The sequence below is a fragment of the Burkholderia savannae genome (genome assembly GCF_001524445.2).
Taxonomy (GTDB): Bacteria; Pseudomonadota; Gammaproteobacteria; order Burkholderiales; family Burkholderiaceae; genus Burkholderia; species Burkholderia savannae.
Genome location: NZ_CP013417.1, coordinates 57672 through 516736, shown reverse-complemented (window position 1 = coordinate 516736; position 459065 = coordinate 57672). Strand labels below are relative to the sequence as shown.

Here is a 459065-nt window from a genome sequence, read left to right as displayed (position 1 = left end):
ATGCGTGGATGGCGCGCGACGATCTGCGCGGCCTCGCGCGCCTGACGGCCGAGCTCGTCGACGCGAATCAAAACAGCCAGAGCGTGTCGCACCTCGTGCGCAGCAACTTCGCCCTCTTCGCGCGCAAGCTCGTCGAGACCAACGCCGACACCGGCGAGCACTACATCTCGCGCGGCCGCGCCGAGTATCTGAGGATGCTGCGGGCGGCGGCGGGCGGCGGGCTCGTGACGGTCGTGACCGTCTGCATCAAGTTCGGGATCACGGGCGCGCACCTGCAATCGATGCTCGAAGGGCTGCTCGCCGGCATCAACTACGCGGCGAGCTTCATGCTGATGCACTTCCTGCATTTCACGCTCGCGACGAAGCAGCCCGCGATGACCGCGCCGACGCTCGCGCGCGAGCTCGACGGCACCGGCCACGACGAAGGCGTGAAGCAGTTCGTGTCGTCGGTGATCGCGCTGATCCGCACGCAGGCGGCCGCGATCTGCGGCAACGTGCTCGTCGTGCTGCCCGTCTGCTTCGCCGTGCAGATGTTCGCGAGCAGCGTGCTGCACGCGAACGTGATTTCGCCGGAGAAGGCGCACGCGACGCTGAAGTCGTTCTCGCTCATCGGCCCGACGCCGATCTACGCGGCGCTGACGGGCGTGCTGCTGTGGGCGTCGAGCCTGCTTGCCGGCTGGGCCGACAACTGGTTCGTGCTGCATCGCGTCGGCGACGCGCTCGCGTACAACCGCCGCCTGCGGATCACGCTCGGCGTCGCGGGCGCGGCGAAGCTCGCGCATTTCTGCCGCTCGAACGTGGCGGGCGTGGTCGCCAACGTCGGGCTCGGGCTGATGCTCGGCCTCGTGCCGGCGATCGTCAGCGCATTCGCGTTCTCGTTCGAGGTGCGGCACGTGACGCTCTCCGCAGGCTCGATCGGCGTCGCGCTCGGCGTGCTCGGCGAGGAAACGCTGCGCTCGGCCGAGCTGTGGTGGGCGGTTGCGGGCGTCTTCAGCATGGCGATCCTCAACGTCGCGGTGAGCTTCGCGCTCGCGTTCACGATGGCGGTGCGCTCGCGCAGCCTGCGGCCGACGAAGGTGCGCGCGCTCGTCGCCGCGATCGGCCGCGCCGTGCTCGCGCGGCCGGCGAGCCTCGTCTGGCCGCCGCGCGGCGCCGCGGCAAGCGATTCCCGCGCGCACTGATCGGGCGGCCGAGCGGGCCGGCGCGGCGGCACGGCGGCGCCCCCCGAGCGGGGAAAGCGCGCCGACGGCGCCGCGCGACGCACCGCGGGCACCGGGGCGGCACGCGGCGACCTCGCGCCGCCCCGGCCGCCGCGCGCGAATCGCGACAACGAACAGGGTGCGTGCGTCGAAGTCGAGGAAGTCGACCCGCCGCACGGGAACACGGCGACGCGCCGATACCCCGATACCCCGATACGCCAACACGCACGATTTCGCCTACCCTGCGCCGATGCGCGGCGCTCTGCGCAACCGCCCGCGGCGAGCCCGCCCACCCCGCGTACAATGGCGTACTTTTGCACGCACCAGCCCGCCTTATGTCCTCGCCGACCCTATTCGACTTCTTCGCTCCCTGCCCGCGCGGGCTCGAAGCCGCGCTCGCCGCCGAGCTCGCGGAAATCGCCGCGCGCCATGCGATCGCCCCGTACGACGCGGGCGAGCAGGTGCCGGGCGGCGTCCATTTCCGCGGCGGCTGGGCGGCCGGCATGGCGGCCAACCTGCATTCGCGGATCGCGAGCCGCGTGCTGCTGAAGATCGCGCACCGTCCGTACCGCAACGAGCAGGACGTCTACGCGCTCGCGCTCGAGCAGCCTTGGGAGCGCTGGTTCGCGTCGACGCAGACGCTGCGCGTCGACATCACCGCGATCAAGTCGCCGCTGAAGAGCCTCGAATTCGCGACGCTGCGCGTGAAGGACGCGATCTGCGACCGCCTGCGCGAGAAGACGGGCGCGCGCCCGAGCGTCGACACCGCGCAGCCGGACGTTCGCGTATTCGCGTTCCTGACGGCCGGCGACTGCACGCTTTACCTCGATACGTCGGGCGAGCCGCTATTCAAGCGCGGCTGGCGCCTCGACAAGGGCGCGGCGCCGCTGCGCGAGAACCTCGCGGCGGGCATCCTGCGCCTGACCGGCTGGATGCCCGGCACGCCGCTGTACGACCCGATGTGCGGCAGCGGCACGTTCGTCGCGGAAGCCGCGCAGATCGCGCTCGGCGTGGCGCCGGGCATCGAGCGCCGCTTCGGCTTCGAGAAGCTCAAGCAGTACGACATCACCGCGTGGCAGGCGCTGAAGGTCGCGGCGATGGACGCGAAGCGCGCGGCGCGCGGCAAGCGCGATGACCTGCTCGTCTTCGGCAGCGACATCTCCGGCGACATGCTCGAGAAGACGCGCGCGAACCTCGAGCGCGCGGGCGTGCCGTCGCTGTGGCTCAAGCAGCTCGACGCGCGCAACATGGCGCCGCCCGTCGAAACGCCAGGCGTGATCGTCACGAACCCGCCGTACGGCGAACGGATCGAGGTGCGCGGCCGCGGCCCACGCGGCGACGCGCGCGAGACGGGGAGAAACCGCGGCGGCGACGACGCGTTCCGCCGCACGCACACCGACGCGCCCGACGGCGAATTCTTCCGCGCGGTGGGCGACGCGCTCAAGCAGCGCTTCACCGGCTGGCAGGCGTTCATGCTGAGCTCGGACCGCACGCTGCCGGGCCAGCTGCGGCTGCGCGAATCGGCGAAGACGCCGCTCTTCAACGGCGCGCTCGAGTGCCGGCTGTTCCGCTTCGATCTGATCGCGGGCAGCGTCCGGCAGCGCCCGGCGGCCGCCGACGGCGACGGCGACGGCGAGTAACGCGCGGCGCGTTCGGCGGCGGCGCATTGCCCGCGCCGCGCAAGCGGCGATCCGGAGCGGCTGACGCGAGCGCCCCGTGGCGCGCCGAATCATTCGGTGCGGATGTTGGACACGGCCGGGCGGGCACAGCCTGTTGAGCTCGGCCGTTGAGCTCGACCATTGAGCTCCGCCGGTCGGGCGCCGCCGGTCGGGCACGGCCGGTCGGGCACGGCGGGATAAGCGCGGCCGGTCAGGCACGAAGCGCGAACGGTCCGCATCAAGCTTGCGCCGTGTGGCGAACGCGCCGATTCCGAGCCGCAGGCGCGATCGCCCGCGCGCGCGCCGGCCCCCATCCGGCGCGGCCGGTTGACTGCGGCCGGTTCGACACGACGCGCCGCTGGCCCGCATCGGCGGCCGCGCTCGAATCGCCCCGCCGGCCCCGTGCGTCGTGCGGCGCGCATGTCGATGCGGCGAGCGCGCAGTCGTCATTTCTTTTCAACGTCACCGTGCCAACGGCGCGCCGTCATCGCGAGCGGCCGCCCCGTCTCGAGCAGCGTCTTCAGGCTCGACAGCACGACGGGCCAGCCCATCCTGATTCCGCGGTCCATGTCCGAATCCGGCACGAGATTCTCGTGCTTCACGGTGAGGCGCACCGCGTCGTCCATGAACGGCTCGACGGCGAACGTCACGCGCGTGTCCTCGCTGCCGGTCGGAAATCGCCACGAGATCACGAGCCGGCTCGGCGAATCGTTCTCGATCACGTCGCCGACGAGATCGACCGTGCGCGGATCGTCGTAATCCTGGTGCTCCCAGCGCGAACCGGGCTTCCAGTCCGGCGACGCGTTGCGGTGCCGGCACCAGTACTCCTTCGTCAGCTCCGCGTTGGTGAGCGCATCGAACACGCGCTCGGGCGTCGATGCGATGTATGTCACGTACACATAAGCGGGGTCAGCCATCGTCGTCTCCCTGTCCTCATCGGTGCGGGCCGCGCCGGGCCCGCGTTGCGGATTGGCGAGCGCCTGCGGGCGGCGCCCGAGCTTGCCGATCCGGCGCTCGGCGGTTTCGGCGGTTTCGGCGGTTTCGTCGATCTCGTCGATCTCGTCGATCTCGTCGAGCGCGGCGAGCGCGGCGAGCGCGGCGAGCGCGGCGAGCGGCTCGGAATTCGGGTCATCCAATTTCTGGCGGCCGCGCGCCCCGCACGATCGCCGCGGTATTCACACCCTCGAAGCACGTCTCGCACGTGCCGCTCCGTCGATTGCCGACGCCTCGCGGCGCGTCGCCGGTGTTATGGCGAACCTATCGGCGAGTTCTTTGTCCAGCCCTTTCGGCAAGCTCTTCGGCAAGCTCTTCGGCAAGCTCTTCGGCAAGCTCTTCGGCAAGCTCTTCGGCAAGCTCTTCGGCAAGCTCTTCGGCAAGCTCTTCGGCAAGCTCTTCGGCAAGCTCTTCGGCAAGCTCTTCGACGAGCCCCTCGCCCCCCCCTCGACAAGCCGTTCGCCGAGCCCTCCGCCGGGTTCGGTTCACGTCGGCCGTCGCGCGCGGCGTATGCGGCGAATCGCGCCGGCAACGGTGCGCGTGGGCCGCGCGCGCATCGAATGCGAGGTCGTCGAACGCCGGGCGGCACGGCTTCATTTTGCGACCTGAAAGTAGCGCGTCAAGCACCGTTACGCTGCTGACAATACGTTGTCAGCAGGCTCCGCGCACACTGCGAAGCCGTCGCGCCGCGACGCGGGTTTCCGGGGCGGACTCCCCCGCACATCAACGTACAAGGAGCTTGCAATGACTACCGCAAACAGCGAACGCGTGATCGCCTGGTTCGACATTCCGTCAGTCGATTTCGACCGCGCGATCCGCTTCTACGAGACCGTGCTGCAAACGGCGTTGCAGCGCGAGGTGATCGGCGGCGTGCCGACCGCGGTCTTCGTGCATCCGGAGGCGGCCACGGGCGGCGCGGTCGTCTACGATCCGCAGCGACTGAAGCCGGGCGCGGACGGCACCGTCGTCTACCTGAACGCGAACGGCCCGGTGACGGCCGCGCTCGAGCGTGCGAAGCGCGCGGGCGGCATCGTGCAGGGCTCGGTGATCGAGCTGCCGAACAACTACGGCTACATCGGCTATCTCGTCGACACCGAAGGCAATCGCGTCGGCCTGCATTCGCTCAAATGCAGTTGAGCGCGTCGCCGGTGAGCTGCGTGCTTGCGCCGACGGGCAGAACGTCGGCCGCGCGAGCCGGGACGCGCCGCGCCGGCGCGCATGCGGCAGCGTGCGAGCCGGCGTGGAGAATGGCCTTCGGCATGGTGTCGGTGTCGGTGTCGGTGTCGACGCCGAAGACGGTGGCGGGAACGGCGACGAAGGCGGAAGCGGCAATCGCCAACCGCACGGCGGCGCGTGCGGCTGGGGAAACGGCGGCGGCGGTGTCGGTGTTGTCGGTGTTGTCGGTGTTGTCGGTGTTGTCGGTGTTGTCGGTGTTGGCGGTGTTGGCGGTGTTGGCGGTGTTGGCGGTGTTGGCGGTGTTGGCGGTGTTGGCGGTGTTGGCGGTGTTGGCGGTGTTGGCGGTGTTGGCGGTGTTGGCGACGTTGGCGACGTTGGCGACGTTGGCGGCAGCGGCGTCAGCGTCAGCGCCAGCGTCAGCGCCAGCGTCAGCGCCAGCGTCGACATCAGCATCGACGTCGACATCACCCCCGATGACGGCCGTAGCGCCGCCGACATCGAAGCACGTGCAATCGCCCGCCGCAACGATCGCGCACATCGGATCGCCTACGAAAACCGCGCGCGCCCGCCGTCGCGCGCGGCGCTATCATCGCGGCATTGCCCCCCTCGTTCCCACTCTCGAAGGCTCGCGATGACGCGCCGCGCCGACCGTCTGTTCCAAATCGCCGAGTTGCTGCGCGGCCGCCGCCTGACGACCGCGCAGCAACTCGCCGACTGGCTGTCGGTATCGCCGCGCACCGTGTATCGCGACGTGCGCGATCTGCAACTGTCGGGCGTGCCGATCGAAGGCGAAGCCGGGATCGGCTACCGCCTGAACCGCGCGGCGAGCCTGCCGCCCCTCACGTTCACCGCGGAAGAGCTCGCCGCGCTCGCGGCGGGCGCGCGGATGCTCGAGACGTGGGGCGGCGCGCGCTTCGCGGGCGGCGCGCGTTCGGCGCTCGCGAAGATCGCGTCGGCGATGCCCGCCGACAAGCGCGCGACGCTCGACCGGCTCGCGGTGTTCGCGCCGTCGTTTCACATCGACCGCGCGTTCTCGGAGAAAGTGGATGCGCTGCACGAAGCGGTCGACGGCCGCCGCGTCGTGAGCTTCGCGTACTGCGACCGGCTCGGCGCGCAGACGACGCGCCGCGTGTGGCCGCTCGGGCTCGTGTACTGGGGCGGGCGCTGGACGATCGGCGCGTGGTGCGAACTGCGCGAGGACTTCCGCACGTTCGACATCGCGCGCATGAACGAGGTCGCGATGCACGGCCCGTTTCCGGATCAGGAGGGCAAGCGGCTCGCCGACTATCTGCGCAAGGCGAACGCGCCCGTGCGCTGAACGCGGCGCAATCGCGCCGCGCGATCTCGAATGCCCGCAAAACGCGTCGCGGCGAGTCGCGAGTCGCGAATTGTGAGTTGCGAGCCACCACTCGCAATTCACGCGGCGCCCCCGCCCGGCACGAAATTGAAAACGAAGAAAACGGAGGAATCAGAGCACAAGCGGCGGCGACCCAAGCGCGCCGGCCGCACGGCGCGATCCGCGTCGCCGCCGCGCCGCCGCGCCGGCGCCCGCACACAAAAGAAAAGCGCCGGATCGACGCGCCCCTTTCGGAGCGCACGCCGACCGGCGCGATGCTGCCGCGCGGCGCGCGCCCGGCCGGGCGCACGCGCGCCGCGTCACTCGACCGACTTCACCATGTCCTCGATCACCTTCTTCGCGTCGCCGAAGACCATCATCGTCTTGTCCATGTAGAAGAGCTCGTTGTCGAGGCCCGCGTAGCCCGCCGCCATCGACCGCTTGTTGACGATCACCGTGCGCGCCTTGTACGCCTCGATGATCGGCATCCCCGCGATCGGCGATTTCGGATCGTTCTTCGCCGCCGGATTCACGACGTCGTTCGCGCCGAGCACGAGCACGACGTCCACCTGCCCGAATTCGCCGTTGATGTCCTCCATCTCGTGGACGATCTCGTACGGCACTTCGGCTTCCGCGAGCAGCACGTTCATGTGGCCCGGCATCCGCCCCGCGACCGGATGAATCGCGTAGCGCACGTCGATGCCCTTCTCGACGAGCTTGTCGGTCAGCTCCTTCAGCGCGTGCTGAGCGCGCGCCACCGCCAGGCCATAGCCCGGCACGATCACGACCGATTCGGCGTTGCCGAGCATGAACGACGCGTCCTCCGCCGAGCCCGACTTCACCGGCCGCTGTTCCTTCTCGCCGCCCGCCGACGCCGCGCCCGCATCGCCGCCGAAGCCGCCCAGGATCACGTTGAAGAACGAGCGGTTCATCGCGTGGCACATGATGTACGACAGGATCGCGCCCGACGAGCCGACGAGCGAGCCCGCGATGATCAGCATCGCGTTGTTCAGCGAGAAGCCGATGCCCGCCGCCGCCCACCCCGAGTACGAGTTCAGCATCGACACGACGACCGGCATGTCCGCGCCGCCGATCGGAATGATGATCAGCACGCCGAGCGCGAACGCGATCGCCGTCATGATTCCGAACGGCAGCCACGATTGCGTGAGGAAGAACAGAGCGCCGAAGCCGAGCATCGCGAGCGCGAGCATCAGGTTCACCAGATGCTGGCCCGGATAGACGACGGGCGCGCCCTGGAACAGCCGGAACTTGTACTTGCCCGACAGCTTGCCGAACGCGATCACCGAGCCGGAGAACGTGATCGCGCCGACGAACGTGCCGATGAACAACTCGATCCGGTTGCCGTACGGGATGAAGTTCGGCGAGCTCGCGTCCTGCGGCACGAGCCCGAACGCCTCCGGCTCCGCGACCACCGCGACCGCGATGCACACGGCCGCGAGACCGATCAGCGAGTGCATCGCCGCGACGAGCTCGGGCATCTTCGTCATCTCGACGCGCGCGGCGATCACCGAGCCCACCGCGCCGCCGATCACGAGCGCGCCGAACACGAGCCCGAGCCCGAGCGGCAGGTTCGCGCCGAGCCACGCGGCCTGCTTCGCGATCAGCGCGACGGTGGTCAGGATCGCGATCGCCATCCCGACCATTCCGAATAGATTGCCTCGTCTAGCGCTCTTCGGATTCGACAGCCCCTTGAGCGCCTGGATGAAGCACACCGACGCGACGAGGTACAGCAACGTGACGACGTTCATGCTCATCGCGCGCCCTCCTTCGCCTTGCCGCCCGCCTGCTTCGGCTCCTTCTTCTTGAACATCTCGAGCATGCGCCTCGTCACGAGGAAGCCGCCGAACACGTTGACCGCCGCGAGCGCGACGGCGAGCGTGCCGAACACCTTGCCGACGCCGCCCAGCGTGAGCGCGGCCGCGAGCATCGCGCCGACGATCACGATCGCCGAGATCGCGTTCGTCACCGCCATCAGCGGCGTATGCAGCGCGGGCGTCACGTTCCACACCACGTGGTAGCCGACGTACACCGCCAGCACGAAGATGATCACGTTGATGACCGTGTGATTGATGATCTCCATGGCCTCCTCCCGTTATTTGCGCACGACTTCGCCGTCGCGGCACAAAAGCGTCGCGGCCACGATGTCGTCCGAAAGATCGATGTTGAGCGCGCCTTCCTTCGTGACGATCAGCTTCAGGAAGTCGAACAGGTTGCGCGCGTAGAGCGACGACGCGTCGGCGGGCACCATCGCGGCCAGGTTCGTGTAGCCCGCGATCGTCACCCCTTGGTGCACGATCACCTGATCGGCGACGGTGAGCGGGCAGTTGCCGCTCTTCCTGCCGTCGAATTCGGGGCCGCGGCCCGCCGCGAGATCGACGAGCACCGAGCCCGGCTTCATCGACTGCACGGTCTCGACGGAGATCAGCGTCGGCGCGGCGCGGCCCGGAATCAGCGCGGTGGTGATCACGATGTCGGCCTGCTTCGCGCGATCGTGCACGAGCGCCGCCTGCCGGCCGAGCCACGACGCCGGCATCGGCCGCGCGTAGCCGCCGACGCCTTGCGCGGCATCGCGCTCTTCTTGCGTTTCGTAAGGAACGTCGAGAAATTTCGCGCCGAGCGATTCGATCTGCTCCTTCACCGCCGGGCGCACGTCGGACGCCTCGATCACGGCGCCCAGGCGCTTCGCGGTCGCGATCGCCTGCAGGCCCGCGACGCCCGCGCCGAGCACGAGCACCCGCGCGGCCTTCACGGTGCCCGCGGCCGTCATCAGCATCGGAAAGAAGCGCGGATACAGCGTCGCGGCGACGAGCACCGCCTTGTAGCCGGCGATGTTCGCCTGCGACGACAGCACGTCGAGGCTCTGCGCGCGCGTCGTGCGCGGCGCGGCTTCGAGCGCGAAGCCCGTCACGCCCGCCGCCGCGAGGCGCGCCGCCTGCTCGGCGTTGAACGGCTCGAGCATGCCGACCAGCACCGAGCCTCGCTTCAGATGCCCGTTCTCGGCGTCGGTCGGCGCCTGGACCTTCAGCACGATGTCCGCGGCGAACGCGGCGGCCGCATCGGCGAGCTCCGCGCCGGCCGCCGCATACGCGTCGTCCGGAAAGCTCGCGGCCGTGCCCGCGCCGCGCTCGACCGTGACGCGGTGGCCAGCCGCCGCGTATTTCTTGACCGTCTCCGGCGTCGCCGCCACGCGCGCCTCGTTCGCCCGCGTTTCGGCAGGCACTCCGATATGCATCGTCGATCCCTCCTCTTCGTTTGTTCTACTGCGACGGCGAGCCGGAAGACTGACATACCGGCTCGAAGGCAACGGCTGTTTCAGGCGCCACTTTAACCGAAAGCGGTGACGATTCATCAATGCGACCCCTTTCCGGCGGCCGCGCCCGTGCGCATCGGCAACGCCCGCAGTTGCGCCGGGGTCGGAACCGCGCTATACGCGCATTCGGCAGCCGCGCGGCGCAACCGGTAAAATGCGCGGCTATGAAACCCGAAATCTGGACCCCGCACGTGACGGTCGCCGCGATCGTCGAACGCGACGGGCGCTTTCTCGTGATCGAAGAACAAACGTCGTCCGGCCTGCGCATCAACCAGCCGGCGGGCCACCTCGAAGCCGGCGAGACGCTCGTCGAAGCGGTGATCCGCGAGACGCTCGAGGAAACCGCGCATCCGTTCGAGCCGGACGCGCTCGTCGGCGTGTATCTCGCGCACTACGCACGCCCGGCGAGCGCCGGCGCGACCTACCTGCGCTTCACGTTCTGCGGCCGCGCGGGCGTCGAGCACGCCGATCGCGCGCTCGACGCCGGCATCGTCCGCACGCTGTGGATGACGCCCGAGGAACTGCGCGCCTGCGAGGATCGCCACCGCTCGCCCGCGGTGATGCGTTGCGTCGACGACTACCTCGCCGGCCGCCGCGTGCCGCTCGATTTCGTGCATACGCATTCGGTCGCGCCGTATCGCGCGGCCCCGGATCATCAGGCGGTGGGCAAATGACGAAGCGTCGAGTCGTGGTGGGCATGTCGGGCGGCGTCGATTCGTCGGTGACGGCGTGGCTCTTGAAGGAACAGGGCTACGACGTCGTCGGCCTCTTCATGAAGAACTGGGAGGACGACGACGACGGCGAATACTGCTCGACGCGGCAGGATTGGATCGACGTCGTGTCGGTCGCGGACCTGATCGGCATCGACGTCGAGGCCGTCAATTTCGCGGCCGAATACAAGGACCGGGTATTCGCCGAGTTCCTGCGCGAATACTCGGCGGGCCGCACGCCGAACCCGGACGTGCTGTGCAACGCCGAGATCAAGTTCAAGGCGTTCCTCGATCACGCGATGTCGCTCGGCGCGGAAACGATCGCGACCGGCCACTACGCGCGCGTGCGCGAGCGCGACGGCCGCTTCGAGCTGCTGAAGGCGCTCGATCATACGAAAGACCAGTCGTACTTCCTGCATCGCCTCAATCAGGCGCAACTGTCGAAAACGATGTTCCCGCTCGGCGAGATCCCGAAGACGAAGGTCCGCGAGATCGCCGCGCAGATCGGGCTGCCGAACGCGAAGAAGAAGGATTCGACGGGCATCTGCTTCATCGGCGAGCGCCCGTTCCGCGATTTCCTGAACCGCTATCTGCCGACGAAACCCGGCCCGATGAAGACGCCCGACGGCAAGACGGTCGGCGAGCACATCGGCCTCGCGTTCTACACGTTCGGCCAGAGGAAGGGCATCGGGCTCGGCGGCAGCAAGGACGGCAGCGGCGAGCCGTGGTTCGTCGCGGCGAAGGACATTGCGTCGAACACGCTCTACGTCGTGCAGGGCCACGATCATCCGTGGCTGCGCTCGCGCGAGCTCGTCGCGGGCAACGTGAGCTGGGTCGCGGGCGAGCCGCCCGCCGACGGCGCGCGGTGCGGCGCGAAAACCCGTTATCGGCAGGCCGACGCGGCTTGCATGTTCGGCCGGGCCGCGCCGGATCGAGGCGCGTCAAGCCGGGCCGGGCAAGACCGAGCCGCGCCGGGCGCCGGCGCACCGCCTGCCGGCGCGGCCGATGCCGGCGGCGAGCGCTTCTCGCTCACGTTCGACGAGCCGCAATGGGCCGTCACGCCCGGCCAGTCGGCCGTGCTGTACGACGGCGACGTATGCGTCGGCGGCGGGATCATCGAGTCCGCGGCGACGGAACGCCCCGACGCCGCCCCCGAGGGCCGCGCAAGCGCGCTCGCCGAAGCGCGCTGAACCCCGATCGGTTTAGACTTGCGGCACGCGAGGCACGCGAGGCACGCCGCGCCGGCCGGGCGCCGTGCGCGCGCGCCGCCGCGCCTGCCGCCGACGCGCGGCGGCATCCGAAAAACGATATGGAGTCCCCATGCTTTCTCGACGCTATCTCGCGATGTGGTGCGCGCTCGCCCTCTTCGCGGCCGTCGCCGTGCTCGCGGCGCGGCACACGATCTCGTGGCTGTGGATCGTGCCCGTCGCCGCGCTCGTCGCGCTCGGCCTGTACGACCTGAAGCAGGACCGCCACGCGATCCTGCGCAACTATCCGCTCTGGGGCCATCTGCGCTTCCTGTTCGAATTCATCCGCCCCGAAATCCGCCAGTACTTCGTCGAGGACGATACCGACGAAAAACCGTTCTCGCGCGCGCAGCGCAGCCTCGTCTACCAGCGCGCGAAGAACGTCGCCGACAACCGGCCCTACGGCACCGAGCTCGACGTGAAGGCGGTCGCGCACGAATGGATCAGCCATTCGCTCGCGCCGACGAAGCTCGACGGCCACGACTTCCGGGTGCGCGTGGGCGCGACGCGCGAGCAGCCGTACGACATCTCGATCTTCAACATCTCGGCGATGAGCTTCGGCGCGCTGTCGGCGAACGCGATCCGCGCGCTCAATCTCGGCGCGAAGCAAGGCGGCTTCGCGCACGACACGGGCGAAGGCTCGCTGTCGAAATATCACCGCGAGCATGGCGGCGACATCATCTGGGAGATCGGCTCCGGCTACTTCGGCTGCCGCCGCGACGACGGCACGTTCGATCCGGACACATTCGAGAAGCAGGCGCGCGCCCCGCAGGTGAAGATGATCGAGGTGAAGCTGTCGCAAGGCGCGAAGCCCGGCCACGGCGGCGTGCTGCCCGCCGCCAAGATCACGCCCGAGATCGCCGAGACGCGCGGCGTGCCGATGGGCAAGGATTGCGTGTCGCCCGCCGCGCACTCGGCGTTCTCGACGCCGCGCGGGCTGCTCGAATTCGTCGACCGGCTGCGCGAGCTGTCCGGCGGCAAGCCGACGGGCTTCAAGCTGTGCGTCGGCCATCCGTGGGAATTCTTCGGGATCGCGAAGGCGATGCTCGAGACGGGCATCGTGCCGGACTTCATCGTCGTCGACGGCGCGGAAGGCGGCACCGGCGCGGCGCCCCTCGAATTCACCGATCACGTCGGCGTGCCGCTGCAGGAAGGGCTTCTCCTCGTGCACAACACGCTCGTCGGGATCGGGCTGCGCGAGCGGGTGAAGCTCGGCGCGAGCGGCAAGATCATCACCGCGTTCGATATCGCGCGCACGCTCGCGATCGGCGCGGACTGGGTGAACTCGGCGCGCGGCTTCATGTTCGCGGTCGGCTGCATCCAGGCGCAGCACTGCCACACCGACCGCTGCCCGACGGGCGTCGCGACGCAGGACCCGGTGCGCCAGCGCGCGCTCGTCGTGCCGGACAAGGCGGAGCGCGTCCACAACTTCCATCGCAACACGCTGCACGCGCTGCAGGAGCTCGTGCAGGCGGCGGGGCTGTCGCACCCGTCCGAGCTGCGCGCGCATCACATCGTGCAGCGCGTCGCGCCGCACGAAGTGCGGCTGATGTCGCAACTGCTCAAGTATCTGGAGCCGGGCGCGCTGCTGAACGGCGGCCATTGCGGCTTCTCGCTGTACGAGACGTGGTGGCCCGTCGCGCGCAGCGATTCGTTCTCGCCCGGCGAGGCCGTATACGCGCGCGTCGACAAGCGCGCGCCGGCGCGCGCGTAGCCGCATCGCGCGAAGCGTCGCGACGGCGCGCGCGGCGAAGCGGTCGTGCGAATCGTCGCGGTGCGGCGGTGCGGCGGTGCGGCGGTGCGGCGGTGCGGCGGTGCGGCGGTGCGGCGGTGCGGCGGTGCGGCGGTGCGGCGGTGCGGCGGTGCGGCGGTGCGGCGGTGCGGGCAAATATGATGCGACGATCCACAGCCGATGCAACCGCCTACAGCCGTTGAACGGCGCGATCGCGAGCCGCGTTCCGAAACGCCGCGCCGTCAGCCGGCTCGCGCGACGCAGCTTCGCCCCGCGAACACTCGATGCATCAAACGAAAACGCCCCATCCGGGGCGTTTTTTCGTCATCGCCGCGTGCGGCGACGCGTCACTGCGGAACCGTGTCGACGAACGTCTGGCGCTGCGCGAGCTTCGCGAAATGCTTGTCGAGATTCGAATGGCGCTCGCGCCAGTTGATCTCCGGCATCCGGAATTCGAGGTAGCCGAGCGCGCAGCCGAGCGCGATGTCGGCGAGCGTGTAGTGATTGCCGACGCACCACGTCTTGCCGGCGAGGCCCTGCGACATCGCGACGAGGCCGTCGTCGATCTTGCGCTGCTGGCGCGCGATCCACGCGTCGCTGCGCTGATGCGGCTCGCGCTGCACGTGCTCGATGCGGATCGCGACCGCCGCGTCGAGCACGCCGTCGCCGAGCGCCTCCCAGCACCGCACCTCGACGCGCTCGCGTCCGGACGGCGGAATCAGCTTGCCGACGGGCGAAAGCGTGTCGACGTATTCGCAGATCACGCGCGAATCGAACACGGCGGCGCCGTCTTCCATCACGAGGCACGGCACCTTGCCGAGCGGGTTCGACGCATGGATGTCGGTGTCCGGCGCCCAGACGTTTTCGAGCTCCAGCTTGTAGTCGATCTTCTTTTCAGCGAGCACGATTCGCGCCTTGCGGACGAACGGGCTGCTGAGCGAACCGATTAATTTCATCATCTGTCTTCTGTCGGGAATACCGCCCGAGAGTATACGTTGTCGCCGATCATAACCGGCCGTTGCGTCTGCGTTGATAATCGGCCGTCCGGCCTGTGGATGGTTTGCAACAATGACGCCCGCCGCGCGGGCCGGCAAGGCGGCGGCCGGCTTTGCTTCGGCCGCGGCCGCGGCCGCGCGGGCCGGGTCGCGGATTCGCGCCGACGTCCCGCGCCGACACGCCGGCCGCGCTCGACGGGCAGCGCGGCTTCGCGTCGCGCGCGGCGCGCTTTGTGTGTGCTTTCGCGTGCGCTGTTGCGCGCGCGGTTTCATGCGCGCACGGGCGCGGCGGGTCGAGCCGCCCCGCGGCGTCCGCACGGCCGCCTCGCCCCGTCGCGCGCGCGACCCGCGCGACGGCGCTACAATCGCGTGATGAATCAGCCGACCGAACCCGCCATCGCCCTCGACGTCCACCGCCAGCGCCGCGACCGCGTGCTGGCCAAGCTGCGCGCGCAAGGCGGCGGCGTCGCCATCGTGCCGACCGCGCCGGAAGTGCCCCGCAATCGCGACAGCGATTATCCGTACCGGCACGACAGCTACTTCCACTACCTGACGGGCTTCTCCGAGCCCGACGCGCTGCTCGTCCTCGACGCGTCGGCGGCAGGCGACGCGCCCCGCGCGATCCTCTTCTGCCGCGCGAAGAATCCCGAGCGCGAGATCTGGGAAGGGTTCCATTTCGGCCCCGAAGCCGCGCGCGACGCGTTCGGCTTCGACGCCGCGTTCCCGTACGACGCGCTCGACGCCGAGATGCCGCGCCTTCTCGCCGATGCGCACGCGCTCCACTACCGCTTCGGCGCGTCGGCCGAATTCGACGGCCGCCTGAACGGCTGGCTCGACGCGGTGCGCGCGCGCGCCCGCGCTGGCGTCGCCGCGCCCGGCGCCGCATTCGATCTCGAGCCGCTCCTCGACGACATGCGCCTCGTGAAAGATCCGCACGAGCAGGCGATCATGCGCCGCGCGGCCGAGATTTCCGCGCTCGCGCACCGCCGCGCGATGGCCGCGTGCCGTCCCGGGGTGCGCGAATACGAACTCGAGGCCGAGCTGCTCTACACGTTTCGCCGCCACGGCGCGCAATCGCCCGCCTACGGCTCGATCGTCGCGACGGGCGCGAACGCGTGCGTGCTCCACTATCCGGCCGGCAACACGATCGTCAAGGACGGCGACCTGATCCTGATCGACGCCGCCTGCGAGCTCGACGGCTACGCATCCGACATCACCCGCACGTTCCCGGCGAACGGCCGCTTCTCGGGCCCGCAGCGTGCGCTCTACGACATCGTGCTCGCCGCGCAGGAAGCGGCGATCGCGGCGACGCGCGCGGGCACGTCGTTCGACGCGCCGCACGACGCCGCGGTGCGCGTGCTCGCGCAGGGCATGCTCGACACCGGGCTCGTGCCGAAGGCGCGCTTCGCGAGCGTCGACGACGTGATCGCCGAGCGTGCGTACACGCGCTTCTACATGCACCGCACGGGCCATTGGCTCGGGATGGACGTGCACGACTGCGGCGACTACCGCGAGCGCGGCGCGCCGCGCGACGACGACGGCGCGCTGCCGTCGCGCGTGCTGCACGCGGGCATGGCGCTCACGATCGAGCCGGGCCTCTACGTGCGCCCGGCCGACGACGTGCCGCAGGCGTTCTGGGACATCGGCATCCGGATCGAGGACGACGCGTTCGTCACGCCGACGGGGTGCGAGCTGATCACGCGCGACGTGCCGGCGGCCGCCGACGAGATCGAGGCGTTGATGCGCGACGCGCAGACGCAAAGCGCCCGCCCGCAGCCATGACCCGCCCGCGCGCTTTCCTATCGAGACCCACGATTCAAGAACGATGACGACCGCCGCCCCCTCGCCCGCTTTCGACTTCGATATCGCGATCGTCGGCGCCGGGCCGGTCGGGCTTGCGCTCGCCGGCTGGCTCGCGCGGCGCAGCGCGACCCGCGCGCTGTCGGTCGCGCTCGTCGACGCGCGCGATCCCGACGCGAGCGCGAACGATCCGCGCGCGATCGCCGTGTCGCAAGGCAGCCGGATGCTGCTCGATACGCTCGGCTGGCCGGGCGACGCGACGCCGATCGAGCACATCCACGTCTCGCAGCGCGGCCATTTCGGCCGCACGCTGATCGATCGCGACGAGCACGATCTCGCCGCGCTCGGCTACGTCGTGCGCTACGGCTCGATCGTGCAGGCGCTCGCGCGCGCAGTGCGCGGCACGCCCGCGCACTGGTTCACGTCGACATCCGCGCATTCGCCGGCGCAGGACGCCGACGGCGTGACCGTCACGCTCGACACGCCGCAAGGCGCGCGCGCGCTGCGCGCGCGCGTGCTCGTGAACGCGGAAGGCGGCCTCTTCGACGACGGCAAGCGCAAGCTGACCGAGAGCGCGAAAAATCGCGACTATGGACAGACGGCGCTCGTCGGCACCGTCACGGTGTCGGCGCCGCGACCGCGCGTCGCCTGGGAGCGCTTCACCGGCGAAGGCCCGCTCGCGCTGCTGCCGCTCGGCGGCCCGCAACAGGCGGATTACGCGCTCGTCTGGTGCTGCGCGCCCGACGTCGCGCGGCGGCGCAGCGAATTGCCCGACGACGCGTTCCTGCAGGAACTCGGCGCGACGTTCGGCACGCGGATGGGACACTTCACGCGGATCGCCGGACGCGCGGCGTTCCCGCTCGGGCTCGCCGCGGCCGATACGCTCGTCGACGGCCGGGTCGCGATCGTCGGCAACGCCGCGCAGACGCTGCACCCGGTCGCGGGCCAAGGGCTGAACCTCGGGCTGCGCGACGCGCACACGCTCGCCGAGACGTTGTCCGAGCACGGCGCGACGCCGCTCGCGCTCGCGACGTTCAACGCGCGCCGCGCGCTCGACAGACGCTTCACGATCGGCGCGACCGATACGCTCGCCCGCCTGTTCACCATCGAGTCGCGCCCGCTCGCGGTGCTGCGCGGCGCGGCGCTCACCGCGCTCGAATTCGTGCCGCCGCTCAAGACGGCGATCGCGCGGCAGATGATGTTCGGACAGCGGCGCTGACGCGCACGGGCGCGGCCGTCGGCACGCGATCGTCGGTCATCGCCGGCGCGCGGCGTTCGGTCGCCGAAGGCTGAATGTCGGCAGCCGGCGGCCCGGCCGATCGAATCGAAATCGAAAAGCAGGCCGCGCGCCGTTGCGGCCATGTTCGCTCGAGTCATCTCGAGCGATGCCCGCGAGCCGCGCGTCGTGCGATCCGGGCAACGGTTTCTTCGCCGAGCGATTCGGTCAAGCCGCGACCGGCGTTTTTCCGACGCAATCGCGCGACGGGGCCGGCATCGAGCCTCTCATGCCGCACGCACGCTTTCCGCGTCGACGCCCATCCCGGCCGCCTCTCGCCGCGCCGCCGCCTTGCGCACCGAGACGCACGAGAAACGCGAGCGCGCGAGCGCCGTCACCGAAGCCGACGCCAACCGGCTTCGCGAGCTCGCGGCCCATTTCCCGCCGCATCGCAGCTACACCGCTTCGCAGGCGCGCACGATGCGTCATCCCACCTTCACGCAAGATTCATCGACGATTTAACGATTGCCGACAGTTGCCTAATTCGGCGGCACCGGCGGTTACGGTAAAATGCGCGTTTTCCCTTTTCCCGACGCCCCGCCCGCGCCCCGCGCGGGCGCTCCCATTGCGATGCCCGTCCTAGGCTCTCACGTTCTGCGCAACAACCTGTTCGTCGCCCCGATGGCGGGCGTCACGGACCGGCCGTTCCGCCAGCTGTGCAAGCGGCTCGGCGCGGGCTACGCCGTGTCCGAGATGGTCGCGTCGAACGCGCAGCTCTGGAAGAGCGAGAAGACGATGCGCCGCGCGAACCACGCGGGCGAAGTCGAGCCGATCGCGGTGCAGATCGCGGGCGCCGATCCGGCGATGATGGCCGAGGCCGCGCGTCACAACGTCGCGAACGGCGCGCAGATCATCGACATCAACATGGGCTGCCCGGCGAAGAAGGTCTGCAACGTCGCCGCCGGCTCGGCGCTCCTGCAGAACGAGCCGCTCGTGCAGCGGATCGTCGAGGCCGTCGTCGGCGCGGTCGGCGCGGGGCCCGACGCCGTGCCCGTCACGCTGAAGATCCGCACCGGCTGGGACCGCGAGCACAAGAACGCCATCACGATCGCGAAGCTCGCCGAGGCGGCCGGCATCTCGATGCTGACCGTGCACGGCAGAACCCGCGCCGACCTGTACCGCGGCGACGCCGAATACGACACGATCGCGGCCGTGAAGGCCGCCGTGCGCATTCCGGTCGTCGCGAACGGCGACATTACGTCGCCGCAAAAGGCGAAGGCGGTGCTCGACGCGACGGGCGCCGACGCGCTGATGATCGGCCGCGCCGCGCAAGGAAGGCCATGGCTCTTCCGCGAAATCGATCATTTCCTGCAAAGCGGCGAGCTCCTGCCGCCGCCGCGCATCGACGAAATCCGCCAGGTGATGAACGAGCACCTCGAGGATCACTACACGTTTTACGGCGAATTCACGGGAGTCCGTACTGCACGCAAGCACATCGGCTGGTACACTCGCGGCCTTTCCGGCGCCAACGGGTTCCGGCACCGGATGAACACGCTCGAAACCACCCGCGAGCAGCTTGCCGCCGTCAACGAATTCTTCGACGCGCAACAGGCGCTGTCCGACCGCCTCGTCTATGTCGACGACGAAGACGGCGGCTGCGGCGAGCCGGGCGATTCTAACCAGTTAGCAGCATGAGCAAGCACAACATCGAACAATGCGTCCGCGACAGCCTGGATGGCTACTTCCGGGATCTCGACGGCTCCAATCCGCACGACGTCTATGAAATGGTGATGTCGTGCGTCGAAAAGCCTATGCTCGAAGTCGTGCTCGAACAGGCGGGCGGCAACCAGTCGCTCGCCGCGGAGTACCTCGGCATCAATCGCAACACGCTGCGCAAGAAGCTGCAGCAGCACGGCCTGCTGTAGGCGGCCGAACCGTCCCCGTTTTCCTGGCTATTGGTGGTTCCATCATGATCAAGCAAGCGCTCATTTCCGTTTCCGACAAGACCGGCATCGTCGACTTCGCGAAAGCGCTGTCCGAGCTCGGCGTCAAGCTGCTGTCGACGGGCGGCACCGCGAAACTGCTCGCCGAAGCGGGCCTGCCCGTCACCGAAGTGGCCGACTACACCGGCTTCCCGGAAATGCTCGATGGGCGCGTGAAGACGCTGCACCCGAAGGTGCACGGCGGCATCCTCGCCCGCCGCGACCTGCCCGAGCACATGCAGGCGCTGGAACAGCACGGCATCCCGACGATCGACCTGCTCGTCGTGAACCTGTATCCGTTCGTCGCGACGATCGCGAAGGACGACTGCACGCTCGCCGACGCGATCGAGAACATCGACATCGGCGGCCCGACGATGCTGCGCTCCGCGGCGAAGAACCACCGCGACGTGACGGTCGTGGTCGACCCGGCCGACTACGCGGTCGTGCTCGACGAAATGAAGGCGAACGGCAACACGGTCGGCTACCCGACCAACTTCCGCCTCGCGACGAAGGTGTTCGCGCATACCGCGCAATACGACGGCGCGATCACGAACTACCTGACGAGCCTGACCGACGAGCTGAAGCATGCGTCGCGCAACGCGTACCCGGCGACGCTGAACCTCGCGTTCGACAAGGTGCAGGACCTGCGCTACGGCGAGAATCCGCACCAGAGCGCGGCGTTCTACCGCGACGTCGCGACGCCGGCCGGCGCGCTCGCGAACTACCGCCAGCTGCAGGGCAAGGAACTCTCGTACAACAACATCGCCGATTCGGACGCCGCGTGGGAATGCGTGAAGACGTTCGACGCGCCGGCGTGCGTGATCATCAAGCACGCGAACCCGTGCGGCGTCGCGGTCGGCAACGATTCGGCCGACGCGTACGCGAAGGCGTTCCAGACCGATCCGACGTCGGCGTTCGGCGGCATCATCGCGTTCAACCGGGAAGTCGACGAAGCCGCCGCGCAGGCGGTGGCGAAGCAGTTCGTCGAAGTGCTGATCGCGCCGTCGTTCTCGGATGCGGCCAAGCAGGTGTTCGCGGCGAAGCAGAACGTGCGTCTCCTCGAGATCGCGCTGGGCGACGGCCATAACGCGTTCGACCTGAAGCGCGTCGGCGGCGGCCTGCTCGTGCAGTCGCTCGATTCGAAGAACGTGCAGCCGCGCGAGCTGCGCGTCGTCACGAAGCGCCATCCGACGCCGAAGGAAATGGACGACCTCCTCTTCGCATGGCGCGTCGCGAAGTACGTGAAATCGAACGCGATCGTGTTCTGCGGCAACGGGATGACGCTCGGCGTCGGCGCGGGCCAGATGAGCCGCGTCGATTCGGCGCGCATCGCGAGCATCAAGGCGCAGAACGCGGGCCTCTCGCTGGCCGGCTCGGCGGTTGCGTCGGATGCGTTCTTCCCGTTCCGCGACGGCCTCGACGTCGTCGTCGCGGCGGGCGCGACCTGCGTGATCCAGCCGGGCGGCTCGGTGCGCGACGACGAGGTGATCGCCGCCGCCGACGAGCACAACATCGCGATGGTGGTGACGGGCGTGCGCCACTTCCGCCACTGATTCGTACGACGCAGCGTTTCCGGCGAAACCCGGCGGTGGATCACCGCCGGGTTTTTTATCGGTCGCGCGGAACCGATGCGTGGCGAGTGACGGGTCGGGACGGCGGCTCTTTGGCATGGCGGTCGTTGGCGGCGGCGGCTCGCTGTGGCCGTACGCGGCGGGCATCGTTGGCGGCGGCGGCTCGCTGCAGTCAGCGTAGGGCGGCAGCGGCTCGCTGCAGTCGTACGCTGCGGCCGTCGTTGGGTGGCAACGGCTCGCTGCGCGGCCGTTCCTTGCGGCGGTTTCCGTTGCAATGGCGCAGTGGTTCGTCGCGGCGCTTCTTCGAAGCGGCAAGCTCGGCGGCCCGGCCATTTGAAGCGATCGCTCGCGCGAAGCCGAATTCCGTCGGAAGCAACGCCGTGTTCGGCGCTCGGTATCTCGGTATCTCGGCATTTCGGCATTTCGGCATTTCGGCATTTCGGCATTTCGACATCTCGGTATCTCGACAGAGCGACAGCGCGACATCTCGGCATCGATTCAACCGACGGCTTCGCGCCGCTCGCACCCCGTTCCGGCGCTTGCCTCCCGACCGCACGCAACGAGCGTCCGGCGCCGGCCGCCGCGATCGCGCAGCGCTCGCATGATCCACGTTCGCCGCCCCGCTCGCGCGGCGTTGCGCCGTCCGCTTTCGCCGGGCTCCGGCGTCATTCGTGTAGTATCGGTCGCACATAGCTTTTCCGTTTCTCCATGCGAATCCTCGGCATCGACCCCGGCTTGCGCGTCACCGGCTTCGGCGTGATCGACGTCAGCGGCCATCGGCTCGCGTACGTCGCGAGCGGCGTGATCAAGACGCCCACCGCCGACCTGCCCACGCGGCTCGGCACGATCTACGACGGCGTCTCGACGCTGATCCGCGAGCACACGCCCGATCAGGCGTCGATCGAAAAAGTGTTCGTCAACGTCAATCCGCAATCGACGCTGCTCCTCGGCCAGGCGCGCGGCGCCGCCATTTGCGGGCTCGTGTCGGGCGGCCTGCCCGTCGCCGAGTACACCGCGCTGCAGCTCAAGCAGGCGGTGGTCGGCTACGGACGCGCGACGAAGGAGCAGATGCAGGAAATGGTCGCGCGCCTGCTGAGCCTGTCCGGACTGCCAGGCACCGACGCGGCCGACGCGCTCGGGATGGCGATCTGTCACGCGCACGGCGGCAACACGCTCAACACGCTCGGCGGCATCGCGCCCGCGCTCGCGAAGAAGGGGCTGCGCGTTCGGCGCGGGCGGCTCATCGGATAAGGCGGCCGGCTCGACGTGTGCCGCCCGCGCGGGTGGAAACCGTGTTTGCCCGGATCGATCCCGATCAACGAGACGGCTTTCGCGACGGCGCCCCAATGAAGAATCCCTGCCCGGCATCGTCCGCCAAGCCGGGATCGGGCTGACCATCCCATGGCGCCCGGCGACGCCAAGCGGATGCCGCCCGCTCCACCGCCCGCATCGGGCTTCGCGCGCGTTCGCGCCGCTGCCGCTCGCGCCCCGCGGTGCGCTACACTCGCGCTTTCCGTTCCGTCCCGCACTCGCCATGATCGGTCGCATCGCCGGCACCCTGCTCGAAAAGAACCCTCCGCACATCCTCGTCGACTGCAACGGCGTCGGCTATGAAGTCGACGTGCCGATGAGCACGTTCTACAACCTGCCGCACACGGGCGAGAAGGTCGTGCTGCTGACCCAGTTGATCGTCCGCGAGGACGCGCACCTGCTGTACGGCTTCCTCACGCCGCAGGAGCGCTCGACGTTCCGGGAACTGCTCAAGATCACGGGCGTCGGCGCGCGGATGGCGCTCGCCGTGCTGTCCGGGATGAGCGTCGCGGAGCTGTCGCAAGCGGTCACGCTGCAGGACGCCGCGCGCCTGACGCGCGTGCCGGGCATCGGCAAGAAGACAGCCGAGCGCCTGCTCCTCGAGCTCAAGGGCAAGCTCGGCGCAGATCTCGGCCCGCTCGCCGGCGCGGCCTCGCCTTCCGACCACGCGACCGACATCCTCAACGCACTTCTCGCGCTCGGCTATTCGGAGAAGGAAGCGCTCGCCGCGATCAAGAACGTGCCGGCCGGCACCGGCGTGTCCGAAGGCATCAAGCTGTCGCTCAAGGCGCTGTCGAAGGCGTAGCGGCTCGAACGGCGCGTCGTCGAAGACAGCTTCGCATGCCGTGCGCCGCCAGGCGACTCGGCCGTTCGGCCAGGTTGGCCGGAGCACGCCGCGCGGTACAATGGCCGCATGATCGAAACCGACAAACTCGCCGCCGAGCGGATCATTGCCGCCACGCCCGCGTCTTCGCACGAAGAGGCGTTCGAACGCGCGCTGCGCCCGCGCCAGCTCGACGAATACGTCGGCCAGGAAAAGGTGCGCGGCCAGCTCGAAATCTTCATCGAGGCCGCGAAGCGTCGCGCCGAAGCGCTCGACCACGTGCTGCTGTTCGGACCGCCCGGCCTCGGCAAGACGACGCTCGCGCACATCATTGCGCGCGAAATGGGCGTGAATCTGCGCCAGACGTCCGGCCCCGTGCTCGAGCGGGCGGGCGACCTCGCCGCGCTCCTCACGAACCTCGAAGCGAACGACGTTCTCTTCATCGACGAGATCCATCGCCTGTCGCCCGTCGTCGAGGAAATCCTGTATCCGGCGCTCGAGGATTACCAGATCGACATCATGATCGGCGAAGGGCCCGCCGCGCGCAGCGTGAAGCTCGACCTGCAGCCGTTCACGCTCGTCGGCGCGACCACCCGCGCCGGGATGCTGACGAACCCGCTGCGCGACCGTTTCGGCATCGTCGCGCGGCTCGAATTCTATGACGCCGAGCAACTGTCGCGGATCGTGCGGCGCTCGGCGTCGCTGCTGAACGCGCAGATCGATCCGAACGGCGCGCTCGAGATCGCGAAGCGCTCGCGCGGCACGCCGCGGATCGCAAACCGGCTGCTGCGCCGCGTGCGCGACTACGCGGAAGTGAAGGCGGACGGCAACATCACCGCGTCCGTCGCGGACGCCGCGCTCGCGATGCTCGACGTCGATCCGGTCGGCTTCGACCTGATGGACCGCAAGTTGCTCGAAGCGATCCTGCACAAGTTCGACGGCGGACCGGTCGGCGTCGACAACCTCGCCGCCGCGATCGGCGAGGAGCGCGACACGATCGAGGACGTGCTCGAGCCGTACTTGATCCAGCAGGGCTTCCTGCAGCGCACGCCGCGCGGCCGCGTCGCGACGCTCCTTACCTACCGGCACTTCGGGCTCGCCGCGCCGGACGCCGCGAGCCCCGTGCGCAACCTCTGGGGCACGCCGGACGCCGAGGGCTGACGCCCCCCGTCCCGACGAGTCGACCGATGTCCGCCCCGCTTCGCGACCGCCCCGCCCGCTCCCCGATCGGACATCCGCTCGTCGAGCGCGTGCGCGCCCGCGTCGCGGGCGGCGTCACGCATCTGACGTCCGGCAGCGGCCCGTCGCTCGACTACTCGTCGCCGCCGGGCGACCCGGGCCTCTTCGGCCCCGACGCGGTGTGCTGGAAGGTGCATGCCGATTTCACGTCGATGATGACGGGCGGAATCTCCGCGCTGCTGCTGCAGGCGCTGCACCCGCTCGCGCTCGCGGGCGTGTGGGACCATTCGACGTTCCGCACCGACATCCTCGGCCGCCTGCGCCGCACCGCGACGTTCATCTCCGGCACGACGTACGGCAGCCGCGCCGATGCGCTGAAGCTGATCGAACGCGTGAAGGCGATACACGAGACCGTCGTCGGCACGGGGCTCGATGGCCGCCCGTATCGCGCGAGCGATCCCGCACTGCTCACGTGGGTGCACGTCGCCGAGGTGTCGAGCTTTCTCGCCGCGCACCTGCGCTACGTGAATCCGCTGTTGCCGGGCGCCGATCAGGACCGCTACTACGCGGAAACCGCGCGCATCGCCGAGCTGCTGGGCGCGACGAACGTCCCGAAGACGCGCGCCGACGTCGCCGCGTACTTCGCCGCGACGCGCCCCGAGCTCGAAGCGAGCGAGCGCACGCACGAGGTGGTACGGACCCTGATGAACGTGCCGGTGCCGAGGCCGGCGATGCGCCCCGCCGCCGCGCTCCTCTTCAACGCCGGCGTCGATCTGTTGCCGACGTGGGCGCAACGGATGCTCGGCCTGTCGTCGCTCGCGCCGGTGCGCCGCGCGCTCGTTCGGCCCGGCGTGCGGATCGTCGCGCCGGTGATCCGCTGGGCGCTCGTCAACGGCGTATCGAAGCGCGCACGCCGGCGGGTGTCCGCCCGGCCGGAGCAGCCGGGCCCCAACGGCACGTAGCCCAACCCGTCGCGTTCATTTCAAATACCTGTCACATCCATTCGCGATGCTGACGGGGCCGCACGCGCATCAATCGCGCGTCGCCATCCCCGCCAAACCCACCATCGACACCAGCCAACGATGCCGCGTGCGCTCTTCCGTCTCGTCGCCGCCACCGCCTTTCCGCTCGTCGCCGCGCTCGCCGCCTGCGGCGGCGACGGCACGGCGCCCGCCCCACCGATTGCCGCCGTCGATGCGGGCGCCGCCGGCTCCACGCGCGGCCACGCGACGCAGCCTGGGCCGAGCGCGGGCAGCCCGTCGCCGAAGGCGCCCGCCTCCGCGCCGGGCAAATGGAAAGGCGCGCGCACGGGCGACATGCTCGACGTCGCGCTCGGCGAACTGCATCCGACGCAAGGCGCGCTCGGCTACGACCAGATCTATTACAAGCTCGGCCGCTACGAACGGCAGCCCGACAAGAAGTTCGACGACTTCTGCGCGGACGAAGGGCTCGGCGGCCTCGCGTCGAACGGCTACGCGACGCAGTCGACGTTGCGCGACGCCGCGAGCTACGCTTGCGCGACGAGCGCCGACGCGCGCGGGCGCGCCGTGCTCAATCCCGTCGTCATCGGGCCGAACGGCGACATGCTGTACGTGACCGACGGCCACCACGGCCTGTCGACCTATTACGAGACGCCCGACGGCGGCGCGTCGCTGCACGTGCACGTCGTCGTCAAGGACAACCTGAGCGACTACTCGGGCGCGGCGTTCTGGCAGCAGATGCAAAGCCGCGGCTACACGCGCCTGAAGGACGGAAACGGCCGGCCGATCGCGGCGGACCAGCTGCCCGCCGGCCTCGGCCTGAAGCTCGGCATGCAGGACGACCGCTACCGGTCGCTCGTCTATTTCACGCGCGACATCGGCTATGCGAAGCCCGCGCAGGCGACCGACTATCTCGAGTTCTACTGGGCCGACTGGCTGCGCCAGCAGCCGGAAGCGTTCTCACTCGCGGGCTACGACCTCGCGCGCGCGGGCGCGACCGATCCCGACCCGGCGACGGCGGACACGGGCTACCTGAATGCGGTGTGGAATGCGTCGGCGCGGATGGTCGCGTCGATCGATCCGGTGATCGACGGCAAGACGGGCGCGGACCTCGGCCGCGCCGATCAGATCAACGGCGGAAAGAAATACGGCAAGGGGGAATTCGACAAGCTGCGGCAGCCGATCACGGCCGACAAACCCGGCAAGATCGCGTACGCGCTCGATTACAAGTCGCGCCGCGGGCTGCGCTGAAGCGCGGCGGCGGCTAAGGCCATGCGCCGCGACGATCCGGAGCGCCTCGCGGCCGCGCCCACGTTCAGGCTCGCGCGCGCGAAGCTCGCGACCGCTCGCCCGTCACAGCACCTTTCGATAGCCGTCGTCGTCGCTCGCGTCGCTCAGGTGATCGACGTCGGCCCAGCGCACGATACGCGCGCGGCCGTCGTCATAATCGACGACGTTCACGCTCGTGTTCAACAGCGCGTGCTTGCGCGGCGCGTCGAGCGGCAGATCGTTCGCGAAACGGTATACGCAGTCGAGCACGCCGCCATGCGCGACGCACGCGATGCGCCCGCCCGGATGCGCGGCGACGATCCGCTCGACCTCGTGCAGCACGCGGTGGTAGAACGCGCGGTGCGATTCGCCGCCTTCCGGCTCGAAGCCGGGATCGCGTGTCTGCCACTGCGCGAACGCGTCGGGAAAACGCGCCTCGATCTCGACGCTGTCGTGCCCCTGGAACACGCCGTACGCGCGCTCGCGCAGCCCTTCGCGCAGCGCGAGCGGCAGGCCGAGCGCATCGGCGGCCGGCTGCGCGGTCTGCCGCGCGCGCGACAGGTCGCTCGAATAGACGGCATCGATGCGCGCGCCGGCGCGTGCGTCGCGCGCGAGCCGGTCGGCCAGCTGCCGCGCCTGCGCGAGCCCCGTGTCGGCAAGCGGAATGTCGATGTGGCCTTGAATCCGCTTGATGCGGTTCCAGGCCGTCTCGCCATGGCGGATGAAGAGAATCTGCGTCGTGGCCATCGGTGCGGTCTCGAATCGAAGCGTCAGGGGCGTGTCACGGGCGCGTCTGCAACCAGAACGTCACGGGGCCGTCGTTGACGAGCGACACCTGCATGTCGGCGCCGAACTCGCCCGTCGCGACGATCGGATGGCGCTCGCGCGCCGCGCGCACGAAGTAGTCGAACAGGCGCTCGCCCTCGTCGGGCGGCGCGGCGGGCGTGAAGCTCGGGCGCAGGCCGCTGTTCGTGTCGGCCGCGAGCGTGAACTGCGACACGAGCAGCAGGCCGCCCGCGCGCCCCGCGCCGTCGATGTTCGACACGGGCAGGTTCATCTTGCCCGCCGCATCGCTGAACACGCGGTAGCCGAGCACCTTCGCGAGCAGCCTGTTCGCGACCGCCTCGGTGTCGCCGCGCTCCGCGCAGACGAGCGCGAGGAGACCGGCGCCGATCTCGCCCGTCACGCGGCCGCCGACGCGCACGTCGGCGCGCTTCACGCGCTGGATCAACGCGATCATGCGCGCGCCTGCGTCACGCGCGCGGCGCGAACGGCGCGAACGATGCACGCGGCGCGCGGCGCGCGCCGCCGAGCGGCGAACCGCGCGCTCATGCAGTGAGCGTCACGCGCGCGAAGCGGCGCTTGCCGACTTGCACGACGAATTCGCCCGCGTCGAGCTTCAGCGCCTTGTCGGACACCGTCGCGCCGTCGATCTTCACGCCGCCCTGCTCGATGTTGCGCAGCGCCTCGCTCGTCGACGGCACGAGCCCCGCCAGCTTCAGCAACTGGCCGATCGCGAGCGGCGCGCCCGCGAGCGTCACCGTGGGAATATCGTCCGGCACGCCGCCCTTCGCGCGGTGGTTGAAGTCCTCGAGCGCGCGCTCGGCGTCCGCGCGCGAATGGAAGCGCTCGACGATCTCCTGCGCGAGCATCACCTTGAAGTCGCGCGGATTGCGGCCGCCCTCGGCCTCGCGGCGGAACTGCGCGATCTCGTCGAGGCCGCGGAACGACAGCAGCTCGAAGTAGCGCCACATCAGAACGTCCGAGATGCTCATCAGCTTGCCGAACATGTCGCTCGGCTTCTCGCTGATGCCGACGTAGTTGCCCTTCGACTTCGACATCTTCTCGACGCCGTCGAGGCCTTCGAGAAGCGGCATCGTCAGGATGCACTGCTGCTCCTGCCCGTACTGCTTCTGCAACTCGCGGCCCACGAGCAGGTTGAACTTCTGGTCGGTGCCGCCGAGCTCGAGATCGGCGTTCAGCGCGACCGAGTCGTAGCCTTGCATCAGCGGATACAGGAATTCGTGGATCGAGATCGGAATGCCGCCCTGGAAGCGCTTCGTGAAGTCCTCGCGCTCGAGCATCCGCGCAACCGTGTAGCGCGACGCGAGCTTGATCATCCCGTCCGCGCCGAGCGGCATCGACCATTCGCTGTTGTAGCGGATCTCGGTCTTCTCGCGGTCGAGCACGAGCGCGGCCTGCTCGAAGTAGGTCTTCGCGTTTGCTTCGATCTGCTCACGCGTAAGCGGCGGGCGCGTCGCGTTGCGGCCCGACGGATCGCCGATCAGCGACGTGAAGTCGCCGATCAGGAAAATCACCGTATGGCCGAGATCCTGCAGCTGGCGCATCTTGTTCAGCACGACCGTGTGGCCGATGTGGATGTCGGGCGCGGTCGGATCGAGGCCCAGCTTGATGCGCAGCGGCTTGCCCGTCGCCGCGCTTTTCGCGAGCTTCTGCGCGAACTCTTCCTCGATCAGCAGCTCGTCGACGCCGCGCTTCGTGACGGCGAGCGCGTGGCGAACCTCATCGGTGATCGGGAAGGCGGGCTTGGAAGTGGGATCGGTGCTCATCGGTGCAAGAGGAAGAAATGTCGCAAAAAGAGCGATTTTCCCATAAGTTGCGCGCGGACCGCTTAACGGCGCGCTCGCATGCGCGGATAATCGGCGACGACGGCGCGCGGCGAGCCTTCCGCGCGCCCCCCATCTCGATTCCGGAGCGATGAACGTGGCGTCCAACCGCATGCAACCCGGCCATCCCGCGGATGGCGTGTATTTCGGCCTGATGTCGGGGACGAGCATGGACGGCGTCGACGGCGTCGCCGTCCGCTTCGAGGCGGGCAAGCCGCCCGCCGTGCTGTCCGAGGCGTTCGTCGGCTTCGCCGACACGCTGCGCGACGCGCTCTTCGCGCTGCAGCAGCCGGGCGGCGACGAGATCGAGCGCGAGGCGCTCGCCGCGAACGCGCTCGCCGCGCGCTACGCGGTGTGCTGCCACGAGCTGCTGCGCGCGGCGGGCCTCGCGCCCGAGAACGTGCGCGCGCTCGGCGTGCACGGCCAGACGGTGCGCCACCGGCCCGAGCGCGGCTACACGCGGCAGATCAACAATGCCGCGCTGCTCGCGGAGCTCACGCGCATCGACGTGATCGCGGACTTCCGCAGCCGCGACGTCGCCGCGGGCGGCCAGGGCGCGCCGCTCGTGCCGGCGTTCCACGCGACGGTGTTCGGCTCGCCGGACGAGACGCGCGTCGTCTGCAACCTGGGCGGCATCAGCAACATCACGATCCTGCCCGCCGCGCACGACGCGCGTGACGCGCGCAACGATCCGGTGCGCGGCCTCGACTGCGGCCCGGCGAACGCGCTGATCGACGCATGGGCCGAACGCCACCTGAAACAGCCGTTCGACGACGGCGGTCGTTTCGCGGCGCGCGGCACGGTGCACGAGGCGCTCCTCGCCGCGCTCCTCGACGAGCCGTATTTCCGGCAGGGCGCGCCCAAAAGCACGGGGCGCGATCTCTTCAACGCCGATTGGCTCGACGCGAAGCTCGCCGGCTTTCCGGGCCTCGCGCCCGAAGACGTGCAGGCGACGCTCACGATGCTGACGGCGGCCACCGTCGCCGACGAAATCGCACGGCATGCGAGCGACTGCCGGGCCGTCTACGTATGCGGCGGCGGCGCGCGCAACCCGGTGTTGCTCGACGCGATCGCGGCCGCGCTCGCGGCGCGCGGGCTCGACGTGCCGATCGACACGACGGCCGCGCTCGGCGTGCCGCCGCAGCAGGTCGAATCGCTCGCGTTCGCGTGGCTTGCGTACCGCTTCAACGCGCGCGCGCCGGGCAACGTGTCGGCCGTCACGGGCGCGGCGGGCGAACGCGTGCTGGGCGCGCTGTACCCGCGCTGAGCGGGCCGGCTTCGCCAAAGCCGCCCCGCCCCGCCCCGCCCCGCACCGCACCGCTTCGCGCCGAGCGACCGCGCGCACGCCGCGGCCGCGGCACCGGCCCGCGCCGGCTGCCGCGCGCGTCAGCGAACCGAGCTCGCGTCCTGCCCGAACAACACGCTGCGCGAGTTCTGATCGACGGTCGGCGCAACGTTGATCTCCTTCGCCCGCTCGTACGCGCGCACGGTGGCGGGCCGTTCGGCGACCCGCGCGAACCACGCGGCGAGGAACGGGAAATCCGCGAGGCGCTGCCGCTGCCGCTCGTGCGGCACGATCCACGGGTAGCACGCCATGTCGGCGATCGAATATTCGCCCGCGATGTAGTCGCGCCCGTCCGACAGATGCTTGTTCAGCACGCCGTACAGCCGCGACGTTTCCTTCACATAGCGGTCGATCGCATACGGCAGCGGCTCGGGCGCGTACTGCACGAAGTGATGGTTCTGCCCCGCCATCGGGCCGAGCCCGCCCATTTGCCAGAACAGCCACTGCAGCGTTTCGTTGCGCCCGCGCAGGTCGGCCGGAATGAAGCGTCCGATCTTGTCCGCGAGATACAGCAGGATCGCGCCGGACTCGAAGATCGACAGCGGCGCGCCGCCGTCGGCGGGCGCGTGATCGACGAGGGCCGGAATCCGGTTGTTGGGCGCGATGCGCAGGAAATCCGGCTCGAACTGCTCGCCGCGGCCGATGTTGACCGGCACGATCCGGTACGGCAAGCCGGCCTCCTCGACGAACATCGTGATCTTGTGGCCGTTCGGCGTGGTCCAGTAGTAGAGATCGAGCATCGCGTCAGGCCTCCGCGCCGGTTGCGGACGCAAGCCGCGCGTTCTGCGGAAACAGCACGCGGCGCGCGTCGTCGTCGAAATCGGTCTTGAACGCGTGGCGCGCCTTCAGCGCCTCCGCGCGTTGCGCGGCGGGACGCGCGTTGATCTCGTCGAACAGGCGCTTCACGTTCGGCAACTGCTCCCATGCGCCGTCGCCGAGCACGAACGGGATCGCACGCGCCCAGCCCCACACCGCCATGTCGGCGATCGTGTAGCCGTCGCCGACCATGTAGCGGCGGGTGGCGAGGCGTTCGTCGACGATGCGCCAGTGGCGCCACGCCTCGAAGTCGTAGCGGTTCGCCGCATACGCTTTCGGCTCCGGCGCGAAGTGCCTGAAATGCACCGCCTGGCCGCAGTACGGGCCGATCCCCGTCGCGACGAACATCAGCCACGACAGCAGCTCGCCGCGCGCGGCGGGCGTGTCGTCCGGCAGGAACTGGCCGGTCTTCTCCGCGAGATACAGCAGGATCGCGTTGCTGTCGAACACGGTCACATCGCCGTCGACTAGCGCGGGCGTCTTCGCGTTCGGATTGATCGCCTTGAACGCGTCACCGTGCTGCTCGCCCTTGCGCGTATCGACGGGCACGAGTTCATAAGGCACGCCGGCCTCCTCGAGGAACAACGCGACCTTGGCCGGGTTCGGCGACGGGTGATAGAAGAATCGGATCATCGAATGAGTCCTCCTGGTCATGCGGGACAGTGAGCTGAGTTGCCAATGTATCGCATGCACTGAGACAATATGCGTCGACAAGTCCCAATTGCTTGACCAATCGTCCCATGAACGATCGCCTGAAAGGTCTTCTCGCCCGCTTCGAGCTGCACGCCCGCGTGTTCCACTTCGGCACGCTGCCCGGCACGTCGACATTCGATATCTGCGAGGACGGCTTCCACATGCACCTGCTGCGCTCGGGCGCCGTCTGCGTGACAGGCGGTGCGCTCGGCCTGCACGCGGTGCCCGAGCCGAGCGCGCTGTTCATCCGGCGGCCCGGCAGGTACCGGATCGAAGCGCGCGGCGGCATGCCCGCCGAGGTCTTGTCCGCTGCGATCGAATTCGGGCTCGGCGACGAAAATCCGCTGCTGCGCGGCCTGCCCGATCTGCTCGCGATCCCGCTTGCGTCGATGTCGTCGCTCGACGCCGTCCAGCATGCGCTGTTCGCCGAGGCAAGGGCGCCCGCGTGCGGTCACGATACGGTGATCAACCGGCTGACCGAAGTGCTCGTCGTGCAATTGCTGCGCTTCGTGATGCGCAACCGGCTGGTGGCGAGCGGCTCGCTCGCCGGGCTGTCCGACGCCCGGCTTGCCAAGGCGCTGAACGCGCTGCATGCGGACCCGGCGTTGCCGTGGACGCTCGAACGGATGGCCGCCGCGGCCGGCATGTCGCGCTCGCGCTTCGCCGCGCATTTCGCGGACACGGTCGGCGTGCCGCCCGGCGAATATCTACTCCAGTGGCGAGTGGGGCTCGCGAAGACGCTGCTGCGGCGCGGCTACGCGGTCAAGGAAATCGCGCCGGAAGTCGGCTACGGCAGCGCGAGCGCGCTCACGCGCGCATTCGCGCAATGCACGGGACACGCGCCGACCGATTGGCTCGCGCATGCGAGCGACGCAGTGCGCACGGCCGACGCAGCAGCGCCGGAAATCGGCGCGCGCGCGGCGTGAGCCGATGTAGCAGGCGCGTGCGCGATGATGCGCTCCCGCTTCGCCGCTCCGGTCGGCGACGGCGGGCCAAAAAAAACGGGGCATTCAGCCCCGTTTTTCGTCGGACGCGGATGCGCTCAGACCGAGAACGACGAGCCGCAACCGCAGGTCGTAGTCGCGTTCGGGTTCTTGATGACGAATTGCGCGCCGTTCAGATCGTCCTTGTAGTCGATCTCGGCGCCGACGAGATACTGATAGCTCATTGCGTCGACGAGCAGCACGACCCCGTTCTTGTTGAGCACGGTATCGTCCTCGTTGACGTCCTCGTCGAACGTGAAGCCGTACTGGAAGCCGGAGCAGCCGCCGCCTTGCACGAACACGCGCAGCTTGAGCTCGGGGTTGCCCTCTTCGTCGATCAGTTGCTTGACCTTATCGGCCGCCGCGTCGGTGAAGACGAACGGAGCCGGCATCTCGGTAGTTGCCGCGGATTCGGTAACAGCGTTCATGCGAACTCTCCAAAAAACCATTGCCTGCTATTGTAGGACTGATCCGCAGATCGTGCTGGCGCAGGCGAAATCAAGTGGCGCGCCGGCGTTTTTCGCGCATTCGTTGCGCCGACGCAAGCCGGCCGCACATAAAAAAACCGCCAGTGCGAAAACTGGCGGTTTTTCTTGCAGCGATGCCGCCCGAAGGCGGCGTGCGGCACGAGCGATTAACGCTTCGAGAACTGCTTGGCGCGGCGTGCCTTGTGCAGACCGACCTTCTTACGCTCGACTTCACGAGCGTCGCGCGTGACGAAGCCCGCGCTCGACAGCGCCGGCTTCAGCGTCGCGTCGTAGTCGATCAGCGCGCGGGTGATGCCGTGGCGCACTGCGCCTGCCTGACCCGTTTCGCCGCCGCCCGTCACGTTCACCTTGATGTCGAACGTCTGGCCGTGGTTCGTGAGTTCCAGCGGCTGACGCACGATCATCAGCGACGTTTCGCGCGAGAAGTAGTCGGAGATGGGCTTGCCGTTGACGACGATGTCGCCCTTGCCAGCCTTGATGAAGACACGAGCGACTGCGCTCTTGCGGCGGCCCGTACCGTAGTTCCAGTTACCGATCATGTGGGCTCCCCTTAGATCTCGAGCGCTTTCGGCTGTTGAGCCGAATGCGGATGCGTGGCTTCAGCGTAGACCTTCAGCTTCTTGATCATCGCGTAGCCGAGCGGGCCCTTCGGCAGCATGCCCTTGACCGCCTTCTCGAGCGCGCGGCCCGGGAAGCGTTCCTGCATCTTGCCGAACGTCGTTTCATAGATGCCGCCCGGGTAGCCCGAGTGACGGTAGTACTTCTTGTCCAGCGTCTTGTTGCCCGTGACCTTCAACTTGCTCGCGTTGATGACGATGATGAAATCACCGGTGTCGACGTGCGGGGTGAACTCAGGCTTGTGCTTGCCGCGAAGACGGCGTGCCACTTCGCTGGCGACACGGCCGAGAACCTTATCCGTCGCGTCAATCACGTACCATTCGCGCGTCACCTCATGGGCTTTTGCGGAAAACGTCTTCATGATCGATCCAAAATTGATTGCTGATGCCCAAGCGTTCTTTCCTGCTTGTCTGCTCTTGGCAGGCGCTTCGTGGCGCGATGCAGGCTCTCCCTGTTCTTTTTCCGTGGGCAATGAATGCGGAAAAGCCCTGAATTATAAAGGAAATCGATTCAGGAGGTCAAAGAAATCCGACTTCCTCCGGCTTGCGCCGACGACGAAGCGCGCTTCGCAGGCGTGAAATCCCCGCCGAAGGGCCAGCGAAGCTTGCATCGGACGAAAAAAAGCCCGAACCGCTGGTTCGGGCTTAATCCACCAAAGGAGGAGGGTGGAGGAGACATGCTGAGGTTGTCGCAGCGCGACAACCAATGCTTCGCATTATACGAACCGGAAGCCGTCAGCACAAGAAAAACCGCATAGAGAAATTCAATCCCATAATACGGAAACGACCCGTCTTCGGGCACTGAAAATTTTCCCTTTTAAATCAACTTCATATGCGAATTCATGTGAACAAATGCCCTTTACGGCTAGAGTAAAACCCCTAATGATCGGAGGGCGTTCGGTGCGGCCCCGAGCGGGCGCGAAGCGCCGTCGGGCGCCGCCTCCGCCCGTCTTGCGGCGCATCAGCCGACCGTTGCCGGCAGGGCTACAATGCCGAATTACAACCGAATCAAGCAACGCTGGAGCTCGCGCATGGAATGCAAAGTTAGCTGGATGGGGCAGGATGGCATGGCGTTCGCCGCCCAAACGGGCAGCGGCCACCTCGTCACGATGGACGGCGCGCCCGAAGGCGGCGGGCACAATCTCGCGCCGCGCCCGATGGAGATGGTGCTCGTCGGCACGGGCGGCTGCACGGCCTATGACGTCGTGCTGATCCTCAAGAAGAGCCGCCAGGAAGTCACGGGCTGCTCGGTGACGCTGCAGGCGGAGCGCGCGAGCGAGGACCCGAAGGTGTTCACGAAGATCCACTTCCACTTCACGGTGACGGGCCGCAACCTGAATCCCGCGACCGTCGAGCGTGCGATCAACCTGTCGCACGACAAGTACTGCTCCGCATCGATCATGATCGCGAAGACGGCCGAACTGTCGCATTCGTTCGAGATCGTCGCCGCGTAACGCGCTTCGCCCGTGGCGCGAGCGCGTGGCCGCTCGGCTCGCGAAAAGGAAAAAGGCCGGCGCCGCATGATGCGGCGCCGGCCTTTCGTCATCGTGCGGCAAAGCGGGCCGATAAGCCGGATTCTGTGCAGGCCGCGCATCCGAAGACGCGCGGCCCGTGGCAGCCATTCCTCTAGGCGCGCCATTGCTGACGCGCTCAAGCTTCCTACCCGCAGACGAGACGGGGGCACCGTCCTGCATCCGAAGATGCGCGCCTGCCTACTTGGAATTGCTCCGGGTGGAGGTTACCGTGCCGGTCTGCGTCGCCGCAGCCGCGGTGCGCTCTTACCGCACCGTTTCACCCTTGCCTGATCCCGGCTTGCGCCGGGCCATCGGCGGTTTGCTTTCTGTTGCCCTGTTCCGCGTGTCGCCACGGATGGCCGTTAGCCATCACCCTGCCCTGTCGGAGTCCGGACTTTCCTCGCCCTTCGCGGCGAACCGCGAAAGCCGCGACTGCCTGGCCTGCTTTGCGAGCGGGATTCTAGCACCGCGGCGCGGCGCTCGCTTGGGGCGGGTTGAGTCGATGCATCGCCGATTCGGTGGTCGATCGCGCGTTGCGTGCGGATTCGCGCTAGGTTGGGACTCGTGCGCCGTTGCTTGGCGCTTGGTGCTTGGCGCTTGATTAGCGCCGGCCGACATCCGGCTCGAGCGCCCGTTCGTGCCCCTCCTGAGCTCCAGGTCCGGCTTTAGTCGGATTCTGATTTCAGCTGCGGCGCTCGCGACGAAGTTCAGGGTTGGGCGCTGTCGCTGAATGCGCGGGCACTTGGCACTTGGCACTTGGCACCTCGCAACTCGCAACTCGCAACTCGCAACTCGCAACTGGCAACTGGCAACTGGCGGCTGGCGGCTGGCGGCTGGCGGTTGGCGGTTGGCGGTTGGCGGTTGGCGGTTGGCGGTTGGCGGTTGGCGGTTGGCAAATGATCGGCCCCCTCCGACACCACGACCGTTCAGCGCCTCCTCGCCCCCGCGGCCTCAGCCCGCGCGTGCGCGCCGGCCGCTGCGAAACACTCGCGGATCGTCGTAGAACGACGGCGTCTCGTTCGCCGCCCACCAGCCGGGCACGCCGAGCACCGGCAGAGGCGCGAACCCGCGGCTCGTCGGTTCGGTCGCGGCAAGCGCCGCCGCGACATGCTCGTCGAGCCACGCGCGGCGCTTTTCGTCCGCCCATTCGAAATACGCGGCCGGCACGTCGACGATCCACGCGTGCGCGGTGCAGCCCTTGTACGGCTCGACGAGCTTTTCGAGCAGCGCATGACCGACGATCCGCGCCTCGCAGCGCGCGCCCCACGCGGCGCGCGCTGCGCACATCAAGGTCGGCCAGTCGAAACCGCGCAGCGCGGCCGCAAGCGCCGAATCCGAGGTCGCAAAGAGCGCCGCGTTCTCGTCGAACAGCGTGAGCGCGTCGCGCACGGCGCCGCGCACGGGGCCGACGCCCGTTGCGTCGATCGCGCCGGCCTGGCGCGCGTTGAGTGCCGCCTTGATGCGCGGATACGCGAACCAGACGAGCGCATTGAAGAAATCGTGCAGGTTGTGGCGGGTCGGGACGGCGCCCGTTAAGGCGATGTGGGTCTCGTACGCGGTTCCCGCCGGCAGCGCCGCCTGCTCGATGAAACGAAGCGGCAGGCCGCGGCCCGTCGCGCGTCGTTCGGCTCGGGCATCGTCGTTCAGCATGCTCAGCCACGCGCGCTCGCCCTGCCGCGCCGCCTGCGCCCATCGCCCGCCGCGTGCGGCGAACGGCGCGAGCCACGGCTCGGACCAATCGATTCGGTCGAAGCAGAACCCGTCGTCGGCAGAATGCGGCCCACGTCGATCGTTCGCCGCACAGGACGCACGAGACGCACGCGATTCGCGTGGATTGCCCGCGACCGCAGGATGATCCTGGCGATCCGCGTGATCAGAGTGATCCTGGCGCGTCGGCTCACCTGCGTTGCGCGAATCGGCCGGGCCGCGCGTCGCGTCCGCCCGGTCGGCGAGCCCCGTCGCTCCCGTGCGCCGCGGATCGGCCGAGCCATGCGCGCCTTCTGGCCGCTGCGCGCCGTTCATGCCCTCCTGAGCGTCGTGATCGCCCATGCCGTGCGGCCCGTTCATCGCATCGAAACCGATGCCGTCACGCGCGGCGGCCGCGCCGGCCGCCGCGCTCCGGGCTTCAGACGAGCCGCCAGCCGATCGGCTCCCCACCGCGCAGCGGCACGACGGGGCTCCCGCCCGCGTCGATCTCCAGCGGCAGTTCCCACGTCTCGCGGTGCAGCGTCACCGTGTCGGCGCTGCGCGGCAGGCCGTAGAAATCCGCGCCGAAGAAGCTCGCGAAACCTTCGAGCTTGTCGAGCGCGCCCGCCTGATCGAACGCCTCCGCGTACAGCTCGAGCGCGTGCAGCGCCGTGTAGCAGCCCGCGCAACCGCACGCGGCCTCCTTCGCGCCCTTCGCGTGCGGCGCGCTGTCGGTGCCGAGGAAGAAGCGCGGGTTGCCCGACGTCGCCGCCGCGACGAGCGCGACCCGGTGCGTCTCGCGCTTCAGCACCGGCAGGCAGTAGTAATGCGGGCGGATGCCGCCCACGAACATCGCGTTGCGGTTGTACAGAAGATGGTGCGCGGTGATCGTCGCGCCGATCTGGCCGGGCGCCGCGTCGACATCGCGCACGTAATCGGCCGCGTCCTTCGTCGTGATGTGCTCGAACACCACCTTGAGCTCCGGCAGCGCGCGGCGCAGCGGCTCCATCACGCGCTCGATGAACGCCTTCTCGCGATCGAACAGGTCGATCGACGGCTCCGTCACCTCGCCGTGCACGAGGAGCGGCATCCCGACTTCCTGCATCGTCTCGAGCGTCTTCGCGCATTTGCCGAGCAGATCCGTCACGCCTGCGTCGGAGTTCGTCGTCGCGCCCGCCGGATACAGCTTCACGCCGTGCACGAAGCCGCTTTCGCGCGCGCGGCGGATTTCGTCCGCAGGCGTGTTGTCGGTCAGGTACAGCGTCATCAGCGGCTCGAACGTCATGCCGGCCGGCAGCGCGGCCAGGATGCGCTCGCGGTACGCCTGCGCCTGCGCGGTCGTCGTGACGGGCGGCTTCAGGTTCGGCATGATGATCGCGCGGCCGAACTGGCGGGCGGTGTGCGGCAGAACGGCCGCGAGCATCGCGCCGTCGCGCACGTGCAGGTGCCAATCGTCGGGGCGTGCGAGGGTCAGCGAGGCGGGGGCAGAAGCATTCATGGTGTCGTGGGAATGGCGCGCGGCGACGGGCGAAGCGCTGCGCGCCGGCCGCGCGCGACGCCGACTGACGGCAAACCGCAACACGGAACCGCTCGGGCGCGGTTTTCGCCTTTTGCCGCTTGGGGCTCGGTGATATGCTTGAAGCCGACATTGTACCGGTTCTGTCCGGTGTACTCCCCGCCAGCCTCAGCCGCACCCGCGATATGTGCCAACTCTTCGGAATGAACTGCGCCGAACCGACGGACGTGACGTTCTCGTTTACCGGCTTCGCGGCCCGCGGCGGGCTCACCGATCACCATGCAGACGGCTGGGGCATCGCGTTCTTCGAGGACAAGGCCTGCCGCCTCTTCATCGACCAGCAATCGTCCGCGACGTCGCCCATCGCCGAGATGGTCAAGCGCTATCCGATCAAGTCGAAGAACACGATCGCGCACATTCGCAAGGCGACGCAGGGGCACATCCTGCTCGAGAACTGCCATCCGTTCATGCGCGAGCTGTGGGGCCGCCACTGGATCTTCGCGCACAACGGCGATCTGCACGACTATTCGCCCGACCTCGAAGGCGGCGTCTTTCAGCCGGTCGGCACGACCGACAGCGAGAAAGCGTTCTGCAAGCTGATGCAGGGCCTGCGCGATGCGTTCCCGGGCGCGCAGCCGCCGCTGCCCGAACTGTTCGAGCAGGTGGGCGAGCTCACGCGCGACATCACGCGGCACGGCGTCTTCAACTTCCTGATGTCGAACGGGCAGGCGCTGTTCGCGCACTGCTCGACGCGGCTGCACTACCTCGTGCGGCGCTGGCCGTTCTCGACCGCGCACCTGATCGACGAGGACATCTCGATCGATTTCGCGAAATACACGACGCCGGAGGATCGCGTCGCGGTGATCGCGACGCAGCCGCTTACCGACGACGAAGTGTGGACCGCGCTCGATCCGGGCGAGCTCGTGATGTTCCAGTGCGGCGACGTCGCGGCGACGATGCGCATTCCGGTGCCGCAAGCCGTGCTCGAGAAGCTCACGAATCCGGAACTCGATGCGTCCGCGTCGGCGCCGCGCCGGGCGGCCGCGCTCGCGTCGGCCGACGTGGCCGGCGTGGCCGGCGATCTCGGCGACGATCCGGTCGATTTCTGATTTTTCCCGGTTGCGCGCCGCTCGACCGGATGCTTCGATGCAGGCGCGTCGCGCCGCTGAAGCGTCCGAACCGCGGCGCGCGGCGCCGCCCGGCGACACGCACGCCGGCACCGCTTCCACCGAACTCCGCTCAAGACCGATCCCGGCCTTCGGCCCGACGCGAGCGGCCGACAAAAAAGGCCGACCGACGTTCGCCGGACGGCCTTCTGCACATCGAAAGCGACGCCGCGCGCTCGCGCGGCGCAGCCCTCGCGATCAATGCAGGATCTTCGCGAGAAAATCCTTCGCGCGATCCGATTTCGGATTCGCGAAGAAATCCTCCTTGCGGTCGTCCTCGACGATCAAGCCCTTGTCCATGAAGATCACGCGATGGGCGACCTTCTTCGCGAAGCCCATCTCGTGCGTGACGACCATCATCGTCATCCCTTCCTTCGCGAGCTCGACCATCACGTCGAGCACCTCGTTGATCATCTCGGGATCGAGCGCGGAGGTCGGCTCGTCGAACAGCATCGCGATCGGGTCCATCGACAGCGCGCGCGCGATCGCGACGCGCTGCTGCTGGCCGCCCGACAGTTGCCCCGGATACTTGTGCGCGTGCGCCTTGAGGCCCACGCGATCGAGCAGCTTGAGCCCCTTCTCGGCCGCTTCGTCCTTGCCGCGGCCGAGCACCTTGATCTGCGCGAGCGTCAGGTTCTCGGTGATCGACAGGTGCGGAAACAGCTCGAAGTGCTGAAACACCATCCCGACCTTCGAGCGCAGCTTCGACAAGTTGGTCTTCTTGTCGCCGACCGACTGGCCGTTGACCAGGATCTCGCCCTGCTGGAACGGCTCGAGACCGTTCACGGTCTTGATGAGCGTCGACTTGCCTGAGCCCGACGGCCCGCACACGACCACCACCTCGCCTTTCTTCACTTCCGTCGTGCAATCCGTCAGCACCTGAAACTGGCCGTACCACTTCGACACGTTCTTAATGGAAATCATCTTGTGACCTTTTTCTGGAGACCTTTGACCAACGCGGATGCAACCGAGCACACGACGAAATAGCACGCGCCCGCGAACAGGATCATCTCGACGCTCGTGCCGTCGCGATCGCCGATGTTCGCGGCCGTGCGGAAGAAATCGGCAAGGCTGATCACGTAGACGAGCGACGTGTCCTGGAACAGCACGATCGCCTGCGTGAGCAGAAGCGGCACCATCGCGCGAAACGCCTGCGGCAAGATCACGAGGCGCATCGCGTGCGCGTAGTTCATGCCGAGCGCGAACGCGGCGTTCACCTGCCCGCGCGGCACCGCCTGGATGCCCGCCCGGATGATCTCCGAATAATACGCGGCTTCGAACAGCGAGAACGCGACCATCGCCGACGCGAGCCGGATGTCGATCGTCGGCGACAGGCCGAGCACGCCCTGCAGCACCTGCGGCACGATCAGGAAGAACCACAGCAGCACCATCACGAGCGGAATCGAGCGGAACACGGTGACGTAGCCCTGCGCGAACCACGCGAGCGGCTTCACGCCGGACAGGCGCATCAGCGCGAGCAGCGTGCCCCAGACGATCCCGACCACGATCGCGAGCAGCGTGATCTCGAACGTGACGATCGCGCCCGTCCAGAGCGCCGGCAGCGCGCCGGGAATACTACTCCAGTCGAACTGATGCATCACTTGCCTCCGATGTAGCCGGGCAGCCGGGACTTGCTCTCGACCCAGCGCATGAACGCCATCACGATCAGGTTGATGATCACGTAGGCGAGCGTCACCGCGATGAACGATTCGTAGGTCTGCGCCGTGTAATCGACGAGCTGGCGCGCCTGCGCGGACAGATCGAGCAGGCCGATCGTCGACGCGACGGCCGAGTTCTTGAAGATGTTCAGGAATTCGGACGTGAGCGGCGGCACGATGATTCGGTACGCGACGGGCAGGAGCACGTAGCGGTACGTCTGCCATTGCGTGAAGCCCATCGCGAGGCCGGCCGCGCGCTGGCCCTTCGGCAGCGCGTTGATGCCGGAGCGCACCTGCTCGCAGACGCGCGCGCCCGTGAAGAGGCCGAGGCAGACGATCGACGCGGTGAAGAATTGCGTGCCGGGCGGCAGCTGCTTGATCCAGGTGCCGATCGACGCGGGCAGCAATTCGGGCACGACGAGGTACCAGACGAAGAACTGCACGATGAGCGGAATGTTGCGGAAGATCGATACGTAGACCGTGCCGATCGCCGACAGCCACTTGTTCGGCGCGGTGCGAAGCACGCCGAACAGCGACCCGACGACGAGCGCGATCACCCACGCGACGAGCGACACCTTGACCGTCACCCAGAATCCCGACATCAGCCAGCCGAGATAGGTCGTCGGTTCTCCCGTCGAAACGGGGCTCAGGAAGATGCCCCAGTTCCAGTGGTAGGACATAGCCAGACTCCAACAAAAAGAAACGGAAGAAGCCGTGCCTCTTCCGTTTCGTCAGCGCTTGTTAGCTCGAACGCCCGCCCGCTCAGTCGAGCGCCTTGTCGTTCGGATTCGCGTAGAGCTTCTTCATCTCGTCGGAGATCGGGAAGTTCAGATTCAAGCCCTTCGGCGGAATCGGATTCTCGAACCACTTCGAGTAGATCTTCGCGGCCTCGCCCGACTTCTCGACCTGCGCGATCGCGTCGTCGACCACCTTCTTGAACGCCGGATCGTCCTTGCGCATCATGCAGCCGTACGCTTCCTGCGACTGCGGCTTGCCGACGATCACCCACTCGCCCGGCTGCTTCGCCTTCGCGCGCTCGCCCGCGAGCAGCGCGTCGTCCATCATGAACGCGACCGCGCGGCCCGTCTCGAGCGTCTGGAACGACTCGCCGTGATCCTTCGCGCTGATGATGCTCATCCCCATCTGGCTCTTGTTGTTCATCTCGCGCAGCAGACGCTCGGACGTCGTGCCCGCCGTCGTCACGACGGTCTTGCCCTTCAGGTCGGCGAAGTCCTTCACGCCCGAATCCTTCTTCGTCATGAGGCGCGTGCCGATCACGAAGATCGTGTCCGAGAACGCCGCCTGTTTCTGGCGATCGAGATTGTTCGTGGTCGAGCCGCACTCGATGTCCACCGTGCCGTTCTGCACGAGCGGGATGCGGTTCTGCGACGTCACCGGAATGTTCTTCACCTGCAGGTTCGGCAGATTCAGCTTCTTCTTGACCGCGTCGACCACCTTCATCTGGAAGTCCCGCGAATACCCCACCACTTGTTGATTCTGGTCGTAGTACGAGAACGGAATCGACGATTCGCGGTGCCCCAGCGCAATCACGCCCGTATCCTTGATTTTTTTCAGCGTGCCCGTTTCCTGGGCGATGGCGCCGCCGGCAAAAGTGCTCAGCGCCGCAACCATCAGCATTGCTTTCGGGAATTTCATCGTTGTCATCTCCTTGGCGAAAACCCGCGCCAGTTTATCAAAGTAATTTTTATGAAAGTAATGGTTGTTAACCACACTTTTGACCGGGCGGCGTGCGCGTTCCGGAGCGCGTCCGGCGTGCGCATGCGCGCGCGGGCGGCACCGAAACCGGTGCCGCCCGCGAATGCATCACGGCGCAGTTCATCGAACTTCGCCGCAGATCGATCGAAACCCGTCGATCAGGGGTACAGGCCGCGCATTTCGCGCGCCATCAGGATACGCTTGCACGCGACGATGAACGCCGCCGTGCGCACCGACACCTTGTGCTCTTCCGCGACCCCCCACACGCCGGCGAACGCTTCGCGCATCACGCGCTCCAGGCGGTGGTTGATCTCGTCTTCCGTCCAGAAGAAGCTCGAGAAGTCCTGCACCCACTCGAAGTACGACACGGTCACGCCGCCCGCGTTCGCGATCACGTCGGGGATCACGAGCACGCCGTTCGCGCTCAGGATGTCGTCCGCGGCCGTCGTCGTCGGGCCGTTCGCGCCTTCGACGACGATCTTCGTGCGGATCTTCGACGCATTCTTCTCGGTGATCTGGTTTTCCAGCGCGGCCGGGATCAGGATCTCGGTTTCGACGGTCCAGAACTCGTCGTTCGGCATCGGCTCGGCGCCTTCGAAGCCGGCGACGCCGCCCGTGCGGCCGACGTGATCGAGCAGCTTGACGGTGTCGACGCCCGCCGGCTGGTAGATCGTGCCCGTGTGATCCTGCACCACGATCACCTTCGCGCCCGCTTCCTGGAACAGCTTCGCGGCGATCCCGCCGACGTTGCCGAAGCCCTGAACCGCGATGCGCGCGCCCTTGATCTCGAGCCCCCGCTTCTTCGCGGCCTCGCAGCCGACGACGAACACGCCGCGGCCCGTCGCTTCCTTGCGGCCGAGCGAGCCGCCGAGCGAGATCGGCTTGCCGGTCACGACGCCCGTCGCCGTCTGGCCCTGGTTCATCGAGTACGTGTCCATCATCCACGCCATGATCTGCTCGTTCGTGTTGACGTCCGGAGCGGGAATGTCGGTATTCGGGCCGATGATGATGCCGATTTCGCTGGTGTAGCGGCGCGTCACGCGCTCGAGCTCGCCGCGCGAGAGCTTGCGCGGGTCCACGCGGATGCCGCCCTTCGCGCCGCCGTACGGCACGTTCACGGCCGCGTTCTTCACCGACATCCACGCGGACAGCGCCATCACTTCCGACAGCGTCACGTCCTGGTGGTAACGCACGCCGCCCTTGCCCGGGCCGCGCGACACGTTGTGCTGCACGCGATAGCCCTCGAAGTGCGCGACGGTGCCGTTGTCGAGCTCGATCGGCACGTCGACGATCAGGATGCGCTTCGGGCGCTTCAGCGTCTCGATCCAGCGCGACAGCGAGCCGAGGTACGGCGCGACGCGGTCGACTTGCTGCAGATAGTTGCCCCAGGGGCCGAGATCGTCCGCGTGCAGGTACGACGGAATGGACTGCGTGACGGACGGGGACTGCGGTTGCGAAGACATGGAATCTCCAACGGTCGAAGAATGCGCACATTGTCGAAAAACCGAATTTCGAAATCCAATGCCGTTTGCTTATTCGATTATGCGTTTCGTGCATGATCGGGCTTTTGCGCGAAAAACCGCGCGTTCGCCGTTCGAACGGCTGCAATCCCGATGCGATTCGCCGCGGCAGCTTTCGTGCGCGGCCGGCGCGCGCTCGCATGGGCGGGCGCGGCGCTCCCGCCGCGCGGGCGGTGCGGCAACGGCGTGCGATTGCCGCGTCGCGCCGGAGATGCCGCGCCCGGCCGCCGCGTCAGGCCGCCGCGCCGAGCTCCTCGCGCACCACGTCCCAGAGCGCGCGCACGAGTTTCTGCCGCGGCTCGTCGCCCTGCACCGCGAGCTTGTCCCGATAAAGGCGGATCTCCATCGTCAGCGTGAACGGCTCCGCGCCGCCCTTCGCCGCGCGGCCGAGCTTCACGAGGCGGCCGCTCGCGACCGCGTCCTCGACCGCGCTGTGCGGCAGGAACGCGACGCCGTGCCCGGCGAGCGCCATCGCCTTGAGGGCCTCGGCCATGTCGGTCTCGTAGACCTTGTCGAGAAAGAGCGGCGAGCGCGCGTTCGCGATGATCACCTCGGTCATCCGGCCGAGGTACGCGTTCGGCGTGTACGACAGGTACGGCACGGGCGCATCGGCCGTGCCGGGCAGCGCGTAGCGCGCGCGCCCGCCGCGGCCGGGCGCCGAGAACGGGCTGATCGGCTCGACGCCGAGCGTCAGCATGTCGTAGCGGGCCGGATCGAGCGCGACGGGGTGGCTCGGGTGGTGGTAGCCCATCACGAGATCGCAGCCGCCCTCGACGAGCGACAGCACCGCGTCGTGCACGTTCAGCGCGCGCAGCCGTGTGTGGACCGGCCCCATCTTCGCCTCGATGCGCTGCAGCCAGCGCGGAAAGTACGTGAGCGACAGCGTGTGCGGCACCGCGAACTCGATCGTCGGCACGGGCGCGCCGACGTGGCCGCGCAGCAGCGTACGCGCCTCGTGCGCCTGCGACAGCATCGCGAGCGCCTGTTCATAGAACACCTGGCCCGCCTGCGTGAGGCGGGTCGGATAGACCGAACGATCGATCAGTTCGGTGGCGAGCCACGCCTCGAGCGCCTGGATTCGGCGCGAAAACGCGGGTTGCGACACGTGCCGCAGCTCGGCCGAGCGGCTGAAGTTGCGCGTTTCCGCGAGCGACACGAAGTCTTCGAGCCATTTGAGTTCCATGCGTGCCTTTGCTGCGCAAAGCGAATGCGAGGGAAGAAGCACGCATTTTAGCGGCCGGAGGCGTCGGCCGCGCCGGCGCACCGGCCGACGGCGCTCGCGGATGCATGTCCGCGTCGGCTTTCGCTGCGGCAAGCAGCCCGGCGCCTGCCCGGGCGCGTCTCCACGTGCTTGATTCTTCACACTTTCCGCGCCGCACCAACGCCGCGCGCACGCACAGGCGCGGTGCCGCGCGCCGCGGCGCGCGCCTGCCGCCGGTGCGCGCGGGCGTCGCGCCGTCGCGCGTCGGCACCCGAGCGCCGGCAACGCCGTTTTTCCCGCCGGCCTTGTGCGGCGTTCGTTCGCGCCGTTTGGAACAAAACATGCACTTCATTGGCATGAAGCTTGCGGAACTGCGCGTCGGCCTGTCCCGCGCACCGCGCAGCGGCCCGTCGCCCCTTTTCCACCATCCGCCGTCGTCCGGCATACGCGAGGCTTTACCGATGGATACTCTGCGCACCTCCCTCCGAAGCGGCAACTGGCGCTCGCTTCTGGCGTGCTTCCTCTACTTCGATACGGGCTTCACCGTCTGGGTGCTGTACGGCCCGCTCGCGCCCTTCATCAGCAAGGACATCGCGATGACGGCCGCGCAGCAGGGCTTTCTCGTCGCTGTGCCGGTACTCGCGGCGGCCATCCTGCGCGTGACGCTCGGCAACCTCTACCAGTCCGCCAACGGCCGGCGCATCGCGCTGATGGGCGTGCTGCTGTCCGCGCTGCCCGCCGTCGTGCTGCCGTTCGTGCCCGGCACGCCGTCGTACACGCTGCTCCTCGTGCTCGGCGTGTTCCTCGGGATCGGCGGCGCGAGCTTCGCGGTCGCGCTGCCGATGGCGGGCAGCAGCTATCCGCCGAAAGTGCAGGGCCTCGTGCTCGGCCTCGCCGCCGCGGGCAACATCGGCGCGGTGCTCGACGGCTTCATGTTCCCGCACATCGCCGCCGCGCTCGGCTGGAAGTTCTCGACGGCGGCCGCGCTGCCGCTCCTCGCGATCGCCGGCTTCGCGCTCTTCGCGTGGGCCGACGACCGCGGCGAGAAATCGGGCAGCGCGAAGCGCGCGTTCGGCGCGTTCGTGTTCACGCTCGTCGGCCTCGTCGCGCTCGTGCTCGCCGTGCACGCGGGCGTGTTCGGCGCGGGCAAGACGGGCGTGCTGCTGCTCCCCGTGATGGGCGCGCTCCTCGCGATCGCCGTGCTGCCCGGCCGCTATCGCTCGGTGCTCGCCGAGCGCGACACGTGGGTAATCATGCTGATCTACAGCATCACGTTCGGCGGCTTCGTCGGGATGTCGTCGTACGTGACGCTGCTCCTCACGACGCTCTACCAGATGCCGAAGATCGAAGCGGGCCTCTTCATGTCGCTGCTCGCGTTCCTCGGCGCGATCGTGCGCCCGTTCGGCGGCCACCTCGCCGACCGCATCACCGGCGTGCGCGCGCTGATGGTCATCCTCGCCGTGATCGCCGCCGCCGACTTCGCGTTCGCGGCCGTGATGCCGCCGCTCGCGGGCGGGATCGCGCTTCTCGTGTGCCTGTACGTCGCGTTCGGCCTCGGCAACGGCTCGACGTTCCAGCTCGTCCCGCACCGCTGGAAGGGCAAGACGGGCCTGTTGTCCGGCATCGTCGGCGCGGCGGGCGGCATCGGCGGCTTCTATCTGCCCGTCGTGATGGGCATCGCGAAGGAAAGCACGGGCAGCTACCAGCTCGGCTTCGCGACGTTCGGCGCGCTCTCGACCTGCGCGTTCGTCGCGCTCGCGATGCTGCGCGCGCAGTGGCTGCGCTGGGCCGCGCCGGAGCTCGCCGCGGCCGAGCCGGCGGCGGCCTCCGGCGCGATGCCGATCGGCGGCGCCGCCCGCGTCGGCGACTGAGCATTTTCGACGACGGCGCGCGGCGGCCGGGCGGCCGCGCGCCGATGGTAAAATTCGCGGTTCTCCCCCTTCACGTTTGAACCGCGGCCGCAAGCCTCGCCCGATCATGTCCGACACCCGTCCCGATACCCTTTTCGCCCTCACCGCGCTCTCGCCCATCGACGGCCGCTACGCCAGCAAGACCGAAGCGCTGCGCGACTGGCTCTCCGAGGCCGCCTTCATGCGCCACCGCGTCACCGTCGAGGTGCACTGGCTGATCGCGCTGTCGCGCGCCGGCTTCGCCGAAGTGCCGCGCTTCTCGGAGGCGGCCGAGCAGTTCCTGCTGCAGCTCGTCGAGCGCTTTACCGCGCACGACGCCGCGCGCATCAAGGAAATCGAGCGCGTGACGAACCACGACGTGAAAGCCGTCGAGTACTGGCTGAAGGAATCGGTCAAAGGCCAGGCCGAGCTCGAGCGCGCGAGCGAGTTCATCCACTTCGCGTGCACGTCGGAGGACATCAACAACACGTCGCACGGGATGATGCTCGCCGGCGCGCGCCGGCACGTGATCGTGCCCGCGCTGCGCACGGTCCACGGCCGCCTCGTCGCGCTCGCGCACGCGCACGCCGAGCAGCCGATGCTGTCGCGCACGCACGGCCAGCCGGCCAGCCCGACGACGCTCGGCAAGGAGCTCGCGAACGTCGCCGCGCGTCTTGCGCGCGCGATCGAGCGCATCGAGAAGGTCGAGATCCTCGGCAAGATGAACGGCGCGGTCGGCAACTTCAACGCGCATCTTTCCGCGTATCCGGAGTTCGACTGGGAAGCGTTCTCGCGCGACGTGATCGAGAACCGCCTGAAGCTCACGTTCAATCCGTACACCATCCAGATCGAGCCGCACGACTACATGGCCGAGCTGTTCGACGCGGTCTCGCGCGCGAACACCATCCTGCTCGACCTCGACCGCGACGTGTGGGGCTACATCTCGGTCGGCTACTTCAAGCAGAAGACGAAGGCCGGTGAAATCGGCTCGTCGACGATGCCGCACAAGGTCAACCCGATCGACTTCGAGAACTCGGAAGGCAACCTCGGCCTCGCGAACGCGACGCTGCGCCACCTCGCCGACAAGCTGCCGGTGTCGCGCTGGCAGCGCGACCTGACCGATTCGACGGTGCTGCGCAACATGGGCGTCGCGCTCGGCTATTCGCTGCTCGCGTATGATTCGCTGATCCGCGGCCTCGACAAGCTCGAAGTGAACCCGCAGCGCCTGAACGAAGACCTCGACAACTGCTGGGAAGTGCTCGCCGAGCCGGTGCAGACGGTGATGCGCCGCTACGGCATCGAGAATCCGTACGAGCAGCTGAAGGAGCTCACGCGCGGCAAGGGCATCACGCGCGACGCGCTGCAGCAGTTCGTCGGCACGCTCGCGATTCCCGAGGACGCGAAGGCGCGCCTGCTCGCGATGACGCCCGCGTCGTACATCGGCAAGGCGGTCGAGCTGGCGCAGCGCATCGCGTAACGCGCGTCGTCGACGCAATGCAAAAGGCGCCCCGCGGGGCGCCTTTTCTTTTCGCCGCCGAGCCTCGGCGACGCACGACGGCGGCCGCGACGCGGCCGCGCGCGGTCATTGCTGCTGTTGCTGCTGTTGCTGCTGTTGCTGCTGTTGCTGCTGTTGCTGCCGCGCGCCGCCGAGTTGGCTCATCACGCGATCGACGATTTCGTCGGGCGTCAATTCGATGCTGACTTCGATCGCTTCGTCCGGGCCCGGCTCCTCGAGCGTCTCGAGCTGGCTTCGCAGCAGCGACGGATCGAAGAAGTGCCCGGTGCGCGTCTTCAGGCGCTCGCGCAGCATGTCGAACGAGCCCTTCAGATAGACGAAGCGCACGTCGCGATCGTTGCCGCGCAGGATATCGCGGTACGCGCGCTTGAGCGACGAGCACGTGAACACGGCCGTCTCGCCCGCGCGCTGCTTCGCCTCGATGGCGTCGCGGATCGACTGGAGCCACGGCCAGCGGTCCTCGTCGGTGAGCGGAATCCCGCGGTGCATCTTGTCCTTGTTGGCGGCGCTGTGAAACGCGTCGCCGTCGGTATAGCTGCACGACAGGCGTTCGGCGAGCATCTCGCCGATCCGCGACTTGCCCGCGCCCGACACGCCCATTGCGATCAGAATCATGACTACCCCTTGTTACAGAACCGCGCTCAGCAACAGCGTGAACGTGAGACCGAGCAGCGAGATGATCGTTTCGAGCAGCGTCCAGGTCTTGAACGTCTGGCCCACGGTCATCCCGAAATATTCCTTGATCAGCCAGAAGCCGCCGTCGTTCACGTGCGAGAAGATCAGCGATCCCGACCCCGTCGCGAGCACGAGCAGCTCCGGCTTGACCACGACGCCCGACGCCGACGCGATCGGCGCGACGATGCCGCAGGCCGTCGTCATCGCGACGGTGGCCGAGCCCGTCGCGAGACGGATCAGCGCCGCGACGAACCAGCCGAGCAACAGCGGCGAGAGGCTTGCGTGCGTCGCGGTCGCGACGATCTGCTGCGAGATGCCGCTGTCGCGCAGGATACCGCCAAAGCCGCCGCCCGCGCCGACGATCAGCGTGATGCCCGCGATCGGCGCGAGGCATTCGCCGCAGAACTTCTGGATCTGGTCACGCTTGAAGCCCTGCAGCTTGCCGAACGTGTAAAAGCTCACGAGCACGGCGATCAGGAGCGCGACGTCCGAGTTGCCGGCGAAGCGCAGCAGATTGTTCGGCAGCGACTTCGGCGCGAAGACGAGATCGGCCCAGCTGCCGACGAGCATCAGCACGACAGGCAGCAGGATCGTGAACAGCGTGATGCCGAAACCCGGCAGCTCGCGCTGCTGGCCCGCCGCGTGCGTCTCGACGAATTGCGCGGCGAGCGGATTGTTTTCCGGCAGCTTCACGAACTTCGAGATCGTGAGCGCGAACAGCGGGCCGGCGACGATCGCGGTCGGCACGCCGACGATGAGGCCGTAGGCGATCGTCTTGCCGATGTCGGCGCCGTACTGCTGAACGGCCAGGAGCGCCGCCGGGTGCGGCGGAATCAGGCCGTGCACGACCGACAGGCCCGCGACCATCGGCAGGCCGACGACGAGCAGCGACTTGCCGGTGCGCTTCGCGACGTTGAACGCGATCGGGATCAGCAGCACGAAGCCGACTTCGAAGAACACCGGCAAGCCGACGATGATCGCGACGAACATCATCGCCCAGTGAATGTTCTTCTCGCCGAACCAGTCGATCAGCGTGGTCGCGATCCGCTCGGCGCCGCCCGATTCGGCCATCATCTTGCCGAGCATCGTGCCGAGACCGACGACGATCGCGATGTGGCCGAGCGTGCCGCCCGTGCCCGCCTCGAACGATTTCACGATCTTGTCCATCGGCATGCCGACCACGAGGCCGAGACCGAGCGACACGATGATGAGCACGAGGAACGGATACACCTTGTAGCGCGCGATCATCAGGATCAGCACCGCAATCGCGATCACGGTGTAAATCAGCAGCATGCTGCCTTGGACAGCCCCCATGTAGCACTCCTCCTTGGGATGTATCGGGCCGGGCGCGGCGAGCCGCGCCCGACTATGCAGGTCTCCGAAACGAGGCGGCTGACCGCCCGTCGGGACGCTGAATTTTACTTTTGTTTAACGGGCCGCGATAGAACCGGTTCCATAGGCAAAAACCCTCGCAAAAACAACCAGATCGATTGTTTCGTCCGAAGGTTTCCGCTGGCATGCGCTCGGCGGCGTTCAGCGCGCGAGGCGGCTCGCCGCCTGCGCGAGGCGCGTGACCTCGGCCCAATCCTGCGCGGCGAGCGCCGCCTTCGGCGTGAGCCACGAGCCGCCGACGCACACGACGTTCGGCAGCTTCAGGAAGTTCGGCGCGGTCTCGGCGGTGATGCCGCCCGTCGGGCAGAACTTGAGCGCCGGGAACGGGCCGTGGAACGCCTGCAGCATCGGCACGCCGCCCGCCTGCTGCGCCGGGAAGAACTTCACGATCTCGTAGCCGAGCTCGAGCGCGACGATGATGTCGGTCGGCGTCATCACGCCGGGCAGAAGCGGCAGGCCGGCGTCGACGGCCGCCTGGTGCATCTCCTTCGTGAGGCCGGGCGATACGCCGAACTTCGCGCCCGCCTGCTTCGCGAGCGCGCACTGCTCGGGCTTCGTGATCGTGCCGACGCCGACGACGATGTCGTCGGCGAGCTCGCTCGCGCGCTTGATCGCTTCGAGCCCGGCCGCGGTGCGCAGCGTGATCTCGAGCACCTTCACGCCGCCCGCGTGCAACGCGCGCGACACTTGCTCGCCCTGTTCCACCGAATCGAATGCAAGCACCGGAATCACCGGGCCCAGCTTCACGATCTCGCCAATCGTCTTCATCAATGCAGCTCCTTTTCGCTTATGCGGTGACGTGGGCCGCTTCGCCCACCAACGCGCCGAACACCGACGCGCCCTGCTCCGCCGGCGCGGCCGCCGCGCGGAACACGCCGAACAACTCACGGCCGAAGCCGACTTCGTTTTCCGCCTGATGCGCGGGCCGCGCGACCGCGCGCGCCGCCCATTGCGCATCGTCGATCTCGACGTCGAGCACGCCGGCTTGCGCGTCGATCACGATCGTATCGCCCGTTTGCACCTTGCCGAGCGGGCCGCTCAAGAGCGCCTCGGGCGACACGTGGATCACGGCCGGCACCTTGCCCGACGCGCCGGACATCCGGCCGTCCGTCACGAGCGCGACGCGGTAGCCCTCGTCCTGCAGCACGCCGAGCAGCGGCGTAAGGCGATGCAGCTCCGGCATCCCGTTCGCGCGCGCGCCCTGGAACCGCACGACCGCGACGAAATCGCGCTTCAACTCGCCCGCGTCGAACGCGGCCTGCACCGCTTCCTGCGAATCGAACACGATCGCGCTCGCCTTCACCTTGCGGTGCTCGGGCGCGACCGCCGAAATCTTGATCACGCCGCGCCCGAGCCTGCCCTGCATCAGGCGCAGCCCGCCGTCCGGCTGGAACGGCGCGGCGATCGGCCGCAGCACCTTGTCGTCGCCGCTCGCGTCGACGCCCGGCACCCACGTCAGCTTGCCGTCGATCAGGCGCGGCTCGTTCGTGTAGTGCGCAAGGCCCTTGCCCGCGACGGTCGTCACGTCGTCGTGCAGCAAGCCGCCTTCGAGCAGGTTGCGCACGAGGAACGCGATGCCGCCCGCCGCGTGGAAGTGATTCACGTCTGCCTTGCCGTTCGGGTAGATCTTCGCGAGAAGCGGCACCGCGGCCGACAGCGCGTCGAAGTCGTCCCAGTCGATCAGGATGCCCGCCGCGCGCGCGATCGCCACGAGGTGCAGCGTGTGGTTCGTCGAGCCGCCCGTCGCGAGCAGCGCGACGATGCCGTTGACGATCGCCTTCTCGTCGATCACGTGGCCGATCGGCGTGTAGTTGCCGCGCTCGGCCGTGAGCTCGAGCACGCGGCGCGCGGCCTCGGCCGTCAGCGCGTCGCGCAGCGGCGTGTGCGGATGGACGAACGCCGCGCTCGGCAGATGCAGCCCCATCACTTCCATCAGCATCTGGTTGCTGTTCGCGGTGCCGTAGAACGTGCAGGTGCCGTGGCCGTGGTACGCGGCCGATTCGGCCTCGAGCAGCGCGTCGCGGCCCACCTGGCCCGTCGCGAACTGCTGGCGGATCTTCGCCTTGTCGTCGTTCGACAAGCCGCTCGTCATCGGGCCGGCCGGCACGAAGATCGTCGGCAGATGGCCGAACTGCAGCGCGCCGATCAAGAGGCCCGGCACGATCTTGTCGCAGATGCCGAGGCAAAGGGCCGCATCGAACATGTTGTGCGTGAGCGCGACGGCCGTGCTCATCGCGATCGCTTCGCGCGAGAACAGCGACAGCTCCATCCCCGGATTGCCCTGCGTCACGCCGTCGCACATCGCCGGCACGCCGCCCGCGAACTGCGCGACGCCGCCGCGCTCGCGCGCGGCCGCCTTGATGATGTCGGGAAAGCTCTTGTACGGCGCATGCGCGGACAGCATCTCGTTGTACGCCGACACGATGCCGATGTTCGGCTCGCGGATCGCCTTGATCGCGAACTTGTCGCTGCCTTCGAGGCCCGCGAAGCCGTGCGCGAGATTCGCGCACGACAGCGCGCCGCGCGCCGGGAAGCGGCCCTGCGCGGCGTCGATGCGGGCGAGATAGGCTTGGCGGGTCGGTCGGCTGCGCGCGATCACGCGCTCGGTGACGGACGCAAGAGTGGGGTGCAGCGTGGCCATGCTGGGCGCTCCTCACATGAGCCGGGCGAGGCCGGCAAGCTGGAATCGTGGGGACGTCCGACGAGTCGAACGAACGGCGCGAGTTTAGTAGAAAAACTACAAGCTCGCAATCTCGCAGCGCAGCAGAGCCGGCGATAACGCTACGCCATGGCTGATGAATACAGCATATATACCTAGCGTTAACCCTGATTCGCAATGACCTCCATCAGGATAATCGCTAGAAAATTCTTGTAGATTTTCTACAAAACTACCGCGATACTCACATCCATCCCCCAACCTCTCCTGCGTCAATTCGCATCATGCTTCCCCGTATCGAGAAGATCCGCGCACAGCTTCGCCCGTCCGAGCGCAAGCTCGCCGACTTCGTGCTCGCCGCGCCGCGCGAGGTGCTCGATTTGTCGATGATCGAGCTCGCCGCCCGCGCGGGCGCGAGCCAGCCGACGATCGCGCGCTTCTGCCAGGCGCTCGGCTGCAGCGGCTTTCGCGAGTTCAAGATCCGGCTCGCGCAGAGCGTCGCGCCGGGCGTCGCGTCGGTGTATCGCGACGTCGAACCCGACGAGCGCGCACCCGGCATCATCGGCAAGGTGTTCGACCGCACGATCGGCGCGCTGATCGAGGTGCGCAACAGCCTGTCGGCGACGAGCGTCGCCGACGCGATCGAGCTGCTGACGCGCGCGTCGCGCATCGAGTTCTACGGCGCGGGCGGCTCGGGCATCGCGGCGCAGGACATCCAGCACAAGTTCTTCCGGCTCGGCGTGCCGAGCGTCGCGTACTCGGACCCGCATACGTTCTCGATGTCGGCGGCGCTCCTCGGCGCGAACGACGTCGTCGTCGCGATCTCGAACACCGGGCGCACGCGCGACATCGTCGACGCCGCGCGCGCGGCGCGCGCGTGCGGCGCGAAGGTGATCTCGATCACGCACAGCCACTCGCCGCTCGCGCAGTTGTCGACGGTGAGCCTCGCGTCGAACGTCGCCGAGGAAACCGATGTGTTCTCGCCGATGACGTCGCGGATGTCGCATCTCGCGATCGGCGACATCCTCGCAGTCGGCGTCGCGCTGCGGCGCGGGCCCGAACTCGTCGACCGGCTCGGCCGCGCGAAGGAAGCGATCACGCGGCGGCGGATCGGCGTCGACGCGAAGGGGGCGAAGGAGGCGACGAAGGACGGGGCGAAGGACGGGGCGAGAGACACGTCGGGCGGCGTATCGGGCGGCACGTTGGGAAACATGCCGGGAGACGCATCGCAAGAGGAATCGAAGGACGCGCCGAAGGATGCGTCGCGCGAAGCACGCATCGCGCGCGACGTCGAGGACGTGAAGGATTAGAGCCTGCTCACGCCAATCACGGGCTGGCGAACGCGCCTTGCCGGCCGTCCCGCAAGGGGACAAGCGACACGCGACACCGCGCTGCGGCCGGCAAGGCACGTTCCTCTGATATCACGAATCTCTTGCGGGGCCGGCCGCCAGCCCGTGATCGGCGTGAACGGAACGCCGGGCGGCCGCGCGCGAAAGTTCGCCACGCTCGCGCCCCGATTCTGACGCCGAACTTCGAGTCTCGGGCGTCGCGCTGCGAGCCGGGGCTTCGGTTTCGAGCGCGAGCGCGGACATACGAACAAAAGGCATTGAGCGCCCGCTTCGCACGACGAACACCACGACTTCCGCGCCCGTCCCCATCGCACGCCGCCATACAAAAAACCCCGGCCGCCAGGGCCGGGGCTTTCTCGCCGGCGTCTGCGCCGGCATCGACGCGGCGACGGCGGCCACGCCGAGCGCCGCCTGCGCTCAAAACGGCTTGATCACCGCGAGCGCGACGGCCGCGAGCATCCCGAGCACCGGCAGCTCGTTGAACACGCGATACCACTTGTCCGAGCGGCGATTCTCGCCGCGCTCGAACGCCTTCAGCAGATGCCCGCAATACGCGTGATAGATGACGAGCAGCAGCACGACCGCGAGCTTCGCGTGTACCCAGCCCTGCCCCTGCCCGATGCCGATCACGAGCCACAGCCACAGGCCGCACGCGAGCGCCGGCGCCGCGATGATCGTCATGAAACGGAACAGCTTGCGCGCCATCGCGAGCAGCCGCCGGACGGCGGCGGGATCGGTCTCCATCGCGAGGTTCACGTAAATGCGCGGCAGATAGAAAAGCCCCGCGAACCACGACGCGATCAGCACGATATGGAAGGTCTTCACCCAGAGCATGGTCATTGATCAGTCGCCTTTCGTCACTGACGCCCTTCGCCGTGCCCGAGCACCACGTACTTCAGCGACGTGAGCCCTTCGAGCCCGACCGGGCCGCGTGCGTGCAGCTTGTCGTTCGAGATGCCGATCTCCGCGCCGAGGCCGAACTCGAAGCCGTCGGCGAAGCGCGTCGACGCGTTCACCATCACGCTCGCCGAATCGACTTCGCGCAGGAAGCGCATCGCGCGGTCGTGGTCTTCGGTGACGATCGCGTCGGTGTGATGCGAGCCGTACTCGTTGATGTGCCCGATCGCGGCGTCCATCCCGTCGACGATCTTGACCGCGAGCACGGGCGCGAGATATTCGGTGCGCCAGTCTTCGTCGGTCGCGTCGACGAGCGGGCCCACGCCCGCCGCCTCGAGCACCGCGCGCGTGTCCGCGTCGACGCGCAGCTCGACGCCCTTCTCGCGATACAGGCGGCCGAGCGGCGGCAGCACCGCCGGCGCGATTCCGCGCGCGACGAGCAGCGTCTCCATCGTGTTGCAGGTGCCGTAGCGGTGCGTCTTCGCGTTGTCGCAGACGGTGAGCGCCTTCGTCAGGTTCGCGCGATCGTCGACGTACACGTGGCAGATGCCGTCGAGGTGTTTGATCATCGGCACGCGCGCCTCGTTGATCAGCCGCTCGATCAGGCTCTTGCCGCCGCGCGGCACGATCACGTCCACGTATTCGGTCATCGTGATCAGCTTGCCGACCGCCGCGCGATCGGCGGTCTCGACGACCTGCACCGCATCCTGCGGCAGCCCCGCCGCCTCGAGCCCTTCGCCGATCAGCTTCGCGAGCGCGGTGTTCGACTCGAGCGCTTCGGAGCCGCCGCGCAGGATCGTCGCGTTGCCGGACTTCAGGCACAGCGCGGCCGCGTCGACCGTCACGTTCGGCCGCGATTCGTAGATGATCCCGATCACGCCGAGCGGCACGCGCATCTGGCCGACCTGGATGCCGCTCGGGCGGTACTTGAGGTTGCCGATCTCGCCGATCGGGTCCGGCAGCGCCGCGACCTGGCGCAGCCCCTCGATCATCGTCTTCAGCGCCTTGTCGGACAGCGTCAGGCGATCGATGAACGCCGCGTCGTGACCCTTGTCCCTCGCGCGCGCGACGTCGCGCGCGTTGGCCGCCTTCAGTGCGTCGGCGTCGCGCTCGATCGCTCGCGCGACCGCCTCGAGCGCGGCGTTCTTCGCGGCGGTGGACGCGCGCGCGACGTCGCGCGCAGCACGCCGCGCGCGGCGGCCGACATCCGTCATGTACTGATCGATATCCATCGTGAGACTCGCAATGCAAGCCGCGTCGAGCGGCGAAAAAACGATTGTCGGAAAGCGGATGCGCGGGGCGCTGCCGCGGCGGTCACGCGGCGGCGAACCGCCCCATGCCGAGCCGCCCCACGCCGATTGTAAGCGCCGGCGCGAAAGCGCGCTCAGGCTGGCCGGCGTGGCGCGTCGCCGCCTGGCCCGGACGCGCGCGCGACCGTCATCGCGAGCTGGAACAGGCCGTCCCATGGGTCGGGCGGCGGCTCGCCGCGCGCCGGGCCGCGCGACACGGCGGCGAGCCCCTTGACCTGCCGGTCGAGCCGCGCGGCGAACGCGAGCGCGTGCTCGAGCCCGGCTTCGGACACGCGCGCGAGCGCGGGCCCGACGAGCCGCTCGCGCGGCCCCCACACGCGGTTCTCGCGCACGAGCACGGCGAGCGGCTTGCCGGCCGCGACGCCGCGCTTGATCCGAAGCAGCGTGCGCAACTCCTCGACGACCGCCCACAGCACGAGCACGAGCGCCTCGCCCTCGCCCTTCAGGCCGTCGATCATCCGCGCAAGCCGCGCGGCGTCGCCCGCGAGCATCGCTTCGTTGAGCTTGAACACATCGTAGCGCGCGACGTTCAGCACCGCGTCGTGGATCTGCTCGAACGTCAGCGCGCCGGCCGGATACAGCAGGCCGAGCTTCTGGATCTCCTGATGCGCGGCGAGCAGATTGCCCTCGACGCGCTCGGCGACGAACGCGAGCGCGCGCCGCCCGTCCTCGCCCGGCGCGACGCGCTGGCCCTGCAGCGCGAGCCGCTGGCCGATCCAGTTCGGCAATTGCGCGCGCTCGACCGGATCGATCTTCAGCGCGACGCCCGCGTTCACGAGCGCCGTGAACCACGCGGACTTCTGCGTCGCGGCGTCGAGCCGCGGCAGCGTGACGAGCATCAGCACGTCAGGGTTGCCCGCGCCGGCGAGCGTCTTCAGCGCGTCGGCGCCGTCCTTGCCGGGCTTGCCGGACGGAATCCGCAGCTCGACGAGCTGCCGCTCGCCGAACAGCGACATCGCCTGGCTCGCGCCGATCAGCGTGCTCCAGTCGAAGCCGCGCTCGACGGTATGCACCGAGCGCTCGGTGAAGCCCCCGGCGCGCGCGGCCGCGCGGATCTTGTCGCATGCTTCCTGCGCGAGCAGCGGCTCGTCGCCGTAGACGACGTACAGCCCGGCGAGCGCCTTCGCGAGATGCGGCTCCAGTGCGTCAAGTCGCAGTTGCATCGGTTCCTGCGTCGATCGTTGAACGGGAAATGGAAAACGCGGCGATCACAGCGGCGGCGGCGGCAGCGGCGCGCGCGGCGTGACGCCCGGCACGCCCTGGCCCGGCTCCGGATGCAGCGTGCGCACGATCGCGAGCCGGCGCATCAGCTGATCGATCGCGTCGTTCTGCATGTCCGCGAACAGGATCTCGGACTCCTGCGCCTTCGCGTTCGTGTACTGCGCGCTATACGTCATCGCGCGATTGAGCGCGATCACGCTCGGCGGAATCAGCGCGGCGCCGTCCTTGGCCAAAAGCGTGTAGTTCAGCGAATAGTTGAGCTGGTACTCCTGGACCGTGCCGTACTTGTCGAGCGTCAGCGTGCCCTGACCGCGCGATTCGGACAGGCTCAGCACCGCGTCCGCCTCGCCCGGCGTCTTGACGATCTTCGTGTCGCTGCCCGCCTCGACGAGGCGCGTGAGCCGCGCCGCCGCCGCGGGCGGCGCGCCGGCGATGTACAGATGCTTGAACGCGTAGTCCTGCTGCCCGCGCAGCTTGAAACCACACGCGGACAGCAGCACCGCGCTGCCCACGAACATCAAAAACGATCTGCGGATCACCTTCGCTCCTTGGCTGTTGCGTGCCTGCGCCGCCGTGCGCCGTCAAACGACGACATTCACGAGACGGCCCGGCACGACAATGATCTTCTTCGCCTGCTTGCCTTCGGCGAATTTCGCGAACATCTCGTCGGCGAGCGCCGCCGCTTCGATCGCCTCGCGGCTCGCGTCCTTCGCGACCTTCAGCGCGCCGCGCACCTTGCCGTTCACCTGCAGCACGAGCTCGATCTCGGCCTGCTCGAGCGCGGCCTCGTCGACCTTCGGCCACGGCGCGTCGAGCAGCGGCGCGAACTCGTCCGTGTAGCCGAGCGCCTTCCACAGCTCGAACGTGACGTGCGGCACGACCGGGTACAGCACGCGCAGCAGCACGCCGTAGGTTTCGCGCAGCACGGCGGGCGTCGCGCCCTTCGCGCCTTCGAGCGCGTTCAGCATCTTCATCGCGGCCGATACGACCGTGTTGTACTGCAGGCGCTGATAGTCGAAATCGGCCTGCTTCAGCACGCCGTGGATTTCGCGGCGCAGGGTCTTGTCGGCTTCGCCGAGTTGCGCGGCGTCGAACGTCGCGCGCGCGGCGAGCGCGTCGCGGTTCGCATGGCCGAACGCCCACACGCGGCGCAGGAAGCGGCTCGCGCCCTCGACGCCCGCGCCCGACCACTCGAGCTGCTGCTCGGGCGGCGCCGCGAACATCGTGAAGAGGCGCGCGGTGTCGGCGCCGTAATGGTCGATCAGCATCTGCGGATCGACGCCGTTGTTCTTCGACTTCGACATCTTCTCGATGCCGCCCAGCTCGACCGGCTCGCCGTCCGACTTCAGCACCGCGCCGACGGGGCGGCCCTTGTCGTCGAACGACACGGTGACGTCGGCCGGGTTGTACCACGTCTTCTTGCCCGATGCGTCCTCGCGATAGAACGTCTCGTTGAGCACCATCCCCTGCGTGAGCAGGTTCTTCGCCGGCTCGCCGAATTTCACGAGGCCGAGATCGCGCATCACCTTCGCCCAGAAGCGCGAGTACAGCAGGTGCAGGATCGCGTGCTCGATGCCGCCGATGTACTGATCCATCGGCATCCAGTAGTCGGTGCGCGCGTCGACCATCGTCTCGGCGTCCGGCGCCGCGTAGCGCGAGAAGTACCACGCGGAATCGACGAAGGTGTCCATCGTGTCCGTTTCGCGCTTCGCGGCCGCGCCGCACTTCGGGCACGTGCAGTTCAGGAACGCCTCGGACTTCGCGAGCGGGTTGCCCGTGCCGTCCGGCACGAGATCTTCCGGCAGCACGACGGGCAGATCCTGCTCCGGCACCGGCACGTCGCCGCACGACGGGCAGTGGATGATCGGAATCGGCGTGCCCCAGTAGCGCTGGCGCGAAATGCCCCAGTCGCGCAGGCGATACGTGACCTGCTTGTCGCCGAAGCCGCCCGCCTTCAGGTCGGCCGCGACCGCGTCGACGGCCGCGCCGTAAGCGAGGCCGTCGTACTTGCCGCTATCGATGCAAACCGCGGCTTCCTTGTCGCCATACCACTCCTGCCACGCGTCGAGCGAGTATGTTTGCCCCGCGACCGCAATCACCTGCTTGATCGGCAGGCCGTATTTCTTCGCGAACGCGAAATCGCGCTCGTCGTGGCCCGGCACGCCCATCACCGCGCCTTCGCCGTAGCTCATCAGCACGTAGTTGCCGATCCACACCTCGACGGGCTCGCCCGACAGCGGATGCGACACCGAAAAGCCCGTCGCGACGCCCTTCTTCTCCATCGTCGCGATGTCGGCCTCGGCGACGCCGCCGCGCTTGCATTCGTCGATGAACGCCTGCAGCTCGGGCTTGTCCTGCGCAAGATGCGCGGCGAGCGGATGCTCGGCCGCGATCGCGCAGAACGTGACGCCCATGATCGTGTCGGCGCGCGTCGTGAACACGCGCAGCAGCTTCTTCTCGCCGTCGAGCTCGTACGGGAAGCCGAAGTTCACGCCGAAGCTCTTGCCGATCCAGTTCTGCTGCATGATCTTCACGCGCTCGGGCCAGCCGAGGCCGTCGAGATCGTGCAGCAGTTCATCGGCGTACTGCGTGATCCGCATGTAGTACATCGGGATCTCGCGCTTCTCGACGAGCGCGCCCGAGCGCCAGCCGCGCCCGTCGATCACCTGCTCGTTCGCGAGCACGGTCTGGTCGACCGGGTCCCAGTTCACGGTGCCCGTTTTCTTGTACGCGACGCCCTTCTCGAGCATCTTCAGGAACAGCCACTGATTCCACTTGTAGTAGTCGGGCTTGCAGGTCGTGACCTCGCGCGACCAGTCGATCGCGAGGCCCATCGACTGCATCTGCTTCTTCATGTAAGCGATGTTGTCGTACGTCCACTGCGCGGGCGGCACGCCGTTGGCCATCGCGGCGTTCTCGGCCGGCATCCCGAACGCGTCCCAGCCCATCGGCATCAGCGTGTTGTAGCCGTTCATCCGCAGATAGCGGTACATCACGTCGTTGATCGTGTAGTTGCGCACGTGACCCATGTGCAGCTTGCCGGACGGGTAAGGCAGCATCGACACGCAGTAGAACTTCTTGCGGTCCGTGTCTTCCTTCGAGCGGTAGACATCGGCTGCGCGCCAGTCGCTCTGGGCGGCGGCTTCGACGTCGGCGGGTACGTATCTTTCGTGCATGGTGTGGTTCGGGCTGGGCTTTGAGCGGCGCGCGACGCATTGAGCCGAGCGCACGCGCGCTCGAGTGGATCGAAAGTCGCGCTTCCCCGGCGGCCGGGGGCGGCGCGGGGAAAACGTCGATTATACCGTCCGCGCCGGCCGGCAAGGCCGTTGGCGCGGCCGCGGGCGGCGATCAGCGTGGCGCGGACGTCGCGGGTGGTGCGGGTGGTGCGGGTGACACGGGTGGCGCGAGCGGTGCGACCGGCACGGGCGGACAGCGTGGGCGGACGGCTACGGCCGCGGCGGCGGCTGCAGCGACGGCGCAAGCCGCGCGTCGCGCTGCGGCGACGGCCGCGCCGGCGGATTCCCGCGCGCATCGGGCTTCCCGGACACGTCGGTGACGAAGCCGATCCGCGCGACGCCCGCCTGCTGCGCGGCGCCCATCACCCGCGCGATCGTGTCGTAGCGGGTGTCGCGCGCGGCCCGCAGGTGCAGTTCCGGGTCCTTGCCGCCTGCCGCCGCGTCGCGCAGCCGCGCGGCGAGCGCGTCGAACGCCACGGGCGCGTCGTTCCAGTACAGCTTGCCCGCCGCGTCGATCGACACCGTGATCGTCTCGGGCGTCTCGCGCGCGGGCGCCGCCGCGACTTTCGGCAAATCGAGCCGGATCGCATGCGTGAGGAGCGGCGCGGTGATGATGAAGATGACGAGCAGCACGAGCATCACGTCGATGAGCGGCGTCATGTTGATGTCCGCCATCGGCTGCGACGTGTGCTGATGATCGAGTCCGCCGAACGCCATGCCGCCCTCCTCGCTGGATTGCCGGACCGACGCGCCGCCTACGCGGCGGTGGCCGGATCGGCCGCCGGGGCCGCGGCCGTCTCGCCGCAGACGAACACGTGCAGATCGCGCGCGAAGCCGTCGAGCTCCTCGACGAGCTGGCGCACGAGCCGCCCGAGAATGTTGTACGCGAGCACCGCCGGAATCGCGACGACGAGGCCGAACGCCGTCATGATGAGCGCCTCGCCGACCGGGCCGGCGACGTTCTCGATCTGCGCCTGCCCGCTCGCCGCGATGCTGCCGAGCGCGTGATAGATCCCCCAGACGGTGCCGAGCAGGCCGACGAACGGCGCGGTGCTGCCGATCGACGCGAGCAGCACCTGGCCGAACTCGAGCCGCCGCTGCGACTTGCGCAGCGCATGGCGCAGCGCGCGCAGCACGCGCTCGCCGCGCTCGACGCGCGCCGACAGCGCGCGCGGCTCGACGCGCGACGCGGCGTCGGCGTCGCGCGCGGCCTCGGCGAGCGGCGCGAACACGCGCTCCTTGTCGGTCGCGCGCAGCGCGGCGATGCCGTCGTCGAGCGTCGCGGCCCGCCAGAACGCCGCGAGCGCGGCCGGGCCCTGGCGCTTCGCGCGCACGAGCACCCACGCCTTCACGATCAGGAAGCACCAGCTCGCGATCGACATCGCGAGCAGCACGTACGCAACCGCGTGCGTGACGGTGTCGCCGCTCTCGAGGTAATGGAGGATGCCGGTCGGGGTCGCCATCGATGCCCGCGAGGCGGCGCTCAGCGCAGGCCGAGCACGTCCTGCATGTCGAAGAAGCCGGTCTTGTGGCCGGCGAGGAAGCGCGCCGCGCGCAGCGAGCCCTGCGCGTATGACACGCGGCTCGCCGACTTGTGCGTGATCTCGATGCGCTCGCCGATGCCGGCGAAGAGCACCGTGTGATCGCCGACGATGTCGCCGCCGCGGATCGCCGAGAAGCCGATCGTCGACGGATCGCGCTCGCCCGTCACGCCGTGGCGGCCGTAGACCGCGCAATCGTCGAGCGAGCGGCCGAGCGCGGCCGCGATCGTCTCGCCCATCATCAGCGCGGTGCCGGACGGCGCGTCGACCTTGTGCCGGTGGTGCGCCTCGATGATCTCGATGTCGTAGCCCTGCGCGAACTGCTTCGCCGCGAATTCGAGCAGCTTCATCGTGACGTTCACGCCGACGCTCATGTTCGCCGAGAACACGAGCGCGATCTTCTCGCCCGCCGCGCGCAGCTGCGCCTTCTGCGGCTCGCTGAAGCCCGTCGTGCCGATCACGAGCTTCACGTCGTGGCGCTGCGCCGCGTCCAGGTGGACAAGCGTGCCTTCGGGGCGGGTGAAGTCGATCAGGTAGTCGGCCTCGGCGCACACGCGCTCGATATCGTCGGTGAGCGCGACTCCGGTCTCCTTGCCGAGGAACGCGCCCGCGTCCTGGCCGAGCTGCGGCGAGCCCGCGCGGTCGAGCGCACCGACGAGCGTCGCGTCGGGTGCGTCGAGCACCGCTTCGATCAGCATCCGGCCCATCCGGCCGGACGCACCAGCAATCGCAATCTTCATGGACGACATGCGCTACCTGCTACGAATGAAAGACGGGCGGCGCGCGCCGCCCCGGGTTTGGTTCGGACGCCGGATCAACCGCCCGTTCCCTGCGCGCCGGATGCGGGCGCGGGCGCCGTGAGCGGCTGGTTCGGCAGGCTGTCGGCGCCCTGCGGGCCGACCGGCTGGTTCGCGCCGCCCCCCGCGGGCGGCGGAGGCGGGCGATGGAACTGGAACTGCGGCTGGATCGCGGGCGCGGCGCCGGGCGGCAGGCCGCCGGGGGTCGGCGCGTTCGGCGCCGCCTGCGCGGACGGCGAGAAGCGCGCCGCCGCGCTGCTCTGGCCCGACACCTGCGCGGTCGCGCGGTTCGCCGCGCGCGCCGCCTGCGCGTTCGCGTCGTTCTGGTCCGCCGCCTGCGCGGCTTCGGGCGCCGCCGCGGCGGCGACTTCCGACGCGGCGGCGGCGCGCGCGGCCGCGGCCGCCTTGCTCGCCTTCTTGCCGCGGCGGTCGCCGTCGATGTCGGCGAGCAGATCAAGCTCGGACGGCAGGTTGTCGGCGCCCGTCCAGCTCGCCACGCGGTCGCCCGAGAAGTTCACCACGAGATCGCGCTGCTGAACGACCGACGTCGAGCCGCGCTTGAAGTAGAAAATGTAGTCCCAGCGATCCGCATGGAACATGTCGGTCAGAAGCGGCGTGCCGAGAAGCGCGCGCACCTGGTCCCGCGACATGCCGACCTGCAGCTGCGAGGCCTTTTCCTGCGACACGAAGTTGCCCTGGACGACGGTGATCCGATACGGCGTGATGCTCTGAGCGATCCGCTGAGTCACGCTGTCGTACGACGAACAGGCGGCCAGTCCGGCCACGGCGACAGCTGCGATGACGGTGCTCCGCATGCGGCTCCTCTGAAGTTGCAAAAGAGATCTTGGAATCATTTCCCTCACCGTGCTGGCCCTTGTCCGAGGCCGCGCGAGAATGTCACAGATGACTGAAAAGGCGAAAAGCCGGTACTATTGAAGCCCTGCATTGTACTCTAGGGACGCCTAGCCATGACCAATCCGACCGATCTCAAAAACATCGGGCTCAAGGCCACCCTACCGCGCCTCAAGATTCTCGAAATTTTCCAGCAAAGCCCGGTTCGCCACCTGACGGCTGAAGACGTCTATCGCAACCTGCTGCACGAGGAGCTCGACATCGGCCTCGCGACGGTCTACCGCGTGCTCACCCAGTTCGAGCAGGCGGGCCTTCTGTCGCGCAGCAACTTCGAATCCGGCAAGGCCGTGTTCGAGCTGAACGAAGGCTCGCACCACGACCACCTCGTGTGCCTCGATTGCGGCCGCGTCGAAGAGTTCTTCGACGCCGAGATCGAAACCCGCCAGCAGTCGATCGCGAAGGAACGCGGCTTCAAGCTGCAGGAGCATTCGCTCGCGATGTACGGCACGTGCACGACGGAAAACTGCCCGTATCGCAAGCACTGAGACAAGCACCGAGCGCCCCCCGAACGCTCGCGTCGCGGCATCCTCGCCGCGCATGCTGAAAGGCCCGGCCGGCGCAAGCCTGACCGGGCCTTTTTGCGTCCGGCGCGACGTGCGCGTCAGGCGGCGCTCGCGTGCGCGCCGTCCGTGACGAGCCGCCAGCGCGCGTCGAGCGTGATCTCGTCGCAGTTCGGCTGCGCGCCGCCCCGGTCGACCACGACGAAATCGCTGACCGCGTCGAGCGCGAGGAGCGGATGGTGCCAGACGCCCCTCGCGTAATTGACGCCCTGCCAGCCTTGCGCGAGGAATGCGCGCATCCGGGTCGGATCGAATTCGCCCGCCGGCGCGACGACGATCGCGTAGCGCGCGACCGCCGCGAGCGGCACGAACGCCTGGCTGCCGAGCGGATGGCGCTCCATCATGTCGATCTCGACCGGCCACCCGCGCGGCTGCGCGCGAAACAGGCTCACGAGCGGCCGGCCGCCCGCCTCCGCGACGTCGATCGACGCGAGATCGTGAAAGCGCTCGGTCGTCCCGCCGTTGATCAGGAAGCGGCGCGCGCCCGCCAGCTCGATCACGTCGCCGAACGGCGCGAACGCTTCGCGCGTCAGGCGCTCGAGGCGCAGGGTATTGAGCGTCTCCATGCGCGTCCTCCCGTTATGCGAGCTCGCCCCAGAGGCGCAGCCGCGACACGCCGCCGTCCGGATGGATGTTCAGGCGCACGTGCGTGACGGGGCCGAGCGCGGCGAGCTCCGCCTCGAACGTATGCACGCTGTCCATCCTGAGCGGCTGCTCGCCGAGCAGCGTCGGCCAGAACATCGCCTGCGTGACGAGCGACGCATCGGTGCCGCCCGCGACGTGCGCCGCCTGCAGCGAGCAGCGATCCGGGTAATTGCCCTTGAAGTGCGCGGTATCGACTTCGACCCTGCGAATCACGCCCGGCCGCGCGAGCGCGACGATCGCCCAGTCGTTGCCGGGCTCGCGGCGGCGGCGGGTCTCCCAGCCGTCGCCCATGTTCGCGCCGCGCCCGGGCATCAGCATCCGCGACGCCGGCCCGAAGTGCTCGTTGTTCGCGGCGACGAGATACGCGCCGTTCTCGATCGCGGCGAGATCGACGAGCTCGCCGCGCGCCGCGCGGCTCCAGTCGCGCTGCGGCTGGCCGTACACGCGCAGCCGCGCGAGCCCGCCGTCCGGATACAGGTTCACGCGCAGGTGCGTCCAGGCCCGCGGATCGCTCACCTCGACGTAGTGATGCTGGTTGCCCGCGAGCGTCGTCGCGGGCACGAGCGCCTGCCAGTCGGCGTCGTCGGGCGGCGTTTGCGCGTCCGACACGCACGCGTCGATCGACGCCGCGGGCGGGAAGTTGCCGGTGAAGTGGCTCGTGTCGAGATCGACGCCGTACACGACGCCCGGCCGCGCGAGACGCACCACGCAGAAATCGTGGCCCGTCGTGCGCTTGCGGCGCGTCTCCCAGCCGTCCATCCACTTGCCGTGGTCGTCGTACTTGCCGGGAATGAACACGGCGGGCTCCGGATCGAGCATCCGCTCCTTCGGCGCGAAGAATTCGTCGCTCGCGAAGAGCGCCTTCGCGCCGAGGCGCGGATCGGCGAGATTCATGTAGCGGCGCGTGAACGCGGGCGCGTTCGGATCGAGAATCGGGGCGGCCATGTCGTCTCCTATTGTTGGGTGTGCATCCGAGAAACCGAAAACCGGAAGCTGAAAAACGAAGCGCCGGCGCGAACCGCCGCGCCGGCGCGCGATGCCGGGCGGCGCGGCGTCAGAGCGCGTGCGCGCCGCCGTCCGCGATCGCGCCGTTCGGGCTTTCGTCGCCTGCCGGCACGTAGCGCAGTTCCTCGTTCAGCACACGCTTCGCGCGGGCGCGGTCGATGTCGTTCTCCCACACGGCGACGACGATCGTCGCGACGCAGTTGCCGAGCAGATTCGTGAGCGCGCGGGCGATGCCGACGAACCAGTCGACGGGCAGGATCAGCACGAGGCCGAGCACCGGCAGCGCGGGGATCGCGGACAGCGTCGCGGCGAGGATCACGATCGCCGAGCCCGGAATGCCGTGCGCGCCCTTCGACGTGACGAGCGACACGAGCAGCACGACGATCAGGTCGTGCGCCGACAGCGGCGTGTTGGTCGCCTGCGCGATGAAGAGCACGGCGAGCGTCAGGTAGATCGAGAAGCCGTCGAGGTTGAACGAGTAGCCGGTCGGGATCACGAGGCCGACCGTCGAATCCTTCACGCCGAGCCATTCGAGCTTGCGCATCACCTGCGGCAGCACGGCGTCCGACGACGCGGTGCCGAGCACGATCAGCAGTTCCTCGCGCAGGTAGCGGATCAGCTTGAACACCGAGAAGCCCGCGAGCTTCATCACCGCGCCGAGCACGATCACGACGAACGCGGCGCAGCTCACGTAGAACACGATCACGAGAAGGCCGAGCTGCTTGAGCGACGCGACGCCGTACTTGCCGGTCGTGAACGCGATCGCGCCGAGCACGCCGAGCGGCGCGAGCTTGATGATGAAGCCCATCACGCGGAAGAACACCTGCGCGAATTCGTCGATCAGCGAGTTCACGCGCTTCGCCTTCTCGCCGAGCAGCGACAGCGCGGAGCCGAACAGCACCGAGAACACGAGGATCTGCAGGATGTCGCCCTTCGCGAACGCGTCGAACGCGGTTTCGGGGATGATCTTCAGCAGATAGCCCGCCGTGTCCTTCAGGCTCTGCGCGTTCTTCGCGTAATCGGCGAGCGACGCGGCGTCGAGCGCGTGCAGATCGACGTTCATCCCGACGCCCGGCTTCGTCAGATACGCGAGCACGAGGCCGATGCCGAGCGCGAGCGTCGTCATCGCCTCGAAGTAGACGACTGCCTTCAGGCCGACGCGGCCGACCTTCTTCAGATCGCCCGCGTTCGCCATGCCGCTCACGACGACGCAGAACACGATCGGCCCGATCACCATCTTGATCAGCTTGAGGAACCCGTCACCCAACGGTCGCAGCGACTGCGCGAAGTGCGGGAAAAAGGCGCCGAGCGCCACGCCGATCACAAGCGCGATGACCACCCGACCAAACAGCGAATTGAGAAACTTCGACACGGCGTTCTCCCGTCACAACGGTTGCGGATTCGTCTGTTCATACTGGTCCGACCAGTACTGTTATGGACGATAGTAGGAAGCCGATATAGTCGAGTCAAGGACGCCAAAAATAGGGATTACCCGCGCATTTCGGCGGTCGTTTCGATGCTGCGGCGCACGCGGATCATCGCTTTCCCGGAGCCGGAGCGCGCGCCGCCGGCGGCGGTTTACAATGCCGGTCAGACCGCGCAATCGATCCACTGCATGAAGAACGTTCCGCACACCGTCACCGACGCCGCCATCGCCACGATCCGCAGCCGGATCGAGAGCGGCTTCTATCCCGTCGGCAGCCTGTTGCCCGCGCAACGTCAATTGTCCGAAGAACTGGAGATCAGCCGCGCGTCGCTGCGCGAGGCGCTGTCGACGCTCGAGGCGCTCGGGATGCTGCGCATCCGCCCCGGCAAGGGCGTGTACGTCGAGAGCGCGCAGGCGAGCGCCGCGCACGCGTGGCGCTTCGCCGAGCAATCGTCGCTGCCCGACACCTATCAGATGCGCTACGCGCTCGAAGGCTTCGCCGCGCGAATGGCCGCACTCGCCGTCAGCGAGCAGGATCTCGCGTGGTTCGAGGAGAACGTCGCCGCGCTGCAGGAGGCGCTCGCGAACGACGAGCTCGACGGCGCGTCGCAGCTCGATTTCGATTTCCACATGCGGATCGTCAGTCTCGCCGGCAACGCGGCGATCGAATCGATCCTGCGCGGCAGCGCGGACATCATGAAGGAAAGCCAGCGGATGCCGTTCTACCGGCGCGAGCTCGTGCTGTCGACGTATCACGAGCATCGCGCGATTCTCGATGCGCTGATCGCGAAGGACCCGGCCGCCGCAGGCGCGGCGATCGAAGCGCACATCTCCAACGCCGCGCAGCGCGCGGGCGTGTTCTTTCCGACACCGAAGGGCTGACGCGGCGCGTTCGCGCGCGGCACGCCGTCGCGCATGCGGCATCGCGCGCGGCGCGGCTACTCGCCTTCGGGCGACGCGCCGCCGCGCGCCTGCGAGCCGCCGCTGCTTCGGATTTCGGGTCGCCTCGCCAGCGCATAGTCGATGAACGCGCGCATCGCCGCGCTTCGATAGCCGCCCTTGCGCGTGAGCAGCGCCGCCGTGCGCCGCGGCAGCGGCGGGTCGAGCCGGATCGCGCGCAGGTCGTCGCGGCGCTCGGCGATCGCCGACGGCAGCACCGTCGCGATCCGGCCGCCGCGCACCATCTCGAGCATCGCGCTGATCGAATTCACTTCGATCGCCACGCGCGGCGTCACGCCGTTGCGATGGAAGTACTGATCGACCTTGCTGCGCGTCGCGAACGCACGGCTCAGCAGGATCAGCGGTTCGTCGCCGGCCTCGGCAGGCGATAGCGGCTTGCGGCGGCGCGCATGGCGATGATCGCGCCCGACGACGAGCGCGAGCGTCTCCACCCACAACGGCGTCGCGTCGATCTCGGGCGACTGCGTCGGATCGAACGCGATCCCCACGTCGAGCTCGTCGTCGGCGAGGAGCGGCTCGATCTGCTCCTGCGGCATCTCCCGGATCGTCAGCTTCAGGCCCGGATAGCGCGCGTTGAAGCCGTCGATCAGCCAGCCGATCAGATACGCGGAGAAGGTCGGCGTCATCGCGAGCCGCAGCGAGCCGCTCTGAAGATTCTCGACGTCGTGCACCGCGCGCCGTCCAGCCTCGAGCTGCTGCAGCGCGGCTCGCGCGTGCCGCGCATATGCGGCGCCGAACTCGGTCAGCCGCACCGCGCGAGCCGAGCGGTCGAACAGTTGCACGCCGAGCGCGTCCTCGAGCTGCCGGATCTGCTGCGACAGCGTCGGCTGCGAGACGTGCAGCGACTCGGCCGCGCGCGTGAAATTTCCCTGCTCGGCGACGGAGAGAAAATAACGGATGTGTCGGAGCAGCATCGCGCCTCGAGTATTGGTTTTACCTATACGAATGATAATAAATCGGTCTTGGACGCTATGAATCGTTTGCCTCATTCTTCGGTCGTCGGCTCTCGCCATCGACCACGGAGCACACGATGCAGGACATCATCGAAGGATTTCTGAAGTTCCAGCGCGACGCGCTCCCGCAGCGCACGGAACTGTTCAAGCGCCTCGCCGCGAGCCAGCGGCCGCGCGCGCTCTTCATCTCGTGCTCGGACAGCCGCCTCGTGCCCGAGCTCGTCACGCAGCGCGAGCCGGGCGATTTGTTCGTGATCCGCAACGCGGGCAACATCGTGCCGTCGTTCGGCCCCGAGCCGGGCGGCGTATCGGCGTCCGTCGAATACGCGGTCGCGGTGCTCGAAGTGGCCGACGTCGTCGTGTGCGGCCACTCGGACTGCGGCGCGATGACCGCGATCGCATCGTGCGCATGCCTCGACCATCTGCCCGCCGTGCGCGGCTGGCTGCGCTACGCGGACGCCGCCAAATGCGTGAACGAAGCGCGCGAGCACGCGGGCGAGCGGGAGCGCGTCGATTCGATGGTGCGGGAAAACGTCGTCGCGCAGCTCGCCAATCTCAACACGCATCCATGCGTGCGGCTCGCGCTCGAGCAAGGACGCCTCACGCTGCACGGCTGGGTGTACGACATCGAGACCGGCTCGATCGACGCGCTCGACGGCGCGACGGGCCGCTTCGTCGCGCTCGCCGACCATCCGCACGTGCGCGCGACGCCGCCGCGACTCGATCGCGCGGCCTGACGCACGACACATGACGCACGCCGCGCAACGCGCCCGCGAAGCGCCGGGCGCCACATGCAGCTCGCGGCGCGACGCATCACGCGCCGACAGCAATCTCCGTTTCGTTGCCGAACCCTCACCGCAAGGAGCCCGCATGACCCAATCGCAACACAACCAGACCGCGCGCCAGGCGCTCGCCGATCGCATCGTCGACGCGAAGACGCGCAAGAACCTCACGTTCGAGCAGCTCAACGAGGGCACCGGCCTGAGCGTCGCGTTCACGACGGCCGCGCTGCTCGGCCAGCATCCGCTGCCCGCCGACGCCGCGCGCACCGTCGCCGCGAAGCTCGACCTCGACGACGACGCGGTGCGCCTCTTGCAGACGATTCCCGTGCGCGGCAGCATCCCGGGCGGCATTCCGACCGATCCGACGATCTACCGTTTCTACGAAATCGTGCAGGTCTACGGCTCGACGCTGAAGGCGCTGATCCACGAGCAATTCGGCGACGGCATCGTCAGCGCGATCAACTTCAAGCTCGACGTCAAGAAGGTCGACGATCCGGAAGGCGGCTCGCGCGCCGTCATCACGCTCGACGGCAAGTACCTGCCGACGAAGCCGTTCTGATCGCCCATCCGACGCGCGGCGCGCGCGGCGGGCCGATTTCTCGCGGCCCGCCGCGCGCACCGTTCGCGTGATGCCCGTCCGGCTTTTCGGACTCCGTTCTTCTTCGCTACGCGCCTCATGAATTCCGTCACCGTTCCCCCGCCCGCGCTGACGCGCGGGATGACGCTGCTGTTCGCGTGCGCCTGCGGCATCGTCATCGGCAACCTCTACTATTCGCAGCCGCTTCTCGCGGCGATCGCATCGAGCTTCGGGCGCAAGCCGGCCGAGCTCGGCTATCTCGTCACGCTGACGCAGCTCGGTTACGCGGCGAGCCTGCTCGTCGTCGTGCCGCTCGGCGACGTCGTCAATCGCCACGCGCTGATCGTGCGGCTGCTGGGCGCGAACGTCGTCGCGCTCGTCGCGGTCGCATCGAGCACGAGCTACGGCTTTTTCATCGCGGCGAACGTGTGCGTCGGTTTCGTCACGTGCTCGACGCAGTTGCTCGTGCCGTTCGCCGCGTCGCTCGCCGACGACGCATCGCGCGGCCGCGCGGTCGGCACCGTGATGAGCGGCCTCTTGCTCGGCATCCTGCTCGCGCGCGTCGTATCCGGCGCGATCGCCGACTGGCTCGGCTGGCGCGCCGTCTATGCGATCGCGGCGGCGCTCGTGCTCGCGCTCGCCGGCGTGCTCTCGACGAAACTGCCGAAGGATCGCCGCACCGCGCGCCTCGATTACCGAAAGCTGATGGGCTCGCTCGCGACGCTCGTGCGCAGCGAGCCGACGCTCGCGCTGCGCTCCGTCTACGGCGCGCTCGTGTTCGCGTGCTTCAGCCTGCTGTGGACGGGCCTCACGTTCCTCTTGAGCGCACCGCCCTATCGCTTCAGCGAAGGCGCGATCGGTCTGTTCGGCGTCGTCGGCGCGATGGGCGCGCTCGCGGCGGGCGCGGCGGGCCGGCTTGTCGACCGCGGCCACGCCCATGCGGCGACGGGCCTCTTCGCAGCCGCCGTGCTCGTATCGTTCGCGTTCATCGCGGCGGGCGCGCAGTCGCTCGTCGCGCTAGTGGCGGGCATTCTGCTGCTCGACGTCGGCGTGCAAGGGCTGCACATCTCGAACCAGAGCGTCATCTATGCGCTCGCCACCGACGCACGCAGCCGCGTCACGACCGTCTATCTGACGAGCTACTTCATCGGCGGCGCGCTTGGCTCGGCCGTCGCGAGCGCCGCATACCGCTTCGACGGCTGGCGCGGCGTGTGCGCCGCGGGCGGCGCGCTGTCGAGCACGCTCGTCGCGCTGTGGTGCGTGACGCACGGCGTGCGCGCACGCCGCGCCGCACGCTGAAGCACGCCTCGGATACCGAAAACCACCACGCGAGCGCCGCGCGCGGACGACGCACGGAATCCGGGACGCAAAGGACACACACCGATTCCGCACGTTCACCGCGCGATTGCGGCGCCGATCAATCATAGTTCGTCTTCATGCTTGAAGCCGAACTTCCGCTTGACCTGGGCCGACACTTGCGTGACCGCATCCGTGCTGATCAACCGGATGCCGCGCTCGAGGTTGTACTCGATGAAACGCTGCAACGTGCGCTGCCCCCCGCCGCGAACCGCGGCGTTCGAGTATGGCGTACGCAGGCTGTCGGGATTGGACACGCTGTAAGGAATCGACGCTTCGCGAACGTCCGTGTTGACGTTACCCATCAAGATCGAAACGGGCCGGTTCTGGTAGCGCGCGATGACGATCACGGTGCCGGGATTGCGCTCGTCGAGCTCGTCGCTCATCGACGAGGCGATCGTCCGTCCGGACCTGAGCAGTGCGCCAGCGCCGATCGGCGTATTCGAAATGGCGATAGGGCCGCTCGAATCGCTGGAGTCGCTGTCGGAAGACGAGTTGGAATCGGAATCCGACGGATACCACTGCGACAGCGTGCTTTGCACTTCGGCGATCTGCGACGGGCTCGGATTCGGCAGCACGTCGACCGCAAAGGACGCGTTGCCCTGCACCCATTGGTTGCCGGCCCGGATTCGCGGCCTGACCTCCGGATGAAGTTGCCGGAAGCGTTCGAGCGTCAGATCGGCGAGATTCAGCTCGAACTGGCCGACCGCCCTCGTCGCTTGTCCCGAGGTGGACGGCTCCGGGACGGGCGGCAACGTGTCGTTGGCCGAATTGGCGTCGACCGTGCCGACCTCGGTGCTGGCGAAGCTGATGGTCGAAGCGTTCAGCCTGGACGCATCGTGAAATGCGCGACTGATGCGCGCCATATTCTCTCTCGTCCGGGCCTGCACGGCGTTGACCGCGCTGACGAGTTGCTGCTCGGCAAGCGAATTCGCACCGGCGAGGCCGCTCGATCCGGTGTTCACGACATTCTGGATGATGCGATCGAAGTGCGCACGATCGAAATCGTAGTGGTTCAGAATCAGGTACGGCGTAATGACGTCCATCACCATGAACACGCAGTCGGACGTTTCCGGCCCGCGCGGCTTGCGGGACGAGAACGCGAACTGCAGCGGCGCCTTGCACGCGATGCTCGCCGCATAGCCGGCGTAAGGATTCTTGCTGCCGACCGAGGTCAGGCTGTGAAGCCGCCATTCCAGGCCTGCCGCGACGGGCGCAGGGCTCGCCGCGACCTTCTTGAGCGGCCGATCGCCGTCAAAATGAGAAAGCGCGCTCTTGATGAGGTCGCACGGCCGGTTCAACACGTAATTGGCGATCGCGAGGATCGGCAGCACGCATTCCAGTTGATAGGCATGGACGGAGCGTCGCGCGCGCAGGTCTTCGTTTGCCCGGGTGGCGAAGGACACGCGTTCGATCGTCAGTGGGCCACCAAATTGCGGACGATTGGTGACGCGAACCTGGTCGGACGCGTCGCTTGCCGCCGGGTCGTCTTCCGCCCGCGAAGGCAGCCTGTAGATCGGGCTGCCGTCGACGAAGTTGTGGTTACGATCGGTCTCCACCACCTGCAGCGCAGCGCCGTGGCCCGGCGTCAATTCGAACGCGACGGACACGAACGCCGTCTTGTCGCTCAACCGGTTAGAGTACAACACGGTCATTTTCTTGGGTGTGGTGCGGCTTTGCTGAACGATGGTCGCCGTGCCGTCCACGAACGACGCAATCAGGTGTTCGTTCAATTCGGTCGAATACACCCGATTCCTGCTGCCTTCGAAAGTCAGATGGAAACTCCGGATTTCGTCCGGCTTTTGCGCGCGTCCGTATATCTTGTCGATATTGAAATACTTGAATTCGTTTACCCGGCGATCGGCCAGCTCGCCGCTCGCGGCCTGTGCCAGACTTACGCTCGGGAAATAGCACAGCCAGGAGACGAGCATGCAAGCGAGAATCGGGCGTCCGATTCGCCGGAGCAGCGCCGTTCCGTTAGCGGGCCGACTCCGTGCGACCGGGTCCGCCGCGATGTCAGCGCGTCCGGCTGCCGGAGCGATCCACCAGCCTGCGCCGTTCATACTGCGTGCGCCGCCCGCCGACGCCCGAGCGTTTGCGCCGCGGCCGGTCGCTTGGCGTTTCTCGGACCGAATCAATTTGTCCAGTACCGCGGGAAAACCGGTAATCCGGCGCATTCGGAACTGCCGGACGACACGTCCGTTGAAAGGACTTTGGGTCATACGGGTTACCTCCTTCGTTGGTCGGTTCAACCTTCGGACACGTCATGTCCGTACATAGGCACCCGATCCTAGCAAAGGCCGATTAACTCGCCTTTTGAAATAAAACTCGATTTTCGTATTTTTATTAATATATTAACCATCAACCCGGAAGGGGGATGTGTCGAAAATATTTTGACGGAGCGGATTGCGAAATGCGGCGGGTGCGAGCCCGGCAAGACGGACGCCGACGGCAGCACCGCCATTGCCGCCGCGCGGGATATGAGAACCGGCCACCCCATGCCTCTTCATCATCGAGGTGTGCATTGCCGTCGCGCCCGATGCGGCGCCGTCCGATAAAAAAGCCGCGCCGATGAATCATCATCGGCGCGGCCCGATCCTGCCTGGCGCTGCCGTGCCCAGCCCCGGCACATAGCAACGCGCGTCGGCTCGACCTGTTACTTCGCGTTCGCGAGCGCGATCGCCGTATCCAGCATGCGGTTCGAGAAGCCCCACTCGTTGTCGTACCAGCTCGACACCTTCACGAGACGGCCCGACACCTTCGTCAGCGTCGCGTCGAACGTCGACGAAGCCGGGTTGTGGTTGAAGTCGATCGACACGAGCGGCGCGTCGTTGTAGCCGAGGATGCCCGCGAGCGCGCCTTGCGACGCTTCCTTCATGATCGCGTTGACTTCCTCGACCGTCGTATCGCGCTTCGCGATGAACGACAGGTCGACGACCGACACATTGATGGTCGGCACGCGAATCGCGTAGCCGTCGAGCTTGCCGTTCAGCTCCGGCAGCACGAGGCCGACGGCCGCCGCCGCGCCCGTCTTCGTCGGGATCTGGCTGTGCGTGGCCGAGCGCGCGCGGCGCAGGTCTTCGTGGTAGACGTCCGTCAGCACCTGGTCGTTCGTGTACGCGTGGATCGTCGTCATCAGGCCGGTTTCGAGGCCGATCTTGTCGTTCAGCGGCTTGACGAGCGGCGCGAGGCAGTTCGTCGTGCACGATGCGTTCGAGATCACCGTGTGCTCGGCCTTCAGCACATTGTGGTTCACGCCGTAGACGATCGTCGCGTCGACGTCCTTGCCGCCCGGCGCCGAGATGATCACCTTCTTCGCGCCGCCCTTCAGGTGCGCGCTCGCCTTTTCCTTCGTCGTGAAGAAGCCCGTGCATTCCAGCACGACGTCGACGCCCAGCTCGCCCCACGGCAGTTCGGCCGGATTGCGGTTCGCGAGCACGCGGATCTTGTCGCCGTTCACGACGAGGTAGTCGCCGTCCACCGACACTTCGCCCGGGAACTTGCCGTGCGCGGTGTCGTACTGCGTCAGGTGCGCGTTGGTCTTCGCGTCGCCCAGATCGTTGATCGCAACGATCTCGAGATCGTGCTTCTTGCCGTTTTCGTAGAAAGCGCGCAGCGTGTTGCGGCCGATGCGGCCGTAACCGTTGATTGCAACGCGAATCGTCATGATGTATCTCCTGATGGCTGAAAAAATACTTCGTGCAGCTTCACGCGCGCCCGGCCGGCGCGGGGCACGGCCGCCCGGGCGTCGATTGGGTTACGCGAGCACCGCCTTCGACGTTTCGACCACGTGCTCGACGGTGAAGCCGAAATGCTTGAACAACACGCCAGCCGGAGCCGACTCGCCGAACGTGTCGATGCCGACCACGCCGCCTTCGAGGCCCACGTACTTGCGCCAGAATCCGGTGACGCCCGCTTCGATCGCGACACGGCGCACGCCGTGCGGCAGCACGCGCTCGCGGTATTCGGCGTCCTGCCGGTCGAACACCGTCGTCGACGGCATCGACACGACGCGCGCGGCGATCCCTTGCCGCGCGAGCGGCTCGACCGCCTTCATCGCGAGCTCGACTTCCGAGCCCGTCGCGATCAGGATGATCTTGCGCGCGACGATCTCTTCGTCCCAGTCGCGCAGCACATAGCCGCCCTTCTCGACGTTCGCGATCTGCGCGTCGGTGCGCGCGTTGAACGCGAGGTTCTGGCGGCTGAAGATCAGGCACGACGGATGCTGATGCGAGACCGCGTGGGTCCACGCGACGGCCGTCTCGACCGTGTCGGCCGGACGCCAGACGTCGAGGTTCGGGATGAGCCGCAGGCTCGCGACGTGCTCGATCGACTGGTGCGTCGGGCCGTCCTCGCCGAGGCCGATCGAATCGTGCGTGAACACATAGATCGACGGCACCTTCATCAGCGCGGCGACGCGCAGCGCGTTGCGGCTGTAATCGGAGAACGTCAGGAACGTGCCGCCGAACGGCTTGTAGCCGCCGTGCAGCACGAGGCCGTTGATCGCGGCGCTCATGCCGAACTCGCGCACGCCATAGTTGATGTGGTTGCCCCACTGGACGCCCGGGCCGTCCGCATTCGCGCGCACCGCCTTCGACGCTTTCCAGTTCGTGAGGTTCGAGCCCGTCAGGTCGGCCGAACCGCCGAGCAGCTCGGGCAGCATCGCCGCCAGCCCCTCGATCGTCTGCTGCGACGCCTTGCGGGTCGCGACCGTCTCGCCGCGCTCGTTCGCGCCCGCGACGATCGCCGCGGCCTTCGCGGCCCAGTCGGCCGGCAGCTTGCCCGTCATCCGGCGCTCGAACTCGGCCGCCTCGGTCGGATACTTCGCGCGATATTGCGCGAACGCCGCGTTCCAGTCGTCTTCGCTGCGCTTGCCCGCTTCCTTCGCGTCCCATGCCGCGTAGACTTCCTGCGGGATCACGAACGGCTCCCACTTCCAGCCGAGCACCTCGCGCGTCTTCGCGATTTCTTCCGCGCCGAGCGGCGCGCCGTGCACGTCGTGGCCGCCCGCCTTCGTCGCCGCGCCGTTGCCGATGCGCGTCTTGCAGCAGATGAGGGTCGGCTTGTCCGATTGCTTCGCCTTCGCGATCGCCGCGTCGATCGCGTCGACGTCATGGCCGTGCACGTTCGGAATCACGTTCCAGCCATACGCCTCGAAGCGCTTCGGCGTGTCGTCGTTGAACCAGTTGACGACGTCGCCGTCGATCGAGATGCCGTTGTCGTCGTAGAGCGCGATCAGCTTGTTCAGCTTCAGCGTGCCCGCGAGCGAGCACGCCTCGTGCGAGATGCCTTCCATCAGGCAGCCGTCGCCGAGGAACACGTACGTGTGGTGATCGACGATCTTCGCGCCGTCGCGGTTGAACTCGGCGGCCATCAGCGCTTCGCCGAGCGCCATGCCGACCGCGTTCGCGAGACCCTGCCCGAGCGGGCCCGTCGTCGTCTCGACGCCCGGCGTGATCCCGTATTCCGGGTGGCCCGGCGTCTTCGAGTGCAGTTGGCGGAAGTTCTTCAGCTCGTCGATCGGCAGCGCGTAGCCCGTCAGGTGCAGCAGCGCGTACAGCAGCATCGAGCCGTGGCCGTTCGACAGCACGAAGCGGTCGCGGTCGGCCCAGTGCGGGTTCGTCGGGTTGTGTTTCAGGTGGCGCGACCACAGCGCGACGCCGATCTCGGCCATGCCCATCGGCATGCCGGGGTGGCCGGAGTTCGCTTGCTGAACGGCGTCCATTGCGAGCGCACGAATCGCGTTGGCCATCAAAGTGGTGGGGGCGGGAGACGAAGTCGTCATGTCGAGTCCGGAGAACGAGTCGAGAAAACGGGGCGCGGGCGGCATCCGAAAGCTCGCGGACCAAACCGTTCCCGGCGCGCGGTGCGGCGCCGGCAGGACGCGAAGCGGACGAGCAAACGGACGAGGCTGCAAAGCTCGTCATTTTAGCAGATGCCCTCCGCGCGGGCCTTGTCGGAAACCGCCCGGCCGCGCGGTTTCTCGCGCGTCTTCCCACCCTCTATAATTCTCACCATCGGAACCGCCCCGCCAGCCGCGCCCGCCGCCTTGAGCTCCACCCTCCTCTTCCATCCGACCCCCGACGTCGCCTACGGCTTTCCGAACGCCCGGCGGCTCGCGCGCGTCGCGTCCGATCATCAGGCGATCGAGGTCTGGGAAACGGCGCTGCTCGGGCGCCTCTTCACGCTCGACGGCCGACCGATGACGTCGGTCGGCGACGAATTCGTGTACCACGAGTGCATGACGCATCCGGCCGCGCTCGCGCATCCGGCGCCGAGAAAAGCGCTCGTGCTGGGCGGCGGCGACGGCGGCGCCGCGCGCCAGTTGCTCAAGCATCCGTGCATTGAGCGGATCGTCGTCGCGGAGCTCGATCCGGCCGTAGTCGAGATGGCGCGCCGCTTTCTCGGCGACGTCCACCAGGGCGCGCTCGACGATCCGCGCGTCGAGCTCGTGATCGGCGACGCCGCACGCTTCGTCGATCACGCGTGCGAGCACTTCGACCTCGCCGTGTTCGACCTGACGCCGCCCGACTCGCCCGCCGCAAGCCTCTACACGCCCGAGTTCTACGCTCGCCTGAAGCGCATCCTGACGCCGCAAGGCGCGGTCTCGCTGCACCTCGGCTCGCCGCTCTTTCACGAGGCGCGCATCGTCTCGCTGCTCGCCGGGCTGCATGCGTGCTTCGCCGTGGTCGCGCCGCTTTGCGCGCACGTGCCGCTGTACGGCTCGCCGTGGCTGATGGCGATCGCGAGCGACGCGCTCGACGCGGCGTCGCTGTTCTCGCACGACGTCGACGAGCGGCTCGCCGTGCGGCGCATCGGCGGATTGCGCTTCTACGACGCGAAGCTGCATCCCGCGCTCTTCACGCTGCCGCGCACGCTGCGCGATACTCTCGGCATGCATCGCTAAGTTCGGCGAAGCATTCGCCTTTTCCCCGCAGGAGAACCCGCATGACCGACCCACGGCCGGCCGACGTGCCCTGGTTGACCCCTTACCTGACGGTGCGCAGCGCGCACGTGTCGATTCAGTTCTTTGGCGACGCATTCGGCTTCGAAAAGCGCGAGTTGATCGACGAAGACGGCGCGATCATGCACGTCGAGATGTCGTACCGCGGCCAGCTGATCGTGATGTTCGCGCCCGAGGGGGCGTTCGGCTCGACGGCCCGCACGCCGAGGAGCGCGGGCGCGATCGCGCCGCAGTCGTTCTATCTGTACGTCGACGACGTCGACGCGACCTATCGTCGCGCGCTCGACGCCGGCGCGAAATCGCTGAGCGCGCCGCAAGACCAGTTCTGGGGCGATCGCTTCGCGCAGATCGAGGATCTCGATGGTTATCGCTGGGCGCTCGCGCGGCGGATCGCGGCATGAGCGGCGGCGCCACGACCGCGGCGGTGCCGCGCTTCTTCGTCGACGCGGCGTTGCGGGCCGACGCCATGCTCCCGTTGCCGGCCGACGTCGCGCGGCACGCGCAGGTGCTGCGGCTGCAGCCGGGCGACGCGCTCGCGCTGTTCGACGGCACGGGCGGCCAGTACCACGCGCGCCTCGTCGAGATCGACAAGCGCGGCGCGCTCGCCCGGATCGACGCGTTCGAGCCGGCGGAAGCGGAGCCGCCGTACCACGTCACGCTCGCGCAGGGCATCGCCGGCGGCGACAAGATGGATTGGGTGATCGAAAAGGCGGTCGAGCTCGGCGTTTCGGCGGTCGCGCCGCTGTCGACCGCGCGCGGCGTGGTGAGGCTGTCGGGCGAGCGCGCGGACAAGCGCGTCTCCCACTGGCGCGGCGTCGTGCGCGCGTCGTGCGAGCAATGCGGCCGCAATCGCGTGCCGGACGTCGCGCCGGTGCGCGGCTTCGACGCATGGCTCGACGCGCTGCCGCCCGCGCCGGCCGACGGCGAGTTGCGTTTGCTGCTGTCGCCGCGCGCGAGCATGGCGTTCGCGTCGTTGCCCGAGGTGCCGCCCGCCGGCGGCGTCACGTTGCTGATCGGCCCGGAAGGCGGGCTGTCGCCCGACGAGGAACTGGCCGCGCGCGCACGCGGCTTCGCCGCGCTGTCGCTCGGCCCGCGCGTGCTGCGCACCGAGACGGCAGGCGCGGCGGTGCTCGCCGCGCTCGCGGCGCGCTGGGGCGGATGGTGACGCGCGGCCACCTGCCGACACGCGTCGGTCGACCGCGGGCGAAGGCGGGGCGACGGCCGCGATGACGGGGCCGAACGGCGCGTCGACCACCGGTCACCACAACCCACAGGGCGATCGGTCGCCCACCCCTATCGGTCCGTGCCGCGGATTTCCACCTTGCCCGTCACGCGCCGGCGCAGCGGCGCCTCGTCGATCATGAGAAATGATGCGCAATGAAAGGCCGCCGTCAGGCGAACGCGCGCCCGCTGCCCGCCTGCCGAGGCCGCAAACGCAAAAAGCCCGCGCGAAGGCGGGCTTTCCGGCGGGCCGTGCGGTCCGGAATTACGCGAAGGAGTAGAAGACGCGGAACGCGACCTTGCGCTCGGCCCAGAATTCCGCCGCTTCGCGGAACACGTCGAGCAGCGTCTCGCGCCCTTCCTTGTCGAACTTGTGCGCGATCGGCAGCGCCTCGAGCACGATCACGAAGCCGGGCTGCGCGCCCGCCTTGTGGACGAGGTCCGTCAGGCAGTCGTACAGCGCGTCGTAGTTTTTGCCGAAGTGCTTCGGAAACAGGAACGACGTCGCGATCGTCTCCAGCACTTCCTGCTTCGATTGGGCATTCCCGCAGTACGCATACAGGAAATGCTGGCCGAGCTGATTCGCTTCGTCGGCAAGATCCTGCACGCGGAATGCACGGATCGACTGCACGAGATTCGGTCGCACGGTCGCAAAAAGGCTCATAGGCTCCTCGATGGATGAAAGCCCGGGGCTGGCCGCGCCGTCAGGCGCGCCGCCGGCGTGCGCCGCCATGCGCATCTGCATGACGCGCTGGAACAGGTTGCCGTCGCCGGCCGCGAACAGATCCGCCGCAGCCGACATGTCGCGCGCGTAAATGTTGTCGCTCATGCCGCTCATCCCGAAGTCAATCAACGATACGTTTGAAACTGTTGTAGTGGTCGTCGGTGTAATAACAATTGTCGACGCGCCTCAAGGCACCGCCGCAAACGATGCGCCGCGCGCCGCGATTGCGGGCCCGCGGGGTCGGCACGGTGTACTCGTGGTAATAACCGCGCCGCATCTTCGGCAATATCCGTTCGAAATTGCCGAATACCGCGCCGTCTTTCTCGTACGGATAGGGGCCGCCCGCGGCGATCAGGCTCAGCGTGGTCACGGCTTCGCGCGGCAATCGGGATGCGGGGACCGTGTCGGTCTGCGCCGCCCCATTTACAGCGGCGGCTTCCCGTGCGTATGCGGCGGAAACCAGACTGCCCGGCGAAACGCCGATATTGCCCATCGCGACGATCGCGAAGACGGACGCGAGCGCGCCGTTGCGGAGCCACTTGCGTGCCATAAACGAGGGTTCCCGCTGTTAAATCAATAAGTTGACGACCAAGAAAGGCGTAAGCGTAGCGCTAATGCACGCGGGAATCAATGCTCGTTAGGGAAATGAAAGGACAGAATAGTCCTCGTCGGCACTATTTCTATCTTTTATAGGATGGAAATAGCTCCAATGAGGTAAAATTGCCTCGACGGCGTCAGCTGCGGCGGGTTTCTGCCTCCTCGCCGCCTCTTGCGGCCCAAGGGTGGCGTCGTCGGCTTCGGGAAGGCGCTTATCTCCGCCATGCCCGACGGCGCGCCCGCAATGGGCGCGCCGCTTTTTATCGGCCGCTAACTTCGTTCAACGCGCCGCGTTCACGTCGGCAACCAGCAGCGCCGTCATGTTGACGATCCGGCGCACGGTCGCCGATTCGGTCAGCACGTGCACAGGCTGTGCGGCACCGAGCAGGATCGGCCCGATCGCGATGTTGTTGCCCGCGGCCGTCTTCAGCAGGTTGTATGCGATGTTCGCCGCGTCGATGTTCGGCAGCACGAGCAGGTTCGCCTCGCCCTCGAGGGTCGATTCCGGCAGGATTTCCTTGCGCAGCGCCGCGTCGAGCGCGACGTCGCCGTGCATCTCGCCGTCGACGTGCAGCTGCGGCGCGCGTTCGTGCAGGATCGCGAGCGTATCGCGCATCTTCTGCGCGGAAGGCGCGTTGCTCGTGCCGAAGTTCGAGTGCGACAGCAGCGCGACCTTCGGCTCGATGCCGAAGCGGCGCACTTCCTCGGCCGCCATGATCGTGATCTCGGCGAGCTGCGCCGGGGTCGGATCGACGTTCACGTGCGTATCGACGAGGAAAATCTGGCGGCCCGGCAGCACGAGCGCGTTCATCGCGCCGTACACGCTGCAGCCTTGGCGCTTGCCGATCACCTGGTCGATGAAGTGCAGATGGCGGTGCGTCGTGCTGATCGTGCCGCAGATCATCCCGTCCGCCTCACCCTTCTTGACGAGCATCGAGCCGATCAGCGTCGTGCGGCGGCGCATCTCCACCCGCGCGAGCTGCTCGCTGATCCCCTTGCGGGCCATCATCTTGAAGTAGGTCTGCCAGAAATCGCGGTAGCGCTCGTCGTGTTCGGTGTTGACGATCGTGAAATCGACGCCCGGCGTGAGGCGCAGCCCGTAGCGCTGTATCCGGTGCTCGATCACGCCCGGCCGGCCGATCAGGATCGGTTTCGCGAGCTTCTCGTCGACGACGATCTGCACGGCGCGCAGCACGCGCTCTTCCTCGCCTTCCGCGAACACGACCCGCTTCTTCTCGGCGGGCGCGCCGCGCGCGATCTGGAACACCGGCTTCATCGTCGTGCCGCTGTGGTAGACGAACTGCTGCAGGTGAACCTTGTATGCGTCCATGTCCTCGATCGGGCGCGTCGCGACGCCGCCGTCCATCGCCGCCTGCGCGACGGCGGGCGCGATCTTCACGATGAGGCGCGGATCGAACGGCTTCGGAATCAGATATTCGGGGCCGAACGACAGATCCTGGATGCCGTACGCGGTCGCGACGATGTCGCTTTGCTCCTGCTGCGCGAGCTCGGCGATCGCGTTGACGGCGGCGACCTCCATCTCGCGGGTGATCGTCGTCGCGCCGACGTCGAGCGCGCCGCGGAAGATGAACGGGAAGCAAAGGACGTTGTTGACCTGGTTCGGGTAGTCGGTGCGGCCCGTCGCGAGCACGGCGTCCGGGCGCGCTTCGAGCGCGACTTCCGGCAGGATTTCCGGCGTCGGATTCGCGAGCGCGAGAATCAGCGGGCGTTCGCCCATCGTCTTCACCATGTCGGCCTTCAGCACGCCGGCCGCCGACAGGCCGAGGAAGATGTCCGCGCCGCCGATCACCTCCGACAGCGTGCGCGCGTCGGTTTCGCGCGCGAAACGCTCCTTGTCCGGGTCCATCAGCTCGGTGCGGCCCTTGTAGACGACGCCTGCCAGATCCGTGACCGTGATGTGCTCGAGCGGCAGGCCGAGATCGACGAGCAGGTCGAGGCACGCGAGCGCCGCGGCGCCCGCGCCCGACGCGACGAGCTTCACTTCCTTGATGCTCTTGCCGACGACCTTCAGCCCGTTCGTGACCGCCGCCGCGACGACGATCGCGGTGCCGTGCTGGTCGTCGTGGAACACCGGAATCTTCATCCGCTTGCGGCATTCGCGCTCGACGATGAAGCAGTCCGGCGCCTTGATGTCCTCGAGATTGATCCCGCCGAACGTCGGCTCGAGCGCGGCGATCACGTCGACGAGCTTGTGCGGATCGGACTCGTTGAGCTCGATGTCGAACACGTCGATCCCGGCGAACTTCTTGAACAGGACCGCCTTGCCCTCCATCACCGGCTTCGACGCGAGCGGGCCGATGTTGCCGAGCCCGAGCACCGCCGTGCCGTTCGTCACGACGCCGACCAAGTTGCTGCGCGCGGTGAAGCGCGCGGCGTTCAGCGGATTCTCGACGATCTCCTCGCACGCGAACGCGACGCCCGGCGAATACGCAAGCGCGAGATCGCGCTGGTTGATCATCTGTTTGGTCGGCGCGATCGCGACTTTGCCCGGTGTCGGGAATTCGTGGTAATCGAGAGCGGCTTCGCGGAGTTTTTCTTTGGACGAGGAGGAGGACGAGGTGGGCATGTGTCTCTACGGGGGGCTGCGGATTAGAATACCTGTTCGACGCATTGTAGCGCCAATCCCACACGTTAAATCGTCGTATTAGGGTTTGACAGCCGCGACCGAAACGCCATGAATCGGCCGCGCGCGGGCCGCCGCAGCGCCTGGCGCCCGCCCGAAGCGCCTTACAATGAGCGTCATCTCATTGCTCGGACATTCTCGCCCGTGGCCCAGACTCCCCTTTCGGAATTCTCGTTGATCGACCGCTTCTTCGCGCGCCGCGCGAAGGGGCCGCACGCGCGCGCCGCGCTCGGCATCGGCGACGATTGCGCGCTGCTTGCGCCACAACCGGGCAAGATGCTCGCGATTTCGACGGACATGCTGGTCGAGGGCCGGCACTTCCTCGCCGACGTCGATCCGCGCGCGCTGGGCCACAAGACGCTCGCCGTCAATTTGTCGGACCTCGCCGCGATGGGCGCCGCGCCGCGCGCGTTCACGCTCGCGTGCGCGCTGCCGCGCGCCGACGCCGACTGGCTCGACGCGTTCTCCGACGGCCTCTTCGCGCTCGCGGACCGCCATGGCTGCGAGCTGATCGGCGGCGACACGACGAGCGGCCCGCTCAATCTGTGCGTCACCGTGTTCGGCGACGTCGCCCCCGACGCGGCGCTGCGCCGCGACGCCGCGCGCGACGGCGACGACGTGTGGGTGTCCGGCACGCTCGGCGACGCGCGCGCCGGACTCGGCGTGATCCGCGGCGAATGGCGCGCGGGTGAGCACGAAGCGGCCGCGTTGCGCGCGGCGCTCGAGCGGCCGGAGCCGCGCGTCGCGCTCGGCATCGCGCTCGCGGGCATCGCGCACGCGGCGCTCGACGTGTCCGACGGCCTCGCGGGCGATCTTCCTCACATCCTCGCGCGCTCGAGCGTGCGCGCCGACGTGAACGTCGACGCGGTGCCGCGCTCGGCCGCGCTCGCGACGCTGCCCGCCGACGTGCAGCGCCGCTGCATGCTCGAGGGCGGCGACGACTACGAGCTGTGCTTCACGGCCGCGCCGTCCGCGCGCACCGCGATCGAGGCGGCCGGCGCGCGCGCGGGCGTGGCCGTCACGCGGATCGGTACAATACGCGGCTTGTCCGCGCCGACGGACGCGTGCGCCGTCACGTGGCGCGACGCGTCGGGCGCGCCGCTTTCGCTCACGCTGCACGGTTTCGATCATTTCCATGCCAACTGACCCGACGTCCCGTCCGGGCGACTCCGCCGGCCAGCCCGGCCCGGCGCCCTCAGCAGCCCCGTCTGCCGTGCCCTCGGCCGCGCCGCAGCAAGATTCGCAGGCGACCGCGCGCCGCCGCGCGACCGTGCGCTTCATGTTCTCGCACCCGGTGCATGTCGTCTCGCTCGGCTTCGGCAGCGGCCTCGCGCCGTTCATGCCCGGCACGTTCGGCACGCTGTTCGGCTGGCTCACGTTCGTCGCGCTGAACCGTTATCTCACGGTGCCCGAATGGTGGGCGCTCATCGTCGTCGGCTTCGTCGCCGGCATCTGGATGACGGGCTTCACCGCGAAGAAGATGGGCATCGCCGACCCGGGCCCCGCTGTCTGGGACGAGATCGTCGCGATCTGGCTCGTGATGCTGCTCGTCACGCCGGCGACGTTCGTCGAGCAATTGTGGGCGTTCGTCGTGTTCCGCTTCTTCGACATGGTGAAGCCGCCGCCCGTCCGCTACTTCGACCGGAATTTGAAAGGCGGCTTCGGCATCATGTTCGACGACCTGATCGCCGCGTTGATGACGCTCTTCGTGATCGCGCTGTGGCGCTCGTTCGTCCAGTGACGCGGCCCGATTCCCGCTCGCCCCCGTTCGCACCGGATCTTCCCGCATGCCAACCGATTCCGTCGTTCACCAGCTCGCGATCCGCGCCGGCAACAAGCTGCGCGACGAGCACCTGACGCTCGCCACCGCCGAGTCCTGCACGGGCGGCATGATCGCGACCGCGATCACCGACATCTCCGGCAGCAGCGGCTGGTTCGATCGCGGCTTCGTCACCTATTCGAATGCCGCGAAGATCGAGATGATCGGCGTGCCCGCCGATCTGATCGACAAGCACGGCGCGGTCAGCGAGCCCGTCGCGCACGCGATGGCCGAAGGCGCGCTGCGCAACAGCCGCGCGCAGGTCGCGCTCGCCGTCACCGGCATCGCCGGGCCGGGCGGCGGCTCCGAGCACAAACCCGTCGGCACCGTGTCGTTCGGCTGGAGCAACCGGCTGCACACGTCGGTCGAGACGCTGGTGTTCAAGGGCGACCGCGAGCAGATCCGCGTGCAGGCGGCCGCGCACGCGCTGCGCGGCCTCATCAAGCTGCTCGAGGAAGAGGAGCGCTGAAGCGCGCGACGGGCGGCGAACGGCTCGCATCGACGTCATCGAATCGGACACGCTACGGCGCGCGAAATGCGCGCGACGCGGCGGCGTCGAATGAAGCGCTCGAATGAACGGCGCAAATGAACTGCGCGAATGAGCGGCGGCGAACGACGCCCGGCACCGCGCCGGGCATCGTCGAGAGCGGCGGCGATGTTCAGCGATGCGCGTTGATCGCGTCACGGGTCTGCTCGGCGACGCGCGCGGCCGCGTCGGCGAAGTCGTCGTCGCGGCTCGCGTACAGAATCGCGCGCGACGAGTTGATCATCATGCCCGCTCCGTCGGCCGTGCGGCCCGCGGCGACGGTCGCGGCGACGTCCCCGCCCTGCGCGCCGATGCCGGGAATCAGAAGCGGCATGTCGCCGACGATCCCGCGCACGATCTCGATCTCCTTCGGAAACGTCGCGCCGACGACGAGCGCGAGCTGGCCCGTCTTCGCGTTCCACTTGTTCGCCGCAAGGTCGGCGACGACCTGATAGAGCGGCCGGCCGCCCGTCTGGAGGAACTGCAGGTCCGAGCCGCCCGGATTCGACGTGCGGCACAGCACGATCACGCCCTTGTCCTCGTACGCGAGATACGGCTCGATCGAATCGAAGCCCATGTACGGATTGACCGTGACCGCGTCCGCGCGATAGCGCTCGAACGCTTCGCGCGCGTACTGCTCGGCGGTGCTGCCGATGTCGCCGCGCTTCGCGTCGAGAATCACGGGCAGGCCGGGATGCTGCAAATGGATGTGCGCAATCAGCCGCTCGAGCTGATCCTCCGCGCGATGCGCGGAAAAGTATGCGATCTGCGGCTTGAACGCGCTCGCGTACGGCGCGGTCGCGTCGACGATCTCGCGGCAGAAATCGAAGATCGCATCGGGCTGATTCTCGAGGTGCGCGGGAAACTTCGTCGGCTCGGGATCGAGGCCGACGCACAGCAGCGAATTCGTGCGCCGCCAGGCGGCGCGCAGCGATTCGATGAAGGTAGGCGTGGAAGACATGGCGCTCACTCGCGGCTAAGCGGTTGGGAAGGCGCGTATTTTACCTGTGTCGCGCCGGGCGATCGCGCGGGCGGCGTCGTGGCGGGGCGGCGGCGGCGCGCAGGAACGCGGATGCGAATGCGCCGCGCGGCGCCTGCCTGGCGCGGATTCGTACGATCAAGCCGCGGCCGAATGCGCAGCGGCAGCTGGAATCGCGCCGGGCGCCGCGCGCCGAGCGCCGAGCGGTCGTGCCGGCTCCGAGCGCGGCGCGCGAACGCCGGCGCGAACCGCGAACCGATCGCGCGCACGCTTTTCGAGCCGCGCCGCGCCCACCGCGCTCCCCGCACGCGCGCGAACGGTCGCGCGCGCCGAGATCGGCCTTCGCTATCCGATCGAACCGCGCTTCGACTCGCGCGCGACGGGCGCCGCCCGCGCGTCGGTGCGCGCGACCGTGAAGCGGAAACGCCGCGTCAAACGCTCGCCCGGCGCGAGCAGCGTCATGCCGTGCGCGTCGGCGCCGCCCGGCAGGTTCACCGCGTCGATCGGATGATCGACCGGCTCGAAGCAGAAAAACGGTTCGCCGGGCGGCGTGTACAGCACGTAGCAATCGGCGTCGGCCGTGACCGTCAGCGCGAGCCGGCGCTGCGGCCACGCGATCGTCGCGCCGCCGCCCCAGCCGGTGAACGCATGATTGACGAGCGTGTCCGGCAACGGATACGCGATGCCGAAGCGCCACGCGGCCGGCGCGCCGACATGGCGCGACGGCAGCCAGTCGGGCGTCGACAGCCATAGCCCGCTCGCCGCGGCCGCGAGTTCGGTCGACGCGTCGCGCACGATGAACGGATGCACGCCGAGCCCGAACGGCAAGCGCATCGCGCCCGCGTTCTCGATCGCGAGCGCGATCGAGAGCGTCGCGCCGTCGAGCGCGTAGACGAGCGTCGCGCGATACGCATACGGCGCGCTTTGGCTGCGATCGAGCGACAGGCACACCTGCGTGTCGCTCGCATCGTCGAGCCGCCAGTGCGCGAGCCAGCCGTCGCCGTGAATCGGCAGCGGCTCCGTCGCACGGTTGCGCGGCACGCGCACGAGCCGCCCGTCGCACTCGAAGCGCCCGCCGCCGATCCGGTTCGAATACGGCAGCAGCGGATAGCACGCGAGCTCGTTCGGATCGGTGCGCGCGCCGGGCGCGTCGCAGCGGCGGAAGATCGGCGTGAGCGCCCCGTCGCCGCGCCAGTCGAAGCGCGTGACGCCGCCGCCCAGATGCGGCGCGACATCGAGCCGCAGCACGTCGTTCGCGAGCGTCGCGATCGCCGTCTCCGTGACGCCCGCGCCGCGCGCGATCTGCGACGTCTGCGGCCCCGGGCTCACCAGGTGCGCGGCGGCCGCGCGCCGCGCCGTGCGCGTCTGCAAGGTCTGCACCGCCTCGGCTGCCGAGGATCGGCGGTGGGTCGCCGTCATGTTTCGGTCCTCCTGCTTGCGTCGAGCTTCGTTATCCGAACGAATGCTATGCCCAGCCGCCGTCGACGACGACATCCTGCGCGGTGATCATCCGGCTGTCGTCCGCGGCGAGAAAAAGCGCCATCCGCGCGAGATCGCCGGGCAGCAGCTCGGCGTCGATGCACTGCCCCGCCTTGATCGCCTCACGGCCCGCGTCATCGAGCCACAAGCGGCGCTGCTTGTCGGTCATCACCCAGCCGGGCACGAGCGAATTCACGCGGATGCCGAACGGCCCGAGCTCGCGCGCGAGCGCGCGCGTGAGCCCCTGCACGGCGGCCTTCGCGGTCGCGTAGACCGGATAGCCCGCGTTCTTGAGCATCCAGCTGATCGAGCCGAGATTGACGATCGAGCCGCCGCCGAGCTCTTTCATGTCGTCGATCACCGCCTGCGCGGCGAAGAACTGATGGCGCAGGTTCACCGCGATGCTCGCGTCGAACGACGCGGGCGTCACGTCGACGATCGCATGGCGCGCGTCGTTCGCCGCGTTGTTGACGAGCACCGCGATCGGGCCGATGCGCGCGCGGATCGTGTCGATCGCGCCGCGCAGCGCCGCGATCTCGGTGAGATCGCACGCGATGAACACGGGCGCGTGCGCCGCGTCGGACAGCCGCGCGGCGAGCGCCTCGCCGGCTTCGGCGTCGAGATCGACGAACGCGACGCGCGCGCGCTGCCGCGCGAAATGCTCGACGAACGACGCGCCGATGCCCGTCGCGCCGCCCGTGACGAGCACGGTGCGGCCGGCGAGGCTCGGGTAGCGCGCGTAACGCTCGTCTTGCGCATCCTGCGCGCCGTTCGATTCGAAATGCGAAGAAATGTCGGTCATCAGACGTTCCCGAAAGGTCTCGAAAAAAGCGGCGCGCTCAATCGCGCGCGCCGCGATTCTTCAACTGGTCGAGCAGCACGGCGGCGAGCAGGATCGCGCCGCGCACGAGGTATTGATAGAACGCATCGATGTTGAGCAGGTTCATCACGTTCTCGACGGTGCCCATGATCAGCACGCCGATCACGACGCCCGAGATCGACGCGCGCCCGCCCGCGAGCGACACGCCCCCCAGCACGCACGCGGAGATCACGTTCAGCTCGAAGCCTTGCGCGGCGTTCGGCTGGCCCGACGTGATCCGCGACGCGAGGATCACGCCCGCGAGCGCGGTCACCGCGCCCTGGATCAGGAAGATGTAGACGCGCGTGCGCTCGACGTTGATCCCCGCGAGCCGCGACGCCTCCGGATTGCCGCCGATCGCGAGCGTGTTGCGGCCGTACACGGTCTGGTTGAGCAGCACGCCGAACACGACGAAACACACGAGCGTCACCCAGATCGGCAGCGACACGCCGAGGAACGACAGCCCGCCCAGCGCGATGAACGTCTCCGACGACACGCCCACCGCCTGCCCCTTCGACACGATGAAGCCGAGCCCGCGCACGATCTCCATCGTCGCGAGCGTCGTGATCAGCGCGTTGATCCGCAGATACGCGATCACCGCGCCGTTGACGAAGCCGATGACCGCGCCCGCCGCGACCGCCGCGCCGATCGCGACGAACGTGTTGTCGGTCGCGTTCAGCACCATCGCGCACAGCACGCCGGCGAACGCGACCGTCGAGCCGATCGACAGGTCGAAATCGCGCGACGCGAGGCAGAACATCATCGTGCACGCGACCATGCCGATCTGCGAGATCGACAGCGCGAGCCCGAGCATGTTGTCGATCGAGAAGAAATGATCGACGGTCAGCGACATCGCGACGAACATCGCCGCGAAGATCGCGACGAGGCTGTAATCGGCGACGTGCTGCCGCCAGCGTTGCCGGTCGTCGGCCGGCGCAACCGCCGCGTGCGCGGCGGCCTGGGGAAGATTCTCTCTCGCTTGCATGTCGTCTGCTCCTCTGCGGGGCGGCGCGGCCGCCCTCGTCTCCAATTCCTGAATCAGTCGTCGCGCGTATCGCGGGACCGTTGCGCTCCGATCGCGCGCGCGTCATGCTTCGCGCTTCGTGCGTCACTCGTCATGCGTCGTATATCGCGCGCCGTGCGTCATGCGGCGCGCGCGGTCGCGCCCTGAGGCAGCGCGAGATTCAGCACCGCCTCTTCGTTCGCCTCGTCGCGCGCGAGCTCGCCCGCGATCCGCCCCTCGCGCATCACGACGATGCGATCCGACACGCCGAGCACCTCCGGCAGCTCCGACGACACCATCACGATCGCGCAGCCGCGCTTCGCGAGCTCGTAGATCACGCCGTAGATCTCGTGCTTCGCGCCCACGTCGATGCCGCGCGTCGGCTCGTCGAGAATCACGACCTTCAGATCCGGCTCCGCGAGCCAGCGCGCGAGAATCGCCTTCTGCTGATTGCCGCCCGACAGGAAGCGGATCTTCTGCCGACGGTTAGGCGTCTTGATCTTCAAGAGCTTGATGAAGCGCTCGGCTGTCTGCGCCTCGCGCTTGCGATCGAGGAAGAGCCCCGCGCGCAGCGTATGACGGCGGCAGCTGATGTTGATGTTCTCCGCAACCGACGCATGCGCGACGATCCCCTCCTCCTTGCGATCCTCGGGGCACAGCACGATCCCGTGCCGGATCGCGTCGCCCGTCGAGCGGATGTCGAGCGGCTCGCCGTCGAGCGTGAGCGCGCCGCCCGTCCGGCGGTCCGCGCCGTAGATCACGCGCATCAGCTCGCTGCGCCCCGCGCCGACGAGCCCGAAGAAGCCGACGATCTCGCCCGCGCGTACGTCGAAGCTCGCGCCCGCTCGCAGCGCGTCGCCCTCGAGCGCGCGCGCCGACAAGCGCACGCCGCCGAGCGCGCGCGGCTCGTAGTGATAGATGTCGCTGATCTCGCGGCCGACCATCTGGCGCACGAGCGACTCGCGCGGCACATCGGCGAGCGACGCGTGCGACGCGACCTGGCGGCCGTCGCGAAAGATCGTGCATGCGTCGCAGAGCCGATAGATCTCGTCCATCCGGTGCGAGATGTAGATGAGCGCGCGGCCGTCGCGCCGCAAATCGTCGACGAGCGCGAAGAGCACCTCGGTTTCGCGGTGCGACAGCGAGCTCGTCGGCTCGTCGAGCGCGATCACGCGCGCGTTGCGCATGAGCGCCTTGCAGATCTCGACCATCTGCCGCTGCGCGATCGACAGCCGGCACAGCTTCGCCTGCGGATCGAGATCGACGCCCATCGCGGCGAGCCGCTCGCGTACGAAGCGCTGCGCGTCGCGCTTCCTGACCCAGCCGAGCACGTTCGGCAGCCGGCCGAGCAGCAGGTTCTCGGCGACCGTCAGATCAGGCACGTATTGCAGTTCCTGATGGATCACCGCGACGCCCGCCGCGATCGACGCAGCGGCGCTCGGAAAGCGCATCGCCCGCCCGTCGACGAGCACGCCGCCCGAATCGGGCTGATATTCGCCGCCGAGAATCTTGAGCAGCGTCGACTTGCCCGCGCCGTTCTCGCCCATCAGGCCGTGCACCTGCCCCGCGTGCACGTCGAACGAGATGCCGTCGAGCGCGCGCACGCCGGGAAAGACCTTGCCGATATTGTCAAAACGCAGTGCCGTAGCCACGTCGCCTCCGTCTACCGCCATCCGTATTGCCATTGCGTCGCCTCGCCCCATCGGACGCATCGCGCACATCGTTCGCCACGCTCGCCGCGAGCGCCGCGCAACGCGCGACGCCCGCTTCGCGCGCACGGCGCATGCCGCTCACTTCGCCGCGAGCCCCATCGTCTCGCGCACGTGGCCGACGTTCTCGCGCGTCGCGAGCATGCCCGTCGTCAGCGTGAGCGGCGGCGGCGCCTTGCCCTGCGTGATCCACGCGTACATCAGCGCCGACGTCTCCTCGCCGTGGCGTTTCGGGCTGATGATCACGGTGCCGAAAAAGCCCGTCGGCTGCGGCTTCTTGAATTCGCTGAGCGCCGAGTCGGAGCCGCCGATGCCGATGCCGATCATGTCGGCCGCCTTGAAGCCGCGCCCTTCTGCCGCGCGCACCGCGCCGAGCACCGCTTCGTCGTTGAGGCCGTACGCGACCCAGTGCTTGAACTGCGGATTCTTCGTGAGCGCAATGTTCGCCGCGTTGAACGCGTTCTCGGTGTCGGTCTTCGCCTGCGGCGCGGCGATCACGTTCGCCTTCGGAAAGCCCGCCGCGACGAGCGCATCGGTCGCGCCCGTCGTGCGGTCGTGCGCGGTCGGCAACTGTTCGTACGTGATGTCGATCGCGCCGACTTCGTTGATGTTCCAGCCGCGCTTCTTGATCTCGGCCGCGATCCCGCCGCCGACCTGCTTGCCGATGTCGTACGCGGAAATGCCCATGTGCGGGACCGATTCGATCGGCTTGCCCGCGCCGTCGACGAGGCGATCGTCGACGGTCATCATCTTCAGGCCGTGCGACTTCGCCTTCGCGACGATGCCCGGCCCGAGCTTCACGTCGGGCGTGCAGATGACGAAGCCCTGCGCCTTCTGCGCGGCGAGGTTGTCGATCGCGCTCATCACCTTCTCGCCGGACGGCGCGCCGATCTTCACGAGCGTGAAGCCCCGGCTCTTCGCGGCGATCTCGGCGAATTTCCATTCGTCCTGGAACCACGGCTCCTCGGGCTGCTTGACGAGGAAGCCGATCTTCACGGGCTCGGCCGCGTGCGCGGGCAGGCCCGCCGCCGCGACCGTCGCGGCGGCCGCCAGTGTGATGAACGTTCTGCGCTTCATGTTGCTTGTCTCCTTGTTGTCTCCGTCACCGGATACGTCGGCCGCTTCGTCGTCTCGACGCGGCGCGTGCGACCGTCGCGCGCCGCCTTCGCGCGTATGCGTCCACGAGTGGACGACCGCGCGAATGAATCAGTCGTGATACAGCACCGAACGCCCGCCGTCGATCGTGATGCAGCTCGCGTTGATGAACGGCGCTTCGTCCGACGCGAGAAACACCGCGGTCATCGCCACTTCGTCCGCGCGCCCGATCCGCTTCATCGGCTGCAGCGCGAGCGTCTCGCGCCGCGCGGCCTCGGGGTCGGGCTGCGCGCTCCACCAGTCGCGCGTCGCCTGCGTCTCGATGTAGCCGGGCGCGATCGCATTCACGCGCACGTTGCGCGGCGCGTATTCGATGCCGAGCGCGCGCGTGAGACCCAGCACGCCGTGCTTGGCGACCGGATACGGAAAGCAGCCCGGAATGATCTTGAACGCATGCGTCGACGCGATGTTCACGATGCTGCCGCGCCCGCGCTCGACCATGCCGGGCAGCGCCGCGCGACAGCCGTTCCAGACGCCGTCGAGATCGACCGCGAAACAACGCCGCCAGTCTTCGTCGGTGAGCGAAAGCGGATCGCGGAACACGTTGATGCCCGCGTTGTTGACGAGCACGTCGAGCGGGCCGAACGCGCGCTCCGTTTGCGCGAGCGCCGCCGCGACCGACTCGGCCTGCGCGACGTCCGTCGGCACGGCGAGCACGCGCGCATCGGCCACATCGCGCGCGATCGCGTCGACGGTCTCTTCGGCGAGCGCCGCGTCGAGCTCCGCGAGCGCGACGGCCGCGCCTTCCTGCACGAACGCGCGCGCGATCGCCGCGCCGATGCCGCGCCCCGCGCCCGTCACGAACGCGACCTTGCCCGCGAGCCGGTTCACCGCGCCGCTCCGTTGCGGGCGATCTGCCATCCCTTGACGAACGCCCGCGCGCGCGAGGCTGTGACGTCGGGCGTCTGTCCGGGCGCGTACAACGCGGAGCCGAGGCCGAAGCCGTTCGCGCCCGCCGCGAGATACGGCCCCATGTTCTCGGGCGTGATCCCGCCGACCGGCACGAGCGGCACGCGCGCATCGATCACCGCGCGCCACGCCTTCACGGCGACCTGGCCGAGCTGCTCGGCCGGAAACATCTTCAGCACGTCCGCGCCGTTCGCGAGCGCGGCGAACGCCTCGGTCGGCGTCGCGACGCCGGGCGCGCAGCCGATGCCGAGCGTCTTCGCGCGGCGCACGACGTCGCCGTCCGCATGCGGCATCACGATCAGCTCGCCACCGGCGCGCACGACATCGTCGACGTATTCGGCGCGCAACACCGTGCCCGCGCCGACGATCGCGTCGGCGGGCAGCGCGGCGCGCAACGCGGCGATGCCGTCGAACGGATCGGGCGAATTGAGCGGCACCTCGACGATGCGAAAGCCCGCTTCGTACAACGCGGCGCCGTGCGCCGCCGCGTCCGCGGGCGTGATCCCGCGCAGGATCGCGATCAGCGGACACGCGTCGAACGCGCGCATCAGGGCGCGATGCGGCGCATACGGCGCGGGAAAACGGAGTGCTTCGGCATCCATCGACATCTCATCTCCTCCAGCAGCTTCGCGTCGAAACGTGCTGCGTCTATTGCGACGTGCAGACGGCGTCGCCCGCCGCGCCGACGAGCCCGGCCAGCGTCGCGATGCGCCACAGGCCGCGCTCGGACGCACGCTCGACGATGCGCGCCTCGCCGCAGTCGAATTCGGCCAGCGCGCGGCGATAGCGATCGCACAATGCGCCGTCGCCGACGAGGCGCGGAGCGAGCGCGGCAAGCGATGCGCCGTGGCCGTCGAGCAGCGCGTCGAGCGCGTTCAGCTCGTGACCGATCAGCAGTCCGGACAAATAATCGCCCTGCGCTTGCGGCGCGAGCTGCCCGGTCAGGCCGAGCGTGCGCGTGCTGAACAAGGTCGCGAGCAATCCCTCGCCGCGCTTGCGGCGCGCGATCCGCACGCCATGCGCGAACGCGGGCCAATCGGGCGCGTCGCTCGGCTGCATCGTGCGGCCGAGAATCGTGTGCCCGCGCAGCGCGGCGTACAGCTCGCCCGTCATGTACGTGCGAAACCACTCGATGCGGCCGTCGCGCACCCACGCCCATTTCGCGTGCGTGCCGGGCAGCGCGATCAGCACGCCCGCTCGCTCGTGCGCGAGCGACGGCTCGGCCGCGAGCGCGCCGACGATCTGCGTCTCCTCGCCGCGCATCACGTCCGGCAACTCGCCCGGCTCGAGCGCGCCCGGCACGATCGCGAGCGACGAGCCGCGCGCGGTGCGAAGCCGCACGAGATTCGATGCGAACACGTCGGCGTCGGCCGGCATCGTCACGTACGGCGCTTCGCGCCAGCCCTGCGCGCTGCCGACCATGCCGGCCGCGAGCGCGGGCACGTGCGGCGCGCGATCGAGCCATGCGCCGCACGCGCGCTCGAACGCCGCGTCGAATGCCTGCGACGACGATGCGCCCTGCGCATCGGGCAAGCTCATCACGCCGGCGGCAAGCGCGCGCGTGTCGAGCACCGAGCCGTCGGCGGCGAACAGGTACGCGCGCAGCGACGTCGTGCCCCAGTCGAGCCCGATCAGCGCGGGCGCCGCCGCGTGCGCCATCATCGCTTGATCCTGCGCGTCGCCTGCGGCGCGCTCCAGCCGAGATCGGCCGAAATCGCACGCGCGCCGCGCTGCACGAGCGGCACGAGCTCGTTCATGCGGTCGAGCGACATGTACGGAATCGTGCTCGCCACCGACAGCGCGGCGACGATCGCGCCCGACGCGTCTCGCACCGGCGCGGCGACACAGCGAATCGACGTTTCGTTCTCCTCGAGATCGAACGTGTAGCCGCCCGCCGCGTAGTGCGCCATCCGCTGCAGGAACGTGCCGACGTCGGGGCGGCGATCCGGCTTGAAGTTCACGCCCGCGAGCGCGCGCTTGGACGCCTCGAACAGCGAGCGCCACGTGTCGGGATCGAGGTCGAGCATCATCGCCTTGCCGATTCCCGTCGACGCGAGCGGCATCCGGTGGCCGATCCGCGAGCGCATCTCGAGGCCGCGCGTGCCGGGAATCTTGTCGATGTAGAGCACGTCGTCGCCGTCGCGCACGCCGAGGTGAATCGTGTCGAGCGTCGCTTGCGCGAGCGCCTCGAGATGCGCCCGCGCAACCGCCGTGAGCGGCATCTGCTCGAGCGCGATCGTGCCGAGCTCGATCAGCTTCGGACCGAGCAGATAGCCGCCTTGCACCTGGCGCAGATAGCGCGCCTGCACGAGGCTGCTGACGAGGCGGTGCGTCGTGCTGCGCGTCGTGCCGAGCGCGGCGCCGATCGCGCGCATGTCGCGCGCGCCGCCCGCGACCGCCTCGAGAATCGCGAGCCCGCGCAGCAGCGTCTGCGTGCCCGCCTGCTGCGCGGCGAGATCGAGCGGCGTGCTCGTCGCGCCGATGCTGTCGGCGAGCGCCGCGTCGGACATGTCGGTATGGACGGCTGTCGCGCCGTTCAAAGCAAGCGTCATGGGCGTCTTGTTCATGGTGCGATGAACTCCGGCAATTCAGACGCGCGAGCCGCGATTTCGCGGCGGCCGCACATCTGCCGAAGCATTTCGATGTGCTTCGGATTGTAGGGGGGCCTGCAGCAAGCTCCAATATCTGAATGAAGCTCTCATATATTGGGAATCCAGATCATACCCGCGAGACGGCCGCGCGCATGAACGCGCATGAAAAAAACGGGCTGAGCCGAATGCCCGGCTGAGCCCGTTCGATGCGCACCCCGCGCTCCTCGTGGGGTAGACGATGCGCGGCGCGCTTACTGCTGCGTCGCGCTCTGCGATTGGATGTAGCGCTGCACGTCGGAGAACGACACGCGCCCCGTGTGGTTCGCGTCGATCTGCTTGAAGTTCTTCGCGACGTAGCCGAGGCCCGCCGCCTTCGCCTGCGCTTCGGTCAGGCCCGTATTGTCGGCGTCGGCCGCTGCGAACTGGCGCTGCAGCTTGCGCACGACCTGCGCGTGCAGCGCGGCGCCCGACGTCTGCGTGCCGGCCGTCGGCTTGCGCGCGGCGGGCGGTACGTACGGATCGCCGAGTTGCGCCTGCGCGCGGCGATCGGGTTGCGCGCCGCTCGCCGCCTGCTGCGCGAGCGCCGCTTGCATGAAGAGCGCGAGGCCTGCGGCGGCGAGCGCCGACCAGGCAAATGCCGAATGGATTTTCATGTCAGCTCCGATGAGAAATGGGGTCGTCATGGCTCGTCGCGCGCCGCGCATCATGCGCGCGGCGCGACCAGCGGTTCAGCATCGTTCGACGTCACCGCGCGACGGGCGTCGCGGCATAGAACGTCGCCAGATCGGCTTTCTCCCGCGGCCGCGACGTATCGTCCAGATAGACCATGTGTCCGCCCTGGTAATCCTTGATCGTCAGGTTGGGCTGCGCGCCGAGACGGGCGAGATCGAGCTCCGTCTGATAGAACGGCGTCGCGATGTCGTGATAACCGTTCAGCGACAGCACCTTCAGCGCAGGATTGAGCGTGAGCGCCGTGGCCAGATCCGGGATCGTGTCGGGCAGATCGAGACCGTCGTGGCTCCAATCCCACGTATTGATCGCGTTGCTCTCCACAGCATAGGCCGACTTCGCCGAGTACTTCAGCACGTTCGGCAAATAGGTGCCGATCGTGTCGGTGAACGGCTTCGTGATGAAGCTGCTCGACGGATCGCCGTCCGCGGCGAGCGGGCTGTTCGTCGGCACGTTCACGCGCGCGTCGTAGCGGCCGATCAGCGTGCCCGGGATCAGCGCGAGCTGATAGCTGTTGTCGTACGTGGTCGGCAGCAGGTTGAAGTTCGCGCGCCAGAGCGACGCGGCGGCGCCCGTCGAATTCGACATCGTCGTCACGAGGCTCTGCGGCGGCTGCGTGTTGCTCGCGAGATACGCATCCACGGCTGGCGCATAGGTGCCCGCCGTCAGCAGGCGCATCTGGTCCGCGTATTGCGGCAGATTCGACGGGTTCGGATTGTCGAGCCGGTAGTACGCGCCGACCGTGCCGTAGCTCGGCACGAAGCCCGCGCAGCTCACCGCGCTCGATCCGTTGTTCGAATTGCCGACGGAGTTGCTCGCCATGTCGCAATTGCTGTTGTAGTTGAGAATCGACGACTGCAGCACGATCCCGTCGAGCTTCACGCCCGCCGTCTCGAGCAGGTTCGCGAGCACGTCGGTGCGCGGCGTGCCGTACGATTCGCCGAACAGGTACTTCGGCGAATCGTTGCGCCGATTCACCTGCAGATAGCGGGTCACGAAATCGCGAAATGCTCCGCCGTCCTGATCGACGCCCCAGAACGTCTGGTTCGTGTTCGGCGCGATCGCTTCCGAGAAGCCGGTGCCGATCGCGTCGACGAACACGAGATCGGTCGTGTCGAGGAGCGTTTCCTGGTTGTCGACGAACGGGAACGGCGTCGGGCTGTTCGCGTTCGGATCGCCGGTCACGAGGCGCTTCGGACCGAACGAGCCGAGGTGCAGCCAGACCGTCGACGAACCCGGGCCGCCGTTGTAGAAGAACGTGACGGGACGCTTGCCGAGCGGCTGGTTGTCCGCCGTGTACGCGACGTAGAAGAACGATGCTTCGGCGGCGCCCGTCTGTGGGTTGCGGGCGCTCAGGTGGCCGGCAGTCGCCGTGTAGTTGATCGTCTTGCCGTTCACCGTGATCTGGTGATGCGTGATCGCGGCGTTCTCGGTCGCGGCGGAAGGCGACAGCGATGCGCTCCCGCTCGACGAATAGCGGTTGGGATCTTGGTAGGGCTTGTCCGCGCCGGAGGAAGAGCCGGTATTGCTCGAACTGTCGGCGTTCGCGGCGACGCTCGCAGCGGGGCCTCCGTCATCCCCGTTGCACGCTGCGAGGAGCAGCGAAGAGAATACCGCGGCTAATAACAGCTTCGTTTTACGTGCTGGCATAGTCGTCTTCCTTCTCTCGTGTTGTTTTCCAGAGCGGCCGGATAGGCGCCCCCACCTTGCTCGATCGGCCCGATAAGCCAAGGCGTCGGCCAATATACGCGACAAGCTTCGATTTGAAAAATAGCGAAACATTTGAAAGAAATCAGGCTTACTTTATTCTTTCGAACTCGAATTTCGATTTGAACGGAATCGATATGAAATCGGGCTTTCGAGCCGTGTTTTGTCAATCCGATCGCCACAAAAGCGCCGATCGAACGGATTTTTTATTGCTCGATTCGCACTGCGGAGCAGAACTAATCTGGTGACCGAAATAAATTGAGGAATTACCCGAATTCCGGATGTATCGATTTTGAAAGATTTGTAGAAGCCTGAATAGCGGAATGGTGTGCCGCAGGATGCGCGCGCGCCGGCCGCATGAAGAAACGCCGCCCGATCGACGCGCACGCGCGGAAGAAAACGGAAAACGCGGGCGGCCCGGCCGCCCTTACTGCGACGCCGGCAATTCCGCCGCGCCCATCCGTCGCGCGATCACGCCCGCGCGCTGCGCAAGATAAGGCGAGCCGCGGTGCGCATCGAAATACCTAGGATTCGGCAGCATCACCGCGAGCCGCGCCGACTGCCATGCGGATAGCCGGCTCGCGGAAATCCGGTAGTAGTACTGCGCGGCGGCTTCCGCGCCATACACGCCGCGGCCGAATTCGACGGAGTTCAGATAGATCTCGAAAATGCGCTCCTTGTCGAGCAGCGTTTCGAGCATCCACGCGATGACGAGCTCCTGCCCCTTGCGGATATAGCTCCGCTCGCCGGACAGGAACAGGTTGCGCGCGAGCTGCTGCGTGATCGTCGAGCCGCCCGACACGATCCTGCCGTGCGCGCGGTTCTTCTCCCACGCCTGCAGGATCGCATCCACTTCGTAGCCCGAATTGTTTGCGAAATCGGCGTCTTCAGATGCGATCACCGCGCGCTTCAGGTTTCGCGAGATCTTGTCGTACGGCACCCATCGATGCCGGATCGCTGCGGCGGGCCGCTCGGCCGACAAGCGCCACGCGTCCGCGCGCATGAACGCGCTCGAGCCCGGATCGATCACCGTCCAGAGCGCGATCTGCGCGAAGTAGTAGAGCTGCGTCGCGAGCCACGCGCCGGCGAACACGCCGCCTGCGTACGCGAGCCAGCGCGCGAGGCCGCGCCGGCGCGCGCCGGTCGCGCCGCGTGCCGGCGCGCGGCCCCGGCCGGGCGTAACGGGACTGTTCCGCACCCCGCCGCGCCTCTCGCGCTCAGTGCGCCGCCGACGCCGCGAGCGCGGCCCGCAGTGCGGCGAGCACGGGCGCGCTGTCGGGCCGCACGCCGCGCCAGATATAGAACGACTCCGCCGCCTGCTCGACCAGCATCCCGAGCCCGTCCGCCACGCGCGCGCCGAGCGCCGCCGCGTGCTCCATGAAGACGGTCGGCCGCGCGCCGTACATCATGTCGTACGCGAGCGTCGACGGGCCGAACGCCGCCGCGTCGCACGCGGGCAGCGCCGCATCGAGGCTGCCCGCCGTCGCGTTGACGATCACGTCGTACGGCTCGCGCGCGACCCGCTCGGGCCCGCCGCCCGCGAGCACGCAACCCGCGTCGTGCGCCGCCTGCGTGAACTGGCCGACGAGCTCTTCTGCCTTGCTCGCGGTCCGGTTGACGATCGTGAGCGACGCGGGCGCGCGCTCGAGCATCGGCAGCACGACGCCGCGCGCCGCGCCGCCCGAGCCGAGCAGCAGGATGCGCGCGCCCGTCAGGCTCACGCCGAGATTCGTCTCGATGTCGCGTACGAGGCCGACGCCGTCGGTGTTGTCGCCGAAGATGCCGCCTGCGTCGAAGCGCAGCGTGTTCACGGCACCCGCCGCCGCCGCGCGCGGCGACAGCGTGTCGGCAAGCGCGTAGGCCTCGAGCTTGAACGGCACGGTGACGTTCACGCCGCGGCCGCCCTGCGCGATGAACTCGCGCACCGCGGCCGCGAAGCCGTCGAGCGGCGCGAGCAGATGCGCGTATTCGATCGCCTCGCCCGTCTGATCGGCGAAGCGCTCATGGATGAACGGCGACTTGCTGTGCGCGATCGGATTGCCGATCACCGCATAGCGATCGCGCGTGCGCGCGGCGGAATCGACGGTCGCGCTCATTTCGGCTGCTCCTCGCCGCTCGCGGACGCTTCGCCGTCGCCGTGCGCCGCGCCGCCCGCCTCGGCAAGCGCTTCCGCCTCGCTTTCGGCCGATTCGTCGGCCGCGTCGAGCAGCACGTCGTCGGCCGCTTCGGCGTCCTCTTCATCGTCGGCCGGCTCGCCGCCCGACACCGTCGGCGCGTCGAGCACGCCGAGGAGCCGCACCGACGCCTCGATCGTCAGCTCGTCGACCGACATCACGTCGAGCAGCACGCGCGTGCCGCGCGCATGCACGCCGAGCGCGGGCACGTGCAGCAGCAGCGGTACTTCGTCGAGACGCACGAGATCGCCCTTCACGACGGTCGCGTTCACCTGCTTGCGGCCTTCCTGCTTGATCCAGCGCAGGCACCAGAAATATTCCATCCGCCGCTGGTGATCGGCGTAGGCGGCATACGTGTCGTCGAAGCCCTGCACGACCGCGTACAGATCCGCGTCCTTCTGCTTGAAAGGCGCGGCGAGCTTCGCGGTCACGCCGTGCTGCACGCAGGCGAGCAGTTGCCATTGATTGACGAGGTCGACGTAACGACGCAGCGGCGACGTGCTCCACGCGTACTGCGGCACGCCGAGCCCTTCGTGCGGCGCGGCGCTCGTCTGCATCCGCGTGCGCTTCGGCCCGCTCGGCATGCCGAACGCGCGCTGCGTGCGATAGATGCCGGGCACGCTGTGATCGTGCAGGAACGCGCCCCACGTCGAATTCGCGAGGATCGCGAGCTCGGACACGATCAGATCGAGCGGCGAGCCGCGCCGGCGCGGCGTGATCGACACGCGCTCGTCTTCGACGTAGAAGTTGTAATCGGTGTTGCGCTGCACTTCACGCCTCAGGCCATAGCCCGCGCGCGCGACCTGGCGCCGCTCGAAGAGCGCCTGCGCGAGCGGCCAGAGCACTGCGATGTCGTCCTTGTGCGGATAGTCGCCCGCGCCCGCCGCGAGCGCCTCCTCGGTGACGAGCTCGTCGAGCGTGTTGTGCCGCAGGTTGCTCTTCACGTACACGTATTCGGCGCGCGTTTCGTTCGCGACGATTTCCTGCGTGTCGCGCTTCACGATGATGTACAGCGACAGCGCCGGGCGATAGTCGCCTTCCTTCAGCGTGAACACGTCGACGACGTCGTCCGGCAGCATCGTGATCTTGTCGCCCGGCATGTAGACGGTCGACAGCCGCGCGCGCGCGATCGCATCGACCGCGTCGCCGCGCGCGACGCCGAGCGCGGGCGCCGCGATGTGCACGCCGATCCGCACGCGGCCGTCGGTCAGATGCTCGACGGAGAACGCGTCGTCGATTTCGGTCGTCGTGATGTCGTCGATCGAGAACGCGTTCACGTCCGCGCGCGGCAGGTCGTCGGGCAGCTTGCCCACCGCGACGGTCGGAAAGCCCGTGCCGTGCGGGAAGTATTCGGCGAGAAAGCGCGCCTCGTGCAATGCGCGCGCGGACGCAACGCCGCCGCAGTCGAGCATCAGGCGCGCGGGCGACACGCCGCGAGCGAGCGCCGCCGCGTCGAGCGCCTTGTATTCGATCGAGTTCTTGTCCGGCTTCGTCAGGAGGTTGAGCGCCTTGCCGGCGAACGCGTCGGGCAGCTTGCCCGCCTTCAGCTCCTCTTCGTAGCCGGCCTGCACGAGCGCCTGCTGGCGCTTGCGCTCCAGCGCGGCGAGCGCCATCTTCAACTGCTCTTCGGGCGCGCGCTGGTACTGTCCGCGCCCCTTGCGGCGGAAATAGACGGGCGAGCCGTGCAGGCGCAGCACGAGCGCCGCGCGCTCGACGGGGCCATAGCTCGCGCCGAAATATTCGTCGGCGAGCGTCGCATACGCGAATTCCTCGGCGGGCGCGCACTCCCACAGAAAGTCCAGATCGATCTGTTGCGCGGCTTCATCCGCCTGTTGCATCAGCTCGCCCGCGGCAGGTTTCTCGAATTCGATCAGCACATCCTTCGCGCGCACCTTTGCGCGCCGGCCGCCCGGCAATTCGACCTGAAACGCGTCGCCCTGGCGCGACAGCACGCTGCCCGCCTTGAAACTGCCCGATTCCTCGAAGAAAACGTTCACTCAGTACTCTCGTCTTTCGTTCAGACTTCCGCGCGCCGCGCTTCGCTTCGGAAGCCGTCGACGCCGCGTGTGGTGTATAAGGTGCCGCGCGCCGGACTTCGCGTCCGGCGACGGTCTATCCGGCGTCACAAAATGCAAGAACGTCGTCGATATAGTCGGCAAATTCGCTGATTCCGTGATCGCTGCCGTCGATGACGCGTGTTCGCGCGCCCGGGTAGTGCGCAAGCATCTCGCGGTAGTCGAGCACTTCGTCGCCCGTCGCCGCGAGCAGATAGTAGCGCTCGGGCCGCGTGATCGCCGCGACGCGCAGCGCGTTCAGCTCGTCCAGATGATGCGGCTCGACGACGATCGTGCCGCCGCCGTGCCAGAGCGGCTGCTCGCCGAGATGGCGACCCAGGTCGCGCTGCGGCTGCGTCGCCGGATTCAGCAGCACCGCGCGCCAGCCGTGCTTTTCCGCGAGCCACGTCGCGTAATAGCCGCCGAGCGAGCTGCCGATCACGGTAACGTCGCGCACGGGCACGCCCGCGACTTCGGCCTCCACCGCCGCGATCGCGTCGAGCGGCGCGACCGACAGCGTCGGGCAGCGCCATTCGTCCGCGCGCCCGAGCTCGGACAGCCGGCCCGCGAGCGCGCGCGCCTTGAACGACTGCGGCGACGAGCGGAAGCCGTGCAGATACAGAATCACGCGCCGCTCCGTGGCGTCGCCGCGCCGCCGCGCGCCGACAGCGCGTCGAGCAGCTTCTGGTGCACGCCGCCGAAGCCGCCGTTGCTCATCACGAGCACATGGTCGCCCGGCCGCGCGGCCGCCGTCACCGCCTTCACGAGCGCGTGCAGATCGTCGAATGCTCGCGCCTTGTCGCCGAGCGGCGCAAGCGCGTCGGGCAGGCTCCAGCCGAGCGCGTCGCGGCCGGTCGGCGCGCCGTAGCCGAACACGAGATCGGCGTCGGCGAGGCTCGCCGGCAGTTGCGCCTTCATCACGCCGAGCTTCATCGTGTTCGAGCGCGGCTCCAGCACCGCGAGGATTCGAGAATTTTGGCAGCCGATACGCGCACGAAGACCGGCGATCGTCGTTTCGATCGCCGTCGGATGGTGTGCGAAATCGTCGTAGACAGTCACGCCGTCGACGCTGCCGCGCACTTCCATCCGGCGCTTCACGTTGCGAAACGCCGCGAGTGCGGCGGCCGCCTGCACGGGCGGCACGCCGACGTGGCGCGCCGCGGCGATCGCGGCGAGTGCATTCATCCGGTTGTGCTCGCCCTGCACTTGCCAGTCGACCGCACCGATTCGCTCGCTGCGCCAATAGACGGCGAAGCGCTCGTCGATCGGCACGCCGTCCTCGGCGGGCAGCGCCTGCCAGCCGCCGTCGACGCCGAAACGCTCGACGTCGCTCCAGCAGCCGCGCGACAGCACGCGCTCGAGCGCATCTTCGCAGCCGTTCGTCACAAGCCGGCCGACCCCCGGCACCATACGCACGAGATGATGGAATTGCGTTTCGATCGCGGCGAGATCCGGAAAGATGTCGGCATGATCGAATTCGAGGTTGTTCAGGATCGCGGTCCGCGGCCGGTAGTGGACGAACTTCGAGCGCTTGTCGAAAAACGCCGTGTCGTACTCGTCCGCCTCGATCACGAAGAAGCTCGAATCAGTATGCCGCGCGGACACGCCGAAGTTCAGCGGCACGCCGCCGATCAGGAAGCCGGGATTCAAGCCGGCGTCTTCGAGAATCCACGCAAGCATCGAGCTCGTCGTCGTCTTGCCGTGCGTGCCGGCGACAGCGAGCACCCACTTGCCGGCGAGCACATGCTCACCGAGCCATTGAGGACCGGACACGTACGGCAGCCCCCGGTCGAGGATCGCCTCCATCAAAGGGTTGCCGCGCGACACGACATTGCCGATCACGAACAGATCGGGCTTCAGGTCGACCTGTTCGGCGCCGTAACCCTCGATCAGCTGAATGCCCTGCGCCTCGAGCTGCGTGCTCATCGGCGGATAGACGCCCGCGTCGCAACCCGTCACGGTGTGGCCCGCCGCGCGGGCGAGCACGGCGAGACCGCCCATGAAGGTGCCGCAGATGCCGAGAATGTGGATATGCATAGAGCTTCGCGCCGCATGGGCGTAGTCGAATCGGAAGCCGGCCGCGCTTCGCGCCGGCAGCCGGAAAAACCTGCGCGTCGTGGCGCTCGCGCCGCCGCGCAAAGGGGGCTATTGTAACTGACGGCTCCGACGCGAACGACGCTTGACGCAACCGCCAGGTCACTCGGCACCGATCTAGTATGATTGCCGGATCATGTCTCGCAAAACCCTACTCGATCCGCGACGCGTGCGCGACGAAATCGCGCTCGCCGCGGCACGCCTGATCGCCGAAGACGGGCTCGACTACGCCGGCGCGAAGCGCAAGGCCGCGCGCCAGGTGCTCGGCGAAAGCCGAATTGCCGGCGAATGGCTGCCGGATAACGACCAAATCGAAGAAGAACTGCACGAATACCTCGCGCTCTTCCAGGGCGACACGCAGCCCGCCGAACTGCGGCGGCTGCGCGTCGTCGCGCTCGCGTGGATGGAGCGGCTCGCGCCGTTCAATCCGTACGTCGCGGGCGCGGTGCTGAACGGCACGGCGAACGCGCACTCCGACATCCATCTGCAGACGTTCAGCGACAACCAGAAGGACGTCGCGATCTATCTGCTGAACCAGAACATCCAGTACGACGTATCCGAAACCCGCCACTTCGCGGGGCGCGGCGACGTCGAGACGCTCAGCTTCCTGTGGCGTGAGGCGCGCGGCGCGGAGCCGGTCGGCATCCACGTCGCACTGTATACGAGCAACGACTTGCGCGGCGCCGTGAAGGCCGACGCCCGCGGCCGTCTGTCGCGAGCCGACGCGCAGGCGCTGCGCGCGCTCGTCGACGCGTCGCCCTCCTCATCAACCGAATCTTGAACCGAATGAACAGCAAAGGGATTTTCGCAGGCGTCGTGGTTGCTGCCGTCGCGATCGCGGGCGGCCTCGTCGCCGGCCACTGGGTGCGCGGCAGCGTGGCCGACGGCGGCACGCAAGCCGGTGCGCCGGCGGGCGCCCCCGCCGCGAGCAACGCGGTCGACGCGCTGTGGGCCGCGTCGTATCCGGACGTCGACGGCAAGCCGCAAGGGCTCGCCGCCTTCAAGGGCCAGAAGGTGGTCGTCAACTTCTGGGCATCGTGGTGCGGCCCGTGCGTCGAGGAGATGCCCGAACTCGTGAAGCTGTCGCAGGAATACGAGAAGAAAGGCGTACGTTTCGTCGGGATCGGCGTCGATTCCGAGCAGAACGTGAAGAACTTCCTGAAGAAGGTGCCGGTCGACTATCCGATCTTCGTCAGCGGCTATGCCGGCGCCGATCTGGCCCGCAATTTCGGCAACACGGCGGGTGCACTGCCCTTCACCGTCGTCATCGACGAAACGGGCAAGGTTCGCGAGACAAAATTGGGGCAAATCCACCCGGACGAGCTGAAACGCACGCTCGATACGCTCTGATCCAGCCCGGCATACTACCGGCGCGTTGCCGATACTTGGAATGTCGATGGCGACAATTTACGCGGAGTTGACCGATTCTGGGCGCGCGAGCGCGCCGTTTCGCGACCGTCGAGGCCCTCGTCCATTCGGCAAAACTAGACAAATTTCTCTAATTGGCGATAAAGTTCGCGCAATTCCGCAGAAAAAGAAGCGACCATGACACGATTGCTGGTGCTGCACGGCCCTAACCTGAACCTTCTCGGCACCCGGGAGCCGGAGGTGTACGGCCGCGTGACGCTCGAGCAGATCGATCGGGCGCTTGCCGCGCGGGCGCAGGAGGCGGGCGTCGAGCTCGAGTCGTTTCAGAGCAACCACGAGGGCGCGATCGTCGACCGCGTCCAGGCTGCGAGAGGCGACGGCACCGAGTTCATCCTGATCAATCCGGCCGCGTATACGCATACGAGCGTGGCGATCCGGGATGCGCTCGCGGGCGTCGGCATTCCGTTCGTAGAGATTCATCTGTCGAACGTGCACCGGCGCGAGCCGTTCAGGCATCACTCCTATTTCTCCGATCAGGCCGAAGGCGTCATCTGCGGCCTCGGCTGGAAGGGTTATCTGTACGCGCTCGAATACGCGCTCGACAAGCTGCAAAGCGCGTCGCGCGGCTGATTTTCACGAACTCGATTCAGCGCCGGTCCCGAACCGGCGTTTCACGTATTGAAAGGGGAACTCCCGATGGACCTTCGCAAGCTGAAAACTCTGATCGACCTCGTCTCCGAATCCGGCATCTCCGAGCTGGAAGTCACCGAAGGCGAAGGCAAGGTGCGCATCGTCAAGAACGCGCCGCCGGTCTATGTGCAGCCGTCGGCCGGCTTCGCGCCGCAGGTGAGCGCCCCCGCCCCCGTCATGACGGCGCCGATCGAAGGCGCGGGCGCCTCGGCTCCCGCCGCCGCGCCCGCCGCCGCTGCGCCGCAGGGCCACATCGTGACGTCGCCGATGGTCGGCACGTTCTACCGCGCGCCGTCGCCGGGCGCCGATCCGTTCGCCCAGGTCGGCGACACCGTGAAGGAAGGCCAGACGCTTTGCATCATCGAAGCGATGAAGCTCCTGAACGAAATCGAATCCGACAAAGCCGGCGTCATCAAGGAAATCCTCGCCGAAAACGGCCAAGCCGTCGAATACGGCCAGCCGCTTTTCGTGATCGGCTAAGACCCGCCGCGCGGCGCGCCCGCAAGCGACGCCGCTCCTCTCAAGGCGCGCGCTCGCTCGCCCATCGAAGAGACGAATACTCGCTATGTTTGAAAAAATCCTCATTGCCAACCGCGGGGAAATCGCGCTGCGCATTCAGCGCGCGTGCCGCGAGCTCGGCGTCAAGACGGTGGTCGTCTACTCCGAGGCCGACAAGGAAGCCAAGTACGTGAAGCTAGCCGACGAAGCGGTCTGCATCGGCCCCGCTCCGTCGAATCTGAGCTACCTGAACATGCCGGCCCTCATCAGCGCGGCCGAAGTCACCGACGCCGAGGCGATCCACCCGGGCTACGGCTTCCTGTCGGAGAACGCCGATTTCGCCGAGCGCGTCGAGCAATCGGGCTTCACGTTCATCGGCCCGCGCCCGGACACGATCCGCATGATGGGCGACAAAGTCACCGCGAAGCAGACGATGATCCGCACCGGCGTACCGTGCGTGCCGGGCTCGGACGGCGCGTTGCCGGACGATCCGAAGGAGATCGTGAAAATTGCGCGCGCGGTCGGCTATCCGGTGATCATCAAGGCGGCGGGCGGCGGCGGCGGACGCGGGATGCGCGTCGTTCACACCGAAGCGGCGCTCGTGAACGCGGTCAACATGACGCGCGAGGAAGCGGGCCGTGCATTCGGCAATCCGCAGGTCTACATGGAGAAGTTCCTCGAAAATCCGCGCCACATCGAGATTCAGGTGCTCTCCGATTCGCACAAGAACGCGGTCTGGCTCGGCGAGCGCGACTGCTCGATGCAGCGCCGCCACCAGAAGGTGATCGAGGAAGCGCCGGCGCCCGGCATCGCGCGCCGCCTGATCGACCGAATCGGCGACCGCTGCGCGGACGCGTGCAAGAAGATGGGCTACCTCGGCGCGGGCACGTTCGAGTTCCTGTACGAGAACAACGAGTTCTACTTCATCGAGATGAACACGCGCGTGCAGGTCGAGCATCCGGTGACGGAGCTGATCACGGGCGTCGACATCGTCCAGGAGCAGATCAAGATCGCCGCGGGCGAGAAGCTGTCGTTCCGCCAGCGCGACATTCAATTCCGCGGCCACGCGATCGAATGCCGGATCAACGCCGAAGATCCGTTCAAGTTCACGCCGTCGCCGGGCCGGATCACGTCGTGGCACACACCGGGCGGCCCCGGCATCCGCGTCGATTCGCACGCGTACAATGGGTATTTCGTGCCGCCCAACTACGATTCGATGATCGGCAAGCTGATCGCCTACGGCGCGACGCGCGAGCAGGCGATCAGCCGGATGCGCATCGCGCTGTCGGAAATGGTGGTCGAAGGCATCCTGACCAACATCCCGCTGCATCGCGAGCTGATGCTCGACTCGAAGTTCGTCGAAGGCGGCCCGAGCATCCATTATCTCGAGAACCGGCTCGCGCAGAAGCTGCAGGCCGCGCCGGAAGAAGCGTAATCATGAGCTATCGGGAACTCGTCGCCGAGCTGCCCCGCGAGCACGCGGACGCGCTGTCCGACGCGCTCGTCGAGCTGGGCGCGCTGTCGGTGTCCGTCGAGGACGCCGATGCCGACACGCCGGACGAGCAGCCGCTCTTCGGCGAACCGGGTCTGACGCCCGAGCGCACCGCGTGGCAGCACTCGCGCGTGATCGCGCTCGTCGACGCGACGCAGGACCCCGCGGTGCTGCTCGCCGCCGCCGCGAACGAGGCCGGCCTCGACGAGACGCCGCGCTTCGCGCTGCGCGAAGTCGAGGAGCAGGACTGGGTGCGGCTCACGCAATCGCAATTCGACCCGATCCACATCGGCGAGAAGATCTGGGTCGTGCCGTCGTGGCACGACGCGCCGGAGCCCGACGCGCTCGTGCTCGAGCTCGATCCGGGCCTCGCGTTCGGCACGGGCAGCCATCCGACGACGCGCCTTTGCATGGAATGGCTCGAGCAGACCGTAAAGCCCGGGCAGACGGTGCTCGATTACGGCTGCGGCTCCGGCATTCTCGCGATCCTCGCGAAGAAGTGCGGCGCGGGCAGCGTGACCGGCATCGACATCGATCCGCAGGCGGTCGAAGCGGCGCGCCAGAACAGCGAGCGCAATCGCGCGGACGTCACGTACGGCCTGCCCGGCGACTGCCCGGACGGCGAATTCGACATCGTCGTCGCGAACATCCTGTCGAATCCGCTGAAGCTGATGGCGTCGATGCTCGCATCGAAAGTGAAGCCGGGCGGGCGCATCGCGCTGTCGGGCGTGCTCGCGAGGCAGGCGGACGAAGTCGCGAGCGTCTACGCCCGCTATATCGACATCGCCGTCTGGCGCGAACACGAAGGCTGGGTATGCCTCGCCGGAAAGCGGCGCGAAAGCCATTAGAATAAGCGCTGTCCTTCACTCAGGCCCCGCTGGCTGCCCGGCTGACCATGCTCCTCGCAACGCGCTGCCCTCATTGTGAAACCGTCTTCCGACTGCAGCGGGAACAGCTCGCGCTGCACGACGGTCTCGTGCGCTGCGGCCACTGCCAGCAGGTGTTCGACGCAGCGCGCTCGCTCGTGCCTGCCGAGCACGAGGCGGCCGCTGCGCAAACGGCGCCGTACGCGCAACAGCAGCCGGCGCCGCAGCGCCTGTTCGATGCAACGTCGCCTGATCGACGTCCGCTCGAAGCCGGTCATCGCGATTTCGCGCCGGGCGCATGGGACATGTGGGCGCCGTGGCTCGACGGCGTCGTCGATCCGAAGCTGCAGGTGACGAGCGCGAGCGTCGCGGCCCCGCCGAACGGCGCGGCTGCGATGCAAAGCGCGGCGGAACAAACGCGCGAGCCCGAAGCCGACGCGCCGGCGCACGAAGCGCCTGGCGCGCCCGAAGCCCCCGAAGCCCCCGAATTCTCCGAAACCGAAGCGCAAGCCGCGCAAACGCCGTCGCCCGCCGAACGCGCGGCGCACGTGCCGCCCGCGGCCGCTCCTGGCGCGCATGCAACCCGAACGCCCGACGTCGACTTGCCCGCCGTCGGCACGCGCGAATTTCCGCCGCCGCCGCACCCGGCGCCCGATCTCGATCACCGCGTGACCGCCGAGCGCGAGCCGGAAGCCGCGCACGCCTTCGGCCCGCGGCACGACGATGCGGCCGAACCCGTGCTCGCGTCGCCCTCGGCCGCAGCCGCGGCGCTCGCCGATACCGCGCACGATCGCGAGCCGCGCTTCGGCGCGGCGGCATCGCCCCGAACGCAGGCCGAGCCGTTCGCGGCAACGCCCGAAGCCGACGAGCGCGAGCATTTCGCGATGACCCGCGAAGCCCGCGCGAATGCCGCGCGCGGCGGCTTCGCGCGCGCGCTCGGCATGAGCGTCGCACTGGCGCTCGCCGCGCTGCTCGCCGCGCAGCTCGCATGGTGGCAACGCGAGACGATCACGATCTATTGGCCGTCGACCGAGCCGCTCTTCAAGCAGGCATGCACCGCGCTCGGCTGCACGGTCGCGCCGCCGCGCGCGATCGACGGTCTGCGGCTCGACGCGTCCGACCTGCGCCAGCTCGACGGCCCGCGCCTCCTCGAGCTGAAGGTGCCGCTCACGAATCGCTACCGCGTCGCGCTCGCCTATCCGTCGATCGAGCTCACGCTGCTCGACGAAGCGAACAACATCACCGCGCGCCGCGTGCTCGCGCCGCGCGACTACGCGCGCCCCGGCACGCGCATCGAAGCGGGCATGCCCGCCGGCGCGACGCAGACGATGATCGTCCGCATCGAGACGAACGGCGTCGCCGCGTCGAACTTCCGCGTCCAGATCTTCTATCCGTAACGCGCCGCGAAGCGGCGCGTGGCCTCAACCCGTGCGCCGCATCGGCGCACACATTTGGAGCACGAACATGAGCAAAGTCACGCTGGGTGGCAACCCGATCGAAATCGCCGGCACGTTCCCGGCAGTCGGCTCGCAGGCCCCCGACTTCAAGCTGGTCGGCAAGGATCTCGCGGACGTGTCGCTGGCGAGCTTCGCCGGCAAGCGCAAGGTGCTGAACATCGTCCCGAGCCTCGACACGCCGACCTGCGCGACGTCGACTCGCAAGTTCAACGAAGCGGCGAGCAAGCTCGACAACACCGTCGTCATCGTCGTGTCGGCGGATCTGCCGTTCGCGGCAACCCGCTTCTGCACGACGGAAGGCCTCGCGAACGTGATCACCGCGTCGACGTTCCGCGGCGGCCGCGCATTCGCCGACGCGTACGGCGTGAACGTGACGAGCGGTCCGCTCGACGGCCTGACCGCGCGCGCGGTCGTCGTGATCGACGAGAACGACAAGGTGACGCACACCGAGCTCGTCGGCGAAATCAAGAACGAGCCGAACTACGACGCCGCCCTCGCCGCACTGAAGTAAGCCGCACCGAACGGCCGCGACGCGCCCCGCCCGCCAGCCGCGCGACGGGCGAAACGCGCGGCGCGGCCGCCCTTCCACCTTCTCTACAGGAACGCACACCTTGGCTACGCTGATCTGCGGTTCGATCGCCTACGACAACATCATGACCTTCGAAGGGCGCTTTCGCGAGCACATCCTGCCCGACCAGGTGCACCTCATCAATCTGAGTTTCCTCGTGCCGACGATGCGCCGCGAGTTCGGCGGCTGCGCGGGCAACATCGCCTATGCGCTGAATCTGCTCGGCGGCGACGCGCGGATGATGGGCACGCTCGGCGCGATCGACGCGCAGCCGTACCTCGACCGCCTCGACGCGCTCGGCCTCGCGCGCGACTACGTGCGCGTGCTGCCCGACACGTACTCGGCGCAGGCGATGATCACCACCGACCTCGACAACAACCAGATCGCCGCCTTCCACCCGGGTGCGATGATGCAGTCGCACGTGAACCACGCGGGCGAAGCGAAGGGCATCAAGCTCGCGATCGTCGCGCCGGACGGCTTCCAGGGGATGGTTCAGCACACCGAGGAGCTCGCGCAGGCGGGCGTGCCGTTCATTTTCGATCCGGGTCAGGGTTTGCCCCTCTTCGACGGCGCTACCTTGCGCCGCAGCATTGAACTTGCGACTTACATTGCTGTCAACGATTACGAAGCCAAGCTGGTGTGCGACAAGACGGGTTGGTCCGAAGACGAAATCGCCAGCCGGGTTCAGGCGCTCATCATCACGCGCGGCGAGCACGGCGCGACGGTCCGCCATCGCGACGGCGAAGAGCAGATCCCGGCCGTGAAGGCCGATCGGATCGTCGATCCGACCGGCTGCGGCGACGCGTTCCGCGGCGGCTTGCTGCATGGAATCGAGCACGGCTTCGACTGGGCGACGACGGGGCGCCTCGCGAGCCTGATGGGCTCGCTGAAGATCGCGCACCAGGGTCCGCAAACGTACACGCTGACTCGCGCGGAAATCGATGAGCGTTTCGAGACCGCGTTCGGCTACAGTCCGAAGTGAATCTTGTTTGGAGAAGATGAAACATGTTGACCAGGAAAACCCTCACGCTCGCCGCGATGCTGACCGCGACGGTGACGCTCGCAGGCTGCTTCACGCCGCCGGGTTCGGCCGACGTTTATAGCGTCGGCCAGGCGCAGCGCGAGCAGACCGTGCGGATGGGCACGGTCGAAACCGTCCGCGCAGTGCGGATTCAGGGCGACGGCGGCGGCGGCGCGCTCGGCACGCTCGGCGGCGGCGCGCTCGGCGCGGTCGCCGGCAGCGCGATCGGCGGCGGTCGCGGCTCGGTGCTGACCGCGATCGCGGGCGGCATCGCCGGCGCGGTCGCGGGCAACGCGGTCGGCCAGGGCCTCAGCTCGGCGAACGGCGTCGAAATCACCGTGCGCCTCGACAACGGCGACCTGCGCTCGATCACGCAGGCAGCGACGCCCGAAGCGTTCCGCGCGGGCGAGCGCGTGCGACTGCTGTCGAGCGGCGGCGTGACTCGCGTCACGCACTGATCGGCGCGCCGGCGAGCACGCCCGGCGCCCCGAAGCACGATGCGGCGCGAGCCGCACAGCCAAAAAACGCATGTGCCTCTGCGCGCGTGCGTTTTTTTATGCGCCTGCGGATAACCCGCCACGCACCGCTGCCGGCCTCGACATGAAAAAATCCCGCCACCGGCGAGCCGATGACGGGATCTCGATCGAGTAGGACTACTCGATTCAGGACACAGCGAATGTGTCCGTCTGGGCGCAGCGAGTCTTTACGGACGGCTGCCGGTCGGGAACGGCCATGCCGCTGCCGGGTTGAGCGCGGTCTTCACGCCCGATGCCGGAGCAACCGATGCCGTCGACGCCGTCGTCGCCGGCGCAGCCTTCTTCACGACCGCCTTCTTCGGCGCAGCCGCCTTCTTTGCGGGCGCAGCCTTCTTCGCAGGCGCGGCCTTCTTCGCAGCAGCCTTCTTCGCAGGCGCGGCCTTCTTCGCGGCAGCCTTCTTCGCCGGCGCCTTCTTCGCGGCAACCTTCTTCGCCGCGACCTTCTTCACTGCGACTTTCTTCGCAGCGGCCTTCTTCGCCGGCGCCTTCTTCGCGGCGACCTTCTTCGCAGCAACCTTCTTCGCCGCGACCTTCTTCACTGCGACTTTCTTCGCAGCAGCCTTCTTCGCCGGCGCCTTCTTCGCGGCAACCTTCTTCGCTGCGACCTTCTTCGCCGGTGCCGCCTTCTTGGCAGCGACCTTCTTCACCGCGACCTTCTTCGCAGCAACCTTCTTCACCGCTGCCTTCTTGGCCGGTGCGGCCTTCTTGGCAGCAACCTTCTTCGCGGCAGCCTTCTTGGCAGCCGGCTTCTTCTTGGCAAGTGCCATCATTTTCTCCTTCAGGTTCAGATGAGAGTCAGTTCAAACTACACCCTTCGTCAAAACCCGCTTCCCGCGGACGTCTATCAGAACGTGCGCTGCGAAGCGGGCTATTCATCGGCGTACGCGGATGACGCTTGCTTACGCTAATGAATACGGTATGGCGCACCGTGCCGCTCGGCACCGCGCGCCAAATCAAGTCGGCGACCGGCGCGCCCTGCGCCGCCGCCCCTAATCGCTTGATCGAGCCGGCGGCCGCTCGGCCGCCCGCTTTTTCCGGAGGGAAGTTTGCCCATCCCACTGAAGGGTTCGCAAAGTGCCTGTCGTGTACTTGGGCCCTTGAGGCGCCGGACATGCTTTGCATCAGGCGTTCTTGCTCCTAAACCTTGTGCCGGGCACGGCGCCCGGCATCCACATCGTTACTCGTCGACTGCGCGCCGGGTCACTCCCACGACAGCGCGCCGCCCGTCTGATACTCGATCACCCGCGTCTCGAAGAAGTTGCGTTCCTTCTTCAAGTCGATCATCTCGCTCATCCACGGAAACGGGTTTTCCTCGTTCGGGAACAGCGGATCGAGGCCGATCTGCTGGCAGCGGCGATTGCAGATGAAGCGCAGGTAGCTCTTGAACATCGACGCGTTCAGGCCCAGCACGCCGCGCGGCATCGTGTCCTCCGCGTAGCGATACTCGAGATCGACGGCGTGCTTGAACAGCTCGCGGATCTCGGCGCGGAATTCGGCCGTCCACAGGTGCGGGTTCTCGAGCTTGATCTGGTTGATCAAGTCGATCCCGAAGTTGCAGTGCATCGACTCGTCGCGGAGGATGTACTGATATTGCTCCGCCGCGCCCGTCATCTTGTTCTGACGGCCGAGCGCGAGAATTTGCGTGAAGCCGACGTAGAAGAACAGGCCTTCCATGACGCACGCGAACACGATCAGCGACTTCAGCAGCTTCTGATCGGCTTCCAGCGTGCCCGTCTTGAAAGCCGGGTCGGTCAGCGTATGGATGAACGGAATCAGGAACTCGTCCTTCGCGCGGATCGACTCGACCTCGTGGTACGCGTTGAAGATCTCGCCTTCGTCGAGGCCGAGCGATTCGACAATATATTGGTACGCGTGCGTGTGGATCGCCTCTTCGAACGCCTGTCGCAGCAGGAACTGCCGGCACTCCGGCGCCGTGATGTGGCGGTACGTGCCGAGCACGATGTTGTTCGCCGCGAGCGAATCGGCCGTCACGAAGAAGCCGAGGTTGCGCTTGACGATCCGGCGCTCGTCTTCCGTCAGGCCGTTCGGGTCCTTCCACAGCGCGATGTCGCGGGACATGTTGATTTCCTGCGGCATCCAGTGATTCGCGCAGCCGGCCAAGTACTTCTCCCACGCCCACTTGTACTTGAACGGCACGAGCTGATTGACGTCGGTCTGGCCGTTGATGATGCGCTTGTCGGCGACGTTGACGCGCGCTTCCGAAGCGACGGCTGCCGGCGCATGCGGCGCTACCGCGAAATCGCCCGCGAAGATGTCGCGCGCCGACGAAGCTTGATGAGCGGCAGGCACCGCAGCCTGCAATCCGACGGCCATTCCTGCGGGGTCGCGCATCGCGTTTTGCTGCGCTCCGCTCGCGGGAGTTACGGCAGTCTTCTCGTCATCCCAGTTGAGCATAAATTCTCACCATCAATTTAGATCGGTTTGTACCATCTTTTCCTGAGCGATAAAAGGGTTCGCTCACGAAAAATCCTTTTTTCGATTCGCGTTGCGACCTCGATACAACACTTTGAGCAACGCATCGTCATTCATGCGGAGCGCGATGTGTGCCGCACGTGATTCGCGAGGTGCGCTCGACGCATCGAACGCGGATCGAAACGCGACGTCGTCGGGGCTGTTTCGATCACTCTTCCTGCTCGCTGCAACGCGTTCGCTGCGTTACAGATTCCTTATCATTTTTTTTAGTAGAGAGCGGCGCGCACTTCAACCTTTATCGGTCTTCGCCACGCGCCGCTCGCGCTCTTTGCGCGCTACGCGCGCCGCATCACTGGCACGCTTCGCACTCTTCGAAGCCCGGATCGCCCGGGCGCATCGTGCACACCGGACCGTCCGCTTCGATCGGCGCCGCGCTCAGCGCACCCGACTGCGCATCGCCGCCCGCCGCGCCGAAACCACCCGCCGCGCCTTGCGCGCCGCCCGCGGCACCGCCGCTCGAGCCGCCCGAAGTCGGCACCGCGTTCAGCGCGCCGTGCGCGACCGTCGACTTCTCGACGTGCGTCGCCGCCATCGTGCGCAGGTAGTACGTCGTCTTCAGGCCACGCAGCCACGCGAGCTTGTAGACCTCGTCGAGCTTCTTGCCCGACGCGCCGCCCATGTAGATGTTCAGCGACTGCGCCTGGTCGATCCACTTCTGACGGCGCGACGCCGCCTCGACGAGCCACTTCGGATCGACTTCGAACGCGGTCGCGTAGATCGCGCGCAGGTCGGCGGGGATACGGTCGATGCGCGACAGCATGCCGTCGAAGTACTTCAGGTCGGCGACCATCACCTCGTCCCACAGGCCGCGCTCCTTCAGGTCGCGCACCAGGTACTCGTTGACCACCGTGAATTCGCCCGACAGGTTCGACTTCACGTACAGGTTCTGGAAGGTCGGCTCGATGCACGCCGACACGCCGATGATGTTCGAGATCGTCGCCGTCGGCGCGATCGCGACGCAGTTCGAGTTGCGCATGCCGAACGAGTCGATCCGCGCGCGCAGCGCCGGCCAGTCGAGCGTTGCGCTCGTGTCGACCTCGACGTAGCCGCCGCGGGCTTCCGTCAGCAGCTTCAGCGTGTCCTGCGGGAGGATGCCGCGATCCCACAGCGAGCCGCGGTAGCTCGAGTAGCGGCCGCGCTCTTCGGCGAGCTCGGTCGACGCCCAGTACGCGTGGTAGCAGACCGCCTCCATCGAGCGATCGGCGAACTCGACCGCCTCCTCCGACGCGTACGGCGTGCGCAGCAGGTGCAGGCAGTCCTGGAAGCCCATGATGCCGAGGCCGACCGGACGGTGCTTCAGGTTCGAGTTGCGCGCCTTCGCGACCGCGTAATAGTTGATGTCGATGACGTTGTCGAGCATCCGCATCGCGACGCCGACCGTGCGCTTGAGCTTTTCCTGGTCCAGCGCGTAGCTGCCGTCGGCCTGCTTCGCGAGGTGCGCGACGAGGTTCACCGAGCCGAGGTTGCAGACGGCGATCTCGGTGTCGCTCGTGTTCAGCGTGATTTCCGTGCACAGGTTCGACGAGTGGACGACGCCGACGTGCTGTTGCGGCGAACGCACGTTGCACGGGTCCTTGAACGTGATCCACGGGTGGCCGGTCTCGAACAGCATCCCGAGCATCTTGCGCCAGAGCTGCTGCGCCGGAATCCTCTTGAACAGCTTGATCTCGCCGCGCGCGACCTTCTCTTCGTAGCCGACGTACGCCGCCTCGAACTCGGCGCCGAACTTGTCGTGCAGGTCCGGGCAGGTCGACGGCGAGAACAGCGTCCAGTCGCCGCCTTCCATCACGCGCTTCATGAACAGGTCGGGAATCCAGTTCGCCGTGTTCATGTCGTGCGTGCGGCGGCGGTCGTCGCCCGTGTTCTTGCGCAGCTCGAGGAATTCCTCGATGTCGAGGTGCCACGACTCCAGGTACGCGCACACCGCGCCCTTGCGCTTGCCGCCCTGGTTCACCGCGACCGCCGTGTCGTTGACGACCTTCAGGAACGGCACCACGCCTTGCGACTTGCCGTTCGTGCCCTTGATATGCGAGCCGAGCGCACGCACGCGGGTCCAGTCGTTGCCGAGGCCGCCCGCGAATTTCGACAGCAGCGCGTTGTCCTTCAGCGCTTCATAGATGCCGTCGAGATCGTCCGCGACCGTCGTCAGGTAGCACGACGACAGCTGTGAGCGGCGCGTGCCCGAGTTGAAGAGCGTCGGCGTCGAGCTCATGAAGTCGAAGCTCGACAGCACGTTGTAAAACTCGATCGCGCGCGCTTCACGGTCGATCTCGTTCAGCGCGAGGCCCATCGCGACGCGCATGAAGAACGCCTGCGGCATCTCGATGCGGGTGCCGTCGACGTGCAGGAAGTAGCGGTCGTACAGCGTCTGCAGGCCGAGGTAGCCGAACTGCAGGTCGCGGCTCGCGTCGAGCGCGTCGCCGAGGCGCTTCAGGTCGAACTGCAGCAGTTTGTCGTCGAGCAGCTCGGCTTCGACGCCGCGCTTCAGGAACTGCGGGAAATACTCGGCGTAGCGCGTCGACATTTCCGCCTGCGTCACTTCCTCGCCGAGGATCTCGCGGCGGATCGTGTGCAGCAGGATGCGCGCCGTGACCTGGCTGTACGCCGGGTCCTTCTCGATCATCGTGCGCGCGGCCAGGATCGCCGAGTCGTAGACCTGGGTCATCGGCACGCCGTCGTACAGGTTCTTGACCGTTTCCGAGACGATCGGCTCCGGGCTCACCGCGTCGCCCAGGCCTTCGCACGCCGACACGATCAGCGCGCGCAGCGCGTTCAGGTCGAGCGCACGCGTGACGCCGTTGTCCGTCACGTTGATGCCGCCGCCCGTCGACGATTCGACGGCCGCCGCCTCGCCCGCGTGAACGCGCTCGAGGTGGCGCTTCTCGCGATACAGCACGTACGCGCGCGCGACGTTGTGCTCGCCGCCGCGCATCAGCGCGAGCTCGACCTGATCCTGAATGTCTTCAATATGGAACGTGCCGCCGTTCGGGCGGCTGCGCACGAGCGCGCGCACGACGGATTGCGTCAGTTGCTCGACGAGCTCGCGCACGCGTGCCGACGCGGCGCCCTGGCCGCCGTTGACGGCCAGGAACGCCTTCGTCACCGCGATCGCGATCTTCGACGGTTCGAACGACACCACGCTGCCGTTGCGGCGGATCACCTTGTAGTCGGCGTACGTCGTCTGCGACGCAATTGCCGGCGCGCCTTGCGCGCCCCCGGCGAGAGAGCGGCTCGCCGCGCTCTCGAATTGGGACGTCGCGTTGTCGGTGGTTTGCATGGGCAAAACTCCTGGTGTTGGGTGATGCGGCAGGAACCGCGGATTAAAACGAACGGTGCGCCACAAGGTGCGCGAGCGGTAAGACGCGGAAGAAGCGGCTGCCTTGCCGGTTGGGTCCGAACGACGCGCTTGATTCGACACTGGTCTTCTTCATGCGCATCGCGCCCCCGGCTGCACTTTTCCACGTGGGTCGCAGCGCGCCGGACCGCTGGCCGGATGCGCCGCATTGAGAATGTCGCGTTCCGGCGGCAACGCCGGGACTGCGGTCGGGAACGGAAAATGCCCCCGATCGACACACTATATGTAGTGCCGAACTGCTCGATTGGCCCAAAGTATAGTGGAGCCTCGCACGAGCGCCAAAGGAAAAATTTGCTCGCGGTCTATTGACAAGCGCGATACGCCGACGCGACAAGGCGCGGCCACTGAAACGATGCGGCGCGTGTCAAAAAGACCCCGCTCAGTGCTTCCGATAGGGAAAGTATCGCGGCGGGAAACCGGCATCGTCTGCAAGACGTTGCCAATCGAAGTACGGACCAGGATCGGTCTTGCGTCCGGGCGCGACATGCTCGTGGCCCGCGAACGCATCGATCGGGTAATGCGCGGCGAGCGCGCGCGCGAGCGCGGCGAGCGTCGCGTATTGCGGCGCATCGAACGCGACGTCGTCCGCGCCTTCGAGCTCGATGCCAATTGAAAAATCGTTACAGCGCTCGCGGCCGAAGAAGCTCGACGCGCCCGCGTGCCAAGCGCGCGCGTCGCACGACACGAACTGGATCAGCGCACCGTCGCGCCGGATCAGGAAATGCGCGGAGACCCGCACGCCGCGCAGGTGCGCGGCGTAGTACGGATGCGCGTCGCAGTCGAGACGATTCTGGAACAGCTCGACGATCGCGTCGCCGCCGAACTCGCCGGGAGGCAGACTGATGTTGTGGATCACCACGAGCGAAGGCACGGCGCCGTCGGGCCGCGCCTCGAAATTCGGCGACGGCTCGCGCCGCACGCCGTCGACCCAGCCGTCGGCGTCGACGGTGAAGCGCCGCACGTCGCTCATGGTTCGCTGCGGCCGCCCGAATGCGCGGCGTGGCGCGCCGCGTGCTCCGGACTGCAGAAATACTCGCCGCCTGCGGCGACTGCATCGCTCTTCGGCGCATGCACGCCGCACTCCGCGCAGCGGACCATCGGCTCCGGCAGCGCGGCGTCGCGCGCGCGGCCCGCATGAGCCGCGCCGCCCGGGCCTGACGCGGAATCCGCGGTGTGGCCCGCGCCGCCCGCGAACGGGCCGTCGCCGCGTGCCTGCGCCCGGCGAATCTTTCTCGCGAGCCACGAGCTCGCGAAGAACAGCACGATGAGAAGAAGGATTTGTCGCATCGAGATCAGGTGATCAAACCACGGAACGGTGCAGCAGCACCTCGAGAACGAAGCGGCTGCCGACGTAGGCGAGCAGCAGCGCGACGAACGACGCGAGCACCCAGCGTGCCACGCCGCGGCCTCGCCAGCCGGACGTCTTGTGCGCGACGAGGAGCCCGCCGAACATCAGCCAGGACAGGATCGCGAACACGGTCTTGTGATCGAGCTTGAGCGCGCGCGCGTCGATCTGCTCGCTGAACAGGATGCCCGTCGCGAGCGTCAGCGTGAGCAGGACGAAGCCCGCGCCGATGAGGCGAAACAGCAGCTTCTCGAGCGTCAGGAGCGGCGGCAGCGTGTCGAGCCAGCCGGCGACCCAGCCCGCCGACTCGCGAAACCCGTCGCGCCGCAGCGCGTGCAGACGCCGCTCGACCATCAGCATCAGCACCGCGTGGAGCGCCGCGATCGCGAAGAGCCCATACGCGATGTTCGCGATCAGGAAGTGCACCTTGAAGAGCGGCGCGGCCGCATACGGCAGCACGCGCACGCCGCCGAACGCGAGCGGCAGGAGCGACGCGACGCACGCGAGCGGCAGCACGAGAAGCCGCATGCCGTCGAGCGGAAAGAAGAAGCTCTCGACCCAGTAGATGCCGGCGCCGAGCCAGAACATCGCCGACAGCGCGAACGCGAAGCCGAACACCATCGCGTCGTGCGGGAAGATCGTCATGTGCAGCAGCACCCCGTGCGCGAGCAGCGCGGCGCCGAGAAGCGCGCGCCCGAGCCCGCCCATCCCGGGCGGCGCAGGTTCGCGCACGTGCGGAACGGACGGCACGCTCGCGACGAACGGCCCCGCCTCGCCCATGCGGCGCGTGCGCCAGCCGGCGACGGCGAGGCCGCCATACAGGAGCGCGGTGAGGGCATACAGTACAATATCCATGTTCGAAGTTTACACTAGGCCCCCTACCCGCGACGGCCGGCTTTTTGTCCCACTCGCGCCTGCGGGCTTCACTGTCCATCGCTCCCCATGCTCGACAATCTCACCCAACGGATGGCGCGCGTCGTCAAGACGCTGCGCGGCGAGGCCCGGCTCACCGAGGCGAACACCCAGGAGATGCTCCGCGAGGTGCGGCTTGCGCTCCTCGAAGCCGACGTCGCGCTGCCCGTCGTCCGCGACTTCATCGCGAAGGTCAAGGAAAAAGCGCTCGGCGAGGAGGTGATCAGCAGCCTGTCGCCCGGTCAGGCGCTCGTCGGCGTGGTCCAGAAGGAACTGACCGCCGTGATCGGCGGCGACTACGAAGGCAAGGCGGCCGAGCTGAACCTCGCCGTCACGCCGCCCGCGATCATCCTGATGGCGGGCCTGCAGGGCGCCGGCAAGACGACGACCGTCGGCAAGCTCGCGAAGCTCCTGCGCGAGAAGTACAAGAAGAAGGTGCTCACGGTCTCGTGCGACGTCTATCGCCCGGCCGCCATCGCGCAGCTGAAAACGGTGAGCGAGCAGGTCGGCGCCGACTTCTTCCCGTCGACGCCCGACCAGAAGCCCGTCGACATCGCAAACGCAGCCGTCGACTGGGCGAAGCGCCACTATCACGACGTGCTGCTCGTCGACACCGCGGGCCGCCTCGGCATCGACGAAGCGATGATGCAGGAGATCGCCGCGCTGCACGCGGCGCTCAAGCCAGTCGAGACGCTCTTCGTCGTCGACGCGATGCTCGGCCAGGACGCCGTCAACACCGCGAAGGCGTTCAACGACGCGCTGCCGCTCACGGGCGTCGTGCTGACGAAGCTCGACGGCGACTCGCGCGGCGGCGCCGCGCTGTCGGTGCGCCACGTGACGGGCAAGCCGATCAAGTTCGTCGGCGTCGCCGAAAAGCTCGACGGCCTCGAAGTGTTCCACCCCGACCGGATGGCGAACCGAATCCTCGGGATGGGCGACATCCTCGCGCTCGTCGAGGAAGCGCAGCGCGGCGTCGACATCCAGGCTGCGGAGAAGCTCGCCAACAAGGTGAAGAAAGGCGGCGACTTCGACCTGAACGACTTCCGCGCGCAAATCTCGCAAATGAAGAACATGGGCGGGCTGTCGTCGCTGATGGACAAGCTGCCCGCGCAGTTCCAGCAGGCCGCGGCCGGCGCCGACATGGGCCAGGCCGAAAAGCAGATCCGCCGGATGGAAGGCATCATCAGTTCGATGACGCCCGCCGAGCGCGCGAAGCCCGAGATCATCAAGGCGACGCGCAAGCGCCGGATCGCCGCGGGCGCGGGCGTGCCGGTGCAGGAAGTCAACCGGATGCTCAATCAGTACGACCAGATGCGCACGATGATGAAGAAGTTGAAGGGCGGCAACCTGCAGAAGATGATGCGCGGCATAAAGGGCATGATGCCCGGCCTGCGCTGATTCGCCGCGGCGCCGCGCGCGGGTATATGCTGTAGCACGTGGCGCCGCATTGTTTCATTCTTATTGGTACCCCAGACGAGACCGCTCGCCAGACCTCATGAATCGAGAAGAAGCCCTCCACATTTTCCAACACTCCGAAGAGATCGTCTCCGCCGACGAAGTCAACGCGTCGATCGGCAGGATGGCCGCGGAGATCCGTGGCCAGATCGGCGAGGAGTTTCCGCTCGTGCTGTCGGTGATGGGCGGTGCGGCGGTGTTCACCGGCATGCTGCTGCCGCACCTCGATTTCCCGCTCGAGTTCGACTACATCCACCTGACCCGCTACCGCAACACGACAAAGGGCAGCCCCGAGATGCATTGGCGTGTCGCGCCGCGCGAATCGGTGAAGGACCGCATCGTGCTCGTGCTCGACGACATCCTCGACGAAGGCGAAACGATGGCCGCGATCCGCGACCGCATCCTCGAGATGGGCGCGACGCGCTTCCTCTCCGCGGTGCTGTGCGAGAAGACGCTCACGAAGGCGAAGCCGCTGCATCCGGACTACTGCGGGTTCGCGGTGCCGGACCGCTACGTGTTCGGCTGCGGGATGGACGCGAAGGGCTACTGGCGCAACCTGCCGACGATCCGCGCGCTGACGGCGGACGTCTGACGCCCGCGCGGCGGCGTCGAGCGCCGCCCCGTCGGAAACAAAAAAGCGGCTCGCGCATCGTGCGCGAGCCGCTTTTCTTTATTAGGCGATCGATGGCGGCGCAAAGCGTCGGCCGATCGTCACGCCGGTTCGTCACAACTGGTGAACGAAGGTGCGGATGCCCGCCATCATCATCTCGACCGAAATCGCGACCAGCACGAGCCCCATCAGCCGCTCGAACGCAACCACCGTGCGCTCGCCGAGCCACTGCTGAATCCGCTCGGCGAGCACGAGCGTAACCGCGCAGACGAGCATCGTCACTGTCAGCGCGCCCGCCCATTCGAGCATCTTGCCCGGCGCCTGCGACGTGAGCAGCATCACCGTCGCGAGTGCCGACGGCCCGGCGAGCGCCGGAATCGCGAGCGGCACGATGAACGGCTCGCCGCCCGTGCGCGGATCGTTGCCGAGCGCGCCGTCCGGATGCGGGAAGATCATCCTGAGCGCGATCAGGAACAGCACGATCCCGCCGCCGATCCGCAGCGACAGGTCGGTCAGGCTCATCATCCGCAGGAAGCGGTCGCCGACGACCATGAAGAACAGCAGGATCACGAACGCGATCGCCACTTCGCGCAGGATGACCTTCACGCGCCGCTCGCGCGGCACGTCCCGCAGCGCGGCGATGACGAGCGGGATGTTGCCGAGCGGATCGGTGATGAGGACGAGAAGCACCGTCGCCGACAGGAAATTCGACTCCAACGCGCCTCCCTCTTCTCTTCGCTTCGTCGACGATCAGCGGCCGAGCGCCGCGCGGACCTTCTCGACGACCGTCGCCGCGGCCGAATCGGCGGGCAGCAGCGTCGCTTCGGCGTCGCGGCGGCCCTGGTACTCGATCTTGCCGTCCTTCAGGCCGCGCTCGCCGATCACGAGGCGGTGCGGCACACCGATCAGCTCCCAGTCGGCGAACATCACGCCCGGGCGCTCGCCGCGATCGTCGAGGATCACGTCGACGCCCGCCGCGGCCAGATCCGCGTAGAGCTTGTCGGCCGCTTCGCGCACCGCGTCGCTGCGGTCATAGCCCATCGGGCAGAGCACGATCTCGAACGGCGCGATCGCCTCCGGCCAGATGATCCCCTTGTCGTCGAAATTCTGCTCGATCGCCGCGCCGAGAATCCGCGTGACGCCGATCCCGTAGCAGCCCATCACCATCGGCTGCGCCTTGCCCGATTCGTCGATGAACGTCGCGCCCATCGCATCCGAATACTTCGTGCCGAGCTGGAACACGTGGCCGACTTCGATGCCGCGGCAGATGTCGAGCGCGCCCTTGCCGTCCGGCGACGGATCGCCCGCCTTCACGTTGCGGATGTCGGCGATCACGGGCTCCGGCAGGTCGCGGCCCCAGTTCACGCCGGCGATGTGGTAATCGACCTCGTTCGCGCCGACGACGAAGTCGCTCATGTTCGCGACCGTGCGATCGGCGACCACGCGCACCGGCTTCTTCGTGCCGATCGGGCCGAGATAGCCGGGCGGCGTGCCGAACCACTCGACGATCTCCGCCTCGGTCGCGAAGCGATAGCCGGCCAAGCCCGGCAGCTTCGCCGCCTTGATCTCGTTCAGATCGTGGTCGCCGCGCAGCATCAGCAACCAGATCGTCGGCTCGGCGCCGTCGTTGTCGGTCGCGAGCACGATCGACTTGATCGTGCGCTCGAGCGGAATGCCCATCAGCTCGGCGACCGCCTCGCACTTCGCCTTGCCGGGCGTCGCGACCTTCTGCATCGCCTCGGCGGGCGCCGCACGGCTAGCGAGCAGCGGCAGCGCCTCGGCCGCCTCGACGTTCGCCGCGAAGTCGGACGTCGGGCAGTAGGCGATCGCGTCCTCGCCGGTATCGGCGATCACGTGGAATTCGTGCGAGCCGCTGCCGCCGATCGAGCCGTTGTCGGCTGCGACCGGGCGGAACTCGAGGCCGATCCGCGTGAAGATCCGCACGTACGCGTCGTACATCTTCTTGTACGATTCCTTGAGGCCTTCGTGGTCCTTGTCGAACGAGTACGCATCCTTCATGATGAATTCGCGCCCGCGCATCACGCCGAAGCGCGGACGGATCTCGTCGCGGAACTTCGCCTGGATCTGGTAGAAGTTCACCGGCATCTGCCGGTAGCTCTTGATCTGGTTGCGCGCGATGTCGGTGATCACCTCTTCGTGCGTCGGCCCGATCACGAATTCGTTCTGCTTGCGATCCTTGAAGCGCAGCAGCTCCGGGCCATACTGCTCCCAGCGCCCCGACTCCTGCCACAGCTCGGCCGGCTGCACGGCGGGCATCAGCAGTTCGATCGCGCCCGCACGGTTCATCTCCTCGCGCACGATCGCCTCGACCTTGCGAATCGAGCGCAGGCCGACCGGCAGATAGTTGTAGATGCCACCGGCGACGCGGCGGATCATGCCTGCGCGCACCATCAGCTTGTGACTGACGATCTCGGCGTCGGCGGGTGCTTCCTTCAGGGTGCCGATAAAGAAACGGGAGGCTTTCATGCGAACGGTTCCATTAGCAGCGGCCAACGCGGGCCGCCCGAAAAAAGTCTAAGGGTGAATAAACGACTGCGCCTGACAGTGTGCGGCGCAGCTGACATAGCAGACAAATCGGGGACAGTGTAGTTGACGCGCCCCGCCCGGATTCGCTCCGTTCCGGTGCGCAACGCCCGTTATCTGTTTATAATCAAAGCAATTTTAAAGGATTCGAAGGTGGTTGTATGCTGGATCGTGAAGGCTTTCGCCCGAACGTCGGCATCATCCTCTTGAACGCGCGCAACGAAGTGTTTTGGGGCAAGCGGCTCCGCGAGCATTCCTGGCAGTTTCCGCAAGGGGGCATCAAGTACGGCGAGACCCCGATGCAGGCGATGTACCGGGAACTGCACGAGGAAACCGGGCTGCTGCCGGAACACGTCAAGATCATCGGCCGCACTCGCGACTGGTTGCGTTATGAGGTGCCAGACAAGTTCATCAAGCGCGAAGTGCGCGGTCATTATCGCGGCCAGAAGCAGATCTGGTTCCTGCTGCGAATGGTCGGGCGCGATTGCGACATCTGCCTGCGCGCGACGGATCATCCGGAGTTCGATGCGTGGCGCTGGAACGAATACTGGGTGCCACTCGACGCGGTGATCGAGTTCAAGCGGGATGTATATCAGTTGGCGTTGACCGAACTGTCGCGTTTCCTGCGCCGCCCGGCGCAGCGCCCCGACAAGTCGCGCGGTCCGCGCGCGACGCGCTATCCGCGCGTCGCGAACGGGCACGCGGCCGCGGAAACACCGGCAGCGATCGACGCGTCGGCAGTCTGTTCGGAAATCGAGCCGGGCGCGAGCACGCTCGACGAAAATCCTCCCCGCCTGATCTTGCGCGACTGACGCGCGGGCTCGTCCGGCGGGAATGAAAAACGCATGACCGGGCGCGGCATTGAAGGATGCCGCGCTTTTTTTTACGAGGTATGCATATTGAAAGCGATTGCTCTTGCCGCCGCGTCGATTGCCGCGGCCGCCGCGCTGGCCGGCTGCGCCCACTCGAACACCCCGTCCAACAAGGACGACAGTGCGTTCACCTACTTGCTCGACCGTCAGCCGCAATGGGCTGAAAACAAGGTCGAGAAGCTGCCGCCGCTGCCGCAGACGAGCGATCTGCTGCCGTTCAACGTGTCGCAGAACACGCCGCTCAAGTTCCTCGTCGATTCGAAGTCGCTCGACGTCGGCACCGACGGCGTCGTCCGCTATGTCGTCGTCGTGACAAGCCCTGCCGGCGCGCGCAACGTCAACTACGAAGGCATTCGCTGCGATACGTATGAATGGCGCCAGTATGCGGGCCTGAACGCGGACCACGACGGCTGGGACCGCACGGTCGAAACCGATTGGCAGCGCATCGAGAACGGCGAGCTGAATGCGTACCATGCGGCGCTTTATCAGGACTTCTTCTGCGCGAACAAGATGCCGGCGGGCAAGCGCCAATCGATCGTCGAGAACATTCGCTACAACCGGACGACGCTCAATCAGATCCGCTAATCCTGTGATCCGCTAATTGGGTGCTGCCGGACACGCGACCGCCTGCTGGCGCCCCGGCAGGCGGGACGCGCGAATGCGCCGAAGATCGGCCGCGAAGCAGCGCCGCGACAGCGCGACAAACGCAAAAAAAGCCCGCACGTGCGGGCTTTTTCGTTTTGTTCGCTTTGTTCGTTCGGCTTCGCTCGACGCGCGGCGTCGTCAGACGACGACGAGGTTGTCCCGATGAATCAGCTCGGGCTCGAGCATGTAGCCGAGCACCGCTTCGATCTCGCCGCTCGGCTTGCGCTGGATCAGCTTCGTCTCGGCGCTGCTGTAATTCGTGATCCCGCGCGCAACTTCGCGCCCCGCATCGTCGACGCACGCGATCACTTCGCCGCGCGCGAACACGCCCTGCACCGCGACGACGCCGATCGGCAGCAGGCTCTTGCCGCCCGCCGTCAGCTTGTCGACGGCGCCCGCATCGATGACGACGTGGCCGCGCATCTGCAGGTGATCGGCCATCCATTGCTTGCGCGCCGCCATCCGCGCGGTGCGTGCGATCAGTTGCGTGCCGATCGCTTCGCCCGACGCGAGCCGCACGAGCACATCGCGCTCGCGGCCGCTCGCGATCACCGTGTTCGCTCCGCTATGCGCGGCGCGCTTCGCCGCGAGGATTTTCGTCAGCATGCCGCCACGGCCGATGCTCGAGCCCGCGCCGCCCGCCATCGCCTCCAGCTCGTGCGCGCCGGCGCTCGCCTCGGCGACGAGCGTCGCGCTCGGGTCCTTGCGCGGATCGGCGGTGAAGAGGCCCTGCTGGTCGGTCAGGATGATGAGCGCGTCGCCTTCGATCAGGTTCGCAACGAGCGCACCGAGCGTGTCGTTGTCGCCGAACTTGATCTCGTCGGTGACGACGGTGTCGTTCTCGTTGATGATCGGCACGACGCCGAGCCGCAGCAGCGTGAGGAGCGTCGAACGCGCGTTCAGATAGCGCTCGCGATCGGCAAGATCCGCGTGCGTGAGGAGAATCTGCGCGGTACGGATACCGTGCTCGGCAAAGCGGCTCTCGTACACCTGCGCGAGCCCCATCTGCCCGACGGCCGCGGCCGCCTGCAGTTCATCGATTTCACGCGGCCGCTTGTTCCAGCCGAGACGCTGCATCCCTTCCGCGATCGCACCTGAGCTCACGAGCACCACCTCCTTGCCCGCGCCGCGCAACGCGGCGATCTGGGCGGCCCATCGGCCGATGGCGTCATGGTCGAGCCCGCGACCGTCGTTGGTGACGAGGCTCGAGCCGACCTTCACTACCAGGCGCTTCGAATCGGCGATGATCGAACGCATCGTGCGCTGTCTCCTGTGAATGATGCGCGATTGAATCTCTCACGCACCGAGCGAACCGCTCGGCGCGTTGCGGCGGCGAATATGCTTAGGGCGCGTCGGCTTCACGCTCGCGCGGCTCGCCCGCCGCGGGCGGTACGTCGCGAAAGCGCACGTCCGACGCCAGATCCTCGGCGAGCTCGGCGCGATGCGCATCCGAATGTTCGGCAAGATAGTCATAGATCGCGTAGACGAGGGCTTCGCAGCCTTGGCCGGTCAGCGCGGAGATCTCGAATACGGGGCCCGTCCAGCCGAAGCGCTCGACGAAATCGGCGACGCGCGCGCCGCGCTCGCCCTCCTGCACCATGTCGAGCTTGTTCAGGACGAGCCAGCGCGGTTTCTCGTACAGCGATTCGTCGTACTTGCGCAACTCGCCGACGATCGCCTTCGCCTCCGCAACGGGATCGACGTTTTCGTCGAACGGCGCGAGATCGACGAGATGCAACAGGAGACCCGTGCGCTGCAGATGCCGCAGGAACTGGTGACCGAGGCCCGCGCCCTCCGCCGCGCCTTCGATCAGGCCCGGAATGTCGGCAATCACGAAGCTCTTGCCCGGCCCGACGCGCACGACGCCGAGATTCGGCGCGAGCGTCGTGAACGGATAGTCGGCGATCTTCGGCTTTGCGTTCGACACCGACGAAATGAACGTCGACTTGCCGGCGTTGGGCATCCCGAGGAGGCCCACGTCCGCAAGCACCTTCAGCTCGAGCTTCAGCATGCGCCGCTCGCCCGGCTTGCCGTCCGTCTTCTGGCGCGGCGCGCGGTTCGTGCTCGACTTGAAATGCAGATTGCCGAGGCCGCCCGCGCCGCCCTTCGCAACGAGCACCTTCTGATCGTGCTCGGTCAGATCGGCGATCAGCTCGCCCGTATCCATGTCGTTGATCACGGTGCCGACGGGCATGCGCAGCGTGATGTCGTCGCCGCCCTTGCCGTAGCAATCCGAGCCGCGACCGTTCTCGCCGTTGCGCGCCAGGTGCTTCTTCGCGTACCGATAGTCGATCAGCGTATTGATGTTGCGATCCGCGATCACGTAGACACTGCCGCCGCGGCCGCCGTCGCCGCCGTCCGGCCCGCCGAACGGGACGAATTTCTCGCGGCGCATCGACGCGCTGCCATCGCCCCCGTCTCCGGCGATGACTTCGATTCGCGCTTCGTCAATGAACTTCATCCGTCACTCCGTTCAGTATGTGCTGCCATTCCCGCTATTGTGCCGCGCGGCGCAGCGCTTGACCAATCGGCCGAACGGCCGACGCGCGCGCCGGGTGCCCGCGCGCAAGACGCGCGCAAAATAAAAAAGGCCCCGCTGCTACCGCGGGGCCTTTTCTTGGCTACGAAGCCCGTCGCGCCTGAACTCAGGCAGCGGCCGGAACGACGACGACCGTATGCTTCTTGTCGGCGCCCTTCGTCGTGAACTTCACGTGGCCGTCGACCAGCGCGAAGAGCGTGTGGTCCTTGCCCATGCCGACGTTTTCGCCTGCGTGCATGCGCGTGCCGCGTTGACGCACGATGATGCCGCCCGCGTTGATCGCCTGGCCGCCATACACCTTGACGCCGAGACGCTTCGACTCGGAGTCGCGGCCGTTCCGGGACGAGCCGCCTGCTTTTTTGTGTGCCATCTGATTGCTCCTTTACCGAGGGAGGCGCTTACGCGTTGATCGCGTCGATGCGCAGCTCGGTGTAGTTCTGGCGGTGGCCGCCGTGCTTTTGGTAGTGCTTCCGGCGACGCATCTTGAAGATGGTGACCTTGGCATGACGACCGTGAGATACGACGGTAGCCTTGACGGAAGCCCCACTGACCAGCGGCGTACCGAACTTAATCGATTCGCCTTCGCCCACTGCGAGAACCTGGTCGAGCGTGATTTCTGCGTCAATGTCTGCCGGTATCTGTTCTACTTTCAGTTTTTCGCCAACGGCAACCTTGTACTGCTTGCCGCCGGTTTTTATGACCGCGTACATTGAGAACCTCACTCTGGATCCATTTTTCCGCACACCGTGCGCGGAAAACGCGTGATTATACATAGAGTTAGCGCTTCGGTCAAAGCCCATCCACGTCTTGCGCGCCTGATCGTGGCGCGGACATCGGCCGGACGGCCGAAAAACGCGCGATGAAGTCGCACGACGGCTCGGCTCAACGGCGATTCGCCTTATAATCCGCGGCACTACCCATTTCCATGATCATGTCGTCGACTGCCACCCCCTCCCTCAGCGCCGCCCACCTGCTCGCCCCGATCGCAAGCGATATGGAGCAGGTGAATCGCGTCATCCGGCAAAGCCTCGCGTCCGACGTGCTGCTGATCAACCAGATCGCCGAGTACATCATCGGCGCGGGCGGCAAGCGGCTGCGGCCGGCGCTTCTTCTTCTCGTCGCCGGCGCGCTCGGCGAAAACACGAGCCAGAAGCACGTGCTCGCGGCCGTCGTCGAATTCATCCACACGGCGACGCTGCTGCACGACGACGTCGTCGACGAATCCGAGCTGCGGCGCGGCCGCAAGACCGCGAACGCACTGTTCGGCAATGCGGCGAGCGTGCTCGTGGGCGACTACCTGTACTCGCGCTCGTTCGAGATGATGGTGGGCGTGGGCAAGATGCGCGTGATGGAGATCCTGTCGGAGGCGACGACGATCATCTCCGAAGGCGAAGTGCTGCAACTGCTGAACATGCACGACGCCGACGTCGACGAAACCCGCTACATGCAGGTGATTCGCTACAAGACGGCGAAGCTGTTCGAGGCCGCCGCGCGGCTCGGCGCGGTGCTCGCGGGCGCCGACGCGCCGACGGAAGCCGCCGCCGCCGAATACGGCCGCCGCATCGGCACCGCGTTCCAGATCATGGACGACTGGCTCGACTACGCGGGCACTGCCGAGTCGATGGGCAAGAACGCCGGCGACGACCTGCGCGAAGGCAAGCCGACGCTGCCGCTCATCTATCTGATCGAGCGCGGCACGCCCGAGCAGTCGGCGCTCGCGCGCGAGGCGATCGAGCAGGGCGGCACCGACCGCTTCGGCACGATCTTCGACGCAATCACGCGGTCGGGCGCGCTCGACCATACGCTCGAATGCGCTCGCCAGGAGGCCCACGCAGCAGCCGCAGCGATTTCTTCATTTCCCTCTTCCATTTTCAAAGAGAGCCTGCTAGAATTATGTTCTTACTCGACGTCACGTCAGTCTTGATCTAGACCGAAGCGACGAAGCAGTACGAATCGAGTCCAAATCGGGGTGTAGCTTAGCCTGGTAGAGCGCTACGTTCGGGACGTAGAGGCCGGAGGTTCGAATCCTCTCACCCCGACCAGATTTACAAAAAACCGCGCACACGATGCGCGGTTTTTTTTTGCGCGACGGCGAGCGTCGCGCTGCGGCACCTACGGCGCGGCGCCGTACACGATCCGATCGCGCCCCTCTGCTATAGTCTTTTCCATTCCTGTCATTCACCGACTCTCCGACGCGTGGACCAAATTCCCTTATGGGCGCAAATCAGCGCCGTCTTCCTGCTTCTTCTCTGCTCCAGCTTCTTCTCCATTTCTGAAACCGCGATGATGGCGCTCAATCGCCATCGGCTCAAACATCTCGCGAGCCGCGGCGCGCTCGGCGCGAAAACGACGCAGGGGCTCCTCGCGCGAACCGATCAGTTGCTGAGCGTGATCCTGATCGGCAACAACCTGTTCAACACGATCATCCCGGTGCTGACGACGTCGATCGCGCTGCACACGTTCGGCCACAACAACTTCGTGCTGTCGATTGCGACCGGCATCGTCGCGTTCCTCATCATCGTGTTCGCGGAGATCACGCCGAAGATCGTCGGCGCAACGTTCCCCGAACGGATCGCGCTGCCGGCGAGCGTCGTGATCGCGCCGCTGATGCGCGTGATGATGCCTGTCGTGTGGTTCGTCAACACGCTGTCGGGATCGATCCTCGCCACGCTGCGGATCAACACGAAAGCGGGCCGCGACCAGCGGCTGTCGACCGAGGAGCTGCGCTCGCTCGTGCTCGAGTCGGGCAGCTTCATGCCGACCAAGCACCGCAGCATCCTGCTCAATCTGTTCGATCTCGAGAACATCACTGTCGACGACGTGATGATTCCGCGCCGCCAGATCGAGGCGCTCAACATCCTCGCGCCGCTCGACGACGTGCTGCATCAGCTCGAAACCTGCTATCACAACCGGCTCGTCGTCTACGAAGGCGACATCGACCGCGTGCTCGGCGTGCTGCACGTGCGCAAGACGCTCGCCGCGTTCCACAATCAGGATTTCGATCGCGAAACGCTGCGCGGGCTGCTCGCGGAACCGTACTACGTGCCGTCGGGCACGCCCGTGTTCCAGCAGTTGCAATTCTTCCAGGAGAGCCGGCAGCGTACGGCGCTCGTCGTCAACGAATACGGCGAGCTGCAGGGGCTCGTCACGCCGGAGGACATCATCGAGGAGCTGATCGGCGAATTCACGACGACGATGCCGCGAAGCGAAAACTCGAAGAGCGGCTGGGACGCGAACGGCGAATGCATCGTCGCGGGCAGCATGCCGCTGCGCGAGCTGAACCGCTGGCTGCATCTGAGCCTGCCGACCACGGGCCCCAAGACGCTCAATGGCCTGATCCTCGAAATGCTCGAGGAAATTCCCGAAGGCGACGTGTGTCTGAAGATCGACGACGTGATGATCGAAGTGCTGCGCACCGACGACCAGGGCGTGCGCACGGTCAAGCTGTTCAAGCCGCGCACGCAGCGCGGCGGGCGCGCGTCGAACGCCTGACGGCGCGCCGCGGTTGGCCGATCGGCCGACTGGCGGCCGCCCTGCCCGACGCGCGATGATCGCTCCATCGTGTCGAGCAGGCGGCCTCGAGGCCGAATCCGATGTCCGCAACGCCCCCCAACCCTTCCTTTTCTTCCGCGTGGCCCGCGGCGGCGCTCCCACCCGCGGCGTCCGCCCCGCCTCGGGCTCGCACCGCCGAGCTCGCCGACGACGCGCCCGCGGTAGGTGTCGTCGCCGACATGCTGCGCGCGGCGCACGAACGCGATGCGTCCGACATTCACGTCGAGCCGGGCGAATCCGGCTGGCGCGTGCGCCTGCGCATCGACGGCGTGCTGCACGAGTTCGCGCGCCCGCCCGCCCATCTGCGCGACGCATGCGTGACGCGCATCAAGGTGCTCGCGCGAATGGACATCGCCGAGCGCCGCGTGCCGCAGGACGGCCGCCTGCGGCTCACGCTCGCGCCGGGGCGAGCGGGCGACTACCGGGTCAGCTCGCTGCCGACGCTGCATGGCGAAAAGCTCGTGCTGCGGCGCCTCGAAACGCTGCCCGACAATCTGTCGCTCGCCAAGCTCGGCTTCGACGCCGCTCAGGCACGCAACGTCGAGGCGGCGATCGGCGCGCCGCACGGCCTCGTCCTCGTCACGGGACCGACGGGCAGCGGCAAGACGCTGTCGCTCTACTGCTTCCTGCAAATGCTGAACGACGTGTCGCGCAACGTCTGCACGGTCGAAGATCCGGCCGAAATCGAGCTCGACGGAATCAATCAGGTCGGCGTGCGCGAGAAAGCGGGCTTGACCTTCGCGGTCGCGCTGCGTGCGTTCCTGCGCCAGGACCCGGACGTCATCATGGTTGGCGAGATACGCGATGCGGAAACCGCCGACGTCGCGCTGAAAGCCGCGCAGACGGGGCATCTCGTGTTGTCCACGCTGCATACGAACGACGCGCCCGCGGCGGTGGCCCGACTGCTCGACATCGGCGTCGCGCCGTACAACCTCGCCGCCGCGCTGCGGCTCGTGACCGCGCAGCGGCTTGTGCGGCGACTCTGTCCTGCGTGCCGTACGCCGTCCGGCGCGCCGCTCGACGCTCTGCGTGCGGCGGGCCTCGACGCCGCTACGCTCCACGCCGGCTGGCGTCCCTATGAGGCGGCGGGCTGCGCCGCGTGCCATGGCATCGGTTATCGGGGGCGCATCGGCGTTCATCAAGTCATGCCGCTGTCCGACGCGCAACGCGACCTGATCGTCGCGCGCGCGAGCAGCGCCGAGCTCGCGCGGCAAGCGCGCACCGAAGGCATGACGAGTCTGCGCGACGCGGCGCTCGCCCGCGTGCGCGACGGCACGTCGAGCCTGGACGAGGCGCTCGGCACGACGGAGGCGGCATGAGCACGCGCAATCCGCCCCCACCGATCGAGGCGCGATATCGCTGGGCAGGCGTGACGACCGACGGCGCGCGGCGGCGCGGCACACTGATCGCCGTCAGTCCGTTCGCTGCCCGTGCGGCGCTCAAGCGCACGGGCGTCACGGTGCTGCATCTCGAAGCGCGCGGCACGGCGCCGCAGCCCGCCGTGCGGGCGAGCGAAGTCACGCGTTTCGCGCGGCAGCTCGCCGACCTCCTGCGCGCGGGGCTCGCACTCGCGCCGTCGCTCGACTTGCTCGCGCAAGCGATGCAGCGAAGCGAAATGCCACGCATCGCGGCTGGCCTTGCGCGCGAGATCGTTGCGGGACGACAGTTCTCCGCCGCGCTGCGCCGCTACCCGCGCCAGTTCGATCCCCTCTTCTGCCAACTGGTCGCGGTCGGCGAGACGGCGGGGGCGCTCGCGGCCGTCCTTGCACGACTCGCCGACGATCGCGAGCGCGCGGCCGCGCAATATGCGCGAGTCCGGGGCGCGCTCGCTTATCCCGTCGCCGTGCTGCTGTTCGCGCTTGCGATCACCGCAGCGCTGCTGATCTGGGTCGTGCCGACGTTCGAGCAGATCTTCTCGGGCTTCGGCGCCGCACTGCCGGCGCCGACCCGCTTCATTCTGGCGCTGTCGGCTGGCGTGACACGCTGGAGCGCGCCCGTCGCCGCGTTCGCACTGCTCGCCGGCCTCGCCTTGCGCCACGCAGCTCGCCGTTCCGCGGCCGCGCGCCTTGCACTCGCGCAGGCGCTGCTGCGCGCGCCGTTCGCCGGACCGCTCATGCGCACGCTCGCCGCAGCCCGGTGGAGCCGCGCGCTCGGCACGCTGCTCGCCGCCGGCACGCCCCTCACCGACGCTTTCGCCGCGTTGTCGAACGCAACCGGCAATGCACGCTTCGATCTCGCGACAGCCGGCATCGCCGCGCGCTTGCAGCACGGCGAACGGCTCGCCCGCGCAATGCGCGCCGAAAGGTGCTTCCCGGACGACATCGTCCAGCCGATCGCCGTCGCCGAGGAATCGGGCACGCTGGATACGATGCTCATCGACGTCGCGGCGCTCTGCGATCGCCGCATCGACGAACAGATCGGCGTGCTTGCGAACATGTGCGAACCCGTCGTGATCGTCGTGCTCGGCGCGCTGATCGGCGCACTCGTGGTCGCGATGTACTTGCCGATCGTCCAGCTCGGCAACGTGGTGTAGCATCGCAGCCGAATCCGACTCCATTTGCAATGCCAACCGCCCCGATGACGCCCAATCCGTTCCTTCCCGATCCGGCCGCGCACGCGGCCGCCGGGCCGCTCGCCGCGTTCGCGGCGCTCCCCACGGGCATGCAGCTTGCGTTCGCGATCGTGCTCGGCCTCGTCGTCGGCAGCTTCATCAACGTCGTCGTTCATCGGCTGCCGATCATGATGAAGCGCGCGTGGCTCGCGGAGATCGCCGAAGCGACGGGCGAGCCGCACGCCGACGACGGCCTGCCGGCGCGCTACAACCTCTGGGCGCCGCGCAGCGCATGCCCGCACTGCGGCCACGTGCTGCGCGCATGGGAAAACGTGCCGGTCCTGAGCTACATCGCATTGCGCGGCCGCTGCGGCCGCTGCCATGCGCCGATCGGCGCGCGCTATCCGCTCATCGAGCTCGCGAGCGGCGCGCTCGCCGCCGGTTCGCTCTTGCTCTTCGGCCCGAGCGTCGCTGCGCTCGCCGCGTTCGGCCTGTGCGCGGCGCTTCTCGCAATGAGCGCGATCGACATGCAGACCGGCTTTCTGCCCGATTCGCTGACGCTGCCGCTGCTGTGGGCCGGGCTTTGCGTCAATCTGTGGGAGACGTTCGCGAGCCTGCGCACCGCGGTGATCGGCGCGATCGCCGGCTATCTGTTTCTCTGGTGCATCCTGTGGCTCTTCAAGTTGCTGCGCGGCATTGAAGGGATCGGTTACGGCGACCTGAAACTCCTCGCCGCGCTCGGCGCATGGCTCGGCTGGGAAGCGCTGCCCCAAATCGTGCTGATCGCCGCGGTCGCGGGCGCCGCCGTCGGCCTCGTCGCGACCTGGCGCGGCCGCATGCGCTTCGAGGAACCGCTGCCGTTCGGTCCATTCCTCGCGGCGGGCGGTGCGGCGACCCTCTTTTTCGGCACGCCGTTCTATCTGCTGCTCGGAGGCTGACCTATGTTCTCGGTGGGATTGACGGGCGGAATCGGCAGCGGGAAGACAACCGTCGCGAATCTGTTCGGCGAGCTCGGCGCATCGATCGTCGACACCGATCTGATCGCGCACCGCATCACCGCGCCGCGCGGCCTCGCGATGCCGCTCATCGCCCGCGAGTTCGGCGCCGCGTTCGTCGCGGCCGACGGCTCGCTCGATCGCACGAAGATGCGCGAGCTGATCTTCAGCGACGAATCCGCGCGCAAGCGGCTCGAGGCGATCACTCATCCGCTGATCCGCGAAGAAACCGAGCGCGAAGCGAGCGCCGCGCAAGGCGCGTACGTCGTTTTCGTCGTGCCGCTGCTCGTCGAATCGGGCACGTGGAAGGCGCGCGTCGACCGCGTGCTCGTCGTCGATTGCAACGTCGAGACGCAAATCGCGCGCGTGATGCGCCGCAACGGCTTCAGCCGCGAGCAGGTGGAGGCGATCGTCGCGCGCCAGGCGTCGCGCGACGCACGTCTCGCCGCCGCCGACGACGTGATCGTCAACGACGGCGCGTCGCACGACGAGCTCGCAGCCGAGGTCGCCGCACTGCACCAACGCTATCTCGCACACGCGGCCGGCGCGCAGAAATGACGAACTTGCGGTGCATATGTTGCGTCCGGTGCATGGAATCGCCGCGTGCGCCATGCGCCCCGAAAAATGGCGCGATTGCGAGGGTAGACAGTGGGCATTAGAATGTCCCTGCAATTTTGGTCACCCACCGCGAGAGGCGAGCGCGCTTGATTCTTTACGAGTATCCGTTCAACGAGCGAATCCGCACGCTGTTGCGTCTCGAAGATTTGTTCGAACGCTTCACGTTCTTCGTGGCTCAAGAGGACGCGAGAGAGCATCATGTCGCGCTGACGACGCTGTTCGAAATCTCCGAAGTCGCGGGCCGCGCAGATCTGAAATCGGATCTGATGAAGGAGCTCGAACGCCAGCGGCAGACGCTCGCGCCGTTTCGCGGCAATCCAGGCATCGAGCAGAACGCGCTGGAAGCCGTGCTCGGCGAAATCGAGCAGACGCTTGCGAACCTCGCGCAGATGCAGGGCAAGACCGGCCAGCATCTGATCGACAACGAATGGCTCGCCAGCATCCGCAGCCGCGCGGTCATCCCCGGCGGCACCTGCAAGTTCGATCTCCCTTCGTACTACGCGTGGCAGCAGTGGCCCGCCGAGCAGCGCCGCCAGGACATCGCCAAGTGGGCGATGCCGCTCCTGCCGCTGCGCGACGCCGCGATGATCGTGCTGCGCCTCGCGCGCGAATCCGGGCAGGCGTCGAAGGTGATGGCGATGCAGGGCAGCTATCAGCAGATGCTGTCCGGACGCACCTACCAGCTGATGCAGGTGCGCGTCTCTCCCGAGCTGCGCGTGATTCCCGAGGCGAGCGCGAACAAATACATGCTATGGGTGCGCTTCACCGCGCAGGACGGCGATGTCCGGCCGCGCGCGGTCGACATCGACGTGCCGTTCCAGCTCACGCTCTGCAACCTGTAACTGCGGCCTCGCGCCGCATCGATCATCCGTATGGCTACCGTCGTGAAATGCCCGTCCTGCGGCAAGGGAGTGCGCTGGACGCCCGAAAACCGCTTTCGCCCGTTCTGTTCCGCCCGCTGCAAGCAGCTCGATCTCGGCGCCTGGGCAGCCGAGAAGTATCGAATCGGCGGAACCGATGACGAAGCGCCGTCCGACGACGACGCGGGCCATCGGGAAGACGGCGGCCGCAACTGACCGTCCGCCGCGCCAAGCGGCCCCGACGCGGCTCGTGCCGCGAATCGCCGCCCCGAAAAAGTCCGGCCGACTAAATAGGGTAATAGGAAAGCTGCGGAACCGAGGTTCCGCGCACGTTTATTGCGGCGTCTCGCCGTGCTCGCGCGCGAGCAGTTCGAGCACGGGCAGCGCGGCGGGCAACAGCGGCTCGACGTCGACGGGCAGATGCTGCCAGACGAACGCCTGCCCTTCGCGGCTGTGCGGCTCGCCCGTCCACCCCGTGACCTTGCAGAAGTGCAGGCGAACGTACGCGTGCGGATAGTCGTGCTCGAGCGTATGCCAGCGATGACACTCGGTCACGGCGATGCCGAGCTCCTCGTGCAGCTCGCGCGCAAGCGCCTCTTCGACACTCTCGCCAGCCTCGAGCTTGCCGCCCGGAAACTCCCAATAGCCCTCGTAAGGCTTGCCGGGCAGCCGCTGCGCGAGCAGGTAGCGGCCGTCAGGCTGCACCAGCACGCCGACCGCGACTTCGGTCACCTTGCGGCCGACGCCCGCAGGCGCCGCGCCGTTCGTCACTTCGCTACTCATACTTTCTCCTTGCGGCCCGCGCGATCGCGCGCGAACTGCCATGCGACCCGGCCGGAGCGCGAGCCGCGCTCGAGCGCCCAGACGAGCGCGTCGCCGCGCGCCGCCTCAATCTCGGCGTCGTCGCAGCCGAAATGCTTGAGCCAATGGCCGACGATCGTCAGATAGTCGTCCTGCTTGAACGGATAGAAACTGACCCAAAGGCCGAAACGCTCCGACAGAGAGATCTTCTCCTCGACGACCTCGCCCGGATGGATCTCGCCGTCCGGCAGATGCTTGTACGTCTCGTTGTCGCTCATGTACTCGGGCAGCAGATGGCGGCGGTTCGACGTCGCGTAGATCAGCACGTTGTCGGACTGCGCGGCGACCGATCCGTCGAGCGCGACCTTGAGCGCCTTGTAACCCGATTCGCCCTCCTCGAACGACAGATCGTCGCAGAACACGATGAAGCGCTCGGGACGCGCGGCGATCAGCTCGACGATGTCGCCCAGATCGTGCAGATCTTCCTTGTCGACTTCGATGAGCCGCAGCCCGTCCGCCGCGTACGCGTTCAGGCACGCCTTGATCAGCGACGACTTGCCGGTGCCGCGCGCGCCCGTCAGCAGCACGTTGTTCGCGGGCTTTCCGATTACGAACTGGCGCGTGTTCTGCTCGATCAGCGCCTTTTGGCGCTCGATGTTCTGCAGATCGTCGAGCGAGATCGTCGAACGCGCGACGACGGGCTGCAGATAGCCGCGCCCCTGGCGCTTGCGCCAACGGAAAGCGAGCGCTGCCGTCCAGTCGACGGCGGCAGCCGCCGGCGGAAGAATCGCTTCGAGGCGCTCAAGCAACGCCTCGGCGCGGTTGAGAAACTGCTCGAGTGGGTCCATGATGTCGCGCCCCCGTGTGGCTTACGAACGATAGTCGGCGTTGATGCTCACGTATTCGTGCGACAAATCGCAAGTCCAGATCGTCGCCTGCGCGTCGCCGCGGCCGAGCAGCACGCGGATCGCGATCTCGCTCTGCTTCATCACGCGCTGGCCGTCCTCTTCCAGATACGCGGGATTGCGGCCGCCCGCCTTCGCGACGAGCACGTCGTCGAGATAGAGATCGATCTTGCCGACGTCGAGATCCGCGACGCCCGCGTAGCCGATCGCCGCGAGAATCCGGCCGAGGTTCGGGTCCGACGCATAGAACGCCGTCTTCACGAGCGGCGAGTGGCCGATCGCGTACGCGATCTGGCGGCACTCGGCCACGCTCTTGCCGCCCTCGACCGTCACCGTCATGAACTTCGTCGCGCCTTCGCCGTCGCGCACGATGAGCTGCGCGAGCGTCTGCGCAACGGCGGTCACCGCGTCGCGCAGCGCCGCGTACGCGGGCGAATCGGTCGACGCGATCTCGGGCAGGCCCGCCTTGCCCGACGCGATCAGGATGAACGAGTCATTCGTCGACGTGTCGCCGTCGATCGTGATGCAGTTGAACGAGCGATCGGCCACTTCCTTCACGAGCGCGTCGAGCACCGGCTGCGCGACCTTCGCGTCGAACGCGAGGAAGCCGAGCATCGTCGCCATGTTCGGCTTGATCATCCCTGCGCCCTTGCTGATGCCCGTCAGCGTGATCGTGTGGCCGTCGATCGTCACCTGGCGCGACGCCGCCTTCGGCAGCGTGTCGGTCGTCATGATCGCCTGCGCGGCGTCGTACCAGTTCGCCGCCGCGCGGCTCGCGAGCGCGGCGGGCAAGCCGGCCTTCAGGCGCTCGATCGGCAGCGGCTCGAGGATCACGCCCGTCGAGAACGGCAGCACCTGCTCGGGCGCGATGCCCGCGAGGCGCGCGAGCTCCGTGCAGGTCTCGCGAGCATGCGCGAGGCCCGGCTCGCCCGTGCCCGCGTTCGCGTTGCCCGTGTTGACGACGAGCGCGCGAATGCCCGCGCCGCCCGCGCGCACCTTCGCCAGATGCTCGCGGCAGACCGTCACGGGCGCCGCGCAGAAGCGGTTCTCGGTGAACACGCCCGACACGGCCGCGCCTTCGTCGACGGAAACGACGAGCACGTCCTTGCGGTTCGGCTTGCGAATGTTCGCCTCCGCCCAGCCGAGCGTCACGCCGGCGACGGGATGCAATTGCGCGGGATCGATCGAGGGAAAATTGACAGCCATCTGAAGCACCTGCCCCGAAGGAAAATGCCGGCATTCGAGCCGGCATCGATTGGATTGAAGAACCGGCGGCCGCTCACGCGCCGCCGCGCATCACACCTCGAAAAACCTTTCGCACAGACGACGCGGCGCGCTCATCGCGCGCCGCCTTCGATCACGTCAGTTCAGCTTGCCGTGACAGTGCTTGTACTTCTTGCCGCTGCCGCAGGGGCACGGATCGTTGCGGCCGACCCGCGGCACTTCGCCCGCCGGGCCGCTATGGCTCATCGCGTGGCCGACCATTTCGGCCGTCGCATCCGCGACCGCCGCGCCGCCCGCCGCAGCCGCGGCGAAATCGGCGTGCTGGAATTCGACGTTCTCGAGATGGCCGCCCTGCTCCTCGATCTGCTCGGCCGCTTCCTCGAGCTGCTCGGGCGACTGGATCTGCACGTTCATCACGATCCGCGTGACTTCCTGCTTCACGGCGTCGAGCATCGCCGCGAACAGCTCGAACGCCTCGCGCTTGTACTCCTGCTTCGGGTTCTTCTGCGCGTAGCCGCGCAGGTGGATGCCCTGGCGCAGGTGGTCGAGCGCCGCAAGGTGCTCGCGCCAGAGGCGGTCGAGCGTCTGCAGCATGATCGAGCGCTCGAACGCGCTGAACGACTCGCGGCCGACGAGCGCGACCTTCGCTTCGTAGTGTTCGTCGGCGGCCGTCGTGACCGCGTCGACGATCTCGTCCGCGTTGATCGACGACGACTCGTTCACCATTTCCTGGATCGCGAGATCGAGCTGCCAGTCGTTGCGCAGCGCCTCTTCGAGCTCGGGGAGTTGCCACTGCTCTTCGATGCTGCCCGCCGGCACGAACGGGCGGACCACTTCCGACATCACGCCGTGCCGCATCGCGCCGATCGTCTCGGCGATGTCGTGCGCCTCGAGCAATTCGTTGCGCTGCTGATAGATCACCTTGCGCTGATCGTTCGACACGTCGTCGTATTCGAGCAGCTGCTTGCGGATGTCGAAGTTGCGCGCCTCGACCTTGCGCTGCGCCGATTCGATCGAACGCGTGACGATGCCCGCTTCGATCGCCTCGCCTTCCGGCATCTTCAGGCGATCCATGATCGCGCGCACGCGGTCGCCCGCGAAGATGCGCAGGAGCGGATCTTCAAGCGACAGGTAGAAGCGCGACGAGCCCGGATCGCCCTGGCGGCCCGCGCGGCCGCGCAGCTGGTTGTCGATCCGGCGCGATTCGTGCCGCTCGGTGCCGATGATGTGCAGGCCGCCCGCCGCCTTCACCTGCTCGTGCAGCGTTTCCCACTCGTCGTGCAGCTTCTGAATCCGGCGCGTCTTGTCGTCGGCCGGAATCGATTCGTCGGCCTCGATGAACGCCGCCTGCTTCTCGGCATTGCCGCCGAGCACGATGTCGGTGCCGCGGCCCGCCATGTTGGTCGCGATCGTGATGCGCTGCGGACGCCCGGCCTCGGCGACGATCGCCGCTTCGCGCGCGTGCTGCTTCGCGTTGAGCACCTCGTGCGGCAGGCCCGCCTGCTTGAGCAGATGCGACAGCAGCTCCGAGTTTTCGATCGACGTCGTGCCGACGAGCACCGGCTGGCCGCGCTCATGGCATTCGCGGATGTCGCGGATCACCGCGTCGTAGCGCTCCTTCGCGGTCTTGTAGATCTGATCCTGCTTGTCGATCCGCTTCGGCGGCCGGTTGGTCGGGATCACGACGGTCTCGAGGCCGTAGATCTCGTTGAACTCGTACGCTTCGGTGTCCGCCGTGCCCGTCATGCCGGCGAGCTTCGCGTACATCCGGAAATAGTTCTGGAACGTGATCGACGCGAGCGTCTGGTTCTCGCTCTGGATCTTCACGTGCTCCTTCGCCTCCACCGCCTGATGCAGGCCGTCGGACCAACGGCGGCCCGGCATCAGGCGGCCCGTGAATTCGTCGACGATGATCACTTCGCCGTTCTGCACGACGTAGTGCTGGTCGCGATGGAACAGCGTATGCGCGCGCAGCGCCGCGTACACGTGGTGCATCAGCGTGATGTTCTGCGGCGCGTAGAGGCTCTCGCCGTCGCCGATCAAGCCCCATTCGGCGAGCATCCGCTCGGCCTTCTCGTGGCCCGACTCGGTCAGGAACACCTGGCGGCCCTTCTCGTCGAGCGTGTAGTCGCCCGGCTTCTCGACGCCCGTGCCGTCCGCCTTCTCCTCGCCGATCTGACGCTCGAGGAGCGGCGGCATCGCGTTCATCCGCACGTACAGCTCGGTGTGATCCTCCGCCTGGCCCGAGATGATGAGCGGCGTACGCGCCTCGTCGATCAGGATCGAGTCCACTTCGTCGACGACCGCGAAGTTCAGCGGCCGCTGCACGCGCGCGTCGGTCTCGTAGACCATGTTGTCGCGCAGGTAGTCGAAGCCGAATTCGTTGTTCGTGCCGTACGTGATGTCGGCCGCGTACGCCGCCTGCTTCTGGTCGTGCTCCATCCCCGACAGGTTGATGCCGACGGACAGCCCGAGGAAGTTGTAGAGCCGGCCCATCCACTCCGCGTCGCGTTGCGCGAGATAGTCGTTGACCGTCACGACGTGCACGCCGCGGCCCGCGAGCGCGTTCAGATACGCGGCGAGCGTCGCGACGAGCGTCTTGCCTTCGCCCGTGCGCATTTCGGCGATCTTGCCGTAGTGCAGCACCATCCCGCCGATCAGCTGCACGTCGAAGTGGCGCATCTTCAGCACGCGGCGGCTCGCTTCGCGGCACACGGCGAACGCGTCGGGCAGGAGTTTGTCGAGCGACTCGCCGGCCGAGATGCGCTGACGAAACTCCCCTGTCTTGCCGCGCAACTGGTCGTCCGTCAGCTTTTCGATCTGCGTTTCGAGCGCATTGATCGCCGCGACGGTCTTTTGGTATTGCTTGACGAGCCGCTGGTTGCGGCTGCCAAAAATTTTCTGAAGAAAACCGGTTGTCATCGGATCGGGTGTGCGTCGGTGCAACGGCCCCGGAGCGGTGAACGCCCTCCCCGGCGCGCCGAGCCTCGGCGGCTTAGCGTAGAAGTGAATTCAAACGTCGAATTTTAGCACGCGCTCCAGGGCGCGCCGGTGTCGGCGGCGGCGGCCGCCATGGGGCGCGCCTCGGCCGGGCGGGAACGCGAAAAGCGACCGCCATCCGACAGTCGGCGGTCGGCGGTCGGCGGTCGGCGGTCGGCGGTCGGCGGTCGGCGGTCGGCGGTCGGCAAACACGATACCCGCGGCCGCCGAACGACATCGCGGTACAATCGGCGCATCGCTCCACCATCCGGTCGCCCGTCATGCGCCCAGCCACGCGGCGCAGCCGACTGCCCTCATGAACCGACCGCCGAAGCAATTATTTCGTCCGAACGACTGGTCGCGGCCGCAAGCGGCCGCCGACGTCCTCAAGCGCACCGACGCGTTCGCCGCGTTGCGCGCGGGCGTCGAGCAGGTCGCGGCGCTAAAGCGGGATCTGGCCGCGTTGCTTCCCGATTATCTGGCGAACCACGTCGAGCCCGGCTTCATCAAGGACGGCGCGCTCACGCTGTTCGCCGCGCACAACGCGCTCGCCGCTCGGCTGCGGCAGGTCGAACCGCGGCTTCTGTCGGAGCTACAGGCGCGCGGATGGGCAGTGGCCGCCCTGAAGGTGCGCGTGCGCCCGCAGCCCGCGCCGGAGCCGCCGCGCGTCAAGCAGGCTCGGATGTCGGCGGCCGGCACCGACGCGCTGCGCCAACTCGCCGACACGCTCGAGCCGTCGCCGCTGCAAAGCGCGCTCGCGCGCATGGCCGCACGCCACGCGAAAGCGCCGCGCTGACCGATTCGCGGCGCACGGCCACCATCCCACGCCCGGCATAAAAACCCCGGAGCCGATTGCCGGCCGCACCGCCGCCGTCCGCGAGCCCCGACGCGCGGCCCATTGACGCATCGCGCGGCGCCTCGCCCATCTCGCGGCAACCCCGCAGCCGCGATCGAGCCGCCCCGAGACGCGCAACGAACATCCACACGGCCACAAGCGAAACGCCACGAGACACTCGACACCATGAAAAAAGCGGCCCGCAGGCCGCTTTTTTGCAGTCGCGCGTCCGGGACGCGCTCGCATCGATGCATCACGCGAACGCTGTCTGGGCGTCGAAGCCGAAGCCCGTCGGCGCCGCCTTCGGATCGTCGAACGTGACGATCTCGTAAGCGTCCTCGTGCGCGAGCAGCTCGCGCAGCAGCGCGTTGTTCAGCCCATGGCCCGACTTGTACGCGGTGTATGACGCGAGAAGCGGATGGCCGACCACATACAGATCGCCGATCGCGTCGAGCATCTTGTGCTTCACGAATTCGTCGTCGTAGCGCAGCCCGTCGTTGTTCAGAATCCGGTACTCGTCGAGCACGATCGCGTTGTCCATGCTGCCGCCGCGCGCGAGCCCGAGCTCGCGCATCATCTCGACTTCGTGCGCGAAGCCGAACGTGCGCGCGCGCGCGATCTCGCGCACGTACGACGTGTTCGCGAAATCGACCTCGAGCTCCTGGCCCGTCTTGTCGACGGCCGGATGACGGAAGTCGATCGTGAACTTGAGCTTGAAGCCGAAGTACGGATCGAGGCGCGCGAACTTGTCGCCGTCGCGGATCTCGACGGGCTTCGTCACCTTGATGAACTTCTTCGCCGCGTTCTGCTCTTCGATGCCGGCCGACTGGATCAGGAACACGAACGAAGCCGCGCTGCCGTCCATGATCGGAATTTCCTCGGCCGTCACGTCGACGTAGAGGTTGTCGATGCCGAGGCCCGCGCACGCCGACATCAGGTGCTCGACCGTCGACACGCGCGCGCCGTCCTTCTGCAGCACGGACGCAAGCCGCGTATCGCCGATCGACAGCGCCGAAGCCGGAATGTCGACGGGCGTCGGCAGATCGACGCGCGAGAACACGATGCCCGTATCGGGCGCCGCGGGGCGAAGCGTCAGTTCGACCTTGCGGCCCGAGTGCAGGCCGATGCCGACGGTCTTGACGATCGATTTGATGGTGCGCTGCTTCAACATGGTCAAAGTCTTCTTGATTGAAGATATCAATCAGGAGTTTTATTCGATAGGCGAGATTATAACGTAAATCCCCATTTCGCGTCGTGATGATCGACGTTTCAAAGTGTTTCGACGCATTACCCTGCGCAAATGCGAGACGGGCCGACGCCCGGAACGGAGGCGTTCCCGGTCGTCGGCCCGTGTTACAACCGCGTGTCGGGCGCGTCGCGGCGTTGCCGAAAGACAACGCCGCACGCGCCTTTCAACGCGTCAAACTCGCCAGCACGCTGGCCGCATCGCTCACTTCGAACTTGCCCGGCGCTTCGACGAAGAGCGTCTTGACCACGCCGTCGTCGACCACCATCGCATAGCGCCGGGAACGAATTCCCATGCCACGCGCGGACAAGTCCTGCGTCAGTCCCAGTGAATGAGTGAAAGCCGCGCTGCCGTCCGCCATCATGCGCACCTTGCCCGCGGTGTGCAGATCGCGTCCCCAAGCGCCCATCACGAATGCGTCGTTGACGGCAACGCACCAGATCTCGTCGACGCCCGCCGAGCGCAACGGCTCGGCATGCGCGACGTAGCCCGGCACATGCTGCGCCGAGCAGGTCGGCGTGAACGCGCCCGGCAATCCGAAGATCACCACGCGCTTGCCCGCCGCCTGCTCGCGCACGCCAAAGGCGTTCGGCCCCAGCGTGCAGCCCGCGCGCGCGTCGTCGAGATACTCGAAGAGTTGCGTGTCGGACAGCGTGTCGCCCACTTGAATCATGCCTGGTCCTTCATAGCGATACGATCGTTCGCAACAGACGACACGGCCCAGCCCGGCCTCGCACAAGCGAAGCGGGCGACTTTCCCGGCCCGGCGTCGCGAGCGACGCGGCCTGTCGTCAGCCGTTTCATCCGTCACGTCGGCTCGTGCCGCGCCAAACCGCGCGGCGCGAAGCCTCGCGCGTCAGTCGGCCTGCTTGCGCAGGAATGCCGGAATGTCGTACGTGTCGACACCCTTCTCCTGCAGCGCCTGCACGTGCGACGCAGCCGTCTCGCGCGAATTGCGCCACACGGCCGGCGTGTCGAACGCGCCGTAGTCGCTCGTGCTCACGTGATGCGAAGCCGCGTAGCCGTGCGACGCCGCGTTGACCGGCTGGTTGTCCGTACCCGTGCGCAGAAGCGTCATCGGTGCGGACTGCTGCTTCTTCGCCGCGCGGCCGAGGCCCGTCGCGACGACCGTCACGCGCAGCGCGTCGCCCATCGCGTCGTCGTACACCGCGCCGAAGATCACGGTCGCGTCGTCGGCCGCGTAGCTCTTGATCGTGTTCATCACTTCGCGCGTTTCCGACAGACGCAGCGAGCGGCTCGACGTGATGTTGACGAGCACGCCGCGCGCGCCCGACAGATCGACGCCTTCGAGCAGCGGGCTCGCGACCGCCTGCTCGGCCGCAAGACGCGCGCGATCGACGCCGGCGACCGTCGCCGTGCCCATCATCGCCTTGCCTTGCTCGCCCATCACCGTCTTCACGTCTTCGAAGTCGACGTTCACGAGGCCGTCGACGTTGATGATCTCGGCAATGCCCGCGACCGCGTTGTTGAGCACGTCGTCAGCACACTGGAAGCACTTGTCCATCTCGGCGTCGTCGCCCATCACCTCGAACAGCTTGTCGTTCAGAACGACGATCAGCGAGTCGACGTGATCCTCCAGTTGCTGCGAACCTGCTTCCGCGACGCGCATCCGCTTGCCGCCTTCGAATTCGAACGGCTTGCTGACGACGCCGACGGTCAGAATGCCCATCTCCTTCGCGATCTGCGCGACGACGGGCGCCGCGCCCGTGCCGGTGCCGCCGCCCATGCCGGCCGTGATGAACACCATGTGCGCGCCGCGCAGCGCGTCGGCGATCCGCTCGCGCGCTTCCTCGGCCGCCGCACGGCCCATCTCCGGCTTCGCGCCGGCGCCGAGGCCGGTGTTGCCGAGCTGGATCACGGACGGTGCACGCGAGCGCGACAGCGCCTGCGCGTCGGTGTTCATCACGACGAAATCGACGCCCTGAACACCCTTGTTGATCATGTGCTGCACCGCGTTGCCACCTGCGCCGCCGACGCCGATCACCTTGATGATCGTGCCGTTGGTTTCGGTTTCCAGCATTTCGAATTCCATTATTGCCTCCGTCAAGAAAAGAACCGCTACTCGGCCGTTATTCGGCGGAAGATCGGGCAACCCTCCGTCGCGCGCCGGCCGCCGGCACCGGCGCGAATGTCGAAATCGTCAGAAGTTGCTGAGGAACCACTCCTTCATCCGCGAGAAGATCTGCCCCGCGGAACCGGATTGCACGGCGACCTTGCGCCCGCGCATCCGTTGAGCGCTGCCCTCGACGAGAAGACCCATCGCCGTCGAATAGCGCGGATTGCGCACGACGTCCGAGAGCCCGCCCGCGTATTCCGGCGCGCCGATGCGCACCGGCTTCAGAAAAATGTCTTCGCCCAGCTCGACCATGCCGGGCATCATCGCAGCCCCGCCCGTGAGCACGACACCGGAACTGAGTAACTCTTCGTAACCGGACTCGCGCACGACCTGCTGCACGAGCGAGAACAGCTCTTCGACGCGCGGCTCGACGACGGCCGCGAGCGCCTGCCGCGACAGCGTGCGCGGGCCGCGTTCGCCCAGGCCCGGCACCTCCACCATCTCGTCCGGATCGGCGAGCGCCTGCTTCGCGATCCCGTAGCCGACCTTGATGTCTTCCGCATCGGGCGTCGGCGTGCGCAGCGCCATCGCGATGTCGCTCGTGATCTGGTCGCCCGCGATCGGAATCACCGCCGTGTGGCGAATCGCGCCTTCCGCGAAGATCGCGATGTCGGTCGTGCCGCCGCCGATGTCGACGAGCACGACGCCGAGATCCTTCTCGTCTTCCGTCAGCACCGCGAGCGACGACGCGAGCGGCTGCAGGATCAGGTCGTTCACTTCGAGCCCGCAGCGGCGCACGCACTTCACGATGTTCTGCGCGGCGCTCACCGCGCCCGTCACGATGTGCACCTTCACCTCGAGGCGGATGCCGCTCATGCCGATCGGCTCGCGCACGTCCTCCTGGCCGTCGATGATGAATTCCTGCGTGAGGATGTGCAGCACCTGCTGGTCGGTCGGGATGTTGATCGCCTTCGCGGTTTCGATCACGCGCGCGACGTCGGTCTGCGTGACTTCCTTTTCCTTGATCGCGACCATCCCGCTCGAGTTGAAGCTGCGGATGTGGCTGCCGGCGATGCCCGTGAAGACGTTGGTGATCTTGCAGTCGGCCATCAGCTCGGCTTCCTCGAGCGCGCGCTGAATCGATTGGACGGTGGCCTCGATGTTCACCACCACGCCTTTCTTCAGCCCCTTCGACTCGCTCTGGCCGAGGCCGATGACCTCATAGTGGCCCTCGCCCTTCAGCTCCGCGACGACGGCCACCACCTTCGACGTGCCGATGTCGAGGGCAACCAGCAGATCCTTGTAGTCTTTGCTCATAGAGTGCTCTTGCGTGTGATGTCGTGTTACTTCTTGCCCTTGTCGGTGTCGGTCAGGAACCGCATGCCCGCCGCGCGGATCGCGAATCCGTTCGGATAGCGCAGATCCGCGTACTCGATGTCGCTGCCCCAGCGCTGCGTGACGGACGGCCACGCGGCGACGAGGCGCTGAACGCGGTCGGGCAGCGAATCGCCGTTGCGCTCCCGGCCGAGCTCGACCTGCATGCCGTTCGACAGCTTCACCGTCCATGCGTAGCGCGGCGACAGCGTCACTTCCTCCGGCGTCGCGCGGATCGGCGCAAACCATTTCGCGAAATCGCGATAGCGCGCGACGACTTCCTTCGCGCTGCCTTCGGGGCCGTCGAACGACGGCAGTTCCTCGTCGAGCTCGCCCTGATTCGCGGTGAAGAGCTCGCCGTCGACGCTCACGAGCTGGTCGTTGCCCCAGGTCCCGAGCGGCTTGTATTCCTCGAGCGTCACGGCGAGCGCGTTCGGCCACACCCGGCGCACGCTCGCGTGGCGCACCCACGGCATCTGCTCGAACGCGACCCGCGCGGTATCGAGATCGACGGTGAAGAAGTTGCCCTTCAGCCGCCCGACGACGCCCGCGCGCACGATCGGCGCGTTGATGTGCTCGGTGTCGCCGTCGATCCGGATTTCGCGCAGTGCGAATGCCGGGCGCTGGATCAGCCAGTAGCAGCCGGCCGCCGCCAACACGAGCAGCAGCAGCGCGTACAACGCGCTGGCGGCAAGGTTGAGTTGGCGAACGTTATTCCACATGGTTCAAGTCCGGTCCTGCATCAATCGAGCGTGAGCGAAAGCACCTTCACCACCAGCTCCGAGTAGCTGATGCCGACCGCGCGCGCCGCCTTCGGCGGCAGCGAGTGATCGGTCATCCCCGGCGCGGTGTTCACTTCCAGGAAATACGGGTTGCCCGCGGCGTCGAGCATGAAGTCCGCGCGGCCCCAGTCCGTGCAGCCGAGCACGTCGAACGCGCGGCGCGCGAGGCGCTTGAACTGCGCTTCCTGCGCGGCGTCGAGGCCGCACGGAATCAGGTATTGCGTGTCGTTCGCGATGTACTTCGCGTGATAGTCGTAGAACTCGCCCGCGGGCACGATCTTGATGAGCGGCAGATCGAGATCCGCGGCGATGCACGCGGTGTACTCGCCGCCGCCTTCGATGCTCTTCTCGACGATCACGATCTTGTCGTGCTTCGCCGCTTCTTCCAGTGCGGCGGGCAACGCATCGGCGCTTTTCACCTTTTCGACCGCGACGCTCGATCCCTCGCTCGCCGGCTTCACGAAGAGCGGCACGCCGAGCTTCGCGACGATGTCCTGCGCGCGCGCCGCGTAATCGTCGCCGCGCAGCACCGTCTCGAACGGCGGCGTCGGGATGCCCGTCTGCTGCCAGACGAGCTTCGTGCGGAACTTGTCGAGCCCGAGCGCCGAGCCGAGCACGCCGCTGCCCGTGTAGCGGATGCCGTAGAAATCGAGCGCGCCCTGGATCTGGCCGTTCTCGCCGTAGCCGCCGTGCAGCGCGTTGAACGCGCGCTCGAAGCCTTCGTCCTTGAGCGCCGCGAGCGGCCGCTCCGCCGGATCGAACGGATGCGCGTCGATGCCCGCGTCGCGCAAGCCCTGCAGCACCAGCCGGCCGGAGTTCAGCGACACCTCGCGCTCGGCGGATTCCCCGCCGAGCAGCACCGCCACCTTGCCGAAACGTTTCGGATCGATCCCGCTCATGTCATCCCTTCTGTTGCGTGTCTTGCGCGAGCTTGCCCGGCACCCCGCCGATCGAGCCCGCACCCATCGTGATCACCACGTCGCCCGCGAGCGCGACCTTCGCGAGCGCGTCCGGCACCTCGTCGACCGTCGCGACGAACACCGGATCGACCTTGCCCGCCGCGCGCAGCGCGCGCGACAGCGCCTCGCCGTTCGCGGTCGCGATCGGCGCCTCGCCCGCCGCGTACACCTCGGTCAGCACGAGCGCGTCGACGGTCGACAGCACGTTGACGAAATCGTCGAAGCAGTCGCGCGTGCGCGTATAGCGATGCGGCTGGAACGCGAGCACGAGCCGGCGGCCCGGGAACGCGCCGCGCGCGGCCGCGATCGTCGCCGCCATCTCGACCGGATGGTGGCCGTAGTCGTCGATCAGCGTGTACGCGCCGCCGCCCGCGACCGCGATCTCGCCGTAGCGCTGGAAGCGCCGGCCGACGCCGTTGAATTCCTCGAGCGCCTGCTGGATCGCCGCATCGGCCACGTCGAGATCGGTCGCGATCGCGATCGCGGCGAGCGCGTTCTGCACGTTGTGCAGGCCGGGCATGTTCAGCACGACGGGCAGCGGCTCGCGCCCTTCGCGCAGCACCGTGAAGTGCATCCGGCCGTCGCGCGCCTCGACGTTCTCCGCGCGCACCTGCGCATCCGCCGCGAAGCCGTAGCGCACGACGGGCTTCGAGATCAGCGGCACGATCTGCCGCACGTTCGCGTCGTCGATGCACACGACCGCGCTGCCGTAGAACGGCAGCCGCTGCGTGAATTCGATGAACGCCTGCTTGAGCCGCGCGAAGTCGTGGCCGTAGGTATCCATGTGATCGGCGTCGATGTTCGTGATGACCTCGATCACCGGATACAGGTTCAGGAACGACGCGTCCGATTCGTCGGCTTCCGCGACGATGAAGTCGCCCGTGCCGAGCCGCGCGTTCGCGCCGGCGCTCGTGAGGCGCCCGCCGATCACGAACGTCGGATCGAGCCCGCCTGCCGCGAGCACGCTCGCGACGAGGCTCGTCGTCGTGGTCTTGCCGTGCGTGCCGGCGATCGCGATCCCCTGCTTCAGGCGCATCAGCTCCGCGAGCATCACCGCGCGCGGCACGATCGGCACACGCAAATGGCGAGCGGCGAGCACTTCGGGGTTGTCCGAGCGCACCGCGGTCGACACGACCACCGCGTTCGCGCCTTCGATGTTCGCCGCATCGTGGCCGATCGACACGCGCGCGCCGAGCGCCTCGAGGCGTTCGGTCACCGCGTTGCGCGCGAGATCGGAGCCGCTCACCTGATAGCCCAGGTTCACGAGCACTTCGGCGATGCCGCTCATGCCCGCGCCGCCGATCCCGACGAAATGAATGTGTTTGACGATGTGTTTCATTGCTTTCCTTCCAGGTTCGCGCCCGCCACCGCCGCGCACACGCGCGCGACTTCGTCGGTGGCGTCCGGCTTCGCGAGCGAGCGCGAACGTTCGGCCATCGCCGCGAGCGATTCCCGCGACTGGCCGCGCAACCAGTCGGCGAGCAGCTCGGCCGACAGGTCGCGTTGTTGCACGAGCACCGCCGCACCTTGCTCGGCAAGGAACTCGGCGTTGGTCGTCTGATGATCGTCGACCGCGTGCGGGAACGGCACGAACAGCGCCGCCACCCCGACCGCCGCGATCTCCGCGACCGTCATCGCGCCCGAGCGGCAGATCACGAGATCCGCATTCGCGTAGGCGGACGCCATGTCGTCGATGAACGGCACGAGCGCGACGTCGCTGCCGCACGCGAGGCCCGCGGTTTCGTAGTTCTCCTTCAGCGTATCGATGTGCTTCGCGCCCGCCTGATGCACGACTTGCGGCCGCTCGTTCGGCGCGAGGAGCGCGAGCGCGCGCGGCACGACTTCGTTCAGCGCGGCCGCGCCCAGGCTGCCGCCGACGACGAGCAGCTTCAGTTTCCCGCTGCGCGCCGCGTAGCGCGCCTGGGGCGGTTCCGTGCGCGCAAGTTCCGCGCGAATCGGGTTGCCCGTCCATTCGGCGCCCGGCAGCGCGCCCGGAAACGCGACGAGCACGCGCTTCGCGAGCTTCGCGAGCACCTTGTTCGTCAGGCCCGCGATCGAATTCTGTTCGTGCAGCACGAGCGGACGGCCCGTCAGCACGGTCATCAGCCCCGCCGGGAACGTGATGTAGCCGCCCATGCCGAGCACGACGTCGGGCTTCACGCGGCGCAGCGCCTGCAGGCTCTGCGTGCACGCGCGCAGCAGATTGAGCGGCAGCGCGAGCTTCGTCTTCAGGCCCTTGCCGCGCAGCCCGCCGAAGCGCACATACTCCATCGGGATGCCGTGCTTCGGCACGAGCGTCGCTTCCATGCCGGCCGGATTGCCGAGCCACACGACGCGCCAGCCCTGCGCCTCCATCCGATGCGCGACCGCGAGCCCCGGGAACACGTGGCCCCCGGTGCCGCCGGCCATCACCATCAGCGTGCGCCGAGAGGTCATACCTTGCCTCCGCGCATCAGCACCCGATTTTCATAATCGACGCGCAGCAACACCGCGAGCGCGACGCAGTTGAGCAGAATGCCCGAGCCGCCGTAGCTCACGAGCGGCAGCGTGAGCCCCTTGGTCGGCAAAAGGCCGAGATTCACGCCCATGTTGATGAACGCCTGCGCGCCAAACCAGATGCCGACGCCCTTCGCCATCAACCCTGCGAACGTGCGATCGAGCGCGAGCGCCTGGCGGCCGATCTCGAATGCGCGGCGCACGATCCAGTAGAACAGCAGGATCACGACGAGCACGCCGACGAAGCCGAGCTCCTCGCCGATCACCGCCAGAATGAAGTCGGTGTGCGCTTCCGGCAGGTAGTTGAGCTTTTCGACGCTGCCGCCCAGGCCGACGCCGAACCATTCGCCGCGCCCGAACGCGATCAGCGAATGCGTGAGCTGATACGCCTTGCCTTGCGCGTAGCGCTCGTCCCACGGATCGAGGTACGCGAAAATCCGCTCGCGCCGCCACGGCGACAGCCACACGAGCATCGTGAAGGTGCCGACCGCCGTCGCGACAAGGCCGCCGAACAGCTTGCCGTTCACGCCGCCGAGGAACAGCACGCCCATCGCGATCGCGGCGATCACCATGAACGCGCCCATGTCCGGCTCGAGCAGCAGCAGCGCGCCGACGAGGCCGACCGCGCACGCCATCGGCAGGAAGCCCTTCGCGAAGCTCTGCATGTACTCCTGCTTGCGCACCGTGTAGTTCGCCGCGTAGATCGTCACCGCGAGCTTCATGATTTCCGACGGCTGCATGTTCGTGATGCCGAGCGGAATCCAGCGGCGCGCGCCGTTCACGCCCTTGCCGACGTGCGGAATCAGCACGATCACGAGGCCGACGAGCGCGATCAGGAAGAGATGCGGCGCGTACTTGTCCCATGTCGACACCGGCACGCGGAACGCGATCACCGCCGCGACGAACGCGACGACGAGCGACACGCAGTGGCGCAGCAGGAACGCGTAATCGTGATACGACGCGTATTTCGGCGAATCCGGCATCGCGATCGACGCCGAATACACCATCACGACGCCAAGGCCGAGGAGCGCGATCGACACCCATAGCAACGAGTAATCGAAATCGAGCATCCGCGAGCGGGTCGGGCGCGCGCCGTTGACGACGCTCGCGAGCCCGACCGCCGCCGCGCGCGCGCCCGAGGCCGCCCGCGCGGCGGTGCGCGGCGCGCCGCCGCCCGCGTCGCGCGTGCCGTTGAAGCGGGAAACGAGGCGATCGGACCAGCTCATAGCGTCGTTCCTTTTTCCAAGGCGATGTCTTCCACCGCGCCGTGGAACACCTCGGCCCGATGCGCGTAATTCCGGAACATGTCGAGGCTCGCGCACGCGGGCGACAGCAGCACCGCGTCGCCCGGCTGCGCGAGCGCGCTCGCCGCGCGCACCGCGGCGTCGAGCGTCGCGTGATCGGCAAGCGGCACGCCTGTATCGGCGAGCGCCGCGCGAAGCGCGGGCGCGTCGCGGCCGATCAGCATCACCGCCCGGCACCACCGCTCGACGGGCGCCGCGAGCGGCTCGAAATCCTGGCCCTTGCCGTCGCCGCCCGCGATCAACACCGCGCGCTGCGCGAGGCCGTCGAGCGCCGCGACCGTCGCGCCGACGTTCGTGCCCTTGCTGTCGTCGACGTAATCGACGCCGTCGAGCGTCGCGATCACTTCGACGCGGTGCGGCTCGCCGCGGTATTCGCGCAGGCCGTGCAAAAGCGGCGCGGCCGGCAGGTCGATCGCGCGCGCAAGCGCGTATGCGGCGAGCGCGTTCGCCGCGTTGTGCAGCCCGCGGATGCGCAACGCGTCGGCGGGCATCAGGCGCTTCAGCGCGATGTCGGGCGGGTTCGCCGCTTCCTGCTTGCGGCGGCGCGACGGCGCGGCGGGCGCATCGGCCGCGTCGCGATCGACCGCCTCGACGAGCCAGGCGATCCCGTTCTCGCGCAGCAGCCCGTAATCGCCGTCGGCGGCCGGCTCGTTCAGGCCGAACGTGATCGCGCGCGGCGCGTCGGCCGCCGCCGCGAGCGGCGCGAACTTCATCACTTCGGCGTCGTCGCGGTTGAGCACGCGCGCCGTGCGCGGCCCGAAGATCCGCCCTTTCGCGGCCGCGTACGCGGCGAAGCCGCCGTGCCAGTCGAGGTGGTCCTGCGTGATGTTGAGGATCGTCGCGGCGTCGGGCGCGAACGTGTGCGCGGTTTCGAGCTGGAAGCTCGACAGCTCGAGCACCCACACGTCCGGCAGCGCGGCCGCGTCGATCGCCTCGGTCAGCTTGTCGAGCATCGCCGGGCTGATGTTGCCCGCAACCGCGACCTTCTTGCCCGCGCGCTCGCACAACAGGCCCGCGAGGCTCGTCGTCGTGGTCTTGCCGTTCGTGCCGGTGATCGCGATCACCTTCGGCGCGTAACCGTTCGCGCCGAGCGTGCCGAGCGCCTGCGCGAAGAATTCGAGCTCGCCCCACACGGGAATGCCCCGCTCGCGCGCGGCGGCGAGAAGCGGCGCGAGATCGCCGGCGAGCGGCGACAGCCCGGGGCTCAGCGCGACGAGCTCGATCCCGCCGTCGATGAGCGCCGGCGAAAACGCGCCGCCGACAAATTCGGCGTCGATCCCGGCGGCCGTCAACGCGGCAAGGTTGGGCGGCGCCTCGCGCGTATCGGCGACGCGCAGCCGGCACCCATGCCTCGCGCACCACCGCGCGATCGCGAGGCCCGATTCGCCGAGCCCCAGCACGAGCACCATCGGCCGCCGCCGATCTCCGAACATCTCGCCAAACATCCTTACCTTCCCTTTACCGCAGCTTGAGGGTGGACAAACCGAACAGGCACAACATCAACGTGATGATCCAGAAGCGCACCACCACTTGCGTTTCCTTCCAGCCCGACAACTCGAAATGGTGATGCAGCGGCGCCATCTTGAAGATGCGCCGCCCCTCGCCGTAACGCTTTTTCGTGTACTTGAACCACGTGACCTGCAGCATCACGGACAGCGTCTCCGCGACGAAGATGCCGCCCATGATGAACAGCACGATTTCCTGCCGGACGATCACGGCGACCGTGCCGAGCGCGCCGCCCAACGCGAGCGCGCCGACGTCGCCCATGAACACCTGCGCCGGGTGCGTGTTGTACCAAAGGAACGCGAGCCCGGCGCCGCCCATCGCCGAGCAGAAGATCAGCAGCTCGCCCGCGCCCGGAATATGCGGAAACAGCAGATATTTCGAATAGACGGCGCTGCCCATCACGTACGCGAACACGCCGAGCGACGCGCCGACGAGCACCACCGGCATGATCACGAGGCCGTCGAGCCCGTCGGTCAGGTTCACCGCGTTGCTCGCGCCGACGATCACGAAATAGGTGAGCGCGATGAAGCCCCAGACGCCGAGCGGATAGCTGATCGACTTCAGGAACGGCAACATCAGGTCGGCGCGCGCGGGCAGCCCCATCGACAAGCCGCTCCGCACCCACGCCATGAACAGGTCGAACACGCGCACGTTGCTCGCCTCGGACACGCTGAACGCGAGATAGACGGCCGCGAACAGGCCGATCACCGATTGCCAGAAATACTTTTCGCGCGACGACATGCCGCGCGGGTCCTTGTAGACGACCTTGCGATAATCGTCGACCCAGCCGATCACGCCGAAGCCGAACGTGACGAGCATCACGATCCAGATGAAGCGGTTCGTCAGATCGCCCCAGAGCAACGTCGCGACCGCGATGCCGATCAGGATCAGCACGCCGCCCATCGTCGGCGTGCCGGATTTCACGAGGTGCGTCTGCGGGCCGTCCTTGCGCACCGCCTGGCCGACCTTCATCTGCGTGAGCTTGCGAATCACCCACGGGCCGCAGACGAGACCGATCACGAGCGCCGTGATGGTGGCCATCACCGCCCGGAACGTCAGATACGTGAACAAGCGCAAAAAGCTTGCGTCACCTTGCAGCCATTGCGCCAACGCCAGCAGCATGCTTACTTCCTTCCTCAGTGTGCGCCGGGCGCTGCGCCCGGCGCGGTTTCGTTCGCGAGCGCGCCGACGACGCGCTCCATCTTCATGAACCGCGAGCCCTTCACGAGGAGCGTCGCGTGCGCGCCGAAGCTCGCGGCGAGCAGCGCGGCGGTCAGCGCCGCCGCGTCGTCGAAGTGGCGCGCGGCCCCGCCGTACGCCTCGCACGCGGGCAGCGTGGCCGCGCCGAGCGCGAAAAGCGCGTCGATCCCGCGCTCGCGCGCATAGCCGCCGATCTCGCGATGAAACGCCGGCCCATCGTCGCCGACTTCGCCCATCTCGCCGATCACGAGCACGCGCGGCGCCGATTGCGCGGCGAGCACGTCGATCGCGGCGCGCATCGAATCGGGGTTCGCGTTGTAGGTGTCGTCGATCACCGTCGCGCCCGCGAGCGAGCCGATGGTCGCGCGCGTCACCTGCAGCCGCCCCTTCACGGGCACGAACGCCTCGAGCCCCGCTTTGATCGCCGCGGGCGGCACGCCGGCCGCGAGCGCCGCCGCCGCCGCGGCGAGCGCGTTGCGCGCGTTGTGCTCGCCGAGCGCGTTGAGCTGCACGTCGACGCGGCCGCCGGGCGTCGCGATCGCGAGCCGGCTGCCGTCGAGCGCGCCCGTCACCGCGGCGGGCGTGTCGCGCCCGGCGCCGTGCAGCGCGAAGTCGACGATCCGGTTGCCGGTCGCCGCGACGCGCCAGATGCCCGCGTACGCGTCGTCGGCCGGAAACACCGCGACGCCGTCCGGGCCGAGCGCGTGGATGACGGCCGCGTGCTCGAGCGCGACCGCCTCGACCGTCGCCATGAATTCCTGATGCTCGCGCTGCGCGTTGTTCACGAGCGCGACCGTCGGCGCGGCAATGCGCGCGAGCGTTTCCGTCTCGCCCGGATGATTCATCCCGAGCTCGACGACCGCGAGCCGGTGCGCGGCGGTGAGGCGCAGCAGCGTGAGCGGCAGGCCGACGTCGTTGTTGAAGTTGCCCGAGGTCGCAAGGCGCGCGTCATCGCCGACCGCCGCCGCGAAGATCGACGCGATCATCTCCTTCACGGTCGTCTTGCCGTTGCTGCCCGTGACCGCGACGAGCGGCATCGAAAAGCGCATCCGCCAGCCGTGCGCGAGCGCGCCGAGCGCGGCGCGCGTATCGGCAACCTTCAGCGCGGGCAGGTTCCATTCGGCCGGGCTGCGCGATACGATCGCGGCGCTCGCGCCGCGCGCGGCCACGTCGCCGACGAAATCGTGCGCGTCGAAGCGCTCGCCCTTCAGCGCGACGAACAGATCGCCCGGCCCCGCCGTGCGGCTGTCCGTCGACACCCGCTCGAACGACGCGCGCTCGTCGCCGAGCACCGTCGCGCCGGGAATCATCGCCGCGGCTTCGCGCAAGGTCAGCATCGTCATTCGCCGCCTCCGCGAGTCTGCGTCGTGCGCGCGGCGAGCGCGAGGCGCGCATGATCCTGATCGGAGAACGTGCGCTTCTTGCCCATGATTTCCTGCGTCGCCTCGTGCCCCTTGCCGGCCAGCAGCACGACGTCCTCGCGCGCGGCGCCGCGCACCGCCTGCAGGATCGCGCTCGCGCGGTCCTCGATGCGGCGCGCCTTCGCGGCGTCCTGCATGCCGGCGGCGATCTGGTCGATGATCGTCTGCGGATTCTCGCTGCGCGGGTTGTCGCTCGTCACGACGACCTTGTCCGCGAGCCGCTCGGCGATCGCGCCCATCAGCGGGCGCTTGGTCGCGTCGCGGTCGCCGCCGCAGCCGAACATGCAGACGAGCTCGCCGCCGCGCGCTTGCGCGATCGGGCGCAGCGCGTCGAGCGTCTTCTCGAGCGCGTCCGGCGTGTGCGCGTAGTCGACGACGACGAGTGGCTCGTCGTTCTGAAGCCGCCCGCCGAGCCGCTGCATCCGCCCGTTGACCGATTCGAGCTTCTGGATTTCCGCGAGCGCCGCGTCGAGCGGCACGTCGGCCACGAGCAGCGTGCCGAGCACCGCGAGCAGATTGCTCACGTTGAACGCGCCGAGCGTGCCGACTTCGACGTCCGCTTCGCCCCACGACGAGCTCAGATGAAATGCGGTGCCCGTCGCGGTCGCGCGCACGTTCGTCGCGACGAGCTCGCGATCGGCGTCCGCCGCTCGCGGCCGCGCGCCGATCCCGTACGCGATCGTCCGCACGCGGCCGGCGAGATTCGCGAGCAGGCGGCGGCCGGCCGGATCGTCGCGATTGACGATCGCGACGCGCAGCCCGCGCCACGCGAAGAGCTTCGTCTTCGCCGCCTCGTAAGCCTCGAACGTGCGGTGGTAATCGAGGTGATCCTGCGTCAGGTTCGTGAACACCGCGACGTCGAACGCGGTGCCGTTCACGCGCCCCTGGTGCAGCGCGTGCGACGACACTTCCATCGCAATGGCCTGCGCGCCCGCGCCGCGCAGCTGCGCGAGGCTGCGCTGCAGTTGCGGCGCGTCCGGCGTCGTGAAGCCCGTGTGCACGAGCTGTCCGGGCATCCCGCTGCCGAGCGTGCCGATCACCGCGCACGGCTCGCGCAACGCGGTGAGCGCGGTCGCGATCCATTGCGTGCACGACGTCTTGCCGTTCGTGCCCGTCACGCCGACCGTGAACAGCGCATCGCTCGGATCGCCGTACCAGCCGCTCGCGATGTCGCCCGCGAGCTCGTCGAGCGCGGGCACGGCGAGCGACGTCGCGGGGTCGAGACCTTCGGCCGAGAACCCTTCCGGCTGATACAGCACGGCCGCCGCGCCGCGCGCGAGCGCGTCGGCAATGAACGGACGATTGTCCGCGCCGTCGACCGCATAGGCGACGAATATGTCGCCTGCTTGCAGGCTGCGCGTGTCGGCATGCAATTGCGCGCCGGACGCGGCATGCGCGCGCAGCCACGCGAGCGCGGCTGCGATCTGTTGGTGCGCCGGATGAGAACTGCGCGCGGCGCTCATCGAACTACTCCAGGACGGTTGTGTGTCGTGCTCGACACGATCATGTGCTTCGCCGGCGCGTTCGCGGCCAGCTTCTGCGGGGCGGCTGAGTTCGCCATATCGTCCGACACGACAAGCTGCTTGACCGGCATGTTGGGCGGCACGTTCAGCGCGCGCAGCGTGTCGCCGACGATCGCGGAGAACACGGGGCCTGACACCTGGCCGCCGAAGTGGCCGCCCATCGTAGGCTCGTCGACCGACACCGCGACGACGATGCGCGGATTCGGCATCGGCGCCATCCCGACGAACGACGCACGATACTTCTTGTGATCATAGCCGCGGCCGACCTGCTTGTAAGCGGTGCCGCTCTTGCCGCCGACGCGGTAGCCCGGCACCGCCGCGTTCGGCGACGTGCCCTGCGGCGACACGACGGATTCGAGCATCGTGCGCACTTCGCGCGCGGTCGTCGGCGAGAAGATGCGCGGCCCGGTCGCCGGCTGCGCGTCGCTCGTCTTGAAGATCGTAACGGGCATCAGCTCGCCGTCGTGCGCGATCGCGGTGTACGCGCGCGCGAGCTGGAACAGCGACACCGACAGGCCGTAGCCGTACGACATCGTCGCCTGCTCGATCCGCCGCCAGTTCTTCCACGGACGCAGCCGGCCCGCCGCCGCGCCGGGGAACCCGACCTTCGGCGCCTGCCCGAGCCCGATGCCCGCATACATATTCCACATTTCCTCGGGCTTCATCGTCATCGCGATCTTCGTCGCGCCGATGTTGCTCGATTTCTGGATCACGCCGCCCACCGTCAGCGTGCCGAAACCCGAATCGTCGGTGATCGGCGCGCCGTCGAGCACGAAGTGGCCGTTGCCCGTGTCGACGAGCGTGTTCGGCGTCACGCGATGCAGATCGAGCGCGAGCGACACCGTGAACGGCTTCATGATCGAGCCCGGCTCGAACACGTCGGTCAGCACGCGGTTGCGCAACTGCTCGCCCGTCAGGTGCGAGCGATCGTTCGGGTTGTACGTCGGATAATTGACGAGCGACAGCACCTCGCCCGTCTGCACGTCGATCACCATCGCCGCGCCCGCCTTCGCGTGAAACTTCTCGACGGCCGCCTTCAGATTCGTATACGTGATGTACTGGATCTTGCTGTCGATCGACAGATCGACGTCGTCGCCGTTGTGCGGCGGCACCTGCGCGTCGACGTCCTCGACGATGTGCCCGACGCGGTCCTTGATCACGTGGCGGCTGCCCGGCGTGCCGACGAGCATCTTCTGGTCGGCGAGCTCGACGCCCTCCTGCCCTTCGTCCTCGACGTTCGTGAAGCCGATCAGGTGCGCGGTGATCTCGCCTTCCGGATAGAAGCGCTTGTACTCGGCACGCTGATAGATGCCGGGAATGTCGAGCTTCGCGACCTGGTCGGCGACGTCGAGCGGCACCTGGCGCTTCACGTAGACGAAAGTCTTGTCCTCCGACAGCTTCGTCTTCAGCTCCTTCGCCGTCATCCCGAGCAGCTTGCCGAGCGCGTCGAGCTTGTCCGCGCCGAGATCGTCGGGCACGTCGGCGGGAATCGCCCAGATCGCGCGCACGGGCAGGCTCGTCGCCAGCACGAGGCCGTTGCGATCGAGGATCTTGCCGCGCGTCGCCGGCAATTCGAGCGTGCGCTGATAGCGGCTTTCGCCCTGTTTCTGATAGAACGCGTTGCCGGGCCCCTGAATCCAGAACGCGCGGATCGCGAGCGCGACGAACGCCATGAACAGCATGAACACGACGAGCTTCGAGCGCCACATCGGCAGATGGACCGACAGCACCGGGCTCGATGCGAACTTCACGCCTTGCGTGCGCTTCGACGCGGGCTTCATCGCGCGCCCCCCTGCGACGCGGCGGACGCCGGCAGCGGCGCGTCGACGGCCTTCGCCGCGCCGGGCGCGAGCGTCAGGTACTGCGTGCGCCCCGTCGTGATCGACTGCATCTTCAGCGAGCTCGTCGCGAGCTGCTCGATGCGCGACGTCTTCGACAGCGCGCTCTGCTGATACTGAAGCTGCGCGTAGTCCTGCTGAAGCTGATGCTCCTGCGATTGCGCGCGCTGCAATTGAATGAAGATCTGCCGCTGCTGGTTGGTCGAATTGACGACCGACAGCGCGCATCCCATCACGATGATCAGCAGGAAGATGTTGAGGCGGCTCATGGCGCGACGCGCTCCGCGATGCGCATCACCGCCGAACGGGCACGCGGATTGGCCACGACTTCCGCGTCGCTCGGAAACTTCCGGCCGAGCAGCTTGAGCGGCGGGCTGGGCAGATCGACGGCGCGGATCGGCAGGCGGCGGTCGACCGCAGGCGCGCTGGCGTGCGTCTGCATGAATCGCTTGACGATCCGGTCCTCGAGCGAATGAAAGCTGATGACCACCAGCCGCCCCCCTTGCTCCAACAACGACAGTGCTGCCTCTAGAACGACTTGCAGGTCCGCAAGCTCTTGATTGACGTGAATCCGTATAGCTTGAAAGGTGCGGGTTGCCGGGTCCTTGCCCTTCTCACGGGTCTTGACGACGTGACCCACGATTTCGGCAAGCTCGCCCGTGCTGTCGAGAGGCCCGAGACGGCCGGACTCTGCCCGGCGAGCAACAATCGCCTTTGCAATCTGAAAAGCAAACCGTTCTTCCCCATAATCTCGTATCACCTCCGTCAATTCCTGCACCGACGCCCGCGCGAGCCACTCGGCCGCCGACTCGCCGCGCGTCGGGTCCATCCGCATGTCGAGCGGGCCGTTCGCGCGGAAACTGAAACCCCGCTGCGGATCATCCACCTGCGGCGACGACACGCCCAGGTCCAGCAACACGCCCGACACCCGCCCCACTCCGCGCGCGTCGAGCGCACCCTTCAGCGCCGCGAAGCTGTCGTGGACGATCTCGAAGCGCGCGTCCTCGATGCCCTTCGCCGTCTCGATCGCGCGCGGGTCCTTGTCGAACGCAATCAGCCGCCCCGCTTCGCCCAAGCGCGCGAGCACCGCGCGGCTATGGCCGCCGCGTCCGAACGTGCCGTCGACGTACACGCCGTCGGGCCGCGTCACGAGCGCATCGACCGCTTCGTCCAACAGCACCGTGCGATGCTGCAATTCGTTTCCCATCGCGGGCGTCTCCGTCACCGCAATCAGAACGTGAAATTCTTCAGCGCTTCGGGCATGCCCTGCGCCATCGCCGCCTGCTCCTTCGCGATGTAGGTCTGCGCGTCCCACAGCTCGAAGTGACTTCCCATTCCCAGCAACATGACTTCCTTTTCCAGCCCGGCCGCCATCCGCAGCTCGGGAGACACCAGAATCCGGCCCGCGCTGTCGAGATCGACGTCCATCGCGTTGCCGAGAAAAATACGGCGCCACCAATGCGCATCCATCGGCAGCGCGGCGATCTTCGCGCGGAACACTTCCCATTCGGGGCGCGGAAACAGCAACAGGCAGCCGTCCGGGTGCTTGGTCACAGTCACCCGTCCTTCTGCCTGTCCTTGCAGCGCTTCGCGATAGCGAGACGGCACCGACATCCGCCCTTTCGCATCGAGCGTCAGCGCCGACGCCCCTTGGAACACTTTTCCGCTCTCCCGATCAGGGCACCGAAGTACCCGCCCAATGCTGAGAATCTAGCCGGAAAAGCCCGGCAAATCACACAAAAATACACTTTCTCACACTGTCTCCCACTTTAGAGGAAGGCCTATGGGCGGTCAAGGGAGGCTCCCGTTTTTTTGACGAATTTTGTTAGTCAGAACAAGGACTTACGCTCGCCTCCTCAAGCTGACCCTCAAACCAAAAAACGTTATAAATGAATGGGCTAGTGCATCTTGTGAAAGTGGTACATGAGAAGCACGCCCCAGGTGGGCGCGACAGCAGGTATTTCGGCGGGGGAAAAGGCGCGGGAAAAGAGGCGGGTTTCCGTCGTCGGCCGGGACGCCGCGCATGCGGCCGTCCCGACGTATGTCTCACAGATAGTATGCAGTGCTTGTCATGACTTTCGACGCGGCGCGCATCAGCATCCGCGCCGGCATCGGCAGCTCGATGCCGCCCGCGTCGGTCGCCGTCTTGCCGTGCTTGACCTCGTCGGCGCGCATCTGCTCGACGATCGCGCGCGATTCGACATCGGCCGCCGGCAGCGCCGACAGATGGCTGTCCAGATGGCTCTCGACCTGCCGCTCCGTCTCGGCCATGAAGCCGAGGCTCACCTTGTCGCCGAGACGCCCGGCGACGACGCCGATCGCGAGCGCGCCCGCATACCACAGCGGATTCAGCAGGCTCGGCCGCGAATCGAGTTGCTTCAGGCGGTGCGCGGTCCACGCGAGGTGATCCTCCTCCTCGCGCCCCGCATGCTCGAACATCTCCTTTAACTCGGACGACGACGTCGTGAGCTTCTGCGCCTGATAGAGCGCCTGCGCGCAGACCTCGCCGACGTGATTCACCCGCATCAGCCCCGCCGCGTGCTTGCGCTCGGCGGCAGTGAGCTCGGCGGGCGCCGCGGCATCAGGCGCGGGCACCGGCCGGCTCATCCGGCTCACGCCCGTGATCGAGCGCAGGCCCCGGTCAAATTCACTGATCAGTTCGTCAAACACCATCGCGTTTCTCCGTGCGGGCATATTGCACGCAGTAAGGAATTCGTAACAATTTTATTGCGGCTACCTAGCACGGTAGCGCCGGAAAATAGCGGTTAACCCGTGATTTTAACCATTGTTGCGTAAAGGAAACATGGGAGACGCGCGCACCGCTCTTTCGCTTTGTCCCAAAAAGTCCTTTTGCTACATTACGAGCGGCTTCATTCGAAGTTCGCGCGGGTATCGCCATCAAAAACAAACATCGGCCCCGCCACAATAAATTTGTCATCCTTGGAGATCTTTTAATGAAAAAGTCGCTTCTCGCGCTCGTCGCGCTGAGCGCGTTCGCTGGCGCCGCTCATGCGCAAAGCAGCGTGACGCTGTACGGCATCATCGACGAAGGCTTCAACATCAACACCAACGCTGGTGGCAAGCACCTGTACAACCTGTCGAGCGGCGTCATGCAGGGTAGCCGCTGGGGCCTGCGCGGCACGGAAGACCTCGGCGGCGGCCTGAAGGCTGTGTTCGTCCTCGAAAACGGCTTCGACGTGAACTCCGGCAAGTTCGGTCAGGGCGGCCTCGAATTCGGCCGTCAGGCTTACGTCGGCCTGTCGAGCGGCTTCGGCACCGTCACGCTCGGCCGCCAGTACGACTCCGTCGTCGACTTCGTCGGTCCGCTGGAAGCGGGCGATCAGTGGGGCGGCTACATCGCCGCTCACCCGGGCGACCTCGACAACTTCAACAACGCGTACCGCGTGAACAACGCAGTCAAGTTCACGAGCGCGAACTACGGCGGCTTCACGTTCGGCGGCCTGTACAGCTTCGGCGGCGTCGCCGGCGACTTCAGCCGCAACCAGACCTGGTCGCTCGGCGCAGGCTACACGAACGGCCCGCTCGTGCTGGGCGTCGGCTACTTGAACGCGCGCACGCCGGCGACGGCTGGCGGCCTGTTCGGCAACAACACGACGACGAGCACGCCGGCTGCCGTGACGACCCCGGTCTACGCAGGCTACGCATCGGCTCACACGTACCAGGTGATCGGTGCGGGCGGCGCCTACTCGTTCGGCGCGGCGACGGTCGGCGTCACGTACTCGAACATCAAGTTCATGAATTTCGCGAGCACGGCATTCCCGAGCCAGACCGCGACGTTCAACAACGCGGAAGTCAACTTCAAGTATCAGTTGACCCCGGCGCTCCTCGCCGGCGCGGCGTATGACTACACGCAAGGCAGCAAGATCGCCGGCGCGTCGGCAGCCAAGTATCACCAGGGCTCGGTCGGCGTCGACTACTTCCTGTCGAAGCGCACCGACGTCTACGCAATCGGCGTGTATCAGCACGCTTCGGGCAACGTGATCGAAGCCGACGGCAACACGGTCGGCCCGGCAACCGCCGCGATCAACGGCCTGACGCCGTCGTCGAACCGCAACCAGTTCGCGGCGCGCGTGGGCATCCGCCACAAGTTCTAATAAGCGGGTAACACTCGGTAGTAACTTAAAAGGCGCCTTCGGGCGCCTTTTTTATTGATGCGGGTTCGGCCTGCGACAGGTTGGCGCTTTTTTGCTGGGTCGAAGAGATGTCGGGCGGCGCAAGAAGGTAAGCGCACGCACCGCAACGATAGCCTGGCTTCCGAGTTGCCGGCCGCGAAACGTGCGGAAGCGGCGAACCGGCGTGCAAGGAGGGGCAGCAACGCTACGGCCTCCGGGGGCGGTGCCGGAACGGCTGCGCGAGCACGGTTGCGGGATTGCGTTCATTCATCCGGCCTTGCACGATCGCGTTCCGCCATGCGTCAGCGAGAATCGAAGCCGTTCGCGCCGGAATGTCGCATCAAGGAAACCGTTCGCATTTGCGCGGGCATGAACCGCCACACGTCGACATTCAATGCAAAACGCCCGATGCGGCGCACCGGGCGTTATGGCGATCAACTTCTGCCGACCTGTTCCGGAACTCGACGTTGATGCGACCGTGAGAAACAGCGCAGCGGTTCGAAAGCAAGCGTCCCGGGAAGCGAACGCCTCGATTCGGAAACGAGCGGACGGCAGCCGCCGCAGGCCCGCCGCGTCAAGCCGGGCGACGCCGCCGCCCATTCTGAGCGCGGCGGGGCGATGCCCGTTACGCCTTGCCGTCGCGCAACTCGCGCCGCAGGATCTTGCCGACGTTGGTCTTCGGCAGATCGGCGCGGAATTCGACGTACTTCGGCCGCTTGTAGCCAGTGAGCCGATCCTTGCAGTAGGCGATCAGATCCTTGTCGGTGAGCGCCGGGTCCTTCTTGACGACGAACAGCTTCACCGCCTCGCCCGAGTGCTCGTCGGGCACGCCGACGGCCGCGACTTCGAACACGCCCGGGTGCGACGCGACCACGTCCTCGACCTCGTTCGGATAGACGTTGAAGCCCGACACGAGAATCATGTCCTTCTTGCGGTCGACGATCTTCACGTAGCCGCGTTCGTCCATCACGCCGACGTCGCCCGTCTTGAAGAAACCGTCCGGCATCATGACCTTCGCGGTTTCGTCCGGGCGATTCCAGTAGCCCGCCATCACCTGCGGACCGCGAATGCAGATCTCGCCCGGCTGGCCCAGCGGCACGTCGTCACCCGCGTCGTCGCGGATTGCGATCTCGGTCGACGGTAGCGGCAAGCCGATCGTGCCGCTATATTCGGTGGCGGTGACCGGGTTGCAGGTCGCGACAGGCGAGGTTTCGGACAAGCCGTAGCCTTCGACGATCGGCGTCTTCGTCTTGTCGTACCAGCGCTTCGCGACGCTTTCCTGAATCGCCATCCCGCCGCCGTTGGCGACCGCGAGCTTCGAGAAATCGAGCTGCTCGAAATCCGGATGGTTCAGCAGCGCGTTGTACAGCGTGTTGACGGCCGGAATCGTGATGATCTGGTAGCCCTTCAACTCCTTGATCATGCCGGCGATGTCGCGCGGATTCGGGATCAAAATCCCCGTGCCGCCCGTGCGCAGCGTCAGCAGCCCGCAGACAGTCAGCGCGAACACGTGATAGAGCGGCAGCGCGATCACGGTGATGAACTGCTTCACTTCCGGGCGCTTCGCATGCGCCGGCTCATGCCATGCCTGCGCCTGCAGCACGTTCGACACGATGTTGCGATGAAGCAGCGTCGCGCCCTTCGCGACGCCCGTCGTGCCGCCCGTGTACTGGAGGAACGCGACGTCGTCGGGCGCAGGCTTCGCCTGCTTGAAGGACTGCCGGCCGCCCGCGGCGAGCGCCGCATTGAATCGCGTGTACGACGGCAGGCTCCATGCCGGCACCATCTTCTTCACGCGGCGCACGACGTAATTGACGAGGACGCCCTTCACGCCGAGCAGATCGCCCATCGCGGCGACAACGACGTGCTTGACCGACGTCTTCGCAATCACCGCCTGCAGCGTCGTCGCGAAGTTCTCGAGGATCACGATCGCCTCGGCGCCGCTGTCCTTCAATTGGTGCTCGAGTTCGCGCGGCGTATAGAGCGGATTGACGTTGACGACCGTATAGCCCGCGCGCAGCACCGCGGCGATCGCCACCGGGTACTGCAGCACGTTCGGCATCATGATCGCGACCCGCGCGCCGCGCGACAGGCCGCGCGACTGAAGCCACGCGCCGAGCTTGCGCGACAGCACGTCCAGCTCGCCGTACGTGATCGCCTTGCCCATGCAGATGAACGCCTTCTGGTCCCGATAAAGACTAAAGCTCTCGTCGAGCAGATCGGGGACGGACGAATACGGGGACGCGTCAATTTCGGCCGGGACACCGAGCGGATACGATTTCAGCCAAATTTTGTCCATGCGGCGCGTCTCCTCACTGATTTTCGAATGGTCGTGCTAAAAATTGGCATCGTAACGGGTCGGCCCGGTCCAGACAACCGGGTTAGACACTCCTTTCCAACTTGCGTAAAGATGCCGGAACGTTCGCTGCCGAATCGCGTCATCCGCGCTCGACCTCGACCAGACAGTCGTAGAACGTCGCGCCGCGGCCCAGATCGGTCAGCGCCTGGCTCGTCACCTGATTTGCGTTGCGGCCGTCCGGCGCAAGCTTCTTCCACCAGATCGACAGGCCGACGACGAGCCCTTCCCGCGCCCGGTCGGTCACGCGAGCCTTCGCGCGCAGCGAACCGCGATCGTTGAAGATACGCACCGGGTCGCCGTCGGCAATGCCGCGATGCTCGGCGTCGGCCGGATGGATGTCGAGGTGCGGCTCGCCCTCCGTCGCGCGCAGGCTCGCGACGTTGACGAACGTGCTGTTCAGGAAGTGGCGGGCGGGCGGCGAGATCATCGCGAGCGGATAGCGGGCAGCCAGCTCGGGCGCGCCGTCCGCGGATTCGTAAGGCGGCAGGTAGTCCGGCAATGGATCAAGGCCCATTTCTGCGAGGCGCTCGCTGTAGAACTCGCACTTCCCGGACGGCGTCCGAAAGCCGCCGTTTGCGAATGGCGCTTCGGCGAGCTTCAGCTTGAGCCAACCTGCCTGCTTGAGCGTGTCCCAATCGCTCTGCAGCGACGAATCGTTCCAGCGCAGCGACAGGCGAGCGAGCGTTTCGTCGTCGTCGTGGAGCGCCGGCTCGTCGAGCCCCATGCTGCGCGCGATGCCGCGAAATATCTCCGTGTTCGGGCGCGCCTCGCCGACCGGCGGGATCGACGGCAAGTTCGCCATCACATAGGTGTGACCATATGATTTGTGAACGTCGAGATGCTCGAGCTGCGTCGTCGCCGGCAACAGAAGATCTGCGTAGTCGGCGGTATCTGTCTTGAAATGCTCGAGAACGACGGTGAACAGGTCCTCTCGTGCAAAGCCGGCGGCGACCTTCTCCGAGTCGGGAGCAACGGCGACCGGATTCGAGTTGTAGACGATGATCGCCTCCACCTTCGGCCCGAAATCCTGATCGCCGGGATGCAGCAACGCGTCGCCAATTGCATTCATATTGATCGAACGCGGCAGCTTGTTCGGCCAATCCGGCAGCAAGTCAGGGCGCGCCAGAGCAGCGGAGTCGACTGGCGCCCATTCGGACGAGGACAGGAGCAGCCCGCCTGCGCGATCACGCCACGCCCCCGTGAGCGCGGGCAAACAGGCGATCGCGCGGACCGCGTTGCCGCCGCCGCGCACGCGCTGCATGCCGTAATTGAGACGAATCGAGGCCTTGCGCGTGCGTCCGTAAAGGCGCGCCAGCTCGACGATTTCCTCGACCGTCACGCCGCAGATCCCGGCTACGCGCTCGGGCGAATAATTCAGCGCGCGCACTTTCAGCGCATCGAAACCGAGCGTGTAATCGCGGATGTAGTCCTGATCGATAAGGCCTTCGTCGATCAACACGTGCATGATGCCAAGCGCAAGCGCACCATCCGTCCCCGGCTTCAACGCGATGTGTTGATGACATTTTTCCGCCGTCAACGAGCGGTACGGATCGATGGCGATCAGGCGCGCACCACGACGCTTGGCTTCTTGCGCGCGCGTCCAGAAATGCAGATTGGAGGCGATCGGATTTGCCCCCCAGATCAAGATGAGGTCGCTCTCCTCGTAGAATTCGAAATGCATCCCGACGCTCGCGCCGTACGTGTAGCGCAGCCCCGCGGCGCCGGCCGCCGAGCAGATCGTTCTTTCGAGGCGCGACGCACCGAGTTTGTTGAAAAAACGTTGAGCAATGCTTTCGCCCTGGATAAGCCCCATCGTTCCCGCATAGCTGTAGGGAACAATGGCTTCGGGGGCCCGGCGGGCGATTTCCGATAGCCTCTGCGCCACCAGGTTGTTCGCTTCGTCCCAACTGATCGGCTCGAATCGCCCCGCCCCTTTCCGGCCGATTCGCTTGAGGGGCACCGTGAGCCGCTCGGGGTGATGAACACGATCTGCATATCGGCTCACCTTGGTGCAGAGAACGCCTTGAGTTGGCGGATGATCGGGGTCGCCGGCGACCTTGACGGCTCTACCGTTCTCGACCGTGACGCGGATTGCGCACGTGTCGGGACAATCGTGCGGACAGACTGCTCGAGCGAATTGTGGGGGGATATTCATGCTCTGTTGCGCAAAATTTTTATTGGTTCGGAGATTTTACGCGCGGACGTCGCAAAAGTTTTTCGAGTCGAGATGCCCGGCTTACAGGCACGCCGATAGGCAAATAGCTAGATTTAAAGCAACTCGCTGTATGTGGGGGTCGCGGCGCTCACGCTGCGAAACGCGTGGAGCAGATCGGCGGACTAGACGCGAGGGCCGGTCGAATCCCAAGAGCGCGTGCGTACCGTCCGAGAGGCCCGCCCGCGCTCGAGCGAGAAGGGAGTCGAGGCGGGAGCTGGAGCGCGAGGCTCCTGCCGAGGGCGTTCAGGGGATTGGCGGAGGCGTAAAAAGCAAAACCCCCGCCGGCGAGGGCGGGGGTTTTCAGAGGGGAGCCTGACGATTACCTACTTTCACACGGGCAATCCGCACTATCATCGGCGTGGAGTCGTTTCACGGTCCTGTTCGGGATGGGAAGGGGTGGGACCGACTCGCTATGGTCATCAGGCAAAGAGGGTTGTTCTGCTGGCGCGGCCAACAGAACCAATCTGGGAAGAAGCAGTAATCTTGGGTGGGTTGTGAGGTTGTATCTCACACATACGCGGTACTTCAACCGCAGTACGTCGAGCGCCTTGCACTCGACACTCGATATCCGTGAGCGCTGACGCGCCAACGACTACCGAGACAGACTTGTTATAGGATCAAGCCTTACGGGCAATTAGTATCGGTTAGCTGAACGCATTACTGCGCTTACACACCCGACCTATCAACGTCCTGGTCTCGAACGACCCTTCAAGGGGATCAAGTCCCCGGGGAAGTCTCATCTTAAGGCGAGTTTCCCGCTTAGATGCTTTCAGCGGTTATCTCTTCCGAACATAGCTACCCGGCGATGCGACTGGCGTCACAACCGGTACACCAGAGGTTCGTCCACTCCGGTCCTCTCGTACTAGGAGCAGCCCCCTTCAAACTTCCAACGCCCACGGCAGATAGGGACCAAACTGTCTCACGACGTTTTAAACCCAGCTCACGTACCTCTTTAAATGGCGAACAGCCATACCCTTGGGACCGGCTACAGCCCCAGGATGAGATGAGCCGACATCGAGGTGCCAAACACCGCCGTCGATATGAACTCTTGGGCGGTATCAGCCTGTTATCCCCAGAGTACCTTTTATCCGTTGAGCGATGGCCCTTCCATACAGAACCACCGGATCACTATGACCTGCTTTCGCACCTGCTCGACTTGTCGGTCTCGCAGTTAAGCACGCTTATGCCATTGCACTATCAGCACGATTTCCGACCGTACCTAGCGTACCTTCGTACTCCTCCGTTACGCTTTGGGAGGAGACCGCCCCAGTCAAACTGCCTACCATGCACTGTCCCCGACCCGGATCACGGGCCAAGGTTAGAACCTCAAACAAACCAGGGTGGTATTTCAAGGACGGCTCCACCGAAACTAGCGTTCCGGTTTCATAGCCTCCCACCTATCCTACACAGATCGGTTCAAAGTCCAATGCAAAGCTACAGTAAAGGTTCATGGGGTCTTTCCGTCTAGCCGCGGGTAGATTGCATCATCACAAACACTTCAACTTCGCTGAGTCTCGGGAGGAGACAGTGTGGCCATCGTTACGCCATTCGTGCAGGTCGGAACTTACCCGACAAGGAATTTCGCTACCTTAGGACCGTTATAGTTACGGCCGCCGTTTACCGGGACTTCAATCAAGAGCTTGCACCCCATCATTTAATCTTCCGGCACCGGGCAGGCGTCACACCCTATACGTCCACTTTCGTGTTTGCAGAGTGCTGTGTTTTTATTAAACAGTCGCAGCCACCAGTTTATTGCAACCCCTTCACCCTTTGCGCGCAGGCGCATCAAGCTACCAGGGCGTACCTTATCCCGAAGTTACGGTACCAATTTGCCGAGTTCCTTCTCCCGAGTTCTCTCAAGCGCCTTAGAATACTCATCTCGCCCACCTGTGTCGGTTTGCGGTACGGTCATCGTTAAACTGAAGCTTAGAGGCTTTTCTTGGAACCACTTCCAATTGCTTCGCTTCCTAAGAAGCTCGCGCCACACCCTTGAATTCCGCGCCCGGATTTGCCTAAGCGCCTTCTCCAATGCAGCGACCGGGACTTCCAACACCCGGACAACCTTCCGCGATCCGTCCCCCCATCGCATTTAACAATGGTGCAGGAATATTGACCTGCTTCCCATCAGCTACGCATTTCTGCCTCGCCTTAGGGGCCGACTCACCCTACGCCGATGAACGTTGCGTAGGAAACCTTGGGCTTACGGCGAGGGGGCCTTTCACCCCCTTTATCGCTACTCATGTCAGCATTCGCACTTCCGATACCTCCAGCACGCTTTTCAACGCACCTTCGCAGGCTTACGGAACGCTCTCCTACCATGCGTGCAAAGCACGCATCCGCAGCTTCGGTATATGGCTTAGCCCCGTTACATCTTCCGCGCAGGACGACTCGATCAGTGAGCTATTACGCTTTCTTTAAAGGGTGGCTGCTTCTAAGCCAACCTCCTGACTGTTTTAGCCTTCCCACTTCGTTTCCCACTTAGCCATATTTGGGGACCTTAGCTGGCGGTCTGGGTTGTTTCCCTCTTGACACCGGACGTTAGCACCCGATGTCTGTCTCCCGTGATTGCACTCTTCGGTATTCGGAGTTTGCTATGGCGGGGTAATCTGCAATAGACCCCCCAACCATGACAGTGCTCTACCCCCGAAGGTGAGACACGAGGCACTACCTAAATAGTTTTCGGAGAGAACCAGCTATTTCCAAGTTTGTTTAGCCTTTCACCCCTATCCACAGCTCATCCCCTAACTTTTCAACGTTAGTGGGTTCGGACCTCCAGTACGTGTTACCGCACCTTCATCCTGGCCATGGATAGATCACTTGGTTTCGGGTCTACGCCCAGCAACTGAACGCCCTATTCGGACTCGCTTTCGCTACGCCTGCCCTATTCGGTTAAGCTTGCTACTGAACGTAAGTCGCTGACCCATTATACAAAAGGTACGCCGTCACCCCTTACGAGGCTCCGACTGTTTGTATGCATGCGGTTTCAGGATCTATTTCACTCCCCTCCCGGGGTTCTTTTCGCCTTTCCCTCACGGTACTGGTTCACTATCGGTCGATCACGAGTATTTAGCCTTGGAGGATGGTCCCCCCATCTTCAGACAGGATTTCACGTGTCCCGCCCTACTTGTCGTACACCTAGTTCTTCCATACTGTTTTCGTCTACAGGGCTATCACCTGCTATGGCCGCACTTTCCAGAGCGTTCGACTAACAATACAGATAAAGAGTACAGGCTCTTCCCATTTCGCTCGCCACTACTTTGGGAATCTCGGTTGATTTCTTTTCCTGCGGTTACTTAGATGTTTCAGTTCACCGCGTTCGCCTCACATGACCTATGTATTCAGCCATGGATACTCCAAAAGGAGTGGGTTTCCCCATTCGGACATCTACGGATCAAAGCTCGTTTGCCAGCTCCCCGTAGCTTTTCGCAGGCTACCGCGTCCTTCATCGCCTGTGATCGCCAAGGCATCCACCACATGCACTTGTTCGCTTGACCCTATAACGAGTCTGTCTCATGTCGGCCATCGTTAGCGCTTTAGCGCTTACGAGGGCCCCATCCCCGCATGGGGGACGACAGTCGCTACAGGTTGAGTTCTCGCGTTGTGCCGTATTCCAAAATTGATGTCGGTCCGGCGTTAGCGCTTTAGCGCTTACGCCGGCCCCACTCCCGAAGGGAGTAGACCCGAATCATCTTGAGATACATCGATACAATCACAACCCGGATAGTTTCCACGTCCATCTCATTAGACGCTTCCGCTATCCAAATTACTTACTTCTTCCAGATTGTTAAAGAACGACAGCCGATACATACTACGTATCACTCTGACTGGCTCAATCGCCAATGGGGAATACTCGATTCGTTCTCTCGAACCCAATCAAATATTCTCCATTGGGACTCCCTTCGGGAGTGAGATGCTCGTAAGCGCTGAAGCACTAACGAGCACCGCAATTGGTGGAGGCAGACGGGATCGAACCGACGACCCCCTGCTTGCAAAGCAGGTGCTCTCCCAGCTGAGCTATGCCCCCTACAGAGACTTCACCCAGGTTTCCTGCGCCAGACAACTTGGTGGGTCTGGTTGGATTCGAACCAACGACCCCCGCCTTATCAAGACGGTGCTCTAACCGACTGAGCTACAGACCCCTGAGTCTGTCTTGATTACAGCCGATAAGCGTGAGCGCTCAACTTCGCGGAAATAAGCTCGAGAAAGGAGGTGATCCAGCCGCACCTTCCGATACGGCTACCTTGTTACGACTTCACCCCAGTCATGAATCCTACCGTGGTGACCGTCCTCCTTGCGGTTAGACTAGCCACTTCTGGTAAAACCCACTCCCATGGTGTGACGGGCGGTGTGTACAAGACCCGGGAACGTATTCACCGCGGCATGCTGATCCGCGATTACTAGCGATTCCAGCTTCATGCACTCGAGTTGCAGAGTGCAATCCGGACTACGATCGGTTTTCTGGGATTGGCTCCCCCTCGCGGGTTGGCGACCCTCTGTTCCGACCATTGTATGACGTGTGAAGCCCTACCCATAAGGGCCATGAGGACTTGACGTCATCCCCACCTTCCTCCGGTTTGTCACCGGCAGTCTCCTTAGAGTGCTCTTGCGTAGCAACTAAGGACAAGGGTTGCGCTCGTTGCGGGACTTAACCCAACATCTCACGACACGAGCTGACGACAGCCATGCAGCACCTGTGCGCCGGTTCTCTTTCGAGCACTCCCGCCTCTCAGCAGGATTCCGACCATGTCAAGGGTAGGTAAGGTTTTTCGCGTTGCATCGAATTAATCCACATCATCCACCGCTTGTGCGGGTCCCCGTCAATTCCTTTGAGTTTTAATCTTGCGACCGTACTCCCCAGGCGGTCAACTTCACGCGTTAGCTACGTTACTAAGGAAATGAATCCCCAACAACTAGTTGACATCGTTTAGGGCGTGGACTACCAGGGTATCTAATCCTGTTTGCTCCCCACGCTTTCGTGCATGAGCGTCAGTATTGGCCCAGGGGGCTGCCTTCGCCATCGGTATTCCTCCACATCTCTACGCATTTCACTGCTACACGTGGAATTCTACCCCCCTCTGCCATACTCTAGCCTGCCAGTCACCAATGCAGTTCCCAGGTTGAGCCCGGGGATTTCACATCGGTCTTAGCAAACCGCCTGCGCACGCTTTACGCCCAGTAATTCCGATTAACGCTCGCACCCTACGTATTACCGCGGCTGCTGGCACGTAGTTAGCCGGTGCTTATTCTTCCGGTACCGTCATCCCCCTAGGGTATTAGCCCAAAGGTTTTCTTTCCGGACAAAAGTGCTTTACAACCCGAAGGCCTTCTTCACACACGCGGCATTGCTGGATCAGGGTTGCCCCCATTGTCCAAAATTCCCCACTGCTGCCTCCCGTAGGAGTCTGGGCCGTGTCTCAGTCCCAGTGTGGCTGGTCGTCCTCTCAGACCAGCTACTGATCGTCGCCTTGGTAGGCCTTTACCCCACCAACTAGCTAATCAGCCATCGGCCAACCCTATAGCGCGAGGCCCGAAGGTCCCCCGCTTTCATCCGTAGATCGTATGCGGTATTAATCCGGCTTTCGCCGGGCTATCCCCCACTACAGGACATGTTCCGATGTTTTACTCACCCGTTCGCCACTCGCCACCAGGTGCAAGCACCCGTGCTGCCGTTCGACTTGCATGTGTAAGGCATGCCGCCAGCGTTCAATCTGAGCCAGGATCAAACTCTTCAGTTCAATTCCTGTTACTGTTTTCGGTTGTTTCCAACCGGTCGCTCACTCAAAGCTGACAGGTATATGAATTGCTCCATAAACCTGACTTACTTTAGTGTGAGACTCTTGATACTTTTGCTTGCGATCCAAGGATCGCCCGCTTCCATCAAGCGCCCACACTTATCGGCTGTTCATTGTTAAAGAGCACATCTGCGAGAAGACTTCACTACTTTCTGCCGCCTTCTCAGCAGCGCTGCGTTGTCTGCAGCAGAGAAACGAGATTATGATCACTTATTCGCAGCGCGTCAACAACTTTTTTACTACCGCGTCGCGCTCCGCCCTGATCACCTTTCCGCACCGCCAGCCGGCTACCGCTTCGACCGCACCACCTCGGCATCGGAACTTCCCGCTTCCCCTCTCGCGCCGCGTTCGGCTTGGCGCGAAAGAGGCGTGATTGTAGGCATAACCCCTCCCACGCGCAAGCCCCTTTCGACAGTTTTTTGCGCCGACGCTTCGGGATCGCGAAGCGGCCGGAAAGCCGAGTCCGCCTCACTCATACGAAGCGCACCTCGTAACAACAAACAAAGACGCGCGACGCACCTCGCAAGCTCAGCGGTGCTTGAAGATCGGCTTGCGCTTTTCGACGAACGCCGCCATTCCTTCCTTCTGATCTTCGGTCGCGAACGCCGCATGGAACAAGCGGCGCTCGAAGTGCACCCCCTCCGCGAGCGTCGTCTCGTATGCGCGATTCACCGCCTCCTTCACCATCATCACGGCAGGCAGCGAGAATTCGGCGATCGTCGTCGCCGCGGCGATCGCCTCGTCGAGCAATTTGTCCGCCGGCAGTATCCGCGACACCAGGCCGGCGCGCTCCGCTTCCTCCGCATCCATGAAGCGAGCGGTCAGGCACATGTCCATCGCCTTCGCTTTCGACACCGCGCGCGGCAGGCGCTGCGTTCCGCCCGCACCCGGCAGCACGCCGAGCTTGACCTCCGGCTGGCCGAACTTCGCCGTGTCCGCCGCGAAGATGATGTCGCACATCATCGCGAGCTCGCAGCCGCCGCCCAGCGCGAACCCCGCCACCGCCGCGATGACCGGCTTGCGAATCTGACGCACCGCCTCCCAGTTGCGCGTGATGTAGTCGCCCTTGAAGACGTCCATGTACGAATAGGTCGCCATCATCCCGATGTCGGCGCCCGCCGCGAACGCTTTCTCGCTGCCCGTCAGCACGATCGCGCCGATGCCTTCGTCCGCGTCGAACGCCTTGAGCGCCGCGCCCAGCTCGTCCATCAGCGCGTCGTTCAGCGCGTTCAGCGCCTTCGGACGATTCAGCGTAATCAACCCCACCCGGCCGCGCGTCTCCACCAGGATATTTTCGTAAGCCATCTGCTTCTCCTCGATCAATGAAACATGAAATGCCGCACACGCACGAATGATTTGATGCTAACATTTTCCGACCAACCGGTCGGTTTATTAATAACCTCCACCTTCCTCAACCTTCATCAAGCCTGCCGCCATGACCCATCCTCTGTTCACGAAGCATGAAGACACGCTGAAGCACGCGCTCTCCACGATCGAAACGCGCGGCTACTGGAGCCCGTTCGCCGAGATGCCGAGCCCCAAAGTGTACGGGGAAAGCGCCAACGCAGACGGCGAAGCAGCATTCAAAGCCCAACTCGACAAGCCGTTCGAACTCGACCAGCCCGCCTCGGGCGAAACGGTCGGCGCCGAAGAGTCGCCGTACGGTTTCGCGCTCGGCATCCGTTACCCGAAATCGTCGCCCGACGAGCTGATCGCCGCCGCCGCGCAAGCGCAGCGCGCATGGCGCGAGGCCGGGCCTTCCGCCTGGGCAGGCGTGTGCGTCGAGATTCTCGCCCGGCTGAATCGCGCGAGCTTCGAAATTGCTTACAGCGTCATGCACACCACGGGACAGGCTTTCATGATGGCGTTCCAGGCGGGCGGGCCGCATGCGCAGGACCGCGCGCTCGAAGCCGTCGCCTATGCATGGCAGGAGCTGCAGCGCATCCCAGCCGACGCGCATTGGGAAAAACCGCAAGGCAAGAACCCGCCGCTCGCGATGCACAAGCGCTACACGATCGTGCCGCGCGGCACGGGCCTCGTCCTCGGCTGCTGCACATTCCCGACGTGGAACGGCTATCCGGGCCTGTTCGCCGATCTTGCAACCGGCAACACGGTCATCGTCAAGCCGCATCCCGGCGCAATTCTGCCGCTCGCGATCACCGTGCGCATCGCGCGCGACGTGCTGCGCGAAGCCGGCTTCGATCCGAACGTCGTCACGCTGCTTGCGACCGAATCGAACGACGGCGCGCTCGTCCAAGAGCTCGCGCTCCGCCCGGAAATCAAGCTGATCGACTTCACCGGCAGTTCGCAAAACGGCAACTGGCTCGAACGCAACGCGCACCAGGCGCAGGTGTATACGGAGAAAGCAGGCGTCAACCAGATCGTGATCGATTCCGTCGACGACCTGAAAGCCGCCGTCAAGAACATCGCGTTCTCGCTCGCGCTCTACTCCGGCCAGATGTGCACCGCGCCGCAAAACATCTATGTTCCGCGTGACGGCATCCGCACCGCGGAAGGACATGTCAGCTTCGACGACGTCGCGCAAGCGATCGCGGGCGCCGTGCAGAAGCTGACAGGCGACCCGGCACGCTCGGTCGAGCTCATCGGCGCACTTCAGAACGAAGGCGTCGCGGCCCGCATCGACGACGCGCGCAAGCTCGGCCGCGTGCTCGCCGACAGCCAGGCGCTCGAACATCCCGCTTTCAAGGGCGCGCGCGTACGCACGCCGCTCGTGCTGCAGCTCGACATCACCGATCGCGCGAAGTACACGCGGGAATGGTTCGGTCCGATCTCGTTCGTCATCGCAACCGATTCGACCGCGCAATCGCTCGATCTCGCCGGTTCGATCGCGGCCGAGCACGGTGCGCTCACGCTCTCCGTCTACAGTACGGACGACGCCGTCGTCGAGGCCGCGCACGAAGCGGCCGTGCGCGGCGGCGTCGCGCTGTCGATCAATCTGACGGGCGGCGTGTTCGTCAATCAATCGGCGGCGTTCTCCGACTTTCACGGCACGGGCGCCAATCCGGCCGCGAATGCATCGCTCGCCGACGCCGCGTTCGTCGCGAATCGCTTCCGCGTCGTGCAGAGTCGCCACCATGTTGCGCCGAAGGCCGCATCCGCTGAAGCCGGCCAAACGGCATAACCCGTTCGGCCGGGCTGCCGACCTCGCCATCGTTCACTACCATGTATGAACCTGCCCGCTCGCGGGTTCTCCTTCGCCGGAATTCGACATGACCGAAGCATTCCTGTGTGACGCAATCCGCACGCCGATCGGCCGCTACGGCGGGGCCCTCGCGCCGGTGCGGGCCGACGACCTCGGCGCCGTGCCGCTCAAGGCGCTCGTCGAGCGCAACCGCGACGTCGACTGGGCCGCCGTCGACGACGTCATCTACGGCTGCGCGAACCAGGCCGGCGAAGACAACCGCAACGTCGCGCGCATGTCGCTGCTGCTCGCCGGCCTGCCCCAGGCCGTGCCCGGCTCGACCATCAACCGCCTCTGCGGCTCCGGGATGGACGCGATCGGCGTCGCCGCTCGCGCCATCAAGGCCGGCGAGGCCGGCCTCATGATCGCGGGCGGCGTCGAGAGCATGAGCCGCGCGCCGTTCGTGACCGGCAAGGCGACGAGCGCGTTCTCGCGCCAGGCCGAGATCTTCGATACGACGATCGGCTGGCGCTTCGTCAATCCGCTGATGAAACAGCAGTACGGCGTCGATTCGATGCCGGAGACGGCCGAGAACGTCGCGACCGATTACCGCGTGAGCCGCGCCGACCAGGACGCGTTCGCGCTGCGCAGCCAGCAGAAGGCCGCGCGCGCGCAAGCCGACGGCACGCTCGCGCAGGAGATCGTGCCGGTGACGATTGCGCAGAGGAAAGGCGAGCCGGCCGTCGTGTCGCGCGACGAGCATCCGCGCGACACGTCGCTCGACGCGCTCGCGAAGCTCAAGGGCGTCGTGCGGCCGGACGGCACGGTGACGGCGGGCAACGCGTCGGGCGTGAACGACGGCGCGTGCGCGCTGCTCGTCGCGAGCGAGGCGGCCGCGCGGCGTCACGGGCTCGTGCCGCGCGCGCGCGTGCTGGGGATCGCGACGGCGGGCGTCGAGCCGCGGGTGATGGGCATCGGCCCGGCGCCGGCCACGCACAAGCTGCTCGCGCGGCTCGGGATGACGATCGACCAGTTCGACGTGATCGAGCTGAACGAGGCGTTCGCCTCGCAGGGGCTCGCGGTGCTGCGCCTGCTCGGCGTCGCGGACGACGATGCGCGGGTGAATCCGAACGGCGGCGCGATCGCGCTCGGGCACCCGCTCGGCGCGTCCGGCGCGCGGCTCGTGACGACCGCGACGTATCAGCTGCATCGCACGAACGGCCGCTACGCGCTCTGCACGATGTGCATCGGCGTCGGTCAGGGGATCGCCATCGCGATCGAGCGCGTGTAGGGCCGACAAACCGACGAAGTGCTCATCCGGTTCATTTCGAAGGCAGACGGCTCACAGGCTCGCAGGAGACGCAAGCCGAGCCACGGCGGCCAGCCGGTTCGAGCGCGCCCCGCGACATCCGCTCAGACTTCTGAAGTTTGAACCGAATCGAAAACATAAGGAGACAGCCGATGTCCTACCAAGCGATTCGCATCGAAATCGATCAGGCGACACACGTTGCGACGATCACGCTCGATCGCCCCGACAAGCTCAACAGCTTCACGCGCGACATGCATCGCGAGCTGCAATCGGCGCTCGGCGACGTGCAGGCCGCGAACGCGCGCGCACTGATTCTCACGGGCGCGGGGCGCGGCTTCTGCGCGGGCCAGGATCTCGCCGACCTCGATTTCACGCCGGGTGCGACGACCGACCTCGGCACGATGATCGAAGAGCACTTCAATCCGCTCGTTCGCCGTCTGCAAGCGCTGCCGCTGCCCGTCATCGCCGCCGTGAACGGCACCGCGGCGGGCGCGGGCGCCAATCTCGCGTTCGCATGCGACATCGTCATCGCGGCGAAATCGAGCAGCTTCATCCAGTCGTTCGTGAAAATCGGCCTGGTTCCCGATTCGGGCGGCACGTGGTTCCTGCCACAACGCGTCGGCTTCGCCCGCGCGCTGGGCCTCGCGCTGACGGGCGACAAGCTCGGCGCCGAGCAGGCCGAGCGCTGGGGGCTCGTGTGGCGCGTCGTCGACGACGCCGAGCTGCCAGGCACCGCCACCCAGCTCGCCCGACAACTCGCACAACAGCCGACGCGCGCGATCGCCGCGATCAAGCAGGCGATGCGCGCGGGCATCACCAACACGCTCGACCAGCAGCTCGATCTCGAACGCGATCTTCAGCGCGAGCTCGGGCAATCGTACGACTACGCGGAAGGCGTGCGCGCGTTCATCGAAAAGCGCGCGCCTCGCTTCGAGGGGCGCTGAGATGGCTGCGCACACCCCATCGGCCGCCGCCGAACGCTCCGCCGAAGCGCTCGCCCGCGCGACCGCGGAAGCGATGTATACAGCAGACGCGTGCAGCCGCGAGCTCGGCATGGAGCTGCTCGAAGTGCGGCCGGGCTATGCTCGCTTGCGCATGCCGGTGCGCCCCGATTTTCTGAACGGTCACCAGATCTGCCACGGCGGGCTCATCTTCACGCTCGCGGATTCGGCGTTCGCGTTCGCGTGCAACTCGTACAACATCAATACGGTCGCGGCCGGCTGCTCGATCGAATTCCTGCGGCCGGTCGCATGCGGCGACGTGCTCACCGCCGAGGCGACGGAGCAGACACTGAACGGCCGGCACGGCATCTACGATATCCGCGTGACGAACCGGGCGGGAGAGCCCGTCGCGATGTTCCGCGGCAAATCGACTCAAATCAAAGGGACGGTGATCCCTGCAGACCATTAGCGTCCACGCAGCCCACATAAATATATTGGAGACATCATGGCAACCTCGCTTCCGCTCGAGCCGATCGAACGAGCGAGCCGCGACGAACTGCTCGCGCTTCAGCTCGAACGCTTGAAATGGTCGCTCGCGCATGCGTATGAGCATTCGCCGGTCTACCGGCGCAAGTTCGACGAGGCGGGCGTTCATCCGAACGATCTGAAAACGCTCGCGGATCTGAGCCGTTTTCCGTTCACGACGAAAAACGACCTCCGCGACAACTACCCGTTCGGCATGTTCGCCGTGCCGCAACAACGCATCTCGCGCATTCACGCTTCGTCGGGCACGACGGGCAAGCCGACCGTGGTCGGCTACACGGCGCACGACATCGATACGTGGGCCAATCTCGTCGCCCGCTCGATTCGCGCGGCGGGCGCACGGCCGGGCGACAAGGTTCACGTGAGCTACGGCTACGGCCTTTTCACGGGCGGGCTCGGCGCACATTACGGCGCGGAGCGGGCCGGACTCACGGTGATTCCGTTCGGCGGCGGGCAGACGGAAAAGCAGGTGCAGTTGATCCAGGACTTTCGGCCCGACATCATCATGGTGACGCCGAGCTACATGTTGTCGATCGCCGACGAGATGGAGCGCCAGCACCTCGATCCGGCTCGGTGCTCGCTGCGAATCGGCATCTTCGGCGCGGAGCCGTGGACCAACGACATGCGCGCCGCGATCGAGAAGCGCATGGGCATCGACGCAGTCGACATCTATGGGCTCTCCGAAGTGATCGGCCCGGGCGTCGCGTCGGAATGCGTCGAAACGAAGGACGGTCCGACGATCTGGGAAGACCACTTCTACCCCGAAATCATCGACCCCGACACGGGCGAAGTGCTGCCGGACGGCGAGTTCGGCGAGCTCGTGTTCACGTCGCTCACGAAGGAGGCGATGCCGATCGTCCGGTACCGGACCCGTGACCTCACGCGCCTGCTGCCCGGCACCGCGCGCACGATGCGCCGGATGGAAAAGATCACCGGCCGCTCTGACGACATGATGATCGTGCGCGGCGTAAACGTGTTTCCGACTCAGCTCGAGGAACAGCTGTTGAAGCAGCGCGCGCTCGCGCCGCACTATCAGGTGGTCTTGACGAAGGACGGGCCGCTCGACGTGCTCACGCTCAACGTCGAGCCCTGCCCCGAGACCGCGCCGGACGCGGCCATGATCGACGCCGCGCGCAAGGCGCTCGCGCACGACATCAAATCGTTGATCGGCGTGACGGCGATCGTCAACGTGCTGCCCGTCAACGGCATCGAGCGCTCTGTCGGCAAGGCGCGGCGGGTGGTCGACAAGCGGCGGCCGTGACGATCGTGTGCGACGGCGGGGCGGGCCTCCAAGCGTGGCGCTGCCGTCCGTCGCGCGCCGTTCGCGCGGCTTGCACCCGCAGCGCCGGACGCACAAAGCAATGCATGCCGCGCCGCCCGGCGAGCGGGCAAACGCAGTGCGCAATTTGGGGGCCTACCTGCGCAATCCGGCGCCTACCGAACGCAATGCCCGAACGCAACGTTTGCGCGACGCGATCATGAGATCGCACGCCCACGCGGCCAGCGGCCGCGCGAGACGAATCGACGCTCACCGCCCGCACGCTCGCGCCCGGATCGAGTTCGGATCATGAATTCGGAAAGAGCAACCACATCCGTCCGGTCTGCTTCATCCGGCCGGCCTGATCGCCCGCATCGTCGCCGAGCCCCCAGAAGTAGTCGGCGCGCACGCCGCCCTTGATCGCCGTCCCGACGTCCTGCGCGAACACGAGGCGATTGAGCGGCGCATTCGTCATCGGACGCGTCGTTTGCAGGAACACCGGCGTGCCGAGCGGAATCGACGACGGATCGACCGCGATCGAGCGCTCCGGCGTGAGCGGCACGCCAAGCGCGCCGACCGGGCCGTCCGCGCCGCCGTGCGGCACGTCTTCCTGCGACGGCATCTCGCGGAAGAACACGAAGCGCGGATTCGTGTCGAGCAGCGCGTCGACCCGCGACGGATTCGCGCGCGCCCACGCCTTGATCCCCTGCATCGTCGCCTGCCCTGCGCCGAGTTCGCCGCGGTCGAGCAGCCACTTGCCGATCGAACGGTACGGCTGGTTGTTGGTGCCGCCGTAGCCGACCCGCATCACCGAGCCGTCGTCGAGAACGATCCGGCCCGAACCCTGCACCTGCAGGAAGAACGCCTCGATCGGATCGTCGACCCACACGAGCTCGTTGCCGCTGAGCGCGCCCGAGCGCACGAGTGGCGCCCGCGCCGGCATCGACGCGCCCGCGCGATAGCCCGCGGGCCAGCGGTAGAGCGCGTACTGATACGGGCCGCGCCGCACCCGCGAGCCGTGCAGCAGCGGCTCGTAGTAGCCGGTCACGAGGCCGTCGAGCGTGCCGTCGTTGTTCGCGAACTGGAACGGCGTGAAATACGTCTCGAAGAAGCTGCGGGCGCTGCCCACGTCGAGATCGTCGATCCGCGCGGCCGCCGCGCACGCGCGCTGCCAGTTCGCCTGCCGCGCGAGGCGCGCGCAGTTCTCGCGCAGCGCGATCGTCGCGCCGATCAGGCTGTCGTCCTGCCAGCCCGGCACCTGCTGCCACGCGACGGGCGTGAGCCGCGCAGCCGCGATCTGCCCTGGTACGATCGCGGCACCCGCGGGCCGCGAGGCCTGCCGCAGCGGCGTGCCGCCGCACGCGGCGAGGAGCGCCGCGGCCGCGACGGCCGCCGCCCACCCGGCAAGCCGCCGGCTAAAACCCATACAATGTCCGTTGATGATGGAAACCGCCATGTCCGATCTGCTCGACCAATACCCGATGCTCATCTTCGCGCTGGAATCTTTGCTGGCGCTCGCCCTGCTCGTCTTCATCGTCGTCTGGACGGCTTCGGGCAAGAAGAAGCAGCCCGGCCGGCACGACAAGCCCCAGCGCTGAAAACGCCTTTGAATCTCCCGCGCCCCCGCGATGCCGCACGCTCAATGCAGCGTGCGCGGCATGTGCAGCGCGAATTCGTCGACGGGCGCCTCGAAGCGCTCGCCGTCCTCCGCGACGCAGAAATACGCGCCGCGCATCGTGCCCACCGGCGTCGCGATCACGGCCCAACTCGTGTACTCGAACTGCTCGCCCGGCTGCAGCAGCGGCTGGTGGCCGACGACGCCGAGCCCCTTGACCTCCTGAACCTGGTTCTCGCTGTCCGTGATGATCCAGTGCCGCGCGATCAGCTGCGCCGCGACCTGGCCCGTGTTTCGGATCGTCAGCGTGTACGCGAATGCGTATTGACGGTTCTCGGGGTCGGATTGTTCCGGCAGGTAGCTGGTCTTCACCGACACGCTGAATCGATACTGGCTCATGATGGTCCCGTCGAGGTCGCCCGCCGCAGCCGACGCCGAGGCGCCCGCCCCGTGCGGCCGACGCGCCGCTTTGGTTCGGCATTCTGCTTGATGAGGCCGCGGCCCGCAACCGGGCGGCGCGCGCCGCGGCGGTAGAATGACGTTTTTCGTATCGCAACGCTCCCCACGCGCTTTCCGCTCATGACGCAATTCCGCATCGCCCCCAGCATTCTGTCGGCCGACTTCGCGCGGCTCGGCGAAGAAGTCCGCAACGTGGTCGCCGCCGGCGCCGACTGGATCCACTTCGACGTCATGGACAACCACTACGTGCCGAACCTCACGATCGGCCCGCTCGTCTGCGAGGCGATCCGTCCGCACGTGCAGGTGCCGATCGACGTGCACCTGATGGTGCGCCCGGTCGACCGGATCGTGCCGGATTTCGCGAAGGCGGGCGCGAACCTGATCAGCTTTCATCCGGAGGCGTCGGATCACGTCGACCGCACGCTCAGCCTGATCCGCGATCACGGCTGCAAGGCGGGCCTCGTGTTCAATCCGGCGACGCCGCTCAACTATCTCGACCACGTGATGGACCGCGTCGACCTCGTGCTCATCATGTCGGTGAACCCGGGCTTCGGCGGCCAGTCGTTCATTCCCGAGGCGCTCAACAAGCTGCGCGACGCCCGCGCGCGAATCGACGCGTACACCGCGCGGACGGGCCGCGAGATCCATCTGGAAGTCGACGGCGGCGTGAAGGCCGACAACATCGCCGAAATCGCCGCGGCGGGCGCCGACACGTTCGTCGCGGGCTCGGCGATCTTCGGCAAGCCCGACTATCGTCAGGTGATCGGCGAAATGCGCGACGCGCTCGCGACCGTCAAGCGCGCGTGAGCACGATGACGACGACGCCCCTTTTCGGCGCGCCGCGCATCGACGCGGCGCTCATCGACCTCGACGGCACGATGGTCGATACCGCAGACGATTTCACGGCCGGCCTGAACGCGATGCTCGCGCAGCTCGACGCGCAAGAAACGACGCGCGAGGAGGTGATGCGCTACGTCGGCAAAGGCTCGGAGAACCTGATCCAGCGCGTGCTGACGCCGCGTTTTTCGGAAAACGAGGCGAAAGCGCGCTTCGACGAGGCGCTCGCGCTCTACCAGGCCGAATACGCGAAAATCAACGGCCGCCACACGCGGCTCTACCCGGACGTCGAGGCAGGCTTGCACGCGATGCGCGACGCGGGCGTCAAGCTCGCATGCGTGACGAACAAGCCGCACCGGTTCGCGGTCGAGCTGCTCGCTCAGTACGGCCTGCGCGACTACTTCGGCGCGGTGTTCGGCGGCGACAGCGCGCCGCGCAAGAAGCCCGACCCGGCGCCGATGCTCGCCGCGTGCGTCGCGCTCGGCGTCGCGCCGCGCGCGACGGTCGCGATCGGCGATTCGGAGAACGACGCGCTCGCGGGCCGCGCGGCCGGCATGGCGACGCTCACCGTGCCGTACGGCTACAACCATGGCAACGCTATACAAACGATCGAATCGGATGGTATAGTCGATTCGCTTTTCGCCGCCGCGCAGGTCGTCATCGCGCACAATTCGGCAAAATCAGCCGTCTGACTTTTTCTTCCATCCGCATGTTTCTGAACAGAAAACGGAGTCTGAGCAGCATCGACCGGGGAGCCTGGCCCTGGCGTCGCTGGTCGCGCCAACCTCGATGAGGTACGCTGAAGCTCGCCTTCAGCCCCGTTTTTTGTTTCGCTGCGCGTCCGCGCCCCGATCGTCGTCCAACTTGCCGGTGTTGTCGCCGTCGAACGCTTTGCGTTCGGGCTGACGCCGGCACGCGGCGCACGATCGCCAGGCACAGCATCCGCCGGTTCGTCCGACCCGCCCCGCGAGGGGCGGCGCCCCGGGCGCGAGCGCAGCGCCACGCGATTCCCGGCGCGCCGCGCCGATCGTCCCGACGACAGGACCGGAACATGACTGAACTCGAATTCCAATCGCTCGCCAACGAGGGCTACAACCGCATTCCGCTCATCGCCGAAGCGCTGGCCGACCTCGAAACGCCGCTTTCGCTGTATCTGAAGCTCGCGCAGCCCGAACGCGGCGGCGCCAACTCTTTCCTGCTCGAATCGGTCGTGGGCGGCGAGCGCTTCGGGCGCTACTCGTTCATCGGCCTGCCCGCGCATACGCTCGTGCGCACGAAGAACGGTGTGTCGGAAGTCGTGACGGACGGGCAAGTCGCCGAAACGCATGAAGGCGATCCGTTCGCGTTCATCGCGACATTCCAGAGCCGCTTCAAGGTCGCGCAGCGCCCCGGCCTGCCGCGCTTCTGCGGCGGGCTCGCCGGCTATTTCGGCTACGACGCGGTGCGCTACATCGAGAAGAAGCTCGCGCACACCGCGCCTCGCGACGATCTCGGCCTGCCCGACATCCAACTGCTGCTGACCGAGGAAGTCGCCGTCATCGACAATCTCGCCGGCAAGCTCTACCTGATCGTCTATGCCGATCCGACGAAGCCCGAGGCGTACACGAAGGCGAAGCAGCGGCTGCGCGAGCTCAAGCACCGGCTGCGCGCGAGCGTCGTACCGCCCGTCACGTCGGCAAGCGTGCGCACCGAGATCTATCGCGAGTTCAAGAAGGAAGACTATCTGGCCGCCGTGCGCCAGGCGAAGGAATACATCGCGGCGGGCGAGCTGATGCAGATTCAGGTCGGCCAGCGCCTGACGAAGCCGTATCGCGACAATCCGCTGTCGCTGTACCGCGCGCTGCGCTCGCTGAACCCGTCGCCCTATATGTATTACTACAACTTCGGCGAATTCCACGTCGTCGGCGCGTCGCCCGAGATCCTCGTGCGCCAGGAAAAGCGCGGCGACGACCAGATCGTCACGATTCGCCCGCTCGCCGGCACGCGCCCGCGCGGCAACACGCCCGAGCGCGACGCGGCGCTTGCGACCGAGCTGCTCGGCGATCCGAAGGAAATCGCCGAGCACGTGATGCTGATCGACCTCGCGCGCAACGACGTCGGTCGCATCGCCCAGATCGGCTCGGTCCGTGTGACCGACAAGATGGTGATCGAGAAGTACTCGCACGTGCAGCACATCGTGAGTTCGGTCGAAGGCAAGCTGAAGCCCGGCATGACGAACTACGACGTGCTGCGCGCGACGTTCCCGGCGGGCACGCTGTCCGGCGCGCCGAAGGTGCGCGCGATGGAGCTGATCGACGAGCTCGAGCCGGTCAAGCGCGGGCTCTACGGCGGCGCGGTCGGCTATCTGTCGTTCTCGGGCGAGATGGATCTCGCGATCGCGATCCGCACGGGCCTCATCCACAACGGCAATCTGTACGTGCAGGCGGCGGCGGGTGTCGTCGCCGACTCGGTGCCCGAATCCGAATGGCAGGAGACCGAGAACAAGGCGCGCGCGGTGCTGCGCGCGGCCGAACAGGTGCAAGACGGCCTCGATTCCGACTTCTGACCGGAGACTGACCATGCTGCTCATGATCGACAACTACGATTCGTTCACCTACAACCTGGTTCAGTACTTCGGCGAGCTCGGCGAAGACGTGCGCACCTATCGCAACGACGAAATCACGCTCGACGAGATCACGCGCCTGAACCCCGCTTCGATCTGCCTGTCGCCCGGCCCGAGCAACCCGCAGCACGCGGGCATCACGCTCGACGTGCTGCGCGAATTCGCCGGCAAGAAGCCGATCCTCGGCGTGTGTCTCGGCCATCAGGCGATCGGCGAGGCGTTCGGCGGCCGCGTCGTGCGCGCGAAGACGATCATGCACGGCAAGGTGAGCCGGATCGAGACCGACGGCCGCGGCGTGTTCGCCGACTTGCCGAAGCACTTCGACGTGACCCGCTATCATTCGCTTGCGATCGAGCGCGAATCGCTGCCCGATTGCCTGGAGATCTCGGCGTGGACCGACGACGGCGAGATCATGGGCGTGCGCCACAAGACGCTGCCCATCGAAGGCGTCCAGTTCCACCCGGAATCGATCCTGTCGGAGCACGGCCACGCGCTCCTCGAGAATTTCCTGAAAGAGGCGCGGCAAGCGGCCGCTCATTCAGCCTGACGACGGCGGACCGAATCATGACGATCACTCCCCAGGAAGCGCTGCAGCGCACGATCGAGCATCGCGAAATCTTCCACGACGAAATGCTGCACCTGATGCGGCTCATCATGCGCGGCGACATGTCGCCCGTGATGTCGGCCGCGATCATCACCGGCCTGCGCGTGAAGAAGGAGACGATCGGCGAGATCGCCGCCGCCGCGGCCGTGATGCGCGAGTTCGCGCGCCACGTCGAGGTCGCGGACAACGCGAATTTCGTCGACATCGTCGGCACGGGCGGCGACGGCTCGCACACGTTCAACATCTCGACCGCGACGATGTTCGTCGCGGCGGCGGCGGGCGCAAAGGTCGCCAAGCACGGCAACCGCGGCGTGTCGAGCAAGTCCGGCAGCGCCGACGTGCTCGAGGCGCTCGGCGTGAACATCGATCTGCAGCCCGACGAGGTGGCCGCGTCGATCGCCGAAACCGGCATGGGCTTCATGTTCGCGCCGAACCATCATCCGGCGATGCGCAACATCGCGCCCGTGCGCCGCGAGCTCGGCGTGCGGACGATCTTCAACATCCTCGGGCCGCTCACGAATCCGGCCGGCGCGCCTAACCAGCTGATGGGCGTGTTCCATCCGGATCTCGTCGGCATCCAGGTGCGCGTGATGCAGCGCCTCGGCGCGCAGCACGTGCTCGTCGTCTACGGCAAGGACGGGATGGACGAAGTGTCGCTCGGCGCGGCGACGCTCGTCGGCGAGCTGCGCGACGGCGAAGTGCGCGAGTACGAGATCCACCCGGAGGACTTCGGGATGCAGATGGTGTCGAACCGCACGCTGAAGGTCGAGAACGCCGAAGAGTCCCGCGCGATGCTGCTCGAGGCGCTCGGCAACAAGCCGGGCGTCGCGCGCGAGATCGTCACGCTGAACGCGGGCACCGCGCTCTATTCGGCGAACGTCTCGGGCTCGATCGCCGACGGCATCCAGCTCGCGCGCGAAGCGATCGCGAGCGGCCGCGCGCGCGAGAAGGTCGACGCGCTCGTGCGCTTCACGCAGCAGTTCAAGCGCTGATCCGGCGCCTGGCGCCTCAACCGAATCCGTATCAAGCACGCAGGACACCCATGAGCGACATCCTCGACAAAATCATCGCGGTCAAGCGCGAAGAGATCGCCGCCGCGCTCAAGAGCGCGCCGCTCGAAGAACTGAAGCTGCAGGCGTCGGCGCGCGATTCGCGCGACTTCGTCGGCGCGTTGCGCGACAAGCACGCGGCGGGGCGCGCGGCCGTCATCGCCGAAGTGAAGAAGGCGAGCCCGTCGAAAGGCGTGCTGCGCGAGCACTTCGTGCCGGCCGACATCGCGCGCGCGTACGCCGCGCACGGCGCCGCTTGCCTGTCGGTGCTCACCGACGAGCAGTTCTTCCAGGGCAGCGCGCGCTATCTCGAAGAGGCGCGCGCCGCGTGCAGCCTGCCCGTGCTGCGCAAGGACTTCATCGTCGATGCGTATCAGGTGCTCGAAGCGCGCGCGATGGGCGCGGACGCGATCCTGCTGATCGCCGCCGCGCTCGACACGCCGCTGATGCAGGATCTCGAGGCGTACGCGCATTCGCTCGGCCTCGCCGTGCTCGTCGAAGTGCACAACCGCGACGAGCTGAACGAAGCGCTCACGCTGAAGACGCCGCTCATCGGCATCAACAACCGCAACCTGCGCACGTTCGAGACGACGATCGATACGACGCTCGGCATGCTCGACGCGATTCCCGGCGACCGGATCGTCGTCACCGAATCGGGCATCCTGTCGCGCGCGGACGTCGAGCGGATGGAGGCGGCGGGCGTGCACACGTTCCTCGTCGGCGAGGCGTTCATGCGCGCCGAGAATCCGGGCGCGGAGCTCGCTCGGATGTTTTTCTGAGTGCGGCGCACGATGGCGATCGAACAGGAGATCAAGCTCGCGCTGCCCGCCGCGCAGGTGGACGCGGCGCGGCGCTTCCTCGACGCGCGCGCCGGCGCGCCGGGCCGCGAGATCACGCTCGTGAACGTCTACTTCGACACGCCGGCGCTCGCGCTCGCGCGTGCGAAGAGCGCGCTGCGGCTGCGGCTCGCGCCGCAAGGCTGGCTGCAGACCTTCAAGACGGTCGGCGCGGCCGCCGGCGGGCTGCATCGCCGCCATGAGTGGGAGATGCCCGTCGCGGGCGAGGCGCTCGAGATCGACGCGCTCTGCGCCGCGTGCGACGTCGCGAGCGCGGCCGACGCGCTGCGCGCCGCCGCGCCGCATTTGATCGCGCTCTTTCGTACCGATTTCTCGCGCACGCTGTGGCACATCGAGCACGCGGGCGCGACGATCGAGGCCGCGCTCGATCGCGGCGAGATCGTCGCGCAAGTGAACGGCGACGTGCGGCGCGAGCCGATTTGCGAGATCGAGCTCGAGCTCGTCGAAGGCGACGCGGCTGCGCTGACGTCGCTCGCCGAAGCGGTCGCCGCCGCGGTGTCCGACGTCGCGCCGGACAACCTGAGCAAGGCGCAGCGCGGCTACCGGCTGCGCGGCGGCGATCTGCGCGCCGACTGACCGCCCTGCTTCCCGCATGACCAAAAAGACCTCGCCCCCCCCGCCCGATGCGACAATCCTCACTATTCGACGAACCCGCCGTACCTGCTCCGCCCCCGGCGAACGACGGCGCCTGCGCGTCGCCCCTCGAATCGCAATTCGACGCGCTGCCGCCCGACTGGCGCGCGATTCTCGAGCCGTTCATCGCGAGCGACGCGTACGCGCCGCTCTGCGGCTTCGTCGACGGCGAGCGCGCGGCGGGCAAGGCCGTCTATCCGGCCGACGTGTTCCGCGCGCTGCGGCTCACGCACCCGGACGACGTGAAGGTCGTGATCCTCGGCCAGGACCCGTATCACGGCGAGGATCGCGGGATTGCGCAGGCGCATGGGCTCGCGTTCTCGGTGCCGCCCGGCGTGCGGCCGCCGCCGTCGCTGCGCAACATCTTCAAGGAAATCTCGGCCGACTTCGGCTACGACACGCCCCGCCACGGCTGCCTCGACTCGTGGGCGCGCCAGGGCGTGCTGCTGCTGAACACGGTGCTGACGGTCGAGCGCTCGTCGGCCGCGAGCCATGCGAAGCGCGGCTGGGAAAAGTGCACCGACACGCTGATCCACGAGCTCGCAACGCGGCATCGCCACCTGGTGTTCATGCTGTGGGGCGCGCACGCGCAGGCGAAGCGCGCGCTCTTCGACGCGCGCGAGCACTGCGTGCTCGAGGCGCCGCATCCGTCGCCGCTGTCCGCGCATCGCGGCTTCCTCGGCTGCCGCCATTTCGCGCTCGCGAACGATTACCTGACGCGGCACGGACGCGAGCCGATCGACTGGCGGCTGCCCGACGAGGCCGAGACGCTCGCTTGAGCATCGAAGCTCGCATTGCGCATTCCGCTTCGTCCGGAGCGCCGGCGAAGGAAAGGCCCGGCGCGCGCCAGCCCGTGCGCGGCGTCGGCCGGATTCGATGCAGGCGCGACGGCGACGTGCCGACGCGCTGATGATCCGACGCGCCGCGCTTCACCATTCACCGCGATACCGGATTCGATGCCGCCCGCCCCTCCCGCCGCCGGCCCTTCGTCAACCGTCGCGCCGCCGCTCGACGGCTTGCACGCAAGCCGCCATACGCGACGATTCGTTCACGCCGCGCGCGAACATACGCCGCGCCGCGATGCGCCCGCTATCCGGCCTTCGTCGGCACGAGCAAAAACGCCGCGAACCTTCCGGTCCGCGGCGTTTTTTTCGGCGATCGAGCGAGGACGCTCAAACCGCGGCGATCACCTCGCGCGCGCTCGCGAGCGCCGCAGTCGCCGCATCCGGCCCGAGCGCGAGACCTTCCGCGTAGACGAACGTCACGTCGGACATGCCGATGAAGCCGAGGAACGTCTTCAGGAACGGCGTCTGGCTGTCGGTCGGCATGCCGACGTGCTTGCCGCCGCGCGCCGACACCACATACACCTTCTTGCCCTTGATCAGCCCTTCCGGACCTTGCGCCGTGTAGCGGAACGTCACGCCCGCGCGGGCGATCCAGTCGAAATACGTCTTCAGCTGCGACGACACGCCGAAGTTGTACATCGGCGCGCCGATCACGATCACGTCGGCCGAATTCAGTTCGTCGATCAGCGTGTCGCTCTTCGCGACGATCGCGTTCTGCTCGGCGGTGCGCTGATCGGCCGGCGTGAAGAACGCGCCGAGGACTGCGTCGTCGAGGTGCGGCAGCGCGTCGGCAAGCAGGTTGCGGACCTTGACGGTCGCGCCGGGGTTGCTGCGTTGCAGCTTGGCCGTCAGTTCGTCGGCGAGCAAAGTCGACTGGGCGCCTTGCGAGCGGGCGGCGGAATTGATCTGAAGAATGGTCGTCATGTCGGGCTCCGAGGGTTTGGTTTGCGCCAAGTGCAGCGCGAGTGACGCCATTGTGCGGATTGCCGCCGCCGCGAAAAAGCGGCGGCCGGGTGACGGATTGTTGCAATAGCGAAACAATCCGCACCCGGTTCAGTGCGCCTATCGCCGGTCGCGCGCCGCCGGCAGCCCGAGCCATGCGTCGCGATGCGCGCGCGTCGCGGCGGGCTTCGGCTGGGCGGTCAGCTTGTAGCGCGCGATTTCGGGGCCGTCGAGCTTGAGCTGTGCGGCGCGCAGCTCGTCGCGCCGGAACGCGTGGATCTCGACCTTGTCGCCGGGCCGGTAGCGCGCAAGCAGCGCGTCGAGGTTCGAGCCCGTCACGCGCAGCCCGTCGACCGCGACCAGCGCGTCGCCCGCCGACAGCCCCGCGCGATGCGCGGCGCCGCCTTCGTACACGGCCGCGAGCGTGCATTCCGCGCCGCCTCGCGTGCGCGCGCCGAGCGTCGGCAACGGGCGCGCATCGGCCGAGCCGTTCGCGCCCGTGTCGGGCGCGAGCGTCACGCCGAACGGCTCCAGCAGCTCGGCGAGCGGCAGGTCGCGCGTGCCGGACACCGCATCGTCGAACAAGCGGCCGAGATCGACGCCCGTCGCTTCGGCGATCAGCGCCTTCACGTCGTCCTCGCCGACGCCGTGCGGCCTGCCGTGGTAGAAGTCGCGCCCAAAGCGCTGCCAGAGCAGCCGCATCACGTCGTCGAGCGACTTGCGATGGCGAGTCTGCGCGCGAATCGCGAGATCGAACGCGAGCGCGACGAGCGAGCCCTTCGTGTAGTAGCTGACGATCGCGTTCGTCGCGTTCTCGTCCTGCCGGTAATACTTGATCCACGCATCGAATGAGCTTTCGGCGACGCTCTGCTTGAGCCGGCCGGCGCCGCGCTGCACGCCCGCGATCGTGCGGCCGACGAGCGCGAAGTAGTCGCTCTGCGAAATGAGGCCGCTGCGCACGAGCATCAGGTCGTCGTAGTACGACGTGAAGCCTTCGAAGAGCCACAGCAGCGACGTATAGCTCTCGCCGGACAGATCGTACGGCGCGAACGCGGCCGGCTTGATCCGCTTCACGTTCCACGTATGAAAGTACTCGTGGCTGCACAGGCCGAGATACGTTCGATAGCCTTCCGTTTTCTCCGGACGCCCCTTCACCGGCAAATCGGCGCGACTGCAGATGAGCGCCGTCGACGCGCGATGCTCGAGCCCGCCGTATCCGTCGCTCACCGCCTGCGTCATGAATACGTAGCGGGACATCGGCGCGCGCTTCGTCTTCGGCTCGAAGAGCGCGATCTGCGCTTCGCACACGCGTTTCAGGTCGGCCGCGAGCCGTTCGAGATCGAGGCCCGTCACGCGGCCCGCGATCGCGACGTCGTGCGGCACGCCGTGCGCCTCGAACGTCGCGAGCGCGAATTCGCCGAGCGTGACGGGATGATCGATCAGCTCGTCGTAGTTCTCCGCGCGGTACGCGCCGAAGCCGTAGCGCTTCGTGCCGTGCGCCTGCGGCAGCGCGGTCGCGACGCGCCAGCGCCGGTACGCGTCGCCCGCCGGGCGCTCGATCGTCACCTCGCACGGCGCGTCTTCATGGCCGAGCGGCGCGAGGAACACGCTCGTGCCGTTGAAGAAGCCGCCCGTGTCGTCGAGATGCGCGGCGCGCACCGACAGATCCCACGCGTAGACGTCGTAGCGCAGCGTGATCGATCCGGACGTCGGCGCGGCCTGCCAGGTCTGCTTGTCGAGCTTGCCGATCCGCAGCTTGCGGCCCGCTTCGTTGAACGCGCGCAGCGTCACGATGTTGCGCGCGAACTCGCGCACCATGTAGCTGCCCGGAATCCAAACGGGCAGCGAGAAGCGCTGCCCGGCCGGATCGGGATCGGCGAGCGTGAGCGTCACTTCGAACAGGTGGGCGGCGGGGTCTTTCGGAACGATCGTGTAGCGAATCGGCTTCATCGTCGGAATCGGTCGGGGCAAGCGGGAACGGATACGAAAAGAGGCGCCGGCCGAGCGCCGACGCCTCCTTCGCGATGCGAGAAATGCCGCGTCACTTGACGCCGGCGAGCGCCTGATTCAGTTCGTCTGCGGACACGGCGCCCGGCAGGCGGCTGCCGTCGGCGAGGAACACGGTCGGCGTGCCCGTCACGTTCATCCCGCGGCCGAGCGCGAGATTCTTGTCGAGCGCGGTCGTGTCGCAGCTCGCCGCCACCGAGGGCGTGCGATGCTCGAGCATCCATGCCTGCCACGTCTTCACACGGTCGCTCGCGCACCAGATCGACTTCGACTTCACAGTCGAATCGGGCGACAACACCGGGTACAGGAACGTGTAGACGGTCACGTTGTCGACCGACTGCAGCGTCGTCTCGAGCTTCTTGCAGTACGGGCAGTTCGGATCGGAGAACACCGCGATCTTGCGCGCGCCGTTGCCCTTCACGACCTTGATCGCATTCGAAAGCGGCAGGCTCGCGAAATCGATCTTGTTGATTTCGGCGAGGCGCTCGGCCGTCAGGTTCTTGTGCGTCTTCGTGTTGACGAGCTCGCCGAGCAGCACGTAGTCGCCCGATGCATCGCTGTAGACGATCTGCGAACCGAGATTGACTTCGTACAAGCCCGCGATCGGCGATTTCGTCACGCTCTTGATCGGGGCGTCGGCGCCGAGGCGCGACTGCAGCGCTGCCTTCAGCTTGTCGGTGGATTGATCGGCCTGCGCGGTGCAGCCGAGCGTCGCCGTCGCGGCGGCCAGCGCGAGCGCGGCGATACGAATTGTCTTTTTCATGCAAATCATCCTTCAAAGCGTGCGTGCACCGTCACAGTGTACGACCGTGGTCAAGCAGAGTCGGACCGCCGCGCCGCGCGAAGGTTCGCCGGACGCGCCGGTCCGTCAGCCGAGCGCCGACGCGACCAGCCAGCGCTTGACGAGCGGCTGCGCGCCGACGAGCGCCATCCCCGTGTTGCGCACGATGCGCGCAACCGCGCCCGGCAGCGAGAAGAGCCGCTGCAGGCCGTCGGTCGCGATCATCAGCGCGCGAATGTCCTCGCGCCGCGCACGCTCGTAGCGGCGCAGCAGCACGGTGTCGCCGAGATCGCGGAACGCTTCGCGATTCGCGAGCGTGTCCGCGAGCGCGGCGACGTCGCGCAGCCCGAGGTTCATCCCCTGGCCCGCGAGCGGGTGAATCAGGTGCGCGGCGTCGCCGACGAGCGCGACGCGCGGCGCGATCAGCCGGTCCACCGTCTGCAGCGCGAGGGGGAAGCCCTTCGCGGGCGTCACGCACTCGAGCGCGCCGAGGCGGCTCATCGTCACGCGCTCGACCTCGGCCGCGAGCTTCGCGGGATCGAGCGCGAGCAGCTCGTCGGCGTGCGCCGTGTTCGCGGACCAGACGAGCGACACGTGGCCGTCCGGCAGCGGCAGCAACGCAATGATCTCGCCGTCGCGGAACCATTGGTATGCGGTCTCGCGATGCGGGTGCGCGGCCTTGAAGTTCGCGACGACGCCCGTCTGCCGATAGTCGCGCCGCTCGACCTTCGAGCCGATCTGCGAGCGCACCCACGAATGCGCGCCGTCCGCGCCGACGACGAGATCGCACTCGATCACGTCGCCGTTCGCGAGCGCGAGCGTGGCGGCGTCCGGCTTCACGTCGAAGCCCTGCGCACGCGCGTCGAACCACGTGAGGTTCGGCTGGAAGCGCAGCGCGGCGTCGAGCGCGCATTCGATCAGCGACGATTCGCCGATCCACGCGAGCTGCGACACCGCCGCCTGGAACGCGGAGAAATGCAGCTCGGCGTGCGCGTCACCGTACACGCGCATGTCGTAGACGGGCGCGAGCCGGCCGTGGTCGAGCGCCTGCCACACGCGCAGCCGCTCGAGAAGCGCCTGCGAGCTCGCCGACAGCGCGTAGATGCGCGAGTCGAACGCGAGATCGGCGGGACGCGGAGCGGCCGGCTGCGCGAGCAGCGCGGTCTTGTGGCCCGCCTGCGTCAGCGCGAGCGCGGCCGTCTTGCCGACGAGGCCGCCGCCGACGACGGCGACGTCGAAGGTCTGATGGTAGGCAGTCATGGCGGGCATTATAGCCGGGAGGGCCAGGCCGTTTCGCTCGGGGAATTTGCGGTGAATCAGGGCACGCGACACGGCGACGCACGCGCCGGACCGGTTCCGCGGCGATCGTTCGCCGCGGGTTTTCACGTAAGGACGAACGCCGCGCGCCGCGGCTAGCGCGCCGCACGTGCGCGGCGATGTAACCGGCGCGCGCTCGCCGCCGCACGCTATCGGGAGCGCGCATTACGCGTCACACGTTTCCTTACAAACGCACACCGCTTGTCATGCGGGCCGCCGCTACAGTGAGCCGACGCAACAACAGGAGATGTCGATGAAACGGATCGCGGCTCTCGCCGCCCTCGCCGTCGTGCTGGGCAGCGTGCTCGGAGGATGCATCGTGGTGCCGGAAGGCGGCGGCTACTATCATCATCGCGATTACTACTACCGGTATTGATGCGCCGTTCGGCGTCGGCGGCGACTCGGCGGCGATTCGGCGGCGCGCCGCTCGCGACGCGCGTCGCCGGTCGCATCGCACATGAGCGGCGACGCGAACGCCCGCGCGTGCCGGCGCATTCGGCGCGCGGCCGAGAACCGGCGCGCCGCCGCGCCGAGTCCGACGCGATCTCGCCGGGCCGATGCCCGAGCACCGACGCGCACGCACGCGCCCGCCGCCGGAAACGGCCGCACGAGCGAGCGCCCTCTCCCCCTCCGATCCGCCACCGCACCGGTCCCGCATGCGACGCGTCGCGCGCCGCCGCACCCGCCCTGCGCAAGCCGCCGCGCTCGAACGCCATGTGCGTTCCACCCCACCGAACGCTTGTCTGATTCCGCCCATCGCGTGCTATCGTTTCAGTGACGACGCGATCACCCCGAAAGCGCCGGAAAAACAGGTCTCAACCATCTTCGTGAGCCCGGCCATGAGCGACCTGCGCCACCATCTCAATCAACAGGACCGAGTGGAGCTGCTCTGCTGGCTCGTCGTCGGAAATCTCGGCGCCTTCTACCTGAACGAGAGCTGGCCAGGCGCAGCCTTTCAGGTCCAGTCCGCGCACAAATGGCTCGACCGCCACGCGCGCGAGGCCGATTGGCTGACGCTCGCGAAGCTCTCGCTCATCGCGCTCGACATCGCGAAGAGGCATGCGGACTTCGTCAACGCGTCGTGGGCGCGCGATGCGGTGGAAGAAATCATCGACACCGACGATCTGAACTACGGCGCGCGCCTCGCGCAGCTGGTGCTGGACGACTGCCGCGCGGCGCTAGCCGACCGGCGAATCGCCGACTGACTCGCCGGGCACACGCCGCGAAGGGCCGCAAAGGCTCGCTCGTAACGCGGCATGCATCGGCCGGCCGACGCGCGGCCGGCGGCGCACCAACGCCAATGCCAATGCCGACACCGCGCGTGGCGCCGCCGCCCGCCGGATAGCGCCGCCGGCCCTCCCTCGAAGCGCATCTTTGCGGTTGCCTCCCACGTTGCCCCGCGTGATGCGCGTTCCTCCGTGCGCCAAAGTCGCCGCGCCGCCGGCCGCCTGCCTCGCATCGGCCGGCCGACGCGCGCCGCGCGCCGCCGCTCGAGCCGCCGGTTGCCTTGATGCGCGGTCGAACGAGTTACAATTGCCGCTTTTGGTGGCAACGCAGGTCTTGCCCGCGCCCGGGCGTCCGGCCGGGCGCTCATGCCCGGCCCCGGTGCGGCCCGCAAAGCGCGCGGACGAGCGCCCCGCGCCGCGCCCGAAGCGCCCCGCATCACGCACAACCCATTGAATCCCGAAGGAACCCATGAGCCTCAAATGCGGCATCGTCGGCTTGCCCAACGTCGGCAAGTCCACCCTGTTCAACGCGCTGACGAAGGCCGGCATCGCCGCCGAGAACTACCCGTTCTGCACGATCGAGCCGAACGTCGGCGTCGTCGAAGTGCCTGACGCGCGCCTGAAGGCGCTCGCCGACATCATCAAGCCCGAGCGCGTCGTCCCGGCCGTCGTCGAGTTCGTCGACATCGCGGGCCTCGTCGCCGGCGCGAGCAAGGGCGAGGGCCTCGGCAACCAGTTCCTCGCGAACATCCGCGAAACCGACGCGATCACGCACGTCGTGCGCTGCTTCGAGGACGAGAACGTCATTCACGTCGCCGGCAAGGTGAGCCCGCTCGACGACATCGAGGTAATCAACACCGAGCTCGCGCTCGCCGACCTCGGCACCGTCGAGAAGGCGCTCGCCCGCTATTCGAAGGCGGCGAAGTCCGGCAACGACAAGGAAGCGGCGAAGCTCGTCGCGGTGCTCGAGAAGGCGCGCGCGCATCTCGACCAGGGCAAGGCGGTGCGCGGCCTCGATCTGTCCGACGACGAGAAGGCGCTCCTCAAGCCGTTCTGCCTGATCACCGCGAAGCCGGCGATGTACGTGGCGAACGTGAAGGAAGACGGTTTCGAGAACAATCCGCACCTCGACGCGGTGCGCCGGTACGCGGACGGCGAGAAGTCGCCGGTCGTCGCCGTGTGCGCGGCGATCGAGGCGGAGATCGCCGATCTCGACGACGCCGACAAGGAAGCGTTCCTCGCCGACATGGGCATGGACGAGCCGGGCCTCGACCGCGTGATCCGCGCGGGCTTCAAGCTGCTCGGCCTGCAAACGTACTTCACCGCGGGCGTGAAGGAAGTGCGCGCGTGGACGATCCACATCGGCGATACCGCGCCGCAGGCGGCGGGCGTGATCCACACGGATTTCGAGCGCGGCTTCATTCGTGCGCAGACGATCGCCTATGACGACTTCATCGCGTACAAGGGCGAGCAAGGCGCGAAGGAAGCGGGCAAGATGCGCGCGGAAGGCAAGGAATACGTCGTGCACGACGGCGACGTGATGAACTTCCTGTTCAACGTCTGAGCCGCATCGCCGGCCCGGCGGCCGCAGGCGGCGCGTGACATCGCCCGCCGCCTGCGGCCGCCGGGCCGTTTCGCATTCGCGCGCATCGCGCGACTCAGATCGTCGAGCCGAGTGCGGCCGGCACGCAGGCAGTGGCGGCGCGCCGCCGCTGGGCCAGACGTCGCTTCACCGCAAATTCGCCGACACTCGCGACGCCGCGGGCGCCGGCTCGCCGCCGCCGCGCGCACGCCGGTTCATCCACGACGCCGCGACGACGGCGAGCGCGAGCACCGCGGTCGAGCCGACTTCCATCCGGTGATCGTCGCGCAGCAGCATCACGACGAGCACACCGCAGATGAACAGGATCACCGCCCACGTGAGCCACGGGAAGCACCACATCCGCAGCGGCAGGCGCTCGCCCGTCGCGTCGAGCGTCGAGCGCATCCGCAATTGCGAAATCGCGATCACGAGATAGACGAGCAGCGCGATCGCGCCCGACGTCGCGAGCAGGAAACCGAACACCTGCTCGGGCATCACGTAGTTCGCGATCACGGTCAGAAAGCCGAACGCGGTCGACGCGAGCACGGCCGCGCGCGGCGTGCCGCTCGCGTCGGTGCGGCGCAAAAGCGCGGGCGCGTCGCCGCGCGTCGACAGCGAGAAAATCATCCGCGACGCCGTATAGAGCGCCGAATTCAGGCAGCTCGCGACCGATACCAGCACGATCACGTCGATGATCGCCTTCGCATGCGGCACGCCGATCAGCTCCATCGCGCGCTGATACGAGCCGTGCGCGGGCAACAGCGCGTCGTTCCACGGCACGAGCGCCGCGACGACGAAGATCGAGCCGAGATAGAAAAGCGAGATGCGCCAGATCACCGAATTCGTCGCACGGACGATCTGGCGCTCCGGATGCTCGGATTCAGCCGCGGCAATCGTGACGATCTCGGTGCCGAGGAACGAGAACATCGTCGTCAGCATCGCGGCGAGCACCGCGCCGACGCCGTTCGGCATGAAGCCGCCCGCGTTCACGAGCCGCGCCACGCCCGACACGTTCGAGCCCGGCAGCACGCCGACGATCGCCGCGCCGCCGATCACGAGGAACACGACGATCGCGACCACCTTGATGAGCGCGAACCAGAATTCGAATTCGCCGTAGTTCTTGACCGAGAAAAGATTCGTCACGGTGAGCAACGACGTAATGCCGAGCGCGAAGATCCATGTCGCGACGCCGGGAAACCACGCGTTGAGGATCGTCGCCGCGGCCGTCGCCTCGATCGGGATCACGAGCACCCAGAACCACCAGTACAGCCAGCCGATCGTGAAGCCGGCCCAATGGCCGATCGCGCGATCGGCGTAGGTCGAGAACGAGCCGCTGTCCGGCTGCGCGACCGCCATCTCGCCGAGCATGCGCATCACGAGCACGACGAGCAGCCCGGCGATCGCATAGGCGATCAGCGCGGCCGGGCCGGCCTCCGCGATCGCATGCCCCGAACCGACGAACAACCCGGCGCCGATCACGCCCGCGATCGACAGCATCGTGACGTGCCGCGGCTTCAGGCCGGTTCCGAGGCCTGTCTGTCTTCCTTCCATGTCTCCCTCCAAAAAAACGGTTCCGGTATGGCCGGGCATCGCGTGAAGGCGGCGCGGGGGCTTTGTTGTTATCGAACCGTGCGCGGCGCGGCGGGCGTCGCGCGTCGATCGGACGTCATGCCTGCGGCCACTCGGACAGGTTCGCCACGCAGAGCTGCGAGGCCGCGTTTGCAGTGCGCCGCGCATGCGGCGGCGCATTGCGGCGCGCCTGTCGTCGGCATCGTGATCGGCCGCCTTCGAAGCGAAGCAGTGTAAGCATCAAACGGTTTGTGACTAAGAACCAATTAACGAATTTCGATAGAACCACTTGCCGCATCGCCATGCGCGCGAACGTCGAGCGGCCCGTTCGACGCGGCCGCGCGGCCCGAAAAGCCGTGCGCAAAACGCGCCGGACGCCCGCGCGCGATGTTTCGTGAAACACACGTCACAGCAGCGGAAAACGCGCGTCATCGACAATCCGATCATGCGGACCCGTGCGCCCTGTCGTCTCGCCCTGTCGTCTCGCCCTGTCCCCGCACCCTCTCGTCACGCCCTCTCGTCACGCCACCATCCCGTCGCGCCATTTCACCGGCACGAGCGCACGCCACTCGCGCAGCAGCAGCGCCTTCACGGTGCCGAGGTGCGCGGCCGACCGGCGTACCCACACGATCGGCCATCCGACGTATTGATCGGTCACGTGGAACTCGTCCGACGCCGACTCGATCACCCATGTGCGCTTGTCGGAGCTGACGCCCTTGACGACGCGCGCCGCTGTCATCGCGTCATCACGTCATCGCACGCACCATCACACCATCGCGCAAGCAGCCTGCCGCGCGCCTTGAGCGCCGGCGTGCCGTACGGCGTGTCGTCCTTGACGCCGCGCCACGCAAGCGCGATCTCCGTACTGCCGACGCCGATCGCGCCGAGCAACATCACCGCCGCCGCGGGCTTCACACCGTGGTCGAGCACATGGGGCGCGAGGTGAACGCACGCCGCGAACACGCCGAACGAGCGCGCGACGCAAAGCGCATACCATCGAACGCCCGCGACGGAGACGGACCGAAGACGAATCGCGCGGCCGCCCGGCGCGCAGCCCGTCGCCAGCCACATCGCAACGACGAGCCGCCGAAGACGAGGAACCAGCCATAAGCCGCAACGAACCGCATCATGTCGGCCGATTCTGTCGAAAAACATCGGTCCGAGCGCGACCGGGCCGCCGTGCGGATCATGCGCTTCCCGGACCGTTTCGCGAGCCGCGAGCGCGCGTCGTTCGAGAAAATCGGTAAAGCAACGCCGCGCCACGGCCATCGAATCGCCCAACGAAATCGCCCATTTGTCGACATTGCGATACGGCCCGCTCCCGACCGAGCGATCCGGCGTGCCCCCGCCGCGGCCAGCCGCGCGCCGCTGGCCGCCGGGCGACTCGCCTATCGCGATGCCGCCCGCTCGCACTGCAAAGGCCGCGCCTTCAGGGCCGACTTGATCTCGGCCATCTTGCGCGGCGAATCCGCGAGCACCGCATCGATCCCGAGGCACGCCGCTGCACGATAGTCGTCGGCGTCGTTCACAGCGATCGCGAGAATGCGGGCGTTCGCACGCCGCCTGAAGCACGCGACGGTCGCGGGCGTCCATAGCGTCGCCGTCACGTCCGATACGCCTTCGCCCAACGTGAAGCGCTCGGTCACCGTCAATTTCCGGTGCATCTCGAAACCGGTCCACACGGGCGCGCCGGGCGCACTGGGCGCTTGCGGCGCGCCTTCGCACGCGCCGCCGAGCAGCACGCTCACGAGCCGCGCTCGCGTCGCATCGCGCGACTCGAAGAGCCGCGCCTGCGGATACGACACGAACGCCGCCTGGTAAGCCGCGTCGGTCGAATAGATCGTCACGCGCGGCCATGCGGCCTCGCTCGTCAGCACGTCCGCGACCGCCTTCGCCTGCGGCCCGGCGGGCAACGCCTTCATGTCGAGCACGACGGGCAGCGCGGGCGCAATCGCGCGCAGCGCGTCGCGCAGCGTCGGAATGCCGGCCGGACGGGCGCGATACGGATAGCGCCCGCTCGCGTCGCGGAAATTCCAGCCGGCGTTCATCCGGGCGAGCTGCGCGGCGGTGTACCGGGCGACCGAGCCGCTCGACTGCGTGAGCGCCGACAGATCGGCGGGCCGGTACAGCACCGGGATGCCGTCGCGGCTCAGTTGAACGGTCAGCCAGATCGCGTCCGCGCGATTCGCCACGGCCTCGCGAATCGCCTCGAGCGTGTTCTCCGGCGCGTCGCCCGTGCCGCCGCGGTGCGCGACGACGAGCGGCAGCGCCGCGGGCGCTTCGCCGATCGGCCCGCCGCCCGCGCACGCGGCGAGCCCGATGGTGACGCCCGCGAGCGCCGCCCGCCATCCCATCCAGCTGATCAATCGACTCATCGGCTTGCTTCCCCCATCAAAATGCCTCCCCCTCTTGATCTGACGATGCGCGGCGGATTTTCTTCAGCGCTTCGCCGCGGTTAAGATGCCGTCGGGCCATCGGCCACCATCGACAACGACAATCGAGAGAGACCATGTTCAATCCGCTGCCGCACGCGGCGCGGCGCATCGCTGTCGCGCTGACGATCGCGGCGCTTGCGCTCGCCCCCGCCTTCGCCCCCGCCTTCGCTTATTCGCCGAGCGCACCCGCCGTCGGCGGCGAAGCCGACCTCGACCGCCACGACACGTACCGAACCCGCGACGGAGAAACCGTGCACGCGCCCGCGCATTCGAAATCGGGCCGCGCCCCCGAAGGTGCGACGGCCCGTTGTCGCGACGGCGCATACAGCTTCAGCCGGCATCGACGCGGCACGTGCTCGGGGCACGGCGGCGTCGCCGCCTGGCTCTAGGCGGCGACGCGACGTCGCAAAGCGGTCGAGGCGCAGTCCGAGCATCGCGGAATCGGTATCGTGCTCCGCGATGCACGCTCGACGCGCCGCATCCGCGACGGGCGACATCATGGCAGCGCCCGGCAGCCGCAACGCATCTTCTCGACACCGGTGCCGACACGGGCACTGCGTTTGCCTTTGCCTTTGCCTTTGCCTTTGCCTTTGCCTTTGCCTTCGCCTTTGCCTTCGCCTTCGCCTTCGCCTTCGACTTCGACGCCGACTTCGACGCCGATTCAGCCGCCCGCCACGCATCGCGCCGCCGCTCGCGCATCACACCGGCGTCGCCGCAAGGCGTCGCGCGTGCGCGCCGCCGCCGCGCTCCCCGCGCCCGATTGAAGCGGCCCCAAAGCGCGCCCGGCGCGCGAGCGCACCGCGTCGAAGTACAATGGCGGTTCGCGCCGCGCAGCCGCGGCGGCACCGCCGGCACGCGCCGCGGCCGCTTCCACGAACCGAACCGAATCGCACACGCCGCCGCCTGCCGCCTGCCGCCAGCCGGCGCGCGGCCGCGTGAACTACTTCCACTCTTTCAATCACGCAGATGGCCCAATACGTTTTCACGATGAACCGGGTCGGCAAGATCGTGCCGCCCAAGCGCCAGATTCTGAAGGACATCTCGCTGTCGTTCTTCCCCGGCGCGAAGATCGGCGTGCTCGGCCTGAACGGCTCGGGCAAGTCGACGCTGATCAAGATCATGGCGGGCGTCGACAAGGACATCGAAGGCGAAGCCACGCCGATGCCGAACCTGAACATCGGCTACCTGCCGCAGGAGCCGCAGCTCGATCCGACCAAGACCGTGCGCGAAGCGGTCGAGGAAGGCCTGGGCGACCTGTTCCAGGCGCACAAGAAGCTCGACGAGATCTACGCGGCCTATGCCGAGCCGGACGCCGACTTCGACGCGCTCGCCGCCGAGCAGGCGAAATACGAGGCGATCCTCGCCGCGAGCGACGGCGGCAGCCCCGAGCAGCAGCTCGAAGTCGCGGCCGACGCGCTGCGCCTACCGCCGTGGGACGCGAAGATCGAGCACCTGTCGGGCGGCGAGAAGCGCCGCGTCGCGCTCTGCAAGCTGCTGCTCGAAAAACCCGACATGCTGCTGCTCGATGAGCCGACCAACCACCTCGACGCCGAATCGGTCGACTGGCTCGAGCAGTTCCTCACGCGCTTCCCGGGCACCGTCGTCGCGGTCACGCACGATCGCTACTTCCTCGACAACGCGGCCGAATGGATTCTCGAACTCGACCGTGGCCACGGCATTCCGTGGAAGGGCAACTACAGCAGCTGGCTCGACCAGAAGGAAGACCGCCTGAAGCAGGAAGAAGCGTCGGAATCGGCGCGCCAGAAGGCGATCAAGAAGGAACTGGAGTGGGTGCGCCAGAACCCGAAGGGCCGCCAGGCGAAGTCGAAGGCGCGCATCGCGCGCTTCGAGGAGCTGAACAGCCAGGAATACCAGAAGCGCAACGAGACGCAGGAAATCTTTATTCCGGTCGGCGACCGCCTCGGCAACGAAGTGATCGAGTTCAAGAACGTCAGCAAGGCGTACGGCGATCGCCTGCTGATCGACAACCTGAGCTTCAAGATCCCGGCCGGCGCGATCGTCGGCATCATCGGGCCGAACGGTGCGGGCAAGTCGACGCTGTTCCGGATGCTGACGGGCAAGGAACAGCCGGATTCGGGCGAAGTCGTGATGGGGCCGACCGTGAAGCTCGCGTACGTCGACCAGAGCCGCGACGCGCTCGACGGCTCGAAGACGGTGTTCGAGGAAATCTCGGGCGGCGCCGACGTGCTGACGGTGGGCAAGTACGAGACGCCGTCGCGCGCGTACATCGGCCGCTTCAACTTCAAGGGCGGCGACCAGCAGAAGATCGTCGGCAACCTGTCAGGCGGCGAGCGCGGCCGCCTGCACCTCGCGAAGACGCTGATCTCGGGCGGCAACATGCTGCTGCTCGACGAGCCGTCGAACGACCTCGACGTCGAAACGCTGCGCGCGCTCGAAGACGCGCTGCTCGAATTCGCGGGCTCGGTGATGGTGATCTCGCACGACCGCTGGTTCCTCGACCGGATCGCGACGCACATCCTCGCGTTCGAAGGCGATTCGCAGGTCACGTTCTTCGACGGCAACTACCAGGAGTACGAGGCCGACAAGCGCGCGCGTCTCGGCGAAGAAGCGGCGAAGCCGAAGCGCCTGCGCTACAGGCCGATCAGCCGGTAACGAACGGCGCGCGAACGCGTTCGCCGCCCGCGAGGATCGACGCCGCGCGGGCGGCGAACGCTCCCGCGGCCGGCGAGCCGCGAACGCCGCGGCAACGGCCGGCGTGCAATGCGCAACGGAACGACGCCGCGACGCGCCCGCCGTATCGCGCGCAACGCGACACATCGCCGAACAAAAAAACGGGCGACGTGAATTGCAACCCGAAGGTTCGATCAGCGATCGACCTTTTTGAGGTGCAATTCACGTCGCCCGTTTTTTCATGCGCATCGCCGACGCGCCCGCCGACGGCGCCCACGCGCAACAGCCCGCCGCGGCAGCGGCCCGAACCGCCACGCCGCCACGCCGTCGCTTCGTCAGCCGAGCACGCCCAGCTCGCGCAGCCGCGCCTCCGTCGTCCCGGCGCTCGTATGGTGAATCCCGTGCCAGCCGAGCGCGGTCGCGGCCGCCGCGTTCTTCGCGTTGTCGTCGATGAAGACGAGCTCGTGCGGCGCGACGCCCGGCAGATGCGGCTCGATCCGCGCGCGCATCTCGCGGTAGATCGCCGGATCGGGCTTCACGAGCTTCACGCGCCCAGACACGACGATGTCCGTGAAGCGCCGCAGCACCGGAAAGTTCTCCCACGCGTACGGAAACGTCTGCGCGGACCAGTTCGTGAGGCCGAAAAGCGGCATGCCGCGCGCATCGAGCCTGTCGACGAGCGCGGCGCCGCCCGCGAGCACGCCGCCGATCATCTCGTGCCAGCGCGCGTAGAACGCGCGGATCAGCGCCTCGTGCTCGGGAAACTGCGCGACGCGCTCCGCGGTCGCCTCTTCGAGCGTCTGGCCGCCGTCCTGCTTGATGACCCAGTCCATCCCGCATACGTGCGTGAGAAACCAGCGCCGCTCGGCTTCGTCGGGAATCAACTGCTTATACAGATACTCGGGGCTCCAGTCGATCAGCACGCCGCCGAAATCGAACACGACTGCCTTGATGGTCATGCGAACTCCGTGACGAGCACATCGTCGAGCGGCCGCGGCGCGACGCCGTTGCCCGAGAACGTGCAGTTGCGCCAGATGAAATTGTGATGCGCGATGACCTGCGCCGCGCTCAGGTGCGCCCGATCGTTCGTCGTGTGCAGATCGGAGACGACCGTCGTCCGGTAGCCGAGGAGCGCCGCGCGGCGCGCCGCCGAATCGACGCAGAATTCCGATGCGTAACCGCAGATCACGACCGCGTCGATCCCGTGCGCGTCGAGCTGCGCGGCGAGCGGCGTGTCGTGGAACGCATCGCTTTCGCGCTTGCGGACCCGCCAGTCGGCATCCGCGCACACGAGCTCCGCGTGCAGCCGCCAGCCGGGCGTGTCGGGCACGATGTCGTCGGCCGCGTCGCCGTCGTGCTGCACGAAGCACACGGGCGCGCCCGCCGCGCGCGCCGCCGCCGTCAGCCGGTTGATGCCCGCGACGACCTCGTCCAGCCGATGCGCGGGATTCGCCCGCTGCAGCAGCCCGCGCTGCATGTCGACCACGATCACCGCTACGTTCGCCATCCGTCGCCCTCCGTCGTTGTCGTTCGATCGTGCCGGCCGCCGGTTGCGGGGCGCTCGTTGCCGGCCGCCGGTTGCGGATCGCTCATCGCCGGTTTAACTGCCAGCCGCCGACCCCATCGGCCGGCATCAAGCGCCGCGCGCGTCAGATCGGCTGCGTGCGCGCGTCGAGCCACGCCTTCGCGTCGCCCGACACGTGCTTGCCGACCCGCTCGCGCACCGCCGCATGGTACGCATTCAGCCACGCGCGCTCGTGGTCGTCGAGGAGCGCGGGCAGCACGCAGCGCGTGTCGATCGGGCAGAGCGTCAGCGTCTCGAATTCAAGGAAGTCGCCGAATTCGGTCTGCCCCGCCGTGCGGTTCACGACGAGGTTCTCGATCCGCACGCCCCACTTCTGCGGCCGGTACACGCCCGGCTCGATCGACGTGATCATCCCCTCTTCCATCGCCGTGTACGGCTCCGCGGGCGCGTAGTGCGAAATCACCTGCGGCCCCTCGTGCACGTTCAGGAAATAGCCGACGCCGTGCCCCGTGCCGTGCCCGTAGTCGAGCCCGGCCGCCCACATCGGCGCGCGCGCGATCGCGTCGAGCATCGGCGAGCGAATGCCGCGCGGAAAGCGCGCGCGCGACAGCGCCATCATCGCCTTCAGCACGATCGTGAAATCGCGCCGGTGCGCGTCGCCGATCGCGCCGACGGGCACGACCCGCGTGATGTCGGTCGTCCCGCTCAGATACTGGCCGCCCGAATCGATCAGCAGCAAGCCGTCGCCTTCGATCGTCGCGTGCGCGGCACGCGTCGCGCGGTAGTGCGGCATCGCGCCGTTCGCGTTGAAGCCCGCGATCGTCGCGAAGCTCGGCGACACGTAGCCCGGCCGGCGCTCGCGCGCGGCGGTGAGCTGTTCGTCGATCGTCAGCTCGGTGATCGTCTCGCGGCCGAGCGCGCCTTCGAACCACGCGAAGAACTCGGCGAGCGCCGCGCCGTCGAGCTCCATCGTCGCGCGCACGTGCTCGATCTCGGCGGGCGTCTTGCGCGACTTCGCGAACGTCGACGGATTCACCGCCTCGATCACGCGCACCTGCTGCGGCACCGCCTGCAGCAGCCCGTACGTGACGCGGCGCGGATCGATCAGAAGCCCCGCGCCCTCCGGCAGCGCGGCGAGCGCCGCGGCCGCCGCGTCGTACGGCTGCACGTCCACGCCGTCCCGCGCGAGCGACGTCGCGAGTTCGGCCGACACCTTGCCGTCGGCGACGAAGAGCGTCGCGCGCTCGAGGCCGACGAGCGCATGCGCGACGAACACCGGGTTGTAGTTCACGTCTGCGCCGCGCAGATTGAAGAGCCACGCGAGATCGTCGAGCGTCGAGACGAAGTGCCACTGCGCGCCCTGCTCCTGCATCGCGCGGCGCACCTGCGCGAGCTTGCCCGCGCGCGCCGTGTCGGCCTGCGGCGCCGCGTGCTCGAACACCGCGTCGGCGGGCAGCGACGGGCGCTGCGGCCAGATCGCGTCGAGCAAATCGAGATCGGTGCGCAGCACGATGCCGCGCGGCGTGAGCGCCGAGGTCAACGCGCGCGCCGCCGCGACGCCGAGCACCGCGCCGTCGACGCCGACCGTCGTGCCCTCGGGCACGTGCTCGGCGAGCCACTCGACGTGCGGCTGCGTCTGCTGGCCGCCCATCATCTTCATCAGCTCGACGCCCGTGCCGGCGAGCTGCGCTTCGGCCTGCACCCAGTAGCGGCTGTCGAGCCAGAGGCCGGCGAAATCGGCGGTCACGACAAGCGTGCCCACCGAGCCGGTGAAGCCCGACAGCCATTGCCGCGCCTGCCAGCGCTCGGGCAAATACTCGGACAAATGGGGGTCGGCGGACGGCACCACGTAGGCGGCCAGATCCTCGCGCGCCATCGCGCCGCGCAGCAGGGCAAGACGCGCCGGCACGGGCGACGGGTCGGGGAGTCGGGCATTCATGATTTCACCTGCAAACGTTCAGCGGCGGGCCAGAAGGCCCACCGTCACGGCAACGGCGAGAAGCGCGGCGGCCGTACAAACCGGCCATTCGAGCGTCTCGCCGTCGTAAAAGAGTCCTGTCACATTGCCGGCCATCTTCGCGGCCGCGGCGCCCAGCAGGCCCGCCGCGACGGCGAGCCACAGCGACGCGCGACTCAGGCGGCGCAGCGGGTTGAGCGCCCAGCCGAGCAAGCCGACGGCAAAGCCCAGCACGACGATTCCAAACCAGTTCATTCAACGCCTCTTCTGCTGTCGGACTCGCCCCATCGGCACGAGCGGCGCGGCAAACGCCATGCTTCGCGCCATCGACGGCCGGCGGCGCGGCGGCGCACGAAACGACCGCCGCCCACCCGCCGTGCAGGCCGCCCGCACGACGCGACGACGGAACAACGTCCGATGCGATCCGGCCTGATCGCGGCACCGCTCGTTGCGGCGGCGCCGACGCGCCGAGCCGCTCGTTCGATCCCGCGCCGCGCGCCGCCGCAGCGGCGCCCCCGTTTCGCAGACCATCATTTTCGCACCGTTTCGGGGTCGCTTTTCAAAAAGGCGCGGCATGACGTCGCGCCCGGCAGACGATTCGCCGCCGCGACCGCGGTTTCGCCCGCCTGCGGCGGGCAGGCGCGGCCCCGGCCGAGCGCGGCGGGCGCGGTTCGCCGTGCCCGCGGCGCGGACGCGAAGACGGCGCGCGGCCGCGCGGCCCGCGGAAATGGGTCGCCGCGCATGCGGGCCATGGGTTTGCCGTCGAAACGCTATAATATGGGACTAAACGATAGCCTCTTGGACATGCAGCTCCTCACGATCGGAATCAACCACCACACTGCGCCTGTCGCCCTGCGCGAACGCGTGGCGTTTCCGCTCGAACAGATCAAGCCTGCACTCGCGACGTTCAAGAGCGTCCTCCTCGGCCACCCGGCGCCGAATTCGCCCGAAGCGGCGATCCTGTCGACCTGCAACCGCACCGAGCTGTACTGCGCGACCGACGATCGCGCGGCGCGCGACGCCGCGATCCGCTGGATGTCCGACTATCACCGGATTCCCGCCGACGAGCTCGCGCCGCACGTGTACGCGCTGCCGCAGTCCGAGGCGGTGCGCCACGCGTTCCGCGTCGCGTCGGGGCTCGATTCGATGGTGCTCGGCGAAACCCAGATCCTCGGCCAGATGAAGAACGCGGTGCGCACCGCGTCCGAGGCCGGCTCGCTCGGCACCTACCTGAACCAGTTGTTCCAGCGCACGTTCGCGGTCGCGAAGGAAGTGCGCGGGACGACCGAGATCGGCGCGCAGTCGGTGTCGATGGCGGCCGCGGCCGTGCGGCTCGCGCAGCGGATCTTCGAGCAAGTGGCGCAGCAGCGCGTGCTGTTCATCGGCGCGGGCGAGATGATCGAGCTCTGCGCGACGCACTTCGCCGCGCAAGGCCCGCGCGAGCTCGTCGTCGCGAACCGCACCGCCGAGCGCGGCGCGAAGCTCGCCGAGCGCTTCGGCGGCCGCGCGATGCCGCTCGCCGACCTGCCCGCGCGGATGCACGAGTTCGACATCATCGTGTCGTGCACCGCGTCGACGCTGCCGATCATCGGCCTCGGCGCCGTCGAGCGCGCGGTGAAGGCGCGCCGCCACCGGCCGATCTTCATGGTCGACCTCGCGGTGCCGCGCGACATCGAGCCCGAAGTCGGCGAGCTGAAGGACGTGTTCCTCTACACGGTCGACGATCTCGGCGCGATCGTTCGCGAAGGCAACGCGTCGCGGCAAGCGGCCGTCGCGCAGGCCGAGGCGATCATCGAGACGCGCGTGCAGAATTTCATGCAGTGGCTCGACGCGCGCAGCATCGTGCCCGTGATCCGCCACATGCACACGCAGGCCGACGCGCTGCGCCGCGCGGAAGTCGAGCGTGCGCAGAAGATGCTCGCGCGCGGCGACGATCCGGCCGCCGTGCTCGACGCGCTGTCGCAGGCGCTCACCAACAAGCTGATCCACGGCCCGACGAGCGCGCTGAACCGCGCGAACGGCGCCGATCGCGATTCGCTGATCGAGCTGATGCGCGGCTTCTACCAGCACGCGCCCCGCTCGTCGGACTCGTCGGGCCGTTAGCGGCGCCTGCCAGTCCGTCCCCTCCTTCCCCTTTCGAACTCTTCCCCGGGAGCGTCGCTCCGCACCATGAAGACGAGCATGCAAAGCAAGCTCGACCAGCTCACAACCCGGCTGGCCGAACTGAACGACCTGTTGAGCCGCGAGAACGTCACCGCGGACCTCGACCAGTACCGCAAGCTGACGCGCGAGCACGCGGAAATCGGCCCCGTCGTCGAGCATTACGCGCAGTGGCGCCAGGCGCGCGCCGACGAGCTCGCCGCGCAGGAGCTGCTCGGCGACGCGTCGATGCGCGACTTCGCCGAGGACGAGCTGCGCGGCGCGCGCGAGCGGATGGGCCGCCTCGCGAGCGAACTGCAGACGATGCTGCTGCCGAAGGACCCGAACGACGAGCGCAACATCTTCGTCGAAATCCGCGCGGGCACGGGCGGCGACGAATCGGCGCTGTTCGCGGGCGATCTGCTGCGGATGTACCTGCGCTACGCGGAGCGGCAGCGCTGGCAGGTCGAGATGATGTCGGAGAGCGCGTCGGATCTTGGCGGCTACAAGGAAGTGATCGTGCGGATCGCGGGCTACGGCGCGTACTCGCGCCTGAAGTTCGAATCGGGCGGCCACCGCGTGCAGCGCGTGCCGGCGACCGAGACGCAGGGCCGCATCCACACGTCCGCGTGCACGGTCGCGGTGATGCCGGAAGCCGACGAGATCGGCGAAGTCGAGATCAATCCCGCCGACCTGCGGATCGACACCTTCCGCGCGTCGGGCGCGGGCGGCCAGCACATCAACAAGACCGATTCGGCGGTGCGCGTCACGCACATCCCGACGGGGATCGTCGTCGAATGCCAGGACGACCGCTCGCAGCACAAGAACAAGGACCGCGCGCTGAAGGTGCTCGCCGCGCGAATCAAGGACAAGCAGTATCACGAGCAGCACGCGAAGGAAGCGGCCACGCGCAAGAGCCTGATCGGCTCGGGCGACCGCTCCGAGCGAATCCGCACGTACAACTTCCCGCAGGGCCGGATGACCGATCACCGGATCAACCTGACGCTGTACAAGCTCGAGCAGATCATGGACGGCGATCTCGACGAGCTGATCGCCGCGCTCGTCAGCGAGCATCAGGCCGAGCTGCTCGCGTCGCTCGGCGACGCCGAATGACGCGGCCCGCAAAGCGCGCACGATGACCACGACGAAGCCCACGCCCGCCACCGCCGCCGAGCTGCTGCGCACGTCGCCGCTCGACGCGGTCGACGCGCGGGCCCTGCTCGCGCACGCGCTCGGCTGGACCCGCACGCAGCTGATCACGCGCGCCGACGAGCCGCTCGACGCAGCCGCGCTCGAGCGCTACCTCGCGCTGCAAGCGCGCCGCGCGGCGGGCGAGCCGGTCGCGCAGCTCACCGGCGCGCGCGAGTTCTTCGGCCTCGAATTCGACGTGACGCCGGACGTGCTGATCCCGCGCCCGGAAACGGAGCTGCTCGTCGAGACCGCGCTCGACGCGATCGACGGCGTGCCGTCGCCGCGCGTGCTCGATCTCGGCACGGGCAGCGGCGCGATCGCGGTGTCGATCGCATCCGAGCGGCCCGACGCGCGCGTATGGGCGCTCGACCGCTCGGCCGCGGCGCTCGACGTCGCGCGCCGCAACGCGCGCAAGCTGCTCGATCCGGCGCGGCCGGGCGGCCCGCTGCAGTTTCTCGAAAGCGACTGGTACGCGGCGCTCGATCCCGGCCTGCGCTTTCACGTCGTGGTCAGCAACCCGCCGTACATCGCGCGGCACGATCCGCACCTCGCCGAGGGCGATCTGCGCTTCGAGCCGCGCGGCGCGCTCACCGACGACGACGACGGGCTCGCCGCGATCCGCGCGATCGTTGCGGGTGCGCATGCGTTCGTCGCGCCGGGCGGCGCGCTGTGGATCGAACACGGTTACGATCAGGCGGCCGCGGTGCGCGCGCTCCTCGGCGCGGCGGGCTTCGCCGACGTCGAATCGCTCGCGGATCTCGCGTCGATCGAGCGCGCCACGGGCGGCCGCCTGCCCGGCTGACGCCGCGGGCGGCGCCCGCCGCTCCAGATGAAATCCAGTATCATTTCTCTTCTCACGCCCCGCTACAGCAAGGTCACTCATGGACACCCAACAACGCATCAAGCAAATCGTCGACGAAAACCCGGTCGTGCTCTTCATGAAAGGCACCGCGCAGTTCCCGATGTGCGGCTTTTCGGGCCGCGCCGTCCAGGTGCTGAAGGCGTGCGGCGTCGACCAGTTCAAGACGGTCAACGTCCTCGAAGACGAAGAGATCCGCCAGGGCATCAAGGAATTCTCGAACTGGCCGACGATCCCGCAGCTCTACGTGAAGGGCGAATTCGTCGGCGGCTCGGACATCATGATGGAGATGTACCAGTCGGGCGAGCTGCAGCAGCTCTTCACCGCCTGACCCATCCCCTTCGATGGAGCCTCGTCCGGCGCCGCCGCGACGCCTGATCATCGCGATCACGGGCGCCACCGGCGCGATCTACGGCGTGCGCATGCTCGACATGCTGCGCGCGTCGGGCGGCGTCGAGACGCACCTGCTGATCTCGAGCGCCGGCTGGCTCAACATCCAGCACGAGCTGCAACTGCCGAAGGACGACGTCCTGGCGCGCGCCGACGTCGTCCATTCGGTGCGCGACGTCGGCGCGAGCATCGCGTCCGGCTCGTTCGCGACCGACGGCATGGTCGTCGCGCCGTGCTCGATGAGAACGCTCGCGAGCATCGCGCAGGGCCTGTCCGACAATCTCATCACCCGCGCCGCCGACGTCACGCTCAAGGAGCGCCGCCGCCTCGTGCTGCTCGTGCGCGAGACGCCGTTCAACCTCGCGCATCTGCGCAACATGACGGCCGTCACCGAAATGGGCGGCGTGATCTTTCCGCCGCTGCCCGCGTTCTATGCGATGCCGAAGACGATCGGCGACATGGTCGACCATACGGTCGCGCGCGTGCTCGACATGTTCGCGCTCGGCGCGCCGCGCACGGCGCCGTGGCAGGGGTTGCGCGAGCCCGGTTGACGTCGGGCGCGGAGGCCGGCCCGGCGACGCTTTTCCGCGTCGGCGCATCAAGCGGGCGCGCGCCGCGCCTGTTGCGCCCGTCGCGCTCATTGGCGCGCAATCCCGCGTCGCGGCGTCGCGACCACTCGCCGCCACTGGCCACCGCGTTATCGCCTCCCGCGATTAACAACACTCAATACACAATCAAATCCGTTTTTCATATTTATCAATGAGCGGTGCGAGCCTATAGTCGTAGGCAATATCACTTCGCAGAAGTCCCGATCGCCATGAACCGCCTTCCGTCCCTCTACCTGTCGCACGGCGCCCCGACGCTGCCGATCGATCCGACGCTGCCGTCGGGCGCATTCACCACGCTCGGCGGCGAGCTGCCGCGCCCGCGCGCGGTGCTGATGTTGTCCGCGCACTGGCTCACGCAGCAGCCCGTCGTCAGCACGGCCGAGCGGCCCGACACGATCCACGATTTCTACGGCTTTCCGCGCGCACTCTACGAGATCCGCTATCCGGCGCCCGGCGCGCCCGACGTCGCCGCCCGCGCAGCCTCGCTGCTCGGCGACGCGGGCATCGAGACCGCGGCCACGCCGCACGGCCTCGACCACGGCGCGTGGGTGCCGATGCTGCTGATGTTCCCGGACGCCGACGTGCCGGTCGCGCAGTTGTCGATCCAGCCGCGCGCCGACGCGGCGCACCACTTTCGCGTCGGTCGCGCGCTGCGGTCGCTGCGCGACGAAGGCGTGATGGTGATCGGCTCGGGCCAGATCACGCACAACCTGCGGGCGGCGGATTTCTCGGCCGCGCCCGAGGACGCGGACCCGCGCGTCGCCGAATTCACCGGCTGGTTCGAGGAGAAGCTCGCCGCGCGCGACGTCGACGCGCTGCTCGACTACCGCCGCCAGGCGCCGCACGCGGCGCTGATGCATCCGACCGACGAGCACCTGCTGCCCGTGTTCGCGGCGCTCGGCGCGGCGGACGACGATTACCGATTGCGCATCCAGTCGCTCGGCACGTACCAGCGCATGCTCGCGATGACGAATTACGTGTTCGACTCGGCGGCCTGACGGGCGCGGCGCCGGATTCCGGCGTTCCGGAAAGCTCGGGCTTGCGGGCTGCGGCGCTCCGAGAATCGCCCGTAAACGACGAAGCCCGCCCGGGGCACCCGGGGCGGGCTTCGCGCAAGCGATCCAGCATCCGCCGCCGCCGATCGCGGGCAGCGGACGGTGCGATTACGCGCCGACTCCTTCGAGGATCTCGTCGCGCGATTCGCGCTCGTCGAGATATTCGGTGCGATAGCCGGTGTTCACGCCCCAGTAGTAGAACACGAGCGAGATCGCCGCGACGACCAGCATGTCCCAGCCGTACGGCAGCACATTGCGGCCGCCGAACTCCTTGCTGCCGATGAGCGAGAGCACGGCCATCGTCGGCAGGTACGCGACGAGCCACCACGCGGCCTTCAGGTCGCGGCCCCAGCCGCTCCAGCCGGACTTGCCCTGGAAATAGAAGTAGACGGGCAGCGCGACGACCATCAGCAGGATGATCTCGCCCGTCAGCGGCCACTTCGCCCAGTACAGGATCAGCGACGCGCACACGAACGCGAACGGCGCGATCAGCTTCATGCCGGGAATCGACAGCGGACGCTCGAGGTCCGTCGCCGCGCGGCGCAGCGCCATCAGGCTGATCGGGCCCGTCAGGTACGAGATCACGGTCGCGACCGAGATCACCGCCGCGAGCGAGCTCCAGCCGCGGAAGAAGAACAGGAAGATGAACGACACGAACAGGTTGAACCACATCGCGGGGCGCGGCACGCCGTAGAGCGGATGCACGCTGCCGAAGATCTTCGGCATCGTGTTGTTGCGCTCCATCGCGTAGATCATGCGGGTCGTCGTCGCCATGTAGGTCGTGCCGGTGCCGCTCGGGCTCACGAACGCGTCGACATACAGCAGGATCGCGAGCCAGTTCAGGTTCAGCGCGATCGCGAGCTCCGCGAACGGCGAAGCGAAGTTGAAGTGCGCCCAGCCCTTCGCGACGTCGGCCGGATTCACCGCGCCGATGTATGCGACTTGCAGCAGCACGTAGATCACGAGCGCGATCAGGATCGACGAGATCACCGCGAACGGCACGCTGCGCGACGGATTGCGCGCTTCGCCGGCGAGATTCACGGGGCTTTGGAAGCCGTTGAACGCGAACACGATGCCGCTCGTCGCGACCGCGGTCAGCACGGCCGACCAGCCGTACGGCGCGAAGCTCGACGAGCCGCCCGACGTGCCGAGGTTCTCGCCGTGGAAGCTCGACAGCATCAGGCCGAGGATCGTGACGCCGGGAATCAGGAACTTGAAGATCGTGATCGCGGTGTTCGCGCGCGCGAAGAGCTTCACGCCCCAGTAGTTGAGCAGGAAGTAGACGACCACGAGGACGGCGGACAACAGCAGCCCCGGTGTCGTGAGTTCGCCGTTGACGAACAGCGCGTGCGCCCACGCATACGGCCAGGTGCTCATGTACTGGATCGACGCCTCGGCCTCGATCGGAATCACCGAGACGATCGCGATCCAGTTCGCCCACGCGCTGATGAAGCCGACGAGCGAGCCGTGCGAGTAGCGCGCATAGCGAACCATGCCGCCCGATTCGGGGAACATCGCGCCGAGTTCGGCGTAGGTGAGCGCAATGGCGAGAATCACGACCGCGCCGATGATCCACGCGCAGATGGCGGCCGGCCCGGCGATCTTGGCGGCTTTCCACGCGCCGAACAGCCAGCCCGATCCGATGATCGATCCCAGCCCGGTCAGCATCAAGGCGAACGGGCCGATGTTCCGTTGAATAGAACTCTTCACAACCTCTCCTATGTCTCAACAAGCAAGGTCGGCGCCGCCAGGGATCGAGCCGGACGGCACCGCGCATGCATTCTTGGGGGACAGGTTGCCCGATCGGGAGCAACCCATCCGCGCGCGGCGCGTAGTTTAACGGTTGCACCGGTCGATGGACGCAAAAAATCGATCGCGCCTACAAAAAATTCATGACAATGGCAAGCTTTGTAAGCTCTAATGTCTCGTTTACTAGGCAATAACCCTGAGACATGATGGAAGAGGATTGACCGCCGAATCGAATAGTCGTATAAACGATGGGGCAGGATTTCAAGCGGCGAGTGAATAGGTTCTTTCGTAGTTCGCCCATCAACGGTACTCCGGTTGGTCCCATTACCCCTTCCTTGATTTTCATGCGCTCCCCGGGCTTTGGCCCTGTTTTACATTTTTAGGAACAAGTTATGGCAACCGGTACCGTCAAGTGGTTCAACGACGCTAAGGGTTTTGGTTTCATCACGCCGGAAGGCGGTGGCGAGGATCTCTTCGCGCATTTCTCGGAAATCCGCACCGAAGGCTTCAAGACGCTGCAAGAAAACCAGAAGGTCGAATTCGAAGTGAAGACCGGCCCGAAGGGTCTGCAAGCAGCGAACATCAAGCCGCTGTAAGCGCAGCACGAGATTTCGCAGCACAGTAAAAAGCCCCGCTCAGGCGGGGCTTTTTATTTGTCCGGCTCGCCGGCGTGTCCGGCGCGCCTGCGCGCAGCGCGACACGCGCGCCCGCGCGGTGTTCGGGGCGTTCGGGCGTTTTTGGTCGCTCGAACGCCCGCCGCGCGCTCAGCGCTCGAGACGCCCGACGTCGAACGCGCGCCGGCGAGCCGCGTCAGCCGCCATACACGCGCTGCGCGTGGATGCCGAGCCCCGTCGCGACGCTCGCGAGGCGGTCGCCGTACACGGGCTGCGCGTCCGGGAAGGCCGCCGCGAGCGCGCCGGACAGGAACGCGAGCCCTGTCGAGCCGCCCGTGAAGTACAGCGCGCCGACGTCGTGCGGCGATATCCCCGCGAGCCGCACCGTCTCGCGCGCGGCGTCGACGATTCGCGTAGTCTCGTCGCGGCTCGCGTCGATCAGTTGGTCCGCGTCGAACGCGATCAGCAGATCCTCTTCGACGTCGTTCAGATCGATCATCGTCTCGCCGCCCGCCGACACGCCGATCTTCGCCTCCTCCGCGCGCGCGGCGAGCGCGTGGCCGAGCCGCCGCTCGACGACGCGCAGCAGGCGCTCGAAATGGCGCGCATCCGCATACAAATGCTTCATCAGCTTGAGCTCGCCCACCCGCTTCGGCGTGTAGACGGTGTTGATCAGGTGCCAGGTCGCGAGATCGAAATAGATCCGGTTCGGCAGTTCGCGGCCTTCCGGATCGAGCGCGCGGTAGCCGAACGCGGACAGCACCGCCGTCAGCTCGACGCGCCGATCGTAATCGGTGCCCGCGACGTGCACGCCATGATGCGCGAGCACGTCGTCCTTGCGCTCGAGCCGGCGCATCCGCTCGGGGCCGACGCGCACGAGCGAGAAATCCGACGTGCCGCCGCCGATATCCGCGACGAGCACGAGCCGCTCGGCGTCCTGCCGCGATTCGTAGTCGAACGCGGCGGCGATCGGCTCGTACTGGAACTGCACGTCGGCGAGCCCCACCGCGTGCGCGGCCGCCTCGAGCTGCTGCTGCGCGAGGCGGTCGGCGCGCGGATCGTCGTCGACGAAAAACACCGGACGGCCGAGCACCGCGCGGCCGATCGCGCCGCCCGCGCACGCCTCGGCCTTGTGCTTCAGATGCATCAGGAAGAGCGCGATGACGTCGGTGTACGCGATCGCGGAGCCGTCGCCGAGATCGGTCGTCGTTTCCGCGAGCGGCGAGCCGAGGATGCTCTTCATCGAGCGCATCAGGCGGCCGTCGAAGCCGTCGATGTACGACGCGAGCGCCGAGCGGCCGTATTCCCGGCTGCCTTCGTCGGTGTTGAAGAAGATGGCGGTAGGCAGCGTCAGATGCTCGCCCTCGACGGGGGCGAGCCGCATCCCGGCCGCGCCGCCGTCGCGCGGCAAAGCGACCGCGGAATTGGACGTGCCGAAGTCGATCGCGCAGTAAGTCATGGGGCGGGCCGCCGGATGGCGGTGCGAAAACGGAAGGACCGGCTTTTTATCACGAAACCGCCGCGCGTCACAACCGGGGCGCGGCCGGATGCAGGGGGCATGCGGCGGGACGATGCGCCCGACACCGGCGGGCAGGCGCTGACGCGCGCGGCGGCGAGAGAGGGAAGCCCGTGTTCCGGCGTTCGTGCGCGCGGCTCGCCGGAATCGAAGGCGGCTTCCCGTTCAGACCCGGACGGACCCGAACGCAAAGCGAAACGCGCGCTCGGCCGCAGCCGGATCGGGACTCGGAATCGGACAAATGCGGCGCGTGGCGCCGCCGCCGGCCCCGAATCGCCCCACTGGGATTGCCCCGACATCGGCGCAGCGGCCTCCGCGGGGCGATCGCGGCGCGAAACCGTGGCGCGCAACAAGTTGCCGCGCCGCTCGACGGCCGCTTCACCGCATCGGCCGCCCCGAAGCCGCCAGCCACATCGGCGCCGGCTTCCGCCGTCACGGGCCGCGGCGCGGCACGCCCGCCGCGCATACGCCCGCCGCCGGTCATGACCGCCGCCGAACGCGGCCGCCCCGCATCGGCAACGCACGACGCGCACAGCCGGGCCGCTGCGCACGCCGCACGCGCCCGATACGCGTTCCGCTACGTCACGCCGCCGACGAGAACGGCTTTTGCCACGCGTGCTCGTAGATGACTTCGCCGATCGGATGACGCGTGCGCGGCGCGCGCTCGCGCTCGCGCAGCACCGGATCGAGCTTGTCGGCATCGCCGTAGTGACCGATCGAGATGATCGCGAGCGGCTCGACGTCGGCGGGGATCGCGAACGCGTCGCGGAACGCCTTCGCGTCGAAGCCGCTCATCTGGTGCGCGGCGAGGCCGAGCGCATGCGCCTGCAGCACGAGCGACATCGCGGCGGCGCCCGCGTCGTAGAGCGCCGTCGGGCTCGGCTCGCCCTTCGACGTCAGCGTGTGCGCGGTCACCGCGATCAGCACCGGCGCGGGCGCGTTCCAGCCCTGGTTGAACGGCACGAGCGTCGCGAATGCTCGCTTGAACGCGACCTCGTCCTTGCTGCGGTCGAACACGATGAAGCGCCACGGCTGCGCGTTGTACGCGGACGGCGCCCAGCGCGCGGCCTCGAGCACCGCATGCACATGCTCGGCGCTGACGGGTTCGCTCGAATAGGCGCGCGGGCTCCAGCGGCCGGCGATCAGATCGTGGATCGAAACGGAAGTGGGAGCGGGTTTGACGGACATGCGTTTCCTCACCAATTTGAAAAAAGGGCTCGGTCGCCCGGAAAAAGAAACGCCAGCATAACCGCTTGTCGATGAACTTGCCGGGTCGCGCGCGCAAATGCAAATCGACGCTTGCGCAAAGGGGCGCCGGGCGCGGCCGCTCGGCCGCCGAAACGGCGTCGGACCGTCGACAAACCGGGCACGCCGGGCACGCCGAAGAACATGTCGGGCATCCGCCGCCGCCCGGCCGTTCACGCCGCGCTCGCCGACACCCGCGCCGTCCCGCGATTGATCCGCAGCACGATCAGCGAGCCGACGATGCACAGCCCGCCCGAAATCATCGACGCAACCGTGTACGTGCCGAGGCTCGCGCGCAGCATGCCCGCGCCGAGCGCCGCGAACGCCGCGCCGAGCTGGTGGCCCGCCACGATCCAGCCGAACACGACGGGCGCCGCGTCCTTGCCGTACACGTCGGTCGCGAGGCGCACCGTGGGCGGCACGGTCGCGATCCAGTCGAGCCCGTAGAACACCGCGAAGAGCGGCAGCCCGAAAAAGTCGATGCCGAACGCGTGCGGCAGATAGATCAGCGACAGCCCGCGCAGGCCGTAGTACCAGAACAACAGCATGCGGCTGTCATAGCGGTCGGACAGCCAGCCGGACATCGTCGTGCCGATCAGGTCGAACACGCCCATCGCCGCGAGCAGCGACGCGCCCTGCACCTCCGTCATCCCGTAGTCGCTGCACATCGCGATCAGGTGCGTGCCGACGTAGCCGTTCGTGCTCGCGCCGCAGATGAAGAAGCTGAAGAACAGCAGCCAGAAGTCGCGCGTCTTCGACGCCGTCGCGAGCGTGCCGAACGCGACCGCGATCGGGTTGCGCTTCGCGCCGTCGTCCGCGCGCGGCGCGCCGGCCGGCTCGCCGTACGGGCGCAGCCCGACGTCGGACGGCCGCTCGGGCAACAGCAGCGCGACGAGCGGCACCGCGATGGCCACCGCAATCGCGACCGTCAGCACGACGGGCCGCCAGCCGTGACGCTGCGCGATCGCCGCGAGCATCGGCAGGAACACGAGCTGCCCCGTCGCGGAACTCGCGGTCAACAGCCCCATCACGAGGCCGCGCCGCGCGACGAACCAGCGCGTGACGAACGTCGCCGACAGCGTGAGCGCCGCGACGCCCGTCGCGCCGCCGACCAGCACGCCCCAGATCAGCACCATCTGCCACGTCGCCGTCATCGTCGACGACAGCGCGACGCCCGCGCCCATCACGGCGAGCGCGGCGAGGATCGTCGGACGCACGCCGAAGCGCTGCATCGCGGCCGCCGCGAACGGCCCGATGAGCCCGTAGAGCGCGATGTTCACGGAGATCGCGAGCGAGATCGCCGCGCGGCTCCAGCCGAATTCGTGCTCGAGCGGCACCATCAGCACGCTCGGCGTCGCGCGCGTGCCCGCCGCCGCAAGCAGGACGAGGAACACCACCGCCGCCGCAAGCCAGCCGTAATGGAAACGCCCGCCTATCCGCTTTGCCGCCCAGTTCATTCGAATCGCTCCTGACGCGGCACGCCGCCGATCGCATCGGCATGCCGGAGGTTGAGGGGAAATCGCGCCGATCTCTGTTACCGGTCGGTCACAAGTCGTTGCGATCCTAGTGACCGATCGGTAACATGTCAAGCATTCAATTTTCGTAGTCGGGATCGAGCATGACCACCATCGTCGCCAAGGCCGCCAAGCCGGCCGCCCGTCGCACACGCAGCACGCAGATGGCGGGTTCGGAAGCGCAGCAGCACCTGCTGCGCGCAGCGCAAGAGCTGTTCTATCAGGAAGGGATTCGCGCGGTGGGCGTCGAGGCGGTCGTCGAGCGCGCGGGCGTCAACAAGATGAGCCTCTACCGGCAGTTCGCGTCGAAGGACGAGCTCGTGCTCGCGTACCTCGACCGGATGGACACATGCTTCTTCGAGCGCTTCGACGCAAGCGCCGCGAAGCATCCGGGCGATCCGAAGGCGCAGCTCGTCCAGTATTTCGACGACCTCGCGCAGCGCGCGTCGCAGCCCGGCTATCGCGGCTGCCCGTTCCTCAACGTCGCGACCGAGTTTTCGAATCTCGAGCACCCGGCGCGGCTCGCGGTCGCCGACAACAAGGGCCGGCTGATGGCGCGGCTCGTCGCGCTTTCTGAAGCCGCGGGCGCGCGCGAGCCGCAGGCGCTCGCCGACGCGCTCGCGCTGCTGATCGAAGGCATATACGCGGCGAGCCAGACGTACCGGCCGGGCGCATCGCCGATCGGCGGCGCGCCGCGCGCCGCGCGGCAGTTGATCGACGCGGCGTGCGCATGATGCGGCGGCGCGCGCGGCAGGCGCACGCGCGACGCGCGACGATCGTCGCGCAATCGCCGCTTCGCAGCCGATCGATGCGGCCGGCGGCGCCGACGCATCGCGCCCCGCCCGCGCCCGCTACAATCGCGGCTTGACCGCCACGCCGTTTCCGCCATGATCGAAGTCTCTCCGCCCGACGCCGACATCCTCGCCGCCACGCGCCACTGGCTCACGCGCGCGGTGATCGGGCTCAATCTGTGCCCGTTCGCGAAGGGCGTGCACGTGAAGCGGCAGATTCGCTATGCGATCAGCCGCGCGGCGTCGCTGGAAGCGGCGCTGACCGATCTCGAAAGCGAGCTGCGGCGCCTCGAGGCCGCCGATCCGGACGAAATCGACACGACGCTCGTGATCTTTCCGAACACGTTCGACGACTTTCTCGACTACAACGACGCGCTCTGGTTCGCCGATCGCCTGCTTCAGCAACTGCGGCTCGAAGGCACGCTGCAGATCGCGAGCTTCCACCCGCGCTATCAGTTCGACGGCGCCGGGCCCGACGACATCGAGAACTACACGAATCGCGCGCCGTATCCGATCCTGCACCTGCTGCGCGAGGCGAGCATCGAGCGCGCCGCCGACGCGTTCCCGGACGCGGCCGACATCTACGAACGCAACCAGGCGACGATGCGCCGCCTCGGCCATGCGGGCTGGCGCGACTGGATGGCCCAGCGCGACGCAGACGAAGGGAACGAAGAGAACGAAGAGAACGAAGGGAACAAAGAAGCGAAGTAGCGCGATGCGGCGCGAAACGCCGGCGCACCGTGCGCTCGCCCCGCACGCCGCGAGCGCCGCGTCACGCGGCGAAGATCACGCGCGCGGCTCGGATTCGGCGGCGTCCGGCTTCGCGCTCGCGCCGGCGGCCGCCTGCGCGGCGGGCGCGAAGAAGCGCTCGCGCAGCTCCGCGAGCCCGAACATGTCGAGGATCTCGCCGAGCCGCTCGCTCGGCTTGCGTTGCGGCAGGTTCTTGTATTGCGCGATGATGAGCTCGTTCTTCATCGAATGCTCCCAGCCGACGAGCTCGGTCACGCTCACCTGATAGCCGTGCGCCTCGAGTTGCAGGCAGCGCAGCACGTTGGTGATCTGGCTGCCGAACTCGCGCGTGTGCAGCGGATGCCGCCACACTTCCGTCAGCGCATTCGCGAGCGATTTCCCCTTGCTCTTGCGCAGCACGCCCGCGACTTCCGCCTGGCAGCACGGCACGAGCACGATGTGCCGCGCGCGCTTGGCGAGCGCGAAGCGGATCGCGTCGTCGGTCGCGGTGTCGCATGCGTGCAGCGCGGTGACGATGTCGACCGTTTCCGGCAGTTGCGGCGACGTGATCGAATCGGCAACCGACAGATTCAGGAACGACATCCCGCCGAAGCCGAGCCGCGCGGCGAGCTCGGTCGAGCGCGCGACGAGCGCCTCGCGCGTTTCGATGCCGTAGACGTGCGAGCCGGCGAGCGGACGCTCCTTGAAGAACAGGTCGTACAGGATGAAGCCGAGATACGACTTGCCCGCGCCGTGATCGGCGAGCGTCACGCCGCCCTTTTCCCGCGCCACGTCCGAGAGAAGCGGCTCGATGAACTGGAACAGGTGATAAACCTGCTTCAGCTTGCGGCGGCTGTCCTGATTCATCTTGCCGTCGCGCGTCAGGATGTGCAGTTCCTTCAGCAGTTCGATCGACTGGTTCGGGCGGATTTCGTAAGTCTTGGTCGACATCGGGAGACAGGCCGGCTGCCGTTCAGGACCGAAGTCAGGCGGCGGCAGACGGCATCAAAGCGTGCGTGGAAGTGTCACAGTTTACCGAAAACCGGCCGCCTCGCTCCTCGTACCGAGCCGCGCGCGCCGGCCGGCTCAGCCGCGTGCGGCGAGACGCCAGAGCGACGTCGTCTCGGCCGCACGCGCACGATGCAGCGGATCGGCGGGGTCCGACGCCTTCGGATGCACCGGCTTGATGTCGTCGCGGCCGACGACGCTCAGGCCCGCCGCGTCGATCCAGCCGAGCAGTTCGTCGCGCGTGCGCAGGCCGAGATGCTCGGCGAAATCCGACAGGATCAGCCAGCCTTCGCCGCCCGGCGAAAGATGCGCGGCGAGCCCCGCGAGAAAGCCTTTCAGCATCCGGCTGTCCGGATCGTAGACCGCGTATTCGAGCGGCGAGCTCGGCCGCGCGGGCAGCCACGGCGGATTGCAGACGACGAGCGGCGCGCGCCCGTCGGGAAACAGATCGGCTTCGACGATCTCGATGCGCGACGCGTAGCCGAGCCGCGCGACGTTCTCCGCCGCGCAGGCGCGCGCGCGCGCGTCCTGATCGGTCGCGACCACGCGCTCGACGCCGCGCGACGCGAGCACCGCGGCGAGCACGCCAGTGCCGACGCCGATGTCGAACGCGAGCGACGTCGACGGCAGCGGCGCACGCGCGACGAGATCCACGTATTCGCCCCGCACGGGCGAAAACACGCCGTAGTGCGGATGAATCCGCTCGCCGCCGAGCGCGGCGAGCGGCACGCCCTTCTTGCGCCATTCGTGCGCGCCGACGATGCCGAGCAGCTCGCGCAGCGACGCGATCGAGCGCTCGCCGCCCGCCGCGCCATAGGCTTCTTCGCATGCGGCCCGCAGATCCGGCGCACGTCGCAGCGCGATCGAATAGTCGGCTTCGAGCAGGATCAGCAGCATCCCGAGCGTGCGCGCGCGCTGCGCCTGCGCCATCCGGTGGAGATTGAACGCATCGACGGGCGTCGCCGCGGGCTTCGCCTTCTTCGGCTTGCGATCGATGCGGCGCGCGAGCGCCTGCAGCAACTGGCGCGCGTTCTGGAAGTCGCCCTGCCAAATGAGCGCCGTGCCTTCGCACGCGAGGCGGTAGGCGGCATCGGCCGTCATGCGATCGTCGGCCGCGACCGCGCGGCGCGGCGGCGGCGAGCCGGCTTCGGAGCGCCAGCGAACGGCGTGCTCGACGCCGTCGGCGTCGGTCCATTGGAATTCGGGAAAAGCGGTCACGAGGAATCGGAAATCGTTGAGTCGATGGGCGGCGCGACGCGCCGCGGACGACACAGTACCGCGCTTTGCGCCGGCCGGCAAAATGCATCGGGCGCGCGGCGGCGGATCGCGACGCCGTTGCGCGTCGACAATCCGCGCGGCGATCGACGAAGGCGAGCAACGCGCGTCGCTCGCCGCGCCCCTTTTCCTCAGACTTTCGCCGCTCAGACCTTCGCCGTCATGGCTTCGGCGCGGCGCTTCGGCGTCAACGCATGCGCGAAGCGCACGAACGGCGCCTCGCAGAATCGATAGCTCGCCCACGACAGCGCGATCGCCGGCAGAATCGGCAAGGCCATGTACACGCCGAGCGGCTGGTCCGTGATTCCGTATCGTTCGCACACCCACAGCAACAGATACAGCGGAATGCCGTGCAGCAGATAGATGGAGTAGCTGATCTCGCCGAGCCACGCGAAGAACCGCAGGCGAATCTTCAATACCGTTGCGAGCGCAACGAAAATCGCGATGCCGAGCACGTAGCCGAACGATGCGGACATGTGCACGAAATCGCGGTGTCGCCAGTTCGCCGCCGCCATCAGCAGCGAGATCGCGACGATGAGCAGGCCGAGCGCGATCGTCGCCGCGCGATACGAGACCGGCAAGCGGCCGCGCATCAGGTCGAACGTCTTCGACGGCGTCTCGTACGCTTGCCGGAAGCACGCGCCCCAGAACATGATCGCGAGGTGAAAGAGCATCCCCTTGTACTGGCCGAGCGCGCTTGCCGGAACGATCCGCAGCGCCGACGTGACGACGAAGAGCACGCACAGCCCCGCGCACACCGCGCAAAGGTCGCGCATGCGATGCAGTGCGCCGATGCTGAACAGCAGCACGCACAGTACGTAGAAATACAGCTCGGTTTCGAGCGTCCAGTAATGCCCCATCACCGGATCGCTGCCGAACGCCGTCGGAATCATCGTCACGTTCGCGAGCAGGCCGGACGCCTCCATTCGCAGCCCGAACAATAGCCAGTACACGAGATAGCCGAGCGGCAGCGACAGCCAGAACGCCGGATAGAGCCGGAAAAAGCGACGCACGACGAAGCGGCGCGTGCCCTCCGCAGGCGCGCCTCGCAGGCTCGTCGGAATCAGCATCCCGCTGATGCAGAAGAAGATGACGACGCCGATGCGCCCGAAGTTCACCGAACGCTGCACCGCGTCGAGCACGTGCTGCGAGCCTGCGAGCTTGTCGAAGAGCTCCGCGTAGTGCGTCCACATGACGAACAGCACGGCGACGGCGCGCATCGCATCGACATGCGCGAAGCGGCTCGGGCTGGTGGAATCGGACATGGCAGGATAGATCGTACGGCTGGCGCTGCGCGCAAAACGGCGACGCGCGCGAACCCGACGCACACAAGCGCGCCGAGCGGCATCGCCGCCTCGTCACGCTAACGTAGCGCGCCGCGCGCGCACTTTCCGTGCGGCACCGCACGCAGCGAGCCGGTCGATGCGATCGATCGGCGGGCCCATGACGCGTCGCGTTCGAAGACGCATGCGCGCGGCACGTCGCATCACGTGATACGGGCATGCAATACGACTGGCTGCGTAAGATGCGTCTCGCGGCGCGCTGCGCGCCGCACGTCGGCCGATCGGGACAACGCTGCCGAAACAGCGCGCGCACTACTCGCGCGCTTGCATTGCGGCGGCCTCGAACGGCGGACGAACTCTCACGCGCACGGCAATCGATGCGTGCCCGCGCTCAATCGCCCGCGACTCTCGCACTTCGCATCCAATTTCAATAGCCGCGCCCGTAACCGCCCGACGATGCGGGCAAGGCGAGCGTGCCCGAATCGGTGAAACGCACGCTGCCGAACATTCCACCGGCGAGCTTGCCGCGCAGCACGTAGGGCAGCTTGCCCGATTCCGTCACGTCAGCGAGCCCGAACGCCTGCCGCGCGGCCGCAAACGCGGACACCGTGACGGGCACGCTCAGCACCTGTTCGCCGAAACGCGGCACCGTCCCGCGCACGTCGCTCACGCCGCTCGCGAACGGCCTGCCGTTCAGCTCGAGATCGAGCGCGACGCCGTCGTAGTCGATCGGCGCATCGTTCGGATTCTGGAGCCGCAGCTTCACGTCGAAGCGCATTTCGAGCCCCTGCCCGACGAGCGGCTCGATACCGACGACGCTCACGCGCACCGGATCACGCGCGGTCAACGCCGCGCAGCCGCCGAGCGCGAGCAGCACGACGAATGCGGCGAACAATCGACCAACGAACGAGTGGGAACGGTGCAAGGCATGCATCGACGGCAACTCCTCGGGGCAAGACACGGGCGCGGCCATTGTAACCAGCGGCGGCTCGACGACCGCCGAACCGCCCGCGCCGCCCCCGATGCGCAACGCTCATCTTTCGTAGTCCTTCGATCGACTTTCCGCGCCTTCCGGCCGCGCACTACGAATACTCAATTAGCTTTATTTGAGGATTAAACATTCCAAAAACGGAATTAGAAGAAGGAATCGAAAAACCACTTCCCATCAAATTTTTTTTGATTCCTTTACGTTAATCCATCAAGTATATTGAGCAATCTTTCGAATCGCCTGACATTCCTTAAAGCCGCATGACGAAGCTGACGTTCCGCCTGGAGGCGGAAAAGCCCGCCTCGCCCGGCCGAGCGGGGTCGTACGGGCGACGAAAGCCGCCGGCAAGCGTTTCCCGCCGCACCGGCCATTCTTCACAAACCAGAATCCGAAGGGGGCACCCAACCATGATTACTTTCACGTAAGCACGCAGCAATCTTTCCGAATATAACCGGGGTAATTCATTTCGCTGTCGATTGACGGCGAAGGCGAACTATTGCCCGTCGAATTCATGCAGGACCGAATGATTATCTTTTCAATTCGAGGTTCAGTATGTGGATAAACAATCGTAGATTGCGATATCTGTCCCTGCTCGGTGCGCTCGCGCTGGCCGCCTGCGGCGGCGACGACGGCGGCACCGGCTCGGCCGTGTCGCTCGGCGCCGCGCACAGCCCGTCGAACGGCGCCAACAGCGCGAACGGCAACGCGACGGCGCCCGCCGCCGCGGTCGACAAGAGCACGAAGCCCGTCGAAATGCCCGACACCGTCGTGCCCGTCAACTACAAGCTATGGTTCCGCCCGAACGCGGACCTGAACCAGTTCAACGGCCGCGCGGACGTCGAGATCAAGGTGCTCAAGCCCGTCAACGCGATCGTCGTCGCGGGCCACCGGATCCAGTTCGCGAACGGCAGGATCACGCTGCAGCCCGGCAACGTGCAACTGATCGCGACGCCGCAGGACAAGGGCGACTTCTATCAGTTGCGCCCCGCGAGCGGCCAGATCGCCCCGGGCAACTATTCGCTGCACATGGAGTGGCAAGGGATCATCAACTTCAAGTCGTACGACGACCCCGTCAACCACACGGGCGGCAGCTGCGGCAATGATCCGTATCCGGGCTGCTCGGCGGCGGAAGGGATCTTCCGCGTCGATCTGAAGAGCACCGACGGCACGACGAGCGGCGCGATCCTCACGCAAGGCGAAACGAACCTGTCGCGCCAATGGTTCCCGGGCTGGGACGAGCCCGCGTTCCGTCCGACCTATGAAGTGACGGCCGAGGTGCCGCAGGCCTGGCGCGTCGTGTCGAACGCGGCCGAATTGCCGGCGGTGAACGTCGGCGGCGGCTACAAGCTGGTGTCGTTCGAGAAGACGCCGCCGATGCCGTCATATCTGGTGTTCTTCGGCGGCGGCCTGTTCGACGTGCTCGAAGACGACTTCTCGAGCCCGCTGCCTGACGGCCGCGGCCTGCATCTGCGCATCTTCACGCCGCCCGGCATGCGCGAATGGGCGCGCCCCGCGATGCAACGCACGAAGCAGGCGCTCGATTACTACTATCGTTACACCGGCATCCCGCTGCCGCTCAAGAAGTTCGACACGGTCGCGGCGAACGACGCCTTCAAGGACCAGAAGGGCCTGAATTTCGGCGGCATGGAGAACTGGGGCTCGATTCTCGAGTTCGCCGACGACATCCTGCCCGAACCGGGCAAGCCGATGTCGCGCTACGGCAACCAGGTGCTCACGCACGAAGTCGCTCACCAATGGTTCGGCGATCTCGTGACGACCGACTGGTGGGACGACGTTTGGCTGAACGAATCGTTCGCGCGCTTCTTCGAAACGAAGACGACGATCCAGTTCTTCCCGGACGAGTTCAACTGGCTCGACCACATCCGCTCCAAGTATCGCGTGATCAACAAGGACATCAGCCAGGACGCGTTCCCGATTCAGCCGAATTTCAACGGCTGGGCGTCGAACGATTTCGTCGTGAGCGCGAGTTCGTTCGTCTATAACAAGGGCGGCATGGTGCTGAAGATGCTCGAGGGCTATCTCGGAGAAGAGACGCTGCGCAAGGGCCTTCAGCAATACCTGAACGACTACGCGTTCGGCAACGGCACGCCGAAGCGTCTGTGGGACACGCTCTCCGCGGCGAGCGGGCAGCAGGTCGGGCCGATCGGCGACAGCTTCGTGCGTCAGACCGGCGTGCCGCTCCTGACGCTCGATACGCAGTGCGATCTGACGAAGAACCAGAACGTCGTGACGCTCAAGCAGTCGCCGTTCCCGAACAAGAACAAGTATCCGGGCGCGCAATGGACGATTCCCGTGACGCTCGGTTACGGCAACGGCCTCGTCAATCGCAAGACGCTCGCGCTGAAGGATACGCAAACGCAGATCCGCCTCGACGGCTGCTCGGCCGTCGTCGCAAATCCGAGCGGGTTCGACTACTACGTGACGAACTACAGCGACGCCGCATGGAGCGCACTCCTCACGCAAATCAACGCGTCGACGGACCCGGTGCTGCTCCTGAACCTGAAGAGCGAGGCCGCGCTGCTCGTCGCGTCGAATCTCGCGCCGCCGTCGCGCGAGACGAGCATCTCGTCGATCAACTCGCCGGCCGCGATGAAGCTGCGTCAAGTGCCGTCGATCTTCGAGACGCCGAAGGAACGTCCGCAGTTGCGTTACCAGGGCGAGTTCACGCCGCGGCAACAACGGACGCAATAAGCCGAACGCGAACGTCGCCGCCTGCATCGCCCGTCGCCGCGCAGCACGCGGCGACGGCAACCGCGAAGCGGCGGCGCACGACGCAATGTGCGCCATGCGGGCCTCCGATCGGAGGCCCGTTTTTTATCTTCGCCATTTCGTCAAAATCGACGCTCGAGCGGCATGCCGAAACAAAACCGATGCGCGCGTCGCGCGAATACGAATCGACTCGGCGCTCGCCTATTTTCGGAATACGATCTTATTTTAAAATATTTAACAATTATTCTTGCGACGGGTGAATCGAATCTCCCCGCCACCCTATCGGCCACTCGCTCGAATAACCCCTCTACGCACGCGTCACGGCCCTGACACGCGGCGATGCCGAGCGACGCCGCTCCGCACGGATCGCACGCTCGACGCTCCGATGCCGGTCTCGCAACTTCATCCGCGCGTAATCTCGAATCGTTCGATCGGTAAAACTCGTTCATCGTGTTTTTTGACCTGCTTTAAACAACGATTAAACCGCCGAGCGCACCGCGTTGATGAGTACGCTAGCGAACTTAACAGATCAAACCGAACTTTGATAATTGCCCCACGACCACGCGAGCATCGAAACATGCCGCCGTGTCGTAGCGAATCCGCTGAACCTGCGCAACCGCATTCGTTCGATCCCGCGCGACGTGCCGCACGACGGCCGCGTCGCAACCGGTCGATACGCGTTGCCTCCGGCTCGGCGCCGTTCGTCGACGATCGACCTGCAATGCTCGACGACGAACGAACGTTGCTATTCATCCAAGAGCATGTTCGGGGGCCGACTGATGACGAAGGCATGGGAAGACAGCGTGGGTCAGGCGTTAGGCGCATCGCGACCTGCGTCGACGATGCGCCGGATACGAAGATGAGTCGACCATCGGGCGTCGCGAGCGGATCGGTGCACGATGCATCGATCCGCTCGCCGCGACGAGCGATGGTCGAAGACCGGATTGATTTGCAGCGCTTCACGAACGGCGTCGCAGATCTGCCCCGCCAGATGGGCCATCTGGCAATTACTTGGAGAAAAGCAATGCAAGAACTCAACCAACAAGAGATCGATCTCGTCGGCGGCGCAACGGTGGGCGGCGGCCTGATCGGCGGCCTCACGGGCCTGATCGGCGCTTACGGCGGCGCGCTGTACGACCTCGGCGCAAACCTGACGAACGATCTCGTTGGCTTCGCGACGGGCGTGGTCCAGATCGGCGAAACGCTCGTCGGCGGCACGCTCGCCAACATCGCGAGCATCATCACCGGCCCGTCCGCGTAATAGCGGCGCACCGATGATCAATTGAGCGCCGACGGACACTTCTCTCCTTCTCTCGGCCGCTCGATGGATTTTCTAGCCACCTGCACATCATTCGGAGATTCACAATGCAAGAACTCAATCACCAAGAAATCGCCATGGTCGGCGGCGCATCGCTGCTGACCAACCTGGTCAGCGCCATCGGCAACGAAGTGCTGCTGCTCGGTCAGTCGGCCTACAACTTCGGTGGGAACCTGACGGACAGCGCAGGCGCGATCCTGACGCACACGGTCGACGGCATCGCCGGCGCGCTGACCAGCACGGTCGGCATCATCCAAGGCGTGCTGACGGGCAGCTGATCGCGTCTCGACGCGACGACTATCGAAGCGACGACGACGAACGATTCACAGTCGTCGACCACTTGATTAGTCATGCTTAGTGCGTGCCCGGTCCCGTCACCGGGCACGCAGTCCGAACGCCCTCACATCGCGCCCGGCGCGATACGTCACGCGCAACGCACACGCGATCCGCAGCCAACGGCAATCGCACCCGCCCCTCCCATCGCCCATCCGCTCGAATCATCGCGCACGTTGGGGGAAAGACTTCAAAGATGGTCAAAACGTAGGCCAACGCGCTTTCCTGTTCGGCCCCGCTCCGATAACTTCTGATGCGACGCCACCGAATTTCGAATCGCCCGCATCCGAGGCCAGGGCCGCGCGCTTCAGCGAGCGACCGCTGCGGACGATTCGCCGATGTCACGCCGAGCACCGCATCGCTTTGCGGCTTCGTTCGCCGCGAGATCGTGACGACATCCATGACGAGCTAGACATGCACGACCCGACTCGAGCACGACTCGAAGCCACCACGCGCGGCAACCGCCCACTCGACGCGAAACGCACGCCCATTTGCCGCGGCGCTCGAGCGGCATGACGCCGCCGCGACGCAACTTCGCGCCGACCTACACGCTACTTTCGGCAGTCCTTTCATGACGCCCAATACTCCACTCTTTCGTACCGCCGCACAGGAAGCGCAGCGCACGCAGACACTCGGCGAGATCGTGCTGATTCGCCCCGTGACGTTCGCCGTGCTCGCGACCGCCGCCGCGAGCATGGCGCTCGGCGTGATCCTTCTCTTCACGTTCGGCACCTATACGCGCCGCACGACGGTTGACGGCGTGCTCACGCCGGATACGGGCCTCGTCAAAGTCTATGCGCAGCAGACAGGCGTCGTGTTGAAGAAGAACGTCGTCGAGGGGCAGCACGTCACGCGCGGACAGGTGCTCTACACGGTGTCCACCGATCTGCAAAGCGCGGCCGCCGGGCAGACTCAGGCGGCGCTCATCGAACAGGCGCAGCAACGCAAGACATCGCTGCAGCAGGAGCTCGACAAGACCAGGAGGCTGCAGCAGGACGAGCGCGACACGCTGCAATCGAAGATCGCGAGCCTGCGCGCGGAACTCTCGGGCATCGACGATCAGATTGCCGCGCAACGCACGCGCGCGTCGATCGCGGCGGATGCGGCGTCGCGCTACGCCGGCCTGCTGGCGCAGGACTATATCTCGAAGGATCAGGCGCAGCAGCGCCAGGCGGATCTGCTCGATCAGCGTTCGAAGCTGAACAGCCTGATGCGCGATCGCGCGAGCACCGCGCAGACGCTGAAGGAAGCGCTCAACGATATGTCGGGGCTGTCGCTCAAGCAGCAGAACCAGTTGTCGCAAATCGATCGCAGCGTGATCGACGTCGATCGCACGCTGATCGAAAGCGAAGCGAAGCGCGAGTTCGTCGTCACCGCACCGGAAACGGGCACCGCGACCGCGGTGATCGCCGAGCCGGGCCAGACGGCCGACACGTCGCACCCGCTCGCGAGCATCGTGCCGACGAACGCGCACTGGCAGGCGTATCTGTTCGTGCCGAGCGCCGCGGTCGGCTTCATTCATGTCGGCGATCGCGTGCTCGTTCGCTATCAAGCGTACCCGTATCAGAAGTTCGGCCAGTACGAAGCGAGCGTCGTGTCGATCGCGCGCACGGCGCTGTCGGCGGCCGAGCTCGCGACGAGCGGCGGCCCCACCGCGCAAACGGCGAGCGGCACGTACTACCGGATCACGGTCGCGCTGAAGTCGCAAAGCGTGACGGCCTACGGTAAAGCGCAGCCGCTGCAAGCCGGCATGGCGCTGCAAGCCGACGTCCTGCAAGAGCGCCGCCGTCTGTACGAGTGGGTGCTCGAGCCTCTTTACAGCCTGACCGGCAAACTCTGACGCGATCCCAGCCTATGTCACTCCTCGATCGTCTCTCGTTCGGCGTCGGCAGCAAACTGCCGATGCTCCTGCAGACCGAAGCCGCCGAATGCGGCCTCGCGTGCCTCGCGATGGTTGCCGGCTTTCACGGCCATCACGTCGACCTCGCGACGATGCGCAGCCGCTTCCCCGTGTCGCTCAAAGGCGCGGGCCTCGGCCGCGTGATCGACATCGCGCAGCGCCTCGATCTCGGCACGCGCGCGCTGAAGCTCGAACTCGATCAGCTCGGCCAACTGCGCGTGCCCTGCGTGCTGCACTGGAATTTCAACCACTTCGTGGTGCTGAAGGAAGTCAGCGGCAAGCACGTGATCATCCACGATCCGGCGCAGGGCGTGCGCAAGCTGTCGCTCGACGAAGTCTCGCGTTCGTTCACGGGCGTCGCGCTCGAGCTGTGGCCGACGGGCAGCTTCAAGCCGCGCGAGGCGTCGCCCGCCGTGAAGCTGCGCCAACTGCTCGGCCCCGTGTCCGGGCTGTCGCGCTCGCTCGGTCAGATCATCGTGCTCGCGATCGCGCTCGAAGTGTTCACGCTCGTGTCGCCGTTTTTCCTGCAATGGGTGATCGACGAGGTGATCGTCAGCGCCGATCGCGACCTGCTGACCGTGCTCGCGCTCGGCTTCGGCCTGTTGCTGCTGATGCAGCAGGCGACGAGCGCGATCCGCGCGTGGGCGCTGATGTATCTCGGCACGACGCTCAACGTGCAATGGCGCGCCAACGTGTTCACGCACCTGCTGAGCCTGCCCGTTCAGTATTTCGAGCGCCGCCATCTCGGCGACGTCGTCTCGCGCTTCGGCTCGATCGACACGATCCAGCAGACGATGACGACGTCGTTCCTGTCCGCGGTGATCGACGGGCTGATGACGATCGTCACGCTCGCGATGATGTTCGTCTACAGCCGCACACTCGCATTCGTCGCGCTCGGCGCGATGGCGCTGTATGCGCTCTTGCGCTGGCTCTGGTATCGGCCGCTGCGCCGCGCGACGGAGGACCAGATCATTCACACCGCGAAGCAGCAGAGCCACTTTCTCGAAACGGTGCGCGGCGTGAAGACGATCAAGCTGTTCAACCGCCAGACCGAGCGCCGTTCGAGCTGGCTCACGCTGCTCGTCGAGCAGATCAACGCGGGCCTTCACGTGCAGAAACTGCAACTGCTGTATCAGCAGTTGAACGGCCTGCTGTTCGGCATCGAAGGGCTCGTCATCATCTGGCTCGGCGCGCGCCTCGTGATGGACGGCGAATTCACGGTCGGCGTGCTGATGGCGTTCAACGCATACAAAGGGCAGTTCGACAGCCGCGTCGGCAGCCTGATCGACAAGTTCTTCGAAGTGAAGATGCTGCAGCTTCAGGGCGAGCGGCTCTCCGATATCGTATTCGCGAAAGGCGAATCCGATGCGGGCGAGCGGCACGTGCCGGGCGAAGCGGAGAATCTCAGCGCCAGCATCGAAGCCGACAGCCTCATGTTCCGCTACGCCGAAGGCGAGCCGACCGTGCTCAACGGCGTGTCGCTGAAGATCGAGCCGGGCGAATCGGTCGCGCTGATCGGCGCGTCGGGCTGCGGCAAGACGACGCTCGTCAACGTGCTGCTCGGCATCCTCGAGCCGACGGGCGGCAAGATCAAGATCGGCGGCGTCGACGTCGAGCGCCTCGGCCTCGACCGGCTGCGCTCGCTCGTCGGCACCGTGCTGCAGGACGACGTGCTGTTCGCGGGCTCGATCGCCGACAACATCAGCTTCTTCGATCCGGATGCCGATCCGAAGTGGGTCGCCGAATGCGCGCAGCTCGCCGCCGTGCATGCGGACATCGTCGCGATGCCGATGGGCTACAACACGCTCGTCGGCGACATGGGCACGGTGCTGTCGGGCGGGCAGAAGCAGCGCGTGCTGCTCGCGCGCGCGCTCTACAAGCGCCCGAAGATTCTCGTGCTCGACGAGGCGACGAGCCATCTCGATCTGCAGCGCGAACGGCAGGTGAACGCCGCGGTCAGCGCGCTGAAGATGACGCGCGTGATCGTCGCGCACCGTCCGGAGACGATCGCGTCCGCGTCGCGCGTGATCATGCTCGACGCGGGCAAGGTCGCGCTCGACAAGCCGACGGCCGCGCTCGCCGCGGCGCCGAAGCCGGCGGCCGCTCCGGGCACGGCACCCGCTGCGGCGACGGCATCGGCTCCGGCCGCGGCGCCCGCGCCGGCAGCAACGCAACCCGTCACGGGACGATGATCGCGATGAAATCCGCACGCACCCTCGTCACGGCCGGCGTATTCGCGCTCTTCGCGTCGCACGCGGCGCACGCGCAGTGGCTCGATATCTATGGAACCCGAAAGAACGTGTCGGCGTCGCCCGCCGCGCCGATGCTGAAGAACGCCACGTGCCAGCCCGAGCTGGCGAACCGTCCGATCGAACTCGAAGACGCGATGCTCCAGGCGATCTGCGCGAATCCGCAGGCGCGCCAGGCATGGGCGAACGCGCGCGCGCAGGCCGCGCAGGTCGGCGTTAAGGAAGCCGCGTATTTGCCGGCACTGAACGCAACGGCCGGCGTTCAGCGCAACTGGCAATCGACGACTTATGAAGCGAATTTCGGCTCCATCACCGCGAGCGATACGCAAAGGCAAACCCAAACGAGCCGCTACGGCGCGCTGAACCTGAGCTGGGTGCTGTTCGATTTCGGCAAGCGCAGCGCGGCGCTGCGGCAAGCACGCGAGCTGCTCGCCGCCGCCAATGCAACGCAGGACGACACGCTGCAGACGATCCTCTTCAACGCCGCGCAAGCGTATTACACCCTGCGCGACGCGCAGGCGTCGGTCGATGCGGCGCGCACGATCGAACGCGCGGCGCAGGACAGTCTCACCGAATCCAAAGCGAAGCACGACGCCGGCGCGGGCACGCTGAGCGACCAGTTGCAGGCGCAGACGAGCTACCGCCGCGCGGTGCTCGATCGCGTGAGCGCCGAAGGCGACGTGCAGAACGCAACAGGCACGCTCGCCGTTGCAATGGGGCTCGACGCGAACACGCCGCTGCAAATCGCGCCCGCCGAGGTGGCCGTCAATCGCAACGAATTCGCGGAAGGCGTCGCGCAGTTGATCGACGAAGCGAAGCGGCAGCACCCGAAGCTGGTCGCCGCGCGCGCGAAGCTCGACGCGGCGCGCGCGAACGTCGACGCGGCGCGCGCGCAGGGCCGCCCGACCATCTCGTTGACCGGCAGCCTCAGTCGCAACAGTCCTTCATATCAGCAGCAGTTCGGTATCCAGACCACCGGAAGTCACGGCAGCATGATCGGCGTGCAGGTGACGATCCCGCTCTTCGAGGGTTTCGCGTCCGGCTACCGCGTCGAGGCAGCCCAGGCACAGGCCGACGCGCAGGAAGCCGACGTGCAGAACACTGAGCTGAACGTATCGCTCGACGTGTGGAAGAGCTATCAGAGCCTGCAGACCGACACCGCGAATCTCGATAACTCGAAGGACCTGCTCGGCGACGCGCAGCACTCGCTCGACATCGCGCGAGGCCGCTACAAGGCGGGCGTCGGCACGTTCACGGAGCTGCTCAATGCGCAGACAGCGCTCGCCGACGCGCAGAAGCAGCGCGTGCAGGCGCTATCGAAATGGCGCACCGCGCGGCTCAAGCTCGCGGCGAGCCTCGGCAGCATCGGCTTGTGGTCCGCGCATTGAACGAACGCGGCCGCGATGCCGCCGCATGCATGATCAGGATGGCGAAACGATTGCCGAACGAATCGCCTAGCGCGACGACGCGCGCCGCGATTCGGCATCGATCTTGAAAAACGAAAGATTGAAAAACCGCCGCAGGGCTCCGGGCTGACGCGCGGCACATTACATGCGTGTCGCCGCGAGCACGCCGGACGTCACGCGCGCATCACGGTTGACGGTTCTGCGTCGCGGAGGTCGGGCACGCCGGGTCCTTGCCCCAGTGGTTCTCGCACACGCGCCAGCGGCAAAGCTGATCCTCGAAGAAACCGCGCTCGCCGCACGCTTTCACGCGCGCGGCGAGCGACGCATCGGCCGATGCGGACGTCGCCGCCGCTACCGTTTTCGTCGCCGCATTCGCGCTCGATTTCGCCGCGTCGGCGGCCGGCTTCGCCGAATCGGCCGGCTTCGTTCGCGCGACGAGCGCGGCGAGCAGATCGGCATCCGGATCGTCCTTCCCGTTCTTCCCGCTTTTCTTCGCGACGGCCTCGCGTCGCGGCTTCTTCGCCTGCGCGGCTTCGACGGCCTGCGCTTTCTCGCGACGCTTGCGCGCCGCGGCCTCCGCCTTCGCGTGCGCCGCATCTTGCTTCGCAGTGCTGCTCTTCAGCGTGCTCTTCTCGGCGCTCTTCGCCGGCTTCACCGCCGCAATCGCGGCAGCGGCCGTGGCCGCTCCTGCGGCAGCCTCGGTCGCCGACACGTCGGATGCGCCGTTCGCGAGCGCGCGCGACAAACGGCTCTCGCCCGCCGCCGACGCGGCCGGCTTCACGTCGTTCGCGACGCTGTCGTCGTTGACGATCGTCGCGGGCTGCGGCGCCGATGCCTGCGCGATCTGCGCCACGCTCGCGGTCGCAGCATGGCTCGCTGGCGCGGCCGCCGCCACGGGCGCCGACGCGGCGGCCGCGACTTCGCCTTGTTCAGTGGAAGACTGCTGCAATCGCCATGCACCCCACCCGGCTACGGCGACGACTGCGAGCGCGACGAGCGCGATCGGGCCTTTGCGCGAACGCGATGCGTTTTCGGGCTGGGGGGAGACGCGACCTTCAAGATTCGCGAGAATACGCGAGTTGTTCGCACCGCTTTCTTTGCCGGCATCGGAGGAAAGCAGGCTAGGCGGGGCTTTCGAATTCGAATCGTCCGGCGCGCTCATTCAGTGTCTCGTTGAATCCTGGTTTAATTCGCCGCAATAATATTGTCCCGGCCTTCGCGGAAGCAGGCCTGATTCTAAGATCAAGCATTGCAAATTACAATCGATTCCATATTCCGGGGTTTTCTTTGATTGCCGTCGTTCTAGTCGCATATTTCGCCGTCGCCGTCCTCGCCGCTGCGCTGCTGTTATTACCGGCAGTGCGCGCAACGGTATTCGATTCGGTCGCCCAATTCCACGGCCGAATCAGCCGGCGCGCATCCGATCGCGCCGCCCGTGCACGCGCGCGTCTCGAGCAATCGGCAAAAATGTCGCGCTCGACTTTAAGCGGCATGCAAAATTTACTAGTGCGGCGGCGCTTGCTGATTGCGACCACGACAGGTATTCTTGCGACGCCTCCATTGATTGCTATCGCGTTACGCGGTCGGCAACTATTCCAATACGACGACACTTTACGCGCGCCGGACGAGAAAATTGCCGCGCTTTTAAAAGGCGAGCAGCTCGTTCCGCCGTTGCCGCTGCCGCCCGAAGTCTTCGCCACTCGCGAGGTCGAGCAGGTCCGGCCCGCGCTGAAGGACGCAAGCCGCGATTGGAATTTGCTCGATACCGATTTCAGAACGCGCCTGTTGCTCGCCTACAAGATCATGCACGAGCGATACGGCTATGAAATGGCGCTGCTCGAAGGCTATCGCAGCCCCGAGCGGCAAAACCGATTGGCGCAAATGGGCGGCAACGTCACCAATGCGGCGGCGTTCCAGAGTTATCACCAATACGGTCTGGCGGCCGACAACGCGTTCCTGCGCGACGGCAAGCTCGTCATCTCGGAAAAAGATCCGTGGGCCATGCGAGGCTATCAGTTGTACGGACAAGTCGCCGAAGAGGTTGGCTTGACCTGGGGTGGCCGATGGAAAATGATGGACCTCGGACACGTCGAATACCATAAGCCCGGCTTCAAGCTCGGGCGCTCGTCCGCTCGATAAAGGACGAGCAGGAAATAATGAGGGCGGCATGGGGCAACCGAACATCGCGACAGGAACACAATCCTGCATTCATTCGATCGGCGCGCGCCGGCCGACGATCGCACCGCGCACGAACGCGCCGTCGCCGGCCTCGCTGCGGCGGCCTTTCCTCTCCCCACATGCATTCGCGACAACGTGACGTCACTCGAAGCCGTCACGCTTGTCGCCGCGGCATGCGCCCACCGCGCGCGCACGCGGACCGCGTCGTCGCCTAATTCGCCTTATTGAATCTGAATCGCACCGGAACCTGAACGTCCTATGCAACGCTTCCTCAACGTGTTGACTCACCCTCGCACGCTCACGATCGTCGGCTTCGCCGCGCTCGCGGCGGTTCTGTTCATCGCGGCCGATGCGCTACAGACCGGCTTCGTGTGGGCGGCCGCCGCGTTCGCCGCCGCGCTCGCGCTGTGGCTCGCGACGAAGCTCTGGCGCCGCTCGCGCGTGCGCCGCGCGAACCGCCAGCTCGGCGACATCCTCGAGCAGCAGGCCGAAACGGGCAAGGTGTCCGCCGCCGCGGCCGAGCCCTCGAAGCCGGCCGATCTCGACGTGCTGCGCCTGCGCCTCTCCGACACGGTGAAGACGATCAAGACGTCGAAGATCGGCCAGGTGTCGGGCGGCTCGGCGCTGTACGAGCTGCCGTGGTACATCGTGATCGGCAATCCGGCCGCCGGCAAGAGCAGCGCCGTCATCAATTCGGGGCTGCAGTTTCCGTTCGCGGACAAGAACAGCGCGGTGATCCACGGGATCGGCGGCACGCGCAACTGCGACTGGTTCTTCACGACGGAAGGCATTCTGCTCGACACAGCGGGCCGCTATTCGGTGCACGAGGAAGACCGCAGCGAATGGCTCGGTTTCCTCGATCTGCTGAAGCGCCATCGTCCGAAGGCGCCGATCAACGGGATCATCGTGACGGCGAGCATCGCCGAGCTGACCGGCAACCGTCCCGAGTTCGCGATCAACCTCGCGAAGAACCTGCGCCAGCGCGTGCAGGAGCTCACCGAGAAGCTCGAAGTGTTCGCGCCCGTCTACGTGATGTTCACGAAGGCCGATCTGATCACGGGCTTCACCGAATTCTTCAGCAGCAGCGACCGCCAGGAATACGACCGCGTGTGGGGCGCGACCCTGCCGTACGAGCCCGACGAGAAGCGCGACGTGGTCGCGCTGTTCGACGAGCGTTTCGAAGAACTGTACGAAGGGCTCAAGGAGATCAGCGTCGCGCAACTGTCGCTCAGCCGCGGCAACAAGCTTTCGCCCGGCCAACTGAGCTTCCCGCTCGAATTCTCGACGATCAAGCCCGCGCTGCGCTCGTTCCTCGCGACGCTGTTCGAGGACAATCCGTTCCAGTACAAGCCGATCTTCCGCGGCTTCTACTTCACGAGCGCGTTGCAGGAAGGCGAAACGAACAGCGCCGCCGCGCAGCGGATCGCGAATCGCTTCGGCCTCGATGCGCAAAGCCTGCCGAAGCCGCACAGCGCGTTCTCGAAGAACGGCTTCTTCCTGCGCGATCTGTTCTCGAAGGTGATCTTCGCGGACCGCCAGACGGTGCGCCAATTCGCGAGCCCGACGAAGACGCGCATGCGCTACGCGACGTTCTTCGGCTTCGTCGCGGCGCTCGCGCTCGCGCTCGGCGGCTGGACGTGGTCGACGATCGGCAACCAGCAGCTCGTGTCGAACGTGCAGGCCGATCTCGACAACGTGACCCGCTTGCAGCAGAACCGCAACGATCTGCAATCGCGCCTTCAGGCGATGGACATTCTCGAAGACCGGATCGAGCAGCTCGAGCAGTTCCGCCGCGACAAGCCATTGTCCGTATCGCTCGGCCTGTATCAGGGCGACCGGCTCGAGCAACACCTGCTGACCGAGTACTACAACGGCGTGCGGCAAATCCTGCTGAACCCGGTGTCGGACAACCTCGCATCGTTCCTGAAGGACGTGAATACGCATCCGGACCAGCTCGCGCCGATGACGCGCGCGCCGGAATCCGGCGCCGTTCAGGCGGGAGCGGGGGCGGCACCGGCGGGCCCGATGGCGGTGTCGGCGAACGCCGCCGCGCCGGGCGCGGCGCCCTCCTCCGCCGTCGCGCAGAATCGGCAGCAAGGCGGGCTCTACAACGACGCGTCGCCGACCAACGTCGAGGACGCATACAACGCGCTGAAGACCTACCTGATGCTGTCCGACAAGCGGCACGTCGAGCAGGCGCACCTGACCGACCAGGTCGCGCGCTTCTGGCGCGGCTGGCTCGAGACGAATCGCGGCAACATGCCGCGCGACGAGATGATCAAGAGCGCGGAGCGGATGATCACGTTCTACCTGTCGCGCGTGTCCGACAACGACTGGCCGATGATCGAGGCGAACCTCGCGCTCGTCGACCAGACCCGCGAGAACCTGCGCCGCGTCGTGCGCGGCATGCCGGCCCGCCAGCGCGTGTATGAAGAGATCAAGGCGCGCGCGTCGACCCGCTTCGCGCCGATGACGATCGCGCGCATCGTCGGCGAAGGCAACACGGGCCTCGTCGCGGGCAGCTACGCGATTCCCGGCACGTTCACGCGCGAGGCGTGGTTCCAGTACGTGCAGCCCGCGATCCGCGACGCCGCGACGAAGGAACTGCAAGCGAAGGACTGGGTGCTGAACACCGCGACGGCCGACGACCTCACGCTCGAGGGCAGCCCCGAGCAGATTCAGAAGACGCTCGTGGCGATGTACAAGACCGAGTACGCGCAGCACTGGCAGAAGTTCATGCAGGGCATCGCGGTGCAGGGCTTCGGCAACTTCACGCAGGCGGTGGACGCGATGAACAAGCTCGGCGACCCGCAGGATTCGCCGATCCGCAAGGTGCTCGAGACCGCGTACGACCAGACGTCGTGGGACAACCCGTCGCTCGCGAACGCGACGATCAAGAAGGCGCAGACGGGCGTCGTGAACTGGGTCAAGCAGTGGTTCACGCGTCAACCGGGCGGGCAGATCGCGGCGAACGTCGACATCAACGGCAATCCCGCCGACGCGCCGATGGGCCCGATCGGCCAGGAGTTCGTCGGGCTCGGCCGGATCGTCGCCACGCACGACGGCACGTCGATGCTCAAGGGCTACATGGATACGCTGTCGAAGGTCCGCACGCGCTTCAACGTGATCAAGAACCAGGGCGACCCCGGCCCCGGCGCGCGCCAGCTGATGCAGCAGACGCTCGACGGCAACGGCTCGGAGCTCGCCGATTCGCTGAAGTTCGTCGACGAGCAGATGCTGACGGGCCTGACCGATTCGCAACGCAAGTCGCTGCGCCCGCTGCTCGTGCGCCCGCTGATGCAGGCGTTCGCGGTCGTGATCCAGCCGGCGAGCGTCGAGGTGAACAAGGTGTGGAACGCGCAGGTCTACCAGCCGTTCCAGGGCTCGCTCGCGAGCAAGTATCCGTTCGCCGCTGGCGCCAAGGTCGAGGCGGGCGCGAGCGAAATCGCGCAGGTGTTCGGCCCCGACGGCTCGATCGCGAAGTTCGTCGGCACGACGCTCGGACCGCTCGCGGTGCGCCGCGGCGACACGCTGTCCGCGCGCACCTGGGGCGACATGGGCCTCGCGCTCACGCCGGACTTCACGAACGGCTTCGCGCGCTGGGTCGCACCGCTCGCGGGCGGCGCGGCAACAAGCGCCGCCGCGTCGTCCGAGCCGCAGACCGTGTTCCAGGTGTTGCCGCAGCCGAGCAGCGGCACGACCGAGTACACGATCGCGATCGACGGCCAGCAGCTGCGCTACCGCAACACGCCGCCGCAATGGACGAACTTCGTGTGGCCGAACCCGCAGGGCTCGCCCGGCGCGACGCTGTCCGCGACGACGTTCGACGGCCGCACGGTGCAGCTCGTCAACGAGCCGGGCCGCTACGGCCTCGAGAAGCTGATCAACTCGGCGCAGCGCAAGCGCCGCCCGGACGGCACGTTCGATCTGACGTGGACGCAAGGCAACGTCAGCGTGTCGGTGACGATGCGCATCATCAGCACGTCGCAGCCGACGGGCGGCGGCGGCGACCAGCCGCAGCAGCAGAGCCTGCGCGGCCTGCGCCTGCCGTCGTCGGTCGCCGACGCGAGCGCGGGCGGCGCGCCCAACGCGGCCGCGCAGCCGGGCCCGGGCGTCGTGGCCGCGGCGCCGCAGGCCGCCGTCGCGGCGGCTTCCGCATCGAACGCACAGGGGGCGCAATGACGCAAACGGTCCAGGCTCAGATCGCGTACTTCGGCAAGATCCCGTCGCGCGGCGACTTCGTCAAGAGCGCGCACAATCCGCAGCTTCTGCAGACGCTCGACCACTGGATCGCGCGCGCGATGGAACTCCTCGCCGACGACCCGCGCTGGAAGATCGTCTACGAAAGCGCGAAGCCGATGCACTTCGCGTTCCTCGGCTCGAAGAGCCGGCTCGCGATCGCGGGCCACATGATCGCGAGTCACGACGCGTCGAACCGGCGCTTCCCGTTCCTCGCGGCAACGGCGCTCGAAGTCGAGCGGCCGCTCACGTTCCTCGCGCGCAGCCCGCTCGCGTTCGCGCGGCTCTGGTCGCGCGCCGCCGCGCAGATGCAGTCGCTCCTCGGCCCGCAGGAGCCGCCCGGCGCGCTGCAGGTGCTCGGCGACACGCAGGTTCCGATCGACACGGGCGGCCCCGGCAGCGCGCACGACGGCACGTTCAACGATTTCGTCGAGCACCAGACCCTGTACGGCCTCGAGCAGATGCTGCTCGCGAGCGGCCACCCGGTGAAGCTGCGCGGCGCGATGCTCGCGCTCGGCTCGCTGCTGCGCCCGGTGATGCAAAGCGGCACGTCGCACATCGAGCGCGGGCTCACGCTGCCGCTGCCGACCGATCCGTTCTACCGGAGCCTCGTCGCCGCGTTCTGGCTCGAGCTCGTCGCGCCGTTCGTGTCGCGCGCCGACTTCGAGCTCGCGATCTTCATCGGCACGATCGCCGAGCGCGAACGGCTCATCATCGGCTTCAACGGCGCATCCGCGAAAACCCTGCACAGCGTGGTCGATCCGCAGACTTACGCCGAACACAACATCGACATCGACGATCCGGAATGGATCGACGCACATGCGCAAAACGACCATGGGATCAGCAAGCTCGTCAGTTATCTCGAACAATCGCAACTGTCGCTGCGCGTGTGCATCGACACGTTCCATGAAGCGTTCATCGGAGCGTGACGCAATGACGAAGCCGCTCGCCTCCTCCCGCTTCAGGCTCGCGCTCGCCGCGCTCATGCTCGGCGGCGCGCTCAACGGCGCGGCGCTCGCCGACAACGTCGGCCCCGCGACCGTCACGCCGATCGACGCGGGCGGCGTGCCCGTACGATCGACGCCGCTCGCCGCACCCGCTATCGCCGCGGCAAGCGGCGCGGGCGGCGGCGCGACCGTGTCGTCGCCGCCGCCCGCGAACGCGGCGCCGGGTCAGGTCGTCGCGGGCGGCAAGGTCGCCGACGAAGCGACGAAGGCCGCCGTGCTGCAGCGCCTGCGCGACGCCTACGGCGCCGCGAACGTCGTCGACCAGATCGAAGTCGGCGACGTCGCAACGCCGCCGAACTGGTCCGCGAACGTGCAGAAGCTGATCGGCCCGCAACTGAAACAGATCAGCAAAGGACAGCTGAAGATCGACGGCACGCAGATCGACGTGAAGGGCGAAGTCCACAACGAGGCGCAGCGTCAGCAGCTCGCGAGCGACATGGCGAACGCGCTGAACCCGACCTACACGATCAAGAACGGGCTGCGCGTGAGCGCATCCGAGCAGGGCCTGCTCGACCAGACGCTCGCGAACCGCACGATCGAGTTCGAGACCGGCAGCGCGACGCTCACGCCGCAGGGCCGTGCGATCCTCGATCAGATGGCGAGCGCGCTCGCGAAGATGACGAACCGCACGGTCGAGATCATCGGCCACACCGACAACTCGGGCAACCGCGCGTCGAACATCGCGCTCAGCCAGGCGCGCGCGGACGCGGTGAAGGGCTACCTGGTGACGAAGGGCATCGCGTCGCAGCAACTGACGACGACGGGCGTCGGCCCCGATCAGCCGATCGCGTCGAACGACACGAGCGACGGCCGCGCGCGCAACCGCCGGATCGAATTCCGCGCGGGGCAGTAAGCGGCGCGGGCGCGAACGGCGGCGGGCGAAGCGCTCGCCATGTGATCCATGTGATGGTACGGGCGTTACGGCAGCACGCGGCACGCGGCACGCGGCACGGCACAATGAAAAAGCGACGGACGGCCCTTTCGAGCCTCCCGTCGCTTTTTCTTTTGCGGGCCGGCTTTTCGCGCGCCGGCCCGCGCTCACGCGTTGTCGTCCGGCTTCAGCCCGAGCAGCTCGCGAATGTGCGCGAGCGAGCCGTCGTCCTTGACGACCGACGCGAGCCACTGATGCAGCGGCATGTCCGCCCACTCGGCGGCCTTGTCGGCGAGATACGCAACCGGGCTGTGCGGCTCCGTCCCACGGAAATACTTCGCGACCGCGCGCAGTTGCTCGACCGCCTGCGCGCGATTCTGAATGCCGGCGATCACGATCGGCGCGGGCGCTGACGGCGCATGTCTCTGCACGTGCTCCTCCTGGGAAAGCGGCGTCCTGAAGCTCGGCTCCGCGCGCTCGGGCGGCGCGCCCGGCGCATTCTGCGCGCCGGCCTGCGGCTGCGCGTCGGCCGAGTAGCCCTGCTCTTTCGCGAAGCGCTCGGCGAGCCGGTAGACCGTTTCGTACGCGTCGCGCGCCTGCCTGAAGCTCGGCGCCGCCTCGCCCGCGCGCTGGTCGAGCTCCTGCTCGAGCGCGTCGAGCGCCGTCCGGAACGCGTTCAGCTCGCCGAGCAGGCGCGCATAGAACGCGACGGACGTCATCCGCTTGGACGCCTCGATCTGCTCGACCGACGGCTTGCCGCGCGCGATCTCGTCCGCCTGCTCGGGGTCGCGCCGGATCGCCTGCACGACGTGCTGCGCGACGTCCCAGTCGAGCTCGCTGAACGCGTTCGACGCGCCGTCGGTGAGCGGCACCGCGCGCAGCAGATCGGCGGTGCGCCCGGCGAGCCACGCGACGTTGCCGAGCCGGTATTCGGCGTCGTCGCCGTCCGGCAGCGGATGCACGTGATCCCAGAATTGCCGGCAAAGGCTCGCCAGCAGCTCGTAGCCCTGCGTGAGCCCGCCGATGCCGTCCTCGAGCGCGAGCGCCTCGGTCAGCCACACCGCGAGCCGCAGGTCCTTGGTGCGTTCGCGCAACAGCGCGCTCGATTGCTCGACGACGAAGCCCCAGTCCGCTTCCTTGATGTCGGTGATCCACTCGCCCTGGTCGAGCGACGGATCGTCGAACTTGCGCGCGTGCTGGATCGCGTCGAATTCGGCGGAGAACAGGAGATCGTCGCCGCACGGCGACGCTTCGCTGATCGGCGTCAGCAGCTCGGTGAGGTTGATCGGCATGGTCGAATGCTATGTCAGTGCGTTGCGGCGTCCATCGTTGCTTGAAGACACGCGCGGCGCGTGACGCGCGCGCCGCGCGGCGGCCTTACTCGACCGCGTACTCGAATTCGCCCGTCTCGGCCGCGCGCGCGGCGATGCGCGCGATCGCTTCGCCGTCGGCGATCCGCGACAGCACGTGCTCGGCGATCTCCGGCAGCAGCGTGCCGTTCAGAATGTGATCGACGTTGCGCGCGCCCGAATCGACTTCGGTGCAGCGCGCGAGCACGGCGTCGACGAGCGACTCGTCCCACTCGAACGCGGCCTTGTGGTTCGCCTCGATCCGGCCGCGGATGCGTTCGAGCTTCAGCTCGATGATCTCGGCGAGCACGTCGTCGGAAATCGGATAGTACGGAATCACCTTCATCCGGCCAAGGAACGCGGGCTTGAACGTCTTGTAGAGCTGCGGGCGCAGCGTCTCGGCGAGCGCCTCGGCGTCGGGCAACTCCTCCGGCGTCTTGTTCAGGCACGCCTGCATCACCGCCGACGAGCCGACGTTCGACGTCAGGATGATCAGCGTGTTGCGGAAGTCGATCTCGCGCCCTTCGGCGTCGTCCATCGCGCCCTTGTCGAACACCTGGAAGAACATTTCGAGCACGTCCGGATGCGCCTTCTCGACTTCGTCGAGCAGCACGACCGAATACGGATTGCGGCGCACCGCTTCCGTCAGCACGCCGCCCTCGCCATAGCCGACGTAACCGGGCGGCGAGCCCTTCAGGCCCGACACGCTGTGCGCCTCCTGATACTCGCTCATGTTGATCGTGATCATCTTGCGCTCGCCGCCGTACAGCACGTCGGCGAGCGCGAGCGCGGTCTCGGTCTTGCCGACGCCCGACGGCCCGACGAACAGGAACACGCCGCGCGGCTTGTTCGGGTCCTCGAGGTTCGCGGTCGCGGTGCGCACGCGCTGCGCGATCGCGTCGAGCGCGTGGTCCTGGCCGATCACGCGCGCGCCGATCAGATCGCGCAGATTGAGCACGGTCTCGATTTCGTCCTTCACCATCCGGCCGAGCGGAACGCCCGTCCAAGACGCGACGATTTCCGCGACGACATGCCCATCGACCTGCAGCGGCACCATCGGCTGGTTGCCCTGCAGCGCGCGCAACGCATCGACGCGCCCGGCGAGCTTCGCGCGCGTCGCGTCGGCGTCCGCCGGCTTGCCGTCGGCGGACGGCTCGCGCGCGGCGTCGAGCTCGGCGCGCAATGCGCCGATTTCGGCGACGAGCGCGCGCTCCTCTTCGTAGCGCGCCTCGTCATCGGCGAGCGCCGTCGAATCGGCGTCGCGCTCGTCGCGCAGCGCGGCGAGGCGCTCGTCGTGCGCGGCGCCGCTCGCGGCTTCGCGCTCGAGCGCCGCGATCTCCGCATCGATCCGCTCGATGCGCTTCTTCGTGTCGTCGATCGCGGCGGGCGTCGCGCTGTGCGCGAGCGCGACCTTCGCGCATGCGGTGTCGAGCACGCTGATCGCCTTGTCCGGCAACTGGCGGCCGCTGATGTAGCGATGCGACAACCGCACCGCCTCGGTGATCGCGTCGTCGAGAATGCGCACGTTGAAGTGCTTCTCCATCAGCCCCGCCATCCCGCGCAGCATCGCGGCGGCGAGCGGCTCGCTCGGCTCCTCGATCTTCACGACCTGGAATCGCCGCGCGAGCGCCGCATCCTTTTCGAAGTACTTCTTGTATTCGCTCCATGTCGTCGCCGCGATCGTGCGCAGCTCGCCGCGCGCAAGCGCCGGCTTCAGGAGATTCGCCGCGTCGTTCTGGCCTGCCTGCCCGCCCGCGCCGATGATCGTGTGCGCTTCGTCGATGAAGAGGATGATCGGGTGCGCGCTCTTCTTCACCTCGTCGATCACGCTCTTCAGGCGATTCTCGAACTCGCCCTTCACGCTCGCGCCCGCCTGCAGCAGGCCCATGTCGAGCACGTGCAGCGCGACGCCGGAGAGCGGCGGCGGCACGTCGTCGGCCGCGATGCGCAGCGCGAGCCCTTCGACCACGGCCGTCTTGCCGACACCCGCCTCGCCCGTCATGATCGGATTGTTCTGCCGGCGGCGCATCAGGATGTCGATCGCCTGGCGGATTTCCGCATCGCGGCCGATCACGGGGTCGATCTTGCCTTCGCGCGCGCGCTGCGTGAGGTTCGTCGTGTACGTGTCGAGCGCCGGCGTCTTCGACGGGCCGCGCGGCGCGTTCGCCGCCGCGCCGTCGGGCACCGCGACGTCGGCCTCCGCGTGCCGCGGCTCGGCTTCGGGCGAGCCCGCCGTGATCTCGTCGAACTTGTGCTTCAGGTCGTCGACGCGCACGCGCGCGAACTGGGACGACATCCGCTGCGCGAACTGCGCGAGATCGGGCCCCGTCAGCAGCGCGAGCAGCAGGTGGGCCGAACGAATCCGGCCGATCTGCGAATCGAGCGACGCGATCAGCCACGCCTGCTCGAACAGCTCCGTCAGATGCACCGAGAACACCGGCGTACGCGTGTTGCCTGTCTTCAGTCCGTCGAGCTCGCGCTCGAGATCCGCGCGCAGCGCGTGCGGATCGACGCCGCTCGCGCGCAGCACGAGCGGCACGTCGCCGATCGATTCGTCGAGCAGCGCGAGAAACAGGTGTTCGAGATCCACTTCATAGTGACCGCGCGCGAAACAGTGGCTGGCGGCACGCTCGGCGGCCTTCCGGCACACCGGATTCAGTTTCGCGATCAGGGTCTTCAGGGGCGTGCTCATCGGTTACGGTCCACTCAGGTTCGATCGTTGTTATCAATGAATAACGTGCAGCTCGTAGCGCGCGTCGGCGCGATCGCGCTCGGCTTCTCGCGTGCAGAGGAACGCGTCCCAGCCGAGCCGCGCGCCCGCGCCGAGGATGCTCGCGCCGACTTCCGTGCGGCGCAGCACGAGCGACACCTCGTATTCGAGCGTCACGCCGGCGAGCAGCGTCAGCATCCGCTCGAGCGCGACCGCGCGCTCCTCGCCGGGCAGGAACGCTTCGTAGTCGCGTTTCGACAGCGGGCCGACGACGAGCCGCGCGCGCATGTCGCGCTGCCACACGCGTTCGCCGACGAGCGCCGTCGCGCCGAGCGTCACGTTCACGTCGCCGAGCACGCTCAACTGATCGTGCGGCACGTCGTACCACTTGCCGACGAACTGCTCGATGCGGATCGGCACGCGGAAATACTCGGACAGCGTGCGCTGCAGATACGCGGCCGACACGGGCCGATGCCGCGCGGCGAGCGCATAGCCCGCGATCGCCTCGTCGAGCAGCGCGCCGCGGCCGTCCTGCACGGTCGAGCGCGCATCGTCGTTCGCGACGCCCGCGAGCGCGAGCAGCAGCGGCAAATAGCGCTCGTCGCGGTCGAGCTCGTAATGCAGCGGCAGCCGGTATTTCTTCCAGGCCGCATAGAACAACGCGGTCGCGCGGTTCGAGAAGACGTCGAAGAACGCACGCGCCGCGTGATCGCGCTTCAACTGCTCGCGCGCGATGATCTGCTCGGTGTAATGCAGCGGCAGCGCGCCCTGGCCGCCCAGCAGCCCGAAGAACGCCGGCGTGAGTTCGACGCGCGACAGCGCGCCCGCCGCGAGCGCCGCGTTGCGCTGCGCATCGTCCTTCAGCGCGTCGCCCGCTTCGTCGTACGACTGCGCGCGCTCGATCTCGCTTGGCGGAAAACCGAGCGACAGCGTGTTTCGAAAACCGATCCGGCGCGCGACGATCTCGCCCGGCCGGCTCGCCGCATGGCGCTGCGGATCGCGCTTCGCGAACCAGGTCTCGAGCAGCCGCACCGCCTGAAAAAACTCGAAGCGATGCGGCTCGTCGAGCAGCCGCTCGACTACGCCAGGATCGATTCGCCGCTGCGCGGTTCGCATCGCATGATCTCCTCGCCGGTGCGCTTCGACACGACGATCAGTTGAACAAAGCTGTTGAGGTGCACGTACAGCCCGAAGAATGCATCGATCATCCGCACGAACGTCGCGAGGCTCGAGCCGACGAAATGCTCGTCGTCGATCGTGAGCCGAATCTCGACGCCGCGCACGAACGTCGCGAACGGCTTGCCGGGCAGCCACTGCACGGCGCTCTTCTGCTCAATGCCGACGATCCCGTCGATGTGGCGCGTCGACACCGCGGATCGCCTCAGATCGTACAGCACGAGCACTTCCTTCAACGCGGCGAGCCCTTCGTCGGCGAGCGACACGTGATTGAGCGCCAGATGCGACACGAGACGCCAGTGCGCGGCGCGGCCGCGCTCGAAGCGCGCGCTCGGCGTGGGCCGTCGCAGCAGCGCGACCGGGCCCGGCTGCTCGCCGCCGTCGATGAAGAGATCGCCGCCGTCGAGCCCCGTCGCGAGCGAGGCCGGCAAGTCGCGGTTCGTGCAGGTGAGCTCGAGGCTCAGCGTGTCGGTCTGCGGCGCGCCGGGCTCGAAATCGATGTCGACGACCGAAATCTCGGTCTCATAGCCGGGGCTCTTGCGCGCGACGCCGTCGTTGCGGCGCGCGAACCAGTAGTGGCCGGCCTGCGCGGCCTCGCCGTGATGCAGCGAATAGAACGGCCGGAATTCGACAACCGTTTCGCGATCCGCGCGCTGCCGCACGAGATGCACGGAATCGATCGAATACACCTCATACGCGAACGCGCGGCGCGCATCGCCGATCACCGGATACGACACCGCCTGATGGCTGATCCGGATCGGCTCTCCGTGCTGCCGGAACAGGTTGACGACCGGCGTGCAAAACAGCCGCAAGTGGCTCGCGGTCAGCAGATCGAGCAGCCGCGCGACATGCGAATCGCTGCGCACGTCGCGCAGCACGACATGCAGCGTCAGTTGCCGGCAACCGCCCGCGCGGCGCGTCAGCGCGCCCAGGTCGAAGTCGACGAAATTGAATTTGTCCGGGAATGCGAAGTATTCGGTCAGCAGACGATACGCCGGATGCGAACGTGCCGGATAGTCGATCAGCGCGTCGGCCTCGTCGAAACCCGCGTGCTCGTACGGCGCCTTGTCGAGCGCAATCCAGCGGCCGCTGCGCTCGGGCTCGACGTAGAACGCGAGCGCGTGCGCGAACAGGCAATCGGCAAGCGCGGCGACGAACGACTGCTCGCCGTGCAGATGCGCGCGCAGCGTGCCGAGCTTCAGCGCGGCGAGATCGAGCTGCGGCGACGTCGATTCGAACGCAATCGAGATCACGCCCGTCGCGTTGCCGGGCAGCAGCGTCGTGACGGGCGCCGCGGCGATCGATCCGTAGCGCGCGTCGGCGAGCCTGATCGGCGCAAGCGTTACGTCGTACGCGGTGCGAAAGCGGCATTGCACGCCGCGAATCGCGCGGCTCCTCAGCTCGGTGCCGCGCTCGACGACATGCGGCCCGGCCAGTTCGGCGAACGACTGCGGCGCACCGAACTGCGCGATCGAGCACGACGGGAACGGCCGCAGATAATGCGGATAGAGGACTTCGACGAGCGCTTCGGTGAATTCGGGATACTCATCGTCGAGCTTCTTGTTGATCCGCGCGCCGAGGAGCGCGAACGATTCGATCATCCGCTCGACGTGCGGGTCCTCGCAATGCTCGCCTGTCTGCGACAGGTGCGCGGCGATCTTCGGGTACCGGTTCGCGAATTCGAGCGAATAGCGCCGCAAAAACGACAGTTCGCGCTCGTAATACGGCAACAACTCTTCCATCGACGATCCCCGAAACCTGACGCCCTCTTGCCGGGCGGCTCACTGCCGCGCGGCGCCCGGCGGCTCACGCGACACGGCTCAAACCTTGGCGGCGCGCGAACGCGTCACCGAATATTGCAACGTCGACGGCTGCAGCATCGCATCGAAGGTCACCGGCTCCTCGGCGGGATGCACGACGAGCAGCGCCTGGATCGCGAAGTAGAGCGCGTTCGTCGACTGCTCGTTCAGCTCGAACGTCACCGACACCTGCTGCAGCCTCGGCTCGTGCCGCGCGATCGCCTGCTGAATCGACTTGCAGATGAACGTGCGGTCGTAGTGGCTCGCGAGGCTCAGGCCGGCGAAATCGTTCAGCCCGTAGGTCAACACCGAACGCTGGCATTCCGGCAGCGTGGCGAGGTCTTCTTCGGTCAGCGCGATGCGCGTGTTGAGGATCGCCTCGACGTCGCGCGCGACCGTGTTCTTCAGTTCTTCCAGCGACAATTGCCGCATTGCGGCGGGTGCCGGCACATGCGGTTCGTCGTCGAACAGCTTGTCGAGGAAGCTCGGTTCGAAGCGTTTCATCGGGCTCCACGCAAAACGGGAACGGGGCACGCGCCGTGCCCCGTTCCCGCATCGAACTTAGACCGCGTAGGTCTTGTCGTTCTTCGTGAGGCTCCAGGCGCCCTGCGTGTTGCCGCCCTGGTTGCCGCCGATCTTCTGCTGGGTCTGCTTCCACTGCACCGCCGCATACTTCAGCGAGAAGGTCTCGATCGGCAGGCCCTCGTTATGCACGCTCGGCGCGATGCTCGAGATGATCACGTACTTCAGCTTGATCTCGAGATACTTCACGCGCTCGCCCTCGCCGTCCGCGCGCAGAAAATCGATCGTCACTTCGTCGAACGTCGTGCCGCCCGACGCGTGCTGATACAGCAGCGGGCTCGACGAATCGATTTCCTTCGTGAACACCATGTCGCCGTGCTCGCAGCGCGTCGACGTGTGGCCGCCCGCGGTCGAAGCGGTTGCCGAACGCGGCTGAACGATCGAGTGATCCCAGGATTTCAGTTCGATCCAGCCGGCGTGGTCCTTGTCCGCGGACTCGCCCTTGATGGCCGGATTACCGAACTTCAGATGCATGTGTAACATGGTCTTTCGACTCCCCAAAGAGGTGGTTTTAACGTCCTACCCAGGCGGCCCGCCCGGGCGATCTCAGCTCGCTTATGAATTTGCCGGTTTGGGCAAGTCAGCGACAAGGCGCAGAGAAATCGACAATTCGTCGAGCTGGAAGTGCGGACGCAGAAACGCGACCGAACGATACGCACCCGGCTTGCCCGGAATCTCTGACACTTGTACGGAGGCTTCGCGCAGCGGGAACTGCGCCTTCTGTTCCTGGGTCGCGTCGTCGTCGAGCAACACGTACTGCGAGATCCAGCGATTGAGGAACGTCTCGACGTTCTGCGCGGACGCGAAGCTGCCGATCTTGTCGCGCATCATCGCCTTCAGATAATGCGCGATGCGCGATACCGAGAAGATGTACTGCAGCTGAGCGGACAGGACGGCGTTCGCATTGGCGCTGTCGGTGCTGTATTTCTTTGGTTTCTGCACCGACTGCGCGGCGAAGAACGCGGCGTAATCGGAATTCTTGCAATGCACGAGCGGGATGAAGCCGAGGTCGCTCAGCTCCTTCTCGCGGCGGTCGGTGATCGCGATTTCGGTCGGGCACTTGAGCGCGATTTCGCCGTCGTCCGTCTTGAACGTATGCGTCGGCAGATCCTCGACCAGGCCGCCGCCCTCGACGCCGCGAATCGCCGCGCACCAGCCGAAGTCGTCGAACGCGGCCGTCAGGCGCGCCGCGAACGCCCAGGAGGCGTTGCACCACAGGTACTTGTCGTGATCGGTGCCGTCGACGTCCTCGACGAAGTTGAAGCTCTCCGCGATCGCGCCGTCCTTCGGATTGAACGGCAGGCGGCCGAGGAAACGCGGCAGCGTGAGGCCGACGTAGCGCGAATCCTCGGAATCGCGGAACGACTTCCACTTCGCGTACTCGACGGTGTCGAACACCTTGCCGAGATCGCGCGGCTTGCCGAGATCCGCGAACGACTCGAGGCCGAGCAGCTCGGGCGCCGCCGACGCGACGAACGGCGCGTGCGCGGCCGCCGCGACGTGCGACATCTGCTCGATGAAATACTGGTCTTCCGGCTGGCGCGAGATCTCGTAGTCGCCCACCAGCACGCCGAACGGCGAGCCGCCGAACGTGCCGAACTCTTCTTCGTACACCTTCTTGAAGAGCGCGCTCTGATCGAACTCGGTCGCGTTCTTGAAGTCGCGCACGAGATCGCGCTTCGGCGCGTGCAGTGCCTTGATCTTGATCGTCGAGCCGGTGTTGCTTTCCTTCACCAGATAATCGAGCCCGCGCCACGTGCTCTCGAGACGCTGGAACTCGGCCGCATGCATCACGGCCGAGAGCTGCGACGAGATCAGGCGGTCGAGCTCCGCGACGCGCGCGTCGATCGTCGCCGACAGGTTGTCCGATACGACCACCGTGCCGTCGAGCACCTGATTGACGAGCTCGCCGATCAGGTCCTTCGCGCGCGCATGCTCGGATTCGGATTTCGCAACCTTGCTCTTCTCGACGATCTCGTCGAGCAGCGTGGATTCCGTGCCGGCTTGAGCGCCGGTCGATTGGGCCGCAGCCGTTTGCTGGTTCATATCGCCACCCCGTTACTCATTCGCCCTGCTTATCGCCGCCGTCCGCGCTCTTCTTCAGCGCTTCGAGCTGCTGCGTGTTCGACAGCACCTCGCTCAGCAGATCTTCGAGCTTGTCGTTGCCGGCGAGCTTGTTGCGCAAGTCGGCGAGCTTCGAGCGCGCCTCGAGCAGGCGGCGCAGCGGCTCGACCTGCCCGACGACCTCGTCCGGATTGAAATCATTGATCGATCGAAACTTCAGATCGACCGCGAACTTGCCGCCCGCGTCGCTCAGGCGGTTCTCCACCTGGAACGTCGCGCGCGGCTCGATCGCCTTCATCACGTCGTCGAAGTTGTCGCGGTCGATGTTGACGAACTTGCGATCGCGCAGCTTCGGCTGCTCGACTTCCGACTGCCCGGCCAGATCGCCGACGACCCCGACGACGAACGGCAGTTCCTTGATCTCGATCGCGTCGCCCCGTTCGACTTCGTACGTCAGTTGGACGCGGGGCGGCCGCACTTTCTGCAAGCGCTTTTGAATGCTTTCTTTCTTCGCCATCGACGGCTCCCGTTTGGTGTGTGGATCGAGCGCGGCGGCTTAACGCAGCGCGCTGAACGGATCGCCGCCCGCCGCCTTGGCGGGCGCCGACGTGGTGGCAGGAGGCGCGACGGGCGCGGCGGGGGCGGCGGGCGCCGTGGGCGCTGCCGCCGTCGCGTTCTCGACCGGCGCGGCCTCGTGCACGGGCTTCGCGCGGCGCACGATACGGCGCTTTTTCACGACGGGCTTCGTCAGCTGCTGCTCGGGCGGGAACAGCGCGGCCTCGCCGAGCGTATCGCGCAACTGCTTCGCGAGCGCTTGCGCGTCCGACTTCGCGTCGCCCGCGAGCGACGAATCCTGACGCAGCTCGCCGAGCGATTCGGTCGCGATGCGCAGGCCCGCAACGGCGAGCACGCTCTTCGCCTGACGGTCGGTCTTGTCGCGCTGCAACGCTTCCTGTGCGGCGACGATCGCCTGACCGTAGTGACCCTGCTGGAACTGGATCTGCGCGATCCGCGACCACGGCTCTTCGCGCGTCGGATCGGATTTCGCGAGTTGCTGGTAGAGACCGATCGCGCGGTCCTGATCGCCTGCCTTCGCCACCGCGTCGGCATCCGCCAACGACTTGTTGAACGCTTCGGCCGTCGGCGGCGTCGGCTGCGATACGCAACCGGCGATGATGCCGCAGGCCAACACTACCCCAGAAAATTTTGCGAAGAGACGGTCTTTCATCGTTTATATCCCCGGCGCGGGAGTTTTAAATCGTTGAGAATTCGTGATTTTGCTTTGCTACAAGCGCGCGGGTATAGTACCGATCAATTTTTCATAATTCAATGTTCGCGTGAAGGGCGGCCGTTTTAAAAGCCGCGCAGCGCGCCGCCCGACACGGCCGCGCACGCTCGGGGAATCGCACGTGTACCGCTTCCAATGCAATTATTGCCGCAAAGCAATTCTATTTCGCCCATTCAGTGGAAAATTTTTCCGAATGTCGCGGCATTGATCGCGATCCGTCGGGCATTTGAAGAGGCAGAATTTTTGTGCCGCCAAATCGGCAAAGCAACTGATAGTTTTGACAGGGAACAAAGGGCGCCGCGCCCGGAAAAATCGATGAATCCGCTTGTGACTCGTTACGCGCTGCCGCTCGCCGCCTGCATCCTGCTCGGCGGCTGCGCGGCCGCCGTGCCGCTCCTCGGCTCGGCGGGCAGCGCCGCGCTGCAGATGGTGGGCGTCGGCAAGCCCGACGTGCCCGATTCGCAGAAGCCGCCGCGCAATCTCGGCCTGACGCTCTACGCGGCGCCGAACCTCAACGCCGCGAACGACAGCCGCCCGCTCGCGCTCGTCGTGCGCCTCTATGCGCTGAAAGATCCGACGTCGTTCCAGCAGGCGCCGTTCGACAGCTTCACCGATCCGGCGAAGGAAAAGACCGCGCTCGGCGCCGATCTGCTGAGCGTGCGCGAAATCACGCTGATTCCCGGACAGCGCTATAACGCGACCGAAAAGGTGTCGCGCGAAGCGCAGGCGTTCGGCGTCGTCGCACTCTTTCGCGACCCGGCGCTGCAGCGCTGGAAGCTGACTTTCGATCCTGCGAAATCCGAGAAATCCGGCATAATCATCGGCCTGCACAACTGCGCGATGACCGTGACGGGCGGCACCGTCATTCCTTCGCAGCAAGGCATGCCGACCGAGCGGCTCGACTTGCTCTCGTCGGTGAACTGCGGGTGAAATTCGAGATGGCATTTAAAAGTCATTTGACAAAGATTAACGATTCGCTCGCCGAATGCGGCGCGAATTAACCGACCAACGGCCCAATCACATTTAAGCGGATTTGACATGAGTTATTCGGCCAAGGTGCTCTGGGGGGAAGGCCTCTTTCTGAGGCCGCAGCACTTTCAGCGGCAGGACGCGTATCACGAGGCGCGCCTCTTCGAATCGATTCAGGCGATCCAGCCGTACAACTGGGGCGTGCGTTCGGTGCGGTTCGATCGCGACGCGCTCGGCAGCAACGTACTGCGCGCAAGCGAACTGTCGCTCGTGTTCCCGGACGGCGCGCTCTACTCGGCGCCGCAAGCCGACGAGCTGCCGCCGCCCATCGCGCTCGACACGCTACCCGAGGGCATCAACGAATTCACGTTCTACCTGGCGCTGCACCCGCTGCGCGAGACGGGCTCGAACTACGCGGAGAGCCGCGACGCGGGCTTCGTGTCGCGCTTCGTCAGCGATCGCGCGAGCGTCGCAGACCACTTCACCGATGCAGCCGAAGCCGACATCACGTTCCTGAAGACCAACGTCAAGCTGATTGCGCACAGCGAGCCGCGCGATCAGTTGCTGTCGATTCCGCTCGTGCGCGTGCGCCGCACCGCGACGTCCGGCTTCGAGATCGACGACAGCTTCGTGCCGCCGTGCCTCGCGATCGAGGCGTCGCCGATCCTGCATCAGCGCCTGCGCCAACTGATCGACGCGCTGCAGGCGAAGGTGAACGCGCTGTACGGCTTTCATCGCGAGCCGACGAAGAACATCATCGAATTCCGCTCGGGCGACATCGCCTCGTTCTGGCTGCTGCACACGGCGAGCGCCGCGTTCGCCGCGCTCGCGCACCTGCATCAGCATTCGGCGCTGCATCCGGAGCGGCTGTTCCAGGAGCTGTTGCGCCTCGCCGGCCAACTGATGACGTTTTCGAAGGGCTACGTGCTCGCCGATCTGCCCGCCTATCGGCACGACGATCCGGGCCCCGGCTTCGCGCGCCTCGACACGATCCTGCGCGACCTGCTCGAAACCGTGATCTCGACGCGCTACTTCGCGATCACGCTCGAGGAAGTGCGGCCGTCGTTCCACGTCGGGCGGCTCGATTCCGGCAAGATCGACGACAAGACCGCGTTCTATCTCGCGGTGTCGGCCGACATGCCGTCGGTCGAGCTCGTCGAGGCCGTGCCCGCGCGCTTCAAGGTGGGCGCGCCGGACGACGTCGACAAGCTCGTGCTGTCCGCGATGCCGGGCGTGCGCCTTTCGTACACGCCGCAGGTGCCGCCCGCGATTCCCGTGCGCCCGGGCGCATGCTATTTCGCACTCGATGCGCGCAGCCCGCTCTATGAGCGGATGCTGCAGGCCCAGTCGGCGATGATCTACGCGCCGTCCGGAATCAACGATCTCAAATTTGAACTGATCGCCGTCACGTCATGAGCTACGCGCCCTCCCTCTTCGGCGGCAACACGCCGCCTCCCGCGCCGCAAACGGTGTCGTCGACCGACGCCGGCTTCCAGGCGCGCTCGCTCCTCGATCTGCTGTACGACGGCTTCTTCATGCTGTTCTTGCTGAAGAACGGCCGCGAGCCCGGCAACGCGTCGGAGTTCGGCACGCGCATCCAGGAATTCCTCGGCGATTTCGAGCGCGGCGCGAAGAAGCTCAACATCGCCGCCGACGACGTGTATGCGGCGAAGTTCGCGTTTTGCGCGGCGATCGACGAATCGGTGTTGTCGTCGCAGTTCAAGATCCGCGCGGACTGGGAACGCCGGCCGCTTCAGCTCGTGCTGTTCGGCGAGCAGCTCGCGGGAGAGAAGTTCTATCAGTACCTCGAAGAATGTCGTGCGCAGGGCGCGGCGCGGCTGCAATCGCTCGAGGTGTTCCACATGTGCCTGCTGCTCGGGTTTCAGGGCAAGTACCTGCTCGAAGGACCGGAGAAGCTCGCGTATCTGACCGCGCGGCTCGGCGACGAAATCGCGAACATGAAGGGCAAGCGCGCGCCGTTCGCGCCGCATTGGCCGCTGCCGGACCAGATCTCGCATCGGCTCAAGCGCGAGGTGCCGCTGTGGGCGATCGGAGCGGTGTTCACGCTCGTCGGATTGCTCGCGTTCGTCGGGCTCAATACGTACCTGAAGGGCAGCACGGTGCGAGCGCTCGCGCCTTATTCGCAGGTCATCAAGGTCGGGCCGGAGTCCGCTAATTTGACGATTTCGTTGCCTTGATCGTGGGGAGCCCGGGGGATGCCGGGCTTTTCATTCTGTCGACGCAAGTTCTCGACCATCGATACTGAACGCGTCTTCGAAAGCAACCGCTACCACCAAGGCTCGTACTCCGTGAATCGCCGTTCGACGCGCGCTAACGTGTCGTCGTCTATGATTGAACGATAGCTCGCAGTCGACACTACCCCGACGGCATCGAGCCTTTCCACTTCCCGCCGAATCCCCGATTTTCCAGAAGCCGCATGGGGCCGCACGCATAAAGTATCCGCCCATGTCCTTGACGGCGGCCTCGGCTCACGCTTGCTCGGCGATCAGGCTCTGGCGTACGGCGGCTATGCGTGCCCGCTCGACGGCGACATGCTCTCGAGCGTCGGCCAGGCACTGACGCTCGACGAATACGTTTCGCCGGGACATGTTCTCGTGTCGCCCGGCGGCGTGGTCGGCATCGTCGACGAAGCGCTCGCCGCGCTCGGGCTCAAGCGAAATGCGATCGCGCCGACGGCGCACTTTGCCGCGCTGCCCTTTCTGCTCAAAGGACCGCGGACCTTCGCGACCATTCCGGCGCATGCCGCGGCGGCAATCGCGGCCGTGACGGGGCTTCGGCTCGTTGCGAGTCCGGTGAGTCTTTCCTAATATCCGATCGAATTGGATTGGCGGAACAGTTCGATGCGAAACGCGGCGGTCGCGAAAGTACGTGCGGCGGTCACGGAGTGCTTTTTGCACTTCCTGCTGTGTTGAACTGCGCTTCGCTCCGTCCAACACCACCGGAGTCCCAAGCATCGACGCATCAAGCGACATGCATGATGCCGCAACCTCGAGCGGACACCATTAATCCGACAATTATTGGAAATCAAAAGACTCGACGGCAAACGCTTGATCGCACGTCCGGGACAGCCTGCCGGATACGTCGCTGCCTGGCTCGAGTCGCAGGAACCAGCCGTGTATTATAATCCGCCAACATTTTCAACCGCTGGCGTCCGGCAACGAGGCCCGCTCGCCTAGCTCAGAAATACGGGGACCACGTGGTTTTTAGCTCGGCAATATTTCTCTACGTGTTTCTGCCCATCACGCTGGGGCTCTATTGGGCACTGACATACCGGCTTCGCAACATCTGGCTGCTGATTGCAAGCCTGACTTTTTACGCATGGGGCGAGCCAAAATATCTGCTGTTGATGGCGGCATCCATCATCTTCAACTGGATCATCGGCCTCCTTATCGCCCGCGCTAGTTCACGCAAGCTACAGTTCGTGATATTGACATTCGGCGTCACGATCAATCTTCTCGCACTCATCTACTATAAGTATGCATTCTTTTTAACAAGCAATTTAGATAGCCTAATCAATTTCCTACTCGGAAAGCATACCAGCATCGTCGAAACCGTATTGCCCATCGGCATTTCTTTTTTCACCTTTCACTCGATTTCATACATTGTAGACATATATCGGAAGGAAGCAGACGCGCTACGCAACCCTCTTGACATGGGGCTTTATATCTCCCTATTTCCTCAACTGGTTGCCGGGCCGATCATTCGCTATCACGATATAGCCGAGCAGATTTTGCATCGACGCAACACACTCGAGCGCTTCAGTTCGGGAGTCGAGCGTTTCGCGTTCGGACTGGGCAAAAAGGTATTGATCGCAAACGTCCTGGGGCAGGCTGCGGACAGCATCTTCGCCCTTCCGCCGGAGGGCATCTCAACGCCCATGGCATGGTTCGGCATCGTCTGCTACACGCTTCAGATCTACTTTGATTTTTCAGGATATTCCGATATGGCAATCGGGCTCGCCCGAATGTTCGGATTCGAACTCACCGAGAACTTCAATTACCCCTATATCTCAACCTCGGTACGAGAATTCTGGCGCCGGTGGCATATCTCGCTATCCACGTGGTTTCGCGACTACCTTTACATCCCGCTTGGCGGTAACCGCACATCTCCATTGCGCATGCGAATCAATTTGTTCACGGTTTTTCTGCTGTGCGGGCTGTGGCATGGAGCAAGCTGGAACTTTGTCTTCTGGGGCGCGTTCCACGGATCATTGCTTGTGCTGGAACGCACCCGAATCGGTAAATGGCTGGATGCGATGCCGAAATTTGTCGGCTGGATTTACACGATCATGATGGTAATGATTGGCTGGGTGTTCTTTCGGGCGGACAGTTTCTCTTACGCATGCTCTTACGTGGCCGCCATGTTCGGATTTACCAAAGCCAGTTGGTTCACTCCGCAAATTGGCTTCTATTTGAATGCACAGGTTTTTGCAACCATCGCCCTGGGTGCCATCCTGTCGACTCCGCTTGCAATTTCGCTTGCGAGAGATTGGCGCGAACGAAGATTTCCTTCGCATTCGAATGAACCGCTGCCGGCGAACATTCTGGCGTTATCGGCATTCGCACAGAATCCGAATTACGTTTACATTCGCTTGATCGCGGTGCTTGCTATATTGACGATCTGCGCCGCCGAGATGGCCGCCGGAACGTATAACCCGTTCATCTATTTCCGCTTTTGACTTGAGTATGCGCCGCAAGAGACTGGTCAATCTGATCATGGCCGCCGCCTTCGTAGCGGCCATTTCCGTCCCGTTCGTTACCATGTGGTTCAGCGACGGAAAGAACTCGGAGGAACGGAGGCTAGCGACGTTTCCTTCCATGGAGTTCAGCACTCACGGGCTTGAAAGCTTCCCCAAAGACCTCGACGCATACGTTAATGATCGCTTCGGGTTCCGAAATGTCTTCCTCAGCCTGCACAGCTACTTGATGTATAAGGTGTTCCATCTGTCTGGAACACAGCAGGTGATCGCCGGCCACGGCGACTGGCTTTTTATCTCCGACGTGGGAAGCCGCCCGGATATCGAGCGTACGGCTCGATTTTCGGGCACTGAGCTCCGTGATTGGAAGCTGGCTCTTGAGCAGCGTTACACGTGGCTCAAAGATCAAGGTATCGGCTATCGCTTCATGGTCGGCCCTGACAAGAACACGATCTATCCGGAATACCTGCCACGACAGGTGCAAGGGAAAGGGCCGTCCAGACTGCAAGAACTCGAAGGCTATCTTGGAGAGACACCTTATTTCATCAATCCAAGCCAGTCACTGATTGCCCACAAATCGGATGGAAACCCAGATCTCTTCTTCCATACCGATACCCATTGGACCCCGTACGGCGCTTATATTGGATACCGTGATCTCATGCAGTCCATCGGATCACCCCATCCCTATGCGTACGAAAACACGACTTTTATGACTGTGGCGCCCTCGGCTCAATCGGACATTGGAAGCACGGATATGTCGCGAATGATCCGGATTCCTGTCGTGGAAACGACGTATCAGCCGAAGAAGCTCCTTTCGCCCGAATGCACGATCCATCGCCAAGCTCAATGGCCGTTGGGCTTCTCGATGCCGAACTATCCGACGAGCCTTTTCGCGACAACCTGCCCCGGCAAAAGTGGAACTGTGCTGGTATTCAGAGATTCGTACTTCAACTCCGTCATTCCGTATTTTTCGCAGAATTATGGACGAGTCGTGTACGCATGGACCATACCGAACTCCGACATCCTCGCAAAAATGGTGGCTCAGGAAAAACCTGAACTCGTCATTGAAGAACGCGTCGAGCGATCGATGTACGCAGTCCCCAAGCCCGACTTATACGAAACGATCGACAGAATTCATCACGACCGAAAGTTCACCACCACGGAAAGGGATACACATCGCCGAAGCAACGAATTCCTCGGAGCCGACGTCCGCGTCGTCTCGAATGGAGGATCGATCAAATTCCTGGCCGGGGGCCGAATGCTAGCGTCGGCTTCCGGCACTCAAGGGGCCGGCGGCAACATTGACGCCGTGACCACAACGGCAACAGGCATCACATACTCCGGCTGGGCGGCACTTCGAGACGGTGGGCTAGCCGCCGAGTTCATCGTCGCCACCTCGGGAAATCGCGTCATCAACGTCGCACCCTCACAGCAGTTCGAGCGCCGCGACGTCGCCACTCACTACGATTCCGACTTGCTTCTGCGATCGGGCTTTTCCTTCGAGATTCCTAATGACTTTACGCATCCCCAGGTCCGTCTCTATGCAGTGAATGGTAATAAGGCTGCGCCCATCGGCATGCCGATCAATTGAAACGATCGCTCGTTCAAAACTCGGGCGACATTCGAAGTCTTGATTGCCGCTCATTTCTTGATTTCATTGACGACTGCTATCGGAGATTTTGCTTCCCCCGATCTCATTGAACCTCGCATTGCGGTACTTGGCGTCGGTAAGAGGTCCAGCTTTCGTTCCGAATCGGGGGTATGCCATACGCGCAAATTGCGAAACCATCCCCCCTGACCTGCCCGCTTCATTAGGGCCAACGGTCTTCTAGTAAAGCTCCTTTACCAGCCCCTGGAACACGGCAGGAGCATCCGCTGCCCGATGCTTCGCCGCAAACGCCGCAGGCGAAAGGTAATTCGGTGCGTTCCTCGTTGTAGTCCAGGCGTCATGCCGCGATGACCGTCGCGAGCATGCGCGAGGCTCGTGAACCAGTGCTTGTTTAGGCATTCATCGCGGAACTTGCCATTGAACGATTCGATGTACGCATTCTGCGTCGGCTTGCCAGCTTGAATCAATTTCAACGTCACGCCGTTGGGTAGGCCCATTGGGCGAGCGCACGGCTCGTAAACTCGGGTCCCAGGCTCGTTCGCAGCGCTTTGGGATAGCCTCGGAAACGCACTGCACTGCCCAGCACTCGAGCGATATACAAGCCCGAGATGCCGTCGTCCACGACGATATCGACAGCCTCCTTTATGAAATCGTCGACGATGGTCAAACACTTCACACGCCACCCGTTCGAAGTGCGTCCATCACGAAATCGATTGGCCCAACCTCGTTGGATCTATTCGGCAAAGCCGGCTGCGCGCGTTCAATCATCACGCCGTGGCGCAGGCGACGACGCCGCACGGCCAGTCCCGCTTCACGGTATAGGCGGCAATGCACGCGCTTGTGGTTCGCGTGGATGCCCTCGCACTCCACCAGAATGTGTAATCGCCGATAATTGATGCACAAGCGCTGGCGCAAGACGGACTTCGGCACGCCGTCGAGCATCAGCGTATGCGCCTCGGAAGGTGAAGCTCGGCGGCAAGCACTCGCGCGACAAAGCCGGCCGCGTGAAGTACGAGGCGAAGTTTCGGAAGCTGCGCACGGCGCGGTATCTGTGCATCGACGTAGACGACGCGGGGCTCGCGATCGGCTTCGACGAGCGACTGTCGCGCATCGCGCGTGTCCGCCAGGAAGGCCAGAAAACGCCCGCCGAGCCGGGCGGCCCGCTCGCGCAGCATCCGGGTCGCGTCGTGCTTGGTCTCGCCGACGCCGATCGCGAGTTCGTGCGCAATCGGCCGTTACGCTCCGTGAACCGCTGAACCGTTTAACCGCTCGCATCGGCCACTGGTTGAGAAACCGGAATTAAGGGCGCACGGTTACGGTCTGTAACCTTGCTTGCATTCAGCCGACCGTGATTTCGATTCCATCGCCGCCGACTCGCGTTATTCATATGGCGTTACGCCCCTGAATTCCACTTCAGGGAGTCGGGATTGTTTGCTCTGCCTGGTCCATAGTCTGACAGGGAAGACGAGGGCGATTCCGAACCGTCGGGAGATATCCGATTTCTGTTCGTCCTGCGTCCACCAAACCTTCGTCTGTTGAATTATCGAGGACTACAGGTTGCAAGGCACCGGCGGAACGGCTTCAAGAGACGGCCACGGCAGGTGCTGGAAGGCAAACTCATCGCACATATAATATGAATAAACCAAGCAGACCCAATTGCCGATAATGCCGCGGGAACCAATCCGATCCGCGGCTCTTTCCAAGGAGGGACTGAAAGGCCGTTCAGCGTCTTCCAATCGACGCAAGGCTTCTTGTTCCGGCAAGCGTCGCGTCCGTGCAGACCGATTTGCGTGAAGGCTTCGAGGGGATATTGGAGACCATAACGAAAGAGAACTGGGGGCCTCCGTCCTTTTCCGGTCGCTTGCAGCGCGGCCGGCTGGCGCCGCTGGCGATTCTTTGTGGCGGGATGTTCTTCGCGTTGGTCATGACCGCCTTAAGCGCAACGGTACTGTACCAAGGTCGGCTCGACGCAATGGAGCGCGCCCGCGAAACGTCGCGCAACCTCGCGCTGATTGCCGAGCGGGATATCGAACGCAATTTCGAGTTGTATGCCCTGTCCCTAGAGGCGGTGGTCGACGGCATGCGCGACCCGGACATGCTGGCGTTGCCGCCTCGTCTGCGCCGCGAGCTGCTGTTCGATCGGGCTGCAACCGCGAAATATCTCGGCTCCGTGCTGGTGCTGGATGCGGCGGGCAACATCACGATCGACTCGGGCAGCGACGTACCGCGCAAGGGCAACTTTGCCGATCGCAAGTATTTCATCATCCAGCGCGACAATCCGGATGCTGGCTTGTACGTTAGCGCTCCCTATCATTCACGGTTGCGCGGCGGCTCGCCAAGCATCGCGCTGAGCCGGCGCCTGTCGCATCCGGACGGGTCGTTCGCCGGTATCGTACTGATCGCGGTCAATCTCGAGTACTTCCACGCGCTGTTCGCCGGGCTGTCGCTCGGGCCGCACGGAGCCGTGTCCCTGATCGGCACGGACGGCATCATGGTGATGCGCCAGCCGTACGACGTACACACGATAGGGCGCGACATCAGCAAGGCCAGCACGTTCCAGCGTTTCAGGTCGGCACCAGAAGGCAGCTTCTTGGACACGGCGTCGATCGACGGCGTGCGCCGCCTGTACTTCTTCCGAAATTTCCCGCATTTGCCGCTGATCATCATGGTGGCCGAAGCCGAGCAAGACATCTTCGCAGCCTGGCGCAAGCGCGCTCTGACGATCGGCTCGCTGATGGTTGCATTCGGCCTGAGCTTCGTCGCGCTGTCCTTCCTGATGGGCGCCCAGTTGCGACGCCGGATGCTCGCGGAATCCGAGCTGCAGCTCCTCGCACGGATGGACGGACTGACCGGACTCCATAACCGCCGCACGCTAGGCGAGATTCTTGATCACGAGTGGCGCCGCGCCTGCCGCACTCGCAGCGTGTTTTCGCTGCTGTTCGTCGATATTGACTGGTTCAAAGCCTTCAACGACACCTACGGGCATCAAGCGGGCGATGACGCGCTGGCTGCGGTGGCACGATGCATCGGGGAGAACATCCGGCGCCCGGCGGACACCGCAGCACGGTACGGTGGAGAGGAGTTCGTGGTGGTGCTGCCCGACACCCCTCCTGCGGGTGCCGCGCTGATCGCCGAGCAAATCCGCACGGCGATCAGCGAACTGGCGATCGAGCACGCAGGCAGCGAATACGGACGTGTCACCGCCAGCATCGGTGCGGCCAGTTGGGCGCCGGAGCAGGACGGCGATGTGAGCGCGGTGATCAAGGCCGCGGACGAGGCGCTGTACAACGCCAAGGCGACCGGCCGAAACAAGGTTTCGCGGGTCTCCCCCACATGATTGGGTTCCCGTCGGCAGTCGCTCGCATCCGGCCATTCGCCTGGTCCGGTTTCGAATGCAAGCAGCTGCGGTTAGTCGCCGAACGTCAGCTGGTTTTCGTTGCCGTTGAATTGATACCCAAGCCGCCACTTCTTTGAACCGCCGGGACGCAGATCCGGAAACAGGCCGCCGCCGTCGAAGAGTTTGTTTCCCCTGAGCGGTACCGGCTTTCAGTGCCAGCAGCAATGTTAGTCTTCGGCTTTCTGTTGGTCCGTCAGTTGGGCCTGCAGGCCCAACTGACGGGCGTATTCGGCAGGCGCCACTTCACCGAGAGCCCTGTGAGGCCGACTCTCGTTGTACTCGACCCGCCATCGCTCAATCTGCGCCCTGGCATCGGCCAACGATGTAAACCAGTGCGCGTTCAGGCATTCATCGCGCAGCGTGCCGTTGAACGACTCCACGAATGCGTTGTCCGTTGGCTTGCCGGGCCGACTGAAGGCAATCTCGACCTTTTGATGGTAAGCTCACAGGTCCATCACCTGACTCGTAAATTCCGAGCCGTTATCACACAACAGTGTACGAGGGGCAACGGCCGGCCGACGTATTGAAGATGGATAAGCGAGACGTTCGCGACGGCGTGGTCTGGGTCCGACAGAATAAAACCGGGGCGCGTCTGCGCATTGAAGTTGTCGGCGAACGTGCCGAGCTACTTGCACAACTTGCTAGTAGAAAAACCGCACACAACCCTAGGTCAACACGCCTTATCGTCGACGAACATGGGCGGCCACTGGGACGCTCAGCGTTACGATTTCGATTTGACCGCGCACGGGATGCAGCCGGTATCGCGAAAGAAGCGTTTCAGTTTCGGGACCTGCGGGCCAAGGCGGGCACTGACAAAGAAAGCGCAACCGACCTGCGAAGCGCACAGGCCCTGCTCGGGCATGGGAGCGTAGCGATGACCGAGCACTATGTGCGAAAGCGCGGCGCTAAGATCACGCCAACTAGGTGAACCACTTGCAAGCTTGGCTGCCTGTGAGACCCGCTAGCTCGTCACTTTAGCGGGACTCGGCGATTTCCTCTATCGCGCCTTCAAAGAAATCGAGGAATTGCGGAGCAAGTCGGTCCGTCACTTTTACCAACCCTCCTTTGCTAAACGACAATTGACCTTTGATCATACGGGCCGTCACTTCGTACGTCGCCGTGTCGACCACATAGGTCTTGCCCGTGGTTTCCCAAATTGCCTTGAGGTCGATTCCCTCCTTGGAGGCGAGTTCGACCCGCCCGACCACGTGCCGGTCAAATACTACGTTGATTAGCTTCAAACCCACCAAGCGAATTTGATCAAACTTATCAAAGAATGGCGGCGTCGTAGAATCACCGAAAACCATGGGTTGAATTGAAAATCCATATCCCGCGATTCGCCCCAATTCGTTCATAAGCGTCTTCACCGATTTCCCCGGGTTGTCCACCCGCAGAAACACTGCTTCGCCTCTCGAAAAAAATTTGATGTCTACAAAATTAATCGTAGATACGGACTCGGCACGGGGATTGCCATCTTCATCGAACGCAATCGCAGATACTGTCGAGCGCCATGCGAAACGAAGGCAATCGCCGGTCTCGTCTGATTTTCTCGGGCGAAACCCGCAATCCGATTCGGATGTGAGCGGAAAATTGAGAAGCTCACGAACCAAGTTCGATACTCCGAAAGGAAGCGCGAGCCTATACCATTTGAATCGCAAGGTCATGATGTCAAGTCTTCGGAGGGGTCGATTTAGTCCAAATATCTTCAGCGCACTTCTTGGACGCTTTCTCGATGAGTGACGATAACCGCTCAACCTCGTCTGGTCTCGGACTGCGGCGTTTTTTGCTGACCATCCCGTCTTCGCACGGGTAAACGCCGCGAACAAGATATGAGAATCCAGTGCAGTCTCGCGCATTTGCAAAATGTGCATCAAGTTCGAAAACGTGTCCCTCGCCCATTGCTTCCCTAACCTTCCACACGGTTCGAATCGTGTAGAAATCTGCGGACTTGCTAATGATGTCCTTCAGTTCCTGCGACTGCTCCACCCCTTTTCCGCGCAATGCAATCCGCTCGATTCGGCTGTCCTGCACCTCATTGTTACCGATGTCATCGTCGGAAAGCTCCTGCTCATCGTCTTCGTCTGACTCTTCTGGAGTATTGCGGTATACGTACAGCTCGGTTACATCGTACTTACCCATTCCTTCGATGCCGTGAATCAAATTATAGAAAAATTCACTTCTCAAGCTAGGCAACACCACGTCATACAATGAAACGACGCGGCGATCCAGCTTTATGGAATTTCTCTTTTCGACCGAAGAAAAAACAGCCTCTCGAACTTTGTTTATGTATTCATTTTGCGAATTTCTAACAACATACGCACCATCCTCTTTCTTGAACTGAATTACACCGTCCTTATGCTGAACCTGCTTGAATTCAGTTTTAGCGTAATCCACCTCGGAATACTGGACAACCAATGCGATGTCATCTCCGTCTCTGGTGATCAAAACAACGTCGCCTTCCTTCTCTAGTTCGACCTTGATTGCAGAAATAGCCGTTTCGATCTGATTCACATCAATGGGCGTTGTAATCTCTACCGCAGTCACCTTTTCTCGGCGATTAGCAACGCCGAGGCGAGCTGCTATTCGCTGATGATCCTGATAATCATGCACCAGCCTGCTGAAGTATTTCGCGAGTTCCGACTTATCGGTATACTTCGAAACCAAAACATTTCTGTCGGCAAACAATTGACGTATCGTCGCTTGATCAACCCGATGTTGATTCAACGCATCGAACACATTCTTGTCCGTTGCGTAATAAATCGAGGGTCCATGAGGCGGCTTTTTCATCCATTTTCTCCATCGCGCCAACCGAGCTTTGCAGGAGAATAATTGTCCGTGACGGCGACAACGTGTTCGAGCTTAATGGCGTCCAGTGTTGCCGCCCTTGTCGCCTCGAAACCCCATGCCTTGCTGTATCGGTGCTTGGCTACCAAAAAATTACTTTGAATCTGATCGCTCGGCTGCTTATGACTCACGCGAACGCGCACCTGTGCGTCTTTGTCCAGCAATTGCAGTCGAGACAGACTGTCGAGAAAATACTCGAACTCCATGGCCGAATCACCCGGCCGGTTGTAATAGATCACGTAGCCAGGCTTTCCCTTATCCGTACCATTGTGTTTAATTACGCAGTACGGTGCGTTCAGGGTTTCAACTGTCGCGGCTTGCCCCCAAACCTCGCCGTGCCGACGCCATAGAACGAGGTCTGGATAATAGAACGTGTAGTCGTCGGATATTTCCTTGCGCTGCAACAGACGACTCAGGTCGTTTGCAACTGAGTACAGGCGATTGATATCCAGTGGCCCAAGCACATGCAGGTATGTGTTTTCCGCGATGGGCAGGGCGGAAACATCGATCTTGCGCATGGTTTCCGCTAGGTCATGCTTGAAGTCATGATCGTGGTTATGCAGAAAAAGCAACCCGCGAACCTCATAGGGTTCCGAGACATCCACCACATGCCTCGTTCGCCACTCGTCCGAAGCGCACGCACACTGGACGGAAATCGCTAAAGAACGCAGTGCATTACGCAATGTGCTCTGGTTGATAGATGACTGTCCGTAGCTTTTGAGATCGGTGTTCAGATAGACCTTTCGGCCCAGATACGGATCGTCGTAATAGAAGACGACATCGGTCGGGTGCGTCTGCTTCTTTGATCCACCCGCGGTCTTATGGTCGTCGTTCAGGCAGGCAAAATTGTGGTTGGTGGCGGGGTGAATATTCCACCTGAAGTACTCGAAGATATCTTCGGATACGCGCGTCGCGATTTCCCCGATGTTGTAGGTCTCTGCCATATCGATGACGCTTATCAATTGTTGGTCGGTCACTTACATGGGCAGTATGCCATCCCTGTGGGGAGGTGCTCGATTTGACACCGCCAGAATCCGGACTAGAAAAGCGCTCGAACGCCCGCCGCACAAGGCGTCGGGCAATTTCGGCGGTCGCGGCGGTGCGCGAAGGATTCTGCGAGAAATGACTGCGAAATGCGCGGATTTCGCAAAGATTTTGACACCAGAATAGGCGGGGAGTGGAAGTTATCCACACCACCTATATTTGCCGGCCCACCCAGACAACGCGGCCGATGATCTCGAAGTCGCTTGGCGGCGACGCCATATCAACCGTAAACGGCCGGTACGCCTCGTTGGCGCTACTTACTTCGAGCCTCCCCTCCGGAAGCCGCTGAAGACGTTTCACAAACAGCTCCCCGTCCATTCTCAGCACGTACAAACCTGCGCCTGGTCGGGTATCCGCTTGGTTGACCAAGATTACGTCCCGATCACTCAGCACCCCTTCCATGGAGTCGCCCTTTACTGCGATCACAGCCAAATCTTTCGGGTTGATCCGTAGGTAATTGTCGACCCAATATCGCCGGAAAGCCATCGCCAGCGGAGGTTTGCCGTCGCCCAACGACGCCCCGTGCCCAGCGGCGGCTTTCACGTTGTAACGCGGGATAAACACGAACTCGGCGATGTCGACCGGGTTTCCCATCGTATCGAAACATGCGCTTTGGGGCTGCGCGTCGTCAGATCGCCCCTCGGTGAAGGCGGTGGGAGCTACCTCAGGCTCCTGGCCAAACAGCGAGTTGATCGGAACCCCGGCTCGCTCGGCGACTTGCCGAAGAAAGAACGCGTCGGGAGTCCGCTCCCCGTTCTCGTACCGTTGAATTGTGCTGGTGCCAATGCCGAAGGTAGCTGCCATCTCGGCGATCGACGTCTTCAACACGTCCGTTCGGACACGACGCAGCCTCTCGCCGACCTGCTTGTTGAAGGTTTCAACATCCCGATCGGAACTTGAAAGAGGGGCATCTCGCTCCATTGTTGCTTTCATCTTCCGTACAAATGGTTGATTTACAAGGGAAAATCACCCAATCGGGGTGATGACAAGTCCGATCGGAACAATAAACAACCCGAAAGGGTTGATTTTCGCGTTCCGTTCGGGTTTAATTGCTTCATGACGAACCGCATGGAGTACGCCATGAGGCATGAAAATGTCCCAAAAAAGACCGCCCAACGATCCGATTGGCATCAGGCGGACATCATCGCCGCCGTGAAAAAGGCCGGCTGGTCCCTTCGCGCTCTTTCAATCCATCACGGATATGCGCCTGGAACCTTGCGCAACGCGCTTCGCACGGCGTATCCGAACGCCGAGAAGCTAATTGCTGAAACGATCGGCGTTCCGCCAGAGGCAATCTGGCCGAGCCGATACGAGAAACGAAATTTTACGCCCGTTTTGTCACCGTCCTCCCCTGTTTGTGCGCCCCGCACTGTGCGTTCGGCCGCCGTTGCAATGGATTGAATCGTACGCACCCCGATCCCGACGCGCTATCGGCGCGATTCCCGACCTGGACGACACGACGATGAGAAAACGGACCTGGAAATCCCTGCACGCGACAAGCCTGAGTGAGGCTTTCGAGTTGTGCGTTCAACATGCTGACGAGCGCCGCCGGCCGGCGAAGGTGCTGGCCGATCTGATGGGCGTCGAAGTAAAAACGCTGTATCGCTGGCTCGCCGAGACGTCGATGCCGCTGAACCGCGTGCGTCAATTCGAAGAATTCTGCGGCGCACGCTTCGTCAGCGAATACCTGTGCGTTGCGGACGGCCGCCGCGTCGTCATCGAGATTCCGACCGGCCGTCGCCCCGGCGTCTCCGATCTCGCATCCTTGCAAAGCGCGTTTGCCGACGCGGCGGCTGTGCTTTGCCGCTACTACGCATCCGGCCACGAACAGGCCGAAGCAATCGCGGCACTGACCTGCGCGATGACCCAGGCCGGCTACCACCGCGAGAACGTCACGAAGGATCGCGCGCCTGAGCTGCGGTTCGATGATGCGGAGGCCGAGTGATGCAGGCCGTCGTCAAATCGCACTACGCCGCCGCAGAACTGGCGGGCATGAACTTGCCGAGCCTTCCGACCACGATGCAAGGTGTCAAACTGCGCGCGAAATCGGCGGCTTGGTCGTTTCGGAAACGCGAGGGTCGCGGTGGCGGCCTCGAATATGCGCTCGAAAGCCTGCCCGTCGACGCACAAGCAGAAATCCGCCGCCGAGCGTCAACCGCGCTCGTCGGGACGATGCCCGAAGCGAAGCCGCAGGCGATCATCCGCCGCGAGCAGCAACTGCAGCTCGTCGAGACCGATGTGCAGCGCCTGCGCGCCGATGCGCGCAAGGGCATCTTGTCGATGCTCGATCGCATCATGACGCAATGCCGTGTCTCGCGCGAGGCGGCGATGCACACGCTGCTCACGCAGGCGCGCCTCGGCACGCTCGACGATCACCTGACAGCCATGTTGCGCGCGGCCAAAGATGCGCGCGGTCGCAAGGGTGACGAATTCCCGAGCATCCGCACGCTGAAGCGCTATCTCGGCCTCGCGAAACAAGGCTCTCTCGCGCCGAAGATTCCGAAGTCGAGCTTCGTGATCCCGGCGTGGGCGAAGCTCTTCCTCGAACACTATCAGCAGCCGCAGAAGCCGTCGGTCGAGCAAGCCTATCGTGACTTCACGACGGCATGCGCGGTGCAGCGGGTCACCTACGACGTGCCGAGCGTCCATCAGGTCCGACGCTTCCTCGACAAGCTCGGCAGCGTGACGTTGCAGACCGGGCGTATGGGATCGCGCGAACTGAAGACCATGCTGCCGTTTATCCGCCGCACGTTCGACAAGCTGCTGCCGAACGACATCTGGTCGGCCGACGGTCATACGTTCGACGCGGAGGTACAGCACCCGCTGCACGGTCGGCCGTTCCGGCCGGAGATCACGTCGATTATCGACGTCGCCACGCGACGCGCGGTCGGCATCTCGCTCGACCTGGCCGAGTCGTCGTTCGCCGTGCTCGACGCGCTGAGTACCGCAGTACTCAAGTGCGGCGTGCCGAGCATGTTCTACGTCGACAACGGGTCCGGCTACAAGAACGCATTGCTGAAAGACGAAGGCGTCGGCGTCCAGGGTCGCCTGGGCTTCGTCGTCACGCACTCGATTCCGTACAACTCGCAGGCACGAGGTGTCGTCGAGCGCCTTCACCAGACGCTGTGGGTCGCCGCCGCGAAGACGCTGCCGTCGTACATGGGCGTGGACATGGACCGCCAGGCCAAGCACGTGATGTTCAAGATCACGCGCGACGCTCTCAAGCACGGCGGCGCGATCTCGCTGATGGGATGGGACGCGTTCATCCAGTTTTGCCAGGAACAGGTCGACGCGTACAACGACCGTCCCCATAGCACGCTACCCGTCATCCGTGATCCAAACACCGGCAAGCGTCGGCACATGTCACCCAATGAAGCGTGGGCGGCACATGGCGCGCAAGGTTGGCAGGCCGACACGCTCGACGAACACGATGCGCGCATGGTATTCCGGCCGCGTATCAAGCGCACCGTCGCGCGCGGCGAGGTTCGGTTCCTGAATCACCGGTATTCGAATCCGCAGGAGCTGCTCGAATTCCACGACGAAGAAGTTCAAGTCGCTTACGACATCAACGATGCGCGGTTCGTCTGGATTTACGCGCTCGACGGTCGCTACATCTGCCAGGCCGAGGCCGGCGCGAACGAACGGGCCTACATGCCGCAGTCCGCTGTCGAACAGGCTCGCGAGAAGCGTGCCGATGCGCGAGCGAATCGCCTGCAAGTGAAGCTCGACGAGGTCGAGGCGGAACGTCGTGGCCAACCGGCACTCACCCTCGAAACGCCCGAGGTCATCACGATCCCAGGGTTCGGCGACATCACGCGCGACGCGCTGAGTCGGCGCTTTGTGGACGTCGAGCCAGTGATCGACATCGAACCGGCCGCGCCCATGGTCCTTGAACCGCAATCGGAACCGGAAGCCGTCACTGAAACCGCCACCGTGTTTCAGCTTCCGGAAACACCCGAACTGCGATTTGCCCGGTGGCAGACCCTGAACGAACACATCGAAACAGGAGGCATTCCGGACCAGGACGAATTGCAGTGGTACGGCAGATACGCGTTGAGCAAAGAATTTGCGGCGCAAAAGCGCCGCGCGGAACAGGCTGAAGAGTTGCAGCTCGCCAGCCATCAGTAACACCAACAGGAGCAAGCATGACACAACTCGAATCCACGCTCAAACCGATTGTAGGCGGCGTCGCTCAAATCACCAACCTGAACCTGTGCGACATCGCGATCGAGCGAGCTGTCTCGCGCAGCGCGAACCTGCCCGGTCTCGTGTGCTTTTACGGCCCGTCCGGCTACGGCAAGAGCATGGCCGCGAACTACGTGGCGAACGCTCGCCGCGCGCGCTACGTGCAGGCGAAGTCGGTCTGGACGAAGAAGCATTTCCTGAAAGCGATCCTGTTCGAGATGGGTATCAAACCCGGCGGCACGATCCCCGAGATGGCCGATCAGGTCGCCGAAGAACTGGCCGCGTCCGGCCGGCCGCTGATCATCGACGAGATGGATCACCTGGTCGACCGCAACGCGGTCGAGCTGGTCCGCGATCTGTACGAGTCGAGCCAGGCACCGATCTTGATGATCGGCGAGGAAGCGCTGCCGATCAAACTCAAGAAGTGGGAGCGTATGCACGGCCGCGTGCTGGCCTGGGTGCCGGCACAGCCCGTCACGATCGACGACGCTCGCCAGCTCGCGACGCTGTATTGCCGACACATCACGGTTGCGGACGATCTGCTCACGCGGCTCGTCGAACTGGCGCACGGGTCCGTGCGTCGCGTCTGCGTGAATCTCGAACGCATCCAGGAGGAAGCGTTGATGGCCGGCAAGGATGCGATCGACCTCGCGCAGTGGGGCAAGCGCGAGCTGTACACCGGCGAAGCGCCGAAGCGCCGCGTGTGAGGTCGACATGATCGACCACCACATCACACCCGAAGCGAATGCCGCCGCCGATGCCGGTCGAGCGATTCAGTTCGTCGCTCGCGTGTCCGCAGTGGCACTCGCTGCACTCCTGGCCGGATTGCTGATCCCGTCGACCTGGATCGATCTGGCTACCTGGACGGTCGTCGTGCTGTTCGCTGCGCTGACTTGCATCGCGCTCGCTGCTCTGGCTGTTGTGAAGGGAGGCAAACATGGCTAGAAAACCCGCCCACCTCGAACTGACCGGCGGCAAGGGTCCGCGACAGCGTGTATGGGAAGCGATTCGCAGCCAGCGAGACGACTTCACCCCGCACAGCATCGTCCGTGCTGCCGACATCGACAAGGCGACCGTTCAGACGTATTTGCAAGCGCTGGAACGCGGCGAGTACGTCGAGCAGATCGGCGAGCGCAAGGCGATCAGTGATCGGAAGCACTATCGCCTCGTCCGCGACGTCGGTGTCGAAGCCCCGCGTCTCGATCGCAAGGGCCAGCCCGTCATGCAGTCGCGTGGCAACGAACATATGTGGCGCACGATGCGCATCATGGGCGACTTCACGCCGCGCGAGCTGGCTATGCGTGCGTCGACGCCCGACGTCGCGATCACCGACTCGACGGCGCAGTCCTACGTCAAATGCCTGTCGCATGCCGGCTACCTGACACTCGTTGATTCGGGTCACGCATACATCCGTGGCAAGGGCGCGAAACAGGCTCGGTATCGCCTGATCGCATCGAAGTACACCGGCCCGCGCCCGCCGATGATCCAGCGCACGAAATCGGTCTACGACCCGAACCTTGGGAAGGTCGTATGGCAAGAGGAGCCGGACCATGACGCATGCTGATCCGGACTGGCTCGCCATGCTTCGCGAGGCTGTCGCCGCGACGTCGCAAACCAACGTGGCCAAGCTGCTCGACGTCTCACGAACGACCGTTTCGCTTGTCCTGTCGGGCAAATACCCCGGCAACACCGATCGCGTCGCCGCCCGCGTCCTGAAGACGTTCGGACAGGTGCAGTGCACGCATACCGGGCAGCCGATCTCGCTGACGGTATGCGTGTCCTTCGCCAATCGCCGCGCCCCGATCAATAACCCGATGGAACTGAGCCACTGGCGCACGTGCCGCAACTGCCCGCTGCGCCCCGTTAAAGGAGAGTCCAAGTGACGACGAACTGTAACGCCCTCAATTCGCCCGTGCCACCGATCAATCAGCTCATGCAGCTCACGGCACTGCGTCTTGCAGCGACGATCGAGACGCTCACCACGCAGGGCTTCACGGTCATCGGCATCGAGTTCTCGAACGGCTCGAAGCCGACGATCCAGGTGCAGAACTGCGAGGTCTGCGCCGACATGATCGCGAAAGGTGAAGCCACGTACTACCGCACGGGTGGCTCGGGCGTCTCACGTTACCGCACCGGCCAGTTCAAGGTCGGCGAGATCCGTGTGCTATGGACGGAGCGAGGACACTAAAAACAGAAGCAGCGCCTTTCCCGAAGATCATCAAACTATATTAGGAGTCCTTTTATGAAGCTACACGTTTTCACATGCTCTGACGAAGGGCGTCGTGCCCGTCGTATTGCGGTCGATGGCGACCGCATCGATTTTCCCGAATATCCGACGGAGCTGTTTGCTGCTCATGCCAATCCGGTTGCAACAACGGCGGGCGAGCCGGCATTTGTCGTGACGCACGTTGGCACAGGCTTTCGTATTGCAAGTGGCAAGACGCAAGCCGCTGCGATTTCGATGGCGAAACGTCTCATCAAAGAGAAGTCAACGGAAGAGTTCTGGCAGGGAGTTTCTGCCGCTCGCAAGCTCATCAAGGCATATCAAACCCTCTCTTGAAAGGAATGAACATGGCATCCGTACAGCAGATTCTCCAGGCCATCATCGACCACCCGGGTTCGTCCGGCGCGCAGCTCGCCGAGCAGCTCGACGTGGATGCGAAGGACATCCAGCCGCGCATCGATCCGTACATCCGCCAGGGGCGCGTGATCCGCGACAAGAAGGTCATGGATGGCTCGTCCCCGATCAATCTGTACTACCCGAGCGACGATCTTGTGCGCGAGTTCGACGGCACGAAACAGACCGTGACAAAAGCCGCGCGAAAAGCACCGGCATTTACTCCGACCGATGCCGCGCCTGGTGATTTCGTCTGCGGCTTCTCGACGGCCGGCCGCCTCACGGTAACCAAGGGACGGAAGACGATCGAGCTGACGCGCGAGGAAACGTCTCGTCTGCTCAAGTTCGTCGACTGCATCAACATCGAAGCGATCGCGGGAGCACAAGCATGACTATCCATATCACCCAAGGCCAAACCCTGACCAACCCCGAGGCATTAAGCAGTGTGGCCGAACTGCGATGCGAGTTGCGCCGCGCGAACGCAACGGTGCAGCAACTTCTGACCAAGATCGCACAGTACGACGAGATTGGTTCGCAAATGGTTGGTGCAGTGAATCACCTCCTGACGCTGCACGTTCAGGGAGATATCACTGGCCTCGCCGAATGTCTAGATGAGTATCTGTCGGAGCGGCCGCGCGTGCGAGAGAAGATCGAAGAGGCGATCGAGAGCAAGAACCTCTGGCGCATGCACTGACCGGTCAATCCATTTTCCTACCAGGAACACGCTATGACGAAGAATCAAATCCCGGTCGGCTACGTAAAAGACGCACGTGGCCGCCTCATTCCGGAATCGCTGGTCGAGCCGATCGACCAGTTGCGTGATCAAACGATCACGTCGTTGGTGGCCGAAGCCAGGCGTCTTCAGTCGGAGATGGCTGAGTTCAAGACGCGTGCATTCGGCGACATCGCTGCGTTCGTCGCAACTAGCCATGAGCAATACGGCGTCAAGGTCGGTGGCGCGAAGGGCAACATTTCGCTCATCACGTTCGACGGTCGCTACAAGATCGTGCGCCAGATCGCCGAACACCTTCAGTTCGACGAGCGCCTGCAGGCGGCGAAGGAACTGATCGACGAGTGCCTGCGCGAATGGACCGAAGGCAGTAACGACAAGGTCAAGGTGCTGATCAACGAAGCGTTCCAGGTCGACAAGGAAGGCAACGTGAACACCGGGCGCATTCTCGCGTTGCGCCGCCTCGCGATCGACGATCCGAAGTGGACCAAGGCGATGCGTGCGATCGTCGACAGCATTCGAGTGACGGGCAGCAAGCCATATATTCGGCTGTACGAGCGCGTCGACGAGACGGAAGAATATCGCGCGATCAGTCTCGATCTCGCGGCAATCTGAGAGGTACATAGCCATGTCCTACAAAGACGATTGCACCGTTAGCATCGCCTTCACGTCGCTAGATCAATCGGTCCAACCGATCATCACGATCGCCGACGACGGCCGTGTGACTATTGCCGACCACCTGACCGTCGACGACGCGGCTCGCGAGTTCTGGAATGCAGTTCTGCGCCTCAACCCGATGCTGTCACGTCCCGCACCGGCAGCGCCGGCGAACGAGCGGTCACCACGTCACATCAAAGTTGTTGCGCACGCGCGCGAGATTTGGAGCGGAGACGCCAAGCTTGCTGTTGCGATCACTGATTCTATTGCCACGGAAATCGCTGCGGCGATGAATGCCCGCGCCGCGTCCGCCAACGAGTCGGGGGCGGAAGAGGCGCTCGAGCGCGTTCTTTCGCGGACGATCGACGAGCGCGACCAGATGGAAGAGGACGGCACGCGCCTAGCCGAATCGGTCGGAAAGCTCCTCGAGGTGGATGTTGGCGAATGGTCGAGCGCTAACAATCCGATCCTCGCCGCGATCGAAGCGCTCGAATCTCGCGCTCCCGCACAGGCGGCGAAACCGGTATAGGGAGGAGCCATGTCAAAACTCTCGCGAGAAGACATCGAGAAAATCGACACGGAACTGTCGTTTCCGTATGGGTGCGTCGTGCTTCGCTGCGATGGTGACACGGTCACGATTCAGGTGCAGCGAACGAAGCCGCGTCGCTATGACTTGATGGTCTACGTGAACGGCTGGTTCCGGGGAAGCTATCTGAAGGCAGATGCGCCCGAACATCGGTTCTATCGGCCTACGAAGATCTGCGCGTACACACCATCGCAGCGCGCGAACATCGAGAAGCAATTCGGCAAGCGGAAGGCCCGGAAGTACTTCCCGGACCTGGACAAGACCGCGACGATCTTCATGCCTACATGGAGCGCACCGGGAGCGATGCTGCGCCACTTCGCTCGTGTCAACCAGTCGGTTTCGCTCGTCTCGGTTGGGGTGGTGGTTAACACGTCGGTCGATGTGACTGAATCGGATGCGGCCCATGTCTGACATCGCCGTCATCCTGGCCGGGATCGTCTTCCTGGTCTGTCTTTGCCGCAAGGAACTGCGGCGCTGGTGGAGGTCGTGATGCTGATCGCGAAAACAACGATAGCCAAAATCCACATCGCCAAACAACAGCTCGCGATGACCGACGACGAATACCGCACGGTGCTTCGCAGCATCGCCGGCGTCGGCTCGTCGAAAGACCTGACTCCGGAGGGGGCGCACAAGCTGCTGAAGCACTTCGAGCGCTGCGGCTTCAAACCGAAGCGCGATGCCGGCCGTCGACCGCACGTTGCGCAGCCGCGTGCCGCTCAGATTCGCAAGATTGAAGCGCTGCTAGCTGACGCTGGCCGTCCGTGGGATTACGTCGGCGGCATGGTGAAGCGAATCTGCAAGGTCGACGCGATCGAGTTCTGTGACGACGTGATGCTCGGCAAGCTCATCGCCGCGCTGCAATACGATGCGAAGCGGAGGTCGGCATGAAGTTCGATGGTGTCGAACACCTGTTGCCCGACGTCGTGAAGACGATCGTCAAGCTGATCGGTCTGCCGACGACGGTACGCCTGGTCGAGCAGCTCGGCGGCACGACGTTCCCGGTCGCGCTGCGCCGCTCGCGTCTCGGCGAAATCCGTTACGAGGCGCTTGCCGAGATCGTAGGCCCGGAAGCGGCCGATCAGCTTACGGCGCATTTCGGAGGTGACGTGTTGTACATTCCGCGTTGCGTGAAAGCCATGCGTGAACTGATGTATCGGAGCATTCGGGCAGAGTTCGACATGCTGACCCGCGACCATGCTGCAAACCACGCTGTCGCGCAGCTCGCACTTCGCTATCAGATGGCCGACCGACATGTTTGGCGCATCCTCAAGCGCGCCGACGCATCTGAACGCACCGTTCCCCAGGCGGAGTTGTTCTAGCGTTAGAATCCCGCCATGATTAAACGAAGCCCCGCCGCGTGCGGGGCTTTTTGTTTGCACTGACACTGATCCACTAAGGTGTCCGCTACACGCAGCCTACAGTCGTGCCATTCAATCGGAGATGGCAATGAAGCAACAACGACTGTCCCCCGCCGGCTGCAATCTGATCGAGGATTTCGAGAGCGATCGTCTCGAAGCGTACCCCGATCCTGCGACGGGTGGCGCACCCTGGACGATCGGGCGCGGCCACACCGGACCGGACGTCTACAAGGGGTTGAAGATCACGCAGGCAGTGTCCGACATGCTCTTCGCACAAGACATCCGTACACGCGGAGAGGACATCATCAATGACTTCGATCTCGAACTGACGCAAAGTCAGTTCGATGCGCTGGTGTCGTTTGTATTCAACATCGGTCCTGGCAAGCCGGGCGTCAAGGACGGCCTGGTGTATCTGCGTTCCGGTGGCTCGTCGACGCTTCTCCGGAAGCTGCGCGCGAAGGATTATGCAGGCGCGGCCGAACAGTTCCTGCTGTGGGACAAGGCAGGTGGAAAGCCGATGGCCGGACTGACGCGCCGTCGTCGCGCCGAGCGCACGCTGTTCCTGACGGCAAGCTGACTCCATGAGTCTCACCGATCTCATCACTGGCCACGACGGCAAGCTTTCGCACGCGAAGCTCTGGCCGAACATCGCGTCGGCCGTCGCGACTGGCATGTTCATCTATCAGGGCATCCGTAATCAGCTCACGTTCGATACTTGGTTGATCTATCTCGGTTGCGTTGGCGGCTATTCCGCAGTCATCCAGGCGCTCGCCGCATGGCGCGGCCGTCCCTCCAAGGAAAGGGCAAATGACGATAGCAATCTGTAAGTACGGGAAGCTGGCCGCAGGCATCGTCATTGCCGCACTGCTCGCGTCCGCCTTCGCGAAAACCTACCAGCACGGCTACAGCGTTGCGACTGCACATGGTGACAAGGCGTTGGCCGACTACCGTGCGTCCGTCGAGCATGCATCCACGTCGGCCGCGAGCGACGCATTCGGCAAGTACGCGGCCGACGTGACACGTGCGTCAGCCGTGGAGTCCGGCTATCTCACTGTTCAAACCGCCGTCGCACAGACCGCGACGGCGCTGAAGGAGCGAATCGATCATGTCGCGCAACCTCGCCGTAGCACGCCGGCCACTGCCCTGCAAACTGCGTCGCCTGTCGTTGGCTGTGTGTTCAGCCGTGGCTTTGTCCGCGTGTGGAACGACGCCGCAGGCATCGCCGACGCTGGTGATTCCGCAGTGCCGACAAGCACCGATACCGCCTCTGCTGTTGTCGGACCCGACGCCGATGCCGCCGCTGACTCCGGGGTATCACAAGCCGACGTCCTCGACTGGGTCGTCGACTACGCGACCCGCGCCCGAAACACCGAATCGAAATTGAAGGCGGTGAAGGCCGCGCTTCCGGAGCAAGAGGACAAGCAATAGATGGATGACTTTGACCACGCGAGCGACATCGAAGAACAGTACCGCGCGCTCGCGATCGCGGCGGCAACGCGACCCACTCGCAGCACTGCCAGTTCGGAAGCGTTCTGCCAGAACGATGCATGCGGCGAACCAATTCCCGAGGAACGTCGACGCGCGGTACCGGGCTGCCGATTCTGCATTGAATGCCAGGAGCGTCGTGAGCAGGTTATCAACCGGAGGTATGCGTGCAAGTGACATTCGATCCGGCCGCGATTTTTATGGGCGTCATCACGCTTCTACTCGGAGCGGTCAACCTCTTCGGCGGCGTTGTGATCCGGAGCGTCCTGAAGAAGTTGGAAGACAACGAGGCCAGGGACGCCAACATCCAGCGCGACATCGCTGCGTTCCGCGAGATGGTGGCGCGTGAATACGTCCCTCGCTCCGAGAATCAGGCCATGCGCGACGAATTCCGAGACGGTCTGCGCAGCATCGATCAAAAGCTGACTGACATCAACACCAAGCTGGACAGAAAACAGGACAAACCATGACCGAGGACGTGAAGCCGAGCGACAGCCCTGAAATGCTGCTGCTGAAGAAGATCGATGCAGGGATGAGTGAGCTGAAGAATCAGTTCGCCAACGTCGAGAAGCGCTCGATCAAATACGGGGCGGTCGCCGGTGCTGGCGCGGGTGCCGTGGCCGGTGGCATCGTCGCGATGGGTATCTCGTTTGCCCGCGCGAAGCTGGGAATTTAACGCGCATGGCCTACCCGAAGGAAGTGCGCGACAAGGTGCGTCGAGCTTTCGTGTTCGATCGTCTGTCGCTCGAAGTCGCCGCGCTAAAGAGCGGCGTCAATTCGTCGACGGCTCGGCGCTGGAAGGACGATGCGCGCGCGGCCGGTGACGATTGGGACAAGGCCCAGGCAGCGCAGCTCATCGCGGGCGGTGGCATTGAAGGCGCGGCCCGTCAGATGCTGGCCGGCCTGGTCACGCAATATCAAGCGACGATGGACGAACTGGACGGTGCGGAGATGAAGCCGGCCGACAAGGTCGCGCTGCTCGCGAGTCTCGCCGATGCGTACAACAAGACGATCAACGCATCGAAACGCATCCTGCCGGAGACGAACGAGCTGGCGATCGCGATGGGCGTCGTGCAGCGCCTGGCTACATTCATCAAGGATCGGCATCCGGAACACGTCGGCGCGTTCGCCGATGTCCTCGGCCCGTTCGGCGACGAGTTGGCCACCGCCTATGGTTGAGGTGATGACATGCTGATTAAACTGACCCGCGACAACGCGGTGAATCCTGTTCACGTCGTTAGTGCCCGTATCGAACACCGTGATCGCGATACGCGCCTCGTTGTTGAGACGGTGACCGGCAACGTGATCTATGTGACGCACAATCTGTATGACGGCGTCGATGTGTACAAGGTCTATCAGGCGCTGCTCGACGCGAAGGCGGACTGACATGGTCCAGAAGTTCACTGAGAAGGATTTCCACAAGGAAATCGCCGAGCTGCAGGCCGAGCTGCGGCGCGATATCGAGGCCCATGCAACGGGCCTCGATCCGTCGCCGGCTGCGCGCGCGGAGCGCCGCCGCCGCGTGCTCGTCGACGGCGATTACCAGTTCTTCGCCTACACGTACTTCCCGCACCACATTCGCGGTACGCCGTCGTTGTTCCAGGCGCACTTCTGTGGCCGGTTTCCGAAGCTGCTGCGCCAGGCCGGCGGCACGCGTGAATGGTGGGTCGCGCCGCGCGGCGAGGCGAAGTCGTCGATGTGCACGAAGATCGGCCCGGTGTACATCATCGTGCAGGGGCTGCTGCAGCGCGAGGAAGTCCGACGCGAGATCGGCTGGACCGGCGAGCTGCCGCCGTTCCTCGACTACGTCATCCTGCTCGGCGCGGAAACATCGCTGCCGACGAAGCTGCTCGAAGTGGTTAAAACCGAGCTGACCGCTAACGCAGCGCTTCAGCTCGACTTCCCCGAGGTGTGCGGCAAGGGACCAATGTGGAAGGTCGGCGAGTTCGTCACGAAGAACGGCGTCAAGGTCGAGCCGTTCGGTGCCGAGCAAGCGATTCGCGGGACGTTCCACGGTGCCAGCCGGCCGAAGGTGCTGATGGGCGATGATCTGATCACCGACGCCGAGGCGAAGAGTCCGACCGAGCGCCAGAACCGCTGGACGTGGCTGGAAAAGGCGATCGACTACCTCGGCCCGCCGGACGGCAGCGTGAAATACATCGGCGTCGGCACGGTGCTGGACAAGGATGATCCGATCTCGCGCGCGAAGCGCACGATCGGGCATATCGTCCACCACTTCCGCGCGATCGCGCAGATGCCGACGAACATGGATCTGTGGCAGCAGTGCGAAGCGCTGATGCTCAACGACGACAAGCCGGCGATCGAAGAGGCCGCCGCGCGTGGTGAGGCGATCGCCGACACCGATCTCCCGTCGTATCAGTTCTACCTGGAGCACCGGGCCGAGATGGACGCCGGCGCCGTCACGTCGTGGCCATCGGTGCGCACGCTGTTCTATCTGATGCGTCAGCGTGCGAAATCGCCGCGCGCGTTCGCGACCGAGATGCAGGGCGATCCGCGCACCGAAGAAGACAAGGTGTTCGGTCACATCACGTTCTGGGTGCAGCGATTGCAGTCCTGGTTGATGTTCGGCGCGTGCGATCCATCGATGGGGCAAGGCAGGAAGTCGGACCCGTCCGCGATCTTGGTCGGCGGTCTGGACATCGTCAGTCGCAAGCTGCATGTCATCCACGCGGAGATCAAGCGCCGCGTGCCGTCGAAGCTCGAAGCTGACCTGATCAAGGTTCAACGTGAATTCCGGTGCCGCGCGTTCGGCTTCGAAAACAACAATGCGTATGAATGGGCGCGACAGGATCTGATCAAGGCCGCATTGCGGGCCGGCGTGCCGTTACCGCTCGTCGGCGTCACGGCGAGCGTCGCACCCGAGTTGCGGATCGATTCATTGGAGCCGTTCGTCACGGATCGCATTACGCCATCGATTTTGTTCCACGCGACGCAAACTGCGCTGCTCGCCGAGCTGGATGAATGGCCGGAGCCGCAGGGCCATCACCACTTTGACGGCCTGACCGCGCTGCACATTCTTTGGATGATCGCGCAGTCGCGCGGCTACGGCATCACGGACGGTTACGAGGCGGTCACGTCCCGGCCGATCGAGCGCGGTGCCGATCACGATGACGACGACTATGACTATCCGCTGTCGAGCCGGCGCGGCTATTGAGGAAACTGAACATGGCTCAAATTCTTGATATGTACGGACAGCCGATCCAGCGCGAAGTGCTGTCCGAACCGCAGACGTCGAAGCTCGGCTGGATCACGCGCGATTTCGCGCAGCATCCGTCGCGGGGCCTCACGCCGAAGAAGCTGCATTCGATTCTGGAAGCCGCCGAGTATGGCGACCTGATGGCGCAGTCTGATCTGTTCGTCGACATGGAGGAACGCGACGCGCACCTGTTCGCCGAGATGAGCAAGCGCAAGCGCGCGCTGCTCACGCTCGACTGGAACATCGTCGCACCCGCGAATGCCAGCGCCGAAGAGAAAAAGCAAACCGCGCAGTTGGATGAGTGGTTCACCGACATCGCCAACTTCGACGACGTGCTATTCGATCTGATGGACGCGGTCGGCCACGGTTTCTCGGCGCAGGAGATCGAGTGGCACCAGGTCGAGAAGGTATGGCTCCCGAAAACGCTTACTCACCGGCCGCAGCGCTGGTTCCGCACGCCGCTGTACGACGGCAACGATCTGCGTCTGCGTGACAACTCGTCGGACGGCCAACCGCTCTGGCCGTTCGGATGGCTCGTGCACAAGCATCGCGCGAAGAGTGGCTATCTGACCCGTGCAGGTCTGCACCGCGTGTTGGCGTGGCCGTACCTGTTCAAGACCTATGCCGTATCGGACCTGGCCGAGTTCCTCGAAATCTACGGCTTGCCGCTGCGTGTCGGCAAGTATCCGCCGGGCTCGACGAAGGAAGAGAAAGCCACGCTGCTGCGTGCGGTCGCCGAGATCGGCCACAACGCGGCCGGCATCATCCCGGAGGGGATGATGATCGAGTTCCAGGAAGCGTCCGACGGCACGAAAGACCCGTTCGAGGCGATGATCAACTGGTGCGAGAAGAGCGTGTCGAAGGCGATCCTCGGTGGCACGCTTACGTCGCAGGCCGACGGCAAGACGTCGACGAACGCGCTCGGCAAGACGCACAACGAGGTGCGGCAGGATCTGTTGACGTCGGATGCCCGCCAGGCGCAGCGCACGCTCACGAGCCTCTGTTACATGCTGTCGGCGCTGAACTTCGGCGCATCCGACCCACGCCGCTGCCCGCGTTTCGAATTCGACACCCGCGACCCTGCGGACTTGGCGCTGTATGCCGATGCGATTCCGAAGTTCGTCGGAGCCGGAATGAAAATCGGCCGCCAGTGGGCGCAGGACAAGCTCATGATCCCGGAGCCGAAGGACGGCGAGGACATCCTCACGGTGCCGAAGCCGCAGATGGCGCTGCCGCCCGAGGAACGTGTCGACGAGCTGCCGCGTACCGCGAAGATGCGGTATCGCGCCGTGCTGCGCAACGCAGCCGGCGAGATCGTCTATCCCGATCAGGACGAACTGGATCAGACGATCGCCGCGCTGCCGGCCGACGCGATCACCGAGGCGCTGCGCGCCACGCTCGGACCGGCGATCGCGGCGCTACGTCGGGGCGCGACGCCTGACGAGGCGATCGAGATGCTGCTCGAAGCGCAGCCGGACATGGACGATACGGCGATGCAGGAGCTGCTCGCGCACTGCATCTTCGTGGCCGACGTGTGGGGGCGGCTGAATGGCGGTTGATCTGGCCTACGCGATCGGCCTCGAACCGGAGAAAGCGATCGCCTACTTCGAGTCGAAGGGCTACCAGATCGGATTCCGCTGGCAGGACGTCGCCGCCGAGGCGCACGCGAAGGCGTTCACGGTTGCCGGCGTGATGAAGGTCGACGTGCTGCAGGACATTCGCCAGGCGCTCACGACGTCGTTAAAAAAGGGCACGACGTTCGACGAGTTTAAACGGCAGCTCTCGCCGGTCCTGGAGCGTAAGGGCTGGCTCGGCCAGGGCGTAATAGTCGACCCGGACACTGGCGAGATCGAGGGCAAGCGGCTCACGCCCCGTCGCCTGCAGACGATCTTCCAGACCAACATGCAGTCGGCCTACATGGCCGGCCGCTACGCAACGCAGCTCGAGCAGGTCGACACGCATCCGTATTGGGAGTACGTCGCGGTGCTCGATAGCCGCACGCGGCCGGCGCACCGCGCGCTCGCCGGCGCGATCTACCGGTACGACGATCCGTTCTGGCTGACGTTCTATCCGCCGAACGGCTACCGGTGCCGATGCCGCGTGCGGACCCGCACGCGCGCGTATGTCGAACAGAACGGTATCCCGGTACGCGACAGCACGGGGAACATCGTCGAGGTCGAGATTGTCGATCGCTCGGGCGTGAAGCAGCCCGCGCTCGCCTATAAAGACCCGGCCACCGGTCAGAAGCTGCTGCCGGACCCGGGTTTCAGCTCGAACCCCGGCGCGCAGTGGATGAAGCCGTTCACACCGCCGCCGTCCGACAGCTTGCCGCGCACCTTCCCGTCCGGCGTCGAGCTGCCGACGTTGCCGACGCCGACCCCGGTGCCGGCGTCGACCATGCTGCCGGCCGGCCTTCCCCCGCAGCAATACGCGCAGGCGTTCCTGCGGGAGTTCGGCCTGCAGCTCGGCGAGTCGAAGGTATTCAAGGACGTCACGCGCTCGGCCGTCACGATCTCGGAGGATCTGTTCCAGGCCGGCGACGGAAGCTGGAAGGCGGACAAGGATGGGCGCGGCGCGTATATGTCGCTGCTCGCGCGGGCGATCCAGGAACCGGACGAGGTATGGCTGCGGTGGGAAGAGAGTCGCGCGCAGCCCGGGGCGTGGTTGCTCAAACGGCGCTACATCAAGTCCTGGTTGATCGACGGCCAGGCTGGCGCGCAATACGGTCTGAGCGTGTTCGAGCTGGGCCAGGACGGCTGGGCCGGGTCGACGGCCATGATGGCGAACGTCGAGCGCGGCGAGGAAGCGCGCCGTCGCTATATAGAGAAGCAGCGTGACGGCTTTCTGGCGTACCGCAAATAGAAAAGCCCGCGACGCCGACTCGTCGCGGGCCACCGTGCAGTTCCTTTGGTCGCGTCAGTCGGAAGCTTGTGCGACTGCAATCGGTATCAACAGAGTATAGCCGATGATTGAAACCCAGGTCGATGACACGCAGTACGAGGCGGCGATGGCGCGGGTGTACGCGCTGATGCAGGATGCCTCGCCGATCACGTCGCTGATCGCCGCGCTGATGCTCGACGCAGTCGAAGAGAATTTCGCGCAACAGGGGCGGCCGAAGTGGCTCGGGTTGAGTCCGAAGACGCTCAAGCGCCGCCGCGAGGAAGCCGGCACTGGCAAGATTCTGCAGCGCTCGGGCCGACTCGCGTCGAGCGTCACGTCGACGCACGACGCCACGTCCGCCCGCGTCGGCACTAATGTCGTATACGCGGCGATCCACCAGTTCGGCGGCACGATCCAGCGCCATCCCATGTCCGGCTACGTTAGATTGCGCAAGGGCCGCGACGGCATGATCATGCGCCAAGCGAACCACCCGCACCTGGCCGTGTTCGCGAAGAACGGCCACAAGCAGGTCAAGATCGTGAAATGGACCCGCAGCCAGGGCTGGACGATCAAGATTCCGGCGCGTCCGTTCTTCGTGCTGACCGAGGCGGACAATATCGGGATCGAGTCGGAGGTTTCCACCTACCTGCGCCGCCTATTCGATGCTTGAGTGGCGGCAAAAGGCCGAAATGGAAAATTAGGGCCTAGAAGCCGCTGGGATACTGTGGGGTTGCCGAGGTATAGGTCAGGACTGGCGAAGCCCGCCACGTTGTTTAAACCCCCCGTTAAAAACGATTTCTTATCGGGAGGGTGTTGAGAAAAACTGTTCGGGCTCGGGAAAACCGAAAATCGCCAGTGCGAGATACGCCCGGCGCATGAGATTTTTTCCATGCGCGCAGTATAGCGGCCCCCTCGTGGCGGATGACGGCAGGCCCAACTGACCTCTGCCAGCTCGTCAGGCCCGCTACTGGCCGCCACCATGGCGGCATGGCTACTTTCTTCATCGCGGCGCTTTCGGCGCAAATCCAATCCACCGGCACGACGCTCAAGCTGCTGCCGGCCGGCGAGTTCCGTGCGCGGGACGGCCGGCCGACCCAATGCGCAGCGTGGCGGCTCGATGCGGCTGGCGCGGAACGCCTCATCGCGGCGGCCAGCGCGCGCCAGACCCGCTATGTGATCGACTATGAGCACCAGACGCTGAACGCGGCGACGAACGGCCAGCCCGCGCCGGCCGCCGCGTGGTTCAAGACGCTGGAATGGCGTGAAGGCGATGGTCTGTACGCGACCGACGTCAAATGGACCGCTCGCGCTTCCTTGATGCTCGACGCCGACGAATACGCCTACATCTCTCCCGTGTTCGCCTTTGACAAGGCGGGCAACGTGACCGCGCTGCTCAATGCGGCGCTGACCAACGACCCCGCGCTCGACTGTCTCGACGAGGTGCAGCTCACGGCTGCCTGCTCGGCGGCGATGCACGCATTCGACTCCGCCGCGCACGCGGCGCTTTCCACTGTCCTACCTACCGAGGTTCCCAATATGGAAGAACTCCTGGAACAACTGCGCTGGCTGCTGAACATGCCGGTCGGCGCGACCGCCGATGACGTCACGGCCCAGCTCAAGAAGCTGATCGAATCGCTGTCCGGCGGCCAGGGCGTCGCGGCCGCGAGCGCCAACCTGCCGGCGTTGCTCGACGCGCAGCGCAGCCAGATCGCCACGCTCACGGCAAACCAGGCCGACCCGGCGCGCTTCGTGCCGATCGCGGTCATGACCGACCTGCGCACGCAGCTCGACGCGGCCAACGCGAAGCTCGCCGGCAACGAAGTCGAGGAACTGGTGACGGCCGCGCTGAAGAACGGCCGCCTGCTGCCTGCGCAGGAAGGCTGGGCGCGCGACCTGGGCAAGAGCAACGTCGCCGCGCTGAAGCAATTCATCTCGACCGCTCAACCGATCCAAGCGCTCGGCGGCACGCAGACGGGCGGCAACCCGCCGGCCGATGACAAAACGGGCGCTGCCGCGCTGTCGGCCGAAGAACTCGCCGTGTGTAAGGCGCTCGGCCTCGACCCTGCGACCTACAAGACGTCGCAGCCGGCCGCCTGACGGTCGCGTGGCCGCTCGTTTCACTTCCACCAGGAGATTCACATGACTGCATTGACTGCCGACCGCGACACCGTCCATCGCGCCGGCCTGCTGTTCAGCTACCCGGCCAAGAGCGGCGTGCTGTTCTTTGTCGGCGCGATCGCCGCGATCGACACGGCGACCGGCTTCGCGACCAAGGGCGCGGAATCGACCACGCTCAAGGGCGCGGGCATCGTCCAGGAGCAGATCGACAACACGGCCGGCGCGGACGGCGCGACGAACGTGACGATCCGGCGCGGCCAGTGGCGTGTCGCGAATTCGGCCGGCGCTGATCAACTCACGCTGAAGGACATCGGCTCGACCGCGTACATCGTCGACGACCAGACCGTCGCGAAGACGGACGGCGGCGGCAAGCGCTCGGTCGCCGGCACCGTGGTCGACATCGACCCGGGCGGCGTCTGGATAGCGTTCTAACGCGATCCGCTACACCCCAATCGACTACTCCATAAGGAACGCACATGGAAATCAATCGCGCCAACTTGCGCGCCCTGTTCACGGGATACAACACCGTATTCCAGCAAGCCTTCGACGGCGCGCCGTCCGACTGGAATCGCGTGGCGATGCCAGTGCCGTCGACCACTTCGCAGGAAGTCTATCCGTGGCTCGGCCAGACCACACGCTTTCGCGAGTGGATCGGCGACCGTGTTCTTCAGAACCTGACGTCCCACGATTTCTCGATCAAGAACAAATCGTTTGAGAACACAGTCACAGTCGGCCGCACCACGGTCGAGGACGATACCTACGGCATTTACAAGCCGGCTATGGCGCAGCTCGGCCTCGACGCGAAGCAGCATCCGGACGAGCTGGTGTTCGGCTTGCTCAAGCAAGGTGCGACGAAAACCTGCTACGACGGTCAATATTTTTTCGATACCGATCATCCGGTCGTGCAGGAAAACGGCACGGTCGGTTCCGTCTCGAACTTCAAGGCAGGCACTGGCCCGACCTGGTATTTGCTTGATATGACGCGCGTCGTCAAGCCGATCATCTTGCAGCAGCGCAAGCCGTACAACTTCGTGGCTATGGACCAGGAAACCGACGAAGTCGTGTTCTCGGCGAACGCGCTCCGCTACGGCGTCGACGCACGTTGCAACGTCGGCTTCGCACTTTGGCAACTCGCGTATGCATCGCAGGACGAGCTGAACGAAGACAGCTACGAGGCCGCTCGCCAGGCAATGACCAGCATGAAGGGCGACAACGGCCGCCCGCTCGGCATCCGACCGTCGCTCCTGGTCGTGCCGCCGATGTATGAGGGGCGCGGCCGGAAGATCCTCAACGCCGATGCGAACAACTACGGCGCGACCAACGTCTGGAAGGGTTCGGCCGATCTATTGGCGACGCCCTGGCTGGCATAGCAGGACACACCGGGATAACACCCCCGCGAGAGACGGCCGCGCGACGCCGATAAGCGCGGAGGAAGACCGTCCCGGAGCTGCGGCGCAATGGTGGGCTCCGGTTGGGTTCGAATTCACAGGAGAGGTTCATGAGCAAGAAACATCCGGCGATCAAGGTGGCGTCGGCCAAGGAAGGGTTTCGCCGCGCTGGCCATGTGTTCGGGATCGTGCCGAAAACGATCGCGCTGGCTGCGCTTCATCCGGACGCACACGCCGCAATCGTCGCCGACAAGTCCCTGGTCGTGGTCGACACGGCGATCCATCTCAGCGACGAAGAAGCGGCGGCGCTCCCGCACCACGACGCCGACCACGTGATCGCCGCGCTCGCAAATGCAGACACGCTGACGCTCGACGTGAGCGAAGACGACGCGAAGCGTGCGCTGGCGCTGGCCGACATCGAAGCGGAGCTGGCGCAGCGCGAAGCGTCGATCAAGCTGCGCGAGGGCGATCTGAAGGCCGCCGAAGACGAATTCGAAGCTGCCGAAGCGGACCTGAAACGCCGCATTGCCGAATTCGACGAGCGCCACGCGGGCCTCGTCACGCGCGAAAACGATCTGCTCGCGCGCATCCAGGCATTCGAGGCCGAGCAGGAAGCCGCGAAATCCGGCGGCAAGTCCACGCAGTCGGCCGGCAAGAAGAGCTAACGCGCCATGTACGCCACCGTCGAATTCATGATCGGTCGCTTCGGACAGCGCGAGGCGATCTCGCTGTCCGATCGCGAACGCACCGGCGACGTGAACGCCGTCGTGCTGGCCGATGCGCTCGACGAGGCATCCGCCGAGATCGATACGTATCTGGCGGGCCGGTACGCGCTGCCGCTCGATCCGCAACCGAAGATGCTCGCGGGCGTGTGTTGCGACATCGCGCGCTATCGCCTGTGCGGCGGCGAAACCGTCATGACCGACGAAATCGACAAGCGTTACAAGGCCGCGATCGCATTCCTGAAGCTCGTCGCGACCGGCGACGTCACGCTCGGCTCGACGACGACGGGTTCGATTCCGCAACCCGACAACTCTGTCCAGTTCGTGACAGGCACGCGCGTGTTCGCTCGCGAGAACCGATAACGCCATGCCCTACGTCCCGATCGTCACTGCAGTTGAGCTTGGCGTCGTCGACCGCCTCACGCGCGGCCTCGGCAAGATGGTCGCCGAGGTCAAGACCTACGGCGGGGAATTCGACGACGAAGAATTGGACACCGTCGTGCGGCGCTTCCCGGCTGCGTGGGTGACGTTTGGCGGCGTGAAGCGCACCGATCCCGTCGCGACGAGTCGCTCGAAGTGGAAGGCCGAGGCGACCTTCGTCGTGATGGTCGGCGCACGCAGCGTTCGGAACGAAGAAACCAGTCGGCACGGCGGGCCGGCGCAGATCGAGGTCGGCACGAACCTGCTGATCTCGGCCGTCCGCTACCTCCTGAACGAGCAGGACATGGGCCTGCCGATCCGGCATTTCGCGCCGGGCGCGATTCGCACGCTGTTCAACACGAAGGTCCGTAACGACGCCATGTCGGTCTACGCGCTCGAATTTCATACCGCGTGGGTCGAAGACACGCTGTTCGTCGGTGCATTTCCGCAAGGCAGCGTCGAAGGGCCGCTCGGCGAGGTGTTCGAGCAATACGAAGGTCAGCTCGATCCACCGACGCCGGACTGGAAGTCGACGCTGCTGCGCTACTACCTGCAACCCGGCACCGATCGCCCGGCCGATGCGGTGGATCACATTGAGATGAAGGAGCAACCATGAAAGTGAAAGCCCGTTCCGGGTTGCGTGTCCCGAAGGAACACGCATCGCGCCAGTACATCACGGACGCTGAAGCCGTCGATGTGCCGGATACCGCCTATTACCACCGCCGCGTCGCCGACGGCGATCTGGTTGTGGAAGCTGCGCCGGCCGTGGAGTCGAGCGTCGACGTCGCGCCGAGTCCCGCGGTTGAATCGAGTGCCAAAAAGGCCGCGAAAGGAACCTAACTGATGGCAAGCCAAAACATCGCTTTCGATACGATCCCGTCGGGCATCCGCAAGCCGGGCAAGTACTTCGAATACAACACGAAACTCGCCGTGCGTACGCTGCCGGCGAACGACCAGACCGTGATCATCGTCGGGCAGCGTACCGCTGACGGCACTGTCCCGGCGCTGAAGCCGGTCGATGTGTTCTCCGGCGACCAGGCGGCGCTGTACTTCGGCGCAGGCTCGCTCGCGCACATCGCGGCCGTCGCGGCGATCACGGCGAACAAATACGTCAGCCTGACGGTCATCGCCGTCGACGACGCGCAGGCCGGCCAACCGGCCAAGGGATCGGTCGAGTTCAAGGGGCCAGCGACGGCCGATGGCGCGTTCGCGCTGATCATCGGCAACACCCGGGTCGACATCGCCGTGTACGCGACCGACACGGAAACGGCGATTGCCACGCGTCTCGCGGCTCAGATCGCGCAGAAGACGGCGCTGCCAGTCACGGCGGATTCGGTCAACGGCAAGGTGACGTTGACGACGAAGAACAAGGGCGCGTTCGGCAATGACATGGTCCTGTCGCAGCTCAACCAGGCAGCCGGCGTCACGGCGACGATCACGGCGTTCACGGGCGGCCTGAACGATCCCGACATCGCCCTGGCGCTCGCGGCCGTGTACGGCGCGAAGTACAACGTGTATGTGACGTGCTGGCCGACGAAGGAATCACTGACGAAGCTGCGCACGCACCTGGACAGCATCTCGGGGCCGCTCGAACAGCGTCCGGCAGTGAGCGTCGCTGGCACGCCCGCGACGCTCGCCACCGCGACCACGCTGGCCGGCGACCTCGACGCGGGCCGGATCACGATCGGCTGGCACCCGGGTTCGGTGTGCTTGCCGGCCGAGATCGCCGCCGCCTATGCGGCTGTCATTGCCAGCGAGACGGACCCGGCTCGGCCGCTGAACACGCTCGCGCTGACCGGTCTCGACGTGACGCCGATCCCGTCGCAGCCCGGGCGCACCGAGCAGGAGAAAGCGCTGCACAACGGCGTGACGCCGTTCGAGATCGGCCCGGGCAACGCTGTGCAGATCGTCCGGTCAATCACGACGTACACAAAGGATGCACAGGGCATCGACGATCCGGCGCTGCTCGACATCACGACGATCCGCACGCTTGACTACGTTCGCAAGGCGTGTCAGCAGCGCATTGCGCTGCGGTTTCCGCGCGAGAAGCAGTCGGAGAAGACGCCGCCGAAGGTGCGCAGCGAACTGCTCGATGTGCTCTACAAGCTGGAAGAGCTGGAAATCATCGAGAACGTCGACGCGAACAAGGACAAGCTGATCGTCGAGCGCGATCTGCAGGACGTCAACCAGCTCAATGCTGCGATCCCGTGCGACGTCGTGAACGGGTTGCACGTGTTCGCCGGCCGGATCGACCTGATCCTGTAACACCCTTCGCAACACTATAGGAGCCAGCCATGGCATTGGAAGAATACGTTGGCGCGATCGTGCTCGAGGTCGACGGCCAGGAGGCCGAGGTCGTGAGCGTGTCGCCAACGTCGAAGACCGGCAAGAAGCCGGTCAAGACGATGAATCGCACGGGCCGCGTCAAGGGCTTCGCGCGTGGCGTCGAGGAACACGAGCTGAAGATGACGGTCGTGATCCCGCTCGACGGCGACGAGATCGACTGGTTCAACATGGAGGGCGGCAAGCTGACCATGTTCCCGGTGTCGCCCGGCGGCCAGCGCGTGAGCTATTACGACTGCGTCACGCTCGACATGGGCGATCAGTACAGCGTGGAAAACGAGGCGCGCCGCGACCTCACCATCTTCTCGACTCGACGGGTGACGGAATGAGCATCATGACGGAAAAGGGTTCGCTGGACTACGGCATCGAATATCCGGCCGGCAGTGGCCAGTATCACTACGACTTCGAGCTGCGTCTCGCGACGGTCGACGACAACATCTCGGCCTATGAGCATCCGTCGATCCTCGGCGGCGGCGTGTCGAACATGCGCGTCAACGCGGCGATCATCTCGTCATGCCTGCTGTCGCTCGGCACCGTCCCGAAGGAAGAGATCACGCCGGAGCTGATCGGCACGGCGATCGACGTCGACTATGACCAGTTGTACGCCAAGCAGGAACTGCTCAAAAAAAAGCGAAAGGAAAGGAAACCCACCTTCGCAACTTCCGACTCGCCGTCCTCATCCTCGGACCCTGCGGGTTCAGCGAAGAGCGAGTCCGGAACCTGAGCGAACCGGAGCTGGAGGGTTACCTGTCCGCGTTCGCCACGCTGCGCGGACAGGGTTCGAACGGTCGCCCCGGGAAGACCGGGCCGACCGTTAAAAGCATGCGGCGCAAACGCCGCAAGGGTAAATAGGAATGTCTCGCGATCTCGCCGTCGGCATGACCATTCGGATGCGCGACCAGGTGTCCGCACCGGCGCAGCAATCCGAACGCAATGTCCAGCGCAGCGTGCGCCAGACGACGCAGACCTATACCGACGCGTCGCGCGTCGCCGTGTCGACGAGCCGGATGCTGTACAACGTCCGCATGACGCAGAGCGCGCAGGCCGAGCAAGCCGTGCAACGCAATGTCGCGCAGACCGAGGCTGCGTATCAGCGCGCGAACCGTAACGTGCTGACCGGGTCGCAACGGCTCGCCAATGCCCGTCAGCAGCTCGACATTCGATCGGAACAGACGATCCGGCGCGAAATCGATCAGACGGTCGCGTCGTACAACCGACTCGCGCGGGCCGGCTTCTCGTCGTCGAACGAACAAGCTCGTGCATTCGCAGCCGTTCAGCGCAAGGTCGCTGAGCTGAACAAGGAACTTGGCAAGACGGTCGAACGGGAAAGCCTACTGGCTCGCGGCTCGCACGGCATGCTGCGTGTCGGTGAAGGGATTGCCGGAGCCTATGCGGGCGCGCGCGTGCTGTCCGGCCCGGTGGGCCAGGCAATGCGGTTCGATCAGCATCTGGCGATGATCGCGAACACCAGCTATCGCAACCTTGCACCGAAGGATCGCGTGAAGGCCACCGATGAGCTGCGAGCAGTTGTTTACGCGGCTGTTCAGGAGGGTGGCGGGACGCTCGACCAAGCGATGGAATCCCTCGAAAAACTGATGGCTCACGACGCGCTTGGACACAAAGCCGCGTTCGAGCTTCTGCCGAAACTGCAGCGAGGTGCGCAAGCCGAGGGAGCCGACCCGGTCGACCTGGGCAACGTCGCGGTCAAGGCCGTGCAGAACTTGCGCTTTGAAGAGCACGATACCGGGCGTGTTCTGGACATGGGGGCGGTCGCCAGCCACATGGGTGAATTCAAGTTCCCGGACCTGAGCCATTACCTTCCGGCGCAGATGGCGGCCGCAGGCAATGCGGGTTTCTCGGGCGCGCGCGGCTACGCGAAGATTCTGGCGCTGAACGAAACGGCAATGTCCACGGCTGGCACTGCCGGTCAGGCCGGCACGAACGTGACCGACCTGCTCAACCAGATGTCGAGCCGGGAGCTGGCCCACGCGGCGAAACGCGCCGGCATCAAGGATTTCGAGGGCGTCAAAATGCGGACCCTGGCGCGCGGCGGCGACATGCTCGACGCGATAGAGGCGACGATCGAGACGATCTTCAAGAGCGACAAGAAGTACCAGGAAATCCAGCGCAAACTGAAAACCGCCAAACCGGGCGAGGACAAGGAATTGCTGACGGACATGGCGAACCTGCTGCAGGGTTCGGCGATCGGCAAGCTGTTCGGCAACCAGCAGTCAGTGATGGCGCTGACCGGCTACATCACGCAGAAGCACAAGCGGCAGGAGGTGTATGAAGCCGCCATGCACGAATGGGATCGCGGAGGCGGCACGATCGCAGGCGACTTCGACGTCGTGAAAGCGATGGACGGGTTCAAGGCGCAGCAGCTCAAGAACGAGGCCGAGATCGCGGAGATGGACGCCCTGCGCGGATTGAATCACCAGCTCGGCGACGCGGCGTCGAAGCTCGCGAACTATGCGAAGGAATACCCGGGCCTCGCGAAAGCAATTGCCGGCACCACGCTCGCATTCGAAGGGCTGACGGCCATCCTCCTGGGCGCGGGTCTGATGCGGTTTGTGACCGGCGGCCGCGCTGCCGGCGCCGTGGCGGCAGCCGATGCCGGGCTGGCGAGCGCAGGTGTCGCAGGCGCGGCCAGCGCGGCGGGATTCGGCGCACGGTTCGCAGGCATGGCGAAAGCCATCGGCACGCGTGGTGGCCCATTGCTGGCGATCGCAAGCGGCCTCGAGGCGTTTTCGATCGCGGGCGATCAGTCGAAGACGGCTGACGAGAAGAAAGCCGCTTACGTCGGTGTTGCCGGCGGTGCTGTTGGTGGTCTTGCCGGGATGGCTGCTGGTGCGGCGACCGGCGCGGCGCTTGGCTCGGTCGTTCCCGTCGCAGGCAACATCGTCGGCGCGGGCGTCGGGGCCGTCGCCGGATACTTCGGCCACGAATGGGGGGAGAAGCTCGGCAAAATGATCGGCGACGCGATCTTCGCGCAGAAGAAGGACGAGAAGCCGCCTGTTGTCGAGGGACACTTCACCATCAACCTCGATGGCCAGCACCTCTACGACTTCGTCACGATGGCTGGCCAAAAGGCGGCTCGGAGATTCTGATATGGCATGGAAAGATAGCCTGCTCGATGCTTCGTTTCGCGGCGTTCCGTTCGACGCGCAGCACACGGACGATACGATCGACCGCGATACCGCTGAATACGCGGTGCCGCACGTCGACGGCGAAGACGTTGAAGATCTCGGCCTGAAGGCGCACACCACCAGTATTACCGCGATCTTCTTCGGCGACGATTACGAGGATCGGATGCAGGCGCTGCTCGGCGCACTCGCGATCAAGGGGCCGGGCGAACTGATCCATCCGGTGTTCGGGTCGATGCCAAGCATGCAGCTCATTGGCGCGCACGTGTCCCATGATGCCGAGAACGTCGACGCGTGTGTGATCGAGATGCGGTTCAAGCGCTCGACGCCGGCCAATCCGTTCTTCATTGAGCAGCGGCCGACGCAAACCGCTGACGCCGCCGCGCAGCTCGCGACCACCGCGCAGGATGCCGGCACCAGCATGTTCGAGCGAGCAGTCGGCCTGCTCAAGACGATGAAGGCTGGCCTGCGCCGACTCAATGCTTTGCGCGATGTCCTGAGCGAGGCGCTCGGTCCGATCACGGCGCTTGTCGTCGGCTTTCGACGTGCGACGGTCGATTATCTGTCCTGGCCGGGCGCGTTCGCGTCGGACCTGATCGGCCTGGTCAGCGGTATCGCGGATTTCCGTTCGTTCGATCCAGGACTCGTCATGTCTGACTGGAACGACATGCGCGACCAGATGAAGACGGTCGTGAAGCTGCCTGCAGCGTCGGCCGCTGGCCAGCCGCTCGTCATTCCTGGCACGCAGGCCACGACGGCCGCACCCAGCAGCTCGACCGACCCCGCCACGCCGTATGCACCGGCACGTCCTAGCACCGTTGCCGCTGACGCATCGGACATCCAGCTCGTCACGGCCGTCACGGCGGTTGTCGTTGCCACGGTGACGGCCAGCGTTGCATCCGACATCCTGGCGAATGAGGCCGACACCCCGACGCTGACGCCGGATCAGGTCGAGCAGATCGCGAACGATACGCGTGGATTGATCCAGGCCGCGATCGACGCCGTACGCGCGGCCGTGCCGGTCGAACAGGCTCGGCCCGTTATCGAGCCGTTAAAAGAGACGGCACTGTCGGTGCAGGAGCTGGCGATCAAGGTGATCGACGTCCTGCCGCCGATCATTTCGCGCACGGTTGATGCGCCGTCGAATCTCACGTTGCTGGCGCATCTCTGGTACGGAGACTATTTGCGCTCGACGGAGCTGCTGCGCCTGAATTCACAGATCCGCAATCCGAACTTCATTCAGCGAGGAGACATTGTCCGTGGCTTCGCCCAATGACGACGTGACGCTGCTGATCGGTGGCAAGGCGCACAGCGCCTGGTCGTCGTATTCGATCGATTCCGATCTGCTGACGCCGGCCGACGCGTGGGACGTGCGCCTCACGCGCCCGGCCGGCAAGATGCCGGACACGGTCAAATCCGGCGCGCATGTCCAGGTGAAGGTCGGCGACGACACGGTGCTCGTCGGCTACGTCGACCAGGTGCGTCGCCGCACCAGCAAGACCGAGAAGACGCTGTCGATCAGCGGCCGGGACTATGCCGCGATCCTGCGCGACTGCTCGGCACCGATTTTCACGGCTAAACAGGTCACGTTAGCGGAGGTGGTCGCGAACATCGTTAAACCGCTCGGGATCAGGAAGATTCGTATCGACACGGCGCGCGCGCAGTCGACGTGGGACAAGATCAGCGTCGACCCGGGTGACACGGCATGGGACGCGCTCGTTCACGCGGCCGAGGGTGAAGGTTTGTGGCCGTGGTTCGATCCGGACGGCACGCTCGTGGTCGGCGGGCCGGACTACAATGCCCCGCCCGTCGCGAGCCTGATCCTGCGCGAGGATGGTAAGGGCAACAACGTCGAGTGGTTCGACGAGGATTTGTCGATCGCCGAGCGACACTCGGAAGTCACGGTGCTCGGCCAGGCGCACGGCACCGGATCGAAGGCCGGCAAGCACGCCATCAAGGCGACCGTGAAAGACAAGGATGTGCCGGTGTACCGCCCCAAGATAGTCGTCGACCACGACGCGCCCAATCTGGCAGCGGCCGAAGCGCGTGCGCGCAAGATCATTTCCGACTCGGCACTCGCCGCGCACACGCTGCGCGCGAGCGTCAAGGGACACCGAACCTCGGACGGCGTGCTGTGGAAGCCGGGCCAACGGGTGCACGTCGTATGGGAGGAATACGGGATCGACGCCATCTACTTCCTGATGGCGCGTCGATTCACGGGTGGCCGTCCAGGCGGCACGCACACGACGCTGACCCTGAAGGAAGATGGCGTGTGGATTCTCGACGCGCATCCGCATTCGGGCCGCAAGCATCGGAAGAAGAAACGCGGCGGACCATCGATCGAAGTCACGGACGCCACCATCGACGCGAGCATCATGAAATGATCAAGGACATCGACAAGCGCATCCAGCGTGCGGTTTCCGGCATTCGGCAAGCCTTCCGAGGAATGATCGGTGGCGTGCAGACAAACGGCCCGACCGCGACCGTTCGCGGCGAAGGTCTCGCTGGCGAGAACATGGTCGACCTCGAACTATTCCAACACTACGGCTACACCAGTTCGCCGCCGGCCGGCACGATGATGGTCGTGGTGCCGGTCGGCGGCAAGACGAGTCATGGAATCGTCATCGCGACCGAGCATGGTCAGTATCGGTTGAAGGCGTTGAAGGCTGGCGAGGTGGCGCTGTACACGGACGAAGGTGATTCCATCGTCCTCGCTCGCGGCCGCGTCATCGACATCAAGACGAAGACGCTGAACATCGAAGCCGAAGAATCGGTCAACTTCAAGACGCCGACCGTCAATATGGATCACGCGCTCAACGTGGCCGAGCAGATCACCGGCAAGGGCGGCATGTCGATGTCGGGTGGCGACGGCGCGCGCATCGACAGCCTGAACGTCGACAAGGATGCCGTGATCAGCGGCAAGAGCTTCAACGGCCACAAGCATCCGGAAACGGGCAGCATCACGGGCACCCCTGTCGCCTGACATCAGCGGCACTCACTGACCTCCATCATCTGAATTGTCCACGCGCGCGCGATCACAATCGCGGCATGGACGCACTTCTGAACCCGCAAACAGGCGGATATACCGGCACGCGGACCACGACGCTCGCGAACGCCGTGTATATCCGCCTCGCCACACCGCTCGGCTCCTGGTGGGCCGCGCCGGACGTCGGCTCGCTGCTGCACACGCTTGCGCGAGAGAAGGATACGCCTCGCGTGCGTCGCCTTGCAGTCCAGTATGCCGAGCAGGCGCTCGCGCCCCTGGTCAAGGATGGGCGAGCGAGCAAGGTATCGGTGTCGTCCGCATCGGGCGAAAAAAGCTGGCTCGCTCTTCTCATCGACGTGCATGACGCGACAGGCGACGTTCAGCACTTCCAGCATCCGGTCAAGGTGTCGTAATGCCGGCGACTGTTCTGACGCTCGACCAGGTCCGCGCGAACATTCTGCGCGAGATCAAGAACCAGCGTTCCGACGCCGACATCGGCCCGGATTCCGACCACTATGTGCGCGCGAGCGGCGTGGCCAGCGTGATCGAAGGGCTGTATGCGCACCAGGTCTGGACGGCGAAGCAGATATTCCCGGACACGGCCGACGAGGACAATCTCATCCTGCATGCACGCCTGCGCGGCATCGAGCGCAAACCAGCCGTTGTCGCCAGCGGCACGGTGCGCGTAACAGGCAAGCCCGGTGTCCAGCTCGCTAGCGGTTTGAGCGCGAAGTACCAGGACGGCACGGCGTATGTAACGACGAGCGATGGCACATTCGACGCGACGGGCAATCTCGTCGTCAGTGTGGTGGCCGTCGACGCCGGTGTCGACGGAAACCGCCAGGATGGCGATGCGCTCACGCTCACCGTGCCTCCGGTCAACGTCGACGCGACGCTGGCAATCGTCAATCTTCGTGGCGGCACGGCAATCGAAACGCTCGACAGCTTGCTCGCACGTCTGCTGCAGCGCATTCGTCGTCCACCGGCCGGTGGCAACAAATATGATTACTGGCAATGGGCGATGGAGGTGGCCGGCGTAACGGCCGCGTTTGTCTATCCGTTGCGTCGGGGGCTCGGCACGGTCGACGTCGTTATCGTGACCGAAGATGGCCTACCTTCGGATGACGTATTAAAAGCCGTGCAGGCGCACATTGACGATCAGCGGCCGGTGCGGGCCAAGGATGCACGCGTTGTCGTGCCGTCGATCAAGCCCTACGACGTCACGGCGGCCGTCAAGCTGAACGGCATCACGCTCGACGCGGCTCAATCGGCTGTCGAATCCGGTCTCGCAGCCTATAACGCGATCGTGTCTCCTGGCGACATGGTCATTCGAAACCGCATCGGCGGCGTCATCAACGATACGCTTGGCATCGAAGACTATGTGCTTGAAAGCCCAACGGCCAATGTCGTCCCAGTGGTCGATGCGCAGGTGATCGAGTGGTGCCGGCTCGGCAAGGTGACGTTGAGGACGATGACATGAACGAACACGCCGAACTGCTCGGGCGGCTTATTCCTGCCGTCTCATACGATCCGCGTGAGCCGCGTCTCGCGGCCGAGCTGACTGCCGAAGGAAAGGTGCTGGATCGCGCGCTCGCCGACGCCGAAACGATCGTGAACGGCATCACGCCGTTCTTTGCGCACCAGCTCTTGCCAGATTGGGAGCGTGTGTGTGGCATCACGCCGGCTGTGGATGCGACGTTGCAACAGCGCATATCGACCGTCGTCGCCAAGGTCAATGAGACTGGCGGCATGTCAATTGCGTACTTCAAGCGACTGGCAAACGCTCTGGGCTACCGGATCGAAATCGTCGAGCTGGAGCCATTTCGCGTTGACGAAGGTGCGATCGGCGATGCGATCTGGATCGAGGACATCGTCTATCAATGGGGTGTAACCGTACACGGCTCGCCTTCACTGGAAATCTACTTCCGTGTTGACGAAAGCGCGGTTGGCGAGCCGCTGCTGACGTTTGCCGACCCGATTCTCGAATCCGTGTTCCAAGACCTGAAGCCAGCCGACACGTTCGTCTACTTCATCTACCAGGAAGAGTAACCATGCAACGAATCAACACGCCTGATGGCAACTGGTATCCGGGCGATCCCTCGCAAGGGATCAAAGGGACTGTTGTTACTCGCCACTTCATGCAAACCGTTCAAGAAGAGCTTGCCGCCGTACCCGAAAGCGTCGGGATGAAACTTGATCCAAACGACAACAAGCAGCTTCTGAAGGGCATCCGAAAAATTTACACGGACAGTATTGCGGGGGGCATCCAAACGGGTGGCCGGGTCAACGGAGTCAACAGTCCGAACCTGCTGTTCAATGGGTCGGCTGAATTCGGAAGCGCATCGTGGTTTTCCGGGAACTCGTCCAACATCGATACGAACGGCCTTGTGCTCAAACCAGCCATTGGCAGCTACGGCGAAGGTACGTTTTGGGCGCTTGATCGTGATCTCGACGGTAAGGTCGTTTACTTTGTCGATTACTCGGACTTCGTCGGGCTTGGCGATGGAGTCACGATCAGTCTTCAAGCAGAACTGTTCGCTGGCGGACTGACCGGGGGAAGCTTCTATATCGATGCGGAATTCTACGATGACGCATCTCCGCCGAAGATTCTCGGGCAATCTCTGCAGTTAAAGGCTCCTCCCGATGCGGGTTGGACGTATTTGAGTGCATCGTCTGCCGTTCCGCGTGGCACGCGAAAACTGCGCATCCGCAAGGTGCTGGACGGAAACCCGAAAGGCACACGCGGACTGATCGCTTGCCGTCGCATCAAGTTGGAAGGGGGATCAGCTTCGTCGCTGTATTCGACCGAGGTCGATTTTCAGCGCGTCGCGCTACTCGATTCGCCAGCGCTGACTGGAGCGCCGACAGCCCCGACACCGGATGCAAAGGATAACTCGACACGACTCGCGACGACGGCATTCGTACAAGCGCTATCGGGAACCTACGCGACGCAGCAATGGGTGCAAGGGTTCGCCGTAAAAAGCGGCGATGGTGTGCCGTACATGCTCACGACGAACAACGAGCGTAATGCCGCATGGCTTTCAATCAATGGTCAAAATCACGGAAAACTGTGGACGGATATGAGCTTCGATCCTGACTCGAAGCTGAACACGTCCGGCGGTACCGTTGGTGGCCGCTTGGCGCTCAGTAAGCAAGGCTGGCAGGCGGACTTCCAGCTCAGAAACTGGCGAGAGGGCCAAGACGTTAGCACGTACTTTCGAGCGCGCGATGGTGGCGGCCTGGAGATCATCAACAACGCCTATAACTTCGTAACGTGGTCGGTCGATGACTATGGCACGATGTTCATGCGGGGTCAGCAAATGCTCAACACGGACGGCAACCTTTGGTGTGCTTATCGCGGTTCGTGGATGTCCGGCATCCTAGACGATCTCTACAACCGCGATAATGGAAAGGCTAATGCGGGCGCTACGTGCCAGCCGTATGACTTTGCGGAATTCGGGCCGATCAAGAGTAACGGCGGTAATGGACCACATCAGGTGGATGCTCCGGACACCTGGATAATGAAAGGTGTGCGATGTGGTGGGTGGGTGGGGCCAGCGGGAGACTCGATTGGCGCGTTGTACATCCGCTGCGTTCGATTGAGGAACCAATAAGAATGGTAGAGCACGAACTTCTGATTCTGGCTATCCAGGAACGGTGGCCAGACTTGGTTCATGGGCGAGACTTCTGGGTTGCGCATCCGCTCGATCCGGCTACCGGCGAGCAGTCCAGCGATGCATTCATTGCAGAGTGGAAGTGCTCGGTTGTCCCGCCGTATGTGGGCGACCTTCTCACTCGAGCAGAGCAATTACGCCCGATACAGGCCGCTAGCAAAGCGCGGGAGAAGCGGGACACGCTGCTCGCGGCATCCGATTGGACACAGGCTTCCGATGCGCCGACTGATACCAAGGAAACGTGGGCAGCTTACCGACAAGCGCTGCGCGAGATACCACAACAGCCGGAGTTTCCAATGAACATCGAGTGGCCGGTGCCTCCAAGCAACGACGTACACCGGCGGTGATCCATATCTAACAACACTGACGCTATCTGGCACTGAAGGTAACGCTAAAGCAATAAAACAAGGCGACCGGCACACAAGTTGGCACATTTGTGCCGGACCGCTTAGAGCTGAGCTGTTAAAAAATCGAACCAATGCCTGAAGGTTGATATCCTTCGGGCTCGCGCTTTTTGACAAGAACGGGCAATGCTTCAAGACACAAGAACAATCGGGACCACACACGTACAGCAGCAGTATCGACCGGACATCGACGGGCTTCGTGCGATTGCGGTCATGGCCGTCGTGCTCGCACATGCCGGCTTCGCCGGGTTCTCCGGTGGTTTCATCGGCGTCGATATCTTCTTTGTGATTTCGGGGTTCGTCGTCGCCAATTCGATCCTAGGCGACCTATCACGCGGGCAATTTTCGTTCAGCGCGTTCTATGCGCGTCGCGCCAGGCGTCTCGCCCCAGCGTTGTACCTGATGTTGATAGCCACGTTCTGCTTCAGCATCCTGTTTGTCTTTCCGGAAGATACCTTCAAGCTCGCGAAGAATATCCTCGCGGTGGCTACCATGACGTCGAACATCTACCTGTCGAAGCAGACCGGGTACTTCGACGGGCGGGCTGCTGATCAGCCGCTGTTGCATACGTGGTCGCTGTCGGTCGAAGAACAGTTCTATCTCGTGCTGCCCGTCCTACTCTTCCTGTTGCGCCGACGCAGCCGGGCAACGCTGATCGGCGTGCTGGCGGGCAGCGCACTGGCGTCCCTGGCGCTGGCCGTCACGTTCCATCACCTGGATTCACCCGGTGCCTATTATTTCGCGCAGTATCGCGCGTTCGAATTCCTTGTCGGCGTGCTGCTTGCCGTTGTCGGGTGTAAGCGGCAAACGAAGCCACATGCGTTATATGACACGCTGCTGATCGCTGGCCTTGCGATCGTCGCGGCGGGCGTGCTCGGTGCCAGCCGCGAAGCGCAATTCCCTGGGCTTGGGGCGCTGTTGCCGTGCGTAGCCGCGTCGCTGATCATCTTCGCCGGCCGGCGAGCACGATTCTCCAGCCCGATCCTTGCTAACCCGGTGTGCGTGTTCCTCGGTCGGATCTCCTACCCGATCTATCTCTGGCACTGGCCGATCTTTTTCGCGCTGCGACGCTTGAGCCTGACCGATCCAGCCGCCTTTGCGGCCGCGATCGTCGGAGCAATCGCGTTGGCAGCGGCGACGCACCGGCTCGAACTGAGAGTGCAGCGGGCAAACTGGACGACACGACAGTCGCTGCTCGGCGTCGTCCTGGCCCCGCTGCTCGCCACCGGCGTGCTCGCCGGCGTCGGCAAACTGACGAACGGATTCCTGTTCGCCTATCCTGCGGCAATTCGCAGCAACGTGTACTGGTCGGGCACGGCGCTCTTCGACATGCCGCGTGCGAAGACCTGCTGGTCCCAGGTGGGCATCTCGAACGAAGCGGCGTGTACGCTCGGTGCGACATCGGCAGCGAACAAGGCGATTCTGTGGGGAGACTCGCACGCCTATCACCTGATCCATTTCTTTGACGTGCTTGGCAAGGATCGCGGCATGGCGGTCCACGACGTCGCCTTCACGCTTTGCCCGCCGATCGAGGCGATGGCGGCACATGCGACCGACCCGGCCATTGAGGACACGCATCGTCAATGCGTCGAACATGACAAGGCGGTGATGGCGTATGCGCAGGCACGGCAGGACGTCCGGACGGTCATCATGTCCGCCGCGTGGCAGAACTATCTGAACGACGGCGTCGGGCCGGACGTCAAGCCGACGCTGCACGGGTTCATGCCCGGACAGCTCGAACGGGAACTCGGCAATACCATCGAAAAGCTGCAAGCGGCCGGAAAGCGCGTCGTGATGCTCGACGACGTGCCGATGATTCCGGAGAACATGGTGAATTGCGCGTTCTACAACGGGTTGCTGTTTCCGTACCCGCAACGCGTTTGCGAATTCGACAGCAAGATCGCCGTCGACCAGCACGCCCCGATCGCCGCGATGCAGGTACGCCTTCAGGCGCGATTTCCGGATCTGAAGATCATCCACACCTACGACGTGCCTTGCACGGCCGGGAAGTGCCGGCTCGATTTCGACGGGCTGCCGATCTATCGGTACAGCGATTACCACCACCTCAGCCTTGCCGGGAGCTTGAAGTACTACCCGGAATACCGGCGGAAGCATCCGCGTGAGCTGGAGCGGCTCGGACTGTAAGGTGGTGACAAATCGCGCGCGAAGTGTACTTTCAAGGCGGTGTCAATTTCGGCGCAAACTAGTGACAAATCGCGCGCGACGTTACAATCCCGATGTGCTTTTTGTCGTTTTGTAGAACGTGCGTGATTTTGTAGAACAAAAAAAACGGGCCCCATCTCTGGGACCCGCTTCGGTATTGGTGCCGGCTGCAGGACTCGAACCCGCCACCTGATGATTACAAATCAACTGCTCTACCTGATGAGCTAAGCCGGCGTGGAATCGAAAATTCTACCTCATTTCACGATCTTGAGGCGAGGCCGGTTGCCTTTCGCGCCATCGTCATCGCCATCACCGTCGCCGTCCGACTTCGGCGCGTCGTCCGCGCGATCGCCGGGTTCCGGCACCGCCTCGTCCTCGCCCCGCGCACCGATGCCCGCAACCTGCCCGCCGGCATCGCCGCCGTCTTCCGCCGCGGCAAGCGCCTCGCCGCCGTCAGCATCGCCGGAGTCCGCCGCGGCGTCGACCTGAAACGCCATCCCCTGCCCATTCTCGCGCGCGTAGATCGCAAGCACGTTCGCGATTTGCACCTCGATCTTGTGCGCCTTGCCCGAGAACCGCGCGGTGAACTCGATCCATTCGTTGCCCATCTGCAGCTGGCTCGTCGCCTCGAAGCTGATGTTCAACACGATCTCGCCGTCGCGCACGAACTGGCGCGGCACGCGGGTCGACTTGTCGACCCGCACCGCGATGTGGGGTGTATATCCGTTGTCGGTGCACCACTCGTAGAGCGCGCGCAGCAAATACGGCTTCGTGGAAATCTCTTGCATCGCCATCCTCGAACGGAAACGGACACGGCGGCGCCTCGCCGCCGCATCTGCTCCCCAGTCACATACCGCTCTTAACGACGCATGACCTTTTCGGACGGCGTCAGCGCTTCGATATAGGCAGGACGGCTGAAGATCCGCTCTGCATACTTCATCAGCGGCGCGGCGTTCTTCGACAGCTCGATCCCGTAATGGTCGAGGCGCCACAAGAGCGGCGCGATCGCGACGTCGAGCATCGAGAATTCTTCGCCGAGCATGTACTTGTTTTTCAGAAAGATCGGCGCGAGCTGCGTCAGGCGATCGCGAATCGCGAGACGCGCCTTCTCGTGGCTCTTTTCCGCCGCCTTGCCCTTCTCGTTCTCGAGCGTGCTCACGTGCACGAACAGTTCCTTCTCGAAGTTGAGCAGGAACAGGCGCGCGCGCGCGCGCTGCACCGGATCGGCCGGCATCAGTTGCGGATGCGGGAAACGCTCGTCGATGTACTCGTTGATGATGTTCGATTCGTACAGGATCAGATCGCGTTCGACGAGAATCGGCACCTGTCCGTACGGGTTCATCACCGCGATGTCTTCTGGCTTGTTGAACAGGTCGACGTCGCGGATCTCGAAATCCATGCCCTTTTCGAACAGCACCAGCCGGCAACGCTGGGAGAACGGACAAGTCGTGCCGGAATACAGAACCATCATGTTTGCGTTTCCTCAAAAAGCTGAGGGCCAGCGCGCGGAAAAGCCGCTTGGCGGGCTTTTCCGCGCGCTGGCCCCACGCCAGTCACGGCGTGATTACTTGATATCTTTCCAGTAGGCGGCATTGAGCCGCCATGCGAAGAAAGTCAGGACACCGAGGAACAGCAGCACCCACACGCCAAGGCGTTTGCGGGTCTGCTGCGCCGGCTCGGACATCCAGCTCAGGTACGCGACCAGATCGCCGACGGCGGCATCGTAATCCACCGGCGAAAGCGTTCCGGGCGTCACCTGCTGGAACCCGGCGAGCTTGCGCACTTTCTCGCCCGTTTCCTCGTCCTTCTTTTCCTCGAATTTCGCAATGCGCTCCCCTTGAAGCTGCCACAGCACGTGAGGCATGCCGACGTTCGGGAACACGACGTTGTTCCAGCCCGTCGGCCGCGTATCGTCGCGGTAGAAAGTGCGCAGATACGTGTAGAGCCAATCACGGCTGCGGGCGCGCGCCTCGACGGACAGATCCGGCGGCGCAACGCCGAGCCAGTTCTTCGCGTCTTCCGGCCGCATCGCGACGGACATCGTGCTGCCGACCTTATCGGTCGCGAACAGGAGATTCTTCTCGATCTCCTTCTGCGAGATGCCGAGATCCGTCAGCCGGTTGTAGCGCATCAGGTTCGCACTATGGCAATTCAGGCAATAGTTTACAAACAATTGCGCGCCATGCTGCAAAGAGACGAGATTCTCCGTGTTATCGGGCGCCCGGTCGAGCGGAAATTCGCCCTCCTCGGCCCGCGCGGATGCGCTCGTCAGCAGACATGCCGACACAATAAACATTGCGAGCGCCGAAAGCAATTTCTTCATACGAATACCTCCTCGCTCACGTCAATGGGGTTTGAACCGCACGCGTTCGGGCGGCTGCTTGAATGTGCCGAGCCGCGACCAGAACGGCATGCCGAGGAAGAACGCGAAGTACACGAGCGCGCACACCTGCGCGATCAGCGTCGCGGCAGGCGACGGCGGCCGCGTGCCGAGGAACGCGAGGGTCATGAACACGGCGACGAAGATCCCGAAGAACACCTTGTGGAAGAACGGCCGGTAGCGGATCGATTTGACCGGGCTGCGGTCGAGCCACGGCAGGAAGAACAGCGTGACGACGGCCGCGCCCATCACGACGACGCCCCAGAACTTCGATTCGGTGAGGTACATGAAGACGACGAGCGCCGCGGCGAGCGCGGGCAGCGCGATCTTCCACTTGCCGCGCGCGCGCACGAGCGCGAGAAGGCCGAGCGCCGCGATCACGATCATCAGCACGATCTTGAACGGGTCGGTCGTCGCGCGCAGCATCGCGTAGAACGCGGTGAAGTACCAGACGGGCGCGATTTCCGGCGGCGTCTGCAGCGGGTTCGCCGGAATGAAGTTGTTCGCCTCGAGGAAGTAGCCGCCCATCTCCGGCATGAAGAACACGATCACCGCGAACACCATCAGGAACACGCAAACGCCGAAGAAGTCGTGCACCGAGTAGTACGGGTGGAACGGAATGCCGTCGAGCGGCACGCCCTTGTCGTCCTTCTTCTCCTTGATCTCGATGCCGTCCGGGTTATTCGACCCCACTTCGTGCAGCGCGATCAGGTGCGCGACGACAAGCAGCAGCAGCACGAGCGGAATCGCGATCACGTGGAACGCGAAGAAGCGGTTCAGCGTGACGTCGGACACGACGTAATCGCCGCGAATCCAGAGCGACAGGTCCGGGCCGATGAACGGGATCGCCGAGAACAGGTTCACGATCACCTGCGCGCCCCAGAACGACATCTGCCCCCACGGCAGCAGGTAGCCGAAGAACGCCTCGGCCATCAGGCACAGGAAGATCGCGCAGCCGAAGATCCACACGAGCTCGCGCGGCTTGCGGTACGAGCCGTACAGCAGGCCGCGGAACATGTGCAGGTAGACGACGACGAAGAACATCGACGCGCCCGTCGAGTGCATGTAGCGAATGAGCCAGCCCCACGGCACTTCGCGCATGATGTACTCGACCGACGCGAACGCGAGCGTCGAGTCGGGCTTGTAGTTCATCGTCAGGAAGATGCCGGTGACGATCTGGTTCACGAGCACGAGGAGCGCGAGCGAACCGAAGAAATACCAGACGTTGAAGTTCTTCGGCGCGTAGTACTCGGAAAGATGTTGCTTCCAGGTGGAAGTGAGGGGAAAGCGCCGGTCGACCCAGCCGAGCAGGCCTGTTGTGGAGATCTCTTTATTGTCGGTCGCCATTTACGCTTCTCCTTTCTCGTCCTTGCCGATCACGAGCGTCGTGGCCGACGTGAACATGTAAGGCGGGACGTCCAGATTCTGCGGCGCCGGCTTGTTCTTGAAGACCCTGCCGGCGAGGTCGTAGGTCGAGCCGTGGCACGGACAGAGAAAGCCGCCCGGCCAATCGTCGGGCAGGTTCGGCTGCGGCCCCGGCGTGAAACGCTGGCTCGGCGTGCAGCCGAGATGCGTGCACACCGCCATGACGACGAGAATGTTCTTGCGGTCGGTCCTCGACCGGTACTCGTTCGCGCAATACGACGGCAACGGCATCGAGTACGGGGATTTCGACTGCGGATCGGCGACTTCCTTGTCGGCCTTCACGACATCGGCGAGCATGTCGTCGGTGCGGTTCAGCACCCAGACCGGCTTGCCGCGCCAGGGAACCGTGAGCATTTCGCCCGGCTTGAGCGCGCCGATATCGACTTCGACGGGCGCGCCGGCCGCCTTAGCCTTGGTGGACGGCGCCAACGACGCCGCGAAAGGTACCACGGTTGCGACGCCACCGACGCCGCCCGCAACCGATGTCGCAATCAGCCAAGTCCGGCGGCCGCTGTCGACGTGTTCCTCTTCTTTGTCTCGCATCACACGCCCCAATTCTGAGTTGGATTTCCGTCACGACATTTCACACCGCCGCTAGTTTGCTCGAATGGAGTCGGCATTTACAAGACCCGGACGTTAAATACCTCCTGAAGCTATTATTAATCAAGGGTTTCCCCGAGCTATCGAAATTCCAGGTCCGATAATCGACGAAATCCGCACCGCAAGGCATTTCCGTTTGGATGCGGTGCGGCAATTCGCGCAGTTAAACCGGGTTATGAATATCGATAAAAATATGCTCGAGATCAAATCGCTCCGATAAATGCTGGCCGAGCGCCTGGATGCCGAATCGCTCGGTCGCATGGTGCCCCGCCGCAACGAATGCGACGCCGCTCTCGGCCGCCGCGTGCGTCACGTACTCGGATACTTCGCCCGTCAGGAACACGTCGGCGCCCGCGTCGATCGCCGCGTCGAAGAAGCTTTGCGCGCCGCCCGTGCACCACGCGACGCGGCGCAGTTGCTGGTCCTGGTCGCCCAGCACGAGCGGCGTGCGGCCGAGCGTGTTCTCGACCTTCGCGGCGAAATGTTCGAGCGAGACGGACATCGGCAACGTCGCGAGCCAGCCGAGATCCTGATCGCCGAAGCGGGCGTCGGCGATCAGGCCAAGACGCTCGCCGAGCTGCGCGTTGTTGCCGAGTTCGGGGTGCGCGTCGAGCGGCAGGTGGAACGCGAACAGGTTCAGGTCGTTCGCGAGCAGGCGCTTCAGGCGCTGATACTTGCGACCGGTGATCTGCGGCGCCTCGTTGCGCCAGAAGTAGCCGTGATGGACGAGCACCGCGTCCGCGCCCCATTCGAGGGCGCGATCGAGAAACGCGAGCGACGCCGTCACGCCGGTGGCGATTTTTTCGATCTTGCGACGGCCTTCCACCTGGAGGCCGTTCGGGCTGTAGTCCTTGAACCGCTCAATTTCGAGGGTATTGTTCAAGTACAATTCGAGTTCGATCCGATCCATATAAACCTCTAGTATCTTCAAATGCTTAGACGCTTCTGGCTGTTCTTCGCCCAAGCGGTGACGGTGCTGCTGGCACTGATGTTCATCGTGGCGACGCTCAAGCCGCAATGGCTGCAACGGCAGGGACAACTCGGCAAACAGCTGGCGGCGCCGATCGTCGCGCTGCGGGAAGTCGCACCCGGCGTCGGAGGCGCCCCGGCTCAATCCTCGTATGCGGACGCCGCGCAGAAGGCGATGCCCGCGGTCGTCAACGTATTCTCCAGCAAGGACGGTTCGCTGCCGCCCGATCCGCGCGCGAAGGACCCGCTCTTTCGCTATTTCTTCGGCGATCGCAACGCGCGCCGGCAGCAGGAGGAGCCCGCTGCCAATCTGGGGTCGGGCGTCATCGTAAGCTCGGAGGGTTACATTCTAACGAACCAGCACGTCGTCGACGGCGCGGACCAGATCGAAGTCGCGCTCGCCGACGGCCGCACGGCCACCGCGAAGGTGATCGGCAGCGATCCGGAAACCGATCTCGCGGTGCTCAAGATCAACATGACGAACCTGCCGACGATCACGCTCGGCCGCTCGGACCAGGCGCGCGTCGGCGACGTCGTGCTCGCGATCGGCAACCCGTTCGGCGTGGGCCAGACGGTGACGATGGGGATCATCAGCGCGCTCGGGCGCAACCACCTCGGCATCAACACGTTCGAGAATTTCATCCAGACCGACGCGCCGATCAATCCGGGCAACTCGGGCGGTGCGCTCGTCGACGTGAACGGCAACCTGCTCGGCATCAACACGGCGATCTACTCGCGCTCGGGCGGCTCGCTCGGCATCGGCTTCGCGATTCCCGTGTCGACCGCGCGCAACGTGCTCGAGAGCATCATCACGACGGGCGCCGTCACGCGCGGCTGGATCGGCGTCGAGCCGCAGGACGTGACGCCCGAGATCGCCGAATCGTTCAGCCTCGCGCAAAAATCGGGCGCGATCGTGGCGGGCGTGCTGCAAGGCGGCCCGGCCGACAAGGCGGGGATCAAGCCGGGCGATATCCTCGTGTCGATCGACGGCGAGGAAATCACCGATACGACGAAGCTGCTAAACGTGGTCGCGCAGATCAAGCCGGGCACGCCGGCGAAGGTGCATGTCGTGCGCAAGGGCAAGGAACTCGACGTGACGGTCGTGATCGGCAAGCGGCCGCCGCCGCCGAAACAGGCGCTCGACGACCAGAACAGCGACGAGGAACAGTGAGCGCCGGCGCGGCGCGCGCTTCGGAGCGGCCCTGGCCCCCCGGCGCGGCCGAGCGACGATGCCGGCGCGGGCCGGGTGGCGTCGACGGTGGCATCCGCCTACGGTAGCGCGGCGGCAAACAAAAAGGCAACCCGATGGGTTGCCTTTTTCGTTCCGATGCGCCGATCCCGCCGACTGCCGCGACCGGCGGAACGGGGCGGACCTTGAAACGGTGCCTGTGCGGCCCCCGACGCCGCCGATCGCGCCCCGCAAGATTCTTCAGCGTACCGGATTCGCGCCGAAGCACGCCTGGGCAGCGCCTCCTCCCCCGGGCGAAACCGGCGCCCCCCCCTCTCGATCACCCCGAGTCGGCCCGTTCAGCTCGCCGCGGCCTTGCCCTTGTCCTCTTCCTTCGGCGGCGGCTTGACGAAGAGCCGCGCCGCGATGATCCCCGCCTCGTACAGCAGCACGAGCGGCAGCGCGAGCATCAGCTGCGAGAACACGTCGGGCGGCGTCACGACGGCCGCGACGACGAACGCGCCGACGATCACGTACGGCCGGATCTCCTTGAGCTTCTGCACGGTCAGCACGCCCATCCGCACGAGCAAGACGACGACGATCGGCACCTCGAACGTCACCCCGAACGCGATGAACATCCCGAGCACGAAACTCAGGTAATTGTCGATGTCGGTCGACATCTCGGCGCCGAGCGGCGCGTTGTAGTGCGCCATCACGCGGAAGATCGTCGGAAACACGAGGAAGTACGCGAACGCCATGCCGCACAGAAACAGGAAGTAGCTGCTGCCGACGAGCGGCAAGACGAGCTTCTTCTCGTGCTGGTAGAGCCCGGGAGCCACGAAGGCCCAGATCTGGTACAGCACGAACGGCAGCGCGATCACGAGCGCGACGAGCATCGTCACCTTCATCGGCACGAAGAACGAGCCGGTGACGTCGGTCACGATCATCTTGCCGCCCTTCGGCAGGTTCTCCATCAGCGGCCGCGCAAGCAGCCGGAAGATGTCGGGCGCCCAGTAGACGAGCCCGAGGAACACGACGATCACGGCCGCGCCCGCCTTGATGATGCGGTCGCGCAGCTCGACGAGATGGGAGATGAAGGTTTCTTCCGGACCTTCGTCCGGATTGTGCTGGGGGTCGCTCACGCCGGCCCTCGGTTGAAGTGTCTAGCGCCGATCATCGATCAGAAGAAACGCGCCGGACGGCGCAGGCTCGCCGGCTGGTGTCGCGCGACGCGCGCGGCGCCCGACTGCACCTGCGTACGGCGCATCGTCGCGCGCTTGTACCAGACGGGCGTCACCGTCTTCTTCACGCGCCAGTTGCGGCGCTTCGCCGACGCGGCGGCGAAGGTGCGCCACGACGGCTCGTCGAACGACGCGGGCGCGCCGCCCGATGCGTCCGCGGCCGCCGAATCGCCCGACGACACGGCCGAATTCCACGCGGCGTTCAGATCGCGCTCGTGCTCGCGCAGGTTGTCGTGGATCGTGTTCTCGACGTTGCGCGCCGCCTGCTCGAAATCGGTCTTCATCGTGCGCAGCGCATCGAGCTCGATCTCGCGCGAGACTTCCGCCTTCACGTCGTTGATGTAGCGCTGCGCGCGCCCGAACAGCGCGCCCGCCGTCCGCGCGACGCGCGGCAGCCGCTCGGGGCCGAGCACGACGAGCGCGACGACGCCGATGAGCGCCATCTTCGAAAGACCGAGATCGAGCATCGCGACGCCCCGTCAGTGTCCGCGCGTCACGCCTTGTTCGAATCCGACGAACGCGCCGCGTCCTTCGCGTCGACGTTCACCGAGCCCGAGCGCGGCAGTTGCTGCGCGTCAGCGGGGGTTTCGCTCTCCTTCATGCCATCCTTGAAACCCTTGACCGCACTGCCGAGATCGTTGCCGATATTGCGCAGCTTCTTCGTGCCGAACACCAGCGCGACGATCAGCAACACGATCAGCCAGTGCCAAATACTCAATCCGCCCATGATGAAACTCTCCTAAACCTCGCCGGTTTCGCGGCGCAAATCACCGGCCCCGTGCCGGCTTCGTTCGGATGGCGGGCCGCCCGCCATCTCATCCCATCCGGCGCCACGGACGCGGCCCGGCCAGAATATGCGCGTGCAGGTGATAGACCTCCTGCCCGCCGCCCGGCCCGGTGTTGATTACCGTCCGGAACCCGGTTTCGCCGCCCGTGTACGCGCAACCCAACTGCTCGGCGAGCCGCGCGACGAGAACCATCATTCTACCAAGCAGCGGCGCGTCGTCCGCGGTGACGGAAGACAGCGTCGGCACGTGCTTGCGCGGTATCACGAGCACGTGCGTGTCGGCCGCGGGCCGGATGTCCCGGAAGGCGACGAACTCGTCGTCCTCGTGCACCTTCGTGCTCGGAATCTCGCCTGCCGCGATCTTGCAGAACAGGCAATTCGGGTCGTGACTCATCGTGTTCCTCGACGCGTCCCGCAACGCGTCAGAACCACGCCTGTGGATCGAGCGTCTTGTTGTCGTTCAAGTACAGCCAGCCTTTAATGATACGGTACAGCGTCCAGATCCACACCGCGCCCAGCACGATGAAGCCGATCCCGACGAACAGCAGCGCGAAACCGATCAGATACGCGATCAGCGCGCGCCAGAACGTACGGATCTGCCATTCGAAATGGGCCTGGTATGCGGTGCCCAGCGCATCGTCGCGTTTCACGTAGTTGATGATGATCGCGACGATGCCCGTGATGCCGCCCGTCAACCAGTGAATCGCGTACAGCAGATAGAGGATGTGCGTCAGCGTGCGCAACGATTGCTGGCGTTCGCCCTCGGTCGCACCCTGGAACGACGGCGGATATTGGTTCGGCGACTCTGGCATGATGCTATTCCCCTTTGATGACAAATCTCACGCGGCGTGTGGCCGCATCGGCTCACCCGCCATTTTCTTCGCGCTCGCGACGCTTGCGCAGCGCCTTTTCCTCGATGCCCGACATCCCTTCGCGGCGCTCGAGCTCGGCGATCACGTCGGCGGGGCTCAGGTCGAAATGAGACAGCGCGACGAGGCAGTGAAACCACAGGTCCGCGATCTCGCCGACGAGCGCGGAAGGCGCGCCGCCCTGGCGGACGTCCTTCGCGGCGAGCACGACCTCGGTCGCTTCCTCGCCGATCTTCTTCAGGACCGCGTCGTCGCCCTTGTGAAAGAGGCGCGACACGTACGATTGCTCGGGATCGCCGCCCTTGCGGCTGTCGATCACGGCGGCCAAGCGCAGCAGCGTGTCTTCGATCGTCGATTGCGTCATTTGTAGATATGTTCGGGATCTTTGAGCACCGGATCGACCGCGACCCATTCGCCGCCGTCGACGGTGCCCTCGAATTTCTGGAAAAAGCACGAGCGCCGGCCCGTGTGGCACGCGATGCCCGCGACCTGCTCGACCTTCAGCAGCACGACGTCCTCGTCGCAATCGAGCCGCACTTCGTGCACGTGCTGCACGTGGCCCGACTCCTCGCCCTTGAACCACAGGCGCTGCCGCGAGCGCGAGTAGTACACCGCTCGCTTCAGTTCGATCGTCTTCGCCAACGCGTCGCGGTTCATCCACGCGAACATCAGCACGTCGTTCGTCGCCGCGTCCTGCGCGATCACCGGCACGAGGCCGTTCGCGTCCCAGCGGACCTTGTCGAGCCAGTCGCCCGGCTTCACTGCTTCGTTCATCACAACCTCACCGCAATGCCACGCTCGGCCATGTAGCGCTTCGCCTCGCCGACCGTGTGCTCGCCGTAGTGGAAAATGCTCGCGGCCAGCACGGCGTCCGCGTGGCCTTCGACGATGCCCGCCGCGAGGTGCTCGAGCGAGCCGACGCCGCCCGACGCGATCACGGGCACGGGCACCGCGTCCGACACCGCGCGCGTGAGCGCGAGATCGAAGCCCGCCTTCGTGCCGTCGCGGTCCATGCTCGTGAGCAGGATCTCGCCCGCGCCGAGCTCGGCCATCTTGCGCGCCCACTCGACCGCGTCGAGGCCCGTGCCCTTGCGGCCGCCGTGCGTGAAGACCTCCCAGCGCGGCGGCTCGCCCTCGGCCGACACGCGCTTCGCGTCGATCGCGACGACGATGCACTGCGAGCCGTACTTGTCGGCCGCGTCGCGCACGAGCTGCGGGTTCGCGACCGCCGACGAGTTCATGCTGACCTTGTCCGCGCCGGCGTTCAGCAGGCGCCGTACGTCCTCGACCGCGCGCACGCCGCCGCCCACCGTGAGCGGAATGAACACCTGCGACGCGACCGCCTCGATGATCGGCAGGATCAGGTCGCGCCCGTCCGACGTCGCGGTGATGTCGAGGAACGTGAGTTCGTCGGCGCCCTGCTCGTCGTAGCGCCGCGCGATCTCGACGGGGTCTCCCGCGTCGCGCAGCTCGACGAAATTGACGCCCTTGACGACGCGCCCGGCGGTCACGTCGAGACAGGGGATGATGCGTTTAGCTAGAGCCATGATGTTACGCGGCATGCCGCGGGTAATGCCGTCCGCGCGCGGCGGACGGCTGGGCGAAAAGGCGTGGCGCCGAGGCGGCGCGTCAGGCGTCGTCGAGCTCGCCGTTCAGTTCGTCCGCGCGCTTTTGCGCGGCGGCGAAATCGAGGTCGCCCGAGTAGATCGCGCGGCCGCAGATCACGCCTTCGATACCTTCGACTTCCACTTCGCAGAGCTTCTCGATGTCGCCGATGTTCGACAGGCCGCCGCTCGCGATCACCGGAATGCCGACCGCCTGCGCGAGCTTCACCGTCGCCTCGATGTTGATGCCTTGCAGCATCCCGTCGCGGCCGATGTCCGTGTAGACGATCGACTCGACGCCGTAATCCTCGAACTTGCGCGCGAGATCGATCACTTCATGGCCCGTGAGCTTGCTCCAGCCGTCGGTGGCGACCTTGCCGTCCTTCGCGTCGAGGCCGACGATGATGTTGCCCGCGAACGCGCTGCACGCGTCCTGCAGGAAGCCCGGGTCCTTCACCGCCGCCGTGCCGATGATCACGTACGACAGCCCGGCGTCCAGGTACTTCTCGATCGTCTCGAGGCTGCGGATGCCGCCGCCCAGTTGCACGGGGACTTCGTCGCCCACTTCGCCGAGGATCGCCTCGATCGCCTCGAGATTTTTCGGCTTGCCGGCGAACGCGCCGTTCAGGTCGACGAGATGCAGACGCCGCGCGCCGAGATCGACCCATTTACGGGCCATCGCCGCAGGATCCTCGGAAAAAATCGTCGCTTGGTCCATATCGCCTTGTTTGAGGCGCACACACTGACCGTCTTTAAGATCGATGGCCGGAATCAGCAGCATAGCAATCGGGTGTTGTCAGGGAAAAATGAAGAGATCACAAAAGACGTGCGCCGCCCATCCGGCGCGACGCCGTCTCGCTAGTTTAGTACAACTCTTTCTGCGTATCCGCTCGCGAAGCCCGTGCGGCGGGCGTTTTGCACCCGCCGGGTGTGGCTCTCGCGCCACGTTCAGGGGTTCCAGTGGACAAAATTCCGGTATAGCCGCAGCCCCACTTCGGCGCTCTTCTCCGGGTGAAATTGGGTCGCGAAGAGATTGTCACGCGCGACCGCGGACGTAAAGACCTCGCCGTACGGGGTCTCGCCCGCGACGTGCGCCGGGTTGTCCGGCACCACGTAGTAGCTGTGCACGAAATAGAAGTACGCGTCGTCCGGCACGCCTTCCCATAACGGGTGCGGCTGCGTCTGATGCACCCGGTTCCAGCCCATCTGCGGCACCTTGAAGCGGGAGCCGTCGTCCTGCAGCCGGCCTTCGAGCTCGAAGCGCAGCACCTTGCCCGGCAACAGGCCGAGGCCCTCCGTGTCGCCTTCGGCGCTCCAGTCGAACAGCATCTGCTCGCCCACGCACACGCCGAGCAGCGGCTTCGCGCGCGACGCCTCGATCACCGCATCCTGCAGGCCGGACTCGCCGAGGCACCGCATGCAGTCGGGCATCGCGCCCTGGCCCGGCAGCACGACGCGGTCCGCCGCGCGGATCGCCTCGGGCCGGTCGACGATCTTCACGTCGGCGGCGGGTTCCGCCTTCATGAGCGCCTGCGCGACCGAGCGCAGGTTGCCCATTCCATAATCCACAATCGCAATCGAAGTTTTCATGTCAGTGCAGGTAACAATGCCTTCAGTCCGTCGACGATGAATTCCACCGCCAGCGCCGACAGCATCAATCCCATCAGACGCGTGACGATGTTGATGCCGGTGCGGCCGATCCAGTGCGCGATCGGCTCGGCGAGCCGCATCGCGAAAAAACAGATGAGCGCGAGCGCCGCGCCGATCGCGACGAGCCCGAGCCGGTCGTACCAGTGCCGGGCGTTCGCCGCGTAGACGATCACCGTGCTGATCGAGCCCGGCCCCGTCAGCAGCGGAATCGCGAGCGGCACGACGGCGATGCTGTTCTTCGACTCCGCCTCGTCGCGCTCCTCGGGCGTCGACCGGGTGTTGCCGATCTGCGCGTTCAGCATCGAAATCGCCATCAGCAGCATGATGATCCCGCCGCCGGCCTCGAGCGAGCCCACCGAGATCCCGAAGAAATCGATGATCTGCTGGCCGAGCAGCGTCGTCACCGCGATCACGCAGAACACGGAGACCGTCGCGACGCGGATCGTGTGCCGCCGCTCGGCTTCCGTCTGCTGCGCCGTCAGGCTCAGGAAAAACGGCACCGCGCCGAGCGGATTGATCAGCGCGAGCAGGGAGATGAACGATTTGAGCAGATCCATCGCAAGCCGGCGCAGCCGCCGCGGCCAGTGGGGTCGTGTTCGCTCCGGCCGGGAATCAGAGGCTGCCCTTCGTCGACGGGATCTGCCCCGCCGCACGCTCGTCGAGCTCCACCGCCATCCTGAGCGCGCGGCCGAACGCCTTGAACACCGTCTCGAGCTGATGGTGCGCATTGACGCCGCGCAGGTTGTCGATATGCAGCGTCACGCCCGCATGATTGACGAAGCCGCGAAAGAATTCGATCGACAGGTCGACGTCGAACGTGCCGATCCGCGCGCGCGTGAACGGCACGTGGAATTCGAGGCCCGGACGCCCGGAGAAGTCGATCACGACGCGCGACAGCGCCTCGTCGAGCGGCACGTACGAATGGCCGTAGCGGCGAATGCCCTTCTTGTCGCCGATCGCCTTCGCGACCGCCTGGCCGAGCGTGATGCCGACGTCCTCGACCGTATGGTGGTCGTCGATGTGCGTATCGCCATGCGCTTCGATGTCGAGATCGACGAGACCATGGCGCGCGATCTGATCGAGCATATGGTCGAGGAACGGGACGCCCGTCGCGAGCTTCTGCTTGCCGGTGCCGTCGAGGTCGAGCTTCACACGGATCTGCGTTTCGCTGGTATTGCGAACGACTTCCGCCACGCGCATGGTGATTCCTTGAATTGACTGGTGTAAATGGGGGACGGGAAAGGCGGCGCCCCGGGGTGGCCCGTCAGGGCAGCGCCAACTTCAATGCGGCCAGCAGGCGCGCGTTTTCTTCGGGAGACCCAACCGTTACGCGCACGCAATTGGCGAGCAATGGGTGCATTTTACTCACGTTTTTGATCAGCACCCGCTCGGTCAAAAGTACGTCGAACACGGCGGCCGCGTCCGGCACCCGCACGAGCAGGAAATTGCCCGCGCTCGGGAACACCGTCGCGCCCGGCAGCGCACCGATCGCGTGCGCGAGCGCCGCGCGCGCGTCGCGCAGTTGCGCGGCCTGCGCGTCGAGCACGTCGAGGCGCTCGAGCAGGAATTCGGCCGCCGCCTGCGTCAGCACGTTCACGTTGTACGGCGGGCGCACCTTGTCGAACTGCGCGAGCCACGCGGGCAACCCGACCAGATAGCCGAGGCGAATGCCCGCGAGGCCGAGCTTCGACATCGTGCGCATCACGACGACGTTGTCGAACGCCGCCGCGCGCGGCAGCCAGCTGCGCTGCGCGAACGGCTGGTAAGCCTCGTCGATCACGACGAGGCTCGCGCTCGCCGCCGCGATGATCCGCTCGATGTCCTCGTCCGGATACAGCGTGCCCGTCGGGTTGTTCGGATAGGCGAGATAGACGAGCGCCGGCCGGTGCTCGGCGATCGCCGCGAGCATCGCGTCGACGTCGAGCGTCAGATCCGCCGCGAGCGGCACGCCGACGAACTCGAGCTGCGCGAACTTCGCCGACAGCTCGTACATCACGAAGCCCGGCAGCGGCGCGAGCACTTTCGCGCCCGGCTTCGCGCACGCCATCGCGAGCATGCTGATGATCTCGTCGGAACCGTTGCCGAGCAGCACGTCGCACGCGGCGGGCACGCCCATCGCCGCGCGCAGCTTGTCGATCAGCGCGGCGGGACGCGGCGCCGGATAGCGGTTCAGCGCGACGTGCGCGAGCCGCTCGCCGAGCTCCGCCGCAAGCGGCGCGGGCAGCGAATACGGGTTCTCCATCGCGTCGAGCTTCACGAAGCCCGTGGCGTCCGGCACCGGGTAGCTCGTCATCGCGAGCACGTCGCGGCGGATGATGTCTTCTGGCGTAGTCATGTCGGCAGCGGCGCGCAGGCGCCGGCGTGGCCCCGGCCGAAGCGCCCTCGCGCGACGCCTGCGCCGCGCGGCGGGCCGCCTCGCCGGGCGGTCTCGGGTTGTCGTCGTTGTTGGCTGGTCTCGTATCGCGCTTCCGGTGCGCCCGGCTTACCTTTAGCCTTTCTGGCGGTCGCCCGCCCCTTTCATCCGGTACTCGGCGCTCTTCGCGTGCGCCTGCAATCCTTCGCCGTACGCGAGCTCCGATGCGATCTCGCCGAGCGTGTGCGCGCCTTCGGCGCTCACTTCGATCACGCTCGAGCGCTTGAAGAAATCGTAGACGCCGAGCGGCGACGAGAAACGCGCGGTGCGCGACGTCGGCAGCACGTGGTTCGGGCCCGCGCAGTAGTCGCCGAGGCTTTCGCTCGTGTAGCGGCCGAGAAAGATCGCGCCCGCATGGCGGATCTGCTTGCCCCATTGCTGCGGCTCGAGCGCGGAGATTTCGAGGTGCTCGGGCGCGATGTCGTTGGCGATCTTGCACGCCTCGGCCATGTCGCGCACCTTGACAAGCGCGCCGCGGCCCTCGAGCGACGCGCGGATCACGTCCCGGCGCGGCATCGTCGGCAACAGCTCGTCGATCGCCTTCTCGACGCGCTCGATGAACCCGTCGTCCGGGCACAGCAGGATCGATTGCGCGAGCTCGTCGTGCTCGGCCTGCGAGAAGAGGTCCATCGCGACCCACGACGGATCGGTCGTGCCGTCGCACAGCACGAGGATCTCGGACGGCCCGGCGATCATGTCGATGCCGACCGTGCCGAACACGCGGCGCTTCGCCGACGCGACGTACGCGTTGCCGGGGCCGCAGATCTTGTCGACGGCGGGCACCGTTGCCGTGCCGTACGCGAGCGCGGCCACCGCCTGCGCGCCGCCGATCGTGAACACGCGGTCGACGCCGCCCAACAGCGCCGCGGCGAGCACGAGGTCGTTCTTCACGCCGTCCGGCGTCGGCACGACCATCACGATCTCGCCGACGCCCGCGACGCGCGCGGGAATCGCGTTCATCAGCACCGACGACGGGTACGCGGCCTTGCCGCCCGGCACGTACAGGCCGGCGCGGTCGAGCGGCGTCACCTTCTGGCCGAGCACGGTGCCGTCGGCTTCCGTGTATTGCCAGCTATGGCTGCCGCATTCGATCTTCTGCTTCTCGTGGTAGCCGCGCACGCGCGCGGCCGCCGCCTCGAGCGCCGCGCGGCGCTTCGGCTCGAGGCCCTCGAGCGCCGCCTCGAGCGCGTCCTGCGGCAACTCGAGCGCCGCGACGCTCCGGGCGTTCAGCCGGTCGAAGCGGTTCGTGTAGTCGAGCACCGCGGCGTCGCCGCGCGCCTTCACGTCCGCGAGGATCTGCGCGACCGAGCGCTCGATCGCTTCGTCTTCGCTCGCCTCGAACGCGAGCACCGCGCGCAATTCGGCCGCGAAGCCTTCGCTTGCCGAATCGAGTTTGCGAATCTTGATAGCCATGCTGTCATCCGTTCCGGTAATGCGCCGAAAGCCGCGAGGGTCAGGCTCCGCTCCGCTGCGACGCGCGTTCGAACGCGTCGAGGAACGGCTTCAGCGCGGCGCGCTTCAGTTTGAGCGCGGCCTGGTTCACGACGAGGCGCGACGAGATCGGCATGATCTCCTCGACCTCGACCAGATTGTTCGCCTTCAGCGTGCCGCCCGAGCTGACGAGATCGACGATCGCGTCGGCGAGGCCCACGAGCGGCGCGAGCTCCATCGAGCCGTACAGCTTGATCAGGTCGACGTGCACGCCCTTCGCGGCGAAGTGCTCGCGGGCGGTCTCGACATACTTCGTCGCGACGCGCAGCCGCGCACCCTGGCGCACCGCGTTCGCGTAATCGAAGCCCGCCGGCACGGCCACCGACATCCGGCAGCGCGCGATGTTCAGATCGATCGGCTGATACAGCCCGCCGCCGCCGTGCTCCAGCAGCACGTCCTTGCCGGCGACGCCGAAATCGGCCGCGCCGTACTCGACGTAGGTCGGCACGTCGGTCGCCCGCACGACGATCACGCGCAGGTTCGGATCGGTGGTCGGCAGGATCAGCTTGCGCGAGGTTTCCGGGTCCTCGGCGACCGTCACGCCCGCCGCCGCAAGAAGCGGCACGGTTTCCTCGAAGATACGCCCTTTCGACAGCGCCAGCGTCAGCGGTGCAGTCATGCTTCGCTCCCTGAAATGCGGCGCACGCTCGCGCCGACGGCCGTCAGCTTCGTCTCCATCCGGTCGTAGCCGCGGTCCAAATGATAGATGCGGTCGACGAGCGTCTCGCCTTGCGCGCAGAGGCCGGCGATCACGAGACTCGCCGACGCGCGCAGGTCGGTCGCCATCACGCTCGCGCCCGAGAGCCTCGGCACGCCCGTGACGAGCGCCGTGTTGCCGTCGACCGCGATGCTCGCGCCGAGGCGGTTCAGCTCCTGCACGTGCATGAAGCGGTTCTCGAAGATCGTCTCGATCACTTGCGCGGAGCCGTCCGCGACCGCGTTCAGCGCCATGAACTGCGCCTGCATGTCGGTCGGGAACGCCGGATACTCGGACGTGCGGATCGCGACCGCGCTCGGCCGGCGATCCATCTTCACGCGCAGCGTGTCGGCGCCCTCTTCGATCGTCGCGCCCGCTTCGCGCAGCTTGTCGATCACCGCGTCGAGGATGTGTGCACGCATGCCGGTGAGCGTCACGTCGCCGCCCGCCGCCGCGACCGCGCAAAGGAACGTGCCCGCCTCGATCCGGTCCGGGATCACCGCATGCGTCGCGCCGTGCAGGCGCTCGACGCCCTGGATCACGAGCCGGTCGGTGCCGATCCCGTCGATCTTCGCGCCCATTTCGACGAGCAGATGCGCGAGGTCCGTCACTTCCGGCTCGCGCGCGGCGTTCTCGATCACCGTCTCGCCGTCGGCGAGCGTCGCCGCCATCAGCAGGTTCTCGGTGCCCGTGACGGTGATCATGTCGGTGACGATCCGCGCGCCCTTCAGGCGCTTCGCGCGCGCCTCGACGTAGCCGTGCTCGATGCGGATCTCGGCGCCCATCGCCTGCAGGCCCTTGATGTGCTGGTCGACTGGGCGCGCGCCGATCGCGCAGCCGCCCGGCAGCGACACCTTCGCGTAGCCGAAGCGCGCGAGCAGCGGGCCGAGCACGAGGATCGACGCACGCATCGTCTTCACGAGCTCGTAAGGCGCGACCGGGTTGTCGACGCGCGACGCATCGAGCAACACCCGCGCGCCGTCCGTCTCCTCGCGCATGCCCATCTGGCCGAGCAGCGCGAGCGTCGTGCGCACGTCCTTCAGGTTCGGCACGTTCTCGAGGCGCACGGGCTCGGCGCTCAGCAGGCCCGCGCAGAGGATCGGCAGCGCGGCGTTCTTCGCGCCCGACACGGCGATCTCGCCGGCAAGGCGCCGGCCGCCCTCGATCACGAGCTTGTCCGTTCCGTGCGCATGCGCTTGCCGATTGCCGGCCGGGGTTTCCGTGGCGACGCGCTCGACGGCGTCGCGTTCGTTGACGGTGACTTGCACTGACTGTTTCCGTTTATGCATTCTGCCATTCGGCGGGCGTCAGCGTCTTCATGCTGAGCGCGTGGATTTCCTGCTTCATGCGATCGCCAAGCGCCGCGTAGACGAGCTGATGCCGCTGAATCGGCCGCTTGCCCTCGAAGGCGGGCGACACGATCGTCGCGAAGAAATGCTGGCCGTCGCCTTCGACTTCCAGATGCGTGCAGGCAAGGCCCGCCGCGATGTATTGCTTGACCAGTTCGGGAGTCGGCAACATGAAATGCTCCTGTCAGTACGCGCTGGGCCGCCCGGCGCGATTCGGCGCGCGCGGCGGGGCGGCGGCGAACGCGGCGCGCGGCCGTCGATTCATATCAATGACGCAGTTTGTAGCCGGTGGCGAGCAGCCGCATCGCGATCAGCGCGAGCAGCGCGAAGAAGCCGGCGACGATCGCGAGGCTCGCGAGCGGATTCACGTCGGCGACGCCGAAGAACCCGTAGCGGAAGCCGTCGATCATGTAGAAGAACGGATTGAGCCGCGACACCTCGCGCCACACGGACGGCAGCGAGTGCGTCGAATAGAACACGCCCGACAGGAACGTGAGCGGCATGATGAGGAAGTTCTGGAACGCGGCGAGCTGGTCGAACTTCTCGGCCCAGATGCCGGCGATCAGCCCGAGCGTGCCGAGAATCGCCGAGCCGAACAGCGCGAACGCGACGATGTAGAACGGCGCGGCGAAGCTCATCGGAATGAACCAGACCGTGACGACGAACACGCCCGCGCCGACCGCGAGCCCGCGCACGACGGACGCGAGCACGTACGCGCCGAAGATGTCCGCGTACGACAGCGGCGGCAGCAGCATGAACACGAGGTTGCCCGTGATCTTCGACTGGATCAGCGACGACGAGCTGTTCGCGAACGCATTCTGCAGCACGCTCATCATCACGAGGCCGGGCACGAGGAAGCTCACGTACTCGACGCCCGGATACACCTCGACGCGCCCCGTCAACGCATGGCCGAAGATCGTCAGATAGAGCAGCGCAGTGACGACGGGCGCGAGCACCGTCTGGAACGACACCTTCCAGAACCGCAGAATTTCCTTGTAGAACAGCGTGCGAAACCCGCTCATGCCAACCCCTCGATCACATCGGCGCCGTTCATCACCTGCACGAACACATCCTCCAGATCGGCCTTGCGGATTTCGATCTCGTCGAAGCCGCAGCCGGCCGCGCGGCAGAGCGACAAGATCCGCTCGACCTCGTCGTAATCGGCGATCCGCAGCAGATGCTCGGGCGCCGTGGCGGGCGCGGCCTCCGCTTCGAGCGCGCGCAACTCGGCGGGCAGCACGCCGTGCGACAGCCGCAGGAACAGCTGCAGCCCCGAGAAACGCTGCAGCAGCGCGCGTGTGCGGTCGAGCGCGACGACTTCGCCGCGCCTGAGCATCGCGATGCGGTCGCAGAGCGACTCCGCTTCCTCGAGATAGTGGGTGGTCAGCACGATCGTGTGGCCTTCGCGATTGAGCCGCGAGATGAACTTCCACAGCGTCTGGCGCAGCTCGACGTCGACGCCCGCGGTCGGCTCGTCGAGCACGATCACGGGCGGCCGGTGCACGAGCGCCTGCGCGACGAGCACGCGCCGCTTCATCCCGCCCGACAGCGCGCGCATGTTCGCGTCGGCCTTTTCGGTGAGGTCGAGGTTCGCCATCACTTCGTCGATCCAGTCGTCGTTGCGGTGCAGGCCGAAGTAGCCGGACTGGATGCGCAGCGTCTCGCGCACCGTGAAGAACGGATCGAACACGAGCTCTTGCGGCACGACGCCGAGCGCGCGCCGCGCCGCCCGGAAATCCTTGACGACGTCGTGGCCGCGCACGGTGACGGTGCCTTCGTCGGCGCGCGCGAGGCCGGCGAGAATGCTGATGAGTGTGGTCTTGCCTGCGCCGTTCGGGCCGAGCAAACCGAAAAACTCGCCTTCCTCGACCGACAGGCTGACGCCCTTGAGCGCCTGAAGCGACTTGTAGCGCTTCTTGACGTGACGGATTTCTATGGCTGACATGACTGAGCGCGGCACGACGGCCGCGACGCCTTCTTTATGCTCGATGCGAAAGGGGGAATTGGGGACCGTTCGGCAGCCCCGCAAAACGGTTGATTATAGGGCAAACCGGCGAAGCCGATCGTCGTGGGAACCCGTAGCCGGAGCCCGGGCGCATGATGCGCGTCGCAAACGCGTCGCGCGCTCGCTTCGGCGCATTCGCCGCGCCCGGCCCGGGCGGGCGGCGGGCCCTGCCTCATCGATCAGCGGAACGAAGACGGGCTCGCGAACGGCGCAACGGCCGCCGGCGAACCCGGACGCGGGCGTCAATGTCGCCCGGAGAGAAGCGTGTCGATGCCGTACGCCTGCGCGAGACTCGCGAGCTTCGGCGGCAGATTGAGGATGTCGAGCGTCACGCCGCGCGCACGCGCGGCGCGCTGCCAGGCGAGCAGCACCGAGAGCGCCGACGAATCGAATTGCGCGAGCGCCCCGCAATCGACGGCCGTCGCGCCCGCGTCGATGCGCGCGAGCCCTTGCGCGAGCGCGGCCTTCGCGCTCGCGTGGGTCAACGTCGCGCCGGAGTCGAAGCGGCTCACGATGCCTGCTTGCCCGAGGCAAGCTGCTGGTTGCGCTCGGTCAGGAACTGGATCAGGCCGTCGACGCCGCTTTGCTGGATCTTCTCGTTGAACTGCTGCTGGTAGGTCTGGATCAGCCAGGCGCCCAGCACGTTCAGGTCATAGACGCGCCAGCCCTGCGCCGTCTTGTACAGCCGATAGTCGATCTGCACCGGTTGGCCGTTGTTCATCGCGACCGTGCGCACGACTACATCCGTCGCGTCCGAATCCGCGCGGAACGGCGGGTACTGGATCTGCTGGTCCGGCTTCAGCTGCGCGAGCGCGCCCGAATAAGTGCGGATCAGCAGCTGCTTGAACTGCTCGATCACCTGCTGCTGCTGGGCGGGCGTCGCGGTGCGCCAGTTGCGGCCCATCGCGAGCTGCGTCGTGCGGCGGAAATCGGTGTACGGCAGGATGTCCTTGTTGACGATCGTGATGATGCGGGCGGTATCGCCCTGCCTGATCGTCTGCGCGCGCACTTCGTCGAGCACCTGCTGCGTCGCGGACTTGATCAGCGCCTGCGGATTCGACTGGTCGACTTCCGCGTGCGCGGCGGCCGCGCCAAACGAAAACAGCGCGGCAAAGACGGGGATCAGAAACAGTTTCTTCATAGGTATGCCCTGCTTATGTGGGTCAATGCCAAACTTTGAACCGTCGGCGGCGGCGCAAGTTCGCGCCGGCCGCCGCCAGAATCGTTTCCGGCTGTAACGAATGTAAGTGCCGGGGTCAATGCAGCCGGATGCTCGGGAAACGGATGCCGCCCGGCGACGGCGGCACGACCTGTTGAGCAGGCACGTTGGTCGCGCTGCTCGGGTTCGGCGCCGCGGCCGATGCGGGCGCCGCCACGGCCGGCGCCGCGCCCGACGCCGCCGAAGGCACGGACGCGGCCGCCGGCGCCGACGCGGCAGCCGCGCCGCTCGCCGGCGCCGCGGCGCCCTCTTCCGGCATTTCGTAATTCGGCGGCGGCGCTTCGTTGCCGTAATCCGGCAGGTTCGACTGCGCGCTCGCGCCGCCGCCGATCAGCGCCTGGCGGCGCTGCAGGTACGCGTTGCGCACGAACGAATATTTGTCGATCGCGGCCGCCTCGAGCACGTCGCCCGCGCCGAGCAGGTTCGCGCGCGTGTTGACGAGGTTCAGGCCGAACAGCCCCCAGCTCACGCTGTCGGGCCGCACGTAGGTGAGCGGATTGCCCGCGTAATCGACGGCGAGGCCAGCCGTGTCGCGAATCGTGCTCGGGCCGAGCAACGGCAGCACGAGATACGGACCGCTCGGCACGCCGTAGTGGCCGAGCGTCACGCCGAAGTCGCTCGTATGCTTCGGCAGCTTCGCGAGCGTCGCGACGTCGAACAGGCCGCCGACGCCGAACACGGTGTTGATCACGACCCGCATGATGTCGCCGACGCCGTCGGCGATCTTCAGCTGCACGATGTTGTTCGCGGCGACGTACACGTCGCCGATGTTCGAGAAGAAGTTCGTCACGCTGTCGCGCACCGGCTGCGGCACCGCCCACTGGTAGCCGCGCGCGACCGGCTTGAGCGCGTACTGGTCGACCTTGTCGTTGAACGTATACATCGTCCGGTTGAAGCCTTCGAACGGATCGCCCTTCGTCGGCGTCTGGACCGTCGCGCAACCGCTCAATGCCGCGGCGGCCGTGATCGCCAGCACCGCGTGTCTGATGCGGATCGTCTGCATGATGTTCTTCCCCTCGGTTCTTCTCTCGGATTCCGCTTGCGCGACGCTCACTGCGCGGCCGCGCCCGATGCCGCGGGCGCAGGCGCGCCCGGCGCCGCGGCGGCCGGCTTCGCGCCGCCCGCGTCCGCGGCCTTGCTGTACAGGAACTGCCCGATCAGGTTCTCGAGCACGATCGCCGACTGCGTCATCGTAATCGTGTCGCCCGCCTTCAGCATTTCCGTGTCGCCGCCCGGATCGAGGCCGATGTACTGCTCGCCGAGCAGGCCCGACGTGAGGATCTTCGCCGACGAATCCTTCGGAAACGGGTATTGCTTGTCGAGATCGACCGTGACGAGCGCCTGGTAGGTGTTCGAGTCGAAGCCGATCGCCTTCACGCGGCCGACCACGACGCCCGCGCTCTTCACGGCCGCGCGCGGCTTCAGGCCGCCGATGTTGTCGAACTTCATCTTCACCGCGTAGGTCGGCTGAAACGACAGCGAGCTCATGTTGCCGACCTTCAGCGCGAGGAACAGCAGCGCGAGAAAGCCCAACACCACGAAGAGGCCGACCCAGAAGTCGAGAGCAGTCTTTTTCATCGTCATCCCAGAAAAGGCTTAGCTGAACATCAACGCGGTCAGCAGGAAATCGAGGCCGAGTACGGCGAGCGACGCGTACACGACAGTCTTGGTCGTCGCGTGCGACACGCCCTCGGGCGTCGGCTTCGCTTCGTAACCCTGAAACAGCGCGATAAACGTGACGGCGAAGCCGAACACGACGCTCTTGATCACGCCGTTGCCGACGTCGGCCCACACTTCGACGCCGCCTTGCATCTGCGACCAGAACGCGCCGGGATCGACGCCGATCAACAGCACGCCGACGACGTAGCCGCCGAGCACGCCGACCGCGCTGAAGATCGCGGCGAGGAGCGGCATCGCGATGACGCCCGCCCACATCCGCGGCGCGATCACGTTCTTCAGCGGATCGACCGCCATCATCTCGAGCGCGGTCAGTTGCTCGCCCGCCTTCATGAGGCCGATCTCGGCCGTGAGCGACGTGCCCGCGCGCCCCGCGAACAGGAGCGCCGACACGACGGGGCCGAGCTCGCGCACGAGCGACAGCGCGACGAGCAAGCCGAGCGCCTGCTCGGAGCCGTAGCGGTTCAGCGTGTAGTAGCCCTGCAGGCCGAGCACGAAACCGACGAACAGCCCCGACACGGCGATGATCACGAACGAGTAATTGCCGAGGAAATGGATCTGCTTCGTGACGAGCCGCGGCCGCCTCAGGAGCGAGAAGAACTCGAGCACGACGCGCACGAACATCCGGGTCGCGTAGCCCGTGCGCTCGAGTCCGCCGAGCACGAAACGTCCGATCGCGCTGATCATCTGCGCCCTCCGCCAAGGCCGAAATCCGCCGCGAGCGGCTGGCTCATGTAGTGAAATTTGAACGGGCCGTCCGGCGCGCCGTCGATGAACTGGCGCACGCTCGGATCGGTCGACGCGCGCAGCGCGTCGGGCGTGCCCTCGGCGAGAACGCCGCCGTTCGCGAGGAAGTAGACGTAGTCGGCGATCGCGAACGATTCCGGCACGTCGTGCGTGACGAGGATCGACGTCGCGCCGAGCGCGTGGTTCAGCGTGCGGATCAGGTTCGCCGTGATGCCGAGCGAAATCGGGTCGAGGCCCGCGAACGGCTCGTCGTACATGATGAGCTGCGGATCGAGCGCGATCGCGCGCGCGAGCGCGATGCGCCGCGCCATCCCGCCCGACACCTCGGACGGCATCAGGTTGCGCGCGCCGCGCAGGCCGACCGCGTTGAGCTTCATCAGCACGAGATCGCGGATCAGCTCTTCCGGCAGATCCGTGTGCTCGCGCAGCGCGAACGCGACGTTGTCGAACACCGACATGTCGGTGAAGAGCGCACCGAACTGGAACAGCATGCCCATCTTGCGGCGCAGCGCGTAGAGACCCTCGCGCGTCTGCGCGCCGACATCGGCGCCGTCGAACAACACCTGGCCGCGACGTGCGCGCACGAGCCCGCCGATCAGGCGCAGCACGGTGGTCTTGCCGCAGCCCGAACCGCCCATCACCGCGACCACCTGGCCGCGCGCGAAACGCATGTTCAAGTTCGACAGGACGAGACGCTCGCCGTAGCCGAAAGCGACGTCGCGAAGCTCTAGCAGGGACTCGGAGGAGGAGCTCACGGAGCTGACAATCCTTATACGCAGAACGCCGAATTATAGGGCCTGCCTCGGAATGATGTCGTGAAGGCTTCTCAAGCGTTCCAGTCAGAGATTGTCAAATTATCGTCCGAATTTTTGCTGCAACGCAACAATCGCCGCCCGGTAGTCGGCCGCGCCCGTGATCGCGCTGACGACGGCCGCGCTGCCGACGCCCGCCGCCAGCACCGCGCCGAGGGTGTCGACGGCGATTCCGCCGATCGCGACGAGCGGCGCCTGCGGCCCGGCGAAGCGCGTATAGCGCGCGAGCCGCGCGAGCCCCTGCGGCGGCGCGGCGACCGCCTTCGTCGCGGTCGCGAATATCGGGCCGAGCGCGAGGTAGCTCGGCTTCAACTGCAGCGCGACCAGCATTTCGTAGTACCCATGGCTCGACAGGCCGAGGCGCACGCCCGCTCGCGCGATCGCCGCCAGATCGGCGGTCTCGAGATCCTCCTGGCCGAGGTGCACGCCGTACGCGCCCGCGTCGAGCGCGAGCCGCCAGTGATCGTTGATGAACACGCGCGCGTCCGGATGGCGGCGGCCCGCGGCCACGGCCCGCTCGACCTCCGCGCGCAGCGCATCGGGCGACGCGTCCTTCACGCGCAGTTGCACGGTCTTCACGCCGCAGTCGAGCACGCGCTCGATCCACTCGGCGCTCGGCAGCACCGGATACAGGCCGAGCCGCTGCGGACACGGCGGGAACGCGGGCTTCGGCGCGGCGGGCACGCCGAGCGCGCGGGGAAAGCGCGCGGCATCGACGGGCCACGGATCGTCGCCGCGCGCATCGTCGCCGTCGCGCCACGCGAGCGCGAGCACGAGCGCGTCGGACGCCGGAAAACCGCAATCGAGAAACGCGGCGAGCGCCGCGATCCAGTCGTCGGCGAGCGGCCCGCGCGCGGCGAGCGCATGGCGCGCCGCACCCGTGTGGAGCGTCGCCGATACGTCATCGATCACGATCGCCTGCGCGCCCGCCGCCGTCAGCCGCGCGATGTGCGCGGCGTGCGCATCGGCGTCGCCCGCGATCTCGACCCACAGGTCGCCCGCGCGCGGATGCTCGGGCGGCGCGAGGCAAATGCGCGTGCGCATGTCGGGCGACGGCCATACGCCGAGCGTCGCGCGAATCCGCTCGGCGGTCTCGGTGAGCTCGTCGGCGGGCGGCCAGAATGCGTTGGGGAGCGCCGGGCTCATGCGTGGCTCCCGTCCTGGTGCCAGAACGGCATCCCGACGACGGGCGTGCTCGCGTGCGCGGTCTCGCGCGCCTCCATCGCCCCCGCGAGATACGCGGCGCGCCCGGCCTCGACGCCCTGCGCGAACGCGCGCGCCATGATCTCCGGATGCGTCGCCTGCGACACGGCCGTGTTGAGCAGCACGCCGTCGAAGCCCCACTCCATCACCTGGCACGCGTGCGACGGCACGCCGAGCCCCGCGTCGACGATGAGCGGCACATCCGGCAGCCGCTCGCGCAGCACGCGCAGCCCGTACGGATTCACGACGCCCTTGCCGGTGCCGATCGGCGCGCCCCACGGCATCAGCACCTCGCAGCCGGCGTCGAGCAGGCGCCGGCCGATCACGAGATCCTCGGTGCAGTACGGCAGCACCTTGAAGCCTTCCTTGACCAGCAGCGTCGCCGCTTCGATGAGGCCGACGGGGTCCGGCTGCAGCGTGTAGTCGTCGCCGATCAGCTCGAGCTTGATCCAGTCGGTCTCGAACACCTCGCGCGCCATCTGCGCGGTCGTCACTGCCTCGGCCACCGTCTGGCAGCCCGCGGTGTTCGGCAACAGCGGCACGTCGTGGCGCTTGAGCAGATCGAAGAAGCCGGCCTCGGCCGCGCCGGCGTTCATCTGGCGCCGCAGCGCGACCGTCACCATGCCCGGCCGCGCGGCCGCGATCGAATCGGACAGCGACTGCAGCGACGGATAGCGCGACGTGCCGAGCAGCACGCGGCTCGCGAAGGTTTTGCCGTGCAGCGTGAGCGTGTCGGCGGAGGAAAGAGGCGTCATCGGAAGATCCTGTGGGAACGGGGTGCGGAGGCGATGCCGGCGCGCCGGCGCATCAGCCGCCCGCGACCGGATGCACGACGTCGAGCTTGTCGCCCGCGGCGAGCGCGCGCGCCGCGTGCTGCGTGCGCGCGACGAACGCGCCGTTGACCGCGACCGCGAACGGCGGCTGCACGCCGTACGCCGCGAGCGCGTCGGCGACCGTCGCGCCGTCGGGCAGCGAGAGCGTCTGTTGATTGATCTGGATGTCCATGATGGCTGTCGATGTCGGTTGATCGGTTCGTCGGGCCGCGCTCAGGCAGGCGCGTGGTGCGCGGCGCCGTGCTGCAGCAGCGCCGGCCAGCGCGCGTCGCACCGCCACGCGGCGAACGTGTCGGCGTCCCTCACCGTGCGTTCGACGAGCGCCTGCGCGAAGCGCGCCGCCGTATCGGCGACTTCCGGCGCGATCATGAAGCCGTGCCGATACAGGCCGTTGACCGCGAGCGTCGCGCCGCCGTCCCAGACGAGCGCCGGGCGATGGTCCGGCAGCGTCGGCCGGCATTGCGAATTCAGTTCGAGAATGCGCGCCTCGCCGAACGCCGGGTGCACCGAGAACGCGGCGCTCAGCAGCTCGAGCGCGGAGCGCACGCTGACGGGCGACATGTCCTCGCCTTCGATCTCGGTCGCGCCGATCACGTAAAGATCGTTCTCCTTCGGCGCGACATAGAGCGGATAGCGCGGGTGCAGCAGCCGCACGGGGCGCGTGAGGCCGATGCCCGGCGCATGCACGCGCGCGACCTCTCCGCGGATGCCGCGCAGCGTCGGCATCTGCGCCTTCGCGCCGAGCCCGCGGCAGTCGATCGTGATGCGCGCGGCGGGCGCCGCCTGCGGCTCGATCGCCGTATTCCAGTGCGCATCGACGCCGCGCTCCGCAAGGCCCGCGGCGAGCGCGCGCAGCACCTGTCGATTGTCGAGCTGGCCCTCGCGCGGCAGCAGCAGGCCGTGCGCGAAGCGCCCGGCGAGCGCCGGCTCGGCCGCGTCGACCTGCGCGCCCGCGAGCGCGACGAGGCCGCCGTCGAGCAACTCGGCGCTCGCGTTCGCGCGCACGCGACGCTCGAAGAGCGGCGCTTCCGCGCGGTCCGCGTGATGCCAGACGACGAGCGTGCCGTTGCGCTGGAAGAACACGGGTTCGGGCAGCTCCGCGAGCCAGCGCGGCCAGAGATCGAACGACGCGACGCCGAGATCGGTGACGAAGCGCTCGGCGCTCGCCGCTTCGGCGAGCGGCGCGAGCATCGCCGCCGCGACCCACGCGGCGGAGCCCGAGCCTGCCGCGTCGCCGCGCTCGTACAGCGCGACGCGGTGCCCCGCGCCCGCGAGACGCCATGCGATCAGGCGGCCGACGAGGCCGCCGCCCAGCACCGCGAAATCGGGCTCAGACGCACGCAGGTTCATCGCATCCGCCCGTCGTGTTCGTCACATGAAAGCGGCTCGAAGCGGGAGCCGGGAAATCCGCCGCGGCCGACGGCTCGCAGCGAAGCAAAAGAACTGAAGATTGCACGGTCATCGATACCTTCCGTCACGCGCGAAGATGCGCACCCAAAAGGACGAAACCGGCGACTGAGGCCGGCCGGGACTCGCGATGCGCGCGGCTCGCCGAAGCGACGGCGCGGGCATGGCCCGGCGGGATCGGAAACTTCCCGCGCCGGTATTACCCGGATCGGGTGCGAAGGGTCTCTCTCAGCCTCGCCGCGCATCCGGCCACGCCGATTCGGCAGGGCCGAGGCACGCGAAGCACCCCTGTTTCGTCGGCGGTCATTAGACCATAAAAGCGGAAACGGCCGCAAACCTCGCGCTGCGGCAAATTCGCCTGCCGCGCGGCGGCGCTGGCACAATGCCCGCTGGGCACGGCGCGCGAGCGAGCATCGCCGCGGCGCCGAGCCAGTGCCGTTCGCGGCATTAAGCGCCGTTTAAGGCGCGCTCGCCAGAATCCGCGGCACGCACGCCGCGCGCGGCGCCGAACGGACGCGCCGGGCGCGGCCCGGTTGTCCGCCCGGCGTCGCCGGCCTCACATCAGGAAGCTCATGACTCAATCGATGCAAGTCCTCGCCCCCGTCCCGGACGGCCCGACGCAATCCCCGCCTCCCGTATCCACGTGGAGCCTCATCAAGCCCTATTGGGTTTCCGAGGAGTGGAAAGTCGCGTGGGGCCTGCTCGTCACGATCGTCGCGATCAACCTGACGCTCGTGTGGATCAACGTGCGGATCAACTCGTGGAGCGCATCGTTCTACAACGCGCTGCAATCGAAGGACGTGCGCGACTTCCCGAGCCTGCTGATCACGTTCGCCGTGCTCGCGTTCGCGTTCATCATCCTCGCGGTGTACGGCCTCTATCTGCGCCAGATGCTCGGCTTCCGCTGGCGCCAGTGGCTGACGACGCGCTTCCTGCACGAATGGCTCGGCGAGCGCAACTTCTACCGGATCGAGCGCGACCGGCTCGCCGACAACCCCGATCAGCGGATCGCGGACGACCTGCAATCGCTCGCGTCGACGACGCTGTCGCTATCGCTCGATCTGCTGTCGACGGTCGTCACGCTGGTCTCGTTCGCGACGATCCTCTGGTCGATCGCCGGCGCGGCGACGATCTCGCTCGGCGGCCACGCGATCACGATTCCCGGCTACATGGTGTGGGTCGCGATGATCTACGCGATCGCGGGCTCCTACGTGATGCACCGCTTCGGCCATCCGCTCGTGTCGATCAACTACCAGCAGCAGCGCGTCGAGGCGGACTTCCGCTTCAGCCTGATCCGCATCCGCGAGAACGCCGAGCAGATCGCGTTCTACAACGGCGAGCCCGTCGAAACCGCGCACGAGCAGAACCTGTTTCAGCGAATCCGCGAAAACTGGTGGCGCGTGATGCGCTACACGAAGCGCCTCACGTTCGTGCTGAACTTCTATGCGCAGCTCGCGAGCCTCTTTCCGATCGCGGTCGCCGCGCCCCGCTACTTCGCGGGCGCGTTCACGTTCGGCGTGCTGATCCAGATCAGCCGCGCGTTCAGCACCGTCAGCGACTCGTTCTCGTGGTTCATCAACAGTTACGGCACGCTCGCCGAGTGGCGCGCGACCGTCAACCGTCTGCGCGAATTCAAGCGCGTGATGGGCGCGTCGCATCTGAAGGAAGCGATGTCGCCCGCGACCGAGCGCGGCGGCATCAACCTGCACTACGTCGACGCGCCGCAGATCACGACGTCGGGCCTGAAGCTCGCGCTGCCGAACGGCGCCGCGCTCGCGTCGATCGGCGACGTCGCGATCGAGCCCGGCTCGCGCTGGCTCGTGCGCGGGCCGTCCGGCTCCGGCAAGAGCACGCTGATGCGCGCGCTCGCGGGGCTCTGGCCGTTCGGCGACGGCGCGATCGACGCGCCCGTCGACGCGCGGATGATGTTCGTTCCGCAGCAGAGCTATTTGCCGATCGGCACGCTGAAGGCGGCGCTCGCGTATCCGTCGGCCGTCGACACGTTCAGCGACGACGCGTGCCGCGACGCGCTGCGCGCGTGCGGCCTCGGCGACTACGTCGAGCGGCTCGCCGAGACGGGCCACTGGACGCGCATCCTGTCGCCCGGCGAGCAGCAACGCCTCGCGGGCGCGCGCGTGCTGCTGCACAAGCCCGATTACCTGTTCCTCGACGAGGCGACGAGCGCGCTCGACGCCGACAACGAAGCGCGCCTCTACCGGCTCTTCGACGAGCGGCTGCCGAAGGCGGCGATCGTCAGCATCGCGCACCGCGAATCGGTTGCGTCGTTCCACGAGCAGACGCTCGACGTGCGCCGCGACGAAGCGAGAGTCGCCGCGTGAGCGGCGCGCGCGAGCGCGTCGTGCTGATCACGGGCGCGGGCTCGGGGATCGGCGCGGCGCTCGCAGCCAGGCTCGCCGCGCCCGGCGTCGCGATGATGCTGCACGCGCGCGGCGCAGGCGACGCCGCTTGGCCGCATCGCCGAGCCGGACGACGTCGCGGCGCTGATCGCGTTTCTACTCTCCGATGAAGCGCGCCACATCACCGGGCAGGTGATTCACATCGACGGCGGGTTGACGCTCGGCTGAACGTGCCGGCGGATTAACGAAACGGTTCGAACGGCCGCGTTGGCGTTGGCGTTGGCGTTGGCGTTGGCAAGCGCCTAACGCAAACGCATTCGGCTAGGACCTGTTCCCCGGCCGAGTCGAAGCATGACGTCGAACGATGCAAGGACGATGGCCGAGCCGCCGTCGGACAGCATGCTAAGCCCGCGCAGCTACGCAAGCCCGCCTGCGTAGCTGCGTAGACGCGCCGCCGTCACTCCGGCAGCGCCGCCGCCGCGAGCACCCGATGCTCGGCGCCCGCGCGCGTGAGGACGCTCTCGTAGAGCGTGAGCGTTTCGAACCGCAACGCGAGCGGCATGCGGCTCGCACCATCGTTCGCGCCGTCGGGCGCCACGCGATGCGCGTCGCGCGGGAATCGCGCGATCGTCACGTGCGGCTTGAACGCGCGGCTGTCGGGCGGCAAGCCGAGCTCGGCGAGCGCGCCGGCCACGCGCTCGCCGAGCGCGAGCAACCGGGACTGCGGCGCGAGCTCCGCGACGACGAGCCGCGCATGCGCGGTGCTCGGCCAGCAGACGACGCGCTCGACGCCGACGGGCGGCACCGCGTCGACGGCCGCGAGCCCGGCGAGGCGCGCGCCGAGCCGCTCGCTCTTCGTCCGCTCGATCGCGCCGAGGAACGCGATCGTCACGTGCAGCTGATCGCGCGGCGTGCGCCGCGCGCCGGCGGCGACAGGGAACGCCGCGAGCGCGTCGCGCGACGCCGGATCGAGCGTCAGCGCGACGAAGCAGCGCAGCCGGTCGCCCGCCATCTTTACCGTGCGGAGCCGAACGGCTCCGCGACCCCCGTTGCCCCGGCCGCGCCCGCGCCGCGTCCCGCCGCGAGCTTGTCGCCCTGCGGCAGCGGCCCGTGCTCGCCCCACACGTCGTCCGGGAGCACCTTCGCGAGCTCGGGAATCGTCCTGCGCGTGAACACCGGATCGGTCACGCCCGCCGCGCGCTGGCGCTGGTAATCGCGCCACGCGGCGAGCGCGTACTTGCCGAGCATGAGGATCGCGAGCAGGTTGATGAGCGCCATCAGGCCCATGCTGGTATCGGCCATCGCCCACACGAGCGGCAGTTGGCCGACGCTGCCGAACATCACCATCCCGAGCACCGCGAGGCGGAACACCAGCAGCGCGCCGCGCCGGCTCGTGACGAATTCGACGTTGCCTTCCGCATACGCGTAGTTGCCGATCACCGAAGAAAACGCGAGGAAGAAGATCGCCACCGCCATATAGATGCCTCCCCAATCGCCGACGTGGCTCGAGATCGCGCGCTGCGTGAGCGCCGCGCCTTCCATCGACGTGCCCGCCTCGTACTGCCCCGACAACAGGATCACGAACGCGGTCGCGCTGCAGATCACGATCGTGTCGACGAACACGCCGAGCATCTGAATCAGGCCCTGCGTGACCGGATGCCGCGTGCTGGCGGTCGCGGCCGCGTTCGGCGCGCTGCCCATCCCGGCCTCGTTCGAGAAGAGGCCCCGCTTCACGCCGATCGACACCGCCTGGCTCACCGCGTAGCCGGCGAAGCCGCCCGCCGCCTGCTCGAAGCCAAACGCGCTCTTCACGATGAGCACGATCATGTCCGGCACGAGCGCGACGTGCGTCGCGACCGCATAGACGGCAAGCGCGAGATAGCCGATCGCCATCACGGGCACGATCACCTGCGCGACATGCGCGATCCGGCGAATGCCGCCGAAGATGATCGGCGCCGTCAGCACGACGAGCCCGAGCCCGACCGCGGCGCGGCTCACGCCGAACGACGTGTTGAACGCCTCGGCGATCGCATTCGCCTGCACCGCGTTGAACACGAAGCCGAACGCGAGAATCAGCGACAGCGAGAACAGCACGCCGAAGCCGCGCGAGCGCAGCCCGATCTGGATGTAGTACGCGGGGCCGCCGCGATACGTGCCGTCATGATGCGACACCTTGAAGATTTGCGCGAGCGTCGCCTCGACGAACGCCGACGACATCCCGACGAGCGCCGTCACCCACATCCAGAAGATCGCGCCCGGGCCGCCTACCGTCATCGCGACCGCGACGCCCGCGATGTTGCCCGTGCCGACGCGGCTCGCGAGCCCGGTCGCGAACGCCTGGAACGACGAGATACTGCCCGGCTCGCCCTTGCTGCCGACGAGGCGCATGCTGAGAAACAGCGCGCGCAGTTGGATCATCCTGAAGCGCAGCGTGAACCACACGCCCGCGCCCAGCAGCAGCGCAATCAGCACGTAGTTCCAGAGAATGCCGTTGATGCCGTCGATCAACGCATGCACGAAGCCTTCCATCCATCATCTCCTGATTTGGGGTCGGATTTTGTCTTGATTCCGGTCTTAGCCGGCCGAGGGCCGACATGATATGACAGGTTTCGCCGACTCTTACAAAATGAAATTTTTGTAGAGGAAGATGAAAGGCCGCGCGCCGGGTGCGGCGCGCGCCGCCGGCTCCGCCGCCGCGAGCCGCGCGATGCCTGCAAAGCGCGCACGGCGAAGCGATCGCGCAAAAAAAACGGGCGTCCATGCGGACGCCCTGTTCGTCGAAGCGGCGCTGCGGCGAACGCCGGCGCGTTCAGCGCGGCAGTTCCGAGCTGCCCATCAGGTACGCGTCGACCGAGCGCGCGCACTGGCGGCCTTCGCGGATCGCCCAGACGACGAGCGACTGGCCGCGGCGCATGTCGCCCGCGGCGAACACCTTGTCGACCGACGTGTAGTACGCGCGGTCGCCTTCGGTGCCCGCGCGCGCGTTGCCGCGTGCGTCCTTCGCAACGCCGAACGCCTCGAGCACGGGCGCAACCGGCTGCGTGAAGCCCATCGCGAGCAGCACGAGATCGGCCTTGATCTCGAACTCGGAATTCGGCACCTCCTGCATCTTGCCGTCGACCCACGCGACGCGCACCGCGATCAGCTTCTCGACCTTGCCGTTCCTGCCTTCGAAGCGCTTCGTCGCGACCGCCCAGTCGCGCTCGCAGCCTTCCTCGTGCGACGACGACGTGCGCAGCTTGATCGGCCAGTACGGCCACACGAGCGGCTTGTCCTCCGCTTCGGGCGGCTGCGGCAGCAACTCGAACTGCGTGACCTGCTTCGCGCCGTGGCGGTTGGACGTGCCGACGCAGTCCGAGCCCGTGTCGCCGCCGCCGATCACGACGACATGCTTGCCCTTCGCGAGCAGTTGATCGGCCACCTTGTCGCCCGCGTTCACGCGGTTCTGCTGCGGCAGGAACTCCATCGCGTAATGAATGCCGGCGAGCTCGCGGCCCGGCACCGGCAGATCGCGCGGCGTCTCCGAGCCGCCCGCGATCACGACCGCGTCGAATTCGTCCTTCAGCGTCTGCGGCGAAATCGTCTCCTTCGCCATGTTGCCGATCGACTCGGGCAGCGGATCGCGGCCGATGAACACGCTCGTGCGGAACGTCACGCCTTCCGCTTCCATCTGGCGCATCCGGCGGTCGATCAGCCACTTCTCGAGCTTGAAGTCGGGAATCCCGTAGCGCAACAGGCCGCCGATCCGGTCGTTCTTCTCGAACACCGTCACGTCGTGGCCCGCGCGCGCGAGCTGCTGCGCGGCGGCGAGGCCCGCGGGGCCGGAGCCGACGACCGCGACCTTCTTGCCCGTCTTGTGCGCGGCCGGCTGCGGCTCGACCCAGCCTTGCGCCCACGCCTTGTCGATGATCGCGTGCTCGATCGACTTGATGCCGACGGCGTCGTCGTTGATCCCGAGCGTGCACGCCGCTTCGCACGGCGCCGGGCAGATGCGGCCCGTGAACTCGGGGAAGTTGTTGGTCGAGTGCAGCACGTCGATCGCCTGCCGCCAGTCCTGGCGGTACACGAGATCGTTGAAGTCCGGAATGACGTTGTTGACGGGGCAGCCGTTGTTGCAAAACGGGATGCCGCAGTCCATGCAGCGCGCGCCCTGGATCTTCGCGTCCTCGTCGGTCAGCGCCGCGACGAATTCCTTGTAGTGCTTCACGCGCGTGAGCGGCGCTTCGTACGCCTCGTGACGGCGCTCGTACTCCAGAAAACCGGTGATCTTGCCCATGAGGTTCTCTTCTGAATCTGTTGAATCGAGTAAGGGGGACCCGCGCCCGCCCATCGGACGGGCGCGTTCGCTATGTCGTCGAGCTGCTTTGCGTCAGGCGGCGAGCACCTCGCCCGCTTTCTTTTTCGCGCCGATTTCGCCGAGCGCGCGCTTGTATTCGTGCGGGAACACCTTCACGAACTGGCGGCGCGCCGCATCCCAGTTTTCGAGCAGCGACTTCGCGCGCGGCGAGCCGGTGAACTGAAAGTGGCGCTCGACGAGCCCCTTGAGCAGCGCTTCGTCCGTCGCGCCCGCATGCCAGAGCGCGGGATCGATCGTGCGCTCCTGCTCGGCCTGCTGCAGCACCGGATCGAGCGCGACCATCGACTTGTTGCACTTCGCGGCGAACGTGCCGTCCGGGTCGTACACGTACGCGACGCCGCCCGACATGCCGGCCGCGAAGTTGCGGCCCGTCTCGCCGAGCACGACGACCGTGCCGCCCGTCATGTATTCGCAGCCGTGGTCGCCCGTGCCCTCGACGACGGCCGTCGCCCCCGAGTTGCGCACGCAGAAGCGCTCGCCCGCGACGCCGCGGAAGAACGCCTCGCCCTCGAGCGCGCCGTACATCACCGTGTTGCCGCAGATGATGTTTTCCTCGGACTTGCCGCGGAAGTCGTTGGTCGGACGGATGATGATCCGGCCGCCCGACAGCCCCTTGCCGACGTAGTCGTTGCCGTCGCCGACGAGGTCGAGCGTCACGCCCTTCGCGAGGAACGCGCCGAAGCTCTGGCCCGCCGTGCCCTTCAGCTGGATGTGGACCGCGTCGTCGGCGAGGCCGTCGTGGCCGTGCTTCTTCGCGATCGCGCCGGACAGCATCGCGCCGACCGTGCGGTTCACGTTGCGCACCGGCTGGATGAACGACACGTGCTCGCCCTTGTCGATCGCGGCCTTCGCCTTCTCGATCAGCGTGTGATCGAGCGCGCGCTCGAGGCCGTGGTCCTGCGATTCGAGGTGGCGGCGCGCGATGCCTTCGCAGCCTTCCGGCTGGTAGAACACGCGCGAGAAGTCGAGGCCCTTCGCCTTCCAGTGCTCGACGCCGCGGCGCATGTCGAGCAGATCGGCGCGGCCGACGAGATCGTCGAACTTCGCGATGCCGAGCTGCGCCATGATCTCGCGCGCTTCCTCGGCGACGAAGAAGAAGTAGTTGACGACGTGCTCGGGCTGGCCCGAGAACTTCGCGCGCAGCACCGGGTCTTGCGTCGCGACGCCGACCGGGCACGTGTTCAGATGGCACTTGCGCATCATGATGCAGCCTTCGACGACGAGCGGCGCCGTCGCGAAGCCGAATTCGTCCGCGCCGAGCAACGCGCCGATCACGATGTCGCGGCCCGTCTTCATCTGGCCGTCGGCCTGCACGCGGATGCGCCCGCGCAGGCGGTTCAGCACGAGCGTCTGCTGCGTCTCGGCGAGGCCGAGCTCCCACGGCGTGCCCGCGTGCTTGACCGACGACAGCGGCGAAGCGCCCGTGCCGCCGTCGTGGCCCGCGATCACGACGTGATCGGCCTTCGCCTTCGCGACGCCCGCCGCGACCGTGCCGACGCCCACTTCCGACACGAGCTTCACCGAGATGCTCGCGACCGGATTGACGTTCTTCAGGTCGTGGATCAGTTGCGCGAGATCCTCGATCGAATAGATGTCGTGGTGCGGCGGCGGCGAGATGAGGCCGACGCCCGGCACCGAATAGCGCAGCTTGCCGATGTATTCGGACACCTTGTGGCCCGGCAGCTGGCCGCCCTCGCCCGGCTTCGCGCCCTGCGCCATCTTGATCTGGATCTGGTCCGCCGACGCGAGATACTCGGCCGTCACGCCGAAGCGGCCCGACGCGACCTGCTTGATCTTCGAGCGCAGCGAATCGCCTTCCTTCAGCGGAATGTCGCGGACGATTTCGTCGCCGATCACCGATTTCAGCGTGTCGCCGACCTTGATCGGAATGCCGCGCAGCTCGTTGCGATAGCGGTTCTCGTCCTCGCCGCCTTCGCCGGTGTTCGACTTGCCGCCGATCCGGTTCATCGCGATCGCGAGCGTCGTGTGCGCTTCCGTGCTGATCGAGCCGAGCGACATCGCGCCCGTCGCGAAGCGCTTGACGATCTCCTTGGCCGGCTCGACCTCGTCGATCGGAATCGCCTTCATCGGATCGACCTTGAACTCGAACAGGCCGCGCAGCGTCATGTGGCGCTTCGTCTGATCGTTGATCAGGTGTGCGTATTCCTTGTACGTCTGGTACGAGTTGCCGCGCGTCGCGTGCTGCAGCTTCGCGATCGAATCGGGCGTCCACATGTGATCCTCGCCGCGCACGCGGAACGCATATTCGCCGCCCGCGTCGAGCATGTCGGCGAGAACCGGGTTGTCGCCGAACGCGTCGCGGTGCAGGCGGATCGCTTCGTCGGCCACGTCGAACAGGCCGATGCCGCCCACCTTCGACGCCGTGCCCCTGAAGTACTTGTCGACGAGCTCGGTCGACAGGCCGAGCGCCTCGAAGATCTGCGCGCCGGTGTACGACATGTACGTGGAGATGCCCATCTTCGACATCACCTTCTGCAGGCCCTTGCCGACCGCCTTCGTGAAGTTGTAGACCGCCTTCTCCGGCGACAGGTCGCCCGGCAGGCCTTGCGCCATCTTCGCGAGCGTTTCCATCGCGAGGTACGGATGCACGGCCTCCGCGCCGTATCCGGCGAGCAGCGCGAAGTGGTGCGTCTCGCGCGCGGAACCCGTCTCGACGACGAGGCCCGTGCTCGTGCGCAGGCCCTGCTGCACGAGGTGCGTGTGGATCGCCGACGTCGCGAGAAGCGCCGGAATCGCGACGTTCTCCGCATCCGTCTTGCGATCGGACACGATCAGGATGTTGTAGCCCGACTTCACCGCGTCGACGGCTTCCGCGCACAGCGACGCGAGGCGCGCCTCGATGCCTTCCTTGCCCCACGCGACCGGATAGCAGATGTTCAGCTCGTACGCGCTGAACTTGCCGCCCGTGTAGCGATCGATCAAGCGGATCTTCGCGATGTCCTTGAAGTCGAGCACGGGCTGCGACACTTCGAGGCGCATCGGCGGGTTGATGTTGTTCGTGTCGAGCAGGTTCGGCTTCGGGCCGATGAACGACACGAGCGACATCACCATGTTTTCGCGGATCGGATCGATCGGCGGGTTCGTGACCTGCGCGAACAGCTGCTTGAAGTAGTGGTAGAGCGTCTTGTTCTTGTTCGACATGACGGCCAACGGCGAATCGTTGCCCATCGAGCCGACCGCTTCCTCGCCCTGCTGCGCCATCGGCGCCATCAGGAACTTCAGGTCCTCCTGCGTGTAGCCGAACGCCTGCTGGCGGTCGAGCAGCACGGCCGACGAGCGGCGCGCGGCGGCCACGTCCTCGTCCTGCGGCTCGATCTCGTCGAGCTTGATGCGCACCGCGTCGATCCAGCTCTTGTACGGCTTCGCGTTCGCGAGGTTGTCCTTCAGTTCCTTGTCGTCGATGATCCGGCCGTGCTCCATGTCGATCAGGAACATCTTGCCCGGCTGCAGGCGCCACTTCTTGACGATCCTCGATTCGGGGATCGGCAGCACGCCCGCTTCCGACGCCATGATCACGAGATCGTCGTCGGTGATGATGTAGCGCGCCGGGCGCAGGCCGTTGCGGTCGAGCGTCGCGCCGATCTGGCGGCCGTCGGTGAACGCGATCGCGGCGGGGCCGTCCCACGGCTCCATCATCGCGGCGTGGTATTCGTAGAACGCGCGGCGGTTGTCGTCCATCAGCGTGTGCTGCTCCCACGCCTCCGGAATCATCATCATCACCGCGTGCACGAGCGGATAGCCCGCCATCACGAGCAGCTCGAGGCAGTTGTCGAACGAGGCCGTATCGGACTGGCCGGGATAGATGAGCGGCCAGAGCTTCGGCAGATCGTCGCCGAGCACGTGCGACGCGATCGCGCCGGTGCGCGCGTTCAGCCAGTTGACGTTGCCCTTCACCGTGTTGATCTCGCCGTTGTGCGCGATCATCCGGTACGGGTGCGCGAGCTCCCACGCCGGGAAGGTGTTCGTCGAGAAGCGCTGGTGCACGAGCGCGAGCGCCGACACGACGCGCTCGTCCTGCAGATCGCGATAGTAGACACCGACCTGGCCCGCGAGCAGCAGCCCCTTGTAGACGACCGTGCGCGCCGACATCGACGGCACGAAGTATTCCTTGCCGTGCTTCAGCTTGAGCGCCTGAATCCGGTGGCTTGCGGTCTTGCGGATCACGTAGAGCTTGCGCTCGAGCGCGTCCGTCACCATCACGTCCTTGCCGCGGCCGATGAAGATCTGGCGGATCACGGGCTCGCTCGCCTTCACCGCGGGCGAGATCGGCATCGCATGGTCGACCGGCACGTCGCGCCAGCCGAGCACGACCTGGCCTTCCGCCTTCACGGTGCGCTCGAGCTCCTGCTCGCACGCGATCCGCGACGCGCTCTCCTTCGGCAGGAAGATCATCCCAACCCCATATTCGCCGGCGGGCGGCAGCGTCACGTCCTGCTTCGCCATTTCCTCGCGGTAGAACGCGTCCGGGATCTGGATCAGGATGCCCGCGCCGTCGCCCATCAGCGGATCGGCGCCGACCGCGCCGCGGTGATCGAGATTCTCGAGGATCTTCAGACCCTGCTCGATGATTTCGTGGCTTTTCTTGCCCTTGATGTGAGCGACGAAGCCGACGCCGCAGGCGTCGTGCTCGTTTTGCGGGTCGTACAGACCTTGCGCGGCGGGAAGCGCGCTCTTCGACTGCTGATGGTCGATCATGGGGACACCGTCGGAAAGGGGCCTCGCGGCCGTTGAACCATGTACTTGTTGCCCGTCGTCCCCCTTCGTGTGGATCGCGACGCGGCCGGCCGGTGCAGGAATGGGTGGGGCTGCGATTGCCGGAATTCGGAATATACGCGACGAATCAAAGGAATAGCAACTAAATCCCGATGTTCGATCCCCAATTACAAACTTGGTGCACGATCACATCATTTTATTGGGGCTGCATCAAAATGGGGCAAAAATGAGCGGCATCCACGGATGCCGCCTCGCGCCGCGCCGCCCGCGCGCTCACTGCTGGATGGGCGGCGTGTTCTCGCGCACCTTGCGGGGCCGTCCGCGCGGCAGCGGCGACACGCGCCGGTTCGCGGTGCGCGCCGCCCATTCGCGGTAGGTTTCGCCGCCGAGCACCCAGCCCTTCAACGTCGCCTGCTGGAGCTGATCGGCCTGACGCTCGTCGAGCGGCTGCTCGCACAGCTCCTTGTACGCGCGCTGTCGCTCGAACGGCGTGTTGCCGAGCGCCCAGTAGAGTGGGTGGTCGGTGATCAGGCTGTCGACGGTAAGGCCGACGTGATGCCGATAGCTCGACCAGCGGTACGCGTCCGCGCTCGTCACGAGCTGCGCGCGCACCGGGCTCATCTCGACGACGCGGCTCGCGAGCAGGAAGTAGCGCTCGCCCTCGATGACGGTCGCGCGATAGCGCCCTTCCCACAACGTGCCGCGCCGCGAATAGCGCCGGTTGAAATGCGCGACGTAGCGACGGCCGACGGCCTGCATCGCCTTCGGCAGGCTCGCCTCGTCGCTCGGCGTCACGAGGAGCTGGACCTGGCGCGGCAGCAGCACGTATGCGTGCACCGCCAGATGATGATCGCGCGCCGCCGCCTTCAGGCAATCGATGAATAATTCGTAATCCTGGTCGTCGACGAACGCCGGTTGCTGATCAAGGCCGCGTAGAATCACGTGCTGCGGCTGATCAGGTACGTAAAGTCGTGCTAGCCGTGCCATGCTGAATGTCCATTTGATCGCGTTAGGAAATACCCGAAGGCTCGTATAAGTGCGTCCGCGCCAAAGCCCGCCGCGGTGCGGGAATACGTACGGTCGTGCGAATTCTAGGGAAAACGCTCTAGCTTACAACTCTGTCCTGTTTGAAACACCGTCGTCATAATGAGCACGCCTTTTATCGGAGGAGACAAAGGATGAAACAAAAAATGGCCATTACGGGGGCCGTCGCGCTCGCTTTCGCGGCAGCCGCGAGCACGGCGCACGCGCAATCCGCAGGCAGCTTCTACGTCACGACCGGCTGGTTCCATCTCGCGCCTCAAGACAGCAGCGATCCGCTCAAGGTCATGAACGTCGGCGGCACGCCGGTCAATCACGAGGTGCCCAACACGGGCGCGGGCATCGACAATGCGGACACCATCGGCTTCGCCGCCGGCTACTTCGTGACGGATCACATCGCCACTGAATTGGTCGCCGGGATCCCGCCAAGGTTCAATCTGAACGGCAAAGGCTCGCTCGAACAGTTCGGCGTGCTCGGCCATGCTTACCAATGGAGCCCGGCGCTCCTCCTCAAGTACTACTTCAACGACGCGAAGGCGAAGTTCCGGCCTTACGTCGGCATCGGCGCGTCGTACATCTGGTTCACCGGCGCGAAGATCACCAACAGCGCATTCGAGCGCGGCGCGCTCGGCGGCCCGACCAGCGTGCAGACCAGCAATCAGTGGGCGCCCGTTTTCAATGCAGGCTTCACTTACAACTTCACCGATCACTGGTTCGGCGGGCTGTCGGTGTCGTACATCCCCGTCAGCCTGACGGCCACGCTGACGACGCAGCGCCCGACGCCGATCGGCACGCTCACGCAGACCTCGCAAGCGAAGATCACGCTGAATCCGATCGTGACCTACCTGAACATCGGCTACCGTTTCTAAGCGTAGTCGAATATTTGGGGAATGGTTAATTCCGCTGCAATTTGTAGCGGAATTTTCTTGAGGTTACGAGGCGGCCATCACCTCTTGCTCCGGCGGGGCCCCGCCGGAGCAGTTTCGTTCGCGCGTTGCGCGCAAACCGTCGGTTTCATCCTTCCCGGCCGGCGAGGCCCGGGCCGATCAGGTCGATCCGGTCCGTGCAGACGAGATCCACGCCCCAATCCGCAAGTTCGCGCGCCCGCACGGGATCGTTCACCGTGTACGCGAGAATGCGCAACCCCGCCGCTTTCACGTCGCGCACGAGCGCCTCGTTGAATTGCGCGTGATGCGCGTGCAGCGAGACGCAGCCGAGCCGATGCGTCTGCTCCAGCCAATCGGCCGGGATCTCCTCATACAGCATCCCGCGCGGCAGCTCCGGCGCGGCCGCGCGCGCCGCGCCGAGCGCCTGCGCCGAAAACGACGACAGCAGCGGCGGCACGGCGGCGTCGCGCCACAGCGCGGCCGCCTCCGCCGCGACGACGCGGCCCGTCTCTTCGTCGCGCGCCGGGCACGGCTTGATCTCGACGTTCGCCATGAGGCCGAGCGCGGCGCACCGTGCTGCCGCCTGCGCGAGCGTCGGCATCCGCTCGCCGGAAAAACGCGCGTCGAACCACGCGCCCGCGTCGAGCGCCTCGAGCGCCGCGTAGCGCAGCTCGCACGCGGCCCCGGCGCCGTTCGACGTGCGCTCGACCGTGTCGTCGTGCAGCAGGAACGCGACGCCGTCCGCCGACAACTTCGCGTCGAATTCGACCATCGAGTGTCCGTAGCGCGCGCCCGTGTCGAGCGCGGCGAGCGTGTTCTCGGGAGCCAGCGCGCCGCCGCCGCGGTGCGCGACCACGCGCGGATAAGGCCAGGCTTGCAGGATCGTCATCGCAGTCTCGTCGGAAGCGGTGGACCGGTGGACCAGTGGATTGTGAACTCGGCCGATCGAATCAGCCGGCGCGCTTGCCCGTCGCCGGATCGAAGAAATGCAGATGCTGCGCAGGCAACGCGACGGGCAGCGTCTCGCCGCGCGCCGGACGCAGCGCGTGCGGCAGCCGCACCGCGACGTCGCGCGCGCCCCAGCGGCCGTGCGCGAGATTGTCCGCGCCGAGCAGCTCGCACGAATCGACCGCGAGCGTCGCGGGCGCGGCGCCCGGCTGCGGCGTCATGTGCTCGGGCCGCACGCCGAGTATCCATTCGCGCCCCGGCGCGACCTCGCCGCCCACGCCCGCGGCGCCCGCTACCGGCAGCCGGGGGCCGCCGTCCGCAACCTCGAACGTCGCGCCGTCTTCCGACAGCCGCCCGTGCAGCAGGTTCATCGCGGGCGAGCCGATGAAGCTCGCGACGAACGTCGTCGCCGGCTTCTCGTACACGTCGACGGGCGCGCCGATCTGCTCCGCGTAGCCGCGATTCATCACGATCACGCGCTGCGCGAGCGTCATCGCCTCGATCTGGTCGTGCGTCACGTAGACGCTCGTCGTCGCGAGCCGCGCGTGCAGCCGCTGGATCTCGAGGCGCATCTGCACGCGCAGCTTCGCGTCGAGGTTCGACAGCGGCTCGTCGAACAGGAACACCGCCGGCTCGCGAACGATCGCCCGCCCCATCGCGACCCGCTGCCGCTGCCCGCCCGACAGCTCGCGCGGCCGCCGCGCAAGCAGCGGCCCGAGCTCGAGGATCTGCGCGGCCGCCTGCACGCGCGCGTCGATCAGCGCGCGCTCGACGCCGCGAATCTTGAGCCCGTAGCCCATGTTCTGCGCGACCGTCATGTGCGGATACAGCGCGTAGTTCTGAAACACCATCGCGATGTCGCGATCCTTCGGCTCGAGCGCGTTGACGACGCGCCCGCCGATCGCGATCTCGCCCTCCGTCACCGTCTCGAGGCCGGCGATCATCCGCAACAGCGTCGATTTCCCGCAACCCGACGGCCCGACGAGCACGACGAACTCGCCGTCGGCGATGTCGACGTCGATCCCGTGCAGCACGTATTGCGCGCCGTCGTAACTTTTCCTGACGCCCTTCAAGCTCAGCGCGGCCATGCTCCGACATCCTCCAGATTGCGTTTCATTTTTCCGAATCGACGAGACCGCGCACGAACCAGCGCTGCATCGCGAGCACGACGACGAGGGGCGGCAGCATCGCGACGAGCGTCGCCGCCATCACGAGATGCCATTCGGTCGCGGCGTCGCCGCTCGCGATCATCGACTTGATGCCGACGACGGCCGTCGTGAGCGACGCGTCGGTCGTGATCAGGATCGGCCACAGATACTGGTTCCAGCCGTAGATGAAGGTGATCACGAACAGCGCGGCGATGCTCGTCTTCGACAGCGGCAGCACGACGTCCCAGAAGAAGCGCAGCGGCCCCGCGCCGTCGATGCGCGCGGCGTCGACGAGCTCGTCGGGCAGCGTCATGAAGAACTGCCGGAACAGGAAGGTCGCCGTCGCCGACGCGATGAGGGGCAACGTGAGGCCCGCGTAGCTGTTCGTCAGATGCAGCGTCGACACCACCTGCACGGTCGGGAAGATCCGCACCTCGACGGGCAGCATCAGCGTGACGAAGATCAGCCAGAACGCGGCGTTGCGCAGCGGAAAGCGGAAATAGACGATCGCGTACGCGGACAGGATCGACACCGCGATCTTGCCCGCCGCGATCACGAGCGCCATCACGATGCTGTTGACGAGCAGCGTGCCGAACGGCGTCGTCATGCCGCCGCTGCCGCGCTGCCAGATCGACGTGACGTTCTCGACAAGATGCGTGCTCGGCACGAGCGAGAGCGGCACCGTGAACACCTCGCGCGCGTTCATCGTCGCCGCGCAAAAGCCGACGTACACCGGAAACACGATCACGACGATTCCGGCGATCAGCACCGCATGGCAGAACAGGTCGAAGCCCTTGCGATTTTCGATCATGCGTATTGCACCCTGCGTTCGACGAAGCGGAACTGGACCACCGTCAGCGCGACGACGATCGCCATCAGCACCACCGATTGCGCGCCCGAGCTACCGATGTCGAGCCCCTGGAAGCCTTCCGCGTAGATCTTGTAGATCAGCGTCTTCGTGCTCTGGCCCGGGCCGCCCGCGGTCGCGGCGTCGATCACCGGGAACGTGTCGAAGAACGCATAGACGAGATTGACGACGAGCAGGAAGAAACTCGTCGGCGACAGCAGCGGCAGCGCGATGTGGAAGAAGCGCCGCACGGGGCCCGCGCCGTCGATCGCGGCCGCCTCGATCAGCGAGCGCGGAATCGCCTGCAGCCCCGCATAGAAGAACAGGAAGTTGTAGCTGACCTGCTTCCACACCGACGCGATCACGACGAGCAGCATCGCCTCGCCGCCGTTCAGCGCGTGATTCCAGACGATGCCGGCGCGCGCGAGCACATACGTGATCACGCCGATGCTCGGGTTGAACAGGAACGCCCACAGCACGGCGGCGATCGTCGGCGCGACCGCGTACGGCCAGATGAGGAGCGTGCGGTACGCGCGAGCGCCGCGGATCACGCGATCGGCGCACGCGGCGAGCAAGAGCGACACGACGAGCCCGCAGACGGTCACGCTCGCGCTGAACACGAGCGTCGTCTTGAACGATTCGACATAGAGCGGATCGGCGAACAGGTGTGCGAAATTGGCGAAGCCGACGAACTCGCTCGACGTGCCGAACGCGTCCTGCATCTGAGTCGACTGCCAGAGCGCGACGCCCGCCGGCCAGAGGAAAAAGATCGCGGTAATCGCGAGCTGCGGCGCGACGAGCAGGTACGGCAGCGCGCTCGCGCCAAAACGGGAATGGGGTGTCATCAGCAGGATTCCGAACGGACGGAAGTCAGACGAATGCCGCCGGGCGCGGCCGCCGGCGCAACCCGTTCGCTCGCGAAACCGCACGCGCGAAAGGGCCGCGCCGGCGACGACGCACGCCGGCGGCGCAGGCTCAACCGCCCGACTTCTCGAAGCGGCGCAGCAACTCGTCGCCGCGCGCGGCGGCCGAATCGAGCGCCGCCTTCGGCGTCTTCTTCTGCGCCCACACCTGTTCGAGCTCCTCGTCCACGATCGTGCGGATCTGCGGCATGTTGCCGAGCCGCAACCCCTTCGTGTACGGCAGCGGCGGCTTGTTCATCATCTGCTTGATGGCCGTGTCCGCGCCCGGATGCTTCGCGTAGAAGCCCTGCTCGCGCGCGAGATCGTACGCGGCCGTGGTCACGGGCAGATAGCCCGTGTCCTCGTGCCACTTCGCGGCGACGGCGGGCGAGCTTAGATACGCGAGGAACTTCGCGACGCCCTTGTACGTGCCCGGGTCCTTGCCCGCGAGCACCCACAGGCTCGCGCCGCCGATGATCGCGTTCTGCGGCGCGCCCTTCACGTTCGCGTCGTACGGCATCATCCCGGTGCCGAAGTCGAACTTCGCGTACTTGTGGACTGTCGCCAGCGCGCCGGACGAGGTCGTCATGATCGCGCAGTCGCCGCTGTAGAACTTCGCGGTCGCCTCGTCCTTGCGGCCGACGTACGTGAACGTGCCGTCCTTCGCCATGTCCTGCAGGAACTGGATGTGCGCGATCTGCTGCGGCTTGTTGAAATCGAGCGTCGCGTCGGCGCCGTCGAAGCCGTTGTTGCGCGTCGCGAACGGCAGGCCGTGCCACGCGCTGTAATTCTCGAGCTGAATCCAGCCTTGCCAGCCCGTCGTGTAGCCGCACGCGTAGCCCGCCTTCTTCAGCTTTTCCGCGTCGGCCTTCACGTCGGCCCACGTCTTCGGCGGCTGGTTCGGATCGAGGCCCGCCTTCTTGAATGCGTCCTTGTTGTAGTACAGCACGGGCGTCGAGCTGTTGAACGGCATCGACACGAGGCGCCCCGTCTTCGCGTCGCTGTAGTAGCTCGCGATCGTCGGCACGAACGCCTTCTCGTCGAGCGGCACGCCCGCCTGACGGAACACGTCGGACACGGGCAGCACCGCCTTCTTCGCCTGCATCATCGTCGCCGTGCCCACTTCGTACACCTGCAGGATCGCCGGCGCGTTGCCGCTGCGGTACGCGGCGATGCCAGCCGCGAGCGCCTGGTCGTAGGTTCCCTTGAAGACCGGCACGATCTTGTAATCGCTTTGCGACGCGTTGAACTGCGAGGCGATCTCGTTCACGCGCTCGCCGAGCGCCGCCTCCATCGCATGCCAGAACTGGATTTCGGTGGCGGCGCACGCCGCCTGCTGCGCGCCGAACCAAAGCACGCCCCCGCACGCGAGCGAACGAACCAGCGTCTTGTATTTCATGGACCTCTCTCCTTTTCTCCTCAGTCCGGACAACGCGCGCCGCACCACAGCTGCGCCCGCGCCGGACCCGGCAAGCCGGACAGTCTAGTTTTCGTCTATGACAAACAAGCGTTGATACTCTTTCAGGGCGAAACGATCGGTCATGCCGGCGATGTAATGCGCGACGAGGCGCGGTTGCTGCGCGGCGTCGGCCGCTTGGTAATCGGGCGGCAGCAGGCGCGGGTCGCTCGTGAACGCGTTGAAGAGGCCGGTGACGACCCGCTGCGCCTTGCTCGCCATCCGCATCACGCGATAGTGGCGGTACAGGTTCTTGAACAGGAAGCGCTTGAGCGCCGCCGCCTGCGCGGCGATCCGCTCGCCGTGCGCGACGAGGGGCGGCGCCGCGCGCACGTCGTCGAGCGACGACGGCGCGTGCCGCACGAGATTGCGCGTGGTCGCGTCGATCAGATCGACGATCAGCGTGTTGATGATCCGGCGCACCGTCTCGTGCACGAGACGGCGGCCTTCGAGATGCGGATACTCGGCGAGCGCGGCTTCGTAATGCCCCTGCCACAGCTCGACTTCGGCAAGCTGCTCGATCGTGATGAGGCCCGAGCGCAGGCCGTCGTCGACGTCGTGATTGTTGTAAGCGATTTCGTCCGCGATGTTCGCGAGTTGCGCCTCGAGCGACGGCTGCCGGCCCTGCAGAAATCGCTCGCCGAGTTCGCCGAGCCTGCGCGCGTTCTCGCGCGAGCAATGCTTGAGAATCCCTTCGCGCGTCTCGAAGCACAGATTCAGGCCGTTGAACGCGCCGTAATGCTCTTCGAGCTCGTCGACGACGGCAAGGCTCTGCAAGTTGTGCTCGAAGCCGCCGTAGTCGCGCATGCACGCGTTGAGCGCGTCCTGCCCCGCATGGCCGAACGGCGTGTGGCCGAGATCGTGCGCGAGCGAGATCGCTTCGACGAGGTCTTCATTCAGGCGCAGGTTGCGCGCGACGGAACGAGCGATCTGCGCGACTTCGAGACTATGCGTGAGACGCGTGCGGAACAAGTCGCCTTCGTGGTTCACGAACACTTGCGTCTTGTATTCGAGGCGCCTGAACGCGGTGGAGTGCACGATGCGGTCGCGATCGCGCTGGAACTCGGTGCGCGCGGCGGGCGGCGGTTCGGGATGGCGCCGGCCGCGCGACTGCGACGCGTGCGCCGCATACGGCGCGAGATGCGCTTCGAGCGCGGCGGTGGTCGGCGCGGCGACGGGAATCGCCTGCTCGCCGCCCGCTTGCGAGGGCGGCGCGTCGCGGGTGTCGCGCGGGATGCCGCCGGGTATTTCGCTCACCGTGTCGTGTCCTCCACGTCAAATGCGCCGGATCGGCCCGCTTCGCGTTACTGGGTAGCGGCCGCCAGTGTCGCGAATACGGCGTCGTCCGACGCCTGGGTAATGATCGTCTCGCCAAAGCGCGAGAGCAGGATGAACTTGATCGCGCCCGCCTCCGCCTTCTTGTCGACGCGCATCAGCTCGACGTAGCGCGCGTCGCCGAGATCGGGCGCGCGCGTGGGCAGGTGCGCGGCCTCGACGACCTTGCGCAGCCGCGCGCGCGACGCTTCGTCGAGATGGCCGGTGCGCACCGACAGATCGGCCGCCATCACCATCCCGCAGCCGACCGCCTCGCCGTGCAGCCACTCGCCGTAGCCGAGCCCCGCCTCGATCGCGTGCCCGAACGTGTGGCCGAAATTGAGGATCGCGCGCAAGCCGCCCTCGCGCTCGTCCGCGGCGACGACGCTCGCCTTGATCTCGCACGAGCGCTTGACCGCGTGCGCGAGCGCATCCGGATCGCGCCGATTGAGCGCATCGACTTTCGCTTCGATCCAATCGAAGAATTCCGCGTCGGCGATCGCGCCTGTCTTGATGATCTCGGCCACGCCCGCCGCGAGCTCGCGATCGGGCAGCGTCGACAGCGCGCCGATGTCGGCGATCACCGCCTGCGGCTGATAGAACGCGCCGATCATGTTCTTGCCGAGCGGGTGATTGATGCCCGTCTTGCCGCCGACCGACGAATCGACCTGCGACAGGAGCGTCGTCGGCACCTGGATGAACGGCACGCCACGCATGTAACACGCGGCCGCGAAGCCCGTCATGTCGCCGATCACGCCGCCGCCCAACGCGATCAGCGTCGTCTTGCGGTCCGCGTGCTGCTCGAGCAGGCCGTCGAAGATCAGATTGAGGGTTTCCCAGTTCTTGTACGCCTCGCCGTCGGGCAGCACGACGGTCGACACGCGCTTGCCGAGCGGCGCGAGCGCCGCGCGCAACTTGTCGCCATAGAGCGGATCGACGGTCGCGTTCGTGACGATCGTGACCGACGCGCCGGCGATATGCGGCGCGAAGAGTTCGGTACGGCCGATCAGATCGGCGCCGATGTGAATCGGATAGGCGCGCTCGCCCAGGTCGACGTTGACGGTAATCATGCTTGTATTGGCTTGGCGACGATGCCCGCCATCTCGAGCTGCATCAGCACCATGTTGACGAGCCCGTTGACGGATGGACGGCCGGTTTCGATGACGAAGTGCGCGCATTCGCGATAGAGCGGATCGCGCGCCTCGTACAGCGCTTCGAGCTTGGCTTTCGGATCGTCGGTTTGCAACAGCGGGCGGTTCTTGTCCTTGCGCGTGCGCAGCCAGAGGTCGTGCGGATTCGCGCGCAGATAGACGACGAGGCCGCGCTCGCGAAGCAGCTTGCGGTTCTCGGCACGCAGGATCGCGCCGCCGCCCGTCGCAAGCACGATGTTCTCGCGCTGCGTGAGCTCGGCGATCATCTGCGCCTCGCGCTCGCGAAAGCCCGTCTCGCCTTCGAGCTCGAAGATGACCGGTATGCGCGCACCCGTGCGCGCCTCGATCTCGTGATCCGAATCAAAGAATGGCCTGTCGAGCCGGCGCGCGACCGCCCGGCCCACGGTGGTTTTACCCGCCCCCATGAGCCCGACGAAAATTACGTTCACGTGTGGGTCCCGCGCTTGCAACGGCGTCCTCTGCTTCAATGAGTGTGTCGCGCAGCTTACTGGCAAAGCGCCTGCCTTGTCGAGCCTGGCTCCCATGGGGTTCAGGGCCCGATCACGACGGTCGGCGTAATGTAGACGACGAGTTCGCTGCGCTGCGCGCGCTGTGCTCGGTGCCTGAAAAGCGCGCCCAACACCGGTATTTTGCCCAAGAGCGGCACCCGAGTCACATCGTCGCGGTCGTCGCTCTCGAAAATCCCCCCGATCGACACGGTTCCGCCGTTTTCGACCTCGACACGCGTCTGCACGTGCTTCGTATGAATCGCGGGGCCGGATGCGGTCTCCTCGCCGATGCTGTCCTTCGCCACGTCAAGATCGAGAATCACACGCCCGTCGGGCGTGATCTGCGGCTCGACTTCGAGCTTGAGCGTCGCACGCCGGAACTGAACGCCCGACACGCCGTTGCCGACCTTCGCCTGGTACGGCAGCTCGGCGCCCTGCTCGACGACGGCCTTGGTCCGGTCCGCCGTCACGACGCGCGGGCTCGACACGATCTGTCCCCGCCCCTGCGACTCGAGCGCGCTCAGCTCGACATCGAGCAGGCGGCTCGCGCGCGCGGCGAACAGCGTGAGGCCGGCAGTGGCGGCGTCGAATCCGCCGATCGGCCTTGCCGTGAGGTCGGCCAACGTGCCGCCTCGGCCGGCGACGACACCCGTCGCGCGGTCGCCCGCGTCGGGCGCACGCAGCGCGAGGCGCGCGCCGAGATTGCGCGAGAACCCGCGGTCGCCCTCGACGATCCGCGCTTCGATCAACACCTGTCGCGACGGCGTATCGAGCTGGCCGATCAGATCGGCGATTTGCGCGAGACGCCCGGACATATCGGTGACGAACAGCAGATTCGTCCGAGGATCGGCCAGCACCGAGCCGCGCTTCGACAAAATCCGCTGCCCGGCCGAGCCGGCAAGCAGGCGCTGCACATCGGCCGCTCGCGCATAACGGAGCACGAAGCTGCGGCTCGAAAGCGGCTCCAGCTCCGCGGCGCGCGCGTGCGCATCGAAACGCAGGCGCTCACGCTCGGCGAGCTCCGCGACAGGCGCAATCCATATCACGCTGCCGCGCCGCGCCATCGCGAGACCGTGCGCATCCAGGAGCGCGTCGAACGCGCTGCGCCAGCGCACATCGTTCAAACGCAACGACACTGTTCCGCGCACGCGCTCGCTGACGACTATATTGAGGCCCGTGAATCGCGCGAACGCGTCGAAGACCGCGGCGAGGCTCGCCTGTTGCAGATTGAGGGAAATCGGGCGATCGTCGTCTGATTCGGCAGCGACATCGTGAGGAACCGTCGCGGCATCGGCGCTCGGCGGCGGCGGCGGCGGCGACGGCGAACGGCGCTCGTCGCTCATTCGCTGCTCGGGCGAGAGCGGGATGGGCGGCCCTTCCAGCGCGGCGTCCGCCGCTCGTGCAGAACCCGGCGCCCGTCCGCTTGCCGATGCGACGCCGGCCGCGGCCGAATCAGCCGGCGCCTCCGCTCCGGCTGCGGACGTGCCGGCCCGCGGCGCATCGTCGGCGAATTCGCCCGTTGGCTCGCCCTCGCCGCCCATGTCCGGCAGCGATGCCGCCGCGGACGTGCTCGCGAAGTCGTTTCGCCATGTCGACACGGCAACCTCCGGCAACGGCGCACGGCCGGCAGCACCACCCGGCATGCTCGCCGACCACCCGACAGGCCCGCCTGCGGGCAGAGGCGGCAACGACGCGGCGGCCGCATCCGCCGCTCCGATCGCACACCCCACCAAAAGTAGAGCGAATCCGCGCATCATCCCGTCGCTCCGCCTACCGTCATCTCGCGACGCCCGCCGCCGTGCGTCGCAAGCGTGACGCCGTCGGCGCGAAGCCGGGCGAGACGCCCGCCGCCGATCAACTGCCCTGGCGCGACGGACCACGCGGCATCGCCGCGCTCGAATAGCGCAAGCCCGCTGCGCCGATCGCGCATCACGCCGACGAGCCGCGCGGCGTCGGCTGCGTCTTCGGCCGCCAGCATCGGCATCGCGGCAAAAGGATCAGCGAGCGGCGCCTCGCGCGCATCGGCAGGCCGCTCGTCGCCACCGCCCGGCAATGCCGGCCACACGTCGAGCGTTGCGTCCAGCATCGTGGCGCCGCCGTCGCGCTTGACGCTCGACGCGACCGGCACCGCGAGCGCGGGCAGCGCAGCGAGCCCCGACAGAAAGCGGCACAGCGCGCCGAAGTCGCCTTCCGCGCTGATCGCAAATGCGTAGACGCCGCTGTCGTCACGCCCCTCGCCCTCGCCCGCGCGCGCGCCTTCGAGCCGTTCGAGCTTGCGCACCCGCAGCCCGCTCGCGTCCGCATGGCCGGCGAGCCGCAACGCGAAATCCGCAGGCGTCTGCCGTTCGCCCGGCAGGCGGCCGGCGCGCGCCGGCGACGCAGGTCGCGCGGACGGCTCGGCCAGGAGCCGCCGCGCGCGGGCTTCACGCGACGCGACCGCTTCAAGCGCCGTCCGGCTTCGTTCCACGCCGCCCCAGTCCGCGTCTCGGCCGACGTAAACACCCCACGCCAACACGCCGCAGGCGAGCGCCGCGCCCGCCGAAGCGCGCCACGCGAAACCCGACAGCACGTGCGAATCGGCCAATCGCCGCCAGGCGAGCCACGCCGCCGATCGTTCAGCCGACATGCTCACGCGCCCTCCCGTGCCGCCGCCCGTAGACGTGCCGCAACGCTCGCGACACGGCCATGCGTCACGCCGGGCCAGCGAATTCGCACCGAGAAAGAGAGCGACCGGCCACCGTCCGCATCGCGCCCCCACGCAGTTCTCACTGCCTGCAGCCCCGCGACCTCCATCGTCCAGCCGCGCCGTGCTGCGTCGAGCTCCGTCAGCCATCGTTCGGCCGATGCGGGATCGAGCGCGCTCGCTTCGAGCAACGCACCGCGCCCGTCGCAGCGGATCGAGCGCAGCCGCACGCCGTCGTAACGCAGTTGCCGAAGCGCATCGAACAGCTCGACCGTGCGCGCGCGCGGCCCGGCCCGCTCGGCAGCCAGCGCCGCGCGTTCGCGCTCGGCGTCGCGCAAGCGCGCCGCCTGCTCCGCTTCTTTCAGTTGCGGCGCCCAAGCGGCGAGCCGACGCTCCATCAGCGCACGCTGCGCATCGAAACGCGCGCGCTCGAACGTGCGGCCGACGCGCCAAAGCGCGGCGCCCGCGAGCCCCGCGCATGCCGCAGCCGTCAATTCGCCGAGCACGCGCCGCCGCGCCCGGCGGACATCGCGCGCCCGGTACGGCAGCAGATTGAAGCCGCCCAGCCACGCGCGCCGCATCCTCGGATCACGCGGCACCGCGCCGCTCGCGGTGCTCGGCGTCATTCGAACACCCCGCGCAACGCAAGCCCGAACGCCACGGCGAAACCCGGCGAGCGTGCAAACCCGTCGTCGACCGCGCCGAGCGGCCCGCAGGCCGCGCATTCGAACGGCAACACGATGCAGCCGAGCAGATCGCCGACGTCGGCAAGCGAGATCCGCGCGCCGCCGAGCCATTCCGGATCGCCGGCGACGAATGCGCAGCGCGGAGCACCGGCCCGGGCAAGCTCGCGCAGCGCATCCGCGAGATCCGCGTGCTCGGGCGCGGGATAGCGAATCTGCGCGGTGACCGCGCCAGCCGACACGAGCCAGCCATGCACACCGCTCTCACCGATCCAGACACCGAGATACGGCTCGCCTTCGTCGATCTCGCGCGCGGCAACATGGCGCATCGCCCGCAATGCGGCGAGCGGCTCGCCGTCGATCGCGACGAGTTCGATGCCGGCCGACGCGGCCGCCTCGATCCGCACGTCGAGATGCACGTGCGCCGCGGTCGCGAACGCCACCTCGCGCGTCGCGGCGGCGTCGTTGACGCACCAGTCGACCGCGAGCGCGTCGCGCGCGAGCCCGGTGAGCCGCTCGGCCGCCGCACGCACGGCAGGCTCGACGGCCGCCCCGGCTTCTTCGCGCGGCCACGCGAGCGTCGCGGTCGAGAATGCGCCGTCCGGCAGCGCCATCACGCCCGCGATCGTTCGCTGCGCGACGCCCGCCCGCCGCACCTGCGGCGCCCGGTCGAACGCCGCGGTCATCGCGGCGGCGACGGCCGTCCAATCGGCGTCGGCCGACTCGTCGAACACGCCGGCCGGCAACGGCTCCGCGTCGAGCGCCTCGAGCCGCACCGTGCCGCCGCGAGCGCGCCGGCTCAACACCGCGATCCGCACCGCGCGCCGGTTCACGTCGATCCCCGCCGCGAAGCGCCGGCCGATCGACCACCACGAACGTTGTTGCATCCCAGTCCTCCATGAGCGCGCCTCCCGTCGAGGCACGTTACGGAGCCATTTTGCGAAGCCGGCCGGCGCGCCGGGAGTCTGCCGAACGGCCAACGCGTGCGCCGTCGGGCCGCAAGCGCGCTACGATGAATCGTCGGCACGCCGCCCGGCCGCGGCGCGCCGGTTCCCATCCGGAACCCTTCCGGAGTCCGGTAAAACCGGGCGGCTATAATCGCGGGACTGTTTTTCTGGTATGCCTATGCAATCTACGAATCCTACGTCCCCGCCTCCCCCGCCCGAACCGCGCCGCCGCCCACTGTGGCTGACGCTCGTGCTCGGCGTCGCAGGCGTGTGCGTGGCGCTCGCAGTCTGCGCCGGGCTCGTGCTCGGCTACGCGCTCGTCGTCGCGTCGCCGAACATGCCGTCGCTCGACGCGCTGACCGACTACCGCCCGAAGGTGCCGCTGCGCATCTACACGGCCGATCACGTGCTCATCGGAGAATTCGGCGAGGAGCGCCGCGACATCGTCCGCCTGCAGGACGTGCCCGATTCGCTCAAGAAAGCGGTGCTCGCGATCGAGGACGCACGCTTCTACGAACACGGCGGCGTAGACCTGACAGGCATCATCCGCGCCGGCATCGTCGCACTGACGAACGGCCACGCGACCCAGGGCGCAAGCACGATCACGATGCAGGTCGCGCGCAATTTCTTCCTGTCGAGCGAGAAGACGTACACGCGCAAGATCTACGAGATGCTGCTCGCCTACCGGATCGAGCGCGCGCTCACGAAAGATCAGATTCTCGAGGTCTACATGAATCAGATCTATCTGGGGCAGCGCGCATACGGCTTCGCGGCCGCCGCGCACGCGTACTTCAACAAGGACCTGAAGGACGTGACGCTCGCCGAGGCCGCGATGCTCGCGGGCCTGCCGAAGGCGCCGTCCGCGTACAACCCGGTTGCGAATCCGAAGCGCGCGAAGGTCCGGCAGCAATACATCCTGCAACGGATGCTCGAGCTGAACTTCATCACACGCGAGCAGTACGACGAGGCGATCGCCGAGCCGCTCGTCATCAAGAGCGCGAGCCGCGAATACAGCGTGCACGCGGAATACGTCGCGGAAATGGTGCGGCAGATGATGTACGCGCAGTACAAGGACGAGGCATACACGCGCGGGCTGAACGTCGTCACGACGATCGATTCCGCAGACCAGACCCTCGCGTACCGCGCGCTGCGCAAGGGCCTGATGACGTACGACCGTCGTCACGGTTATCGCGGGCCGGAGGGCTTCATCGAGCTGCCCGCGAACGCGGACGACCGCGAGCAGGCGATCGACGACGCGCTCGTCGACCATCCGGACAACGGCGAGCTGATCGCGGCCGTCGTCACCGAAGCGAGCCCTCGACAGATTCGCGTCGTGTTCTCGAACGGCAGCGACGCGACGGTGAGCGGCGACGACCTCCGCTTCGCCGCGAGCTCGCTGTCCGCGAACGCGCAGCCGAACAAGCGAATCCGCCCCGGCGCGATCGTGCGCGTGTTCAAGAACGACGACGGCTCGTGGGCGATCGGCCAGTTGCCGCAGGTCGAAGGCGCGTTCATTTCGATCGTCCCGCAGGACGGCGCGATCCGCTCGCTGATCGGCGGCTTCGACTTCAACAAGAACAAGTTCAACCACGTGACGCAGGCCTGGCGGCAGCCGGGCTCGTCGTTCAAGCCGTTCATCTATTCGGCGTCGCTCGACAAGGGGCTCGGCCCCGCAACGATCATCAACGACGGCCCGCTCTACTTCAGTGCCGCCGAAACGGGCGGCCAGCCGTGGGAACCGAAAAACTACGGCGGCGGCTTCGACGGCCCGATGTCGATGCGCGTCGCGCTGCAGCGCTCGCGCAACCTGGTGTCGATCCGCATCCTGAACCACATCGGCCCCAAGTACGCGCAGCAATACATCACGCACTTCGGCTTCGACGCGGATCGCCACCCGGCCTATCTGCCGATGGCGCTCGGCGCGGGCCTCGTCACGCCGTTGCAGATGGCGGGCGCGTTCTCGGTGTTCGCGAACGGCGGCTTCCGGATCAATCCGTATCTGATCGCCGAAGTGACCGATCCGAGCGGCAACATGGTCGCGCGCGCGCAGCCGCTCGTCGCCGAGCAGAATGCGCCGCGCGCGATCGACCCGCGCAACGCGTACGTGATGAACAGCCTGTTGCAGAGCGTCGCGCAGCGCGGCACGGGCGCGCGCTCGAACGTGCTGAAGCGCACCGATCTCGCGGGCAAGACAGGCACGACGAACGATTCGCGCGACGCGTGGTTCGGCGGCTATCAGCACACGCTCGCGGCGATCGCGTGGATGGGCTACGACAGCCCGCGCAGCCTCGGCGATCGCGAAACCGGCGGCGGCCTCGCGCTGCCCGTGTGGATCGACTACATGGGCCCCGCGCTGAAGAACGTGCCGGAATACAAGATGCCGATGCCCGACGGCGTCGCGACGCTCGGCGGCGAGCTGTATTTCAGTCAGTTCACGCCGGGCCACGGCTTCGTCTCGACGGTCGGCGTGAACATGCCGGCCGCGCCGCCCGATTCCGCCAGCGTCGTGCCCGGGCACGTCGACGAGCAGGAGAAGCAGGACATCATGAACCTGTTCCGCGGCGGCAACTGAGCGCCGTTCGCCCCAAAGGAAAAAGCGGCCTTCGGGCCGCTTTTTTCTTGCCAAATGGGCTCGGCTCGGCCGCGCTCGCGCTCGATGCGCCGCCTTCGCCCTCCCGCCGACGCGCGCGTCACGCGCTGAACGTGACCGGCATCCCGGCCTGCTGGGTCGCGTAGCCCGTCAGCGCCGCGAATAACTCCTGGCCGCTGCGCGTATCGCGCCACGCGCCGTCGACAAACCGGTAATGGAAACCGCCCGCCTTCGCGGCGATCCAGACTTCCTGCATCGGCGGCTGCAGGTTCACGATGATCTTCGAGCCGTTCTCGAACGTGAGCGTGAGCACGCTGCCGTTGCGCTCGAGATCGATGTCGGCGTCGCCTTCGTTGGCTTCGTCGACCGACCGCTCGACGGCCGCCAGCACGGCCTCGGCCAGGGTCAGGTAATCGGTATCGGACATGCTAAACTCTATCGATTCAATTGTTTAGGGACGGTCATGCGTATCGTTTTCCAGATGAGCGCGATTGTAGCGGCTTTGGCGCTCGCGGGCTGCGGCCAGCGCGGCCCGCTCTACATGCCGGTCGTGCCGCCGCTGCCGCCCAAGCCGACTGAACAGACGCAGCCGCCGTCGGACGTGACGCCCGATGCGGAAACGGCTTCGGCGCGCGAGAACGGCGCATCCGGCGCCGCCGATGCGCCGCTCACGCTGTCGCCCGGCCTGTCGACGCAGCGCGCACCGAAGGCGGCCCCCGCGCCGAGCGCTTCTTCCGTCCAATGATCGATCCTAAATGACTCAAGCTGCATTTGACTATGTCGACGGCGCGCTCCACGCCGAGCGCGTCCGCGCCGCCGACCTCGCCGAGCGTTTCGGCACCCCGCTCTTCGTCTATTCGCGCGCCGCGCTGACGGCCGCCTACGAGGCTTACGCGAAAGCCTGCGCGGGCCGCCGCGCGTCGATTCACGTCGCCGTGAAGGCGAACAGCAATCTCGGCGTGCTGAACGTGTTCGCGCGGCTCGGCGCGGGCTTCGACATCGTGTCGGGCGGCGAACTCGCCCGCGTGCTCGCCGCAGGCGGCCGCGCACAGGATGTCGTGTTCTCGGGCGTCGGCAAGAGCGCGGACGAGATGCGCGCTGCGCTCGAAGCGGGCGTCAAGTGCTTCAACGTCGAATCGATTCCGGAGCTCGACCGGCTGAACGCGGTCGCGGCGTCGCTCGGCAAGCGCGCGCCCGTGTCGCTGCGCGTGAATCCGGACGTCGATCCGAAGACGCATCCGTACATCTCGACAGGGCTCAAGGCGAACAAGTTCGGCATCGCGTTCGACGACGCGCGCGCGACGTACCGCGCGGCGGCCGCGCTGCCGAACCTCGACGTCGTCGGCATCGATTGCCACATCGGCTCGCAGATCACCGAACTGAGCCCGTACCTCGACGCGATCGACAAGCTGCTCGACCTCGTGGAGCAGATCGAGGCGGACGGCGTGAAGATCCGTCACGTCGACGTCGGCGGCGGGCTCGGCATCACGTACGACGCCGAAACGCCGCCCGACATCGGCGCTTACGTGCGCGCGGTGCTCGAGCGCATCGACGCGCGCGGCCACGGCCATCGCGAAATCTGGTTCGAGCCGGGCCGCTCGCTGACCGGCAACGCCGGCATTCTGCTCACGCGTGTCGAATTCCTGAAGCAAGGCGAAGAGAAGAACTTCGCGATCGTCGACGCGGCGATGAACGATCTCGCGCGTCCGGCGATGTACGAGGCGTTTCACGCGATCGAGCCGGTGAAGCCGCGCACGGACGTAGCGGCGGCGGTGTACGACATCGTCGGCCCCGTCTGCGAAAGCGGCGACTGGCTCGGGCGCGAGCGCTCGCTCGCGATCGCGCCGGGCGATCTGCTCGCGATCCGCTCGGCGGGCGCGTACGGCTTCACGATGAGCTCGAACTACAACACGCGGCCGCGCGCGGCCGAAGTGATCGTCGACGGCGTGAACGCCTATCTGGTGCGTCCGCGCGAAACGATCGAAAGCCTGTTCGAGCGCGAGGCGGTCTTGCCCGACGGCCAGTAATCGAGAACCGGCTCGCTCGCGCGGCACTTCGACACTTCGACACTTCGGCGCTTCGGCACTTCGGCACTTCGGCACTTCGGCACTTCGGCACTTCGGCACTTCGGCACTTCGGCACTTCGGCACTTCGGCCAATCGTAGCTTCGGCGCTTCGCTGAATCGCCAAGCCCGCGGCCTGTCGGGCCCGATCGGAAAAGGCGATGTCCAACCGGACATCGCCTTTCTTTTTGCGCGCCGCGCGATCCCGCCCACGGCGCTCGCGCGAATCGCGAATCCCGCGCGCCGAGCAAGTCTCGCTTACGACACGCGCCCGCCCACCCGGGCCCCACGCCACCGCTGCCGCGCCCACACGGCCACGCGCCAGCCGAGCAGCACGAGCACGATCGCGCCGTACAGCTTCGGCAGCACGAGATCGTGCTTGCCCGCCTTCATCCACCAGAAATGCAGGATGCCGAACGCGGCGATCGCGTAAATCGCCTTGTGCAGCGTCTGCCAGTGCCGGCCGAGCCGCCTCGCGATCGCGCGCGGAGATGTCGCGGCAAGCGGAATCAGCAGCATGAACGCGGCGAAGCCGACCGTGACGAACGGGCGCTTGACGACGTCCTTCGCGATGTCCATCACGTCGAACCACTTGTCGAACCAAACGTAGGTCGTAAAGTGCAGCACTGCGTAGAAGAACGCGTAAAGCCCGAGCATGCGCCGCAGCCGCAGCAGCGCGTTGACGCCCGTCAGACGCCGCAGCGGCGTGACGGCGAGCGTGATGCACAGGAACACGAGCGTCCAGAGCCCCGTCGAGCGCGTGATGAATTCGATCGGATTCGCGCCGAGCCGGTCGGTCATCCCGAAGAACACGATGCGCGCGAGCGGGTACAGCGATGCGACGAATACGGCGATCTTCACGGGCGCAAGCCAGCGCGGCGCGCCGCCCGCGCGGCCGGCGTCACGGCGCGGCGCGCGCCCCGGCGCGCCGGCGTTCGCGGTCGTCCCGGCGAATGTCGTGGGTTGCATGTCGTTCTCCATTCGCCGTACTCAGAAATATTTCTTCAGATCCATGCCGCGATACATCGACGCGACCCAATCGCCGTAGCCGTTGAACATCAGCGTCTTGCGCTTCGGCGTGAAGAAGCCGTCCTCGCCGATGCGCCGCTCGCTCGCCTGGCTCCAGCGCGGGTGGTCGACATTCGGATTGACGTTCGAATAGAAGCCGTATTCGTTCGGCGCGTACGTGTTCCAGCTCGTCGGCGGCTGCCGGTCGACGAAACGGATCTTCACGATCGACTTCGCGCTCTTGAAGCCGTATTTCCACGGCACGATCACCCGCACGGGCGCGCCGTTCTGATTCGGCAGCACCTGGCCGTAGACGCCCATCGTGAGCAGCGTCAGCGGGTTCATCGCCTCGTCCATCCGCAGTCCTTCCGAATACGGCCAGTCGAGGATCGGCGCGGACAGCCCCGGCATCTGCGACGGGTCCGCGAGCGTGACGAACTGCACGTATTTCGCGTTGCCGGTCGGCTCGACGCGCTTGATGAGCTCGGCGAGCGGAAAGCCGATCCACGGAATCACCATCGACCAGCCTTCGACGCAGCGCAGCCGGTACACGCGCTCTTCGAGCGGCGCGAGCTTCAGCAGCTCGTCGATGTCGTACACCTTCGGATTCCTGATCTCGCCCTCGACCGACACGCGCCACGGACGCGGCCGCAGCGTGCCGGCGTAGCGCGACGGATCGCCCTTGTCGGTACCGAATTCGTAGAAGTTGTTGTAGGTCGTGATGTCCTTGAACGACGTCACCTTCTCCGGGACGACGAACTTCGGATTGGTCGGCGCGGCGAGCTTGCGCGCCTTCGGCTCCGGGGACGTGTACGCGGCGAGCGCGAGCCGGTGCGCGCCGACCAGCCCGCCCGCCGCGGCGGCGCCCGCCGCCTGCAGGATGCGCCGGCGGTTCTCGAACACCGCTTGCGGCGTGATTTCGCTGCGCGGGATGTCGTCGCCCGCAAGCATGGCGCGCAGCGTCTTCTTGATCAACATGTCGATGCTCCGTTCTGCCAGTCGGAGCGCGCGCCCCGACAAACCTTGGACCCAGTTCCGCACCGACCGTTTCGACAGCTTAGCGCCAAACGGACGGTACAAGAAAAAACCGCCGAGCACGCAGTGCGTCGGCGGTTATTAGTCGTTCGAGCGGCGCGGATCTTACAGCTTGCCGTAACTGTGCAGGCCGGACAGGAACATGTTGACGCCGAGGAACGCGAACGTCGTGACGAGCAGGCCCGTCAGCGCCCACCACGCGGCGACCGTGCCGCGCAGCCCTTTCATCAGACGCATGTGCAGCCACGCTGCGTAATTCAGCCACACGATGAGCGCCCAGGTTTCCTTCGGGTCCCAGCTCCAGTAGCCGCCCCAAGCCTCGGCCGCCCACAGCGCGCCGAGAATCGTCGCGATCGTGAAGAACGCGAAGCCCACCGCGATCGACTTGTACATCACGTCGTCGAGCACCTCGAGCGCCGGCAGCCGATCGGCGAGCACGCCGCGCTCCTTCACCAGATACGCGACCGCGACCATCGCGGACAGCGCGAAGCTGCCGTAGCCGATGAAGTTCGCGGGCACGTGAATCTTCATCCACCAGCTCTGCAGCGCGGGAACGAGCGGCTGAATCTGCTGCGCGTCGCGCGCGATCGAGTACCACATCAGGAAGCCGACGGCCGCGCTGATCACGAGCAGCACGAACGCGCCCAACGCGCGCGTGCCGTAGTGCCCTTCGTAGTACAGATAGAGGAGCGCGGTGATGAGGCTGAACAGCACGAAGACTTCGTACAGGTTCGACACCGGAATGTGGCCGACGTCCGAGCCGATCAGATACGACTCGTACCAGCGCACCATCAAGCCCGTGAAGCCCATCAGCACGGCGACCCACGTGAGCTTCTGGCCGATCGCGCCGCCCGATTCGGAGCGCGACAGCATGCCGATCCAGTAGAAGAGGGTCGCGAGCACGAAGAGCGCGCTCATCCAGAGGATCGCCGACTGGCTCGACAGGAAGTACTTGAGCAGGAATGCCGAATCGGCGCGCGCGAGATCGCCGTGATAGATCTGCAACGACAGCAGCGACAGCGCGGCGATCGCGGCCATCAGAAGCCGCGCGGGCTTCCAGCGCCAGCCGAGCGCGACGAGCGCGGGCACGGTGCCGATCAGCACGGCCTTGTCGTAGTAATCCATGTGCGCGTGGTACTGCGCGAGCGCGAAGCCCGCGCCCGCCACGAGCGCCAGTGCGAACAGCCAGTCGACGAGCGACAGGCGGCGCAGGAACGGCCGATCGTCGAAGAGCGCCCGCCCGGCCGCGTCGGAAGCGCGCGGCGCGCGGGATGGCGAAACTTGGGTCAGATCCATGATGTTACCGAGTCGAGTCCTTGGAACCGGCGCTGTCGGGCGCGCGGGAGGCAGGCGGCGCGCCGAGTGCGGCGCCGGCCGCGTCGCGCGTCTGCACGAATTCCTTTTCGAAGTCGAATGTCTTGCGCGCGGAGGACATCGCCATCAGCACGCTGACGCCCGCGCCCGTATCCTTGAGCCAGAACCAGAGGCGTCGCTCGCGCACGTAGAACATCGCGAAGATGCCGGCGACGAGCAGCAGGCTGCCAAGATACACCAGATTCTTGCCCGGCGCGCGCGTCAGCTGGAACACCGACGCCTGCACCTGCTTGAACGAATCGAGCTGCAGATAGACGGGCGCGCCGTACAGGAAACTGTCCGACAGCGCGTTGATCGCGTTCTGCACGAAGCGCACCGTGTCCTGCGTCTGCTGAACGGGCGGCTCGCTCGCGCGCTCGCGCGCGATTTGCCACACTTCCCACATCGAGCCCTCGAGCATCCGCAACAGCAGCGCGGCGGCCTTCTCCTTCTCGTCTTTCGGCACCGAACGGTCGATGAAGGTCGCGACCGCCTGGAAGCCGCCCACCGGATTGCCGTCGGCGCCGCGGCCGATGCCGCCGTCCGCGCCGGCGAAAAGGGTCAGGACGCGCTGCGCGCTGTCTTCGAGCCGGTCGCGCAACGCGGCATCGCCGGCGCTCAGCGAATGCTGCGCGAAGCGCCGCGCCGCCTCGGTGCGCGCCGCCGGGTCCTCGAGCGTCGCGCGCAGCCGCATCCATTCGCCGACGGTGTCGCGGCTGTCGGCCGGAATCCGCAGATAGCGGAACGGATCGTTCGGGCTCGCGCGCACGCCGGCGAGGAACACGCGATCGCCGCCCATGTCGACGGGCAGCATGTAATTGTTGAACTCGCGCGCCTGGCCGTCCTTGCCGCGCACCTTGTACTGGACCGACGGCCCGATGTTGTGCAGTTCGAGCGGCTTCGACGTCTTCGCGCCGGAGCCGAGCCGCTCGTCGAAGATCTCCTTGATCGAGCGGTTCGCCGCGACGCCGCGCGCGTCGGTCTTGCCGTTCGCGTCGGTAACGTTCTCGACGTTGATCGCGCGGAAATCGGAGAACTCGACGGTCTCGCCGTCGGCGCCCGCCATCGGCAGCGGCGCCGAATTGCCGATCGTGCCCTTGAACGGGAACGTCGCGGCGCTCGAGCCGGCCATCGGATACGCGGTCATTTCCATCAGCGAGCCGCCGTCCTGGAAGCTCGACTGATAGATCGACACGCCCTTGTACGTGAACGGCTTGTTGACCTCGACGCGCACGGGAATCCGCTTGCCGGTCTCGCGATCGACGACGACGATGTCGCTCGCGAAGAGCTTCGGCATGCCGGTCGAGTAGTAGTCGACGATGAATTTCTCGAGCTGGATCGAGAACGGCAGATCCTGGATCAGCGAGCCGGTCGGCTGATTGAGGATCGCGGTCGACACGTACTGGCCCTCCGGCACCCATGCGTAGCCGCGGAACGTCGGGTTAGACGCGGACAGCCGGTGCTCGGGCCCGATCTCGCTGATCGTCGCGCTCGAGTTGACGGGGCTCTTGCCGAACATCCACATCTGGAATTTGATCGGCAGGTTGCTGTCGAGCAGGCCGCCGATGCAGATCACGACGATCGCGAGGTGCGCGGCGATGTAGCCGAACTTCGTCAGCGCGCCGCGCTTCGCGGCGACGAGCGTCGCGCCGTCCGACTCGCGCACGACGTGCCTGTAGCCCGCCTTCGCGACGAACGCTGCGACGGTCTGCGTCGCGCGCGCGCGATCCCCCGAAACCGCGAATTCGGCCTTGTGGTGGAACGCGCGCAGGCTGCCTTCGCGGACCTTGTCCTTCCAGCTCTTCACGTCGGCGAGCATCTTCGGCGCGTTGCGGATCACGCACAGCGAGATCGACGCGACGAGGAAGATCAGGATCAGCATGAACCACCACGCGCTGTAGACCGTGTAGAGGCTGAGCGCGCGGAAGATGTCCGCCCAGAACGGGCCGAACTGGTTGACGTAGTTAGGGTACGGATCGTCCTGCGTGAGGACCGTGCCGATGATGCTCGCGATCGACAGCACGACGAGCAGCGCGATCGCAAAACGCATCGAGCTCAGCAGCTCGACCGCGCGCTTGACTGCGGACTGTCCCGCTCTCGACTGCAACCCCGACGTGGTAACGCTCATTCAAACTCCAACTCACAGCAAAAAAGGGCAAGGCGGCCGTGCTTCGACGGCGCCCCACCCTTTTCTTGTTCTAGCGGCCGCCGCGCACGCGGACGGCTCGTTCATTCGGCTCGCGAACCGAAATCGGCTCAGTGCAGGCCGGCGATGTAATCGGCGACGGCCTTGACCTCGCCGTCCGTCAGCCGCAGCGCGATCTGATGCATCGCCTCGTTGCTGCGCGTGCCCTGCTGGAACGCGGTCAGCTGCGCGACCGTGTAGTCGGCCCACTGCCCCGACAACCGGGGATACTGGATCGGAATCCCTTGTCCCGTCGGCCCATGGCAGCTCGCGCAGGCGGGCACGCCCTTCTCGGTGATGCCGCCGCGATAGATTTTCTGCCCGGCGGGCACGGTGGCCGCGTCGCGCGCGGCGCCGAGCTTGGCCGACTGCGACCCGTAATAGGCGGCGACATTGCGCGCGTCCTGATCGTTCAGCGCGCTCGCGAATCCGACCATCACGGCGTTGACGCGCACCGGCCCCTTCGCGCCCGGCTGCGTCTTGAAATCGTGCAACTGCTTGACGAGGTAATCGGGATGCTGGCCGGCGAGCTTCGGGAACGAACCCGTCGCGCTGTTGCCGTCGGCACCGTGGCACGCCGCGCACACCTGCGTCGCGATCGCCTTGCCCCGGTCGAGATCCGGCTTCGCCGCATCCGCCGCCTTTGCCTCCGCCATGAAACCAACGAGCCCTGCTACTGCGAACTGAAGCACCACCGAAGACTTGCTCAGTCGATTCATTCGCACACCTTGTTTCGTCTTGTGGGAGTAGTGAGGTTCTGAAAAAAACGACGGCGCCCAGTCTACCGTAGAAGCGCGCTCATCAGCTTCCGCCGGCTGCGGCAAATGCGCCGTATTGTACAATACCCCGATGAAAGCCCCGATGCCCATCAGGGCTACTTCGGGGCTCCCCGCCTTCCACCGCGCGGCCCACGCCGCCCGTCGCCTCCTGTCCCATGGCCTTCTTGCTCCATCAAGCCCGCTTCTTCACGACCGTCAATCATCTGCGCGACCTGCCGCCGACCGCGCAGCCCGAAATCGCGTTCGCAGGCCGCTCGAATGCCGGCAAATCGACGGCGATCAACGTGCTTTGCAATCAGAAGCGGCTCGCTTTCGCGTCGAAGACGCCCGGGCGCACGCAGCACATCAACTATTTCTCGGTCGGCCCGGCCGCGGAGCCCGTCGCGCACCTCGTCGATCTGCCGGGCTACGGCTACGCGGAGGTGCCGGGCGCGGCGAAGGCGCACTGGGAGCAATTGCTGTCGACGTACCTGCAATCGCGCCCGCAGTTGCGCGGGATGATCCTGATGATGGACTCGCGCCGGCCGCTCACCGAACTCGATCGCCGGATGATCGAATGGTTCGCGCCGACCGGCAAGCCGATTCACACGCTTCTGACGAAGTGCGACAAATTGACGCGGCAGGAGAGCATCAACGCGCTGCGTGCGACGCAAAAGGGGCTCGACGCGTATCGGGACGCGGGTTACGCAGGCAAGCTAACGGTGCAGCTTTTCTCGGCGCTCAAGCGCACGGGGCTCGACGACGCGCACGCGCTGATCGAGAGCTGGGTGCGGCCCGCGGCCGCCGACGAAGATCGCGCGGCTGTAGCAGAATGACGATCGCGCGACGTGCTGCGTGACGCACGTCCCACCTGACGGATGTCTCGATTCGTGCGGCCCATAAAAAAACCCGCCGTTTGACGGCGGGTTAAACAGCCTAATCGAAAAACGACAGGCACCCGCTCAGGGAGGAGAAGCGGGGAGCATTGCGCAGTGCGCGTTGCTCGATCGCTATCATATACCATTGTCTCAAAAGTTTACCGAAGGGAACTGTAAGGTTCCGTCGGGCACAGATCCCAGCCATTCCGCCATGAGCATCCATCCCCTGCACCGCCCTCGCCGCATGCGCCGCGACGATTTCTCGCGCCGCCTGATGCGCGAGAACATCCTCACCACGAACGATCTGATCTACCCCGTGTTCGTCGTCGAAGGCACGAACGTGCGCCAGCCGGTGCCGTCGATGCCGGGCGTCGAGCGCGTGTCGGTGGATCTGCTGATGGGCGTCGCCGAGCAATGCGTCGAACTCGGCGTGCCGGTCCTGTCGCTCTTCCCGGCGATCGAGCCGTCGTTGAAGACGCCCGACGGCCGCGAGGCAACCAATCCCGAAGGGCTGATCCCGCGCGCGGTGCGCGAGCTGAAGCGCCGCTTCCCCGAGCTCGGCGTGCTGACCGACGTCGCGCTCGATCCGTATACGAGCCACGGCCAGGACGGCGTGCTCGACGAATCCGGTTACGTGCTCAACGACGAAACGCTCGAGATCCTCGTCGAGCAGGCGCGCGCGCAGGCGGAAGCGGGTGTCGACATCGTCGCGCCGTCGGACATGATGGACGGCCGCATCGGCGCCGTGCGCGAGATGCTCGAGAGCGACGGCCACATCTACACGCGAATCATGGCGTACTCGGCAAAGTATGCGTCCGCGTTCTACGGCCCGTTCCGCGACGCCGTCGGCTCCGCGTCGAATCTCGGCAAGAGCAACAAGATGACCTACCAGATGGACCCCGCCAACAGCGACGAAGCGTTGCGCGAAGTGCGCCTCGACATCGACGAAGGCGCGGACATGGTAATGGTGAAGCCCGGCATGCCGTATCTCGACATCGTGCGCCGCGTGAAGGACGAATTCCGCTTTCCGACCTACGTCTATCAGGTGAGCGGCGAGTACGCGATGCTGAAGGCCGCCGCGCAGAACGGCTGGCTCGATCACGACAAGGTCGTGCTCGAATCGCTGCTTGCGTTCAAGCGAGCGGGCGCGGACGGCATCCTCACGTACTTCGCGCTCGACGCGGCGCGGCTGCTGCGCGCGCAGAAGTAGGCGTCAGACGCGGGCGTTTGCGCAAGCGAAGCGGAACGCGCGAATAGCGAAATCGAAAATGGCGAGGCTCGATGCCTCGCCATTTTTATTTGCGCCCGATCGACTTCGGCGGCGATGGCGGCGCGCGCCGCGCATTCGCTCGCAGGGCCCGCTTCGATTCCGTCACGACGCCGACAACGCAGCCGGCAGCGACATCCGATCGAGACTGCGCAGGAACCGATCGGCGGATTGATAGCCGACGACGCGACCGCGCTCCTGCCCGTTCCGCTCGAACACGATGATGCCCGGCGGTCCGAACAGGCCGAAGCGCTTCAAGAGCGCCTGATCGTCCGGCGTGTTCGCCGTCACGTCCGCGCGCACGAGACGCATTTGTGCGAGCCGCGCGCCGACGCGCGCGTCGCTGAACGTCAGATGCTCCATCTCCTTGCAGCTCACGCACCAGTCCGCATAAAAGTCGAGCATTACCGGCTGCGTCGACGTCTTCACGATCTCGTCGAGCTCGGCGAGCGAGCGCACCGGCGCGAACGCCGGCCCTTCATGCGCAACCGAGCCGGCACTCGCGGCGGCCGCGCCGACCGGCGCCGCGCGCGCCGCGAGCACCGCGAGCGGGCGCAGCGGATCGGTCGAGCCCGCCGCGAGTCCGACGAGGAGCGTCGCGGCCCAGATCGCGAGCGCCGCACCGAGCCCGCGCCCAAGGCGACGCCAGATCGACGACGAGCCCGAATGCGGCGTGAAGAGCCCGAGCGCGGCGGCGGCGATCAGCAGCCACAACGCGCCCAGACCGAGCTGCGACGCGGCGTTCAGCGCCGGCCAGACGATCCACAGCGCAGCGGCGAGCAGCACGACGCCGAAGAACACCTTCACGCCGTCCATCCACGCGCCGGCGCGCGGCAACAGTGTGCCCGCGCCGATCCCGATGACGAGGAGCGGAACGCCGAGGCCGACGCCCATCGAGAAGAGCGCGGCGCCGCCGAGGAACGCGCTGCCGGTGTGCGCGATGAACGCGAGCACGGCGAAAAGCGGCGCGGTCATGCACGCGCCGACGACGAGCGCCGACAGCGCGCCCATCGTCGCGACGGCCGCGAAGCGTCCGCCCTTGCGCGGCCCGGTCGTCTGCGCGGCGCCGCTCTGCCAGCGCTGCGGCAACGTGATGTCGATTCCGCCGATCAGCAGCAGCGCGAACACCGTGAGGAGCAGCGCGAACGCGCCGAGCACCCACGGATTCTGCAGCCACGCGCCGAGGCTCTGCCCGACGAGCGCCGCCGCGACGCCGAGCGCCGTATAGATGAGCGCCATGCCGATCACATAGGTGAGCGATAGCGCAAACGCGCGCGTGCGCGTCGCATGCGCGCCTTCGCCGACGATGATCGCCGACAAGATCGGGATCATCGGATACGAGCACGGCAACAGGCTCAGCACCATGCCGGCCACGAAATAGAGCGCGACGATCGTCAGGAATCCGTGGCCTTCGAGCAACGAACGTGCGTAGTCGGCACTCGTCACGCGCTCGTACCAGCTGCCGCCGTCGGCGGCGGCCGGATCGGCTCCGGCCGCCGCCGCGACGGGGCGCGCGCCGGCTGCGCCGAGCGCCGCGCCGTCGATCCGCGCGACGTGCTCGGCGGGCGGATAGCAGATCCCCTCGTCCGCACAGCCCTGCGACGTCACCGCCAGCTCGAACGGCCCCGCCGCCTGCTTGACGGGCAGATGGATCGTCAGGTCGCCGCGGTAGGTCTCGACGTTCTTCTGGAACGTCGGATCGAACTTCACGTGCCCGGCGGGCAGTTGCGGCTCGCCGAGCGTCGCCGAGCCGCTTTTCACGGCGAACGCGAAGCGCTCGCGATACATGTAATAGCCGTCGGCAATCTTGAAATGAATGTCGACCTGCCCCGGCGCCTCGCTCGCGCTGAATTTGAACGCGACGGAAGGGTCGAGGAAGTCGTCCGCGGCGCGCGCCGCGAACGACGCACCGAGCAGCGCACCGAGCAGCGCGACGACGGCGAGCAGGAAGCAAAGGCGGGACTGCGCGTAAAGCGGAATACGGTTAAACATGAAATAGACGCTGAGTTTCGGTAGCCACCCACTGGCCGTAGGCGGCGGACGCCGTCGCCTGCCACGAGACGATTTCCGGGACGTCGTACGGGTGGTGCGACTGGATATAGCGTTCGAGCTCGAGCGCCCGCACGGCGCTCGTCTTGAACAGCAACTGGATCTCGTCGGCCATCTCGACCTTGCCCTGCCAATGGTAGCTCGAACGGATCGCGCCGAGCTCGGATACGCACGCGGCGAGCCGGGCCGACAGCGCGCCGTCGGCGAGCGCGCGGGCGACGGCGGCGTCGGGCACGGTCGTCAACATCATCACGATCACCATTCGCGCCTCCGTGTGCTCGTTGAAACGTCATATCGTATCGCACGTCGGGTGAGCGCGTGGGCCGCGCGTGCGCGTCAATCCGACGCACGAAATCGGTCAACGAAAACAAAAAGGGCCAAGCATTGCTTGGCCCTTCGTGCTACGTGCGGGAAGACGCTTATTCGGCTTCCTGGACGTTTTCGGTCTCGCCGACTTCCGGACGGTCGAGCAGCTCGACGAGCGCCATCGGCGCGTTGTCGCCGACGCGGAAACCGAACTTCAGGATGCGCAGATAGCCGCCCGGACGGTTCGCGAAGCGCGGGCCGAGCACGTCGAACAGCTTCGCGACGGAATCGCGATCGCGCAGGCGGTTGAACGCCAGCCGGCGGTTCGCGAGCGACGGCTTCTTGCCGAGCGTGATGAGGGGCTCGACCACCTTACGAAGTTCCTTCGCCTTCGGCAGCGTCGTCTTGATGACTTCGTGCTCGATCAGCGAGTTGGACATGTTGCGGAGCATAGCCAGACGGTGGCTGCTCGTGCGGTTCAGTTTCCGCAGACCATGACGGTGACGCATTTCAGTTTCCTTGATTCAAAGTTTTGATCCAGCTCTTCTATCGCGCGAGAAAATCAGGCGCACGGGCCGGTATGAAAAAAAGCAAGATGCGGATTTTAAAAGAAAATCCGCATCTTGACCAGTTACCGCGGCAACCGGGATTACTTGTCGAGGCCGGCCGGCGGCCAGTTCTCGAGCTTCATGCCCAGCGTGAGACCGCGCGAAGCGAGCACTTCCTTGATCTCGTTGAGCGACTTGCGGCCGAGGTTCGGCGTCTTCAGCAGCTCGTTTTCCGTGCGCTGGATCAGGTCGCCGATGTAGTAGATGTTCTCGGCCTTCAGGCAGTTCGCCGAACGGACGGTCAGCTCGAGGTCATCGACCGGGCGCAGCAGGATCGGGTCGATCTGCGGCGCGCGCGACGGCGCTTCCGCGGCCGTTTCCGTGCCTTCCAGCGCGGCGAACACGGACAGCTGGTCGACGAGGATGCGTGCCGATTGGCGGATCGCTTCTTCCGGCGTGATAACGCCGCTCGTTTCGATGTTCATCACGAGCTTGTCGAGGTCGGTACGCTGCTCGACGCGCGCGCTCTCGACCGCATAGCTCACGCGGCGAACCGGCGAGAACGACGCGTCCAGGACGATGCGGCCGATGATCTTCGCCGTCTCGTCGCCGTAACGGCGCACGTTGCCCGGCACGTAGCCGCGGCCCTTCTCGACCTTGATCTGCACGTCGAGCTTGCCGCCCTTCGACAGATGCGCGATCACGTGATTCGGGTTGATGACTTCGCAGTCGTGAGCCAGTTCGATATCGCCGGCCGTCACGACGCCTTCGCCTTCCTTGCGCAGCGTCACCGTGACTTCGTCGCGGTTATGCAGCTTGAACACCACGCCCTTCAGGTTCAGCAGCAGGTTGACGACGTCCTCTTGCACACCATCAAGCGTCGAATACTCGTGCACGACGCCGGCGATCGTCACTTCGGTCGGCGCGTAACCGACCATCGACGACAACAGCACGCGGCGAAGCGCATTGCCCAAGGTGTGGCCGTAACCGCGTTCGAACGGTTCCATCACCACCTTCGCGTGGTTCTCGCCCAGCGATTCCACGGCGATGATCTTGGGTTTCAACAAACTGGTTTGCATAGGTTTTCCTTTTCAATACCCTCGGCTCGTTACACCGATAAGGCTGACCGGTAACAACCTGAAAATGAACAGCCGAGGCCCTGCCTTGCGCGACGCAATGAACAGGATTCCTCGGCCATCAATCGGATTAACGCGAATACAATTCGACGATCAGGCTTTCGTTGATGTCGCCCGCGATGTCGGCGCGCTCCGGCATTTGCTTGAACGTGCCTTCGAACTTCTTCGCATCGACCGCAACCCAGCTCGGCATGCCGCCTTGCTCGGCCAGCGACAGCGCTTCGACGATACGCGCCTGCTTCTTTGCCTTTTCACGGATCGAGATCACGTCGCCCGACTTCACTTGCAGCGACGGGATGTTCGCGACGATGCCGTTGACGGTGATCGCCTTGTGGCTCACGAGCTGACGCGCTTCAGCGCGGGTCGAGCCGAAGCCCATGCGGTACACGACGTTGTCGAGACGCGACTCGAGCAGTTGCAGCAGGTTTTCACCCGTGTTGCCCTTGCGGCGGTCGGCTTCTGCGAAGTAGCGGCGGAACTGACGCTCCAGCACGCCGTAAATGCGCTTGACCTTCTGCTTTTCGCGGAGCTGCGTGCCGTAGTCCGACGTGCGCGCACCCGAGGTGCGGCCGTGCTGACCGGGCTTGCTGTCGAGCTTGCACTTATCGGCGAGCGAGCGGCGCGCGCTCTTCAGGAACAGATCGGTGCCTTCACGGCGAGACAGCTTGGCTTTAGGGCCGATATAACGTGCCACTTTGCATTCCTCTATCTATCTATGACGCGAACCGGAATCCGCGCTAGTTCGCGCCCTTTGGGGCGAACGGTGGGCTTAATCAATCAAATGCGCAATCAAAAAAGCGCAGCCCGTCGACGCAAAGCGGCGACAGGCAAGGCGCCAACGCATCGTTAGATGCGGCGACGCTTCGGCGGACGGCAGCCGTTGTGCGGAATCGGCGTCACGTCCGAAATCGCGGTGATCTTGATGCCGAGACCGTGCAGTGCGCGCACTGCCGACTCGCGGCCCGGGCCGGGGCCCTTGATCCGCACTTCCAGATTCTTCACGCCATATTCCATCGCCACGCGGCCGGCCGACTCGGCAGCCACCTGTGCGGCGAACGGCGTCGATTTGCGCGAGCCCTTGAAGCCCTGGCCGCCCGACGTCGCCCACGCCAGCGCATTGCCCTGGCGATCGGTGATCGTGATGATCGTGTTGTTGAACGACGCGTGAACGTGAACCACGCCTTCAGCGACGTTCTTCTTGACTTTCTTGCGAACGCGTTGCGCCGCGGTGTTCGAAGCCTTAGCCATTACGTTTTCCTGTAACTGTCAGTTCCGCTTACTTCTTCAGCGCTTGCGCTGCACGACGCGGACCCTTGCGAGTACGGGCGTTCGTACGCGTACGCTGGCCGCGCATGGGCAAGCCCTTGCGATGGCGCACGCCGCGGTAGCAGCCGAGGTCCATCAGGCGCTTGATGTTCATCGTCACTTCACGGCGCAGATCGCCTTCGACGACAAACTTGCCCACTTCTTCACGCAGCTTTTCGAGGTCTGCGTCGGTCAGGTCCTTGACCTTCTTCGAGAAAGCCACACCAGAAGCCACGCAGATGCTGCGCGAGCGCGTGCGGCCGATACCAAAAATCGCCGTCAGACCGATTTCGGTATGCTGGTGGTTCGGGATGTTAACCCCTGCGATACGAGCCATTGTTTTTCCTCAAACAAAAAGCGCAAACAAACGCGCAGTCAGCCTTGACGCTGCTTGTGACGCGGATCCGAGCTGCAGATCACGCGAACCACGCCCTTGCGCTTGATGATCTTGCAATTGCGGCAAATGCGCTTAACCGATGCCATCACTTTCATGATATTACCCTTTTTCTAAATCACTTCGCCCGGAACACGATCCGCGCACGAGACAGATCGTAAGGCGTCAATTCAACCGTCACCTTGTCGCCGGGAAGGATACGGATATAGTGCATCCGCATCTTTCCGGAGATATGTCCCAATACGACATGGCCGTTTTCCAGCTTCACCCGGAAGGTCGCATTCGGAAGGTTTTCGATCACCTCACCCTGCATCTGGATTACATCGTCTTTGGCCATAAGTCCTTTTTAACGCATTGGGATGTTGCCGCCCTTGAAATTGGCTTTCTTGAGCAGCGACTCATACTGTTGCGACATAACGTACGACTGCACCTGCGCCATGAAGTCCATCGTGACGACGACAATGATCAGCAGCGACGTTCCACCAAAATAAAACGGCACGTTCCAGCGCAACACCAGGAACTCCGGCAGCAGACACACGAAGACGATGTAGATCGCACCGGCCAGCGTGAGACGCGTGAGAATCCGGTCGATGTATCGCGCGGTCTGGTCGCCCGGACGGATGCCCGGCACGAACGCGCCACTCTTCTTCAGGTTGTCCGCGGTTTCCCTGCTGTTGAACACCAGCGCGGTGTAGAAGAAGCAGAAAAACACGATTGCCAGCGTGTAAAGCAGCACATAGACCGGCTGGCCCGGCTTCAGCGCTTCCGCGACGTTGTGCAGCGTGTCGGACAGCCAGCCCTTGCGCTCGCCCGAGCTGAACCAGCTCAGGATCGTCGCCGGGAACAGGATGATCGACGATGCGAAGATCGGCGGAATCACGCCCGACATGTTCAGCTTCAGCGGCAGGTGCGACGACTGCCCGCCGTAAATCTTGTTGCCGACCTGGCGCTTCGCGTAGTTCACGAGGATCTTGCGCTGACCGCGTTCGATGAACACGACCAGGTAAGTCACCGCGGCGATCAGAACGACGATGATGATCGCCGAAATGATGCTCATCGAACCCGTGCGCACCAGCTCGAACAACCCACCGACGGCATTCGGGAACCCTGCTGCGATCCCGCCGAAGATGATGATCGAGATGCCGTTGCCGAGACCACGCTCGGTGATCTGCTCGCCGAGCCACATCAGGAACATCGTTCCCGTCACCAGCGTGACGACCGTCGTCAGACGGAACACCGCGCCCGGATCGGTCACGAGCCCCGGCTGATTCTCCAGCGCGGCCGCGATGCCGAAAGCCTGGAACGTCGCGAGCACCACGGTGAAGTACCGCGTGTACTGCGTGATCTTCCGCTGTCCGGCCTGCCCTTCCTTCTTCAGCGCCTCGAGCTGCGGCGACACGATCGCCATCAGCTGCATGATGATCGACGCCGAGATATACGGCATGATCCCCAGCGCGAAGATCGTAAAGCGAGACAGCGCGCCACCCGAGAACATGTTGAACATGCCCAGGATGCCGCCCGCCTGGCTCTGGAACAGCTTCGCCAGTTGATCCGGGTCGATGCCCGGCACCGGGATGTGCGCGCCGATGCGATAGACGATCAGCGCCAGCAGCAAGAACATTGCACGCCGACGCAGATCGCCGAACTTCGCCGTGCTTCGACCGGGTTTTGCGAGACTCGGGCTGTTAGCCAAGTATCTTCTCCGATGCAAATGCTAGTGACGGCACGCGTTGCGTGTCACTCGGCAAACGAACCGCCGGCCGCCTCGATCGCGGCGCGCGCACCCTTCGTCGCACCGAGACCCTTGACGACGATCTTGCGCTTCAGCTCGCCCGTCGCGATGATCTTCGCGCTCTTGGTCAGCTCGCCGACGAGGCCGGCTTGCTTCAGAGCGAGCAGATCGACTTCGTCGACCGGCAGCTTTTCGAGGTCGGAGAGGCGCACTTCACCGACGAATTCCTTCGTCAGGGACGTGAAGCCGCGCTTCGGCAGACGACGCTGCAGCGGCATCTGACCGCCTTCGAAGCCGACCTTGTGAAAGCCGCCCGAACGCGATTTCTGCCCCTTGTGACCACGGCCGGCCGTCTTACCGAGGCCGGAACCGATGCCGCGGCCAACGCGACGCTTCGCATGCTTAGCGCCTGCCGCCGGCTTCAGGTTATTCAATTCCATATCAACTCCTTGATCCGTAGTCGGCCGCTTAACCGATGACCTTCACAAGGTACGAGACCTTGTTGATCATCCCGCGCACCGCCGGCGTATCCTGCAGTTCGCTGACCGAGTTGAGACGGCGCAGACCCAGACCGCGCACGGTGGCGCGGTGCGATTCGCGGGTCCCAATCAGGCTCTTCACGAGCTGAACCTTGACAGTTTTTTCAGACATGGTGACCACCTGGGCTTAGCCCAAAATTTCTTCGACGGACTTGCCGCGCTTCGCCGCGATGTCGGCCGGGGTCGACTGCTTGCGCAGGCCGTCCAGCGTCGCACGAACGAGGTTGTACGGGTTCGTCGAGCCGTGGCTCTTCGCGACGACGTTCTGCACGCCCATCACGTCGAACACCGCGCGCATCGGGCCGCCGGCGATCACGCCGGTACCGTCCTTCGCCGGAGCGAGGAGAACCGTCGACGCACCGTGCTTGCCGTGCACTTCGTGCTGCAGCGTGCCGTTCTTCAGCGGCACCTTGAACATGTTGCGGCGGGCCTGCTCCATCGCCTTCTGGACGGCAACCGGCACTTCCTTCGCCTTGCCCTTGCCCATGCCGACGCGGCCATCGCCATCGCCAACCACGGTCAGTGCGGCGAAGCCGAGAATACGGCCACCCTTCACGACCTTGGTCACGCGATTGACCGAGATCATCTTTTCGCGAAGGCCGTCGTCGCGCTCGTCAGCCTGAACTTTCGCTTGCATCTTTGCCATGACGATTCCTTCCTTAGAACTTGAGCCCAGCTTCGCGAGCTGCCTCGGCCAGCGCCTTCACGCGGCCGTGGTAGCGGAAGCCCGAGCGGTCGAAGGCGACGGATTCGATGCCGGCGGCCTTGGCCTTTTCGGCGATACGCTTGCCGATCAGCGTGGCAGCGGCGACGTTGCCGCCCTTGCCCGACTTGTCGGCGAGCTGAGCGCGCACTTCGGCTTCGAGCGTCGACGCGCTGGCCAGCACCTTGGTGCCGCAGGGCGAGAACACCTGAGCGTAGATGTGCGTGTTCGTGCGATGCACGGCGAGACGCGCGACCTGCAACTCAGCGATCTTGATACGCGTCTGGCGAGCGCGGCGCAGGCGAGATTGAGTCTTATCCATGATTGCGCACCCTTACTTCTTCTTCGTTTCTTTGAGGATCACAACCTCGTCGGCATAGCGCACGCCCTTGCCCTTGTACGGCTCGGGCGGACGGTAGCCGCGCACTTCGGCAGCGACTTGGCCGACTTTCTGCTTGTCGATCCCCTTGATCACGATTTCGGTTTGCGTCGGGGTTTCAGCCTTGACGCCTTCCGGCATCTGGTGCACCACCGGGTGCGAGAAACCCAGCGACAGGTTCAGCTTGTCGCCTTGCGCCTGCGCACGATAACCGACGCCAACCAGCGTCAGCTTGCGCTCGAAACCCTTGGTCACGCCGTGCACGGCATTCGCGATGATCGCGCGCATCGTGCCCGACAGTGCATTTGCTTCGCGGCTGTCGTCGACCGGCGACAGGTTCAGCGTGCCGTCGTTGTTCGCCACGTTCACGAGCGGATTGACCGCTTGCGTGATGGTGCCCAGCGGACCCTTGACGATGATCGCACCGTCGGCCAGCTTGACTTCCGCGCCTTGCAGCGCGATCGGGCTCTTACCTACTCGAGACATGTTCCTCTCTCCTTTCGGCTTTAAGCGACGTAGCAGATGACTTCGCCGCCGACGCCGGTAGCGCGCGCCTTGCGGTCGGTCATCACGCCCTTCGGCGTCGACACGATTGCCACACCGAGGCCATTCATGACCTGCGGAATCTCGTTACGGCCGCGGTACACGCGCAGACCCGGCTTCGACACGCGCTCGAGGCGCTCGATGACCGGACGGCCCGCGTAGTACTTCAGCGCGATGTTCAGCTCGGCCTTCGCGCCTTCCGCCTTCACGGCGAAATCGTCGATATAACCTTCGTCCTTCAGGACCTGCGCGATCGCAACCTTGACCTTCGACGAGGGCATCGACACCGAAACCTTCTCGACCATCTGCGCGTTGCGGATGCGAGTCAGCATATCGGCGATAGGATCACTCATGCTCATTTATGTTTCTCCTATTACCAGCTCGCCTTGGTCAGGCCAGGAATCTCGCCACGGAATGCGATTTCACGAATCTTGTTGCGCGCGAGGCCGAACTTGCGGAACGTGCCGCGCGGACGGCCCGTGATCGCGCAGCGGTTACGCTTGCGGGTCGGGTTCGCGTTGCGGGGCAGTTGCTGCAGTTCCAGGCGAGCGGCGTAGCGCTCTTCTTCGGACTTGCTCGCGTCGTCGATGATCGCCTTCAGTTCAGCACGCTTCGGAGCGTACTTTTGCGCAAGGCGAGCGCGCTTCTTTTCACGTTCGATCAGTGCCAGTTTAGCCACGGTAACCTCAGTTTCTGAACGGGAACTTGAAGCTGGCGAGCAGAGCCTTCGCTTCGTCGTCGGTCTTCGCGGTCGTCGTGATGCTGATGTTCAGCCCACGCAGCGCGTCGATCTTGTCGTAATCGATTTCGGGGAAAATGATCTGCTCTTTCACACCGATGTTGTAGTTGCCGCGACCATCGAATGCACGGCCCGACACGCCGCGGAAATCGCGCACGCGGGGCAGGGCAACCGTCACGAAACGATCGAGGAATTCGTACATCGCGCGGCCGCGCAGCGTGACCATCGCGCCGATCGGGTAGCCTTGACGAATCTTGAAGCCCGCGATTGCCTTGCGAGCCTTCGTCACGACAGGCTTCTGACCCGCGATCTTCGTCAGATCGCCGACGGCGTTCTCGATGATCTTCTTGTCGGCGACCGCTTCGCCAAGACCCATGTTCAGCGTGATCTTGGTGATGCGCGGCACTTCCATGACCGACTTGTAGCCGAACTTCTCGATCAGGCCGGGAACAACCTTCTCTTTGTAAAACTCTTGAAAACGTGCCATTTCTCTACTCCGCAGCGTCAGGCGCTCAGCACGGCACCGGTCGTCTTCAGGAAGCGAACCTTCTTGCCATCCTCGACCTTGATGCCAACACGCGAAGCCTTGCCGTTCGCGTCGACCAGTGCGACGTTCGAAATATGCAGCGGCATCGTCTTCGCTTCCACGCCGCCCGTCGTACCCTTCATCGGGTTCGGCTTCACATGCTTCTTGACGAGGTTGATACCCTCGACCGTCACATGCTCGGCGCCCACGGCCAGCACGACACCGCGCTTGCCTTTGTCCTTGCCGGTGATGACGATCACTTCGTCACCCTTGCGAATCTTGTTCATCGCGACTCCTTACAGCACTTCCGGCGCCAGCGACACGATCTTCATGAATCGTTCGCTACGCAGCTCACGCGTGACCGGCCCGAAGATACGGGTGCCGATCGGCTCGAGCTTGTTATTCAAAAGCACAGCGGCGTTGCCGTCGAACTTGATCAGCGAGCCGTCTTGACGGCGAACGCCCTTGGCGGTGCGGACCACCACGGCGTTGTAGATTTCGCCTTTCTTCACGCGCCCGCGCGGCGTTGCCTCTTTGACGCTCACCTTGATGATGTCGCCAATGCTGGCATAACGACGCTTCGAGCCGCCGAGCACCTTGATGCACATGACTTCACGCGCACCCGTGTTGTCGGCCACTTCAAGCCGAGATTCGGTCTGGATCATGGTTTGTCTTTCCCAACTTAATCCGGATACGCCACCATGGCGCATACGGTCAGTCTTGGTCCCGTCAGCCGAGGCTGCTTGGGTTGGAACAGCAGCGACGGCAAACGAAACCCGCCATCGCAATCGGTGAATCCTTCGGAGCAGGCCTGACGCCAGTCCGCTTCCCCCACCAGTCACTTCGCCCGCGACGGGGCTCCCATAAAGAGGGAAGACCGGGATTATAACAAATAATCCCGGCCACGCAAGCAAAAACTTTGCGATTTCAAGCACTTCTACTGCTGAAGCACTTTTTACTGCCTTTCCCGCTTAGATCACGCGGGCCGCCTCGACGAGACGCGAAACCGCCCAGGCCTTCGTCTTCGAAACAGGACGGGTTTCCTGGATTTCGACGAGATCGCCTTCGTTGTAGGTGTTCGCTTCATCGTGCGCGTGGTACTTCTTCGAGCGCACGACATACTTGCCGTAGATCGGGTGCTTGACGCGGTGCTCGACCAGCACGGTGACGGTCTTGTCCATCTTGTTGCTGACGACCTTACCGACGAGCGTCCGCTTCAGCGAGGTTTTCACGCTATCGTTCATTTCTGGTTCGCCTTCTGAGTCAGGACGGTCCGCACACGTGCGATGTCGCGACGAACCTTCTTCAGCTGGCTCGTGTTCGTGAGCTGCTGGGTCGCGAGTTGCATGCGCAGGCCGAATTGCGCCTTCAACAGGTCCGACAGCTCCTTGTTGAGCGCGGCCTGATCTTTCTGGAGAAGTTCGGAAGCCTTCATGTTTTCTCCTTAGGCGCCGAGCTGACGCACGATGAACGTCGTCTTCAGCGGCAGCTTCGCTGCGGCCAGACGGAACGCTTCACGCGCCAGTTCTTCGGATACGCCATCCATTTCATACAGCATCTTGCCCGGCTGAATCTCGGCGACGTAGTACTCAGGGTTACCCTTACCGTTACCCATCCGCACTTCGGCCGGCTTCTGCGAAATCGGCTTGTCCGGGAAGATGCGAATCCAGATGCGGCCGCCGCGCTTGATGTGACGCGTCATTGCACGACGCGCCGCCTCGATCTGACGCGCGGTCAGACGGCCGCGACCGACAGCCTTCAGGCCGAACTCACCGAACGACACGGCGTTGCCGCGCGTGGCGATACCGGTGTTACGGCCCTTCTGCTCTTTGCGATACTTCCTGCGTTTCGGTTGCAGCATCGTTATTCTCCAGTCTTGCCGTCTTCCGGCTTGCCGGCGCCACGGCGCGGTGCGCCACGGCGAGCACCCGGAGCGCCGCCTTCACCGTCACGGCGCGGACGACGGTCGCCCGGACGCGCGTTGCGACGCGGACGCTTGTCTTCGGTCACTTCTTCGACCACCGGCGCGTCGTTGCGGCCGAGCGTGTCGCCCTTGTAGACCCACACCTTGACGCCGATGACACCGTACGTCGTCTTTGCTTCCGACGTTGCGTAGTCGATGTCGGCGCGCAGCGTGTGCAGGGGCACGCGGCCTTCGCGGTACCACTCGGTACGCGCGATTTCGATGCCGTTCAGACGACCGGCGCTCATGATCTTGATGCCTTGGGCACCCAGACGCATCGCGTTCTGCATCGCGCGCTTCATCGCGCGGCGGAACATGATCCGGCGCTCGAGCTGCTGCGTGATCGAATCGGCGATCAGTTGCGCATCGGTTTCCGGCTTGCGGATCTCTTCGATGTTGACGTGAACCGGCACGCCCATGCGGCGTTGCAGTTCCGTCTTCAGCAGTTCGATATCCTCGCCCTTCTTGCCGATGACGACGCCCGGACGCGAGCTGAAAATCGTGATGCGCGCGTTCTTCGCCGGACGCTCGATGATGACCCGACCGACCGAAGCATTCTTCAGCTTCTTCTTCAGGTACTCACGAACACCGATGTCTTCCTGCAGCATCGCCGCGAAATTGTTGTTGTTCGCGTACCAGCGCGAAGCCCAATTGCGGCTGACAGCCAGGCGGAAGCCAGTCGGATGAATTTTCTGTCCCATCGTATGGCTCCTTAATTCCCGACCGTCACAGTGATGTGACAGGATTGCTTCTCAATGCGGTTGCCGCGGCCCTTTGCGCGCGCGGTGAAACGCTTGAGCGACGCAGCCTTGTCGACGTAAATGCTCTTGATCTTGAGCTCGTCGATGTCGGCGCCTTCGTTGTGCTCCGCATTCGCGATCGCCGACAGCACGACCTTCTTCACGATGCCAGCCGCCTTCTTCGGCGAGAACGTCAGAACGTTCAGCGCCTTGTCGACCGGCAAACCGCGGATCTGGTCAGCCACAAGGCGCGTCTTCTGCGCCGAGATGCGGGCACCGCGATGAATTGCTTTCACTTCCATCTTGATAGCCCCTTATTTCTTGGCCTTCTTGTCGGCCGCGTGACCCTTGAACGTACGGGTCAGTGCGAACTCGCCAAGCTTGTGGCCGACCATGTTTTCCGAGATGTACACCGGAACGTGTTGACGGCCGTTGTGGACGGCGATCGTCAGACCGATGAAGTCCGGAAGGATCGTCGAGCGACGCGACCAGGTCTTGATCGGCTTCTTGTCGCGCGAAGCTGCAGCCGCCTCAACTTTCTTCAGCAAATGGGCGTCGCAGAACGGACCTTTTTTAACAGAACGTGCCATTGCCTACTCCTTAACGCTTGTGACGGCGCTGGACGATCATCGTCGTCGTGCGCTTGTTGCGACGCGTACGGAAGCCCTTCGTCGGCGTGCCCCACGGGCTCACCGGGTCGCGGCCCGCAGCGGTACGGCCCTCACCACCACCGTGCGGGTGGTCGATCGGGTTCATTGCGACGCCACGCACCGTCGGACGGATACCGCGCCAACGGTTCGCACCGGCCTTGCCGATCTGGCGCAGGCTGTGCTCTTCGTTGCCGACTTCACCGATCGTCGCGCGACACTCGATGTGCACGCGGCGGATTTCGCCCGAACGCAGACGAACCTGCGCGTACACGCCTTCGCGTGCGAGCAGCATCGCCGACGTACCGGCCGAACGCGCCATCTGCGCGCCCTTGCCCGGCAGCATTTCGATGCAGTGAATCGTCGTACCGACCGGAATGTTGCGGATCGGCAGCGTGTTGCCCACGCGAATCGGCGCTTCCGAGCCCGACATCAGTTGCTGGCCCACCGTCACGCCCTTCGGCGCGATGATGTAGCGGCGCTCGCCGTCTGCGTACAGCACGAGCGCGATGTTCGCGCTGCGGTTCGGGTCGTACTCGAAACGCTCGACCTTCGCCGGAATGCCGTCCTTCGTGCGACGGAAATCGATCATGCGGTAGTGCTGCTTGTGACCACCGCCCTGGTGACGCGTCGTGATGCGGCCATTGTTGTTGCGGCCAGCCTTGGAGCTCTGCGTGTCGAGCAGCGCCGCGTGCGGCTTGCCCTTGTGCAGTTCCTTGTTGACCACCTTGACCATCGCGCGGCGACCCGGCGACGTCGGCTTGACTTTGACGATTGCCATGATTACTTGGCCTCCGCTTCAAAGTTGATTTCCTGGCCGGGCTTCAGGCACACGTATGCCTTCTTCACGTCCTTGCGGCGGCCCATCGAACGGCCGAAGCGCTTTTGCTTGCCCTTCTGAACCAGCACGTTGACGGAATCAACTTCAACCTTGAACAGCAGCTCGACAGCCGCCTTCACTTCCTGCTTCGTGGCATCCGGCGCGACTTCGAACACGACTTGCTCGTTCTTGTCGGCAACCAGCGTCGCCTTTTCGGAAATCACCGGTGCGAGCAGGACCTGCATCAAACGATGATCGTTCTTGCGAATCTCGCTCATGACAGCAACTCCTCGATCTGGGCGACCGCAGCCTTCGTGACCAGCACTTTCTTGAAGTAGATCAGCGACAGCGGGTCAGCGTAGCGCGGCTCGACAATCGCCACGTGGGGCAGATTGCGCGACGCGAGGTACAGGTTTTCGTCGACCGTGTCGGTGATGACCAGCACGGAATCGAGACCCATGGCCTTGAACTTGTCGGCCAGCAGCTTGGTCTTCGGCGCTTCGAGGACGATATCCTCGACGACCGACAGACGGCCTTCGCGGGCCAGCTGCGAGAAGATCGAGCAGAGGCCTGCGCGATGCATCTTCTTGTTGACCTTGTGCGAGAAGTTTTCGTCGGGCGAGTTCGGGAAGATCCGACCGCCGCCACGCCACAGCGGGCTCGACGACATACCGGCACGAGCGCGGCCCGTGCCCTTCTGGCGCCACGGCTTCTTGGTCGTGTGCTTGACTTGCTCGCGATCCTTCTGAGCGCGGTTGCCCTGGCGAGCGTTCGCCTGGTATGCAACGACGACCTGGTGGATCAGCGCTTCGTTGTAGTCACGGCCGAACACGACGTCCGACGCATTGACCGCCGCACCTTCCTGACCATTCGCATTCAGGAGCTTGAGTTCCATTATTTCGCCCCCTTCACAGCACGCGTCTTCACGGCCGGCGTCACGAAAACCTTGCCGCCCTTCGCACCCGGAATCGCGCCCTTGACGAGCAGCAGCTTGCGCTCTGCGTCGATACGAGCGATTTCGAGGTTCTGCACCGTCACCGTCACGTCACCCATGTGACCCGTCATGCGCTTGCCCGGGAACACACGGCCCGGATCTTGCGCCATACCGATCGAGCCCGGCACGTTGTGCGAGCGCGAGTTACCGTGCGATGCACGGCCGGAACCGAAGTTGTAGCGCTTGATCGTGCCCGCGTAGCCCTTACCGATCGACACGCCCTGCACGTCGACCTTCTGGCCCACTTCGAACAGATCCGGACCGATCACGGCGCCGTTCGACAACTCGGCGGCCTTGTCGGCTTCGATGCGGAATTCCTTGAGGATTTCACCGGCTTGGACACCGGCTTTGGCGAGATGACCTGCCAGCGGCTTCGTCACGCGCGATGCGCGGCGGGAGCCGAATGCAACCTGCACGGCCGTGTAGCCGTCGGTTTCAACAGTCTTGATCTGCGTCACGCGGTTGTCCGACACGTCGAGCACGGTGACGGGAATCGAATCCCCTTCCGCCGTGAAGATACGGGTCATGCCAACCTTGCGACCTACGAGTCCAAGGCTCATCGTTTTCTCCATTCCCGACTGCGATTGGTCGGGGCTAATTTACAAAACGCCGCAACCCGAAGAGGCTCAGGTCACCGGCTTTTTACGCAAATACGCGAAAAGCCCAACATTATAGCGAGGCTCATCGTTTTTCGCAAGCAATCAAAGACTTAGCGCCATCCGGCGAGCCGCGCGGCGCCGAAAGCCTTCGATCAGCCTTACTGCAGCTTGATTTCCACGTCGACGCCAGCCGGCAGGTCGAGCTTCATCAGCGCGTCGACCGTCTTGTCGGTCGGATCGACGATGTCCATCAGGCGCTGGTGGGTGCGGATTTCGAGCTGATCGCGCGACGTCTTGTTGACGTGCGGCGAACGCAGGATGTCAAAACGCTGGATGCGCGTCGGCAGCGGCACCGGGCCACGGACGATTGCGCCAGTCCGCTTCGCCGTATCGACGATCTCGGCCGCCGATTGATCGATCAGACGATAATCGAAAGCCTTCAGGCGAATGCGGATTTTCTGTTGCTGCATGACGATTCCTTGAAAAGAGCGAGGCGATATTGCATCGCCAGACACCAAAAGAACGCGAAACCCGGAGCCTGCGGGGAGCGAAGCGCCACGTTCCGAACGGTACTTCCACTGCTAAGCCCGCGATTCTACACGAATTTGCGCAGCGATGGGGCGAGTTTGTCGACGACGCAACGGGGCTCCCCAAAAAGACAAACCGGGCGCCAGCACAAACTGGACGCCCGGTTTCGGACGGTACAACTACGTACCGCGGAATCGCGGATCGCCGATATTACTCGATGATCTTGGCGACGACGCCGGCGCCGACGGTGCGGCCGCCTTCGCGGATCGCGAAGCGCAGACCTTCTTCCATCGCGATCGGCGCGATCAGCTTCACCGTGATCGACACGTTGTCGCCCGGCATCACCATTTCCTTGTCCTTCGGCAGCTCGATCGAGCCCGTCACGTCCGTCGTACGGAAGTAGAACTGCGGACGGTAGTTGTTGAAGAACGGCGTGTGACGGCCGCCTTCGTCCTTGCTCAGCACGTACACTTCAGCCGTGAAGTGCGTGTGCGGCGTGATCGAACCCGGCTTCGCCAGAACCTGGCCGCGCTCCACGTCTTCACGCTTCGTGCCGCGCAGCAGGATACCGACGTTGTCGCCTGCCTGACCTTGGTCCAGCAGCTTGCGGAACATTTCCACGCCCGTGCAGGTCGTCTTCGCCGTCGCCTTGATACCGACGATTTCGATTTCCTCGCCGACCTTGACCACGCCACGCTCGACACGACCCGTCACCACCGTACCGCGGCCCGAGATCGAGAACACATCTTCCACCGGCATCAGGAACGCACCATCCACCGCGCGTTCCGGCGTCGGGATGTACGTGTCCAGCGCGTCCGCCAGGTTCATGATCGCCACTTCGCCCAGCTCGCCCTTGTCGCCTTCCAGCGCCAGCTTCGCCGAACCCTTGATGATCGGCGTGTCGTCGCCCGGGAAGTCGTACTTCGACAGCAGTTCGCGCACTTCCATCTCGACCAGCTCGAGCAGCTCGGCGTCGTCCACCATGTCGCACTTGTTCAGGAACACGATGATGTACGGCACGCCGACCTGACGCGCCAGCAGGATGTGCTCACGCGTTTGCGGCATCGGGCCGTCTGCTGCCGAGCACACCAGGATCGCGCCGTCCATCTGCGCCGCGCCCGTGATCATGTTCTTCACGTAGTCGGCGTGGCCCGGGCAGTCGACGTGTGCGTAGTGGCGGTTCGCCGTTTCGTACTCGATGTGCGCCGTGTTGATCGTGATGCCGCGCGCCTTTTCTTCCGGCGCCGCGTCGATTTCGTCGTACTTCTTCGCTTCGCCGCCGAACTTCGCCGACAGAACCGTCGCGATCGCCGCCGTCAGCGTCGTCTTGCCGTGGTCAACGTGACCAATCGTACCAACGTTCACGTGCGGCTTGGTCCGCTCAAACTTCTCTTTTGCCATGATTCTCTTCTTTCAAAAAATAATCAGTTGGTAGATGCAGCTTATTTCGACTTCGCGCTGATGATCGCGTCGGCGACGTTCTTCGGAGCTTCGGCGTAGTGCTTGAACTCCATCGTGTACGTCGCGCGGCCTTGCGTCAGCGAGCGCAGCGACGTCGAGTAGCCGAACATTTCCGACAGCGGCACTTCGGCGCGAACGATCTTGCCGCCGCCGATCATGTCTTCCATGCCCTGGACGATACCGCGACGGCCCGACAGGTCGCCCATCACGTTGCCCATGTAGTCTTCCGGCGTCTCGACTTCGACGGCCATCATCGGCTCGAGCACGACCGGGTTCGCGCGGCGCATTGCTTCCTTGAACGCCATCGAACCGGCCATGCGGAACGCGTTTTCGTTCGAGTCGACGTCGTGGTACGAACCGAACGTCAGGCGAACCTTCACGTCGACGACCGGGAAGCCCGCCAGCACGCCCGACTTCAGCGTGTCCTGGATACCCTTGTCGACCGCCGGGATGTACTCGCGCGGAATCACGCCGCCCTTGATCTCGTCGAAGAACTCGTAGCCCTTGCCCTGCTCGTTCGGCTCGAGCGTGATGACCGCGTGACCGTATTGGCCGCGACCGCCCGACTGCTTGACGAACTTGCCGTCGACGTCCTTCGCCGTCGAGCGGATCGTTTCGCGGTACGCAACCTGCGGCTTGCCGACGGTCGCTTCCACGCCGAATTCACGCTTCATCCGGTCGACCAGAATTTCGAGGTGGAGCTCGCCCATGCCCGAAATGATGGTCTGGCCCGATTCTTCGTCGGTCTGCACGCGGAACGACGGATCTTCCTGCGCCAGACGGTTCAGCGCGAGACCCATCTTTTCCTGGTCAGCCTTCGTCTTCGGCTCGACGGCCTGCGAGATCACCGGCTCCGGGAACACCATGCGCTCGAGCACGATCGGGTGCTGCGGATCGCACAGCGTGTCGCCCGTGGTCGCTTCCTTCAGGCCGACCGCAGCGGCGATGTCGCCTGCGCGGACTTCCTTGATTTCTTCGCGCTGGTTCGCGTGCATCTGCAGAATACGGCCGAGGCGTTCCTTCTTGCCCTTGGTCGAGTTCAGCAGCGTGTCGCCCGAATTGACGACGCCCGAGTACACGCGGAAGAAGATCAGCTGGCCGACGAACGGGTCGGTCATGATCTTGAACGCGAGCGACGAGAACTTCTCTTCGTCGGACGCCTTGCGCTCGGCTGCTTCGCCGCTCTCCAGCTCGCCCTTGACCGGCGGAATGTCGACCGGCGACGGCAGGAAGTCGATCACGGCGTCGAGCATGCGCTGCACGCCCTTGTTCTTGAACGCGGTACCGCACAGCATCGGCTGGATTTCGCACGCGATCGTACGGTCGCGCAGCGCCTTGACGATGTCGGCTTCCGGCAGATCGCCTTCTTCCAGGTACTTGTTCATCAGGTCTTCGCTGGCTTCAGCAGCCACTTCGACCATCTTTTCGCGCCATTCCTTGCAGGTCTCTGCGAGCTCGGCCGGGATGTCGACGTAGTCGAACTTCGTGCCTTGCGACGCTTCGTCCCAAATGATCGCCTTCATCTTCAGCAGGTCGACCACGCCCTTGAAGTTCTCTTCCGAGCCGATCGGCACCACGACCGGAACCGGGTTCGCCTTCAGGCGCAGCTTGAGCTGGTCGTAGACCTTGAAGAAGTTCGCGCCGGTACGGTCCATCTTGTTGACGAACGCGAGACGCGGCACCTTGTACTTGTTCGCCTGGCGCCACACCGTTTCCGACTGCGGCTGCACGCCGCCCACCGCGCAGTACACCATGCACGCGCCGTCGAGCACGCGCATCGAGCGCTCCACTTCAATCGTGAAGTCGACGTGCCCCGGGGTGTCGATGATGTTGATGCGGTGTTCCGGATAGTTGCCGCCCATGCCCTTCCAGAACGCCGTGGTAGCAGCGGACGTGATCGTGATGCCACGCTCCTGTTCCTGCTCCATCCAGTCCATCGTGGCTGCGCCGTCGTGAACTTCACCGATCTTGTGGTTCACGCCGGTGTAAAACAGAATGCGCTCGGTCGTCGTCGTCTTGCCGGCGTCGATGTGAGCGCTAATACCGATGTTGCGGTAGCGCTCGATAGGAGTCTTACGAGCCACTTTGATCCTCTATTGGGTTGGCGCGATGCGACCCTTGTCGCAGCGCGCCTCAACACAAACGGGCGAGGCGCTCGAAAAAGCGCACCCGCCCGGAATTTTTCCGCTAAAAGCCCAGTCCGGCGCTTAGAAACGGAAGTGCGAGAACGCACGGTTGGCTTCCGCCATCCGGTGAACTTCGTCGCGCTTCTTCATCGCGCCGCCGCGGCCTTCAGCCGCTTCGGAGAGTTCACCTGCAAGGCGCAGAGCCATCGACTTCTCGCTACGCTTCTTCGCAGCCTCGCGCAACCAGCGCATCGCCAATGCCATACGACGCGACGGGCGCACTTCGACCGGAACCTGATAGTTCGCACCACCAACGCGACGGCTCTTCACTTCGACCACCGGCTTCACGTTGTTGAGCGCAACCGTGAACACTTCCAGCGGGTCCTTGCCACCCTTGGTCTGGATTTGTTCGAAAGCGCCATAAACGATGCGCTCAGCCACCGACTTCTTGCCGGACAGCATCAGCATGTTCATGAACTTGGCTACATCTACGTTGCCGTACTTCGGATCCGGCAACACTTCCCGCTTGGGGACTTCGCGACGACGCGGCATGTTTCTTCCTTTACCTGTTCAGTTGGAGCTCGAAAGCCCCGCGGCCACCAACTAACCCGATCACATCTGCTCGACTAACCAGCTTGGCCGGGTGACCACTTACTCGACAGCACCGGCAATCCGGCACCACCGCCTTAACCGCCCGGAGGCGATCTCCATTCAGACGCAGCTTACTTCGCAGCCTTCGCACGCTTCGCGCCGTACTTCGAGCGAGCCTGCTTACGGTCCTTGACGCCCTGCGTATCCAGCGAGCCGCGAACCATGTGGTAACGCACACCCGGCAAGTCCTTCACACGGCCGCCGCGGATCAGCACAACCGAGTGCTCCTGCAGGTTGTGGCCTTCACCGCCGATGTACGAAATCACTTCGAAGCCGTTCGTCAGACGAACCTTGGCGACCTTACGGAGTGCCGAGTTCGGCTTCTTCGGCGTCGTCGTGTACACACGGGTGCACACGCCGCGACGCTGGGGGCAGTCCTGCAGGGCCGGGCTCTTGCTCTTCGTCGTTTCCGACGCGCGGCCTTTGCGAACCAGTTGATTGATGGTTGGCATTGTTTATTCCTGAAATTGACCAAAATCGGCACGTCGGCCTCGGGCAAAGCGAAATCCGACGCGCGTGACGCTCCGGAACGCGTGCGCGGCCCCCAGGCTTGCGCCCAGGAATCAACCCACCAAGAACCGGAACCCGGCATGATATTCCGAAAATCCCAAGCGAGTCAACAGCTTGCGTGATTTTTGGTGCCAGAATGCGAAGGCGAGCGCCCCGCGTCATCAGGCCGCTTCGACGACCTCGAGGAGCTCGTCGCCGAAGCGGTCGAGCTTGCGCGCGCCGATGCCCGGAATATGGCGCAGATCGTCGATCGATTCCGGCGCGTTGCGCGCGATCTCCGCGAGCGTCGCGTCGTGAAAGATCACGTACGCCGGCACGCCGTCGCTCTTTGCGGTTTCGGCGCGCCACGTGCGCAGCCGCTCCCAGCACGCGCGCTCGCGCGCGTTCATGCCCGCCGTCGGATCGACGCGCGCGCCGCTGCGGCCCGACGACTGTCGGGTGCGCGCGGGCTTCACGTAGCGGCGCAGCGTGACCGTCTCCTCGCCCTTGAGCACCGGCTTGCTCGCCTCGGTCAGCACGAGCGCGCCGAAGCCGCCGTGATCGACGGCCAAATAGCCGAACGCGACCAGTTGCCGGAAGATCGCGCGCCATTCGGCCTCGGACAGCTCGGCGCCGATGCCGAACGTGCTGAGACTCTCGTGGCCGCGCTGCAACACCTTTTCGGTGCGCGCGCCGCGCAGCACTTCGATCAGGTGGCTCGCGCCGAAATTGAAGCCGCTCGCGCGCTGCGCGCGAAACACGCACGACAGCGCCATCTGCGCCTCGCGCGTCGCGTCCCATGTCGCCGGCGGCTCGAGGCAGGTGTCGCAATTGCCGCACGGCCCGCTCGTCTCGCCGAAATACGCGAGGAGCCGCACGCGGCGGCACGACGCCGTCTCGCACAGCCCGAGCAGCGCGTCGAGCTTCGACGTCTGGACGCGCTTGTGCGTATCGTCCGCGTCCGATTCGTCGATCATCTTGCGCTGCTGGACGACATCGCCGAGCCCGTACGCCATCCATGCGTTCGCCGGCATGCCGTCGCGGCCGGCGCGCCCCGTCTCCTGGTAGTAGCCCTCGACGCTCTTCGGCAAATCCAGGTGCGCGACGAAGCGCACGTCCGGCTTGTCGATGCCCATCCCGAACGCGATCGTCGCGCACATCACGACCCCTTCCTCGCGCTGGAACATCTCCTGGTGCTTCTGCCGGATTCCGAACTCCATTCCCGCGTGATACGGCAGCGCGCGTACCCCCTGCGCCTTCAGCCACTCGGCCGTCTCCTCGACCTTGCGACGCGACAGGCAGTAGACGACCCCCGCGTCGGTCGTGCCGTCCGCGTTCGTGTGCTCCGCGCGGATGAAGTCGAGCAGTTGCGAGCGCGCGTTGTCCTTTTCGACGATCCGGTAACGGATGTTCGGCCGATCGAAGCTCGACACGAAGATCCGTGCGTCGTCGAGCGCGAGGCGCTGGACGATCTCGTCGCGCGTGATCGCGTCGGCGGTCGCCGTGAGCGCGATCCGCGGCACGTCCGGGAAGCGCTCGTGCAGCACCGACAACTGGATGTATTCGGGCCGGAAATCGTGCCCCCACTGTGATACGCAATGCGCCTCGTCGATCGCGAAAAGGCCGATGCGCGCGCGCTCGAGCAGATCGAGGAAGCGCGGCGTCATCAGACGCTCGGGCGCGACGTAGAGCAGATCGATGTCGCCGTCGCGCAGCGCGCGCTCGGTCGCGGCCGCTTCGGCGCCGGAGAGCGTCGAATTCAGATACGCGGCGCGCACGCCGACTTCGGACAGCGCGGCGACCTGATCCTGCATCAGCGCGATCAGCGGCGACACGACGATGCCCGCGCCGCGGCCCGACTCGCTGCGCACGAGCGCCGGAATCTGATAGCAGAGCGACTTGCCGCCGCCCGTCGGCATCAGCACGAGACAGTCGCCGCCCGCCGCAACGTGCTCGACGATCTCGCCCTGTTGACCGCGGAAGGCGGGGTAGCCAAAGACTTCGTTGAGAATTTCGAGCGCGCGGGACATGGATCGGATGATGGACAGCGAAAAGAGCCGGTGGGTGGGATTTTACCAACGTCCCCGCGGCGAAAGGAGGACGGCGGTCACACGTTGTCCGTTCGGCCGACTCGCCGCCGCACGGTTCGCGCATAAAAAAAGCCGCCCGGTCGAAACCGGGCGGCTTCATCAGCAGGCTGGCAAAGCGGCTCGCGCCGCCTCGCTCACTCCGCCGGGTGTTGCGGCTCTTCGGCGGGCGCCGCCGGCGTGCCGAACTCGAACGCTTCTTCCGCTGCGATCTGGTCGAAACGCTCGCGATCAGACAGCTCCTTCGCCTTGCGCGCCTTGTGGAACGCGAGGCCGGTACCGGCCGGAATCAGACGGCCGACGATCACGTTTTCCTTCAGACCGCGCAGATCGTCGCGCTTGCCCATGATCGCCGCTTCCGTCAGCACGCGGGTCGTTTCCTGGAACGATGCCGCGGAGATGAACGAGTCGGTCGACAGCGACGCCTTCGTGATACCCAACAGGATGTTGTCGTACGTTGCCGGGCGCTTGTCCTCGGCGATCATGCGATCGTTCTCGTCCAGCATGTCCGAACGCTCGACCTGCTCGCCGGGGATGAAGCGCGTGTCGCCGTTGTCCACGATCTGCACACGGCGCAGCATCTGACGCACGATCACTTCGATGTGCTTGTCGTTGATCTTCACACCCTGCAGACGGTACACGTCCTGCACTTCGTCGACGATGTAGCGCGACAGCGCCTCGATACCCTGCAGGCGCAGGATGTCGTGCGGATCGGCCGGGCCGTCCACGATCATTTCGCCCTTGTTGACGACCTGACCGTCGTGGACGAGCACCTGCTTTTCCTTTGCGATCAGGAACTCGTGCTGGCTGCCCTCGAGGTCCGTGATGACGAGACGCTGCTTGCCCTTCGTGTCCTTGCCGAACGACACCGTGCCGGTGACTTCCGCGAGGATGCCCGCATCCTTCGGCGAACGCGCTTCGAACAGCTCGGCGACTCGCGGCAGACCACCGGTAATGTCACGGGTCTTCTGCGATTCGGTCGGGATACGTGCGAGCACTTCACCGACCTGCACCTGCTGACCGTCCTTCACGGTGATCAGCGCGCCGACCTGGAAGCCGATCTGCACCGAGTGCTCCGTGCCCGGGATCTTCACTTCGTCGCCGTTCGCGTCGAGCAGCTTCACCTGCGGACGCACGCTCTTCGCAGCCTGCGAGCCGCGGCGCTTCACGTCGATCACGACGAGGGTCGACAGGCCGGTCACGTCGTCGATCTGCTTCGCGACCGTCACGCCTTCCTCGACGTTTTCGAACTTCACCGTACCGCCGTACTCGGTGATGATCGGGCGCGTCAACGGGTCCCACGTCGCGAGTTGCGTGCCCGCCTTGATCGCCGCGCCGTCGAGCTGCAACAGCGTCGCGCCGTACGGGATCTTGTGACGCTCGCGCTCGCGGCCGATGTCGTCGGTGATCAGCGCCTCGCCCGAACGCGAGATGACGATCTGCTCGCCCTTCGCGTTCGTCACGTAGCGCATCGACGCCGTGAAGCGCACCGTGCCGTTGCTCTTCGCTTCCACCGACGAGGCCACTGCCGCACGCGATGCCGCACCACCGATGTGGAACGTACGCATCGTCAGCTGCGTGCCCGGTTCGCCGATCGACTGCGCGGCGATCACGCCGACCGCTTCGCCGACGTTCACGAGCGAGCCGCGGCCGAGATCGCGGCCGTAGCACGACGCGCACAGGCCGTAGCGCGTTTCGCAGGTCAGCGCCGTGCGCACGCGCACTTCGTCGATGCCGAGACGCTCGATGTCTTCCACCGCCGTTTCGTCGAGCAGCGTGCCCGCTTCGTACAGCGTTTCCTGCGTTTCCGGATTGACGACGTCCGACGCGGCGACGCGGCCGAGGATACGGTCGCGCAGCGCTTCGACGACTTCACCGCCTTCGACGAGCGCCTTCATCGCGACGCCGTTGCTCGTGCCGCAATCGTCCTCGACCACGACGAGATCCTGCGTCACGTCGACGAGACGACGCGTCAGATAACCCGAGTTCGCGGTCTTCAGTGCCGTATCAGCCAGACCCTTACGTGCACCGTGGGTCGAGATGAAGTACTGCAACACGTTCAGGCCTTCGCGGAAGTTCGCGGTAATCGGCGTCTCGATAATCGAGCCGTCCGGCTTCGCCATCAGGCCGCGCATACCGGCCAGCTGACGAATCTGCACCGCCGAACCCCGGGCGCCCGAGTCGGCCATCATGTAGATCGAGTTGAACGACTCCTGGCGCGTCGCGTTGCCGTCGCGGTCCGTCACCGGCTCCGTCGACAGCTGCTCCATCATCGCCTTGCCGACCGCTTCCGACGTCGCCGACCAGATGTCGACCACGTTGTTGTAGCGTTCCTGCGCGGTGACGAGACCCGACATGTACTGGCGGTCGTACTCCTTCACCTTCTTCGCGGCGTCGCCGACGATCGTTTCCTTCTGCGGCGGCACGAGCATGTCGTCCACGCAGATCGAAATGCCGGCGCGCGTCGCGAGACGGAAACCCGACTGCATCAGTTGATCGGCGAACACCACCGTCGCGCGCAGGCCGCACTTGCGGAACGCCGTGTTGATCAGGCGCGAGATTTCCTTTTTCTTCAGCGGCTTGTTCAGCACCGAGAACGGCAGGCCGGCCGGCAGAATTTCCGACAGGATCGCGCGGCCGACGGTCGTCGCGTACAGCGAGATCTTCGGCACGAACTGCGGCGCGCCTTCGGAGGTGTCCTCGTTGCGGACCATTTCGGTGATCCGCACGTTGACGCGCGACGCGAGCTCGACTTCCTTGTTCTCGTACGCGCGGATCACTTCCGACACGCCGGTGAACGACAGGCCTTCACCCTTCGCGTTGATCGCTTCGCGGGTCGCGTAGTACAGACCCAGCACGATATCCTGCGACGGCACGATCGACGGATCGCCGTTGGCCGGGAACAGCACGTTGTTCGACGCGAGCATCAGCGTGCGCGCTTCCATCTGCGCTTCGAGCGACAGCGGCACGTGAACGGCCATCTGGTCACCGTCGAAGTCGGCGTTGAACGCCGCGCAGACGAGCGGGTGCAGCTGGATCGCCTTGCCTTCGATCAGCACCGGCTCGAACGCCTGGATACCGAGACGGTGCAGCGTCGGCGCACGGTTCAGCATCACCGGGTGCTCGCGGATCACCTCTTCGAGGATGTCCCACACCACCGGCGTCTGGTTCTCGACTTCCTTCTTCGCAGCCTTGATGGTCGTAGCTACCCCCATCACTTCCAGCTTGTTGAAGATGAACGGCTTGAACAGCTCGAGCGCCATCAGCTTCGGCAGGCCGCACTGGTGCAGCTTCAGCGTCGGGCCGACCACGATGACCGAACGGCCCGAGTAGTCGACGCGCTTGCCCAGCAGGTTCTGACGGAAACGACCGCCCTTGCCCTTGATCATGTCGGCGAGCGACTTCAGCGGACGCTTGTTCGCGCCCGTCATCGCCTTGCCGCGGCGGCCGTTGTCGAGCAGCGAGTCGACAGCTTCCTGCAGCATCCGCTTTTCGTTGCGAACGATGATTTCCGGGGCCTTCAGCTCGAGCAGACGCTTCAACCGGTTGTTACGGTTGATCACGCGGCGGTACAGGTCGTTCAGGTCCGACGTCGCGAAACGGCCGCCGTCCAGCGGCACGAGCGGACGCAGTTCCGGCGGCAGCACCGGCAGCACTTCGAGGATCATCCACTCGGGCTTGATGCCCGAGCGCTGGAATGCCTCGAGGACCTTCAGGCGCTTCGCGTACTTCTTGATCTTCGCTTCCGAGCCGGTGTTCTTCAGCTCGGTGCGCAGCGTCTCGACCTGCTCGTCGATGTTGATCGCGCGCAGCAGCTCGCGCACGCCTTCCGCGCCCATCTCGGCACGGAATTCGTCGCCGTATTCCTCGACCTTGTTGTAGTAATCCTCTTCGGTCATGATCTGCCGCGCCTTCAGCGGCGTCATGCCCGGTTCGATCACCACGTACGCTTCGAAGTACAGCACGCGCTCGATGTCGCGCAGCGTCATGTCGAGCACCATGCCCAGACGCGACGGCAGCGACTTCAGGAACCAGATGTGCGCGACCGGCGAGGCCAGCTCGATGTGGCCCATCCGCTCGCGGCGCACCTTCGCCAGCGTCACTTCGACGCCGCACTTCTCGCAGATCACGCCGCGGTGCTTCAGGCGCTTGTACTTGCCGCACAGGCACTCGTAGTCCTTGATCGGCCCGAAGATCTTCGCGCAGAAGAGACCATCGCGTTCCGGCTTGAACGTACGGTAGTTGATGGTCTCCGGCTTCTTCACTTCGCCGAACGACCACGAACGGATCTTGTCCGGCGAGGCCAGACCGATCTTGATCGCGTCAAAAACTTCTTCTTGTTGGACTTGCTTGAATAGATCGAGCAGAGCTTTCATTGCTTTCTCTCCGTAGTCCGATTAATTGCGGTCGAGATCGATATCGATACCGAGCGAGCGGATTTCCTTCACCAGCACATTGAAGGATTCCGGCATGCCGGCGTCGATCACGTGGTCGCCCTTGACCAGGTTTTCATAAACCTTGGTCCGGCCGGTCACGTCGTCCGACTTCACCGTCAGCATTTCCTGCAGCACGTAGGACGCGCCATACGCTTCGAGCGCCCACACTTCCATTTCACCGAAACGCTGGCCACCGAACTGCGCCTTACCGCCGAGCGGCTGCTGCGTAACGAGCGAGTACGGGCCCGTCGAACGCGCGTGCATCTTGTCGTCGACCAAGTGGTGCAGCTTCAGGTAGTGCATGTAGCCCACCGTCACGCGGCGCTCGAACGGCTCGCCCGTGCGGCCGTCGTACAGGCGCACCTGGTTCTTCGACGGGTTCATGTCGAGCTGCTCGGCGATGTTGTCCGGGAACGCGAGATCGAGCATCTTCGACATCTCTTCCTCGGTCGCACCGTCGAACACCGGCGTCGCGAACGGCACGCCTTCGCGCAGGTTCTTCGCGAGCTCGAGGATTTCGTCGTCGCTGAAGCTGTCCAGCTCTTCCGCGCGGCCCGACTCGTTGTAGATCTTCGTCAGGAACACGCGCAGTTCCTCGATCTTCGTCTGGCGCGCGAGCATTTCGCCGATACGCCAGCCGAGGCCCTTCGCGGCCCAGCCGAGATGCACTTCCAGAACCTGACCCACGTTCATCCGCGACGGCACGCCGAGCGGGTTCAGCACGACGTCCGCCGGACGGCCGTCGGCCATGTACGGCATGTCTTCAACCGGAACGATCTTCGACACGACACCCTTGTTACCGTGACGGCCTGCCATCTTGTCGCCAGGCTGCAGGCGACGCTTGACCGCGAGGTACACCTTGACCATCTTCAGCACGCCCGGCGGCAGTTCGTCGCCTTGCGTGAGCTTCTTGCGCTTCTCTTCGAACGCGAGGTCGAACTGGTGACGCTTTTCTTCGATCGAGTTCTTGATCGCTTCGAGCTGCGCCGCCGCTTCGTCGTCCGCGAGACGGATGTCGAACCAGTGGTAGTGGTCGAGGTCTTCCAGGTAAGCCTGGTCGATCTTCGTGCCCTTCGCGAGCTTCTTCGGACCACCGTTCGCGACCTTGCCCACGAGCATGCGCGCGAGACGCTGGAACGCGTCGCCTTCCACGATGCGCAGCTGGTCGTTCAGGTCGAGACGGTAGCGCTTCAGTTCGTCGTCGATGATCTGTTGCGCACGCTTGTCGCGCTGGATGCCTTCACGCGTGAACACCTGGACGTCGATCACGGTGCCGCTCATGCCCGACGGCACGCGCAGCGACGTGTCCTTCACGTCCGACGCCTTCTCGCCGAAGATCGCGCGCAGCAGCTTCTCTTCCGGCGTCAGCTGGGTCTCGCCCTTCGGCGTGACCTTGCCGACCAGCACGTCGCCCGCTTCGACTTCCGCACCGATGTACACGATGCCCGATTCGTCGAGACGGCCGAGCTGGACTTCCGCCAGGTTCGAGATGTCGCGCGTGATTTCTTCCGGCCCGAGCTTCGTGTCGCGTGCAACGACGCTCAGCTCTTCGATGTGGATCGACGTGTAGCGATCGTCGGCCACGACCCGCTCCGAGATCAGGATCGAATCCTCGAAGTTGTAGCCGTTCCACGGCATGAACGCGATCAGCATGTTCTGGCCGAGCGCGAGCTCGCCCAGGTCGGTCGACGCGCCGTCGGCCAGCACGTCGCCGCGCGCAACCTTGTCGCCCATCTTCACGATCGGACGCTGATTGATGTTCGTGTTCTGGTTCGAACGCGTGTACTTCATCAGGTTGTAGATGTCGACGCCGACTTCACCCGCGACCGCTTCGTCGTCGTTCACGCGAATCACGATACGGCCCGCGTCGACATAGTCGACGACGCCGCCGCGCAACGCCTGCACCGTCGTGCCCGAGTCGACCGCCACGGTGCGCTCGATGCCGGTACCGACGACGGGCTTCTCCGGACGCAGACACGGCACGGCCTGGCGCTGCATGTTCGAGCCCATCAGCGCGCGGTTCGCATCGTCGTGCTCGAGGAACGGAATCAGCGACGCTGCAACCGACACGATCTGCGACGGCGCCACGTCCATGTATTGGATGCGGTCCGGCGTGACCATCATCGTTTCGCCGGCTTCACGCGACGACACCAGTTCGTCGACGAGCGAGCCGTCGTCGCTGATCGCCGCGTTCGCCTGCGCGATCATGTAACGGCCTTCCTCGATCGCCGACAGATAATCGATCTGGTCGGTCACCTTGCTGTCGACGACCTTGCGGTACGGCGTCTCGAGGAAGCCGTACTCGTTCAGGTGCGCGTACAGCGCGAGCGAGTTGATAAGACCGATGTTCGGACCTTCCGGCGTTTCGATCGGGCACACGCGGCCGTAGTGGGTCGGGTGCACGTCGCGCACTTCGAAGCCCGCGCGCTCGCGCGTCAGGCCGCCCGGGCCCAGTGCGGAAACACGGCGCTTGTGCGTGATTTCCGACAGCGGGTTGGTCTGGTCCATGAACTGCGACAGCTGCGACGAACCGAAGAACTCGCGGATCGCCGACGAAATCGGCTTCGAGTTGATCAGGTCGTGCGGCATCAGGTTTTCGCTCTCGGCCTGGCCGAGGCGTTCCTTCACCGCGCGCTCGACGCGCACGAGGCCCGCGCGGAACTGGTTTTCCGCCAGTTCGCCGACGCAGCGCACGCGCCGGTTGCCGAGGTGGTCGATATCGTCCACTTCGCCCTTGCCGTTGCGCAGCTCGACGAGGATCTTGATCGTCGCGAGGATGTCGTCGTCCTGCAGCGTCATCGGGCCGATGATCTCGTCACGGCCGACGCGGCGGTTGAACTTCATGCGGCCGACCTTCGACAGGTCGTACGCGTCTTCGCTGTAGAACAGGCGGTTGAACAGCGCCTCGACGGCTTCTTCCGTGGGCGGCTCGCCCGGGCGCATCATCCGGTAAATCGCGATGCGCGCGGCCGTCTTGTCGACGGTTTCGTCGACACGCAGCGTCGACGAGATGTACGGGCCCTGGTCCAGATCGTTCGTGTAGAGCGTCTGGATTTCGTTGATCTTCGCTTCGCGCAGCTTCTCGAGCACACCTTCCGTGATCTCGTCGTTCGCGTTCGCGATCACTTCGCCCGTGTCGCCGTCGACAACGTTCTTCGCCAGCACGCGGCCGAGCAGATAGTCTTCGGGCACCGAGATGTACTTGGTCTTCGCGGCTTCGAGATCGCGAATGTGCTTCGCGTTGATCCGCTTGTCCTTCTGGACGATGACCTTGCCTTCGCGATCAGTGATGTCGAAGCGCGCGACTTCGCCGCGCAGGCGCTCGGGCACGAACTCCATCTGCGCGCCTTCGTCCATCAGCGTGAAGTTGTCGAAGACGAAGAAGTTCGCGAGGATCTGTTCCGGCGTGAGGCCGATCGCCTTCAACAGAATCGTGACCGGCATCTTGCGACGACGGTCGACGCGGAAGAACAGCACGTCCTTCGGATCGAATTCGAAGTCGAGCCAAGAGCCGCGGTACGGAATGATCCGCGCGGAGAACAGCAGCTTGCCCGAGCTATGCGTCTTGCCCTTATCGTGTTCGAAGAACACGCCGGGCGACCGGTGCAGCTGCGACACGATCACGCGCTCGGTGCCGTTGATGACGAACGAACCGGTCGGCGTCATGAGCGGAATTTCGCCCATGTACACTTCCTGTTCCTTCACTTCCTTGACGACGGGCTTGCTCGGCGACTCCTTGTCGAGGAGCACGAGGCGCACCTTCGCGCGCAGCGCCGAGCAATAGGTCAGGCCGCGCTGCTGGCATTCCTTGATGTTGAACGCCGGCGACGACAACGCATAGCTCACGAACTCGAGACGAGCAAAGCCGTTATGCGAGACGATGGGAAACACCGACGTGAAGGCCGCCTGCAACCCTTCGGACTTGCGTTGCGCGGTGAGCACATCGGCTTGCAGAAATGTGCTGAATGATTCAAGCTGGGTGGCCAGCAGAAAAGGCACTTGGTGAACGATGGAACGCTTCGCGAAACTCTTGCGAATGCGCTTCTTCTCGGTGAAGGAATATTGCATACGATCTCCGAATCACGACGGGCGCTATCGAGGCGGGATACCTTGACGTGTCAAACCCGAGTGTTCACCGACTGAGACCCGATGGCCGTCCGACGGCACGAGCCGAGAAGCTTGGTGGTTGGCCGCTACCAACCGCTGGCTGACGGCAGCGGATGCCTGTGTTGCCCGCTGCCCGACCAAACTTGCCTTCTGCAGTCGCTTCAGAAGACAAAGAGAATCGCCGATCGATCGTGGATAGGCGTTTTTCTTTGGCTTCTAAGGGGGCTCGTCCAACCTCTTCAAAGAGTGTCAAAACACTGCCCCCACAAAGCACAAAAAGGCCGGCGGTGAAAAACCGCCAGCCTTCGCACAGCGCGTCGAAACTTACTTGATTTCGACCTTCGCGCCAGCTTCTTCCAACTTCTTCTTCGCATCGTCGGCAGCGGCCTTGTCCACGCCTTCCTTGACGGGCTTCGGCGCGCCGTCGACGAGGTCCTTCGCTTCCTTCAGGCCCAGGCCCGTGAGTTCGCGAACGGCCTTGATGACGGAAACCTTGTTGGCGCCGGTTTCAGCCAGAACGACCGTGAATTCGGTCTTTTCTTCAGCAGCAGCAGCCGCGCCGCCGGCAGCCGGGCCAGCAACGGCGACAGCAGCAGCCGACACGCCAAACTTCTCTTCGAACGCCTTGACCAGCTCGTTCAGTTCCAGAACGGTCATCCCTTCGACTGCGGCCAGGATGTCTTCTTTTGCGATTGCCATTTGAAATACTCCTAAATTGAATTCGGATACAGCCAGCGATCAGTGACGCTGATGTGCGTTCGCGCGTAGCAATTACGCAGCTTCGGCTTGCTTCTTCTCGGCGAGCGCGGCCAGAGCGCGCGCAAAGCCGGAAACAGGCGCTTGCATGACGAACAGCAGCTTCGAGAGCAGTTCTTCGCGGCTCGGGATGCTGGCGAGCGCTTGCACGCCTGCCTTGTCCATCACCTTGCCATCGAACGAACCGGCCTTGATGACCAACTTGTCATTGCTCTTGCTGAAGTCGTTGACGACCTTAGCAGCGGCAATTGCATCTTCCGAGATGCCGTAGATCAGGGGACCAGTCATCTGCTCTGCCAGCGGAGCAAACGGCGTACCTTCGACGGCGCGGCGCGCCAGCGTGTTCTTCAGAACGCGCAGGTAAACCTTTTGCTCGCGCGCTTTCGCGCGCAGCGTGGTCAGATCGCCAACCGCAATTCCACGATACTCAGCGAGCACAACGGTCTGGGCCTTCGCAACTTGCGCGGCAACCTCAGCGACGACGGCTTGCTTGTCTTCTCTATTAAGCGGCACGGTTAGCCTCCAGAAACGATACGCTTCGCATGACGCGTCGCGCACCTCGTTCAACAACGGCGTCCGACTCGTTAGGAGTATTTCCGCTGAAGATCGCCGATCTCTCGTCGATCTCTCGCTTCACCACTGCAAAACTCTTTCGGGTTCGCCATCTGCGTTGGCTTGAATTAAGGGAGCGCCCGACTGCTGCATTCCCACCAACGGTCTTTGATAACCGGTCGCTCGATGGTGCTCCTTCGAACGACCGCCCAAAGCCCTTTTGAGCCGCCTCTCCCGGACGCGGCTCGAATACTTCGCTTACTGCGCGGCCAGCGAGCCTTGGTCGACGCGAACGCCGACACCCATCGTGCTCGACAGCGCGATCTTGCGCAGGTACACGCCCTTGCTCGTCGCCGGCTTCGCCTTCTGCAGCGCTTCGATCAGCGCCGACAGGTTCGTGCGCAGCGCGGTCGACTCGAACGATGCACGGCCGATCGTCGCATGGATGATACCGGCCTTGTCGACGCGGAACTGCACCTGACCCGCCTTCGCGTTCTTCACTGCGGTCGCGACATCCGGCGTGACCGTGCCGACCTTCGGGTTCGGCATCAGGCCGCGCGGGCCGAGGATCTGGCCCAGCGTACCGACGATACGCATCGTGTCCGGCGAAGCGATCACGATGTCGAAGTCCATTTGACCGGCCTTGATCTGCTCAGCCAGATCTTCCATGCCGACCACTTCGGCGCCGGCGGCGCGCGCTTGCTCTGCCTTCTCGCCTTGCGCGAACACGGCAACGCGAACCGACTTGCCGGTACCGGCCGGCAGCACGACCGAACCACGAACGACCTGGTCCGACTTCTTCGCGTCGATGCCGAGTTGAACCGCGACGTCGATCGATTCGTTGAACTTCGCGCTCGCGCATTCCTTCACGAGAGCGAGGGCCTCGTCGATCGCGTACAGCTTCTGACGATCGACCTTAGCGGCAAATGCCTGACGGCGCTTCGAGATCTTGGCCATTTACACGCCCTCCACAGTGATGCCCATCGAGCGTGCGCTACCAGCGATGGTGCGAACGGCCGCGTCGAGATCAGCTGCCGTAAGATCCGGCATCTTGGTCTTCGCGATTTCTTCCGCTTGTGCGCGGGTGATCTTGCCGACCTTGTCGGTGTGGGGTTTGCTCGAGCCCTTGTCGACCTTCGCCGCCTTCTTGATCAGAACCGTCGCGGGCGGGGTCTTCATCACGAACGTGAAGCTCTTGTCCGCGTATGCCGTGATGACGACCGGCACCGGCAGGCCCGGCTCCATGCCTTGAGTCTGCGCGTTGAACGCCTTGCAGAACTCCATGATGTTCAGGCCGCGCTGGCCCAGCGCCGGACCGACCGGCGGCGACGGGTTGGCTTTACCTGCAGGGATCTGCAGCTTGATAAAGCCGACAATCTTCTTTGCCATTTGAAAACCTCGTTGGAACGCATGCAAGCGTTCGGTGAGTGATAACGCGGGTTCGTCGTGCGACTACTTGCGCTCCTCAACGGCCATTGACGCGGGCCGTAAGCGCGAAGGTGGGCAGCTCCCGGAGCTGCCCACCTGAACTTGCTCAAACCTTTTCGACCTGCCCGAATTCCAGCTCGACCGGCGTTGCTCGGCCGAAGATGGTGACGGACACCCGAACTCGCGATTTTTCGTAGTTCACTTCTTCGACCGTGCCGTTGAAGTCCGTGAACGGGCCTTCCTTCACGCGCACCATCTCGCCGACTTCGAACAGGGTCTTCGGGCGCGGCTTTTCCACGCCTTCCTGCATTTGCGACATGATTTTTTCGACTTCCCGCGGGGAAATCGGGCTCGGGCGATTGCGCGCCCCGCCGACGAAACCGGTGACCTTCGCGGTGTTTTTCACGAGGTGCCACGTTTCGTCCGTCATTTCCATTTCGACCAGCACGTAGCCGGGGAAGAAACGACGCTCGGTCACCGCCTTGTGACCACCCTTGACTTCAACCACTTCCTCGGTCGGAACCAGGATCTGGCCGAACTTGTCCTGCATGCCGGCACGCTCGATGCGCTCCTGAAGCGCGCGTTGCACGCTCTTCTCCATGCCGGAGTAGGCGTGCACGACGTACCAACGTTTTCCGCTCGGGGATGCCGGAGTATCGCTCATATCATTTCCAACCCAGAATCGCCGAGAAAATCACCCATTCGATGGACTTATCGCTTAGCCAAAGAAAGAGCGCCATGACCAGCACAAAACCGAAGACGACGAGCGTGGTTTGCGTGGCTTCTTTGCGCGTGGGCCAAACGACTTTACGCACTTCGCGATACGAATCCTTCGCAAAAGCGATGAAGCTCTTACCAGGAAGCGATATCAGCGCGACGCCCACACCGGCGACCACCCCCACTGCCAAAGCAGCGCCGCGGACATACCACTCCTTGCCGCCAAGCAAGAAGAAGCCCGCAAATCCGGCCAAGACCAACAATACACCCAGGGCCAGCATCAGCTTATCGCCGGAGGTATTAACAGTTTCGACGGAAGGATTCGCCATAACACTCTAAAACAAACGCCACGCAAAGAAACGTGGCTTATGTGGCAGGGGCAGAGGGAATCGAACCCCCAACCTTCGGTTTTGGAGACCGACGCTCTGCCAGTTGAGCTATACCCCTAGACCATGCTGGGACCGGCTGGCGCCGGCCCCCAAACTGTCGATCAGCGAGTAACTGGCTTACTCGATGATCTTGGCGACGACGCCGGCGCCGACGGTGCGGCCGCCTTCGCGGATCGCGAAGCGCAGACCTTCTTCCATCGCGATCGGCGCGATCAGCTTCACCGTGATCGACACGTTGTCGCCCGGCATCACCATTTCCTTGTCCTTCGGCAGCTCGATCGAGCCCGTCACGTCCGTCGTACGGAAGTAGAACTGCGGACGGTAGTTGTTGAAGAACGGCGTGTGACGGCCGCCTTCGTCCTTGCTCAGCACGTACACTTCAGCCGTGAAGTGCGTGTGCGGCGTGATCGAACCCGGCTTCGCCAGAACCTGGCCGCGCTCCACGTCTTCACGCTTCGTGCCGCGCAGCAGGATACCGACGTTGTCGCCTGCCTGACCTTGGTCCAGCAGCTTGCGGAACATTTCCACGCCCGTGCAGGTCGTCTTCGCCGTCGCCTTGATACCGACGATTTCGATTTCCTCGCCGACCTTGACCACGCCACGCTCGACACGACCCGTCACCACCGTACCGCGGCCCGAGATCGAGAACACATCTTCCACCGGCATCAGGAACGCACCATCCACCGCGCGTTCCGGCGTCGGGATGTACGTGTCCAGCGCGTCCGCCAGGTTCATGATCGCCACTTCGCCCAGCTCGCCCTTGTCGCCTTCCAGCGCCAGCTTCGCCGAACCCTTGATGATCGGCGTGTCGTCGCCCGGGAAGTCGTACTTCGACAGCAGTTCGCGCACTTCCATCTCGACCAGCTCGAGCAGCTCGGCGTCGTCCACCATGTCGCACTTGTTCAGGAACACGATGATGTACGGCACGCCGACCTGACGCGCCAGCAGGATGTGCTCACGCGTTTGCGGCATCGGGCCGTCTGCTGCCGAGCACACCAGGATCGCGCCGTCCATCTGCGCCGCGCCCGTGATCATGTTCTTCACGTAGTCGGCGTGGCCCGGGCAGTCGACGTGTGCGTAGTGGCGGTTCGCCGTTTCGTACTCGATGTGCGCCGTGTTGATCGTGATGCCGCGCGCCTTTTCTTCCGGCGCCGCGTCGATTTCGTCGTACTTCTTCGCTTCGCCGCCGAACTTCGCCGACAGAACCGTCGCGATCGCCGCCGTCAGCGTCGTCTTGCCGTGGTCAACGTGACCAATCGTACCAACGTTCACGTGCGGCTTGGTCCGCTCAAACTTTTCCTTGGCCATTTTCAACTCCCGAAAGGAATTTCACATGTTGCGCCGCGCGCAAACAGACACCGACTACCTGCTGGTGCCCATGGGCAGGATCGAACTGCCGACCTCTCCCTTACCAAGGGAGTGCTCTACCACTGAGCCACATGGGCGCTTTACGTTTCAACTGCCTGAACTGGAGCGGGTGAAGGGAATCGAACCCTCGTCGTAAGCTTGGAAGGCTTCTGCTCTACCATTGAGCTACACCCGCAAGGGCCAGCAACGATTCCCTATACCGCTCTGTGCTTATGTCTTGGTGGAGGAGGTTGGATTCGAACCAACGTAGGCGTAAGCCAACAGATTTACAGTCTGCCCCCTTTAGCCACTCGGGCACCCCTCCGTAGAGAACTGACGATTATGGGGGTACATCGAATTCGTGTCAAGCGCGTCGTTGAGATTATTTGCATCTTCTTCGAGCGCACCGATGTCGTTCAACCTGCGCCGCCGTTTTTCAGTTGTCATTGCATCGGCAACAGGACCGAGCTTGCGGACTACTGAATCCAACGGGACGTCTGGTACCGCCTGTCGTCGCCCCCCCGTCTGCCCGGCAAAAAACGCGCCGGAAAACGGAAGACCTGAATCATACGGCGTTGGAAGAACGCCGCCAAGTGCCAAACGGCGATTGGGCTCGAAAAGAAATCGTCACGGATGTAAAAGTAGAATCAATAATCTGGCCCCGAATATGAATCTCCGCTTGCAGGGTTAGGCGTGCGCAAGCGTCGACACAAGCGCATTGCCGCTGTCGAGCGCATGTCACTGCTGTTGCCAACTGGCCCGAGCCAGAGCTGGCGGATGGACTTTGTCGCTGACGGGTGAGCTCATGAGCAGCGCTTGCACTGCCTGAATGTGGTCGACGACTACACGCGCAAATGCCGGGTTATCGAGGTCAACACCCCGTTGTCCTGACTTCGCGCGGTACAGGTTTGCAGCGCTTGGACAAGATGCGTGGGTTGCCTACCTCGATCACCGTTGATAGCGGCTCGGAGTTCGCGGCGAAGCACTGGATGCCTGGGCCTATGATGTCCGCATACGCAGCACCAGCTTTAACCTCGGACTCACGCACCGGATTGGACTAGACGCGAGGGCTGGTCGAATCCCAAGAGCGCGTGCGTACCGTCCGAGAGGCCCGCCCGCGCTCGAGCGAGAAGGGAGTCGAGGCGGGAGTTGGAGCGCGAGGCTCCTGCCGAGGGCGTTCAGGGGATTGGCGAAGGCGTAAAAAGCAAAACCCCCGCCGGCGAGGGCGGGGGTTTTCAGAGGGGAGCCTGACGATTACCTACTTTCACACGGGCAATCCGCACTATCATCGGCGTGGAGTCGTTTCACGGTCCTGTTCGGGATGGGAAGGGGTGGGACCGACTCGCTATGGTCATCAGGCAAAGAGGGTTGTTCTGCTGGCGCGGCCAACAGAACCAATCTGGGAAGAAGCAGTAATCTTGGGTGGGTTGTGAGGTTGTATCTCACACATACGCGGTACTTCAACCGCAGTACGTCGAGCGCCTTGCACTCGACACTCGATATCCGTGAGCGCTGACGCGCCAACGACTACCGAGACAGACTTGTTATAGGATCAAGCCTTACGGGCAATTAGTATCGGTTAGCTGAACGCATTACTGCGCTTACACACCCGACCTATCAACGTCCTGGTCTCGAACGACCCTTCAAGGGGATCAAGTCCCCGGGGAAGTCTCATCTTAAGGCGAGTTTCCCGCTTAGATGCTTTCAGCGGTTATCTCTTCCGAACATAGCTACCCGGCGATGCGACTGGCGTCACAACCGGTACACCAGAGGTTCGTCCACTCCGGTCCTCTCGTACTAGGAGCAGCCCCCTTCAAACTTCCAACGCCCACGGCAGATAGGGACCAAACTGTCTCACGACGTTTTAAACCCAGCTCACGTACCTCTTTAAATGGCGAACAGCCATACCCTTGGGACCGGCTACAGCCCCAGGATGAGATGAGCCGACATCGAGGTGCCAAACACCGCCGTCGATATGAACTCTTGGGCGGTATCAGCCTGTTATCCCCAGAGTACCTTTTATCCGTTGAGCGATGGCCCTTCCATACAGAACCACCGGATCACTATGACCTGCTTTCGCACCTGCTCGACTTGTCGGTCTCGCAGTTAAGCACGCTTATGCCATTGCACTATCAGCACGATTTCCGACCGTACCTAGCGTACCTTCGTACTCCTCCGTTACGCTTTGGGAGGAGACCGCCCCAGTCAAACTGCCTACCATGCACTGTCCCCGACCCGGATCACGGGCCAAGGTTAGAACCTCAAACAAACCAGGGTGGTATTTCAAGGACGGCTCCACCGAAACTAGCGTTCCGGTTTCATAGCCTCCCACCTATCCTACACAGATCGGTTCAAAGTCCAATGCAAAGCTACAGTAAAGGTTCATGGGGTCTTTCCGTCTAGCCGCGGGTAGATTGCATCATCACAAACACTTCAACTTCGCTGAGTCTCGGGAGGAGACAGTGTGGCCATCGTTACGCCATTCGTGCAGGTCGGAACTTACCCGACAAGGAATTTCGCTACCTTAGGACCGTTATAGTTACGGCCGCCGTTTACCGGGACTTCAATCAAGAGCTTGCACCCCATCATTTAATCTTCCGGCACCGGGCAGGCGTCACACCCTATACGTCCACTTTCGTGTTTGCAGAGTGCTGTGTTTTTATTAAACAGTCGCAGCCACCAGTTTATTGCAACCCCTTCACCCTTTGCGCGCAGGCGCATCAAGCTACCAGGGCGTACCTTATCCCGAAGTTACGGTACCAATTTGCCGAGTTCCTTCTCCCGAGTTCTCTCAAGCGCCTTAGAATACTCATCTCGCCCACCTGTGTCGGTTTGCGGTACGGTCATCGTTAAACTGAAGCTTAGAGGCTTTTCTTGGAACCACTTCCAATTGCTTCGCTTCCTAAGAAGCTCGCGCCACACCCTTGAATTCCGCGCCCGGATTTGCCTAAGCGCCTTCTCCAATGCAGCGACCGGGACTTCCAACACCCGGACAACCTTCCGCGATCCGTCCCCCCATCGCATTTAACAATGGTGCAGGAATATTGACCTGCTTCCCATCAGCTACGCATTTCTGCCTCGCCTTAGGGGCCGACTCACCCTACGCCGATGAACGTTGCGTAGGAAACCTTGGGCTTACGGCGAGGGGGCCTTTCACCCCCTTTATCGCTACTCATGTCAGCATTCGCACTTCCGATACCTCCAGCACGCTTTTCAACGCACCTTCGCAGGCTTACGGAACGCTCTCCTACCATGCGTGCAAAGCACGCATCCGCAGCTTCGGTATATGGCTTAGCCCCGTTACATCTTCCGCGCAGGACGACTCGATCAGTGAGCTATTACGCTTTCTTTAAAGGGTGGCTGCTTCTAAGCCAACCTCCTGACTGTTTTAGCCTTCCCACTTCGTTTCCCACTTAGCCATATTTGGGGACCTTAGCTGGCGGTCTGGGTTGTTTCCCTCTTGACACCGGACGTTAGCACCCGATGTCTGTCTCCCGTGATTGCACTCTTCGGTATTCGGAGTTTGCTATGGCGGGGTAATCTGCAATAGACCCCCCAACCATGACAGTGCTCTACCCCCGAAGGTGAGACACGAGGCACTACCTAAATAGTTTTCGGAGAGAACCAGCTATTTCCAAGTTTGTTTAGCCTTTCACCCCTATCCACAGCTCATCCCCTAACTTTTCAACGTTAGTGGGTTCGGACCTCCAGTACGTGTTACCGCACCTTCATCCTGGCCATGGATAGATCACTTGGTTTCGGGTCTACGCCCAGCAACTGAACGCCCTATTCGGACTCGCTTTCGCTACGCCTGCCCTATTCGGTTAAGCTTGCTACTGAACGTAAGTCGCTGACCCATTATACAAAAGGTACGCCGTCACCCCTTACGAGGCTCCGACTGTTTGTATGCATGCGGTTTCAGGATCTATTTCACTCCCCTCCCGGGGTTCTTTTCGCCTTTCCCTCACGGTACTGGTTCACTATCGGTCGATCACGAGTATTTAGCCTTGGAGGATGGTCCCCCCATCTTCAGACAGGATTTCACGTGTCCCGCCCTACTTGTCGTACACCTAGTTCTTCCATACTGTTTTCGTCTACAGGGCTATCACCTGCTATGGCCGCACTTTCCAGAGCGTTCGACTAACAATACAGATAAAGAGTACAGGCTCTTCCCATTTCGCTCGCCACTACTTTGGGAATCTCGGTTGATTTCTTTTCCTGCGGTTACTTAGATGTTTCAGTTCACCGCGTTCGCCTCACATGACCTATGTATTCAGCCATGGATACTCCAAAAGGAGTGGGTTTCCCCATTCGGACATCTACGGATCAAAGCTCGTTTGCCAGCTCCCCGTAGCTTTTCGCAGGCTACCGCGTCCTTCATCGCCTGTGATCGCCAAGGCATCCACCACATGCACTTGTTCGCTTGACCCTATAACGAGTCTGTCTCATGTCGGCCATCGTTAGCGCTTTAGCGCTTACGAGGGCCCCATCCCCGCATGGGGGACGACAGTCGCTACAGGTTGAGTTCTCGCGTTGTGCCGTATTCCAAAATTGATGTCGGTCCGGCGTTAGCGCTTTAGCGCTTACGCCGGCCCCACTCCCGAAGGGAGTAGACCCGAATCATCTTGAGATACATCGATACAATCACAACCCGGATAGTTTCCACGTCCATCTCATTAGACGCTTCCGCTATCCAAATTACTTACTTCTTCCAGATTGTTAAAGAACGACAGCCGATACATACTACGTATCACTCTGACTGGCTCAATCGCCAATGGGGAATACTCGATTCGTTCTCTCGAACCCAATCAAATATTCTCCATTGGGACTCCCTTCGGGAGTGAGATGCTCGTAAGCGCTGAAGCACTAACGAGCACCGCAATTGGTGGAGGCAGACGGGATCGAACCGACGACCCCCTGCTTGCAAAGCAGGTGCTCTCCCAGCTGAGCTATGCCCCCTACAGAGACTTCACCCAGGTTTCCTGCGCCAGACAACTTGGTGGGTCTGGTTGGATTCGAACCAACGACCCCCGCCTTATCAAGACGGTGCTCTAACCGACTGAGCTACAGACCCCTGAGTCTGTCTTGATTACAGCCGATAAGCGTGAGCGCTCAACTTCGCGGAAATAAGCTCGAGAAAGGAGGTGATCCAGCCGCACCTTCCGATACGGCTACCTTGTTACGACTTCACCCCAGTCATGAATCCTACCGTGGTGACCGTCCTCCTTGCGGTTAGACTAGCCACTTCTGGTAAAACCCACTCCCATGGTGTGACGGGCGGTGTGTACAAGACCCGGGAACGTATTCACCGCGGCATGCTGATCCGCGATTACTAGCGATTCCAGCTTCATGCACTCGAGTTGCAGAGTGCAATCCGGACTACGATCGGTTTTCTGGGATTGGCTCCCCCTCGCGGGTTGGCGACCCTCTGTTCCGACCATTGTATGACGTGTGAAGCCCTACCCATAAGGGCCATGAGGACTTGACGTCATCCCCACCTTCCTCCGGTTTGTCACCGGCAGTCTCCTTAGAGTGCTCTTGCGTAGCAACTAAGGACAAGGGTTGCGCTCGTTGCGGGACTTAACCCAACATCTCACGACACGAGCTGACGACAGCCATGCAGCACCTGTGCGCCGGTTCTCTTTCGAGCACTCCCGCCTCTCAGCAGGATTCCGACCATGTCAAGGGTAGGTAAGGTTTTTCGCGTTGCATCGAATTAATCCACATCATCCACCGCTTGTGCGGGTCCCCGTCAATTCCTTTGAGTTTTAATCTTGCGACCGTACTCCCCAGGCGGTCAACTTCACGCGTTAGCTACGTTACTAAGGAAATGAATCCCCAACAACTAGTTGACATCGTTTAGGGCGTGGACTACCAGGGTATCTAATCCTGTTTGCTCCCCACGCTTTCGTGCATGAGCGTCAGTATTGGCCCAGGGGGCTGCCTTCGCCATCGGTATTCCTCCACATCTCTACGCATTTCACTGCTACACGTGGAATTCTACCCCCCTCTGCCATACTCTAGCCTGCCAGTCACCAATGCAGTTCCCAGGTTGAGCCCGGGGATTTCACATCGGTCTTAGCAAACCGCCTGCGCACGCTTTACGCCCAGTAATTCCGATTAACGCTCGCACCCTACGTATTACCGCGGCTGCTGGCACGTAGTTAGCCGGTGCTTATTCTTCCGGTACCGTCATCCCCCTAGGGTATTAGCCCAAAGGTTTTCTTTCCGGACAAAAGTGCTTTACAACCCGAAGGCCTTCTTCACACACGCGGCATTGCTGGATCAGGGTTGCCCCCATTGTCCAAAATTCCCCACTGCTGCCTCCCGTAGGAGTCTGGGCCGTGTCTCAGTCCCAGTGTGGCTGGTCGTCCTCTCAGACCAGCTACTGATCGTCGCCTTGGTAGGCCTTTACCCCACCAACTAGCTAATCAGCCATCGGCCAACCCTATAGCGCGAGGCCCGAAGGTCCCCCGCTTTCATCCGTAGATCGTATGCGGTATTAATCCGGCTTTCGCCGGGCTATCCCCCACTACAGGACATGTTCCGATGTTTTACTCACCCGTTCGCCACTCGCCACCAGGTGCAAGCACCCGTGCTGCCGTTCGACTTGCATGTGTAAGGCATGCCGCCAGCGTTCAATCTGAGCCAGGATCAAACTCTTCAGTTCAATTCCTGTTACTGTTTTCGGTTGTTTCCAACCGGTCGCTCACTCAAAGCTGACAGGTATATGAATTGCTTCATAAACCTGACTTACTTTAGTGTGAGACTCTTGATACTTTTGCTTGCGATCCAAGGATCGCCCGCTTCCATCAAGCGCCCACACTTATCGGCTGTTCATTGTTAAAGAGCACATCTGCGAGAAGACTTCACTACTTTCTGCCGCCTTCTCAGCAGCGCTGCGTTGTCTGCAGCAGAGAAGCGAGATTATGATCACTTATTCGCAGCGCGTCAACAACTTTTTTACTACCGCGTCGCGCTCCGCCCTGATCACCTTTCCGTGCCGCCGGCCGGCTACCGCTTCGACCGTACCACCTCGGCATCGGAACTTCCCGCTTCCCCTCTCGCGCCGCGTTCGGCTTGGCGCGAAAGAGGCGTGATTGTAGGCAGCACTCGGCTTTCACGCAAGCCCTTTTTAAGGGTTTCATCAAAATTCTTGTGTCGCCGCGGCTTACCGTGTCGGCGCAGCACGCTCAACGGCGCCGAGCCGCCGCCGCCAGCCGCTCCAGCGGCACCGCGTCGGCCATCGCCGCGTACCCCGCATCGCTCGGATGAATGTCGTCGCCGCTGTTGTAGCGGCGCTGGAGTGCCGACGGCTTCGCGGGGTCGCGCAACGCGACGTCGAAATCCACGACACCGTCAAATGCGCCCGACGTCCGAATCCACTCGTTGACTTCACGGCGGATCGCTTCGCGCGCCGGCGGCAGCGACGCGGGCGTCAGCGTTGCGCCGAACACCGCGACGCCGCGCGCGTGCGCGGCGGCAATCACCCGGCGGTAGCCTGCGATCAGCGACTGCGCGTCGACCTGCGTGTGCGGCGCATCGCAATCGAGCCCCGACCGCGCCGGCATCGCCGCAAAATTGATGTCGTTGATGCCGATCAGCAGCACTGCGGCCTTCACGCTGGCGCGCGCCAGCGCGTCGCGCTCGAAGCGGCGCTCGAGCGCGACGCCGTAGCAGCGGGAGTCGCTCAGCAGCCGGTTTCCGCTGATGCCGAGATTCACCACGCCGATGTCGTGCTCGCCCGAGCGCTCGAGCCGCGCCGCGAACGCGTCCGGCCAGCGCCGATTGCGGTTCAGGCTCGAGCGCATGCCGTCCGTGATCGAATCGCCGATCGCCACGATCGTCGCGGCGCCCGGCCGCGACGCCTCGACCGCAAGCTCGGCCACCCACGCGGATTGCGTGAAGCGCGTCAGGTAGGCGTCGGGCGCGGCGTCGCTCGCGTGATTACCCGGCGTCGACACGTAATTGACCTGATTCGAGACGCGGTGCCAAACCGCCATCGTCTGGCGACTGCCCATATACAGGCTGAGTGCGTATGGCGCGCCCGCCGTCACGTCGAATGCGGCCGGATCGCTTTCCCGCTCCTCGCCGGGCGGCACTTCGATCGCGCGCCGACCGCCGAACGTCATCGTCGTCGAACTGCCGGCCGCGATCGCCGCGCCGCCCGACGAGCGAGCGATGCTCGCCTCGCCGATCACGAGCGGCGTCTTGCCGTATGCGTTGCTCACACGAATGCGGACCGCTCGCCCCGCGAGCGTCGGATAAACGATCTGGCGGATCGTGCGCCCCGCGACGTCCGGCGCGCGATACAACGGCGGCGGCGCCGCGAGATCCGGGATCGGCTGCAGCGCCGTCGCCCAGGACGCGACCCAGCGCGCCGGCTGCGCGGGCGCGTCGGCTTGCGCGGCGCTTGCCGTCTGCGATGCAGCGAGCGCGAGACAGCACGAAAAGCACGAAAGAGCGGAAAGCCAGCGGCGAGACGTCATTCGATACTCCTCACGGCAAAGCTTCGAATTTTGCCTGAACTCGGGTTGCGCGCTCCGTTGGTTGCGGGGAAGTCGGCTGCGGCGGCGCTTGTCAGCTGCGGCGCTGCGTTTCGCGGGCTTCGTTTCCGGTTGCCGGTTGCCGGTTGCCGGTTGCCGGTTGCCGGTCGCCGGTCGCCGGTCGCCGGTCGCCGGTCGCCGGTCGCCGGTCGCCGGTCGCCGGTCGCCGGTCGCCGGTCGCCGGTCGCCGGTCGCCGGTCTGCAGTCTATCGATCCCCCGTTCAGTTTAGTAGAGCCCGACCCCGGACTTCGGCGACTTCGGCGACTTCGGCGACTTCGGCGACTTCGGCGACTTCGGCGACTTCGGCGACTTCGGCCACTTCGGCCACTTCGGCCACTTCGGCAGACCAATGAACCCGCACGATGGTTGACCGGCCTCGCTGGAATGAAAATCCGCCACCCGCGCCGCGGCCCGATGCAGTTCACACGCGAAGCAGCGGCCCGCCCGCGGCAAATCGCCGTCGCCCGGTCCGCGAATCTCGGCGATCCGCTAAAATGATCTATTAACCGACCGGTCGGTTGATTTATACTGCGTGAACATTCCACCTGGACGAGAACATCGCCATGTACACGCAATCCCTCGACATCCCCGGCAACGTCGCGCCGCTCGATGCCGCCGCCGATTCGCCCGAACAGGCCAGATTCGATGCCGTCGTCGCCGCCGACGGCAAGATCGAACCGCAGGACTGGATGCCCGACGCGTACCGCAAGACCCTCGTGCGGCAGATTTCGCAGCACGCGCACTCGGAGGTCGTCGGCATGCTGCCGGAAGGCAACTGGATCACGCGCGCGCCGAGCCTCAAGCGCAAGGCGATCCTGCTCGCGAAGGTCCAGGACGAAGCCGGTCACGGCCTCTATCTATATAGCGCCGCGGAAACGCTCGGCGTGTCGCGCGACGCGCTGATCGACGCGCTGCACGCAGGCAAGGCCAAGTATTCGAGCATCTTCAATTACCCGACCCTCACGTGGGCGGACGTCGGCGTGATCGGCTGGCTCGTCGACGGCGCCGCGATCATGAACCAGATTCCGCTCTGCCGCTGCACGTACGGCCCGTACGCGCGCGCGATGATCCGCGTCTGCAAGGAGGAATCGTTCCATCAGCGGCAAGGCTTCGACGCGCTGCTCGCGATGATGAAGGGCACCGATGCGCAGCGCGCGATGGTGCAGGACGCGGTGAACCGCTGGTGGGCGCCCGTGCTGATGATGTTCGGTCCGCCCGATGCCGATTCCGTCCACAGCAACCAGTCGGCCAAATGGGGAATCAAGCGCATCTCGAATGACGATCTGCGGCAGAAGTTCGTCGACGCGACGGTCGAGCAGGCGAAAGTGCTCGGCGTCACGCTGCCCGACCCCGACCTCAAGTGGAACGACGCGCGCGGCCATTTCGACTACGGCGCGCTCGACTGGGACGAATTCCGGCGCGTCGTCAACGGCGACGGCCCGTGCAACAAGGAGCGCCTCGCGACCCGCGTGAAGGCGCACGAGAACGGCGCGTGGGTCCGCGAGGCCGCGCTCGCGCACGAGGAAAAGCGCCGCCGCCGCGCGCAACAGCAAGCGGCATGACGCGCGCGAAGCGCGGCGCCGCCTTCCGTATTCAGGAGATTCAGGAGAAAGCGATGAACCAAGAATGGCCAATCTGGGAAGTCTTCGTGCGCAGCAAGCAAGGGCTCGACCACAAGCACTGCGGAAGCCTGCACGCGGCCGACGCGTCGATGGCGCTGCACATGGCGCGCGACGTCTACACGCGCCGCCAGGAAGGCGTGAGCATCTGGGTCGTGCCGTCGGCGGCGATCACCGCGTCCGATCCGAACGAGAAGGCCGAGATGTTCGAGCCGGCGGGCGACAAGATCTATCGCCATCCGACCTTCTACACGCTGCCCGACGAAGTCAACCACATGTGAGCGGCAGGCCATGACGACGACCCCACAACATCTCGCCTACGTGCTGCGCCTCGCCGACAACGCGCTGATCCTCGGTCAGCGCAACGCCGAATGGTGCGGGCACGGCCCGGTCCTCGAGGAAGACATCGCGCTCACGAACATGAGCCTCGACCTGATCGGCCAGGCGCGCCTGCTGTATACGCACGCGGCCGAGCTCGAACGGCAGCTCAGCGGCGCCGCGCGGACCGAGGACGACTATGCGTACTCGCGCACCGAGCGCGAATTCGCGAACTACACGTTCGTCGAGCTGCCGCACTACGGCCCGCTCAGCGGCACCGCGCACGCGGAGCTCGACTATGCGGTGACCGTCGCGCGCAACTTCCTCTACGCGGCGCTGATGCTGCACGTGTGGACTGCGCTCGAGACGTCGAGCGACGCTCAGCTCGCGGCGATCGCGGCGAAATCGGTGAAGGAGACGCGCTACCACGAGCACCACGCGCGCGAATGGCTGATCCGCTTCGGCGACGGCACCGACGAATCGCATCGCCGCGCGCAGGCCGCGCTCGACTATCTGATGCCGTATACGCGCGAATTCTTCGCGGCGGACGCGATCGACGACGCGGCGGCCGCGGCCGGCATCGGGCCCGCCATCGCGTCGATCGAGCCGGCGTGGCGCGCGGACGTCGACGCGACCCTCGCCGAGGCGACGCTCGCGCCGCCCGCGGCCGGCCAGTACGTGTCGACCGGCAAGCGCGGCGAGCACTCGGAGCACATGGGTTATCTGCTCGCCGAGTTGCAGAGCGTCGCGCGCCAGCATCCGGGCGCGACCTGGTGAAGCCGCGCGCGACGAATGACGAACGACGGAGCCAGACGATGTCCGCCCTCCCCGCATCCGCCCTCGCCTCGACGGCCGCCGCCGTCGACCGCCCGCGCGACGGCCGCGCCGCCGCCCGCGGCGGCGATCCGCTCGTCGCCCGCGCATGGGACGCGCTCGAAGCCGTGCCCGATCCGGAAATCCCGGTCGTGTCGATCCGCGAGCTCGGCATCCTGCGCGACGTGCGCCGCGCCGCCGACGGCGTCGTCGAAGTCGTGATCACGCCGACCTACTCCGGCTGCCCGGCGATGCAGCAGATCGCCGAGGACATCGACGCCGCGCTGCGGCAAGCCGGCGTCGCGCCGCACCGGATCGCGACCGTGCTCGCGCCCGCGTGGACGACCGACTGGATCACCGCCGACGCCCGCGAAAAACTCCGCGCGTACGGCATCGCGCCGCCCGCCGGCCAGTGCGGCGGCGATGGCGGCGGCGACGGCGGCGACGGCGATGCGCGCGGCGGCCCTGCCCACCGCCGCGCCGTCCGCTTCATGCCGAAGCCGCTCGCCGCGCCCGTCTGCCCGCGCTGCGGCTCAGCGCACACCGAGCGGCTCGCGCAGTTCGCGTCGACCGCGTGCAAGGCGCTCTACCGCTGCGTCGACTGCCGCGAACCCTTCGACTACTTCAAACCTTATTGAATATGGCGACTCCGCAATTCCATCCGCTGCGCATCCGCGACGTGCGGCCCGAGACCGCCGACGCCGTCACGGTGTCGTTCGAGGTGCCGCCCGAGCTGCGCGACGCGTACCGCTTCACGCAAGGCCAGTTCGTCACGCTGAAGGCGCATATCGACGGCGAGGAGACCCGCCGCTCGTACTCGATCTGCGTCGGCACGACCGACTACGACCGCGACGGCGAGTTGCGCATCGGCATCAAGCGCGTGCGCGGCGGCCGCTTCTCGAACTTCGCGTTCGATACGCTCGAGCCCGGCCACACGATCGACGTGATGACGCCGGACGGCCGCTTCTTCACGCACCTGAACGCCGAGCACGGCAAGCAGTACGTCGCGTTCGCGGGCGGCTCGGGGATCACGCCCGTGCTCGCGATCATCAAGACGACGCTCGAGCTCGAGCCGCGGAGCGCGTTCACGCTGATCTACGGCAACCGCAGCGTCGATTCGATCATGTTCGCCGAGGAGCTCGAGGATCTGAAGAACCGCTTCATGCAGCGATTCGCGCTGTATCACGTGCTGTCGGACGACGTGCAGGACGTCGAGCTCTTCAACGGCGTGCTCGATCAGGCGAAGTGCGCGGCGTTCATCGATTCGCTCGTGCCGGCCGAGACGATCGACGAAGCGTTCATCTGCGGCCCCGCGCCGATGATGGACGCCGCCGAGGCCGCGCTCGCCGCGGCCGGCGTGCCGCACGAGCGGGTGCACGTCGAGCGCTTCGGCACGCCGCTGCCGCAGGCGGGCGTGCCCGCCGTCGAGATTACCGACGACACGCCCGCCGCCGATCTCGAAATCGTGCTCGACGGCAAGAAACGCAAGCTGCGCCTGCCGTACGAAGGCGTGAGCCTCCTCGACGTCGGGCTGCGCGCGGGCCTCGCGCTGCCGTACGCGTGCAAGGGCGGCGTGTGCTGCACGTGCCGCGCGAAGGTGCTCGAAGGCGAGGTGCGGATGGAAAAGAACTACACGCTCGAGCCGCGGGAAATCGCCGACGGCTTCGTGCTCACCTGCCAGTGCCATCCCGTCAGCGGCAAGGTGGTCGTCAGTTACGACGAACGGTAAGCGGCGTCTTGCCGCGCGGTTACGCGCCGCCCCCCATCTCGCTTACACTAGGGGCCGCCTGCGGGCCGGACGCGCGAAGCGCCGGCACCCGGGCGGCTTTTCTCATGTTGACGACAGGCCAATGAGCACCATCCACGTGACCATGGGCGGCTCCGCCGCCGCTTCCCTGCGCATCGCGCTCGCCGACGCGGGCCGCGACGAAAGCGTCGTCGAGCTGTTCGACGATCTGTCCGTCGGCCCGCTGCGCGGCGCCGACGACACGCCGGACGTGCGCGCCGCGTTCTGGGAACGCGCGATCGGCGACGTGCAGCAGGACTGGGCGGCGGGGCTCGGCGACGATTTCGCGAAGCTCGAGGCGCTCGCGGCCGGCACGGGCCAGATCGTCGTGTGGCACGCGCACAGCGTGGCCGATCAACTGATGCTGCGGCGCGTCGCCTACCATCTGCGCAACGCGCCGCAGCGCCTGAACGAGGTGCGGCTGTCGAGCACGGACATCGACGATCCGCAGTCGTGGGTGCGGCTGCGCGCCGACCAGGCGACAGCCGCCGGCATCTTCTCGCCCGCGCAGCTCGCCGCGAAGCTGCCGGAGGCGGCGCCGATCTCGGTGCTGCGGATCAGCCGGCTCGCGCTCGAATGGCAGGAAGCGAAGCAGACGAACGCCGAGCTGCGCTACTGGATCTGCAACACGTTCAAGAGCGGCCATTACGCCGACATCGACGCGCTCGTGCTCGAACACGCGCCCGACGAATGGGGGCCCGCCGCGCGCACGGTCGGCGCGGTGATGGCGTTCGCCGACCGCGGCCACCTGTTCGTCGGCGACGTGATCGCGTTCTGGCGCTGCCGCGAGCTCGCGGCGGCCGGCCGCGTCGAACTGCAGGGCGACGCGCGCTCGATCGAAGACCTGAAAACGGCGACGCTGCGCGTCACGCCCGCCGTCGCCGTTCCCCGCTAACCCGAACCCGCATCACGCGTCGAATCACATGGCCCGCACCCGAGCCCCCGATCACGAATCCCAGCGCGAGCAGATCCTCGATCTCGCCGCCGCCAAGTTCGCGCAGACGAGCTACCCGAGCACGTCGATGACCGATCTCGCGAACGCGAGCGGCACGTCGAAGGCGCGCCTCTATCACTATTACGAAGGCAAGGAAGCGATCCTGTTCGATCTGCTCGACCGCTACACGAAGCGGCTGATGCTGATCATCGCCGAGGTCGAAGGCGCGAGCCAGCGGCGCGGGCTCACCGAGCGCGAGGCGTTCGCCGAACTCGTGCGCGCGTTCCTCGCCGAATACGAGACGTCGCACAGCCGCCATGTCGCGCTGCTGAACGACGTGAAGTATCTCGAGGAAGCGCAACGCCGGATCATTCTCGACCGCCAGCGCGACATCGTCGCCGCGTTCGCGCGCCAGCTCGCGCGCGCGTATCCGGAGCGGATCTCGACGGACAACCAGACGCCCGTGACGATGATGGTGTTCGGGATGATCAACTGGACGTTCACGTGGCTGAAGCCGGGCGGGCGCCTCGGCTATCGCGATTTCGCCGAGCAGGTGATCGGCATGATCGAGCACGGCCTCGGCGGCTGAATCGTCTGATTTATTGCGGAGCAGCAAGCGTTGCGTGAGCGTAACAGTGCGACGCTTTGCCCACACCTCCGTCAAAAATCCTTAAAATATCAATAAAAACAAAAGCTTATATTTACCAATCGGTGAATTTAGAGGCCAAGCTCGACACGAACATCCGGGTTTTCCCCAATCTCCGCACGGCCATTCAGCTAAAATTGCGCTGCGTTGCACAAATAGCTGTACGGTCTTTTTTGAGGAACCCACGATGAACAAGCCAGACCTTCGCCCTGCCGATGCGGTCGGCATCGCCGGTCCCGCGCCAGTTCTCGTTCGGGAACTGGCTTCCGGCGACCGTCAACAACTGCTCACCCATTTTCTCGCGCTCGACGACGACGATCGCCTGTTGCGCTTCGGCCAAGCGGTGCCCGATCACGTGATCGAGAACTACGTCCGCACGATCGACTTCGGCCGCGACACCGTGTTCGGCGTGTTCGATCACGAACTCGCGATGATCGGCGTCGGCCACCTCGCGTACCTGCCCGCCGAAGGCGACAAGCGCACCGCCGAGTTCGGCGTGTCGGTGCTCGAAAGCGCACGCGGCCAAGGCGTCGGCACGAAGCTCTTCGAGCGCGCCGCGATCCGCAGCCGCAACACGCACGTCACGACGCTGTACATGCACTGCCTGTCGCGCAACGCGACGATGATGCACATCGCGAAGAAATCGGGGATGCGCATCGAGTACGCATACGGCGAAGCCGATGCGTACCTGTCGCTGCCGCCCGCCGACCACTCGACGATCATCGCCGAGATGATGCAGGAGCAGGCGGCCGTGTTCGACTACGCGCTCAAGCGCCAGGCGCGCCGCGCGACGCAGATCTTCGAATCGCTGCTGCCCGCGGGCCTCACCGCGTAACGCGCGGCGCATCGCATCCGCCGATGCGCGAACAAAAACGGGCGGCCCGTCATGGGCCGCCCGTTTTTTTGCGCCGCTCAGCCGATATCGGCCGTTCGGCCGACCGCGCTCCGGCATTCAGCGGATCGGCAACGCGGTGGTCTCCTTGAAGCGCTCGAGCGAGAAACTCGTCTTCACGTCGATCACCGACGGATGGTGCAGCAGTTGCTCCTGCATGAAACGCGAGAAATGCGCCATGTCCTCGACCTGCACGCGCAACAGATAGTCCATATCGCCCGTCATCGCGTGACACGCGACGACCTCCGGCCACGCCTGCACGGCCGCGCGAAACAGCTCGGCGTGCGTCGCGCCCGCGCGCGCGGGCGTTTCGTCGCCGCGCGCCGGCACGGCGCCGCCGCGCTTTTCCAGCCGCACGCTCACGTACGCGAGCAGGTCGAGCCCGAGCTTCTGCGGGTCGAGCAGCGCGACGTAGCCGGTGATCACGCCCAGCTCCTCGAGCCGGCGAATCCGACGCAGGCAAGGGCTCGGCGACAGATTCACCCGCTCGGCGATGTCCTGATTCGACAAACGCCCGTTCTCCTGAAGAATCGCAAGAATGCGCCGATCGATCGCATCCAATTCTACGTGCGCCATTTCCTGCCTCCCTGCCTGTTCGTGCGGACGAGAAATTGCGCAAGCGTAGCGTTACGCGACTAAGTTCGCAAGTTTCCACCCGGCCCGGCCCGCTACACTTTGCCGCAGACATTCACCAAGACGCGTGCCCCGTCGAGGGCTAGGAGACGCCATGCAAATCCCCACCTGGGACAACCCCGTCGGCACCGACGGCTTCGAATTCATCGAATACACCGCGCCCGATCCGAAAGCGCTCGGCCAGCTGTTCGAGCGCATGGGCTTCACCGCCGTCGCCCGGCACCGCCACAAGAACGTGACGCTGTACCGCCAGGGCGACATCAACTTCATCATCAACGCCGAAGCCGATTCGTTCGCGCAGCGCTTCGCCCGGCTGCACGGGCCGTCGATCTGCGCGATCGCGTTCCGCGTGCAGGACGCCGCGAAGGCGTACAAGCACGCGCTCGAGCTGGGCGCATGGGGCTTCGACAACAAGACGGGCCCGATGGAGCTGAACATCCCGGCGATCAAGGGCATCGGCGATTCGCTGATCTATTTCGTCGACCGCTGGAAGGGCAAGAACGGCGCGCAGCCGGGCGCGATCGGCGACATCAGCATCTACGACGTCGACTTCGAGCCGATTCCGGGCGCCGATCCGAACCCGGCCGGCCACGGCCTCACCTACATCGACCACCTTACGCACAACGTCCACCGCGGCCGCATGCAGGAATGGGCGGAGTTCTACGAGCGCCTGTTCAACTTCCGCGAGGTGCGCTATTTCGACATCGAAGGCAAGGTGACGGGCGTGAAATCGAAGGCGATGACGTCGCCGTGCGGCAAGATCCGGATTCCGATCAACGAGGAAGGCTCGGACACGGCCGGCCAGATCCAGGAATACCTCGACGCATATCACGGCGAAGGCATCCAGCACATCGCGCTCGGCGCGGCCGACATCTACAAGGCGGTCGACGGCCTGCGCGCGAAGGGCGTGACGCTGCTCGACACGATCGACACGTACTACGAGCTCGTCGATCGCCGCGTGCCGAACCACGGCGAGCCGCTCGACGAGCTCAGGAAGCGCAAGATCCTGATCGACGGCGCGCACGACGATCTGCTGCTGCAGATCTTCACCGAGAACCAGATCGGGCCGATCTTCTTCGAGATCATCCAGCGCAAGGGCAATCAGGGCTTCGGCGAGGGCAACTTCAAGGCGCTGTTCGAATCGATCGAGCTCGACCAGATCCGCCGCGGCGTCGTGCAGGACAAGGCGTAAGCGAGGCGGCGCCGCGCGCGGCCTGTTCGCGACGGGGCGTCAAGACATAGAGGCCTCGAAACATCGAGGCGTCAAATCGGAACGTCTAAATGGAAAGGGCGGGAATCCCGGGATTCCCGCCCTTTTGCATGGCCGATCATCGCGCGACGAGGCCGGCAATCGCCCGCCGCTGCGCCGCCGCGGCCTACTTCTGCGCCGCGCCGCGTTCGTTCGTCACGGCGCTCGCGAGCGCCGGCGCCGGCGCACCGGCTGCCGCGAGCTGCAGCATCTGGGTGCTCGCCGTCGCCAGCACGCTTGCGCCTTCCGAGCGCGCGGTGCCGCTCATCGCGAAAAACGCCGCCGACACCATCAGGAAATTCTGGATATTTCGAGTCTTCATTGCACCTCCATTGCAACCGTCCGTGTGCGTTCGCGGCGCCGACGCGAGCCCGCGCCGCCGTCACAACCGGACAGGGCCCTAGAGACTAACGGCAATCGCCGCGCGAGGCCCGCCGTTTTACATGCTTTTACAGCCTGTAACGCATTGATTCCTCTCGATTTCGGGTCACTCGGCACTCATTATTGAAACAATGCGGCGGGTTTTTCCCAGTGCTACCATCGAACGAAACCCGCCAATATTCGGGCCGACCAACGCGTCCACAAGACGCCGACGCGCCGATAGTTTTGGCGATCCCGAACCGGGTGAGGAGACACTGCATGAATGCCCCGCTAGACGCAGGCCAGCGCGCATCGCTCGAAGCCGCGCTGCAATCCGTCACGCTAGACGACAAATACACGCTCGAACGCGGCCGCGCGTACATGAGCGGCATCCAGGCGCTCGTGCGCCTGCCGATGCTCCAGCAGGAGCGCGATCGCGCCGCGGGCCTGAACACCGCCGGCTTCATTTCCGGCTACCGCGGCTCGCCGCTCGGCGGGCTCGATTTGTCGTTGTGGAAGGCGAAGCAGCACCTCGCCGCGCACCGGATCGTGTTCCAGCCCGGCCTCAACGAAGACCTCGCGGCGACGGCCGTCTGGGGATCGCAGCAAGTCAACCTGTATCCGGGCGCGAAGCACGACGGCGTGTTCGCGATGTGGTACGGCAAGGGCCCGGGCGTCGACCGCACGGGCGACGTGTTCAAGCACGCGAACTCGGCCGGCTCCGCACCGCACGGCGGCGTGCTCGTGCTCGCGGGCGACGATCACGCGGCGAAGTCGTCGACGCTCGCCCATCAATCCGAGCACATCTTCAAGGCGTGCGGGCTGCCCGTGCTGTTCCCGTCGAACGTGCAGGAATATCTGGACTTCGGGTTGCACGGCTGGGCGATGAGCCGCTATTCGGGCCTTTGGGTCGCGCTCAAGTGCGTGACGGACGTCGTCGAATCGTCGGCCTCCGTCGACATCGACCCGCATCGCACCGAGATCGTGCTGCCCACCGACTTCGCGATGCCCGACGGCGGCCTGAACATCCGCTGGCCCGATCCGCCTCTCGTGCAGGAAGCGCGCCTCCTCGACTACAAGTGGTACGCGGCGCTCGCGTACGTGCGCGCGAACAAGCTCGACCGCATCGAGATCGATTCGCCGAACGCGCGCTTCGGCATCATCACGGGCGGCAAGGCGTATCTCGACGTGCGTCAGGCGCTCGTCGACCTCGGCCTCGACGACGAAACCTGCGCGCGGATCGGCATTCGCCTCTACAAGGTCGGCTGCGTATGGCCGCTCGAAGCGCAAGGCGCGCAGGCATTCGCGCGCGGGCTCGACGAAATTCTCGTCGTCGAGGAAAAGCGCCAGATTCTCGAATACGCGATCAAGGAAGAACTGTACAACTGGCCGGACGGCCAACGTCCGCGCGTGTTCGGCAAGTTCGACGAAAAGGACGGCGCGGGCGGCGAATGGTCGGTGCCGATGGGCAACTGGCTGCTGCCCGCGCATTACGAGCTGTCGCCCGCGATCATCGCGAAGGCGATCGCGACGCGCCTAGAAAAGTTCGAGCTGCCGCCCGACGTGCGCGCACGCGTCGCCGCGCGGATCGCGGTGATTCACGCGAAGGAAACCGCGCTCGCGAAGCCGCACGTGAGCGCCGAGCGCAAGCCGTGGTTCTGCTCCGGGTGCCCGCACAACACGTCGACGAACGTGCCGGAAGGCTCTCGCGCGATCGCGGGCATCGGCTGCCATTACATGACCGTGTGGATGGACCGCAACACGAGCACGTTCAGCCAGATGGGCGGCGAAGGCGTGCCGTGGATCGGCCAGGCGCCGTTTACCGACGAAAAGCACGTGTTCGCGAATCTGGGCGACGGCACCTACTTCCACTCCGGCCTCCTCGCGATTCGCGCGGCGATCGCGTCGAAGGCGAACATCACGTACAAGATTCTCTATAACGACGCGGTCGCGATGACGGGCGGCCAGCCCGTCGACGGCGTGCTGACGGTGCCGCAGATCACGCACCAGCTCGCGTCCGAAGGCGCGAGGAAGATCGTGATCGTCACCGACGAGCCGCAGAAATACGACGGCCACGCGTCGCTGCTCGCGCCGGGCGTGACGATCCACCATCGCGACCAGCTCGACGACGTCCAGCGCACGCTGCGCGAGATCGAAGGCACGACGATCCTGATCTACGACCAGACCTGCGCGACCGAGAAGCGCCGGCGCCGCAAGCGCGGCGCGTACCCGGACCCGGCCAAGCGCGTCGTGATCAACGAGGCGGTCTGCGAAGGCTGCGGCGACTGCTCGGTGCAGTCGAACTGCCTGTCGGTCGAGCCGCTCGACACCGAATTCGGCACGAAGCGGCAGATCAACCAGTCGACCTGCAACAAGGACTTCTCGTGCGTGAAGGGCTTCTGCCCGAGCTTCGTGACCGTCGAGGGCGGCAAGCTGCGCAAGCCGAAGGCCGTGTCGGTGGACGCGAGCGCGCTGCCGCCGATCCCCGAGCCCGCGCTGCCTGCGATCGATCGCGCGTACGGCGTGCTCGTCACGGGCGTCGGCGGCACGGGCGTCGTGACGATCGGCGCGCTGCTCGGAATGGCCGCGCACCTCGAAAGCAAGGGCGTGACGGTGCTCGACGTGACGGGCCTCGCGCAAAAGGGCGGCGCTGTGATGAGCCACGTCCAGATCTCGCACGCGCCCGCCGACATCCACGCCACCCGCATCGCGATGGGCGAGGCCGATCTCGTGATCGGCTGCGACGCGATCGTCACGGCCGGCGACGAATGCACGTCGCGAATGCGCCATGGCGCGACGCGCGTCGTCGTCAACAGCGCGAAGACGCCGACCGCCGAGTTCATCAAGAATCCGTTGTGGTCGTTCCCGGGCGCGAGCGCCGAGCTCGACATTCGCGCGGCGGCGGGCGACGCGGTCGACCTCGTCGACGCGAACCACTTCGCGGTCGCGCTGCTCGGCGACGCGATCTACACGAACCCGTTCGTGCTCGGCTACGCGTGGCAGCGCGGCTGGCTGCCGCTCACGCATGCGTCGCTCGTGCGCGCGATCGAGCTGAACGGCGTGCAGATCGAGCAGAACCGCGCGGCGTTCGAATGGGGCCGCCGCGCCGCGTTCGATCCGGCGAGCGTGCGCGCGGCGGCGGCGGGCGGTGCGCAGGCCGGCGCGACGGTGATCGCGCTGCACACGAAAAAGGCGATCGACGCGCTGATCGCGACGCGCGCCGAGCATCTGCGCGCGTATCAGAACGCCGCGTACGCGACGCGCTTCTCGGCCGTCGTCGACAAGGTGCGCGAAGCCGAGCGGGCGCTCGGCGGCGAGGCCGCGCAGGAGCCGCTCACCGAGGCCGTCGCGCGCAATCTGTACAAGCTGATGGCGTACAAGGACGAGTACGAAGTCGCGCGGCTGCACGCCGATCCGGCGTTCGTCGCGAAGCTCGCCGAGCAGTTCGAAGGCGACTGGAAGCTCAGGTTCCACCTCGCGCCGCCGCTGTTCGCGAAGAAGGATGCGCACGGCCGTCTCGTGAAGCAGCAATACGGCCCGTGGTTGATGCAGGCGTTCCGCGTGCTCGCGAAGCTGAAGTTTCTGCGCGGAACGGCGCTCGACGTGTTCGGCCGCACCGACGAACGGCGCACCGAGCGCGCGCTGATCGGCGAATACGAGGCGCTCGTGAGCGAGCTGATCGACGGCCGGCTCACGCGCGACACGCTGCCGCTCGCGATCGAGCTCGCGAGCCTGCCCGACGGCATTCGTGGATATGGGCACGTGAAGGAGAACAACGTGCACGCGGTGCGCGCGAAGTGGACGCGGCTGCTCGCGCGGTGGCGCTCGCCGGAGGGCGGGCAGACGCGCAACGTCGCGTGACGACGGATCGCGCGCGCGACGCGGTTGCGCCGGCATCGCAATGACGTCCCGCGCGCCGACGCAAAGAAAAAGGCGGCCGCCCGACTGAACCGACCTCAAAGCTGGATGCACACCTTCCGAGGTGCGGTGCGGCCGGGCGGCCGCCTTCCTGTTCGTCTCGGCGCGCCGCAGGCCGTCACGGCTCGCGGCGCTCGCCTCCGCGCGCGTTACTTCACCTGCACGTTCGCCGCCGCGACGGCCGTCATGTTGATGATCCGGCGCACCGTCGCAGCCGGCGTCAGGATGTGCACGGGCTTCGCCGCGCCGAGCAGGAACGGGCCGACCGTCACGCCTTCGCCGCCCACCATCTTCAGCAGGTTGTACGCGATGTTCGCCGCCTCGACGTTCGGCATGATCAGGAGGTTCGCCTCGCCCGTGAGCGTCGTGCCGGGGAACGCGGCCTTGCGAACCACTTCGGACAGCGCCGCGTCGCCGTGCATTTCGCCGTCGACCTCAAGGTTCGGCGCGCGCTCGACAATCAGCTTGCGCGCGTCCGCCATTCGGCGCGACGACGCCGACGGCGCGCTGCCGAAGTTCGAGTTCGACAGCAGCGCCGCCTTCGGCGTGATGCCGAAACGCTCGATCTCGGCCGCCGCCTGGATCGTCATGTCGGCGAGCTGCTCCGCGCTCGGCTGCTCGTTCACGTAGGTATCGCACATGAACAGGTTGCGGCCCGGCAGCATCAGCAGGTTCATCGCCGCGAAGTGCTCGGCGCCCTTCGCGCGGCCGAGCACCTGCTCGATGAACTTCAGGTGGCTGTGGTACGTGTCGATCATCCCGCAGATCATGCCGTCCGCGTCGCCGAGGTGCACGAGGATCGCGCCGATCAGCGTGTTGAACTTGCGCAGCGCGGCCTTCGCGACTTCCGGCGTCACGCCGTCGCGCGCGCCCATCTCGTGGTACGCCTGCCAGCATTGCTGGTAGCGCGGATCGTCTTCCGGATTGACGATCTCGAAATCGGCTCCGCCCACGAGCTTCGAGCCGATCTTCTTCAGACGCATCTCGACGACGGACGGACGGCCGACGATGATCGGCTTCGCGATCTTCTCCTGCAGCACGAACTGCGCGGCGCGCAGCACGCGCTCGTCCTCGCCCTCGGCGAACACGATGCGCGCGGTCTTCGTCTTCGCGGTGGCGAACACGGGGCGCATCACCATGCCGGTGCGGTAGACGGTCGCGCCGAGTTGCTCGCGGTACGCGTCCATGTCGGCGATCGGGCGGGTGGCCACGCCCGAATCCATCGCGGCCTGCGCGACGGCGGGCGCGATCTTGATGATGAGGCGCGGATCGAACGGCTTCGGAATCAGGTATTCCGGGCCGAATTCGAGCGAATGGCCTTCATACGCCTTCGCGACTTCCTCGCTCTGATCGGTTTCCTGCGCGAGCTCGGCGATCGCGCGCACGCACGCGAGCTTCATCTCCTCGGTGATCGTCGTCGCGCCGACGTCGAGCGCGCCGCGGAAGATGAACGGGAAGCACAGGACGTTGTTGACCTGGTTCGGATAATCGGAGCGGCCCGTCGCGACGATCGCGTCCGGGCGCACCGCCTTCGCGTCTTCCGGGCGGATTTCCGGCTCCGGGTTCGCGAGCGCGAGGATGAGCGGCTTGTCCGCCATCGTCTTCACCATGTCCTGCTTCAGCACGCCCGCGCTCGAGCAGCCGAGGAACACGTCCGCATCGCGAATCGCGTCGGCGAGCGTGCGCGCGTCGGTCGTCACCGCGTAGCGCTGCTTCGACGGATCGAGATTGCCGCGGCCTTCGTAGATCACGCCTTTCGAGTCGCAAACGAGCACGTTCGACTTGGACAGGCCGAGCTTCACGAGCAGGTCGAGACACGCGATCGCCGCCGCGCCCGCACCCGAGCACACGAGCTTCACGCTCGACAGATCCTTGCCGACCACCTTCAGGCCGTTCAGGATCGCCGCCGACGCGATGATCGCGGTGCCGTGCTGATCGTCGTGGAAGACGGGAATCTTCATCCGCTCGCGCAGCTTCTGCTCGATGTAGAAGCACTCGGGCGCCTTGATGTCTTCGAGATTGATGCCGCCGAGCGTCGGCTCGAGCATCGCGATCGCATCGACGAGCTTGTCCGGATCGGACTCGGAGAGTTCGATGTCGAACACGTCGATGCCCGCGAATTTCTTGAACAGGCACCCCTTGCCCTCCATCACCGGCTTCGCGGCGAGCGGGCCGATGTTGCCGAGGCCGAGCACCGCGGTGCCGTTCGTCACGACGCCGACGAGGTTGCCGCGCGACGTGTACTTCTGCGCGTCGAGCGGGTCCGCGTGGATCGCCTCGCACGCGGCCGCGACGCCGGGCGAATATGCGAGCGACAGATCGAGCTGGTTCGACAGCGGCTTCGTGGGCGTGACCGAAATCTTGCCGGGTTTCGGATTCTGGTGATAAGCGAGAGCGCTTTGCTTCAGTTGTTCGTCCATGGTTGACCTGCGAGAGACATGCGAAATTTTGAAGACTCAGTACCGAGCACCGGGAGCCGCGGATGCGGAAATCGAGGGGATGGTCGACTGCGGCGTCCGTCGCGCGCCGGATCGGCGCGGCTTCGAACCTTGGCGGGTGGCAAGCGGGGAGTACAAAGCACCGAGCAAATACTTAGAGGGTCGCTTAGTGTACACCTCGCGCACGCGCGCCAGTTGCTGCGCCGCGCAAGGCCATCGTTTCGGCGTACTTCCTTTCAATGCCGCAAGGCGGCGGAGCATCCGCGCGCCGCAACGCCCGCCCCGCGCCCGGGACCGCCGTCCGGGCGCGGATAATCCGCCGCCGCCGGGCGTCTCGAAAAGGGCGCAAATCGGGTAAAATAGCGGGCTACGCGCGCAGCGAAGCGGCTCGACGCCGGCGGCCATCGCCCACGTCGGCCCGCAGCCCGGCCCTCACGGCAGGAATCACGCGAGCTGCGCCACCGGGCCCGCGCCCGCCCCTCGCTCATCACCAAGGAACGCCCATGACAGGCTTCGATCGTCAGACGATCTCCGACACGACCGCCAAAATGCTGCTCGAAGTGCAAGCGGTGCACTTCAACGCCGACAAGCCCTTCATCTTCACGTCCGGATGGGCGAGCCCGGTCTACATCGACTGCCGCAAGCTGATCTCGTTTCCGCGCGTGCGCCGCGGCCTGATGGAGATGGCCGAGGCGACGATCCTGCGCGACGTCGGCTTCGAGCAGATCGACGCGGTGGCGGGCGGCGAAACCGCCGGCATCCCGTTCGCCGCGTGGATCGCCGACCGGATGATGCTGCCGATGCAGTACGTGCGTAAAAAGCCGAAGGGTTTCGGCCGCAACGCGCAGATCGAGGGCTATCTGGAGGAAGGCTCGCGCGTGCTGCTCGTCGAGGACCTGACGACCGACAGCCGCAGCAAGATCAACTTCATCAACGCGCTGCGCACGGCGGGCGCGACGGTGAACCACTGCTTCGTGCTGTTCCACTACAACATCTTCAAGGAAAGCGTGTCGGTGCTGAAGGACATCGACGTCGACCTGCACGCGCTCGCGACCTGGTGGGACGTGCTGCGCGTCGCGAAGGCGTCGGGCTACTTCGAGACGAAGACGCTCGACGAAGTCGAGAAATTCCTGCACTCGCCGGCCGAATGGTCGGCCGCGCACGGCGGCGCGACGGGCGCGCAGGAGTAACGCGAGCCCGCATCGCCGGCGGCGGCCCGTCCGCCCGCGCCCGCGAAGATGCCGAAAAACGCCGGCCGTCGACGACGGCCGGCGTTTTTTATGCGCGCGCTCGCCGGTGGCGACGGCCGCCCTTCCTGCGCCGTCTCTTCGCGTTTCCCGCCGCCTGCGCCCGCCTGCACCCGCCGCGCCGGCCCGCTCACGCGAAGTTGACGCGACGACGTCCGCCATGCGTCCCCTAATGCTAGACTTGCCCTCATATTCGGGTTCGAGCATCACATCTCGACAACGATCAGCGCCGGGCCGCCCCGGCACCAGTGACGGGAGAAGGGCCATATGCGTGTGGGTCGCCGAGTCGTTCCGCCAGGTTCGCCCCGTCGTCTGCTCGCGCTCGCCTTCGCCTGCGCTTCCTTCTTCGGCATCCTCGGCGGCCCGCGTGCGCGCGCCGAAGACGCGTTCGTGCTCACGAGCGACGACCTGCGCCCCGGCGGCCGCGTCGGCGCGTCGCACGTCTTCAATCAGGGCGACTGCAAGGGCGGCAACCGCTCGCCGCAGCTCGCGTGGCGCAATCCGCCGCCCGGCACGAAGGGCTTCGCCGTCACGATGTTCGATCCCGACGCGCCCGGCCGCGGCTGGTGGCACTGGGCGGTCGCCGGCATCCCGGCGAGCGTCTCGAGCCTGCCCGCCGACGCGAGCGCGTCCGGCTTCCTGCGCAAGCTCGGCGCGACCGAGGCGCGCAACGATTTCGGCATCGACGGCTACGGCGGCCCATGTCCGCCGCCCGGCAAACCGCACCGCTACGTGATCACCGTCCACGCGCTGAAGGCCACCGACCTGCGCGTCGCGACGGGCCGCCCCGCTCAGATGTTCGACCACGAGATCGGCACCGAGTCGATCGGCTCCGCGCAGCTCGTCGTCACATACGGCCGCTAGTCTGCGGCGAAGCGCGGCGCGATTCGCGCCGTTCGCGAAATTCAGTCGTGCGCGACAGCGATCGTGCGAGATGCTTCGCACCGCTAGACTTTTTGCGCCGGCCGTCCGCGCGCGTCGCCGAGGTCGGCCATCGTCCGCCGCGCGGCCCGTCACGGGGCGCGCGGCTTCGTCGTCTCATCATGGAGAAACGGGAATGTCGAACATCGTCATCGTCTATCACAGCGGCTACGGCCACACGAAGAAGCTCGCCGAATCGGTGCTCGCGGGCGCGCAGGACGCGGGCGCGAACGCGCGGCTCGTCGCCGTCGGCGATCTCGACGACGCCGGCTGGGCCGCGCTCGACGCGGCCGACGCGATCGTCTTCGGCGCGCCGACCTACATGGGCGGCCCGTCGGCCGACTTCAAGAAATTCGCCGACGCGACGTCGAAAGCATGGTTCGGCCAGAAATGGAAGGACAAGATCGCGGCGGGCTTCACGAACTCCGCGTCGATGAACGGCGACAAGTTCTCGACGATTCAATACTTCGTCACGCTCGCGATGCAGCATGGGATGGTGTGGGTCGGCACGGGCCTGCTGCCCGCGAACACGAAGGCGTCGACGCGCAACGACATCAACTACGCGGGCGGCTTCACCGGCCTGCTCGCGCAATCGCCGTCCGACGCGTCGCCGGACGAGGCGCCCGCGAGCGGCGATCTCGACACCGCGAAGGCGTTCGGCGCGCGCGTCGCGGCGGCAACCGCCCGCTGGCTCGCCGGCAAGTGACGCGCGGCGATCCGCCAAGGGGCCGGATCGCAAGCGCGGCCCGGCCGGCTTTTTTCGGCCGGCCGGTTACGATGCCGCGCATCACGCCTTAAAATGGCGGTTTTCACGGCGGCAGCGCGCCGCCCGCCCCGATCCAGCGAGAGCGAGATGAGCACGAAAGTTTTTGTCGACGGCCAGGAAGGCACGACCGGCCTGAAGATCTTCGAATATCTGTCCGCGCGCGACGACATCGAAATCCTGCGCATCGACGAAGCGTTGCGCAAGGACGTCGACGAGCGCCGCCGCCTCATCAACGCATCGGACGTCACGTTCCTGTGCCTGCCCGACGTCGCGTCGCGCGAGTCGGCGGCGCTCGTCGAAAATCCGAACACGACGCTGATCGACGCGAGCACCGCGTTCCGCACGAGCGCCGACTGGGCGTACGGCCTGCCCGAGCTGAACCGCGCGCAGCGCGAGCGCATCCGCACCGCGAAGCGCATCGCGGTGCCGGGCTGCCACGCGTCGGCGTTCGTGCTCGCGATGCGCCCGCTCGTCGATGCGGGCGTCGTCGCGCCGGGCTTCGCCGCGCACAGCTACTCGATCACGGGCTACAGCGGCGGCGGCAAGAAGATGATCGCCGATTACGAAGCGGGCGGCGCGAAGCTCGCGGCCCCGCGTGCATACGCGCTCGGCCTCGCGCACAAGCACCTGCCGGAGATGGCCGCGCACACGGGCCTCGCGAGCGCGCCGATCTTCACGCCGATCGTCGGGCCGTTCTACAAGGGGCTCGCCGTCACCACGTACTTCACGCCGAGCCAGCTCGCCAAGCGCGTGACGCCGCAGGACGTGCAGCGCGTGCTCGCCGAGCATTACGCGGGCGAGGCGTTCGTGCGCGTCGCGCCGTACGACGCGGCCGAAAATCTCGACGACGGCTTCTTCGACGTGCAGGCGAACAACGGCACGAACCGCGTCGACCTCTTCGTGTTCGGCACGGCGGAGCGCTTCGTCACGCTCGCACGGCTCGACAACCTCGGCAAGGGCGCGTCGGGCGCCGCGATCCAGTGCATGAACCTCAACGTCGGCGCAGCCGAGGACACGGGACTCGAGCGCTGAACGGCGCAAAGCTTGCAACACGAGAAAAGCCGGCCCGAGTGGCCGGCTTTTTCATTGCATCGAATGGAAACCGAAAGTTCTTTAAATAATGTCGCGGCGCTCACAGATATTTACAAACTTTCATTCCCACTCGAAAATAAATCTCGAAAACTTCAAAACGTCATGATTATCCCGGATAGGGATTCACCCGATGCGCGTGCTTTAAACGGTTGATCCAACGCCGTATCCCGCGAACAAAACCCTGTAAAAACAAGGGACACCGCATCCGCCGCAACCAATTTCAAACGCTAATCTCGTTTTAATTCCCCCTCCCCAGCCCGTTGTTTCGGCATCCCGAATACGGTGAATTGTTTAAATCGTGTTGGTTAGACGGTTCCGTCGATTGACAGCTGAAAACGACACGGCCAAATTAGCCCACACAATTAAACACATTGGAGACAGAGGCATGTCGGACGCCTTTTCGAAAGGGGTGGCAATGGCCATAGCCGTCGCCCCTTTGTTTGCCGCTTGTAGTGGAGGGGGCGGCGGCACCCCTGCCCCCATCGCCGTTCCGCAATGCTCGGGCGCAAGCTGCGGCGCCCAAGGCGCGCCCGGTTCGGCGGCCGGCAACACGTCGCTCTGCCCCGCCACCGCGGACATCGCCGGCAGCACGTATCTCGGCGGCGCTGGCAGCGGCGAGATCGTGAGCCTGAACATCAACGCGACCACGATGACGTACACGCTCAAGTGGCTCGAATCCCCGATTCCGCTCGCGACCGGCACCGTCACGCCCACTCGCGCCGGCACGACGATCACGGGCAGCGTCGCGCATCCGCCCGCGGGCACGCTGCCGACCGCCGAGCAGACGCGCTGCGCGTTCGTGCTGCTGCCGGGCAGCGGCACCTCCCCCGCGACGAACTCGACCTACTCCACCGCAGCCGACTTCAACCAGGCGAACCCGCCAATGATCCTCGTCGGCTTCGGCGTCGCGGGCGGCGGCATCCCGGGCGCGACGGTCCAGTACAGCGGCCTCACGATCATCCCGGGCGTGCTGCAGAACATCGGCCAGGTGCCGCAGCGTCACTTCGATTTCTATCCGTTCCTCGCCTTCTCGAACACGACGACCGACGTGACGAAGCTCGCGGGCACGTACAACGCGCTGCTGTACCACTCGGTGCCGTCGAGCAACTACGCGACGAAGGGCGTCAACGCGAACGAGACGTTCGATTCGAACGGCGCGTGCACGTCGACGAGCGCGTCGGGCTGCATGACGACGGGCAACCCGTGGGCGTCGAGCGGCAGCGGCTACTTCAACAGCACGCAGGCGCCGCAGATCCTGCCGCAGACGCAGCTGCCGCTCATCGGCGCGACGGGCAAGTCGGCGGTCGCGCACATGGTGCTCGGCCAGCTGAACGGCGCGACCGTGCCCGTCGTCGTGCGCACGGGCAACGTGAACCTCGGCACGCCGCCGCTGCACACCGACGCGCAAGTCGACGACGAATCGGGCATCGCGGTGCTCGGGCCGGCGACGGCGCTCGCGCTCGGCAGCGTCGACGGCGGCTACGCGGGCGCGGACTCGAACTTCAAGTACACGGCGACGGTGGTCAAGGGGACGACGGGCACGTTCGTCAATCCGAGCACGCAGCAGGCGGAAACCGGCTTCAACCTCGACTACGGCCAGTCGACGCCGGGCCTGCTCGGCGCGACGACGACCGACACGTCGGCGTCGGGCTTCGTGATCGCGAACGGCGGGCTGTTCGCGACGCTGATCCAGGGCACCGTCAACGGCGGGATCACGCAGAGCTCGGCGATCGCCGGCCAGACGCCGTCCGCGCCTTACTTCGGCGTCGGCGCGCAAGTCAGCAAGTAACGAGACCCGCACGCGCGGCCCGGCGACACGCATCGCGCCGGGCCGCGCCGCAGCGGGCGATATCGAGAGCGGCCGCAAGGGAGCCGGCCGCCGGATAAAGACAATTCTGGAGTTTGGAGGAGCAACATGAAGCAGCGGAATCTGATCCTGGCGATGGCATGCGCCGCGCCCTTCATCTCGGCGTGCAGCGGCGGTGGCGGCGGCAGCGATTCGCAGCCGCTCGTCGAAACCGCGCTGTGCCCGTCGACGGTCGACTACGGCACGGTCTACACGGGCGGCGGCGGCGACGGCGAACTCGTCAAACTGCAGATCGACACGACGAAGATGACCTGGCAGATCACCTTCGTCGCGTCGCCGATTCCGCAAACGACGGGCACCGCGGCGCCGTCGCGCGCGGGCACGACCCAAAGCGGCACGCTCACGCAGGAAACCTTGCTGCCGACGCAAAAGCTCAACAACTGCTCGTTCCGTCTGAACGGCGCGAGCCTCGATCCGAACCGGCCGGCGCGCATCTTCCTCGGCATGGGCATCGTCGGCGGCACGATTCCCGGCGCGGAGCTTCAGTACGGCGGCCTGCTCGGCCAGGGCGCGATTCCGGACACCAAGTTCCCGTACTATCCGTTCATCGCGTTCTCGTCGCTCGAAACGAACATCGCCAACATCGCCGGCACGTACAGCGAGCTCGGCTACGGCCAGGTGGCCTCGCAAAGCTTCGCGCCCGCGACGATCGACGCGAAGGTGACGATCAACCCCGACGGCACCTGGACCCGCTGCGATTCGACGGGCATCTATGCGGGCACCTGCCGCCAGCCCGGCACGAACCTCGCGCAATCGTCGAACGGCACCGGCGCGTTCGAAACGGACCACTTCCAGAGCCAGTTGAAGCCGACGCTCGCGACGGTGCCGCAAGCGAAGGGCTTCCTCATCGTCGGCAAGGTGAACAAGCAGCTCGTGCCGGTGTTGATCCGCACGGGCGTCGCGAACCCGAACCCGACGCCCGATGCGAACGGCGTGCCGGGCCTCACCGCCGACGACGAATCGAGCATCTCGCTCCTCGCGCCGCAGACGGCGATCAACGTCGGTTTCGTCAACGGCGAATACATCGGCGTCGACAGCCAGTTCGACTACCGCTCGACGGTGCTCGTCGACAAGCAGGCGACGATTCTCGATCCGTTCAATGCGTCGCAGGCGTCGCTCGCCACCGCGCTCAATCTCGACTACACGCAGACGGTGCCGGGCACGATCACGTCGTCGCACGTAGGCGCGAGCAGCTCGGCGCCGACCGGCAAGTTCATCTTCACGGGCGCGGGCGGGGCATTCGGCTTCCTCGACATGTCCAACTCGTCGTCGCCGTACTTCACGGTCGGCGCGTTCGTGCAATAAGCGGCGCTCGGGAGGCCTTATGAAAAAAGCACTGTGCGCGGCGCTCGGCGCCGCCGCGCTGACGCCGCTCGCCGCTCACGCGCAAAGCGCGGGCAGCAATGTCGTCACGCTCGGCTGGTTCCATGTGATGCCGCAGCAAAGCACGACCCCGCTCACGACGAGCGTCGCGCCGACGCCGATCAACACGCCGCTCGGGCTGACGGGGTCGTTCACGTCGCCGGGCACCGGCACGCGCACGAGCGGCGCGGACACGGTCGGCCTGACGACGAGCCACTTCCTCACGGACAACATCGCGGTCACGACGGTGGCGGGCGTGCCGCCCGTCTTCAAGATCACGGGGCAAGGCACGATCCGCCCGCCCGGCCCGGCGGGCGCGCTCGCGTCGCAGAACCTCGGCGATCCGCAGATCAACCCGATCGTCAAGAGCGTGCGCCAGTGGAGCCCGGCCGTACTGTTCCAGTACTACTTCCTGCAGGCGACGTCGAAGGTGCGGCCCTTCGTCGGCATCGGCGTGTCGTACAACTGGTTCAGCGACCTTCAGTTGAACCGCAACTTCGTGAAGTCGACGCAGGACAATCTCGGCGCGGTGCTCGCCGCGGGCGCAGGCAAGCCGGGGCCGACGCAGGTGTCGGCGAAGGCGTCGTCGTCATGGCAGCCGGTGTTCAACGCGGGCATCACGTACAACTTCACCGACCACTGGGGCCTGCTCGCGTCGGTCACGTACATTCCGCTGAAGACGACGTCGACCGTGACGATCAAGGCCGCCGACGGCACGGTGCTGGCGGAATCGAAAAACGAGCTGAAGGCGGACCCGATCGTCAGCTTCGTCGCCGTGACCTACAAGTTCTGAGTCGGGGGGGCCGCCCGCGCGGACGCGGCCTCGGGTTCGCGCGGGCAACACGCAAACAACACGCGGGTAAAAAGCGGGCAAAAAAAAGCCCGCCTGAAGAGGCGGGCTGAATCCATATCAGAGGAGACATGGAGGAGACGGTTCGAACTATACCCGTTTGTTTGACGCAATGCAACATTTCCATCCAGAAAATACGGATTTTCCCTTGAATGCCGGTTCTAATTTGCCGGCATTGTCGCTTCGCCGCCCCATCGCCTGCTTCTTTCCTCCTCCAGCACCGCGCCGAGCCGCTCGCGCAGCAGCTCGACCGGCCGCATCAGCCGCCCCGGCAGCACGCCGCGCACGAGCCACACGTTGACTCCCGGCTCGACGTCCTCCGTTTCGACGACCCGCAGCGCGCCGCGATGCGGGCTGCGCGCGAGCGCCGCCGCCGACGCGACGCCGAGCGCCGCGCCGCGCGCGACGAGCGACAGTTGCAGGTCCGAGCCGAACGCCTCGACCGCGACGTCGAACGGCAGCCCCGCCGCGCTGAACGCGCGGCTCAGCGCCGAGCGCATTCCGCAGCCGTCCTGGCTCGGCACCCATGGGTAGCGCGCGAGCGCGTCGAGCGGCAGCGGCCCCGGCGGTAGCGCGAAATCGCGCGCGACGACAAGCGCCGTCGGCTGCACGCCGAGCAGCGTCGACACGAGCCGATCTCGGGCTGCACGGCATCGCGATGTTCGCGTTCGCGGGCGCGACGGGCGCGATCGTCACGCCGTTCGCGGGCCTGGCCGGCGACCGCGGCTGGGAGCGCGGCGCATTGCGCGGCGCGCATGCGGCAATGCTCGCCGCGGGGATGGTGCTCGGCATGGCGGGCGCGGGCTGGGGCGGCTTCGACGCGGCCGCGCATCCGACGCTTGCGCTCGCGCTGCTCGTCGCCGGCGCGGCGGCGCTCGATGCAGGCGTCGTCGCCGACCAAACGCTCGGCCGCCGCGCGGTCAACCTGCTGAATCCCGCCACGCACGGGCGGCTCAACGGCCTGTTCGTCGGCTTGTTCGTGGGCTTGTTCTTCGTCGGCGGATCGCTCGGCGCGCTGCTTGCGGGCGCGGCATGGGCGTGGGCCGGCTGGGGCGCGGTGGGCGCGGTGGGCGCGGTGGGCGCGGTGGGCGCGGTGGGCGCAGTGGGCGCAGTGGGCGCAGTGGGCGCAGTGGGCGCAGTGTGCGCAGTGTGCGCAGTGTGCGCGGTGTGCGCGGTGTGCGCGGTGGGCCTCGCGTTCGCGGGCGCCGCGTTCGCGTTCGCGTTCGCGCTCGACTGGATCGGCGCGCGCGGGCAGGCGGCGCGCTGAAACGACAACGCTCCGCGTCGTCGCCGATGCGGAGCGTTTCGTTCTTTCATGCGGCGCGTGAGCGGCGCGCCGTGTTTCGCCGGTGTATGCGCCCGCTCAGTGCCGCACGAGCGCCATCATCGCGCCGAAGCCGACGAACAGGCCGCCCGTCAGCCGGTTGAACGCCTTTGCGACGTTCGCGCTGCGCAGCGTCACGCCGATCCGCGTGCCGAACGACGCATAGACGAGATACCAGCTCACCTCGATCACCGCGAACGTCGCGACGAGGATGCCGAACTGCGGCAGCGTCGGTGCGGACGCGTCGATGAACTGAGGCAGCAGCGCGGCGGCGAACAGGATCGCCTTCGGATTGCTGCCCGCGACGAGAAAGCCGTTGCGAAACAGCGCCCAGCGCGACGCGGGGGCGGCCGTGCGGCCCGAGGGCGGCGCGGCGTCGGCGACATCCGCCGCCGATTCCGCGTCGACGCGCGCGCGCCACGCCTTCACGCCGAGATAGATCAGATACGCGGCGCCCGCGAAGCGCAGCGCATCGAACATCGCGGGCCAAGCCTCGAGGAACACACCGAGCCCCGCGGCGGACACCGACAGCATCGCGACGAGCGCCGTCATGCAGCCCGCCATCGTCGCCGTTGAACGCCGCAGCCCGTGACGCGCGCCGTGCGTCATCACGAGCAGCATGTTCGGACCGGGAATCGCCGACACGACGAACACCGTCGCGACGAACAGCCACCACGTATGCAGATTCATTGCCGCCCCACTTTCGAAACTGAAATGGAAACGTTGATTATGCCGGGGATCGTGCGAAGTTGCCTGCCGCCGGGCGATCGTCCGATGGCAGGCGGCAGGCGGCAGCGCGCGGTGCGCCCGGCGCTCGCGGGCGCGTCACTGCCCCGCCCGGCGCGCCGCGACCTGCCCGAGCACCGCAAAATCCTTGTCGCCGTCGCCGTGCGCGATCGCTTCGATCAGGCTGTCGCGCACCACGCTCGCGATGGGCAGCGGCACCGACTGCGCATCGCCCGCCTCGAGCGCGAGCCGCACGTCCTTCAGGCCGAGCCGCGCCTTGAAGAGCGCCGGCTCGTAGCGCGCCTCGGCGATCATCGCGCCGTAGCCCTGATAGACCGGGCCGGGGAACACGCTGTTGGTGATCACGTCGAGATAGTCGTTCATCGCGACGCCGTGCGCGGCGAGCAGCGCCGCCGCCTCGCCCATCGTCTCGATCGCCGACGCAAGCGCGAAGTTCGCCGCGATCTTCACCACGTTCGCGTGTTGCGGTAGCGAGCCGAGCCGCCAGGTCTTCTGCCCGATCGCGTCGAACGCGGGCTGCATCCGGTCGATCGCCTCCGCGGGCCCGGCCGCGATGATCGTGAGCCGCGCGGCGGCGGCAACGTGCGGGCGCCCCATCACGGGCGCCGCGACGTAGTGAATCCCGCGCTCCGCGTGTGCGTGCGCGAGCTGCTCGGCGAGCGCGACCGAGATCGTCGCCATGTTCACGTGAATGAGGCCGCGCGGCGCATGCTCGAGGAGCGCCGCGTCGAACACGCCGCGCGCGGCCGCGTCGTCGGCGAGCATCGAGAACACCGCGTCGCCCGCGAACGCCTCGGCGAGCGTCGCGACGTGCTGCGCGCCCAGCGCGACGAGCGGCGCGACGCGTTCGGCCGAGCGGTTCCACACCCGCACGCGATGCCCCGCCTTCAGCAGATTGCCCGCAATGGCGCTGCCCATCTCGCCCACGCCGATAAAGCCGATGTCCATGTCGCGCTCCTTGTATTCGTCATATCCGTCGAAACCACGAGTAAAGCACAGGCGCGCGACATTTGCCGTCTCGCGTCTCGCGTCTCGCGGCACGCGGCGCGATGTGCGGGAAGCGCGCGGCGGTGCGATACTGGCCCAATGGTCACCGTGACTTTCCGCTTCTACGAGGAGCTGAACGATTTCCTCGCGCGGCCGCTGCGCCGCCGCGAATTCGAGCACGCCTGCATGCGCGGCGCGAGCGTCAAGCATGTGATCGAGGCGCTCGGCGTCCCGCACACCGAAGTCGAGCTGATTCTCGTGAACGGCGAATCGTCGCTGTTCAGCCGCATGCTCGAGCACGGCGACCGCGTCGCCGTCTACCCGACCTTCGAGACGATCGACATCCGCCCGCTCCTGCGCGTGCGCGCCGCGCCGCTGCGCATCACACGCTTCATCGCGGACGCGCATCTCGGCGGGCTCGCGCAATTGCTGCGGCTCGCGGGCTTCGACACGCTGTACGACAACCACTACCCGGACGAACTGATCGAGGCGATCGCCGCGCGCGACGCGCGGATCGTGCTCACGCGCGATCGCGAGCTGCTCAAGCGCCGCACGATCACGCACGGCTGCTACGTGCGCGCGCTCAAGCCGCAGGCGCAATTGCGCGAACTGTTCGACCGGCTCGATCTCGCGGGCAGCGCGCAGCCGTTCCGGCTGTGCCTGTCGTGCAACGCGCCGCTGCGGCGCATCGCGCCCGCCGAAGCCGAAGGCCGCGCGCCGCAAGGCGTGCTTCAGCGCCACACGCGCTTCGTCACCTGCGACGTCTGCCGCCGCGTGTTCTGGGAAGGCTCGCACTGGCAACGCATGCGCACGCTGATCGATCACGTGTCGCAGCCGAAGCCGCCGCACGCCTGATGCGCGCATGAAGCGCGCACGAAAAACAAACCCCGCGTTCGCGAGAACGCGGGGTTCGTCGTGACACGCCGACGGCGGCGCATGCGCCGCCCCGGGCAAGCGCTTACTGCTGCGCGCCCTTGTCGTTCGTGCCGGCTGCCGACGCGGCGTCCGCCTTCGCCTTGGCCTTCGCCGAGCCGTGCTTCTTCAGCTCGTGCTTCGGCTTGCTCTTGTCGTGCTTGACGGCGGAAGCCGCCGCCGGCGCCGAAGCTGCCGGTGCCGACGCTTGTGCGAACACGGAAGCCGAAGCGAATGCGATAGCGGCGGTTGCCACCGAAGCGATGATCTTCTTCATTGTTTTTCCTTGAATATCCAAACGGAAATATCCGGTTAATCACGATGCGTTGGAGCGCATCCGGCGCCGGTATCAGTCGAGATTCACGACGCACACCTTACGAAACGAAAGGTTTCCGTCAGCGTGAACGCTCGTGCGCCGGTTGTATAACGCAGCGAATGCACGCCGCGTTGACACACCGCGCATGTTTTCGCGCCGATGCGAATCCGGCCCGAAGGATCGAATAGATAGCACGATCGTCGAGAAATGCGTGGATCTCGATCAAATGCGGCGCGCCGGGATTTCTCGCGACATGCGAATCTCGCGATTCAATCGGTTCGATCAAGTTCCGGACGAATTCGACTCGATTCGACGAGTGGAGGCATTGCGTTGCATCGCGGCGCATTCGGCAGGCGAGCGAGCCGCATCGCGGACGGCGCGCGCATGGCATTGCGTCGAATGGCGGGCGGCGGGCGAGCGCAGTGCGGTACGTGCGATGCAATGCGGCAGAGCGCCGCGCAATCGACGAACATCGCGACGCGGCGCGATCGCTCGAAAATGATTCGCGTCGACAGGCAAATGCGCGGCGATCGCGTGACGTGAATCGCTGCGCGCTTTGCGATTCGTTCGGCGCGCGGATCGGACACGCACGCGCGCTCGGACAAACGAATCGGTCGTCACCGAATATCGCGCAGCGCCATCCCGCGCTCGCGCATCGGCGCGCTCGCAATCAGCGCGCTCGAAATCGGCCCGAACGCGCGCGCCGGCGGGCCGCCGCGCAACGCGGCTGCGTTCGCTCGACGTTCGATTCGCATTCGATGCATGCGGCCACGAGCACGCCGCCGCGAACGCTCGAACCGGCACGAGACGTTCGACCGAAAACAATTTTTAACACAATCGATGCGCCTGCCTTGTTAGGCTCGCCACACGATCGGATTTTCCTCAATCTCTTCGGCGCGCCGCCGCTCGCGCGATGTCGCGCATCGGACCGACGCGAAACGCATAGAATCCGGACGCGTTCTTGCCGAATGACTCACCTTGGATCGCCCATGAAATCGACTCAGATTCTCGCCAGTTGCGCGCTCGTCGGCGCCGTGGCGGCGCTCGCCGGTTGCGCCGGCTCGCCCGCGAACGGCCCGCAAGCCGAATCGCCGAGCGGCCGGATCATCTACGTCGCGTCGCCGCGCAGCCCGCGCGACGTCGAGCGCTGCCTGACGAGCCGCGTGCCGCAGGCGCGCGTCGCGCAGCAGAACCCGACCACCGTTCTGATCGGTCCGTACTCGGCCGATGCCGATTGGACCGTCACGCTCTCGCCGACCGCGTCGGCCGGCACGAACATCGGCGTCTATCGCCCGCGCAGCGGCGACGGCGATCCGGAAGAGTCCGAATTGCGCTTCCATATCGCGCGCTGCGCGGTCTGACGCGCGGCGCGCAACGCGTCTTTCGCGTCTTTCGCGTCTTTCGCGTCTTTCGCGTCTTTCGCGTCTTTCGCGTCTTTCGCGTCTTTCGCGTCTTTCGCGTCTTTCGCGTCTTGCGCGTCTTGCGCGTCTTGCGCGTCTTGCGCGTCTTGCGCGTCTTGCGCGTAAGCGCATCATGAATCATCGATCGCGCGCCGCCGCAGCCTCGCACCGCGCGATCCACGTCCTCACCGCTTCATCGCTTCGCAGCCGCGCGCCGCCACGTCGCGCAGAACACGAGCAGCAGCAGCACGCCGATCAGCGCGAACGGCGCCTGCGGGCGCCAGTCGTACAGCGCCGTGCCGACGAGCGGCGCGACGATCATGCTGAGCCCCTGCGCGGCCGACATCGTGCCCGCGCACGCGCCCTGTTCGCGCGCGTCGACGGCCGCGCTCGCGAGCGCGGAGACCGCCGGAAACGACGCCCCCATCCCGAACGCCGCAACGAGATACCCCGCGCAGACGACCATCGGCTGCGCAGGCTCGACGAGCAGCACCGACGCGAATCCCGCCGCGCTCGCGAGCGCGCCCCAGCGCAGCCATTGCAGCGGCGCGACGCGCGGCAGCCGTGCGACCGCCGATTGCATCGCGATCAGGCCGAGCCCCGCGCAGCCGAGCGCATAGCCGACGACGACGGCCGCGCGCTGCGCATCGACGCGCAACTGATCGATCACGTAAAACCCGAGCGCGCTGTTCGCGATCGCGATGACGCTGTACAGCGCCATCGCGCTGAGCCACGGCATCCGGATTCGCGCGTCGGTCATCCTGAGCCGCGGCGGCGCACCGCGCA

429 protein-coding genes, 10 tRNA genes, 6 rRNA genes, 1 other RNA gene, 9 pseudogenes and 1 riboswitch (2 of these 456 cut by a window edge) are annotated in these 459065 nt (G+C 66.0%); of the genes and pseudogenes, 189 read left to right on the top strand and 266 right to left on the bottom strand.

Annotated features, from left to right (window positions below; genetic code table 11):
• Both WS78_RS02730 and WS78_RS02725 read left to right on the top strand, forming a co-directional pair.
• On the top strand, nt 1–1181 hold the 3' portion of the coding sequence (locus WS78_RS02730; RefSeq protein ID WP_038744354.1) for a site-specific recombinase. The gene continues 931 nt to the left of window position 1, outside the view; 1181 of the gene's 2112 nt are visible here — the last part of the coding sequence; its start codon lies beyond the left edge, outside the window; it ends in the stop codon at nt 1179–1181.
• Nucleotides 1182–1534: 353 nt separating this feature from the next.
• Nucleotides 1535–2839 (top strand): THUMP domain-containing class I SAM-dependent RNA methyltransferase, encoded by a 1305-nt coding sequence (locus WS78_RS02725; RefSeq protein ID WP_059583388.1) that lies wholly within the window; start codon nt 1535–1537, stop codon nt 2837–2839.
• A gap of 464 nt (nt 2840–3303) precedes the next feature.
• On the opposite strand, the gene WS78_RS02720 is transcribed toward WS78_RS02725, so the two are convergent.
• Nucleotides 3304–3993, bottom strand: coding sequence for an SRPBCC family protein (locus WS78_RS02720; protein ID WP_226377193.1), 690 nt, complete (start codon nt 3991–3993; stop codon nt 3304–3306).
• Between the two features lie 136 nt (nt 3994–4129).
• Here WS78_RS02720 and WS78_RS02715 point away from each other — a divergent pair, with 136 nt between their 5' ends.
• A complete protein-coding gene (locus tag WS78_RS02715) occupies nt 4130–4459 on the top strand; it encodes a hypothetical protein (protein ID WP_059608745.1) in 330 nt (109 codons plus the stop codon).
• A gap of 135 nt (nt 4460–4594) precedes the next feature.
• Entirely contained in the window at nt 4595–4987 is a 393-nt protein-coding gene (locus tag WS78_RS02710) for a VOC family protein (RefSeq protein WP_038755488.1), read from the top strand.
• Here the strand turns inward: WS78_RS02710 and WS78_RS36915 are convergent.
• Nucleotides 4974–5564, bottom strand: coding sequence for a hypothetical protein (locus tag WS78_RS36915; protein ID WP_059583383.1), 591 nt, complete (start codon nt 5562–5564; stop codon nt 4974–4976). The two genes, WS78_RS02710 and WS78_RS36915, sit on opposite strands and share 14 nt — an antisense overlap.
• A gap of 93 nt (nt 5565–5657) precedes the next feature.
• Here WS78_RS36915 and WS78_RS02695 point away from each other — a divergent pair, with 93 nt between their 5' ends.
• The gene (locus WS78_RS02695; RefSeq protein WP_059583380.1) at nt 5658–6344 is read left to right on the top strand and encodes a helix-turn-helix transcriptional regulator; all 687 of its coding nucleotides are present in this window, start codon (nt 5658–5660) and stop codon (nt 6342–6344) included.
• Between the two features lie 338 nt (nt 6345–6682).
• Here the strand turns inward: WS78_RS02695 and WS78_RS02690 are convergent, their stop codons facing one another.
• The 3 genes from WS78_RS02690 to WS78_RS02680 are packed head-to-tail and all read right to left on the bottom strand — an operon-like array spanning nt 6683 to nt 9615.
• Nucleotides 6683–8137, bottom strand: coding sequence for an NAD(P)(+) transhydrogenase (Re/Si-specific) subunit beta (locus WS78_RS02690; RefSeq protein WP_038755482.1), 1455 nt, complete (start codon nt 8135–8137; stop codon nt 6683–6685).
• A complete protein-coding gene (locus WS78_RS02685) occupies nt 8134–8463 on the bottom strand; it encodes an NAD(P) transhydrogenase subunit alpha (RefSeq protein WP_038755481.1) in 330 nt (109 codons plus the stop codon). Before WS78_RS02685 ends, WS78_RS02690 begins: the two co-directional genes overlap by 4 nt.
• 12 nt (nt 8464–8475) lie before the next feature.
• Nucleotides 8476–9615, bottom strand: a complete 1140-nt coding sequence (locus WS78_RS02680) for a Re/Si-specific NAD(P)(+) transhydrogenase subunit alpha (protein ID WP_038755479.1) — start codon at nt 9613–9615, stop codon at nt 8476–8478.
• A gap of 242 nt (nt 9616–9857) precedes the next feature.
• On the opposite strand from WS78_RS02680, the gene WS78_RS02675 reads away from it, so the two are divergent.
• The 3 genes from WS78_RS02675 to WS78_RS02665 all read left to right on the top strand — a co-directional run bounded on the left by WS78_RS02675 (nt 9858) and on the right by WS78_RS02665 (nt 13364).
• Nucleotides 9858–10367 carry an NUDIX hydrolase gene (locus WS78_RS02675; protein ID WP_059583377.1) on the top strand — a complete coding sequence of 170 codons (510 nt, stop codon included), beginning with the start codon at nt 9858–9860 and terminating at the stop codon, nt 10365–10367.
• Complete coding sequence (gene mnmA, locus WS78_RS02670) at nt 10364–11593, top strand: tRNA 2-thiouridine(34) synthase MnmA (protein WP_059583374.1); 1230 nt, start codon at nt 10364–10366, stop codon at nt 11591–11593. The genes WS78_RS02675 and mnmA overlap by 4 nt, the downstream gene beginning before the upstream one ends.
• A gap of 130 nt (nt 11594–11723) precedes the next feature.
• Complete coding sequence (locus WS78_RS02665) at nt 11724–13364, top strand: FMN-binding glutamate synthase family protein (protein WP_038755473.1); 1641 nt, start codon at nt 11724–11726, stop codon at nt 13362–13364.
• Nucleotides 13365–13729: 365 nt separating this feature from the next.
• Here the strand turns inward: WS78_RS02665 and WS78_RS02655 are convergent, their stop codons facing one another.
• Entirely contained in the window at nt 13730–14341 is a 612-nt protein-coding gene (locus WS78_RS02655; protein WP_038754142.1) for a glutathione S-transferase family protein, read from the bottom strand.
• Nucleotides 14342–14749: 408 nt separating this feature from the next.
• Here WS78_RS02655 and WS78_RS02650 point away from each other — a divergent pair, with 408 nt between their 5' ends.
• The 10 genes from WS78_RS02650 (at nt 14750) to WS78_RS02605 (ending at nt 26490) form a co-directional block, all read left to right on the top strand.
• Entirely contained in the window at nt 14750–16159 is a 1410-nt protein-coding gene (locus WS78_RS02650) for an aminopeptidase P N-terminal domain-containing protein (protein ID WP_059583646.1), read from the top strand.
• A gap of 43 nt (nt 16160–16202) precedes the next feature.
• Entirely contained in the window at nt 16203–17396 is a 1194-nt protein-coding gene (locus WS78_RS02645; protein WP_038754148.1) for a UbiH/UbiF/VisC/COQ6 family ubiquinone biosynthesis hydroxylase, read from the top strand.
• Nucleotides 17397–18023: 627 nt separating this feature from the next.
• Complete coding sequence (gene dusB / locus WS78_RS02640) at nt 18024–19088, top strand: tRNA dihydrouridine synthase DusB (RefSeq protein WP_038754151.1); 1065 nt, start codon at nt 18024–18026, stop codon at nt 19086–19088.
• Nucleotides 19085–19318 carry a Fis family transcriptional regulator gene (locus WS78_RS02635; RefSeq protein WP_004194052.1) on the top strand — a complete coding sequence of 78 codons (234 nt, stop codon included), beginning with the start codon at nt 19085–19087 and terminating at the stop codon, nt 19316–19318. Before dusB ends, WS78_RS02635 begins: the two co-directional genes overlap by 4 nt.
• 44 nt (nt 19319–19362) lie before the next feature.
• A complete protein-coding gene (gene purH, locus WS78_RS02630; protein WP_059583371.1) occupies nt 19363–20928 on the top strand; it encodes a bifunctional phosphoribosylaminoimidazolecarboxamide formyltransferase/IMP cyclohydrolase in 1566 nt (521 codons plus the stop codon).
• A gap of 726 nt (nt 20929–21654) precedes the next feature.
• Nucleotides 21655–22197, top strand: a complete 543-nt coding sequence (gene ruvC / locus WS78_RS02625) for a crossover junction endodeoxyribonuclease RuvC (protein WP_038754156.1) — start codon at nt 21655–21657, stop codon at nt 22195–22197.
• Between the two features lie 283 nt (nt 22198–22480).
• Entirely contained in the window at nt 22481–23062 is a 582-nt protein-coding gene (gene ruvA / locus WS78_RS02620) for a Holliday junction branch migration protein RuvA (protein ID WP_038754159.1), read from the top strand.
• Between the two features lie 108 nt (nt 23063–23170).
• On the top strand, nt 23171–24241 hold the full coding sequence (gene ruvB / locus WS78_RS02615) for a Holliday junction branch migration DNA helicase RuvB (protein ID WP_038754162.1): 1071 nt from the start codon (nt 23171–23173) through the stop codon (nt 24239–24241).
• Nucleotides 24242–24267: 26 nt separating this feature from the next.
• Nucleotides 24268–25221, top strand: coding sequence for an oxygenase MpaB family protein (locus tag WS78_RS02610; RefSeq protein ID WP_059583369.1), 954 nt, complete (start codon nt 24268–24270; stop codon nt 25219–25221).
• Nucleotides 25222–25341: 120 nt separating this feature from the next.
• Nucleotides 25342–26490 carry a ParB/Srx family N-terminal domain-containing protein gene (locus WS78_RS02605; RefSeq protein WP_059583366.1) on the top strand — a complete coding sequence of 383 codons (1149 nt, stop codon included), beginning with the start codon at nt 25342–25344 and terminating at the stop codon, nt 26488–26490.
• A 102-nt stretch (nt 26491–26592) separates the two neighbouring features.
• Here the strand turns inward: WS78_RS02605 and WS78_RS02600 are convergent, their stop codons facing one another.
• The 3 genes from WS78_RS02600 to tyrS all read right to left on the bottom strand — a co-directional run bounded on the left by WS78_RS02600 (nt 26593) and on the right by tyrS (nt 29078).
• Nucleotides 26593–27255 (bottom strand): histidine phosphatase family protein, encoded by a 663-nt coding sequence (locus WS78_RS02600; RefSeq protein ID WP_038754171.1) that lies wholly within the window; start codon nt 27253–27255, stop codon nt 26593–26595.
• A gap of 34 nt (nt 27256–27289) precedes the next feature.
• Nucleotides 27290–27748, bottom strand: coding sequence for a D-aminoacyl-tRNA deacylase (gene dtd, locus WS78_RS02595; RefSeq protein WP_059583364.1), 459 nt, complete (start codon nt 27746–27748; stop codon nt 27290–27292).
• Nucleotides 27749–27836: 88 nt separating this feature from the next.
• Nucleotides 27837–29078, bottom strand: a complete 1242-nt coding sequence (gene tyrS, locus WS78_RS02590) for a tyrosine--tRNA ligase (protein WP_038754173.1) — start codon at nt 29076–29078, stop codon at nt 27837–27839.
• Nucleotides 29079–29232: 154 nt separating this feature from the next.
• Here tyrS and WS78_RS02580 point away from each other — a divergent pair, with 154 nt between their 5' ends.
• Nucleotides 29233–30402, top strand: a complete 1170-nt coding sequence (locus tag WS78_RS02580; protein WP_059627720.1) for an anhydro-N-acetylmuramic acid kinase — start codon at nt 29233–29235, stop codon at nt 30400–30402.
• A 119-nt stretch (nt 30403–30521) separates the two neighbouring features.
• Here WS78_RS02580 and WS78_RS02575 read toward each other — a convergent pair whose 3' ends face one another.
• Complete coding sequence (locus WS78_RS02575) at nt 30522–31220, bottom strand: glutathione S-transferase N-terminal domain-containing protein (RefSeq protein WP_038754176.1); 699 nt, start codon at nt 31218–31220, stop codon at nt 30522–30524.
• Between the two features lie 4 nt (nt 31221–31224).
• Nucleotides 31225–31929 carry a glutathione S-transferase family protein gene (locus tag WS78_RS02570; RefSeq protein WP_038754179.1) on the bottom strand — a complete coding sequence of 235 codons (705 nt, stop codon included), beginning with the start codon at nt 31927–31929 and terminating at the stop codon, nt 31225–31227.
• Nucleotides 31930–32036: 107 nt separating this feature from the next.
• On the opposite strand from WS78_RS02570, the gene WS78_RS02565 reads away from it, so the two are divergent.
• Nucleotides 32037–32915: a helix-turn-helix transcriptional regulator gene (locus WS78_RS02565; RefSeq protein WP_038754182.1), complete on the top strand. Its 879-nt coding sequence runs from the start codon at nt 32037–32039 to the stop codon at nt 32913–32915.
• A gap of 116 nt (nt 32916–33031) precedes the next feature.
• On the opposite strand, the gene erpA is transcribed toward WS78_RS02565, so the two are convergent.
• From erpA to rplM, 3 genes are all read right to left on the bottom strand, one after another.
• Nucleotides 33032–33400 (bottom strand): iron-sulfur cluster insertion protein ErpA, encoded by a 369-nt coding sequence (erpA, locus tag WS78_RS02560; protein ID WP_010106366.1) that lies wholly within the window; start codon nt 33398–33400, stop codon nt 33032–33034.
• Between the two features lie 206 nt (nt 33401–33606).
• Nucleotides 33607–33999, bottom strand: a complete 393-nt coding sequence (gene rpsI / locus WS78_RS02555) for a 30S ribosomal protein S9 (RefSeq protein ID WP_038754186.1) — start codon at nt 33997–33999, stop codon at nt 33607–33609.
• 11 nt (nt 34000–34010) lie between these two features.
• The gene (rplM, locus tag WS78_RS02550; RefSeq protein WP_004522094.1) at nt 34011–34439 is read right to left on the bottom strand and encodes a 50S ribosomal protein L13; all 429 of its coding nucleotides are present in this window, start codon (nt 34437–34439) and stop codon (nt 34011–34013) included.
• On the opposite strand from rplM, the gene WS78_RS35475 reads away from it, so the two are divergent.
• Both WS78_RS35475 and WS78_RS02545 read left to right on the top strand, forming a co-directional pair.
• Nucleotides 34438–34656 carry a hypothetical protein gene (locus WS78_RS35475; RefSeq protein ID WP_152611846.1) on the top strand — a complete coding sequence of 73 codons (219 nt, stop codon included), beginning with the start codon at nt 34438–34440 and terminating at the stop codon, nt 34654–34656. The genes rplM and WS78_RS35475 overlap by 2 nt on opposite strands.
• Before the next feature lie 452 nt (nt 34657–35108).
• Nucleotides 35109–35531: an OsmC family protein gene (locus WS78_RS02545; RefSeq protein ID WP_038754189.1), complete on the top strand. Its 423-nt coding sequence runs from the start codon at nt 35109–35111 to the stop codon at nt 35529–35531.
• Between the two features lie 96 nt (nt 35532–35627).
• On the opposite strand, the gene rnpB is transcribed toward WS78_RS02545, so the two are convergent.
• The 3 genes from rnpB to pyrC all read right to left on the bottom strand — a co-directional run bounded on the left by rnpB (nt 35628) and on the right by pyrC (nt 38775).
• Nucleotides 35628–36039: RNase P RNA component class A (rnpB, locus tag WS78_RS02540), an RNA gene on the bottom strand.
• Between the two features lie 503 nt (nt 36040–36542).
• Entirely contained in the window at nt 36543–37658 is a 1116-nt protein-coding gene (locus WS78_RS02535) for a DUF3025 domain-containing protein (protein WP_156439854.1), read from the bottom strand.
• Nucleotides 37659–37716: 58 nt separating this feature from the next.
• Nucleotides 37717–38775: a dihydroorotase gene (gene pyrC / locus WS78_RS02530; RefSeq protein ID WP_059583359.1), complete on the bottom strand. Its 1059-nt coding sequence runs from the start codon at nt 38773–38775 to the stop codon at nt 37717–37719.
• Nucleotides 38776–38978: 203 nt separating this feature from the next.
• Between pyrC and WS78_RS02520 the strand changes: the two genes are divergently transcribed.
• Nucleotides 38979–39902 (top strand): class II glutamine amidotransferase, encoded by a 924-nt coding sequence (locus WS78_RS02520; protein ID WP_059583356.1) that lies wholly within the window; start codon nt 38979–38981, stop codon nt 39900–39902.
• A 255-nt stretch (nt 39903–40157) separates the two neighbouring features.
• Here the strand turns inward: WS78_RS02520 and WS78_RS02515 are convergent, their stop codons facing one another.
• The 6 genes from WS78_RS02515 to WS78_RS02490 form a co-directional block, all read right to left on the bottom strand.
• On the bottom strand, nt 40158–40883 hold the full coding sequence (locus WS78_RS02515; protein ID WP_038754197.1) for an amino acid ABC transporter ATP-binding protein: 726 nt from the start codon (nt 40881–40883) through the stop codon (nt 40158–40160).
• Nucleotides 40880–41557, bottom strand: a complete 678-nt coding sequence (gltK, locus tag WS78_RS02510) for a glutamate/aspartate ABC transporter permease GltK (RefSeq protein ID WP_038754200.1) — start codon at nt 41555–41557, stop codon at nt 40880–40882. Before gltK ends, WS78_RS02515 begins: the two co-directional genes overlap by 4 nt.
• Nucleotides 41557–42297, bottom strand: a complete 741-nt coding sequence (locus WS78_RS02505) for an amino acid ABC transporter permease (RefSeq protein ID WP_038754203.1) — start codon at nt 42295–42297, stop codon at nt 41557–41559. The genes gltK and WS78_RS02505 overlap by 1 nt, the downstream gene beginning before the upstream one ends.
• An 82-nt stretch (nt 42298–42379) precedes the next feature.
• Entirely contained in the window at nt 42380–43273 is an 894-nt protein-coding gene (locus tag WS78_RS02500) for a glutamate/aspartate ABC transporter substrate-binding protein (RefSeq protein WP_038754206.1), read from the bottom strand.
• 218 nt (nt 43274–43491) lie between these two features.
• Nucleotides 43492–44796 carry a Glu/Leu/Phe/Val family dehydrogenase gene (locus WS78_RS02495; RefSeq protein ID WP_059583354.1) on the bottom strand — a complete coding sequence of 435 codons (1305 nt, stop codon included), beginning with the start codon at nt 44794–44796 and terminating at the stop codon, nt 43492–43494.
• 289 nt (nt 44797–45085) lie between these two features.
• Nucleotides 45086–46036 carry a LysR substrate-binding domain-containing protein gene (locus WS78_RS02490; RefSeq protein ID WP_059583352.1) on the bottom strand — a complete coding sequence of 317 codons (951 nt, stop codon included), beginning with the start codon at nt 46034–46036 and terminating at the stop codon, nt 45086–45088.
• A 479-nt stretch (nt 46037–46515) separates the two neighbouring features.
• On the opposite strand from WS78_RS02490, the gene WS78_RS02485 reads away from it, so the two are divergent.
• Both WS78_RS02485 and purB read left to right on the top strand, forming a co-directional pair.
• Nucleotides 46516–47925, top strand: coding sequence for an MFS transporter (locus WS78_RS02485; RefSeq protein ID WP_038754215.1), 1410 nt, complete (start codon nt 46516–46518; stop codon nt 47923–47925).
• Nucleotides 47926–48031: 106 nt separating this feature from the next.
• Nucleotides 48032–49420 carry an adenylosuccinate lyase gene (purB, locus tag WS78_RS02480; RefSeq protein WP_038754525.1) on the top strand — a complete coding sequence of 463 codons (1389 nt, stop codon included), beginning with the start codon at nt 48032–48034 and terminating at the stop codon, nt 49418–49420.
• A 105-nt stretch (nt 49421–49525) separates the two neighbouring features.
• Here the strand turns inward: purB and WS78_RS02475 are convergent, their stop codons facing one another.
• The 4 genes from WS78_RS02475 to edd all read right to left on the bottom strand — a co-directional run bounded on the left by WS78_RS02475 (nt 49526) and on the right by edd (nt 54167).
• The gene (locus WS78_RS02475) at nt 49526–50074 is read right to left on the bottom strand and encodes a gluconokinase (RefSeq protein WP_059583349.1); all 549 of its coding nucleotides are present in this window, start codon (nt 50072–50074) and stop codon (nt 49526–49528) included.
• Between the two features lie 12 nt (nt 50075–50086).
• Nucleotides 50087–51448: a GntT/GntP/DsdX family permease gene (locus WS78_RS02470; RefSeq protein ID WP_059583347.1), complete on the bottom strand. Its 1362-nt coding sequence runs from the start codon at nt 51446–51448 to the stop codon at nt 50087–50089.
• 219 nt (nt 51449–51667) lie between these two features.
• Nucleotides 51668–52294: a bifunctional 4-hydroxy-2-oxoglutarate aldolase/2-dehydro-3-deoxy-phosphogluconate aldolase gene (eda, locus tag WS78_RS02465; RefSeq protein ID WP_038754224.1), complete on the bottom strand. Its 627-nt coding sequence runs from the start codon at nt 52292–52294 to the stop codon at nt 51668–51670.
• A 19-nt stretch (nt 52295–52313) separates the two neighbouring features.
• Complete coding sequence (gene edd / locus WS78_RS02460) at nt 52314–54167, bottom strand: phosphogluconate dehydratase (protein ID WP_038754227.1); 1854 nt, start codon at nt 54165–54167, stop codon at nt 52314–52316.
• A 299-nt stretch (nt 54168–54466) separates the two neighbouring features.
• On the opposite strand from edd, the gene WS78_RS02455 reads away from it, so the two are divergent.
• Complete coding sequence (locus tag WS78_RS02455; protein WP_059583345.1) at nt 54467–55492, top strand: MurR/RpiR family transcriptional regulator; 1026 nt, start codon at nt 54467–54469, stop codon at nt 55490–55492.
• Between the two features lie 456 nt (nt 55493–55948).
• Here WS78_RS02455 and WS78_RS02450 read toward each other — a convergent pair whose 3' ends face one another.
• The 9 genes from WS78_RS02450 to WS78_RS02410 all read right to left on the bottom strand — a co-directional run bounded on the left by WS78_RS02450 (nt 55949) and on the right by WS78_RS02410 (nt 65348).
• On the bottom strand, nt 55949–56371 hold the full coding sequence (locus tag WS78_RS02450) for a CopD family protein (RefSeq protein ID WP_081990064.1): 423 nt from the start codon (nt 56369–56371) through the stop codon (nt 55949–55951).
• Between the two features lie 17 nt (nt 56372–56388).
• Nucleotides 56389–57660, bottom strand: a complete 1272-nt coding sequence (locus WS78_RS02445) for a glutamate-5-semialdehyde dehydrogenase (protein ID WP_038754236.1) — start codon at nt 57658–57660, stop codon at nt 56389–56391.
• Nucleotides 57661–57812: 152 nt separating this feature from the next.
• Nucleotides 57813–58901 (bottom strand): DNA polymerase III subunit delta, encoded by a 1089-nt coding sequence (holA, locus tag WS78_RS02440; RefSeq protein WP_038754239.1) that lies wholly within the window; start codon nt 58899–58901, stop codon nt 57813–57815.
• Nucleotides 58902–58946: 45 nt separating this feature from the next.
• On the bottom strand, nt 58947–59498 hold the full coding sequence (locus WS78_RS02435) for an LPS-assembly lipoprotein LptE (RefSeq protein ID WP_038754242.1): 552 nt from the start codon (nt 59496–59498) through the stop codon (nt 58947–58949).
• 42 nt (nt 59499–59540) lie between these two features.
• On the bottom strand, nt 59541–62135 hold the full coding sequence (leuS, locus tag WS78_RS02430) for a leucine--tRNA ligase (RefSeq protein WP_059583344.1): 2595 nt from the start codon (nt 62133–62135) through the stop codon (nt 59541–59543).
• Between the two features lie 270 nt (nt 62136–62405).
• Entirely contained in the window at nt 62406–62912 is a 507-nt protein-coding gene (locus tag WS78_RS02425; protein ID WP_059583342.1) for an ExbD/TolR family protein, read from the bottom strand.
• Between the two features lie 38 nt (nt 62913–62950).
• Complete coding sequence (locus WS78_RS02420) at nt 62951–63658, bottom strand: MotA/TolQ/ExbB proton channel family protein (protein ID WP_038754250.1); 708 nt, start codon at nt 63656–63658, stop codon at nt 62951–62953.
• Between the two features lie 20 nt (nt 63659–63678).
• Nucleotides 63679–64476, bottom strand: coding sequence for a 4-hydroxy-tetrahydrodipicolinate reductase (dapB, locus tag WS78_RS02415; protein WP_038754252.1), 798 nt, complete (start codon nt 64474–64476; stop codon nt 63679–63681).
• A gap of 74 nt (nt 64477–64550) precedes the next feature.
• Complete coding sequence (locus WS78_RS02410) at nt 64551–65348, bottom strand: outer membrane protein assembly factor BamE (protein ID WP_038754255.1); 798 nt, start codon at nt 65346–65348, stop codon at nt 64551–64553.
• Between the two features lie 153 nt (nt 65349–65501).
• On the opposite strand from WS78_RS02410, the gene fur reads away from it, so the two are divergent.
• Nucleotides 65502–65930, top strand: a complete 429-nt coding sequence (gene fur, locus WS78_RS02405; protein ID WP_004194273.1) for a ferric iron uptake transcriptional regulator — start codon at nt 65502–65504, stop codon at nt 65928–65930.
• Nucleotides 65931–66046: 116 nt separating this feature from the next.
• On the opposite strand, the gene WS78_RS02400 is transcribed toward fur, so the two are convergent.
• The 3 genes from WS78_RS02400 to WS78_RS02390 form a co-directional block, all read right to left on the bottom strand.
• A complete protein-coding gene (locus WS78_RS02400; protein ID WP_038754258.1) occupies nt 66047–66571 on the bottom strand; it encodes an ureidoglycolate lyase in 525 nt (174 codons plus the stop codon).
• Nucleotides 66572–66584: 13 nt separating this feature from the next.
• Complete coding sequence (gene alc / locus WS78_RS02395; RefSeq protein WP_059583340.1) at nt 66585–67595, bottom strand: allantoicase; 1011 nt, start codon at nt 67593–67595, stop codon at nt 66585–66587.
• 109 nt (nt 67596–67704) lie between these two features.
• On the bottom strand, nt 67705–69027 hold the full coding sequence (locus WS78_RS02390) for a C4-dicarboxylate transporter DctA (RefSeq protein WP_038754263.1): 1323 nt from the start codon (nt 69025–69027) through the stop codon (nt 67705–67707).
• A 243-nt stretch (nt 69028–69270) separates the two neighbouring features.
• On the opposite strand from WS78_RS02390, the gene WS78_RS02385 reads away from it, so the two are divergent.
• Nucleotides 69271–69963, top strand: coding sequence for a FadR/GntR family transcriptional regulator (locus WS78_RS02385; RefSeq protein ID WP_038754528.1), 693 nt, complete (start codon nt 69271–69273; stop codon nt 69961–69963).
• Nucleotides 69964–70019: 56 nt separating this feature from the next.
• Here the strand turns inward: WS78_RS02385 and cynR are convergent, their stop codons facing one another.
• Nucleotides 70020–70955 carry a transcriptional regulator CynR gene (cynR, locus tag WS78_RS02380; RefSeq protein ID WP_059583337.1) on the bottom strand — a complete coding sequence of 312 codons (936 nt, stop codon included), beginning with the start codon at nt 70953–70955 and terminating at the stop codon, nt 70020–70022.
• A 116-nt stretch (nt 70956–71071) separates the two neighbouring features.
• Between cynR and WS78_RS02375 the strand changes: the two genes are divergently transcribed.
• The 3 genes from WS78_RS02375 to WS78_RS02365 all read left to right on the top strand — a co-directional run bounded on the left by WS78_RS02375 (nt 71072) and on the right by WS78_RS02365 (nt 73652).
• On the top strand, nt 71072–71731 hold the full coding sequence (locus WS78_RS02375; protein WP_059583335.1) for a carbonic anhydrase: 660 nt from the start codon (nt 71072–71074) through the stop codon (nt 71729–71731).
• A 133-nt stretch (nt 71732–71864) separates the two neighbouring features.
• The gene (gene cynS / locus WS78_RS02370; RefSeq protein WP_038754272.1) at nt 71865–72335 is read left to right on the top strand and encodes a cyanase; all 471 of its coding nucleotides are present in this window, start codon (nt 71865–71867) and stop codon (nt 72333–72335) included.
• A 117-nt stretch (nt 72336–72452) separates the two neighbouring features.
• On the top strand, nt 72453–73652 hold the full coding sequence (locus WS78_RS02365) for an MFS transporter (RefSeq protein WP_038754275.1): 1200 nt from the start codon (nt 72453–72455) through the stop codon (nt 73650–73652).
• A 122-nt stretch (nt 73653–73774) separates the two neighbouring features.
• Here the strand turns inward: WS78_RS02365 and WS78_RS02360 are convergent, their stop codons facing one another.
• The 3 genes from WS78_RS02360 to tkt form a co-directional block, all read right to left on the bottom strand.
• Nucleotides 73775–75931 (bottom strand): type 2 periplasmic-binding domain-containing protein, encoded by a 2157-nt coding sequence (locus WS78_RS02360; RefSeq protein WP_156437397.1) that lies wholly within the window; start codon nt 75929–75931, stop codon nt 73775–73777.
• A 434-nt stretch (nt 75932–76365) separates the two neighbouring features.
• The gene (gene gap / locus WS78_RS02355) at nt 76366–77376 is read right to left on the bottom strand and encodes a type I glyceraldehyde-3-phosphate dehydrogenase (protein WP_038754281.1); all 1011 of its coding nucleotides are present in this window, start codon (nt 77374–77376) and stop codon (nt 76366–76368) included.
• A 90-nt stretch (nt 77377–77466) separates the two neighbouring features.
• Nucleotides 77467–79539: a transketolase gene (gene tkt, locus WS78_RS02350; protein ID WP_038754284.1), complete on the bottom strand. Its 2073-nt coding sequence runs from the start codon at nt 79537–79539 to the stop codon at nt 77467–77469.
• Nucleotides 79540–79758: 219 nt separating this feature from the next.
• On the opposite strand from tkt, the gene speE reads away from it, so the two are divergent.
• From speE to WS78_RS02335, 3 genes are read left to right on the top strand one after another with little or no spacing between them, the layout of a single operon-like run.
• A complete protein-coding gene (gene speE / locus WS78_RS02345; RefSeq protein WP_038754287.1) occupies nt 79759–80616 on the top strand; it encodes a polyamine aminopropyltransferase in 858 nt (285 codons plus the stop codon).
• Between the two features lie 41 nt (nt 80617–80657).
• On the top strand, nt 80658–81074 hold the full coding sequence (locus tag WS78_RS02340) for a VOC family protein (RefSeq protein ID WP_038754290.1): 417 nt from the start codon (nt 80658–80660) through the stop codon (nt 81072–81074).
• Complete coding sequence (locus WS78_RS02335) at nt 81071–81838, top strand: 16S rRNA (uracil(1498)-N(3))-methyltransferase (protein WP_059583330.1); 768 nt, start codon at nt 81071–81073, stop codon at nt 81836–81838. The genes WS78_RS02340 and WS78_RS02335 overlap by 4 nt, the downstream gene beginning before the upstream one ends.
• Before the next feature lie 321 nt (nt 81839–82159).
• Here WS78_RS02335 and WS78_RS02330 read toward each other — a convergent pair whose 3' ends face one another.
• From WS78_RS02330 to WS78_RS02320, 3 genes are all read right to left on the bottom strand, one after another.
• Nucleotides 82160–82723: a barstar family protein gene (locus tag WS78_RS02330; protein ID WP_038754531.1), complete on the bottom strand. Its 564-nt coding sequence runs from the start codon at nt 82721–82723 to the stop codon at nt 82160–82162.
• Between the two features lie 16 nt (nt 82724–82739).
• Entirely contained in the window at nt 82740–83168 is a 429-nt protein-coding gene (locus WS78_RS02325; protein WP_038754296.1) for a ribonuclease, read from the bottom strand.
• A 327-nt stretch (nt 83169–83495) separates the two neighbouring features.
• Nucleotides 83496–85802: an NADP-dependent malic enzyme gene (locus WS78_RS02320; protein WP_059583327.1), complete on the bottom strand. Its 2307-nt coding sequence runs from the start codon at nt 85800–85802 to the stop codon at nt 83496–83498.
• Between the two features lie 201 nt (nt 85803–86003).
• Between WS78_RS02320 and thiL the strand changes: the two genes are divergently transcribed.
• The 3 genes from thiL to WS78_RS02305 are packed head-to-tail and all read left to right on the top strand — an operon-like array spanning nt 86004 to nt 88147.
• On the top strand, nt 86004–87005 hold the full coding sequence (thiL, locus tag WS78_RS02315; protein ID WP_038754534.1) for a thiamine-phosphate kinase: 1002 nt from the start codon (nt 86004–86006) through the stop codon (nt 87003–87005).
• A complete protein-coding gene (locus WS78_RS02310; protein ID WP_038754301.1) occupies nt 86995–87600 on the top strand; it encodes a phosphatidylglycerophosphatase A family protein in 606 nt (201 codons plus the stop codon). The genes thiL and WS78_RS02310 overlap by 11 nt, the downstream gene beginning before the upstream one ends.
• Nucleotides 87601–87646: 46 nt before the next feature.
• Nucleotides 87647–88147, top strand: a complete 501-nt coding sequence (locus WS78_RS02305; RefSeq protein WP_038754303.1) for a CinA family protein — start codon at nt 87647–87649, stop codon at nt 88145–88147.
• Between the two features lie 190 nt (nt 88148–88337).
• On the opposite strand, the gene pyrF is transcribed toward WS78_RS02305, so the two are convergent.
• The 17 genes from pyrF to mpl all read right to left on the bottom strand — a co-directional run bounded on the left by pyrF (nt 88338) and on the right by mpl (nt 107589).
• The gene (gene pyrF / locus WS78_RS02300; protein WP_059583324.1) at nt 88338–89165 is read right to left on the bottom strand and encodes an orotidine-5'-phosphate decarboxylase; all 828 of its coding nucleotides are present in this window, start codon (nt 89163–89165) and stop codon (nt 88338–88340) included.
• 363 nt (nt 89166–89528) lie between these two features.
• On the bottom strand, nt 89529–90602 hold the full coding sequence (locus WS78_RS02290; RefSeq protein WP_038754311.1) for an aldose 1-epimerase: 1074 nt from the start codon (nt 90600–90602) through the stop codon (nt 89529–89531).
• A gap of 46 nt (nt 90603–90648) precedes the next feature.
• On the bottom strand, nt 90649–91464 hold the full coding sequence (locus WS78_RS02285) for an SDR family NAD(P)-dependent oxidoreductase (protein ID WP_059583322.1): 816 nt from the start codon (nt 91462–91464) through the stop codon (nt 90649–90651).
• A gap of 37 nt (nt 91465–91501) precedes the next feature.
• Entirely contained in the window at nt 91502–92506 is a 1005-nt protein-coding gene (gene araH / locus WS78_RS02280; protein ID WP_038754317.1) for an L-arabinose ABC transporter permease AraH, read from the bottom strand.
• Between the two features lie 158 nt (nt 92507–92664).
• Nucleotides 92665–94176, bottom strand: coding sequence for an L-arabinose ABC transporter ATP-binding protein AraG (araG, locus tag WS78_RS02275; RefSeq protein ID WP_059583642.1), 1512 nt, complete (start codon nt 94174–94176; stop codon nt 92665–92667).
• 138 nt (nt 94177–94314) lie between these two features.
• Nucleotides 94315–95310, bottom strand: a complete 996-nt coding sequence (locus tag WS78_RS02270; protein ID WP_038754320.1) for an arabinose ABC transporter substrate-binding protein — start codon at nt 95308–95310, stop codon at nt 94315–94317.
• A gap of 129 nt (nt 95311–95439) precedes the next feature.
• Nucleotides 95440–96219, bottom strand: coding sequence for an SDR family oxidoreductase (locus tag WS78_RS02265; RefSeq protein ID WP_059583639.1), 780 nt, complete (start codon nt 96217–96219; stop codon nt 95440–95442).
• The gene (locus tag WS78_RS02260; protein WP_161788709.1) at nt 96216–96905 is read right to left on the bottom strand and encodes a 2-dehydro-3-deoxy-6-phosphogalactonate aldolase; all 690 of its coding nucleotides are present in this window, start codon (nt 96903–96905) and stop codon (nt 96216–96218) included. Before WS78_RS02260 ends, WS78_RS02265 begins: the two co-directional genes overlap by 4 nt.
• A gap of 40 nt (nt 96906–96945) precedes the next feature.
• Complete coding sequence (locus tag WS78_RS02255; protein WP_059583319.1) at nt 96946–97959, bottom strand: 2-dehydro-3-deoxygalactonokinase; 1014 nt, start codon at nt 97957–97959, stop codon at nt 96946–96948.
• A complete protein-coding gene (locus tag WS78_RS02250) occupies nt 97956–98864 on the bottom strand; it encodes an IclR family transcriptional regulator (protein ID WP_059583316.1) in 909 nt (302 codons plus the stop codon). The genes WS78_RS02255 and WS78_RS02250 overlap by 4 nt, the downstream gene beginning before the upstream one ends.
• A gap of 275 nt (nt 98865–99139) precedes the next feature.
• Complete coding sequence (locus tag WS78_RS02245; RefSeq protein WP_059583313.1) at nt 99140–99541, bottom strand: EF-hand domain-containing protein; 402 nt, start codon at nt 99539–99541, stop codon at nt 99140–99142.
• A gap of 91 nt (nt 99542–99632) precedes the next feature.
• Nucleotides 99633–101267, bottom strand: coding sequence for a S10 family peptidase (locus WS78_RS02240; protein WP_059583311.1), 1635 nt, complete (start codon nt 101265–101267; stop codon nt 99633–99635).
• A 484-nt stretch (nt 101268–101751) separates the two neighbouring features.
• On the bottom strand, nt 101752–102522 hold the full coding sequence (gene mtgA / locus WS78_RS02230; protein ID WP_059583308.1) for a monofunctional biosynthetic peptidoglycan transglycosylase: 771 nt from the start codon (nt 102520–102522) through the stop codon (nt 101752–101754).
• Nucleotides 102523–102541: 19 nt separating this feature from the next.
• Nucleotides 102542–103420 (bottom strand): shikimate dehydrogenase, encoded by an 879-nt coding sequence (gene aroE, locus WS78_RS02225; RefSeq protein WP_059583306.1) that lies wholly within the window; start codon nt 103418–103420, stop codon nt 102542–102544.
• Nucleotides 103417–105495, bottom strand: coding sequence for a ribonuclease catalytic domain-containing protein (locus tag WS78_RS02220; protein WP_059583304.1), 2079 nt, complete (start codon nt 105493–105495; stop codon nt 103417–103419). The genes aroE and WS78_RS02220 overlap by 4 nt, the downstream gene beginning before the upstream one ends.
• 115 nt (nt 105496–105610) lie before the next feature.
• Complete coding sequence (locus tag WS78_RS02215) at nt 105611–106180, bottom strand: YqiA/YcfP family alpha/beta fold hydrolase (protein WP_059583302.1); 570 nt, start codon at nt 106178–106180, stop codon at nt 105611–105613.
• Entirely contained in the window at nt 106177–107589 is a 1413-nt protein-coding gene (gene mpl, locus WS78_RS02210) for a UDP-N-acetylmuramate:L-alanyl-gamma-D-glutamyl-meso-diaminopimelate ligase (RefSeq protein ID WP_059583300.1), read from the bottom strand. Before mpl ends, WS78_RS02215 begins: the two co-directional genes overlap by 4 nt.
• A gap of 193 nt (nt 107590–107782) precedes the next feature.
• On the opposite strand from mpl, the gene WS78_RS02205 reads away from it, so the two are divergent.
• From WS78_RS02205 to WS78_RS02160, 10 genes are all read left to right on the top strand, one after another.
• A complete protein-coding gene (locus tag WS78_RS02205; RefSeq protein ID WP_059583298.1) occupies nt 107783–108427 on the top strand; it encodes a hypothetical protein in 645 nt (214 codons plus the stop codon).
• Nucleotides 108428–108432: 5 nt separating this feature from the next.
• Nucleotides 108433–108996, top strand: coding sequence for a TlpA family protein disulfide reductase (locus tag WS78_RS02200; RefSeq protein WP_059583295.1), 564 nt, complete (start codon nt 108433–108435; stop codon nt 108994–108996).
• Between the two features lie 195 nt (nt 108997–109191).
• Entirely contained in the window at nt 109192–109644 is a 453-nt protein-coding gene (aroQ, locus tag WS78_RS02195; RefSeq protein ID WP_038754355.1) for a type II 3-dehydroquinate dehydratase, read from the top strand.
• A gap of 66 nt (nt 109645–109710) precedes the next feature.
• The gene (accB, locus tag WS78_RS02190; protein WP_059583293.1) at nt 109711–110184 is read left to right on the top strand and encodes an acetyl-CoA carboxylase biotin carboxyl carrier protein; all 474 of its coding nucleotides are present in this window, start codon (nt 109711–109713) and stop codon (nt 110182–110184) included.
• An 85-nt stretch (nt 110185–110269) separates the two neighbouring features.
• Entirely contained in the window at nt 110270–111637 is a 1368-nt protein-coding gene (gene accC, locus WS78_RS02185) for an acetyl-CoA carboxylase biotin carboxylase subunit (RefSeq protein ID WP_038754360.1), read from the top strand.
• A 2-nt stretch (nt 111638–111639) separates the two neighbouring features.
• A complete protein-coding gene (gene prmA, locus WS78_RS02180; RefSeq protein WP_038754363.1) occupies nt 111640–112542 on the top strand; it encodes a 50S ribosomal protein L11 methyltransferase in 903 nt (300 codons plus the stop codon).
• Between the two features lie 47 nt (nt 112543–112589).
• The gene (locus tag WS78_RS02175; protein ID WP_059583290.1) at nt 112590–113957 is read left to right on the top strand and encodes a DUF3426 domain-containing protein; all 1368 of its coding nucleotides are present in this window, start codon (nt 112590–112592) and stop codon (nt 113955–113957) included.
• Nucleotides 113958–114024: 67 nt separating this feature from the next.
• On the top strand, nt 114025–114528 hold the full coding sequence (tpx, locus tag WS78_RS02170) for a thiol peroxidase (protein WP_038754541.1): 504 nt from the start codon (nt 114025–114027) through the stop codon (nt 114526–114528).
• 100 nt (nt 114529–114628) lie between these two features.
• Nucleotides 114629–115567: a carbohydrate kinase family protein gene (locus tag WS78_RS02165; RefSeq protein ID WP_059583287.1), complete on the top strand. Its 939-nt coding sequence runs from the start codon at nt 114629–114631 to the stop codon at nt 115565–115567.
• Between the two features lie 23 nt (nt 115568–115590).
• Nucleotides 115591–116064, top strand: coding sequence for an outer membrane lipoprotein (locus WS78_RS02160; RefSeq protein ID WP_038754372.1), 474 nt, complete (start codon nt 115591–115593; stop codon nt 116062–116064).
• A 245-nt stretch (nt 116065–116309) separates the two neighbouring features.
• Here WS78_RS02160 and WS78_RS02155 read toward each other — a convergent pair whose 3' ends face one another.
• The 4 genes from WS78_RS02155 to WS78_RS02135 form a co-directional block, all read right to left on the bottom strand.
• On the bottom strand, nt 116310–116909 hold the full coding sequence (locus WS78_RS02155; protein ID WP_038754376.1) for a histone H1-like DNA-binding protein: 600 nt from the start codon (nt 116907–116909) through the stop codon (nt 116310–116312).
• A gap of 28 nt (nt 116910–116937) precedes the next feature.
• Complete coding sequence (locus WS78_RS02150) at nt 116938–117264, bottom strand: hypothetical protein (RefSeq protein ID WP_081990071.1); 327 nt, start codon at nt 117262–117264, stop codon at nt 116938–116940.
• A 78-nt stretch (nt 117265–117342) separates the two neighbouring features.
• Complete coding sequence (locus tag WS78_RS02145) at nt 117343–118557, bottom strand: ribonucleotide-diphosphate reductase subunit beta (RefSeq protein ID WP_038754379.1); 1215 nt, start codon at nt 118555–118557, stop codon at nt 117343–117345.
• Between the two features lie 367 nt (nt 118558–118924).
• Complete coding sequence (locus WS78_RS02135) at nt 118925–121912, bottom strand: ribonucleoside-diphosphate reductase subunit alpha (protein ID WP_059583284.1); 2988 nt, start codon at nt 121910–121912, stop codon at nt 118925–118927.
• Nucleotides 121913–121936: 24 nt separating this feature from the next.
• Between WS78_RS02135 and WS78_RS38125 the strand changes: the two are divergent.
• Nucleotides 121937–122219, top strand: a pseudogene (locus WS78_RS38125) (hypothetical protein).
• Nucleotides 122220–122369: 150 nt separating this feature from the next.
• Here WS78_RS38125 and ampD read toward each other — a convergent pair.
• The 3 genes from ampD to WS78_RS02115 are packed head-to-tail and all read right to left on the bottom strand — an operon-like array spanning nt 122370 to nt 124190.
• Nucleotides 122370–122960: a 1,6-anhydro-N-acetylmuramyl-L-alanine amidase AmpD gene (gene ampD / locus WS78_RS02125; protein ID WP_059583281.1), complete on the bottom strand. Its 591-nt coding sequence runs from the start codon at nt 122958–122960 to the stop codon at nt 122370–122372.
• Entirely contained in the window at nt 122957–123277 is a 321-nt protein-coding gene (locus WS78_RS02120) for a PP0621 family protein (RefSeq protein WP_038754389.1), read from the bottom strand. Before WS78_RS02120 ends, ampD begins: the two co-directional genes overlap by 4 nt.
• Nucleotides 123278–123290: 13 nt before the next feature.
• The gene (locus WS78_RS02115) at nt 123291–124190 is read right to left on the bottom strand and encodes a cytochrome C assembly family protein (protein ID WP_059583279.1); all 900 of its coding nucleotides are present in this window, start codon (nt 124188–124190) and stop codon (nt 123291–123293) included.
• 87 nt (nt 124191–124277) lie between these two features.
• On the opposite strand from WS78_RS02115, the gene ffh reads away from it, so the two are divergent.
• Both ffh and WS78_RS02105 read left to right on the top strand, forming a co-directional pair.
• Nucleotides 124278–125645 carry a signal recognition particle protein gene (gene ffh, locus WS78_RS02110; RefSeq protein WP_059583276.1) on the top strand — a complete coding sequence of 456 codons (1368 nt, stop codon included), beginning with the start codon at nt 124278–124280 and terminating at the stop codon, nt 125643–125645.
• 97 nt (nt 125646–125742) lie between these two features.
• Nucleotides 125743–126294, top strand: a complete 552-nt coding sequence (locus tag WS78_RS02105; RefSeq protein WP_038754398.1) for a hypoxanthine-guanine phosphoribosyltransferase — start codon at nt 125743–125745, stop codon at nt 126292–126294.
• Between the two features lie 132 nt (nt 126295–126426).
• Here the strand turns inward: WS78_RS02105 and WS78_RS02100 are convergent, their stop codons facing one another.
• Both WS78_RS02100 and WS78_RS02095 read right to left on the bottom strand, forming a co-directional pair.
• The gene (locus tag WS78_RS02100) at nt 126427–127029 is read right to left on the bottom strand and encodes a MarC family protein (RefSeq protein ID WP_038754400.1); all 603 of its coding nucleotides are present in this window, start codon (nt 127027–127029) and stop codon (nt 126427–126429) included.
• A gap of 33 nt (nt 127030–127062) precedes the next feature.
• Nucleotides 127063–128799, bottom strand: a complete 1737-nt coding sequence (locus tag WS78_RS02095) for a proline--tRNA ligase (protein ID WP_059583274.1) — start codon at nt 128797–128799, stop codon at nt 127063–127065.
• Between the two features lie 218 nt (nt 128800–129017).
• On the opposite strand from WS78_RS02095, the gene WS78_RS02085 reads away from it, so the two are divergent.
• Both WS78_RS02085 and WS78_RS02080 read left to right on the top strand, forming a co-directional pair.
• Nucleotides 129018–129668, top strand: coding sequence for an RNA pyrophosphohydrolase (locus WS78_RS02085; protein WP_038754405.1), 651 nt, complete (start codon nt 129018–129020; stop codon nt 129666–129668).
• A gap of 87 nt (nt 129669–129755) precedes the next feature.
• Nucleotides 129756–130313 carry a CNP1-like family protein gene (locus tag WS78_RS02080; protein ID WP_059670746.1) on the top strand — a complete coding sequence of 186 codons (558 nt, stop codon included), beginning with the start codon at nt 129756–129758 and terminating at the stop codon, nt 130311–130313.
• 198 nt (nt 130314–130511) lie between these two features.
• On the opposite strand, the gene proB is transcribed toward WS78_RS02080, so the two are convergent.
• From proB to rplU, 4 genes are all read right to left on the bottom strand, one after another.
• Nucleotides 130512–131630: a glutamate 5-kinase gene (gene proB, locus WS78_RS02075; protein ID WP_038754411.1), complete on the bottom strand. Its 1119-nt coding sequence runs from the start codon at nt 131628–131630 to the stop codon at nt 130512–130514.
• 85 nt (nt 131631–131715) lie between these two features.
• Nucleotides 131716–132834 (bottom strand): Obg family GTPase CgtA, encoded by a 1119-nt coding sequence (gene cgtA / locus WS78_RS02070; protein WP_059583270.1) that lies wholly within the window; start codon nt 132832–132834, stop codon nt 131716–131718.
• Between the two features lie 184 nt (nt 132835–133018).
• Nucleotides 133019–133282 carry a 50S ribosomal protein L27 gene (rpmA, locus tag WS78_RS02065; protein ID WP_006025185.1) on the bottom strand — a complete coding sequence of 88 codons (264 nt, stop codon included), beginning with the start codon at nt 133280–133282 and terminating at the stop codon, nt 133019–133021.
• Between the two features lie 28 nt (nt 133283–133310).
• On the bottom strand, nt 133311–133622 hold the full coding sequence (gene rplU, locus WS78_RS02060) for a 50S ribosomal protein L21 (RefSeq protein ID WP_006025184.1): 312 nt from the start codon (nt 133620–133622) through the stop codon (nt 133311–133313).
• A 221-nt stretch (nt 133623–133843) separates the two neighbouring features.
• Between rplU and WS78_RS02050 the strand changes: the two genes are divergently transcribed.
• From WS78_RS02050 to WS78_RS02010, 9 genes are all read left to right on the top strand, one after another.
• A complete protein-coding gene (locus WS78_RS02050) occupies nt 133844–134836 on the top strand; it encodes a polyprenyl synthetase family protein (protein ID WP_059583637.1) in 993 nt (330 codons plus the stop codon).
• Between the two features lie 41 nt (nt 134837–134877).
• A tRNA-Pro gene (locus WS78_RS02045) sits at nt 134878–134954 on the top strand.
• Between the two features lie 241 nt (nt 134955–135195).
• Nucleotides 135196–136404 (top strand): HlyC/CorC family transporter, encoded by a 1209-nt coding sequence (locus WS78_RS02040; RefSeq protein ID WP_231752040.1) that lies wholly within the window; start codon nt 135196–135198, stop codon nt 136402–136404.
• A gap of 101 nt (nt 136405–136505) precedes the next feature.
• Entirely contained in the window at nt 136506–137783 is a 1278-nt protein-coding gene (locus WS78_RS02035; RefSeq protein WP_038754432.1) for a GspE/PulE family protein, read from the top strand.
• Nucleotides 137780–138997 (top strand): type II secretion system F family protein, encoded by a 1218-nt coding sequence (locus WS78_RS02030; RefSeq protein WP_059583267.1) that lies wholly within the window; start codon nt 137780–137782, stop codon nt 138995–138997. The genes WS78_RS02035 and WS78_RS02030 overlap by 4 nt, the downstream gene beginning before the upstream one ends.
• Before the next feature lie 44 nt (nt 138998–139041).
• On the top strand, nt 139042–139953 hold the full coding sequence (locus WS78_RS02025) for a prepilin peptidase (RefSeq protein ID WP_038754438.1): 912 nt from the start codon (nt 139042–139044) through the stop codon (nt 139951–139953).
• 3 nt (nt 139954–139956) lie between these two features.
• Nucleotides 139957–140568, top strand: coding sequence for a dephospho-CoA kinase (gene coaE, locus WS78_RS02020; RefSeq protein WP_059583264.1), 612 nt, complete (start codon nt 139957–139959; stop codon nt 140566–140568).
• Nucleotides 140569–140714: 146 nt separating this feature from the next.
• Complete coding sequence (gene zapD, locus WS78_RS02015) at nt 140715–141470, top strand: cell division protein ZapD (RefSeq protein ID WP_038754444.1); 756 nt, start codon at nt 140715–140717, stop codon at nt 141468–141470.
• 30 nt (nt 141471–141500) lie between these two features.
• Nucleotides 141501–141704, top strand: coding sequence for a DNA gyrase inhibitor YacG (locus WS78_RS02010; protein ID WP_059583262.1), 204 nt, complete (start codon nt 141501–141503; stop codon nt 141702–141704).
• Between the two features lie 117 nt (nt 141705–141821).
• On the opposite strand, the gene WS78_RS02005 is transcribed toward WS78_RS02010, so the two are convergent.
• From WS78_RS02005 to secA, 4 genes are all read right to left on the bottom strand, one after another.
• On the bottom strand, nt 141822–142271 hold the full coding sequence (locus WS78_RS02005; RefSeq protein ID WP_059583259.1) for an NUDIX domain-containing protein: 450 nt from the start codon (nt 142269–142271) through the stop codon (nt 141822–141824).
• Complete coding sequence (locus WS78_RS02000) at nt 142268–143137, bottom strand: ATP-binding protein (RefSeq protein WP_059583256.1); 870 nt, start codon at nt 143135–143137, stop codon at nt 142268–142270. Before WS78_RS02000 ends, WS78_RS02005 begins: the two co-directional genes overlap by 4 nt.
• Before the next feature lie 21 nt (nt 143138–143158).
• Entirely contained in the window at nt 143159–144400 is a 1242-nt protein-coding gene (gene argJ / locus WS78_RS01995) for a bifunctional glutamate N-acetyltransferase/amino-acid acetyltransferase ArgJ (protein WP_038754455.1), read from the bottom strand.
• A gap of 156 nt (nt 144401–144556) precedes the next feature.
• Complete coding sequence (secA, locus tag WS78_RS01990; protein ID WP_038754458.1) at nt 144557–147340, bottom strand: preprotein translocase subunit SecA; 2784 nt, start codon at nt 147338–147340, stop codon at nt 144557–144559.
• 373 nt (nt 147341–147713) lie between these two features.
• Here secA and WS78_RS01980 point away from each other — a divergent pair, with 373 nt between their 5' ends.
• Nucleotides 147714–148193, top strand: coding sequence for a DciA family protein (locus WS78_RS01980; protein WP_059583253.1), 480 nt, complete (start codon nt 147714–147716; stop codon nt 148191–148193).
• Nucleotides 148194–148485: 292 nt separating this feature from the next.
• Here WS78_RS01980 and lpxC read toward each other — a convergent pair whose 3' ends face one another.
• From lpxC to coq7, 18 genes are all read right to left on the bottom strand, one after another.
• Nucleotides 148486–149403 carry a UDP-3-O-acyl-N-acetylglucosamine deacetylase gene (gene lpxC, locus WS78_RS01975; protein WP_009888790.1) on the bottom strand — a complete coding sequence of 306 codons (918 nt, stop codon included), beginning with the start codon at nt 149401–149403 and terminating at the stop codon, nt 148486–148488.
• A 241-nt stretch (nt 149404–149644) separates the two neighbouring features.
• On the bottom strand, nt 149645–150151 hold the full coding sequence (locus WS78_RS01970) for a peroxiredoxin (RefSeq protein WP_059583250.1): 507 nt from the start codon (nt 150149–150151) through the stop codon (nt 149645–149647).
• A 182-nt stretch (nt 150152–150333) separates the two neighbouring features.
• On the bottom strand, nt 150334–151530 hold the full coding sequence (gene ftsZ / locus WS78_RS01965; protein ID WP_038754467.1) for a cell division protein FtsZ: 1197 nt from the start codon (nt 151528–151530) through the stop codon (nt 150334–150336).
• A gap of 108 nt (nt 151531–151638) precedes the next feature.
• The gene (ftsA, locus tag WS78_RS01955; RefSeq protein WP_006025154.1) at nt 151639–152871 is read right to left on the bottom strand and encodes a cell division protein FtsA; all 1233 of its coding nucleotides are present in this window, start codon (nt 152869–152871) and stop codon (nt 151639–151641) included.
• Nucleotides 152872–152897: 26 nt separating this feature from the next.
• On the bottom strand, nt 152898–153650 hold the full coding sequence (locus WS78_RS01950) for a cell division protein FtsQ/DivIB (RefSeq protein WP_038754469.1): 753 nt from the start codon (nt 153648–153650) through the stop codon (nt 152898–152900).
• A 20-nt stretch (nt 153651–153670) separates the two neighbouring features.
• Complete coding sequence (locus tag WS78_RS01945; protein ID WP_038754472.1) at nt 153671–154609, bottom strand: D-alanine--D-alanine ligase; 939 nt, start codon at nt 154607–154609, stop codon at nt 153671–153673.
• Nucleotide 154610: 1 nt separating this feature from the next.
• The gene (gene murC, locus WS78_RS01940) at nt 154611–156008 is read right to left on the bottom strand and encodes a UDP-N-acetylmuramate--L-alanine ligase (protein WP_038754475.1); all 1398 of its coding nucleotides are present in this window, start codon (nt 156006–156008) and stop codon (nt 154611–154613) included.
• Nucleotides 156005–157105, bottom strand: a complete 1101-nt coding sequence (gene murG, locus WS78_RS01935) for an undecaprenyldiphospho-muramoylpentapeptide beta-N-acetylglucosaminyltransferase (RefSeq protein WP_059583247.1) — start codon at nt 157103–157105, stop codon at nt 156005–156007. Before murG ends, murC begins: the two co-directional genes overlap by 4 nt.
• Nucleotides 157102–158391 (bottom strand): putative lipid II flippase FtsW, encoded by a 1290-nt coding sequence (ftsW, locus tag WS78_RS01930; protein WP_059583244.1) that lies wholly within the window; start codon nt 158389–158391, stop codon nt 157102–157104. Before ftsW ends, murG begins: the two co-directional genes overlap by 4 nt.
• Nucleotides 158388–159902 carry a UDP-N-acetylmuramoyl-L-alanine--D-glutamate ligase gene (gene murD / locus WS78_RS01925; RefSeq protein WP_038754556.1) on the bottom strand — a complete coding sequence of 505 codons (1515 nt, stop codon included), beginning with the start codon at nt 159900–159902 and terminating at the stop codon, nt 158388–158390. The genes ftsW and murD overlap by 4 nt, the downstream gene beginning before the upstream one ends.
• Nucleotides 159903–159927: 25 nt before the next feature.
• Complete coding sequence (mraY, locus tag WS78_RS01920; protein ID WP_006025147.1) at nt 159928–161097, bottom strand: phospho-N-acetylmuramoyl-pentapeptide-transferase; 1170 nt, start codon at nt 161095–161097, stop codon at nt 159928–159930.
• Between the two features lie 14 nt (nt 161098–161111).
• Complete coding sequence (locus tag WS78_RS01915; protein WP_038754485.1) at nt 161112–162518, bottom strand: UDP-N-acetylmuramoyl-tripeptide--D-alanyl-D-alanine ligase; 1407 nt, start codon at nt 162516–162518, stop codon at nt 161112–161114.
• Nucleotides 162515–164059: a UDP-N-acetylmuramoyl-L-alanyl-D-glutamate--2,6-diaminopimelate ligase gene (locus tag WS78_RS01910; RefSeq protein WP_038754487.1), complete on the bottom strand. Its 1545-nt coding sequence runs from the start codon at nt 164057–164059 to the stop codon at nt 162515–162517. Before WS78_RS01910 ends, WS78_RS01915 begins: the two co-directional genes overlap by 4 nt.
• Nucleotides 164056–165900, bottom strand: a complete 1845-nt coding sequence (locus WS78_RS01905; RefSeq protein WP_038754490.1) for a peptidoglycan D,D-transpeptidase FtsI family protein — start codon at nt 165898–165900, stop codon at nt 164056–164058. Before WS78_RS01905 ends, WS78_RS01910 begins: the two co-directional genes overlap by 4 nt.
• Nucleotides 165897–166226: a cell division protein FtsL gene (gene ftsL / locus WS78_RS01900; RefSeq protein WP_038754492.1), complete on the bottom strand. Its 330-nt coding sequence runs from the start codon at nt 166224–166226 to the stop codon at nt 165897–165899. The genes WS78_RS01905 and ftsL overlap by 4 nt, the downstream gene beginning before the upstream one ends.
• On the bottom strand, nt 166223–167164 hold the full coding sequence (gene rsmH / locus WS78_RS01895; protein WP_038754495.1) for a 16S rRNA (cytosine(1402)-N(4))-methyltransferase RsmH: 942 nt from the start codon (nt 167162–167164) through the stop codon (nt 166223–166225). The genes ftsL and rsmH overlap by 4 nt, the downstream gene beginning before the upstream one ends.
• Before the next feature lie 23 nt (nt 167165–167187).
• On the bottom strand, nt 167188–167616 hold the full coding sequence (gene mraZ / locus WS78_RS01890) for a division/cell wall cluster transcriptional repressor MraZ (protein ID WP_038754498.1): 429 nt from the start codon (nt 167614–167616) through the stop codon (nt 167188–167190).
• A 387-nt stretch (nt 167617–168003) separates the two neighbouring features.
• Complete coding sequence (coq7, locus tag WS78_RS01885) at nt 168004–168630, bottom strand: 2-polyprenyl-3-methyl-6-methoxy-1,4-benzoquinone monooxygenase (RefSeq protein ID WP_038754501.1); 627 nt, start codon at nt 168628–168630, stop codon at nt 168004–168006.
• Between the two features lie 281 nt (nt 168631–168911).
• On the opposite strand from coq7, the gene WS78_RS01880 reads away from it, so the two are divergent.
• Complete coding sequence (locus WS78_RS01880; RefSeq protein WP_059583241.1) at nt 168912–170072, top strand: porin; 1161 nt, start codon at nt 168912–168914, stop codon at nt 170070–170072.
• Nucleotides 170073–170715: 643 nt separating this feature from the next.
• On the opposite strand, the gene WS78_RS01875 is transcribed toward WS78_RS01880, so the two are convergent.
• From WS78_RS01875 to WS78_RS01825, 8 genes are all read right to left on the bottom strand, one after another.
• On the bottom strand, nt 170716–172389 hold the full coding sequence (locus WS78_RS01875; protein ID WP_038754507.1) for a long-chain fatty acid--CoA ligase: 1674 nt from the start codon (nt 172387–172389) through the stop codon (nt 170716–170718).
• A gap of 139 nt (nt 172390–172528) precedes the next feature.
• Entirely contained in the window at nt 172529–174604 is a 2076-nt protein-coding gene (locus tag WS78_RS01870; RefSeq protein WP_059583238.1) for a molybdopterin-containing oxidoreductase family protein, read from the bottom strand.
• A 370-nt stretch (nt 174605–174974) separates the two neighbouring features.
• Nucleotides 174975–175088: ribosomal RNA gene (rrf, locus tag WS78_RS01865) — 5S ribosomal RNA — on the bottom strand.
• A 189-nt stretch (nt 175089–175277) separates the two neighbouring features.
• Nucleotides 175278–178158 (bottom strand): 23S ribosomal RNA (locus WS78_RS01860).
• A gap of 454 nt (nt 178159–178612) precedes the next feature.
• Nucleotides 178613–178688: transfer RNA gene (locus WS78_RS01850), tRNA-Ala, on the bottom strand.
• A 38-nt stretch (nt 178689–178726) separates the two neighbouring features.
• Nucleotides 178727–178803, bottom strand: a tRNA-Ile gene (locus WS78_RS01845).
• A 63-nt stretch (nt 178804–178866) separates the two neighbouring features.
• Nucleotides 178867–180399: ribosomal RNA gene (locus WS78_RS01840) — 16S ribosomal RNA — on the bottom strand.
• The 16S, 23S and 5S rRNA genes sit together here with 2 tRNA genes alongside, the layout of an rRNA operon.
• A gap of 585 nt (nt 180400–180984) precedes the next feature.
• A complete protein-coding gene (locus WS78_RS01825; protein ID WP_059584410.1) occupies nt 180985–181761 on the bottom strand; it encodes an enoyl-CoA hydratase in 777 nt (258 codons plus the stop codon).
• Nucleotides 181762–181891: 130 nt separating this feature from the next.
• Between WS78_RS01825 and paaN the strand changes: the two genes are divergently transcribed.
• The 5 genes from paaN to paaK all read left to right on the top strand — a co-directional run bounded on the left by paaN (nt 181892) and on the right by paaK (nt 187652).
• The gene (gene paaN / locus WS78_RS01820; protein ID WP_038744523.1) at nt 181892–183598 is read left to right on the top strand and encodes a phenylacetic acid degradation protein PaaN; all 1707 of its coding nucleotides are present in this window, start codon (nt 181892–181894) and stop codon (nt 183596–183598) included.
• Between the two features lie 88 nt (nt 183599–183686).
• The gene (gene pcaF, locus WS78_RS01815; protein ID WP_059579917.1) at nt 183687–184889 is read left to right on the top strand and encodes a 3-oxoadipyl-CoA thiolase; all 1203 of its coding nucleotides are present in this window, start codon (nt 183687–183689) and stop codon (nt 184887–184889) included.
• Between the two features lie 170 nt (nt 184890–185059).
• A complete protein-coding gene (gene paaG, locus WS78_RS01810; protein WP_038746542.1) occupies nt 185060–185851 on the top strand; it encodes a 2-(1,2-epoxy-1,2-dihydrophenyl)acetyl-CoA isomerase PaaG in 792 nt (263 codons plus the stop codon).
• A gap of 73 nt (nt 185852–185924) precedes the next feature.
• Complete coding sequence (paaI, locus tag WS78_RS01805) at nt 185925–186317, top strand: hydroxyphenylacetyl-CoA thioesterase PaaI (RefSeq protein WP_082717523.1); 393 nt, start codon at nt 185925–185927, stop codon at nt 186315–186317.
• A 36-nt stretch (nt 186318–186353) separates the two neighbouring features.
• Nucleotides 186354–187652: a phenylacetate--CoA ligase PaaK gene (gene paaK, locus WS78_RS01800; protein WP_038746536.1), complete on the top strand. Its 1299-nt coding sequence runs from the start codon at nt 186354–186356 to the stop codon at nt 187650–187652.
• Between the two features lie 304 nt (nt 187653–187956).
• Here paaK and mltA read toward each other — a convergent pair whose 3' ends face one another.
• Nucleotides 187957–189075: a murein transglycosylase A gene (gene mltA / locus WS78_RS01795; RefSeq protein ID WP_052145048.1), complete on the bottom strand. Its 1119-nt coding sequence runs from the start codon at nt 189073–189075 to the stop codon at nt 187957–187959.
• Between the two features lie 28 nt (nt 189076–189103).
• Here mltA and WS78_RS37430 point away from each other — a divergent pair, with 28 nt between their 5' ends.
• A complete protein-coding gene (locus tag WS78_RS37430) occupies nt 189104–189247 on the top strand; it encodes a hypothetical protein (RefSeq protein WP_038746530.1) in 144 nt (47 codons plus the stop codon).
• Between the two features lie 41 nt (nt 189248–189288).
• Here WS78_RS37430 and apaG read toward each other — a convergent pair whose 3' ends face one another.
• Nucleotides 189289–189663, bottom strand: coding sequence for a Co2+/Mg2+ efflux protein ApaG (gene apaG, locus WS78_RS01785; RefSeq protein ID WP_038746527.1), 375 nt, complete (start codon nt 189661–189663; stop codon nt 189289–189291).
• Between apaG and WS78_RS37425 the strand changes: the two genes are divergently transcribed.
• The 9 genes from WS78_RS37425 to WS78_RS01740 all read left to right on the top strand — a co-directional run bounded on the left by WS78_RS37425 (nt 189589) and on the right by WS78_RS01740 (nt 197084).
• Nucleotides 189589–189798, top strand: a complete 210-nt coding sequence (locus WS78_RS37425) for a hypothetical protein (protein WP_081989475.1) — start codon at nt 189589–189591, stop codon at nt 189796–189798. The two genes, apaG and WS78_RS37425, sit on opposite strands and share 75 nt — an antisense overlap.
• 45 nt (nt 189799–189843) lie before the next feature.
• Nucleotides 189844–190530, top strand: coding sequence for a ribulose-phosphate 3-epimerase (gene rpe, locus WS78_RS01775; RefSeq protein ID WP_038746524.1), 687 nt, complete (start codon nt 189844–189846; stop codon nt 190528–190530).
• Nucleotides 190531–190535: 5 nt separating this feature from the next.
• Nucleotides 190536–191252: a phosphoglycolate phosphatase gene (locus WS78_RS01770; RefSeq protein ID WP_059581665.1), complete on the top strand. Its 717-nt coding sequence runs from the start codon at nt 190536–190538 to the stop codon at nt 191250–191252.
• A 359-nt stretch (nt 191253–191611) separates the two neighbouring features.
• On the top strand, nt 191612–193105 hold the full coding sequence (trpE, locus tag WS78_RS01765; protein ID WP_038746522.1) for an anthranilate synthase component I: 1494 nt from the start codon (nt 191612–191614) through the stop codon (nt 193103–193105).
• A 13-nt stretch (nt 193106–193118) separates the two neighbouring features.
• A complete protein-coding gene (locus tag WS78_RS01760) occupies nt 193119–193709 on the top strand; it encodes an aminodeoxychorismate/anthranilate synthase component II (protein ID WP_038746520.1) in 591 nt (196 codons plus the stop codon).
• Nucleotides 193710–193726: 17 nt separating this feature from the next.
• Nucleotides 193727–194758, top strand: a complete 1032-nt coding sequence (gene trpD, locus WS78_RS01755; protein WP_059581548.1) for an anthranilate phosphoribosyltransferase — start codon at nt 193727–193729, stop codon at nt 194756–194758.
• 50 nt (nt 194759–194808) lie between these two features.
• Nucleotides 194809–195594 (top strand): indole-3-glycerol phosphate synthase TrpC, encoded by a 786-nt coding sequence (gene trpC / locus WS78_RS01750; RefSeq protein WP_038746513.1) that lies wholly within the window; start codon nt 194809–194811, stop codon nt 195592–195594.
• A gap of 12 nt (nt 195595–195606) precedes the next feature.
• Entirely contained in the window at nt 195607–196248 is a 642-nt protein-coding gene (locus WS78_RS01745) for a CYTH domain-containing protein (RefSeq protein ID WP_059581551.1), read from the top strand.
• Between the two features lie 47 nt (nt 196249–196295).
• Nucleotides 196296–197084, top strand: coding sequence for a uracil-DNA glycosylase (locus WS78_RS01740; RefSeq protein WP_059581554.1), 789 nt, complete (start codon nt 196296–196298; stop codon nt 197082–197084).
• 393 nt (nt 197085–197477) lie between these two features.
• On the opposite strand, the gene WS78_RS01735 is transcribed toward WS78_RS01740, so the two are convergent.
• From WS78_RS01735 to WS78_RS01720, 4 genes are all read right to left on the bottom strand, one after another.
• Nucleotides 197478–198074: an FMN-dependent NADH-azoreductase gene (locus tag WS78_RS01735; protein ID WP_059581671.1), complete on the bottom strand. Its 597-nt coding sequence runs from the start codon at nt 198072–198074 to the stop codon at nt 197478–197480.
• 138 nt (nt 198075–198212) lie between these two features.
• Entirely contained in the window at nt 198213–200042 is a 1830-nt protein-coding gene (locus WS78_RS01730; protein ID WP_059581558.1) for a M61 family metallopeptidase, read from the bottom strand.
• Nucleotides 200043–200133: 91 nt separating this feature from the next.
• Entirely contained in the window at nt 200134–200862 is a 729-nt protein-coding gene (locus WS78_RS01725; RefSeq protein ID WP_059581562.1) for a DsbC family protein, read from the bottom strand.
• Between the two features lie 105 nt (nt 200863–200967).
• Nucleotides 200968–202149: a UbiH/UbiF family hydroxylase gene (locus WS78_RS01720; protein ID WP_038746501.1), complete on the bottom strand. Its 1182-nt coding sequence runs from the start codon at nt 202147–202149 to the stop codon at nt 200968–200970.
• Between the two features lie 301 nt (nt 202150–202450).
• Between WS78_RS01720 and WS78_RS38050 the strand changes: the two genes are divergently transcribed.
• The 3 genes from WS78_RS38050 (at nt 202451) to ychF (ending at nt 204987) form a co-directional block, all read left to right on the top strand.
• Nucleotides 202451–202573, top strand: coding sequence for a hypothetical protein (locus WS78_RS38050; protein WP_081989481.1), 123 nt, complete (start codon nt 202451–202453; stop codon nt 202571–202573).
• Nucleotides 202574–203036: 463 nt separating this feature from the next.
• A complete protein-coding gene (locus tag WS78_RS01705; protein ID WP_038746496.1) occupies nt 203037–203402 on the top strand; it encodes a hypothetical protein in 366 nt (121 codons plus the stop codon).
• 490 nt (nt 203403–203892) lie between these two features.
• Nucleotides 203893–204987 (top strand): redox-regulated ATPase YchF, encoded by a 1095-nt coding sequence (ychF, locus tag WS78_RS01700; protein ID WP_038746494.1) that lies wholly within the window; start codon nt 203893–203895, stop codon nt 204985–204987.
• Between the two features lie 165 nt (nt 204988–205152).
• Here the strand turns inward: ychF and gabP are convergent, their stop codons facing one another.
• The 4 genes and pseudogenes from gabP to WS78_RS01675 form a co-directional block, all read right to left on the bottom strand.
• Nucleotides 205153–206556, bottom strand: coding sequence for a GABA permease (gene gabP, locus WS78_RS01695; RefSeq protein WP_038746491.1), 1404 nt, complete (start codon nt 206554–206556; stop codon nt 205153–205155).
• Nucleotides 206557–207094: 538 nt separating this feature from the next.
• Nucleotides 207095–207432, bottom strand: a pseudogene (locus tag WS78_RS37420) (MmcQ/YjbR family DNA-binding protein).
• 3 nt (nt 207433–207435) lie between these two features.
• Nucleotides 207436–207567, bottom strand: a pseudogene (locus WS78_RS37415) (MFS transporter); the annotation flags it as partial.
• Nucleotides 207568–207962: 395 nt separating this feature from the next.
• Complete coding sequence (locus WS78_RS01675) at nt 207963–208949, bottom strand: glycerophosphodiester phosphodiesterase family protein (protein WP_059581568.1); 987 nt, start codon at nt 208947–208949, stop codon at nt 207963–207965.
• A 134-nt stretch (nt 208950–209083) separates the two neighbouring features.
• Here WS78_RS01675 and WS78_RS01670 point away from each other — a divergent pair, with 134 nt between their 5' ends.
• Nucleotides 209084–209398 carry a DUF3761 domain-containing protein gene (locus tag WS78_RS01670; RefSeq protein ID WP_059581571.1) on the top strand — a complete coding sequence of 105 codons (315 nt, stop codon included), beginning with the start codon at nt 209084–209086 and terminating at the stop codon, nt 209396–209398.
• Nucleotides 209399–209975: 577 nt separating this feature from the next.
• The gene (gene ettA / locus WS78_RS01660; protein ID WP_038746484.1) at nt 209976–211643 is read left to right on the top strand and encodes an energy-dependent translational throttle protein EttA; all 1668 of its coding nucleotides are present in this window, start codon (nt 209976–209978) and stop codon (nt 211641–211643) included.
• A 353-nt stretch (nt 211644–211996) separates the two neighbouring features.
• Here the strand turns inward: ettA and WS78_RS01650 are convergent, their stop codons facing one another.
• From WS78_RS01650 to WS78_RS01635, 4 genes are all read right to left on the bottom strand, one after another.
• The gene (locus tag WS78_RS01650; protein WP_038746478.1) at nt 211997–212620 is read right to left on the bottom strand and encodes an HAD family hydrolase; all 624 of its coding nucleotides are present in this window, start codon (nt 212618–212620) and stop codon (nt 211997–211999) included.
• A complete protein-coding gene (locus WS78_RS01645) occupies nt 212617–213168 on the bottom strand; it encodes an isochorismatase family protein (RefSeq protein ID WP_038746475.1) in 552 nt (183 codons plus the stop codon). Before WS78_RS01645 ends, WS78_RS01650 begins: the two co-directional genes overlap by 4 nt.
• Before the next feature lie 142 nt (nt 213169–213310).
• Complete coding sequence (locus WS78_RS01640) at nt 213311–215125, bottom strand: aminopeptidase P family protein (RefSeq protein WP_059581580.1); 1815 nt, start codon at nt 215123–215125, stop codon at nt 213311–213313.
• Between the two features lie 18 nt (nt 215126–215143).
• Nucleotides 215144–215398 (bottom strand): hypothetical protein, encoded by a 255-nt coding sequence (locus WS78_RS01635; RefSeq protein WP_038746469.1) that lies wholly within the window; start codon nt 215396–215398, stop codon nt 215144–215146.
• A gap of 549 nt (nt 215399–215947) precedes the next feature.
• Between WS78_RS01635 and hemA the strand changes: the two genes are divergently transcribed.
• From hemA to WS78_RS01595, 6 genes are all read left to right on the top strand, one after another.
• A complete protein-coding gene (gene hemA, locus WS78_RS01620) occupies nt 215948–217246 on the top strand; it encodes a glutamyl-tRNA reductase (protein ID WP_038746464.1) in 1299 nt (432 codons plus the stop codon).
• Nucleotides 217247–217312: 66 nt separating this feature from the next.
• The gene (gene prfA / locus WS78_RS01615) at nt 217313–218395 is read left to right on the top strand and encodes a peptide chain release factor 1 (RefSeq protein WP_038746461.1); all 1083 of its coding nucleotides are present in this window, start codon (nt 217313–217315) and stop codon (nt 218393–218395) included.
• A 22-nt stretch (nt 218396–218417) separates the two neighbouring features.
• The gene (gene prmC / locus WS78_RS01610) at nt 218418–219275 is read left to right on the top strand and encodes a peptide chain release factor N(5)-glutamine methyltransferase (protein ID WP_038746459.1); all 858 of its coding nucleotides are present in this window, start codon (nt 218418–218420) and stop codon (nt 219273–219275) included.
• 79 nt (nt 219276–219354) lie between these two features.
• Nucleotides 219355–219663, top strand: coding sequence for a Grx4 family monothiol glutaredoxin (grxD, locus tag WS78_RS01605; RefSeq protein ID WP_004186955.1), 309 nt, complete (start codon nt 219355–219357; stop codon nt 219661–219663).
• A gap of 13 nt (nt 219664–219676) precedes the next feature.
• Nucleotides 219677–220273, top strand: a complete 597-nt coding sequence (locus tag WS78_RS01600) for a UbiX family flavin prenyltransferase (RefSeq protein WP_059581588.1) — start codon at nt 219677–219679, stop codon at nt 220271–220273.
• 266 nt (nt 220274–220539) lie between these two features.
• Nucleotides 220540–221328 (top strand): DODA-type extradiol aromatic ring-opening family dioxygenase, encoded by a 789-nt coding sequence (locus WS78_RS01595; protein ID WP_038746453.1) that lies wholly within the window; start codon nt 220540–220542, stop codon nt 221326–221328.
• A 165-nt stretch (nt 221329–221493) separates the two neighbouring features.
• On the opposite strand, the gene WS78_RS01590 is transcribed toward WS78_RS01595, so the two are convergent.
• Nucleotides 221494–223095: an APC family permease gene (locus tag WS78_RS01590; RefSeq protein ID WP_038746450.1), complete on the bottom strand. Its 1602-nt coding sequence runs from the start codon at nt 223093–223095 to the stop codon at nt 221494–221496.
• A gap of 431 nt (nt 223096–223526) precedes the next feature.
• On the opposite strand from WS78_RS01590, the gene WS78_RS01585 reads away from it, so the two are divergent.
• The gene (locus WS78_RS01585) at nt 223527–223730 is read left to right on the top strand and encodes a cold-shock protein (RefSeq protein ID WP_038746448.1); all 204 of its coding nucleotides are present in this window, start codon (nt 223527–223529) and stop codon (nt 223728–223730) included.
• A gap of 214 nt (nt 223731–223944) precedes the next feature.
• Here WS78_RS01585 and WS78_RS01580 read toward each other — a convergent pair whose 3' ends face one another.
• From WS78_RS01580 to WS78_RS01565, 3 genes are all read right to left on the bottom strand, one after another.
• Complete coding sequence (locus tag WS78_RS01580; protein WP_059581592.1) at nt 223945–225207, bottom strand: Hsp70 family protein; 1263 nt, start codon at nt 225205–225207, stop codon at nt 223945–223947.
• 639 nt (nt 225208–225846) lie between these two features.
• Nucleotides 225847–226452: a nitroreductase family protein gene (locus WS78_RS01575; RefSeq protein ID WP_038746441.1), complete on the bottom strand. Its 606-nt coding sequence runs from the start codon at nt 226450–226452 to the stop codon at nt 225847–225849.
• A gap of 230 nt (nt 226453–226682) precedes the next feature.
• Nucleotides 226683–227966 (bottom strand): MFS transporter, encoded by a 1284-nt coding sequence (locus WS78_RS01565; protein ID WP_038746439.1) that lies wholly within the window; start codon nt 227964–227966, stop codon nt 226683–226685.
• A 161-nt stretch (nt 227967–228127) separates the two neighbouring features.
• Here WS78_RS01565 and WS78_RS01560 point away from each other — a divergent pair, with 161 nt between their 5' ends.
• Nucleotides 228128–228757: a TetR/AcrR family transcriptional regulator gene (locus WS78_RS01560; RefSeq protein WP_038746436.1), complete on the top strand. Its 630-nt coding sequence runs from the start codon at nt 228128–228130 to the stop codon at nt 228755–228757.
• A gap of 153 nt (nt 228758–228910) precedes the next feature.
• The gene (locus tag WS78_RS01555) at nt 228911–229525 is read left to right on the top strand and encodes a DUF1415 domain-containing protein (RefSeq protein WP_059581595.1); all 615 of its coding nucleotides are present in this window, start codon (nt 228911–228913) and stop codon (nt 229523–229525) included.
• A gap of 75 nt (nt 229526–229600) precedes the next feature.
• Here WS78_RS01555 and WS78_RS01550 read toward each other — a convergent pair whose 3' ends face one another.
• The 4 genes from WS78_RS01550 to WS78_RS01530 form a co-directional block, all read right to left on the bottom strand.
• Nucleotides 229601–230494: a class I SAM-dependent methyltransferase gene (locus WS78_RS01550; protein ID WP_059581597.1), complete on the bottom strand. Its 894-nt coding sequence runs from the start codon at nt 230492–230494 to the stop codon at nt 229601–229603.
• Nucleotides 230495–230629: 135 nt separating this feature from the next.
• Nucleotides 230630–231769 (bottom strand): methyltransferase, encoded by a 1140-nt coding sequence (locus WS78_RS01545; protein ID WP_059581674.1) that lies wholly within the window; start codon nt 231767–231769, stop codon nt 230630–230632.
• Nucleotides 231770–231972: 203 nt separating this feature from the next.
• Nucleotides 231973–233091 (bottom strand): acyltransferase family protein, encoded by a 1119-nt coding sequence (locus WS78_RS01535; protein ID WP_038746426.1) that lies wholly within the window; start codon nt 233089–233091, stop codon nt 231973–231975.
• 445 nt (nt 233092–233536) lie between these two features.
• Entirely contained in the window at nt 233537–234043 is a 507-nt protein-coding gene (locus WS78_RS01530; protein ID WP_038746544.1) for an LEA type 2 family protein, read from the bottom strand.
• A 606-nt stretch (nt 234044–234649) separates the two neighbouring features.
• Here WS78_RS01530 and WS78_RS01520 point away from each other — a divergent pair.
• From WS78_RS01520 to WS78_RS01475, 6 genes are all read left to right on the top strand, one after another.
• Nucleotides 234650–236809 carry a M1 family metallopeptidase gene (locus tag WS78_RS01520; protein ID WP_059581600.1) on the top strand — a complete coding sequence of 720 codons (2160 nt, stop codon included), beginning with the start codon at nt 234650–234652 and terminating at the stop codon, nt 236807–236809.
• A gap of 1042 nt (nt 236810–237851) precedes the next feature.
• Nucleotides 237852–238088 (top strand): hypothetical protein, encoded by a 237-nt coding sequence (locus WS78_RS01505; RefSeq protein ID WP_038746422.1) that lies wholly within the window; start codon nt 237852–237854, stop codon nt 238086–238088.
• A 104-nt stretch (nt 238089–238192) separates the two neighbouring features.
• On the top strand, nt 238193–238423 hold the full coding sequence (locus WS78_RS01500) for a hypothetical protein (RefSeq protein WP_059581603.1): 231 nt from the start codon (nt 238193–238195) through the stop codon (nt 238421–238423).
• A gap of 626 nt (nt 238424–239049) precedes the next feature.
• Complete coding sequence (locus WS78_RS01485; protein ID WP_038746416.1) at nt 239050–240318, top strand: HlyD family secretion protein; 1269 nt, start codon at nt 239050–239052, stop codon at nt 240316–240318.
• Between the two features lie 14 nt (nt 240319–240332).
• The gene (locus tag WS78_RS01480) at nt 240333–242570 is read left to right on the top strand and encodes a peptidase domain-containing ABC transporter (protein ID WP_059581608.1); all 2238 of its coding nucleotides are present in this window, start codon (nt 240333–240335) and stop codon (nt 242568–242570) included.
• Complete coding sequence (locus WS78_RS01475) at nt 242567–244015, top strand: TolC family protein (protein ID WP_059581611.1); 1449 nt, start codon at nt 242567–242569, stop codon at nt 244013–244015. Before WS78_RS01480 ends, WS78_RS01475 begins: the two co-directional genes overlap by 4 nt.
• A gap of 202 nt (nt 244016–244217) precedes the next feature.
• On the opposite strand, the gene WS78_RS01470 is transcribed toward WS78_RS01475, so the two are convergent.
• Complete coding sequence (locus WS78_RS01470; RefSeq protein WP_038746408.1) at nt 244218–245195, bottom strand: hypothetical protein; 978 nt, start codon at nt 245193–245195, stop codon at nt 244218–244220.
• Between the two features lie 125 nt (nt 245196–245320).
• On the opposite strand from WS78_RS01470, the gene WS78_RS01465 reads away from it, so the two are divergent.
• The 4 genes from WS78_RS01465 to WS78_RS01450 all read left to right on the top strand — a co-directional run bounded on the left by WS78_RS01465 (nt 245321) and on the right by WS78_RS01450 (nt 252310).
• Nucleotides 245321–246172 (top strand): M15 family metallopeptidase, encoded by an 852-nt coding sequence (locus tag WS78_RS01465; RefSeq protein WP_059581615.1) that lies wholly within the window; start codon nt 245321–245323, stop codon nt 246170–246172.
• Nucleotides 246173–246469: 297 nt separating this feature from the next.
• Nucleotides 246470–250393 (top strand): type VI secretion system membrane subunit TssM, encoded by a 3924-nt coding sequence (gene tssM, locus WS78_RS01460; protein ID WP_038746402.1) that lies wholly within the window; start codon nt 246470–246472, stop codon nt 250391–250393.
• Entirely contained in the window at nt 250390–251379 is a 990-nt protein-coding gene (gene tagF, locus WS78_RS01455) for a type VI secretion system-associated protein TagF (protein WP_059581619.1), read from the top strand. Before tssM ends, tagF begins: the two co-directional genes overlap by 4 nt.
• Before the next feature lie 4 nt (nt 251380–251383).
• A complete protein-coding gene (locus WS78_RS01450; RefSeq protein WP_038746397.1) occupies nt 251384–252310 on the top strand; it encodes an OmpA family protein in 927 nt (308 codons plus the stop codon).
• Nucleotides 252311–252495: 185 nt separating this feature from the next.
• On the opposite strand, the gene tssA is transcribed toward WS78_RS01450, so the two are convergent.
• The 9 genes from tssA to WS78_RS01405 all read right to left on the bottom strand — a co-directional run bounded on the left by tssA (nt 252496) and on the right by WS78_RS01405 (nt 263236).
• A complete protein-coding gene (tssA, locus tag WS78_RS01445) occupies nt 252496–253620 on the bottom strand; it encodes a type VI secretion system protein TssA (RefSeq protein ID WP_059581624.1) in 1125 nt (374 codons plus the stop codon).
• Nucleotides 253621–253705: 85 nt separating this feature from the next.
• Nucleotides 253706–256369, bottom strand: a complete 2664-nt coding sequence (tssH, locus tag WS78_RS01440; RefSeq protein ID WP_059581628.1) for a type VI secretion system ATPase TssH — start codon at nt 256367–256369, stop codon at nt 253706–253708.
• 33 nt (nt 256370–256402) lie between these two features.
• Entirely contained in the window at nt 256403–257503 is a 1101-nt protein-coding gene (gene tssG / locus WS78_RS01435; protein ID WP_059581633.1) for a type VI secretion system baseplate subunit TssG, read from the bottom strand.
• Entirely contained in the window at nt 257467–259305 is a 1839-nt protein-coding gene (gene tssF / locus WS78_RS01430; RefSeq protein ID WP_059581637.1) for a type VI secretion system baseplate subunit TssF, read from the bottom strand. The genes tssG and tssF overlap by 37 nt, the downstream gene beginning before the upstream one ends.
• Before the next feature lie 78 nt (nt 259306–259383).
• On the bottom strand, nt 259384–259866 hold the full coding sequence (tssE, locus tag WS78_RS01425; protein ID WP_038746381.1) for a type VI secretion system baseplate subunit TssE: 483 nt from the start codon (nt 259864–259866) through the stop codon (nt 259384–259386).
• A gap of 57 nt (nt 259867–259923) precedes the next feature.
• Nucleotides 259924–260427: an Hcp family type VI secretion system effector gene (locus WS78_RS01420; protein WP_038746378.1), complete on the bottom strand. Its 504-nt coding sequence runs from the start codon at nt 260425–260427 to the stop codon at nt 259924–259926.
• 72 nt (nt 260428–260499) lie between these two features.
• Nucleotides 260500–261990, bottom strand: coding sequence for a type VI secretion system contractile sheath large subunit (tssC, locus tag WS78_RS01415; protein ID WP_038746376.1), 1491 nt, complete (start codon nt 261988–261990; stop codon nt 260500–260502).
• A gap of 16 nt (nt 261991–262006) precedes the next feature.
• Complete coding sequence (gene tssB / locus WS78_RS01410; RefSeq protein ID WP_038746373.1) at nt 262007–262525, bottom strand: type VI secretion system contractile sheath small subunit; 519 nt, start codon at nt 262523–262525, stop codon at nt 262007–262009.
• Nucleotides 262526–262564: 39 nt separating this feature from the next.
• Nucleotides 262565–263236 (bottom strand): tetratricopeptide repeat protein, encoded by a 672-nt coding sequence (locus WS78_RS01405; RefSeq protein WP_059581641.1) that lies wholly within the window; start codon nt 263234–263236, stop codon nt 262565–262567.
• A 375-nt stretch (nt 263237–263611) separates the two neighbouring features.
• Here WS78_RS01405 and tssJ point away from each other — a divergent pair, with 375 nt between their 5' ends.
• The 6 genes from tssJ (at nt 263612) to WS78_RS01375 (ending at nt 270573) form a co-directional block, all read left to right on the top strand.
• Complete coding sequence (gene tssJ / locus WS78_RS01400) at nt 263612–264226, top strand: type VI secretion system lipoprotein TssJ (RefSeq protein ID WP_038746367.1); 615 nt, start codon at nt 263612–263614, stop codon at nt 264224–264226.
• A gap of 108 nt (nt 264227–264334) precedes the next feature.
• Nucleotides 264335–265681, top strand: coding sequence for a type VI secretion system baseplate subunit TssK (tssK, locus tag WS78_RS01395; RefSeq protein ID WP_038746364.1), 1347 nt, complete (start codon nt 264335–264337; stop codon nt 265679–265681).
• Nucleotides 265678–266463 (top strand): DotU family type IV/VI secretion system protein, encoded by a 786-nt coding sequence (locus WS78_RS01390; RefSeq protein WP_038746362.1) that lies wholly within the window; start codon nt 265678–265680, stop codon nt 266461–266463. Before tssK ends, WS78_RS01390 begins: the two co-directional genes overlap by 4 nt.
• Before the next feature lie 297 nt (nt 266464–266760).
• On the top strand, nt 266761–267093 hold the full coding sequence (locus tag WS78_RS01385; protein WP_059581644.1) for a type 2 periplasmic-binding domain-containing protein: 333 nt from the start codon (nt 266761–266763) through the stop codon (nt 267091–267093).
• Between the two features lie 419 nt (nt 267094–267512).
• Nucleotides 267513–268964: an MBOAT family O-acyltransferase gene (locus WS78_RS01380; RefSeq protein ID WP_197419428.1), complete on the top strand. Its 1452-nt coding sequence runs from the start codon at nt 267513–267515 to the stop codon at nt 268962–268964.
• Between the two features lie 7 nt (nt 268965–268971).
• Entirely contained in the window at nt 268972–270573 is a 1602-nt protein-coding gene (locus WS78_RS01375) for an alginate O-acetyltransferase AlgX-related protein (RefSeq protein WP_156432552.1), read from the top strand.
• Nucleotides 270574–270810: 237 nt separating this feature from the next.
• Here WS78_RS01375 and WS78_RS01370 read toward each other — a convergent pair.
• A pseudogene (locus WS78_RS01370) lies at nt 270811–271431 on the bottom strand (integrase core domain-containing protein); the annotation flags it as partial.
• A 98-nt stretch (nt 271432–271529) separates the two neighbouring features.
• On the opposite strand from WS78_RS01370, the pseudogene WS78_RS01365 reads away from it, so the two are divergent.
• A pseudogene (locus WS78_RS01365) lies at nt 271530–271847 on the top strand (phage virion morphogenesis protein); the annotation flags it as partial.
• Between the two features lie 650 nt (nt 271848–272497).
• Nucleotides 272498–273928 (top strand): sensor domain-containing diguanylate cyclase, encoded by a 1431-nt coding sequence (locus tag WS78_RS01360; RefSeq protein WP_059581678.1) that lies wholly within the window; start codon nt 272498–272500, stop codon nt 273926–273928.
• Nucleotides 273929–274155: 227 nt separating this feature from the next.
• On the opposite strand, the pseudogene WS78_RS01350 reads toward WS78_RS01360, so the two are convergent.
• A pseudogene (locus tag WS78_RS01350) lies at nt 274156–274494 on the bottom strand (integrase core domain-containing protein); the annotation flags it as partial.
• Nucleotides 274495–274517: 23 nt separating this feature from the next.
• Between WS78_RS01350 and WS78_RS01345 the strand changes: the two are divergent.
• On the top strand, nt 274518–274916 hold the full coding sequence (locus tag WS78_RS01345) for a tyrosine-type recombinase/integrase (RefSeq protein WP_082717525.1): 399 nt from the start codon (nt 274518–274520) through the stop codon (nt 274914–274916).
• 46 nt (nt 274917–274962) lie between these two features.
• On the opposite strand, the gene WS78_RS35460 is transcribed toward WS78_RS01345, so the two are convergent.
• The 4 genes from WS78_RS35460 to WS78_RS01325 all read right to left on the bottom strand — a co-directional run bounded on the left by WS78_RS35460 (nt 274963) and on the right by WS78_RS01325 (nt 278797).
• Nucleotides 274963–275598, bottom strand: a complete 636-nt coding sequence (locus tag WS78_RS35460; protein ID WP_156437473.1) for a hypothetical protein — start codon at nt 275596–275598, stop codon at nt 274963–274965.
• A gap of 58 nt (nt 275599–275656) precedes the next feature.
• Complete coding sequence (locus tag WS78_RS01335) at nt 275657–276775, bottom strand: hypothetical protein (protein ID WP_063889464.1); 1119 nt, start codon at nt 276773–276775, stop codon at nt 275657–275659.
• On the bottom strand, nt 276772–277809 hold the full coding sequence (locus WS78_RS01330) for a hypothetical protein (protein WP_226377191.1): 1038 nt from the start codon (nt 277807–277809) through the stop codon (nt 276772–276774). The genes WS78_RS01335 and WS78_RS01330 overlap by 4 nt, the downstream gene beginning before the upstream one ends.
• 220 nt (nt 277810–278029) lie before the next feature.
• Nucleotides 278030–278797, bottom strand: a complete 768-nt coding sequence (locus tag WS78_RS01325) for an XRE family transcriptional regulator (RefSeq protein ID WP_052145086.1) — start codon at nt 278795–278797, stop codon at nt 278030–278032.
• A gap of 27 nt (nt 278798–278824) precedes the next feature.
• On the opposite strand from WS78_RS01325, the gene WS78_RS01320 reads away from it, so the two are divergent.
• The 48 genes from WS78_RS01320 to WS78_RS01090 all read left to right on the top strand — a co-directional run bounded on the left by WS78_RS01320 (nt 278825) and on the right by WS78_RS01090 (nt 314934).
• Nucleotides 278825–279277, top strand: coding sequence for a helix-turn-helix domain-containing protein (locus tag WS78_RS01320; RefSeq protein ID WP_226377190.1), 453 nt, complete (start codon nt 278825–278827; stop codon nt 279275–279277).
• Nucleotides 279264–279821: a hypothetical protein gene (locus tag WS78_RS01315; protein ID WP_226377189.1), complete on the top strand. Its 558-nt coding sequence runs from the start codon at nt 279264–279266 to the stop codon at nt 279819–279821. The genes WS78_RS01320 and WS78_RS01315 overlap by 14 nt, the downstream gene beginning before the upstream one ends.
• The gene (locus WS78_RS01310; RefSeq protein ID WP_085701500.1) at nt 279821–282004 is read left to right on the top strand and encodes a DNA-binding protein; all 2184 of its coding nucleotides are present in this window, start codon (nt 279821–279823) and stop codon (nt 282002–282004) included. Before WS78_RS01315 ends, WS78_RS01310 begins: the two co-directional genes overlap by 1 nt.
• A gap of 17 nt (nt 282005–282021) precedes the next feature.
• Nucleotides 282022–282768, top strand: coding sequence for an AAA family ATPase (locus WS78_RS01305; RefSeq protein ID WP_038730309.1), 747 nt, complete (start codon nt 282022–282024; stop codon nt 282766–282768).
• 7 nt (nt 282769–282775) lie between these two features.
• The gene (locus WS78_RS01300) at nt 282776–283006 is read left to right on the top strand and encodes a hypothetical protein (RefSeq protein WP_017880484.1); all 231 of its coding nucleotides are present in this window, start codon (nt 282776–282778) and stop codon (nt 283004–283006) included.
• Nucleotides 282999–283625: an IclR family transcriptional regulator gene (locus WS78_RS01295; protein WP_038719151.1), complete on the top strand. Its 627-nt coding sequence runs from the start codon at nt 282999–283001 to the stop codon at nt 283623–283625. Before WS78_RS01300 ends, WS78_RS01295 begins: the two co-directional genes overlap by 8 nt.
• Nucleotides 283612–283944, top strand: a complete 333-nt coding sequence (locus tag WS78_RS01290; protein WP_059582586.1) for a helix-turn-helix domain-containing protein — start codon at nt 283612–283614, stop codon at nt 283942–283944. The genes WS78_RS01295 and WS78_RS01290 overlap by 14 nt, the downstream gene beginning before the upstream one ends.
• Complete coding sequence (locus WS78_RS01285) at nt 283941–284249, top strand: hypothetical protein (protein WP_226377135.1); 309 nt, start codon at nt 283941–283943, stop codon at nt 284247–284249. The genes WS78_RS01290 and WS78_RS01285 overlap by 4 nt, the downstream gene beginning before the upstream one ends.
• Before the next feature lie 54 nt (nt 284250–284303).
• The gene (locus WS78_RS01280) at nt 284304–284621 is read left to right on the top strand and encodes a hypothetical protein (RefSeq protein WP_080109822.1); all 318 of its coding nucleotides are present in this window, start codon (nt 284304–284306) and stop codon (nt 284619–284621) included.
• A gap of 11 nt (nt 284622–284632) precedes the next feature.
• Nucleotides 284633–285070 (top strand): hypothetical protein, encoded by a 438-nt coding sequence (locus WS78_RS01275; protein WP_038719153.1) that lies wholly within the window; start codon nt 284633–284635, stop codon nt 285068–285070.
• Entirely contained in the window at nt 285067–285372 is a 306-nt protein-coding gene (locus tag WS78_RS01270) for a hypothetical protein (protein WP_059582595.1), read from the top strand. The genes WS78_RS01275 and WS78_RS01270 overlap by 4 nt, the downstream gene beginning before the upstream one ends.
• Nucleotides 285373–285405: 33 nt before the next feature.
• Nucleotides 285406–286023 (top strand): DUF3164 family protein, encoded by a 618-nt coding sequence (locus WS78_RS01265; protein WP_017880478.1) that lies wholly within the window; start codon nt 285406–285408, stop codon nt 286021–286023.
• A gap of 13 nt (nt 286024–286036) precedes the next feature.
• Nucleotides 286037–286594, top strand: coding sequence for a hypothetical protein (locus WS78_RS01260; RefSeq protein WP_059582598.1), 558 nt, complete (start codon nt 286037–286039; stop codon nt 286592–286594).
• Between the two features lie 9 nt (nt 286595–286603).
• The gene (locus WS78_RS01255; protein WP_156432295.1) at nt 286604–287062 is read left to right on the top strand and encodes a hypothetical protein; all 459 of its coding nucleotides are present in this window, start codon (nt 286604–286606) and stop codon (nt 287060–287062) included.
• A 78-nt stretch (nt 287063–287140) separates the two neighbouring features.
• Nucleotides 287141–287539 (top strand): gp16 family protein, encoded by a 399-nt coding sequence (locus WS78_RS01250; protein ID WP_063889469.1) that lies wholly within the window; start codon nt 287141–287143, stop codon nt 287537–287539.
• The gene (locus tag WS78_RS01245; RefSeq protein ID WP_038748601.1) at nt 287536–287970 is read left to right on the top strand and encodes a Mor transcription activator family protein; all 435 of its coding nucleotides are present in this window, start codon (nt 287536–287538) and stop codon (nt 287968–287970) included. Before WS78_RS01250 ends, WS78_RS01245 begins: the two co-directional genes overlap by 4 nt.
• Before the next feature lie 127 nt (nt 287971–288097).
• Entirely contained in the window at nt 288098–288586 is a 489-nt protein-coding gene (locus WS78_RS01240; RefSeq protein ID WP_017880473.1) for a lysozyme, read from the top strand.
• 4 nt (nt 288587–288590) lie between these two features.
• Nucleotides 288591–288836, top strand: a complete 246-nt coding sequence (locus tag WS78_RS01235; RefSeq protein ID WP_038748602.1) for a hypothetical protein — start codon at nt 288591–288593, stop codon at nt 288834–288836.
• Nucleotides 288817–289437 (top strand): hypothetical protein, encoded by a 621-nt coding sequence (locus WS78_RS01230; RefSeq protein ID WP_038748603.1) that lies wholly within the window; start codon nt 288817–288819, stop codon nt 289435–289437. The genes WS78_RS01235 and WS78_RS01230 overlap by 20 nt, the downstream gene beginning before the upstream one ends.
• Nucleotides 289438–289671 (top strand): TraR/DksA C4-type zinc finger protein, encoded by a 234-nt coding sequence (locus WS78_RS01225; protein ID WP_082717426.1) that lies wholly within the window; start codon nt 289438–289440, stop codon nt 289669–289671. It abuts the gene before it with no gap.
• On the top strand, nt 289662–289964 hold the full coding sequence (locus WS78_RS01220; RefSeq protein WP_226377188.1) for a hypothetical protein: 303 nt from the start codon (nt 289662–289664) through the stop codon (nt 289962–289964). Before WS78_RS01225 ends, WS78_RS01220 begins: the two co-directional genes overlap by 10 nt.
• The gene (locus WS78_RS01215; RefSeq protein WP_017880468.1) at nt 289961–290170 is read left to right on the top strand and encodes a hypothetical protein; all 210 of its coding nucleotides are present in this window, start codon (nt 289961–289963) and stop codon (nt 290168–290170) included. The genes WS78_RS01220 and WS78_RS01215 overlap by 4 nt, the downstream gene beginning before the upstream one ends.
• Before the next feature lie 5 nt (nt 290171–290175).
• On the top strand, nt 290176–290673 hold the full coding sequence (locus WS78_RS01210; RefSeq protein ID WP_059583899.1) for a DUF1804 family protein: 498 nt from the start codon (nt 290176–290178) through the stop codon (nt 290671–290673).
• Nucleotides 290674–290682: 9 nt separating this feature from the next.
• Nucleotides 290683–290880, top strand: a complete 198-nt coding sequence (locus tag WS78_RS35455) for a hypothetical protein (protein WP_156437474.1) — start codon at nt 290683–290685, stop codon at nt 290878–290880.
• A 1-nt stretch (nt 290881) separates the two neighbouring features.
• Nucleotides 290882–292669 (top strand): hypothetical protein, encoded by a 1788-nt coding sequence (locus tag WS78_RS01205; protein ID WP_085701499.1) that lies wholly within the window; start codon nt 290882–290884, stop codon nt 292667–292669.
• 11 nt (nt 292670–292680) lie between these two features.
• Entirely contained in the window at nt 292681–294270 is a 1590-nt protein-coding gene (locus tag WS78_RS01200) for a DUF935 domain-containing protein (RefSeq protein WP_226377187.1), read from the top strand.
• Nucleotides 294260–295573: a PBECR2 nuclease fold domain-containing protein gene (locus WS78_RS01195; protein ID WP_059580643.1), complete on the top strand. Its 1314-nt coding sequence runs from the start codon at nt 294260–294262 to the stop codon at nt 295571–295573. The genes WS78_RS01200 and WS78_RS01195 overlap by 11 nt, the downstream gene beginning before the upstream one ends.
• 103 nt (nt 295574–295676) lie before the next feature.
• Nucleotides 295677–296261: a phage virion morphogenesis protein gene (locus WS78_RS01190; protein WP_059608733.1), complete on the top strand. Its 585-nt coding sequence runs from the start codon at nt 295677–295679 to the stop codon at nt 296259–296261.
• Nucleotides 296262–296578: 317 nt separating this feature from the next.
• Entirely contained in the window at nt 296579–297688 is a 1110-nt protein-coding gene (locus tag WS78_RS01185) for a phage protease (RefSeq protein ID WP_038748613.1), read from the top strand.
• Between the two features lie 42 nt (nt 297689–297730).
• Complete coding sequence (locus tag WS78_RS01180; protein WP_038748614.1) at nt 297731–298141, top strand: hypothetical protein; 411 nt, start codon at nt 297731–297733, stop codon at nt 298139–298141.
• Nucleotides 298142–298185: 44 nt separating this feature from the next.
• Nucleotides 298186–299079, top strand: coding sequence for a Mu-like prophage major head subunit gpT family protein (locus tag WS78_RS01175; protein ID WP_059580633.1), 894 nt, complete (start codon nt 298186–298188; stop codon nt 299077–299079).
• A gap of 128 nt (nt 299080–299207) precedes the next feature.
• Nucleotides 299208–299762, top strand: coding sequence for a hypothetical protein (locus WS78_RS01170; protein WP_059580628.1), 555 nt, complete (start codon nt 299208–299210; stop codon nt 299760–299762).
• A gap of 6 nt (nt 299763–299768) precedes the next feature.
• The gene (locus WS78_RS01165; RefSeq protein ID WP_059580625.1) at nt 299769–300182 is read left to right on the top strand and encodes a gp436 family protein; all 414 of its coding nucleotides are present in this window, start codon (nt 299769–299771) and stop codon (nt 300180–300182) included.
• A 4-nt stretch (nt 300183–300186) separates the two neighbouring features.
• Nucleotides 300187–300855 carry a DUF1834 family protein gene (locus WS78_RS01160; protein ID WP_059580620.1) on the top strand — a complete coding sequence of 223 codons (669 nt, stop codon included), beginning with the start codon at nt 300187–300189 and terminating at the stop codon, nt 300853–300855.
• Complete coding sequence (locus WS78_RS01155) at nt 300852–301079, top strand: DUF2635 domain-containing protein (RefSeq protein ID WP_059577772.1); 228 nt, start codon at nt 300852–300854, stop codon at nt 301077–301079. Before WS78_RS01160 ends, WS78_RS01155 begins: the two co-directional genes overlap by 4 nt.
• Before the next feature lie 3 nt (nt 301080–301082).
• Nucleotides 301083–302504, top strand: coding sequence for a phage tail sheath C-terminal domain-containing protein (locus tag WS78_RS01150; RefSeq protein ID WP_059577769.1), 1422 nt, complete (start codon nt 301083–301085; stop codon nt 302502–302504).
• A gap of 29 nt (nt 302505–302533) precedes the next feature.
• On the top strand, nt 302534–302911 hold the full coding sequence (locus tag WS78_RS01145) for a hypothetical protein (RefSeq protein WP_059577766.1): 378 nt from the start codon (nt 302534–302536) through the stop codon (nt 302909–302911).
• Nucleotides 302912–302916: 5 nt separating this feature from the next.
• Nucleotides 302917–303306 carry a hypothetical protein gene (locus WS78_RS01140; RefSeq protein ID WP_226377186.1) on the top strand — a complete coding sequence of 130 codons (390 nt, stop codon included), beginning with the start codon at nt 302917–302919 and terminating at the stop codon, nt 303304–303306.
• A 130-nt stretch (nt 303307–303436) separates the two neighbouring features.
• Nucleotides 303437–305689 carry a phage tail tape measure protein gene (locus WS78_RS01135; protein ID WP_038748621.1) on the top strand — a complete coding sequence of 751 codons (2253 nt, stop codon included), beginning with the start codon at nt 303437–303439 and terminating at the stop codon, nt 305687–305689.
• A gap of 1 nt (nt 305690) precedes the next feature.
• On the top strand, nt 305691–307001 hold the full coding sequence (locus WS78_RS01130) for a DNA circularization protein (RefSeq protein ID WP_038748622.1): 1311 nt from the start codon (nt 305691–305693) through the stop codon (nt 306999–307001).
• Complete coding sequence (locus WS78_RS01125) at nt 306985–308109, top strand: phage baseplate assembly protein (RefSeq protein WP_059579172.1); 1125 nt, start codon at nt 306985–306987, stop codon at nt 308107–308109. The genes WS78_RS01130 and WS78_RS01125 overlap by 17 nt, the downstream gene beginning before the upstream one ends.
• The gene (locus WS78_RS01120; protein ID WP_006025666.1) at nt 308106–308708 is read left to right on the top strand and encodes a phage baseplate assembly protein V; all 603 of its coding nucleotides are present in this window, start codon (nt 308106–308108) and stop codon (nt 308706–308708) included. The genes WS78_RS01125 and WS78_RS01120 overlap by 4 nt, the downstream gene beginning before the upstream one ends.
• 65 nt (nt 308709–308773) lie before the next feature.
• Complete coding sequence (locus tag WS78_RS01115; protein WP_038730277.1) at nt 308774–309124, top strand: phage GP46 family protein; 351 nt, start codon at nt 308774–308776, stop codon at nt 309122–309124.
• Nucleotides 309124–310191 carry a baseplate J/gp47 family protein gene (locus WS78_RS01110; protein WP_059577314.1) on the top strand — a complete coding sequence of 356 codons (1068 nt, stop codon included), beginning with the start codon at nt 309124–309126 and terminating at the stop codon, nt 310189–310191. The genes WS78_RS01115 and WS78_RS01110 overlap by 1 nt, the downstream gene beginning before the upstream one ends.
• Nucleotides 310188–310760 carry a YmfQ family protein gene (locus WS78_RS01105; RefSeq protein WP_004549651.1) on the top strand — a complete coding sequence of 191 codons (573 nt, stop codon included), beginning with the start codon at nt 310188–310190 and terminating at the stop codon, nt 310758–310760. The genes WS78_RS01110 and WS78_RS01105 overlap by 4 nt, the downstream gene beginning before the upstream one ends.
• Before the next feature lie 2 nt (nt 310761–310762).
• Entirely contained in the window at nt 310763–312325 is a 1563-nt protein-coding gene (locus WS78_RS01100; protein WP_082717421.1) for a hypothetical protein, read from the top strand.
• Between the two features lie 2 nt (nt 312326–312327).
• A complete protein-coding gene (locus WS78_RS01095; RefSeq protein WP_059577323.1) occupies nt 312328–312732 on the top strand; it encodes a tail fiber assembly protein in 405 nt (134 codons plus the stop codon).
• Between the two features lie 270 nt (nt 312733–313002).
• A complete protein-coding gene (locus tag WS78_RS01090; protein WP_059577326.1) occupies nt 313003–314934 on the top strand; it encodes an acyltransferase family protein in 1932 nt (643 codons plus the stop codon).
• A 176-nt stretch (nt 314935–315110) separates the two neighbouring features.
• Here WS78_RS01090 and WS78_RS01085 read toward each other — a convergent pair.
• The 7 genes from WS78_RS01085 to WS78_RS01055 form a co-directional block, all read right to left on the bottom strand.
• Nucleotides 315111–315186 (bottom strand) — tRNA-Thr (locus tag WS78_RS01085).
• A 20-nt stretch (nt 315187–315206) separates the two neighbouring features.
• The gene (locus tag WS78_RS01080; protein WP_038754999.1) at nt 315207–315740 is read right to left on the bottom strand and encodes a ClpXP protease specificity-enhancing factor; all 534 of its coding nucleotides are present in this window, start codon (nt 315738–315740) and stop codon (nt 315207–315209) included.
• Nucleotides 315741–315811: 71 nt separating this feature from the next.
• Nucleotides 315812–316423, bottom strand: a complete 612-nt coding sequence (locus tag WS78_RS01075) for a glutathione S-transferase N-terminal domain-containing protein (RefSeq protein WP_004185176.1) — start codon at nt 316421–316423, stop codon at nt 315812–315814.
• A gap of 93 nt (nt 316424–316516) precedes the next feature.
• Complete coding sequence (locus WS78_RS01070; RefSeq protein WP_038754985.1) at nt 316517–317275, bottom strand: cytochrome c1; 759 nt, start codon at nt 317273–317275, stop codon at nt 316517–316519.
• 21 nt (nt 317276–317296) lie between these two features.
• Nucleotides 317297–318679 carry a cytochrome b gene (locus WS78_RS01065; RefSeq protein WP_059577328.1) on the bottom strand — a complete coding sequence of 461 codons (1383 nt, stop codon included), beginning with the start codon at nt 318677–318679 and terminating at the stop codon, nt 317297–317299.
• Nucleotides 318680–319300 carry a ubiquinol-cytochrome c reductase iron-sulfur subunit gene (petA, locus tag WS78_RS01060; protein ID WP_038754979.1) on the bottom strand — a complete coding sequence of 207 codons (621 nt, stop codon included), beginning with the start codon at nt 319298–319300 and terminating at the stop codon, nt 318680–318682. It abuts the gene before it with no gap.
• A 220-nt stretch (nt 319301–319520) separates the two neighbouring features.
• On the bottom strand, nt 319521–320267 hold the full coding sequence (locus WS78_RS01055; RefSeq protein WP_038754977.1) for a Nif3-like dinuclear metal center hexameric protein: 747 nt from the start codon (nt 320265–320267) through the stop codon (nt 319521–319523).
• Between the two features lie 21 nt (nt 320268–320288).
• Here WS78_RS01055 and WS78_RS01050 point away from each other — a divergent pair, with 21 nt between their 5' ends.
• Nucleotides 320289–321497, top strand: a complete 1209-nt coding sequence (locus WS78_RS01050) for a Do family serine endopeptidase (protein WP_038754974.1) — start codon at nt 320289–320291, stop codon at nt 321495–321497.
• Between the two features lie 356 nt (nt 321498–321853).
• Here the strand turns inward: WS78_RS01050 and tatC are convergent, their stop codons facing one another.
• The 29 genes from tatC to WS78_RS00900 form a co-directional block, all read right to left on the bottom strand.
• Nucleotides 321854–322636, bottom strand: a complete 783-nt coding sequence (tatC, locus tag WS78_RS01045; protein WP_038753787.1) for a twin-arginine translocase subunit TatC — start codon at nt 322634–322636, stop codon at nt 321854–321856.
• A 38-nt stretch (nt 322637–322674) separates the two neighbouring features.
• Nucleotides 322675–323202: a Sec-independent protein translocase protein TatB gene (gene tatB, locus WS78_RS01040; RefSeq protein WP_059577332.1), complete on the bottom strand. Its 528-nt coding sequence runs from the start codon at nt 323200–323202 to the stop codon at nt 322675–322677.
• 26 nt (nt 323203–323228) lie between these two features.
• Nucleotides 323229–323462 carry a Sec-independent protein translocase subunit TatA gene (tatA, locus tag WS78_RS01035; RefSeq protein ID WP_038753781.1) on the bottom strand — a complete coding sequence of 78 codons (234 nt, stop codon included), beginning with the start codon at nt 323460–323462 and terminating at the stop codon, nt 323229–323231.
• Between the two features lie 88 nt (nt 323463–323550).
• Nucleotides 323551–323916, bottom strand: coding sequence for a histidine triad nucleotide-binding protein (locus WS78_RS01030; RefSeq protein ID WP_038753799.1), 366 nt, complete (start codon nt 323914–323916; stop codon nt 323551–323553).
• 28 nt (nt 323917–323944) lie between these two features.
• Nucleotides 323945–324334 carry a DUF4870 family protein gene (locus WS78_RS01025; protein ID WP_038753778.1) on the bottom strand — a complete coding sequence of 130 codons (390 nt, stop codon included), beginning with the start codon at nt 324332–324334 and terminating at the stop codon, nt 323945–323947.
• A 52-nt stretch (nt 324335–324386) separates the two neighbouring features.
• Nucleotides 324387–324755 carry a phosphoribosyl-ATP diphosphatase gene (locus WS78_RS01020; protein ID WP_038753776.1) on the bottom strand — a complete coding sequence of 123 codons (369 nt, stop codon included), beginning with the start codon at nt 324753–324755 and terminating at the stop codon, nt 324387–324389.
• Complete coding sequence (gene hisI, locus WS78_RS01015; RefSeq protein ID WP_038753773.1) at nt 324752–325165, bottom strand: phosphoribosyl-AMP cyclohydrolase; 414 nt, start codon at nt 325163–325165, stop codon at nt 324752–324754. Before hisI ends, WS78_RS01020 begins: the two co-directional genes overlap by 4 nt.
• Nucleotides 325165–325938 carry an imidazole glycerol phosphate synthase subunit HisF gene (hisF, locus tag WS78_RS01010; RefSeq protein WP_038753770.1) on the bottom strand — a complete coding sequence of 258 codons (774 nt, stop codon included), beginning with the start codon at nt 325936–325938 and terminating at the stop codon, nt 325165–325167. The genes hisI and hisF overlap by 1 nt, the downstream gene beginning before the upstream one ends.
• A gap of 82 nt (nt 325939–326020) precedes the next feature.
• Nucleotides 326021–326776 (bottom strand): 1-(5-phosphoribosyl)-5-[(5-phosphoribosylamino)methylideneamino]imidazole-4-carboxamide isomerase, encoded by a 756-nt coding sequence (gene hisA / locus WS78_RS01005; RefSeq protein WP_038753768.1) that lies wholly within the window; start codon nt 326774–326776, stop codon nt 326021–326023.
• Nucleotides 326777–326943: 167 nt separating this feature from the next.
• Nucleotides 326944–327585 carry an imidazole glycerol phosphate synthase subunit HisH gene (gene hisH, locus WS78_RS01000; protein ID WP_059577335.1) on the bottom strand — a complete coding sequence of 214 codons (642 nt, stop codon included), beginning with the start codon at nt 327583–327585 and terminating at the stop codon, nt 326944–326946.
• Nucleotides 327582–328202, bottom strand: coding sequence for a YchE family NAAT transporter (locus WS78_RS00995; protein ID WP_038753762.1), 621 nt, complete (start codon nt 328200–328202; stop codon nt 327582–327584). Before WS78_RS00995 ends, hisH begins: the two co-directional genes overlap by 4 nt.
• 55 nt (nt 328203–328257) lie before the next feature.
• The gene (hisB, locus tag WS78_RS00990; RefSeq protein WP_059577337.1) at nt 328258–328845 is read right to left on the bottom strand and encodes an imidazoleglycerol-phosphate dehydratase HisB; all 588 of its coding nucleotides are present in this window, start codon (nt 328843–328845) and stop codon (nt 328258–328260) included.
• 64 nt (nt 328846–328909) lie between these two features.
• The gene (gene hisC, locus WS78_RS00985) at nt 328910–329980 is read right to left on the bottom strand and encodes a histidinol-phosphate transaminase (RefSeq protein ID WP_038753757.1); all 1071 of its coding nucleotides are present in this window, start codon (nt 329978–329980) and stop codon (nt 328910–328912) included.
• Between the two features lie 153 nt (nt 329981–330133).
• Entirely contained in the window at nt 330134–331471 is a 1338-nt protein-coding gene (gene hisD / locus WS78_RS00980) for a histidinol dehydrogenase (protein ID WP_038753754.1), read from the bottom strand.
• A 40-nt stretch (nt 331472–331511) separates the two neighbouring features.
• Nucleotides 331512–332168: an ATP phosphoribosyltransferase gene (gene hisG, locus WS78_RS00975; protein WP_006029350.1), complete on the bottom strand. Its 657-nt coding sequence runs from the start codon at nt 332166–332168 to the stop codon at nt 331512–331514.
• Complete coding sequence (gene murA, locus WS78_RS00970) at nt 332165–333514, bottom strand: UDP-N-acetylglucosamine 1-carboxyvinyltransferase (RefSeq protein WP_038753751.1); 1350 nt, start codon at nt 333512–333514, stop codon at nt 332165–332167. The genes hisG and murA overlap by 4 nt, the downstream gene beginning before the upstream one ends.
• Before the next feature lie 13 nt (nt 333515–333527).
• Nucleotides 333528–333767 carry a BolA family protein gene (locus WS78_RS00965; protein WP_038753747.1) on the bottom strand — a complete coding sequence of 80 codons (240 nt, stop codon included), beginning with the start codon at nt 333765–333767 and terminating at the stop codon, nt 333528–333530.
• A 94-nt stretch (nt 333768–333861) separates the two neighbouring features.
• Nucleotides 333862–334617, bottom strand: coding sequence for an ABC transporter permease (locus tag WS78_RS00960; protein WP_059577340.1), 756 nt, complete (start codon nt 334615–334617; stop codon nt 333862–333864).
• Nucleotides 334614–335540 (bottom strand): ABC transporter ATP-binding protein, encoded by a 927-nt coding sequence (locus WS78_RS00955; protein ID WP_038753740.1) that lies wholly within the window; start codon nt 335538–335540, stop codon nt 334614–334616. The genes WS78_RS00960 and WS78_RS00955 overlap by 4 nt, the downstream gene beginning before the upstream one ends.
• Before the next feature lie 302 nt (nt 335541–335842).
• Nucleotides 335843–336112: an STAS domain-containing protein gene (locus WS78_RS00945; RefSeq protein WP_038753737.1), complete on the bottom strand. Its 270-nt coding sequence runs from the start codon at nt 336110–336112 to the stop codon at nt 335843–335845.
• Nucleotides 336109–336741: an MlaC/ttg2D family ABC transporter substrate-binding protein gene (locus WS78_RS00940; protein ID WP_038753734.1), complete on the bottom strand. Its 633-nt coding sequence runs from the start codon at nt 336739–336741 to the stop codon at nt 336109–336111. The genes WS78_RS00945 and WS78_RS00940 overlap by 4 nt, the downstream gene beginning before the upstream one ends.
• 115 nt (nt 336742–336856) lie before the next feature.
• Entirely contained in the window at nt 336857–337822 is a 966-nt protein-coding gene (locus WS78_RS00935) for an MlaA family lipoprotein (protein WP_038753796.1), read from the bottom strand.
• 47 nt (nt 337823–337869) lie between these two features.
• Nucleotides 337870–338403, bottom strand: coding sequence for an outer membrane lipid asymmetry maintenance protein MlaD (mlaD, locus tag WS78_RS00930; RefSeq protein ID WP_059577343.1), 534 nt, complete (start codon nt 338401–338403; stop codon nt 337870–337872).
• A 12-nt stretch (nt 338404–338415) separates the two neighbouring features.
• Nucleotides 338416–339183 carry a lipid asymmetry maintenance ABC transporter permease subunit MlaE gene (gene mlaE, locus WS78_RS00925; RefSeq protein ID WP_038753728.1) on the bottom strand — a complete coding sequence of 256 codons (768 nt, stop codon included), beginning with the start codon at nt 339181–339183 and terminating at the stop codon, nt 338416–338418.
• Nucleotides 339180–339998, bottom strand: coding sequence for an ABC transporter ATP-binding protein (locus tag WS78_RS00920; protein ID WP_038753725.1), 819 nt, complete (start codon nt 339996–339998; stop codon nt 339180–339182). The genes mlaE and WS78_RS00920 overlap by 4 nt, the downstream gene beginning before the upstream one ends.
• Before the next feature lie 99 nt (nt 339999–340097).
• Entirely contained in the window at nt 340098–341201 is a 1104-nt protein-coding gene (gene thiE / locus WS78_RS00915; RefSeq protein WP_082717424.1) for a thiamine phosphate synthase, read from the bottom strand.
• Nucleotides 341198–342013, bottom strand: a complete 816-nt coding sequence (locus tag WS78_RS00910; RefSeq protein WP_038753722.1) for a thiazole synthase — start codon at nt 342011–342013, stop codon at nt 341198–341200. Before WS78_RS00910 ends, thiE begins: the two co-directional genes overlap by 4 nt.
• Before the next feature lie 52 nt (nt 342014–342065).
• Nucleotides 342066–342263: a sulfur carrier protein ThiS gene (thiS, locus tag WS78_RS00905; protein ID WP_059577346.1), complete on the bottom strand. Its 198-nt coding sequence runs from the start codon at nt 342261–342263 to the stop codon at nt 342066–342068.
• A 41-nt stretch (nt 342264–342304) separates the two neighbouring features.
• Nucleotides 342305–343441 (bottom strand): FAD-dependent oxidoreductase, encoded by a 1137-nt coding sequence (locus WS78_RS00900; protein WP_038753717.1) that lies wholly within the window; start codon nt 343439–343441, stop codon nt 342305–342307.
• A gap of 225 nt (nt 343442–343666) precedes the next feature.
• Nucleotides 343667–343798: riboswitch (TPP riboswitch) on the bottom strand.
• A gap of 272 nt (nt 343799–344070) precedes the next feature.
• Here WS78_RS00900 and WS78_RS00895 point away from each other — a divergent pair.
• Together WS78_RS00895 and WS78_RS38115 are read left to right on the top strand one after the other, a co-directional pair.
• Entirely contained in the window at nt 344071–345837 is a 1767-nt protein-coding gene (locus WS78_RS00895; RefSeq protein ID WP_059577349.1) for an ABC transporter ATP-binding protein/permease, read from the top strand.
• A gap of 105 nt (nt 345838–345942) precedes the next feature.
• Nucleotides 345943–346083, top strand: a pseudogene (locus WS78_RS38115) (SDR family oxidoreductase); the annotation flags it as partial.
• Nucleotides 346084–346312: 229 nt separating this feature from the next.
• Here the strand turns inward: WS78_RS38115 and thpR are convergent.
• The 5 genes from thpR to WS78_RS00865 all read right to left on the bottom strand — a co-directional run bounded on the left by thpR (nt 346313) and on the right by WS78_RS00865 (nt 355933).
• Nucleotides 346313–346867: an RNA 2',3'-cyclic phosphodiesterase gene (gene thpR, locus WS78_RS00885; protein ID WP_059577353.1), complete on the bottom strand. Its 555-nt coding sequence runs from the start codon at nt 346865–346867 to the stop codon at nt 346313–346315.
• A gap of 2 nt (nt 346868–346869) precedes the next feature.
• Nucleotides 346870–348384, bottom strand: a complete 1515-nt coding sequence (locus WS78_RS00880; protein WP_059577355.1) for an alanine/glycine:cation symporter family protein — start codon at nt 348382–348384, stop codon at nt 346870–346872.
• 280 nt (nt 348385–348664) lie between these two features.
• Nucleotides 348665–350131, bottom strand: a complete 1467-nt coding sequence (locus WS78_RS00875) for a glutamate synthase subunit beta (RefSeq protein WP_038749710.1) — start codon at nt 350129–350131, stop codon at nt 348665–348667.
• Nucleotides 350132–350224: 93 nt separating this feature from the next.
• A complete protein-coding gene (locus WS78_RS00870) occupies nt 350225–354928 on the bottom strand; it encodes a glutamate synthase-related protein (protein WP_059577358.1) in 4704 nt (1567 codons plus the stop codon).
• Between the two features lie 291 nt (nt 354929–355219).
• A complete protein-coding gene (locus WS78_RS00865) occupies nt 355220–355933 on the bottom strand; it encodes a transposase (RefSeq protein WP_004196743.1) in 714 nt (237 codons plus the stop codon).
• Nucleotides 355934–356124: 191 nt separating this feature from the next.
• Between WS78_RS00865 and WS78_RS00860 the strand changes: the two genes are divergently transcribed.
• Nucleotides 356125–356856 carry an OmpW/AlkL family protein gene (locus WS78_RS00860; RefSeq protein WP_038749704.1) on the top strand — a complete coding sequence of 244 codons (732 nt, stop codon included), beginning with the start codon at nt 356125–356127 and terminating at the stop codon, nt 356854–356856.
• Nucleotides 356857–357001: 145 nt separating this feature from the next.
• Here WS78_RS00860 and ugpQ read toward each other — a convergent pair whose 3' ends face one another.
• The 12 genes from ugpQ to pilM all read right to left on the bottom strand — a co-directional run bounded on the left by ugpQ (nt 357002) and on the right by pilM (nt 369402).
• A complete protein-coding gene (gene ugpQ / locus WS78_RS00855) occupies nt 357002–357763 on the bottom strand; it encodes a glycerophosphodiester phosphodiesterase (RefSeq protein WP_059577361.1) in 762 nt (253 codons plus the stop codon).
• 61 nt (nt 357764–357824) lie between these two features.
• A complete protein-coding gene (locus tag WS78_RS00850) occupies nt 357825–358910 on the bottom strand; it encodes a sn-glycerol-3-phosphate import ATP-binding protein UgpC (RefSeq protein WP_059577364.1) in 1086 nt (361 codons plus the stop codon).
• 25 nt (nt 358911–358935) lie between these two features.
• Nucleotides 358936–359781, bottom strand: a complete 846-nt coding sequence (gene ugpE / locus WS78_RS00845; RefSeq protein WP_038749697.1) for a sn-glycerol-3-phosphate ABC transporter permease UgpE — start codon at nt 359779–359781, stop codon at nt 358936–358938.
• Nucleotides 359778–360662 carry a sn-glycerol-3-phosphate ABC transporter permease UgpA gene (gene ugpA / locus WS78_RS00840; protein ID WP_038749694.1) on the bottom strand — a complete coding sequence of 295 codons (885 nt, stop codon included), beginning with the start codon at nt 360660–360662 and terminating at the stop codon, nt 359778–359780. The genes ugpE and ugpA overlap by 4 nt, the downstream gene beginning before the upstream one ends.
• Nucleotides 360663–360792: 130 nt before the next feature.
• The gene (ugpB, locus tag WS78_RS00835; RefSeq protein WP_038749692.1) at nt 360793–362118 is read right to left on the bottom strand and encodes a sn-glycerol-3-phosphate ABC transporter substrate-binding protein UgpB; all 1326 of its coding nucleotides are present in this window, start codon (nt 362116–362118) and stop codon (nt 360793–360795) included.
• Between the two features lie 84 nt (nt 362119–362202).
• On the bottom strand, nt 362203–363432 hold the full coding sequence (locus WS78_RS00830) for a deoxyguanosinetriphosphate triphosphohydrolase (protein WP_059577368.1): 1230 nt from the start codon (nt 363430–363432) through the stop codon (nt 362203–362205).
• A gap of 47 nt (nt 363433–363479) precedes the next feature.
• Nucleotides 363480–364559 (bottom strand): 3-dehydroquinate synthase, encoded by a 1080-nt coding sequence (gene aroB / locus WS78_RS00825; RefSeq protein ID WP_059577370.1) that lies wholly within the window; start codon nt 364557–364559, stop codon nt 363480–363482.
• The gene (locus WS78_RS00820; RefSeq protein ID WP_060821402.1) at nt 364556–365110 is read right to left on the bottom strand and encodes a shikimate kinase; all 555 of its coding nucleotides are present in this window, start codon (nt 365108–365110) and stop codon (nt 364556–364558) included. Before WS78_RS00820 ends, aroB begins: the two co-directional genes overlap by 4 nt.
• Nucleotides 365111–365190: 80 nt before the next feature.
• Complete coding sequence (locus WS78_RS00815; RefSeq protein ID WP_059577374.1) at nt 365191–366906, bottom strand: type IV pilus secretin PilQ; 1716 nt, start codon at nt 366904–366906, stop codon at nt 365191–365193.
• Nucleotides 366903–367715: a hypothetical protein gene (locus tag WS78_RS00810; RefSeq protein WP_038749720.1), complete on the bottom strand. Its 813-nt coding sequence runs from the start codon at nt 367713–367715 to the stop codon at nt 366903–366905. Before WS78_RS00810 ends, WS78_RS00815 begins: the two co-directional genes overlap by 4 nt.
• Nucleotides 367716–367777: 62 nt before the next feature.
• Entirely contained in the window at nt 367778–368458 is a 681-nt protein-coding gene (locus tag WS78_RS00805; RefSeq protein ID WP_038749680.1) for a hypothetical protein, read from the bottom strand.
• The gene (pilM, locus tag WS78_RS00800; protein ID WP_038749679.1) at nt 368455–369402 is read right to left on the bottom strand and encodes a pilus assembly protein PilM; all 948 of its coding nucleotides are present in this window, start codon (nt 369400–369402) and stop codon (nt 368455–368457) included. Before pilM ends, WS78_RS00805 begins: the two co-directional genes overlap by 4 nt.
• A 238-nt stretch (nt 369403–369640) precedes the next feature.
• On the opposite strand from pilM, the gene WS78_RS00795 reads away from it, so the two are divergent.
• Nucleotides 369641–372034, top strand: coding sequence for a penicillin-binding protein 1A (locus WS78_RS00795; protein WP_081989679.1), 2394 nt, complete (start codon nt 369641–369643; stop codon nt 372032–372034).
• A 118-nt stretch (nt 372035–372152) separates the two neighbouring features.
• Here the strand turns inward: WS78_RS00795 and cyaY are convergent, their stop codons facing one another.
• Nucleotides 372153–372479, bottom strand: a complete 327-nt coding sequence (cyaY, locus tag WS78_RS00790; protein WP_038749675.1) for an iron donor protein CyaY — start codon at nt 372477–372479, stop codon at nt 372153–372155.
• Nucleotides 372480–372515: 36 nt separating this feature from the next.
• Between cyaY and lptM the strand changes: the two genes are divergently transcribed.
• Both lptM and lysA read left to right on the top strand, forming a co-directional pair.
• The gene (gene lptM, locus WS78_RS00785) at nt 372516–372797 is read left to right on the top strand and encodes an LPS translocon maturation chaperone LptM (protein ID WP_038749673.1); all 282 of its coding nucleotides are present in this window, start codon (nt 372516–372518) and stop codon (nt 372795–372797) included.
• Between the two features lie 10 nt (nt 372798–372807).
• Nucleotides 372808–374079 carry a diaminopimelate decarboxylase gene (gene lysA, locus WS78_RS00780; RefSeq protein WP_038749672.1) on the top strand — a complete coding sequence of 424 codons (1272 nt, stop codon included), beginning with the start codon at nt 372808–372810 and terminating at the stop codon, nt 374077–374079.
• Between the two features lie 294 nt (nt 374080–374373).
• Here the strand turns inward: lysA and msrQ are convergent, their stop codons facing one another.
• The 5 genes from msrQ to WS78_RS00750 all read right to left on the bottom strand — a co-directional run bounded on the left by msrQ (nt 374374) and on the right by WS78_RS00750 (nt 380415).
• The gene (msrQ, locus tag WS78_RS00770) at nt 374374–375096 is read right to left on the bottom strand and encodes a protein-methionine-sulfoxide reductase heme-binding subunit MsrQ (RefSeq protein WP_038749669.1); all 723 of its coding nucleotides are present in this window, start codon (nt 375094–375096) and stop codon (nt 374374–374376) included.
• 9 nt (nt 375097–375105) lie between these two features.
• Complete coding sequence (gene msrP, locus WS78_RS00765) at nt 375106–376101, bottom strand: protein-methionine-sulfoxide reductase catalytic subunit MsrP (protein WP_059577376.1); 996 nt, start codon at nt 376099–376101, stop codon at nt 375106–375108.
• A gap of 162 nt (nt 376102–376263) precedes the next feature.
• On the bottom strand, nt 376264–377454 hold the full coding sequence (gene ccsB / locus WS78_RS00760; RefSeq protein WP_059577378.1) for a c-type cytochrome biogenesis protein CcsB: 1191 nt from the start codon (nt 377452–377454) through the stop codon (nt 376264–376266).
• Nucleotides 377455–377458: 4 nt separating this feature from the next.
• Nucleotides 377459–379639, bottom strand: a complete 2181-nt coding sequence (locus WS78_RS00755; RefSeq protein ID WP_059577381.1) for a cytochrome c biogenesis protein ResB — start codon at nt 379637–379639, stop codon at nt 377459–377461.
• 128 nt (nt 379640–379767) lie between these two features.
• On the bottom strand, nt 379768–380415 hold the full coding sequence (locus WS78_RS00750; protein ID WP_038749659.1) for a c-type cytochrome: 648 nt from the start codon (nt 380413–380415) through the stop codon (nt 379768–379770).
• 215 nt (nt 380416–380630) lie between these two features.
• Here WS78_RS00750 and yihA point away from each other — a divergent pair, with 215 nt between their 5' ends.
• Both yihA and hemB read left to right on the top strand, forming a co-directional pair.
• Nucleotides 380631–381290: a ribosome biogenesis GTP-binding protein YihA/YsxC gene (gene yihA, locus WS78_RS00745; protein WP_059577384.1), complete on the top strand. Its 660-nt coding sequence runs from the start codon at nt 380631–380633 to the stop codon at nt 381288–381290.
• Between the two features lie 253 nt (nt 381291–381543).
• On the top strand, nt 381544–382542 hold the full coding sequence (gene hemB / locus WS78_RS00740; RefSeq protein ID WP_038749653.1) for a porphobilinogen synthase: 999 nt from the start codon (nt 381544–381546) through the stop codon (nt 382540–382542).
• A 162-nt stretch (nt 382543–382704) separates the two neighbouring features.
• Here the strand turns inward: hemB and dsbD are convergent, their stop codons facing one another.
• The 55 genes from dsbD to WS78_RS00445 all read right to left on the bottom strand — a co-directional run bounded on the left by dsbD (nt 382705) and on the right by WS78_RS00445 (nt 428824).
• Nucleotides 382705–384591: a protein-disulfide reductase DsbD gene (dsbD, locus tag WS78_RS00735; RefSeq protein ID WP_059577387.1), complete on the bottom strand. Its 1887-nt coding sequence runs from the start codon at nt 384589–384591 to the stop codon at nt 382705–382707.
• Nucleotides 384584–384910, bottom strand: coding sequence for a divalent-cation tolerance protein CutA (gene cutA, locus WS78_RS00730; RefSeq protein ID WP_059577390.1), 327 nt, complete (start codon nt 384908–384910; stop codon nt 384584–384586). The genes dsbD and cutA overlap by 8 nt, the downstream gene beginning before the upstream one ends.
• 157 nt (nt 384911–385067) lie before the next feature.
• The gene (gene rplQ, locus WS78_RS00725; protein ID WP_059577393.1) at nt 385068–385463 is read right to left on the bottom strand and encodes a 50S ribosomal protein L17; all 396 of its coding nucleotides are present in this window, start codon (nt 385461–385463) and stop codon (nt 385068–385070) included.
• Between the two features lie 140 nt (nt 385464–385603).
• Nucleotides 385604–386581: a DNA-directed RNA polymerase subunit alpha gene (locus WS78_RS00720; RefSeq protein WP_009888441.1), complete on the bottom strand. Its 978-nt coding sequence runs from the start codon at nt 386579–386581 to the stop codon at nt 385604–385606.
• 127 nt (nt 386582–386708) lie between these two features.
• Nucleotides 386709–387332, bottom strand: a complete 624-nt coding sequence (gene rpsD / locus WS78_RS00715; RefSeq protein WP_038749644.1) for a 30S ribosomal protein S4 — start codon at nt 387330–387332, stop codon at nt 386709–386711.
• 152 nt (nt 387333–387484) lie between these two features.
• On the bottom strand, nt 387485–387886 hold the full coding sequence (gene rpsK, locus WS78_RS00710) for a 30S ribosomal protein S11 (protein ID WP_004197937.1): 402 nt from the start codon (nt 387884–387886) through the stop codon (nt 387485–387487).
• 28 nt (nt 387887–387914) lie between these two features.
• Nucleotides 387915–388280, bottom strand: coding sequence for a 30S ribosomal protein S13 (rpsM, locus tag WS78_RS00705; protein ID WP_038749642.1), 366 nt, complete (start codon nt 388278–388280; stop codon nt 387915–387917).
• Between the two features lie 38 nt (nt 388281–388318).
• A complete protein-coding gene (gene rpmJ / locus WS78_RS00700; RefSeq protein WP_004199844.1) occupies nt 388319–388435 on the bottom strand; it encodes a 50S ribosomal protein L36 in 117 nt (38 codons plus the stop codon).
• 20 nt (nt 388436–388455) lie between these two features.
• Nucleotides 388456–388674, bottom strand: coding sequence for a translation initiation factor IF-1 (gene infA, locus WS78_RS00695; RefSeq protein WP_004521905.1), 219 nt, complete (start codon nt 388672–388674; stop codon nt 388456–388458).
• Nucleotides 388675–388683: 9 nt separating this feature from the next.
• Entirely contained in the window at nt 388684–390030 is a 1347-nt protein-coding gene (secY, locus tag WS78_RS00690; RefSeq protein ID WP_009906430.1) for a preprotein translocase subunit SecY, read from the bottom strand.
• A 44-nt stretch (nt 390031–390074) separates the two neighbouring features.
• Complete coding sequence (gene rplO, locus WS78_RS00685; protein WP_038749639.1) at nt 390075–390509, bottom strand: 50S ribosomal protein L15; 435 nt, start codon at nt 390507–390509, stop codon at nt 390075–390077.
• Nucleotides 390510–390537: 28 nt separating this feature from the next.
• Nucleotides 390538–390720 carry a 50S ribosomal protein L30 gene (rpmD, locus tag WS78_RS00680; protein ID WP_004202755.1) on the bottom strand — a complete coding sequence of 61 codons (183 nt, stop codon included), beginning with the start codon at nt 390718–390720 and terminating at the stop codon, nt 390538–390540.
• Nucleotides 390721–390735: 15 nt separating this feature from the next.
• Nucleotides 390736–391254, bottom strand: a complete 519-nt coding sequence (gene rpsE / locus WS78_RS00675) for a 30S ribosomal protein S5 (RefSeq protein ID WP_004197945.1) — start codon at nt 391252–391254, stop codon at nt 390736–390738.
• Nucleotides 391255–391267: 13 nt separating this feature from the next.
• Nucleotides 391268–391633: a 50S ribosomal protein L18 gene (rplR, locus tag WS78_RS00670; RefSeq protein WP_004197946.1), complete on the bottom strand. Its 366-nt coding sequence runs from the start codon at nt 391631–391633 to the stop codon at nt 391268–391270.
• Nucleotides 391634–391645: 12 nt separating this feature from the next.
• Nucleotides 391646–392176 carry a 50S ribosomal protein L6 gene (gene rplF, locus WS78_RS00665; protein ID WP_038749636.1) on the bottom strand — a complete coding sequence of 177 codons (531 nt, stop codon included), beginning with the start codon at nt 392174–392176 and terminating at the stop codon, nt 391646–391648.
• A gap of 20 nt (nt 392177–392196) precedes the next feature.
• Complete coding sequence (gene rpsH, locus WS78_RS00660) at nt 392197–392592, bottom strand: 30S ribosomal protein S8 (RefSeq protein WP_038749635.1); 396 nt, start codon at nt 392590–392592, stop codon at nt 392197–392199.
• 14 nt (nt 392593–392606) lie between these two features.
• The gene (gene rpsN / locus WS78_RS00655) at nt 392607–392912 is read right to left on the bottom strand and encodes a 30S ribosomal protein S14 (RefSeq protein WP_010106961.1); all 306 of its coding nucleotides are present in this window, start codon (nt 392910–392912) and stop codon (nt 392607–392609) included.
• A 7-nt stretch (nt 392913–392919) separates the two neighbouring features.
• Nucleotides 392920–393459: a 50S ribosomal protein L5 gene (gene rplE / locus WS78_RS00650; RefSeq protein WP_004202757.1), complete on the bottom strand. Its 540-nt coding sequence runs from the start codon at nt 393457–393459 to the stop codon at nt 392920–392922.
• 17 nt (nt 393460–393476) lie between these two features.
• Nucleotides 393477–393785: a 50S ribosomal protein L24 gene (rplX, locus tag WS78_RS00645; protein WP_004197950.1), complete on the bottom strand. Its 309-nt coding sequence runs from the start codon at nt 393783–393785 to the stop codon at nt 393477–393479.
• Between the two features lie 9 nt (nt 393786–393794).
• Nucleotides 393795–394163 carry a 50S ribosomal protein L14 gene (rplN, locus tag WS78_RS00640; RefSeq protein WP_004197951.1) on the bottom strand — a complete coding sequence of 123 codons (369 nt, stop codon included), beginning with the start codon at nt 394161–394163 and terminating at the stop codon, nt 393795–393797.
• Between the two features lie 306 nt (nt 394164–394469).
• On the bottom strand, nt 394470–394742 hold the full coding sequence (gene rpsQ / locus WS78_RS00635) for a 30S ribosomal protein S17 (protein ID WP_004201274.1): 273 nt from the start codon (nt 394740–394742) through the stop codon (nt 394470–394472).
• Nucleotides 394739–394933, bottom strand: coding sequence for a 50S ribosomal protein L29 (gene rpmC, locus WS78_RS00630; RefSeq protein ID WP_004199856.1), 195 nt, complete (start codon nt 394931–394933; stop codon nt 394739–394741). Before rpmC ends, rpsQ begins: the two co-directional genes overlap by 4 nt.
• Nucleotides 394934–394942: 9 nt before the next feature.
• Nucleotides 394943–395359: a 50S ribosomal protein L16 gene (rplP, locus tag WS78_RS00625; RefSeq protein WP_004199857.1), complete on the bottom strand. Its 417-nt coding sequence runs from the start codon at nt 395357–395359 to the stop codon at nt 394943–394945.
• A 2-nt stretch (nt 395360–395361) separates the two neighbouring features.
• Entirely contained in the window at nt 395362–396162 is an 801-nt protein-coding gene (rpsC, locus tag WS78_RS00620) for a 30S ribosomal protein S3 (RefSeq protein ID WP_038749633.1), read from the bottom strand.
• A gap of 11 nt (nt 396163–396173) precedes the next feature.
• Nucleotides 396174–396503 carry a 50S ribosomal protein L22 gene (gene rplV, locus WS78_RS00615; protein ID WP_004199272.1) on the bottom strand — a complete coding sequence of 110 codons (330 nt, stop codon included), beginning with the start codon at nt 396501–396503 and terminating at the stop codon, nt 396174–396176.
• A 12-nt stretch (nt 396504–396515) separates the two neighbouring features.
• Complete coding sequence (gene rpsS, locus WS78_RS00610) at nt 396516–396791, bottom strand: 30S ribosomal protein S19 (RefSeq protein ID WP_004199273.1); 276 nt, start codon at nt 396789–396791, stop codon at nt 396516–396518.
• A 10-nt stretch (nt 396792–396801) separates the two neighbouring features.
• Nucleotides 396802–397629 carry a 50S ribosomal protein L2 gene (gene rplB / locus WS78_RS00605; RefSeq protein ID WP_038749631.1) on the bottom strand — a complete coding sequence of 276 codons (828 nt, stop codon included), beginning with the start codon at nt 397627–397629 and terminating at the stop codon, nt 396802–396804.
• Nucleotides 397630–397631: 2 nt separating this feature from the next.
• Nucleotides 397632–397946: a 50S ribosomal protein L23 gene (rplW, locus tag WS78_RS00600; RefSeq protein ID WP_004199275.1), complete on the bottom strand. Its 315-nt coding sequence runs from the start codon at nt 397944–397946 to the stop codon at nt 397632–397634.
• Nucleotides 397943–398563 (bottom strand): 50S ribosomal protein L4, encoded by a 621-nt coding sequence (gene rplD, locus WS78_RS00595; protein ID WP_038749629.1) that lies wholly within the window; start codon nt 398561–398563, stop codon nt 397943–397945. The genes rplW and rplD overlap by 4 nt, the downstream gene beginning before the upstream one ends.
• Nucleotides 398563–399222 carry a 50S ribosomal protein L3 gene (gene rplC, locus WS78_RS00590; protein ID WP_038749718.1) on the bottom strand — a complete coding sequence of 220 codons (660 nt, stop codon included), beginning with the start codon at nt 399220–399222 and terminating at the stop codon, nt 398563–398565. The genes rplD and rplC overlap by 1 nt, the downstream gene beginning before the upstream one ends.
• Before the next feature lie 197 nt (nt 399223–399419).
• Nucleotides 399420–399731 (bottom strand): 30S ribosomal protein S10, encoded by a 312-nt coding sequence (rpsJ, locus tag WS78_RS00585; protein ID WP_004199280.1) that lies wholly within the window; start codon nt 399729–399731, stop codon nt 399420–399422.
• Between the two features lie 268 nt (nt 399732–399999).
• The gene (gene tuf, locus WS78_RS00580; RefSeq protein WP_059577396.1) at nt 400000–401190 is read right to left on the bottom strand and encodes an elongation factor Tu; all 1191 of its coding nucleotides are present in this window, start codon (nt 401188–401190) and stop codon (nt 400000–400002) included.
• A 41-nt stretch (nt 401191–401231) separates the two neighbouring features.
• On the bottom strand, nt 401232–403334 hold the full coding sequence (fusA, locus tag WS78_RS00575; protein ID WP_038754746.1) for an elongation factor G: 2103 nt from the start codon (nt 403332–403334) through the stop codon (nt 401232–401234).
• A gap of 123 nt (nt 403335–403457) precedes the next feature.
• Nucleotides 403458–403928, bottom strand: a complete 471-nt coding sequence (gene rpsG / locus WS78_RS00570) for a 30S ribosomal protein S7 (RefSeq protein ID WP_004198359.1) — start codon at nt 403926–403928, stop codon at nt 403458–403460.
• Nucleotides 403929–404098: 170 nt separating this feature from the next.
• Nucleotides 404099–404479 carry a 30S ribosomal protein S12 gene (gene rpsL, locus WS78_RS00565; RefSeq protein ID WP_004521903.1) on the bottom strand — a complete coding sequence of 127 codons (381 nt, stop codon included), beginning with the start codon at nt 404477–404479 and terminating at the stop codon, nt 404099–404101.
• Between the two features lie 219 nt (nt 404480–404698).
• The gene (gene recQ, locus WS78_RS00555) at nt 404699–406546 is read right to left on the bottom strand and encodes a DNA helicase RecQ (protein ID WP_059577398.1); all 1848 of its coding nucleotides are present in this window, start codon (nt 406544–406546) and stop codon (nt 404699–404701) included.
• 194 nt (nt 406547–406740) lie between these two features.
• Nucleotides 406741–410979 carry a DNA-directed RNA polymerase subunit beta' gene (rpoC, locus tag WS78_RS00550; RefSeq protein ID WP_038754740.1) on the bottom strand — a complete coding sequence of 1413 codons (4239 nt, stop codon included), beginning with the start codon at nt 410977–410979 and terminating at the stop codon, nt 406741–406743.
• 21 nt (nt 410980–411000) lie between these two features.
• On the bottom strand, nt 411001–415107 hold the full coding sequence (rpoB, locus tag WS78_RS00545; RefSeq protein WP_059577401.1) for a DNA-directed RNA polymerase subunit beta: 4107 nt from the start codon (nt 415105–415107) through the stop codon (nt 411001–411003).
• A gap of 363 nt (nt 415108–415470) precedes the next feature.
• Nucleotides 415471–415845 (bottom strand): 50S ribosomal protein L7/L12, encoded by a 375-nt coding sequence (gene rplL, locus WS78_RS00540; protein WP_038754735.1) that lies wholly within the window; start codon nt 415843–415845, stop codon nt 415471–415473.
• 72 nt (nt 415846–415917) lie between these two features.
• Complete coding sequence (rplJ, locus tag WS78_RS00535) at nt 415918–416415, bottom strand: 50S ribosomal protein L10 (RefSeq protein ID WP_006400668.1); 498 nt, start codon at nt 416413–416415, stop codon at nt 415918–415920.
• A gap of 297 nt (nt 416416–416712) precedes the next feature.
• Nucleotides 416713–417411 (bottom strand): 50S ribosomal protein L1, encoded by a 699-nt coding sequence (gene rplA, locus WS78_RS00530; protein ID WP_038754732.1) that lies wholly within the window; start codon nt 417409–417411, stop codon nt 416713–416715.
• The gene (rplK, locus tag WS78_RS00525; protein ID WP_004198368.1) at nt 417412–417843 is read right to left on the bottom strand and encodes a 50S ribosomal protein L11; all 432 of its coding nucleotides are present in this window, start codon (nt 417841–417843) and stop codon (nt 417412–417414) included.
• Nucleotides 417844–417988: 145 nt separating this feature from the next.
• Nucleotides 417989–418546: a transcription termination/antitermination protein NusG gene (nusG, locus tag WS78_RS00520; RefSeq protein ID WP_004525645.1), complete on the bottom strand. Its 558-nt coding sequence runs from the start codon at nt 418544–418546 to the stop codon at nt 417989–417991.
• A gap of 1 nt (nt 418547) precedes the next feature.
• Complete coding sequence (gene secE, locus WS78_RS00515) at nt 418548–418928, bottom strand: preprotein translocase subunit SecE (RefSeq protein WP_038754729.1); 381 nt, start codon at nt 418926–418928, stop codon at nt 418548–418550.
• A gap of 42 nt (nt 418929–418970) precedes the next feature.
• A tRNA-Trp gene (locus WS78_RS00510) sits at nt 418971–419046 on the bottom strand.
• A 59-nt stretch (nt 419047–419105) separates the two neighbouring features.
• Nucleotides 419106–420296: an elongation factor Tu gene (gene tuf / locus WS78_RS00505; protein ID WP_059577396.1), complete on the bottom strand. Its 1191-nt coding sequence runs from the start codon at nt 420294–420296 to the stop codon at nt 419106–419108.
• A 62-nt stretch (nt 420297–420358) separates the two neighbouring features.
• Nucleotides 420359–420433, bottom strand: a tRNA-Thr gene (locus tag WS78_RS00500).
• A gap of 24 nt (nt 420434–420457) precedes the next feature.
• A tRNA-Gly gene (locus tag WS78_RS00495) sits at nt 420458–420531 on the bottom strand.
• Nucleotides 420532–420574: 43 nt separating this feature from the next.
• Nucleotides 420575–420660 (bottom strand) — tRNA-Tyr (locus WS78_RS00490).
• A 920-nt stretch (nt 420661–421580) separates the two neighbouring features.
• A 5S ribosomal RNA gene (gene rrf / locus WS78_RS00485) occupies nt 421581–421694 on the bottom strand.
• Between the two features lie 189 nt (nt 421695–421883).
• A 23S ribosomal RNA gene (locus WS78_RS00480) occupies nt 421884–424764 on the bottom strand.
• A gap of 454 nt (nt 424765–425218) precedes the next feature.
• A tRNA-Ala gene (locus WS78_RS00470) sits at nt 425219–425294 on the bottom strand.
• Nucleotides 425295–425332: 38 nt separating this feature from the next.
• Nucleotides 425333–425409, bottom strand: a tRNA-Ile gene (locus WS78_RS00465).
• Between the two features lie 63 nt (nt 425410–425472).
• Nucleotides 425473–427005: ribosomal RNA gene (locus WS78_RS00460) — 16S ribosomal RNA — on the bottom strand.
• Between the two features lie 523 nt (nt 427006–427528).
• The gene (locus WS78_RS00445; RefSeq protein ID WP_059582611.1) at nt 427529–428824 is read right to left on the bottom strand and encodes an SGNH/GDSL hydrolase family protein; all 1296 of its coding nucleotides are present in this window, start codon (nt 428822–428824) and stop codon (nt 427529–427531) included.
• 621 nt (nt 428825–429445) lie between these two features.
• On the opposite strand from WS78_RS00445, the gene paaA reads away from it, so the two are divergent.
• The 8 genes from paaA (at nt 429446) to WS78_RS00400 (ending at nt 435833) form a co-directional block, all read left to right on the top strand.
• A complete protein-coding gene (gene paaA, locus WS78_RS00435) occupies nt 429446–430444 on the top strand; it encodes a 1,2-phenylacetyl-CoA epoxidase subunit PaaA (RefSeq protein WP_059582620.1) in 999 nt (332 codons plus the stop codon).
• 53 nt (nt 430445–430497) lie between these two features.
• Nucleotides 430498–430782 (top strand): 1,2-phenylacetyl-CoA epoxidase subunit PaaB, encoded by a 285-nt coding sequence (paaB, locus tag WS78_RS00430; RefSeq protein ID WP_038746770.1) that lies wholly within the window; start codon nt 430498–430500, stop codon nt 430780–430782.
• Between the two features lie 10 nt (nt 430783–430792).
• Nucleotides 430793–431596: a 1,2-phenylacetyl-CoA epoxidase subunit PaaC gene (gene paaC, locus WS78_RS00425; RefSeq protein ID WP_038746743.1), complete on the top strand. Its 804-nt coding sequence runs from the start codon at nt 430793–430795 to the stop codon at nt 431594–431596.
• Nucleotides 431597–431634: 38 nt separating this feature from the next.
• Nucleotides 431635–432270 (top strand): 1,2-phenylacetyl-CoA epoxidase subunit PaaD, encoded by a 636-nt coding sequence (gene paaD, locus WS78_RS00420; RefSeq protein ID WP_059582693.1) that lies wholly within the window; start codon nt 431635–431637, stop codon nt 432268–432270.
• 2 nt (nt 432271–432272) lie between these two features.
• Complete coding sequence (gene paaE, locus WS78_RS00415; RefSeq protein ID WP_038746740.1) at nt 432273–433361, top strand: 1,2-phenylacetyl-CoA epoxidase subunit PaaE; 1089 nt, start codon at nt 432273–432275, stop codon at nt 433359–433361.
• A gap of 121 nt (nt 433362–433482) precedes the next feature.
• A complete protein-coding gene (locus WS78_RS00410; protein WP_038746738.1) occupies nt 433483–434313 on the top strand; it encodes a DUF1835 domain-containing protein in 831 nt (276 codons plus the stop codon).
• A 28-nt stretch (nt 434314–434341) separates the two neighbouring features.
• A complete protein-coding gene (locus WS78_RS00405) occupies nt 434342–434941 on the top strand; it encodes a TetR/AcrR family transcriptional regulator (RefSeq protein ID WP_038746736.1) in 600 nt (199 codons plus the stop codon).
• A 244-nt stretch (nt 434942–435185) separates the two neighbouring features.
• On the top strand, nt 435186–435833 hold the full coding sequence (locus WS78_RS00400) for a GNAT family N-acetyltransferase (protein WP_038746734.1): 648 nt from the start codon (nt 435186–435188) through the stop codon (nt 435831–435833).
• Between the two features lie 117 nt (nt 435834–435950).
• On the opposite strand, the gene WS78_RS00395 is transcribed toward WS78_RS00400, so the two are convergent.
• A complete protein-coding gene (locus WS78_RS00395; RefSeq protein ID WP_038746733.1) occupies nt 435951–436466 on the bottom strand; it encodes an Lrp/AsnC family transcriptional regulator in 516 nt (171 codons plus the stop codon).
• 151 nt (nt 436467–436617) lie between these two features.
• Between WS78_RS00395 and hppD the strand changes: the two genes are divergently transcribed.
• Nucleotides 436618–437715 (top strand): 4-hydroxyphenylpyruvate dioxygenase, encoded by a 1098-nt coding sequence (gene hppD / locus WS78_RS00390; RefSeq protein WP_038746731.1) that lies wholly within the window; start codon nt 436618–436620, stop codon nt 437713–437715.
• Nucleotides 437716–437899: 184 nt separating this feature from the next.
• Here the strand turns inward: hppD and WS78_RS00385 are convergent, their stop codons facing one another.
• The gene (locus WS78_RS00385) at nt 437900–438094 is read right to left on the bottom strand and encodes a hypothetical protein (RefSeq protein WP_038746729.1); all 195 of its coding nucleotides are present in this window, start codon (nt 438092–438094) and stop codon (nt 437900–437902) included.
• 317 nt (nt 438095–438411) lie between these two features.
• On the opposite strand from WS78_RS00385, the gene WS78_RS00380 reads away from it, so the two are divergent.
• Complete coding sequence (locus tag WS78_RS00380; protein ID WP_059582621.1) at nt 438412–441993, top strand: indolepyruvate ferredoxin oxidoreductase family protein; 3582 nt, start codon at nt 438412–438414, stop codon at nt 441991–441993.
• A gap of 206 nt (nt 441994–442199) precedes the next feature.
• Here the strand turns inward: WS78_RS00380 and WS78_RS00375 are convergent, their stop codons facing one another.
• Nucleotides 442200–444470: an NADP-dependent malic enzyme gene (locus WS78_RS00375; protein ID WP_038746725.1), complete on the bottom strand. Its 2271-nt coding sequence runs from the start codon at nt 444468–444470 to the stop codon at nt 442200–442202.
• A gap of 521 nt (nt 444471–444991) precedes the next feature.
• On the opposite strand from WS78_RS00375, the gene WS78_RS00365 reads away from it, so the two are divergent.
• From WS78_RS00365 to WS78_RS00335, 7 genes are all read left to right on the top strand, one after another.
• Complete coding sequence (locus WS78_RS00365; protein WP_038746723.1) at nt 444992–445678, top strand: orotate phosphoribosyltransferase; 687 nt, start codon at nt 444992–444994, stop codon at nt 445676–445678.
• Nucleotides 445679–446002: 324 nt separating this feature from the next.
• On the top strand, nt 446003–446599 hold the full coding sequence (locus tag WS78_RS00360; protein WP_038746721.1) for a YbhB/YbcL family Raf kinase inhibitor-like protein: 597 nt from the start codon (nt 446003–446005) through the stop codon (nt 446597–446599).
• A 193-nt stretch (nt 446600–446792) separates the two neighbouring features.
• The gene (locus WS78_RS00355; RefSeq protein ID WP_038746719.1) at nt 446793–447362 is read left to right on the top strand and encodes a flavodoxin family protein; all 570 of its coding nucleotides are present in this window, start codon (nt 446793–446795) and stop codon (nt 447360–447362) included.
• 147 nt (nt 447363–447509) lie between these two features.
• Complete coding sequence (argC, locus tag WS78_RS00350) at nt 447510–448454, top strand: N-acetyl-gamma-glutamyl-phosphate reductase (protein ID WP_038746717.1); 945 nt, start codon at nt 447510–447512, stop codon at nt 448452–448454.
• Between the two features lie 475 nt (nt 448455–448929).
• Entirely contained in the window at nt 448930–450303 is a 1374-nt protein-coding gene (locus tag WS78_RS00345; RefSeq protein ID WP_038746716.1) for a DUF2957 domain-containing protein, read from the top strand.
• Nucleotides 450304–450429: 126 nt separating this feature from the next.
• Nucleotides 450430–451686: a DUF2957 domain-containing protein gene (locus tag WS78_RS00340; RefSeq protein WP_038746713.1), complete on the top strand. Its 1257-nt coding sequence runs from the start codon at nt 450430–450432 to the stop codon at nt 451684–451686.
• A 19-nt stretch (nt 451687–451705) separates the two neighbouring features.
• Nucleotides 451706–452536, top strand: coding sequence for an OmpW/AlkL family protein (locus WS78_RS00335; RefSeq protein ID WP_038746709.1), 831 nt, complete (start codon nt 451706–451708; stop codon nt 452534–452536).
• A 218-nt stretch (nt 452537–452754) separates the two neighbouring features.
• Here WS78_RS00335 and WS78_RS00330 read toward each other — a convergent pair.
• Nucleotides 452755–453231 (bottom strand): annotated as a pseudogene (locus WS78_RS00330) (LysR substrate-binding domain-containing protein); the annotation flags it as partial.
• On the opposite strand from WS78_RS00330, the pseudogene WS78_RS35450 reads away from it, so the two are divergent.
• A pseudogene (locus WS78_RS35450) lies at nt 453222–453647 on the top strand (MFS transporter); the annotation flags it as partial. The pseudogenes WS78_RS00330 and WS78_RS35450 sit on opposite strands and share 10 nt — an antisense overlap.
• Before the next feature lie 309 nt (nt 453648–453956).
• Here WS78_RS35450 and WS78_RS00320 read toward each other — a convergent pair.
• Together WS78_RS00320 and WS78_RS00315 are read right to left on the bottom strand one after the other, a co-directional pair.
• Nucleotides 453957–454607 carry a LysE family translocator gene (locus WS78_RS00320; protein ID WP_038746706.1) on the bottom strand — a complete coding sequence of 217 codons (651 nt, stop codon included), beginning with the start codon at nt 454605–454607 and terminating at the stop codon, nt 453957–453959.
• A gap of 135 nt (nt 454608–454742) precedes the next feature.
• Nucleotides 454743–455612 (bottom strand): NAD(P)-dependent oxidoreductase, encoded by an 870-nt coding sequence (locus WS78_RS00315; RefSeq protein WP_059582627.1) that lies wholly within the window; start codon nt 455610–455612, stop codon nt 454743–454745.
• A 138-nt stretch (nt 455613–455750) separates the two neighbouring features.
• On the opposite strand from WS78_RS00315, the gene WS78_RS00305 reads away from it, so the two are divergent.
• A complete protein-coding gene (locus tag WS78_RS00305) occupies nt 455751–456506 on the top strand; it encodes a Mut7-C RNAse domain-containing protein (RefSeq protein ID WP_059582631.1) in 756 nt (251 codons plus the stop codon).
• 103 nt (nt 456507–456609) lie between these two features.
• Here the strand turns inward: WS78_RS00305 and WS78_RS36900 are convergent, their stop codons facing one another.
• Nucleotides 456610–456840 carry a hypothetical protein gene (locus WS78_RS36900; RefSeq protein WP_038746698.1) on the bottom strand — a complete coding sequence of 77 codons (231 nt, stop codon included), beginning with the start codon at nt 456838–456840 and terminating at the stop codon, nt 456610–456612.
• Between the two features lie 250 nt (nt 456841–457090).
• Between WS78_RS36900 and WS78_RS35445 the strand changes: the two genes are divergently transcribed.
• Both WS78_RS35445 and WS78_RS00290 read left to right on the top strand, forming a co-directional pair.
• A complete protein-coding gene (locus tag WS78_RS35445; RefSeq protein WP_145986711.1) occupies nt 457091–457381 on the top strand; it encodes a hypothetical protein in 291 nt (96 codons plus the stop codon).
• A 487-nt stretch (nt 457382–457868) separates the two neighbouring features.
• Entirely contained in the window at nt 457869–458240 is a 372-nt protein-coding gene (locus WS78_RS00290; protein ID WP_038746692.1) for a hypothetical protein, read from the top strand.
• Between the two features lie 232 nt (nt 458241–458472).
• Here WS78_RS00290 and WS78_RS00280 read toward each other — a convergent pair whose 3' ends face one another.
• Nucleotides 458473–459065 carry the 3' portion of an MFS transporter gene (locus WS78_RS00280; RefSeq protein WP_052145051.1) on the bottom strand. It continues 643 nt past the right edge of the window, so 593 of the gene's 1236 nt are visible here — the last part of the coding sequence; its start codon lies beyond the right edge, outside the window; it ends in the stop codon at nt 458473–458475.

Coding starts and splice junctions, on each gene's coding strand:
- rpsM (WP_038749642.1), bottom strand. CDS start 388,280: ATGGCTCGTATCGCAGGGGTTAACATCCCGAACCACCAGCATACCGAA.
- mlaD (WP_059577343.1), bottom strand. CDS start 338,403: ATGACGATGAAAAAGACTGCTCTCGACTTCTGGGTCGGCCTCTTCGTG.
- rpmJ (WP_004199844.1), bottom strand. CDS start 388,435: ATGAAAGTGATGGCATCGGTTAAGCGCATTTGCCGCAATTGCAAGATC.
- rplM (WP_004522094.1), bottom strand. CDS start 34,439: ATGAAGACGTTTTCCGCAAAAGCCCATGAGGTGACGCGCGAATGGTAC.
- thpR (WP_059577353.1), bottom strand. CDS start 346,867: ATGGCGGGCGACCGGCTGCGCTGCTTCGTCGCGCTGACGCTCGATCCG.
- WS78_RS01360 (WP_059581678.1), top strand. CDS start 272,498: ATGTTCTTCGCGTTGGTCATGACCGCCTTAAGCGCAACGGTACTGTAC.
- murG (WP_059583247.1), bottom strand. CDS start 157,105: ATGACCTCTCGGCGCACGCTGATGGTGATGGCCGGCGGCACCGGGGGC.
- WS78_RS02565 (WP_038754182.1), top strand. CDS start 32,037: ATGAACGATCGCCTGAAAGGTCTTCTCGCCCGCTTCGAGCTGCACGCC.
- WS78_RS01635 (WP_038746469.1), bottom strand. CDS start 215,398: ATGAACTGGTTTGGAATCGTCGTGCTGGGCTTTGCCGTCGGCTTGCTC.
- WS78_RS36915 (WP_059583383.1), bottom strand. CDS start 5,564: ATGTGCGCGATCGTTGCGGCGGGCGATTGCACGTGCTTCGATGTCGGC.
- WS78_RS02095 (WP_059583274.1), bottom strand. CDS start 128,799: ATGAAAGCCTCCCGTTTCTTTATCGGCACCCTGAAGGAAGCACCCGCC.
- WS78_RS02160 (WP_038754372.1), top strand. CDS start 115,591: ATGTTGACCAGGAAAACCCTCACGCTCGCCGCGATGCTGACCGCGACG.
- WS78_RS01190 (WP_059608733.1), top strand. CDS start 295,677: ATGATTGAAACCCAGGTCGATGACACGCAGTACGAGGCGGCGATGGCG.
- WS78_RS01030 (WP_038753799.1), bottom strand. CDS start 323,916: ATGAGTCACGACCCGAATTGCCTGTTCTGCAAGATCGCGGCAGGCGAG.
- tatB (WP_059577332.1), bottom strand. CDS start 323,202: ATGCTCGATCTCGGTCTTTCGAAGATGGCGCTCATCGGCGTCGTCGCG.
- WS78_RS01110 (WP_059577314.1), top strand. CDS start 309,124: ATGCCGGCGACTGTTCTGACGCTCGACCAGGTCCGCGCGAACATTCTG.
- WS78_RS01065 (WP_059577328.1), bottom strand. CDS start 318,679: ATGGCGACCGACAATAAAGAGATCTCCACAACAGGCCTGCTCGGCTGG.
- aroB (WP_059577370.1), bottom strand. CDS start 364,559: ATGATTACCGTCAACGTCGACCTGGGCGAGCGCGCCTATCCGATTCAC.
- ugpB (WP_038749692.1), bottom strand. CDS start 362,118: ATGAAATACAAGACGCTGGTTCGTTCGCTCGCGTGCGGGGGCGTGCTT.
- WS78_RS01880 (WP_059583241.1), top strand. CDS start 168,912: ATGAAAAAGTCGCTTCTCGCGCTCGTCGCGCTGAGCGCGTTCGCTGGC.
- WS78_RS01165 (WP_059580625.1), top strand. CDS start 299,769: ATGTACGCCACCGTCGAATTCATGATCGGTCGCTTCGGACAGCGCGAG.
- WS78_RS00805 (WP_038749680.1), bottom strand. CDS start 368,458: ATGACGCCGAGCACCGCGAGCGGCGCGGTGCCGCGTGATCCGAGGATG.
- WS78_RS02030 (WP_059583267.1), top strand. CDS start 137,780: ATGAGCACGCGCAATCCGCCCCCACCGATCGAGGCGCGATATCGCTGG.
- WS78_RS00345 (WP_038746716.1), top strand. CDS start 448,930: ATGGCCATAGCCGTCGCCCCTTTGTTTGCCGCTTGTAGTGGAGGGGGC.
- WS78_RS01485 (WP_038746416.1), top strand. CDS start 239,050: ATGACGCCCAATACTCCACTCTTTCGTACCGCCGCACAGGAAGCGCAG.
- WS78_RS02245 (WP_059583313.1), bottom strand. CDS start 99,541: ATGAAAATCCATTCGGCATTTGCCTGGTCGGCGCTCGCCGCCGCAGGC.
- proB (WP_038754411.1), bottom strand. CDS start 131,630: ATGCGTTCGATCATCGCCGATTCGAAGCGCCTGGTAGTGAAGGTCGGC.
- WS78_RS00880 (WP_059577355.1), bottom strand. CDS start 348,384: ATGGAAGGCTTCGTGCATGCGTTGATCGACGGCATCAACGGCATTCTC.
- WS78_RS02600 (WP_038754171.1), bottom strand. CDS start 27,255: ATGGCCACGACGCAGATTCTCTTCATCCGCCATGGCGAGACGGCCTGG.
- rpsS (WP_004199273.1), bottom strand. CDS start 396,791: ATGGCACGTTCTGTTAAAAAAGGTCCGTTCTGCGACGCCCATTTGCTG.
- WS78_RS02285 (WP_059583322.1), bottom strand. CDS start 91,464: ATGACCGACATTTCTTCGCATTTCGAATCGAACGGCGCGCAGGATGCG.
- WS78_RS01215 (WP_017880468.1), top strand. CDS start 289,961: ATGACCGAGGACGTGAAGCCGAGCGACAGCCCTGAAATGCTGCTGCTG.
- WS78_RS01770 (WP_059581665.1), top strand. CDS start 190,536: ATGACGACGACGCCCCTTTTCGGCGCGCCGCGCATCGACGCGGCGCTC.
- WS78_RS01145 (WP_059577766.1), top strand. CDS start 302,534: ATGGCATTGGAAGAATACGTTGGCGCGATCGTGCTCGAGGTCGACGGC.
- WS78_RS00815 (WP_059577374.1), bottom strand. CDS start 366,906: ATGATGCGCGGATTCGCTCTACTTTTGGTGGGGTGTGCGATCGGAGCG.
- pyrF (WP_059583324.1), bottom strand. CDS start 89,165: ATGTCTTCCACGCCTACCTTCATCGAATCGCTGCGCGCCGCCTGGCGG.
- WS78_RS02040 (WP_231752040.1), top strand. CDS start 135,196: ATGATGGCGCTCAATCGCCATCGGCTCAAACATCTCGCGAGCCGCGGC.
- WS78_RS02085 (WP_038754405.1), top strand. CDS start 129,018: ATGCTGGATCGTGAAGGCTTTCGCCCGAACGTCGGCATCATCCTCTTG.
- WS78_RS02005 (WP_059583259.1), bottom strand. CDS start 142,271: ATGAGTAGCGAAGTGACGAACGGCGCGGCGCCTGCGGGCGTCGGCCGC.
- edd (WP_038754227.1), bottom strand. CDS start 54,167: ATGGCCACGCTGCACCCCACTCTTGCGTCCGTCACCGAGCGCGTGATC.
- WS78_RS01115 (WP_038730277.1), top strand. CDS start 308,774: ATGGACGCACTTCTGAACCCGCAAACAGGCGGATATACCGGCACGCGG.
- WS78_RS01120 (WP_006025666.1), top strand. CDS start 308,106: ATGATCAAGGACATCGACAAGCGCATCCAGCGTGCGGTTTCCGGCATT.
- WS78_RS01075 (WP_004185176.1), bottom strand. CDS start 316,423: ATGATGGTTCTGTATTCCGGCACGACTTGTCCGTTCTCCCAGCGTTGC.
- WS78_RS01390 (WP_038746362.1), top strand. CDS start 265,678: ATGAGCTACGCGCCCTCCCTCTTCGGCGGCAACACGCCGCCTCCCGCG.
- tatA (WP_038753781.1), bottom strand. CDS start 323,462: ATGGGCGGATTGAGTATTTGGCACTGGCTGATCGTGTTGCTGATCGTC.
- WS78_RS01760 (WP_038746520.1), top strand. CDS start 193,119: ATGCTGCTCATGATCGACAACTACGATTCGTTCACCTACAACCTGGTT.
- WS78_RS01650 (WP_038746478.1), bottom strand. CDS start 212,620: ATGACCATCAAGGCAGTCGTGTTCGATTTCGGCGGCGTGCTGATCGAC.
- WS78_RS01080 (WP_038754999.1), bottom strand. CDS start 315,740: ATGCAAGAGATTTCCACGAAGCCGTATTTGCTGCGCGCGCTCTACGAG.
- WS78_RS02545 (WP_038754189.1), top strand. CDS start 35,109: ATGGAATGCAAAGTTAGCTGGATGGGGCAGGATGGCATGGCGTTCGCC.
- WS78_RS02655 (WP_038754142.1), bottom strand. CDS start 14,341: ATGATGAAATTAATCGGTTCGCTCAGCAGCCCGTTCGTCCGCAAGGCG.
- WS78_RS01735 (WP_059581671.1), bottom strand. CDS start 198,074: ATGACGACCATTCTTCAGATCAATTCCGCCGCCCGCTCGCAAGGCGCC.
- WS78_RS01195 (WP_059580643.1), top strand. CDS start 294,260: ATGGCGGTTGATCTGGCCTACGCGATCGGCCTCGAACCGGAGAAAGCG.
- msrQ (WP_038749669.1), bottom strand. CDS start 375,096: ATGGAGAACGACATGCAACCCACGACATTCGCCGGGACGACCGCGAAC.
- WS78_RS01905 (WP_038754490.1), bottom strand. CDS start 165,900: ATGAAGCCCGCGTCGAAGCGCACGCAAGGCGTGAAGTTCGCATCGAGC.
- leuS (WP_059583344.1), bottom strand. CDS start 62,135: ATGCACGAAAGATACGTACCCGCCGACGTCGAAGCCGCCGCCCAGAGC.
- rplX (WP_004197950.1), bottom strand. CDS start 393,785: ATGAACAAGATTCGCAAGGGTGACGAAGTGATCGTCATCACCGGCAAG.
- WS78_RS02270 (WP_038754320.1), bottom strand. CDS start 95,310: ATGAAGCGCAGAACGTTCATCACACTGGCGGCCGCCGCGACGGTCGCG.
- WS78_RS02665 (WP_038755473.1), top strand. CDS start 11,724: ATGCTTTCTCGACGCTATCTCGCGATGTGGTGCGCGCTCGCCCTCTTC.
- WS78_RS00720 (WP_009888441.1), bottom strand. CDS start 386,581: ATGCAAACCAGTTTGTTGAAACCCAAGATCATCGCCGTGGAATCGCTG.
- WS78_RS01915 (WP_038754485.1), bottom strand. CDS start 162,518: ATGACGATGCTGACCTTGCGCGAAGCCGCGGCGATGATTCCCGGCGCG.
- WS78_RS00795 (WP_081989679.1), top strand. CDS start 369,641: ATGCAATCTACGAATCCTACGTCCCCGCCTCCCCCGCCCGAACCGCGC.
- ettA (WP_038746484.1), top strand. CDS start 209,976: ATGGCCCAATACGTTTTCACGATGAACCGGGTCGGCAAGATCGTGCCG.
- WS78_RS01585 (WP_038746448.1), top strand. CDS start 223,527: ATGGCAACCGGTACCGTCAAGTGGTTCAACGACGCTAAGGGTTTTGGT.
- WS78_RS00895 (WP_059577349.1), top strand. CDS start 344,071: ATGACTCAATCGATGCAAGTCCTCGCCCCCGTCCCGGACGGCCCGACG.
- pyrC (WP_059583359.1), bottom strand. CDS start 38,775: ATGAATGCTTCTGCCCCCGCCTCGCTGACCCTCGCACGCCCCGACGAT.
- WS78_RS02205 (WP_059583298.1), top strand. CDS start 107,783: ATGTCTCGCAAAACCCTACTCGATCCGCGACGCGTGCGCGACGAAATC.
- thiE (WP_082717424.1), bottom strand. CDS start 341,201: ATGAGCCCGGCGCTCCCCAACGCATTCTGGCCGCCCGCCGACGAGCTC.
- rplA (WP_038754732.1), bottom strand. CDS start 417,411: ATGGCCAAGATCTCGAAGCGCCGTCAGGCATTTGCCGCTAAGGTCGAT.
- WS78_RS02500 (WP_038754206.1), bottom strand. CDS start 43,273: ATGAAATTCCCGAAAGCAATGCTGATGGTTGCGGCGCTGAGCACTTTT.
- fur (WP_004194273.1), top strand. CDS start 65,502: ATGACCAATCCGACCGATCTCAAAAACATCGGGCTCAAGGCCACCCTA.
- paaI (WP_082717523.1), top strand. CDS start 185,925: ATGTATACAGCAGACGCGTGCAGCCGCGAGCTCGGCATGGAGCTGCTC.
- WS78_RS01280 (WP_080109822.1), top strand. CDS start 284,304: ATGAAGCTACACGTTTTCACATGCTCTGACGAAGGGCGTCGTGCCCGT.
- secA (WP_038754458.1), bottom strand. CDS start 147,340: ATGACAACCGGTTTTCTTCAGAAAATTTTTGGCAGCCGCAACCAGCGG.
- WS78_RS00305 (WP_059582631.1), top strand. CDS start 455,751: ATGGTCACCGTGACTTTCCGCTTCTACGAGGAGCTGAACGATTTCCTC.
- tpx (WP_038754541.1), top strand. CDS start 114,025: ATGAGCAAAGTCACGCTGGGTGGCAACCCGATCGAAATCGCCGGCACG.
- WS78_RS02425 (WP_059583342.1), bottom strand. CDS start 62,912: ATGGCGTTCGGCGGACTCGATCATCAGCACACGTCGCAGCCGATGGCG.
- ychF (WP_038746494.1), top strand. CDS start 203,893: ATGAGCCTCAAATGCGGCATCGTCGGCTTGCCCAACGTCGGCAAGTCC.
- WS78_RS01560 (WP_038746436.1), top strand. CDS start 228,128: ATGACCACCATCGTCGCCAAGGCCGCCAAGCCGGCCGCCCGTCGCACA.
- WS78_RS01645 (WP_038746475.1), bottom strand. CDS start 213,168: ATGGCGAACGTAGCGGTGATCGTGGTCGACATGCAGCGCGGGCTGCTG.
- WS78_RS02410 (WP_038754255.1), bottom strand. CDS start 65,348: ATGCGGAGCACCGTCATCGCAGCTGTCGCCGTGGCCGGACTGGCCGCC.
- erpA (WP_010106366.1), bottom strand. CDS start 33,400: ATGAACGCTGTTACCGAATCCGCGGCAACTACCGAGATGCCGGCTCCG.
- ruvB (WP_038754162.1), top strand. CDS start 23,171: ATGATCGAAACCGACAAACTCGCCGCCGAGCGGATCATTGCCGCCACG.
- WS78_RS01475 (WP_059581611.1), top strand. CDS start 242,567: ATGATCGCGATGAAATCCGCACGCACCCTCGTCACGGCCGGCGTATTC.
- WS78_RS01020 (WP_038753776.1), bottom strand. CDS start 324,755: ATGACGCAATCGACGATCGAAGACACGCTGCTGCGCTTGGCCGCCGTG.
- tkt (WP_038754284.1), bottom strand. CDS start 79,539: ATGCCGCCCGCGCCCCGTTTTCTCGACTCGTTCTCCGGACTCGACATG.
- WS78_RS01295 (WP_038719151.1), top strand. CDS start 282,999: ATGGCTAGAAAACCCGCCCACCTCGAACTGACCGGCGGCAAGGGTCCG.
- WS78_RS01575 (WP_038746441.1), bottom strand. CDS start 226,452: ATGTCCGTCAAACCCGCTCCCACTTCCGTTTCGATCCACGATCTGATC.
- argC (WP_038746717.1), top strand. CDS start 447,510: ATGAGCACGAAAGTTTTTGTCGACGGCCAGGAAGGCACGACCGGCCTG.
- rpsI (WP_038754186.1), bottom strand. CDS start 33,999: ATGATCGGTAACTGGAACTACGGTACGGGCCGCCGCAAGAGCGCAGTC.
- WS78_RS02320 (WP_059583327.1), bottom strand. CDS start 85,802: ATGCCCACCTCGTCCTCCTCCTCGTCCAAAGAAAAACTCCGCGAAGCC.
- WS78_RS00445 (WP_059582611.1), bottom strand. CDS start 428,824: ATGACGTCTCGCCGCTGGCTTTCCGCTCTTTCGTGCTTTTCGTGCTGT.
- WS78_RS00320 (WP_038746706.1), bottom strand. CDS start 454,607: ATGAATCTGCATACGTGGTGGCTGTTCGTCGCGACGGTGTTCGTCGTG.
- WS78_RS01090 (WP_059577326.1), top strand. CDS start 313,003: ATGGCCGTCGTGCTCGCACATGCCGGCTTCGCCGGGTTCTCCGGTGGT.
- WS78_RS01825 (WP_059584410.1), bottom strand. CDS start 181,761: ATGGCTTACGAAAATATCCTGGTGGAGACGCGCGGCCGGGTGGGGTTG.
- WS78_RS01335 (WP_063889464.1), bottom strand. CDS start 276,775: ATGAAAAAGCCGCCTCATGGACCCTCGATTTATTACGCAACGGACAAG.
- WS78_RS01245 (WP_038748601.1), top strand. CDS start 287,536: ATGAAGTTCGATGGTGTCGAACACCTGTTGCCCGACGTCGTGAAGACG.
- petA (WP_038754979.1), bottom strand. CDS start 319,300: ATGCGAGACAAAGAAGAGGAACACGTCGACAGCGGCCGCCGGACTTGG.
- WS78_RS00940 (WP_038753734.1), bottom strand. CDS start 336,741: ATGAAGAAACTGTTTCTGATCCCCGTCTTTGCCGCGCTGTTTTCGTTT.
- WS78_RS02150 (WP_081990071.1), bottom strand. CDS start 117,264: ATGCAAAGCATGTCCGGCGCCTCAAGGGCCCAAGTACACGACAGGCAC.
- argJ (WP_038754455.1), bottom strand. CDS start 144,400: ATGGCTGTCAATTTTCCCTCGATCGATCCCGCGCAATTGCATCCCGTC.
- WS78_RS02250 (WP_059583316.1), bottom strand. CDS start 98,864: ATGAACAAGACGCCCATGACGCTTGCTTTGAACGGCGCGACAGCCGTC.
- WS78_RS01945 (WP_038754472.1), bottom strand. CDS start 154,609: ATGAGCGGGATCGATCCGAAACGTTTCGGCAAGGTGGCGGTGCTGCTC.
- purB (WP_038754525.1), top strand. CDS start 48,032: ATGTCCGACACCCGTCCCGATACCCTTTTCGCCCTCACCGCGCTCTCG.
- rpoB (WP_059577401.1), bottom strand. CDS start 415,107: ATGCAATATTCCTTCACCGAGAAGAAGCGCATTCGCAAGAGTTTCGCG.
- WS78_RS02325 (WP_038754296.1), bottom strand. CDS start 83,168: ATGGCACGCAAGTGGCTCCGCAACGGCGCGCTCGCGTCCGTCTTCGCG.
- paaK (WP_038746536.1), top strand. CDS start 186,354: ATGGCAACCTCGCTTCCGCTCGAGCCGATCGAACGAGCGAGCCGCGAC.
- WS78_RS02515 (WP_038754197.1), bottom strand. CDS start 40,883: ATGATTTCCATTAAGAACGTGTCGAAGTGGTACGGCCAGTTTCAGGTG.
- WS78_RS00360 (WP_038746721.1), top strand. CDS start 446,003: ATGCGTGTGGGTCGCCGAGTCGTTCCGCCAGGTTCGCCCCGTCGTCTG.
- prmA (WP_038754363.1), top strand. CDS start 111,640: ATGAGCTATCGGGAACTCGTCGCCGAGCTGCCCCGCGAGCACGCGGAC.
- coaE (WP_059583264.1), top strand. CDS start 139,957: ATGTTCTCGGTGGGATTGACGGGCGGAATCGGCAGCGGGAAGACAACC.
- tuf (WP_059577396.1), bottom strand. CDS start 420,296: ATGGCCAAGGAAAAGTTTGAGCGGACCAAGCCGCACGTGAACGTTGGT.
- rpsH (WP_038749635.1), bottom strand. CDS start 392,592: ATGAGCATGAGTGATCCTATCGCCGATATGCTGACTCGCATCCGCAAC.
- WS78_RS01725 (WP_059581562.1), bottom strand. CDS start 200,862: ATGAAAAAGACAATTCGTATCGCCGCGCTCGCGCTGGCCGCCGCGACG.
- WS78_RS02490 (WP_059583352.1), bottom strand. CDS start 46,036: ATGGAACTCAAATGGCTCGAAGACTTCGTGTCGCTCGCGGAAACGCGC.
- WS78_RS01070 (WP_038754985.1), bottom strand. CDS start 317,275: ATGAAGAAATTGCTTTCGGCGCTCGCAATGTTTATTGTGTCGGCATGT.
- cutA (WP_059577390.1), bottom strand. CDS start 384,910: ATGGTGATCGTGATGATGTTGACGACCGTGCCCGACGCCGCCGTCGCC.
- paaG (WP_038746542.1), top strand. CDS start 185,060: ATGTCCTACCAAGCGATTCGCATCGAAATCGATCAGGCGACACACGTT.
- WS78_RS01375 (WP_156432552.1), top strand. CDS start 268,972: ATGCGCCGCAAGAGACTGGTCAATCTGATCATGGCCGCCGCCTTCGTA.
- WS78_RS01050 (WP_038754974.1), top strand. CDS start 320,289: ATGCTTAGACGCTTCTGGCTGTTCTTCGCCCAAGCGGTGACGGTGCTG.
- araH (WP_038754317.1), bottom strand. CDS start 92,506: ATGCAAGCGAGAGAGAATCTTCCCCAGGCCGCCGCGCACGCGGCGGTT.
- WS78_RS00385 (WP_038746729.1), bottom strand. CDS start 438,094: ATGAAGACTCGAAATATCCAGAATTTCCTGATGGTGTCGGCGGCGTTT.
- WS78_RS02105 (WP_038754398.1), top strand. CDS start 125,743: ATGAATCGAGAAGAAGCCCTCCACATTTTCCAACACTCCGAAGAGATC.
- mnmA (WP_059583374.1), top strand. CDS start 10,364: ATGACGAAGCGTCGAGTCGTGGTGGGCATGTCGGGCGGCGTCGATTCG.
- tssK (WP_038746364.1), top strand. CDS start 264,335: ATGAGTTATTCGGCCAAGGTGCTCTGGGGGGAAGGCCTCTTTCTGAGG.
- WS78_RS01095 (WP_059577323.1), top strand. CDS start 312,328: ATGGTAGAGCACGAACTTCTGATTCTGGCTATCCAGGAACGGTGGCCA.
- rpsE (WP_004197945.1), bottom strand. CDS start 391,254: ATGGCAAAGATGCAAGCGAAAGTTCAGGCTGACGAGCGCGACGACGGC.
- tssC (WP_038746376.1), bottom strand. CDS start 261,990: ATGAACCAGCAAACGGCTGCGGCCCAATCGACCGGCGCTCAAGCCGGC.
- WS78_RS01705 (WP_038746496.1), top strand. CDS start 203,037: ATGAGCGACCTGCGCCACCATCTCAATCAACAGGACCGAGTGGAGCTG.
- WS78_RS01970 (WP_059583250.1), bottom strand. CDS start 150,151: ATGATTCAAGTGGGCGACACGCTGTCCGACACGCAACTCTTCGAGTAT.
- WS78_RS00400 (WP_038746734.1), top strand. CDS start 435,186: ATGAACAAGCCAGACCTTCGCCCTGCCGATGCGGTCGGCATCGCCGGT.
- WS78_RS00995 (WP_038753762.1), bottom strand. CDS start 328,202: ATGGATCTGCTCAAATCGTTCATCTCCCTGCTCGCGCTGATCAATCCG.
- WS78_RS01910 (WP_038754487.1), bottom strand. CDS start 164,059: ATGAGCGCCGCGCGCAGTTCTCATCCGGCGCACCAACAGATCGCAGCC.
- prfA (WP_038746461.1), top strand. CDS start 217,313: ATGAAGACGAGCATGCAAAGCAAGCTCGACCAGCTCACAACCCGGCTG.
- hisC (WP_038753757.1), bottom strand. CDS start 329,980: ATGACTACGCCAGAAGACATCATCCGCCGCGACGTGCTCGCGATGACG.
- mltA (WP_052145048.1), bottom strand. CDS start 189,075: ATGGGTTTTAGCCGGCGGCTTGCCGGGTGGGCGGCGGCCGTCGCGGCC.
- rplF (WP_038749636.1), bottom strand. CDS start 392,176: ATGTCTCGAGTAGGTAAGAGCCCGATCGCGCTGCAAGGCGCGGAAGTC.
- rplO (WP_038749639.1), bottom strand. CDS start 390,509: ATGGAATTGAATAACCTGAAGCCGGCGGCAGGCGCTAAGCATGCGAAG.
- hisF (WP_038753770.1), bottom strand. CDS start 325,938: ATGGCTCTAGCTAAACGCATCATCCCCTGTCTCGACGTGACCGCCGGG.
- murD (WP_038754556.1), bottom strand. CDS start 159,902: ATGTTCGGAGATCGGCGGCGGCCGATGGTGCTCGTGCTGGGGCTCGGC.
- rsmH (WP_038754495.1), bottom strand. CDS start 167,164: ATGGGAAACGAATTGCAGCATCGCACGGTGCTGTTGGACGAAGCGGTC.
- WS78_RS02455 (WP_059583345.1), top strand. CDS start 54,467: ATGCTTCCCCGTATCGAGAAGATCCGCGCACAGCTTCGCCCGTCCGAG.
- WS78_RS02010 (WP_059583262.1), top strand. CDS start 141,501: ATGGCTACCGTCGTGAAATGCCCGTCCTGCGGCAAGGGAGTGCGCTGG.
- WS78_RS00340 (WP_038746713.1), top strand. CDS start 450,430: ATGAAGCAGCGGAATCTGATCCTGGCGATGGCATGCGCCGCGCCCTTC.
- paaC (WP_038746743.1), top strand. CDS start 430,793: ATGACGACGACCCCACAACATCTCGCCTACGTGCTGCGCCTCGCCGAC.
- trpC (WP_038746513.1), top strand. CDS start 194,809: ATGAGCGACATCCTCGACAAAATCATCGCGGTCAAGCGCGAAGAGATC.
- accB (WP_059583293.1), top strand. CDS start 109,711: ATGGACCTTCGCAAGCTGAAAACTCTGATCGACCTCGTCTCCGAATCC.
- WS78_RS02420 (WP_038754250.1), bottom strand. CDS start 63,658: ATGGCGACCCCGACCGGCATCCTCCATTACCTCGAGAGCGGCGACACC.
- WS78_RS01720 (WP_038746501.1), bottom strand. CDS start 202,149: ATGCCCGCCATGACTGCCTACCATCAGACCTTCGACGTCGCCGTCGTC.
- hppD (WP_038746731.1), top strand. CDS start 436,618: ATGCAAATCCCCACCTGGGACAACCCCGTCGGCACCGACGGCTTCGAA.
- cynS (WP_038754272.1), top strand. CDS start 71,865: ATGACCCAATCGCAACACAACCAGACCGCGCGCCAGGCGCTCGCCGAT.
- WS78_RS01270 (WP_059582595.1), top strand. CDS start 285,067: ATGACTATCCATATCACCCAAGGCCAAACCCTGACCAACCCCGAGGCA.
- tssB (WP_038746373.1), bottom strand. CDS start 262,525: ATGGCGAAGAAAGAAAGCATTCAAAAGCGCTTGCAGAAAGTGCGGCCG.
- ffh (WP_059583276.1), top strand. CDS start 124,278: ATGCTCGACAATCTCACCCAACGGATGGCGCGCGTCGTCAAGACGCTG.
- apaG (WP_038746527.1), bottom strand. CDS start 189,663: ATGAGCCAGTATCGATTCAGCGTGTCGGTGAAGACCAGCTACCTGCCG.
- rplU (WP_006025184.1), bottom strand. CDS start 133,622: ATGTACGCGGTCATAAAAACCGGCGGCAAGCAGTACAAGGTTGCCGTT.
- WS78_RS02330 (WP_038754531.1), bottom strand. CDS start 82,723: ATGAGCGACAACATTTACGCGCGCGACATGTCGGCTGCGGCGGATCTG.
- WS78_RS01290 (WP_059582586.1), top strand. CDS start 283,612: ATGACGCATGCTGATCCGGACTGGCTCGCCATGCTTCGCGAGGCTGTC.
- WS78_RS01640 (WP_059581580.1), bottom strand. CDS start 215,125: ATGAATGCCCGACTCCCCGACCCGTCGCCCGTGCCGGCGCGTCTTGCC.
- tagF (WP_059581619.1), top strand. CDS start 250,390: ATGACGCAAACGGTCCAGGCTCAGATCGCGTACTTCGGCAAGATCCCG.
- WS78_RS01055 (WP_038754977.1), bottom strand. CDS start 320,267: ATGGATCGGATCGAACTCGAATTGTACTTGAACAATACCCTCGAAATT.
- WS78_RS02475 (WP_059583349.1), bottom strand. CDS start 50,074: ATGATTCTGATCGCAATGGGCGTGTCGGGCGCGGGCAAGTCGCGGATC.
- WS78_RS01230 (WP_038748603.1), top strand. CDS start 288,817: ATGACGATAGCAATCTGTAAGTACGGGAAGCTGGCCGCAGGCATCGTC.
- ftsW (WP_059583244.1), bottom strand. CDS start 158,391: ATGAGCTGGTCCGATCGCCTCGTTTCCCGCTTCAACGGCACGCGCGAC.
- accC (WP_038754360.1), top strand. CDS start 110,270: ATGTTTGAAAAAATCCTCATTGCCAACCGCGGGGAAATCGCGCTGCGC.
- rplD (WP_038749629.1), bottom strand. CDS start 398,563: ATGGAACTCAAGCTCCTGAATGCGAATGGTCAGGAAGGTGCGGCGGTC.
- ruvA (WP_038754159.1), top strand. CDS start 22,481: ATGATCGGTCGCATCGCCGGCACCCTGCTCGAAAAGAACCCTCCGCAC.
- WS78_RS02145 (WP_038754379.1), bottom strand. CDS start 118,557: ATGCTCAACTGGGATGACGAGAAGACTGCCGTAACTCCCGCGAGCGGA.
- paaE (WP_038746740.1), top strand. CDS start 432,273: ATGGCGACTCCGCAATTCCATCCGCTGCGCATCCGCGACGTGCGGCCC.
- WS78_RS02375 (WP_059583335.1), top strand. CDS start 71,072: ATGCAGGACATCATCGAAGGATTTCTGAAGTTCCAGCGCGACGCGCTC.
- WS78_RS01300 (WP_017880484.1), top strand. CDS start 282,776: ATGATCGACCACCACATCACACCCGAAGCGAATGCCGCCGCCGATGCC.
- rplQ (WP_059577393.1), bottom strand. CDS start 385,463: ATGCGTCACCGTCATGGTCTGCGGAAACTGAACCGCACGAGCAGCCAC.
- WS78_RS01130 (WP_038748622.1), top strand. CDS start 305,691: ATGGCATGGAAAGATAGCCTGCTCGATGCTTCGTTTCGCGGCGTTCCG.
- WS78_RS02450 (WP_081990064.1), bottom strand. CDS start 56,371: ATGACCATGCTCTGGGTGAAGACCTTCCATATCGTGCTGATCGCGTCG.
- nusG (WP_004525645.1), bottom strand. CDS start 418,546: ATGAGCGATACTCCGGCATCCCCGAGCGGAAAACGTTGGTACGTCGTG.
- WS78_RS02260 (WP_161788709.1), bottom strand. CDS start 96,905: ATGTCGATGGATGCCGAAGCACTCCGTTTTCCCGCGCCGTATGCGCCG.
- trpD (WP_059581548.1), top strand. CDS start 193,727: ATGACGATCACTCCCCAGGAAGCGCTGCAGCGCACGATCGAGCATCGC.
- tssF (WP_059581637.1), bottom strand. CDS start 259,305: ATGGAAGAGTTGTTGCCGTATTACGAGCGCGAACTGTCGTTTTTGCGG.
- WS78_RS01205 (WP_085701499.1), top strand. CDS start 290,882: ATGGTCCAGAAGTTCACTGAGAAGGATTTCCACAAGGAAATCGCCGAG.
- infA (WP_004521905.1), bottom strand. CDS start 388,674: ATGGCCAAAGACGATGTAATCCAGATGCAGGGTGAGGTGATCGAAAAC.
- WS78_RS01405 (WP_059581641.1), bottom strand. CDS start 263,236: ATGAAAGACCGTCTCTTCGCAAAATTTTCTGGGGTAGTGTTGGCCTGC.
- WS78_RS01675 (WP_059581568.1), bottom strand. CDS start 208,949: ATGAGTCGATTGATCAGCTGGATGGGATGGCGGGCGGCGCTCGCGGGC.
- WS78_RS02645 (WP_038754148.1), top strand. CDS start 16,203: ATGACGACCGCCGCCCCCTCGCCCGCTTTCGACTTCGATATCGCGATC.
- paaD (WP_059582693.1), top strand. CDS start 431,635: ATGTCCGCCCTCCCCGCATCCGCCCTCGCCTCGACGGCCGCCGCCGTC.
- gabP (WP_038746491.1), bottom strand. CDS start 206,556: ATGGAAGGAAGACAGACAGGCCTCGGAACCGGCCTGAAGCCGCGGCAC.
- WS78_RS01470 (WP_038746408.1), bottom strand. CDS start 245,195: ATGAGCGCGCCGGACGATTCGAATTCGAAAGCCCCGCCTAGCCTGCTT.
- WS78_RS00380 (WP_059582621.1), top strand. CDS start 438,412: ATGAATGCCCCGCTAGACGCAGGCCAGCGCGCATCGCTCGAAGCCGCG.
- WS78_RS01950 (WP_038754469.1), bottom strand. CDS start 153,650: ATGTGGAATAACGTTCGCCAACTCAACCTTGCCGCCAGCGCGTTGTAC.
- lysA (WP_038749672.1), top strand. CDS start 372,808: ATGACTCAAGCTGCATTTGACTATGTCGACGGCGCGCTCCACGCCGAG.
- WS78_RS01745 (WP_059581551.1), top strand. CDS start 195,607: ATGGCGATCGAACAGGAGATCAAGCTCGCGCTGCCCGCCGCGCAGGTG.
- WS78_RS01240 (WP_017880473.1), top strand. CDS start 288,098: ATGAAGCAACAACGACTGTCCCCCGCCGGCTGCAATCTGATCGAGGAT.
- WS78_RS01670 (WP_059581571.1), top strand. CDS start 209,084: ATGTTCAATCCGCTGCCGCACGCGGCGCGGCGCATCGCTGTCGCGCTG.
- WS78_RS35475 (WP_152611846.1), top strand. CDS start 34,438: ATGATCGATCCAAAATTGATTGCTGATGCCCAAGCGTTCTTTCCTGCT.
- ugpA (WP_038749694.1), bottom strand. CDS start 360,662: ATGACACCCCATTCCCGTTTTGGCGCGAGCGCGCTGCCGTACCTGCTC.
- WS78_RS02000 (WP_059583256.1), bottom strand. CDS start 143,137: ATGGACCCACTCGAGCAGTTTCTCAACCGCGCCGAGGCGTTGCTTGAG.
- WS78_RS01530 (WP_038746544.1), bottom strand. CDS start 234,043: ATGCATGCCTTGCACCGTTCCCACTCGTTCGTTGGTCGATTGTTCGCC.
- WS78_RS01505 (WP_038746422.1), top strand. CDS start 237,852: ATGCAAGAACTCAACCAACAAGAGATCGATCTCGTCGGCGGCGCAACG.
- paaB (WP_038746770.1), top strand. CDS start 430,498: ATGAACCAAGAATGGCCAATCTGGGAAGTCTTCGTGCGCAGCAAGCAA.
- WS78_RS02115 (WP_059583279.1), bottom strand. CDS start 124,190: ATGGATATTGTACTGTATGCCCTCACCGCGCTCCTGTATGGCGGCCTC.
- WS78_RS02650 (WP_059583646.1), top strand. CDS start 14,750: ATGAATCAGCCGACCGAACCCGCCATCGCCCTCGACGTCCACCGCCAG.
- WS78_RS01980 (WP_059583253.1), top strand. CDS start 147,714: ATGAACCGACCGCCGAAGCAATTATTTCGTCCGAACGACTGGTCGCGG.
- ampD (WP_059583281.1), bottom strand. CDS start 122,960: ATGAGCGACGTGCGGCGCTTCACCGTCGACGCCGACGGCTGGGTCGAC.
- secE (WP_038754729.1), bottom strand. CDS start 418,928: ATGGCGAATCCTTCCGTCGAAACTGTTAATACCTCCGGCGATAAGCTG.
- WS78_RS01180 (WP_038748614.1), top strand. CDS start 297,731: ATGACTGCATTGACTGCCGACCGCGACACCGTCCATCGCGCCGGCCTG.
- WS78_RS02385 (WP_038754528.1), top strand. CDS start 69,271: ATGAAGAACGTTCCGCACACCGTCACCGACGCCGCCATCGCCACGATC.
- rplP (WP_004199857.1), bottom strand. CDS start 395,359: ATGCTGCAACCGAAACGCAGGAAGTATCGCAAAGAGCAGAAGGGCCGT.
- WS78_RS00375 (WP_038746725.1), bottom strand. CDS start 444,470: ATGGACGAACAACTGAAGCAAAGCGCTCTCGCTTATCACCAGAATCCG.
- WS78_RS01150 (WP_059577769.1), top strand. CDS start 301,083: ATGGCAAGCCAAAACATCGCTTTCGATACGATCCCGTCGGGCATCCGC.
- WS78_RS02175 (WP_059583290.1), top strand. CDS start 112,590: ATGCTCCTCGCAACGCGCTGCCCTCATTGTGAAACCGTCTTCCGACTG.
- WS78_RS00875 (WP_038749710.1), bottom strand. CDS start 350,131: ATGGGCAAGATCACCGGTTTTCTGGAGTACGAGCGCCGTCACGAGGCG.
- pilM (WP_038749679.1), bottom strand. CDS start 369,402: ATGCAACAACGTTCGTGGTGGTCGATCGGCCGGCGCTTCGCGGCGGGG.
- WS78_RS00290 (WP_038746692.1), top strand. CDS start 457,869: ATGAAATCGACTCAGATTCTCGCCAGTTGCGCGCTCGTCGGCGCCGTG.
- WS78_RS00755 (WP_059577381.1), bottom strand. CDS start 379,639: ATGAGCGTTACCACGTCGGGGTTGCAGTCGAGAGCGGGACAGTCCGCA.
- WS78_RS01345 (WP_082717525.1), top strand. CDS start 274,518: ATGGATAAGCGAGACGTTCGCGACGGCGTGGTCTGGGTCCGACAGAAT.
- ftsA (WP_006025154.1), bottom strand. CDS start 152,871: ATGAGCAAAGACTACAAGGATCTGCTGGTTGCCCTCGACATCGGCACG.
- tssA (WP_059581624.1), bottom strand. CDS start 253,620: ATGCCGATCAACCTCACCGAGCTGCTGACGCCGATCAGCGAAGCGTCG.
- recQ (WP_059577398.1), bottom strand. CDS start 406,546: ATGTCCCGCGCGCTCGAAATTCTCAACGAAGTCTTTGGCTACCCCGCC.
- tyrS (WP_038754173.1), bottom strand. CDS start 29,078: ATGAGCACCGATCCCACTTCCAAGCCCGCCTTCCCGATCACCGATGAG.
- thiS (WP_059577346.1), bottom strand. CDS start 342,263: ATGGACATCCAGATCAATCAACAGACGCTCTCGCTGCCCGACGGCGCG.
- WS78_RS01100 (WP_082717421.1), top strand. CDS start 310,763: ATGCAACGAATCAACACGCCTGATGGCAACTGGTATCCGGGCGATCCC.
- WS78_RS02495 (WP_059583354.1), bottom strand. CDS start 44,796: ATGTCTTCGCAACCGCAGTCCCCGTCCGTCACGCAGTCCATTCCGTCG.
- WS78_RS01550 (WP_059581597.1), bottom strand. CDS start 230,494: ATGTCGACCAAGACTTACGAAATCCGCCCGAACCAGTCGATCGAACTG.
- hisH (WP_059577335.1), bottom strand. CDS start 327,585: ATGAAAACTTCGATTGCGATTGTGGATTATGGAATGGGCAACCTGCGC.
- WS78_RS01325 (WP_052145086.1), bottom strand. CDS start 278,797: ATGGAGCGAGATGCCCCTCTTTCAAGTTCCGATCGGGATGTTGAAACC.
- WS78_RS02725 (WP_059583388.1), top strand. CDS start 1,535: ATGTCCTCGCCGACCCTATTCGACTTCTTCGCTCCCTGCCCGCGCGGG.
- WS78_RS02685 (WP_038755481.1), bottom strand. CDS start 8,463: ATGGAGATCATCAATCACACGGTCATCAACGTGATCATCTTCGTGCTG.
- cynR (WP_059583337.1), bottom strand. CDS start 70,955: ATGCTGCTCCGACACATCCGTTATTTTCTCTCCGTCGCCGAGCAGGGA.
- rplV (WP_004199272.1), bottom strand. CDS start 396,503: ATGGAAGTGAAAGCAATTCATCGCGGTGCCCGCATCTCGGCGCAGAAG.
- aroQ (WP_038754355.1), top strand. CDS start 109,192: ATGACACGATTGCTGGTGCTGCACGGCCCTAACCTGAACCTTCTCGGC.
- WS78_RS01555 (WP_059581595.1), top strand. CDS start 228,911: ATGATCGAAGTCTCTCCGCCCGACGCCGACATCCTCGCCGCCACGCGC.
- cyaY (WP_038749675.1), bottom strand. CDS start 372,479: ATGTCCGATACCGATTACCTGACCCTGGCCGAGGCCGTGCTGGCGGCC.
- tssM (WP_038746402.1), top strand. CDS start 246,470: ATGCAACGCTTCCTCAACGTGTTGACTCACCCTCGCACGCTCACGATC.
- WS78_RS01250 (WP_063889469.1), top strand. CDS start 287,141: ATGCTGATCGCGAAAACAACGATAGCCAAAATCCACATCGCCAAACAA.
- lpxC (WP_009888790.1), bottom strand. CDS start 149,403: ATGTTGAAGCAGCGCACCATCAAATCGATCGTCAAGACCGTCGGCATC.
- WS78_RS01875 (WP_038754507.1), bottom strand. CDS start 172,389: ATGGACAAAATTTGGCTGAAATCGTATCCGCTCGGTGTCCCGGCCGAA.
- WS78_RS02445 (WP_038754236.1), bottom strand. CDS start 57,660: ATGGATATCGATCAGTACATGACGGATGTCGGCCGCCGCGCGCGGCGT.
- holA (WP_038754239.1), bottom strand. CDS start 58,901: ATGCAACTGCGACTTGACGCACTGGAGCCGCATCTCGCGAAGGCGCTC.
- gltK (WP_038754200.1), bottom strand. CDS start 41,557: ATGCATCAGTTCGACTGGAGTAGTATTCCCGGCGCGCTGCCGGCGCTC.
- dusB (WP_038754151.1), top strand. CDS start 18,024: ATGCCCGTCCTAGGCTCTCACGTTCTGCGCAACAACCTGTTCGTCGCC.
- WS78_RS01105 (WP_004549651.1), top strand. CDS start 310,188: ATGAACGAACACGCCGAACTGCTCGGGCGGCTTATTCCTGCCGTCTCA.
- WS78_RS02485 (WP_038754215.1), top strand. CDS start 46,516: ATGGATACTCTGCGCACCTCCCTCCGAAGCGGCAACTGGCGCTCGCTT.
- WS78_RS01255 (WP_156432295.1), top strand. CDS start 286,604: ATGTCAAAACTCTCGCGAGAAGACATCGAGAAAATCGACACGGAACTG.
- WS78_RS00865 (WP_004196743.1), bottom strand. CDS start 355,933: ATGGCACGGCTAGCACGACTTTACGTACCTGATCAGCCGCAGCACGTG.
- WS78_RS00365 (WP_038746723.1), top strand. CDS start 444,992: ATGACAGGCTTCGATCGTCAGACGATCTCCGACACGACCGCCAAAATG.
- WS78_RS00395 (WP_038746733.1), bottom strand. CDS start 436,466: ATGGCGCACGTAGAATTGGATGCGATCGATCGGCGCATTCTTGCGATT.
- WS78_RS00750 (WP_038749659.1), bottom strand. CDS start 380,415: ATGAATCGACTGAGCAAGTCTTCGGTGGTGCTTCAGTTCGCAGTAGCA.
- WS78_RS01175 (WP_059580633.1), top strand. CDS start 298,186: ATGGAAATCAATCGCGCCAACTTGCGCGCCCTGTTCACGGGATACAAC.
- WS78_RS02520 (WP_059583356.1), top strand. CDS start 38,979: ATGTGCCAACTCTTCGGAATGAACTGCGCCGAACCGACGGACGTGACG.
- hemA (WP_038746464.1), top strand. CDS start 215,948: ATGCAGCTCCTCACGATCGGAATCAACCACCACACTGCGCCTGTCGCC.
- tssH (WP_059581628.1), bottom strand. CDS start 256,369: ATGAGCACGCCCCTGAAGACCCTGATCGCGAAACTGAATCCGGTGTGC.
- WS78_RS02365 (WP_038754275.1), top strand. CDS start 72,453: ATGAATTCCGTCACCGTTCCCCCGCCCGCGCTGACGCGCGGGATGACG.
- WS78_RS02695 (WP_059583380.1), top strand. CDS start 5,658: ATGACGCGCCGCGCCGACCGTCTGTTCCAAATCGCCGAGTTGCTGCGC.
- WS78_RS02575 (WP_038754176.1), bottom strand. CDS start 31,220: ATGCTCGATCTCTACTACTGGACCACGCCGAACGGCCACAAGATCACG.
- WS78_RS02035 (WP_038754432.1), top strand. CDS start 136,506: ATGTCCGCAACGCCCCCCAACCCTTCCTTTTCTTCCGCGTGGCCCGCG.
- WS78_RS00900 (WP_038753717.1), bottom strand. CDS start 343,441: ATGAACCTGCGTGCGTCTGAGCCCGATTTCGCGGTGCTGGGCGGCGGC.
- tssJ (WP_038746367.1), top strand. CDS start 263,612: ATGAATCCGCTTGTGACTCGTTACGCGCTGCCGCTCGCCGCCTGCATC.
- rpoC (WP_038754740.1), bottom strand. CDS start 410,979: ATGAAAGCTCTGCTCGATCTATTCAAGCAAGTCCAACAAGAAGAAGTT.
- rplW (WP_004199275.1), bottom strand. CDS start 397,946: ATGAGCGAGATTCGCAAGAACGATCATCGTTTGATGCAGGTCCTGCTC.
- WS78_RS01210 (WP_059583899.1), top strand. CDS start 290,176: ATGGCCTACCCGAAGGAAGTGCGCGACAAGGTGCGTCGAGCTTTCGTG.
- WS78_RS00960 (WP_059577340.1), bottom strand. CDS start 334,617: ATGAGCGGGTTTCGCACGCTGTTCTACAAGGAAATTCTGCGGTTCTGG.
- WS78_RS01025 (WP_038753778.1), bottom strand. CDS start 324,334: ATGCCAGAGTCGCCGAACCAATATCCGCCGTCGTTCCAGGGTGCGACC.
- ccsB (WP_059577378.1), bottom strand. CDS start 377,454: ATGGATCTGACCCAAGTTTCGCCATCCCGCGCGCCGCGCGCTTCCGAC.
- WS78_RS00860 (WP_038749704.1), top strand. CDS start 356,125: ATGAAACAAAAAATGGCCATTACGGGGGCCGTCGCGCTCGCTTTCGCG.
- WS78_RS01275 (WP_038719153.1), top strand. CDS start 284,633: ATGGCATCCGTACAGCAGATTCTCCAGGCCATCATCGACCACCCGGGT.
- WS78_RS01170 (WP_059580628.1), top strand. CDS start 299,208: ATGAGCAAGAAACATCCGGCGATCAAGGTGGCGTCGGCCAAGGAAGGG.
- dsbD (WP_059577387.1), bottom strand. CDS start 384,591: ATGTTTAACCGTATTCCGCTTTACGCGCAGTCCCGCCTTTGCTTCCTG.
- rplC (WP_038749718.1), bottom strand. CDS start 399,222: ATGAGCCTTGGACTCGTAGGTCGCAAGGTTGGCATGACCCGTATCTTC.
- hisD (WP_038753754.1), bottom strand. CDS start 331,471: ATGGCTATCAAGATTCGCAAACTCGATTCGGCAAGCGAAGGCTTCGCG.
- WS78_RS38050 (WP_081989481.1), top strand. CDS start 202,451: ATGAAACGGATCGCGGCTCTCGCCGCCCTCGCCGTCGTGCTGGGCAGC.
- WS78_RS02690 (WP_038755482.1), bottom strand. CDS start 8,137: ATGAGCATGAACGTCGTCACGTTGCTGTACCTCGTCGCGTCGGTGTGC.
- WS78_RS02240 (WP_059583311.1), bottom strand. CDS start 101,267: ATGCCAGCACGTAAAACGAAGCTGTTATTAGCCGCGGTATTCTCTTCG.
- WS78_RS01450 (WP_038746397.1), top strand. CDS start 251,384: ATGACGAAGCCGCTCGCCTCCTCCCGCTTCAGGCTCGCGCTCGCCGCG.
- aroE (WP_059583306.1), bottom strand. CDS start 103,420: ATGAGCGCGACCGTCGATTCCGCCGCGCGCACGCGCGATCGCTATGCG.
- WS78_RS02025 (WP_038754438.1), top strand. CDS start 139,042: ATGACGCCCAATCCGTTCCTTCCCGATCCGGCCGCGCACGCGGCCGCC.
- WS78_RS02335 (WP_059583330.1), top strand. CDS start 81,071: ATGAGCGGCGGCGCCACGACCGCGGCGGTGCCGCGCTTCTTCGTCGAC.
- WS78_RS00410 (WP_038746738.1), top strand. CDS start 433,483: ATGAGCACCATCCACGTGACCATGGGCGGCTCCGCCGCCGCTTCCCTG.
- WS78_RS01420 (WP_038746378.1), bottom strand. CDS start 260,427: ATGTTACACATGCATCTGAAGTTCGGTAATCCGGCCATCAAGGGCGAG.
- WS78_RS00935 (WP_038753796.1), bottom strand. CDS start 337,822: ATGCAGACGATCCGCATCAGACACGCGGTGCTGGCGATCACGGCCGCC.
- purH (WP_059583371.1), top strand. CDS start 19,363: ATGATCAAGCAAGCGCTCATTTCCGTTTCCGACAAGACCGGCATCGTC.
- WS78_RS00870 (WP_059577358.1), bottom strand. CDS start 354,928: ATGATCGACCATCAGCAGTCGAAGAGCGCGCTTCCCGCCGCGCAAGGT.
- ruvC (WP_038754156.1), top strand. CDS start 21,655: ATGCGAATCCTCGGCATCGACCCCGGCTTGCGCGTCACCGGCTTCGGC.
- tssE (WP_038746381.1), bottom strand. CDS start 259,866: ATGAAACGCTTCGAACCGAGCTTCCTCGACAAGCTGTTCGACGACGAA.
- rplL (WP_038754735.1), bottom strand. CDS start 415,845: ATGGCAATCGCAAAAGAAGACATCCTGGCCGCAGTCGAAGGGATGACC.
- tuf (WP_059577396.1), bottom strand. CDS start 401,190: ATGGCAAAAGAGAAGTTTGAGCGGACCAAGCCGCACGTGAACGTTGGT.
- WS78_RS35455 (WP_156437474.1), top strand. CDS start 290,683: ATGCTGATTAAACTGACCCGCGACAACGCGGTGAATCCTGTTCACGTC.
- WS78_RS02050 (WP_059583637.1), top strand. CDS start 133,844: ATGTCGTCGACTGCCACCCCCTCCCTCAGCGCCGCCCACCTGCTCGCC.
- dtd (WP_059583364.1), bottom strand. CDS start 27,748: ATGATCGCGTTGATCCAGCGCGTGAAGCGCGCCGACGTGCGCGTCGGC.
- eda (WP_038754224.1), bottom strand. CDS start 52,294: ATGAAGACGATTGGCGAGATCGTGAAGCTGGGCCCGGTGATTCCGGTG.
- pcaF (WP_059579917.1), top strand. CDS start 183,687: ATGACCGAAGCATTCCTGTGTGACGCAATCCGCACGCCGATCGGCCGC.
- WS78_RS01480 (WP_059581608.1), top strand. CDS start 240,333: ATGTCACTCCTCGATCGTCTCTCGTTCGGCGTCGGCAGCAAACTGCCG.
- mpl (WP_059583300.1), bottom strand. CDS start 107,589: ATGCATATCCACATTCTCGGCATCTGCGGCACCTTCATGGGCGGTCTC.
- hisG (WP_006029350.1), bottom strand. CDS start 332,168: ATGACTGCACCGCTGACGCTGGCGCTGTCGAAAGGGCGTATCTTCGAG.
- WS78_RS00850 (WP_059577364.1), bottom strand. CDS start 358,910: ATGGCCGCGCTGAGCTTGAAGGGCGTCAGGAAAAGTTACGACGGCGCG.
- WS78_RS02470 (WP_059583347.1), bottom strand. CDS start 51,448: ATGGGGGCTGTCCAAGGCAGCATGCTGCTGATTTACACCGTGATCGCG.
- WS78_RS02290 (WP_038754311.1), bottom strand. CDS start 90,602: ATGACGGCGACCCACCGCCGATCCTCGGCAGCCGAGGCGGTGCAGACC.
- dapB (WP_038754252.1), bottom strand. CDS start 64,476: ATGAAGATTGCGATTGCTGGTGCGTCCGGCCGGATGGGCCGGATGCTG.
- rplR (WP_004197946.1), bottom strand. CDS start 391,633: ATGGATAAGACTCAATCTCGCCTGCGCCGCGCTCGCCAGACGCGTATC.
- alc (WP_059583340.1), bottom strand. CDS start 67,595: ATGGCCGCCCCGATTCTCGATCCGAACGCGCCCGCGTTCACGCGCCGC.
- WS78_RS02570 (WP_038754179.1), bottom strand. CDS start 31,929: ATGATCCGATTCTTCTATCACCCGTCGCCGAACCCGGCCAAGGTCGCG.
- WS78_RS01260 (WP_059582598.1), top strand. CDS start 286,037: ATGTCCTACAAAGACGATTGCACCGTTAGCATCGCCTTCACGTCGCTA.
- ftsZ (WP_038754467.1), bottom strand. CDS start 151,530: ATGGAATTCGAAATGCTGGAAACCGAAACCAACGGCACGATCATCAAG.
- msrP (WP_059577376.1), bottom strand. CDS start 376,101: ATGTTGATCAAGAAGACGCTGCGCGCCATGCTTGCGGGCGACGACATC.
- ftsL (WP_038754492.1), bottom strand. CDS start 166,226: ATGAGCCGCCTCAACATCTTCCTGCTGATCATCGTGATGGGATGCGCG.
- WS78_RS02255 (WP_059583319.1), bottom strand. CDS start 97,959: ATGATGGCGCACGCGGCGGCGCCCGCGCTGATCGGGCTCGACTGGGGC.
- rpsK (WP_004197937.1), bottom strand. CDS start 387,886: ATGGCTAAGGCTTCGAACACCGCGGCGCAACGCGTTCGCAAGAAAGTC.
- grxD (WP_004186955.1), top strand. CDS start 219,355: ATGGACACCCAACAACGCATCAAGCAAATCGTCGACGAAAACCCGGTC.
- lptM (WP_038749673.1), top strand. CDS start 372,516: ATGCGTATCGTTTTCCAGATGAGCGCGATTGTAGCGGCTTTGGCGCTC.
- WS78_RS00965 (WP_038753747.1), bottom strand. CDS start 333,767: ATGTTGCCGACTCCCGAACTGGTCAAGCAATACATCGCGGCGGGCCTT.
- WS78_RS02360 (WP_156437397.1), bottom strand. CDS start 75,931: ATGACCCAAAGTCCTTTCAACGGACGTGTCGTCCGGCAGTTCCGAATG.
- rpsC (WP_038749633.1), bottom strand. CDS start 396,162: ATGGGACAGAAAATTCATCCGACTGGCTTCCGCCTGGCTGTCAGCCGC.
- WS78_RS02400 (WP_038754258.1), bottom strand. CDS start 66,571: ATGGAGACGCTCAATACCCTGCGCCTCGAGCGCCTGACGCGCGAAGCG.
- WS78_RS02675 (WP_059583377.1), top strand. CDS start 9,858: ATGAAACCCGAAATCTGGACCCCGCACGTGACGGTCGCCGCGATCGTC.
- WS78_RS01135 (WP_038748621.1), top strand. CDS start 303,437: ATGTCTCGCGATCTCGCCGTCGGCATGACCATTCGGATGCGCGACCAG.
- WS78_RS02135 (WP_059583284.1), bottom strand. CDS start 121,912: ATGCAAACCACCGACAACGCGACGTCCCAATTCGAGAGCGCGGCGAGC.
- WS78_RS00355 (WP_038746719.1), top strand. CDS start 446,793: ATGTCGAACATCGTCATCGTCTATCACAGCGGCTACGGCCACACGAAG.
- gap (WP_038754281.1), bottom strand. CDS start 77,376: ATGACGATTCGCGTTGCAATCAACGGTTACGGCCGCATCGGCCGCAAC.
- WS78_RS02200 (WP_059583295.1), top strand. CDS start 108,433: ATGAACAGCAAAGGGATTTTCGCAGGCGTCGTGGTTGCTGCCGTCGCG.
- rpsJ (WP_004199280.1), bottom strand. CDS start 399,731: ATGCAGCAACAGAAAATCCGCATTCGCCTGAAGGCTTTCGATTATCGT.
- WS78_RS00910 (WP_038753722.1), bottom strand. CDS start 342,013: ATGACGCCTCTTTCCTCCGCCGACACGCTCACGCTGCACGGCAAAACC.
- murC (WP_038754475.1), bottom strand. CDS start 156,008: ATGAAACACATCGTCAAACACATTCATTTCGTCGGGATCGGCGGCGCG.
- trpE (WP_038746522.1), top strand. CDS start 191,612: ATGACTGAACTCGAATTCCAATCGCTCGCCAACGAGGGCTACAACCGC.
- rpmC (WP_004199856.1), bottom strand. CDS start 394,933: ATGAAGGCTTCCGAACTTCTCCAGAAAGATCAGGCCGCGCTCAACAAG.
- WS78_RS01305 (WP_038730309.1), top strand. CDS start 282,022: ATGACACAACTCGAATCCACGCTCAAACCGATTGTAGGCGGCGTCGCT.
- mlaE (WP_038753728.1), bottom strand. CDS start 339,183: ATGATCAGCGCGATCGGACGTTTCGTGCTCGGCGGACTCGAGCGCACG.
- yihA (WP_059577384.1), top strand. CDS start 380,631: ATGGCCTTCTTGCTCCATCAAGCCCGCTTCTTCACGACCGTCAATCAT.
- WS78_RS02535 (WP_156439854.1), bottom strand. CDS start 37,658: ATGAACGGGCCGCACGGCATGGGCGATCACGACGCTCAGGAGGGCATG.
- rpmA (WP_006025185.1), bottom strand. CDS start 133,282: ATGGCACACAAAAAAGCAGGCGGCTCGTCCCGGAACGGCCGCGACTCC.
- WS78_RS01520 (WP_059581600.1), top strand. CDS start 234,650: ATGTGGATAAACAATCGTAGATTGCGATATCTGTCCCTGCTCGGTGCG.
- WS78_RS02635 (WP_004194052.1), top strand. CDS start 19,085: ATGAGCAAGCACAACATCGAACAATGCGTCCGCGACAGCCTGGATGGC.
- WS78_RS01160 (WP_059580620.1), top strand. CDS start 300,187: ATGCCCTACGTCCCGATCGTCACTGCAGTTGAGCTTGGCGTCGTCGAC.
- hisA (WP_038753768.1), bottom strand. CDS start 326,776: ATGCTGCTGATTCCGGCCATCGATCTTAAAGACGGTCAGTGTGTGCGC.
- WS78_RS00955 (WP_038753740.1), bottom strand. CDS start 335,540: ATGTCAGCCATAGAAATCCGTCACGTCAAGAAGCGCTACAAGTCGCTT.
- WS78_RS01310 (WP_085701500.1), top strand. CDS start 279,821: ATGCAGGCCGTCGTCAAATCGCACTACGCCGCCGCAGAACTGGCGGGC.
- paaA (WP_059582620.1), top strand. CDS start 429,446: ATGTACACGCAATCCCTCGACATCCCCGGCAACGTCGCGCCGCTCGAT.
- rplN (WP_004197951.1), bottom strand. CDS start 394,163: ATGATCCAGACCGAATCTCGGCTTGAAGTGGCCGACAACACGGGTGCG.
- coq7 (WP_038754501.1), bottom strand. CDS start 168,630: ATGGTGTTTGACGAACTGATCAGTGAATTTGACCGGGGCCTGCGCTCG.
- rpsG (WP_004198359.1), bottom strand. CDS start 403,928: ATGCCGCGTCGTCGCGAAGTCCCCAAGCGGGAAGTGTTGCCGGATCCG.
- WS78_RS02120 (WP_038754389.1), bottom strand. CDS start 123,277: ATGCGACAAATCCTTCTTCTCATCGTGCTGTTCTTCGCGAGCTCGTGG.
- WS78_RS02505 (WP_038754203.1), bottom strand. CDS start 42,297: ATGTCCTACCACTGGAACTGGGGCATCTTCCTGAGCCCCGTTTCGACG.
- WS78_RS01185 (WP_038748613.1), top strand. CDS start 296,579: ATGGCTACTTTCTTCATCGCGGCGCTTTCGGCGCAAATCCAATCCACC.
- WS78_RS02680 (WP_038755479.1), bottom strand. CDS start 9,615: ATGCATATCGGAGTGCCTGCCGAAACGCGGGCGAACGAGGCGCGCGTG.
- WS78_RS01225 (WP_082717426.1), top strand. CDS start 289,438: ATGGATGACTTTGACCACGCGAGCGACATCGAAGAACAGTACCGCGCG.
- WS78_RS01140 (WP_226377186.1), top strand. CDS start 302,917: ATGACGGAAAAGGGTTCGCTGGACTACGGCATCGAATATCCGGCCGGC.
- WS78_RS02305 (WP_038754303.1), top strand. CDS start 87,647: ATGCCAACCGATTCCGTCGTTCACCAGCTCGCGATCCGCGCCGGCAAC.
- WS78_RS02710 (WP_038755488.1), top strand. CDS start 4,595: ATGACTACCGCAAACAGCGAACGCGTGATCGCCTGGTTCGACATTCCG.
- ugpE (WP_038749697.1), bottom strand. CDS start 359,781: ATGATCGAAAATCGCAAGGGCTTCGACCTGTTCTGCCATGCGGTGCTG.
- hisI (WP_038753773.1), bottom strand. CDS start 325,165: ATGAACGAAGCAGTGAAGCCGGGCGACTGGCTCGACAAGGTCCGCTGG.
- WS78_RS01595 (WP_038746453.1), top strand. CDS start 220,540: ATGAACCGCCTTCCGTCCCTCTACCTGTCGCACGGCGCCCCGACGCTG.
- WS78_RS02340 (WP_038754290.1), top strand. CDS start 80,658: ATGACCGACCCACGGCCGGCCGACGTGCCCTGGTTGACCCCTTACCTG.
- rplE (WP_004202757.1), bottom strand. CDS start 393,459: ATGGCACGTTTTCAAGAGTTTTACAAAGAGAAGGTTGTTCCCGGCCTG.
- rpmD (WP_004202755.1), bottom strand. CDS start 390,720: ATGTCTGAAAAAACTGTCAAGGTTCAGCTCGTGAAGAGCCTGATTGGG.
- rplB (WP_038749631.1), bottom strand. CDS start 397,629: ATGGCAATCGTCAAAGTCAAGCCGACGTCGCCGGGTCGCCGCGCGATG.
- paaN (WP_038744523.1), top strand. CDS start 181,892: ATGACCCATCCTCTGTTCACGAAGCATGAAGACACGCTGAAGCACGCG.
- rpsQ (WP_004201274.1), bottom strand. CDS start 394,742: ATGAACGATAGCGTGAAAACCTCGCTGAAGCGGACGCTCGTCGGTAAG.
- WS78_RS01730 (WP_059581558.1), bottom strand. CDS start 200,042: ATGAAGCCGATTCGCTACACGATCGTTCCGAAAGACCCCGCCGCCCAC.
- WS78_RS01235 (WP_038748602.1), top strand. CDS start 288,591: ATGAGTCTCACCGATCTCATCACTGGCCACGACGGCAAGCTTTCGCAC.
- rplK (WP_004198368.1), bottom strand. CDS start 417,843: ATGGCAAAGAAGATTGTCGGCTTTATCAAGCTGCAGATCCCTGCAGGT.
- WS78_RS00315 (WP_059582627.1), bottom strand. CDS start 455,612: ATGGACATCGGCTTTATCGGCGTGGGCGAGATGGGCAGCGCCATTGCG.
- WS78_RS02155 (WP_038754376.1), bottom strand. CDS start 116,909: ATGGCACTTGCCAAGAAGAAGCCGGCTGCCAAGAAGGCTGCCGCGAAG.
- WS78_RS02610 (WP_059583369.1), top strand. CDS start 24,268: ATGTCCGCCCCGCTTCGCGACCGCCCCGCCCGCTCCCCGATCGGACAT.
- ugpQ (WP_059577361.1), bottom strand. CDS start 357,763: ATGACGATCCTGCAAGCCTGGCCTTATCCGCGCGTGGTCGCGCACCGC.
- mraY (WP_006025147.1), bottom strand. CDS start 161,097: ATGCTGCTGGCGTTGGCGCAATGGCTGCAAGGTGACGCAAGCTTTTTG.
- WS78_RS36900 (WP_038746698.1), bottom strand. CDS start 456,840: ATGAAGAAGATCATCGCTTCGGTGGCAACCGCCGCTATCGCATTCGCT.
- hemB (WP_038749653.1), top strand. CDS start 381,544: ATGAGCATCCATCCCCTGCACCGCCCTCGCCGCATGCGCCGCGACGAT.
- tssG (WP_059581633.1), bottom strand. CDS start 257,503: ATGCGAACCGCGCAGCGGCGAATCGATCCTGGCGTAGTCGAGCGGCTG.
- hisB (WP_059577337.1), bottom strand. CDS start 328,845: ATGCGCGTGGCGGAAGTCGTTCGCAATACCAGCGAAACGCAGATCCGT.
- WS78_RS00335 (WP_038746709.1), top strand. CDS start 451,706: ATGAAAAAAGCACTGTGCGCGGCGCTCGGCGCCGCCGCGCTGACGCCG.
- WS78_RS00405 (WP_038746736.1), top strand. CDS start 434,342: ATGGCCCGCACCCGAGCCCCCGATCACGAATCCCAGCGCGAGCAGATC.
- WS78_RS02310 (WP_038754301.1), top strand. CDS start 86,995: ATGCCAACTGACCCGACGTCCCGTCCGGGCGACTCCGCCGGCCAGCCC.
- WS78_RS01265 (WP_017880478.1), top strand. CDS start 285,406: ATGACGAAGAATCAAATCCCGGTCGGCTACGTAAAAGACGCACGTGGC.
- WS78_RS01155 (WP_059577772.1), top strand. CDS start 300,852: ATGAAAGTGAAAGCCCGTTCCGGGTTGCGTGTCCCGAAGGAACACGCA.
- WS78_RS01600 (WP_059581588.1), top strand. CDS start 219,677: ATGGAGCCTCGTCCGGCGCCGCCGCGACGCCTGATCATCGCGATCACG.
- WS78_RS37430 (WP_038746530.1), top strand. CDS start 189,104: ATGTCCGATCTGCTCGACCAATACCCGATGCTCATCTTCGCGCTGGAA.
- WS78_RS01535 (WP_038746426.1), bottom strand. CDS start 233,091: ATGTCCGATTCCACCAGCCCGAGCCGCTTCGCGCATGTCGATGCGATG.
- rpe (WP_038746524.1), top strand. CDS start 189,844: ATGACGCAATTCCGCATCGCCCCCAGCATTCTGTCGGCCGACTTCGCG.
- WS78_RS01500 (WP_059581603.1), top strand. CDS start 238,193: ATGCAAGAACTCAATCACCAAGAAATCGCCATGGTCGGCGGCGCATCG.
- WS78_RS02605 (WP_059583366.1), top strand. CDS start 25,342: ATGCCGCGTGCGCTCTTCCGTCTCGTCGCCGCCACCGCCTTTCCGCTC.
- prmC (WP_038746459.1), top strand. CDS start 218,418: ATGACCACGACGAAGCCCACGCCCGCCACCGCCGCCGAGCTGCTGCGC.
- WS78_RS01565 (WP_038746439.1), bottom strand. CDS start 227,966: ATGAACTGGGCGGCAAAGCGGATAGGCGGGCGTTTCCATTACGGCTGG.
- WS78_RS01580 (WP_059581592.1), bottom strand. CDS start 225,207: ATGACTTACTGCGCGATCGACTTCGGCACGTCCAATTCCGCGGTCGCT.
- WS78_RS01200 (WP_226377187.1), top strand. CDS start 292,681: ATGGCTCAAATTCTTGATATGTACGGACAGCCGATCCAGCGCGAAGTG.
- cgtA (WP_059583270.1), bottom strand. CDS start 132,834: ATGAAGTTCATTGACGAAGCGCGAATCGAAGTCATCGCCGGAGACGGG.
- WS78_RS01870 (WP_059583238.1), bottom strand. CDS start 174,604: ATGAATATCCCCCCACAATTCGCTCGAGCAGTCTGTCCGCACGATTGT.
- WS78_RS01740 (WP_059581554.1), top strand. CDS start 196,296: ATGCGACAATCCTCACTATTCGACGAACCCGCCGTACCTGCTCCGCCC.
- rpsL (WP_004521903.1), bottom strand. CDS start 404,479: ATGCCAACCATCAATCAACTGGTTCGCAAAGGCCGCGCGTCGGAAACG.